The 454642-nt window shown below is 70.4% G+C and carries 396 protein-coding genes, 3 tRNA genes and 3 pseudogenes (2 of these 402 running past the window's edge); 213 read left to right on the top strand and 189 right to left on the bottom strand.

From position 1 onward, the window contains the following. The 4 genes from ACK1X7_RS22390 to ACK1X7_RS22375 form a co-directional block, all read left to right on the top strand. Positions 1–233: the end of an SDR family NAD(P)-dependent oxidoreductase gene (locus ACK1X7_RS22390; RefSeq protein WP_390795496.1), read on the top strand. Its footprint begins 550 nt before the window's first position; 233 of the gene's 783 nt are visible here — the last part of the coding sequence; the start codon falls outside the window, past its left edge; the stop codon is at positions 231–233. Between the two features lie 114 nt (positions 234–347). Continuing rightward, the gene (locus ACK1X7_RS22385; protein ID WP_216344741.1) at positions 348–1475 is read left to right on the top strand and encodes an LLM class flavin-dependent oxidoreductase; all 1128 of its coding nucleotides are present in this window, start codon (positions 348–350) and stop codon (positions 1473–1475) included. An 84-nt stretch (positions 1476–1559) separates the two neighbouring features. After that, on the top strand, positions 1560–3302 hold the full coding sequence (locus ACK1X7_RS22380; protein ID WP_385139081.1) for an N-acyl-D-amino-acid deacylase family protein: 1743 nt from the start codon (positions 1560–1562) through the stop codon (positions 3300–3302). 4 nt (positions 3303–3306) lie between these two features. Further along, entirely contained in the window at positions 3307–4050 is a 744-nt protein-coding gene (locus ACK1X7_RS22375; protein WP_413115563.1) for an SDR family oxidoreductase, read from the top strand. 6 nt (positions 4051–4056) lie between these two features. Here the strand turns inward: ACK1X7_RS22375 and ACK1X7_RS22370 are convergent, their stop codons facing one another. Next, on the bottom strand, positions 4057–4707 hold the full coding sequence (locus tag ACK1X7_RS22370) for a TetR/AcrR family transcriptional regulator (protein ID WP_398159739.1): 651 nt from the start codon (positions 4705–4707) through the stop codon (positions 4057–4059). Between the two features lie 89 nt (positions 4708–4796). Between ACK1X7_RS22370 and ACK1X7_RS22365 the strand changes: the two genes are divergently transcribed. Together ACK1X7_RS22365 and ACK1X7_RS22360 are read left to right on the top strand one after the other, a co-directional pair. Next, positions 4797–5456, top strand: coding sequence for an O-methyltransferase (locus ACK1X7_RS22365; RefSeq protein ID WP_216344738.1), 660 nt, complete (start codon positions 4797–4799; stop codon positions 5454–5456). Between the two features lie 130 nt (positions 5457–5586). Then, entirely contained in the window at positions 5587–6483 is an 897-nt protein-coding gene (locus ACK1X7_RS22360) for an SDR family oxidoreductase (protein ID WP_385146899.1), read from the top strand. 123 nt (positions 6484–6606) lie between these two features. Here the strand turns inward: ACK1X7_RS22360 and ACK1X7_RS22355 are convergent, their stop codons facing one another. Continuing rightward, positions 6607–8127, bottom strand: coding sequence for a CehA/McbA family metallohydrolase (locus ACK1X7_RS22355; protein ID WP_385146896.1), 1521 nt, complete (start codon positions 8125–8127; stop codon positions 6607–6609). 325 nt (positions 8128–8452) lie between these two features. Between ACK1X7_RS22355 and ACK1X7_RS22350 the strand changes: the two genes are divergently transcribed. Next, positions 8453–11065 carry a bifunctional FO biosynthesis protein CofGH gene (locus ACK1X7_RS22350; RefSeq protein WP_390795255.1) on the top strand — a complete coding sequence of 871 codons (2613 nt, stop codon included), beginning with the start codon at positions 8453–8455 and terminating at the stop codon, positions 11063–11065. Positions 11066–11155: 90 nt separating this feature from the next. Next, positions 11156–11371 (top strand): annotated as a pseudogene (locus tag ACK1X7_RS22345) (AAA family ATPase); the annotation flags it as partial. Between the two features lie 81 nt (positions 11372–11452). On the opposite strand, the gene ACK1X7_RS22340 reads toward ACK1X7_RS22345, so the two are convergent. Continuing rightward, the gene (locus tag ACK1X7_RS22340) at positions 11453–12436 is read right to left on the bottom strand and encodes an RNA-guided endonuclease InsQ/TnpB family protein (RefSeq protein WP_390795254.1); all 984 of its coding nucleotides are present in this window, start codon (positions 12434–12436) and stop codon (positions 11453–11455) included. A 414-nt stretch (positions 12437–12850) separates the two neighbouring features. Between ACK1X7_RS22340 and ACK1X7_RS22335 the strand changes: the two genes are divergently transcribed. Together ACK1X7_RS22335 and ACK1X7_RS22330 are read left to right on the top strand one after the other, a co-directional pair. Further along, a complete protein-coding gene (locus ACK1X7_RS22335; protein WP_413115562.1) occupies positions 12851–13429 on the top strand; it encodes a hypothetical protein in 579 nt (192 codons plus the stop codon). Between the two features lie 182 nt (positions 13430–13611). After that, positions 13612–14736 carry an ADP-ribosylglycohydrolase family protein gene (locus ACK1X7_RS22330; RefSeq protein WP_385146885.1) on the top strand — a complete coding sequence of 375 codons (1125 nt, stop codon included), beginning with the start codon at positions 13612–13614 and terminating at the stop codon, positions 14734–14736. Here the strand turns inward: ACK1X7_RS22330 and ACK1X7_RS22325 are convergent. Next, positions 14721–16145: a glycosyltransferase 87 family protein gene (locus ACK1X7_RS22325; protein ID WP_413115561.1), complete on the bottom strand. Its 1425-nt coding sequence runs from the start codon at positions 16143–16145 to the stop codon at positions 14721–14723. The two genes, ACK1X7_RS22330 and ACK1X7_RS22325, sit on opposite strands and share 16 nt — an antisense overlap. Before the next feature lie 265 nt (positions 16146–16410). On the opposite strand from ACK1X7_RS22325, the gene ACK1X7_RS22320 reads away from it, so the two are divergent. After that, positions 16411–16956 carry a GNAT family N-acetyltransferase gene (locus ACK1X7_RS22320; protein WP_385146879.1) on the top strand — a complete coding sequence of 182 codons (546 nt, stop codon included), beginning with the start codon at positions 16411–16413 and terminating at the stop codon, positions 16954–16956. A gap of 75 nt (positions 16957–17031) precedes the next feature. Here the strand turns inward: ACK1X7_RS22320 and ACK1X7_RS22315 are convergent, their stop codons facing one another. Both ACK1X7_RS22315 and ACK1X7_RS22310 read right to left on the bottom strand, forming a co-directional pair. Beyond that, on the bottom strand, positions 17032–18603 hold the full coding sequence (locus tag ACK1X7_RS22315; protein ID WP_385146876.1) for a sodium:solute symporter family protein: 1572 nt from the start codon (positions 18601–18603) through the stop codon (positions 17032–17034). 315 nt (positions 18604–18918) lie between these two features. Further along, on the bottom strand, positions 18919–19701 hold the full coding sequence (locus ACK1X7_RS22310) for an SDR family oxidoreductase (protein WP_385146873.1): 783 nt from the start codon (positions 19699–19701) through the stop codon (positions 18919–18921). Positions 19702–19886: 185 nt separating this feature from the next. Between ACK1X7_RS22310 and ACK1X7_RS22305 the strand changes: the two genes are divergently transcribed. Next, on the top strand, positions 19887–20714 hold the full coding sequence (locus tag ACK1X7_RS22305) for a hypothetical protein (protein WP_385146870.1): 828 nt from the start codon (positions 19887–19889) through the stop codon (positions 20712–20714). A gap of 133 nt (positions 20715–20847) precedes the next feature. Here ACK1X7_RS22305 and ACK1X7_RS22300 read toward each other — a convergent pair whose 3' ends face one another. The 3 genes from ACK1X7_RS22300 to ACK1X7_RS22290 form a co-directional block, all read right to left on the bottom strand. Beyond that, positions 20848–21057, bottom strand: coding sequence for a DUF397 domain-containing protein (locus tag ACK1X7_RS22300; RefSeq protein WP_014054302.1), 210 nt, complete (start codon positions 21055–21057; stop codon positions 20848–20850). Positions 21058–21250: 193 nt separating this feature from the next. Further along, positions 21251–22141 carry a helix-turn-helix domain-containing protein gene (locus ACK1X7_RS22295; RefSeq protein ID WP_361502739.1) on the bottom strand — a complete coding sequence of 297 codons (891 nt, stop codon included), beginning with the start codon at positions 22139–22141 and terminating at the stop codon, positions 21251–21253. Positions 22142–22521: 380 nt separating this feature from the next. After that, on the bottom strand, positions 22522–23271 hold the full coding sequence (locus tag ACK1X7_RS22290; RefSeq protein WP_385146867.1) for a GOLPH3/VPS74 family protein: 750 nt from the start codon (positions 23269–23271) through the stop codon (positions 22522–22524). Positions 23272–23526: 255 nt separating this feature from the next. On the opposite strand from ACK1X7_RS22290, the gene ACK1X7_RS22285 reads away from it, so the two are divergent. After that, a complete protein-coding gene (locus tag ACK1X7_RS22285) occupies positions 23527–26076 on the top strand; it encodes a D-alanyl-D-alanine carboxypeptidase family protein (RefSeq protein WP_413115560.1) in 2550 nt (849 codons plus the stop codon). Positions 26077–26277: 201 nt separating this feature from the next. Beyond that, on the top strand, positions 26278–28176 hold the full coding sequence (locus ACK1X7_RS22280; protein WP_413115559.1) for an MFS transporter: 1899 nt from the start codon (positions 26278–26280) through the stop codon (positions 28174–28176). 54 nt (positions 28177–28230) lie between these two features. Here the strand turns inward: ACK1X7_RS22280 and ACK1X7_RS22275 are convergent, their stop codons facing one another. Genes ACK1X7_RS22275 through ACK1X7_RS22255 form a run of 5 tightly spaced genes read right to left on the bottom strand, consistent with a single transcriptional unit; the run spans position 28231 to position 36235 of the window. Next, positions 28231–29538, bottom strand: a complete 1308-nt coding sequence (locus ACK1X7_RS22275) for an ABC transporter substrate-binding protein (protein ID WP_385146858.1) — start codon at positions 29536–29538, stop codon at positions 28231–28233. Next, positions 29535–30467 (bottom strand): hypothetical protein, encoded by a 933-nt coding sequence (locus ACK1X7_RS22270; protein ID WP_385146855.1) that lies wholly within the window; start codon positions 30465–30467, stop codon positions 29535–29537. Before ACK1X7_RS22270 ends, ACK1X7_RS22275 begins: the two co-directional genes overlap by 4 nt. Further along, a complete protein-coding gene (locus tag ACK1X7_RS22265; protein ID WP_413115558.1) occupies positions 30464–32002 on the bottom strand; it encodes a VWA domain-containing protein in 1539 nt (512 codons plus the stop codon). The genes ACK1X7_RS22270 and ACK1X7_RS22265 overlap by 4 nt, the downstream gene beginning before the upstream one ends. Before the next feature lie 19 nt (positions 32003–32021). Continuing rightward, positions 32022–34523 carry a serine/threonine protein kinase gene (locus tag ACK1X7_RS22260; RefSeq protein ID WP_413115557.1) on the bottom strand — a complete coding sequence of 834 codons (2502 nt, stop codon included), beginning with the start codon at positions 34521–34523 and terminating at the stop codon, positions 32022–32024. Then, the gene (locus ACK1X7_RS22255) at positions 34520–36235 is read right to left on the bottom strand and encodes a S1 family peptidase (protein ID WP_385155126.1); all 1716 of its coding nucleotides are present in this window, start codon (positions 36233–36235) and stop codon (positions 34520–34522) included. The genes ACK1X7_RS22260 and ACK1X7_RS22255 overlap by 4 nt, the downstream gene beginning before the upstream one ends. Before the next feature lie 535 nt (positions 36236–36770). Here ACK1X7_RS22255 and ACK1X7_RS22250 point away from each other — a divergent pair. Next, complete coding sequence (locus tag ACK1X7_RS22250) at positions 36771–37523, top strand: IPT/TIG domain-containing protein (RefSeq protein WP_385155123.1); 753 nt, start codon at positions 36771–36773, stop codon at positions 37521–37523. 99 nt (positions 37524–37622) lie between these two features. Beyond that, positions 37623–39119 (top strand): IPT/TIG domain-containing protein, encoded by a 1497-nt coding sequence (locus tag ACK1X7_RS22245; protein WP_413115556.1) that lies wholly within the window; start codon positions 37623–37625, stop codon positions 39117–39119. Between the two features lie 12 nt (positions 39120–39131). Here the strand turns inward: ACK1X7_RS22245 and otr(A) are convergent, their stop codons facing one another. After that, a complete protein-coding gene (otr(A), locus tag ACK1X7_RS22240) occupies positions 39132–41102 on the bottom strand; it encodes a tetracycline resistance ribosomal protection protein Otr(A) (RefSeq protein ID WP_385155117.1) in 1971 nt (656 codons plus the stop codon). A 332-nt stretch (positions 41103–41434) separates the two neighbouring features. Between otr(A) and ACK1X7_RS22235 the strand changes: the two genes are divergently transcribed. Further along, positions 41435–42901 carry a glycoside hydrolase gene (locus ACK1X7_RS22235; RefSeq protein ID WP_413115555.1) on the top strand — a complete coding sequence of 489 codons (1467 nt, stop codon included), beginning with the start codon at positions 41435–41437 and terminating at the stop codon, positions 42899–42901. Positions 42902–42967: 66 nt separating this feature from the next. Here the strand turns inward: ACK1X7_RS22235 and ACK1X7_RS22230 are convergent, their stop codons facing one another. Continuing rightward, a complete protein-coding gene (locus ACK1X7_RS22230; RefSeq protein WP_413115554.1) occupies positions 42968–43579 on the bottom strand; it encodes a TetR/AcrR family transcriptional regulator in 612 nt (203 codons plus the stop codon). Positions 43580–43714: 135 nt separating this feature from the next. Here ACK1X7_RS22230 and ACK1X7_RS22225 point away from each other — a divergent pair, with 135 nt between their 5' ends. After that, positions 43715–44542, top strand: a complete 828-nt coding sequence (locus ACK1X7_RS22225) for an NAD(P)H-binding protein (RefSeq protein WP_385155109.1) — start codon at positions 43715–43717, stop codon at positions 44540–44542. A gap of 247 nt (positions 44543–44789) precedes the next feature. Here the strand turns inward: ACK1X7_RS22225 and ACK1X7_RS22220 are convergent, their stop codons facing one another. Beyond that, positions 44790–45863 (bottom strand): Ku protein, encoded by a 1074-nt coding sequence (locus ACK1X7_RS22220; protein ID WP_385143274.1) that lies wholly within the window; start codon positions 45861–45863, stop codon positions 44790–44792. Positions 45864–45893: 30 nt separating this feature from the next. On the opposite strand from ACK1X7_RS22220, the gene ligD reads away from it, so the two are divergent. Together ligD and ACK1X7_RS22210 are read left to right on the top strand one after the other, a co-directional pair. Next, the gene (gene ligD, locus ACK1X7_RS22215; RefSeq protein WP_385143271.1) at positions 45894–46859 is read left to right on the top strand and encodes a non-homologous end-joining DNA ligase; all 966 of its coding nucleotides are present in this window, start codon (positions 45894–45896) and stop codon (positions 46857–46859) included. After that, a complete protein-coding gene (locus ACK1X7_RS22210) occupies positions 46856–47806 on the top strand; it encodes an ATP-dependent DNA ligase (protein WP_385143269.1) in 951 nt (316 codons plus the stop codon). Before ligD ends, ACK1X7_RS22210 begins: the two co-directional genes overlap by 4 nt. Positions 47807–48300: 494 nt before the next feature. Here ACK1X7_RS22210 and ACK1X7_RS22205 read toward each other — a convergent pair whose 3' ends face one another. Continuing rightward, positions 48301–49269 (bottom strand): 1-aminocyclopropane-1-carboxylate deaminase/D-cysteine desulfhydrase, encoded by a 969-nt coding sequence (locus tag ACK1X7_RS22205; protein ID WP_413116902.1) that lies wholly within the window; start codon positions 49267–49269, stop codon positions 48301–48303. A 101-nt stretch (positions 49270–49370) separates the two neighbouring features. Between ACK1X7_RS22205 and ACK1X7_RS22200 the strand changes: the two genes are divergently transcribed. Both ACK1X7_RS22200 and ACK1X7_RS22195 read left to right on the top strand, forming a co-directional pair. After that, complete coding sequence (locus tag ACK1X7_RS22200; RefSeq protein ID WP_093464024.1) at positions 49371–49682, top strand: ArsR/SmtB family transcription factor; 312 nt, start codon at positions 49371–49373, stop codon at positions 49680–49682. Beyond that, complete coding sequence (locus tag ACK1X7_RS22195; RefSeq protein ID WP_413115553.1) at positions 49679–50146, top strand: SRPBCC family protein; 468 nt, start codon at positions 49679–49681, stop codon at positions 50144–50146. Before ACK1X7_RS22200 ends, ACK1X7_RS22195 begins: the two co-directional genes overlap by 4 nt. Before the next feature lie 17 nt (positions 50147–50163). Here the strand turns inward: ACK1X7_RS22195 and ACK1X7_RS22190 are convergent, their stop codons facing one another. From ACK1X7_RS22190 to ACK1X7_RS22170, 5 genes are all read right to left on the bottom strand, one after another. Next, on the bottom strand, positions 50164–51075 hold the full coding sequence (locus ACK1X7_RS22190) for a class I SAM-dependent methyltransferase (RefSeq protein ID WP_413115552.1): 912 nt from the start codon (positions 51073–51075) through the stop codon (positions 50164–50166). A gap of 151 nt (positions 51076–51226) precedes the next feature. Beyond that, positions 51227–51700 carry a thioesterase family protein gene (locus ACK1X7_RS22185; protein WP_216341027.1) on the bottom strand — a complete coding sequence of 158 codons (474 nt, stop codon included), beginning with the start codon at positions 51698–51700 and terminating at the stop codon, positions 51227–51229. Then, the gene (locus ACK1X7_RS22180; protein WP_361499741.1) at positions 51697–52710 is read right to left on the bottom strand and encodes a 3-hydroxyacyl-CoA dehydrogenase NAD-binding domain-containing protein; all 1014 of its coding nucleotides are present in this window, start codon (positions 52708–52710) and stop codon (positions 51697–51699) included. The genes ACK1X7_RS22185 and ACK1X7_RS22180 overlap by 4 nt, the downstream gene beginning before the upstream one ends. A gap of 82 nt (positions 52711–52792) precedes the next feature. Beyond that, positions 52793–53686, bottom strand: coding sequence for a 3-keto-5-aminohexanoate cleavage protein (locus ACK1X7_RS22175; protein ID WP_014054324.1), 894 nt, complete (start codon positions 53684–53686; stop codon positions 52793–52795). Between the two features lie 65 nt (positions 53687–53751). After that, positions 53752–54681, bottom strand: coding sequence for a TetR family transcriptional regulator C-terminal domain-containing protein (locus ACK1X7_RS22170; protein WP_385143260.1), 930 nt, complete (start codon positions 54679–54681; stop codon positions 53752–53754). A 188-nt stretch (positions 54682–54869) separates the two neighbouring features. Here ACK1X7_RS22170 and ACK1X7_RS22165 point away from each other — a divergent pair, with 188 nt between their 5' ends. Beyond that, entirely contained in the window at positions 54870–56516 is a 1647-nt protein-coding gene (locus ACK1X7_RS22165) for a serine/threonine-protein kinase (RefSeq protein ID WP_385143257.1), read from the top strand. 136 nt (positions 56517–56652) lie between these two features. After that, entirely contained in the window at positions 56653–57903 is a 1251-nt protein-coding gene (locus ACK1X7_RS22160) for a hypothetical protein (RefSeq protein WP_413115551.1), read from the top strand. Between the two features lie 7 nt (positions 57904–57910). Here the strand turns inward: ACK1X7_RS22160 and ACK1X7_RS22155 are convergent, their stop codons facing one another. Then, on the bottom strand, positions 57911–58897 hold the full coding sequence (locus ACK1X7_RS22155; RefSeq protein WP_390795238.1) for an alpha/beta fold hydrolase: 987 nt from the start codon (positions 58895–58897) through the stop codon (positions 57911–57913). A gap of 246 nt (positions 58898–59143) precedes the next feature. Here ACK1X7_RS22155 and ACK1X7_RS22150 point away from each other — a divergent pair, with 246 nt between their 5' ends. Continuing rightward, positions 59144–59440, top strand: a complete 297-nt coding sequence (locus ACK1X7_RS22150; RefSeq protein WP_385143249.1) for a GYD domain-containing protein — start codon at positions 59144–59146, stop codon at positions 59438–59440. 97 nt (positions 59441–59537) lie between these two features. Here ACK1X7_RS22150 and ACK1X7_RS22145 read toward each other — a convergent pair whose 3' ends face one another. Then, the gene (locus ACK1X7_RS22145) at positions 59538–61001 is read right to left on the bottom strand and encodes an FG-GAP and VCBS repeat-containing protein (RefSeq protein ID WP_385143247.1); all 1464 of its coding nucleotides are present in this window, start codon (positions 60999–61001) and stop codon (positions 59538–59540) included. A gap of 428 nt (positions 61002–61429) precedes the next feature. Here ACK1X7_RS22145 and ACK1X7_RS22140 point away from each other — a divergent pair, with 428 nt between their 5' ends. From ACK1X7_RS22140 to ACK1X7_RS22125, 4 genes are all read left to right on the top strand, one after another. Beyond that, positions 61430–61876, top strand: coding sequence for a cupin domain-containing protein (locus ACK1X7_RS22140; protein ID WP_385143244.1), 447 nt, complete (start codon positions 61430–61432; stop codon positions 61874–61876). Between the two features lie 427 nt (positions 61877–62303). Continuing rightward, positions 62304–63251 carry an NAD-dependent epimerase/dehydratase family protein gene (locus tag ACK1X7_RS22135; protein ID WP_385143241.1) on the top strand — a complete coding sequence of 316 codons (948 nt, stop codon included), beginning with the start codon at positions 62304–62306 and terminating at the stop codon, positions 63249–63251. Between the two features lie 220 nt (positions 63252–63471). Continuing rightward, a complete protein-coding gene (locus ACK1X7_RS22130) occupies positions 63472–64692 on the top strand; it encodes a helix-turn-helix domain-containing protein (protein ID WP_385143238.1) in 1221 nt (406 codons plus the stop codon). 112 nt (positions 64693–64804) lie between these two features. Then, positions 64805–65404 carry a hypothetical protein gene (locus ACK1X7_RS22125; RefSeq protein WP_385143235.1) on the top strand — a complete coding sequence of 200 codons (600 nt, stop codon included), beginning with the start codon at positions 64805–64807 and terminating at the stop codon, positions 65402–65404. 245 nt (positions 65405–65649) lie between these two features. Here ACK1X7_RS22125 and ACK1X7_RS22120 read toward each other — a convergent pair whose 3' ends face one another. Then, entirely contained in the window at positions 65650–66042 is a 393-nt protein-coding gene (locus ACK1X7_RS22120; protein WP_385143232.1) for a peptidoglycan-binding domain-containing protein, read from the bottom strand. Between the two features lie 271 nt (positions 66043–66313). Between ACK1X7_RS22120 and ACK1X7_RS22115 the strand changes: the two genes are divergently transcribed. Further along, positions 66314–67093, top strand: coding sequence for a peptidoglycan-binding protein (locus ACK1X7_RS22115; RefSeq protein WP_385143229.1), 780 nt, complete (start codon positions 66314–66316; stop codon positions 67091–67093). 32 nt (positions 67094–67125) lie between these two features. Continuing rightward, positions 67126–68049 carry a helix-turn-helix domain-containing protein gene (locus ACK1X7_RS22110; protein WP_390795235.1) on the top strand — a complete coding sequence of 308 codons (924 nt, stop codon included), beginning with the start codon at positions 67126–67128 and terminating at the stop codon, positions 68047–68049. On the opposite strand, the gene ACK1X7_RS22105 is transcribed toward ACK1X7_RS22110, so the two are convergent. After that, positions 68004–68963 (bottom strand): helix-turn-helix domain-containing protein, encoded by a 960-nt coding sequence (locus tag ACK1X7_RS22105; RefSeq protein WP_385143224.1) that lies wholly within the window; start codon positions 68961–68963, stop codon positions 68004–68006. The two genes, ACK1X7_RS22110 and ACK1X7_RS22105, sit on opposite strands and share 46 nt — an antisense overlap. Before the next feature lie 224 nt (positions 68964–69187). Here ACK1X7_RS22105 and ACK1X7_RS22100 point away from each other — a divergent pair, with 224 nt between their 5' ends. Beyond that, positions 69188–69979, top strand: a complete 792-nt coding sequence (locus ACK1X7_RS22100) for a helix-turn-helix domain-containing protein (RefSeq protein ID WP_390795234.1) — start codon at positions 69188–69190, stop codon at positions 69977–69979. Positions 69980–69991: 12 nt separating this feature from the next. Here ACK1X7_RS22100 and ACK1X7_RS22095 read toward each other — a convergent pair whose 3' ends face one another. From ACK1X7_RS22095 to ACK1X7_RS22070, 6 genes are all read right to left on the bottom strand, one after another. Beyond that, a complete protein-coding gene (locus ACK1X7_RS22095; RefSeq protein WP_390795233.1) occupies positions 69992–71695 on the bottom strand; it encodes a protein kinase domain-containing protein in 1704 nt (567 codons plus the stop codon). A 46-nt stretch (positions 71696–71741) separates the two neighbouring features. Continuing rightward, positions 71742–72029, bottom strand: coding sequence for a hypothetical protein (locus tag ACK1X7_RS22090; RefSeq protein WP_216344372.1), 288 nt, complete (start codon positions 72027–72029; stop codon positions 71742–71744). A gap of 62 nt (positions 72030–72091) precedes the next feature. Continuing rightward, the gene (locus ACK1X7_RS22085; protein WP_385143215.1) at positions 72092–73639 is read right to left on the bottom strand and encodes a hypothetical protein; all 1548 of its coding nucleotides are present in this window, start codon (positions 73637–73639) and stop codon (positions 72092–72094) included. Between the two features lie 13 nt (positions 73640–73652). Next, positions 73653–73949: a hypothetical protein gene (locus tag ACK1X7_RS22080; RefSeq protein ID WP_385143212.1), complete on the bottom strand. Its 297-nt coding sequence runs from the start codon at positions 73947–73949 to the stop codon at positions 73653–73655. A 124-nt stretch (positions 73950–74073) separates the two neighbouring features. Beyond that, entirely contained in the window at positions 74074–78300 is a 4227-nt protein-coding gene (locus ACK1X7_RS22075; protein WP_413115550.1) for an FtsK/SpoIIIE domain-containing protein, read from the bottom strand. Between the two features lie 170 nt (positions 78301–78470). Next, complete coding sequence (locus ACK1X7_RS22070) at positions 78471–78761, bottom strand: hypothetical protein (RefSeq protein WP_385143206.1); 291 nt, start codon at positions 78759–78761, stop codon at positions 78471–78473. Between the two features lie 89 nt (positions 78762–78850). Between ACK1X7_RS22070 and ACK1X7_RS22065 the strand changes: the two genes are divergently transcribed. Then, positions 78851–79324 carry a MarR family winged helix-turn-helix transcriptional regulator gene (locus tag ACK1X7_RS22065; protein ID WP_385143203.1) on the top strand — a complete coding sequence of 158 codons (474 nt, stop codon included), beginning with the start codon at positions 78851–78853 and terminating at the stop codon, positions 79322–79324. On the opposite strand, the gene ACK1X7_RS22060 is transcribed toward ACK1X7_RS22065, so the two are convergent. Next, complete coding sequence (locus ACK1X7_RS22060; protein ID WP_390795230.1) at positions 79316–79978, bottom strand: CoA transferase subunit B; 663 nt, start codon at positions 79976–79978, stop codon at positions 79316–79318. The two genes, ACK1X7_RS22065 and ACK1X7_RS22060, sit on opposite strands and share 9 nt — an antisense overlap. After that, the gene (locus ACK1X7_RS22055; protein ID WP_385143277.1) at positions 79978–80763 is read right to left on the bottom strand and encodes a CoA transferase subunit A; all 786 of its coding nucleotides are present in this window, start codon (positions 80761–80763) and stop codon (positions 79978–79980) included. The genes ACK1X7_RS22060 and ACK1X7_RS22055 overlap by 1 nt, the downstream gene beginning before the upstream one ends. 437 nt (positions 80764–81200) lie before the next feature. Between ACK1X7_RS22055 and ACK1X7_RS22050 the strand changes: the two genes are divergently transcribed. From ACK1X7_RS22050 to ACK1X7_RS22015, 8 genes are all read left to right on the top strand, one after another. Beyond that, complete coding sequence (locus ACK1X7_RS22050; protein WP_413115549.1) at positions 81201–81914, top strand: GntR family transcriptional regulator; 714 nt, start codon at positions 81201–81203, stop codon at positions 81912–81914. A 191-nt stretch (positions 81915–82105) separates the two neighbouring features. Next, positions 82106–82537, top strand: coding sequence for an ATP-binding protein (locus ACK1X7_RS22045; protein WP_413115548.1), 432 nt, complete (start codon positions 82106–82108; stop codon positions 82535–82537). A gap of 97 nt (positions 82538–82634) precedes the next feature. After that, positions 82635–83789: a pyridoxal phosphate-dependent aminotransferase gene (locus ACK1X7_RS22040; protein WP_385143195.1), complete on the top strand. Its 1155-nt coding sequence runs from the start codon at positions 82635–82637 to the stop codon at positions 83787–83789. 166 nt (positions 83790–83955) lie between these two features. Then, positions 83956–86070 (top strand): hydantoinase/oxoprolinase family protein, encoded by a 2115-nt coding sequence (locus tag ACK1X7_RS22035; RefSeq protein WP_413115547.1) that lies wholly within the window; start codon positions 83956–83958, stop codon positions 86068–86070. Further along, positions 86067–87800 (top strand): hydantoinase B/oxoprolinase family protein, encoded by a 1734-nt coding sequence (locus ACK1X7_RS22030; protein ID WP_385143189.1) that lies wholly within the window; start codon positions 86067–86069, stop codon positions 87798–87800. The genes ACK1X7_RS22035 and ACK1X7_RS22030 overlap by 4 nt, the downstream gene beginning before the upstream one ends. Positions 87801–87905: 105 nt before the next feature. Next, complete coding sequence (locus ACK1X7_RS22025; RefSeq protein ID WP_385143186.1) at positions 87906–89273, top strand: MFS transporter; 1368 nt, start codon at positions 87906–87908, stop codon at positions 89271–89273. Further along, entirely contained in the window at positions 89270–89842 is a 573-nt protein-coding gene (locus ACK1X7_RS22020) for a cysteine hydrolase family protein (RefSeq protein ID WP_385143183.1), read from the top strand. The genes ACK1X7_RS22025 and ACK1X7_RS22020 overlap by 4 nt, the downstream gene beginning before the upstream one ends. 6 nt (positions 89843–89848) lie before the next feature. Continuing rightward, positions 89849–93391, top strand: a complete 3543-nt coding sequence (locus ACK1X7_RS22015) for an indolepyruvate ferredoxin oxidoreductase family protein (RefSeq protein ID WP_413115546.1) — start codon at positions 89849–89851, stop codon at positions 93389–93391. Positions 93392–93452: 61 nt separating this feature from the next. On the opposite strand, the gene ACK1X7_RS22010 is transcribed toward ACK1X7_RS22015, so the two are convergent. After that, positions 93453–94211: a GntR family transcriptional regulator gene (locus tag ACK1X7_RS22010; protein WP_361513839.1), complete on the bottom strand. Its 759-nt coding sequence runs from the start codon at positions 94209–94211 to the stop codon at positions 93453–93455. A gap of 295 nt (positions 94212–94506) precedes the next feature. On the opposite strand from ACK1X7_RS22010, the gene ACK1X7_RS22005 reads away from it, so the two are divergent. The 6 genes from ACK1X7_RS22005 (at position 94507) to ACK1X7_RS21980 (ending at position 101172) form a co-directional block, all read left to right on the top strand. Continuing rightward, entirely contained in the window at positions 94507–95586 is a 1080-nt protein-coding gene (locus ACK1X7_RS22005; RefSeq protein WP_385144724.1) for an ABC transporter substrate-binding protein, read from the top strand. Then, on the top strand, positions 95583–96509 hold the full coding sequence (locus ACK1X7_RS22000; protein WP_413115545.1) for an ABC transporter permease: 927 nt from the start codon (positions 95583–95585) through the stop codon (positions 96507–96509). Before ACK1X7_RS22005 ends, ACK1X7_RS22000 begins: the two co-directional genes overlap by 4 nt. Continuing rightward, complete coding sequence (locus tag ACK1X7_RS21995; protein WP_413115544.1) at positions 96497–97324, top strand: ABC transporter permease; 828 nt, start codon at positions 96497–96499, stop codon at positions 97322–97324. The genes ACK1X7_RS22000 and ACK1X7_RS21995 overlap by 13 nt, the downstream gene beginning before the upstream one ends. After that, positions 97321–98448 (top strand): ABC transporter ATP-binding protein, encoded by a 1128-nt coding sequence (locus tag ACK1X7_RS21990; protein ID WP_385144718.1) that lies wholly within the window; start codon positions 97321–97323, stop codon positions 98446–98448. The genes ACK1X7_RS21995 and ACK1X7_RS21990 overlap by 4 nt, the downstream gene beginning before the upstream one ends. A gap of 155 nt (positions 98449–98603) precedes the next feature. Then, the gene (locus tag ACK1X7_RS21985; protein ID WP_390792192.1) at positions 98604–99299 is read left to right on the top strand and encodes an HAD family hydrolase; all 696 of its coding nucleotides are present in this window, start codon (positions 98604–98606) and stop codon (positions 99297–99299) included. Between the two features lie 4 nt (positions 99300–99303). Further along, positions 99304–101172 carry a phosphocholine-specific phospholipase C gene (locus ACK1X7_RS21980; protein ID WP_413115543.1) on the top strand — a complete coding sequence of 623 codons (1869 nt, stop codon included), beginning with the start codon at positions 99304–99306 and terminating at the stop codon, positions 101170–101172. A 28-nt stretch (positions 101173–101200) separates the two neighbouring features. On the opposite strand, the gene ACK1X7_RS21975 is transcribed toward ACK1X7_RS21980, so the two are convergent. Further along, complete coding sequence (locus ACK1X7_RS21975; RefSeq protein WP_390792191.1) at positions 101201–102187, bottom strand: alpha/beta fold hydrolase; 987 nt, start codon at positions 102185–102187, stop codon at positions 101201–101203. 186 nt (positions 102188–102373) lie between these two features. Here ACK1X7_RS21975 and ACK1X7_RS21970 point away from each other — a divergent pair, with 186 nt between their 5' ends. Further along, positions 102374–102946, top strand: a complete 573-nt coding sequence (locus ACK1X7_RS21970) for a helix-turn-helix domain-containing protein (RefSeq protein WP_385144709.1) — start codon at positions 102374–102376, stop codon at positions 102944–102946. A 75-nt stretch (positions 102947–103021) separates the two neighbouring features. Here ACK1X7_RS21970 and ACK1X7_RS21965 read toward each other — a convergent pair whose 3' ends face one another. Together ACK1X7_RS21965 and ACK1X7_RS21960 are read right to left on the bottom strand one after the other, a co-directional pair. After that, complete coding sequence (locus ACK1X7_RS21965) at positions 103022–104077, bottom strand: hypothetical protein (protein ID WP_413115542.1); 1056 nt, start codon at positions 104075–104077, stop codon at positions 103022–103024. Positions 104078–104274: 197 nt separating this feature from the next. Further along, complete coding sequence (locus ACK1X7_RS21960) at positions 104275–104742, bottom strand: ArsI/CadI family heavy metal resistance metalloenzyme (RefSeq protein WP_385144705.1); 468 nt, start codon at positions 104740–104742, stop codon at positions 104275–104277. A gap of 80 nt (positions 104743–104822) precedes the next feature. Between ACK1X7_RS21960 and ACK1X7_RS21955 the strand changes: the two genes are divergently transcribed. Genes ACK1X7_RS21955 through ACK1X7_RS21945 form a run of 3 tightly spaced genes read left to right on the top strand, consistent with a single transcriptional unit; the run spans position 104823 to position 106766 of the window. Next, the gene (locus ACK1X7_RS21955; RefSeq protein ID WP_385144703.1) at positions 104823–105221 is read left to right on the top strand and encodes an ArsR/SmtB family transcription factor; all 399 of its coding nucleotides are present in this window, start codon (positions 104823–104825) and stop codon (positions 105219–105221) included. Beyond that, complete coding sequence (gene arsB / locus ACK1X7_RS21950) at positions 105221–106345, top strand: ACR3 family arsenite efflux transporter (protein ID WP_413115541.1); 1125 nt, start codon at positions 105221–105223, stop codon at positions 106343–106345. Before ACK1X7_RS21955 ends, arsB begins: the two co-directional genes overlap by 1 nt. Next, positions 106338–106766, top strand: a complete 429-nt coding sequence (locus tag ACK1X7_RS21945; protein WP_385144699.1) for an arsenate reductase ArsC — start codon at positions 106338–106340, stop codon at positions 106764–106766. The genes arsB and ACK1X7_RS21945 overlap by 8 nt, the downstream gene beginning before the upstream one ends. Before the next feature lie 213 nt (positions 106767–106979). On the opposite strand, the gene ACK1X7_RS21940 is transcribed toward ACK1X7_RS21945, so the two are convergent. From ACK1X7_RS21940 to ACK1X7_RS21930, 3 genes are all read right to left on the bottom strand, one after another. Beyond that, on the bottom strand, positions 106980–109754 hold the full coding sequence (locus tag ACK1X7_RS21940) for a molybdopterin-dependent oxidoreductase (RefSeq protein ID WP_413115540.1): 2775 nt from the start codon (positions 109752–109754) through the stop codon (positions 106980–106982). Next, positions 109751–110590 carry an FAD binding domain-containing protein gene (locus tag ACK1X7_RS21935; protein WP_385144695.1) on the bottom strand — a complete coding sequence of 280 codons (840 nt, stop codon included), beginning with the start codon at positions 110588–110590 and terminating at the stop codon, positions 109751–109753. Before ACK1X7_RS21935 ends, ACK1X7_RS21940 begins: the two co-directional genes overlap by 4 nt. Positions 110591–111028: 438 nt before the next feature. Beyond that, on the bottom strand, positions 111029–113155 hold the full coding sequence (locus ACK1X7_RS21930; RefSeq protein ID WP_385144693.1) for a SpoIIE family protein phosphatase: 2127 nt from the start codon (positions 113153–113155) through the stop codon (positions 111029–111031). A gap of 652 nt (positions 113156–113807) precedes the next feature. Here ACK1X7_RS21930 and ACK1X7_RS21925 point away from each other — a divergent pair. The 4 genes and pseudogenes from ACK1X7_RS21925 to ACK1X7_RS21910 form a co-directional block, all read left to right on the top strand. Next, positions 113808–114265, top strand: a pseudogene (locus tag ACK1X7_RS21925) (leucine zipper domain-containing protein); the annotation flags it as partial. Positions 114266–114364: 99 nt separating this feature from the next. Further along, positions 114365–114508, top strand: coding sequence for a hypothetical protein (locus tag ACK1X7_RS21920; RefSeq protein ID WP_385144728.1), 144 nt, complete (start codon positions 114365–114367; stop codon positions 114506–114508). Positions 114509–114761: 253 nt separating this feature from the next. Then, complete coding sequence (locus ACK1X7_RS21915; RefSeq protein ID WP_390792186.1) at positions 114762–115226, top strand: glycine-rich domain-containing protein; 465 nt, start codon at positions 114762–114764, stop codon at positions 115224–115226. 37 nt (positions 115227–115263) lie between these two features. Next, on the top strand, positions 115264–115413 hold the full coding sequence (locus ACK1X7_RS21910) for a hypothetical protein (protein ID WP_385144689.1): 150 nt from the start codon (positions 115264–115266) through the stop codon (positions 115411–115413). A 145-nt stretch (positions 115414–115558) separates the two neighbouring features. Here the strand turns inward: ACK1X7_RS21910 and ACK1X7_RS21905 are convergent, their stop codons facing one another. Continuing rightward, entirely contained in the window at positions 115559–115801 is a 243-nt protein-coding gene (locus tag ACK1X7_RS21905; protein ID WP_390792184.1) for a helix-turn-helix domain-containing protein, read from the bottom strand. 698 nt (positions 115802–116499) lie between these two features. On the opposite strand from ACK1X7_RS21905, the gene ACK1X7_RS21900 reads away from it, so the two are divergent. The 4 genes from ACK1X7_RS21900 (at position 116500) to ACK1X7_RS21885 (ending at position 129397) form a co-directional block, all read left to right on the top strand. Then, positions 116500–117240, top strand: a complete 741-nt coding sequence (locus ACK1X7_RS21900) for a SpdA protein (RefSeq protein WP_385144687.1) — start codon at positions 116500–116502, stop codon at positions 117238–117240. Between the two features lie 239 nt (positions 117241–117479). Continuing rightward, on the top strand, positions 117480–121745 hold the full coding sequence (locus ACK1X7_RS21895) for a LamG-like jellyroll fold domain-containing protein (RefSeq protein WP_413115539.1): 4266 nt from the start codon (positions 117480–117482) through the stop codon (positions 121743–121745). A 193-nt stretch (positions 121746–121938) separates the two neighbouring features. Next, on the top strand, positions 121939–128745 hold the full coding sequence (locus ACK1X7_RS21890; RefSeq protein WP_413115538.1) for a polymorphic toxin-type HINT domain-containing protein: 6807 nt from the start codon (positions 121939–121941) through the stop codon (positions 128743–128745). Further along, positions 128735–129397 (top strand): hypothetical protein, encoded by a 663-nt coding sequence (locus ACK1X7_RS21885; RefSeq protein WP_385144679.1) that lies wholly within the window; start codon positions 128735–128737, stop codon positions 129395–129397. Before ACK1X7_RS21890 ends, ACK1X7_RS21885 begins: the two co-directional genes overlap by 11 nt. A gap of 841 nt (positions 129398–130238) precedes the next feature. On the opposite strand, the gene ACK1X7_RS21880 is transcribed toward ACK1X7_RS21885, so the two are convergent. After that, positions 130239–131099, bottom strand: coding sequence for an IS5 family transposase (locus ACK1X7_RS21880; protein WP_398158160.1), 861 nt, complete (start codon positions 131097–131099; stop codon positions 130239–130241). 41 nt (positions 131100–131140) lie between these two features. Between ACK1X7_RS21880 and ACK1X7_RS21875 the strand changes: the two genes are divergently transcribed. Next, positions 131141–131854, top strand: a complete 714-nt coding sequence (locus tag ACK1X7_RS21875; protein ID WP_413115537.1) for a hypothetical protein — start codon at positions 131141–131143, stop codon at positions 131852–131854. A 772-nt stretch (positions 131855–132626) separates the two neighbouring features. Here the strand turns inward: ACK1X7_RS21875 and ACK1X7_RS21870 are convergent. The 12 genes from ACK1X7_RS21870 to ACK1X7_RS21815 all read right to left on the bottom strand — a co-directional run bounded on the left by ACK1X7_RS21870 (position 132627) and on the right by ACK1X7_RS21815 (position 143351). Continuing rightward, positions 132627–132699 (bottom strand) — tRNA-Arg (locus tag ACK1X7_RS21870). Between the two features lie 178 nt (positions 132700–132877). Continuing rightward, positions 132878–134665, bottom strand: a complete 1788-nt coding sequence (locus tag ACK1X7_RS21865) for an IucA/IucC family protein (RefSeq protein ID WP_398158163.1) — start codon at positions 134663–134665, stop codon at positions 132878–132880. Continuing rightward, positions 134662–135261, bottom strand: a complete 600-nt coding sequence (locus ACK1X7_RS21860; protein ID WP_413115536.1) for a GNAT family N-acetyltransferase — start codon at positions 135259–135261, stop codon at positions 134662–134664. Before ACK1X7_RS21860 ends, ACK1X7_RS21865 begins: the two co-directional genes overlap by 4 nt. Then, complete coding sequence (locus tag ACK1X7_RS21855) at positions 135258–136565, bottom strand: lysine N(6)-hydroxylase/L-ornithine N(5)-oxygenase family protein (protein WP_385141704.1); 1308 nt, start codon at positions 136563–136565, stop codon at positions 135258–135260. The genes ACK1X7_RS21860 and ACK1X7_RS21855 overlap by 4 nt, the downstream gene beginning before the upstream one ends. Before the next feature lie 26 nt (positions 136566–136591). Beyond that, positions 136592–138178 (bottom strand): pyridoxal phosphate-dependent decarboxylase family protein, encoded by a 1587-nt coding sequence (locus ACK1X7_RS21850; protein WP_390792181.1) that lies wholly within the window; start codon positions 138176–138178, stop codon positions 136592–136594. 256 nt (positions 138179–138434) lie between these two features. Further along, entirely contained in the window at positions 138435–139319 is an 885-nt protein-coding gene (locus ACK1X7_RS21845) for a siderophore-interacting protein (RefSeq protein ID WP_385141698.1), read from the bottom strand. Between the two features lie 61 nt (positions 139320–139380). Further along, positions 139381–140406: an ABC transporter substrate-binding protein gene (locus ACK1X7_RS21840; protein WP_385141696.1), complete on the bottom strand. Its 1026-nt coding sequence runs from the start codon at positions 140404–140406 to the stop codon at positions 139381–139383. Positions 140407–140558: 152 nt separating this feature from the next. After that, positions 140559–141548, bottom strand: a complete 990-nt coding sequence (locus tag ACK1X7_RS21835) for a PDR/VanB family oxidoreductase (protein ID WP_390792179.1) — start codon at positions 141546–141548, stop codon at positions 140559–140561. Beyond that, positions 141545–141757: a hypothetical protein gene (locus ACK1X7_RS21830; RefSeq protein WP_385141690.1), complete on the bottom strand. Its 213-nt coding sequence runs from the start codon at positions 141755–141757 to the stop codon at positions 141545–141547. The genes ACK1X7_RS21835 and ACK1X7_RS21830 overlap by 4 nt, the downstream gene beginning before the upstream one ends. Next, the gene (locus ACK1X7_RS21825) at positions 141754–142815 is read right to left on the bottom strand and encodes a Rieske 2Fe-2S domain-containing protein (protein ID WP_385141687.1); all 1062 of its coding nucleotides are present in this window, start codon (positions 142813–142815) and stop codon (positions 141754–141756) included. Before ACK1X7_RS21825 ends, ACK1X7_RS21830 begins: the two co-directional genes overlap by 4 nt. A 96-nt stretch (positions 142816–142911) precedes the next feature. Then, positions 142912–143190 (bottom strand): DUF4190 domain-containing protein, encoded by a 279-nt coding sequence (locus ACK1X7_RS21820; protein ID WP_385141684.1) that lies wholly within the window; start codon positions 143188–143190, stop codon positions 142912–142914. Between the two features lie 5 nt (positions 143191–143195). Continuing rightward, the gene (locus tag ACK1X7_RS21815; RefSeq protein WP_385141681.1) at positions 143196–143351 is read right to left on the bottom strand and encodes a hypothetical protein; all 156 of its coding nucleotides are present in this window, start codon (positions 143349–143351) and stop codon (positions 143196–143198) included. Between the two features lie 150 nt (positions 143352–143501). On the opposite strand from ACK1X7_RS21815, the gene ACK1X7_RS21810 reads away from it, so the two are divergent. After that, a complete protein-coding gene (locus ACK1X7_RS21810; RefSeq protein ID WP_385141678.1) occupies positions 143502–144131 on the top strand; it encodes a TetR family transcriptional regulator in 630 nt (209 codons plus the stop codon). Here ACK1X7_RS21810 and ACK1X7_RS21805 read toward each other — a convergent pair. Continuing rightward, positions 144097–145428, bottom strand: a complete 1332-nt coding sequence (locus ACK1X7_RS21805) for a M6 family metalloprotease domain-containing protein (RefSeq protein WP_413115535.1) — start codon at positions 145426–145428, stop codon at positions 144097–144099. The two genes, ACK1X7_RS21810 and ACK1X7_RS21805, sit on opposite strands and share 35 nt — an antisense overlap. A gap of 289 nt (positions 145429–145717) precedes the next feature. On the opposite strand from ACK1X7_RS21805, the gene ACK1X7_RS21800 reads away from it, so the two are divergent. After that, positions 145718–146368: a TetR/AcrR family transcriptional regulator gene (locus tag ACK1X7_RS21800; protein WP_385141672.1), complete on the top strand. Its 651-nt coding sequence runs from the start codon at positions 145718–145720 to the stop codon at positions 146366–146368. A 176-nt stretch (positions 146369–146544) separates the two neighbouring features. Beyond that, the gene (locus tag ACK1X7_RS21795; protein WP_385141669.1) at positions 146545–148053 is read left to right on the top strand and encodes an MFS transporter; all 1509 of its coding nucleotides are present in this window, start codon (positions 146545–146547) and stop codon (positions 148051–148053) included. Between the two features lie 181 nt (positions 148054–148234). On the opposite strand, the gene ACK1X7_RS21790 is transcribed toward ACK1X7_RS21795, so the two are convergent. Next, complete coding sequence (locus ACK1X7_RS21790; protein WP_385141741.1) at positions 148235–148735, bottom strand: MarR family winged helix-turn-helix transcriptional regulator; 501 nt, start codon at positions 148733–148735, stop codon at positions 148235–148237. 120 nt (positions 148736–148855) lie between these two features. Between ACK1X7_RS21790 and ACK1X7_RS21785 the strand changes: the two genes are divergently transcribed. Next, positions 148856–149638: a dioxygenase gene (locus ACK1X7_RS21785; RefSeq protein ID WP_382957617.1), complete on the top strand. Its 783-nt coding sequence runs from the start codon at positions 148856–148858 to the stop codon at positions 149636–149638. A 49-nt stretch (positions 149639–149687) separates the two neighbouring features. Here the strand turns inward: ACK1X7_RS21785 and ACK1X7_RS21780 are convergent, their stop codons facing one another. Continuing rightward, entirely contained in the window at positions 149688–150833 is a 1146-nt protein-coding gene (locus ACK1X7_RS21780; protein ID WP_385141667.1) for a questin oxidase family protein, read from the bottom strand. A 177-nt stretch (positions 150834–151010) separates the two neighbouring features. Further along, a complete protein-coding gene (locus ACK1X7_RS21775; RefSeq protein WP_385141664.1) occupies positions 151011–151424 on the bottom strand; it encodes a hypothetical protein in 414 nt (137 codons plus the stop codon). A gap of 373 nt (positions 151425–151797) precedes the next feature. Between ACK1X7_RS21775 and ACK1X7_RS21770 the strand changes: the two genes are divergently transcribed. Then, a complete protein-coding gene (locus ACK1X7_RS21770) occupies positions 151798–152802 on the top strand; it encodes a sigma-70 family RNA polymerase sigma factor (protein ID WP_059148800.1) in 1005 nt (334 codons plus the stop codon). 168 nt (positions 152803–152970) lie between these two features. On the opposite strand, the gene ACK1X7_RS21765 is transcribed toward ACK1X7_RS21770, so the two are convergent. Beyond that, positions 152971–153708, bottom strand: coding sequence for a 3-oxoacyl-ACP reductase family protein (locus tag ACK1X7_RS21765; protein ID WP_385141661.1), 738 nt, complete (start codon positions 153706–153708; stop codon positions 152971–152973). Positions 153709–154012: 304 nt separating this feature from the next. Here ACK1X7_RS21765 and ACK1X7_RS21760 point away from each other — a divergent pair, with 304 nt between their 5' ends. The 3 genes from ACK1X7_RS21760 to ACK1X7_RS21750 all read left to right on the top strand — a co-directional run bounded on the left by ACK1X7_RS21760 (position 154013) and on the right by ACK1X7_RS21750 (position 157948). Continuing rightward, positions 154013–154774: a DeoR/GlpR family DNA-binding transcription regulator gene (locus ACK1X7_RS21760; RefSeq protein ID WP_014054359.1), complete on the top strand. Its 762-nt coding sequence runs from the start codon at positions 154013–154015 to the stop codon at positions 154772–154774. Continuing rightward, the gene (gene pfkB, locus ACK1X7_RS21755; RefSeq protein WP_385141658.1) at positions 154771–155715 is read left to right on the top strand and encodes a 1-phosphofructokinase; all 945 of its coding nucleotides are present in this window, start codon (positions 154771–154773) and stop codon (positions 155713–155715) included. The genes ACK1X7_RS21760 and pfkB overlap by 4 nt, the downstream gene beginning before the upstream one ends. Positions 155716–155800: 85 nt before the next feature. Next, positions 155801–157948 carry a PTS fructose transporter subunit IIABC gene (locus ACK1X7_RS21750; RefSeq protein ID WP_398158168.1) on the top strand — a complete coding sequence of 716 codons (2148 nt, stop codon included), beginning with the start codon at positions 155801–155803 and terminating at the stop codon, positions 157946–157948. A 7-nt stretch (positions 157949–157955) separates the two neighbouring features. Here ACK1X7_RS21750 and ACK1X7_RS21745 read toward each other — a convergent pair whose 3' ends face one another. After that, positions 157956–158975 (bottom strand): FAD-dependent oxidoreductase, encoded by a 1020-nt coding sequence (locus ACK1X7_RS21745; RefSeq protein WP_385141652.1) that lies wholly within the window; start codon positions 158973–158975, stop codon positions 157956–157958. Positions 158976–159066: 91 nt separating this feature from the next. Next, on the bottom strand, positions 159067–160209 hold the full coding sequence (locus tag ACK1X7_RS21740; RefSeq protein WP_385141739.1) for a P1 family peptidase: 1143 nt from the start codon (positions 160207–160209) through the stop codon (positions 159067–159069). A gap of 202 nt (positions 160210–160411) precedes the next feature. Between ACK1X7_RS21740 and ACK1X7_RS21735 the strand changes: the two genes are divergently transcribed. Both ACK1X7_RS21735 and ACK1X7_RS21730 read left to right on the top strand, forming a co-directional pair. Further along, complete coding sequence (locus ACK1X7_RS21735) at positions 160412–160954, top strand: AMP-binding protein (RefSeq protein WP_253209653.1); 543 nt, start codon at positions 160412–160414, stop codon at positions 160952–160954. A gap of 3 nt (positions 160955–160957) precedes the next feature. Next, complete coding sequence (locus ACK1X7_RS21730; RefSeq protein WP_216347644.1) at positions 160958–161146, top strand: hypothetical protein; 189 nt, start codon at positions 160958–160960, stop codon at positions 161144–161146. A gap of 7 nt (positions 161147–161153) precedes the next feature. Here ACK1X7_RS21730 and mscL read toward each other — a convergent pair whose 3' ends face one another. The 5 genes from mscL to ACK1X7_RS21705 form a co-directional block, all read right to left on the bottom strand. After that, complete coding sequence (gene mscL, locus ACK1X7_RS21725) at positions 161154–161621, bottom strand: large conductance mechanosensitive channel protein MscL (RefSeq protein WP_390792214.1); 468 nt, start codon at positions 161619–161621, stop codon at positions 161154–161156. A gap of 132 nt (positions 161622–161753) precedes the next feature. Beyond that, the gene (locus ACK1X7_RS21720; RefSeq protein WP_385141649.1) at positions 161754–162389 is read right to left on the bottom strand and encodes an RcpC/CpaB family pilus assembly protein; all 636 of its coding nucleotides are present in this window, start codon (positions 162387–162389) and stop codon (positions 161754–161756) included. 165 nt (positions 162390–162554) lie between these two features. Next, the gene (locus tag ACK1X7_RS21715; RefSeq protein ID WP_390792178.1) at positions 162555–163400 is read right to left on the bottom strand and encodes an S-methyl-5'-thioadenosine phosphorylase; all 846 of its coding nucleotides are present in this window, start codon (positions 163398–163400) and stop codon (positions 162555–162557) included. Between the two features lie 97 nt (positions 163401–163497). Beyond that, positions 163498–163878, bottom strand: a complete 381-nt coding sequence (locus ACK1X7_RS21710) for an FmdB family zinc ribbon protein (RefSeq protein WP_385141642.1) — start codon at positions 163876–163878, stop codon at positions 163498–163500. Positions 163879–164002: 124 nt separating this feature from the next. Next, entirely contained in the window at positions 164003–165508 is a 1506-nt protein-coding gene (locus ACK1X7_RS21705; RefSeq protein ID WP_385141639.1) for a potassium/proton antiporter, read from the bottom strand. Between the two features lie 234 nt (positions 165509–165742). Here ACK1X7_RS21705 and ACK1X7_RS21700 point away from each other — a divergent pair, with 234 nt between their 5' ends. Beyond that, positions 165743–168505, top strand: coding sequence for a penicillin acylase family protein (locus tag ACK1X7_RS21700; protein ID WP_385141636.1), 2763 nt, complete (start codon positions 165743–165745; stop codon positions 168503–168505). 124 nt (positions 168506–168629) lie between these two features. On the opposite strand, the gene ACK1X7_RS21695 is transcribed toward ACK1X7_RS21700, so the two are convergent. Then, positions 168630–169205 (bottom strand): 5-formyltetrahydrofolate cyclo-ligase, encoded by a 576-nt coding sequence (locus ACK1X7_RS21695; protein WP_398158173.1) that lies wholly within the window; start codon positions 169203–169205, stop codon positions 168630–168632. Between the two features lie 109 nt (positions 169206–169314). Between ACK1X7_RS21695 and galU the strand changes: the two genes are divergently transcribed. The 7 genes from galU (at position 169315) to ACK1X7_RS21660 (ending at position 174748) form a co-directional block, all read left to right on the top strand. After that, positions 169315–170217, top strand: a complete 903-nt coding sequence (gene galU, locus ACK1X7_RS21690) for a UTP--glucose-1-phosphate uridylyltransferase GalU (RefSeq protein WP_385141634.1) — start codon at positions 169315–169317, stop codon at positions 170215–170217. Positions 170218–170221: 4 nt separating this feature from the next. Beyond that, positions 170222–171541 (top strand): gephyrin-like molybdotransferase Glp, encoded by a 1320-nt coding sequence (gene glp / locus ACK1X7_RS21685; protein ID WP_385141631.1) that lies wholly within the window; start codon positions 170222–170224, stop codon positions 171539–171541. A 65-nt stretch (positions 171542–171606) separates the two neighbouring features. Further along, on the top strand, positions 171607–172089 hold the full coding sequence (gene moaC / locus ACK1X7_RS21680) for a cyclic pyranopterin monophosphate synthase MoaC (protein WP_014054375.1): 483 nt from the start codon (positions 171607–171609) through the stop codon (positions 172087–172089). Beyond that, the gene (locus tag ACK1X7_RS21675; protein ID WP_398158175.1) at positions 172086–172637 is read left to right on the top strand and encodes a MogA/MoaB family molybdenum cofactor biosynthesis protein; all 552 of its coding nucleotides are present in this window, start codon (positions 172086–172088) and stop codon (positions 172635–172637) included. Before moaC ends, ACK1X7_RS21675 begins: the two co-directional genes overlap by 4 nt. Then, positions 172634–173257, top strand: a complete 624-nt coding sequence (locus ACK1X7_RS21670) for a GNAT family N-acetyltransferase (protein WP_208516139.1) — start codon at positions 172634–172636, stop codon at positions 173255–173257. The genes ACK1X7_RS21675 and ACK1X7_RS21670 overlap by 4 nt, the downstream gene beginning before the upstream one ends. 109 nt (positions 173258–173366) lie before the next feature. Beyond that, the gene (gene glpR, locus ACK1X7_RS21665; protein ID WP_413115534.1) at positions 173367–174599 is read left to right on the top strand and encodes a gephyrin-like molybdotransferase receptor GlpR; all 1233 of its coding nucleotides are present in this window, start codon (positions 173367–173369) and stop codon (positions 174597–174599) included. Between the two features lie 75 nt (positions 174600–174674). Further along, positions 174675–174748 (top strand) — tRNA-Ala (locus ACK1X7_RS21660). Between the two features lie 73 nt (positions 174749–174821). Here ACK1X7_RS21660 and ACK1X7_RS21655 read toward each other — a convergent pair. After that, positions 174822–175109: a tyrosine-type recombinase/integrase gene (locus ACK1X7_RS21655; protein ID WP_413115533.1), complete on the bottom strand. Its 288-nt coding sequence runs from the start codon at positions 175107–175109 to the stop codon at positions 174822–174824. Positions 175110–175124: 15 nt separating this feature from the next. Then, on the bottom strand, positions 175125–175286 hold the full coding sequence (locus ACK1X7_RS21650) for a hypothetical protein (protein ID WP_398158178.1): 162 nt from the start codon (positions 175284–175286) through the stop codon (positions 175125–175127). Positions 175287–175478: 192 nt separating this feature from the next. Here ACK1X7_RS21650 and ACK1X7_RS21645 point away from each other — a divergent pair. Beyond that, positions 175479–175708: pseudogene (locus tag ACK1X7_RS21645) on the top strand (transcriptional regulator); the annotation flags it as partial. Here ACK1X7_RS21645 and ACK1X7_RS21640 read toward each other — a convergent pair. Both ACK1X7_RS21640 and ACK1X7_RS21635 read right to left on the bottom strand, forming a co-directional pair. Further along, entirely contained in the window at positions 175689–176348 is a 660-nt protein-coding gene (locus tag ACK1X7_RS21640; protein ID WP_413115532.1) for an HAD family hydrolase, read from the bottom strand. The pseudogene ACK1X7_RS21645 and the gene ACK1X7_RS21640 overlap by 20 nt on opposite strands. Positions 176349–176653: 305 nt before the next feature. Then, on the bottom strand, positions 176654–177067 hold the full coding sequence (locus ACK1X7_RS21635) for a hypothetical protein (protein WP_413115531.1): 414 nt from the start codon (positions 177065–177067) through the stop codon (positions 176654–176656). A 904-nt stretch (positions 177068–177971) separates the two neighbouring features. Between ACK1X7_RS21635 and ACK1X7_RS21630 the strand changes: the two genes are divergently transcribed. From ACK1X7_RS21630 to ACK1X7_RS21620, 3 genes are all read left to right on the top strand, one after another. Beyond that, positions 177972–179015 carry a right-handed parallel beta-helix repeat-containing protein gene (locus ACK1X7_RS21630; RefSeq protein WP_390792176.1) on the top strand — a complete coding sequence of 348 codons (1044 nt, stop codon included), beginning with the start codon at positions 177972–177974 and terminating at the stop codon, positions 179013–179015. A 174-nt stretch (positions 179016–179189) separates the two neighbouring features. Then, positions 179190–179573, top strand: a complete 384-nt coding sequence (locus tag ACK1X7_RS21625) for a hypothetical protein (protein WP_390792175.1) — start codon at positions 179190–179192, stop codon at positions 179571–179573. Then, a complete protein-coding gene (locus ACK1X7_RS21620) occupies positions 179554–182676 on the top strand; it encodes an NACHT domain-containing protein (protein WP_390792174.1) in 3123 nt (1040 codons plus the stop codon). The genes ACK1X7_RS21625 and ACK1X7_RS21620 overlap by 20 nt, the downstream gene beginning before the upstream one ends. Before the next feature lie 18 nt (positions 182677–182694). Here ACK1X7_RS21620 and ACK1X7_RS21615 read toward each other — a convergent pair whose 3' ends face one another. Beyond that, entirely contained in the window at positions 182695–183195 is a 501-nt protein-coding gene (locus ACK1X7_RS21615; protein WP_390792173.1) for a Dps family protein, read from the bottom strand. A 324-nt stretch (positions 183196–183519) separates the two neighbouring features. Here ACK1X7_RS21615 and ACK1X7_RS21610 point away from each other — a divergent pair, with 324 nt between their 5' ends. Next, a complete protein-coding gene (locus tag ACK1X7_RS21610; RefSeq protein WP_385143494.1) occupies positions 183520–184686 on the top strand; it encodes a trypsin-like serine peptidase in 1167 nt (388 codons plus the stop codon). 61 nt (positions 184687–184747) lie between these two features. Here the strand turns inward: ACK1X7_RS21610 and ACK1X7_RS21605 are convergent, their stop codons facing one another. Continuing rightward, positions 184748–185302: a GNAT family N-acetyltransferase gene (locus ACK1X7_RS21605; RefSeq protein WP_385143492.1), complete on the bottom strand. Its 555-nt coding sequence runs from the start codon at positions 185300–185302 to the stop codon at positions 184748–184750. 63 nt (positions 185303–185365) lie between these two features. Between ACK1X7_RS21605 and ACK1X7_RS21600 the strand changes: the two genes are divergently transcribed. Next, positions 185366–186169: an exodeoxyribonuclease III gene (locus ACK1X7_RS21600; protein ID WP_390792212.1), complete on the top strand. Its 804-nt coding sequence runs from the start codon at positions 185366–185368 to the stop codon at positions 186167–186169. A gap of 28 nt (positions 186170–186197) precedes the next feature. Here the strand turns inward: ACK1X7_RS21600 and ACK1X7_RS21595 are convergent, their stop codons facing one another. Further along, on the bottom strand, positions 186198–186899 hold the full coding sequence (locus ACK1X7_RS21595) for a MerR family transcriptional regulator (RefSeq protein WP_385143518.1): 702 nt from the start codon (positions 186897–186899) through the stop codon (positions 186198–186200). A gap of 188 nt (positions 186900–187087) precedes the next feature. Here ACK1X7_RS21595 and ACK1X7_RS21590 point away from each other — a divergent pair, with 188 nt between their 5' ends. The 4 genes from ACK1X7_RS21590 to ACK1X7_RS21575 all read left to right on the top strand — a co-directional run bounded on the left by ACK1X7_RS21590 (position 187088) and on the right by ACK1X7_RS21575 (position 190882). Beyond that, positions 187088–188617: a flavin-containing monooxygenase gene (locus ACK1X7_RS21590; RefSeq protein ID WP_390792211.1), complete on the top strand. Its 1530-nt coding sequence runs from the start codon at positions 187088–187090 to the stop codon at positions 188615–188617. Continuing rightward, positions 188614–189567 (top strand): alpha/beta fold hydrolase, encoded by a 954-nt coding sequence (locus ACK1X7_RS21585; RefSeq protein WP_385143488.1) that lies wholly within the window; start codon positions 188614–188616, stop codon positions 189565–189567. The genes ACK1X7_RS21590 and ACK1X7_RS21585 overlap by 4 nt, the downstream gene beginning before the upstream one ends. Next, positions 189564–190463 carry an SDR family oxidoreductase gene (locus ACK1X7_RS21580; RefSeq protein WP_385143486.1) on the top strand — a complete coding sequence of 300 codons (900 nt, stop codon included), beginning with the start codon at positions 189564–189566 and terminating at the stop codon, positions 190461–190463. Before ACK1X7_RS21585 ends, ACK1X7_RS21580 begins: the two co-directional genes overlap by 4 nt. Positions 190464–190582: 119 nt before the next feature. Beyond that, positions 190583–190882 (top strand): hypothetical protein, encoded by a 300-nt coding sequence (locus ACK1X7_RS21575; protein WP_385143484.1) that lies wholly within the window; start codon positions 190583–190585, stop codon positions 190880–190882. Between the two features lie 212 nt (positions 190883–191094). Here ACK1X7_RS21575 and ACK1X7_RS21570 read toward each other — a convergent pair whose 3' ends face one another. Further along, on the bottom strand, positions 191095–194457 hold the full coding sequence (locus ACK1X7_RS21570) for a S41 family peptidase (RefSeq protein WP_413115530.1): 3363 nt from the start codon (positions 194455–194457) through the stop codon (positions 191095–191097). A gap of 141 nt (positions 194458–194598) precedes the next feature. Here ACK1X7_RS21570 and ACK1X7_RS21565 point away from each other — a divergent pair, with 141 nt between their 5' ends. From ACK1X7_RS21565 to ACK1X7_RS21545, 5 genes are all read left to right on the top strand, one after another. Beyond that, complete coding sequence (locus ACK1X7_RS21565) at positions 194599–195216, top strand: TetR/AcrR family transcriptional regulator (protein WP_385143480.1); 618 nt, start codon at positions 194599–194601, stop codon at positions 195214–195216. Between the two features lie 132 nt (positions 195217–195348). Beyond that, complete coding sequence (locus ACK1X7_RS21560; protein ID WP_390792171.1) at positions 195349–197595, top strand: MMPL family transporter; 2247 nt, start codon at positions 195349–195351, stop codon at positions 197593–197595. 226 nt (positions 197596–197821) lie between these two features. Continuing rightward, positions 197822–198958, top strand: a complete 1137-nt coding sequence (locus ACK1X7_RS21555; RefSeq protein WP_385143476.1) for an energy-coupling factor ABC transporter permease — start codon at positions 197822–197824, stop codon at positions 198956–198958. 2 nt (positions 198959–198960) lie between these two features. Continuing rightward, on the top strand, positions 198961–199725 hold the full coding sequence (gene cbiQ / locus ACK1X7_RS21550) for a cobalt ECF transporter T component CbiQ (RefSeq protein WP_390792170.1): 765 nt from the start codon (positions 198961–198963) through the stop codon (positions 199723–199725). Then, positions 199722–200492: an energy-coupling factor ABC transporter ATP-binding protein gene (locus ACK1X7_RS21545; RefSeq protein WP_361497178.1), complete on the top strand. Its 771-nt coding sequence runs from the start codon at positions 199722–199724 to the stop codon at positions 200490–200492. The genes cbiQ and ACK1X7_RS21545 overlap by 4 nt, the downstream gene beginning before the upstream one ends. Before the next feature lie 49 nt (positions 200493–200541). Here ACK1X7_RS21545 and ACK1X7_RS21540 read toward each other — a convergent pair whose 3' ends face one another. Genes ACK1X7_RS21540 through ACK1X7_RS21530 form a run of 3 tightly spaced genes read right to left on the bottom strand, consistent with a single transcriptional unit; the run spans position 200542 to position 201427 of the window. Beyond that, positions 200542–200760: a hypothetical protein gene (locus tag ACK1X7_RS21540; protein WP_413115529.1), complete on the bottom strand. Its 219-nt coding sequence runs from the start codon at positions 200758–200760 to the stop codon at positions 200542–200544. After that, positions 200757–201074, bottom strand: coding sequence for a hypothetical protein (locus tag ACK1X7_RS21535; RefSeq protein ID WP_361497172.1), 318 nt, complete (start codon positions 201072–201074; stop codon positions 200757–200759). Before ACK1X7_RS21535 ends, ACK1X7_RS21540 begins: the two co-directional genes overlap by 4 nt. Next, positions 201071–201427: a hypothetical protein gene (locus ACK1X7_RS21530; RefSeq protein WP_390792168.1), complete on the bottom strand. Its 357-nt coding sequence runs from the start codon at positions 201425–201427 to the stop codon at positions 201071–201073. Before ACK1X7_RS21530 ends, ACK1X7_RS21535 begins: the two co-directional genes overlap by 4 nt. Before the next feature lie 208 nt (positions 201428–201635). On the opposite strand from ACK1X7_RS21530, the gene ACK1X7_RS21525 reads away from it, so the two are divergent. Both ACK1X7_RS21525 and ACK1X7_RS21520 read left to right on the top strand, forming a co-directional pair. Next, entirely contained in the window at positions 201636–202466 is an 831-nt protein-coding gene (locus tag ACK1X7_RS21525) for a helix-turn-helix domain-containing protein (RefSeq protein WP_385143470.1), read from the top strand. Then, on the top strand, positions 202463–202678 hold the full coding sequence (locus ACK1X7_RS21520; protein WP_385143468.1) for a DUF397 domain-containing protein: 216 nt from the start codon (positions 202463–202465) through the stop codon (positions 202676–202678). Before ACK1X7_RS21525 ends, ACK1X7_RS21520 begins: the two co-directional genes overlap by 4 nt. Before the next feature lie 165 nt (positions 202679–202843). Here ACK1X7_RS21520 and ACK1X7_RS21515 read toward each other — a convergent pair whose 3' ends face one another. Next, positions 202844–204139 (bottom strand): serine hydrolase domain-containing protein, encoded by a 1296-nt coding sequence (locus tag ACK1X7_RS21515; RefSeq protein ID WP_385143466.1) that lies wholly within the window; start codon positions 204137–204139, stop codon positions 202844–202846. A gap of 161 nt (positions 204140–204300) precedes the next feature. On the opposite strand from ACK1X7_RS21515, the gene ACK1X7_RS21510 reads away from it, so the two are divergent. Next, the gene (locus ACK1X7_RS21510) at positions 204301–205101 is read left to right on the top strand and encodes an SDR family NAD(P)-dependent oxidoreductase (RefSeq protein WP_390792166.1); all 801 of its coding nucleotides are present in this window, start codon (positions 204301–204303) and stop codon (positions 205099–205101) included. Here ACK1X7_RS21510 and ACK1X7_RS21505 read toward each other — a convergent pair. From ACK1X7_RS21505 to ACK1X7_RS21495, 3 genes are all read right to left on the bottom strand, one after another. After that, positions 205074–207866 carry a caspase, EACC1-associated type gene (locus tag ACK1X7_RS21505; RefSeq protein ID WP_385143462.1) on the bottom strand — a complete coding sequence of 931 codons (2793 nt, stop codon included), beginning with the start codon at positions 207864–207866 and terminating at the stop codon, positions 205074–205076. The two genes, ACK1X7_RS21510 and ACK1X7_RS21505, sit on opposite strands and share 28 nt — an antisense overlap. Positions 207867–207868: 2 nt before the next feature. Next, entirely contained in the window at positions 207869–208264 is a 396-nt protein-coding gene (locus ACK1X7_RS21500) for an effector-associated constant component EACC1 (protein WP_413115528.1), read from the bottom strand. Between the two features lie 107 nt (positions 208265–208371). Beyond that, positions 208372–208989 carry a TetR/AcrR family transcriptional regulator gene (locus ACK1X7_RS21495; protein ID WP_413115527.1) on the bottom strand — a complete coding sequence of 206 codons (618 nt, stop codon included), beginning with the start codon at positions 208987–208989 and terminating at the stop codon, positions 208372–208374. Between the two features lie 73 nt (positions 208990–209062). On the opposite strand from ACK1X7_RS21495, the gene ACK1X7_RS21490 reads away from it, so the two are divergent. Both ACK1X7_RS21490 and ACK1X7_RS21485 read left to right on the top strand, forming a co-directional pair. After that, the gene (locus tag ACK1X7_RS21490) at positions 209063–209440 is read left to right on the top strand and encodes a DUF1330 domain-containing protein (RefSeq protein ID WP_385143457.1); all 378 of its coding nucleotides are present in this window, start codon (positions 209063–209065) and stop codon (positions 209438–209440) included. Next, positions 209440–210207, top strand: coding sequence for an alpha/beta fold hydrolase (locus tag ACK1X7_RS21485; protein ID WP_385143455.1), 768 nt, complete (start codon positions 209440–209442; stop codon positions 210205–210207). Before ACK1X7_RS21490 ends, ACK1X7_RS21485 begins: the two co-directional genes overlap by 1 nt. A 51-nt stretch (positions 210208–210258) precedes the next feature. On the opposite strand, the gene ACK1X7_RS21480 is transcribed toward ACK1X7_RS21485, so the two are convergent. From ACK1X7_RS21480 to ACK1X7_RS21465, 4 genes are all read right to left on the bottom strand, one after another. Then, positions 210259–211179, bottom strand: coding sequence for an EamA family transporter (locus tag ACK1X7_RS21480; RefSeq protein ID WP_390792164.1), 921 nt, complete (start codon positions 211177–211179; stop codon positions 210259–210261). Continuing rightward, complete coding sequence (locus ACK1X7_RS21475) at positions 211176–211676, bottom strand: YbaK/EbsC family protein (protein ID WP_385143445.1); 501 nt, start codon at positions 211674–211676, stop codon at positions 211176–211178. Before ACK1X7_RS21475 ends, ACK1X7_RS21480 begins: the two co-directional genes overlap by 4 nt. Positions 211677–211829: 153 nt before the next feature. Continuing rightward, on the bottom strand, positions 211830–213470 hold the full coding sequence (locus tag ACK1X7_RS21470; protein WP_385156097.1) for a penicillin-binding transpeptidase domain-containing protein: 1641 nt from the start codon (positions 213468–213470) through the stop codon (positions 211830–211832). Positions 213471–213618: 148 nt separating this feature from the next. Continuing rightward, positions 213619–215397, bottom strand: a complete 1779-nt coding sequence (locus ACK1X7_RS21465; protein WP_385156094.1) for a dolichyl-phosphate-mannose--protein mannosyltransferase — start codon at positions 215395–215397, stop codon at positions 213619–213621. Positions 215398–215535: 138 nt separating this feature from the next. Between ACK1X7_RS21465 and rsmI the strand changes: the two genes are divergently transcribed. The 9 genes from rsmI to ACK1X7_RS21420 all read left to right on the top strand — a co-directional run bounded on the left by rsmI (position 215536) and on the right by ACK1X7_RS21420 (position 226960). After that, positions 215536–216411 carry a 16S rRNA (cytidine(1402)-2'-O)-methyltransferase gene (gene rsmI, locus ACK1X7_RS21460; protein ID WP_216343598.1) on the top strand — a complete coding sequence of 292 codons (876 nt, stop codon included), beginning with the start codon at positions 215536–215538 and terminating at the stop codon, positions 216409–216411. 186 nt (positions 216412–216597) lie between these two features. Next, positions 216598–217092: a hypothetical protein gene (locus tag ACK1X7_RS21455; RefSeq protein ID WP_385156091.1), complete on the top strand. Its 495-nt coding sequence runs from the start codon at positions 216598–216600 to the stop codon at positions 217090–217092. 147 nt (positions 217093–217239) lie between these two features. Then, positions 217240–218160: a TatD family hydrolase gene (locus ACK1X7_RS21450; RefSeq protein ID WP_385156088.1), complete on the top strand. Its 921-nt coding sequence runs from the start codon at positions 217240–217242 to the stop codon at positions 218158–218160. 130 nt (positions 218161–218290) lie between these two features. Continuing rightward, positions 218291–219490, top strand: a complete 1200-nt coding sequence (locus ACK1X7_RS21445; protein WP_385156085.1) for a ubiquitin-like domain-containing protein — start codon at positions 218291–218293, stop codon at positions 219488–219490. 130 nt (positions 219491–219620) lie between these two features. Further along, entirely contained in the window at positions 219621–220490 is an 870-nt protein-coding gene (gene rsmA, locus ACK1X7_RS21440) for a 16S rRNA (adenine(1518)-N(6)/adenine(1519)-N(6))-dimethyltransferase RsmA (RefSeq protein WP_361512511.1), read from the top strand. Between the two features lie 427 nt (positions 220491–220917). Beyond that, on the top strand, positions 220918–221844 hold the full coding sequence (locus tag ACK1X7_RS21435; protein ID WP_385157508.1) for a 4-(cytidine 5'-diphospho)-2-C-methyl-D-erythritol kinase: 927 nt from the start codon (positions 220918–220920) through the stop codon (positions 221842–221844). A gap of 152 nt (positions 221845–221996) precedes the next feature. Next, positions 221997–223814 carry an ABC-F family ATP-binding cassette domain-containing protein gene (locus tag ACK1X7_RS21430; protein WP_385157505.1) on the top strand — a complete coding sequence of 606 codons (1818 nt, stop codon included), beginning with the start codon at positions 221997–221999 and terminating at the stop codon, positions 223812–223814. Positions 223815–224116: 302 nt separating this feature from the next. Next, positions 224117–225946 carry a hypothetical protein gene (locus ACK1X7_RS21425; RefSeq protein ID WP_390792160.1) on the top strand — a complete coding sequence of 610 codons (1830 nt, stop codon included), beginning with the start codon at positions 224117–224119 and terminating at the stop codon, positions 225944–225946. A gap of 261 nt (positions 225947–226207) precedes the next feature. Next, the gene (locus tag ACK1X7_RS21420; protein ID WP_385151391.1) at positions 226208–226960 is read left to right on the top strand and encodes a response regulator transcription factor; all 753 of its coding nucleotides are present in this window, start codon (positions 226208–226210) and stop codon (positions 226958–226960) included. A gap of 54 nt (positions 226961–227014) precedes the next feature. Here the strand turns inward: ACK1X7_RS21420 and ACK1X7_RS21415 are convergent, their stop codons facing one another. Together ACK1X7_RS21415 and ACK1X7_RS21410 are read right to left on the bottom strand one after the other, a co-directional pair. Next, positions 227015–227398, bottom strand: coding sequence for a hypothetical protein (locus ACK1X7_RS21415; RefSeq protein ID WP_385151388.1), 384 nt, complete (start codon positions 227396–227398; stop codon positions 227015–227017). Positions 227399–227425: 27 nt separating this feature from the next. After that, complete coding sequence (locus ACK1X7_RS21410; protein ID WP_385151385.1) at positions 227426–229096, bottom strand: sodium:solute symporter family protein; 1671 nt, start codon at positions 229094–229096, stop codon at positions 227426–227428. A 162-nt stretch (positions 229097–229258) separates the two neighbouring features. On the opposite strand from ACK1X7_RS21410, the gene galT reads away from it, so the two are divergent. The 4 genes from galT (at position 229259) to ACK1X7_RS21390 (ending at position 233662) form a co-directional block, all read left to right on the top strand. Continuing rightward, positions 229259–230302, top strand: a complete 1044-nt coding sequence (gene galT / locus ACK1X7_RS21405; RefSeq protein ID WP_385151382.1) for a galactose-1-phosphate uridylyltransferase — start codon at positions 229259–229261, stop codon at positions 230300–230302. Next, a complete protein-coding gene (gene galE, locus ACK1X7_RS21400) occupies positions 230299–231276 on the top strand; it encodes a UDP-glucose 4-epimerase GalE (RefSeq protein WP_208515995.1) in 978 nt (325 codons plus the stop codon). Before galT ends, galE begins: the two co-directional genes overlap by 4 nt. Further along, on the top strand, positions 231243–232475 hold the full coding sequence (gene galK / locus ACK1X7_RS21395; RefSeq protein ID WP_385151379.1) for a galactokinase: 1233 nt from the start codon (positions 231243–231245) through the stop codon (positions 232473–232475). The genes galE and galK overlap by 34 nt, the downstream gene beginning before the upstream one ends. 320 nt (positions 232476–232795) lie before the next feature. Beyond that, positions 232796–233662: a LuxR C-terminal-related transcriptional regulator gene (locus ACK1X7_RS21390; RefSeq protein ID WP_385151376.1), complete on the top strand. Its 867-nt coding sequence runs from the start codon at positions 232796–232798 to the stop codon at positions 233660–233662. On the opposite strand, the gene ACK1X7_RS21385 is transcribed toward ACK1X7_RS21390, so the two are convergent. Continuing rightward, the gene (locus tag ACK1X7_RS21385; protein ID WP_361498935.1) at positions 233621–234118 is read right to left on the bottom strand and encodes a MarR family winged helix-turn-helix transcriptional regulator; all 498 of its coding nucleotides are present in this window, start codon (positions 234116–234118) and stop codon (positions 233621–233623) included. The genes ACK1X7_RS21390 and ACK1X7_RS21385 overlap by 42 nt on opposite strands. Before the next feature lie 136 nt (positions 234119–234254). Between ACK1X7_RS21385 and ACK1X7_RS21380 the strand changes: the two genes are divergently transcribed. The 3 genes from ACK1X7_RS21380 to ACK1X7_RS21370 all read left to right on the top strand — a co-directional run bounded on the left by ACK1X7_RS21380 (position 234255) and on the right by ACK1X7_RS21370 (position 236016). Further along, the gene (locus tag ACK1X7_RS21380; protein ID WP_385151373.1) at positions 234255–235079 is read left to right on the top strand and encodes a trans-aconitate 2-methyltransferase; all 825 of its coding nucleotides are present in this window, start codon (positions 234255–234257) and stop codon (positions 235077–235079) included. Beyond that, on the top strand, positions 235076–235453 hold the full coding sequence (locus ACK1X7_RS21375) for a glyoxalase (protein WP_385151370.1): 378 nt from the start codon (positions 235076–235078) through the stop codon (positions 235451–235453). The genes ACK1X7_RS21380 and ACK1X7_RS21375 overlap by 4 nt, the downstream gene beginning before the upstream one ends. 128 nt (positions 235454–235581) lie before the next feature. Further along, complete coding sequence (locus tag ACK1X7_RS21370; RefSeq protein ID WP_385151368.1) at positions 235582–236016, top strand: Uma2 family endonuclease; 435 nt, start codon at positions 235582–235584, stop codon at positions 236014–236016. A gap of 88 nt (positions 236017–236104) precedes the next feature. On the opposite strand, the gene ACK1X7_RS21365 is transcribed toward ACK1X7_RS21370, so the two are convergent. Together ACK1X7_RS21365 and ACK1X7_RS21360 are read right to left on the bottom strand one after the other, a co-directional pair. Further along, complete coding sequence (locus ACK1X7_RS21365; RefSeq protein WP_413115526.1) at positions 236105–236689, bottom strand: ATP-binding protein; 585 nt, start codon at positions 236687–236689, stop codon at positions 236105–236107. Beyond that, complete coding sequence (locus tag ACK1X7_RS21360) at positions 236664–237179, bottom strand: hypothetical protein (protein WP_390792158.1); 516 nt, start codon at positions 237177–237179, stop codon at positions 236664–236666. Before ACK1X7_RS21360 ends, ACK1X7_RS21365 begins: the two co-directional genes overlap by 26 nt. A 185-nt stretch (positions 237180–237364) precedes the next feature. On the opposite strand from ACK1X7_RS21360, the gene ACK1X7_RS21355 reads away from it, so the two are divergent. The 4 genes from ACK1X7_RS21355 (at position 237365) to ACK1X7_RS21340 (ending at position 240672) form a co-directional block, all read left to right on the top strand. Next, complete coding sequence (locus ACK1X7_RS21355; RefSeq protein WP_385151359.1) at positions 237365–238237, top strand: helix-turn-helix domain-containing protein; 873 nt, start codon at positions 237365–237367, stop codon at positions 238235–238237. After that, complete coding sequence (locus ACK1X7_RS21350; protein WP_390792157.1) at positions 238234–238455, top strand: DUF397 domain-containing protein; 222 nt, start codon at positions 238234–238236, stop codon at positions 238453–238455. The genes ACK1X7_RS21355 and ACK1X7_RS21350 overlap by 4 nt, the downstream gene beginning before the upstream one ends. A gap of 73 nt (positions 238456–238528) precedes the next feature. Beyond that, a complete protein-coding gene (locus tag ACK1X7_RS21345; protein WP_413115525.1) occupies positions 238529–239923 on the top strand; it encodes an AAA family ATPase in 1395 nt (464 codons plus the stop codon). A gap of 5 nt (positions 239924–239928) precedes the next feature. After that, positions 239929–240672, top strand: a complete 744-nt coding sequence (locus tag ACK1X7_RS21340; protein WP_413115524.1) for a hypothetical protein — start codon at positions 239929–239931, stop codon at positions 240670–240672. Positions 240673–240681: 9 nt separating this feature from the next. Here the strand turns inward: ACK1X7_RS21340 and ACK1X7_RS21335 are convergent, their stop codons facing one another. Together ACK1X7_RS21335 and ACK1X7_RS21330 are read right to left on the bottom strand one after the other, a co-directional pair. After that, positions 240682–241389, bottom strand: coding sequence for a TetR family transcriptional regulator (locus ACK1X7_RS21335; protein ID WP_385151394.1), 708 nt, complete (start codon positions 241387–241389; stop codon positions 240682–240684). Next, positions 241389–242369, bottom strand: coding sequence for an acyl-CoA desaturase (locus ACK1X7_RS21330; RefSeq protein ID WP_413115523.1), 981 nt, complete (start codon positions 242367–242369; stop codon positions 241389–241391). Before ACK1X7_RS21330 ends, ACK1X7_RS21335 begins: the two co-directional genes overlap by 1 nt. A 245-nt stretch (positions 242370–242614) precedes the next feature. Here ACK1X7_RS21330 and ppc point away from each other — a divergent pair, with 245 nt between their 5' ends. Continuing rightward, entirely contained in the window at positions 242615–245338 is a 2724-nt protein-coding gene (gene ppc, locus ACK1X7_RS21325; protein WP_390792154.1) for a phosphoenolpyruvate carboxylase, read from the top strand. A 294-nt stretch (positions 245339–245632) separates the two neighbouring features. On the opposite strand, the gene ACK1X7_RS21320 is transcribed toward ppc, so the two are convergent. From ACK1X7_RS21320 to ACK1X7_RS21290, 7 genes are all read right to left on the bottom strand, one after another. Further along, complete coding sequence (locus ACK1X7_RS21320) at positions 245633–246151, bottom strand: hypothetical protein (RefSeq protein WP_385138756.1); 519 nt, start codon at positions 246149–246151, stop codon at positions 245633–245635. 69 nt (positions 246152–246220) lie between these two features. Further along, positions 246221–246811: an aminoacyl-tRNA hydrolase gene (gene pth, locus ACK1X7_RS21315; RefSeq protein ID WP_385138759.1), complete on the bottom strand. Its 591-nt coding sequence runs from the start codon at positions 246809–246811 to the stop codon at positions 246221–246223. 84 nt (positions 246812–246895) lie between these two features. Then, the gene (locus tag ACK1X7_RS21310; RefSeq protein WP_390792153.1) at positions 246896–247495 is read right to left on the bottom strand and encodes a 50S ribosomal protein L25/general stress protein Ctc; all 600 of its coding nucleotides are present in this window, start codon (positions 247493–247495) and stop codon (positions 246896–246898) included. A 200-nt stretch (positions 247496–247695) separates the two neighbouring features. Then, the gene (locus ACK1X7_RS21305) at positions 247696–248673 is read right to left on the bottom strand and encodes a ribose-phosphate diphosphokinase (RefSeq protein WP_398158199.1); all 978 of its coding nucleotides are present in this window, start codon (positions 248671–248673) and stop codon (positions 247696–247698) included. Between the two features lie 71 nt (positions 248674–248744). Next, the gene (gene glmU / locus ACK1X7_RS21300; RefSeq protein WP_413115522.1) at positions 248745–250202 is read right to left on the bottom strand and encodes a bifunctional UDP-N-acetylglucosamine diphosphorylase/glucosamine-1-phosphate N-acetyltransferase GlmU; all 1458 of its coding nucleotides are present in this window, start codon (positions 250200–250202) and stop codon (positions 248745–248747) included. 116 nt (positions 250203–250318) lie between these two features. Next, positions 250319–250390 (bottom strand) — tRNA-Gln (locus ACK1X7_RS21295). A 28-nt stretch (positions 250391–250418) separates the two neighbouring features. Beyond that, positions 250419–251279: a hypothetical protein gene (locus ACK1X7_RS21290; RefSeq protein ID WP_385138915.1), complete on the bottom strand. Its 861-nt coding sequence runs from the start codon at positions 251277–251279 to the stop codon at positions 250419–250421. A 189-nt stretch (positions 251280–251468) separates the two neighbouring features. Here ACK1X7_RS21290 and ACK1X7_RS21285 point away from each other — a divergent pair, with 189 nt between their 5' ends. Further along, positions 251469–253058, top strand: a complete 1590-nt coding sequence (locus ACK1X7_RS21285) for a sensor histidine kinase (protein ID WP_413115521.1) — start codon at positions 251469–251471, stop codon at positions 253056–253058. A 217-nt stretch (positions 253059–253275) separates the two neighbouring features. Here the strand turns inward: ACK1X7_RS21285 and ACK1X7_RS21280 are convergent, their stop codons facing one another. Together ACK1X7_RS21280 and ACK1X7_RS21275 are read right to left on the bottom strand one after the other, a co-directional pair. Further along, a complete protein-coding gene (locus ACK1X7_RS21280; protein ID WP_385138773.1) occupies positions 253276–253857 on the bottom strand; it encodes an SUKH-3 domain-containing protein in 582 nt (193 codons plus the stop codon). Then, positions 253854–254375, bottom strand: coding sequence for a YwqJ-related putative deaminase (locus ACK1X7_RS21275; RefSeq protein ID WP_385116503.1), 522 nt, complete (start codon positions 254373–254375; stop codon positions 253854–253856). The genes ACK1X7_RS21280 and ACK1X7_RS21275 overlap by 4 nt, the downstream gene beginning before the upstream one ends. Positions 254376–254571: 196 nt before the next feature. Here ACK1X7_RS21275 and ACK1X7_RS21270 point away from each other — a divergent pair, with 196 nt between their 5' ends. The 3 genes from ACK1X7_RS21270 (at position 254572) to ACK1X7_RS21260 (ending at position 259956) form a co-directional block, all read left to right on the top strand. Beyond that, positions 254572–255549, top strand: coding sequence for an SMI1/KNR4 family protein (locus tag ACK1X7_RS21270; protein ID WP_413115520.1), 978 nt, complete (start codon positions 254572–254574; stop codon positions 255547–255549). 5 nt (positions 255550–255554) lie between these two features. Continuing rightward, positions 255555–258821: an SUKH-4 family immunity protein gene (locus ACK1X7_RS21265; RefSeq protein WP_413115519.1), complete on the top strand. Its 3267-nt coding sequence runs from the start codon at positions 255555–255557 to the stop codon at positions 258819–258821. A 211-nt stretch (positions 258822–259032) separates the two neighbouring features. Then, positions 259033–259956, top strand: coding sequence for a cellulose-binding protein (locus ACK1X7_RS21260; protein ID WP_385138778.1), 924 nt, complete (start codon positions 259033–259035; stop codon positions 259954–259956). Between the two features lie 160 nt (positions 259957–260116). On the opposite strand, the gene ACK1X7_RS21255 is transcribed toward ACK1X7_RS21260, so the two are convergent. After that, positions 260117–261679 (bottom strand): MFS transporter, encoded by a 1563-nt coding sequence (locus ACK1X7_RS21255; protein ID WP_413116901.1) that lies wholly within the window; start codon positions 261677–261679, stop codon positions 260117–260119. A 468-nt stretch (positions 261680–262147) separates the two neighbouring features. Here ACK1X7_RS21255 and ACK1X7_RS21250 point away from each other — a divergent pair, with 468 nt between their 5' ends. From ACK1X7_RS21250 to ACK1X7_RS21240, 3 genes are all read left to right on the top strand, one after another. Beyond that, a complete protein-coding gene (locus ACK1X7_RS21250) occupies positions 262148–262936 on the top strand; it encodes an ABC transporter ATP-binding protein (protein WP_361502118.1) in 789 nt (262 codons plus the stop codon). Then, the gene (locus ACK1X7_RS21245; RefSeq protein WP_390792151.1) at positions 262933–265503 is read left to right on the top strand and encodes an ABC transporter permease; all 2571 of its coding nucleotides are present in this window, start codon (positions 262933–262935) and stop codon (positions 265501–265503) included. The genes ACK1X7_RS21250 and ACK1X7_RS21245 overlap by 4 nt, the downstream gene beginning before the upstream one ends. Positions 265504–266167: 664 nt before the next feature. Beyond that, a complete protein-coding gene (locus tag ACK1X7_RS21240) occupies positions 266168–267154 on the top strand; it encodes an aldo/keto reductase (protein WP_385138784.1) in 987 nt (328 codons plus the stop codon). Positions 267155–267203: 49 nt separating this feature from the next. On the opposite strand, the gene ACK1X7_RS21235 is transcribed toward ACK1X7_RS21240, so the two are convergent. Further along, entirely contained in the window at positions 267204–268376 is a 1173-nt protein-coding gene (locus tag ACK1X7_RS21235) for a PP2C family protein-serine/threonine phosphatase (protein WP_413116900.1), read from the bottom strand. 182 nt (positions 268377–268558) lie between these two features. Here ACK1X7_RS21235 and ACK1X7_RS21230 point away from each other — a divergent pair, with 182 nt between their 5' ends. Then, positions 268559–268957, top strand: coding sequence for a VOC family protein (locus tag ACK1X7_RS21230; protein WP_385138789.1), 399 nt, complete (start codon positions 268559–268561; stop codon positions 268955–268957). 109 nt (positions 268958–269066) lie between these two features. On the opposite strand, the gene ACK1X7_RS21225 is transcribed toward ACK1X7_RS21230, so the two are convergent. Together ACK1X7_RS21225 and ACK1X7_RS21220 are read right to left on the bottom strand one after the other, a co-directional pair. Beyond that, positions 269067–270050: a DNA-3-methyladenine glycosylase family protein gene (locus ACK1X7_RS21225; RefSeq protein WP_413115518.1), complete on the bottom strand. Its 984-nt coding sequence runs from the start codon at positions 270048–270050 to the stop codon at positions 269067–269069. A gap of 2 nt (positions 270051–270052) precedes the next feature. Beyond that, positions 270053–270424: a VOC family protein gene (locus ACK1X7_RS21220; protein WP_413115517.1), complete on the bottom strand. Its 372-nt coding sequence runs from the start codon at positions 270422–270424 to the stop codon at positions 270053–270055. Between the two features lie 83 nt (positions 270425–270507). Between ACK1X7_RS21220 and ACK1X7_RS21215 the strand changes: the two genes are divergently transcribed. Beyond that, entirely contained in the window at positions 270508–270969 is a 462-nt protein-coding gene (locus ACK1X7_RS21215; protein ID WP_361513045.1) for a MarR family winged helix-turn-helix transcriptional regulator, read from the top strand. 6 nt (positions 270970–270975) lie between these two features. Here the strand turns inward: ACK1X7_RS21215 and ACK1X7_RS21210 are convergent, their stop codons facing one another. Genes ACK1X7_RS21210 through ACK1X7_RS21175 form a run of 8 tightly spaced genes read right to left on the bottom strand, consistent with a single transcriptional unit; the run spans position 270976 to position 274627 of the window. Next, complete coding sequence (locus ACK1X7_RS21210) at positions 270976–271299, bottom strand: gas vesicle protein K (protein WP_413115516.1); 324 nt, start codon at positions 271297–271299, stop codon at positions 270976–270978. Further along, positions 271296–271529: a gas vesicle protein gene (locus ACK1X7_RS21205; protein ID WP_413116899.1), complete on the bottom strand. Its 234-nt coding sequence runs from the start codon at positions 271527–271529 to the stop codon at positions 271296–271298. The genes ACK1X7_RS21210 and ACK1X7_RS21205 overlap by 4 nt, the downstream gene beginning before the upstream one ends. 59 nt (positions 271530–271588) lie before the next feature. Continuing rightward, positions 271589–272416, bottom strand: a complete 828-nt coding sequence (locus tag ACK1X7_RS21200) for a GvpL/GvpF family gas vesicle protein (RefSeq protein ID WP_413115515.1) — start codon at positions 272414–272416, stop codon at positions 271589–271591. Next, a complete protein-coding gene (locus tag ACK1X7_RS21195) occupies positions 272413–272787 on the bottom strand; it encodes a gas vesicle protein (RefSeq protein WP_385138803.1) in 375 nt (124 codons plus the stop codon). The genes ACK1X7_RS21200 and ACK1X7_RS21195 overlap by 4 nt, the downstream gene beginning before the upstream one ends. Continuing rightward, positions 272780–273049: a gas vesicle protein GvpG gene (locus ACK1X7_RS21190; protein WP_216346254.1), complete on the bottom strand. Its 270-nt coding sequence runs from the start codon at positions 273047–273049 to the stop codon at positions 272780–272782. Before ACK1X7_RS21190 ends, ACK1X7_RS21195 begins: the two co-directional genes overlap by 8 nt. Before the next feature lies 1 nt (position 273050). After that, positions 273051–273779 (bottom strand): GvpL/GvpF family gas vesicle protein, encoded by a 729-nt coding sequence (locus tag ACK1X7_RS21185; protein WP_390792150.1) that lies wholly within the window; start codon positions 273777–273779, stop codon positions 273051–273053. Positions 273780–273782: 3 nt separating this feature from the next. Further along, positions 273783–274289 carry a gas vesicle protein GvpJ gene (gvpJ, locus tag ACK1X7_RS21180; protein WP_413115514.1) on the bottom strand — a complete coding sequence of 169 codons (507 nt, stop codon included), beginning with the start codon at positions 274287–274289 and terminating at the stop codon, positions 273783–273785. Positions 274290–274315: 26 nt separating this feature from the next. After that, positions 274316–274627 carry a gas vesicle protein gene (locus tag ACK1X7_RS21175; protein WP_385138812.1) on the bottom strand — a complete coding sequence of 104 codons (312 nt, stop codon included), beginning with the start codon at positions 274625–274627 and terminating at the stop codon, positions 274316–274318. Between the two features lie 288 nt (positions 274628–274915). On the opposite strand from ACK1X7_RS21175, the gene mfd reads away from it, so the two are divergent. Then, positions 274916–278455: a transcription-repair coupling factor gene (gene mfd / locus ACK1X7_RS21170; protein ID WP_413115513.1), complete on the top strand. Its 3540-nt coding sequence runs from the start codon at positions 274916–274918 to the stop codon at positions 278453–278455. 122 nt (positions 278456–278577) lie between these two features. Here the strand turns inward: mfd and ACK1X7_RS21165 are convergent, their stop codons facing one another. The 3 genes from ACK1X7_RS21165 to ACK1X7_RS21155 all read right to left on the bottom strand — a co-directional run bounded on the left by ACK1X7_RS21165 (position 278578) and on the right by ACK1X7_RS21155 (position 281143). Continuing rightward, positions 278578–278922, bottom strand: coding sequence for a helix-turn-helix domain-containing protein (locus tag ACK1X7_RS21165; RefSeq protein WP_216347262.1), 345 nt, complete (start codon positions 278920–278922; stop codon positions 278578–278580). Next, complete coding sequence (locus tag ACK1X7_RS21160; RefSeq protein WP_385138818.1) at positions 278919–279029, bottom strand: hypothetical protein; 111 nt, start codon at positions 279027–279029, stop codon at positions 278919–278921. The genes ACK1X7_RS21165 and ACK1X7_RS21160 overlap by 4 nt, the downstream gene beginning before the upstream one ends. 581 nt (positions 279030–279610) lie before the next feature. Further along, a complete protein-coding gene (locus tag ACK1X7_RS21155; protein ID WP_413115512.1) occupies positions 279611–281143 on the bottom strand; it encodes a PucR family transcriptional regulator in 1533 nt (510 codons plus the stop codon). Positions 281144–281296: 153 nt separating this feature from the next. On the opposite strand from ACK1X7_RS21155, the gene ACK1X7_RS21150 reads away from it, so the two are divergent. Next, positions 281297–281809 carry a hypothetical protein gene (locus ACK1X7_RS21150; RefSeq protein ID WP_385138824.1) on the top strand — a complete coding sequence of 171 codons (513 nt, stop codon included), beginning with the start codon at positions 281297–281299 and terminating at the stop codon, positions 281807–281809. Positions 281810–281951: 142 nt separating this feature from the next. Continuing rightward, a complete protein-coding gene (locus ACK1X7_RS21145; protein WP_385138827.1) occupies positions 281952–282314 on the top strand; it encodes a DUF1330 domain-containing protein in 363 nt (120 codons plus the stop codon). A 285-nt stretch (positions 282315–282599) separates the two neighbouring features. Here the strand turns inward: ACK1X7_RS21145 and ACK1X7_RS21140 are convergent, their stop codons facing one another. The 6 genes from ACK1X7_RS21140 to ACK1X7_RS21115 all read right to left on the bottom strand — a co-directional run bounded on the left by ACK1X7_RS21140 (position 282600) and on the right by ACK1X7_RS21115 (position 290248). Beyond that, positions 282600–284510, bottom strand: a complete 1911-nt coding sequence (locus tag ACK1X7_RS21140; protein ID WP_413115511.1) for a gamma-glutamyltransferase family protein — start codon at positions 284508–284510, stop codon at positions 282600–282602. 79 nt (positions 284511–284589) lie between these two features. Beyond that, positions 284590–285615, bottom strand: coding sequence for an ABC transporter ATP-binding protein (locus tag ACK1X7_RS21135; RefSeq protein ID WP_390792146.1), 1026 nt, complete (start codon positions 285613–285615; stop codon positions 284590–284592). Next, on the bottom strand, positions 285612–286700 hold the full coding sequence (locus tag ACK1X7_RS21130) for an ABC transporter ATP-binding protein (RefSeq protein WP_385138835.1): 1089 nt from the start codon (positions 286698–286700) through the stop codon (positions 285612–285614). Before ACK1X7_RS21130 ends, ACK1X7_RS21135 begins: the two co-directional genes overlap by 4 nt. 40 nt (positions 286701–286740) lie before the next feature. Continuing rightward, positions 286741–287556: an ABC transporter permease gene (locus ACK1X7_RS21125; protein WP_413116898.1), complete on the bottom strand. Its 816-nt coding sequence runs from the start codon at positions 287554–287556 to the stop codon at positions 286741–286743. A 74-nt stretch (positions 287557–287630) separates the two neighbouring features. After that, positions 287631–288581 (bottom strand): ABC transporter permease, encoded by a 951-nt coding sequence (locus ACK1X7_RS21120; RefSeq protein ID WP_385138838.1) that lies wholly within the window; start codon positions 288579–288581, stop codon positions 287631–287633. Continuing rightward, positions 288581–290248: an ABC transporter substrate-binding protein gene (locus ACK1X7_RS21115; RefSeq protein ID WP_385138841.1), complete on the bottom strand. Its 1668-nt coding sequence runs from the start codon at positions 290246–290248 to the stop codon at positions 288581–288583. The genes ACK1X7_RS21120 and ACK1X7_RS21115 overlap by 1 nt, the downstream gene beginning before the upstream one ends. A gap of 404 nt (positions 290249–290652) precedes the next feature. Between ACK1X7_RS21115 and ACK1X7_RS21110 the strand changes: the two genes are divergently transcribed. After that, on the top strand, positions 290653–291411 hold the full coding sequence (locus ACK1X7_RS21110; RefSeq protein WP_390792142.1) for a FadR/GntR family transcriptional regulator: 759 nt from the start codon (positions 290653–290655) through the stop codon (positions 291409–291411). Between the two features lie 21 nt (positions 291412–291432). Here the strand turns inward: ACK1X7_RS21110 and ACK1X7_RS21105 are convergent, their stop codons facing one another. Continuing rightward, the gene (locus ACK1X7_RS21105; protein ID WP_385138847.1) at positions 291433–292026 is read right to left on the bottom strand and encodes a hypothetical protein; all 594 of its coding nucleotides are present in this window, start codon (positions 292024–292026) and stop codon (positions 291433–291435) included. A 167-nt stretch (positions 292027–292193) separates the two neighbouring features. Beyond that, on the bottom strand, positions 292194–293192 hold the full coding sequence (locus ACK1X7_RS21100; protein ID WP_413115510.1) for a LysR family transcriptional regulator: 999 nt from the start codon (positions 293190–293192) through the stop codon (positions 292194–292196). 121 nt (positions 293193–293313) lie between these two features. On the opposite strand from ACK1X7_RS21100, the gene ACK1X7_RS21095 reads away from it, so the two are divergent. Continuing rightward, positions 293314–294195, top strand: a complete 882-nt coding sequence (locus ACK1X7_RS21095; protein ID WP_385138923.1) for a serine hydrolase — start codon at positions 293314–293316, stop codon at positions 294193–294195. A gap of 83 nt (positions 294196–294278) precedes the next feature. Next, positions 294279–295319, top strand: coding sequence for an MBL fold metallo-hydrolase (locus tag ACK1X7_RS21090; protein ID WP_385138853.1), 1041 nt, complete (start codon positions 294279–294281; stop codon positions 295317–295319). Between the two features lie 38 nt (positions 295320–295357). Here the strand turns inward: ACK1X7_RS21090 and ACK1X7_RS21085 are convergent, their stop codons facing one another. Further along, the gene (locus ACK1X7_RS21085; RefSeq protein WP_413115509.1) at positions 295358–296110 is read right to left on the bottom strand and encodes an SDR family oxidoreductase; all 753 of its coding nucleotides are present in this window, start codon (positions 296108–296110) and stop codon (positions 295358–295360) included. 202 nt (positions 296111–296312) lie between these two features. Between ACK1X7_RS21085 and ACK1X7_RS21080 the strand changes: the two genes are divergently transcribed. Beyond that, a complete protein-coding gene (locus tag ACK1X7_RS21080; RefSeq protein ID WP_385138859.1) occupies positions 296313–297227 on the top strand; it encodes a LysR family transcriptional regulator in 915 nt (304 codons plus the stop codon). Between the two features lie 253 nt (positions 297228–297480). Continuing rightward, complete coding sequence (locus ACK1X7_RS21075; protein ID WP_390792137.1) at positions 297481–298320, top strand: calcium-binding protein; 840 nt, start codon at positions 297481–297483, stop codon at positions 298318–298320. A gap of 274 nt (positions 298321–298594) precedes the next feature. On the opposite strand, the gene ACK1X7_RS21070 is transcribed toward ACK1X7_RS21075, so the two are convergent. After that, entirely contained in the window at positions 298595–299734 is a 1140-nt protein-coding gene (locus ACK1X7_RS21070; protein WP_385138865.1) for a substrate-binding domain-containing protein, read from the bottom strand. A 474-nt stretch (positions 299735–300208) separates the two neighbouring features. Between ACK1X7_RS21070 and ACK1X7_RS21065 the strand changes: the two genes are divergently transcribed. From ACK1X7_RS21065 to ACK1X7_RS21050, 4 genes are all read left to right on the top strand, one after another. Continuing rightward, the gene (locus ACK1X7_RS21065) at positions 300209–302764 is read left to right on the top strand and encodes a sensor histidine kinase (protein WP_413116897.1); all 2556 of its coding nucleotides are present in this window, start codon (positions 300209–300211) and stop codon (positions 302762–302764) included. Continuing rightward, positions 302745–303215: a roadblock/LC7 domain-containing protein gene (locus ACK1X7_RS21060; RefSeq protein WP_216344032.1), complete on the top strand. Its 471-nt coding sequence runs from the start codon at positions 302745–302747 to the stop codon at positions 303213–303215. Before ACK1X7_RS21065 ends, ACK1X7_RS21060 begins: the two co-directional genes overlap by 20 nt. A gap of 196 nt (positions 303216–303411) precedes the next feature. Further along, entirely contained in the window at positions 303412–303792 is a 381-nt protein-coding gene (locus ACK1X7_RS21055) for a DUF742 domain-containing protein (RefSeq protein ID WP_385138928.1), read from the top strand. Then, positions 303740–304351 carry a GTP-binding protein gene (locus tag ACK1X7_RS21050; protein WP_385138868.1) on the top strand — a complete coding sequence of 204 codons (612 nt, stop codon included), beginning with the start codon at positions 303740–303742 and terminating at the stop codon, positions 304349–304351. The genes ACK1X7_RS21055 and ACK1X7_RS21050 overlap by 53 nt, the downstream gene beginning before the upstream one ends. 42 nt (positions 304352–304393) lie before the next feature. Here ACK1X7_RS21050 and ACK1X7_RS21045 read toward each other — a convergent pair whose 3' ends face one another. Continuing rightward, the gene (locus tag ACK1X7_RS21045) at positions 304394–304750 is read right to left on the bottom strand and encodes a cupin domain-containing protein (RefSeq protein ID WP_413115508.1); all 357 of its coding nucleotides are present in this window, start codon (positions 304748–304750) and stop codon (positions 304394–304396) included. Positions 304751–304766: 16 nt separating this feature from the next. Between ACK1X7_RS21045 and ACK1X7_RS21040 the strand changes: the two genes are divergently transcribed. From ACK1X7_RS21040 to ACK1X7_RS21025, 4 genes are all read left to right on the top strand, one after another. Then, the gene (locus ACK1X7_RS21040) at positions 304767–305267 is read left to right on the top strand and encodes a hypothetical protein (RefSeq protein ID WP_413115507.1); all 501 of its coding nucleotides are present in this window, start codon (positions 304767–304769) and stop codon (positions 305265–305267) included. A 116-nt stretch (positions 305268–305383) separates the two neighbouring features. After that, complete coding sequence (locus tag ACK1X7_RS21035; RefSeq protein ID WP_413115506.1) at positions 305384–306631, top strand: cytochrome P450; 1248 nt, start codon at positions 305384–305386, stop codon at positions 306629–306631. An 82-nt stretch (positions 306632–306713) separates the two neighbouring features. Then, entirely contained in the window at positions 306714–307646 is a 933-nt protein-coding gene (locus tag ACK1X7_RS21030; protein ID WP_390792133.1) for an alpha/beta hydrolase, read from the top strand. A 16-nt stretch (positions 307647–307662) separates the two neighbouring features. Then, positions 307663–308391 (top strand): helix-turn-helix transcriptional regulator, encoded by a 729-nt coding sequence (locus ACK1X7_RS21025; protein WP_413115505.1) that lies wholly within the window; start codon positions 307663–307665, stop codon positions 308389–308391. On the opposite strand, the gene ACK1X7_RS21020 is transcribed toward ACK1X7_RS21025, so the two are convergent. Beyond that, on the bottom strand, positions 308388–308579 hold the full coding sequence (locus tag ACK1X7_RS21020) for a hypothetical protein (protein WP_385138887.1): 192 nt from the start codon (positions 308577–308579) through the stop codon (positions 308388–308390). The two genes, ACK1X7_RS21025 and ACK1X7_RS21020, sit on opposite strands and share 4 nt — an antisense overlap. A 220-nt stretch (positions 308580–308799) precedes the next feature. On the opposite strand from ACK1X7_RS21020, the gene ACK1X7_RS21015 reads away from it, so the two are divergent. Next, positions 308800–309606 (top strand): MerR family transcriptional regulator, encoded by an 807-nt coding sequence (locus tag ACK1X7_RS21015; protein ID WP_398158208.1) that lies wholly within the window; start codon positions 308800–308802, stop codon positions 309604–309606. 296 nt (positions 309607–309902) lie between these two features. Here the strand turns inward: ACK1X7_RS21015 and ACK1X7_RS21010 are convergent, their stop codons facing one another. The 5 genes from ACK1X7_RS21010 to ACK1X7_RS20990 form a co-directional block, all read right to left on the bottom strand. Beyond that, positions 309903–310316, bottom strand: a complete 414-nt coding sequence (locus ACK1X7_RS21010) for a hypothetical protein (RefSeq protein WP_385138891.1) — start codon at positions 310314–310316, stop codon at positions 309903–309905. A 413-nt stretch (positions 310317–310729) separates the two neighbouring features. After that, positions 310730–312199 carry a membrane-associated oxidoreductase gene (locus ACK1X7_RS21005; RefSeq protein ID WP_398158209.1) on the bottom strand — a complete coding sequence of 490 codons (1470 nt, stop codon included), beginning with the start codon at positions 312197–312199 and terminating at the stop codon, positions 310730–310732. A 570-nt stretch (positions 312200–312769) separates the two neighbouring features. After that, a complete protein-coding gene (locus ACK1X7_RS21000; RefSeq protein WP_385138896.1) occupies positions 312770–313519 on the bottom strand; it encodes a vWA domain-containing protein in 750 nt (249 codons plus the stop codon). Positions 313520–313655: 136 nt separating this feature from the next. After that, positions 313656–314054: a nuclear transport factor 2 family protein gene (locus tag ACK1X7_RS20995; protein ID WP_385138898.1), complete on the bottom strand. Its 399-nt coding sequence runs from the start codon at positions 314052–314054 to the stop codon at positions 313656–313658. Between the two features lie 210 nt (positions 314055–314264). Continuing rightward, a complete protein-coding gene (locus ACK1X7_RS20990) occupies positions 314265–314864 on the bottom strand; it encodes a TetR/AcrR family transcriptional regulator (RefSeq protein WP_385138931.1) in 600 nt (199 codons plus the stop codon). Positions 314865–314982: 118 nt separating this feature from the next. Here ACK1X7_RS20990 and ACK1X7_RS20985 point away from each other — a divergent pair, with 118 nt between their 5' ends. Next, on the top strand, positions 314983–315801 hold the full coding sequence (locus ACK1X7_RS20985; RefSeq protein WP_413115504.1) for a class I SAM-dependent methyltransferase: 819 nt from the start codon (positions 314983–314985) through the stop codon (positions 315799–315801). A 29-nt stretch (positions 315802–315830) separates the two neighbouring features. Here ACK1X7_RS20985 and ACK1X7_RS20980 read toward each other — a convergent pair whose 3' ends face one another. The 5 genes from ACK1X7_RS20980 to ACK1X7_RS20960 all read right to left on the bottom strand — a co-directional run bounded on the left by ACK1X7_RS20980 (position 315831) and on the right by ACK1X7_RS20960 (position 321283). Beyond that, positions 315831–316322, bottom strand: coding sequence for a GNAT family N-acetyltransferase (locus ACK1X7_RS20980; RefSeq protein WP_385138904.1), 492 nt, complete (start codon positions 316320–316322; stop codon positions 315831–315833). 92 nt (positions 316323–316414) lie between these two features. Then, the gene (locus tag ACK1X7_RS20975; RefSeq protein ID WP_385138907.1) at positions 316415–317497 is read right to left on the bottom strand and encodes a cobalamin B12-binding domain-containing protein; all 1083 of its coding nucleotides are present in this window, start codon (positions 317495–317497) and stop codon (positions 316415–316417) included. Beyond that, positions 317494–319239 (bottom strand): PP2C family protein-serine/threonine phosphatase, encoded by a 1746-nt coding sequence (locus tag ACK1X7_RS20970; RefSeq protein ID WP_413115503.1) that lies wholly within the window; start codon positions 319237–319239, stop codon positions 317494–317496. Before ACK1X7_RS20970 ends, ACK1X7_RS20975 begins: the two co-directional genes overlap by 4 nt. Before the next feature lie 153 nt (positions 319240–319392). After that, positions 319393–320052 carry a peptide-methionine (S)-S-oxide reductase MsrA gene (gene msrA, locus ACK1X7_RS20965; protein WP_385116539.1) on the bottom strand — a complete coding sequence of 220 codons (660 nt, stop codon included), beginning with the start codon at positions 320050–320052 and terminating at the stop codon, positions 319393–319395. 133 nt (positions 320053–320185) lie between these two features. Continuing rightward, positions 320186–321283, bottom strand: coding sequence for a hypothetical protein (locus ACK1X7_RS20960; RefSeq protein ID WP_361499312.1), 1098 nt, complete (start codon positions 321281–321283; stop codon positions 320186–320188). A 154-nt stretch (positions 321284–321437) separates the two neighbouring features. Here ACK1X7_RS20960 and ACK1X7_RS20955 point away from each other — a divergent pair, with 154 nt between their 5' ends. Then, on the top strand, positions 321438–322601 hold the full coding sequence (locus ACK1X7_RS20955; protein WP_390792126.1) for a cystathionine gamma-synthase: 1164 nt from the start codon (positions 321438–321440) through the stop codon (positions 322599–322601). 105 nt (positions 322602–322706) lie between these two features. Here ACK1X7_RS20955 and ACK1X7_RS20950 read toward each other — a convergent pair whose 3' ends face one another. The 3 genes from ACK1X7_RS20950 to ACK1X7_RS20940 all read right to left on the bottom strand — a co-directional run bounded on the left by ACK1X7_RS20950 (position 322707) and on the right by ACK1X7_RS20940 (position 324168). Then, entirely contained in the window at positions 322707–322961 is a 255-nt protein-coding gene (locus ACK1X7_RS20950; protein ID WP_413115502.1) for a hypothetical protein, read from the bottom strand. Next, complete coding sequence (locus tag ACK1X7_RS20945) at positions 322958–323569, bottom strand: sigma factor-like helix-turn-helix DNA-binding protein (protein WP_413116896.1); 612 nt, start codon at positions 323567–323569, stop codon at positions 322958–322960. Before ACK1X7_RS20945 ends, ACK1X7_RS20950 begins: the two co-directional genes overlap by 4 nt. A gap of 98 nt (positions 323570–323667) precedes the next feature. Next, positions 323668–324168, bottom strand: coding sequence for a MarR family winged helix-turn-helix transcriptional regulator (locus tag ACK1X7_RS20940; RefSeq protein ID WP_385143878.1), 501 nt, complete (start codon positions 324166–324168; stop codon positions 323668–323670). 211 nt (positions 324169–324379) lie between these two features. Here ACK1X7_RS20940 and ilvA point away from each other — a divergent pair, with 211 nt between their 5' ends. The 3 genes from ilvA to ACK1X7_RS20925 all read left to right on the top strand — a co-directional run bounded on the left by ilvA (position 324380) and on the right by ACK1X7_RS20925 (position 327866). Continuing rightward, positions 324380–325762, top strand: coding sequence for a threonine ammonia-lyase (gene ilvA / locus ACK1X7_RS20935; RefSeq protein WP_398158216.1), 1383 nt, complete (start codon positions 324380–324382; stop codon positions 325760–325762). A 254-nt stretch (positions 325763–326016) separates the two neighbouring features. After that, a complete protein-coding gene (locus ACK1X7_RS20930) occupies positions 326017–327003 on the top strand; it encodes an ATP-binding cassette domain-containing protein (RefSeq protein WP_078643221.1) in 987 nt (328 codons plus the stop codon). After that, complete coding sequence (locus ACK1X7_RS20925) at positions 327003–327866, top strand: ABC transporter permease (protein WP_014054532.1); 864 nt, start codon at positions 327003–327005, stop codon at positions 327864–327866. Before ACK1X7_RS20930 ends, ACK1X7_RS20925 begins: the two co-directional genes overlap by 1 nt. Before the next feature lie 122 nt (positions 327867–327988). Here the strand turns inward: ACK1X7_RS20925 and greA are convergent, their stop codons facing one another. Together greA and ACK1X7_RS20915 are read right to left on the bottom strand one after the other, a co-directional pair. After that, positions 327989–328486 (bottom strand): transcription elongation factor GreA, encoded by a 498-nt coding sequence (gene greA / locus ACK1X7_RS20920; protein WP_211123923.1) that lies wholly within the window; start codon positions 328484–328486, stop codon positions 327989–327991. Between the two features lie 187 nt (positions 328487–328673). Continuing rightward, entirely contained in the window at positions 328674–329078 is a 405-nt protein-coding gene (locus ACK1X7_RS20915; protein ID WP_390792123.1) for a DUF4307 domain-containing protein, read from the bottom strand. A 97-nt stretch (positions 329079–329175) separates the two neighbouring features. Between ACK1X7_RS20915 and mca the strand changes: the two genes are divergently transcribed. Then, the gene (mca, locus tag ACK1X7_RS20910) at positions 329176–330048 is read left to right on the top strand and encodes a mycothiol conjugate amidase Mca (RefSeq protein WP_385143873.1); all 873 of its coding nucleotides are present in this window, start codon (positions 329176–329178) and stop codon (positions 330046–330048) included. 7 nt (positions 330049–330055) lie between these two features. Beyond that, entirely contained in the window at positions 330056–330304 is a 249-nt protein-coding gene (locus ACK1X7_RS20905) for a hypothetical protein (RefSeq protein ID WP_059147898.1), read from the top strand. A gap of 115 nt (positions 330305–330419) precedes the next feature. Here ACK1X7_RS20905 and ACK1X7_RS20900 read toward each other — a convergent pair whose 3' ends face one another. Next, the gene (locus ACK1X7_RS20900; protein ID WP_413115501.1) at positions 330420–333707 is read right to left on the bottom strand and encodes a tetratricopeptide repeat protein; all 3288 of its coding nucleotides are present in this window, start codon (positions 333705–333707) and stop codon (positions 330420–330422) included. Positions 333708–333857: 150 nt separating this feature from the next. On the opposite strand from ACK1X7_RS20900, the gene ACK1X7_RS20895 reads away from it, so the two are divergent. Further along, complete coding sequence (locus tag ACK1X7_RS20895; RefSeq protein ID WP_413115500.1) at positions 333858–334271, top strand: FAD-dependent oxidoreductase; 414 nt, start codon at positions 333858–333860, stop codon at positions 334269–334271. Further along, positions 334268–334639, top strand: coding sequence for a hypothetical protein (locus ACK1X7_RS20890; protein WP_385143867.1), 372 nt, complete (start codon positions 334268–334270; stop codon positions 334637–334639). Before ACK1X7_RS20895 ends, ACK1X7_RS20890 begins: the two co-directional genes overlap by 4 nt. Positions 334640–334666: 27 nt before the next feature. Here ACK1X7_RS20890 and fumC read toward each other — a convergent pair whose 3' ends face one another. Continuing rightward, complete coding sequence (gene fumC / locus ACK1X7_RS20885) at positions 334667–337825, bottom strand: class II fumarate hydratase (protein WP_390792120.1); 3159 nt, start codon at positions 337823–337825, stop codon at positions 334667–334669. Positions 337826–338147: 322 nt separating this feature from the next. Between fumC and ACK1X7_RS20880 the strand changes: the two genes are divergently transcribed. Further along, positions 338148–340184 carry a thioredoxin domain-containing protein gene (locus ACK1X7_RS20880; protein WP_413115499.1) on the top strand — a complete coding sequence of 679 codons (2037 nt, stop codon included), beginning with the start codon at positions 338148–338150 and terminating at the stop codon, positions 340182–340184. A gap of 1025 nt (positions 340185–341209) precedes the next feature. Here ACK1X7_RS20880 and ACK1X7_RS20875 read toward each other — a convergent pair. Together ACK1X7_RS20875 and trhA are read right to left on the bottom strand one after the other, a co-directional pair. After that, entirely contained in the window at positions 341210–341911 is a 702-nt protein-coding gene (locus ACK1X7_RS20875; RefSeq protein ID WP_385143861.1) for a TetR/AcrR family transcriptional regulator, read from the bottom strand. A gap of 1 nt (position 341912) precedes the next feature. After that, positions 341913–342623 (bottom strand): PAQR family membrane homeostasis protein TrhA, encoded by a 711-nt coding sequence (gene trhA / locus ACK1X7_RS20870; RefSeq protein ID WP_216343910.1) that lies wholly within the window; start codon positions 342621–342623, stop codon positions 341913–341915. 253 nt (positions 342624–342876) lie between these two features. Between trhA and ACK1X7_RS20865 the strand changes: the two genes are divergently transcribed. Beyond that, a complete protein-coding gene (locus ACK1X7_RS20865; protein ID WP_390792118.1) occupies positions 342877–344712 on the top strand; it encodes a phosphoenolpyruvate carboxykinase (GTP) in 1836 nt (611 codons plus the stop codon). Positions 344713–344912: 200 nt separating this feature from the next. Here ACK1X7_RS20865 and ACK1X7_RS20860 read toward each other — a convergent pair whose 3' ends face one another. Both ACK1X7_RS20860 and ACK1X7_RS20855 read right to left on the bottom strand, forming a co-directional pair. Continuing rightward, positions 344913–345323: a hypothetical protein gene (locus ACK1X7_RS20860; protein ID WP_385143857.1), complete on the bottom strand. Its 411-nt coding sequence runs from the start codon at positions 345321–345323 to the stop codon at positions 344913–344915. A gap of 72 nt (positions 345324–345395) precedes the next feature. Then, on the bottom strand, positions 345396–346607 hold the full coding sequence (locus ACK1X7_RS20855; protein WP_382962399.1) for a pyridoxal phosphate-dependent aminotransferase: 1212 nt from the start codon (positions 346605–346607) through the stop codon (positions 345396–345398). A gap of 276 nt (positions 346608–346883) precedes the next feature. Between ACK1X7_RS20855 and ACK1X7_RS20850 the strand changes: the two genes are divergently transcribed. The 6 genes from ACK1X7_RS20850 (at position 346884) to ACK1X7_RS20825 (ending at position 355284) form a co-directional block, all read left to right on the top strand. Further along, positions 346884–348512 (top strand): ABC transporter substrate-binding protein, encoded by a 1629-nt coding sequence (locus ACK1X7_RS20850; RefSeq protein WP_413115498.1) that lies wholly within the window; start codon positions 346884–346886, stop codon positions 348510–348512. Between the two features lie 5 nt (positions 348513–348517). Then, on the top strand, positions 348518–349477 hold the full coding sequence (locus ACK1X7_RS20845; RefSeq protein WP_385116560.1) for an ABC transporter permease: 960 nt from the start codon (positions 348518–348520) through the stop codon (positions 349475–349477). 17 nt (positions 349478–349494) lie between these two features. Continuing rightward, positions 349495–350406, top strand: a complete 912-nt coding sequence (locus ACK1X7_RS20840; RefSeq protein WP_385143884.1) for an ABC transporter permease — start codon at positions 349495–349497, stop codon at positions 350404–350406. Continuing rightward, entirely contained in the window at positions 350406–352271 is a 1866-nt protein-coding gene (locus tag ACK1X7_RS20835; RefSeq protein WP_390792117.1) for an ATP-binding cassette domain-containing protein, read from the top strand. Before ACK1X7_RS20840 ends, ACK1X7_RS20835 begins: the two co-directional genes overlap by 1 nt. A gap of 365 nt (positions 352272–352636) precedes the next feature. Then, positions 352637–354649 (top strand): CocE/NonD family hydrolase, encoded by a 2013-nt coding sequence (locus ACK1X7_RS20830; protein WP_413115497.1) that lies wholly within the window; start codon positions 352637–352639, stop codon positions 354647–354649. Continuing rightward, positions 354646–355284, top strand: coding sequence for a TetR/AcrR family transcriptional regulator (locus ACK1X7_RS20825; protein WP_385143849.1), 639 nt, complete (start codon positions 354646–354648; stop codon positions 355282–355284). The genes ACK1X7_RS20830 and ACK1X7_RS20825 overlap by 4 nt, the downstream gene beginning before the upstream one ends. A 91-nt stretch (positions 355285–355375) precedes the next feature. On the opposite strand, the gene ACK1X7_RS20820 is transcribed toward ACK1X7_RS20825, so the two are convergent. Both ACK1X7_RS20820 and ACK1X7_RS20815 read right to left on the bottom strand, forming a co-directional pair. After that, positions 355376–356023, bottom strand: a complete 648-nt coding sequence (locus ACK1X7_RS20820) for a hypothetical protein (protein ID WP_385143847.1) — start codon at positions 356021–356023, stop codon at positions 355376–355378. A 142-nt stretch (positions 356024–356165) separates the two neighbouring features. Continuing rightward, entirely contained in the window at positions 356166–356735 is a 570-nt protein-coding gene (locus ACK1X7_RS20815; RefSeq protein ID WP_385143845.1) for a TetR/AcrR family transcriptional regulator, read from the bottom strand. 83 nt (positions 356736–356818) lie between these two features. Between ACK1X7_RS20815 and ACK1X7_RS20810 the strand changes: the two genes are divergently transcribed. Further along, positions 356819–357739 (top strand): NADP-dependent oxidoreductase, encoded by a 921-nt coding sequence (locus tag ACK1X7_RS20810; protein ID WP_398158221.1) that lies wholly within the window; start codon positions 356819–356821, stop codon positions 357737–357739. Positions 357740–358298: 559 nt separating this feature from the next. Here ACK1X7_RS20810 and ACK1X7_RS20805 read toward each other — a convergent pair. Together ACK1X7_RS20805 and ACK1X7_RS20800 are read right to left on the bottom strand one after the other, a co-directional pair. Continuing rightward, a complete protein-coding gene (locus ACK1X7_RS20805) occupies positions 358299–359909 on the bottom strand; it encodes an N-acyl-D-amino-acid deacylase family protein (RefSeq protein WP_385143841.1) in 1611 nt (536 codons plus the stop codon). A 45-nt stretch (positions 359910–359954) separates the two neighbouring features. After that, on the bottom strand, positions 359955–361253 hold the full coding sequence (locus ACK1X7_RS20800; RefSeq protein ID WP_385143839.1) for an amino acid deaminase: 1299 nt from the start codon (positions 361251–361253) through the stop codon (positions 359955–359957). A gap of 244 nt (positions 361254–361497) precedes the next feature. Here ACK1X7_RS20800 and ACK1X7_RS20795 point away from each other — a divergent pair, with 244 nt between their 5' ends. From ACK1X7_RS20795 to ACK1X7_RS20765, 7 genes are all read left to right on the top strand, one after another. Further along, complete coding sequence (locus ACK1X7_RS20795) at positions 361498–362613, top strand: sugar kinase (RefSeq protein WP_398158386.1); 1116 nt, start codon at positions 361498–361500, stop codon at positions 362611–362613. After that, on the top strand, positions 362613–363383 hold the full coding sequence (locus ACK1X7_RS20790) for an IclR family transcriptional regulator (RefSeq protein WP_390792113.1): 771 nt from the start codon (positions 362613–362615) through the stop codon (positions 363381–363383). Before ACK1X7_RS20795 ends, ACK1X7_RS20790 begins: the two co-directional genes overlap by 1 nt. A gap of 73 nt (positions 363384–363456) precedes the next feature. Further along, positions 363457–363870, top strand: a complete 414-nt coding sequence (locus ACK1X7_RS20785; protein ID WP_361493079.1) for a RidA family protein — start codon at positions 363457–363459, stop codon at positions 363868–363870. Positions 363871–364048: 178 nt separating this feature from the next. After that, positions 364049–365521: a GntP family permease gene (locus ACK1X7_RS20780; protein ID WP_385143835.1), complete on the top strand. Its 1473-nt coding sequence runs from the start codon at positions 364049–364051 to the stop codon at positions 365519–365521. Between the two features lie 317 nt (positions 365522–365838). Beyond that, a complete protein-coding gene (locus ACK1X7_RS20775; RefSeq protein WP_385155240.1) occupies positions 365839–366780 on the top strand; it encodes an ABC transporter ATP-binding protein in 942 nt (313 codons plus the stop codon). Further along, positions 366777–368153: an ABC transporter permease gene (locus ACK1X7_RS20770; RefSeq protein ID WP_385155238.1), complete on the top strand. Its 1377-nt coding sequence runs from the start codon at positions 366777–366779 to the stop codon at positions 368151–368153. The genes ACK1X7_RS20775 and ACK1X7_RS20770 overlap by 4 nt, the downstream gene beginning before the upstream one ends. 5 nt (positions 368154–368158) lie before the next feature. Next, the gene (locus tag ACK1X7_RS20765) at positions 368159–370909 is read left to right on the top strand and encodes an alkaline phosphatase family protein (protein ID WP_413115496.1); all 2751 of its coding nucleotides are present in this window, start codon (positions 368159–368161) and stop codon (positions 370907–370909) included. 82 nt (positions 370910–370991) lie between these two features. Here the strand turns inward: ACK1X7_RS20765 and ACK1X7_RS20760 are convergent, their stop codons facing one another. Continuing rightward, complete coding sequence (locus tag ACK1X7_RS20760) at positions 370992–371219, bottom strand: DUF397 domain-containing protein (protein ID WP_385155232.1); 228 nt, start codon at positions 371217–371219, stop codon at positions 370992–370994. Then, a complete protein-coding gene (locus ACK1X7_RS20755) occupies positions 371206–372030 on the bottom strand; it encodes a helix-turn-helix domain-containing protein (protein ID WP_385155229.1) in 825 nt (274 codons plus the stop codon). Before ACK1X7_RS20755 ends, ACK1X7_RS20760 begins: the two co-directional genes overlap by 14 nt. Positions 372031–372322: 292 nt before the next feature. On the opposite strand from ACK1X7_RS20755, the gene ACK1X7_RS20750 reads away from it, so the two are divergent. The 4 genes from ACK1X7_RS20750 (at position 372323) to ACK1X7_RS20735 (ending at position 374277) form a co-directional block, all read left to right on the top strand. After that, complete coding sequence (locus tag ACK1X7_RS20750; RefSeq protein ID WP_385119069.1) at positions 372323–372652, top strand: hypothetical protein; 330 nt, start codon at positions 372323–372325, stop codon at positions 372650–372652. Beyond that, positions 372645–372896 (top strand): hypothetical protein, encoded by a 252-nt coding sequence (locus ACK1X7_RS20745; RefSeq protein ID WP_385155223.1) that lies wholly within the window; start codon positions 372645–372647, stop codon positions 372894–372896. The genes ACK1X7_RS20750 and ACK1X7_RS20745 overlap by 8 nt, the downstream gene beginning before the upstream one ends. 111 nt (positions 372897–373007) lie before the next feature. After that, complete coding sequence (locus ACK1X7_RS20740; protein WP_385155220.1) at positions 373008–373370, top strand: cupin domain-containing protein; 363 nt, start codon at positions 373008–373010, stop codon at positions 373368–373370. A gap of 181 nt (positions 373371–373551) precedes the next feature. Beyond that, positions 373552–374277, top strand: coding sequence for a DUF4232 domain-containing protein (locus ACK1X7_RS20735; RefSeq protein ID WP_385155217.1), 726 nt, complete (start codon positions 373552–373554; stop codon positions 374275–374277). A gap of 109 nt (positions 374278–374386) precedes the next feature. On the opposite strand, the gene ACK1X7_RS20730 is transcribed toward ACK1X7_RS20735, so the two are convergent. Further along, positions 374387–375742: a M14 family metallopeptidase gene (locus ACK1X7_RS20730; protein WP_413115495.1), complete on the bottom strand. Its 1356-nt coding sequence runs from the start codon at positions 375740–375742 to the stop codon at positions 374387–374389. A 126-nt stretch (positions 375743–375868) separates the two neighbouring features. On the opposite strand from ACK1X7_RS20730, the gene ACK1X7_RS20725 reads away from it, so the two are divergent. After that, positions 375869–376723 carry a S1 family peptidase gene (locus tag ACK1X7_RS20725; RefSeq protein ID WP_390792109.1) on the top strand — a complete coding sequence of 285 codons (855 nt, stop codon included), beginning with the start codon at positions 375869–375871 and terminating at the stop codon, positions 376721–376723. A gap of 84 nt (positions 376724–376807) precedes the next feature. Here the strand turns inward: ACK1X7_RS20725 and ACK1X7_RS20720 are convergent, their stop codons facing one another. After that, complete coding sequence (locus ACK1X7_RS20720; protein WP_390792108.1) at positions 376808–377818, bottom strand: chitinase; 1011 nt, start codon at positions 377816–377818, stop codon at positions 376808–376810. A 251-nt stretch (positions 377819–378069) separates the two neighbouring features. Beyond that, a complete protein-coding gene (locus ACK1X7_RS20715; RefSeq protein WP_385156847.1) occupies positions 378070–379782 on the bottom strand; it encodes a chitinase in 1713 nt (570 codons plus the stop codon). Positions 379783–380063: 281 nt separating this feature from the next. On the opposite strand from ACK1X7_RS20715, the gene ACK1X7_RS20710 reads away from it, so the two are divergent. The 12 genes from ACK1X7_RS20710 (at position 380064) to ACK1X7_RS20655 (ending at position 392074) form a co-directional block, all read left to right on the top strand. After that, positions 380064–380969, top strand: a complete 906-nt coding sequence (locus tag ACK1X7_RS20710; RefSeq protein ID WP_413115494.1) for a hypothetical protein — start codon at positions 380064–380066, stop codon at positions 380967–380969. A 26-nt stretch (positions 380970–380995) separates the two neighbouring features. Continuing rightward, positions 380996–381700, top strand: coding sequence for a Flp pilus assembly protein CpaB (gene cpaB, locus ACK1X7_RS20705; RefSeq protein ID WP_413115493.1), 705 nt, complete (start codon positions 380996–380998; stop codon positions 381698–381700). A 16-nt stretch (positions 381701–381716) separates the two neighbouring features. After that, positions 381717–383471, top strand: a complete 1755-nt coding sequence (locus tag ACK1X7_RS20700) for an AAA family ATPase (RefSeq protein WP_385156838.1) — start codon at positions 381717–381719, stop codon at positions 383469–383471. A gap of 916 nt (positions 383472–384387) precedes the next feature. Next, on the top strand, positions 384388–384885 hold the full coding sequence (locus ACK1X7_RS20695; protein ID WP_390792107.1) for a TadE/TadG family type IV pilus assembly protein: 498 nt from the start codon (positions 384388–384390) through the stop codon (positions 384883–384885). Further along, the gene (locus ACK1X7_RS20690) at positions 384882–386408 is read left to right on the top strand and encodes a CpaF family protein (protein WP_398158225.1); all 1527 of its coding nucleotides are present in this window, start codon (positions 384882–384884) and stop codon (positions 386406–386408) included. The genes ACK1X7_RS20695 and ACK1X7_RS20690 overlap by 4 nt, the downstream gene beginning before the upstream one ends. An 8-nt stretch (positions 386409–386416) precedes the next feature. Next, entirely contained in the window at positions 386417–387355 is a 939-nt protein-coding gene (locus ACK1X7_RS20685) for a type II secretion system F family protein (RefSeq protein WP_385155421.1), read from the top strand. Between the two features lie 56 nt (positions 387356–387411). Then, the gene (locus ACK1X7_RS20680; RefSeq protein WP_137967216.1) at positions 387412–388299 is read left to right on the top strand and encodes a DUF5936 domain-containing protein; all 888 of its coding nucleotides are present in this window, start codon (positions 387412–387414) and stop codon (positions 388297–388299) included. Positions 388300–388589: 290 nt separating this feature from the next. Then, positions 388590–388739 (top strand): hypothetical protein, encoded by a 150-nt coding sequence (locus tag ACK1X7_RS20675; protein ID WP_162496074.1) that lies wholly within the window; start codon positions 388590–388592, stop codon positions 388737–388739. An 8-nt stretch (positions 388740–388747) separates the two neighbouring features. Next, the gene (locus tag ACK1X7_RS20670; RefSeq protein ID WP_390792106.1) at positions 388748–389449 is read left to right on the top strand and encodes a pilus assembly protein TadG-related protein; all 702 of its coding nucleotides are present in this window, start codon (positions 388748–388750) and stop codon (positions 389447–389449) included. Positions 389450–389491: 42 nt separating this feature from the next. After that, entirely contained in the window at positions 389492–390076 is a 585-nt protein-coding gene (locus ACK1X7_RS20665; protein WP_390792105.1) for a hypothetical protein, read from the top strand. A gap of 8 nt (positions 390077–390084) precedes the next feature. Beyond that, complete coding sequence (locus tag ACK1X7_RS20660) at positions 390085–390720, top strand: OmpA family protein (protein WP_385155408.1); 636 nt, start codon at positions 390085–390087, stop codon at positions 390718–390720. Positions 390721–390778: 58 nt separating this feature from the next. After that, entirely contained in the window at positions 390779–392074 is a 1296-nt protein-coding gene (locus ACK1X7_RS20655; protein WP_413115492.1) for an SLC13 family permease, read from the top strand. Between the two features lie 136 nt (positions 392075–392210). Here ACK1X7_RS20655 and ACK1X7_RS20650 read toward each other — a convergent pair whose 3' ends face one another. Both ACK1X7_RS20650 and ACK1X7_RS20645 read right to left on the bottom strand, forming a co-directional pair. Further along, positions 392211–392618, bottom strand: a complete 408-nt coding sequence (locus ACK1X7_RS20650; RefSeq protein WP_137967219.1) for a cold shock domain-containing protein — start codon at positions 392616–392618, stop codon at positions 392211–392213. Positions 392619–392720: 102 nt separating this feature from the next. Beyond that, complete coding sequence (locus ACK1X7_RS20645; RefSeq protein WP_385155402.1) at positions 392721–393203, bottom strand: DUF192 domain-containing protein; 483 nt, start codon at positions 393201–393203, stop codon at positions 392721–392723. An 83-nt stretch (positions 393204–393286) separates the two neighbouring features. Here ACK1X7_RS20645 and ACK1X7_RS20640 point away from each other — a divergent pair, with 83 nt between their 5' ends. The 5 genes from ACK1X7_RS20640 (at position 393287) to ACK1X7_RS20620 (ending at position 399662) form a co-directional block, all read left to right on the top strand. Continuing rightward, positions 393287–394033, top strand: a complete 747-nt coding sequence (locus ACK1X7_RS20640) for a prepilin peptidase (RefSeq protein ID WP_382960502.1) — start codon at positions 393287–393289, stop codon at positions 394031–394033. A 294-nt stretch (positions 394034–394327) separates the two neighbouring features. Then, entirely contained in the window at positions 394328–395089 is a 762-nt protein-coding gene (locus ACK1X7_RS20635) for an isoprenyl transferase (protein WP_216346405.1), read from the top strand. 396 nt (positions 395090–395485) lie between these two features. Further along, on the top strand, positions 395486–396820 hold the full coding sequence (locus ACK1X7_RS20630) for a PhoH family protein (RefSeq protein ID WP_361510552.1): 1335 nt from the start codon (positions 395486–395488) through the stop codon (positions 396818–396820). A gap of 429 nt (positions 396821–397249) precedes the next feature. Further along, the gene (locus ACK1X7_RS20625; RefSeq protein ID WP_385146646.1) at positions 397250–397969 is read left to right on the top strand and encodes a transglycosylase SLT domain-containing protein; all 720 of its coding nucleotides are present in this window, start codon (positions 397250–397252) and stop codon (positions 397967–397969) included. A gap of 145 nt (positions 397970–398114) precedes the next feature. Further along, the gene (locus tag ACK1X7_RS20620; protein WP_413115491.1) at positions 398115–399662 is read left to right on the top strand and encodes an AI-2E family transporter; all 1548 of its coding nucleotides are present in this window, start codon (positions 398115–398117) and stop codon (positions 399660–399662) included. A gap of 136 nt (positions 399663–399798) precedes the next feature. Here the strand turns inward: ACK1X7_RS20620 and ACK1X7_RS20615 are convergent, their stop codons facing one another. Together ACK1X7_RS20615 and ACK1X7_RS20610 are read right to left on the bottom strand one after the other, a co-directional pair. Then, positions 399799–400338, bottom strand: coding sequence for an alkyl hydroperoxide reductase (locus ACK1X7_RS20615; protein WP_237516897.1), 540 nt, complete (start codon positions 400336–400338; stop codon positions 399799–399801). Between the two features lie 11 nt (positions 400339–400349). Next, positions 400350–400904, bottom strand: coding sequence for a peroxiredoxin (locus ACK1X7_RS20610; protein ID WP_210944188.1), 555 nt, complete (start codon positions 400902–400904; stop codon positions 400350–400352). A gap of 137 nt (positions 400905–401041) precedes the next feature. Here ACK1X7_RS20610 and ACK1X7_RS20605 point away from each other — a divergent pair, with 137 nt between their 5' ends. Continuing rightward, positions 401042–402001 carry a hydrogen peroxide-inducible genes activator gene (locus ACK1X7_RS20605; RefSeq protein ID WP_413115490.1) on the top strand — a complete coding sequence of 320 codons (960 nt, stop codon included), beginning with the start codon at positions 401042–401044 and terminating at the stop codon, positions 401999–402001. 17 nt (positions 402002–402018) lie between these two features. Here the strand turns inward: ACK1X7_RS20605 and ACK1X7_RS20600 are convergent, their stop codons facing one another. The 6 genes from ACK1X7_RS20600 to ACK1X7_RS20575 all read right to left on the bottom strand — a co-directional run bounded on the left by ACK1X7_RS20600 (position 402019) and on the right by ACK1X7_RS20575 (position 407842). Continuing rightward, positions 402019–402624 carry a Uma2 family endonuclease gene (locus ACK1X7_RS20600; RefSeq protein WP_413115489.1) on the bottom strand — a complete coding sequence of 202 codons (606 nt, stop codon included), beginning with the start codon at positions 402622–402624 and terminating at the stop codon, positions 402019–402021. Positions 402625–402794: 170 nt separating this feature from the next. Then, positions 402795–405209 (bottom strand): ABC transporter permease, encoded by a 2415-nt coding sequence (locus ACK1X7_RS20595; protein ID WP_385146652.1) that lies wholly within the window; start codon positions 405207–405209, stop codon positions 402795–402797. Next, complete coding sequence (locus ACK1X7_RS20590) at positions 405206–405892, bottom strand: ABC transporter ATP-binding protein (RefSeq protein ID WP_361503452.1); 687 nt, start codon at positions 405890–405892, stop codon at positions 405206–405208. The genes ACK1X7_RS20595 and ACK1X7_RS20590 overlap by 4 nt, the downstream gene beginning before the upstream one ends. After that, positions 405889–406413 carry a PadR family transcriptional regulator gene (locus ACK1X7_RS20585; RefSeq protein ID WP_014054635.1) on the bottom strand — a complete coding sequence of 175 codons (525 nt, stop codon included), beginning with the start codon at positions 406411–406413 and terminating at the stop codon, positions 405889–405891. Before ACK1X7_RS20585 ends, ACK1X7_RS20590 begins: the two co-directional genes overlap by 4 nt. A 167-nt stretch (positions 406414–406580) precedes the next feature. Continuing rightward, the gene (locus ACK1X7_RS20580) at positions 406581–406838 is read right to left on the bottom strand and encodes a hypothetical protein (RefSeq protein ID WP_390792204.1); all 258 of its coding nucleotides are present in this window, start codon (positions 406836–406838) and stop codon (positions 406581–406583) included. A 47-nt stretch (positions 406839–406885) separates the two neighbouring features. Then, on the bottom strand, positions 406886–407842 hold the full coding sequence (locus tag ACK1X7_RS20575) for an SPFH domain-containing protein (protein WP_413115488.1): 957 nt from the start codon (positions 407840–407842) through the stop codon (positions 406886–406888). 238 nt (positions 407843–408080) lie between these two features. Here ACK1X7_RS20575 and ACK1X7_RS20570 point away from each other — a divergent pair, with 238 nt between their 5' ends. Beyond that, positions 408081–410315, top strand: a complete 2235-nt coding sequence (locus ACK1X7_RS20570) for a transglycosylase domain-containing protein (protein ID WP_413115487.1) — start codon at positions 408081–408083, stop codon at positions 410313–410315. A gap of 237 nt (positions 410316–410552) precedes the next feature. Here ACK1X7_RS20570 and ACK1X7_RS20565 read toward each other — a convergent pair whose 3' ends face one another. Continuing rightward, entirely contained in the window at positions 410553–411905 is a 1353-nt protein-coding gene (locus ACK1X7_RS20565; RefSeq protein ID WP_361503465.1) for a hypothetical protein, read from the bottom strand. Between the two features lie 210 nt (positions 411906–412115). Here ACK1X7_RS20565 and ACK1X7_RS20560 point away from each other — a divergent pair, with 210 nt between their 5' ends. From ACK1X7_RS20560 to ACK1X7_RS20545, 4 genes are all read left to right on the top strand, one after another. Beyond that, complete coding sequence (locus tag ACK1X7_RS20560; RefSeq protein ID WP_413115486.1) at positions 412116–412466, top strand: hypothetical protein; 351 nt, start codon at positions 412116–412118, stop codon at positions 412464–412466. Next, positions 412463–412780 carry a hypothetical protein gene (locus ACK1X7_RS20555; RefSeq protein ID WP_413115485.1) on the top strand — a complete coding sequence of 106 codons (318 nt, stop codon included), beginning with the start codon at positions 412463–412465 and terminating at the stop codon, positions 412778–412780. Before ACK1X7_RS20560 ends, ACK1X7_RS20555 begins: the two co-directional genes overlap by 4 nt. Before the next feature lie 30 nt (positions 412781–412810). After that, the gene (locus tag ACK1X7_RS20550; protein WP_413115484.1) at positions 412811–412987 is read left to right on the top strand and encodes a hypothetical protein; all 177 of its coding nucleotides are present in this window, start codon (positions 412811–412813) and stop codon (positions 412985–412987) included. A gap of 156 nt (positions 412988–413143) precedes the next feature. Further along, the gene (locus ACK1X7_RS20545; protein WP_413115483.1) at positions 413144–413365 is read left to right on the top strand and encodes a hypothetical protein; all 222 of its coding nucleotides are present in this window, start codon (positions 413144–413146) and stop codon (positions 413363–413365) included. A 283-nt stretch (positions 413366–413648) separates the two neighbouring features. Here the strand turns inward: ACK1X7_RS20545 and ACK1X7_RS20540 are convergent, their stop codons facing one another. The 6 genes from ACK1X7_RS20540 to ACK1X7_RS20515 all read right to left on the bottom strand — a co-directional run bounded on the left by ACK1X7_RS20540 (position 413649) and on the right by ACK1X7_RS20515 (position 422519). Further along, the gene (locus ACK1X7_RS20540) at positions 413649–416105 is read right to left on the bottom strand and encodes a SpoIIE family protein phosphatase (RefSeq protein WP_413115482.1); all 2457 of its coding nucleotides are present in this window, start codon (positions 416103–416105) and stop codon (positions 413649–413651) included. 57 nt (positions 416106–416162) lie between these two features. Next, a complete protein-coding gene (locus ACK1X7_RS20535) occupies positions 416163–416882 on the bottom strand; it encodes a class I SAM-dependent methyltransferase (RefSeq protein WP_390792093.1) in 720 nt (239 codons plus the stop codon). A 134-nt stretch (positions 416883–417016) separates the two neighbouring features. After that, the gene (gene fomD / locus ACK1X7_RS20530) at positions 417017–417718 is read right to left on the bottom strand and encodes a cytidylyl-2-hydroxypropylphosphonate hydrolase (RefSeq protein WP_385154218.1); all 702 of its coding nucleotides are present in this window, start codon (positions 417716–417718) and stop codon (positions 417017–417019) included. 68 nt (positions 417719–417786) lie between these two features. After that, complete coding sequence (locus ACK1X7_RS20525) at positions 417787–419205, bottom strand: class II fumarate hydratase (protein ID WP_385154221.1); 1419 nt, start codon at positions 419203–419205, stop codon at positions 417787–417789. A gap of 78 nt (positions 419206–419283) precedes the next feature. Next, positions 419284–421635 carry a bifunctional polysaccharide deacetylase/glycosyltransferase family 2 protein gene (locus tag ACK1X7_RS20520; RefSeq protein WP_385154224.1) on the bottom strand — a complete coding sequence of 784 codons (2352 nt, stop codon included), beginning with the start codon at positions 421633–421635 and terminating at the stop codon, positions 419284–419286. Further along, positions 421632–422519: a hypothetical protein gene (locus ACK1X7_RS20515; protein WP_385154228.1), complete on the bottom strand. Its 888-nt coding sequence runs from the start codon at positions 422517–422519 to the stop codon at positions 421632–421634. The genes ACK1X7_RS20520 and ACK1X7_RS20515 overlap by 4 nt, the downstream gene beginning before the upstream one ends. 166 nt (positions 422520–422685) lie before the next feature. Between ACK1X7_RS20515 and ACK1X7_RS20510 the strand changes: the two genes are divergently transcribed. Continuing rightward, complete coding sequence (locus tag ACK1X7_RS20510) at positions 422686–423783, top strand: chitinase (RefSeq protein WP_390792092.1); 1098 nt, start codon at positions 422686–422688, stop codon at positions 423781–423783. 138 nt (positions 423784–423921) lie between these two features. On the opposite strand, the gene ACK1X7_RS20505 is transcribed toward ACK1X7_RS20510, so the two are convergent. After that, on the bottom strand, positions 423922–425625 hold the full coding sequence (locus ACK1X7_RS20505; RefSeq protein WP_385154234.1) for a fumarate hydratase: 1704 nt from the start codon (positions 425623–425625) through the stop codon (positions 423922–423924). A 196-nt stretch (positions 425626–425821) separates the two neighbouring features. Between ACK1X7_RS20505 and ACK1X7_RS20500 the strand changes: the two genes are divergently transcribed. Both ACK1X7_RS20500 and ACK1X7_RS20495 read left to right on the top strand, forming a co-directional pair. Continuing rightward, the gene (locus tag ACK1X7_RS20500) at positions 425822–426520 is read left to right on the top strand and encodes a DUF1707 SHOCT-like domain-containing protein (RefSeq protein WP_385154237.1); all 699 of its coding nucleotides are present in this window, start codon (positions 425822–425824) and stop codon (positions 426518–426520) included. Between the two features lie 179 nt (positions 426521–426699). Then, a complete protein-coding gene (locus ACK1X7_RS20495) occupies positions 426700–427056 on the top strand; it encodes a WhiB family transcriptional regulator (protein WP_020868722.1) in 357 nt (118 codons plus the stop codon). 79 nt (positions 427057–427135) lie between these two features. On the opposite strand, the gene glpX is transcribed toward ACK1X7_RS20495, so the two are convergent. Further along, positions 427136–428167 carry a class II fructose-bisphosphatase gene (glpX, locus tag ACK1X7_RS20490; protein ID WP_078643300.1) on the bottom strand — a complete coding sequence of 344 codons (1032 nt, stop codon included), beginning with the start codon at positions 428165–428167 and terminating at the stop codon, positions 427136–427138. A 185-nt stretch (positions 428168–428352) separates the two neighbouring features. Between glpX and ACK1X7_RS20485 the strand changes: the two genes are divergently transcribed. Further along, positions 428353–428892 (top strand): DUF4245 domain-containing protein, encoded by a 540-nt coding sequence (locus ACK1X7_RS20485; RefSeq protein ID WP_385154240.1) that lies wholly within the window; start codon positions 428353–428355, stop codon positions 428890–428892. A gap of 70 nt (positions 428893–428962) precedes the next feature. On the opposite strand, the gene ACK1X7_RS20480 is transcribed toward ACK1X7_RS20485, so the two are convergent. From ACK1X7_RS20480 to xseA, 3 genes are all read right to left on the bottom strand, one after another. After that, entirely contained in the window at positions 428963–429553 is a 591-nt protein-coding gene (locus ACK1X7_RS20480) for a malonic semialdehyde reductase (protein ID WP_390792091.1), read from the bottom strand. A 241-nt stretch (positions 429554–429794) separates the two neighbouring features. Beyond that, on the bottom strand, positions 429795–430109 hold the full coding sequence (locus ACK1X7_RS20475) for an exodeoxyribonuclease VII small subunit (protein WP_385145150.1): 315 nt from the start codon (positions 430107–430109) through the stop codon (positions 429795–429797). A 10-nt stretch (positions 430110–430119) separates the two neighbouring features. Continuing rightward, positions 430120–431340: an exodeoxyribonuclease VII large subunit gene (gene xseA, locus ACK1X7_RS20470; RefSeq protein WP_390792090.1), complete on the bottom strand. Its 1221-nt coding sequence runs from the start codon at positions 431338–431340 to the stop codon at positions 430120–430122. A 53-nt stretch (positions 431341–431393) separates the two neighbouring features. Between xseA and ACK1X7_RS20465 the strand changes: the two genes are divergently transcribed. Next, entirely contained in the window at positions 431394–432437 is a 1044-nt protein-coding gene (locus ACK1X7_RS20465; protein WP_390792089.1) for a 4-hydroxy-3-methylbut-2-enyl diphosphate reductase, read from the top strand. Further along, positions 432434–433225, top strand: a complete 792-nt coding sequence (ppgK, locus tag ACK1X7_RS20460; protein WP_385145144.1) for a polyphosphate--glucose phosphotransferase — start codon at positions 432434–432436, stop codon at positions 433223–433225. The genes ACK1X7_RS20465 and ppgK overlap by 4 nt, the downstream gene beginning before the upstream one ends. On the opposite strand, the gene ACK1X7_RS20455 is transcribed toward ppgK, so the two are convergent. Next, complete coding sequence (locus tag ACK1X7_RS20455; RefSeq protein ID WP_385145143.1) at positions 433131–433799, bottom strand: DUF6542 domain-containing protein; 669 nt, start codon at positions 433797–433799, stop codon at positions 433131–433133. The two genes, ppgK and ACK1X7_RS20455, sit on opposite strands and share 95 nt — an antisense overlap. Before the next feature lie 220 nt (positions 433800–434019). Between ACK1X7_RS20455 and ychF the strand changes: the two genes are divergently transcribed. The 4 genes from ychF to ACK1X7_RS20435 all read left to right on the top strand — a co-directional run bounded on the left by ychF (position 434020) and on the right by ACK1X7_RS20435 (position 439145). Then, on the top strand, positions 434020–435108 hold the full coding sequence (gene ychF, locus ACK1X7_RS20450; protein ID WP_390792088.1) for a redox-regulated ATPase YchF: 1089 nt from the start codon (positions 434020–434022) through the stop codon (positions 435106–435108). Between the two features lie 334 nt (positions 435109–435442). After that, entirely contained in the window at positions 435443–436336 is an 894-nt protein-coding gene (locus ACK1X7_RS20445) for a DUF5655 domain-containing protein (protein ID WP_413116895.1), read from the top strand. A gap of 457 nt (positions 436337–436793) precedes the next feature. Next, on the top strand, positions 436794–438236 hold the full coding sequence (locus ACK1X7_RS20440) for a DNA phosphorothioation-associated putative methyltransferase (RefSeq protein ID WP_413115481.1): 1443 nt from the start codon (positions 436794–436796) through the stop codon (positions 438234–438236). A gap of 57 nt (positions 438237–438293) precedes the next feature. Continuing rightward, positions 438294–439145 carry a hypothetical protein gene (locus ACK1X7_RS20435; RefSeq protein ID WP_413115480.1) on the top strand — a complete coding sequence of 284 codons (852 nt, stop codon included), beginning with the start codon at positions 438294–438296 and terminating at the stop codon, positions 439143–439145. 113 nt (positions 439146–439258) lie between these two features. On the opposite strand, the gene ACK1X7_RS20430 is transcribed toward ACK1X7_RS20435, so the two are convergent. From ACK1X7_RS20430 to ACK1X7_RS20410, 5 genes are all read right to left on the bottom strand, one after another. Further along, positions 439259–440059, bottom strand: coding sequence for a phosphoadenosine phosphosulfate reductase (locus ACK1X7_RS20430; protein ID WP_413116894.1), 801 nt, complete (start codon positions 440057–440059; stop codon positions 439259–439261). Positions 440060–440266: 207 nt separating this feature from the next. Next, a complete protein-coding gene (locus ACK1X7_RS20425) occupies positions 440267–440911 on the bottom strand; it encodes a hypothetical protein (RefSeq protein ID WP_413115479.1) in 645 nt (214 codons plus the stop codon). A 201-nt stretch (positions 440912–441112) separates the two neighbouring features. Further along, positions 441113–442015: a phospholipase D family protein gene (locus ACK1X7_RS20420; RefSeq protein WP_413115478.1), complete on the bottom strand. Its 903-nt coding sequence runs from the start codon at positions 442013–442015 to the stop codon at positions 441113–441115. 2 nt (positions 442016–442017) lie between these two features. Further along, positions 442018–443886 carry an ATP-binding protein gene (locus ACK1X7_RS20415; RefSeq protein ID WP_413115477.1) on the bottom strand — a complete coding sequence of 623 codons (1869 nt, stop codon included), beginning with the start codon at positions 443884–443886 and terminating at the stop codon, positions 442018–442020. Next, on the bottom strand, positions 443883–445613 hold the full coding sequence (locus ACK1X7_RS20410; RefSeq protein ID WP_413115476.1) for a DEAD/DEAH box helicase: 1731 nt from the start codon (positions 445611–445613) through the stop codon (positions 443883–443885). Before ACK1X7_RS20410 ends, ACK1X7_RS20415 begins: the two co-directional genes overlap by 4 nt. A gap of 359 nt (positions 445614–445972) precedes the next feature. Between ACK1X7_RS20410 and ACK1X7_RS20405 the strand changes: the two genes are divergently transcribed. The 5 genes from ACK1X7_RS20405 to ACK1X7_RS20385 form a co-directional block, all read left to right on the top strand. Beyond that, positions 445973–447148: a cysteine desulfurase family protein gene (locus ACK1X7_RS20405; protein ID WP_413115475.1), complete on the top strand. Its 1176-nt coding sequence runs from the start codon at positions 445973–445975 to the stop codon at positions 447146–447148. 59 nt (positions 447149–447207) lie between these two features. Continuing rightward, positions 447208–448320 (top strand): DUF4007 family protein, encoded by a 1113-nt coding sequence (locus tag ACK1X7_RS20400; protein WP_413115474.1) that lies wholly within the window; start codon positions 447208–447210, stop codon positions 448318–448320. Further along, the gene (locus ACK1X7_RS20395) at positions 448317–451895 is read left to right on the top strand and encodes an ATP-binding protein (protein WP_413115473.1); all 3579 of its coding nucleotides are present in this window, start codon (positions 448317–448319) and stop codon (positions 451893–451895) included. Before ACK1X7_RS20400 ends, ACK1X7_RS20395 begins: the two co-directional genes overlap by 4 nt. Beyond that, the gene (locus ACK1X7_RS20390; RefSeq protein ID WP_413115472.1) at positions 451892–452725 is read left to right on the top strand and encodes a phosphoadenosine phosphosulfate reductase family protein; all 834 of its coding nucleotides are present in this window, start codon (positions 451892–451894) and stop codon (positions 452723–452725) included. Before ACK1X7_RS20395 ends, ACK1X7_RS20390 begins: the two co-directional genes overlap by 4 nt. Before the next feature lie 626 nt (positions 452726–453351). Further along, positions 453352–454642, top strand: the 5' portion of a protein-coding gene (locus ACK1X7_RS20385) for a DUF262 domain-containing protein (protein ID WP_413115471.1). It continues 1166 nt past the right edge of the window; only the first 1291 of its 2457 coding nucleotides appear in the window; the start codon lies at positions 453352–453354; its stop codon lies off the right edge, out of view.

Raw genomic sequence — 454642 nt, 5'->3', positions numbered from 1 at the left:
CGATCGACACCCCCATGACCAACCCGGCCCAGCTCGACCCCACCGCCGACACCGCCGAGGCGTCGGCGGCCGTCGACGAGCTGTACCGCAAGCTGGTGCCGCTGGGCCGGATCGGCCGCCCGGAGGAGGTGGCCCGGCTCGCGCTCTTCCTGTCCTCGGAGGACTCGTCGTATGTGACGGGCCAGCCGTTCGTCGTCGACGGCGGCTGGCTGACCGGCGTCTCGGTCTTCTAGGCCCCCCTCCGGGTCCGGCGCGGCCGCGGCCCTTGACGGTCCCTGTCCGCGGTGCCAGAGTCAATCAAGATCTGACGATCCGTCAGATTGAGTCGTCTGAGGCGGTGAACCTCCATGGAATTCGGACTCTTTGTGCAGGGATACGTCCCTGAAAGCCGACGCCGAACCGACCCCGAGGCCGAGCACCACGCGCTCGTCGAGGAGACCGAGTACGTCATCCAGGCCGACCGGTCGGGCTTCAAGTACGCATGGGCCTCCGAGCACCACTTCCTGGAGGAGTACTCCCACCTCTCCGCGAACGATGTCTACCTCGGCTATCTCGCCCACGCCACCGACCGCATCCACCTGGGCTCCGGCATCTTCAACCCGCTGCCGCAGGTGAACCACCCGGTCAAGGTCGCCGAGAAGGTCGCGATGCTCGACCATCTCTCCGGCGGCCGGTTCGAGTTCGGCTCGGGCCGGGGCGCGGGCAGCCACGAGATCCTCGGCTTCCTCCCGGGGATCACCGACATGAACGCCACCAAGGAGATCTGGGAAGAGACGATCGCCGAGTTCCCCAAGATGTGGCTCCAGGACGAGTACCAGGGCTTCAGGGGCAAGCACTGGTCGCTGCCGCCGCGCAAGGTGCTGCCCAAGCCGTACGGGGGCTCCCACCCGGCGATGTGGTACGCGGCCGGGTCGCCGCCCTCGTACGCGATGGCCGGCAAGAAGGGCCTCGGCGTGCTCGGCTTCTCCATCCAGAAGGTCTCCGACATGGAGTGGGTCCTCGACTCCTACAAGAACGCGATCAAGGAGGCCGAGCCGGTCGGCGGCTTCGTCAACGACAACGTGATGGTCACCTCCACCGCGATCTGCGCGGAGACCCATGCCAAGGCCGTCGAGATCGCGGTCGGCGGCGGGCTCAACTATCTCCAGTCGCTGCTCTTCCGCTACCACGACACCTTCCCCCGCCCCGACGGCATCCCGGAGTGGCCCGAACTGCTGCCGGAGTACACCGAGGAGATCATCGAACTCCTCATCGCCGAGGAGCTGATGATCTGCGGCGACCCGGACGAGGTCTTCCGCCAGTGCAAGCGGTGGGAGCAGGCCGGGGCCGACCAACTGTCGTTCGGGCTGCCGATCGGAATCGGCTACGAGGACACGATGAACACGGTCAAGCTCATCGGCGAGCACGTCATCCCGAAGATCGACACCGATCCGGTGCACCGCACGACCCGCTTCCGCCACGCCGGGAGCCGGTAACCGCGGAGGCGAGAGCCGAGGCCGAGTAGCCGCGGGCGCGAGAGCAGAGCCCCAGCGGCCGCAGACGCGAGAAGGGATCCACTCGTGCTCGACCACCTGATCAAGGGCGCCACCGTGGCGGACGGCACCGGCGCGCCCTCCTACGTCGCCGATGTCGGCATCCGGGACGGCCGGATCGTGGCCATCGCCGGGCCCGGGGGCGTCACCGAACCGGCGCGGTCCGCCGAGGACGCCACCGGGCTCGTCCTCGCGCCCGGGTTCGTCGACCCGCACACCCACTACGATGCCCAGCTTTTCTGGGATCCGTACGCCACCCCCTCCATGAACCACGGCGTGACCACCGTGGCGGGGGGCAACTGCGGTTTCACCCTCGCCCCGCTCAACCCCGACCGGCCCGGCGACGCCGACTACACCCGGCGGATGATGAGCCGGGTCGAGGGCATGTCGCTGGTGGCGCTGGAGCAGGGCGCGCCCTGGAACTGGCACGGCTTCGGCGAATACCTGGACGCCCTGGAGGGCCGGATCGCCGTCAACGCGGGCTTCATGGTGGGGCACTGCGCGCTGCGCCGCCATGTGATGGGCGAGGACGCGATCGGCGGACAGCCCACGCCCGCGCAACTGGAGGAGATGCTGCGGCTCTTCCACGACGCGATGGACGCGGGGGCGTGGGGGCTGTCCACCACCCAGTCCTCGACCCACTCGGACGGGGACGGACAGCCGGTCGCCTCCCGTCACGCCGGGCCCGAGGAGCTTCTGGCGCTCTCCCGGGCCGTCGGCGAACACGAGGGGACGCAGATCGAGGCGATCGTGGCGGGCTGTCTCGACCAGTTCGCCGATGAGGAGATCGATCTGCTGGTGGAGATGAGCGCGGCCGCCGGCCGCCCGCTCAACTGGAACGTGCTGACCATCGACGCGGCCGTCCCCGAGCGGGTGCCGCGCCAGCTCCAGGCCGGCGAACGGGCCCGTAAGGCGGGCGGCAGGATCGTCGCGCTCACCATGCCGATCCTCACCCCCATGAACATGTCGCTCGGCACCTTCTGCGCGCTCAACCTCATCCCGGGCTGGGGCGACATCCTGGGGCTGCCGATCCCGGAGCGGATCGCCAAGCTCCGCGACCCGGACGTACGGGCGGAGATGCTGCGCCGCGCGAGCAGCCCCGAGGCCGGGGTCTTCCGCCGGCTCACCCACTTCGGGCGGTACGTCATCGGCGACACCTACAGCGCGGCCAACGCCGGGCTGACCGGCCGGGTCGTCCGCGATATCGCCGCCGAGCGCGGCCAGGAGGACTTCGCCGCACTGGTGGAGATCTGCGCCGCCGACGAGATGCGCACGGTGCTGTGGCCCATGCCGACCGACAACGACCCGGCGAGCTGGGAGCTGCGCAAGCGGACCTGGGAACACGAGGACGTCATGCTCGGCGGCTCGGACGCCGGGGCCCATCTGGACCGGATGTGCGGCGCCCCGTACACCACCCGCTTCATCGGCGACTGTCTGCGCGGCCGGAAACTGGTCGGCCTGGAGCGGGCGGTACGGATGCTGACGGACGATCCGGCGCGGCTGCTCGGGCTGCGCGAACGCGGCCGGATCGCCGAGGGCTACCACGCCGACCTGGTCCTCTTCGACCCCGAGCGGATCGACGCGGGCCAGGCGCGGCTGGTGCACGACCTGCCGGGCGACAGCCCCCGGCTGGACTCCCGGGCGATGGGGATCGTGAGCGTCCGGGTGGGCGGCACCGAGACCATCCGGGACGACGAGATCACCGGCGCGGTGCCGGGACGGGTGCTGCGGTCGGGCCGGGACACGGAGACGGTGAGCACGAGGGGCTGAGCCGATGGCACGCGCGGCCCTGATCACGGGCGCCTCACGCGGTATCGGGCTGGCGGTGGCGAAGGCGCTGACGGCGGACGGCGCGGCGGTGTGCCTCACGGCGCGGGACCCGAAGGAGCTGGCCGAGGCCGTACGCCGCCTCGGCCCGCGCGCCATCGGCTGCCCCGGGGACGTGGCGGACCCGGCGCATCTGGAGGCGGCGGTGGCCCGCACCCTCGCGGAGTTCGGCCGCCTCGACATCCTGGTCAACAACGCCGCCACCAACGCCCCGCTCGGTCCGCTGATGACGGTGGACCCGCTCGCCTGGCGCCTGGCCTTCACGGTCAATGTGGAGGCCCCGCTGCGGCTGACCCAGGCGGCCTGGCGGGCCTGGATGCGCGACCACGGGGGCGCGGTCGTCAACATCTGCACCGAGGGCACCCACGGCGTCGGCCCGGGCATCGGCGCCTACGGCACCGCCAAGACCGCCCTCCTCCGCCTCACCCGCCAGCTCGCCGCCGAACTGGGCCCGGCCGTCCGTGTCAACGCCGTCTCCCCGGGGCTGGTCCGCACCGAGATGGCCCGCTTCGTCTGGGAGCCCGGCGAGCGGGAGATCGCCGCGGCGCTCCCGCTGGCCCGGATCGGCGAACCGGAGGACGTGGCGCGCGCGGTCCGCTGGCTGGTCTCGGACGAGGCGTCCTGGATCACCGGCGCGGACCTGGTGGTCGACGGCGGCCGCCGGGTCCGCGCGGCGCGGCCTATCGGCTGACGTGGGTTAGTCGTTCGCCGGTGGTGTCAGGCCGTGGCGGTGGAGGAAGGCGTCCACGAGCCGGTCGGTGAAGTCCTGGCCGACGGGTTCGTCGGTCACCAGCACGCGGTAGTAGAGGGGGCCGATGAGCTGGTCGGTCTCGGCGGTCAGGTCCAGGCCGGGCGGCAACTCGCCGCGCTCCATGGCCCGTTCCAGGGGGAGGCGGTCGCGGCGGCGCTGGTCGTCGAGGTACCGGGACCGGAAGTCCCCGGCGAACGCCGGATCGTGCCGCGCCTGGGCGACCAGGGCCTTGAAGACGGCGCCGGAGTCGGACGCGCCGAGGAACCCGGCCAGGTCGCCCAGATAGCTGCGCAGATCCAGGGCGAGATCACCGCGGTCGCGCACGGGCAGGTCCTCGGCCACATCCTGGAGGAAGGCGTCCATGAGGATGTCGGTCTTGGTGCTCCACCAGCGGTAGATCGTCTGCTTGGCGACCCCGGCCCGGGCGGCGATCCCCTCCACGGTGACGCCCGCGAAGCCCTTTTCGGCCAGCAGGTCGTCCGCCGCGTTCAGCACCGCCAGCCGGGCCTGTTCACTGCGCCCGTGGCGGTTGCCGTGGTGGCGTGCTGCCGGTCGGGCGGTGCCGCTCGTCCCGGCGGTCTGTGTCGCGCGTGCCATCTCTCGCCTCCCCGAGATCTCAGGATATCCACCCTCCCTGGCGCCATCTCTTCTAGACAAGACGCAACGTCGCGTCTACTCTAAAACTCATGACAGTCACTCACACGCTTGCCGACCCCCGGGTCGAGACCGCCCTCAGCCGGATGTTCGCGCTGGCCGAGCAGGACGAGACCGCCCAGGCGGAGCTGCCGCCCGGCGCACAGGAATCGCTGGCCCCGCAGGAGCTCGCCGACGCCGCGGCCGGGATCTATATGCCGATCTCCGCCGAGGGCGGGAAGCTGCTCTACAACCTGGTCCGCGCCATCCGCCCGGCCACGGTGGTCGAGTTCGGCATGTCCTACGGGATCTCCACGCTCCATCTGGCCGCCGCCGTACGGGACAACGGCACCGGGCGCGTCATCACCACGGAGATGAGCAAGGAGAAGATCGCCGCGGCCCGCCGCACCTTCGCCGAGACCGGGCTGGACGACGTGATCACCGTGCTGGAGGGGGACGCCCGGGAGACCCTCGCCGACCTCGAGGGCCCGCTGGAGCTGGTCCTGCTCGACGGCTGGAAGGACCTGTGCCTGCCCGTGCTGCGGATGCTCGAACCGCGGCTGCGGCCCGGCGCACTCGTCGTGGCCGACGACGTCGACCAGGGCGAGGGCCTCCTGCGGTCGTATCTCGACTACGTACGCGACCCGGCGAACGGCTACCAGAACGTCACCTTCCCCATCGAGGACGGCATGGAGCTGAGCTGCCGCCTCTGAGCCGGGGGACCGGGCCGTCGGCCGGTGGGAGATCACCGGCCGACCCCCAAGACCGCCGGCGGCCCGCTCGGGCCGTGGGCACGATCCGTCCGCGGCAGGCCGTCGCGGACCTCTCCGAAAGAGCATTGACATGCAGGTATTCATCACCGGAGCGACCGGGTGGATCGGCTCGGCCGTGGTCGACCACATGCTCGACGCCGGGCACGAGGTCACCGGCCTCGCCCGCTCGGACGACTCCGCCGCCGCGCTCGAGGCCAAGGGCGCCCGGGCGCTCCGCGGCGACCTCGACGACCTCGACGGCATCCGCTCCGGCGCCGACGCCGCCGATGCCGTCGTCCACCTCGCCAACAAGCACGACTTCGCCAACCCGGCGGTGAGCGACCGGGCCGAGCGCGGCGCCGTACGGACCATCGGCGAGACCCTCGCGGGCTCTCACCGGCCGTTCATCCTCGCCGCCGGTCTGGCCTCCCTCACCACCGGCCGCGTGGCGACGGAGCGGGACCGGTCCCCGTTCCACGGCATCGATTCATTGCGCGGCGGCGGCGAGAACCTCGCGCTGGAGTTCGTGGAGCAGGGCGTCAACACGGTCATCGTGCGCTTCGCCCCCACCGTGCACGGCGATGGTGACTGGGGATTCGTGACCTGGCTGGTGGCGGCGGCACGCGCCAAGGGCGTCTCGGCCTATATCGAGGACGGGAGCAACCGCTGGGCGGCCATCCACCGCGGTGACGCCGGACGCGTCGTGCAACTCGCCCTCGACAAGCGGGCCCCGGCCGGCACCATCCTGCACGCCACGGCCGAGACCGGCATCCCGACCCGCGACATCGCCGGGGCCATCGGGCGCGGGCTCGGCCTGCCCGTCGTCTCCGTTCCGGCCGACGGCGCCGGTGAGCACTTCGGCTGGCTGAGCAAGTTCTACGGAGCGGACATGGCCGCGAGCAGTGACGCCACCCGTGCGCTGCTCGGCTGGGCACCCGGCGGCCGCACCCTCGCCGAGGACCTCGACAGCGGCTGCTACTACCGCTGAGAGAGCGGCGGGCGGACGGTGCGGCCGCGCCGGGTGCCGGGACGGCTCCGGCGGCCGGGAAGCCCGTCACCGGCCGCCGAAGCTGTCAGTGCCCGCCGAAGCCGCCCGCGCTGACCGAAGCCGTCAGTGGTCGCCGAGCCAGATCGGGTTCGTCATCGCCGCCATCGGGCCCGGTATCCCCGATGCCCCGCCGTCCGCCGGGGCGTGGCGCACCTCGGCGCGCACATACGCCGCGTAGGACGCCGTCGTACGCCATTCGGCCGTGAGCGTCCCGGAGTCGGGGACCGCCGTGCCGTAGAGCTGGCCCTGGTCGGTGATGAACCGCACCGAGCAGCCCGGGCCCACGCCGGAGACCTTCAGCCGGACCGTCACCTCCTCCGCGCCGCCGACCTTCAGCCGCTCGCCGATACCGGCGTGCTTACCGCGCCCGCCGACCGCCTCGAAGGTGAGGTCGATCTTCGAGGACTCGGCGATCCAGCTCCGCCCGGCCCGGATGCCCTCCTGGAGGGCGGTGCGGGACAGGTCGTCGGCGAGCACCACCGTCTGCGGCAGGCCCACGACCTGGGGCTCGCGGTGGGCGTCGCTGTGGCCGACGGCGGGCAGCCAGCGGCCCTCGCCCCGGGAGGCGGCGACCAGGGTGTTGTCCCATTCGGAGATGGTGACCTCGTCGTCCGGGGTGAAGTCCGCGTTCCACACCTCGACCGCGTCGGCATCGTTGAAGCCGAACTTCCAGTTGCAGCCGACACAGGTGCCGTGCGGATGGGCCGGGATCACCAGGCCGCCGGCCTGCCGGACCTTGCGGGCGAACTGGCCGAACCGGTTGTCCCGGGCGCGGTAGCGCCAGTCGATGAAGGTGCCCGGGTCGGTGCCGAGGGCGACCACATGGCCGTTACGGGTGGTGATCTCCTCACCGGTGAGGATCAGCAGGTCATCGCCCCACAGACCCTCGAACGCGGCATGCGCCGAGGTGGTGTTGTGCTCGGTGGTGGTGATGAAGTCCAGCCCCGCGGCACGGGCGGCGGCGACCAGCTCGGCCGGGGTGCGCTTGCCGTCGGAGTGCACGGTGTGCAGATGTGAGTCGCCCCGGTACCAGGCGCGGCCCCGGCCCTTCGCCCGCTGCGGCGGGTAGACCGGCTTGGGGGTGGTGCCGGGCGCGCCGTACCGCAGCGTGACGGTGACCGTGTAGTCCAGGCCCTGGGGGGCGACCGTGTACGGCCCCAGCACGACATGCCAGGTGCCCGCCTTCACCGGCCCCGCCAGATAGCCGGGCGTCGCCTTCTCGGCGCTGATGGCGAACTCCGTACGGGCCCCGCCGGACCAGCCGCGGAAGCCGCGCCCGCCCAGCTCCGTGCCGCGCTCGTCGAAGATGCCGATATCGCAGGCGTTCCCCTGCGTGCCGGCCGGGACGGTCGGCTTGTCGTACGTATACGACACGGCGATCTCGCGGACCCCGCGCGGCACCTCGACGGGCACATGGACGAAGTCCGGCGCGCCGGTGGGCAGATGGCCGCCGAGGGTCTTCGTCTGCTCATGGTCGTCGGCCGGGCCCGCCGCCTCGGCCTGGGTGAAGGTCATGGGATCGAGTGTCAGCACACCCGCCGCGCCCGCAAGCGCGGAGAGCCTGAGTACATCGCGTCGCTGCATGAGGGACCCCCCAGAGTCGAGAGTGCCGTCCGACACCCGCGTGACACCGTTGTACGCGTGGGTGACACGCGCGGAAAGCCCTGTGGATAACTCCATGGCGACGAGGGAACGTACGCCCCTCCGCACCCACCCCGTCCCGCTCGCGCGACGGTCCGCAGCGCGCCAAGTCCCGTCCGGGCGGCGGCCGTCGGCACCCGCCGCGGGTAGCCCGCACGTTTCACGGTGTCCTATTCCCGCCCACGGCCCGCGGCAGCCGTGATCAGACCCACAAAACCGCAGGCCCGGCCCGTCTGGCGGTGTCACACACCGCTCGTATGCTCGGAGGATGACCACGAGCGCGCAGGGAAACGAACCGGCTGCCCCGACTGGCTCCGCCGCCCCCACAGCCAACGCGATGCGCCGTGCGCTCAAGCGCGCCCGCGACGGCGTGGCGCTGGACACCGCCGAGGCGGCGGTGCTGCTCCAGGCGCGCGGTGACGATCTGAAGGATCTGATGGCCTCCGCCGCCCGGGTCCGCGACGCGGGCCTGGAGGCGGCCGGCCGCCCCGGGGTCATCACCTACTCGCGCAGCGTCTTCATCCCGCTCACCCGGCTGTGCCGGGACAAGTGTCACTACTGCACGTTCGCGACCGTGCCCGGCAAGCTGCGCCGCGCGGGCCACGGGATGTTCATGTCGCCCGACGAGGTCCTCGCCATCGCCCGCCGGGGCGCCGAAATGGGCTGTAAGGAAGCGCTGATCACGCTCGGCGACCGCCCCGAGGACCGCTGGCCCGAGGCGCGTGAATGGCTGGAGGCCGAGGGGTACGACGACACCATCGCGTACGTACGGGCGATGGCGATCCGCATCCTGGAGGAGACCGGTCTCCTGCCCCACCTCAACCCCGGCGCGATGACCTGGACCGACTTCCAGCGGCTCAAGCCGGTGGCCCCCTCCATGGGCATGATGCTGGAGACCACCGCCGAGCGGCTGTGGAGCGAGCCCGGCGGCCCCCACTACGGCTCGCCCGACAAGGAGCCGGCGGTAAGGCTGCGCGTTCTGGAGGATGCCGGGCGCAGCTCCGTCCCGTTCACCAGTGGGCTGCTGATCGGGATCGGCGAGACGCCGGAGGAGCGGGCGGAGTCGCTGTTCGCGCTGCGCCGCGTCTCCCGCTCGTACCACGGCATCCAGGAAGTCATCATCCAGAACTTCCGCGCCAAACCGGACACCGCGATGCGGGGGATGCCGGACGCGGAGCTGGACGACCTGGTCGCCACCGTCGCCGTCGCCCGTCACATCCTGGGCCCGTCCGCCTGCATCCAGGCCCCGCCCAATCTGGTCGACGCGGAGTACGAGCAGCTCATCGGCGCCGGTATCGACGACTGGGGCGGCGTCTCCCCGCTCACCCCGGACCATGTCAACCCCGAGCGCCCCTGGCCCCAGGTGGACGAGCTGGCCGAGCGCTCCGCCGCCGCCGGGTTCAGCCTGCGCGAACGGCTCGCGGTCTACCCCGAGTACATCCAGCGCGGCGAGCCCTGGCTGGACCCCCGGCTGCTGCCGCATGTGACCGCCCTCGCCGACCCCGGGACCGGCCTGGCCCGCGAGGACGCGATCCCCGCCGGGCTGCCCTGGCAGGAGCCGGAGGAGGCGTTCAGCGCCTTTGGCCGCACCGATCTGCACCACACCATCGACACCGAGGGCCGCACCGGTGACCGCCGTAAGGACTTCGACGAGGTCTACGGCGACTGGGAGGCGCTGCGCGAGGCCGCGGCCCCCGGGATGGTCCCCTCCCGTATCGACGGCGACATCAAGTCCGCGCTGGCCCGGGCCGCCGACGATCCGACCAAGCTGACCGACCCCGAGGCGCTGGCCCTGTTCCACGCCGACGGCCCGGCGCTCGACGCCCTGTGCCGCATCGCCGACGATCTGCGCCGGGCGGCGGTCGGCGACGACGTCACCTATATCGTCACCCGGAACATCAACTTCACCAATGTCTGCTACACCGGCTGCCGCTTCTGCGCCTTCGCCCAGCGTCGTACGGACGCCGACGCCTACACCCTCTCCCTGGACCAGGTCGCCGACCGCGCCCAGCAGGCGTGGGACGTGGGCGCGGTGGAGGTCTGCATGCAGGGCGGCATCCACCCCGATCTGCCCGGCACCGCGTACTTCGACATCGCCCGCGCCGTCAAGGAGCGCGTCCCCGGGATGCATGTCCACGCCTTCTCCCCGATGGAGGTCGTCAACGGGGCGACCCGCACCGGGATGTCCATCCGCGAATGGCTGACGGCGGCGCGCGAGGCGGGCCTGGACACCATCCCCGGCACGGCGGCCGAGATCCTCGACGACGAGGTGCGCTGGGTCCTCACCAAGGGCAAGCTGCCGACGGCCACCTGGGTCGAGGTCGTCAAGACGGCCCATGAGCTGGGGGTGCGGTCCTCGTCCACGATGATGTACGGCCATGTGGACCAGCCCCGCCACTGGCTGGCCCATCTGCGGCTGCTCGCCGAGATCCAGCAGGAGACGGGCGGCTTCACCGAATTCGTCACCCTCCCCTTCATCCACACCAACGCCCCCGTCTACCTCGCCGGTATCGCCCGCCCCGGCCCCACCAGCCGCGACAACCGCGCCGTCACGGCCATGGCGCGGATCCTGCTCCACCCCCATATCCCCAACATCCAGACAAGCTGGGTGAAGCTGGGCGCGGAGGGCGCCGCCGAGATGCTCCGCTCCGGCGCCAATGACCTGGGCGGCACCCTTATGGAGGAGACCATCTCCCGTATGGCGGGCTCCTCCTACGGCTCCTACCGCTCCATCCAGGACCTGGTGGCCATCGCCGAGCTGACCGGCCGCCCGGCCCGCCCGCGCACCACCACCTACGGCCCCGTCCCCGAGGACCGCCAGGCCGCGGCCCTCGCCTCGGACGGCCATCTGCCGGAGCTGCTCCCGGTGCTGGGGGACTGAGCCCGGCTCCCGGCCGGACCGAGTCCGACTCAGGGTTCGGGGGCGCGCCGCGCGGATGCGCTGCCATGGGAAGCGGGGGAAGGGGCACCCATGGCAGCGCGGCGTCCGACGATTCGGGAGCTGATCCGGCAGCGGCGCCGGTTCGTGGGGCGCCGGCAGGAGCTGGCCGCGTTCCGGGAGAACTTCGCGGTGCCGCCCGAGGACGCCGCGCACCACTTCCTCTTCCATGTGCGCGGTGACGCCGGGGTGGGCAAGACGACGCTGCTGCGGCAGTTGGAGAACACCGCGCGCAAACACCGGGCGCTCACCGCCTCCGTGGACGAGTCGTTGACTGCTCCCCTCCCTGAAGAGGGATTCCTCCCTTCAGGGCTGATGGGGATTTCTGGCTCAGGCTGCCTTCGGGAGCTGCGCTCCCGGTGGTCTTGCGCCCTCGGCACCAGCCGGGTTCAGACCTGCCCGGTGGAGCATCACGCGGGCGGAGTTCTTGTCTCCGGGGGAGACGGCTCCGCATGCGGTGCAGGTGTAGGTGCGCTCGGACAGCGGTAGTGCGTGCTTGGTTCTCGCTCCGCACGATGCGCAGTCCATGGTGGTGTGCGCGGGATGCACCAGACGGATGTTCCGCCCGTGCTTGCGGCCCATCTGGATCAGTGCCTTCTTCGTGGCGCCGATCGCGGCGTCGGCCGCCTTGCGCGCCATCGAGGACCTGGCCAGGAACTTGGGCCTGAAGTCCTCGACGGCGATGGCATCGTGGTCGGTCACCACCTTCTTGGCCCATTTGCGGCCGGTGTCCGGCAGCGGCCGCACCTTTACGGGGACCACGAACGAGCAGTACCAGTGCCCGATGCTGTCCTGGTACACGCGCACCGAGGAGGGTTCGGCGGGCAGGTCCTGCGACCACACCACCGTCAGCACGATCCCGCCCGCCAGAGGCAGGCGTCCGCTCTTCAGTCGGAACCCGCGCCGGGTGTGGTTCAGCGTCGGCAGGGCTTCGCGCTTCTTCTTCCACTTCGGCATACCGGCCCGCTGCCGCTGAGGCAGACGTTCCCGGATGTCCTTGTGCGCCTTGGCGCGAGACCTGCCGAAGTCCCGGATCAACTGCTGCTGCGGAACACTGGAACCCGCACGCAGCCACGGCGTACGCTCGCGCGCCTCGGTCAGCATCCTGTCGAGCTGCGCCGGGCCACAGGTCCGCTTCCCGCCCGTGGTCTTGTTGTGCAGGTGGGTGGCCTTGGACTTGGCGACGCATTCGTTCCAGATCCACCGGCACCGGTCCCATTCCGCCAGCAGCGCCCCACGGGCGGTCGACGACACGCGAAGCCGGTACGTGTACCGGGCGTGCCCGGCCTCGTCGGCTTCACTTGGCGTCATCATGTCGCCAACGTAGCGTCATCGTTTGCCTCTCACGCCGCATCGCGGCAGGCCCACCCGAACGGGTGACCGACCAAGCCGCTGCGGACCGGCGGCCCCTCAACTCCGGGGTCCTTCACCTACTGGAGGTTGCCCTCAGCTCTCCCGTGGTGGGCGCCCGATCGCCCAGCGGCGATCCGTCTTCTCCTGTTCCGCTATGCGGGAGACCGATTCCTCCCCGGCCTGGATGGGGCATCCTCCGGGAATCCTGGTGATGTTTGAGGGCCGCCACGCTCGCTCGCGGCCAACGCGGTGGTGACCTTCGCGGGGGCAGTGCACGCTCGCCCCGCGCTGCTGGGCCGACCAAGCCGACCTCGTCGTGGACCTGCTCCTGATCCCGTTCACGGAGGCGGGGGCCCGGCATCTGCTGACGGCCGAGTGCATGGCCGACGAGCAGGCGATCGAGGTCGCCCTCCGCCTTACCGGCGGGACGCGAAGGCCGCCCTGGCCGATCTGGACCGGGCGCTCGGGCTCGACCCCGACTACGTGCAGGCGCTGGAGGCGAGGGCCAGTTGCCACCCCCGGGCTGGCCGGTACGCCGAGGCCGCCGCGGACATCGCACGGGCGGCGGCCCTGGAGGACCAGGACCAGGACCTCGACCTCGCCCTCGAGCACGCGATCCTGGTGAGCGGCACGGCCGGTCTCGTCGAGGCGCGCGGGCCGTGGGCCGCTTTCGAAGCGCTCCTGGAGGAGCACGGCGGCCAATGGGACGCACCGGCCCGGGTGGCCGCCCCGATCATCAGCAGGGCCGCCCTCGGGGACGGGGCCGGGGCGGAGCGTCTCGTGGCGGAGCTGACCGCCACCCGGCCGTACTGGCAGGTTGTCGACGACGCCGTGCTCGCCCTGGACGAGCTCGCCCCGATACCCGGGGCGGATCCCGCCCTGCCCGCCACCCTCCGCGCGCCGCTCACCGCGCTTCGCACGGGCGTGGAGCCCGGACCGGCGGCGCTCGGATAACGGCTCGGAGCGCATACGACATTCGGTGAGGGAATTCGCATTTTCGGAATGCGTCCATCCGTCGTCTTCTCGGTGATGACGCCTTCACAATCCTCGGCGGCCAAGAGGCGATCATTCGGTGTCCATTACAGTTCAAAGACAGTTCAGGGCCATTCACGCAGCGAAGAAAAGAGGCATAGGTCGTGACCGCAACCGCCAGCGCAGCGACCGGCGTATGGGGCCGCGCCGAACAGCAGGACTTCCGCAGCCGGGTGCGCGGCTGTCTGCTCGGCGGGGCCATCGGGGACGCGCTGGGGGCGGCCGTCGAGTTCGCCTCGCTGGACGAGATCAGGGCGGCGCACGGAGCCGAGGGCGTGACGGACTTCCTGCCCGCCTATGGCGGTCGCGGACGGATCACCGACGACACCCAGATGACCCTGTTCACGGTGGACGGGCTGATACGGGCGCAGGTGCGCCGCGACACGGGGGCCTGGCATCCGCCCACCGACATCCACTCCGCACACCGCCGCTGGTACTCCACTCAGCGCGACTGGGGCCCCGATGAGCGCCGTAAGGACGCCGGCTGGCTGGCCCGCGAGGAGTGGCTGTACGCCCAGCGCTCCCCGGGCCGGGCCTGTATCACCGCGCTCGCCGACGACACCATGGGCACCCTGGAGGCGCCCAAGAACCCCGACTCCAAGGGATGCGGCGCCGTGATGCGCTCCGCCCCCTTCGGACTGCTGGTGGGCTGGGAGCCGCAGTTGGTCTTCCAACTGGCCATCGAATGCGCGGCGCAGACCCACGGCCACCCCACCGGCTATCTCGCGGCCGGTGCCTTCGCCCTCATCGTGCACGGCCTCGCACGCGGCGAGGCGCTGGACGGAGCCGTCCAGCGCGCCCTCGCCCATCTGGCCACCCGCCCCGGCCACGAGGAGACCACCAACGCGCTGCGGTACGCGCTGGGCGCCGTACGGCAGGGCCTGCCGACCCCCGAGCGCGTCGCGTCCCTGGGCCAGGGCTGGACCGGTGAGGAGGCCCTGGCGATGGGCCTGTACTGCGCGCTGGTCGCCGAGGACGTCCGCCACGGGCTGCTGCTCGCGGTCAACCACGGCGGGGACAGCGACTCCACGGCGGCCATCTGCGGCAATCTGCTGGGCGCGCTGCACGGCGAGACGGCGCTGCCGCCCGCCTGGCTGGCGGAGGTCGAGGGGCGCGGCACGATCCTGGAGCTGGCCGACGACTTCGCCATGGAGATGACCCAGGGCCCCGCGCTGCACGGCCCGGGCAGCTCCTCCCCGGCCTGGCTCACCCGCTACCCGCGCGCGTAGGTCCGCTCCGGCCGCCGCCGCGCCGCATCCATACCGGCGGTGGCCGACTGCGGCCGTACGGTCCCGCTCCCCTTCCATGGGCGCCTTACGGCGCGCAGGGTCAGATACCCGGCCACGGCCAGGAAGGCGATGCCGATCAGCGGGTAGACGGCGGTGAGGAGCATCTGGGCGGGGTTCTGGTGGAGTTCCACCCGGGTCGGCCTGCTGTGGGGCGCGTACCAGACCATGAAGGAGCAGAACAGCAGCCCGGTCACCACCGTCCAGGCCGTCCAGCGCGCCGCGCGCCGCCGCACCGCCTCCACCGCGAGCAGCAGGACCATCGGGACGGCCCACACCCAGTGGTGCGACCAGGAGATCGGGCTGACCATCAGGGCGGTCACGGCGCAGGTCAGGGCGGCCCAGGCGCGGGCGTTCGGCAGTTGGCCGTCGTCGGCGAGCTGGGCGGCGACCGCCGTGGCCAGGCCCGCACAGCCCACCACCGCGGCCGCCATGAGCCACCACATGCCCGGGTCGGGGGTGTGCAGGATGCGGGCGAGGGCGCCCTTGAGGTTCTGGTTGCCCGCGCCCTCGACATCGCCGGGGCGGTCGGTCGCGAAGAGGACCTCGGTCCAGAAGCGCCGGGAGTCATGCGGCAGCGCCAGGGCCGAGAACGCGACCGTAAGGGCGAAGGCGGCGGTGGCGACGGCCGCACGCCGCAGATGGTCGTTGAGGAAGCGGCGCCGGGGCAGCCCGCCGCCGGGCTCGGCCCGACTCCGGTCCACCCCGGCCGCCCGCAGCCGACGGAGGCCGAGGCAGAGTCCGGCGAGCCCCAGGAAGACCACGAAGAGCCCCGGGGTCAGCTTGATCCCGGTGGCGATGCCGGTCCCGGCCCCGGCCCAGCGGTGGCCCGCCCGGCGGGTCAGATCCCATAGCACCAGCGCCGTGATCAGCAGATTGATCTGCCCGTAGCGCAGGGTCGTCCACACCGGCTCACACCACACCGCCACGGCGGCCAGGGCCAGGACGGCGGCCGGTCGCGGCACCCGGACGGGCAGATCGATCAGCCGCAGCGACAGATGGGCCACCGCGACCATCAGGCCGAGGTTGACGGCGGTCCCGAAGGTCCGCAGGACGCCCGTGCCCAGCACGGTGAGCGGAGTGAAGATCAGCGCCGCGAACGGGGGATAGGTATTGGGAAGATTGTGCTGAGTCGCCCGCATGTCATACAGATCCTGGGCATTGCGTACGGTCCATCCCTCGGCGCGATAGACCAGCAGATCGACCATCGTCACCTCGGCGGCCCGCTGTGCGATCCAGAACCCGGTGAAGGAGAGCAGGCAGAAGAGCGCCGCACACAGCACCGGCCGGCGCAGTACGAAGGCGCGGGCCCGGTGGATCCGGGAGTCGGTGATCGTCTGTATGGCGGTCACGGGGGCTCCAGAGGTCCCTGGGGACCGCGGCTCGCTCGGGGCGGCGAGTCGGGCCCGAGGGTGGTGCGATCGATGGCGGTCGGCTCGGACGGCCGCCCATCGTACGTTCCGGATGTGGACGCCAGGTGGAGGAGAGGTTGCCTGGACAGCATGGATCTCCCGAGCACCGCTCCCACACCGCATTCCGCTTCTGCCCCGCCGCCGGGGCCGGGCCGACCGTGAGGCGGCCGCTCCCCTCCAGGGCCGTTGGCCGTAAGGTGGGCCGGTGCCTGCCTCCACCGCCGTCATACGTGACGCCACCCACGCCGACCTGGGCGCCATCGCCGCGATCTTCAGCCACTACGTCACCGAGACCGTCGTCACCTTCGAGGAGGTCCCGCCCACCGTCGACGACTGGGCGCGGCGGCTGGCGGACCTGACCGACCGGGGCCTGCCGTTCCTGGTCGCCGAGGTCGCCGAGGCCCCTGGAGACACCGGCCGTACGGTCGCCGGATACGCCTACGCCGGGCCCTGGCGCCCCAAGCCCGCCTACCGCCGCACCGCCGAGAACACCATCTACCTCGCCCCCGGCCGGACCGGCGCGGGGCTGGGGGCCGCACTGCTCGGTGCCCTGCTCACCCGCTGCGCCGAGGCCGGCGTACGGCAGGTCGTCGCGGTCATCGCCGACTCCGGCAGCGACGCCTCGGCCGCCCTGCACCGGCGCTTCGGCTTCACCCCGGCGGGCAAGCTGGCCGGTGTCGGCCGTAAGCACGGGCGCTGGATCGACACCCACCTCATGCAGTGCGATCTGACGACCGGCGCGAACCCGTAGACGGAACCGGGCCGCCGGTCACCCCGCGATGGGTGGTGACCGGCGGCCCGGATCGTGGCCGCCGTGCGGAGGGCGTCAGTCCGTGGCGCCCGCGACCGACTTCTGGCCGGTCGCGCCCTGCTCGGGCTCCGACAGTGCGGCACTCGCCGAACCCGGCCCGTCGTCATCCGAGTTGAGCGAGGCGAGGATGGCATCGCGCTCCGGGGTGTCCTCCGGCTTGATGTAGCCGATGACGATGAAGAGCACGAGCGAGACCGCGAGCGGGACGGAGATCTGGTACTCCAGGTTCACGCCTCCGTCGATCGCGTCGTTGATCGGGTAGTTGACCAGGTAGAAGGCGATCAGACCCATGGCCCAGCTCACCAGCGCCGCCGTCGGCCCCGACTTGCGGAAGGCGCGCAGCATGCCCAGCATCAGCGGGATCGCGATCGGCCCCATCAGCCCGGCCACCCACTTGATCACCACGGTGATGATGTCGCCGAAGAAGTCCGAGTTGACCTGGGTGGCGATGCCCATGGACAGGGCCAGGAACAGCAGGGTGGTGTAGCGGGCCGCGAGCAGCCCGGTGCGGGAGGACCATTCCCGGACGGACTTGAAGATCGCGGGCATGATGTCCCGCGTCACCACCGCCGCGATCGCGTTGGCGTCCGAGGAGCACATCGCCATGGTGTGCGAGAAGAAGCCGACGATCACCAGCCCCAGCAGACCGTGCGGCAGCAGATGCTCGGCCATCTCGGCGTAGGAGTCGGCGGGCTTGTCCGTCTTGATGATCAGAGGCGCGACCCACATGGGGAAGAACAGGACCAGCGGCCAGACGAACCACAGGATGGCCGAAAGGCGGGCCGAGCGCTTGGCTGAGTGGGCGCTGTCGGTCGCCATATAGCGCTGCGCCTGGTTCCACATGCCGCCGTTGTACTCGAAGGTCTTGATGAAGAGGTAGGCGAGCAGGAAGATCAAGGTGTACGGGCCGACGGTGGGCTCGTGGTGGCTGCTGGGCAGGTCGTCCCAGACGGTCCAGAAGGTCGAGAAGCCGTCCAGCTCATTGAGCACCGCGATCAGCATCGCGATGCCCGCGATGAACTGGATGATGAACTGGCCGAGTTCGGTCAGCGCGTCGGCCCACAGCCCGCCCACCGTGCAGTAGATGGCGGTGACCACGCCCGTGATCAGGATGCCCTGGTTGAGCGAGACGCCGGTGAAGATGGACAACAGGGTGGCGATGGCCGCCCACTTGGCGCCCACGTCGACGATCTTCAACAGCACCCCGGACCAGGCCAGCGCCTGCTGGGTGGGGAGGTTGTAGCGGTTCTTCAGGTATTCGAGCGGTGAGGCCACCTTCAGCCTGCTGCGCACCCGGTTGAGGCGCGGAGCGAAGAGGTTGGCGCCGATCGCGATGCCGATGGCGATCGGGAAGGACCAGGTGACATAGGAAGTGATGCCGTATTGATAGGCGATGGCCGCGTATCCCGTGAACATCACCGCGCTGTAGCCGGACATGTGGTGCGAGATTCCGGACAGCCACCAGGGCATCTTGCCGCCGGCCGTGAAGAAGTCGCTGACGTTGTCCACGCGCTTGTGCGACCAGAGGCCGATGCCGACCATGACACCGAAGTAGCCGATCAGTACAACCCAGTCGAGACTGTTCATGTCCCCTCCAAGGGGGTCCGCCATATGAACGGGAGCGCACTTCGCCGCGACGTTCGTCATGGGCGGTTCCCCCGAGCGGGAGCGGGGTACTTCCGGGATTGAACCGCTCGTTCGGGTGACCGGTCAAGGGTTCTACGGGTCACGAGTGTGAACACAGATCAGAGAGAAGAACGAATTTACTCTTTCTTGACCTGACGGGGCGTTGTCGTTCGCCTGTTCGTGAACCCACGATGATCGGGCACTTCGTCAGACGCACGCCCACCGAACGATGGGTCGTACGGGAGCGGGATCCCGAAAGGCCGGACAGGAGTCGCGCTAACGCATCAGTTCACCGGCGTTCACCAGCAGCGACTGTCCGGTGATCGCCCGGGCCCGGTCGGAGGCCAGGAACACCGCGGCCTCCGCCACATCCCCGTCCGTCGCCAGCTCGGGCAGGGCCATCCCATCCGTGAGCCGGGCCAGCACCTCGGCCTCGCTCACCCCTTCGGTCTGTGCCGTGAAGGCCACATACGCGCGCACCGGCGGCCCCCACATCCAGCCGGGCTGCACGGTGTTGACCCGTATCCGGTGCGGACCCAGCTCGCGCGCCAGCGCGTACATGGTGGAGGTCAGCGCGCCCTTGGAGGCGGCGTACGCGGTCTGGCGCACCTTGGTGGGGGCGGCGGACGACGACTGGGTGCCGATCAGCACCACCGAGCCGCCGTTCCGTTTGAGCGCGGGCAGACAGGCGCGGGTCATCCGCAGCGTCCCGAAGAGATTGATGTCCACCACCTGGGCCCAGGACATGAAGTCGGCGTCCTCCAGCCCGCCGAAGTGGCTGTCCAGCGCGGCCACATGGACGACGGCGTCGATCCGGCCGAAGCGGTCCAGGGCGAGCGCGGCGAGGGCCTCGCACTGCTCCTCGTCCGCGATATCGGTCGGCCGCCAGGCGGTGCGCTCACCGCCCGGATCGACCTCCTCCGCCACCTTCGGCAGCCGCTCCTCGGTCCGCGCCCCCATCACCACCCGCGCCCCGTCCCGGACGCACGCGGCCACCACCCGGGCCCCCAGCCCGGGTCCGACCCCGGAGACGACGACGGTCCTGTCCTCCAGTGGCATGGCGGCACCTCCCGTACCTGGCGTCGCGTCAGATTAGGGGTGCGGCGCGCAGATGGCCAGAGCGCGGCAGCGGTCGGGCTCCGGCGGAAGGCCACTCCCGGCCGTGCGAACGCCGTCCGATTCCGCGCACTTGATACGGACAGGCCCCTCCCCAACTGACGTCGCGTCAGCTAAACCTGGGGGGCATGACAAGCGACGCGTACGCGGAACTGGCCTCCGTCGGCCCGTACGGAGTGCGCCCGGGGCATGCCCTGATCACGATGGTCGAGCCGCACCCGGGCCATGAGTACGCCTACAACCGCTGGTACGAGGACGACCACTTCATCGCGGGCGCCATGGCCATGCCGTGGATCTACGCGGGCCGCCGCTGGGTCGCCACCCGTGAACTGCAACTGCTGCGCTATCCGGAGAAGTCGGCGATCGCCCGGCCGGTCACCGCCGGCTGCTACCTCTCCGTCTACTGGCTCACCGAGGGGCGCTACGCGGACCATATGCGGTGGACGGTCGGGATCAACAAACGGCTGCTCCGGGACGGGCGGGTCTACCAGGACCGTACGCATGTCTTCACCGCCTTCCAGGACCACGAGGCCACCGTCTACCGGGACGGGGCGGCCGGTCCGCGCGATCACCACGCGCTGGACCACCCCTATGCCGGGCTGGCGCTGGAGGTGATCGAGACCGAGGGCCCGGAGCAGCGGGAGGAACTGCTCACCTGGCTCCGGTCCAGACATCTGCCGCGCCGGCTCGCGGGCTCGCCCGCCGCGATGGTCACGGTCTTCCGGCCGACCCCGCTGCCCTCGGACCGGATGGCGTATGTGAAGCAGGTCGAGGGGGTCGACACCCGGCTGACCCTGCTCTGGTTCCTCCAGTCCGATCCCCGGGAATGCTGGGAGCGCTGTTTCACCGGCCTCGACGCCGAGGTGGCCGATGCCGGACTCGGCCGGGTGGAATTCATGGCGCCGTTCATTCCGACGATTCCCGGTACGGACCAATACGTGGCGGAACTCCGCTGAAGCGGCGACGCGGGAATGCCCCGGAAACGCCTGGAGCCCTCTCGGCAGGGACGGCGACCGGTCGAGAGGGCTCGGTTACAGGCTTGCGGCCCTGCGCCGCCGACCGCGCTGCCGCGGCCGGGTGTCAGGTCAATCAGCCGAGGTCGAAGGCGCCACGGCTGACGTCGGACACAAAGGCCGACCACGATGCGGGGGCGAAGCTGAGCGTCGGTCCCTGGGGGTCCTTGGAATCGCGCACGGCGATCTCGCTGGCGACCGGGGAGGCGATTTCCACGCAAGCGCCGTTTCCGGCCGAGTACGAGGATTTCACCCACATGCTCGTCTTTCCCTGCTGAATGGACACGATTGCTCCGATGCTTTTTGTTGATGAGAGGCACCCCCGTTTGGAGGCGTCACCGACGTTACTCGGCAACATCGTCCGGAAAGCGGGCCGTTCACCCGACCGGGTGGCATATTCCCGTGGCCTCTTCCGCGGCAGGGTGCGGAGGTGTAGCCTCCGCCCCTCATCGTTCGCGCCGGAGCGTCTCCCTCCCCCGTCAGTCCGCCGGAGCCGCGCCCTCCTCCTGGTGCCGGCGGGCGTGTTCCTGGGCCATCTCGGTGATGAACTGGCGGCTCTGATCCGCGTTCAGCGCCTGGGCCCGCAGATGCTCGTACATCATGCTGTAGCTCTGCACATCGCTGAGCTTCTCCAGATACAGGTCGCTGGTCACGCCCTCCAGATAGACGACGCTGGTGTCCGACTCGTCCGAGAACTCCAGGATGGTGAACTGCCCGCTCATCCCCGGATGCGACCCCATGTCGAACGGAAGCGCCTGGACCGTCACATGGGGCTCATGGCTCATCCGGACCAGATAGTCGAGCTGATCGCTCATGATCTTCGAGTTGCCGACCACCCGGCGCATCGCCGCCTCGTCCACGACCGCCCACAGCCGCAGCGGGGCCAGCGGATCGGTGATCCGCTCCTGGCGCCTGAGCCGGACCTGGACCCGCTGGGCGATCTGGTCCTGCGGGGCCTCCGGGAGAGCGCCGCTGATCACCGCCTCCGCGTAATCCGGTGTCTGCAAGAGGCCGGGGAGCACCTGGGGTTCATAGACCCGCAGGGACGCCGCGTCCGTCTCGAAACCGATGTAGACGCTGTACGGCACATCGCCGAACGCGTTCCACCAACCCTGCTGGCGCGACTCCTTCGCCATTTGCATCAGGGAATCGACCAGCGCCTTGTCCTCCACCTTGTAGGTGCGGCACAGGTCGCGCACATCGCGCTGGCTGATGCTGCGGCGCCCGTTCTCCAGTCGGCTGATCTTCGACTGGGAGACCATCAGCTCCTCCGCCACCTCCTCCGCCGTCATGCCCTTCTCCTGGCGGAGTCTGCGCAGCTCCTGGCCCAACCGGCGTCGCCGGACAGTGGGGCCGACGTTCGATGTCACAGGACGTGCACCTCCGGCTTCGTACTGCTGATTTCTGCTGTTCAGCAGCCTGCCACTACCGGACGGGAGCGCGCTGGGAAATGGCCGCACAAAGGCGGCCGCACCACGATGGACGAACGCGCGCGCGGGGCGGTGGGGCGGCCGGTCGTCCAAATCGGCCGTCCCACCACCCCGCGCGCTTCAGCGGCTCCCGAACCGGGTCAGTGGGGACTGCGGTGCGGTCGGTGGAGCGTGTGTGGTGCTGGGTGCTGCCCGGAGCCGGACGGTGGCGCTCCGCCCCGGACGGTGCCGGGAACGGTCTCCGCCGCCCCGCTGACGGGCTGCTGGTGCGTTCGACGGGCTGGTTGTACGTGGTGGTGCGGTAGTGCCCCGAAGGGGCCTCAGCGCGCTCCGGCGCGGGCCATGCTCCCGCGGCGGGACGGCTGGGCCGGAACGCCGGCCGCGGGCTCCACCGCGGCGCCGGTTCCCGCCTGTCGGCCCGGGGCCGGTGCGCGCCGTGGCTGCGCCGCGACACCGTTCTGCACGTCCATCACGGCGTGCGCCACCAGACCGCCCATCGGGTCGTGCCGGATCAGATCCCGGAGCCTGGAGCGCGAGGAGCGCCCCTCGTTCCCGGGGTACAGATGCTTGCCGAGCCCGACCGCGTGGGCCAGGGCGGCGAGCGCGGCGGTCCGCGGGTCCGGCGGTACGCCGGTGCGGATCGCGCTGTCCAGCCGGGACCTGATCTCCCGGCTGATCGCCGTGTCCGTCGCCTGGTAGCGCGTCGTCGGCAGTACGCCACACATCTGGCCCGCCACGGCATGCACCATGCCGCAACGCTCCAGGTGCGTGAGGTACGTCTGGCGCAGCCCCAGCCGGGGCCCGCCGATCCAGTGGACCGCGCGCACCGGGCTGCCGCGTCGGCGCAGCAACTCCAGTGCGGAGTCCAGAGTCGGATCTCCGGTCGGCCGTGGCAGCACCACGGCGATACGATCCCCGTCAGGGGCTATCCGTCCGGCCAGGGCCAGCTCCACTAGCTGTGCCCCGGCAAGACCCAGGTCGAGCGACTGCGGCTGCGCCGTGGTACCCGTGGTCGGGTCCAAAGCGAGCAGCAGAAGCTCCTCCGGAATGGTTCTGCGGCTCCTGCCCATCCATGCCTCCCCGCGTGGATGAATGACAGGGTGACCCCTCTCACATTGGTCTGTCGAGAGTGCCTGGGGGGTTTGGGTGGGAACCAGTAGGTATGTCTTTCTCGTCTAGCGGGTGGGCGGGCACCTGAAGACGCTCTCCGGCTGTGGCGTTGCGCCATCGCGTGCCGGACACACAGGACACTGGTAGAGCTTGGGCTGCGGGACGTGACGCCACGGGGCGTAGGGCGTCCCGCGACACATATCGAGGAGGCATCGGTGGCGGGCGAGTCCCCCGGCAGGTCGGATCAGCAGAAGTCGTCGGGGGAGACGGCTAGGGGGGAAAGCGATCCGCGGCTCGCGATCTCGCGCGAAGCGGAGGCGGCCCAGGGCTCGACGGCGGTCGCCGTCGTGTCCGACGACCTCCGGTCGGGTTCCGGTGAGCCGCGGTCGGCTCCCGACGAGCCCGATGTGACCTCCGAGGCGGCCTCCGGAGCGAGGGCCGAAGCGGAGGCTGAAGCGGAACCGAAGGCACCGGTGGCCGACGGGGACGATGCAAACGTTTCTGGTGTTCGCGATGGTGAACGGTGCGAAGGTTCCGGGACGTCGGAGGCGAAGGACGAGCCGGAGACGGATTCCGGTGCGGCGGGTGAATCGGGCAAGGGGGATGCGTCCGAGCCGGACGTGGAGCCGGAAGCGGACGCGGATGGCGCGGATGGCGCCGGTGGCGCCGACGCCGACGTGAAGGCTGGGGGTGCGCCCGAGGCCGGTGCGGAGGCCGAAGCCGAGGCTGAGGCGGATGAGGACGGCGACGAGCCGTCAAAGCCGTCGGTCGATCAGCGGACGGCCGTCTTCCGTACGGTGAAGCAGAAGACGGACGGCGACGCGAAGGCTGAGGGTTCCTCCGAGGCCGGTGCGGAGGCCGATGCCAAGGGTGAGGGTGACGAGGAGGACGGCGACGAGTCGTCGGAGTCGTCCGTGGATCAGCGGACGGCCGTCTTCCGTACGGTGAAGCCCAAGGCGGACGGCGACGCCAAGAAGGAAGAGGCCAAGGAGGCCGAGAAGGGCGAGCCCACGGGCGCGTCCGGGAAGGCCGCCGCGTCCGATGCGGACGATGACGCCTCCGACAAGCCGGTCGACCGCGCGACGGCCGCCTTCGGCGTGCTCCCGGAGAAGCCCGGAAAGGGCGGCAAGAAGGGCGTCGACCAGCCGACCACCGCCTTCAAGGCGGTCAGCCCCCCGGCTGACAAGAAGGCGTCCGAGAAGGCGTCCGAGAAGGCGTCCGACGCCAAGACCGCCGAGCAGTCCGACGCGAAGGCGTCCGAGAAGGCGCCCGCCAAGAAGCCCGCCGCCGAGTCGGACAACGAGCGGACCAGCAAGTTCGTACCGCTGCGGTCCCCCGACGACCCGGCCCCGTCGAAGCCCTCCACAGCGCCTACCGCGCCCGCCGCCTCCTCGGCCCCCGCCGCCCCGCCGGCCGCCATCCCCGAGGCCGAGCGGACCAAGCAGCAGCCGCTGCCGCCGATGACCTCGGACGGCAAGCAGCCCGCGCCGCTCGACCTGCTGGCGCAGCTCACCAATACGCCGCCCAAGCCCGAGACGCCGATGCGGACGGCGGTCCGCCGGGTCAAGATCTGGACGCCGCTGGCCGCGCTGCTCGTGATCATCCTGGGCGTCATCCAGGCGCTGCGGCCGCTGCCGGAGCCGGCGCTGAAGCTCACCGCCGACTCCTCCTACCGCTTCGGCGGCGGCGAGCTGTCCCTGCCGTGGCCCGGCCAGGGGCAGTCGGCCGCGGAGGTCGAGGGCGTGGGCAGCCTGGGCACCTCCGGGGATCAGAAGCCCGTGCCGATCGCCAGCGTCACCAAGGTCATGACGGCCTATGTGGTGCTCAAGCACCATCCGCTGAAGGGCGACGCGGAGGGCCCGAAGATCACGATCGACGCGCAGGCGGCCGAGGAGGCCAAGTCCGCCGACGAGTCGCGGGCGGCGGTCAAGAAGGGGCAGACCTTCACCCAGCATCAGCTCCTCCAGTTGCTGCTGATCAACTCCAGCAACAACATCGCCCGGCTGCTCGCCCGCTGGGACGCCGGGTCGCTGGACGCGTTCGTGAAGAAGATGAACGACGCGGCCGAGGACCTGGGGATGAAGCAGACCACCTACACCGACCCCAGCGGTCTCAAGGAGTCCACCAAGTCCACCGCGGCCGACCAGCTCAAGCTGGCCAAGGCGGCGATGCAGTCCGAGGCGTTCCGGGCGGTCGTGGCGACGCCCAACACCCAGATCCCGGGGCTCGACGACCGGATCTACAACAACAACAATCTGCTGGTGAAGCCGGGTGTGATCGGTATCAAGACCGGTTCGTCCACCCCGGCCGGCGGTGCGCTGATGTGGGCCGCCGTACGGACGATCGACGGCAAGAAGCAGCGGATCCTCGGCGTCGTCCTCGAACAGCGCGCGACCACCACGCTGGACGCCAGCCTCCAGCTCGCGCAGACCAACAGCTACAAGCTGATCAGCACCCTCCAGGACGCCCTCACCTCGGCCACCGTCATCAAGAAGGGTGATGTGGTCGGCCAGATCGACGACGGGCTCGGAGGCACCACGCCGGTCGTCGCCACCAAGGATCTGAAGGCGGTCGGCTGGTCCGGTCTGGGGGTCGACATCAAGATCGGTGACGGCGGTAAGAAGGTGCCGCACTCCGCCAAGGCGGGTACGGTCGTAGGCGAGGTGACCGTGGGCACGGGCCCCGGACAGCTCACGGCGCCGGTGGCCCTGAAGGATGACCTGTCCGAGCCCTCGTTCGGCTCGAAACTGACCCGTATCGGCTGACTCGGCGGGGAAGTGGGCTAAGGGGACGAGCGACGCGGCCCCGGCGCGAAACGCCGCCGGGGCCCGACGCGGCTCGGGGCCGCCCGCGCGTGCTAGCGTCGATGGGTCCCCGGCCTGGACCCGCCGCATGCGAACCGGAGTGATCCGGTGCGGGGTTGAGGACGATGGGGCAGACCTCGGGGGAAGACGGGGAGAGCCGCAGTGACCACCGTGGATCCGACACGGGCCGATGAAAGCGGGAGCTCGGAGGAGAGCACCGCCGCACGAATACGCGTACCCACGCAGCGCTGGCCGGCGGAGCCGACGGGCCCGGCCGAGGCGGAGCGTGAGAGCGGGCAGGCCGCTTCCGGCGGGCTGCTCCAGCGCGCCCGGACGGCCCTGCGCCATCCTGTGTGCGCCTCGCTTGCCGCCGCCGCGCTGCTGCATCTGCTGTGGGTGGCGCTGCTGGCGAACAGCGGCGGTGACCTCGCCGCGCAGGACGCCTGGGCGGAGTTCGCCCTCCAGCACCCGGACTCGGCGTACAACCTGGCCTGGTACGGCGGGATGCACCCGGTCTCGTACAGCGTCATCTCGCCCTATCTGATGGCGGTCCTCGGCGTCCGCTCGACGATGGTGATCGCGGGGACGCTGTCCGCCGGGCTGCTCGCGCTGCTGCTGGTGCGCAGCCGTGTCGTGCGGCGGCCGTTGTGGCCCGCCCTGTACGGCGCGTTCGCGCTGACCTGCAACGCCATCTCGGGCCGGGTGACCTTCGGGCTCGGCGCGATGTTCGGGCTCGCGGCGGTGGCCGTGATCTTCGCCTGGCCGCGCAGGTGGCGGTCCCGGCGCTGGCACCACAAGACGGGACGGTTCGTACTGGCCGCCCTGCTGGCCGCGCTGTCGACCATGTCCAGCCCGGTGGCCGGTCTCTTCGTGGGCGTCGTGGCCGCCGGTCTGTGGCTGACCAAGCGGCGGCCCGCCGCGTACGCGCTGGGGATCACGCCCGCGCTGGTGGTCGGCCTGTCGGCGTGGTTGTTCCCGTTCTCCGGTGAGCAGCCGATGGGCATCGGGTCGGTGATCCTGCCGTTCATCACCGGCGCCGCCGTGCTGATGTGCGTGCCGCGCACCTGGTCGACGGTGCGGGTCGGGGCCGGGCTCTACTGCTTCGGGGTGGTGCTCACCTGGGTGATTCCCTCCCAGGTCGGCACAAATATCTCCCGCCTCGGCATGATCTTCGGCGGGGTGGTGCTGATCGCCGTGCTGCCCGCCCTGCGCAAGCCCCCGCGCGCCGAGCTGCGCTCCACGCCCGCGGGCCGCCGCTGGACCGTCCTGGTGCTGGCGCTCGCGACCGTCACGGTGTGGCAGGGGGTCAAGACCGCCGACGACGTCATCCACACCACCCCCTCGGCCTCCTGGGCCCGTGAGCTGGCGCCGCTGGTCGACCGGCTCAAGCGGGAGAAGGCCGACCGGGGCCGGGTCGAGGTGGTTCCGGTGCGCAGTCACCGCGAGTCCTCCGCGCTCGCCCCGTACGTCAATCTGGCGCGCGGCTGGAACCGCCAGCGCGACCTCGACCGGAACCCGATCTTCTACGGCGATGACACCCTGACCCCGGCCAGCTACCACGAATGGCTCAAGCGCTGGGCGGTGCACTATGTGGTGCTGCCCGCGGACGACCCGGACACCGCGGCGGAGCAGGAGGCCAAGCTGCTCGGCACCAAACTGCCGTATCTGAGCCAGGTCTGGTCCGACGCCAACTGGAAGCTGTACGAGGTCAAGGACCCGACGCAGATCGCCGACCCGCCCGCCACCGTGCGGCGTGCGGGCGCCGACCAGCTCGTGCTGTCGGTCCGCTCCAAGGGCCCGGTGCTCATCCGCATCCCGTACTCGCCGTGGCTGGGCCTGGTGGACGACGACGGGCACAGCGTCCGGGCCCCGAAGGGGGAGGACGACCAGCTTCCGGTCAACCGCGAGGGCTGCCTCACCAAGCAGACCCAGGGCGGTGAGGAGGGCCAGCCGGAGGACGAGTGGACGGTGCTGCACGCCCCCCGGGCCGGCGTCTACCGGATAACGGGCAAGTACCAGCTTCCGCGCGGCACCCCCTGCCCTGACGAGATGGCTCCCTGAGCCGGGCCCATGAGCCCGGGTACTCGAGCCTGGGCCCATGGGACCGGCCCTGGGTCACCGAGCCGGGCCCGGCGAGCCGCAGACCCTTGGCAGCCAGGGCTGGTCGCGGGCGCCGCGCAGGCCCTGGCGGACCTTCTCCAGGCTGCGCAGCAGCCCGTCCGGCTGCCGGGTGGTGTCGCTGAGGTAGGTCAGTGCGGCGCGCTGGAAGGCGAGCCGCATCCGGGTGGGCATGGCGTCCGAGGCGTCCAGGCACAGCGAGGCCGAGTCCCGGAGGGCCTTCGCGATGTTCCGGTCCACCTCGTCGTCACCCTGGGCGTCGAGCGGGACGTCGGGGTTGGCGAAGAACGGGTGGGTGCTCTTGGTGGCGGTCCCCCGGCCCCAGGTCCGCTGGGCGTCGGCCGAGACCAGATAGCGCATCAGCTCCTGTGCCTGCGGGGTGTCACGGAACATCGCGGCGAAGTCCCCCGATACCTCCCGGGCGGTGGAGCCACGGTCGGCGTCGGGGAGCAGGCCGCGGGAGAAGGTGAAGTCCGCCTTCTCCGGGTGGGGGTAGCCGCTGCGGATGAACGACCCCTGGTGCTCCAGTGCGCACGGCGGGTCGGTGTCGAACAGCTTGCTCCCGGCCTTGCGGAAGTCGGTGATCAGCGCGGTGCGCGCGGTGTCCCTGCCGAAGAGCGAACCCCAGCTTTCCCAGGCCCGCCGCATCCGCGGGTCCGTCCACGGCAGCCCGCCGGTCGCCCAGTCCTGGTAGACGGATCTGCCCTGCTGTTGGAGCAGCAGATCCTCGATCCAGTCGGTGCCCGGCCACCCGGAGGTCGCGTCGTCGCCCATGCCCACACACCACTGGCGGCCGTCGGTGGCGAGGGCGGCCAGTGTGCCCGGGCGGCGGCGGTCACGGTCGTACCACACGATGCTCTTGAGATCGGCCTTGACCGCGATGCCGTACACCGACCCGTTGGCGCTCAGCCGGGGTGTCCAAAGCTGCCCGTACGCCGTGCGCTCCCGGCTCGGGATCACTTGGTCCAGCGGGGTGAGCTGGCGCTGGCCGGCGTAGGCGGCCAGCTCGCCGGAGCTCGGCAGCACGGCGATATCGGGCGGCGTTCCGGAGGCCACTTCCGAGGACAGCACCTCGCGCAGCGCGGTCGTGCCCTGATAGTCGACATGGACGCCGGTGTGCCGGGTGAACGTGTCCAGCAGCTCCCGGAACCCATGGCCCTCGGGGCCGGTCCAGGACGCGAGCACGCTGACGCTGCCGCGCGACTGCCAGCCGCTCGTATCGCCGGCGCCCACGACACACAGCAGCACCATCCACAGCCCGAGGACCGTGGCCGTGGCCTGGCCGGACCGCTTCGCCGCGCTCATCGGGGCTGGAACCGGTACTCGTCGATACGCGGCTGAAGACCGACCAGGATCAGTGCGGCCAGCACGGTGCCGCCCACGGGTATCCAGCCGACCGCACCGGCCTGCCAGTGCGCGCTCCGCATCGTCCTCGCCACCTTTCTGGCGGTGGGGCCGCCGGTGTGGCCGATCCCCGGCCGGGTCAGGCTGGCCCCGGCCGACTCCAGCCGGTCCTGGGTCTGATACGTGAAGACGGCCAGCGGCAGCAGCGCGACGAGCAGCGCGGTCGCCGCCGCCAGCCAGGGGTTGACCAGCCGCCGGAAGCGGTGCCGCAGAAAGCGCTGGGTGTGCACCAGCAGCGCCGCCAGCGCCAGGAACAGCCCCGGCACCAGCAGCCACCAGGCGAACGACAGCAGCCAGCCGAAGGAGGTCTGGTCGTCGAGCACATTGAACTGCCGCTTCTGCACCGCCTCCAGGCGGTCGAGGATGCCGCTTTGGTCATGCCGCAGGATGGAGTCGGCATACCCCAGGTAGGCATTCTTGAGCGTCGGGTTGTCGCGGCTGGCGTACGCCTGCTCGATGGTGTCGCCATAGGACGTCACCAGCGCCGCGGTGGTGCGCAGCGACCCGCGCGCCGACTCGCCCCCGATGGTGCTCTTGGACACTTGGGCCAGGCTCTGCTTGGCCGTCGACAACTGATTGCGGTACTCCTCGCTGAGCCCCTCGAACTCCGCGGTGGGGCTGGAGATGCTGCGCTTGGCCTCGTCGTAGGACGCGTCCAGCGCGTCGATGGCGGCGGCGACCTGGAGTATCGCCGGGGTGGACCGGTCGGTCACCGCCGCGGAGTTGCGGCTGACGCCGAAGTACGCGGCCAGCAGCGCGGTCACGGCCAGCGCCGTGACCACCAGCAGGGCGATCAGCCGGCGCACCAGGAAGGCGCGGGTGCCGCTCATGTCGCACCGCCCGGTTCGGCGTTGAGCGGAGGCTCGGTGCTGAGCGGAGGTTCGGCGTTGAGCGGAGGTTCGGCGCCGAGCGGAGTGTCGCACTGCTGGCAGAACTCGGCGGTGGCGGGCGCCCGGCGTCCGCAGGCCGGGCAGATGACATCCGCGGCGGGCGGCGCGGCGGCCCTCGGGCGCTCCGCCCCCACGAAGTGGACGCTCTCCTCCGACACGATGATCGCCGAGTTGAGGTCCAGCGGCCGGATGGGCTCGCGGATCCGCACCTCGCCGGTGGCGGCGTCGACGATATGGACCAGCCCGCTCAGCCGGGCCAGCATCTTCTCGCTGCCGAGCTGATGGGCGAGCTGGACGGCGCGCCCCCACTGGCGGCGGGCCCGCTTCCGGTCACCCGCCTCATACGCGTCGCAGCCCGCGGTGATGGCATGGCCCAGCTCGGAATCGGCGTCGTAGTGCGCCAGCCGGGGGTCGATCCGGGACGAAAGCAGCACATCGTCCGTCCACTGGACCAGCACGGACTCGGGCTCGGGCGGCGGCAGCGCGGTGTCGCCCTCCACCACCAGCTCCACGCCGGCCAGCTCGACGTCGTCGCCCATCGGATCGCCGCGCGGATCGGCGAGCACGGACACCTGGTACTCGCGGGTCTCGTCGCCCCACGCCTTGGTGGTCCACTCCCAGGTGCGCTCATCGGGGCGGACACCCTCGTCGGTGACGTCCGCCCGGGTGGGGTGCACCTGCTTGACGAAGCCGACCCGGCTGCCCGCACGGGTGCGGATCCGGATCCGCACCCCGGCCAGCGCCTTGGCCATCGAGGCGGAGACCATCTCCTCGAACTCGGCGGCCAGCGCGGCGTCCTCCAGCACCGCATCGGCCCGGCCGTGCAGCCGGCGCGCGATCCGCTTCAGCTCGGCGGCGTCCCAGCCGTCCCCGATACCGCGCGCGTCACAGGTGAAATGCGGGGCACACGCGTCCAGCACCTTGTCCAGATAGCCGGGCGGGTCGTGCTCATTGCGGCCGTCGGTGAGCAGCAGGGTGTGCTGGATCGCGGCGGGCTGCCGCAGATGGAGCCGGCGGGCGAGATCCAGCCAGGAGCCGATCGCGGTGCCGCCGACCGCGGGCAGCCGCGCCGCGACCCGGGCGGCGGCGGCCTTGGTGTCGGGCCCCGCGACCGCCATGCCGCCGGTGAACGGATAGACGACCTGGGCCTGTTCGGTGCCCTCGACGATCGCGAAGCGGGTGCCGTCGCGGAGTATGCCGACCGCCGTGGCGGTGGCCCGCCGCGCCGCCGCGATCTTCGTCGGCGGCCAGCTCATCGACATCGAGCAGTCGATGACGATGACCTCCGAGGCGGCGGTACGGGCCGCCGCCGGGCCCAGGCCGCGGGCCCGCACGCTGACGATGGCGTGCATCTCGGTGCGGCCCGCCGAGGCGGGGAGGTACTTGTTCTGATGCACCCGCAGGGTGAGGGCCGGACCCCCGTCCGCGCCCTCCGGGCCTGGCGTGCGTTGTCGCTCTCTGCGGTCCTCGTTCATCTGATCCCCCTGTCAGACGTCAGACGCGGGTCACGGGCCGGATGGCGTTCGCGTGGTCGATCAGCGCACCGAGCGCCTCGGGGCTGTCCGCCTGCCGGGCCAGCCGGCGCAGGGTCAGCTCCAATTCGGCGCGCAGCGCGCTTTCGTCCTCCCACTCTCCATACACCAGCGACGGGGATTCGGTTCCGCTCCGCGGCGCTTCGCTCGCCGCGGCGGCGCGCCCCTTCCGTCCCCAGCGCCTGGAACGGGCGTGCCCGGCGGGCCCACCCCTCCGCTCCCCGGCGCCGGACTGCCGCTCCGCCCAGTCCAGCGTCACCTCCAGCGACTCCGCGGTCAGCCGGTCGCGGGCCGGGCCCGACTCCCGCCCCTCGTCCAGATACAGCCGCGGCAGCCGGGTGCGCACCTCCGCCAGATCCTCCGCCGTCGGCAGGGCGTCGGGGTGCCCCAGCCGCCCCGACAGCACCCGCACGATGGCGATCCGGGCGGCGTCGTAGTGCCGGGAGACCTTCGGCACCCCGCCGAGGATGTCCACCGCGCCGCCCCGGTCGCCCGCCGCGAGCCGGAGCCGGGCCAGCCCGAACGCGGCGCTGCCCTGCGAGCGGTTGCGCTGCCACACCGCCTCGTAGAACCGCTTCGCGGCCTCGTGGTCGCCCAGGTGCTCGGCGCAGTAGCCCAGCGCCAGCTTCGGCGCGTACTCCCCGGGCAGGGCGCTGTAGACCTCGTCGAACTCCCGCCGGGCGTCGGCCACCGCGCCGTCCGCCAGCCGCAGCAGGGCGCGGTGCCAGGACAGCCGCCAGTCGTACCGGGCGGCCGAGCCGATCAGCTCCACGGCGGTCGCCAACTCCCGCGCCGCCGCCTCCCGTTCGCCCAGCTCCAGATGGGCGCGGCAGGTGCGCAGCCGGATCTCGGCGGAGGGGCGGGGGAAGGCGTGCAACTGCTCGATCAGCCGCCGGGGCCCGCTGTCGGTCGGCACGCCCAGCAGCGCCGCGCCGGGATCCGCCGCGTCCGGGAACGGCACCGGCAGCCCGGGCGGCACCTGGTCGGGGTGGGGCAGCCCGGACGCCAGCAGCGGGCGCGGGTCCCCGTCCAGCCAGCGCTCCAGGTCCGGGATCCGGCCCAGCGAGGAGTCCAGCAGCGCCGAGGTCGGGGCGAAGAGCGTGGACGGCTGCGGCTGCTCGCGGCTCAGCCGCAGCGAGTGGATCTCCCGCAGCACGCCCCACAGTTGCTCGGACATCTCCGCGGCCGATCCGAACCGCCGGTCCGGATCGGCCGCGGTCGCGCGGGCCAGCACCCGGCGGTAGGACTCGGCGCCCAGGCCCGGCGGGCGCTGGGCCTGCCGAGTGGCCTTGTCGGAGAGATCTTCGAGCGTCCTGCCGACCCCGAAGAGATCATGGCGCTCGGTAAGGCCCGAGGCGCCCCGGGCCAGCACCTCGGGGGAGGCGAACGCCTCGGTGATCACGGGCGGCCCGCCGTCCCGCTGCCCCAGCCGCCACACCGCGCCGAGGTCGATCACCTTGACCCTGTCCTCGTAGTGCATGACGTTGCTCGGCTTGAGATCGCAGTACAGCAGCTTCTCGCCGTGCAGATAGCCCACCGCGCGCAGCACCAGACAGCCGTAGGCCAGGATGTGCTCGTACAGCCGCGGCCCGTCGTACGGCTTCACCGCGTCCGCGATGTGGTCCTTGATCTGGGCGAGCGTCATCCCGCCGACGAACTCCATCACGATGTAGCCCGCCATCGCGCTCTCGTCCCGGGGATCGGGCTGGGTGACGTAGTTGATGATCCGGACGATGCCCGGGTGGTCGAGCATGGTCAGATAGCGGCGCTCCTCGACCGCCGTCCGCAGGGCCGCCTCGTCCTCGTTGTTGATCAGGCCCTTGATGGCCACGGGCTGGTTGTCCAACTGGGTGTCCTCGGCGAGATAGACCCAGCCGAGCCCGCCGTACCCCACGCAGCCGATCACCCGGTACTGATCGCCCAGCAGATTCCCGGGGCTCAGCCGCGGGGCGAAGTCGAACGGATGGCGGCAGCGCGGGCAGTAGCCCCTGGAGAGCGCGGGCTGCCCGGCGTAGGGGGCGCCCACGATCTCCTCGCACCCCTCCCAGCCGCAGGTCTGGCCGCGCGAGGGGGGATGCGGATCGTCCATCACCAGATCGCGCAGCGAGGGCAGTTCGACCCGGGGCAGCGCCAGCGGATCCTCGCCCGCCGGCCGTACGGTGAACTTCCGCGCCACATCGCGGCGGCGGGCACGGGCCGTGGTCGCGGTGGACTCGGACACCAGGGCTTCGCCGGGCCGGGTGGGTGGGAAGGCGCCCGCCTGGGCGGGTGGGGGAGTGGGCTCGGGGGCGGTCGGCAGGGCCCTGCGCCCGCACTCCGTGCAGAACCCCCGGGCGTTGATCCGGCCCAGGCCCTCCCCGCGGCAGTCCGGGCGATCGCAGTGCGGGCGATCGCTGTCCGGGCGCCTGCCGTCCGGACGCTTGCCGCCCGTACGACCGCGGTCCGGACCACTGCCCTCCGTCATGGCGCCTCCCCCTCCGGCGGTGTGTGCACGGCGGCCACGAACCGGTCGACGGCACGGCGGGCCTCCGGCAGATCACAGGGCACCGTGGCCAGCAGCCGCACCGCGGCGCGGTGCAGCGGGATCAGCTCCGCCCGCTCGGATTCGGCCTTGCTGCCGAGCATCGCCGTGTACGACACCAGTTGCCACTTCAGCTCCTGGACCGCGGGCTGCTGGGCGTCGATCACCCGCAGTGTCTCCTCGGCCCGCTCGGCCACCGTCCGGACCGTGTGCTCGAACGCGGCCAGCTTGGCGACGATGCGGTGGGAGCGCAGCTCGGGGTCGGAGCGCAGCCGGGTCAGATTGATCCGTAAGGCCGTCGCGTCCTCGGCGTCCGACAGGGACGAGCGGCGCGCCCCGCGCTCGGCCGCCTCGTGCTCGCGGTCGGCGGCGAGGGCCACCCGCCCGGCGAGCTCGTCCAGCCAGGCGTCGATCCGGGCCGCCTCGGGGCGGAACAGCCGCTCGGCCAGCCGCAGTCCACGGGAGTGGGGATCGCGGAAGACCAGCATCAGCCGGCCGCCCCGGTCGGCGAGCAGCTTCATGAAGCCGACCAGCGCCTCCGGATCGCGGGCGCGGTCCACGCCGACGGCCACGATGGTGAGCGGCACCGCGTTGGCCCGGACCCGGCTGAGCGGGGAGGTGTCGCCGGGCGAGCGCAGATCCATCCGGTCCGCTACCCGCAGCGCGACCTCGGTGTCGGTGCGCCCGGTGACGTCGATGGCCAGGTCCACACTGCCCAGCGGCGGTACGGTGCCGTGCGGCGCGGCGGAGACCGCCTCGTCCGGGCCGCCGCCCGACAGCTCGCGGTCGGCGAGCGTGATGGCGCGGCTGAGCGCCTCGTACCGCGCGTGGTCGTCGTCCTCGATGACCACGGTCTCCACATCCGCGATGTCCGGGCGCCCGCCGAGTGGCTCCCGGCGCAGCCATACGGCGAGCCGCTGGGCGAAGCCGATGTCCTGGACGCCGGTGGTCAGCGGGGAGACCAGCGGCCGGTCCACCCCGGGGTCGCCCCCTAACCAGCCCCGGACCACCGGCAGATGGCGCACGATCGTCTCCACCGGGATCATGTACGAGACGCTGAGCCGCTCGGCGGAGGGGACGCCGACGGGGTCGTCGTACCGGCTGACGACCATGCCGATCACATGCCGGGTCGCCTCGTCCTCCACCCCGGCGCCGCTGAAGCCCTTACGGACCACATCCCTGGGCGACTTGGGGTCGAGCCCCACCCACTCCGCCCGCGGGCCGACCCGCCCGGCGGTCTTCGCCCGCAGATAGTGGCCGTTGTCGAGGCCCTTGGGGAAGCCGCCCATCCACACCGGGCGGCCCAGCACCGGCGGCAGCCGGTAGAGCGGCGCGCCGTGCTCGGCGGGCTGCGGCCGGCCCAGCCGCAGTAGCGCCACATCGCCGCATCCGTCGGAGCGCTGGGGCACCCAGCCGCCGTCGGCGACGCGCGCGGGGACCGGTGCGGCGTCGGGCACCTCGACCAGGTCGACCAGCACCTCGGTGGCGGGCACCGGGAGCCCATCGTCGGGAATCACATGGGCGCACGTCAGCACCGTCTCGCTGCCCAGAAGGATTCCGGCGCCCAGGACGTCACCGGCCGAACTCCGGATCCTTACCCGCCAAGTGCCCCCGCTGGAGGTCTCATCGGCGGTAATGCCCATTTCCGCCCCCATGTGGCAAGAGCATACGCCCGGGAGGTACGGAAGTGACCCGTCCGTCCGCTGGGTCACGGGAACGGGTGAGGGGTGGGACCGCATCCGGAACGGGGCGGGACCGGGCCCGCAAAGGGCTGCCACCGGGCCCGCAAAGGGCTGCCACCGGGCCCGGAAAGGGCTGCCACCGGGCCCGGAAAGGGGCGTGCTGGGACGGCGTGGAGCCCGATGGCAGGCCGGGCGCGTGCGGCGCCCGGCCCGGCTCATCCCGCACGCCCGGCCATTCGGGTGACGTGGTGTCACCCTTCTTGTGGCGGGCTACGTCGGATGGATTACTGAAAGTGTGCGGTGGGACCCCCGCCGTTGTCTTTCGGCGCTGGGGGGCGCCGCGTCCTCGCCGGAGCCGGGCGCCAGGCGTACCGCGAGGAGGACCGGGCGGGTGCCCCAACGCCCGCGGTCGCGCACCGGATTTCCGTGAGCGCGAGCGGGTCCAGCCCGCCCGGTCCCGTCCACCTCAACGCCCCGCACCTCGCCTCACCTCAGGAGGGACTGCGTCATGCCCATCTCACCAAGTCAGGGATCGTCCGCCGGCGGACAGACCGTCGTCATCACCGGCACCAACCTCGGTGGTGCCACGGCCGTGCACTTCGGCAGCAAACTGGCCACCATCACCGCCAACAACCCCACCTCCGTGACGGTCACCACGCCGTCCGGCAACGGGGTGGTGCCGGTGACCGTGACCACGCCAGGCGGCACCAGCAATCCGCTGAACTTCTACTACATCGGCGCCCCCTTCAAGTCCGCGCTGAGCACCGTGGCCGGGCCGCTCGCCGGAGGCAACACCGTCACCATCAACGGCACCGGACTGTCCACCGCCACCGCCGTGAACTTCGGCGCCAACGCCGCGACGCCGACCATCGTCTCCGACAGCCAGATCACCGCGGTCGTACCGGCCGGTGCCGCGGCCGGGGCGGTCGGGGTGAAGGTCACCACCGCGGGCGGCAGCAACAACGGCTTCTCCTACACCTATGTGGACACGCCGACGGTCACCGGCTTCACACCCACCTCGGGCCCGCCCTCCGGCGGCACCGCGGTGACCATCACCGGCACCAACCTCTCCACCACCCAGTCGGTGACCTTCGGCGGCATCGCGACGTCGTTCACCGTCATCAACGACACCAGCCTGGCCGCGGTCTCGCCGCCCACCGCGGACGGGGCGCCCGGCCCCGCCGACGTCGCCGTCACCACTGTGGGCGGCAGCGTCACCGCCGCGACCCCGTTCCAGTACGTGGCCGGTCCCGGCATCTGATCACCCGTGGGACGACTCGCCAGAAGGAGATCCACCTTGAGTACCCCTCAAGCCACAGGTACAGGCACCGGTCCCTCGACGGCCGTGGCGTCCCCCCCTGTGATCAGTTCCGTCACTCCCGCCGCCGGTTCTCCCGGCGGCGGGACCCTGGTCACCCTGACCGGGAGCAACTTCATCCAGCCATCAGCGGTCCGCTTCGGCCCCAACCTGGCCACGTCGTTCACCGTCGTCTCCGCCACGCAGATCACGGCGGTGGCGCCACCGGGGAACGGCACCGTGCAGATCACGGTCACCACACAGGGCGGCACCAGCAACGGGGTGGCGTACAGCTACGCCGGTGCCCCCACCCTCACCGGGATCTCTCCCACGACGGGCCCCGCCTCCGGCGGCACGGTCGTCACCCTGACCGGCACCAACCTTCTCGCCGCGACGGCCGTACGGTTCGGGACCGCCAACGCCACGACCTTCACGGTGAACTCCGCCACCCAGATCACGGCGGTGGCGCCGCCGGGGAGTGGGACCGTGCAGGTCACGGTGACCGGTCCGGGTGGGACGAGCAACGGGCTGGCGTACAGCTATGTGGCGGCGCCGGTGCCGGTGGTGTCGGGGGTGTCGCCTGGGCAGGGTCCGGCGGCCGGGGGAAATACGGTCACGTTGTCGGGGAGTGGTTTCACGGGTGCGACGGCGGTGCGTTTTGGTTCGGCGTCTGCCTCGTTCACGGTTGTCTCCGATACGCAGATCACGGCGGTGGCGCCGCCGGGGAGTGGGACCGTGCAGGTCACGGTGACCGGTCCGGGTGGGACGAGCAACGGGCTGGCGTACAGCTACATCTCGGCGCCCGTGCCCGCGCTCACCTCCGTGTCCCCGGGGCAGGGCCCCGTCGTCGGCGGCAACACGGTGACGCTCACCGGTAGCGACCTTACGGCCGTCACCGCCGTCACCTTCGGCTCCACGCCCGCCACGTCGTTCAGCGTCGTCTCGGCCACTCAGATCAACGCCGTCGCCCCGCCGGGGGCCGCCGGGCCGGTGCAGATCACGGTGACCGGGCCGGGCGGCACCAGCAACGGGGTGACGTACTTCTACGTCGGCGTCCCCACCCTCACCGGCGCCGCACCCGCCCTCGGCCCACTCACCGGCGGCACCACCGTCACCCTCACCGGCACCAACCTCCTCGGCGCGACGGCGGTGCGCTTCGGTGCGACGCCCGCTTCGTCGTTCACGGTGGTGTCGGCCACGCAGATCACGGCGGTGGCGCCGCCGGGCAGCGGCACCGTGCAGATCACGGTGGTGACGCCCGGCGGCACCAGCAACGGCGTCCCGTACACCTATGTCGCCGTTCCCGTCCTCACCAGCCTGTCGCCGACACAGGGGCCGCTCAACGCCGGGACCACGGTCACGCTCTTCGGCAGCGGTCTCACCACGACCAGCACGGTGCTCTTCGGCACCACACCCACCTCCTTCACCGTCGTGTCCGACACCTGGGTCACCGCCATCGACCCGTCCGGGCCCGCCGGTCCGGTGAACGTGCGGGTCACCACGCCCGGCGGCACCAGCAACAGCCTCGTCTACACCCGGGTGGCGGGGCCCGGGATCTAGGGCCTGTCGTGCCTAGGCGTGCGGTTCGCGCGCCGCCCCGGCGCGCAGCGGCCGGTCGGCGCACGGCCGGGACCACCACACCCCCTCGCCGTGCGTCAGCCGGGGGAGCACACGCTCGAAACCGTGCACCCGGCGGGCCGGGATCTCGCCCCGGAGCAGCCATCCCGTGGCACCGTCCACGCTCTCGCCGATATCCGCCTCGGCGGACGCGAGTTGGGCGATAACCGCGGCGAGCGTCTCGGGCGGGAGCTCCAGCTCGAAGGCGTGGTACGGCTCGTACACCCGCCACCCCGCCCGCTCCAGGGCCTCATCGAGCACCACGGGGGTGACGTCGCGGAAGTCGGCCGCGGTGCTCACCGGGCCGATGAACCCGGAGCGGACGAGCACGACCCGGCAGTCCGTCACCGAGCGCCCCCGGGGGCCGTGGAACAGCGTGTCGTACACGGTCTCCTCGATCGCGGTGTGGAACGCGCGGGGCAGCGCGCCCAGTTCGGTCTCGTAGCCGAAGACCACCCCGGCACCGCGGGCGGTGGGCTCGACGCGCAGCCCGACGGTCGCCCATGGCCCGGTGTGGCCGGAACGGGCGATCTCACGACCGGCCTCGCCGATCCCCGAGGGGCGTTCGACGAGCACGGGACGGCTCGGTTCGAACTCCGCCTCGACGCCGTAGTCCTGGGCCAACGTGGCCGCGATGATCTCCTTCTGCACCTCGCCGTACAGCAGCACCGAGGTGGCCCCGCCCGGCATCGCCCGCGCGTGGATCAGCGGATCCTGGTCGGCCAGGTCGAGCAGCGCGGTGTGCAGCCGGGACGCGGCGGCGGCGCCGGGCTCGCGGGCGTGGACGAGGGTCTGGAGGGTGGGCGCGGCGAAGTGCGGCCGGTCCGACGAGTTGTCGCGGACGGGCCCGAGCCGGTCGCCGACCCGGACCCCGGGCAGCCCCTTGATCCGCGCGATGTTCCCGGCGGTCAGCGGCCCCCGCGCGGCCCCCGCCGCGCCGACGACCGCAAGGGCGGTGATCTGCCCGGTGTGCTCGGTAAGGGCGCCACCGGGCTCGCGGCGGTGCAGTGTCACCCGCTGCCGCAAGGCCACCTCACCGGAGAACAGCCGCAGATACGCCGTACGACCGCCCCGGCCGCCTACGCCAGATCGGCCGCCACGGCCGCCCCCACCGCGCTCCACGGCGAAGACCGTGCCCCGCGGCTCGGCCCCGCCCGGCGCGGGCGGCACCAGTCGCGCGACCCCTTCGACCAGCGCCCCGACGCCCTGACCGCTGAGCGCCGAGCCGAAGAAGACCGGATGCACCAGCCCCTCCGCCGTACGGGCCGCCAGCGCGGCCCACACCTCCCCGGCCGAGGGGAGCGGGCCGTCCACGACCCGCGCGAGCATCGCGTCATCCATCTCGGCCAGCACCTCGGCCGCCTCGGTGCGCATCCCCGGATCGTCGAGGGAGCGCGGCCGGACGTGCGCGTTCCGCGTGCCCAGCTCCCGTACCGCCGTCAGGGGGAGGAGATGCGGCGCCAGGGTGCGCCGGATGTCGGCGAGCAGCGCCGCGTCGCGGGCGCCCGCACGGTCGATCTTGTTGATGAAGAGCAGCACCGGAAGCCGCAGTCGCCGCAGCGTCTTCATCAGCACCCGGGTCTGCGCCTGGACGCCCTCGACCGCGGACAGTACGAGCACCGCGCCGTCGAGTACGCCGAGGGCGCGTTCGACCTCGGCGATGAAGTCGGAGTGGCCGGGGGTGTCGATCAGGTTGAGCTGGGTGTCCCCGGCGGTGAGGGACGCGACCGCGGTCCGTACGGTGATACCGCGCTGCCGCTCGATCTCGCCGGTGTCGGTCTGGGTGTCCCCGGCGTCGACGCTGCCGAGCCGGTCGATCACCCCGGCGTCGTAGAGCAGCCGCTCGGTGAGGCTGGTCTTACCGGCGTCGACATGGGCGAGCACACCGATGTTGAGGGTCCGTGAGACCCGTGGAGAGCTGGGCATGGATGCTGAAGTCCTCGAAGACGGTCGTCCGGTAGGGGCGCTGGGTCGTTCCGAGGAATCGGCGCATCTGTCGCTCCTGTGCTCCTGCTCGTAGCGGTGAGGTCCCGGACATCGTGGACACGGGGGCGGGCGGAGGCAACCGAATTACCGACGGCCCGTCACCGCGCCGGACCGCCGTCCGGCCGTGGCCCCGTCCGGCCGTGGCCCCGTCCGACCGCCCCCCGTCCGGCCGATCCCGCCCGTGGAAAGCGCTGTCACGCCTCTCGACAACGCCCGCCGCTGCCCCGACCCTTCGTAAGCGACGGGGGCCGGTGCGGCGGAGGGGACGGACGATGCGGCGCAGAACGCTTCTGACGGCGGCGGGCACCACTGTGCTCGGCGCCGCGCTCATGACCGGCACCGCCTGGGCCGACGAGACCATCGGCGTCGACCCCGGCACCGACCACGGGGCCTGGGAGGGCTGGGGCACCTCGCTCGCCTGGTGGGCCAACCTCTTCGGGCAGCGGGACGACTTCGCCGATCTCTTCTTCACCACCAAGGCCGTGGGCTACGGCGGCGGATCGCTGCCCGGCCTCGGGCTGAACATCGCCCGCTACAACCTCGGCGGCTGCTCCTGGACCAGCGTGGGCGGCGAGTCCATGGTGGCCTCGCCCAACATCCCCCGGTTCAAGCAGATCGAGGGCTACTGGCACGACTGGAACAGCGAGGACCCCGCCTCCTCGGCCTGGCACTGGGGCGCCGACGCGGTCCAGCGGGCGGCGCTGGTCAAGGCCGTCCAACGGGGCGCCGTCAGCGAGCTGTTCTCCAATTCGCCCATGTGGTGGATGTGTTTCAACCACAACCCGTCCGGTGCGGCGGACGGCGGCAACAACCTCCAGTCCTGGAACTACCGCCAGTTCGCGCTCTATCTCGCCGCCACCGCCCGCTACGCCCAGGACCACTGGGGCGTCCGCTTCGCCACCGTCGAGGCGTTCAACGAGCCGTCCTCCGCGTGGTGGAAGGCCGACGGCACACAGGAGGGCTGCCATATCGACGCGGCGGTCCAGCGGACCGTCCTCGGCCACCTCCGCACCGAGCTGGACGCGCGCGGGCTGACCGGCACCCGGATCTCGGCGTCGGACGAGACCAGCTACGACCTGGCCCGCACCACCTGGGGCTCGTTCGACACGGCCACCCGCGCACTGGTCGACCAGGTCAACGTCCATGGCTACCAGGGCTCGGGCGGCCGCCGCGATCTGCTGTACACGGATGTGCGTGCGGCCGGTAAGAAGCTCTGGAACTCCGAGACCGGCGATAAGGACGGCACGGGGCTGACCCTGGCCACCAACCTCTGCCTGGACTTCCGCTGGCTGCACCCCACCGCGTGGTGTTACTGGCAAGTGATGGATCCCAGCGCCGGCTGGGCGCTGATCCACTACGACCCGGACTCCGCCCGGCCCGGCGCCGTGCAGACCAAGTACTACGTGCTCGCCCAGTTCACCCGCCATATCCGCCCCGGGATGCGGTTCCTGGACACCGGCTCGGACCACGCCGTCGCCGCGTACGACCCGGGGGCGCGGCGGCTCGTGCTCGTCGCCGTCAACCCGGGCGCCGCGCAGACGCTGACCTTCGACCTGTCCCGCTTCGGCCAGGTCACCGGGGGCGCCGGCGGGCTGGTGCCGCGCTGGTCCACCCACACCTCGGGCACCGGCGATCTCTACACCGCCCGCCGGGACACGGCGCTGGACGGCAAGCGGCTGAGCGTTCCGTTCGCCGAGCAGTCGGTGCAGACGTTCCAGATCGACGGGGTGGTGGAGTAGGGCGGGGTCTCACGCCTGGAGCGGGGCCTCACACCTGGAGCGGGGCCTCGCGCCTGGCGCGGAGTCTCAGGCCGCCAGGTGGCGGACGATGCGGCGCAACTGCTCCTCCCACCGCTCCTTGAACTCCGGCGAGTCCGGCTCGATGCCGAAGATCTGGCGGACGGCGTGCGGCATCGTGGCGGGTGCGGAGACCACGGCGTAGCACATCAGCAGCACGGCGGCCGGGTCGAGGTCGTCCGCCAGCTCGCCCGCCGCCTGCCGGCGCCGCATATCGGACAGGTCCTCGGGATGCTCGTCCGGCGCCGCCTCGCCGGTCAGTCCGCGCCAGACGGCCAGCCGGATGGCGCGGGGGTCGTCGAACGCCTCCCGTAGGTAGCGGATGACCAGTTCCTCGAAGGGGACCGCGGGGTCGTTGAAGGTCGCCTCGCGCGCCAGCCACTCGCGGGTGAGCTCCTGGTAGAGGCCCTCCTTGCCGCCGAAGTAGTAGGCGATGAGCTGCTTGTTGAGGCCCGCCCGGTCCGCGATGTCCTGGACGCGGGCGCCCGCGAACCCCTTCTCGGAGAACACGTCCCTGGCCGCTTCCATCAGCAGCCGCCGGGAGCGCTCCGGGCACTGCTTGCGCTCCTCGGGGGTGGGGGCGCGGCGGGGCCTCTTGGGCGTCCCCTGCATGGTCGTCATCTCCTCTTCCTCGGCCCGGACAGGCTAGCCGGGGGTTCCCGGCAGGGTCTCATCTAAACGTTTGACAACGTCATCTGTTTGGATGAACCTGACTGCGGTTATGTATCCATCGCAGGACACGCGAGGAGATTCATCATGTTCGTGGTGACCGGAGCCACCGGAAACGTCGGCGGTTACGTCGTGAAGGAGCTGGCCGACGCGGGCGCCGAGGTGCTCGCGCTCACCCGCGATCCCGAGGCGGCCCGGCTGCCGGAGGGCGTACGGGCGGCCCGCACCGAGGAGCTGCCCCTGGACGGTGCCACGGCGCTGTTCCTCAACCCCGCGGTGGCCTGGCAGGTCGGGTCCGAGAAGATCCTCGAGCGGGCCAAGGCGAGCGGTGTACGGCGGATCGTGATGCTCTCCTCGTCCTCCGTGCTTCAGGACCTCGATCCGCAGTCGAACCCGATCGGCGTCCGCCACCGCGCGCTGGAGGACGAGGTCGAGGCCACGGGGCTGGAGTGGACGTTCGTCCGCCCGGGCGGCTTCGCCGCGAACGCCCTCCAGTGGGTGGACCAGATCAAGGCCGGGGATGTGGTGTACGGGCCGTACGCCGGGGCGCAGATGGCGCTCATCCACGAGGCCGACATGGGCGCGGTCGCCGCCCGTGCCCTGCTCGCCGACGACCTCGTCGGCAAGACCCCCGAGCTGACCGGACCCGAGTCGCTGAGCTTCGCCGACCAGGTGCGCACCATCGGTGAGGTCATCGGGCGGCCGCTGCGGTACGAGGAGATCCCGCCCGAGGCGGCGCGGGAGCGGATGGTCGGCGGGTTCCTCACGCCGGAGATGGCGGACTCGCTGCTGCGCGTCTTCGCGGAGTTGGTGGACCGGCCGCAGGCGGTCTCGCCGGAGGTGGAGCGCATCACGGGGCGCCCTGGGCGTACGTTCGCGCAGTGGGTGGAGGACCGGGCGGCCGCGTTCCGCTGACCGGGGTTGCGCCTGCGGCGGGCCTTCCCCTGCCCGCCCCTTCCCGAACCATGGGGTTCCGCCCCCTGGACCCCGGACGCCCTTCGGGCGTGTCCTCAATCGCCGGACGGGCTGAAATCAGCCCCTCCGGCGCTTGAGGAGCGGGGTCCGGGACACCGGAGCTGAAACCAGCCCCTCCGGCGCTTGAGGAGCGGGGTCCGGGGCGGAGCCCCGGTTGTGGGAAGGGGCGGGTAGGGGAAAGCCCGCCTCAGGAGGCGGTCCGCGTGCCGCGCTTGCCCGTCTGCTTCTTCGCGGTGGCCTTCTTGGCCGCGGCCTTCTTCGTGCCCGTCTGCTTCTTCCCGGCGGCCTTCCCCGCAGGCTCCTCCGCCGACTTGGCGGTCTTCGCCGTCTTCGCCCCACCCCTCTTCGCCGCCGCTGCCGCCGTCTTCTTCGCCGCCGCGGGCGCCTTCTTCGCGGGGGCCTTCTTACGGCCGCGCAACTCATGGACCGTCGCCGCCTCCTCCTCTTCGACTCCGCCCTCCGCGCCCTCCCCGGCCCCCTCGCCCCGGGCCTCCTTGGCGCTGCGGACGCTCTCCTTCAGCGCCGCCATCAGGTCGACCACCTGCGCGCCCGCGGGCCGCTCACCGGGCTCGGCGGTGGGCGTGGCGCCGGACACCTTCGCCGCCACCAGCTCCTCCAGCGCCTCGTGGTACTCGTCGTGCAGATCGCTCAGATCCACCTCGCCGAGGGTCTCCATCAGGGTGTCGGCGAGGTCCAGTTCGGCCGGTTTGACGGTCACCTTCTCCTTGGGGGCCACCCCCGCGGGCTCGCGCACCTCGTCGGGCCAGAGCAGCCGGTGCAGCGCGATGGTGTCGCCCACGACGCGGAGCATCCCCAGCCGCTCGCGGCCACGGTGGGCGTATTTGGCGATGGCGACCTTCTCGCTGCGCTTGAGCGCCTCGCGCAGCAGGGTGTACGGCTTGGCCCCGGCGGCGCCGGTGGTGCCCAGGTAGTAGGCGTCGCCCATTTGCAGCGGGTCGATCTCGGAGGCGGAGATGAACGCCTCGATCTCCAGGGTGTGGGTGGTGGGCAGCGGAAGGGCCGCGAGGTCCTCCTCGGTGATCGGGACCAGCGCGCCGTCCGCGTCCTCGTACGCCCGCCCGATCTCGCTCGACTCGACCGGAGTGTCCTCCAGCTCACAGACCTTGCGGTAGCGGATGCGGCCGCCGTCGCGGGTGTGGATCTGCCGGAACGAGATCGAGTGGTCCTCGGTGGCCGGATAGATCTTGATCGGAATGCTCACCAGGCCGAAGGAAATGTTCCCATTCCAGATAGATCGCATGCTTGATCCCTTTCGTGAGATTCTTATCGTATGTCCCCGATCGCGGAGGTGGAGGGGCGGCGGATCACGCTCAGGAACCTCGACAAGGTCATCCATCCGGCCACCGGCACCACAAAGGGCGAGCTGCTGCACTACCTGGCGTCGGCCGCGGACCCGCTCCTCGGTCATCTGCATGGTCGGCCGCTGGCGTTCCTCCGCTACCCGGACGGCCCCGACGGCCAGAAGTTCTTCACCAAGAACCCGCCTCCGGGCACGCCTTCCTGGGTGACGACGGCCGAGGTCACCCGCCATAAGGGGGAGACCGCGGAGCAGGTGCTGATCCAGGACCTGCCCTCGCTGATGTGGGCGGCCAACCTCGTGGTGGAGCTGCACGCCCCGATGTGGCGGATCGACCAGGGCGTGGGCATCGCCGACCGGCTCGTCTTCGACCTCGACCCCGGGCCGCCCGCCACGATCGTGGACTGCCGCGTCGTGGCCGTATGGCTGCGCGAGCGGCTGGCCGGTGACGGCCTTACGGCGTACGCGAAGACCAGTGGCTCCAAGGGGCTGCATCTGCTGGTGCCGGTGGAGCCGACCCCCTCCCGGCAGATCACCGCCTACGCCAGACGGCTGGCCCTGGAGGCCGCCAACGCCATGCCGGACCTGGTCATCCGCAAGATGACCCGCGCGCTGCGGCCGGGGAAGGTGTACGTGGACTTCAGCCAGAACGCGGCCGCGAAGACCACCGCCGCCCCCTACACCCCCCGCGCCCTCCCCGAACCGGCCGTCTCCACGCCCGTCACCTGGGAGGAGGTCGAGGAGTGCCGCGTCCCGGCAGCGCTGTCCTTCCTGATCGACGACATCCCGGCGCGGCTCGAACGCCACGGGGATCTGCTCGCCCCGCTGCTGGACCCGGCGCAGGCGCGCCCGCTGCCGACGGGGGAGGGTGGTGCCCGTGAAAGCGACGGAGAAGACGGGGAAGAGGACGCCGACGACGAAGGCGCGGTCGACCGATGACGTCGTCCCCTGAGCCGCCCCTCCAGCCGCCTCTTCAGCCGCCCGTGGACGTGGCGCTGGCCCGCGTCGTCCCCACCCTGCCGACCGCCCCGCCCGGACGGCGGCTGGCGTACGAGCCCAAGTTCGACGGCCATCGGCTGCTGATCTTCCGGCTGGTGGACGCCGTAAGGATGCAGGCCCGCTCCGGCCGCATCATCACCCGCGCCTTCCCCGACCTGGAGGCCGCCGCGCGGCCGCTGCCGCCCGGCACGGTCCTCGACGGCGAGGTGGTGGTGTGGGCGGGCGACCGTACGGACTTCGCCGCCGTCCAGAAGCGCGCCTTCGCCGTGTCCGAGTCCCGGGCGGGGAGGCTCGCCCGGGAACTGCCCGCCTCCTACGCCGCCTTCGACCTGCTCGCGATCGGCGAGGAGGATCTGCGGCCGCTGCCGTACGCGGAGCGCCGGGCCAGGCTGATGGCGCTCCTCGAACCGCTCGGCCCACCACTTCAGGCCGTGCCGATGACGACCGATCCACAGCTCGCCGCCACCTGGTACGAGGCGCTTCCGGAGATCGGGGTCGAGGGCCTGGTCGTCAAGGAGCTGGACCAGCCCTACCGGCCGGGCCGCCACTGGCGGAAGGTGCGCCATTCGGAGACCCGTGACGCCGTCGTCGTCGGCGTCGTCGGCCCCCGGCTCCGCCCGCGCGCCCTGGCGCTGGTGCTTCCCGGCGACGACGCGCCCGTCATCTCCGCCCCGCTCGCCACGGCCGTCCGCGCCCAGCTCGGCACGGCCCTGCGCGGTCTGCCCGACCCCCAGCCCCCGCCCGCCGAACTGCCCACCGCCCTGGACCGGGTCGGCGCCGAGATCGCCTACCGCCCGATCGCCCCGGACCTGACGGTCGAGGTCCGCCAGGAAAGCACGGTCCGCCACGCGGCGACGACGGTCATGCGCCTCCGCATCCCCGACTGACCTCCCGGGGCCACCGGCGGGAGGGGCGGGGTCGCACCCACCCAACACCCGGCCCTGGGGCCGAATACCGAGTGCGGACCGTGGGCGCCTCCGGCGGGCAGCCCCCACCCCGCCCCTTCCCACAGCATCGATATGCGGCTCCGCCGCGTGGGGGAGCTCCGCCCCCTCACCCCGCCGGGGCTCCGCCCCGGACCCCGCTCCTCAAACGCCGGAGGGGCTGGATTCAGGCTGAACGCCAGACGGGCAGGCGCCCGGTGCCACCGGGGCGCGGACGCCGACGAGACGGGAGGGGGCGGGGTCGCAGGGGTGGTGTCCTGGACGCTTTCGCATATTTGTGGCGCCAATCCCCGGCCCACCCCACGCCCCTGGGCACCGGCGCCGTAAATATGCGGTCCAGGGCGCCGCCCCGGAGGCCCCGCCCCCGGCACCCACCACGAACAGCAGGCGCACCCCGCACCCGGGCAGCCCTGACAGGGCAGTACCGGCGACGCCCGTCAGGTCGACAGCGCCGCACCACCCGCCGAACCCGCCGAACCCGCCGGATCGGGCGGCCCCGTGATCACCGCCGTCACCCGGCTGCCCGGCGCCAGTTCGCCCCGCTCCACCAGCCCGTACACACCCCACAGCATCTTCGCCACATACCGCCGCTCCACCCGCACCCCATGCCGCTCCTCGAACCGAGCCGCGAACGCCTCCAACTCCACCGGAACGCGCCCGTACCCGCCGCCGTGACAGCCGTGCTCGATCCGCCAGTTGCCGAGCGTCCGCCCCCATCCGCGCCGGTGCAGCTCGGCCACCTCGCCCTCCAGATAGCCATCCGCCCCCTTCAGTACGGCGAACCCCACCGCCCGCGCACCGGCCGGGAGCGCGGCCGCGATACCGGCCAGCGTGCCGCCGGTGCCCACCGCACAGCACACCACATCGCCCGGCCCCAGGTCGGGCAGCTCCGCGACGAGCTCCGCGGCCCCGCCCGCCGCCAGGACGTTCGTACCGCCCTCCGGGAGGACGTAGGCGCGCCCCCACCGCTCCTCCAGCCCCCGCAGGGTGCCGGGGTCGTCCTCGCTCAGGCCGCGCAGCGTCTCGCGGTAGGCGGAGCGGGTGACGAAGGCCAGCTCCATGCCGTGGTCCTCGGCCCGCGCCAACGACCAGTTGCGCGGCGCGCCGGCCAGCTCGTCGCCCCGGATGACCCCGACCGCCGACAGCCCGTACGCGGCCCCCGCGGCCGCCACCGCGCGGATGTGGTTGGAGTACGCACCGCCGAAGGTGAGCAGCCGGGTGTGCCCCTGCTCGACGGCCGCGCGCAGATTCGGTGTGAGCTTGCGCCACTTGTTGCCCGGCACCAGCGGATGAATGAGATCGTCCCGCTTCAGCCGCAGCTCCACGCCCCGCTCGGCGAGCCACGGCTCGGGCACGTCCCACACGGGGGACGGCAACTGGGGCCGTATCGGGCCGGAGGTGTCCATCGGGCGTCTCACCCGTCCATTCTCGCCGCCGTGTCCGTCACGGAGGGCCGACGCGTCGGAAAATGTTGACGCGTCGGGAATCTCCGACGTAACGTGCGGCCGTGCCCACAGACGTCTTCAGCGCGCTCGCCAACCCCGTGCGCCGCAAGCTGCTCGACTGCCTCCGGGACGGCCCCCGCGCCGTCAACGACCTCGCGGGCGAGTTCGAGCTGAGCAGACCGGCGATCTCGGAACATCTCCAGGTGCTCCGGCAGGCCCGGCTCGTACGGGAGGAGCCGCGGGGGCGGCAGCGGTACTACCACCTGGAGCCGGATCCGCTCGCCGAGGTGCAGCAGTGGCTGCATCCCTTCGAGCACTACTGGCGCGCCCGGCTCCGCACGCTGCGCGACGTCCTCGACGAGGAGAACCCATGACCGAGCCCGACGCCATCCACTGCGACCAGTTCCTGCCCCATCCCCCGGCCACCGTGTGGAAGGCGCTCACCGATCCGCGGCTGCACGCGCGGTGGTGGGCCGCGGGCGATGTGCGGGCCGAGGTCGGCCATCGCTTCACGCTGGACATGGGGAAGTGGGGGGAGCAGCCCTGCGAGGTGATCACGGTCGAGCCGGAGCGGCTGCTGAGCTACCGCTTCGCCCGGACCACCATCGACACCACCATCACCTGGCGCCTGGAACCGGAGGGCAACGGCACCCGGCTCTTCCTCGAGCACGCCGGATTCGACCTCGACACCCCGATGGGCAGGACGGCGATCGAGGGGATGGGCCGCGGCTGGCCCTCGCTCCTCCGGCGCCTCGCGACGGTCCTCGGCGAAGGCGAAGGCGAAGGCGAAGGCGACGGCAACGGCAACAGCAACGGCGAAGGCGAAGCGGCGGGCTGACCGGTGGAGCGCGAGCGTTACGAGAAGCGCGCTATCGCCGTCATCGTCGGCCGCAGGTTCCGTACCGCGGGCAGCCACCGCATCATGGGCGCCACCGCCCCGTAATAGAAGCCGCGCCCGCGCGGCGGCGGCACCTCGCGTACGTCCGTGATCGCCGGATGGGCCGTCCGCACCTTCGGCAGCTCGCCCGCGTCCATGCCCCATGGCATGGGCGGTGTGCGATAGCCCTGCGCGGTGCGCATCTCGCCGCGCGTCGTCCGGGCGCTGAACCAGCGCGGCACCGCGTCGAAGACCAGCGTCCCGCCCCGGAACCGCTCGGCGCACCCCGCTATCAGGTCCTTCACCTCGGTCGGCCGCAGATACATCAGCAGCCCCTGGGCGGTGATCAGCACCCCGCGTGCCGGATCGACCTCGTCCCGCCAGGTCAGATCGAGCGCCGAGCGGGCGAGGGTGCGCCGCCGCTCCTCGTCCGGCAGCAGCGCCCGACGCACCTCGGCGGTCTCCGGCAGCTCCACGCACAGCCAGCGCGCCCGGCCGTTGTCCACCCGCCAGAACTGCGTCTCAAGACCCTCGGCGAGCGTGACGACCGTGCCGTCCGGATGCTCGTCGAGGAAGGCCCGTACGGCGCTGTCGAAGGTGCGGACCCGCAGCGCGTGCCCCTGCGCCAGCAGCGGGGTGGGTGCTCCGAAGGTCTCCTCGAAGGGGTAGTCGATGCGGTCGACCAGCTCCACGGCCTTGGGATCGTCGAGCACGGTCCGCGCCCGGCGGGCCTCGGCGGCCCGCATATAGAGGTTCCACAGCAAGGTCTCGGGCACCTCGCTCAGCTCGACGCGCCGACCGCCCTTGCCGTTGCCGTGACCGTTCCCGTGACCGTTCCCGTTGCCGTCCGATCCGGCGTCCGGCCCGGCGTGCGCTCCGGCGTCCGCCATGGCGTCCTCACTCCTCGCACCCGCGTCCCTCGGCGTTTCCGCCACCGTCTCCACCGCCATTCAACCTCACCCGATCCCGCATCCGGAACGGCGAACGCCCCGGCCCCCGGACGATGCCGGGGCCGGGGCGTTCAGGAGGGACGGCGGTCGTTCAACCCGCCTCGGCCGGAACCGGGCCGATCGCCCGCCCCGCCCACTCGGGGGCCTTCTCCACCAGGTCCGTCAGCCGCTCCCGTATCTCCTCGGGGAACGGAGCCGAGCGGCTCTCGTTCTGGTCGATGTGGAGCGCGAGCAGCTCGGTCGTGGCCACGGGGGCGCCGACCGGTTCACCCACGTGCATCTCGTGGGTGAACCGCACCTTCTTCTCGTCCACGCCGATGACGCGCGTACGGATGGTGAGTTCGGCGCCCTCCTCGACCTCGTTCAGATACCGGATGTGCGACTCCACGGTGTAGAGGGAGCAGCCGGTCTTGGCGCGGTAGGCGGAGTCCAGGCCGGTCTCCACCATCATCTCGTCGGTGCTGTGGCCGAAGACGAGGACGTAGAACGCCTCGCTCATATGGCCGTTGTAGTCGATCCACTCGGGACGTACGGTCTGCCGGTAGTCGGGGAGCGTGGTGCTCACTTCTCGTCTCCCATGGTGCTGGGGGTATGTGCGATGGCATCCGTCCCCTCGGCGCGCTGCCGCGGCAGTCGGCCAGTCGCCCGCAGGACATCGATGACGCCCTGGTCCCGCTCCGCGACGAGCTGCGCGATGGTACGGCTGCCCGCCGCCTCGTCACAGCCGTCGACCATGGCCGCACGCAGCGTGTCGTCCAGCTCAGGCGCCTCGAGACGGGTCCACGGAGACTTCAACGAGGGTCCGAAGTGGTCGAGCATATGTCCCATGCCTCCTTCGCCGCCCGCCAGGGCGAACGTGAGGCAGGGACCCATGAACGCCCACCGCAGTCCGGGCCCCTCGGTGATCGAGTCGTCGATCTCCTTCACCGTGGCCTCACCGTTGGCGACCATGTGCAGCGCCTCCCGCCACAGCGCCTCCTGGAGCCGGTTGGCGATGAAGCCGGGCAGCTCGCGCTCCATGGTGATGACGGACTTGCCCGCCACCTTGTAGAAGCGCGAGGCCCACTCGACCGCCGCCGCGTCGGTCTTCTCCCCGCCGACGACCTCCACCAGCGGTATGAGATACGGCGGGTTGAAGGGGTGGCCGACGACGAGGCGGCCGGGGTCGGTGGCCTCGGTCTGCATATCGGTCATCGGATAGCCGGAGGTGGAGGACGCGATGACGACCCCGGGTGGGGCCGCCGCATCCAACTGGGCCAGCAGCGACCGCTTGAGCTCCAGCTTCTCGGGGGCGCTCTCCTGGACGAACTGCGCGTCCGCCACCGCCTCCTCGACGGTCGCGGTGACGGTCAGCCGGTCGGGGGAGGCGCCGTCGGCGAGGCCGATCTGGGTCAGTGCGGGCCAGGCGGCGGCCACGAGACGGCGCAGCTTCTCCTCGGCGTCGGGGGCCGGGTCCCAGGCGGTGACGTCGTAGCCGCGCGCCAGGAAGTGGGCGACCCAGCCGCCGCCGATGACTCCGGCACCGACGCAGGCGACGCGGCGTACCTCTTCGGGGGCGCAGGGGGATGAGGGCATGGCGGTCCTAAGGGTGTGAGGGGAGGGAGAAGAGAGAGACGAGAGTGATGAGAGAGACGAGGAGCTGGTGGGGGTGGGGGGATTACGCGCGGGGCTTGAGGCCGAGCCGCTGCCGGGCCTCGTCCGGCGTGGCGACCGTCGCGCCCAGCAGCTCGGTGATCTGGACCGCGCGCTCGACGAGCTGGCCGTTGGTGGCCTTGACGCCCCGGCTGAGGTAGAGGTTGTCCTCCAGCCCGACCCGTACGTTGCCGCCGAGCAGGATGGACTGCGCCACCCACGGCATCTGCGTGCGGCCCAGCGCGAAGCTGGCCCACTGGGCGCCCTCGGGCAGCATGTTGACCATGGCCTGGAGCACGCCCGGCTCGGCCGGGGCGCCCCACGGGATGCCCATGCAGAGCTGGAAGACGGTCGGGTCGTCCAGCAGCCCCTCGGCCAGCAACTGCTTGGCGAACCAGAGCTGCCCGGTGTCGAAGATCTCCAGCTCGGGGCGGACGCCCAGCTCCTGGATGCGCTTGGCGCCGGTGCGCAGCATGTCGGGGGTGGAGACGTAGAGGTTGCTGCCGTCGCCGAAGTTGAGCGAGCCGCAGTCCAGGGTGCAGATGTCGGGGAGCAGATCCTCGACGTGGGGGAGCCGGTCCAGACCGCTGACCAGGTCGGTGCCGGGGAGGTGGGTGAGCGGGTTCTCCGGGTCGATGACCAGGTCGCCGCCCATGCCCGCGGTGAGGTTGATGACGACGTCGGTGCCGGTCTCCTTGACCCGCTCCACGACCTCGCGGTAGAGCCGCGGATCGCGGGCGGGGGCGCCGGTCTCGGGGTCGCGTACGTGGATGTGGACCACGGCCGCCCCGGCCTCGGCGGCCTCGACGGCGGAGCGGGCTATCTGCTCGGGGGTGACGGGGACATGGGGGCTGCGGCCCACAGTGTCACCGGCGCCGGTCAGGGCACAGGTGATGATGACGCTGTCGTTCATGGGCATGGGCTTCTCTCCCTCTCTTACGGTGCGAAACAGCGCGGAGCGATGGTCCGGGCTGGTCGGCCGTCCTACGGTCCTGGCCGGTCGGGCGGCCCGGCCTCATCGGCGCCGGAGCGCCGTGCGGTCGGTCGTGTGGTCGTGTGTACGGTCGGTCGTACGGTCAATTCGGAGTCCACGTACGCGTTGCAGGCGAGGTCCATGGCCTCGGCGGTCGTGCCGCCCTCACCGGGCTCGGTGGCGAGCACCTGAATGGCGAGTCCGTCGATCAGCGCGGTCAGGCGCAGCGCGCTGAACTCCGGGTCGACGGCGCGGAAGACCCCCTGCTCGATCCCGCGCCGGATCACCTCGGCCACGGTCTGCCGCCACTGCTGGTAGAAGTCGGCGTGCAGCCGCCCGATGGCCGTGGACCGCGCGGCCTCGGCCCACAGATCCATCCACACCAGCCACTGCCGGCGCTGCCGCTCGGTGTACGGCGCCTGTAGCGCGATCAACTGCCGCAGCTCCTCGCGCGCGTCGTCGGCCGTGGCGGTGCGGGCGGCGCGGCGCGCGGTGTCCTCGTCCATGCACCAGCGCACGGCGGCTTCGAGCAGCTCGGCGCGGCCCGGGAAGTGGTAGTGGATGGTGGCGGTGCTGGTGTCGCAGGCGGCGGCGATATCGGCGACGCGGACGGCGTGGAAGCCGCGCTCGGCGATGAGCCGCACCGTCTCCCGCACGATCTGAAGCGGCCGCCCGCTGTCGGGAAGCGCGGCCGGGGCGGACGGCCGCGGTGCGTCGGCGGCCCCGCCGGTCGCCGCGGTGCCCAGCAGCCATCCGGCGTCCACGTTTCCGGCGTCGGCGATCCGCGCCAGCTCGGCCACGGTGAAGCGCCGGCTGCCGCTGAGCGAACGCGAGAGCTTGGACGGGTCCATCACGACCCGCCGGGCGAATTCGCGCTGGGTACAACCGGCTTTGCCGATCACCTCACGCACGCGTTCCGCCACCTCGAACTGTTGCCGCATGGCCGACACGGTACGGACGCGTTGAGATAAGCGCAATGAATGTGAATGGCGAATGCCCGCTTCCTCCTTAAATCAGGGGGAATTTCACCCGGGCGTTGCGATGCGGGCTGACTGTTGAATCAGTTGAGATCGATTTGGTTCGAACACTTCCGACTATGCTCACCGGGCGTGAGAGCAGGAGAGATCGGGTGACATCGGGCGGAGACGACATGCGGCTGATCGCCGGCCGTTACCAGTTGGGCGACCGGCTGGGACGCGGCGGCATGGGCACGGTCTGGCGCGCGTACGACCAGATGCTGGCGCGCGAGGTCGCCGCCAAGGAACTGCACGTCACAAGCGACCACCACGAGCACCACCGACGGCTGCGCCGGGCCCAGCGGGAAGCGCGTACCGTCGCCCGGCTGCGCCACCCCCATGTGGTGGGCGTCCATGACCTGGTCGAACACGACGACCGGCTCTGGATCGTGATGGAGCTGATCGACGGCCCCTCCCTGGCCCGCCGGATCGCCGACAGCGGCCCCCTCTCGCCCCGCCACACCGCCACCCTCGGGCTGCAACTGCTCGGCGCGCTGGAGGCCGTACACGCCGCCGGGGCGTTGCACCGCGACATCAAGCCCGCCAACATCCTGCTGCGCGGGGACGGCAGCGCCGTCCTCACCGACTTCGGCATCGCCGCCCTGGAGGACGACGAGTCGCTCACCACCACCGGCGAACTCATCGGCTCCATCGGCTATATGGCGCCCGAGCGGCTGACCGCCGAGGAGGTCGGCCCGCCGTCCGACCTGTGGTCGCTGGGCGCGACCCTGTCCGCCGTGGCCTCCGGCGTGCCGCCCTTCCAGCGCCCCACCGGGGCCGCCGCGCTGCACGCCGTCACCTTCGCGGACCCGGTCATCCCGGAACGGGCCGGCCCCCTGCGGCCCATCGTCCAGGCCCTGCTGAACAAGTCCCCGGCCCAGCGCCCCTCCGCCGCCACGCTCCGCACCGCCCTGCAACGCGTCGCGGACGGCGCGGACGACCCGGGCCCGCTGCCCCCGGCCGCGCCCGCCGGGCCCGTACCAGCGCCGGGGCCCGTACGCCCGGCGGGCGGCGACGCGGACGCCTCCGCGGACCTCGCGGACACGCCCACGATGACCGCGGCCCCGACGGTGAGCGCGCCCTCCACCGCGGGCGATCCCCACACCCTGACCGGGACCCCCACCCTCGACCGGGACCCGACACTGCTCTCGGCCCCGACCCGGACCCCCGACCTGGACCGGGACCCGACGCTCGTCGCCCCGGCCGGGCCGCCACCCCCTCGGCCCGGTGGCCGGGCCCGGACATGGTGGTGGACGGCGGGCGCCACGCTCGCGGTGGCGGGCCTCGCCACCGCGCTCTTCTTCGCCTTCGGCCCCCCGTCCGACAGCGACAGCGACGACGGCGCATCGCCCCAGCCCGCCACCGCCACCACGAAGGTGACCGTGGACGCGACACGCGGCTGGCAGCCCGCGACGCCCACCCCGGTCCGCAAGGGCGACAAGGTGAGCGTCCGCTACACCACCGGCACCTGGACGGTGGACGCCGCCAACCTGCCCTTGACCGGCCCGGTCGGCCACACCCGCGCCGACGACGAAGCCCTCCGCTTCGCCTGGACGAACTGCAAGGTGGACTCCGACGTCCCCTTCGGCACCCTCCTGGGCCGCTACCCGGGAAACCCCCGGAACCCCCACGCCGTGGGCCGCGCCTGGCACTTCAAGGCAACCCGCCCGGGCACCCTCCAACTCCGCATCAACGACGGCGAGGGCTGCCTCCACGACAACAGGGGCGCCATCACCGTCGTCGTGCAGATCACCCACTGACCGGCCGCGGCGCGCCCGAGCCCACGGTTCCCCGAAAACACGGGCACCGTGGGCAACGGACAACCTTCGTCGACGCATCCTTCCGGGCGGTCCGGGCAGCAGAGCCCGGGTCACCAGCACGAAAAGGGAGCGTCACTTGGATACGGAGAAGAGGAAGAACCCGCTGTCACGGCGGCGTGTTCTGGCCCTGACGGGCGGGGCGGCTCTCATCACCACGGGGTGCACACAGGGCGAACGACGGGGCGCCGACAAGGCCAGCCACGACTCCAAGAAGAGGGCGCCCGCCGAGGGTTCGGCCGAGGGCCCGGACGGCGCGCTGGGAGCGAATTTCAACGAGGACCCCGACAGCGTGACCTTCGCCGAGCTGCGGGATCTCTCCGCGAGCTGGCTCCGGGGCTTCGTCCCCATGCCCGAGGTCACGGACGACGCCTCCCAGCAGCGCGCCGTCGAGAAGCTCCTGGACGCCCACCACCAGGGCTACAGCACGGTGCTCTCGCTGAAGTTCCCGTACAACCACCGGCCGATACCGCGCCCGGGCAGCCCGGCCATGACCGCGGAACTCGCCCGGGTCGACCGGGTCCTGCACACCGTCCTCGACACCGTCGACGTCCTGGCCATCGGCAACGAGCCCTTCATCGAGAGCCTCCCGCAGGACCGCGGCTCGGGCGCGCTGAACACGTTCTACGAGACGGTCGCGGAGCACATCGTCGCGTACCGCAAGAAGCACTTCCCCGAGCGCTGCCGGACCCACCTCTACCTGGGCGCGCTCAACTACCTCGACAAGCCGGACAAGCGGACGGCGGCCACCGACCGCTGGCTGTCCTTCGCGCGCCGGACCCCGGAGATCGAGGGCGTGGACATCCACCCCCATGTCGCCGCACCGGAGCGGGTACAGCCCTACCTCGACTACATCCTTCCCCGCCTCCGCGACGACCAGAAGTTCCTCGTCACCGAGTTCTCCCTGGTACAGCTCTGGAAGCAGCACCTGAGCGATACGATCCCCACCCGTTTCGCCCGCCGCTACCACCTTCCGTCGAACACTCCGGTGTGGAAACTGATCAAGGATGCGATCGAGTACCCCTTCCCCGAGCGGAAGTGGCGCGACTTCCTCGCCATGAGCCCCTGGTTCGAGCGCAACAAGCACTTCCTGCGGGACCAGGTGGGCCACTTCCGCGACACGGGGCGGCTCGCCGTGGCGACGTACGGAGTCACCCAAGGCGCCGCCATGACAGAGAACTTCGGCCCGGACAAACAGCCCTGGCTGCTGAACAGCCTCTACGCCAACCGCACCGTCGAGCGTCCGGACGACGGCCCACCGGCCCACACCTACGGATTCTTCGACGACTTCCGGGCCCTCCAGCGGCAGCAGGACCGCCGCGGGTCCTAGGCCGCTCCTAGGCGGCGGGGAGCGAACGCAGCCAGTCGACCAGCAGTTGGTTGATCTCCTCGGGGCGCTCCTGCTGGATCCAGTGGCCGGTGTCCTCGAGGATGTGCGAGCCGATGAGCCCGGGCAGCGTGGTCGGGTACGCCTTGATCGCGTCGCCCAACCAGGCGGTGGAGGCGTCCAGGGCGCCGCCGATGAAAAGCGACGGCTGGGTGATGGGCGCACCGTTGAACTCGGCCAGTTCCTCCCAGTCCCGGTCCATGTTGCGGTAGCGGTTCAGCGCCCCGTTCAGTCCGGTCCGCTCGAACTCACCGGCGTAGACATCGAGGTCCGCCTCGCTCAGCCAGGCGGGCAGCCGCCCGGCGGGGAACCGCTCGCGCATCGTCGCGCCGCGCGTGATGAAGTGCGGGTCGGGCAGATCGGGCCCGGGCATGGTGTCGCCGGACAGCGCGGCGTAGATCCCCGCGAGCCAGCCGCGTACATCCGGTTCGATCTCCGTCTCGGCGCGGCCCGGCTCCTGGAAGTAGGAGACGTAGAACTCCTCCTCCCCGCCCATCCCGGTGAACATCTCACTGGGTCTGGGGCCGCCGGCCGGGGAGTACGGCACGCTCAGCAGGCCGACGGCGCGGAACACATCCGGCCGCAGCAGGGCGGAGTCGGCGGCGATGGTCGAGCCCCAGTCGTGGCCGATCACCACGGCGGACTCCTCGCCGAGCGCCTCCACCACGGCGACGTTGTCCGCCACCAGCTCCCGCATCCGGTACGCGGCCACCTCCCCGGGCCTGGACGAGCGCCCGTATCCGCGCACATCGATGGCGGCCACCCGATAACCGGCCGCGGCGAGCGCCGGGAGCTGGTGGCGCCATGAGTACCAGGACTCCGGGAAGCCGTGGACGAGCAGCACCAGCGGGCCGGTGCCGTGCTCCACGAGGTGGATCCGCCCGGCGGGGGAGGACACCAGACGGTGGGTGAGGTCGGTCGTGGGTGGCTGCGGCATGGTTCTCTCCCGGGGCGTTCAGGTACGCACTCTGCGTGGCGGCAGACGATTCGATCCTGCCGTGACCTGGGTGGCGCGAGCCATGGTTATTGCCGGTTCGGCAAACCTGGCCGGGGCCGTCGACCGCGTCAGGTGTGCCAGGTGTGCCTGACGTGTCAGGTGTGCCTGGTGTGCCTGGTGTGCGGATTCAGGACGTCGCTCCCAGAATTGCTCTCAGGGGGGTTCTTCTCCTGGGAGGTGAGGGGCGTGGCGATCTACATCACGCTACTGAACTGGACCGAGCAGGGAGTCCGCGCCTACAAGGACACCACGAAGCGCACCGAGGACTTCTCCGCGGCACTGAGCAAGCTCGGGGCGAGGCTCGTGGACATCTACTGGACGGACGGGCCGTACGACCTGGTGTGCATGGTAGAGGCCCCCGACGACGAGACCGCCACCGCGGCGTCCTTGCAGCTCGGCGCGGTGGGCAATGTGCGCACGACGACCCTGCGGGCCTTCGGCCTCGAGGAGATGCGGGGCATCATCGCCAAGACCGCGGGCTGAGGCGGTACGAGGGTGGTATACGGCCGGTGGCCCGGCCCGGAAGACCGGACCGGGCCACCGAACCAACAACAACGGTGTGGTGCTACATGCGGTGGTGCTACTTCGTGGCGCGGCCGGACAGCTCCGTGCCGAAGGCGGCATCGGTCGCCGGGGAGCCGAGGTCGCCCGGCCCGATGAGGGCGGAGCCTTCGGCGGTGAGCCCGTCGGCGCCCGCGTACAGGAGCGCCACCGCGCCCGCGCCCTCGGTCCGGTTCGGGACTCCGACGGCCAGGTCGGGCTTGCCGTCGCCGTTGTAGTCGGCCGCCGAGACGGCCTCACCGAACTTGTCGTTGCCCGCCATCTCGCCGGGAACGCCCTCGGTGTCGAGGGAGAACGTCTGCGCCCCCGCGTCGGTCAGCCAGTTCTTGGTGCCCTTGAGCACGGTGATGGCGCCGGCGTCGTTGTAGCCGCCGGGGGCCTCGGCGGCGGTGTCGCTGACGACGAGATCGTCATTGCCGTCGCCGTTGATGTCGGTGAGCTGCGAGGCGGTGCCGCTCTGCGCCTCGCCCGTCCAGTTCACCGGGTTCGCGGTGTCGAGGCCCCGGGCGGTGCCCGGGTACGTCCGCAGGCGCTGGTCCTGCGGACCGTCCTCGAAGCCGGTGTCCGTGACGACGTCGTCCTTGCCGTCGCCGTTGATGTCACCGACCACGGCCTGGTACGAGGCGAACGGCAGCGCCACGTCCTCGCCCAGCGACGTGCTCTTCAGCCCCCGGGACGAACCGGGCAGCACGCCGAGCGTGCCCTCGTCGGCGGGGTCGTCCTGGTAGGCGACGGTGACCAGGTCGGCGAAGCCGTCCCCGTTGATGTCGCCCGAGGACAGGTGCTCGATGCCCGCTCCGCCGCCGGGCGGGGTGACGCTGGACATCTTCGGGGTGGCCGTCTCGCGCAGGTTCGCCGCACCGCTGACGATCTGGACCTTGGTGCCGTCGGAGATGGCGATGTCGTCGCGGCCGTCGTGGTTGTAGTCGCCCACGGCCATCGTGTCGCCGAACATCGCGTAGGCGGTGGCCCTGGGCGCGTGGAAGGCGATGGCGTCGCTGGACAGGCCGTCCTTCGAGCCGAAGACGACCGTCACGGAACCGGCCCGCTTGGTGCTGCCGATGGCCTCGTGGTTCGCGGCGACGATCAGATCGGTGTACCCGTCCCCGTCCACATCGCCGCGCACCACGGCCGAGCCGAAGTGATCGCCGGCCTCCGGAGTGCCGGGCACCCCCGCGCTGGCCTGCGACAACGTGCTGTGCCGACCGGCGTCCACACCGGCCTTGGCCCCGTAGGTCACGCCCACATAGCCCGCCTTGGACTTCCCGGAGACGGTGCCGTCGGGCGCGCCCACGCCGAGGTCGGCATATCCGTCGCCGTCGAAGTCGCCCGTGGTCTTTCCTGCCGCGGCAGCCCTGGGGGAGGGCTGGTTCTGGTCGGTCCCGTCGCCGTTCGTCACGACGGCGCCGGCTCCGGCGGCCACAGCGGCGGTGACGACGGCGCCAACCGCCACACCCACCACACCTCGGGTTCTATTGCGCACAAATCCTCCATCAGTAACGCATTGGTCGCCCTTGGGCCCCGACGGCCATCTGTCTCCCCCGGCGGCCGGAACGGAAGGGTCACCGAAGTAGAGTTGTCCGGAAGCTGAACGGTTGCCCAACCGGAGAAGAACGAGACCGGGCCGTGATCTCCGCCCGGCGGGACCAACTTCCTTGCGACGCAAGGCACTTACGCGAAAGAGCGGAAGCCCCAGCCGACTCCCGCAACTGAGCGTGACGAATCGCCCTATCCGAAACGGTCCGCCCCGTAGCTCCGACGCTCGGGCGAGTCGGTCAATCGGGGGAGCGGCCGGCCCCGCGTGCGCGGCGCACCACATCGTCGCAATCTGGACGCATGGCCTTTCGGTACGCGGCGGACCACACCGACTGGCTCCGCTGATCCAGCCGACCCACCTCTGGAGGTCTCGCCATGTCCAACAAGGAGCAGGCGGCAGCCACCGCTCGGAGCACACAGCGCTCGGAGGCATGGAAGACGGCGTTCACCACGCTGCAATCGGCGAAGCCGCCGTTCGTTCCGGAGGGGGCGGAGGTGATGACGGTCCTCGTCGAGTACCCTCCCGGCGACCCCGGCGCCCCTCCCCACCGGCACTCGGGCCCGGCCTTCGGCTACATGCTGGAGGGCGAGATGCTCTTCGAGCTGGAAGGCGAGCCGGAGCGGGTGATCAGGGCGGGGGAGTCGTTCTGGGAGCCGGGCGGCGATGTCATCCACTACCAGGACGGAAACAACCGGACGGACTCGCGGAGCCGCTTCGTCGTCACCATGATCTGCGCCCCGGGCCAGCCCATGCTCACCCTGGTGGAAGACGAAGAACTGGCCCAGCGCCAACACCTACGCGCTCCCCGCTCGGGCGGTTGACCCTTGCCGTCGGGTGGCTCCACGCCCAACGCCCTCCAGGGATCGGCGAGTGAATCGAACGACCAGTTGGCGGGCGTCGTAGTGGGGATCGCCTCGGCGTCGCTTCCATGCCGGTCTTGCTAAACGGAGCATCGTTCCGTATTGTTTGCGGAGCAACGTTCCGGTTCGGCCATGATGGCAGACCGGGCGCTCCTCGCTCCCTCCCCGGCACGCCCCGCGGCGCCACGGACCACCCCGGGCCCACCCGAACCACCAGCGCGAAGAAACCGAACGGAAGGCACTCCCATACCCACGTCCATGCTCGACGACCGGCGGCGACCTGCCCGTCATCGTCTTCTCGCACGGCGTCGTGGTCATCCAGCCCACCCAAGGCGAGCCCTCCAACGATCAAGACCGCTCTACCGCTGCACAACAGAAAGGACAGGCGATGATCCTCGTCACCGGAGGTCTCGGCTTCATCGGAGCCCACACCGTGCGGGCACTGCTCGACCTGGGCGAAGACTGCGTCGTGGCCCAGCGCCACACCCGTGAACTCCCGGCCGTACTCGCCGGAGAGCGGGTCGCGGTGGAGCAGGCGGACATCACCGATCGCGATGCCCTGCTCGCGATCGGCCGCCGCCACGACATCACGGGCATCGTGCACCTGGCGGCGTCCTATCCCTGGTCCCCGGCCCCCGACGCGGCGGTCGAGACGACACGGCGGGCGCTCGGCGGACTGCTGAACATCGCGCAGGCGGCGCAGGAGTGGGGCGTGCGGCGGCTGGGTGTCGCCAGCACGATCGGCGTCTACTTCGGGGTCCCGAACGACGGACCGCTGCGCGAGGACGCTCCACTGCCGTTGAACGCACCCGTCTCGATCCCCACCTTCAAGAAGGTCGGCGAACTGCTCGGCGGATTCCTGGCCGACACCACGGACATCGACATCGTCAACTACCGCATCTCGGGCACCTGGGGCCCGCTCGGCCACGCCGACCCGTTCTTCGCCGCCCCCGCCCTCGTCCACGCCGCCGCCCACGGCACCGCCCCGGACCTCTCCCACCTCATGCGCCCGGCCTTCGCCGAGGACGGGATCGACCTCAACTACGTACGGGACACCGGCCGCGCGCTCGCCCTCCTCCAGCTCGCGGACAAGCTGAACCACCGCACGTACAACGTCGGCTCCGGCCGGGCCACGACCAACGGGCAGCTCAGCGAAGCGATCAAAAAGGCGGCCCCCGAGGCCGTCCAGGTCGACCTTCCCACGGGAGGCGACACCCCGCCCATGGTCCTCGACATCAGCCGCCTCCAGGAGGACACCGGCTACCAGGCCGAATACGACACCGAACGAGCCGCCGCCGACTACATCGCCTGGCTGCGCGCAGGCAACAAGACCTGAGCCGGAGCCCAGCCCCGGGCACGGCCCTACCCCCGCGCCGGCACCGGGACTTGAGGGCGGCACTCATCTCGGTCCCCTTGTCTGGTTCTTCGGGCCGGCCGAGGGGGCTTCGTCCTACCCGGAACGCCGAATGGCCCCCACCGAAATGGAGGCCGATCAGGAGTACCCGCGGAGCCGACCGGGGGTACATTGCGAGTGTCAGCACGCTATGGGAGTCAGTATGCCCGAGACCAATGACAAGCACATCGGCGTTCGGATCCGTGAGTTCCGCATCATCCGCGACTTCTCCCTCGCTGAGCTGGGTCGGCGTGCCCACGTATCCACCAGCCAGCTCTCCCGAGTTGAGACCGGCGAGCAGCCCGCCAGCCCGTCCGTGCTGGCAGCGGTGGCCCGCGCACTCGGAGTCACCTTGTCCGTACTGCACGGCCAGCCGTACATCCACATGCTCCAGAAGGATCAGCTCGATCGACTGCTCGCGCCGATCAGCAGCGCGCTCGACGCGTGGGACATCCCCGCCGAGGACGATCTGCCGCCACGCTCACTGGACGACATCGCAGCAGACACGAAGGCCATCGCCAAGAAGCGCGCCAAGGGTGAGTTCGGGACGGTGGCTGAGGCGTTGCCGGGACTCATCACCGATACGGCCCTGGCCGTACAGACGTACACGGTGCCGGGCCGGGATCGCGAGCGAGCGCACAACCTGCAAGCCGAGATCGCGCGGACCACGGCGATCGTGGCGTATCGGCTCGGCTACATGGACCTCGCACGGCTCGCCCTGGCACGCATGGCCGTAGCCGCGCCCCACTCCGGTGACCCGCGCCAGGTCGCCGTCGAGAGGTACGAGCGCGCCGTCATCACCCATGCGGAAACCTCGCGCCCGGACCGAGGTGTGGCGTTGATGCGGCAGGCGCTACGTGATCTGGACGATGATGGCGACCCGGCGACCACCGCCGTGAGGGGCACCCTGCTGCTACGTGCCTCGGCCCTCTCTGCCGTGCAGAAGGACCACACCGCCGCGAGGGATTGGCTCGGTCAGGCCACGCAGCTTGCGGAAGCCGGAGCCGCCGCGGATGCCGCCGAGAATCCACCCGGCTCTCGGTACGCCCTGGCGTTCGGCGAGTTGAACGTGAACCTTGGGCGACTGGATGTCGCCATGTTCCAGGACGACTATGAGACCGCGGTACGCGTCGCGGACGATGTGCGGTTGCCCGAGTCGTATCAGCCCACTAGGGTGGCGGGCTTCCTGATCCGACGTGCAAGCGCGGAGGCGTGGACGGCTCGCCATGACGACGCGCTCGCCTCGCTGGAGCAGGCGCGCGCGAAGGCGCCGCAGTTGACCCGCTATCACCCCGAAGTGCACCAGACCGTCGGGACGCTGCTACGGGCCCGGCAGAGGGCGGCAGAGCCGCTGCGCGAGTTCGCCCAATGGAGCGGTGTGTAGCTAACCCGACACAATAAGTCAAGGTCCCGGCGTCCCTATCTTGGGGAAATCGGGGCCTTGCCTCGTCGGCACGATGTGACGGTCAGTAAACAGACCGTGCACGGAGCCGATCATGACGAGCCGAACCCTGCCGTGGGAACCACCGAACAAGCAGGACATCGAGGCATTACCGGTAGGCAAATGGTGGGACGCCATCTCCGCGCCCACCGCAGTCGCGGACCGCGCCCTGGAGCTGCTCGGTGGCCGATCCGGCGCCGTCATCCAGGACGACACCTACGGCAAGACGTACTGGCTGATCGGCGTCGACACCGCCCGTAGCTGGTGCATTCGGCAGGTCCGCGTCCTGACCGAACTCGCCGACGAGGGCACCCTCATCGGTGTGCCGCCCGCGTCCTGGGTCACTGGCCACTCGACGTACTGGCGGGTGCCCTTCCGTCTCGACCGGTGCCTCACCGACACCCCGCTGCTTCACGACGCCTTGGCCCAGGCCGCCGGGGAGATCCTCGGCCCGAAACCGGACGGCCGACAGCTCTGCTACCGCTGCCAACTGCCCACCGACGAGCCGGTCCCGGTCGCCATCGCGCACAGCGGCAGCGTCGCCGGCCGCACCGTCTACGCCTGCCCCGCCCACGCCCGGGACTACCCGGCGGCGGATGCCGTGACCCAGGCCGCCGCCATGCGCCGTGCCCTCGACCGAGGCAGGGCCCGATGACGGCCCCCGAACCCATCGCCGACCCGCGCGTCAATGGGCCGTGGCGGGCGGCCCTCGAGCATGCCGCGGGCTGTCCGGCTTGTCGGACGCCCGGTGTCGTCTGCTCGGAAGGTGAGCGGCTGTTGCGCGTCCATGAGGAGGCTGCGCGGCGGGCCCGGTCAGGGGGTGTCGGGTGAGCCACCGCCGTAAGCCCGCTGCCTGCCGGTCGGCATGCCGGGGCGCGGCCGCCGACCGCACCTGTGTTCTCAGCTCGGGCAGGCAGAGCGCAGCGCGGCCCAGGTGTATGTGCCAACGACGCCGTCGACCGAGATGCCTCCGTGGCAGACGCGGTTGTACTCCTGCTGGAAGCGGAGAACCGCGTTGTAGGTGATGCTCCCGAAGATGCCGTCCACCTGTCCGGCGCTGAGGAATCCGCGGCGGTGGAGCTGGCACTGCACCTCGATCACCCTGTTTCCGGTGTCACCGGATTCGGTGATGGCCGTGCCGCTGTAGTACGTCCTGGAGCAACTGTAGGACTGCACGGCGGCGGAACTCGCCGAGGCGGCGTCGGCAGCCATGGCCGAATCGGCGATGACGATCGACATGCTGGTCAGGGTGAGCGCTGCGGCCGAGGCGACGACAGCCTTGCGTATGGACATCAGTCGGTACCTTTCGTCGGGCGAAGTACGCGGGCGACTGCACGGCTTCGGTGACCCGTGGTCGTCATCACTGTTGTTGGGTGGCGTGGTGCTGCACCAGCCGGGATGAACAACCGGAGACGTCCCGGGACCTCCCGGGACCTCCCAGGACCTCCCCGACACTTGATGTCCGGATCTGACGCCTGGAAGTGGGACAGTAGCGGCGAAAGCGCTCCACGATCAGCCGGACGGGGGGAGACTCACTCCGGGCTCCGGGCTCCGGGACCCATGGGTGGGGGCCAGAGCCCGAGGGCGGGTGCTGCGGAGGGGGAGCGTAGTGAGATGGCGAGCACTGCCCCCGTCACTCGACTCGAACGGGCGGCGGTTCGTAGGACAACTGCGACTGTTGAAGGACCGCAGCGGCCTCAGCCTGGTTTCCCTCCAGACGAAGACTCCCTTCAGCGGTTCGTCGTGGGAGCGCTACCTCAATGGCAAGGTCCTGCCTCCCGAGGCGGCCGTCGAAGCCATCGCCAGGATCGCCGGCGAGGATGCCGCACCTTTGCTCGAGTTGCGGGACGCCGCCGAAAGGACCTGGAACACCGCCTCGGACGCCGGCTCCACGGCCGGGAGCGATACGGCGCACGATGCGCCGGAAGCCGAGGCGCCACGGATTCGCGTCGTGGCGTTGTCCGTGGCGGCGGGCGGGCTTCTGCTTTCCGCGGTCGTTTCCGTACTGCTGGTCATGGACGCTCAGCATCCGAGGGCCGGGGGCGGGCAAGGGGCCGCTGCCAACGTCGGGAAGTACACCTGCGCCTACACCCGGCGTGCCGACCTGCTGTTCGCCGGGAACAGCGCGGCCATGTCCCATCGGGTCATGCTCAACAGCACGGGCCCCGACGTGGCCGAGGTGCAGTGTCTCCTGCTGCGTCACAAGCTGTCCCCGGGGGACATCGACGGATACTTCGGACCGCGTACGGAAACGCAGGTCAAGCGGCTCCAGCGGCAGGACCATGCCCCCACGGACGGCGTCGTGGGGGAGCAGACGTGGGCGCTTTTGCGCCACGTGGAGTGAATACCCGGTCGTGACAAGGAAGGGCTCGGCGCGTGGAGAACTCGCGGAGGACGTCCCGCTGGCGCGAACTGCCCCCGACCCTGCCTCCCGAATGCGCGCAGTTGGTCACCGATCTGCGGGAGCTGAAGGCCCGCAGCGGCCTGAACTTGGCGGAGTTGGCGGAAGCGACAGCCATCAGCAAGTCGTCCTGGGAGCGGTATCTCAACGGGAAGCAGTTCCCACCGCGCCACGCGGTCGCAGCCCTGTGCCGGGTGGTGGGGGAGACCGAGGTGGGGGAGGGCGACTCCGGAATCCTGGCCGGGTGGGCTGTGGCGGATGCGGCCTGGAGCGGCCGCGAGCACGGCATCGCGGCCGATCACCTCCGTTCGAACCCCACCGCCGACCGTTCCGCTCCGGCCAGGTCCGACGACTCGGCCCCGTACCGGCACCCCGGGCCACTGCACCGGGCGCTCCTCGCGGCGTCTGTCTTCATCACCAGACGGCCTCGGACCGCCACGGCCGGCGTCCTGCTCGCATGTGCGGCAATGATCACGCCCGCCGCCGTCTACCACATGTCGCACAGTGCCGCCCGTGCGTCACGCGCCCGCCCGCCCGTCTGCCGACTGGGGTCCTGCGAAGGCCGCAACCCTCGTACCACGGCCTGTGAGGACCCCATCACCGTGGCATCGCATACGGCCGATGACGGCACCCGGCTCGAAATTCGCCTCAGCCCGAGCTGTCAGGCGGGCTGGATCCGTACCCGGCCCACGCACAGGGGCTTCCGCATCGAGATCACCGGACCGGGAGGGCATCGCCAGAGTGCCGTGGTGACCACCTTGCCGTCCGACCAGGAACTGGGACTGGTCACCACCGCCATGGTCGCCGCGGCTCATCCCTCGCGCCTTCGTGCCTGCTATTACCCGTCAGTTCATCAACCCGGCAGGGAATGCTTCGACGGCGCCGCTGCCCCGAGGTGAGGGGGTGCGGCGGCGTGGTCCACCACCGTGGCTGGGGACCCGGGTCCCTGGATCCGCCCCTTGCGGTACTCGCCGGGAGAGATTCCATAGGTCTTCTTGAAGACCCTGCCGAATACCGCGTCATCCTGAAATCCCCATCGGGCGCGGATCTCCCCGACCGTCCGGCGGGCATGGGACGCGTCCGCCAGATCGGCGCGACAACGCTCCAACCGCTCTTGGCGGATGAACCCACGGACCGTTCGCTGATCCTGCTGGAAGAGATGTTGCAGGTACCGCAGGGAGATGTGATGCTCGGCAGCGATCAGCGCGGGAGACAGCCGCGGCTCGTTCAGATGCTGAATGACAAACCTCTTGATCTCCTTGATGAGTTCCGTCTTCGGCGAGGGGGAAATCACCTCCTGCCGCTCCATCATGCTGGTGAGAAACATTGCCGAGAGGTCAATGACGGCTGATCCGAGGCGCCCGACCGGCGCCGATTCCAGCATCGCGCACTGGTCGGCGACTCCTTCCAGGAACCGGGCCAGGACCACCCCGGGCCCGTTCCGCAGCGGCACCGGCCCCCGTGTCAGATTTCGCGACGCACATGAGGGAATGGGGACGGCACTGCGAGGTAATTGCACGACTACCGCCTGTTCCGGCTTCTCGCGGTCGAGCAGCGAAAGATCGAGCGGCCGGGTCTCCTCCCGCAGAACAAAAGCGGTGGCCGCCTGATGAGTTCCTTCTCGCCCCTGGAACGGCGACGGCTCCTGATGGAACGAGAGCACGATGAGCCAGTTGCCCGGGTTGGGCTGGAGGAACGTACGGTATTCCCTTTCCCGTGCCGGTGCGAGGGGCTTCAATACCGAAATACGCACCTGGCCAAGGTCCAGCACCCTTGTGCCGCGGGAATCCACACAGGTGTCGTACGTTTTCACAACCGTAAGTGCCTTTCGTGCAAGCGAGGGACTTCAGGCTTCGCCGGGGCCGCGAGCCCGCTCACCGCGTGGGCTCACACATTCGCCACCCGTGCGAAGCGCTTCCCTCTACACTCTTGACACCTCGGGCCGGCTCAGGAAGGGATCAGGCGTCCCATGGGACGTCCTGAGACGCCACCCACTCCGGGTCTCGCCACAAGACAGGACATACGGGGGGAAATGGCATGGGGGCGGCGAACTCCGACGCGGCGAGGGGGTTGCCTCATGAAGGCACGCTTGCGCTGGCTTCCCCGGCCGGACGGCAACTGGCGGCCGAACTGCGGCGCATCAAACAGACGTCGGGGCTGAGCTTCGCCCGGCTGGAAAGCCGGACCCACTACAGCAAGGCGTCGCTCGAGCGTTACATCAACGGAAAGCTGTTTCCCGGGCGCGACGCGGTCGCGGACATCGCGCAGGCATGCGGCGCCGACCCCGGGCCACTGCTGAAATTCTGGGACGATGCCCTGAAAACGGCCATGGAGACGAGGGAAGCCGCCCCACCTCCCGAAACCGCGACGGATGCGGAACCATCGACGCCCGCCGAGGAATCAACTCATCGGCCGCACCGCCCGTTCCGCAACCGGCGAAAGTTGATTCTGCTCGCCGGGCTGGGAATGGTCATTGCGCTATCCGCGTTCCTGGTCCGTCCATGGTTCGGCCGGACGTCCGCTCCCAAGCCCCCGACATCCGGTTGCCGCGACTACTACGTGGACATCCATGTGTACACAAGGGGGAAGGTCTGCTGGCAGTCGGCCAGTGCCACGGTGAACGGGTATGTGGAGAACCCGGACAGCGCGGGGAAAGCCACGGCCCAGCTCTGCGTCTCCAATCATCCGGATGTCTGCTCGCAGATCATCGATCTCGCCTCCGCGGCGCCGGGCAAGGGCGCGCGTTACCACCGGACGGTCCACCTTCCCGCCGGGCACGGTGTGTGGGTCCGTGCCTGTGCGAAGGATCTCTGCACGCAATGGGATTAGAGGCACACCTCCTCAGCCGCCTCGAAGGGCCGGCCAGGTGTCCTCACCCACAATGCCGTCGACATGCAGATGATGAGCCTGCTGGAATTTCCTGACCGCCAGTCGCGTATCGTCCCCGAAATCCCCATCGACGCCGTACGGGCCGATGTTGTATCCGCGGGCCTTCAGAATGCACTGCACCTCACGAACGCGGTCTCCCTTGTCGCGGTACTTCGTGAGGGCGGTCCCCGAGTAGTAGTGGCACGAGGTCCATGGCCGTGGCTTCGGGGCGTTGTGCGATGGCTTCGGCGTGCGAGTGATGACCTTGGTCGGCTGGGACTTCGGCCGCGGCTTCGGCTCACTGGCCGCGTGGGTGGGCGCCGTATCCCCTCCGCTGCCGCCGGGCGGGCCCACGGACGGGTCCGCGGCGGGAGGCGCCTGTGCTCGCGGAGCCGAGGTGCTCGGCACCGGATGTCTCTTCGTCCGGTGCGTTGGGGTGGCCGTATGCGAGACGGTGGGCGACGCCTCATGGACGCCGGCGCGTGAACCCTTCGAGTGCGCCTCCTGCGACGCCCCGTTCCCGGGGACGATGAAGGCGACCACGACCGCGACCGCCGCCACCACGGCCGCGACCGCTCCCAGCACCATCGCCCGCCGCCGCTTCCTCGGGCCGGTCTGTTTGACCGTACGCTGAGGAGCGCCGCGCCGTAGGACCGTCAACTGGTCCATGGGCGACACGGCGGCCGACCGGCCGCTCCACCCCGCGCGCGACGCGATCAACTCCGCGACTGGATCCGGCCATTCTGCGGCCGGATCCCGGTCGCGGGCGATCTCGGCCACTCGCTCCGGGGAGGGCCGGGCGGCAGGGTCCTTGTCCAGGCAAAGGCGAATGAGTTCGGCGAGCTTCGGGGCGCTCTCCGCCACCTGGTCGACGACGTCCGTGCTCGGCGGATCGTAGATCACCCGGTGGATGACGCCCCCGGTCGATCCTTCGCCGAACGGCGCCTGGCCGGTGGCCGCGAGTGCCAGGACCGAGCCGAGCGAGAAGACATCCGACGCGGAGTCCACGGCCCGGCCGCCCGCCTGCTCGGGTGACATATACGCCGGGGTGCCGACGTGTTGGCCGGTCGTGGTGAGCGCACTGGCATCGGCGGTGTGGACCACCCCGAAGTCGATGACCCGCGCGCCGTCCGTTCCCAGCAGGACGTTGGACGGCTTGAGATCGCGGTGAACGATCCCGGCGGCGGCGATGGTGGCGAGCGCCTGCCCGATCTCGGCCGCCAGCTTCCACACGACGGGCGCGGGCAGCGGGCCGTGGCGGCGCACCGCCTCGTCCAGGCTGAGGCCCGGGACGTACGCGGTCGCCATCCACAGGTGCTCGTCCTCGTCGAACCCGGACCCGAGCAACTCGGCGGTGTACCGGCCGTGGACCCGCCGCACGGCTTCGACCTCGCGATCGAACCGGCGGCGGAACCGGGCGTCCTCGGCGTACTCCGGCCGGATCACCTTGACGGCCACCAGGTCCCGGGCCGTGTACGCGGCCGACTGCGACTCATCCGCGGCCACGGCCCGACCGAGGAAGAGCCGCCCCATCCCCCCACCACCCAGCCGGGCCAGCACCCGGTAGGGCCCGATCGTCACCGGGTCCGCCCGGCGCAGCGGCTCGGCACCGAGCCGTTGGAGATCGGCGGGGGTCAGCTCTCCGGTCCAGGGGTGGGCCGGGTCGGTCTCAGGCATGGGAGTTTCCTTATGGAGTTCCTGCTGTGACGCCCTCGGGCCATATTCAGTGGTGCTTGCCGCCGGCCTCGGAGATGTTCTTCAGGACCGTGTCGAACTTCCGCTGGAACTCGTCCAGAGACTGCCTGATCTTGTTCAGGTCCGCCTGGGCGCTGCTCCAGGAGGACCTGAACTGCGAGGCGTACGGGCCGCTCCAGTGGCTCGGGTCGCTGAGGACGTTCCCGGCGGCGGAGAGGTGGGTGATGGACTGCTGGAAGCCGCCGTGAATGATGTTGAGGAACTTGGTGCTCGCGGCGTGTGCGGCGCTGTCGACTGAGATCTTGTCATCGGACATGGTGTTTCTCCTGTTTTTGACTCGGTCCCGGAGGCTTTTGATGAGCCCGGCCGGGGCTACGGCTACTTGGGCGGGGTCTTGGCTCCCGAGGTTTCCCTGAGGGTGAATTTGTCCATCAAATCCTCAATGGTGGGGAGGATTTTTTCCTTGGAATTCGGCTTGCTTGCGTAGTATTGCATTGGATTCTCAAGGACCGTCGTGAGGGTTTGGCTGTCGATCTCGGGGTCGCCGGTGAACTCGACCTTGCCGCCGTCCTGGTGGTGGACGAGACCCCGTGAGATGAGCGTGCTGACGGAAAGAGTGAGTCCTCCCACCGCGATCCTGTCGTTGATCAAGGAGGTGTTCTCATATCGTCCCGTGGGCAGCAGCTTGTTGAGCACATGATCCAAGGGATTGTGCTTGGACACCAGGCGCTTGGCGGCCATCATGGCGGCCTTGTAGGCGATAGTCGCCACGAGCCCTTCCGGTGAAGCCGGCCCCACCACCTTGAAAAGCACCTGAATGAAGACCTTGTCGACCACAAGCTTTATCAGTGAGTTCTTCGCGTTGAGGTCGACTTTCTCGATCGCCGCCATGAATGGCCGGAGTTCCTGGCCGGCCAGTCCCCCGAGCCCTATGGCCCACTGGCGAAGATCATTCGCTCCGAGTTTCTCCGGCGGTGTGATGCTGTGTCGCACGCCTGCCGAGTAGAAGAGGGTCAGCCCAGGCAGCAGTTGGTTCAGGTCGGTTTTGTGCAGTGCCGGTGCATCGGGTGCGAAGAGCGCCTGGGAGACCTTCCCCATCAGGGCATGGGCCTGCGGTTGGCCACCGATGTTCTCCATCGCCGTCGTGAGTACGCCGAGAAGGGTGCTCCGCAGCGGGGGGTTGAGCGAAGCCTCGCCATGGACCAGATGCCTGATCTGTCCAGCGCTCAGGGAGTTGGCGAAGTTCACGGACGCCGTCGGGTCGCTCGCGAGCGCACTGAGCAAGGCGATCTGCCGCTCGGCGGTCATGTGGTAGTGCTCCGGCGAGTTGTCTCGGCCGGCGAGTCGGCTGAGCGCTTCGACGACATGCGCGGTCGTCGCCTCGCTCAGCAGGCCGCTGGCGTAAGCGCTCACAAACGGTTGAGTGTCGGTCGACTGTCCCAGAAACTCCTCGAGTTTGCGCGCTTCCAGCGCATTGAAGAAGCCCGCGCAGAAGTAGGGATCGTCGGCATGCTTGGCCAGTTCGCGTTGGCGTTCTTTGGTGTTCATCGGGCTGCGGGCAAGCGCGGCTCCCGCATTGATCTGCCCCTGATGTGCGGCCTCTTTCTGTAGTTGCTTGAAAGCCTTGTCGATGGCCTTGTTGTTGGAGAAGATCGGCTGGTTCCGCCCCCGTACGAGAAAGCCCCCGGCCCGCAGGAACGCCAGGCCGACGGTCTTCACGTCCCGGTCGGTGTAGTACGCGGCTGCCACTTGCCTGGCGACGTTCGCGTCAATGGCCCCCGAAAAGCAGGGCCCGCCGCCGTTCTCATAGGCCAGAAGAGCGGGCGTCAGCACCCTGCGCACCCAGGTCTGAAGCTGCTCGGCACCTTGGGTGCAGGTATCGGAATACCTCGAGAGGTGCTCAGGAATCGCGGAGACTCTGGTCATGTCGCCTTCACACCTACTGCTTGTTCTTCTCGGCTTTTTCGGCGGCGTGCGCCGCTGTGGTCGCACTGGCCACTTGAGACTGGAGTTTGATGGCCGCTTCCTTGAGCGCGCCGAGCGCCGTCTGTTGGCCCCGGAAGTGGGATTGGAATACATCGCGCCGCTCGCCCTGCCAGTTTTCGCTGTGGCGGCCGCCGAGGAGAGCCTTGCACTGGCCCTCGCGGAGCTGAATGAACGATTCGAGTCTGCCGACGAGCTGGAACAACTGCTGACTGAGCCGATCAGCGGCGGCGAAATCGTATTTCGGTGGCATCAGTCAGTTCCCCCTGTGCGGCTCACCTGAGAATTCTCCGGCCCCGGACCTGCCCATGTCATTGACCCGGGGCGCACAGCCTCTGTGCACTTCACGCAATGCCTCATACGTCGGTGACCATTCGTCAGTTCGCCACCTGCACACCCGACGCCACCCCGTCCACCACCAAGTACCCCCGCCCCGGCAGCGGCGCCATGCGGTCGTGGCGGGGGAGTTCGGTGCCCAGCAGGTCGCCGTCGAGGTCGTGGTCGGGGCACAGGAGGACGCCGCAGCGGCTGTCGCGGGCGCGTTGGGTCCAGTGGCCGTAGGAGCGGCGAAGGGCGTCGGCGCGGCCCGCGGCGATCAGATGGTGGCCGGCGGCGGGAAAGGACAGCCACGATTCCAGGAAGCCGCGCTCGTCCTCCACCGTGTCGGCGTCGTCGGCCAGCAGGAGGGCCGGCTGGTCCAGGGGCAGCGTGGCGAGGGCCTGTTCGAGTTCGTCGTACGTGGTGGCCAGGGCGGCCAGACCGGATAGGTCCCGCAGCGGGGAGCGGCGCGGGGCGAAGCCGACGACCGTGGTCGGGGCGTCGGCGGAGGACGTCACGAGCCGGGCGATGGTGCAAAGGGCCGAGCTGCGGCCGGACCGCTGCGGCCCGGCGACCAGGGCGTGTTCGCGCTCGTACAGCCGCAGTCCGGCGCAGCCGAGGGTGTCGGAGTCCAGGCCGACGGGGAGCCACCAGGGGTCCATGGCGGTCCGGGGCGGCATCGCGAGGGCGGTGGCGGGGACGTCGGTGGGCAGCAGACCGATCTCCGGGGCGCTGCGCCGGGCGCCGGCCCACCGGGCGGAGGTCTCCGCGACGGCCGCCGCCAGGTCCTCGCCCGGCCAGCCGATCTGGATCACCTGCCGGTTGGCGGCCACGATCGCCCGGCCAGGCACATATGTGGGGACCGCGTTGCGCGGCACGTCGAAGTATCCGTACTCGCCGGGGTCGGCCAGCCGCATCAGCAGCTTGGTCTGGGTCAGGGCGGACCAGGCCGACGGCACGGCTCCGGAGCGGTCGGCGCTGACCGCGAACCTGATGCCGACCGCGGGGCCGTCGGCGTAGACGCGGGCCAGCTCGTCGATGAGGTTCATTCCGGCGATGTCCTTGTCGAAGTCCGACAGCAGTGCGCCGAGGTTGTCCAGCAGCACCAGCCACTGCGGGAAGTCCCCCGGCCCATGTGCCTTGCGCTCGTCCAGCTCCCGCCGCAGCAGCTTGATCAGCCGGATCTGCCGCTCGCGCTCGGCGGGCCCGATGTGGGCGCCGGTGTGCGGAAGCGCGGCCAGCGGGGCCAGGTCGCCCGCGCCGAGGTCGAGGGCGAAGATGTGGTGCCGGTCGGGCGGGCAGGAGCCGGCGACGGCCAGGGCGAGCGCGGCCAGGGCGGTGGAGGTGCCCGCGCCGCCGCCCCCGTAGAGCACGATGTTTCCGGCGGCAGGGTCCCATCCCACCGCGTACTGCCGCTGCCGGTCGGGGTCGTCGGCGAGCGCCCAGGAGGGCAGGCCGGCGGCCTCGGTGTGCAGGCCCTGTTCGGCGACCGCGGGGAGGTCCGCGCGGTGCAGGACATCGGGCAGCGGATCGGGCCAGGGCCGCCGCGGCGGGGCGAATCCGGACTGGTCGGCGGCCTTGCGCGCGGCCGTGACCAGCCGTCGTAGATCGGTCTCGCCCTCGTCGCCGTCGTTGGCCGCGGTCAGTACCGGCATGCCCAGGATGAACGGTGCGATGGTCACCGGGGCGGTCACCGCCGCCTGCGGGGTGACCCCGCTGGACAGCGCGGTCTGCACCGGCAGCACCTCGCGTGCGCTGAGCCGGTAGTAGGCGCGTCCCCATTGGCGGGTGCCGATTCCGGCCGCCGCCGGACTGTCGACCACGTCCTGCGAGTCCTCAGTGCTTTCCAGACGCAGCGCGATACGGAGCTTGACGTTGTTCTTGATGGCGTCGTTGACCGAGCCGGCGGGCCGCTGGGTGGCCATGATCAGGTGGACGCCGAGGGTGCGTCCGCGCTGTGCGATGCTCACCAGCGAGTCGACGAAGTCCGGCAGGGCCTTGACCAGGGCGGCGAACTCGTCGATCACCACGGCGAGCCGGGGCATCGGCTCCATGTCGGCGTCCTTGGCGTTCTCGGTGTCGCGCAGCCGCTGGTAGTCGCGGATATGGCTCAGGCCCACCTCGCGCAGCAGCCGTTCGCGGTGGCGCAGCTCGGCGTCCAGACAGCGCAGGGCGCGCTCGCCGAGCTGCTCGTCGAGGTCCGTGACCAGGCCGACGATATGCGGGAGTTCGGCGCACTCGTCCAGGGCGCCACCGCCCTTGTAGTCCACCAGCGCGAAGGTCAGATGCTCCGGGTCGGCGTCGATGGCCATGCTCGCGATGAGGGTGCGCAGCAGTTCGCTCTTGCCCGATCCGGTGGTACCCGCGATCAGCGCGTGCGGCCCGTCGTCGTCGAGATCCACGGTGAACAGGTCGCGTTCGCTGACCCCGAGCACGGCCCGCACCCGCAGGGCCGGGGCCCGGGTCTGCCACCGCCGGCCGACCTCGGAGCCGGAGACGGCGGCCAGGTCCAGCAGCGGCAGCAGGGAGATCCGGTCCGGCAGCCCCGCGCCCTCGACCCGCAGCTCCGGGTCCTCGAAGCGGGCCAGTGCCCTGGCGGTGTCGCGCGCCTGGGCTTCGGGCATGCCGCCCAGCAGCACATCCGGGATCACCTCGGCGGAGGCGACGTCGCGCACCTGCCCACGGCCCTCCGCCGAAGCGGTGACCACCGAGGTGCACAGGGCGGGCAGCCGGGTGGTGAGCACCATGGCCCCGCAGCGCCGGGTGCGGTCGGCGAGCAGGTCCCGCAGCGGGCAGGGCCGGCCCTCCAGGAGGGTGGCGCCGTCCACGACCACCAGCAGCACCGACCCGGTGCCGTCCTCCGTGCGCCTGGGCGCGGCGGCGAGCAAGCCGCGGGCCAGCGCGTCGGACTGCTCCGGGCCGACCGCCACCAGCCGCGACGTCCCCGACTGCGGGTCGGCGCCATGCGGCAGCCACTTCGTCCACTCCCAGTCGGCCAGCCGCGACGGGTCGGCGAACACCGCCAGGGTCACATCGGCCGGCCCACTCCCCACCAGCGCCTGGCACAGCAGGGACCGGGCGACGGCGAGGGCCGCCCGACGGTCCCCCTCGAACCCCACCGCCTCACCGGCCGAGACCCCGACCACGGCCGGCACCTGCGGCAGCACACACCGGGCGCCCAGGATGTCCGCCACCTCCGGGGCCGGCCCGGAGGAATCCGTGTCGAGAGACGGCGTCCACGGCAGGTCGGCCGTGCCGACGACGGTCTTGAGGAAGTCCGGTGCGCCCGGGCGCCGCTCCCACAGGGCGGCCCCCGGCGCGGTGGCCCGGTGGACCACCTCCGCCGGATCGGGATGGGCGCCCCGGCGGGTACGGAACTCGGCGGCGTGGCGCGCGGCCACGGTCCGCTCGAACTCCGCGATGCGCGCCGCGTGATCCCGCATCCCGCGCCGGAGGGTGAATCTGCCCCGCAGCCGCTCCTCCACGAAGTTCGCCATGAACATCAGGGGGGTGAGCGCCGCGATGGCCGCGTAACGGACGTCGTGCGTGAGCGCGACGATCGCACCGGCCAGAACCAGCGGCCCCAGCATGCTGGAGATGCTGAACGGAGCCTTGTTCGCGCTCGGTGGGGGAGAGGGGACGGCGATCCGCGGCGGATCGGCCGGGCGGCCACCGCGTGGTGCGCGGTTGAACGGCAGGGTGCCGCCGGGACCGACCTCGCGGACGGCGTTGACACGCTGTACGGGTCCGAGGCGGTCGGGCGGCAGGACGCGCAGCAGCACCTCACCGCCGAGCGAGACCAGGTCGTCCGGACGCACCCGGACGCCCGGCTCGGTGATGCGCTCGCCACCGACGTCCGTGCCGTTGGCCGTGTCGAGATCGGTGACGCGCACAGCCCCGTCGGGCGCGACCTCGAACGCCGCATGCAGTCGGGACACCCCCGTGGCCACGACCCGCACATCCGCCTCGGCACCCCGGCCGATGACCGTTCTGCCCGCCTTCAGCGGAAAGCTGCGCCCGGCCTCGAGCCCGCCGACCACCCGCAGTACGGCGGCCGCGGCGCGCGGACTGCCGGCGAGGTCCCAGCCCGCGCGGGCCACCCGTGATCCGTGGGTGAGACCGCATTCGCTCAGCCCCGTCTCCGGCGGTGCCGTCCGCCCGTCGATGCTCAGTCCGGTCGCGGGCACGTCCAAAGCGGCGGCCAAGTCGGCCAGTGTGGCGTCCGGCCGACCGACTCGCAGCTCCATCTCCCGCTCGGATTCGCCATCGGCGTAGATGATCCGCACGGCACAGTCCCTCCACAGTGGCCCTTGTCGCAAGGGGTATGTCGAGTCTGGGGACCGCCTCTCGGGAAGTCATTGACGGCGGACGCAGAGTCTTTGACTTCCGGCGCAATGCGAACGGCCCCCACGATCCGCGATCGTGGGGGCCGTTCGGCCCGGCCGGCCGCGCCGTGCTAGGCGACCTCGGCGAGGATCCGTTCCACCTCGGGGGAGAGGGGCTGGAAGACCTCGAAGAGGCCGATGGTGCGCAGGGCGGGGGTGAGTTCCCGCATCTGTGCGACGACGGCTGTGTACTCGGGGGTGCCCTCGGTGAGGTCGTTCAGTCGTATGGCATTGCTGACGAACGCGGCCACCGAGCCCTTGCGGACGGTCCTCCCGTTGATCGCGGTCGAGTCGACGCCCGCGGGCAGGACGTCCTCGGGGCGAACGGCGGGCTGCTGCGGCTGCGAAGGCGAGTGCGACATGGCCATCTCCTGCGTGTGGAATGAACGTGCTTTCTGCACGTATTAGAACGTTACCAGGACTCCGTGTTTTTTGCACGTATCATCGAAGGGTGAGCGATACGACACGTGACAACACATCCGCCGCCCGCGTGGCCGCGGCCATCGGGGCGTTGACCCAGAGGGCCACCCGTGCCGGGCTCTACAGCCGGTTGACCTCCGGGGTGGAGGGCGTGGACGCCACGACCTACCCGGTGTTGTCCGGGATCGACCGCATGGGGCCCGTCACCGCCACCAAGCTCGCGGAGGTGATCGGGATGGACCGCACCGTCACCACCCGCTACGCGACCCGATTGCAGGAGGCCGGGCTGATCGACCGCCGCCCCGACCCCGCTGATGCCCGTGCCACCAGGCTGGTCCTCACCGTTGAGGGGGAGCGGGCGGTCGCGGCGCTGCGAGGGGCGCTGGAATCCTTTCTGGCCGAGGAGATGGCGACGTGGCCGCTGGGTGAGGCCGCCGCGTTCGCCATGCGCCTGGAGCGTCTGACGGAATCCCTCGCTCAGGGTGAGGCGGACCGTTCACGCTGATGTGCGCGGGTGACGGGCCGCCGCTCGGACGTCGAGGTGCGCTCCGGTCCTGTCCGCGATCTCATCGGTGGAGACGCCCGGGGCGGCCTCGGCGAGAACCAGGCCGCGTTCCGTAACGTCGATCACGCCCAGGTCGGTGATGACACGCTGCACGCACCGTTTGCCGGTGAGGGGGAGCACGCACTCCTCGACGATCTTCGGGCTGCCGTCCTTGGCCGTGTGGTCCATCAGGACGATGACGCGCCGGGCTCCGTGGACGAGGTCCATGGCGCCGCCCATCCCCTTGATCATTTTCCCGGGGATGGTCCAGTTCGCGAGATCTCCGGTGGCCGACACCTGCATGGCACCCAGGATCGCCACGTCGATGTGCCCGCCCCGGATCATGCCGAAGGACAGGGAGGAGTCGAAGAACGAGGCTCCCGGCAGCACGCTGACGGTCTCCTTGCCCGCGTTGATCAGGTCCGGGTCCACCTGCTCAACGGTGGGATAGGGGCCCAGGCCGAGGATGCCGTTCTCGGATTGCAGCACCACATGGACACCGGTGGGCAGATGGTTGGGCACCAGGGTGGGCAGGCCGATGCCGAGGTTCACATAGGAGCCGTCAGGAAGTTCGCGGGCCGCCCTGGCCGCCATCTCGTCCCTGGTCCAGGCCATCAGTTCGCTCCTCCCGCCGTGACGATGTGCGGCGTGCGCACGGTCGTCTTCTCGATGCGCTTGTCCGCGGCTTCCGACGCGGTGAGCGCGAGCACCGACCGCACGAACACCCCGGGAAGATGGATCGCGTCAGGGGCGAGCTCTCCCGGGTCGACGAGTTCTTCGACCTCCGCGATGGTCACTCGCCCGGCCATGGCCGCCAGGGGGTTGAAGTTCCGCGCCGACTTGTCGAAGACGAGGTTGCCGTGCCTGTCGCCCTTGGCGGCCCGTACCAGAGCGAAGTCGGTGGTGATCGACTCCTCCAGTACGTACTGCGCCCCGTCGAACTCGCGCACCTCTTTCCGTGGTGAGGCGACGGCGACATCGCCGTCGGCGTCATAGCGCCAGGGCAGTCCGCCCTCGGCGACCTGGGTTCCCACTCCCGCGGGCGTGAAGAAGGCGGGTATGCCGCAACCGCCCGCGCGCAGCCGCTCGGCCAGCGTGCCCTGGGGCACCAACTCCAACTCGAGGTCGCCTGCGAGGTACTGGCGGGCGAACTCCTTGTTCTCGCCGACATACGAGCACATGGCGCGTGAGATGCGCCGTGCCTCGAGCAGTACGCCCAGCCCCCAGCCGTCGACGCCACAGTTGTTGGACACGACGCTCAGCTCTGCCGCGCCCTGCTCCAGCAGCGCCTGGATGAGTACGGCGGGGATACCGCAGAGGCCGAAACCGCCCACAGCGAGCGAGGCCCCGTCGTGGATCTCCGCCACGGCTTCGGCGGCGGAAGTGACGACTTTGTCCATTTTGTCCATGAACGCCCTCCGTATCGAGGTCGGGTTCGCCGGAGATGGCGAGCCGTCGACAGCGCACCGCCGTATCGCGCCGGTCGGGAAAGTGGTCGGCGGCGCGGCCGGGTTCGCGGGGTCGGCGGCTCCCGCCGTATGCCCGGGAACCGCCGAGTGTCGAGGAGGGCTCGCCGCCGGCCCAGGTCCGGGACGGCGGGCGGCCAGGCGAAACCAGGAGCCCGGAGGCCCCGAAGTTAGTAAACGTTAACTCGCGGTGGACGTTAGCGGGCGCCGCCGGAACTGTCCACTCCCGCGCTTCGGAGCCGAGGGCGGCGGCGCGGGGAGACCCGGGCGACGGCGCGGGGAGACCCCGGCGACGGCGCAGGGAGACCTGGGCGGCGGACTGAGATCTCCGTATCCAGAACGTGAGATCGCAACTGCGTTAAGGTGGCAGTGTGAAGTATCTGCCGGGCATCCTGGGCGAAGACCATCCGAGCCTCAGCGCCACCGAGCGCGCATACGCCGCCATCAAGCGCCAGATCATCGAACTCGAGCTGGTGCCCGGCACTCATGTCACCAAGTCGGCCCTCGTGCACCGGGCCGGCGTCGGCACGATGCCCGTCCGGGAGGCGCTGACCCGGCTCCAGCGGGACGGTCTGGTGCAGGCGCTGCCCCGCTCGGGCTACCGCATCCTGCCGGTCACCCTCAAGGGGACCCGTGACCTCTGCGCTTTCCGTCGGCTGCTGGAGGTGGAGGCGGCGGGTCTCGCGGCGGAGATCGGGTGCCCGGAGCGCGATCTCGCCCGGATGGAAGAGCTGCTGTCGGTCACGTACGAGACGGGCGACCCGGCCAGTCTCGACGCGTTCCTTCGCGCCAATCTCGAATTCGACGCGATCATCGCCAATCGATGCGGCAATGACATGCTGGCCCAGTCGATCATCCGGGTCTTCGACGAGTTGGAGCGAGTCCTGCGGATCACGCTGAAGTCCCTGCCCTTCTCGGAGCCGGCCGCGCATCAGCGGCGGGACATCCTTGAGGCCATCCGGGACCGTGACCCGGCCGCGGCCCGTGCGGCCATGGGCGCCAGGACGCAGGCCGCCCAGGAGCAGATCATCGACCAGTTGGTGTCCCATGCGTCGCTCGCCGAGGTCAGTATCAGCGTCACCTGATTCCGGAGGGGCTCCCGGAGGGAGTCCCGGAAGGGATCCCAGTGGGCTGGATTCATCTCGCGTCCCCCGAGGGGTTGACGGATGTTCCCGAAAGTGGTGGGCTGGGAACTGAGATCTTAGATGCATAGATAGAGATCTCAAAGGGGGTGGAAGTTCATACTCGCACCCGCTGCCGCATCGAGATGATCACCATGAACGCCACAGCGATCTCCCGGACCGACCGGACATTCTCTCTGCCGCCCTCCGCCGCCGACGTGCCCCGGATCCGGAGCGCCCTGGTGGGCGCCCTCCACGAATGGGGGCTCGCCGAGGGCGCCGAGCTGGTTCACACCATCGGCCTCATCGCCTCGGAGCTGGTGACCAATGCCGTCATCCACGCCGGTGTGCTCACGCCGAGCATCGTCGTCATCCTCAGGATCGGTGCGGGCGGAACGCTTGAACTCGGTGTCCGTGACAACTGCCGCGACATTCCGAGGCCGCGAGCCGCCTCCCCGGAAGCCGACCATGGCCGCGGGATGGCGATCGCCGATGCGCTGCTCGCCGAGCTCGGCGGAGGTCTGACGGCCGAACCGCATCCCGATGGCAAGACCGTTTGGGCCCGGCTGCCCGGCGCGCTCCCGTAACCCGGCCGCCGGTCCGCCCGCCTATGGCAACGCTGTGGCACCGCGGCGGCCCCGCCGTGGCCCCGCCGTGGCAACCAAGACCCGTGAAGGGAACCTGATGAAGCTGGAACGTCTGCCGGCTCTCGAACTCGCCGACCGCGCCCGGATGGCACCGCCGAGTCGCCCTGCCATGATCCCCTTCCGCGGTGTGCCGACGCTTCCCATGCCGGAGCATGTCGTGGAGGCGGTACGGACCGCCGCGGGCGAGGTGTTCCCCCGGCGCAGCCGTGGCTCCGAAGAACTCCGTCAGGCGATCGCCTCGCACCTGACGGCCTCATACGGGCTCACCGTGGACCCGGAGAGCGAACTGCTGATCACTCATGGCGCCCAGCACGGGATGAGCGTGGCGCTGAGGGCTCTGCTGTCACCTGGCGACGAAGTGGTGGTACCCGCTCCGAGCTATTTCTTCGACGGCATGATCCGCCTGGCGGGAGCCAGGCCGGTGTACGTACCGTCCGATGAGAGCCGCGGATGGGACCATGTCCCGGCGGCTGTCGAGGCCGCGATCACTCCGGCCACCCGGGCGCTGCTGGTCTGCAACCCCAACAATCCGACCGGCCATGTGCCCAGCCGCGAGCGGCTGCGCGGGCTGCTGCACATCGCCGCCCGGCACGGTCTGATCGTCTTCTCCGACGAGTCCTACGAGCGCTATGTATGGGACGGGCCCGGCTATGTGCCGCAGATGCTGCTGCGCGATCACCATCCGGATCTGGTCACGGTCACCAGCCTCAGCAAGAACTACGCCTTCACCAGTTGGCGGATCGGATATGTGCACGCCCCCGCCCATCTGCTGAAGCCGATACACCACGCCTTCGAATGGGACGCCATCAACGTCGGCGACGTGGCCCAGGCCGCGGCGCGGGCCGTCATCACCGGCCCGCAGACCTGGATCGAACGAGAGTTCGCCACCATGCGGGCCCGGCGTGACATTCTTCGGGACGGGCTGGAGAGCGCCGGTCTCGCTTCGGTACGCCCCGACGCCGGTGTGTTCGTCTTCGTCGACTGCGCCCCTCTCGGACTCCGCGGGCGACGGCTGGAGCGGCTGCTGATGGATCACGGTGTGACGGCCATCGCGGGCGACGCCTTCGCCGGGCCGGATACGCATATCCGCATGGTGTACGGGGGATCCGCCGCCGACCTTCGGGAGGCGGGGCGGCGGCTCGGGGAGCTGGCGCGGGGGAGTGCCGGGGTCCGCCCGGCTCTCGTGGAGTAGCGGAACGGAAGACGGCATGCGCGGTGCGGTGGGGTGCCGCACCGCGCGAACAATAAAGATCCTAGATGGCCATTGATGAGATCTCAGTTCTCCCCTAGGGTCATCGCAACTGCCGGAGGGGCGGCGCGATGCAGCCCTCTAGGGGCCACCTTTCAAGGAGCCGAACGTGCCAGGACCTGCCAAGACCGACCTCGACGGAAGCTGGCGCGTCGCCGCCGACATCGGTGGGACGTTCACCGATGTCATCGCCCTGGGCCCCGGAGGCCGGGTCGTCCCCGTGAAGGTCCTCTCCACACCACCGGACTTCGGCAGCGGCGTCCTCGGCGGAACCCAGGCCGCGCTGTCCGCGGCGAGTGTGCTCCCGAGCCGGGTCACGGCGATGCTGCACGCCACCACGGTGGCCACCAACGCCATTTTGGAGATGCGCGGCGCACGTACCGCCCTGGTGACCACGCGGGGATTCCGGGACGTGCTGGAACTCGGCCGGCTGCGCCGCCCGTTGCTGTACGACCTCTCCTGGCAGCGGCCGACCCCGCTCGTTCCCCGGCGTCACCGCTATGAGATCGACCAGCGCATCACCGCCGACGGCCGTCTCGAGCCCCCGGCGGACGCCGCCGAACTGGCCCGTGTGGCGGGCGAGATCCGGGCCGCGGACATCGAGGCGGTGGCGGTGTGTCTGATCAACTCCTATGCCTGCCCCGAGGAGGAGCGCCGGGTCGTCGCCGAACTGCGGGCCCTGCTGCCCGGCAGCTATGTGACCGCCTCCGTCGACATCACCCCGCAGATGCAGGAGTACGAGCGCACCAGTACCGCGGTCGTCAACAGCTATGTGGGGCCCCAGGTCCATGACTATGTGACGGCGCTCGGCGAGGGCCTGCGGGAAGCGGGCGTCTCCGCGCCCCTGATGATCATGCAGTCCAGCGGTGGACTCCTCGACGCGCCCTCGGTGGTGGGGCGCCCGGTGCAGATCATCGAGTCGGGGCCCGCCGCCGGTGTCATCGCCGTACGGAAACTCTCCCGGCTCATGGGCCTCGACTCCGTGGTCGCCTTCGACATGGGCGGCACCACGGCCAAGGCGTCCCTCATCGAGAACGGGGAGCCGTTCGTCGCGGGCGACTACGAGGTCGGCGGGGGCATGAACATCACCCGCGGCCTGGGCAAGGGGGCGGGATACGCGCTGCGCGTGCCCTCCATCGACATCGCCGAAGTGGGCGCGGGCGGGGGCAGCGTCATCTCCACCGACGTCGCCGGATCCCTGCGGGTCGGACCGGAGAGCGCCGGCTCCCGGCCCGGTCCCGCCTGCTACGGCAACGGAGGGACCAGCCCCACTCTGACCGACGCCAATGTGGTCCTGGGCTACCTCAGTTCGCAGGCCCTGGCCGGCGGGCGGGTGACCATCGAGCCGGACCTCGCCCGGCGGGCCATCGCCCCGGTGGCCGAGGACCTCGGCGTCGACATCCCGGCGGCCGCGCGCGGAGCCTACGAAGTCGCCGTGTCCAGCATGACCAAGGCGGTCAAGGCCGTCACCAGCGAACGCGGTCGCGATCCGCGGGAGGCGGTCATGGTGGCCTTCGGCGGAGCCGGGCCGCTCTATGGCGCGGCCATCGCCCGTGAGCTGGGCATCGAGACCGTCATCGTCCCCGTGCACACCGGGCTGTTCAGCAGTCTGGGACTTCTCGTCGCCGACACCGAACGGCAGGCGGTGCTGCCCTACCGGGCCGACCTCGACGCACTCGACCTGCTCGGCGCCGAGTTCGACCGTATGGCCAAGGAGGTCACCGAGGCCCTGCGGGAGGCCGACCCCTCGGCGCACACCGAGGTCCAGCGGATCCTCGACATGCGCTACCGCGGTCAGCGATTCGAACTGTCCGTCACCGTGCCGGGCGGGACGCTGGACGACGGCCTGATGGCCTCCGCTCGGCAGCGGTTCCACGCCGAGCACCACCGCACCTACGGCCGCGCCGGCACCGACGAACTGGTGGAGATCGTCAACCTCCGCGTCCGCGGGCGGGTGCGCAATCCAGTGAGCATCGAGCGGATTCTGAGCCTCCCGCCGTCGGAGCCCGGCGCCGAAACGACCAGGGCGTGCCGATTCGACCAGAGCGAGCCGACTCCGGTGATCGCCCGCTCCGCGCTGTCGCCGGAACCCCGGCAAGGCCCCCTCGTCATCGAGGACATGGACTCCACCACCCTCGTACCGCCGGCGGCCACCGCCCACCGCGACCGCTTCAACAACATCGTCATCCGCTGGACGAACACAGCCCCGGAGGCCACCTCATGAGCCCGCGCCCGATCAGCGACGCCGCCACGTTCGAGGTCTATCGGAACGCGGTCACCGGACTCGCGGACGAAATGGCGATCACCATTCTGCGCACCGCGCACTCCCAGATCGTCGCCTCCAGCATGGACTTCTCGGCCGCGCTGTGCGACGCCTCCGGACGGGTGATCGCACAGGCCAACACCTGTCCGGTGCACCTCGGCTCCATTCCCGAGGCCATGAGCGCCGTGCTGGAGAGCTTCGGCGACTCCGTCCGCCCGGGCGATGTCTACCTTCTCAACGATCCCGACCTGGGCGGTATGCATCTGCCCGACATCTTCGCCATCGCCCCGGTGTTCACCTCCGGGCAGGAGCTGATCGGCTACTCGGTCACCGTCGTCAACCACGTCGACGTGGGCGGCTGGGCCGCGGGATCCATGGCGGTGCAGTCCACCAGCATCTTCGCGGAAGGCGTACAGATACCGCCTTCCCGGCTGTGCGACGCGGGCACGCTCAACGAGACCTTCCTCGCGCTCATCCTGCGAAACGTACGCGAGCCCGAGCTACTGCGTGGCGACCTGGAAGCCCAGCTCGCCGCGTGTCACGCGGGCGGGGAAGGGCTGAAGGAACTGGCCGAACGCCACGGTATCGACGGGCTGGCCGCGTTGAACGAGGAACTCCTCGACTACTCCGAGACGCTGCTGCGCGCCGCCCTCGCAAAGGCCCCCGACGGTGCCTACGCGTTCGAGGACTTCATCGACGACGACGGCATGGGTTCGCCGCCCATCCCCTTCCGCGTCACCGTCACCATCACCGGGGACCGCCTGCACCTGGACTTCACCGGCTCCTCCCCCCAGGTCGCCTCGGCGCTCAACGCCACCGAGTCCTTCACCCGGTCCGCCTCCTACGCGGCCATCCAGGGCGCCCTCGGCTCCGACATCCCGGCCAACAGCGGCTTCTACCGGCCCCTCACGTTCACGATCCCCGAGGCATCCATCCTGAGCGGCCGAAGGCCCTCGGCCCGCGGCGCCCGGGGCCTGGTCGCCTACCGCATCATCGACACCGTCCTCGGCGCGCTGGCCCCCGTCTTCCCCGACCGGGTCCCGGCCGCGGGCGACGGCGGCCCCGACTCCGTGGCCATCGGCATCACCGGGCAGGACGGAACCACCAACGTCCTGTGGGACATCCTGTGCGGGGCCTGGGGAGCCCGTCCCGACCGCGACGGTGTGGACGGCGTGAGCCCGCTCGGCGCCAACCTGGCCAACGTACCGGTGGAGGAACTCGAGCAGTCCGGCCATGTGCGCATCGACGGCTACGGCTATCTGCCCGACACCGGCGGCCCGGGCCGATGGCGCGGCGGACTGTCGACCTTCCGCGATATGACGGTCCTCGCCCCCAACGTCTCGGTGCAGATCCGCTCCGACCGGCGCACCCACCTGCCCTACGGTCTCCAGGGAGGAGCGCAGGGCACGGCGTCGTCCAACATCCTCAACCTGGGCACCCCCGAGGAGCTGGAACTCCCCGCCAAGGTCGTCCGCGATCTCGCCTCCGGCGACCGCCATCGGCATGTCACCGCCGGCGGAGGCGGCCATGGGGACCCCTTCACCCGCGACCCCGACCGTGTCCTCCAGGACGTGCTCGACGGAAAGGTCACCGCCTCCGGAGCGAGCCGCGACTACGGAGTCGTCGTCACCCCCGACGGCGCGATCGACACGGCGGCAACACAGCGACGGCGCGCCGCCGGGCGCCATTAGCACCGCCCCGTCCCCGCCGCGTCCCCGTCTCCACCTCCCAAGCCACCTCCCAAGCCACCTCCCACCTCACCACCCGCGGACCCCGCTCACCGAGAGGATCCCGTCATGGCCGAGGTCACCGCCGCCCTGACAAAGACAGACGATGACATGCGTCCTGTATGGCGCAAAGTAGGCATCCGCATCATCCCGCTCATCGGCCTCGCCTACGTGATGAGCTATATCGACCGTGCCAATCTCGGCTATGTGGCACAGTCGCTCGGCAAAAGTCTCGGCATCACTGCCGGACAGATGGGCCTGGCCTCCGGCCTGTTCTTCATCGGCTACATTCTCGTGGAAATCCCCAGCAATATGATGCTGCGCCGATTCGGGGCGCGGAAATGGATCACCCGAATCCTTGTCTCCTGGGGCATTGTCACCATGGGAACCGCGGCCGTGGAGAGCGTCGGCCAGCTCTACATCATGAGAATCCTGCTGGGTTTCGCGGAGGCCGGGCTGGCCGCCGGAATCCTGCTGTATCTGACCTTCTGGTTCCCCAGGAGACAGCGGGTCTGGGCCATGTCGGTCTTCTTCATCATGATTCCGCTGTCCGGCATCGTGGGATCGCCCCTCGCCGCTGCCATGCTGTCCTGGGGTGAACAGCTCACCGGGTACGAGGGGTGGCGGTCGTTGTTCCTCGTCGAGGGCCTCTTCACCGTTCTGGCCGGAATTCTCGTCTTCAGCTTTCTGCCGGACCGGCCCGCCGACGCCAAATGGCTGACCAGCCAGGAGAAGGACGCCATCCAGCGTCAACTCGCCCTGGAGGACGCCCGGCAGAACGCACATGGCGCGCTCACCGGGGTGCGCCAGGCGCTTTCCAGCGGACGAGTGTGGATGCTGGCCCTCGCCTTCTTCGCCATCGTCTTCGGTCTGTACCCCATCGCCTTCTTTCTGCCGACGATGATCGCCACCCTTACCGGGAACGCCTCCGCGATCTCGGATGTCAGCAGTGTGCTGCTCGCCGCCATCCCGTCGGCGATCGCCATCGTCGCCATGCTCGCCTGGGCCAGGGTGGCGGCCCGCCGGTCCGTGGTGTTCTCCACGGCGATCCCCCTGGCCTTCGGCGTCGTGGGTCTGCTGCTGGCCACCTTCACCCACCAAGACGTCCTGTTCATCGCGGCGTTCTGTATCAGCGTCTCCGGTGTCTACACCGCCATGGCGCAATTCTGGCGACTGCCGCCGCTGTGCCTGACCGGCGCCGCCGCCGCCTCCGGTATCGCGCTGATCAACTCGGTGAGCAATGTCAGTGGATTCGTCGGCCCCTATATGACCGGCGCCATCGCGGATGCCACCGGCGACTTCAGCTACGCCCTCCTGGTCATCGCCCTCATGCTCACCGCCGGATTGGTGATCCTGCTGACGGCCGGGCGCAAGGCGGAGCAGTCGACCGCCCAGGAACCACTGTCCCAGGCCCATGAAACGGAGAAGATCGGGTGACCGGCCGTACCGACACCGCACTGATCGTCGGTGATATGCAGACAGGCATTCTGGCGAACTACCCATTCAGCCGGGCGCCCCTACCTGCCATACAGTCTTTGGTAAGTGCCGCTCGTGCGCGCGGCATCCTCGTTGTCCTCGTCCGCACGGAACTGCGGGTATCGGGAGTCGATGTCTCGGCGAACAACGACCTGTTCACGGCGTTTCACCAAGCCGGCCCGCTGTTCCATGAGGGATCCGGGGAGACGGACATCATTCCGGGGTTGGCGCCACAGGCGGAGGATGTCGTCATCACCAAGCGCCGCACCAGTGCTTTCGCCGGAACGGAACTCGACCTGGTGCTGCGCGCCCGGCGCATCGAAACGATCGCGCTGACCGGAGTGGCGACCAGCGCCATGGTCGCGGGAACGCTCTACGACGCCCTGGACCGCGACTACCGGGCCACCGTCCTGAGCGACGCCTGCGCGGATGCCGAGGCGGACGTCCATGACTTCTTCATGGAGCGGATTTTCCCCGCACGAGGCGCGCGGGTGATGACAGCGGGTTCCTGGCTCGCGGAAGTTGGGTGATTTTCGATGTCCGCAGCGGTTGTCCAGGCGGCGACGGATGGTGGTTTCACGCTCGACGACCGTTATCTGAGGGAGCGGGGGACGGTCTATCTCACCGGCGTCCAGGCTCTGGTGCGTGTCCTCTTCGACCGGATCAGGCATGACCGGCGGTTGGGACGGGATACGGCGGCCTTCGTTTCGGGGTACGAGGGCTCGCCCTTGGCCGGCTTCGATCTGGAGTTGGCGCGACGCTCCGCGTTGCTGACCGAGCATGCCATCTCCCATCAGCCGGGGCTGAATGAGGAGCTGGCGGCGACATCGGTGATGGGCAGCCAACTGGCGGGCGAGGCGGGCCGTATGGGGCCGGACGGGGTGGTCGGGCTCTGGTATGGCAAGTCCCCGGGGCTGGACCGCGCGGCCGACGCCTTCCGGCACGCCAACCTGGTGGGTGTCCCGGGCATCAGCGGTGTGCTCGCGCTCGTCGGTGATGATCCGGTGGCCAAGTCCTCGACGGTGCCGTGCGCGTCCGAACGCGCCTTGGCGGATCTGGCGTTGCCGGTGTTCTACCCGGCGGATACGCAGGACATCCTGGATTACGGGCTTCATGCCGTGGAACTGTCCCGGGCCAGTGGCGTCTGGGCCGCGATGAAGGTGGTCACCAACGTGGCGGACGCGGCCGGCACCGCGACCGTCGACCCCGGCTGGCGCCCTCCGGTCCTGGCCCCACGCGGCGGCGCCAGTCCGTACGGCCATCGTCCGAGCGCCCATCTGCTGGGCAGCAGCCTCGCCGCGCTGGAACGCAGCCTGTACACCGTGCGGCTGCCGCTCGCCGCCGAATACATCCGTGCCAGCGGCGTCAACCGTTTGATCAGCGGCACCTCCGCCGACCGGGTCGGCATCGTGGCGGCGGGGAAGCCGTACCTGGATCTCCGGCAGGCGCTGCGCGACCTGGGACTCGACGAGAGGGACCTGGCGCGTTACGGGATCCGGTTGCTCAAGCTCGGTGCGATCCACCCCTTGGAGCCCACCATCATCAGGGAGTTCGCCGGTGGACTCACCGAGATCATCGTGGTGGAGGAGAAGCGGTCCTTCATCGAGGCGGCCATCAAGGACATCCTCTACGGAGTGCCCGGCGCGCCCGCCGTGTACGGCAAGGCCGGTCCGGACGGTGCGACGCTCTTCAGCGAGATCGGGGAACTGGGTCCCGAGGTGATCGCGGCCGGGCTCGCCCGCCGCCTGACCGCGCACGGGGAGATCGGCTCCGTCAGCGCCTGGCGGACGAGGCGCCGCGGGGAACGGATCTCCCTGCCCCTGCTGACCCGGACGCCGTATTTCTGCTCCGGCTGTCCACACAACTCATCGACGAAGGTTCCCGGCGGCTCGCTGGTGGGAGCCGGTATCGGCTGCCACACCATGGCCGTGTTCATGGATCCCGCGCAGGTGGGGAACGTGGTCGGGCTGACCCAGATGGGCGGTGAGGGCGCCCAGTGGATCGGGATGGCCCCGTTCGTCGGCGACGAGCACTTCGTGCAGAACATCGGCGACGGCACGTTCACGCACTCCGGCAGCCTCGCGGTACGGGCGGCCGTCGCCGCCGGGGTCAATATCACCTTCAAGCTCTTGTACAACTCGGCCGTCGCGATGACCGGCGGTCAGGAGGCGGTCGGCGGTCTCCCCGTCGACCGGCTGGCCGCGCTGCTGCTCCTGGAGGGGGTGGCGAAGGTGGTCATCACCAGCGACGCCCCGGAGCGGCTGCGCAGGGCCGGGCTTCCGAAGGGAGTTGAGGTACGCCATCGCGACCGGCTCCTGGGCACACAGGAGGAACTGGCCGCCATACCCGGGGTCACCGTGCTCATCCACGATCAGGAGTGCGCGGCCGAGAAGCGGCGGAAGCGCCGCCGCGGCAAGGCGGCCACCCCCGACACCAAGGTGGTGATCAACGAGCGGGTCTGCGAGGGGTGCGGGGACTGCGGTACGAAGTCCAACTGCCTGTCCGTCCATCCGGTGACCACGGAATTCGGCCGTAAGACGGAGATCAACCAGTCCTCGTGCAACCTGGATTACTCCTGCCTCGACGGTGACTGCCCGTCCTTCCTGACCGTCGTCCCCGGGCGCCCCGGGCGCCCCGGGCGTCCCGGGCGCCGCCGGGAGCTGCCCGACCTGGCCGCCGAAGCGCTGCCGGCGCCTGAGCGGCGGTCCGTCCGCGAGGACTTCACGGTGCGCATCACGGGCGTGGGCGGCACCGGCGTGGTCACCGTCGCCCAGGTCCTCGCCACCGCCGCGGTGATCGATGGCAAGCAGGTGCGCACCCTCGACCAGACGGGGCTGGCGCAGAAGGGCGGCGCCGTGGTGTCGGACATCAAGATCACATCAGAGGTGGTGGAGCAGGCGGCGAAACTCGCCACCGCCGAATGCGATCTCTACCTGGCCTGCGACGCTCTCGTGGGCGCCGATGCGCAGTACCTGGCGGCGGCCGACCCCGGCCGGACGACCGCGGTGGTCTGCACGACCGAGATCCCCACCGGCCGGATGATCATCGACCCCACGGTCACCTTCCCCGAGGAGGGCCGTATCCGCTCGGCCATCGACGCGGCCAGCGCGCATGCCGTGTATCTGGACGCCCGCGCGCTGGCGGAGGCGCTGTTCGACGACGACCAGTACGCCAACGTCCTCCAGCTCGGCGCCGCCTTCCAGACCGGAGCGCTCCCGCTGACCGCGGAGGCCATCGAGCGCGCCATCACGCTGAACGGCACGGCTGTGCGACGCAACCTTCAGGCATTCCGGCGGGGCCGTCAGCTCATCGACGACCCCGAGGCGTTCACAGCCGCCGCCACGCCCGGCCCGTCCGCCACGGCTACGGCCGCAGCCGGGCGGGTTCACCCGGCCGCCGGGCGGGTGCGGGCGATGGTCGGCGCGGAGCCCGGCTCCGAACTGGCACGTCTGCTGGACATCCGGGTGCCGGACCTCATCGCCTACCAGGATGTGCGGTACGCGGGCCAGTACGCGGAGTTCGTCGAGCGGGTCCGCCGCCACGAGCGGACCTCCACCGCGGTCACCGAGGCGGTGGCCCGCAACCTCTACAAGCTCATGGCCTACAAGGACGAGTACGAGGTCGCCAGACTCTCCCTCGAGCAGACGCTGACCCAGGACATCGAGGCCCGGTTCGGTAGCGGGGCACGGTACTCCTACCGGCTGCATCCTCCGGTGCTCAGGGCACTCGGCATGAAACGGAAGATCAGCCTGGGCCCCTGGTTCCGCCCGGTGTTCCGGACCCTCCGCGCGATGCGCAAGGTCCGCGGAACACGCCTGGACCTCTTCGGCTACGCGCACCTGCGCCGCGTCGAGCGCGCGCTGATCCAGCAGTACCGCGACACCATCCTGGAAGCCCTGTCCACCGCACGGCCCGCCGCAGATCTCGACGCCGTGGTGGAACTGGCGGAACTCCCCGACATGGTGCGCGGCTACGAGCAGATCAAGCTGGACAACATCGACACCTACCACCGGCGGCGGTCCGAGCTCCTGGAGAAGCTGCGGCCCGCACCGGCCCAGGAGGCGCCGATGTGCCGCTGAACAGGCGCCGCCGGTTTCGCGCACCAGCGGCACCGGCGCCGCCGCCCCCTTCCGCGCACGGTCAGGCTCGGCGTCGCGACAGCGCCGTCGAGGCCACGGAGTTGTGCACGGTGAAGGAAACCGTGCCCGGAAGGTAGCGGTCCTCCGACCATTCCAAGGGCGTGCCCGCCGGGTCCGTCGCCCGCCGACGCTCCCGCATCAGCGGCGCGCCCTCCTCGCAGCCGAGCAGCTCCGCGTCCTCGGCGTCGGCATAGACGAGGTCGACGGTGTGTTCGGCATCGGCGAACACCACCCCCTGCTCCGTCAGCGGCTCGAGGTGGGAGATCGCCTCGGGCTCAAGGCGGGCGATCATGGCACCGACGTGCTCCACATAGATGGTCCGCTCGATCATGATGGGGACACGCGACAGCGTCCGCAGCCGCAGCACCCGGTAGATCTCCGCCCCGGGCGCGAGGCCGAGTTGCTCGCGCTCCAAGGGGTTGGCTGTACACCTGGTGATGTCGATCGTGCGACCGCCCGGCTCCTCTCCGAGCGAGCGCGCCCAGAGAGTGAAGCTCATCAGCTCCATGAAGCTTTGCGTGCGCGCGGTGCCCAGCACCACGCGCCGCGTGCCACGGCGGGAGGTGACCAGCCCGTTGGCGCGCAGCACGGCCAGCGCCTGACGGACGGTGCCGCGTGATACGCCGTACTGCTGGGCGAGTTGCTCCTCGCTGGGCAGCCGGCCGTCCGAGCCGAAGGCGCCCGAAGCGATGGCCTCGCGCAGGTCGGCGGCCAGCCGTCGGTATCGGGCTCCGGTCGTTCTGCCGTCCGTGCCCGCCATGTCGCTCTCCTTCTCCCTCGGCCGCCATCGCCGCTCCGGCGTGACCCTATCCGCTTCCCGGTCGCTCGGCGGAGTGACCGGGGATCACCTGCCCGCCGGCGGATGGCTTCTTCCCGCGAAGGTCGGGCGGCCGTGTGCGGGCGTTCATCTCCCTGACACCACCCTACTGAGTAATGGCTGAAGTTGTATAGCCAACTTCGGTACCTCAGGAGAACCAGTGAGACAGCATCGCGTTCGTTCGGCGGGCCTTGCCTGCTCCCTCGTCGTCTCCGCGCTCGTACTCAGCGCATGCGGCATGACCAGCACGAATGGGGGCAGCGGCAGCGGCGGCAAGGCCGCGACCGCCACCTCGGCAAAGGACTTCGGCGGCATGGACGCCCTGGTCACGGCCGCGAAGAAGGAGGGCAAGTTGAACGCCATCGCCCTTCCCCGTGACTGGGCGAACTACGGCGAGATCATCGACACCTTCGAGAAGAAGTACGGGATCGAGGTCGAGGTCGAGAACCCCGACGCCTCCAGCCAGGACGAGATCACCGCGGCCACCTCCCGCAAGGGCCAGGACCGGTCTCCCGACGTTCTCGACGTGGGCAGCGCCTTCGCCATCGGCGCGGCCGGGCAGAACGTGCTGGCGCCGTACCGGGTCAGCGCGTTCGACCAGATCCCGAAGCCGCAGAAGGACGCCCAGGCCCGCTGGTACAACGACTTCGGCGGCTATGTCTCGATCGGCTGCGACGCCGGACGCGTCAAGAAGTGTCCCCGGACCTTCGCCGAGCTGCTGAATCCCCGGTACAAGGGCCAGATCGCGCTGACCGGCAACCCGACGAAGTCCAGTTCGGCCTTCGGCGCCGTGTACGCCTCGGCCCTCGCCCGGAAGGGGTCCTTCGACGACATCAAGCCCGGCCTCGACTTCTTCTCCCATCTGAAGAAGGCCGGCAACTTCAACCCGGTCGAGTCGAGCCCCGCGACCATTCAGAAGGGCGAGACGCCGATCAGCATCACCTGGGACTACCTCAACACCGGCTATGCGGACGACCTCCGCGGCAAGGGCGTCGACTGGAAGGTCAGCATCCCGTCCGACGGCGCGTACGCCGAGTACTACTCGCAGGCCATCGTGAAGTGGGCACCGCACCCGGCCGCGGCCCGCCTGTGGCAGGAGTTCCTGTACAGCCCCGAGGGCCAGAACCTGTGGCTCAAGGGCCATGCCCGCCCCGTGCTGATGCCGGCGATGCGGAAGTCGGGGACCCTCGACGCGCCCCTCGCCGCCAAACTCGCGCAGGCGCCCGGCAAGGGCACGGTCGCCTTCCCGACCGAGGGCCAGATCAGCGAGGCCAAGCAGGCAGTCGTCCAGGGCTGGGCCAAGGCAGTCGCCGGATGAGCGCCATCCAGACCGCCGGGGGCGACACTCCGACCCGCTCCTACGGCAGCAAGGCCCGCCCTGTGGCGGCACGGTGGCGCGTTCGGCGCGTGGCGGGCTGGCTCGGTGCCGCACCGCTGCTCGCCTTCGCCGCCGTGGTGTTCGGCCTGGTGCTCGGGACGATGGTGTACGGCGCTCTCACCACACCGGAGTCCGAGCCGGGAGGGGCCCGCCTCACCGGCGCGAACATGAGCGCCTCGCTGCACGGCCCCTATCTGACCTCGTTGATCGGCAGCGTCAAGCTCTCCGCCGTCTCGGCGCTGATCGCCACCGTGGCCGGCCTGCCGATCGCCCACGCGGTCGTGACCTCGCGGTTCCGCGCCCTGCGCGAGGCGGTCCTGGCCGGGTCGGGCGTACTGGCGAACTTCGGCGGTGTGCCGCTCGCGTTCGCGTTCGTGGCGACGCTCGGCAACGCCGGAGTCCTGACCAGCCGATTCCACCTGCTCGGCCACGGCTGGAGCCTGTACGGCTTCTGGGGCCTGACCTTGGTCTACCTCTACTTCCTCATTCCGCTCATGGTGCTCACGCTCACCCCGGCTCTGGAGGGACTGCGGCGGCAGTGGCAGGAGGCCGCCCGTAACAACGGCGCGAACACCTTCCGGTACTGGACGCATATCGCGCTGCCGATCCTCATGCCATCGCTGCTCGGCGGCTCTGTGCTGCTGTTCGGCTCCGCGTTCAGCGCCTACGCGACCGCCGCGGCGATGGTCGGCAGTTCGGTACCGCTGGTCACCATGCAGATCGCGGACGCCTTGTCCGGGAACGTCCTGGTCGGCCAGGGCAACGTCGCGCTCGCGCTCGGCGTCGACATGGTGCTGGTCGCGGGGCTCGTCGTGGCCGTCCAGGTGCCACTCCAGCGCAGGAGCGCCACATGGCTCGCCTGACCACGATCCGATACGGGCGCGCCGCCGTGCTGCTGATCACCGGCGCCTACTTCCTTATCCCGCTCACCTGCGCCATCGCCTTCAGTATCGGCGCGGGCGTCCCGGGTCAGCGCATCGGCATCGATGCCTACACCGGCATCTTCAGCGCCGGCGGCTTCGCCGACAGCCTCGTACTGACCCTGAAACTGGCCGCGGCCACCATCGCGCTCGTGCTGGGTCTGCTGGTGCCCGCTCTGGTCACGGTACGGCTGGCCGCGCCACGTCTGCGCACACTCGTCGAGATCGTGTGCCTGCTGCCGCTGGTCGTACCCGCTGTCGCCCTGGTCGCCGGGGTCAGCGCGGTGCTGCGCTGGGGATCGGACCATTTCGTCGGCACCCCGGTCTTCCAGGCCCTGGTCGCGCTCCAGAACCCGCGCTTCCCCCTGGTCCTGGTTCTCGCGTACACGCTGATGGCGCTGCCCCTGGCGTACCGCACCCTCGACACCGGGCTCGCCGCCATCGACCTGCGCCTGCTCGTGGAGGCCGCGCTGGCCTGCCGGGCGCCATGGCATCGCACCCTGTTCCAGGTGGTGCTGCCCAACCTGCGCGGGGCGCTGCTCAATACGGCGTTCCTGACCCTTGCGCTGGTGCTCGGCGAGTACAGCGTTGCCGCGATCCTCGGCTACCAGCCGTTCGCCGTGTGGATCCTCGCCACCAGCGGCTCGCAGGCCCAGATGTCGGTGGCCGTCTCGGTTCTGGGGCTGCTCGTCACCTGGGTGCTGCTGCTGCTCATCGCCGCCGCCGGACGCGCTCGCCATCCCAAGGAGACCCCATGACCAACCTGACCGTCGAACGCGAAGCCATCAGCCGGACCGGGACCGGGACCGGGACTCGGACCGGTACCAGCGTCGAGTTCCGTGGGCTGCGCCGCTCCTTCGGCGCCACGACCGCGCTGGACGGCCTGGACCTGACCGTCGAGCCGGGCGAGTTCGTGGCACTGCTCGGCCCGTCCGGTTGCGGCAAGACCACCGCACTGCGGACCCTCGCCGGATTCGAGAGACCCGACTCGGGCACGGTGCTCGTGGACGGCGAGGACATCACCGGCGTCCCCGCGCACCGCCGCGATGTGGGGATGGTGTTCCAGTCCTACAGCCTCTTTCCACACCTGACCGCCATCGACAACGTCGCCTTCGGGCTGCGGATGAGCGGTGTCGGCAAGGCCGCGCGGCGGGCTCGCGCCGCCGAACTCCTGGAGCTGGTCGGACTGGAGCAGCACGCCGGCCGCTTCCCGCATCAACTCTCCGGAGGCCAGCAGCAGCGGATCGCCCTGGCGCGGGCCCTGGCACTGCGGCCACGCGTGCTGCTGCTCGATGAGCCACTGTCGGCGCTGGACGCACGCGTACGCCTGACCCTCCGTGAGGAGATTCGCCGTCTCCAGCAGAGCCTGGGCATCACCACCCTGTTCGTGACCCACGATCAGGAAGAGGCCCTCTCCATGGCCGACCGGGTCGCGGTGATGCGTGCCGGGAGACTGGAGCAGTGTGCGCCTCCGGCGGAGCTGTACGCACGCCCGGTGACCGCGTTCGTCGCGGAGTTCGTCGGCGTGATGAGCCGGATCCCGGCCCGGGCCGGGGCGAAGGACGGGACCGTGGACGTGCTCGGCCGCACACTGCCGGTCCATCGGAGCCTGCCGGGCGCCGCCGCGGTCGCCCATGGACCGGGCGAGGTGGACGTACTGGTACGGCCGGAGGCGGTCGAGATCGCGGCGGACGCACAGGGCACGTCCCGGATCGTGGGGGCGGCGTTCCTGGGCGCGACGACGCGGCTGACCGTGCGGCCGGCCGACGGCGGCGATGTGACGACCGATGTGCCGACCCATGCCATGACCACGCTCCCGGTCGGTGCGGCGGTCACGCTGACCCTGCCGGACCGCCCTGTTCTGGTGGACCGCCGCCGGTGAAACGGCGGCCCCGGAGGGGGCCGACGACGCCCACCGACACCCGGCCCAATGACACGGTCGCTGCGTATCGACCCACCTAACCGCCCGCCAACGGACGCGGAGAGCCCATGCGTTCGCCCATTCGCCCGCTCGCCCCGAACCGGAGAAGACTGACCTTGAACCTGAACCAACGCATCGCGGCGCCCGGCCTTCCCGCCGCCGTCCTGTTCGACATGGACGGCACGCTCGTCGACACCGAACGGCTGTGGTGCGCCACAGTGGAACAGATCGCCGCCAGGACGGGGCGGCCGCTGACCGACGCGGACATGCCTCATGTACTGGGCCGCCCCGCCGCGTACACCGCCGCTCATCTGCACCGCACCGGCGCCCCGGCAGCCCCCGGCATCGGGGCGCTCGCCGAGGAGCTGGACACCGCGTTCGCCGCCCGGGTCGCCGACGAGGTCATCCCGCTCCCGGGCGTACCGCGCCTGCTGGACGAACTGGTCACGGCCGCCGTGCCCGCGGCGATCGTCTCCGCTTCGTCGCGCCAGGTCGTCGACCTTGTGCACAGGGTGCTCGGCGCGGACCGGTTCGCGCTGACCGTCGCCGTCGAGGACACCGTCCGCAGCAAGCCGGCGCCCGACCCCTATCTCACCGCTGCCGCCGCCCTGGGCGTCGAACCGCGTAGGTGCCTCGTCGTCGAGGACACGCCCACGGGTGTCGCCGCGGCCGAGGCCGCCGGGTGCCCGGTGCTGGCCGTTCCCTCCACCGTGCCGATCCGGCCCGCGGCCAACCGCACCGTTCTCGATTCGCTGGACCGTGTCGACCTGGCCCTGCTCGCCTTCCTCGTCACTTCGGCACAAGGGGACTGACACCATGGACGACATCCGGCACGTGGTGATCCTGATGCAGGAGAACCGCAGCTTCGACCACTACTTCGGCACGTTGAACGGCGTGCGCGGCTTCGACGACCGCCAGGCCCTGACGTTCCCGAACGGCGACAGCGTCTTCCGCCAGCCCGCCCCGGCCCGGCCCGACGGCGGATATCTGCTGCCCTACCGCATGGACTCCTCGAAGTTCGACGCGCAGAACGCCGACGGCCTGCCACACGACTGGGAGAGCGGTCACGAGGCCATCAACAACGGCGCGATGAACCGCTGGACGTCCGCCAAGGGCGAGCAGAGCATGGGCTACCTCACCCGTGCGGACATCCCCTACCAGTACGCGCTGGCCGACGCCTTCACACTGTGCGACGCGTATTTCTGCTCACTGGTCGGCCCCACCAGCCCCAACCGCCTCTACCTGTGGACCGGCACGGTCGGACCGGGCCGCGACGGCACGACGGGTCCATGGATCGACAACACCCCGCTGCCCGAAAGCCCGGTCTGTGACTGGACCACCTACGCGGAGCGCTTGTCGGCCGCCGGCGTCTCCTGGCGCGTCTACCACACCCCCGGCCTGGACGAGCGTGACGGCAACTACGAGGACAACGCCCTGGAGTACTTCAGCCAGTTCCACACCTTCGACAAGGACGACCCGCGCTACCTCGACGCGATGACGAAATGGGACCTGTCGGCATTCGACGCGCACTGCGAGGACGGCACGCTGCCGACGGTGTCCTGGCTGGTCTCGCCCTATCTGTTCTGCGAGCATCCGGCCGCCAGCCCGGCCTACGGCGCCCACTGGGTCAACACCGCTCTCCAGTCGGTGTTCGCGAACCCCGAGATCTGGAAGCACACCGTTTTCCTCGTCATGTACGACGAGAACGACGGCTACTTCGACCACATGGTGCCGCCCTTCCCGCCCGCGGGAACACCCGAGGAGTTCGTGGACGGTCAGCCGATCGGGCTGGGCAACCGCGTCCCGCTGTGGGTGATATCGCCGTGGTCACGCGGCGGCTGGGTCAACTCCCAGGTCTTCGACCACACCTCCGTACTGCGTTTCCTGGAGGTCGTCACCGGCGTACGGGAGCCCAACATCTCAGCGTGGCGCCGCGCCGTGTGCGGTGACCTCACCACCTGCTTCGACTTCACCCGGCCCGACTTCTCGGTCCCCGTACTGCCGGACACCGGCGCGCTGATGGAGCGGGCCGACGCGGCGATGGAACTGCCGCCGGTGGAACTCCCCGCGCCGGGCGCCCAGATCATGCCGACCCAGGAGCCGGGCGGCCCACGCCCGCACCGGCCACTGCCGTACCGCCCCTGGGCCGATATCGCCGTGGACCGCGCCACCTCCAAGGTGACCTGCACACTCGCCAACGAGGGAACGGCGGCCTTCCCCTTCACGGTCTTCCCCAACATCGCCCGGCCGTTCGCCGGAACACCGTTCACCGTCGCCCCGCACACCACGGCCGCCTACGTATGGGACGCGGTACGCACCGCCGGCGCCTACGACTTCACCGTCCACGGCCCCGATGGCTTCGTCCGCCGCTTCGCGGGGACGGTCGCGGGCCTCGCCCACTCCGAGAACGCCACCCCCAGAGCCGCGGCCGCCCTGCCCGGCGGCGACCCGGACAACGCGTCCATCGAATTGCTACTGGCCAACGACGGCGCAACCGCCGTGTGCTTCACGCTCACCCCGAACGACTTCGGCGGCAAGGCTCGCACCCAGCCGGTCGGCCCGCGCCAACAGCTCACCGTGGAATGGCCCGCGAACGACGGACACTACGACATCACCATCACCGCCGACGACGGCACCGGCTTCACCCACCGATACGCGGGGACGCTCCACCCGGGAACCATCTGACCCTGTAGGAGACCCCTTGGCCGCGGCGTCACTTGCCGATGAACGAGAGGATCTCACGCGCTACGGCCCCGGGGTTTTCTTCCGCGAGCCAGTGGCCCGACTTGGGAATCTCGACCGCGCGTGTGATGTTGCGCAGCGTCGGCGTCAGGGTGGGTCGGGTGGAGGCGAGTGAGCCGGTTGCCGTGAGGAGGAGGGCGGGGGTGTTGACACGGGCGGCCGCGGTGTTGTCACGTTCGTCTTTGTCCAGGCTTCGGTAGAGCTCGAATCCCGCGTGCAGTACGTCCGGGCGGCTGTAGGTGCGGACGTACTCGTTGATTTCCGCTTCGGTGAAGGGGGACCGTGTCCTCTTTCCGCCGAATGACGTTCCGCCGTAGGCGACTTGCGGATAGAAGGCCGTGAGGTACTCGCGCACATCGCTCGGGTTGTCGACGAGTTTCTCGGGGATCGCCTGCTGACTGTTGAAGGCCATGTGCCAGGAGAAGGTCCGGTACTGCGCGGCGGGAAGCTTCCGCCCGGGGAGCGGATAGTCCATGTGTACGTAGGAGTTCACCTGGCCGGGGAACTGCGAGACGTACTGGAATCCGACGCCACCGCCGAGGTCGTGTGCGACCAGGTCGAATCTGTCGAGTCCGATCTGGTCACGCAGGAGACCGTGGACATAACGGGCCAGGGTCTTTTTGTCGAAGCTCTCCGGGCTTCCCTTGCTGTCGCCGAGGCCGGGGAGATCGAGCGCGTAGACGGTGTGATGCTCGGCGAGAGCCGGCATGATCTTCCGCCACTCGTACCACGTCTGCGGCCAGCCGTGCAGCAGCACCAGTGCCGGGCCCTTACCGCCGGTGACGTAGTGCATGCGCACACCGCGGACGGTCGAGAACTTGTGCTTGAACGTCGCGTTGAACTCCGCGTCATGCTTCGTCGCGGCGTCGTACGAAGCCGCCGGCCCGGCCGTCGAGGCGGTAGCGGGAGCTGATGCGACGGCCCCGTCGTGCCCATCGCACCCGGCAGTACTGCCCACGGCGAGTGAGAGGGTCAGCGCGCCGGCTCCGAGGAGGAGGCGCCGGCGGGGAGGGCGCCTGTGGTTTCGAATCAGGTTCATGTCGCGATCTTCAGGTGCGGCCTTGCGGTTCCGTATACTTTTTTGCAGGATTGCAAAAACCGCCCCGAGTGGATCCGCGTCGATCCCGTGTGGAGGAGCCGGCCAGTGACGGAAGACGAAGCCGTATTGCAGAACGTCGGTCCGAGGCTGCGGGGCTTCCGCAAGGCTCTCGGCGTCACTCTCACCGATCTGGCGGAACGCACAGGGCTCACGCCGAGCACCATCTCGCGGCTCGAACGCGGACACATTCGTCCGACTCTGGAACAGCTATTGCCGCTTGCCCGCGCCTACGCCGTGCCGCTCGATGAACTGGTTGCCGCGCCGACCACCGCCGATCCGCGGGTCCACTTGCGCCCCTTTCGCAAACATGGGCTGACATTCGTGCCGCTGGGGATGAAAACAGGTGGCTTGCAGGCGTACAAGGTGATCTATCCCCCGGTTTCGCGACTCCCACCGCCGAAATTTCATCAGCATCCGGGCCGGGAATGGTTCTACGTCCTCCATGGGGCGGTCCACCTGGTCCTCACCGGTACCCGGACGGAACTGGCGGCGGGCGAAGCGGCGGAGTTCGATACGAACGCCCCGCACTGGATCGGCAACGCTCGGGACGATATGCCGGCGGAGACCATCGTGCTCTACGGGCAGCAAGGCGAACGAGTTCACATCACGGACGTCTGAGAACGCCTGACACGGCGCGCAGAAGGGCGGGACCCGGAGTGGGGCCCGCCCTTCTTGGTCATTGTGGTGGGTGGCTTACTCGGGGTCTTTGACGTCCTTGTCGGACTGGAGCCCTTGAGCGGAGGGCGGGTCAACGGTGGTGGTGGGGTTGGTGCAGCCGGGGACGCTGCCTTCGGGGGCGCAGTTGTCCGGGGTGTTGTCGATGACCTTGGTGTTGGTGAGCGTCACCTGACCCGCTTGGTTGTCGATGCCGCCGCCGGCGGTGATCGCCGTGTTGCGGGTGACCAGGCTGTCGACCAGGGTGGCGGTGGCGGTGCCGAAGGTGGTGGTGAGGTTTGAGAGGCCCGCGCCTCTCACCGCGATGTTGTCCTTGAGAGTGGTCGACTTCAGGTTCAGGGTGGAGGCGTTCACGTTGCGGATGCCGCCACCCTCGATGCCGGTGTTGCCCCTGATCGATACGGACTCCAGGGACGCGGTACCCAGTTGGTTCTCAAATCCGCCACCATTGCTGGTGACCGCCCGGTTCTTGAGCAGGGAGCCGCGCTTCATCGTCGTTGTGCCGTCACCGGTGTTGAGGACTCCGCCGCCGAAGTTGGCTGCGCGGTTGCGCTCGACGGCGGTGCGGTCGAGGTTGAGCTCCCCGCCGTCGTTGGAGACGCCGCCGCCGGTAACCGCGAAGTTGTCCTTGAAGGCGGCGTCGTTCAGGTTCAGCGTGCCCTGCTCGTTGAGGGCTCCGCCGCCGGAGCCGCCGCTGACCCCACCGCTGACCGTGAGCGACTTCAGGGTGAGGGTGCCACCGGACACGACGTGGAAGATGCGGAAGTCTTCCGTGGCGTCCGGATCGCGTCGGATGGTGGAGCCGTTGCCGGAGATGGTCACGTCCCCGGTGATCTCCGGGAGCCCATCGTCCGGGTTGTCCGGTGTGGTCAGTGTGTAGGTGCAGCGGGGCGCGAGGGTGATGCGACCACCGTTGGTGTTGGCCTGGTTGATCGCGGCCACCAGGCCGGGGATGTCGTTGCACCGCACCTGAATGTCGTCGGCGGCACTGGCCGACCCGGTGGGCAGGACCGCGAGGGAGAGTCCCGCACCCACCGCGACGGTCATGGCGCCGGACCGCGAAATGAACCTCATCGCTACGCCTTCCTCAGCGCTGGAGTGAAGCGGCGCATCACCGGCACCCAGCGGGCATGCTGGTCAACCGGGATGGCAAGATGACGTTCTCTTTCTAACTACAGGTGATCGCGCCCTCACCTGGTGTGCCGCCAAACGGGTCCAGTCCTTCCCCCTCCGACGCGTCGGCCATGAGGGGGCGCCTCCGCGGCTTGTTGTCAGGCTCGGCGTCCGCTGCTCATGGCGTCCTCTGTCGTCGCGGGCTCGTTGGTGCAGCAGACGTCGGCGGTGTCGAGTGCCGCGCTCTTGCCCATCTGGTCGGCGTCGCCCTTGACGACGTAGACCTCCCAGGGCTCCTTGCCGGGGCCGTGGACCCAGACCTTGTCCTGGAGGGCGTAGCAGCAGGAGGTGTCGTTCTCCTCGAAGGTGGCGAGCCCCGCGTCCTTCAGGCGGTCGGTGGCGGCGGTGACCTGGTCGGTGGACGTCACCTCGACGCCGAGGTGATCCAGCCGCGTCTCCTGCTCCGCCTCGCCCTCGATCAGGACGAGCTTCAGCGGCGGCTCGGTGATCGCGAAGTTGGCGTATCCGGGGCGGCGCTTGGCGGGCTCCACGCCGAAGAGCTTGGAGTAGAACGCCACCGAAGCGTCGAGGTCGGGCACGTTCAGGGCGAGCTGCACACGAGACATGACGAGGACTCCCATCGGGTTGTATCGATGCTCTTCGATGCAACATTGCGCCTTGGATCGAAAAACGTCAACATAGAAGAATGTCGAAACAAGAGCTTGCGGTGCTCGGCCAGGACGCCGACGGCTGCTGCCCGGGACTGCTCACCGCTCCCCTGGACGAGGCACAGTCCATCGAGCTGGCGAAGGTATTCAAGGCGCTGGGCGATCCGATCCGGCTGCGGCTGCTGTCGATGATCGCTTCCCGGGCCGGGGGCGAGGTGTGCGTATGTGACCTCACTCCCGCCTTCGATCTGTCGCAGCCGACGATCTCCCATCATCTGAAGCTGCTGCGGCAGGCCGGGCTGATCGACTGCGAGCGCCGTGGCACCTGGGTCTACTACTGGCTGCTGCCGGAGATGACCGACCGGCTCGCCGGGATCCTCACCCGCCCCGCCGGGCAGCTTCTGCCCGAGCCCGCTGGAACGGCGGGGGACGCCTGATGGCCGCCGACGCCGTGCCGGCGTCCTCGGCCGCTCCGGTCGCCGCGCGTCTGTCGTTCGTGGATCGCTTCCTCGCGGTGTGGATCCTGCTGGCGATGGCGGCCGGCCTCGGCCTGGGGCGGCTCGTTCCCGGCCTGGGCGACGCCCTGGCGAAGGTGACCGTCACCGGCGTCTCGCTGCCCATCGCGCTGGGCCTGCTGGTGATGATGTATCCGGTGCTGGCCAAGGTCCGCTACGACCGCCTCGACACCGTCACCGGGGATCGGCGCCTGCTGGTCTCCTCGCTCGTGCTGAACTGGGTCCTGGGCCCGGCGGTCATGTTCGCGCTCGCCTGGCTCCTCCTGCCGGACCTGCCGGAGTACCGGACGGGCCTGATCATCGTCGGACTGGCCCGCTGTATCGCCATGGTCCTCATCTGGAACGACCTGGCCTGCGGCGACCGCGAAGCCGCCGCCGTCCTCGTCGCCCTGAACTCCGTCTTCCAGGTGATCGCCTTCTCCGCGCTCGGCTGGTTCTACCTCACCGTGCTGCCCGGCCGGCTCGGCCTGGAACAGACCGGTCTCGATATCGGCGTGTGGGAGATCGCCCGCAGCGTGCTGATCTTCCTCGGCATCCCCCTGGTAGCCGGGTTCCTCACCCGGCGCCTCGGCGAGAGGGCCAAGGGCCGGACCTGGTACGAGACCAAGTTCACCCCGCGCATCGGCCCGTTCGCCCTGTACGGGCTGCTGTTCACGATCGTCGTCCTGTTCGCCCTCCAGGGCGACGCGATCACCTCACAGCCGATGGACGTGGCGCGGATCGCGCTGCCGCTGCTGGTCTACTTCGCCGTGATGTGGGCTGGGTCCATGGCACTGGGCAAGGCCGTGGGACTGGACTATCCGCGCTCAACGACACTGGCGTTCACCGCCGCGGGCAACAACTTCGAACTCGCCATCGCCGTCGCCATCGCGACGTTCGGCGCCTCCTCCGGGCAGGCCCTGGCCGGAGTCGTCGGCCCGCTCATCGAGGTTCCCGTGCTGATCGGCCTCGTCTACGTGGCACTGGCCGCGCGCCGCCACTTCCCCCAGCCCACCGCCATGACCGCCGAGCACGCGTCCGCCCAGGAAGGTTCCGCCCGTGTCTGACCCCAAGCCCTCGCCGAAGCCGTCCGTGCTGTTCGTCTGTGTCCACAACGCGGGCCGCTCCCAGATGGCCGCCGCCTTCCTCACCCACCTCGCGGGCAACCGCGTCGAAGTCCGCTCCGCCGGTTCGGCACCGGCCGAGCACGTCAACCCCGCCGTGGTGGAAGCCATGGCGGAAGTCGGCATCGACATCGCGGCAGAGATCCCGAAGGTGCTGACCGCCGAAGCCGTGCAAGCCTCGGACGTGGTCATCACCATGGGCTGCGGCGACGCCTGCCCCTACTTCCCCGGCAAGACCTACCTCGACTGGAAGCTCGACGATCCGGCCGGGCAGGGTGTTGCGGCGATACGGCCCATCCGCGACGAGATCCGGGCTCGCATTCAGGGCCTCGTCGGTGAACTCACTGCCGGAGGCCGTGGGTGACCCGCCCCAGGTCCCGTACGCCTCCATCGGCCAGCCTGGCCAGGAGTCCGTGCCGGGGCTGTTGCCGTACCCGCCGCGGTGCCCGCCGCCGCCCGCCGGCTTGCCGTCGTTCTGTGCGCCGGGAGCGCCCTCCATGCCCACCGCGATGTGCGGGGCCTCGCCGCGGCCGAGGTCGGCCGACGACGCCGAGGCCGCCTTCCTCGCGCGAGGCGATCAGGCCGGGGCGTGCCCGACTGGCCCGTCTGCCGGGACCTCGTCAGGCGCGACGGGTGTGCCGCGGGAGGCAGCGATGGCCAGACAGACCCGATCACGCGTCATCGGCATCGTGCCGAGCCGAACCCCGGTGGCGTCCCGCACCGCGTTGGCCAAGGCGGCAGCGACCGGGAGGAAGGGGCTCTCGCTCATCGACTTGGCGCCCAGGGGACCGAGGGCGTCGGCGGTGTCGGCGAAGTACACCTCCGTCCGCGGCACATCGGCGAACTCCGGGATGTGGTACTCGCGGAAAGTCGCCGTGGTGACGTGGCCCTCCTCGTCCATCACCAACGACTCGTACATGGCCGCGCCCAGGGCCTGCGCGACACCGCCCTCGATCTGTCCACGGCACTGCATCGGATTGACGACCCGGCCGGCGTCGCCCGCTTGGACGCTCCGCAGGATCCTGATCTCACCGGTACCGGTATGGACCGCGACCCGGAAGCCCTGGACGTTGAAGGCGACCGAACGCGGGGAGCCCTCGCAGGTGCCGGTCGCGCGCAGCTCCCGGCCGGCGGCCCGGGCCGTCGCCCCGAGCTCGGCGAGCGGGATTCGCACACCGCCGCAGCACACCTGGTCCTCGTCGAGCTCACCGGCTGACCGCTCGCCGCCCACGTGGTCGGCAGCGGCGGCGATGATGCTCTCACGCAGTGACTCCGCGGCACGGGCGGACGCCAGGCCCGCGACCACCGTCCCGGTCGAGCCGAACCCTCCGGTGTCGTAGCCGACCTGGTCCGTATCGCCCTGCGCAATCAGAATCCGGTCGGGACTGGTGTGGAGCACGCTCGCGGCGAGCTGCTGGTGCACGGTCGTCGTGCCGGTGCCGAATTCGACGGTGCCGACGGCCAGTTGGTAGCGGCCGTCCGGCAGCAGTCCGATCCGCGCCTCGGCTCGATGCCCGTGGGGCGGACTTGTAATCATCATCGCCAGTGCCGTCCCTTGCCCGACGAGCCATTCCTCGCCCGGCGGCGGCTGAACGTCGTTGCCGCGGCGCAATGCCGTGTCGACGAGGGTCAGGCACTGGTCGAGGCCGTAGCTGCCGATCTCGACGTCATCCGGCTCGGTGCTGAAGCTCACCATGGCGTCGCCCGGCCGGATCACGTTACGTTCCCGGAAGGCGATCGGGTCCATGCCGAGCGCGCGGGCGAGTTCATCCATCGCCGACTCGACGGCGAAGATCGTCTGGCTGAGCCCGTACCCGCGGAAGGCGCCGGAGGGCATGTGGTTGGTGTACACGGCGTACCCTTCGACCTTCTTGTTCGCACAGCGGTAGACGGCGATCGACTCGTTGCACGAGCGGGACACGGTGCAGGCGTGGTTGCCGTACGCCCCGGTGTCGGAGACGACCCGCAACTGCACGGCCGTGAGCGTGCCGTCGCGCCGTGCGGCCACTTTGACGCGGACGCTGACCGGATGGCGGGTGACGGTCGCGGTGAACTCCTCCTCCCGCGTGAACTCCAGCTTCACGGGGCGCCCGGTGCGCAGCGCGGCCAGCGCGACGACGTCCTCGGTGAGCATCTCCTGCTTGGCCCCGAAGCCGCCGCCGACCCGGCCGCACACCACCCGTACCTTCTCCGTGGGCAGGTCGAGGAGGGTGCACAGTGCCCTCCTGGTGAGGAACGGCACCTGGCTGCTCGTCCGTACGGTGAGGCAGCCGGCCTCGTCCAGCCAGGCGATCGAGGCGTGGGTCTCCAGGTGCGCGTGTTGGATGCGTTGGGTGACGTAGGTGCGCTCGCGCACCACATCTGCCTCCGCGAAGGCCGCCTCCACATCGCCGATGTCACCGTGCACCTGATCGGCGATGTTGCGTTTCGCGTGCGCGATGTACTGTTCGGCTCCCTTGTCGCCGTGGAGCACGGGGGCGCCCGGCGCCATCGCCTCCTCGGGGTCGAACACGCTCGGCAGCAGGTCGTAGGTGACGGCCAGCCTGCGGCAGCCCTCCTCCGCGGCTGCCACGGTGTCGGCCACGACGGCCGCGACCCGCTGGCCGGCGAACCGGACGACGTCGTCGAAGAGCCGTGTGTCGGCGGGATCGCCCTTGGGGTCCTCATGCCGCCCTGTCGAGTACAGCCGTGGCGGTGAGTCCTCGTGGGTGAGAACAGTGTGCACACCGGGAACGGCACGCGCGGCGCTCGTGTCGATCGCCGTGATCCGCGCGTGCGCGTGCGGGGAGCGCAACAGCTTCACATGCAGCAGGCCATCGACGGGGATGTCCAGGGTGTAACGGGCCGTTCCCGTCACTACCTGCCGGCCGGCGGGCGTCGGCAGGTTCCGCCCGAACGGCTCCCCTCCCGGATCCTGCTCCACTTGTACGATCCCGTGGACGGCGTCCTCGATCGAGCGGTAGCCAGTGCACCGGCAGAGGTTTCCCTTCAGCGCCCTGGGGAGATCCCGCATCTGGGCGGGGTCGAGAGCGGCCACCGTCGTGATCATGCCCGCTGTGCAGAAGCCGCACTGGAAGCCCTGGGCGGACAGGAAGTCACGCTGGACCGGATGGAGATCCCCGGCGCGGGCGAGTCCTTCCACCGTGGTGACCCGATGGCCGGCCGCGCGAAACGCGGGATAGAGGCAGCTATGCACAGGCCGCCCGTCGACGTGCACGGTGCACGTGCCGCAGTCGCCCGCGTCACAGCCATTCTTCACCCCGAACCAGCCGAGATCCCGCAGGTAGCTCCGCAAACACTGCCCGGGCCGCGCTGGTTCGCTGAAGATCTCACCGTTCACCTCGATCTTCATCGGCCTCGCCCCTCCCCGAGTGATGACAGTTCTGACCGAATCTCCTCGGCGAACCGGAGAGTCATGTGGCGCCGCCACGCCGGTGCTCCGTGCACGTCGCGGTGGTAGAGATCCGGCGGGATCGCCTGGTCGAGGGCGGTGTGAAGCTCGCCCGGCCCGGGTACCCCGGGGAAAGCCAGCCGGACCGGACGCACGGTCGATGCGGTCACTGTCAGCACGAACGCACCGTCGTCGGGTGACCGCCTGCCGATGACCAGTGCGGCGGACCGGCCCTGCGGGGTCGGCGAGATCCGACGGAAGGCCGTGTGGCAGCGCAGCGCGGACGCCGGCAAAGTGATCGAGCGCAGCAGCTCGCCGGGTCTGAGTACGTTGCGCCGCGGACCAGTGACGAAGTCGGCGGCCGTGACCTGCCGGCCGCCGCCTTCGCGCGTCCAGATGGTGCAGACGCCGTCGAGAGACGCCGTGAGCGAGATCATCGCGCCGGCAGGCAGTGACAGGCAGAGGTTGCCGCCCACGGTCGCCTCGTTCCAGACCTTGAACGACGACAGCAGCGCCTGACGGCACTGGTCCAGGAGCGGGGTCGCAGTCCACTCCGCGGGTGTCGGGATTTCGACGAGCCGCGCCAGCGTGCACGTCGCGGCGATCTCCAGCCCATCGGCGTCGGCCTTGAACGGTGCCCAGCCGAAACCTCTCACGTCGATGAGGCGGCGCAATTCCGGTTGCGGCTCGGAGAACAGCCATGTGCCGCCGGCCAGCCAGGCGTCGCCCGCCTGCCACACCGACTGCTCGGCACGGGTAGGTGCCTCGACGACCGCCTCGATGGTGTTCAGATCCATTCGGAACCCCAGGGCGCGGGGAAAGGATGTTCAGTACGGATGCCGTTGAGCTTGTCCGTGCACGCCACCCCAACGTGAGGTGCATCTGCTCGACGGTGATGCTCCGCGCGCTGCGCATGCTGAGGGCATCACCGAACCCCTTGTCCTCGTGCCATTCTAGTCGCGGCCTGGAGTAGAGGGCTCGATCCGCGAGGGCGTCGATCCGCGAGGGCGTCGATCCGCGAGGGCGTCGATCCGCGAGGGCGTCGGTCCGCGACCAGTAGATGGCACGTATACACATCGGACAAAATGCGCCACTGGTGCAGGAGAACCGACCCACATTCACCGAATGCCGTGTTTGCCGGCCGGTGAGATGCGCGTTCGCAGTGGCCGGTGCAAGGAGCTGAAAAACAGGCCCGCGCCCGTCTGAGCAAGATCAACCGGATGCGCCGACCAGCCTCACGGACACGATGGCGATGGCTTCGCCGCCACCTCGAACCACACCGTTTTTCCCCGGCCGCTGGGCGAATTGCCCCAGCGGTCCGCCAGCGCGTCCACGATGAGCAACCCGCGGCCGCTCTCCGCAAGATCGCCGTCCTGTAGGGGCGAGGTGTCCGGCCGCGCCGGGTGCACGTCACTGTCCCGCACCTCGACACGCACGCAGCCCGAGTATCCGCGCACACACACATACACGTCGGTGGCGGCATGAATCAGCGCATTGGTGACCACCTCGGATACGAGTAGCTCCATCTTTTCGGCTATATGGCCCATCTCCCACTCGTGCAGCCAGTCATGCACGGCAAAACGAGCGCGATGAGCACCTCGCAAATCATTCTGCGTGATTTCGAGCTGACGAATGCGCGCATACGCAGGAGGGCCCTCGAATTGCAGCAGCAGCAGCGCTGCGTCATCGGTCATGCGATTACTGCGGCGGCGGATCAGCTCGTCCGCCAGAGTTTCCAACTCGTCGGCACCGGAGGATTTTATCGCGACCTCCATGATGTCCGACTGGGTTTCCTCCGGATTGATCACTCCATCGGTGTGGAGGGCCAGCAGTGTGCCCGGCTCCAAAATGGCCTCGGTCACCATGTATGAGCTATCGGGGTCGACTCCCAGCGGTACACCTATGTCCAGGTCGGAATTGGAATTCCAATAGCGACCCGCAGGATTACGGATTATAGGCGGTTGATGTCCGGCGGTTGCGAGCTGGGCGAGGCCGGTATCCAAGTCGATTTGCATGCATGCGCATGTGCACATCAAATGACTGCTCTCCCAGAGAAAGCGGTTTATCCGCCCCAGGATGGCGCCGGGGTGGTGGCCCTCGGTGGCATAGGCTCGCGCGGCCGCGCGGAGCTGGCCCATCACCACAGCCGCCTGAATGTCGTGCCCCTGGACGTCACCGACCAGCGCGGTGACGCTGTGCTGATCAGGTAGCGTCACCAGGTCATACCAGTCGCCGCCCAGGTCGATCCCGCCGGTCGGCACGTATCTGGACGTGCTGCGGATTCCTGCACACTGCGGCAGCACCCGCGGCAAAAGGGTCCTCTGAAGCTGCTGTGCGAGGGCGTGTCGGGCGCCGTCCGCCGCCGTGCGTTCCAGTGCCTGTCCCAGCAGCGTGGCCAGCGCGGGCGGAGCGGTCTTCGAGATGCCTGGCTGCTCGCTGCCGATCGAGCAGGTGCCCACCACGACCCCGCTTCCTCCTAGGAGCGGCAGCACCACCCAGGCGTAATCGTCACGGTCCCCTGCCCCCACCCGGCCGCGGGTCAGTGCCGCTCCCGGTGCATAGGTCAGTTGCCGTCTGTGCGCCACCGCCCTCGCCTCGGGCGTTGAAGCGCTGATGAGCAATTGCCCTTCCAGCTCCCGCAGGAACAAGCGCGAGCAACCCTCGGCAGCGGCGATGACGAGCCGGTCACCCTTTACCTGGGTCACCGCCATCGCGTCCGCGTCCACCGCGGACATCACCCGCGCGCAGGCCAACGCGGCAGCTTCCCGGCCGTCCGACACGTGGTTGAGCTGCACGGCGAGCCGATGCAGGTGATAGACGAGCGGCGCGTTGTCAATGGCCGCCGCTCCTTGGCCCTCAGCCAGCCCCGACTCCGCGGCGTGTACCCGTGGCACGGCCGGAGGAGTCATGGGCACCCGCTGGGCAGCTAGCCGCTCCAGCTCGCGCCCCAGCCTGCCGGACACCTCCGTGAGCTGCCGCCTCTCCTCTGCCGTCGGCTCTCTGGGGCCATTGATCCAAAACGCGGTCATCACCCCTACCCCGCCGACGGGGGCCGAAAATGCGGTAAAAGGAAACGGCACGGAAATCGCCTCCTCGGGATGCTCTCCCAGGAAATCGATCGAATACGCCGTCGCCGTACCACCGGACCGATAAGCGGCCGCCGTCGCATATACCGGATCATCTGTCGCTATATGCTCAATAGGTCCCACTCCGAGGGGACTGACCACCACTGCCGTGGCTATCAGCATCGATTTCGGTGGTTCCGGGCGCACAAGATACACCGTCGCCGCCGAAGCTCTCAGCGCATGTACGACATCCTGTGCCGCGGCGGCGAGCAGCCTATCCCGTACCTCCACACCCATAGGTGTCTCCAGGGAGCCCATGAGTCCTCCCAGTCAAGCCCGCTTCACCACAAACAGTACGCCCACATCACGTCCTGGTCCTCGGCCTCAAGTTCCCCCGCTGATCTGGACGGCCTTACTGGGACGGATGAGTCCCGGAGGAAGCTGTCCAGGTAGTGAGTAGCAAGAAGAAGATGAGCAAGCGGTACTCGGTGGAGTTCACGCGTGTGCCGTCGAACCGGCCCTGGGAATGAGGAGGAAGTGAACTGCTTCCCGGACCCGTGATACCGGTCTGGGACAAGCCCTTCAGGAGGGGACGGCGGCCGAGGCCGAGCGTGCCCTGCGCGCCCTGGATATCGACCATCTGAGCACGGCCACCGCCCGGGCTTCCGGTACACCGACGTGTACGAGGCCAAGAGCCGCCTGATCGAGCCGGTCATCGAGCGGCACGAGACCGATGTCCGCCGGCCGTCCGGCGCTGGGCATGCTCGATGCGGCCGAGGCCCTGGCCCTCGGCGTGCTCGAGGGCCTGGATGCCTGCGAGGGTGACTAGGTGTGCTGTCCGGGGACGTTGGTGACGGGCGACGCGCCGTGAGGGGTGCTTGAACGGGGCGAGGGCCTCTGGTTTCGGTGTGGATTGCGACATCTACCACCGGCACGCAGGAGGCCCTCGTTGATCCACCGTATCGCCCCGCTGCCCCCGACCGGCAGGCTGCGTCTGGCCCGGTGCGTCGTGGACGACGGCTGGCCGCTGCGCCGGGCCGCTGAACGCTTCCAGGTCAGCCACACCACCGCCGCCCGCTGGGCACACCGCTACCGCCACCACGGGGCAGCAGGCATGAGCGACCGCTCCAGCCGCCCCCACCACTCACCACGCCGGACACCCGCCCTCCTGGAGGATCAGGTCCTACGGATGCGCCGCGAACACCACATCGGCCCACTGTGCCTGGCCGCCCGCACCTCCGTCGCCGCCTCCACCGCCCACCGCATCCTCCAACGCCACGGCCAGCCACCACTTGTCACGCTGGACCGGGCACCGGCGAACCCATCCGCCGCTACGAGCGCTCCCGGCCGGGCGAACTGGTCCACATCGATGTGAAGAAGCTCGGCCGTATCCCCGACGGCGGTGGCGGTGACAGGCGTGCGGCAGGACCAGTGCAAGCACGTGCGGCCCGAACAGCCACCCCCACCCCGCAGGGAGAAGCGGGAGCAGATGGGAGGTGGTGCCGGATGAAGCACCGCCGCAAGCCAGCCGCCGTGCGGGCCGGGCTGCTCGCCTTCCGTGCTGTCCGGCTGGGCCTGCTGCTCAGCGCTATCCCGCTGCTGCTGGCGCTCGCGGTCTACCTCTGCATCGCAGGCACGCCGGACCCATAGACCGGGTGGGCCGCCGGCGGCCCGGGGATCCCCCGCCCCGGGTTTGGCTTCGCCGCTGGCGGCCCATCCTCCAGACACCCTGCGGCCGGTGCAGCCGGGACAGCCGCCGACCGCAGGGCAGGGACTCCGGCCCCCGAGATGGGGATCGCGAGGGCCGGAGTCCCCACACAGAGAAGCCCCCGCCCCGGGCGCGCGCTTGGACGGCCAGCGACCGGGACGAGGACCGTGCACCACCCGACAGAGAGGCAGGCACATGGCCGAACGTACGGCATTACTGGACGACACACAGCGACAAGGCGTCGTCCAGACCGTCATGGACACCAACCCCGACATGACGGCCGAGATGGCGGGCCGCATCGTCGACGAGGCGGCCAAGTACGTGCTCACCGCTGCGGAGTTCCCGCAGGCGGCAATGGCACCGTCACGGGTCGTCGATGAGGGCTGGCATGCGCTCATCCTCCACACCCGCCTGTACAAGGCCCTGTGCGCGCGGCGGGGGAACTACGTCGAGCACACCCCGGGGTACGACCCGGAGAACTACGACCCGGCGATCCTCACGCGCACTCAGGCGATGATGCGGGAGGCGGGGTTCACCCCTGATGAGGAGTTGTGGACGGCGCCGGATAAGCCGCTCGCGGCTGTGGCGGCGAAGTGCCAGCACGGGAAGGACGACGGCCCGATCATCATCCAGCCGAAGCCCAAGCCCAGCGGAGGATGACCAGCGTAGGCTGCGGGCCGGAAGGAGGAGGCATCTGATGGAGTGGATCAACCCGAAGTATGCGGACCTGGTGAAGGCCATGCGGCAGGCCCAGGCGGACGCCTCCCGGCAGGACCCGCCCGACTTCCGGCCTGTCCGGGGATTCATCGCCCCTGAGACCGGAACCGCTGGCCCGCTGCCTCGCTGAGTCCCTTCCCTGCCCGCGCGCCGCTTCCGTGGAGCACGGGCAGGGACGGGATCTTCCGCCGCTGTTCGACGGCATGTAACAGGTACCCACTGGTAGACGCTGTCCGAGTCGGCATCTAATTGGGCAATGCACGGATCGGCAAGGCTCAGGGATCACACTCGTGGAACAGGCGGAAAGACGGCACATCGAGCGCCCTCGCCAACCTGGCGATCTGGTCGATGGACGTCGGGTACCGGCCGTTCTCGATTCGGCTGATGGTCTTGTTGTCGAGCCCGGTGAGGGCGCCCAACTGCATCTGTGTCAGCTTCCGCTCATGGCGCAGGGCGCGGAGCCGCTGCCCAACGGCCCAGCGGTGTTGCTGAATCCAGGGCGGAAGATCGTCGGGCACCTTCCTGCGCTCGGGCGATCACACGCGGAAGTCTTTACCGCATGTGGTAAATCGCAGACTGAACCCCGCGCCACAGCCCTCACGGACGCGCGGGGTTCACAGGAGCGGCGCAGTGGCGGCGTACAGGAATCCGCCTCATTGCGCCGTTAGACACCAAGGTTCCGCCAAGGCGTCCCGCCCCGGGGGTGAACAACCCTCGGGGCGGTTACGTTTCTACGTATAGGCGCCCCCGCCGACAAACCCGGCGGGGGCGCTCTCCCGTGGCGTGAACCTCCCCGTCCACTGCCCACGGGTCTGCTGAGGCAGGAATCGGTGGCGCTGGATCGGGAGCAGCGCCGCCCCTCGGGGGCTTACTTTACGAACTCGGTACCCCTGTCGCACAGGGTTACACCTCGTTGCATGCCATGATCCTTTGGGGATGTGGCATCTATGTGGCATCCGGCCATGAAGGAGGCCCCCCGTTCGAACGAACGAGGGGCCTTGCGGCTCTCTGACCTGCTGCGCAGGTGGTGCCCCCGGCAGGGCACCACGCAGAAGGATGACCCCACTGACCTGCGGAATTTGGTCGGCAGGCTGGTGATCAAGGGCAGCTTCGAACCCGTGTCGTGGGGCGGAGCGGGTCGATGAATGGCGAGAGGTCGACACACGCCGGTAGCCGGGCGGGGGCTGCTTTCGAGCGAGCGGTCACGCTTCGGGCGGTGACGCTGATCATGGCGGCGGTGGTGGGGCTGACGTTCTTGTTCGGCTTCGGCAATGTATGGACCCTCGCGTTGCGGTTGGGTGTGCCGTCGTGGGTGGCACCCCTTGTGGCCCCGGCGGTAGATCTTTCTGTGCTGGGTTTGCTGCTGGGTACCCGCTATCTCGCGCTGCAGGGTGCGAGCCGGGAGCAGCTCCGGCCAGCGCGTCGGTTGCTGGTCTTTTCCAGTCTGATGACCTTGGCGCTTAACGTGACGGATCCGCTGCTGGCCGGTCAGAACGGCAAAGCTGCTTTCGACGCGGTGGGGCCTTTGCTGTTGATCGGTTGGGCAGAGGTGGGTCCGGGGCTTCTGCAGGCCATCAGTCGTGCCGAGGGTGAGGTGTCATCTGAGTTTGAGAGAGCAGAAGCCCCCACGAGCCCCGCAGAACGCGCTGCGGCGATGATGGAGCAGGACCGCATCAACGTCGACCTCGTTCCGTCTCTGGACGAGGATGATCAGCGAAGCCAGCTCGGTGCTGATGGGGACGACCTTCTGAAGCGCGCGCTGGCAGAAGACGCGTGGCATTGGGAGACGTATCAACGGCCGATCTCGGCTGAGACGCTACGGAAGCGCCTGCACATCGGGGCAGCCAGATCCCGGATGCTGGTGTCCATGGTGCGCTCGGCAAGGGCTGATTATCTGTCGATGGGGGCACGGTCTGTCGAGTCTGGTCGTGTCTTCTCGGTCTCGCCGTCAGATTGACGGTGCGGGCGAAGAGGGCTGGTGCGTCGAGCACGTTTGAGGTGGCGGTTCCGTATCGCGCGAGGTGTGGTCTATGTCACCTAGGCTGAGCCAGGTGATTGTCCTGAATGTGGGCTCATGTCCCTTTGTGGCTGCCTGGACTGGTGTGCGAGGCGATGTCTACTCTCGCGTTCACGATTCCATCGAGAATTGTTCATAACTGAGCAAGGTCTGGGGAGGCCTTGTGGGGGGAGTCTGCTATGCCTTTGGGCATTCGGCGGTGTACGCGCGTGTCCGGGGTGGCGTTGGTTACCTCGGTCATCTTGGGAGCGCTCCCGCACGCTGGTGTACAGGGCGCCGACGTGCGCACCGCGCCGGTGACCAAGGACGCGCGCGGTGTGAAGAGCGCGGTGAGCGAGAAGCTGGCGCGGGCGGCTGCTGAGCGTGAGGGCAAGCCGGTGGAGATCGCCTCACTGCGGGGTGAGAGCAGCGAGGTGTTCGCCACTCCTGACGGGAAGTTGGAGGCCAGAGAGCATCTGCGCCCCGTTCGAGCGCGCGTGGATGGTGAATGGAAGGCCATCGACACCGCGCTGGTGAAGACCGGCGAGGGGATGGTTGCGCCGAACGCGACGACGGTGGACTTGAAGTTTTCCGGTGGCGGGAGCGTGCCGCTGGTGCGCATGACGAAGGCGGGGCGTGAGCTGGCTCTGTCCTGGCCGACGGACCTGCCGACCCCGCGATTACAGGGGGACACGGCTACCTATCCGGACGTCCTGCCGGATGTGGACTTGCGCATGGGCGCCCAGGAGGATGGCTTCACCCAGCTGTTGGTGGTGAAGTCCGCCGAGGCCGCGGCCAGTAAGGAACTGGCGGAGTTACGGCTGAAGCTGGACGCGGGCGGCCTGGACGTCCAGGAAACCGGCACCGGCGGAGTCGCGGCGAACGACAAGGGCGCGGGCGGCGCGGTGTTCGAAGCGCCTCAGCCAGTGATGTGGGACTCAAGCCCCGGCCCCGGCGCACAGGAGACCGTCGGCGCACGGGCAAAGGCCGCTGACGTATCCGAAGCCGACGATGGGGAAGAGCCGGCCGCGGGCGAGTCGGGGAAGTTGGCCCCGGTGGGGGTGGAGGTGCCGGCGGCGCAGGATGAGTTGGTGCTGAAGCCGGATGCTGATGTGCTGAAGGGCGAGGGTACGGTGTATCCGGTCTTCATTGACCCTCAGTGGTACTCGCCGAAGGCGTCGGCGTGGACGATGGCGTCGAAGTACTGGGCGTCGTCACCGCAGTGGAAGTTCAACGGTGACTCAGACGGCGGCATGGGGTACTGCGGCTGGAATTACTGCCAGCCGCAGGACACCAAGCGCCTCTTCTACCGGATCCCGACGTCGCGGTTCGCGGGCAAGTCGGTGCTGTCGGCGGAGTTCGTGGTGCGGAACACATGGTCCGCCTCGTGTGACGCGCGAGGCGTGCAGCTGTGGCGCACCAAGGGGATCTCCTCCTCGACGACGTGGAACTCGCAGAACGCGGACGGCTTTTGGATCGATCATCTCAAGACGGAGTCGTTCGCCTACGGCTACGACGGCTGTGCGGCAAAGGACGCGGAGTTCTCCGTGAGATCTGCCGTACAGGAGGCCGCGGACAAGAAGTGGTCGACGATGACGTTCGGCCTACAAGCCTCCAGCGAGAGCGACCGGTACGGGTGGAAGCGGTTCTCGGATGACGCGTATCTGCGGGTGAAGTACAACCGTCCGCCCACACAGGTCAGGATGTCGCAGCTGACCATGGAGTACGGAGGCACCTGCAAGAAGCCGGGAGACACGGCTCGAGTACGCACCCTGGGCAAGGTCTACGCCAACAACATCACAGACCCGGACCGCGACAGTGTTGCGGTGCAGTTCCAGGCGAAGTGGGACGCGGGCGACGGCAAGGGGCTGATCGCGCGGTGGAAACCCGCGTTGACCTCGTCGAAGCGGTCGGGTTCGGACTTCGCGATCGCGTTGCCATCCTCGATTCCGGCGAACAAGACCGTCCATTGGTACGTCCGCTCCTACGACGGTGCGCAGTACTCGCCGTGGTCGTACGCGGGCGGTGCGACGGGGTGCTACTTCGTCTATGACACCTCGGTGCCGAAGGCACCCGCGGTCGCGTCGGGAGAGTATCCGGCGTCGGACCCGGAGGATCCTGAGGATCCGTGGCTGGACGGGGTGGGCCAGTACGGCACGTTCGAACTGGACTCGTCCTCCACGGATGTGACGCGGTACCGCTGGGGTTTCAACGGCGATCCGGTGTCGGCGAACCAGGTGTCCACCTCCGCCGGTGCGGCCAGGTCGGTCAAGGTGCTCCCGGCGAAGCCGGGCCTGAACTTCGTCACCGCCCAGGCCTTCGATGAGGCGGGGAACGGCTCGGAGATCCGCACCTATCAGTTCCGGGTGAAGGCCGGGCAGCCGGAGCGGGCGACGTGGCAACTGGACGAGAAGCCCGGCGCCGCTCAGGCGGAGGGTTCGACGCCGCCTCGTACGCTCGCTCTGCACGGTGGCGCCGCTACCGGGGCGGAGGGTGTTGTGGGCAAGGGGCTGTCGCTGAACGGTACGGACGGCTACGCGTCCACGGACCTGTCCGTGGTCGACGGCACCCGCGGGTTCTCGGTGTCGGCGTGGGTGAAGCTGTCGGAGGTGCCCGACCACGCGGCGATGGTGGCGTCCCAGATCGGCAACCAGACCGCCGGTTTCGAGCTGTACTACTCCGCTTCGTATGACCGGTGGGTGTTCAACACCTTCGCCGACGACGAGCCCGGCGCGACGATCGTGCGGGCGATGGCTGGCACACCGGGCGGGGTGAAGGCTGGGGTGTGGACCCATCTGGTCGGCGCGTACGACGGCGTGGACAGGAAGCTGCAACTGTTCGTCAACGGCAAGCTGGCGGGCACGGCCTCCCACGACATCGACTGGAACGCCCGGCGGGGCTTGCGGATCGGCGCGGGTGCGTCCGGCGGAGATGCGAAGGACTTCTTCCCCGGCACGATCGACGAGACGCAGATCTTCGACAAGCCCGTCGCCCAGGACGAGGTCGACAAGCTCTACGCCCACCAGAGCGTCGGTGACCCCGGACGCCCGGCGGTGGCGGTCTTTCACCTCGATGAGGAAGCCGGTGCCATCGATATCAAGGGCCACGGCGGGGTGATCCCCGCGAAGTACGTGGGCGGCGTCACCACGGGAGTGGCCGGTGTGGCGGGCAAGGCCACTCGGTTCAACGGCACGGACGGATACGCGAAGATCGGCCAGGAGCGCGCTCCCCATGTCAACACCTCGCGCAGCTTCACGGTCTCCGCCTGGGCCAAGCTGGACAAGAAGCCGGACGGCGCTGCGGTCATCACAGCCCAGGCTGGGAGGTACGCCCCGGGCTTTGAGCTGTACTACTCCAAGACCTATGACCGGTGGGCGGTCAACCAGTACTCCGCCGACACCGCCGACGCGACACCGATCCGGGCCATGCAACCAGACGGGACACAGGCGCGCGCGGGGGAGTGGGTGCATCTGCTCGGCGTGCACGACACGGTCGCCAACACCCTCACCCTGTACGTCAACGGGGCCAAGGCCGGATCGACTCAGCTGGCCGGTGCGTTCTATGCGGATCAGTCGATGTACATCGGCGCCGGCTCCTACAGCGGACGGGTAGACAACCACTTCCCGGGCACGATCGACGATGTGCGGCTGTTCGACCGCCCGGTCTCGGCCACCGAGGCGCAGCAACTGTTCAAGCAGCGTGCGCTGGTCAAGGGGCGCTGGACATTCCAGCAGGCGTCCGGTTCGCCACTGACCACACCGGACGCCTCAGCGTCCGGCAACGACATGACTCTCAACGGCGGTGCGCAGATCGGAGCGGGCTGGGTCGACGGTGGCCTCTTGCTCGATGGCGTCAACGACTATGCCGCGACTTCCACGGTGCCGGTGGACACGAGCGCGAGTTTCACGGTGACGGCATGGGCACAAGCCGCGGCCGTACCGAAGAACGGTGTAGCGCTGCTCAGCGCAGCTGGTTCGGCACAGAGCGCGTTCTCGGTGCGGTATGTACCGAGCCCGACTCCGGACACCGATCCGGGCCGGTGGCGGATTTCCATGGCGAACCAGGACAGCAAGGATGCCACGGTCACTCAGGTCGAGAACGGACAGTTCTACAGTCCAGCCGACTGGACACACCTGGCGCTGGTGTACGACGGATTCGCCAAGCAACTCACGTTATATGTGAACGGCGAGTTGGAAGAGATCGCCTGCACGGACGCCGACGGCAACGGCGACGCGGATGACACAGCTTGCGGTGACCGGATGTCGTGGTCGGAGAACGCGCTGTCCTTCAAGGCAACGCAACCGCTGCAACTCGGCCGGGCCAAGAGCGGTACCACCTGGGGGGAGTACTGGCCCGGTGCCGTCTCCGACGTGTGGGCCTTTCAAGGAGCACTCAGCGACGCACAGGTATCGCAGCTCGCGGTCGGTACGCCGGACATGGCCACTGACGTTCCCGGCGGCGACTGACCTTCGCCAAGAGTGGCCGGGTGCTCCGGGACCACCAGGCATTGCGGCTCCCACATACCAGCTTCTGCCTCACCGCGCGGCGTACTTGTCCGGCGGTGCTCACAGTGAGGGATGAAGGACAGGGATGAACGGCAGATCGAGCAGGCGGTTACGGACTCTCCGGCCTCGTGTCGCGTTGGCCTCGGCTGTGATCATGATCGCGGCTCTGTTGCAGGGTGTGGTCCAGCCCGCCGTTGCCGATGACATCGGCAAGGGCCGTCCTAGCCTTCCCAGCGCGGAGAAGCCGGTGCCCGGCACGATTGCCAAGGTCAAACCACGCACCGTCATGAAGGGACCGCCGACCCCCAAGGCCGCCCCTCGTGCCACATGGCCGAAAGCGGCATCAACAGTGGTCACCCTCCCCGCAGCCGGTGCGAAGGCCGGGGCGTCGCCGGTACGGGCCCAGGGCCTGCCCCTTGCACTGGCTGCGGATGCGCAGCGAGGCGCAGAAGCAGCCCCTGGCCATGTCGCGGTCAGCGTGGTGGGACGCAAGGCGGCGCATAACGCGGGCATCGACGGTCTGCTGTTCACTCTGGAGCCGAAGGCAGACGACGAGAAGGCGAAGCAGGCCGGACCGCGCCGGGTCCGAGCCCGCGTCGACTACTCCACATTCGCCGAGGCATACGGTGGCAACTACGCCTCCCGGCTCACCCTGATCGAGCTGCCCGCCTGCGTCCTGACCACCCCTGACCGGCAACAGTGCCGCACAGCCAAGCCTGTTCAAACCGTCAACGACGCTGAGAAGCAGACCCTCACCAGCCCCAAGCTGGCCCTGCGCACGGGCGAACCCACAGTTCTGGCGGCCGTAGCTGAAGAGGACGGGGAGAAGGGCGATTACAAGGCCACTTCCCTCTCACCGTCCGCAGCGTGGAACACCAACCTCAATACCGGGGACTTCACGTGGTCGTACGGCATGTCCGTTCCGGAGGTGCCGGGGGGCCTGTCGCCGACGGTGGGCCTTTCGTACTCTTCGGGTGGTGTCGACGGCCGTACCGCGAACACCAACAACCAGTCGTCCTGGGTGGGCGACGGCTTCGACCTCTGGCCAGGCTTCATCGAGCGCCGCTACAAGCCCTGCGCGGACGACGGAGTGAAGAACGCGGACGGAAGCAAGCCAGGCGACCTGTGCTGGGCCTACGACAACGCCTTCATGTCCTTCAACGGCAAGGGCGGGGAACTGGTACCGAACGGGACCGATTCCTGGAAACTGAAGAGCGACGACGGTACGAAGATCGACCGGCTCCACGGTTCGGACACCAACGTACGCGACAACGGCGCGCGGAATGACGAGTACTGGCGGGTCACCACGCCCGAGGGGACGCGTTACTACTTCGGCTACAACCGACTGCCGGGATGGGCCGACGGCAAGGAAACCACCGACTCCACCTGGACGGCTCCTGTCTTCGGGAACGGCTCCGGCGAACCGTGTCATGGCGCGACGTTCGCCGACTCCTGGTGTCAACAGGCATGGCGATGGAACCTCGACTACGTCGTCGACCCCCATGGGAACGCCATCGCCTATTACTACGACAAGGAGACCAACTCCTACGGCCGGAACCTCAAAGCCAAGGACAACACGCGCTATGTCCGCGGCGGTGGACTGGACCGGATCGAATACGGACTGCGGTCGTCGTCGATGTACGGCGCCAAAGCCTTGGCAAAGGTCGACTTCACCAGCAGCGAGCGCTGCCTGCCCGACGAACAGACGGATTGCGCATCCATCGACAAGGATGCTTTCTATTGGTACGACACTCCTTGGGACCTGAACTGCACAGCGGATGAGGACTGCGACGAGGGCCGCCTCTCTCCGGTGTTCTTCACCCGCAAGCGCCTGACGCAGATCACCACACAGGTCCTTGACTCCGGCACGTACCAGAACGTCGACTCATGGAAAATGGCCCACCGGTGGGGCAAAGCCGACACCGACTACCAGCTGGAGCTCGAGTCCATTCAGCGCACCGGCCACAGCGCTGACCCGGCCATCACGCTGCCGAAGACCACCTTCGCTTACACCCAGATGGCCAACCGACTCGACAAGACCGGCGATGGTTACGCACCCTTCATCAAGGACCGCCTCTCGACCGTCGCCGAGGAATCAGGCGGCCAGATCGACGTCGACTACTCCAAGGAGGCCTGCGACTGGGACGCCGTGCCGACCCCACAGACCAACACCACTCGGTGCTTCCCGCAATACATCGGTGGCAGCACGAGCGACGATCCCGAGCGGCAGTGGTTCAACAAGTACGTGGTCACCTCTGTGACCACCACCGACCGGACCGGGGGCGCACCTGACCAGGTCACCGCCTACGACTACAAGGGCGGTGCCGCCTGGCACTTCGATGATGACGACGGGCTGACCAAGGAGAAGTTCAAGAGCTGGTCACAGTGGCGCGGCTATGGCCAGGTACGGGTGCAGACCGGCGGTCAGGGTGGGGCCGGGGCGATGAAGTCGCAGCAGGATACGTACTTCCTGCGCGGCATGGACGGCGACCGCAAGGACACCAGCGGTGGCACCAAGAGTGCCACCGTCACTCTGGAGGATGGCGAGGGTGACCCGATCACCGACCATCCCTCGGCGGCCGGGTTCACCTACAAGACCGCCAGTTACTCCGGTCCGGGCGGCAAGATCCTGGCCAAGACGGTGAACCGTCCCTGGTACCACGAGACCGCCAAGAAGGTCCGCGACTGGGGCACGGTCACCGCCAACTTCACCGGAACCGCCCACAGCAAAACCTTCACTTCCCTGGACGACGGAGCCGGAGAAAAGTGGCGCACCGTCTCGGGTGCCACCAGCTACGACACCGTCGCCGGCCGCGTCACCCAGGTCGACGACTTCGGCGACAACGACACCGCCACCGACAACACATGCACCCGCACCACCTACGCCACCAACACCGACAAGAACATCCTCACCCTCCCCACACGGGTGGAGACGGTCGCCAAGGCATGTGACGCCACCGTCAGCCGACCGGACGACGTCATCTCCGACACGCGCACGGCCTACGACAGCGGCGCCTACGGCGCGGCCCCGACCAGAGGAGATGCCACCGGGACGGCGGTGCTGAAGAAGTACGACGGCACCACCGCGGTCTACACGGAGTCCGGGTCCTCCTACGACTCGTACGGACGCGCCCTGACCAGCACCGACCTGACGGCCGACATCACCGCCACCGCGGCCGGCGCGCTCCAGAGGACCGCCCGGACCGACGGCCGCACCACCACAACCGCCTACACCCCCGCCACAGGTATCCCCACTACCACGAAGGTGACGTCGCCACCCGCCAAGGCAGGCGACGCGAGCACCGCACAGACAACCACCACCACACGCGATGTGCTGCGCGGCCTGCCCCTGAAACAGACCGACACCAACGACAAAACCACCAGTTACGCCTACGACGCGCTGGGCCGCTCCACCAAGGTGTGGCTGGCGGACCGGCTCACCGGCCAGACCCCCACCTACGAATTCACCTACCGCGTCACCGAGAACCAGCCCGTTGCCGTCGGCACGAAGACACTGGGCAACAATGGCGCGCAGCGCACCTCCTACACCCTCTATGACGGCCTCCTGCGCGAGCGGCAGACACAAGCCCCCGGCCCTGACGGCGGCCGACTGCTCACGGACGTCTTCTATGACGAACGCGGCCTGAAGTCCAAGGACTTCGCCACCTACTACACGGACGGCAAACCGGCCACCACACTCTTCAAGCCCGAAGACGCGCTGAGCGTCGAGACGCAGAACCGCTACACCTACGACGGCCTGGGCCGACAGACCGAGACACGGCAGATCGCCGGAAACGGCGACGGCGGCAGCGTCCTTGGCGTGACCAAGACGATCTACGGCGGCGATCGCACCACTGTCATCCCACCCGTAGGCGGCACCGCCACCACCACCCTCACCGACGCCCGCGGCCAGACCACCGAACTGCGCCAGCACCACCAGCGCACCGCCGACGCCGCCTACGACACCACCACCTACACCTACACACCCCGCGGCGAGCTCAAGAAGGTCACCGACCCCGCCAAGAACAGCTGGACCTACGCCTACGACCTGCTCGGCCGCCTTACCAAAGCCACTGATCCGGACAAAGGCACCAGCACGAGTGTCTACGACGACCGTGGTCAGCTGACCTCCACCACGGACGCACGCGACACCACCCTGGCCTATGTCTACGACGGCCTCGGCCGCCGGACGGAACTTCACAAGGACTCACCCAGCGGTGAGCTGCGGGCGAAGTGGGTGTACGACACCGTCCGCGAAGCCAAGGGATACCTGGCTGAATCCACCCGCTACCAGGGAAGTCAGGCATATACCTCCAAGGTCGTCGCCTACGACCGCCTGTACCGCCCGCTTCGCTCCTCCGTCACCATCCCCGCCTCCGAAGGAGCACTGCAGGGGACCTATCTGTCCACGACCTCCTACAAGGTCTCCGGCCTCGTCGAAGGCACTGGCTACCCCAAGGCCGGAGCGCTGCCGGCAACGACGGTCGTCTTCACCTATGAAGATGAAACCCTGCGCCCCGTCGCGATCGACGGCAGCGAGGGCCTGAAGTCGACCGTCAACTACAGCCTCACCGGCAAACCACTGCAATACGAGTTGTCGGACAACGGCAGCAAGAAGACCTGGACCACCAACACCTATGAGTGGGGCACCCAGCGCCTTGCCACCGCCCGCGTCGACCGGCAGGACGTCGCAGGCGTCGATCAATTCAACAGCCTGCGCTACGACGAAGCAGGCAACGTCCTGTCCGTGTCGGACGTTTCCCGCTCCGGCACCGACAACCAGTGCTTCACCTACGACTACCTGCGGCGCCTGACCGAGGCATGGACCCAAGGCGACACCAACTGCGCCGCCGCCCCGAGCGGCGGCGTGCTGGGCGGTCCGGCCGCGTACTGGCACTCCTACACCTACGACCAGGTCGGCAATCGCCGTACAGAGACTCTCCACGACCCCACAGGCGACGCGAAGAAGGACACCAAGCGCACCTACGGCTACCCCGAGCCGGGTGGTGCCCAGCCGCACACCCTCACCTCCGTCGAGGCGACCGGACCCAACGGCGCCTCACAGGACTCCTTCGGGTACGACAAGGCCGGAAACACCATCACCCGCACTCTCGGCGGCGACACCGGGACGCTGGCATGGGACGTAGAGGGACACCTGGCCAAGGTGACCGAGCCGGTCGAGGGCGGCAGCGACAATGTCACCGAATACCTCTATGACGCCGACGGCAACCGCCTGATAGGCCGCGGCCCCACCGAGACCACCCTCTACCTCGGCAGCACCGAGATCACCCTGCCCAAGGGATCCACCACGCCGAAGGCCACCCGTTACATCGACCTGGGCGGCGGCAACCAGGCCGTCCAGGAAGACGACGGCACCGTCTCCCTCACCCTCGCCGACCACCACGGCACCGCACAACTCGCCGTCGACACCGCCACCCAGAAGCTCACCCAGCGCCGCACCCTGCCGTTCGGCGACGTACGAGGTACCCAGCCCACTGACTGGCCCGGCACCAGGGGCTTCGTCGGCGGAACAGACGACACCAAAACCACCGGCTTCACCCACCTGGGGGCCCGCGAGTACGACCCCACCACCGGGCGATTCCTCTCGGTCGACCCGGTCATGGAGCCGGGCGACACCCAGCAGATGCAGGGGTACGCGTACGCCAACAGCAATCCCCTCACCTTCAGTGACCCGACAGGACTCTGCGAAGACCCCGGGAACGGTCACTGCATGCCGACCAACGGTGGGAACGCAGGCCACGGTGCCCCACCCGAAAACCACTACCCCAGCGGCGGAAGCAGCGGAAGCAGTAGTGCAGGTGCGGCCGCGAGGGCCGACTACCGCTGCGGCTATAACTGCCATAACGGCAAGCTCACCACTGGATACGGCTCACGTGTCGATTACCTGGTTCAGGACCACATAACGAGGCGGGAGAATCTGCCCGACCCCTGGTGGCTCAAGGTAGCAAAAACCAGCTTCAAGGAGCTCAACCCGCTGGCCGCCATAGGAACGTGCTACGCCACGTGGGACCTGGGACCCTGCACCGAGGCTGCCATCGACATGACTGGCTACAACAAGGCCAAACTCTTCGCTCGTGGAGCCAGAAAAGCGGTGGAAGAAGGAGTTGAGGCATGGAGGGGGCGCAATAAGGAACCAGCCAAGGAACCAGCAGGGCGGACATCAGAGACCGGATGCCACAGCTTCGTTCCAGGCACCGGAGTCCTCCTCGCCGACGGCTCCACCAAACCCATCGAGGACATCAAGACCAGTGACAAGGTAAAAGTCACCGACCCCGACACCGGCAAGACCACGACACGCAAAGTCGCCGGCACCATCGTCACCGAAGACGACAAGAACTTCGTCGACCTCACCATCACCAACAGCGCTGGCGAACCTTCAACGGGCCTCATAGCAACCACAACGCACCCCTTCTGGGCCCAGTCCCAGCACGCATGGGTCAAAGCCGGTGACCTCAGGCCGGGGATGACTCTGCGCACCCCGGATGGCCATACCGTCACGGTCAAGCACGCCCGTCACTTCACGCAGCACCAGCGCACCCACGACCTGACCGTCAGCGGCATCCACACGTACTATGTGCTGGCGGGGACTACGCCGATCTTGGTCCATAACTGCAACTGGGATATGACCAAGATTGACGAGAAATACGACAAGCATGTGTTCGGGGATGGGAAGCGTCCCGGTGAAGGCCCCGACATGCCGGAATATCAGCATGAGGTTGATGGGGTCGATGGATTCGATCGATATCAGCAAGATGCATGCACGCTGATGTGTGGACCTAAGAGTCCTAATGTCAGAGAGGTTATTCGCTCTGGGGATGGCGCAATCCTCCGCCTGGATACCTCAACGGGGCGGCTCGGAATCATGCAGAATGGGAAGATAGCAAACTTCTTCCGGCCGGATGATCCGCTGGCTTACATGGAGAATGAAAGTGGCCGATAAGAGTTCGGTGGGACCCTCTGCCGGTTTCGATGAGGAGTTCTCCAGGTTGTTCCTGGATGCAGGTTGGCAAAGGCCCATCAAGCCAGCCGAAGCGCTGAGGCGCTGGGAGGACTTTGCAGAGGACTGCCTTGCCGGCTTCCCGTGGGATGTAGATGACTACAACAACGATCTGACGCTGCGGACCCGGCTCGCCGAGATCCTTCCGGCGCTTGAAGCGGCAGGTCACGGTGCTGCACGACGCCTGTTGGAGAAGATTGAAGCGGCTGATTCGCGAGCGCGAGAGGTTCTGACGTGGGAGTCCTTTCCCGACTTCCCGGAAGATCGATGGTGGCTTCGGAGGGCGCCTGCTTATGCCTCTCGGAAGTTTTGTGCTGATTTTCGCGAGGCGTACGGCATCGAGATAAATTCGAGGTCGCTATTTGACGATGACCTAGACGAGATGATCCGCTTGAACTCGGCAGGTCTGTCAATTCCGGAAGTTTTGATCCATGTCCGAGATGAGGGCCTGTATGTCTCGGCTAGGTCGGGTCTACTTTTTCGCTCCTTTCGAGAGGCATTCCCTGATGCGAGGAGAATGAGGAAGCTTGTCTCCGGCTGGATTTCGGGCGATGTTGGGGACTCGGAACTTCGTTCAGACTTCATTCAGCATTAGGCTCGGTGCGGCTCCCCGATCTCCGTCCATCGGATTGGATGATTACGCGAGGGGCGTTCCCGTGGAATCGAAGGTTCCATGACGAGTAGAGGCCCCGCCAGATTTGTTTGTGGTGGGGCCTCTGGAGCGTCTGACGGCAGTAGTTGACGGCGACGTCAGCGGACGGGGGCTGCACAGAGCGGCGGGTCGTCGTGGGCCTATGACCCGATGAAGAGGGGAATGCTTCAGGGGCAGGGTGATGAAGACCTACTACGGTCCGTTTTCGATCCAGACGACCCAGCGCGCAGCTTCAAGACGATTGGAGGCGATGGATAGATGATGGAAGGCAATCATCGGATGGCTGAATTGATTTCCCGCGCCTCCGACCCTCGTAGTTCCATTTCCTGGGATACGTCAATCTACATCCGAGGCTGGGGGTGAGTGGTGCGCCTGCACGTGCGGAAGGTTGCGGGGAAGCTAGCGAGTCGCCACGTGAGACAGCTTACTCCCCGGTCAGCTGACCGCCTTATGGACATTGTCATCGACAGAGGGCTTGCCCACAAGGGGAACCGTAAATGGCTTGCGGAGCGAAAAGGTGAGTATGGGCGTTGCTATCTGATTCCGGCACTCGATATGCACCTCAAATCCTCGGATATTCGCTGCATCTTGGCGCTGCTGGACCGCAGAAATCGGGCAGTCTGGATGACCTTGGATGTCAGTCCGTGGATGGTGCTTGGGCTGCCGAAGTTGCGAGGGCGTAAAGTCGTTCACGTGATGGGCCGCTTGGCCTCCAACAGTCCTGTGGTTCCATGGGATGGCTCGCTCGGGAGTTGAGGCTTGTGGGGTCGGCTAGGGTCCGTCTTCAAAGGGATCTTGCCCAGAGCAGGCATGAGGCGAGGCAGACCGCTGCTTCATAGCTGGTGGCGGTCTTGTCGTACCGGGTAGCGATGCCACGGAAGTTTTTGAGCAGGTTGAAGCACCGCTCGACGGTATTGCGGCGCCGGTAGATCTCCTGGTTGAAGCCCGGCGGGCGGCCGCCGACGCTGCCGCGGCGCCGACGGTGGCCTTTCTGATCGGAGCGTTCGGGGATGGTATGGGCGATCCCGCGCCGGTGCAGGTAGGCCCGGAAGCCGCGGGAGCTGTAGGCCCTGTCCGCGATCAGGTGATCCGGGCGGCAGCGTGGGCGGCCGTGTCCGGTTCGCGGTACGCGGATGCGTTCCAGCAAGGGGCGAGCGCACGGGCTGTCATTGCGCTGACCGGGGCTGAGCAGCACGGCCAGGGGGCGGCCGCGACCGTCGCAGGCCAGATGGATCTTGGTGGTCAGTCCTCCGCGAGACCGACCGAGGGCGTGATCGTCCCGTTCTTCCTGCTGTGGCTGAGCGGCAGTTCGGCCCGTGGCGGCGGCGTGCTGGTGAGCGCGGACAATGGTGGAGTCGATCTGTACCAGCCAGTCGATGTTCCCGGCCGCATCCGCCCGGGTCTGGAGCTGCTGTAGGACGCGGGTGAACACGCCTCGTAGGGCGTACCGCCGGAAGCGTGTGTAGACGGTCTTCCAGGGACCGTAGCGTTCGGGTAGATCCCGCCAGGTGGTCCCGGTACGGATCTTGAACACCATGCCGTTGAGGATCCGCCGGTCGTCTACTCGAGGACGGCCGGTTCCAGCCCGGGGTATCAGCGGAGTGAGTAATTCCCACTCTTGGTCGGTGAGTTCATGTCGATGCACGGCCCGTGATCCAATAAGGGCGCGCGGAGGGGGAGATCGCCATGGATGTTATTGCGGGGGCTGTGGGCTCGCAGATTCTCAGTGCAGTGGTGGCCGCCGTGCTCACCGGGATCGGCACCCTGGTGCGCTGGTTCGTGGTCAAGCGGCTACCCGCACGTCGCACGTGGCGCTACCTGAACGCAGGCGAACTCTCCATCGTTCTGGACACCTCCTACGTCGACACCGGCCGCTACCAGCGACCCGTAGCCGGTCTGGGACAGGTCCGGGCGCTGTCCGTGCTTGTCCCCTCTCTCACCCACGCCTACCGGGAACTCGATTTGGAGAAGGTCCGCCTGTCGGCGTACTTGCCTGGCGGCGAGATGGAGCACGACTTGCTCGTATTGGGCGGACCGAAGAACAACGAGGTAGCCCGCCGCATCCTGGAGGCCATGACGGAGGCGTTGCCGTTCCGGCTGGGCGCAGGAGCGATCACCTGGGAGGGGACGGCCTACACAGGCGATGCCGCGGACGGCGAGGTGGTACGTGACTGCGGCTACATCGTCCGAGTTGCGAACCCCCTCAACCCGAAGACTCGCGTCGTGCTGATCGGCGGTTGGTCAACCTATGGCACCGTGGCCGCAGCCCGCTGGTTGGCCGAGAACGGCGCCAGTCGTTCCCTGACCGCAGATGTCGCCGTGCTTGTAGAAGCCTCGGTTCTTCGAGATGGCCACGTGTCCACACCTCGCGTCCTGCGCCAGGCAAGCCTCAACAGGTGAACCGCGCCACCGTTTGAAGACGGGCCCTAGAGGCTCATATCTCCCGGAGTTCGGCGACCGTGCGCACCGCGCGGTCGCGCGGCTCGGGTGGGTAGGAGGGGGCGTTCCATGACTCTGACCATTACACGGGAACTGAGCCTCCACTTCGCCCGGGGCGGTTCACCCTTTGGGCTGGCTTTCCTGTTGCGGTCGGGCCCGGGTGCGGACGCCTGGGCAGGCTGGTGGTTGTGGCGGATGATCGTGATGCGATGGTGGACCGGGGCGACCCGGGTGATGGTGCGAGTGGTGCCGGTCGCCGTCGGGCTGTGTGTTTCGAGTTCCGTATCGATACGGTTCAGGGGCCGGGAGCGGAAGCTCTGGCTCGGCAGCAGGCGACCGCTTTGTGTGACGTGGTGAGCTGGGTCGCACAGCAGCGAGAGCAGAGCCACGCTTCCGAATCGACCGCACATGACGAGGACGGGCCGGTGGACCAGGAACCAGACCTCGGGCCATTGCCACGCGAGGAGTAGATGCTGGTGCCTTCTGGCCTGTGGGCCTTGCGGTGGGTGACCGGCTGCTTGCTGGAGTTACCCCCTCTGGTTCGAACCTGCGACGCTGAGGGCCGGTGCTGACGCTCCTCGTCCAGCCTTGTTGACCTGCGCAGACGTGGAACGAGGACAAGTTGTGCGGTGGGCCGGGCCTGTGCGCGGTCACCTGTGTCCTGGTGCCATAGGTAACCCCACGGGTACTCATATGGCCCCTCTGACCTGCGACAACGCAGGGTGTAACCAAGTGCCCCCGGCAGGATTCGAACCTGCGACACCCGCTTTAGGAGAGCGGTGCTCTATCCCCTGAGCTACGGAGGCCCGGCGTCAGGGCGGCATGGTGGTGCCGCCGCGTCGCACCGCCACAGTGTAGCGGGTCGTGCACTTGGATCGTTTCGGGTGCTCCGGGTCGCCGAAGGGTCGGGCCCGGGGTGCCTCCGGCCCGAGCCCCTGGGCCGACGCCGCGGCTCGGAGCACCCGAAGGCCGCCACCGGCCGCCTCAGCCCTCCCGCCCGAAGCCCGCGATCGGGTTGCTCAGTGTGCCGATGAGCTGGAGGGCCCCCGCCGGGTCCTGGAGGTCGACCATTTCCCGGTTGTTGCGGAGCTGGAGGCGGTTGAGGCAGGAGAGGGCGAAGTCTTCGGTGAACATGTCGTACTGGGCGAATTTGTCCGCCAGATGGGGGGCGGATCGCTGGTAGGTCAGGACGGTGTCGGCGACCGTCTGCCAGAAGGTGTCCTCCTCCAGGAGGCCCTCGGTGACCAGGATGCCGCCCAGGAAGCGGAGGAAGCAGTCGAAGACGTCGGTGAAGATCGAGAGCAGTTTCTTGTCTTCGGGGACGTCCACGCGGATGCGTTCGACGGTCGGGGGGAGGACCGCGGTGGGGTCCATGACGGCGATTTCCTCGGCGATGTCCTTGAAGATCACGCGCTGGACGGCGCCGTCCTCGATCACCAGGATGACGTTCTCGCCGTGCGGCATGAAGACCAGGTCGTAGCCGTAGAAGCTGTGCAGCACCGGGGTGAGGTAGGCGTCCAGGTAGCGGCGCAGCCAGGTGGCGGGGGTGAGGCCGGATTCCTCGATGAGGGCGCTGACGAAGGAGGCGCCGTCGGGGTCGGTGTGGAGGAGGGAGGCCATGGTGGCCAGGCGCTGGCCGGGTTCCAGGGTCGGGACGGGGCTCTCGCGCCACAGGGCGGCGAGCATCTTGCGGTACGGGGAGCCCTTCGCGGTGGCGGCCTCGTACTGGCGGTGGTGGTAGCCGATCGCCGCTCGTTCTCGGATGATGGAGAAACGCGCGGCACGGAAGGTCTCGTCCGAGGCGATCAGAGACGCCAGCCAGTCGTTGATGGCCGGGGTCGCCTCCATATAGGCGGCCGACAGGCCCCGCATGAAGCCCATGTTGAGGACCGACAGCGCGGTTTTCACATAGTGCTTGGAGGGGTCGCTGGTGTTGAAGAAGGTGCGGATCGACTGCTGGGCAAGGTATTCGTCGTCGCCGGGGCCCAGGTACACCAGATACTGCCGGGCGACCTCGGCGGCGAAGCTGACGGACAGCTTGTTCCACCACTGCCAGGGGTGCACCGGCAGCAGGTGGTAGTCGGCCGGGTCCAGGCCGAGGTCGGTGAGGGTCCGCGCGAAGCGGGCCCGGGTCTCCTCGCCCAGCTCGGAGTGGATCAGGGCGTCGTAGTCCAGGTCCGTGGAGGCCGTGAAGGTGGAGCGGTCACGGCGGGCGGCGAGCCAGATGAGCTGGACGGGGCTCGCGGTCTCGGGGGCGTACGAGAGGTATTCATGGATGCCGAAGCCGAGCCGGCCGTTGTTGGCGACGAAGCAGGGGTGGCCCTCGGTCATCCCCGTCTCGATCTCCTGGAAGCCGGATTTGGCCAACTGGGCGGCGCCCACCGGCTCGGCGGCCAGTTTGTACGCCGTACCGGAGAGGGTGGAGCTGATCTCCTCGAGGTAGACGGGGAGGACCTCCTCGCTCAGGCCCAGCCGCTCGCGCAGCTCGATGAAGAAGTCCAGGGCGTCCAGGGGGAGTTCGGCGCCGGTCCGGTCGTGGCGGGTGATGCTGTCCGCCTCGACCAGCCAGTGGTCCAGGGAGAGCACCTGGGCGGCGAAGCGGTAGGTCACCGCCCCGTCGTCGCTGGTCACGGCGTAGCGGCCGGCGGGGCCCGGCTCGGGGGCGAGCAGGCGTTCGTGGGTGAACTCGGCGAGGGCCTTGCGGATGAGGAGGCGGCCCGCCCGGTCCCACAGATCGGGGGTGAGGTGGGCGACGGCGTCGCGGGGGCTCATCGGGTCACTCCTTGGACGGCGCGGGCGGCGAGGGTGGTGCGGGCGGCCTCGAACCGCTCGCGGGTGCAGACGCTGAGGTAGGCGTCCTTCTCGGGTTTGGCGATCCGCTCGACGGTCTCGAAGCCGACGGCCGCGTTGAGCGCGTGCACCGCCGCGTTGCGCACATCGGGCTCGACGACGACGCGCCGGACATGCGGATCGGCGAAGCAGAACTCCATGACGACGGTGATCACGGCCAGCGTGAAGCCGGGTACCGGGGTGTCGGTCGGCGCGCAGAGGAAGTGCATGCCGATGTCGCCGGACCGGGCGGGGTAGAGCCCCTCGAGTTCCACCCGCGACGGGTCGTAGCGCTCGGCCAGGAACGCCGGGCGTCCCTCGTGCAGGCCGATGAAGGCGTCATGGTGCGCATGCTCGTGGATCCTGCGGTACTCGGCGGCGACCTCCGCCTCATCCGCTCCCTGCATCATCCAGTAGGCCGCCTTGGGGTGGGTCACCCAGCCGTGCAGCAGCCCGGCGTCGGCCGCCGGATCCAGGGTGCGCAGGGTGAAGGCGCCCAGGCGCGCGTCCGTATGCTCGAAAACCGGCGACGGGGTCATGCGATGGCTCCTTCCGGTGCGCCGAACTCCTGGAAGGCGATGGACTTCTCCACCGGGTAGTGCTCCCGCCCCAGCAGCTCACGGATGATCCACGAGTTGCGGTACGGGCCCATGCCCAGGTCCGGGGAGGTCAGGCTGTGGGCGTGGGTGGCGCCGTTCTGGAGGAAGATGCCGCGCCCGGTGGTGTCGATGCTGTAGTTGCGGGCGACGTCGAAGCGGCCGTGGCCGTCCCAGCGGATGCGGTCGCGTACCGGGTCCAGGAAGGCGGGCACCTGGTAGCGGTAGCCGGTGGCCAGGACGAGCCCGTGGGTGGTGAGCGAGAAGTCCCGCTGCTGCTCCGCATGACGCAGCCCCAGGGTGTACATGCCGGACAGGTCGTCGTACTCCGCGCCGGTGAGTTCGGTGTTGGTGAGCAGCCGGGTGGGCACCGGGCCGCTCACGCTCTTCTGGTAGAGGAGGTCGTAGATGCCGTTGACGAGGTCGGCGTCGATCCCCTTGAACAGGCCCTTCTGCTCACTCTCCAGCCGGTAGCGGGTGTCCTCGGGGAGCGCGTGGAAGTAGTCCACGTACTCGGGCGAGGTCATCTCCAGGGTGAGCTTGGTGTACTCCAGCGGGAAGAAGCGCGGGGAGCGGGTCACCCAGTTGAGCCGGTAGCCGTGGGTGTCGATGTCGGCGAGCAGATCCTGGTAGATCTCGGCCGCGCTCTGGCCGCTGCCGACGATGGTGATGGACTCCTTGGCCTGAAGCGCCTCCTTGCTCCCCAGGTAGTGGGTGTTGTGCACCAGATCGCCGTCCAGGCCGCGGCACACCTCGGGGAGGAACGGCGGGGTGCCGGTGCCCAGCACCAGATGGCGGGCGCGGTGGGCGGTGGTCCCGCCGGTGGCGGGACGCCGGGCGCGCACCGTGTAGAGGCCGTCGGCCTCGTCGTACTCGACGCTCGTCACCTCGTGGCCGAAGCGGACGGACGAGAGCTTCGCGGCGGCCCAGCGGCAGTAGTCGTTGTACTCGGCGCGCAGCGGATAGAAGATCTCGCGGATGTAGAAGGAGTACAGCCGCCCGGATTCCTTGAGGTAGTTGAGGAAGGAGTACGGGGAGGTGGGGTCGGCAAGCGTCACCAGGTCGGCCATGAACGGGGTCTGGAGGGTGACGCCGTCCAGCAGCATGCCCGGATGCCAGTCGAACTCGGGCTTGCTCTCCAGGAACAGCCCGTCGAGTTCCTCGATCGGCTCGGTCAGGCAGGCAAGGCCCAGGTTGTAGGGGCCGAGCCCGACCGCGATGAAGTCATGGGTGTGCGGGGTGGGCACGAGGGTCTCCGGCGGGGTGCGGGGGCTCAACTGGCGCGCGAGTGGCGGGGGCCGCTGAGTTCGGGCTCGATGTGCAGGGCCAGATACTGACCGGCGTGCTCGGCGAGGAGGTCGAGGACATACGCGATGTCGCTCAGCGAGGTCTCCGGGTTGAGCAGGGTGAACTTGAGGTGGTGACGGCCGTCGACGACGGTTCCGGCGACGACCGCCGCACCGGAGGCGGCCAGCGCCTCGCGGGCGTGCAGATTGGCCCGGTCGACGAGGTCCGGGTCGCCCGGCCCGTCCGACGGCGGTACATAGCGGAAGACGAGCGTGGACAACTGGGGCTCGGTGACGACCTCGTAGCGCGGATCGGTGTCCAGCAGCGCCCATGCCTCGGCGGCCCGGTCCACCACCTCGTCGAAGAGGGCCCCCACGGCGTCCGCCCCCATGATGCGCAGCGTCAGCCACAGCTTGAGCGCGTCGAAGCGGCGGGTGGTCTGGATGGACTTGTCGACCTGATTGGGGATGAGGTTGCGGGCGCTGCGCTCGGGGTTGAGATAGTCCGCGTGGTACGTGGCGTGGCTGAGCGTGGCGCGGTCGCGGACCAGCACGGCGCTGGAGCTGACCGGCTGGAAGAAGGACTTGTGGTAGTCCACCGTCACCGAGTCGGCGCGCTCGATGCCGTCGAGCAGTCCGCGGCGGGTCGGGGAGGCCAGCAGTCCGCAGCCGTACGCGGCGTCCACATGCATCCAGGTGCCGTGCCGGTCACACAGCTCGGCGATCTCGGGCAGCGGGTCGATCGAGCCGAAGTCGGTGGTGCCCGCGGTGGCCACGACGGCCATGACGATCAGGCCCTCGCGACGGCAGCGGTTCAGCTCACGGGCGAGGGCGACGGTGCGCATCCGGCGGTCCTGGCCGCAGGGGACCGGGATGACGGCCTCGTAGCCGAGCCCCAGGATGGCGGCGGCCTTCTGGACGGAGAAGTGGCCGGCCTGGGAGGTGAGGATGCGCAGCCGCGGCAGGATGGCGGATTTGGCGACCGTCTCGCCGGCCGCGGCGGCCTCCTTCTCCACCAGCGTGCACGCCTCGTCGCGGGCGAGCAGCATCGCCTGGAGATTGGACTGGGTGCCGCCGCTGGTGAAGATGCCGTCCGCGGCCTCGCCGAGGCCGATGCGCTCGGCGGTCCAGTCGATCAGCCGGCGCTCGATGAGGGTGCCGCCCGCGCTCTGGTCCCAGGTGTCGAGGGAGGAGTTGACGGCGGAGAGGACGGCCTCGCCCAGCAGTGCGGGGATCACCACGGGGCAGTTGAGGTGGGCGAGATAGCGCGGGTGGTGGAAGTAGACGGCGTCCTTGAGGTAGACGCTCTCCAGCTCCTTGAGCGCGGCGTCCGGATCGCCGAGCGGCCGCTCCAGGTCGATTCCGGAGATCTCGGGGGCGAGTTCGGCGGGGGTGACGCCGGTGAAGGGGCGCTCGGTGCGGGCGACGGTGGAGGCCACCAGGCCGACGCCGTCGGTCACGGAGCGCCGATAGCGGTCCGCCGTACGGCCGTTGAACAGGTGGGCCCTGCCATCCGCCGCCCCGGGTATCGGCTCCGGCGACGGGTCCTCAGCGGTCTGCGCGAGGAAACTCACGGTCTGTCCCTTCTGGAAATGAGCATGCGGGCGTGCGGAGGGCGCGGGCATGCGGCTGGTGGTGGGGAGGGAGGCGGCCCTCGGCTCACGCCCGCGGCCTGATGGCTGAGGGGCGTGCGGGGGCGCTGGACGCGGCGGCAGGGCGCGTGGGGGCGCGCCGAGCGGTGGCCGCCCGTCGTCCAGTGGTCGGTCTTTCGCGGTCCCGTGGGGGGATTCGGCTGTGGCGATTCGGTTGTGGGGGCTCGGTTTCGTGGGGTCAGTCGTCGGTCGCGGGGCCGGTGCCCGACACGGCTTCCTCGACGAGCTGTTCCTCACAGGTGCCCAGGCGCCAGTAGCCGGTGAAGGTCACGGCCTTGCGGTCGAAGCCGCGTTCGCGCACCAGATGGCGGCGCAGCTCCTTGACGGTCCCGGCCTCGCCCGCGATCCAGGCGTACGGTGTGCCGGAGGGCAGTTCGGCGGTGCTCACGGCGTTCCGCAGCAGCGCGGAGCGCGGGGTTCCGGGGGCCACGGCGTCCCGGACCAGCCAGGTGATCTCGGCTTGCGCCGCGGTGCGCAGCTCCTGGATGTCCTCGGCGTGCTGGACCTCGAGCCACACCTTGGCGGGCAGATCGGCGGGCAGCCATTCGAGGATGCCCGCGATGGCGGGCAGCGCGGTCTCGTCACCGGTGATCAGCACCCAGTCGGTGCCGGACGGCGGCCGGAAGTCGACACCGCCGTTGTCCTCCACGACCGGGCCCAGCAGGGTCACGCGGTCGCCCGCCTCGGCGCGCGCGGCCCAGCGGGCGGCCGGGCCGCTGTCGTCGTGCAGCGCGAAGTCCACGTCGATCTCGTGCGGGTCGTGGCGCTGCCGGCGCACCGTGTACGAGCGCATGATGCCGCGTTCGGCCGGGTCCATCGCCCGCCAGGTGGCGAACCAGCCCTCCCCGGCCTCGACCGGGACCACCGGGGCGCTCTGGCCGGGGTGCGGCAGGAACAGTTTGAAGCGCTGGTCGCGGCCGCCGCTGGTGAAGTCCTTCAGACCCGCGCCGCCGAAGGTGATCCGTGCCATGGACGGTCCGAGCGGGCGGGTCCGTACGACCCGCGCGTCGAAGAAGCGGAACGGAATGGCGGTGGTGGCGGTGGTGGTGGCTGCGGTGGTCATGGCGGGGGGTCTTCCCTTCGCTTGCCGTGGGGAGGCCGGGCCGGCCGGTCGTGCTGACCGTTCAGTGGAGCTTCTTCGCGTCCTGGATGGCCTTGGTGAGGGATTCGACGAGCGGGGCGGCACCGGCGTACGAGAAGCGCGGCTCGCTGCTCCAGGGGGTGATCTGACCGGCCTTGACCGCGGGGAGCTTGGACCAGGTGGGCTTGGCGGTCAGGGCCCCGGGCTGGAGGGTCGCGGTGCGGTTGTCGAGGAAGAGCACATCCGCGTCGTACTTGTCGGCGTTCTCCCAGCTCAGGCTCTCGAAGTAGCCGCCCTTGTCGGGCTTTTCGGGCATGACGAAGTCGACGCCGAGCTCGCTGAAGTAGATCAGGTCGGCATTGATCCTCGGGTTGGAGACATAGAAGAGATCGGCGCTGGCGGAGCAGGCCATGACCTTGATCCGGTGGGATTTGACGGTTTTGCGCAGCGTCTCGGATGCCTTCTCGAACCGCGCCTTGGCGTCGGTGACCTTCTTGGCCTTCGGGTCGGCGCCGAGCGCCTCGGCCAGTGCGGCATAGCGCTTGATGGGCTCGACCATGGAGACCCGGCCGGTGCCGATGGCGGCGCTGGGGGCGAGCTGGAGGATCTTCTTCTTGCTGTCGTCCGGGATGTAGAAGAGCGCGCCCGGGTCGTACATGTTGGTGATCAGCAGATCGGGGCTGAGCGAGGCGTACTTCTCGACGTTGAACTGGCCCCAGGTGTTGCCGAGGGAAGTGGCCTGGTCGACGGGGAAGTCGCCCGCCTGGACGTCCGGCTTGCCGTTCTTCAGCGTGGTCGGCCCGAAGACGCCGGTGATCTGCTTCTCGACGCCGAAGTCGTAGAGCGCGGCCGCCGCGGCGATGTAGGCGACGATGTGCTGGGGCCGGCCGTCGAGGCTGATCTTCTTCTTGCGGTCGTCGGTGAACGACCAGGAGCCGCCGCCGTCATCGCCGCCGGAGCCCGAACCGCCGTTGTCGCCGCAGGCGGTGACCAGGGCTCCGAGTCCGAGGGCGCCGCCCGCGGCGAGCAGACCGCGGCGGGAGAGGGGGAGTGCTCTGGCCTGGCGCATGAAGGTGCTCTCTCTCGATGCATACGGGGACGTGGTTCGCGGGACGGCAACCCGAGGACGTAGTTAGGTTAGCCTAACCAACCTGGTTGTCCAGTGGGCGGGGTCGTTCCGGACCTCACATCGAGGGGCTCATCCGGCGGTTCAGGGCGGATTCACAGGTCCAGCACCAATCGGGGGCCACGGCAGCGTGAGACGCAGATCATCATGGTCTCGCCCGAGGCCCGCTCCTCGCCGGTGAGCACGGAGTCGTGGTGGTCCACCTCTCCTTCGACGACATCCGTCTCGCACGTCCCACACGTGCCCTCCTCGCAGGAGTACAAAACCGGTACCCCCGCCGCCTCGACCGTGCGCAGCACACTGCGCTCCGGCTCCACGGTGAGGGTCAGCCCGGAGCGGGTGAGCACCAACTCGAAGGCCCCGCGCGCCGGTTCGGCGCCCGCCGCGTCCGTACGGGGCTGGAAGCGCTCGGTGCGCAGGGCCCCGTCCGGCCACGTCCGGCACGCCTCCTCGGCGGCCCGGAGCAGCGGTTCGGGACCGCAGCAGTAGACGAGGGTGCCGGGTGAGAAGGGGACGGAGGGGTCGGCCGGGGCGTCGAGATACGGCGCGAGGTCGAGCAGCCCCTCCTCGTCCTGCGGCACCAGCCGCACCTTGCCGCCGTAACGGGCGGCGAGCTGATCCGCGAAGGCCATCGAGGCACGGGTGCGCCCGCCGTACAGCAGCCGCCAGTCGGCGCCCGCGGCCTCGGCGGCGGCCGTCATCGGGAGGAGGGGAGTGATGCCGATGCCGCCCGCGATGAACAGATAGCGGGCCGCCGGGCGCAGTGCGAAGTGGTTGCGCGGGCCGCGCACCCGCACCGTGCTCCCCTCGGTGAGGGTGTCGTGCACCCGGGCGGAACCGCCGCGCCCGGCGGGTGCGCGGAGCACCGCGATCCGCCAGGAGGCGCGGTCGGCGGGGTCGCCGCACAGCGAGTACTGCCGGGTCCGGCCCGGGTCGAGGACGAGGTCGAGATGGGCGCCGGGCTCCCAGGCGGGGAGTTCACGGCCCGTCGGATGGCGCAGGGTGAGCGCCACCACGTCCGCGGCCACCGCCTCCCGGCGGGCCACCAGCAGGGTGTCCTCGTACTCGCCGCCGGGGTTCGTCACGTCATCTCCTTGCGGTGGTCGGCGGGTTGGTGTCCGGTGGGGTGGTGCCCGGCGGGTTGGTGTCCGGTGGGGTGGGCGAGCATCCACTGCCACAGTTCGACCGGGTCCTCGGCGGTGCGCTCGGCGCCGCAGTGGCAGACCCCGTGCAGCACATCGGTGCCGGGCAGCCAGTCGATCCGGTACACCTCGGCGGTGGGGGCGCCGCTCACGGGGACGCCGCCACGGCCGCGGTCCGCTCTCCTTCGGCGGCGAGGCGGGCGAGGATGCGGCGCGCGGCCAGACCGCCGGTGTCGATGTTGATGCTGAGCTCCTGATAGCCCTCGCGCTCGGTGTCCAGGGCCTTCTGGAGCAGATTCAGCGCCGCCACGTCCTGTAGCACCACGGTCCGGTTGAGGTCGTGGAGGAAGGTGGTCACCTCCTCGTCGTCCTGTGCGAAGTCCCGTGAGACGGCCCAGAAGTCGTACACATGGCGGTCGGTGGACGGGGTGATGGCGTAGGTGATCTCCACATGGAAGGCGTCCGGATCGGAGCCGTCCGGCCTCGGCAGCACCCCGGCCGGGGCGATCCGGCTGTGCAGGAGATAGAGACAGGGCGCGTGGTACTCGATGTCCTGCCAGCGGGTGATGCGGCCGTCGATGCCGGTGGAACGGGCGTAGAACGGCGGGCACTCGGCGTCGTCCATATGCCGGCTGACCCGTACGACGCCCGCGCCCTCGTCGACCTCCGTGGTGATCGGGGTCTCGGCGACCTCGGGAGTGCCGATGTAGCCGCTGTGCAGATACGTCTCGTGGGAGAGGTCCAGCAGATTGTCCACCAGCAGGCCGTAGTCGGCGTCGATCGGCTCCATGCCGCCCACGGTCGTCCAGCGCGGATCGGCCAGCCAGGGCGCGCGCGGCACCGAGCGGGGATCGGCGAGCGCCGGGTCCCCGATCCACACCCACACCAGCGAGTCCTGCTCGACGACGGGGTAGGAGGGGACCCGGGCGGTGCGCGGGACGCGTTTTTGGCCCGGTACGAACACACAGGTGCCGCCGGTGTCGTAGGTGAAGCCGTGGTAGCCGCAGACGACCGTGTCGCCGTCGAGACGGCCGGCGGTGAGCGGATAGCGGCGGTGGACGCAGCGGTCGGCGAGCGCGATGACCGTGTCGTCGGACTCGGTGCGGTAGAGGGCGATGGGTTCGTTCAGGATCGTGCGCCCCAGCAGCTCCCGGCCGATCTCACGGCCGTAGGCGGCGACGTACCACTGGTTTCTCGCGAAGGCGGTCATGCGTGCCAGCGTGGTGACGCCCGTCACGCACGGGCAACGGCCCTTCCACTGAGTGGAAGGGCCGCGCGGGGAGGTGTCGGTGAACTGCCGGGCGGGTCAGCCGCCGAACTGCCAGAAGACCGACTGGTTCAGCGTCAGCAGGACGATGAGCAGGGCCACATCGGCGATGCCGAGCATGATGCCGAGCAGCGCCCGGCCCCTGCGGCCGGTCTCCCGGGCGAGGGCGAGCGTCCCCAGGACGATCGCGCAGGGCCCGAAGACCGCGTTGAAGAGCAGCAGGCCGATCAGGCCGAGTACGAAGGAGGCGACGGCCATGCCATCGGCGTCCCGGCGCGCCCGGATGGGTGAGGTGCGGGACGGTGCGGTGAGTGCCATGGGTCTCAGCTCTCCTTGTGCCCGGTGCGTTCGCGGATGAAGAAGACCAGCAGCCAGGCGCTGATGGCGCCCGCGGCGGCGAGGAAGAGGGGGAGCGGAGTGTGCGCCGCCGCCCCCAGAAGAACTCCCATCAGGGCGAGTGCCGCGACGATGAAGAGCATATGAGCCTCTCTCGAAGTGACGATCCGGATGCGGTTGGCGTGCGGATGGTGGTTGTTCGGTGAACAGTTGGAATCACAACTGTTCACTGAGTTCCAGAGTACCCCGCCGAGCCCTGGAAAAATTCAGCGAACGCCTGTTTACTGAATGATATGAGTCACAGGTGCGGGGTCCGGCAGGCCCAGAAGGAGAAGACCCGGCGCGCCCTGATGGACGCGGCGTTGGGGCTGCTGGAGGACCAGAGCCTGAGCAGTCTGGGGCTGCGCGAGGTCACGCGGGCGGTGGGGGTGGCGCCTGCCGCCTTCTATCGGCACTTCCGGGACCTCGGCGATCTCGGTGTCGCGCTGGTCGAGGAGTCCCTGGGCAGCCTCCACCATATGATCGGCGCGATACTCGCAGGTCAGGACGGTGACGAGGAGCGGATCGACGCCACCGTCGAGGCGGTCGCCGAGCATGTGCGCCGCTATCCCGCGCATATCCGCTTCATCGCACGTGAGCGGCATGGCGGGGTGCGTGCGGTGCGCGAGGCCATCGCCGCCGAGCTGGACCGGTTCGCCGATGAGGTGGCCAATGACTTCTGCCCGCGGCTCTCGGCCGAGGACTGGCCGCCGGAAGATGTCCGGATGCTTGCGGAGCTGTATGTGGACCATATGGTGATGACGGCGACGGCGTTCCTGGAGGCGCAGCCGGAACAGCCACGGCTGGAGCGGCGGGTCGCCGACACCGCGCGCAAGCAGTTGATGCTGATCAGCCTCGGGCGTCGGCACTGGCGCGACGGGTGATCTCCACGTCGAAGTCACCGGCCGCGTCCCGGCCGGTGACCCGGACGCGTATCCGCAGGCCGTTCGCCTCCGTGCGGAAGGTCTCGCCGGGCGCGTAGGTCGCGTCGCTGAGCCCGGGGTGGACATTGCGCTCGCGGGTGCAGCCGTGGCCATGGGGGGTGGAGTCCACGATGGTGACGGGGCCGCCGCCGGAGTCGACACCGGTGTCCACCCGGGAGATCAGCACACCGGGCTTGCATATCGCCTCGTCGTTGCCGCCGGTCGCGCGCGCCTCGATGGCGTAGCCGGTGGACGGCGAGACGGGGACGAAGACCAGTTTGGTGCCCTCCGGACGGCTCAGCGGGGACAGGGCGTGCGCGAAGACCCCGGAGCGGGCGGCGCAGGCGATCTGCCGCGGGTCGAGCCAGCCCAGCTTCCACTTGTGCCAGGCCAGCAGGTCGTTGCCGGCGCCCCAGTCCTCGGACATCACATCCCAGTGGCCGGCCCTGTCGCCGCCGCCCCGGGTGTAGAGGTCGGGCAGCCCGAAGACATGGCCGTTCTCATGGGGCAGGACGCGGAAACCGGTGCGGCGCAGCGAGCCGGAGCCGTCGTCCTGGCGGCTGTAGACGAAGGAGACATTGGCCAGCGGCACCCCGTCGGCGGTCGGGGCCTGCTGGTTGTCGGCGTAGGTGACGGACAGCACGGCATGTGCGGCGGGCGGCCCGGCGTTCGGGGTGACCAGGACGTTCACCAGGTCGTACCGGCGGAAGTCGACCTTGGGGTCGGCGGCCTTGGCGATGTCGGCCACCAGTTCGCGATAGCCCGGGTCGAAGGGGCTGCCGCGCTTGATGCCGTAGGCGTGGAACGAGTGCGGCATCCGCAGCCAGTGGGCGATCGGTATCTCGGGGCGGTAGTCCAGCTTTCCGTACGAGCTTCGCGCGAACCACCGGGTGGTCTGGGGGAAGAACTCCTCGAAGCGCTGGCGGGCGGTGCCCTGGCCGCGCACATCGGGAAAGTCGATCATGAGGTTGAGGGCGTGGACCGTGCCGGTGCTGCGGCTGTAGCCGCGGCTGGTGGGTATGCCCTCGGACATCTGGAGCCCCGGTCCTGAGGCGAGGGCGCAGGGGGCGAGCGAGCCGAAGGCCGGGCGTCCGGAGGGTGCCGGGGCCAGCTCGGGGGGTGCGGGGGACGCGGGGCGCGGAGCCGCCGCCGGGGCGACCACCGCCACCGTGAGCACGGCGGCAGTGGCGAACGCGCTGCCTCTGCGGGGCCGGCGTATTCGTATGCGGTGGCGGGTGCTCCCATGCGTCTGCCTCATTGCCGACCACGGTGTGACGGCACGGGCCGGGGCGCTCGTGGGGTGCCGCCGAGTGGGGGAATGACCTGCTCCGTCCGGGCGGCGGGGGGTGCCGGACAGGTGTGAGGCAGGTCACCTGCGGACGCGGAAATTCCGGGGAGTGATTCCCCGTTTAACCCGATGACCGCATAAACGGGGACTGACTCCCCGGAAATGTTGAAGCTCGAACGTCTGGGCCGGGGCCTGGTGTCGCCACCAAGCCGCCGGAGAACCGTACGCATGGATGCCGTACGCGGAAGGGAGTGCTGCCATGACCGCCGACACGATGACCGCGAAGACCGCGCAGCCCCGGCTGCGCGCGGACGCCCTGCGCAATCGGGAGCGTATCGTCGTGGCAGCCCGTGAGGCGATCGTCGAATCCGGGGCCCATATCCCCCTCGATGAAATCGCTCGACGGGCGGGGGTCGGGAATGCCACGATCTATCGGCACTTCACGGACCGCCGTGAGCTCATCCACCATGTGGCGCTTTCGGTGATGTCCGGCGTCGCCGACCAGGCCGAATCCGCCCTGGCCGAGGAGGCGGACTCCTTCTCGGCGCTGCGGCGCTTCGTCCATGCCGCGGCGGACGAGCGCATCGGCGCGCTGTGCCTTCTGCTCTCCGACGGCCTCGACAAGGAGCACCCTGATCTCATAGCCGTCCGCGACCGTCTGTCCGCCGGTGTCGAGGCCCTGATGGGGGCCGCGAAAGCCGACGGCCGACTGCGCACCGACATCGGAGTCGGTGATCTGATGGTCGCGCTCAACCAGCTCACCAGGCCGCTGCCCGGCAGCTTCTGTGTGGACTTCGACGCCTTTGTGCACCGGCATCTGCAACTGTTCCTGGACGGTTTGCAGGCCCCGGCGCGCTCCGAACTACCCGGCAAGTCCGTGACCTTGGAGGATCTTCAGCACCGGCCGTGACATAGATCGCACCCGGCCGATCCCGGAGCACCGCTTATTTCGCGCGCGTTCACAAGTCTTCTGTACGTGCGTCGACGCCTCTCGTTACCTGTTACCCAACGGCCTGCGCCGGCCTGACTCCGGCCGGCCCCACTCGTCCCATTTATCACTCTCCGCACCGCTAGGTAGGCTCTCCCATGCCTGAAACGGCACAATTCGTGGATCCCCGGCGCTGGAAAGCGCTGATATTCATCGCCCTCGCCCAGCTCATGGTCGTGCTCGACGCGACCATCGTGAACATCGCGCTGCCCAGCGCCCAGGCCGACCTCGGCATCTCCGACGGCAACCGGCAGTGGGTCATCACGGCCTACGCCCTCGCCTTCGGCGGACTGCTGCTCTTCGGCGGCCGGATCGCCGACCTGTGGGGACGTAAGCGGACCTTCATCGTCGGCCTGGCCGGCTTCGCCGCCGCCTCGGCCATCGGCGGCGCCGCGCTGAACACCGGCGTGCTGCTGGGCGCGCGTGCGCTCCAGGGTGTGTTCGGCGCGCTGCTCGCCCCCTCCGCGCTCTCACTGCTCGCGGTGATGTTCACCGACCCCAAGGAGCGCGCCAAGGCGTTCGGTGTCTTCGGTGCCATCGCGGGTGGTGGCGGTGCCGTCGGTCTGATCCTCGGCGGTGTGCTGACCGAGTACATGGACTGGCGCTGGACCTTCTTCGTGAACATCCCGTTCGCCATCGTCGCCGCGATCGGCGCGGTCGCCGTGATCCGCGACCCGGTGGAGAGCCGCAACACCTCCCGGCTGGACGTCCCCGGTGTGCTCCTGGCCACCTCGGGTCTGGTCTCGCTGGTCTACGGCTTCACCCGCGCCGAGTCCGACGGCTGGTCCGCGGGTCTGACCATCGGTCTGTTCGTCGCCGCGGCCGTGCTGCTGATCGCCTTCGTGGCCGTCGAGTCGCGGGTGAAGGCGCCGCTGCTGCCGCTGCGCGTGGTCACCGACCGGAACCGGGGCGGTGTCTACGCCTCGCTGGGTCTCGCCATCATCGGCATGTTCGGCCTGTTTCTCTTCCTCACCTACTACATGCAGGTCGTCAAGGGGTACAGCCCGGTCAGGACCGGCTTCGCCTTCCTGCCGATGGTCGCGGGCATGATCACCGGCTCGACGCAGATCGGCGCCCGGCTGATGACCCGGGTCCCGGCGCGGCTGCTGATGGGGCCGGGCTTCCTGGTGGCCTCGGTCGGCATGCTGCTGCTGACCCAGATCGACCTGGACACCTCGTACCCCACGCTGATCCTGCCCGGCTTCCTGCTGCTCGGCCTCGGCATGGGTACCGCCTTCATGCCGGCGATGAGCCTGGCCACGCATGGCGTCGAGCCGCGTGACGCGGGTGTCGCCTCGGCGATGGTCAACACCTCGCAGCAGGTGGGCGGCGCCATCGGCACCGCGCTGCTGAACACCATCGCGGCGAGCGCCACCACCGCGTACGCCAAGTCGCATGCGGCGGGCGCCCCGTCCCGTACGGCGCTGGAGCTCCAGTCGATGGTGCACGGCTACACCGCCGCCATCTGGTGGGCGGTCGGCATCCTGGTGCTGGCCGGGGTGATCGCCATCACGATGGTCAACGCCGGACATCAGGGTGGCGGCGGCGCGGTCGCCGGCTCCGACGAAGGAGCGGCGGAGGACGCCATTCCGGTCATGGCGCACTGACCCGCCGAGGCGGTTCGTACGGAGGCAGTTCGTACAGAGGCATTTCGTACGGAGGCGGTTCGTACAGCGGAGACAATCCGTACAGCGGCGAAGGCCCCGTTCCCCTGGGGAGAATCCTGGGGGAGCGGGGCCTTCGCGCTTCGGTCCTCGGCGTGCCGGGGCGGGAGCTGGGGCGGCGGTGTCAGCGCAGCCAGGGGAGGTCGGCGCCCTCCGGCTGGAGACCGTCCGCGATGATCCGGCAGATGGTGCCGAACTGCTCGACCTGCTCGGGGGTGAGCCGGTCGAAGACGGCCGTCCGCACGGCGGACACATGGCCCGGGGCGGTCTCCTCCAGCACCTTGCGTCCCTTGTCGGTGAGGACCGCGTTCTGTCCGCGCTTGTCGTCGGGGCAGTCCTCGCGTCGGACCCAGCCGTCCTTCTCCATGCGCGCGATGGCATGGGACAGTCGGGATCGGGTGATCTTGGCGGCCTCGGCCAGTTCGGTCATCCGCAGCCGGTGGCGTGGCGCCCAGGAGAGCTTCACCAGCAGGCCGTAGTAGACGTGGGGCATGCCTGCGTCCCGCTGCAACTGGCGGTCGAGGTGATCCTCCAGAAGCATGTGCGCCTGGACGTACGCCAGCCAGCTTCGCTGCTCGTCATCGGTCAGCCAACGCGGTTCGTCGGTGTCTGAGGGGGTCTTCATGGCGTTGTCCACGCGTCCATTCTAGAGAACACTTTTTGAACTTTAAACAAGTGTGCGGTACAGTGAGCTGTGATTGCTTGAGACTTCAAGCACCTTGTCGGGCTCTGCCGAGGAGACTTCATGTCCGCGCTCGACGGGCGTATGCCCGCCCTCTACCTCAGTCATGGTGCTCCGCCGCTCGCCGACGATCCGGTCTGGCCCGGGCAGCTCGCCGCCTGGGCCGCGGGCCTGCCCCGGCCTCAGGCCATTCTCATGATCTCCGCCCACTGGGAGGAGGCGCCCCTGGCGGTCGGGGCCACCCAACAGGCCCCATTGGTCTATGACTTCTGGGGATTTCCCCAGCACTACTACCAGGTGCGGTACGCCGCGCCGGGCGCCCCCGAGCTCGCCGAGCGGATCCGCAAGACGCTGCGCACGGCGGGTACCCCGGTTCAGGACATCCCCGATCGGGGGCTGGACCACGGGGCGTATGTGCCCCTGGTCGAGATGTATCCGGAGGCCGACATCCCGGTCCTCCAGGTCTCGATGCCGACCCTCGACCCGCGGAAGCTGATGGAGATCGGGCGGAAGCTGGCGCCGCTGCGGGACGAGGGCGTCCTGATCGTCGGCAGCGGCTTCTTCACCCACAACCTGGCCGCGATGCGGCAGCGGGGCCCGACACCGCCCAGTTGGTCGGCCGAGTTCGACGACTGGGGGCAACGGGCCCTGGACGCCCAGGACATCGACGCGCTGCTGGACTTCGAGCACACGGCCCCGGCGGGACGGCTCGCCCATCCGCGCACCGAACACTTCGCGCCGTTGTTCGTCACGCTGGGCGCGGCGGAGGCGGAGTTGGACAGCCAGCGGAGCGTGATCGACGGCTTCTGGATGGGGCTGGCGAAGCGGTCGGTGCAGTTGGGGTGAGCCGGGGGCCCGGTGCGGGGGCTGGGTGGGGACGGACCGCGTGCCCGCTTCAGAACGCCGGGTCGATCATCGCGCAGGCGTGGAGTGCCGCGGCGAGGGCCATGGCGTCCGGGCCCTGGGCGACGTCGAGGGCGGTGTCGGTGAGCTTGATGGCGTGCTCATCGCCGTGCGCGGCGGCGCGGGCGAAGACCTCCTCGGGGGTGACGCCTGCCGCGGACGGCAGCCGGTCGGCCGGGAGCGGCTCCGGCGGCGCGTACACCGCCGTGACCGCGGCGCTCGCCGCCCACGCCGCGTCCAGACTCGGCGCCCACAGCTCGCGCGGCAGCGCGGGCAGGACGCGCAGTACGGCGTTGGGCGCGGTCGCGGCGTGGACCAGCATGACCGGTGAGCCGTGGCCGTGGGTGGCGTAGCGATGGGTCGCGGCCCGCACGAGCTCGGTCAGCCGTCGGCGCGCCTGCTCCGGCGGGTCGGCGGCGTCGGGGGTGGTGGCGGCGTCGGGGGCGTCGGGGGTGGTCGTCCGGCTGGTGGGCCGCGGGGCGGTCGGCAGGCCGGGCCGCGGGGCGGTCGGCCAGGTGGGGAAGGCGGTGAGCCGGGCCAGCCGGGCCCGTATGCCACCGCTCTGGTCGGCGACCGGCTCCACGGCGGCCAGTGCGTCGGCCGCCGACCCGGAGGCGGGGCCCGGCTGCTGCCGGAGCGGCGGCAGCGGGTCGTGCCGGGCGGCCCAGTAGCCGAGGGCCTGGGCAAGTTCGGCGGTGCGGGGAGCGGTCGTAGTGCCCGGGGCGTCCAGGAGGGTCCGTACGGCGTGGCCGACCCGGATCACCGGATGCGTCGCACCGCCGGCGATGCCCGGCAGCAGCCGTGGCCACCACACGGCGAGCACGTCCCGCCAGGGGCGGTCGGCGAGTTCCCGGTCGAAATAGGCGGGCCAGTCGGCGAGGCGGCGGGGGTCGCCGAGCGCCTCGCGCCAGTTCTCCTCGGTGATCCGGGCGTACCCGCCCGGCATCTCCTCCAGCTTGTCGCGATAGCGGTCCAGCCAGCGGTGCACGGTGCGCCCCTGGCCGTGACGCACCAGCGCCTCAACGGCCATCGGCGCGTGATTGCTCAGCCATCCCTCACGCTCGGGGCCGGAGGCATGCAGTCGCTCGAGGGCTTCGTCGAGGGTTCCACTCGTGTCGTCTGTCATGTCGTCTGTCATGAGCTCACGCTAGGGAGGGCGGCGCGGCCCCGAATCGGGCCGGGGGCGGAAGCGTGTGGGGACCAACGACCTAAGCCGGGGCCGGGGCGGGCGGGCTGTGGACCTCAGCCGGGGACCTCAGCCGGAGGTCTGGGCCGGGAGTACGGGCCGGGGGTACGGGCTGCGGCAGGCCGCGGGCTATTGCGGAGGGTGCTCCTCCCGTACGTGGAAGATGTAGAACGCTATGCCCGTCATCGCGAGCCCCGCCCCGAGCCCGATCCCCGCGGACCGGTACACCGAGCCTCCGCTCACGGCGTGCAGAAAGCCGAGCGCACAGCCGAGGAGCGTCCCGTAGAGCACGGCCCGGATCTCCGGCATCAGGCCCGGCGTCAACCTGCCGAGGGCGTAGCAGAGCGCCCCGACCACCACCGCCGACACCACGCCGAGGACGGCGGACGCGGGGATGGTGGAGCCCTGATTGTGGTCCACGAACATCACCCAGCCGCCGAAGAGCACCGCCAGTACGACGGGGATGCCCCAGGAGGCGGAGGGGTGCACGGGGAGGTGGAGCAGCGGATGGTGGTGGCTCACCGGGGCTGTGGGGGCATTCATGACCGGACCTCCTCGTCGCCGCGTCCCCGCCCTGACCTGTCACTTTCCAGCGCACACCCATGCGGAGGGCCGGGCAACCCGGCGCGATGGGCCATCCGGGCAACCGGGAGCCCGCGAGATTCGTCTTGACGGATGAGAGACGGGCGGAAGAGCCGTAGCAGACGCCGACACAGGGGGTCTGACCTGCGCTTCCCGCCGCTTCGGCAGTGCACTGACCCCGGTGTGGGTGGACAGGATACTGCATGATCGTAAAAAGGTGGGGGCCTGATGGGAATTCTGTCCTGATTCCAGTCGTTGTTTCCTTCGGACGGGGCACCCGACACCGGAGAGTCCGTCCATAGTCCGCGCCCGATCCATCTGTAAGGGAGCACGCATGGCAACCCGTGCCGTCGCCCGTAATCAGTCCGCCGCCGCTGGTGGCGCTGATGGGGCCAACAGCGTTCGCGCCTCAGGCGGGGAGATCGCCGATCGCGACCTGGTCGGCATGTATCTCGACGAGATCGCTCGTACCCCGCTGCTGGACGCGGCGAAGGAGGTTGAGCTGTCCCAGTCCATCGAAGCGGGGGTATATGCCCAGCAGATCCTGGACGGCGAGGTTGAGGAGGCCCCTGCCGCAGGTGCGAGCCGCGAGGAGCTGGAGGCGATAGCCACCGAAGGTGCCCGCGCCAAGGACATCTTCATCCGCTCCAATCTGCGCCTCGTCGTGGCTGTGGCGCGCCGCTATCCGCGCAGTGGGCTCCCCCTGCTCGACCTGATCCAGGAGGGCAACGCGGGCCTGGTGCGCGCGGTGGAGAAGTTCGACTACACCAAGGGGTTCAAGTTCTCGACCTATGCCACGTGGTGGATCCGTCAGGCCATCACGCGCTCGATCGCGGACCAGTCCCGTACGATCCGGCTGCCCGTCCACCTGGTCGAGGAGCTCGGTCGGATCCGCCGGGTGCAGCGGGAGTTCAACCGTGAGCACGGCCGCGAGCCGGAGCACGCCGAGATCGCCGAGGAGCTCGGCTCCACGATGGAGCGGGTCTCGGATGTGCTCGACTGGGCCCGCGACCCGGTCAGTCTGAACATGTCGGTCGACGACGAGGGGGAGACCCAGTTCGGCGATCTGCTGGAGGACACCTCGGCCGTTTCGCCCGAGCAGTCGGTGATGACGCTGCTGCGCAGCGAGGAGCTGGAGGACCTGATCGGCCGCCTCGACGACCGCACCGCCTCCATCATCAAGGCGCGGTACGGCATCGACGACGGCCGGGAGCGCACCCTGACCGAGGTCGGCAAGCAGCATGGCCTCACGCGTGAGCGCATCCGCCAGATCGAGAAGCATGCCTTGCTTGAGCTGAAGAAGATGGCCCGCCAGACCGGTTTCGACGCAGCGGCTTGAGTTCTCGGGACAGCAGACTCCAGCCGCCACCAGACCCTCTCCAACCCATGGACCGAGCCCCGGCGCCTCCCCCCCCTGGCGCCGGGGCTCGCTTGTGTCCGGGTGCGGACCGACTGTGTGGTGTGGCTGTGGTGTGGTCGGGGTCGGTCGCGCGCCGGGGCCGGGCGGTCAGACGGCGAAGCCGCCGTCCACGGCTATCGACGCCCCGGTGATGTAGCGGCCGCTGTCGCCCGCGAGATGGGCCACGGTCGCCGCGATCTCCGTGGTACGGCCGTAGCGGCCGAGTGCGGTGAAGCCGCTCTGGAGTGCGGCGCTCTCGCCGTCCGCCGGGTTCATATCGGTGTCCACCGGGCCCGGGTGGACCAGGTTGGCCGTGATCCCGCGCGGGCCGAGCTCACGGGCCAGGGCCTTGGTGAGGCCGGTGAGCGCGGTCTTGCTGGTCGCGTAGAGGCTGCCGCCGGGGAAGGCGACGCGCTCGGCCATGCAACTGCCGATGTTGATGATCCGCCCGCCGTCGGCCATATGCGCGGTGGCCGCCTGCGCCAGGAGGAACGGCGCCCGGACGTTCACGGCGAGGACCTGGTCCACATCCTCCAGCGACAGCTCGGCGATGGGGCCGAGGGCGCCGACGCCCGCGTTGTTGACCAGGATGTCCAGTCGGCCGAACTCGGCGGCGGCCCCCTCCACCGCGGCGCGCACGGCCTGCGCGTCGGCGCCGTCCACCCGCACCGCCCAGGCGCGACGGCCGAGCGCCTTGATCCGGTCGACGACGTCCGCCGCGCGGTCGGCCTGGCTGTGGTAGGTCAGGGCGACATCGGCGCCGTCCTCGGCGAGCCGGATCGCCACGGCCTCGCCGATGCCCCGGCTGCCGCCGGTGACGAGGGCCGCCTTGCCGTCGAGTGTCATGTCTTCTCCTTGTATGCGGTTCCGTGTATGCGGTGAAAATTCCGCTGTGCGGTGGTCCCTCCTGGTGAGGGGGACATGACTCGATCCTGGCCGGGCGGGTGGCGGAAGTCCGGCGGGATACGGACGGTGCGCTGCGGCGATGCGCCGGACGGGAGGAGTGATCGCGGAGCGATTGCTGAGCGGTCGCGACCCAAACATGCCCGGTCGAGTTCGTTTCGTGCCCGAGTCTGTTTACTTTCCCGCATCGCCCACGTAATCTGGCCGCGAAATCACAGGTTCGGGCATGGAAGGGACGTAAACCCACATGTACGCACCGGAGCGTCAGCAGGAGATCCTCCGGCTCGCCCGTGAAAGCGGGCGGGTGGATGTTCTGTCCCTCGCCGAGGAGTTCCAGGTCACCGCCGAGACCGTGCGGCGTGATCTGCGCACCCTCGACCGGGCGGGGCTCGTCCGCCGTGTGCACGGGGGCGCCATTCCGGCCGGTCGTCTGGACTTCGAGCCCGATCTCGCCGAGCGCGAGTCCACCGCCGCCGATGAGAAGGACCGCATCGCGCGGGCCGCCATCGCCGAACTGCCGTCCGACGGCAGCGTGATCATCGACGCGGGCTCGACGGCGGCCCGGTTCGCCGCCGCCCTCCCACTGGAGGCCAAGCTCACCGTCGTCACCCACGCCCTGCCGGTCGCCGCCCGGCTCGCCGACCACCCCGGTATCGCACTGCACCTCGTCGGCGGACGGGTCCGCCACCGCACCCGGGCCGCCGTGGACGCATGGGCGCTGCGCGGCTACGGCGAGATCAAGGCCGATGTGGTCTTCCTCGCCACCAATGGCTTCTCGCTGGACGGCGGGCTCACCACACCCGATCTCGCGGAGGGCGCCGTCAAGGGCGCCATGATCGCGGCGGCCCGGCGGGTGGTGCTGCTCGCGGACTCCGCCAAGTTCGGCCGGGAGCACTTCGCCCGGTTCGGCGGCCTGGACGATGTCGATCTGCTCATCACGGACACCGGGCTCAGCCCGCAGGACGCCTTGGCCATCGAGCGTCAGGGCACGGAAGTGGCACGCGCATGATTCTCACCGTCACCCCCAATCCCAGCCTGGACCGTACGTACGAGATCCCCGCCCTGGAGCGCGGCGCCGTGCTGCGGGCCACGGCCGACCGGGTCGACCCCGGCGGCAAGGGCGTCAATGTCTCGCGCGCCGTGGCCGCCGCGGGGCAGCGCACGGTGGCCGTGCTGCCCCTCGGCGGACCGGAGGGCGCGCTGCTCGCACGGCTGCTGGGAGAGCTGGGCATCGAGGCGGCGGGGGTGCCCGTGGCGGGCTCGACCCGGGTCAACATCTCCGTGGCCGAACCGGACGGCACCCTCACCAAGCTCAACGCGGCCGGGCCCGAGCTGAGCGGCGCCGAGGCCGAGGCGGTGCTGGAGGCCGTCCGGACCAGCGCCGAGAGCGCCGACTGGATCGCCTGCTGCGGCAGCCTGCCCCGCGGGCTCGCACCCGAGTGGTACGCCGAGTTGGTGGCGCGGGCCCACCGGGCGGGCGCCCGGATCGCCCTGGACACCTCCGGCCCCTCGCTGACCGCCGCCCTGCGCGAGCGTCCCGATGTGGTCAAGCCCAACGCCGAGGAGCTGGCGCAGGCCGTGGGCCGTCCGCTGGCCACCGTGGGCGAGGCGGTCAAGGCGGCCGAGGAGCTGCGGGGGCTCGGCGCCCGCGCCGTGCTGGCCAGCCTGGGCGCCGACGGTCAGTTGCTGGTCGACGAGACGGGCGCGTACTTCGGCACCGCGCGGGTCGCCGCCGTGCGCAGCAACGTCGGGGCGGGCGACGCCTCGCTCGCCGGATTCCTCGCGGCGGGCGGCGCCGGGCCCGCCGCACTCGCCTCGGCCGTGGCCCACGGGGCGGCCGCGGTGCAACTGCCGGGCAGCGCCATGCCGACCCCGGCCGACCTCGATCCGTCCGCCGTCGTCACCACGGCGGATATCCCGCTGGACCGTGTGCTCAAGGAGCCCGCGTGACCGGCCGTCCCCACTCCCACCCCCCAATCCCCACTCCGTCCGCCCGCCTCCCCCAGGGCGGCACCGCACACAAGGGAGCCGCGAGATGAGTGAGCTGATCACCGCGGATCTGGTCGACCTTGACCTGTCCGCCGACACCAAGGAAGCCGCCGCCCGGTCGCTCGCCGAACGCATGGTCGCGGCCGGCCGGGTCACCGACCTCGACGGCTTTCTCGCCGATGTGGCGGCGCGCGAGGAGCAGATGCCGACCGGCCTGGACGGCGGCATCGGCATACCCCACTGCCGCAGCGCGCATGTCACCGAGCCGACCCTGGCCTTCGGGCGCAGCGCGGCCCGGATCGACTTCGGCGCGGCGGACGGGCCGGCCGATCTGATCTTCCTGATCGCCGCCCCCGCGGGCGCGGACAGCGACCATCTGACCATCCTGTCGAGCCTGGCGCGGCAGTTGATGAACGCCGACTTCACCGATGCGCTGCGCTCGGCCGACCGCCCCGAACGGGCGGCCGCCCTGATCCGGGGCGAGGAGCGGAGCGCACCCGCCGCCGAGCGGCCGGGAGCCGCGGGAACGGAGGCCGAGCCGACGGGAGCCGAGAAGCCCGCCGCAGCAGGTGAGCCCGCCGCGGCTGGGCCCGCGACCGCTGAGCCTGCCGCTGCCGGGCCCGCCACCGCTGAGCCCGCCGCTGCTGAGGCCACTGCCTCGGAGCCGGTGGCCCCCTTCCGGATCGTCGCCGTGACGTCCTGCCCGACCGGTATCGCCCACACCTATATGGCCGCCGAGGCGCTGGAGAACGCCGGTCGTGAGGCCGGGGTCGAGCTGGTGGTCGAGACTCAGGGATCGGCTGGATTCGACAAGCTCCCCGCGGCCACCATCGCCGCCGCCGACGCGGTGGTCTTCGCCCACGATGTGGAGGTCCGGGACAAGGCCCGCTTCGCCGGCAAGCCGACGGTGGACGTCGGAGTGAAGGCGGGCATCAACCGCCCCGCCGAACTCATCGCCGAGGCGCGTGCGAAGGCCGCACGCGGCGAGGTCGGCGCACCGGCCGACGGCGCGGCGGGGCGCTCGGCGCCGATGGACGAGGACGGCCCCGCCGGTGACGGCTTCGGCACCCGGCTGCGCAAGTGGCTGATGACGGGCGTCAGTTACATGGTCCCGTTCGTCGCCGCGGGCGGTCTGCTGATCGCGCTCGCCTTCGCGATCGGCGGCTACGAGATCGCGAGTGCCAAGTCCGTGGCGGACCACTTCGTCTGGACCGAGACCAGCAGTTGGGCCGCGCTGCTCTTCCAGATCGGCAGTGCGGCGTTCACCTTCCTGGTGCCGGTCCTGGCGGGCTATATCGCCTACGGCATGGCCGACCGGCCCGGTCTGGTCCCCGGTTTCGTGGGCGGCTACATCGCGACCACCATCAAGGCCGGATTCCTCGGCGGTCTGGTCGCGGGTCTGATCGCGGGCGCGGTCGTCATGGCCATCCAGAGGTTCAAGGTCCCGGCGGCGCTGCGCGGCATCATGCCGGTGGTGGTGATCCCGCTGATCTCCTCGGCGATCGTCGGGGTCCTGATGTTCGTGGTGATCGGCAAGCCCATCGCCTCCGCGCAGGAGGCGATGACCGACTGGCTCAACGGCCTCTCCGGTGCCAACGCCATCGGTCTCGGCGTCCTCCTCGGTCTGATGATGTGCTTCGACCTCGGCGGTCCGGTCAACAAGGTGGCATACGCCTTCGCGACCGGCGGTATCGCGGTGTCGGACCCCTCCACCGGAAGCCTCAAGATCATGGCCGCGGTGATGGCCGCCGGTATGGTCCCGCCGCTGGCGCTGGCTCTCGCCACCACCGTGCGCGGACGGCTGTTCACCAAGACCGAGCGGGAGAACGGCAAGGCCGCCTGGGTGCTGGGCGCCTCCTTCATCACCGAGGGCGCCATTCCGTTCGCCGCGGCGGATCCGCTGCGGGTGATCCCCTCCTCGATGGTGGGCGGTGCCGTCACCGGTGCGCTGTCGATGGCCTTCGACTGCACACTGCGCGCCCCGCACGGCGGCATCTTCGTGGTCCCGCTGATCGGCGAGCCGTTCCTCTACCTGCTGGCCATCGTGGCGGGCACGGTGGTCTCGGCCGGTCTGGTGGTCTTCCTCAAGGGGCTGCGGAAGACGGCGGAGGCGGAGGCCACCGGCCAGGCGGGTGGCAAGACGGCCCAGGGCGGTGCCACCGAGGACGAGTCGAAGGTGGCGGTAGCGGTCTGACCGCATCTCAGCCACCCCCTGCCGGGTCCGGCGGCCCGCCCACGTCCCTGGGTGGGCCGCCGGTCTCTGCGGACGGGCCGCCGGTCTCCGTGGGCAGATCGCCGGTCTCCGTGGGCAAGCCGCGCGAGGCGTAGTAGGCACCGAGCGCGGCCTCGCCTCCCGACCCCATGGCGGTCGTGATCCGCTGGAAGCGAACCGACCGCAGATCACCGGCGGTGAAGACCCGGGGATGCTGGCTCCCGGGAGGGCAGTACCCGGACCGGTCGGCGGCCACGTCCCCGGCCGGGGGCGCCGGGGCGCTGCCCAGGTTGAGGAAGGCGAGATCGGCCGTCAGGACCCGCCACTCGCCCTCCACCGTCCGGATCTCGGCGCTGACCGGTGCCGAGGAGGGCCCCAACTCCAGCCGCCGCACGGCCACCAGTTCCACCCGCGAGTCCCGCCGGATCTCCTCGGTCTTGTAGGCGTCCTCGGGCGGATACGCCACCACAAAGCGGGTTCTCAGCTCCGGATGAGCCCGCGCCACGGTGCCCAGTGGCCGGTCCGCGCCCATGACCAGCACCGTCCGGCCGTCGATCGCCGCCGGATCCGCTTCCCACAGTGGCGGCAGCGCCCGGCCCGCCACGCCCCCGAGCCATCCCGCGCCCTCAGGATCCAGCGGCCCGACCCCCGTGGCGACGACCACATACGCAGCGGTCAGCCGTGCTCCTCGCCCTCGCACGGACCCCATCGGCGCCACGGGCTCGACCGTGACCTCGACGCGATCGTCGAAGGCGTCGATCAGCGTGGCGCGGCTGCCCAGTTCCACCCGGCACAGATCACATCGCGCCAGATCGGCCTCGATCGCCGCCGCCAGATCCGGGCCGTTGGCGACTCCGAGCACATTGCTCACCACCGGGATGCGCCGCAGCGCCCCGCACACCGCGTCGCCCGACTCGATCAGCACCGAGCGCATCCCCACGCTCGCCGCCATCACGGCGGCGGCGCAGCCCGCCGGGCCACCCCCGACGATCAGCAGATCGGTGTCCATATGACGCCCCCCTTCTCTCCGTCTCTCCGGCCGTTTTTCTCCCGGCCGGACGCTTCCTTCCCTTCCCCGGTCGGGAGAGCAACGGGCCGGATCAGTGGCCGTAAAGGTCCCGGTAGGCCGGGAAGACACCGCCCGGGCCGTCCACGGTCTCCGCCGCGAGCACCGCCTTGACGACCGCCCGGGTCAGCACATCCGCCCCGGCCGCCAGCACCTCGTTCAGCGCACCGCTCTCCCGGTGCACCCCGAACGCCGGATCGTCGGTGCCCTCGGGGCCGCCCTCCGGTATCAGCGGCCGCCCGCAGGTGGCCAGGGCGAAGACCGTGTCGCCGTCGGACAGCAGATGCACCGGCCGGATGGCCCGCGCCAGACCGTCATGGGCCGTACCCGCCAGCTTGTGCGCCTGGGCCCGGGTGAGCACGGCGTCGGTGGCGACCACGGCAAGCGTGGTGTTCAGCGGCGGCCGCACCGACGCGGCCTGCCGCCGCTCCGACTCCGCCCGTGCGGCGGTCAGCCGGCGCATCGCCTCCGCGTGCTCGGCCGCACCGGGCCTGTGGGGCCCGCCCTCGTCCGACGGCCCGAAGTGCTCCCCGTACAGCACACCCGTACCGGGATCGACGACCGATCCCACGGCGTTGACCACCGCCAGCGCGGCCACCGTGACACCGGACGGCAGCACTGTGGAGGCCGAACCGGTGCCGCCCTTGAGCCCACCGGCCACCGCGCCCGTGCCCGCTCCCACATTGCCCTGCGCGACGGGCGCTCCCGTCTTCGAACCGGCCGCCGCATCGATCGCCTCGCGCCCCAGCGCGGCGTCCGGGCGGGCCCGCCAGTCACCGCCCCGGCCCAGGTCGAAGAGGGCGGCGGCCGGGACCACCGGAACGACCTGCGCCGGATCGGGACCGACCCGGAAGCCCCGGCCGTGCTCCTCCAGCCAGCAGGCCACTCCCGAGGCGCTGTCGAGCCCGAACGCGCTGCCGCCGGTCAGCACGATGGCATCGACGCGCTGGACCAGATTCCGCGGATCGAGGGCATCGGTCTCCCGGGTGCCGGGACCACCGCCGCGCACATCGACCGCGGCGATCGCACCGCCCTCGGGGGCCAGCACCACGGTTGTCCCGGTCAGCCGGCCGCCTCCGGACCGCTGGGCATGGCCCACTCGCAGTCCGTGGACATCCGTCAGGCCGTCGGCCGGACCGGTGGGGGTTGATTCGGAGTTTGTCCGCTCGGCATCCATGGAAGCTATGCGTAGCACGGGAAGCCATGGCATGGTCGGGTACCGAGGCGCGAACCACTCCCGTATCCGCCCGCCCGCGATCGCCGGCCAAGGGCGCGGGACGGGATGAGGACCTCTCATATAGAGGGCGTTCATCAGACGTTGATGGCGTGGCAGCAGTCTGGGCTGTATGCCGTTCGCCCCCGTCCGAAAGAAGACCGCCGTGCCCCGTACGTCTCGGACGGAGGAGCTCCCGACACTGGCCGCCGACACTCGGCGGGCCGCCCGGGTCGCCCTCCGCTGGATCAGCGAGCCGGACTGCACCGAGGAGCTCACCCATGCCGAGCTGCTCGACCAGGCGGCCCGGGCCGCGGCCGCGCTCACCCGGCTCGGTGTCCGCGCCGGGGACCGGGTGGCGGTCCATCTGCCGCTGGTGCCCGAGTCCGTGATCGCGACGCTCGCCTGCGGTCGGCTCGATGTCGTCCGCGCCAGCCTGCCCGTGGGGCTGCGCCCCCATGAGCTGCGACAGCGGATCAGGGAGGTCGACGCGAAGGTCGTCATCACCGCGGACGCCGGGCAGCACCGCGGGGAGCTCCAGCCGCTCAAGCGGCAGGTCGACCGGGCGCTGACAGGCTGCCCCGGGGTGCGGTCCGTGCTGGTCGTCCACCGGCTCGCCTGCCCGGTGTCCTGGACGCCCGGGCGTGATCTGTGGTGGCACGACGAGCTCGGCCGGTACACCGAGCCGCTGCCCGGGCCGTACTCTTGAGGCATGGACACCGCCCCTGCCCCTGGACCGCGCGATCCGGCCGCCGCGCTGATCTTCGACGATCCACTGGCGCAGCGGTCATCGGACGATACGGACCACGGGTGGGGTGAGCGGGTTCCCGGCGGTGACAGCGCCGACGATGCCGCCGGTCTGGCCCGGTTCCTCGACGAGAAGCCGCCCCACCACCTCTGACGGGACCCTAGGCGCTGGAGCCGCTGCCGCCACCCTCGACGGCCGCGCCGCGCCGCGCCACCAGCTCGTCGCGGATCTGGCGCAGCAGAAGGATCTCCTCGGCCTCCGCGACGGCCTGCTCCTCCTCTGCCTTCGCGTCCTTGGCGGCCTTGCGCGCCAGATAGCGCGACATCGGCAGCACCATCAGGAAGTACACCACCGCCGCGGTGATCAGGAAGGTGAGCACGGCCGAGAGCACGCTTCCCCAGAGGATCGGAATGCCGTGGACGATATCGCCCGCGGCGTTGGTCTCGCAGGGCGCCTCGAGGCAGGAGCGGTACTTCTCGAGATCCTTCGTGCCGAAGGCTCCGACTATGGGGTTGATAAGGCCCTTCACTATCGAGTTCACGACGGCGGTGAAGGCGGCTCCGATGACGACCGCGACGGCCAGATCGATCACATTGCCGCGCATCAGGAAGGCTTTGAACCCTTCCATGACGCTCTTCTTCTCCTCGGTTACCTTCTCCTGGCTCAACCCACTGCCTCTCTCTCGCCGCGTCGGTGCTGGTGCGGACGGTTCCGCAACCTACACCCGCAGGTGAGAGGGACATCAGGGGAGTCGGGGGAGTCAGCAGCGGCATAGCGTCACCGCCAGTCGGGAACCGGCCGCGGCCCCTGCCAGGGCGGTGGCGTCCGTCCGTGGCACCGTCAGCACCACCAGCGCCCCGCCGCCGTCCAGCGCTCCATCACCGTCCAGCGCGCCGTCGCCACTCGCCTCCGGCTCCGCTTCCGGACCGGCCGCCGCGTGGCCGCTCCGGGCACCCGGCACCTCAGCCACCCTGACCCCACGTGCGACCACCCGTGCCGTGGCACCGGACGTCCCGGTCCGGGTGGCGTCCGGGAGCGGGGTGGACAGCACATCCACGCGGTCACCGGGGTGCAGCAGCCGCACCGCCGCCGCGTCGGCGATCCGGACCGGCGCCGACACCATGGCGGGGCGCGGACCGCCCCGCCGCTCCTCGCCCGCCGGGGCGGGCACCCGCGAGGACTCCGCGTCCGTGTGGCCTCGGCCGGGCGGTGCCGCGGCCGCGAGTGCGGCGGCCGTCAGCGCCAGCCCGGCCGCCATCGCACGGCGGCGCCGTCGCACGGCCCGCCGCAGCCGGAATCCGCCGGAGCGCTCGGTGCGCACCGGATCGAAGCGGGGCACCGCACGGGCCGGGGGAGCGGAGCGGGGTAACGCGAGGGTGGGGGACGGATGGGACATGGCACATCACCGCCTGCCGTGAGGGACCGAGTGCTTCTGGCCCCCTCACCATGCCCGCCCCCTCCCGATCCCGCTCGGGCCTGTGGACGGCCACCGGGCTGTGGACAACTCGGTCACCCGGGCGAGCGATAGCGACCCCTGTCGTCCGGCCGCCCCGCGCCGCGCCTACGGAAGCTCGATCCCCAGGTCCCAGCCGTCGTGGGCGTGGGTGCACAGGCAGTCCCGCGTGGAGTTCTCCGGCAGCTTGCCCACCGCGTCGAAAAGGACCTCACGCAGTCGGCCCACGTTCTCCCCGAAGACCTTCAGCACCTCGGTGTGGGTGACGCCCTCGCCGGTCTCCACTCCCGCGTCCAGGTCGGTGACCAGCGTCAACGATGTGTAGCAGAGCCCCAGTTCGCGGGCGAGCACCGCCTCCGGGTGGCCCGTCATGCCGACCACCGACCAGCCCTGCGACGCATGCCAGCGCGATTCGGCCCGGGTGGAGAAGCGCGGTCCCTCGATCACGCACATCGTCCCGCCGTCCACCGGCTCCCAGCCGCGTCCGCGTGCCGCGTCCACGGCCGCGTTCCGCCCCACCGGGCAGTACGGGTCGGCGAAGGTGGTGTGCACGACGTTCGGAATCCGGCCGTCAGGCAGCGGCTCGCCATCGAAGTAGGTCTGCGTACGCGTCTTCGTGCGGTCCACCAGTTGGTCCGGGACGAGCAGCGTGCCGGGTCCGTACTCCGGCTGAAGTCCGCCCACCGCGCACGGGCCGAAGACCTGCCGTACCCCGAGCGAGCGCAGGGCCCAGAGGTTGGCGCGGTAGTTGATGCGGTGCGGCGGCAGGTGGTGCTTGCGGCCGTGCCGCGGGAGGAAGGCGACCCGTCGCCCCTCGATGTCGCCGAGGACGAGCGAGTCGCTCGGCGCCCCATAGGGAGTCTCCACAGTGATCTCGGTCACGTCGTCGAGGAATGTGTAGAACCCCGATCCCCCGATGACCCCTATGTCTGCTTGCCTGCTGGTCTCGACCATGCGATCACCCTAGCCACCCGCGTCCGCACGAACGACACCCCGCATCCTCCCGGTGGAGGCGGCGGGGTGCCGATGAAGCCGAGGAGAGGTGGCCGGGTCAGGCGGCCGAACTCGACGACGAGGACGACGAAGACGAGGAGGACTTCGAGGACGACGAAGACGACCCCGACGACGAAGACGTCGAGGAGGAGGACGAGGAAGAAGAGTCCGAGGACGAGGACGAAGTCGAGGAAGACGACGAGTCGGAGCTGTCGCTCTTCGCCGCCGGCTTGCTGGAACCGCCGCTCGTGCTGCTGGAAGAGGAGCGGCTGTCGTTCCGGTAGAACCCGGAGCCCTTGAAGACGATGCCGACCGCGGAGAACACCTTCTTCAGGCGTCCCTTGCAGTTGGGGCACTCGGTGAGCGCGTCGTCGGTGAACTTCTGCACCGCCTCGAGGCCCTCGCCGCACTCGGTGCACTGGTACTGGTAGGTCGGCACGTTCTTCCTCCTGGCACTCTCACTCAATGAGTGCTAACGACGCTCCATAGTGCAGTATTCCTGCGCGTCAGTCCACTGGGACGGGATTTACGGTGATCGAACCCACCGTCCCAGGCCCGCTCCCTCACCCCGCTCCCGTGCCCAGCCAGCCTGCCAGCTTGCCGCCCCGGCCCACCGCCCGAAGCCGTCGTTCCGCCGCGTCGCGCACCGGGTCCGTGGCCACCACCAGCAGCTCGTCGCCGCGCCGCAGCATCGTCGAGGGCAGGGGTACGAAGCTGGTCCCGCCCCGGACCACCAGGGTGACCGCGGCCCCTGTGGGCAGCCGCAGCTCGCCGACCTCGACGCCGTGCATCTTGGACGCCTGGGGGATCGACACCGACAGCAAATGGCCGCGCAGCCGCTCCAGGGGCGCCGATTCGATGCCCAGGTCGGCCGGCTCGGGTTCCTCGAGCCGCAGCCGGGTGGCGAGCCAGGGCAGCGTCGGCCCCTGGACCAGGGTGTAGACGATCACCAGCACGAAGACGATGTTGAAGATCCGGCGGCTGCCGGGCACATCGCTGACCATCGGGATGGTCGCCAGGACGATCGGCACCGCCCCGCGCAGCCCGGCCCAGGACAGCAGCGCCTTCTCCCGCCAGAGCAGCCGGAACGGCGCCGTGCTGACCAGGACCGACACCGGCCGGGCCACCACGGTCAGCACCAGCCCGACCACGAGGGCGGGCAGCACGTCATCGCCCAGCTCATGCGGGGTGACCAGCAGTCCCAGCAGGACGAACATCCCGATCTGGGCGAGCCAGCCCAGCCCCTCGGCGAAGCCGCGCGTCGCCGGCCAGTGCGGCAGCCGTGCGTTGCCCATGAGGAGCGCGGCGAGGTAGACGGCGAGGAAGCCGGACCCGTGCGCCAGCGCACCGCCCGCGTAGGCGGTCACCGCGATGGCGATCACCGCGATCGGGTACAGACCCGAGGCGGGCAGCGCCACATGCCGCAGGCCGTACGCGCCCAGCCAGCCGATCGCGAGGCCGATCACGGCGCCGATCGCCAGCTCCAGGGCGATCGTGCCGATCAGGGTGTACCAGTGCTCCATGGGGCCCTGGCTGGAGAAGGCGACCACCAGGATCACCACGGGGGCGTCGTTGAAGCCCGACTCGGCCTCCAGGACGCCCGTGAGCCGCTTGGGCAGTGGCACCGTGCGCAGCACCGAGAAGACCGCCGCCGCGTCCGTGGACGACACCACCGCGCCGATGATCAGCGCCTGCCGCCAGTCCAGGCCCACCACATAGTGCCCCGCGGTCGCGGTGAGCCCCACGCTGACCGCGACACCCACGGTGGACAGGACGGCGGCCGCAGGCAGGGCGGGTTTGATCTCGCCCCACTTCGTGCCCAGACCGCCTTCGGCCAGGATGACGACCAGCGCTGCGTAGCCGAGGACCTGCGTCAGCTCGGCGTCGTTGAAGGTGACGCCGATCCCGTCCGTGCCGATCGCGACGCCGATCCCGAGATAGATCAGCAGCGTGGGCAGCCCGCTGTGCGAGGAGATCCTTACGGCCACCACCGCGAAAAGCAGGACGAGCGAGCAGATCAACAGCAGTTCGTTGAGGTGGTGAACAGTCAGGGGCCGACCCTTTCTCACGGGAGCGGAGGGGACGCTGCGAACAGGTCCCCGCCGACCGGAACTTCATTGCCTTACCTAACATTTTACGGGATCTTGACGCGAGCCTCCCACGAGGAGCCTTCGCCGAGGTGTACGAGCCCGGTCGGTGGCCGGTGCGAAGCGTCAGTCATGACTCCGCGTAGGGGCGGCGACAGCGCTGCGCCTATGGTTGCTCCAGCACTCCAGGTTCACCCTGCCCCTCGAAGGACAGCGATGCCCGCCAACACCACCGGCTCTTCTCCCAAAAAGAAGAAGAGCCGACGTCTCCGCCTGATCGTGATCGCAGTCGTGCTGCTGCTCGTCGGGGGCGTCGGCTACGGCGCGTACTGGAGCATCAGTACAGTTCGTGCCTCATTCCCGGAGACCACGGGATCGCTGGAGCTGAAGGGGTTGTCAGGCCCCGTTCAGGTCAAACGTGACGGCTACGGGATACCTCAGATCTACGCCGGTACCTCCGAGGACCTCTTCCGGGCCCAGGGGTTCGTCCAGGCCCAGGACCGCTTCTGGGAGATGGATGTCCGCCGCCATATGACGGCCGGGCGGCTCTCGGAGATGTTCGGTTCCGGCCAGGTGGAGACCGACGCGTTCCTGCGCACCATGGGCTGGCACCGGGTGGCCAAGCAGGAGTACGACACCAAGGTGTCGCCCGACACCAAGAAGTATCTGCGGGCCTACTCCGACGGCGTCAACGCCTATCTCAAGGACCACCAGGGCGATGCGCTGTCCGTCGAGTACGCGGCCCTGGACTTCAAGAACGACGGCTACAAGCCCGAGAAGTGGACCCCGGTCGACTCCTTGGCCTGGCTCAAGGCGATGGCCTGGGACCTGCGCGGCAATATGCAGGACGAGGTGGACCGCGCCCTGGCCTCCAGCAGGCTCAGCGCCAAGCAGATAGATCAGCTCTACCCGTCCTACCCGTACAGCCGGAACAAGCCGATCGTCCAGGGCGGCGGCGTCAACGAGCTGACGGACGAGTTCGACCCCAAGGCCACCCCGGCGGGCTCCACGAGCGGTACGGGCGGCACGGCGGACGGAGGGGGCACCGGAGCCGCTCAGGGGCTCCAGAGCCAGTTGTCCTCGCTCTCCAAGACCCTGGACGACGTCCCGGCGCTGCTCGGCCCGAACGGGACCGGTATCGGCTCCAACTCGTGGGTCGTCTCCGGCAAGTACACGACCACCGGCAAGCCGCTGCTCGCCAACGACCCGCACCTGGCGCCCCAGCTTCCGTCCGTCTGGTACCAGATGGGGTTGCACTGCAAGCAGGTCACCAGCGCCTGTCCGTACGACGCGGCGGGCTTCACCTTCGCCGGTCTGCCCGGCGTGGTCATAGGTCACAACCAGGACATCAGTTGGGGCATGACCAACCTGGGTGCCGACGTCAGCGACCTGTACCTGGAGAAGGTCACCGACAACGGCTATCTCTACGACGGCAAGCAGCTCCCGTTCACCACTCGCGAGGAGACCATCAAGGTCGCGGGCGGCAAGAGCCGGACGATCACCGTCCGCACCACCAACAACGGCCCGATCGTCTCCGACCGCGATGACGAGCTCACCTCCGTCGGCAAGAACGCCCCGGTGGGCAGTGGCGCCGATGACGTGGCCCCCGACCGCGGCGACGGCTACGCGGTGGCGCTGAAGTGGACCGCGCTCAGCCCGTCCAACACCATGGACGCGGTCTTCAAGCTGAACACCGCGAAGAACTTCAGCGACTTCCGTAAGGCGGCCCGTGACTTCGCGGTCCCCTCCCAGAACCTCATCTACGCCGACACCAAGGGCAACATCGGCTACCAGGCGCCCGGCCAGATCCCGGTGCGCGGCAGGGGCGACGGCCGCTATCCGGCGCCCGGCTGGGACTCGCGCTACAAGTGGAGCAAGTACATTCCGCAGTCGGCGCTGCCCTGGGAGCTCAACCCCGATCGCGGCTATATCGTCACCGCCAACCAGGCCGTCGTGGACAAGAAGGACTACCCGTACCTGCTGACCGACGACTGGGGGTACGGCGCGCGAAGCCAGCGCATCACCGACCTCATCGAGTCGAAGACCAAGGACGGCGGGAAGATCTCCACGGACGACATGCAGTCCCTGCAAATGGACAACAGCAGCGAGATCGCCAAGGTGCTGACGCCCTATCTGCTGAAGATCGACATCAAGGACGACTACGTACGGCAGGCGCAGAAGCTGCTGGAGAGCTGGGACTACACCCAGGACTCGGACTCGGCGGCCGCCGCGTACTTCAACGCCGTCTGGCGCAACACCCTCAAGCTGGCCTTCGGCGACAAGCTTCCCAAGGAGCTGCGGGTCAAGGGGGAGTGCCTGCGGGTGCGCCCGGCCGACGACTCGGGTCCGCTGGAGGACCTGAACGGCAACGCCCGGCTGGTGCGCGAATGCGGTAAGCGCGACGCCGACATGGCCCAGCCGGACGGCGGCGACCGCTGGTACGAGGTCGTGCGCGACATCATCAAGGATCCGAAGAACAACTGGTGGAAGACGGAGGGCACCCGCAACAAGCCCGGCGCCACCAACCGTGACGAGCTGCTCGGGCAGGCCATGCGGGCCGCGCGCTCCGAGCTCACCGCCAAGCTGGGCAAGGACATCAATAGCTGGAGCTGGGGCCGGCTGCACCGGCTGACGCTGAAGAACCAGACCCTGGGCACCGATGGCCCCGGCGTGGTGCAGTGGCTCCTCAACCGCGGCCCGTGGAACCTCTCCGGCGGCGAGGCGGCGGTCAACGCCACCGGCTGGAACGCGGCGGGCGGCTACGACGTCACCTGGGTCCCGTCGATGCGGATGGTCGTCAACCTCGACAACCTCGACAAGTCGCGCTGGATCAACCTCACCGGCGCCTCCGGCCACGCCTACAACGCGCACTACACGGACCAGACCGAGAAGTGGGCGAAGGGCGAGCTGCTGCCCTGGGCGTTCGGCAAGAGCGCCGTGGACAAGTCGACGGAGGACGAGCTGGCGCTCACCCCCTAGCGACCCCGGAGCCCCGCACGGGGCTCCGAAGGGCCCGGTGGCCGTCTGGGGGGCGTTTTCGCCCCCGGCCGGTCCCGGGCCCGCCGACCCTCGCGGCCCCGCCGGGAGACGCCTCCGGGCGCCTTCAGCGGGGCCGTGGCGCGAAGCGGTGGAGGCCCGACGGGGTCACCGCCGCGTGCACCGGGCGGTCGTGGCCCTCCTCGGGCACCTCGTCCAGCACCTCACCGTCGTACAGCAGCACCACCAGCGCCGGATCGGCCCCCGCGCCCGCCAGCCGGGCCAGCACCCGGTCGTACGAGCCGCCGCCGCGGCCCAGCCGCATCCCGCGCCGGTCCACCGCGAGCCCGGGCAGCAGCACCACGTCCGCCCGGGTCACCGCCTCGGGGCCGAGCCGAGGCCCCTCAGGCTCCAGCAGGCCGCGCCGGGCGGGCACAAGCCGCTCCGGCCCCTCGTCCTCGCCCCAGTCGAGATCGTCGTCGTCGAGCAGCACCGGAAGCAGCACCCGCACCCCGCGGGCGCGCAGGGCCTCCCGCAGGGCGTGCGTACCGGGCTCGCTCCCCACGGACACATAGGCCGCCACCGTGGCCGCCCCGGCGATCTCGGGAAGCTCCAGGGCACGACACGCCAGAGCGGCGCCGGCCTTCTCGATGTCATCCGCCGTCAACCTGGACCTCACCGTCAGGTGATGTCTCCGCAACACGCGCTTACTACCGTCAAAGTTGATCACTGGGTGCGCAATCTTCCTGTCTCATGCCATATTCACCGAATGCTCATCATTCGTCCCAAAGGGACCGGATAGGGTTCGGAACATGACTCAATCGCGTACTCGGATCAGCAAGGCTGTCATCCCTGCCGCGGGGCTCGGAACCCGCTTTCTTCCGGCCACCAAGGCCACCCCCAAGGAGATGCTGCCGGTTGTCGACAAGCCGGCGATCCAGTACGTCGTCGAGGAAGCCGTCACCGCCGGACTGTCCGACGTCCTCATGGTCACCGGTCGTAACAAGCGACCCCTGGAAGACCACTTCGACCGCAACTACGAGCTCGAAGAGGCACTGACCCGCAAGGGCGACGAGACCCGACTCGCCCGCGTCCAGGAGTCCAGCGACCTTGCGACCATGCACTACGTGCGCCAGGGAGACCCCAAGGGTCTCGGCCACGCCGTGCTCTGTGCCGCCCCGCACGTAGGTGACCAGCCCTTTGCCGTCCTCCTCGGCGACGACCTCATCGATGCCCGCGACCCGCTTCTGGCCCGCATGGTCGACATCCAGGAGCGGCACGGCGGCAGTGTCATCGCGCTGATGGAGGTGGACCCGGCACAGATTCACCTCTACGGCTGCGCGGCGGTCAAGCCGACGGTGGACGACGACGTCGTCCAGGTCACCGGCCTGATCGAGAAGCCCGACCCGGCGGACGCGCCCAGCAACTACGCCGTCATCGGCCGCTATGTGCTCGACCCGGCCGTCTTCGGGGTGCTGCGCAGGACCGAACCGGGCCGCGGTGGCGAGATCCAGCTCACCGACGCCCTACAGGCGCTAGCCTCCAGTCCGGATCTCGGCGGCCCGGTGCACGGCGTCGTCTTCAAGGGACGCCGCTACGACACAGGCGACCGTAGCGACTATCTGCGTGCCATTGTCAGACTCGCGTGCGAACGTGAAGACCTGGGCCCGGAGTTCCGGGAATGGCTTCGCAGTTACGTCACCGAGGAGATGTAGCACCTTGAGCAGCACCGCAGAACGGGCCGCCGATCACGGCCCGGACCAGGACCGGGTCTGGACGGTGGCCGAGCACCTCGACGACATCCTCGGGCATGTCCACCCGCTGGAGCCCATCGAGCTTCAGTTGCTCGAGGCCCAGGGCTGCGTCCTGGTGGAGGACGTCACCGTCCCCGGCGCGCTTCCGCCGTTCGACAACAGCTCCATGGACGGCTATGCCGTCCGTACGGCTGACGTCGCGGCCGCGACCGAGGACCATCCCGCGGTGCTGACCGTCGTCGGCGACATCGCGGCGGGCAGCGGTGACCTGCCCGCCGTGGGCCCCGGCGAGGCGGCCCGGATCATGACCGGCGCCCCGACCCCGCCCGGCGGCCAGGCCGTCGTCCCCGTCGAGTGGACCGACGGCGGCCTCGACAGCGGTCCGGTCACCCATATGCCCGCACGCGGCTCGGACCCCCACGGCGGAAGCGGCAGGGTGCGCGTCTTCCGCCCGGTGCGGGAGGGCCAGCATGTCCGCACCCGGGGCAGCGACGCGGACGCGGGCGAGCTCGCGCTGCGCGCCGGCACGCTCCTGGGCGCCCCGCAGATCGGGCTGCTGGCCGCGCTCGGCCGCGCCACCGTGAAGGTGCGGCCCCGGCCCCGGGTGGTCGTGATCTCCACCGGCAGCGAGCTGGTCCAGCCCGGTGAGGACGTGGGCCCCGGCCGGATCCACGACTCCAACAGCTTCCAGCTCACCGCCGCCGCCCGCGAGGCCGGCGCGATCGCCTACCGGGTGGGCGCGGTGGCCGACGACGCGGCGACGCTGCGCGCCGCCGTCGAGGACCAGTTGGTCCGCGCGGATGTCGTCGTCACCAGCGGCGGGGTCAGCGTCGGCGCGTACGACGTGGTCAAGGAGGCGATGCACGAGGTGCACTTCCGCAAGCTGGCCATGCAGCCCGGCAAGCCCCAGGGCTTCGGGCGCGTCGGCCCGGAGGACACCCCGCTGATCGCCCTGCCCGGCAACCCGGTGAGTTCGTACGTCTCCTTCGAGCTCTTCGTGCGCCCCGTCATCCGCACCATGCTGGGCGGCACCGACATCCACCGCTCCATCGAGCGGGCGGTCTGCCCCGAGGGCGTCGCCTCCTCGCCCAAGGACAGACGCCAGTTCCTGCGCGGCTGGTACGAGCCGGCCACGATCGACGGCCCGGCCACCGTCAGCCCGGTGGGCGGCGCGGGATCGCACCTGATCAAGGCGATGGCACACGCCAACGCGCTGATCGTCGTCCCCGAGGACGTCACCGAGGTCGCTCCCGGCGCCGAGGTGGACGTCGTCCTGCTGGCCTAGCCGCCATCAGCGGCGGGTACGGTGTCGTCCCACACAGGAGCCACCTGGCCCGGACCGGGAGAACGATGAGCAGCGCCCAGGACCATCTCACCCACCTCGACCCGTCGGGCGCCGCCCGCATGGTCGACGTCTCGGCCAAGGACGTCACCGCGCGCACCGCCCGGGCGAGCGGCCGCGTACGCGTCGCGCCGCGCGTCGTGGAACTGCTGCGGGGCGAGGGCCTCCCCAAGGGCGACGCCCTCGCCACCGCCCGGATCGCGGGCATCATGGGCGCCAAGCGGACCCCGGACCTGATCCCGCTGTGTCATCCGCTCGCGGTGTCGGGCGTCACGGTGGACCTCGCGGTCGCCGACGACGCCGTCGAGATCACCGCCACCGTGAAGACCACGGACCGCACGGGCGTGGAGATGGAGGCCCTGACCGCGGTCTCGGTCGCCGCCCTGACGGTGATCGACATGGTCAAGGCCGTCGACAAGGGAGCCGTCATCACCGACGTCCGGGTGGAGGAGAAGACGGGCGGTAAGTCCGGCGACTGGAGCCGGACATGAGCGGCTCCGCGGCGCCGCACCGCCGCGCCCTGGTCGTCACCGCCTCCAACCGCGCCGCCGCCGGGGTCTACGCGGACACCGGAGGCCCGCTGATCGCCGAGGGGCTGACGGGCCTCGGCTTCGCCGTGGACGGCCCGCGCGTGGTGCCCGACGGCGATCCGGTGGCGGCCGCCCTGCGGGACGCCGTGGCCGCCTCGTACGACGTCGTGGTGACCACCGGCGGCACCGGTCTCACCCCCACCGACCGCACTCCGGAGGCCACCCGCGGCGTCCTGGACTACGAGATCCCCGGCATCGCGGAGGCCATCCGCGCCGAGGGGCTCGCCAAGGTGCCCACCGCCGCGCTCTCCCGGGGGCTCGCCGGGGTCGCCGGCACCACGCTGATCGTCAATCTGCCCGGCTCCACCGGAGGCGTGCGTGACGGCCTCAAGGTGCTCGGCCGCCTCCTGGCCCACGCGGTCGACCAGATCCACGGCGGGGACCACCGCAGACCCGCCGGCCCCGCTGCTTCCGCCGATGCCGCGGGGCCGGACGGGAGCGCGCGCTGAACGCCCCCTGGCCGGTCGCACTGGCGGACGGCGACACCGTCCTCCGCCCCATAAAGCTGCGCGACCAGCGCGCCTGGCGCGAGGTCAACCAGCGCAACCGGGAGTGGCTGCGGCGCTGGGAGGCGACCATCCCGCCGCCCCCGCCGGGCGGCCCCGTCACCCACCGGCCCACCTACCGGCAGATGGTCCGCCATCTGCGGGCGGAGGCGCACGCGGGGCGGATGCTGCCGTTCATCATCGAGTACCAGGGGCGGCTGGCCGGGCAGTTGACGGTCGCCGGGATCACCTGGGGGTCGATGTGCTCGGGCCATGTCGGCTACTGGATCGACCAGTCGGTGGCCGGGCGCGGAGTGATGCCGACCGCGGTCGCGCTCGCCGTCGACCATTGCTTCCGCGCCGTCGGACTGCACCGTGTCGAGGTGTGCATCCGGCCCGAGAACCTGCCCAGCCGCCGGGTGGTGGAGAAACTCGGATTCCGCCAGGAGGGACTGCGGCCGCGCTATCTCCACATCGACGGCGCATGGCGGGATCACCTGGTTTACGCGCTCACGGTGGAGGAACTGTCCGAGGGACTGCTGAGCCGATGGCACCGGACCCGACCAGGCGCATCACAGAAATAAAATACCTGTTCGAATAACGGGAGAACATTTCCGGCCTGGTCATCCCATCAATCACAAAAAACTTTCGAGATATCAGCCAGATCGTGCGACACACCGCGCCAATTGGCAGATGGCCTCATGCGGACCCCTCTACCGTGTGAGCGTGAGCAGCAGTGGCCTCATCTACGCAGTCATCGTCGGGGCCTGGGCCGCCTATTTGGTGCCGATGTGGCTTCGGAGGCAGGACGAGCTCAATGAGGCCCGTCCGACGGAACGCTTCAGCACCGCCATCCGGCTGCTGTCCGGACGGGCGGGCATGGAGCGCCGTTACGCCAAGAGCCGTGCGGACCTCGAGCGCCCCGGGGACCCGGCGGACGACCCCGTGGAGCGCACCGCCGAGGACGCGGACGCCCCCGTCGCGGGGGGCGCCCCCGCGTCCGGGCCGGGGCGCTACGCGGCCGACCCGGAAGCGGTGACCGACGCGGTCGACGTCCGGGCCTTCGCCGACCCCGTAACCCTGCGCGCCCCCGCTCCCGTCGCCGCCGAAGCCCCCTCCGAGGCCGCGCCGGCACCGGCGGCCGGGGGTTCGAGCGGTGCACGCGGCTCGGGCGGCGCAGGAGGTGCGGGCGCCAGCGGAGCCTGGAGCGCGCTGGACCGTGGACGGCGTGCGCGAGTGCTCGCGCGCCGCCGCCGCACCACCGTGATCCTCTTCATCGCCTTCACCCTCGGCGCGGTCGTCGCCGCCGTCGGCGGCCTCGCCTTCCTGTGGGCCCCGGGTATCCCGGCCATACTCCTCAGCGCCTATATCGCCTACCTCCGCGCCCAGGAACGCCGCCGCTTCGCGTTCACCATGGACCAGCGCCACGCCGAGCAGGCCGCACAGCGGCTGCGGGAGCGCCGTCCCCGGGCCCATCCGCCCGCCGAGAGCCGGACGGCCGACGACGTCCCCGCGGGCCCTCCCGCGCCCGCCGAGGCCGAGCCCGCCCCCGCACCCGTGCCCTCCCGGCACGCGGCCGGGCGCCGCGCGCTGGTCGAGCAGACCGATCACGCCGAGTGGGTGGACCAGGAGCGCGAGCGCGAGCGGGGCCCGGCCGCCGGGGCGGGCTGGGAGCCGGTGCCCGTCCCGCTGCCCACCTACGTCACGGCCCCCGTCGCCCCGCGCGCCACCGGCAGCGTCGACCTGGCCGCCCCCGACGCCTGGAGCTCCGCCCGCTCCAGCACCGTCGACCCCACCGCCGCCCATGGCCCCGCCCCGGCCCAGGACCCGGCCGCCACCTCGCCCCGCGGCGCCCGCGACCGCGGCCGTACTCCCCTCTTCGACCAGTACGCCGACGAGGACCGGCCGCGTGCTGCCAACGAGTGACGGGCCCTTCACTGACCAGCGAGGAACGGATTACCAAGCACCCCGGAGGGGATGCTAGAGTTTCACTCGTTGCAAGGGCCTGTGGCGCAGACTGGTAGCGCACCTCGTTCGCATCGAGGGGGTCAGGGGTTCAAATCCCCTCAGGTCCACCGCAGCTCAAAGCCCCCGCCGGGGAAATTCGGCGGGGGCTTTTTGGTGCCGTACAGCAGCGAAGTACAGCAGCTACTTCCGGCCCTGCTTTCCCAGGTGTTTGCCGAGCCTCCGCAGTGCCTTACGGGTGGCCTCGGACGGGACGTGTGTGTAGATCTCCATGGTCACCGCGATCTTGCTGTGCCGGAGGATCTGCAACGCGATGCGCGGGTGCACGTCGAGTGCGGCGAGCAGCGATCCGCAGGTGTGACGGGCGTCATGCAGCCGGATCCGGCGGATGCCCGCCTTGGAGGTCCGATCGGCGAACGAGCGGTTGAAGTTGCGCGGCTCGCTCGGGGTCCCGTAGCGGGTGGTGAACACGGAGTCCGAGTCCGTCTACGGCTCTCCGGCCGCTTGCTTGGCCGCTTCCTGCTCCTTCCGACGCACCTGGAGAGCGGTGACACAGATCGCGGGAAGCGGCGGGATGGCCGTTGAGGCTTCGGTCTTGGTCTCGTCATGCACCAGGCGCCGACGGATGCGTTGAAGCTGAAGCTGCACCGTCACCTCCCCGGCATCCAGATTGACGTTCTGTCAGGTGAGCCCGAGCACTTCACCGCGCCGGAACCCGAGAACGAGGATCAGCACGTATGCCGCGTACAGCGGATCACGGGCGGCGCTGGCCGCTTCGAGGAACTTCCGGGCCTCCTCCACGGACCAGGGGTCACGCTTGACCTTCCGCGCGGACCGCACCTCCTCGGCGACCTGGCCGCGGTGGAGGCCGCAGCCGGTAGGCCAGAGGAAGCCTGCCGATGGGCCAACGAAGCGCTCGATCAGCTCAGCGTGACCTGGTACGCCGTCGGCATGGACCGGATACGCGACGTCCGCAAGCGGCTGCATGTGTGGCGTGACGAACCGTACGTGCGCAGTCTGGACGACCGGTGTACGGCTGGGGAACGACCGTCAGCGCTCTTCAGCGCTGAGGCTGGCGACCAGCTCCGGCAGCTCGGCGAGGCTGTGCACGCGGAAGGTCGGCACCGCGACGGCATCCGGCTCATCCCACTGGATCGTCGCCCACGGCCCACGCCGGATCAGCGCCGTCTTCATTCCCACCTTGTCCGCCGGGCGGATGTCGTTGTCCAGCCGGTCACCCACGTAAAGGATCTCCTCGGCCGGGCAGGGAGCCGCGTCCGCCACATGCGAGAAGAACGCCGGATCGGGCTTGGACACGCCCCAGTCATCAGACGTGGCGATGAAATCGGCCGGGAGGTCGAGCGAACGCAGTATGCCCCCGGCCCGCACGGTCTGGTTGCCCGCGATACCCACCCACAGACCAGCATCCCGCAGCGCCGTCAGCGACGGCCGGACATCCGCGTACAGATCGCTGTCGTCGAAGTGCTCGGGCTGGCCGGCCCCGGCCCGCTTCTCCCGCTCCTCGTACAGATCAAAGCCGGGGCGGAAGACCTGGAACGTCTCGCGGTAGTCCCGACCCTGAGCGATCACCGCGCCGAACATCGCCGCGAACGTGTGCCGGGGCACCCCCAGCCAATCCGCCCACGTGCCGTACTCACGCGTCTCGTCGACCAGGCACTCACCGACATCGAAAACCACGGCTCGGATCATGCTGAGCAGCGTAGGACCCCTCATGGCGGATCGACCCGGGGGTTAGGTGTGCCTCCGGGGGATCTTGGAACTGGTCCGGAACCGGGCCGTCCGCAGCGGAAAACCAAATTGGAACTTCCTGTGGCGGGCGTCCCATGGCTGGCACCAGTGCAACGACTACAACACCGCACGCTGGCGGCATCATCTCCGACAGCTCGATGCGGCAGATCAGGGTGACCCCTATCAGAGCTACATTGAGCGAGCTATCGACCCTCGATTGAACCGTCATAGAAGGTCACCGATCAAGAATCCAAACGCGGGGCTCATCAGTAGGTTCTGCGGCGCAGGCTCCGCACGAACAGCGGCACTGACAGTAGGAGCAGGGCTCCTTCGACGGCCAGGCTGACCAGCCCGAGCGGTTCCGTCCAATTGCCGATGTCGTCGCTGTAGTGGGGTAGCCCAGGGCCCCTGGAGAGGATGTAGCCCAGCAGGGGACCGATGGCGACCACGGCTGCCAGTAACCATCCCAGTCTGACGAGGCCGATGAGGAGCAGCACGGCGACGACCGCGGCCGCGATCTCCAGGACGTGGTAGGCGACGCCAATGTAGTGGGGGCTCCTCGTTGCCGTGATGCCGCCTTGGTCCACGACGTGGATGACGGCCACCGCGAGGCACAGCACAGCTCCCGTCCACCTGGCCATCCAGGTAGACCCTGGCACCGTCGCGGTGTGGTGTGACATGCGGAGGTACCTTCTCCTTTCTTGAGCAGCGTGCCTGCCACGCCGCGATCTCATCTGCCCGGTGGACTCCTGACCAGGCAGCGCGCCGTGCCTGTGTCAGGTCCCAGCCTCAGCGGGCGGCTGCCAGCCGTCGCCCCCGATGGTGCAGACGAGTGACACGGAATAGGTACCGCCCTGGACGGCGCTCCTCGACCAGCAAGTCGGTAGCGTGGCTGAGGCCGGTGGGGGCAGCGAGGCACACGCGCGTCTGACCGGTCGGCGCACCGCCATCGTGGCTGACTGTCGTCGGCTGAGCTTCGTGCCACTTCTGTGCCAGAAGCAGCGGTCGGTCACGGCCAATGGGAGTGCTTGCGAGCGAATTGCCTGCCACCCCACCAGGTATCGAAGCCCGAGGTCAACGGTACGGATCTCCAGGCTCTCTCCCGAGGCGGTGGTCAGCGAGTGCTGTACAGCAGAGAAGTACAGCAGCCACCCCAACCACCGTCGATCGACACCGGTCCTAGCCGACCGACTGACCAGCCCAGCAGACCTCAGTGACTGCCCCGCCCGTAGTTCGCATCGAGGGGGTCAGGGGTTCAAATCCCCTCAGGTCCACCGCAGCTCAAAGCCCCCGCCGGGGAAATCCGGCGGGGGCTTTTTGGTGTCCTACAGCAGTGCATTGGTGTCGTACAGCCGCGAAGTGAAGCGGCTACTTCCGGCTCTGCTTTCCCAGGTGCTCGCCGGACCTCCGAAGCGCCGATGCATGGGGGGCGGTCCGCGGGGCTGGACCGTTTGGCGGCACACCGGGTGAGGGCGTGATCACGTACGGCTAGAAAAGACACGTCATCTCGTCATCCCGGCTGACCCAGCATGGCCGCTGCGTGCCGGTGATGCGCCGTCACTCCAGTCTGAGGAAGGCGTAACGATGAAGTACGTATTGCGGTCCGGCGCTCTGACCGTCGCGGTCGGTGCGGGACTCTCCCTCGCGGTCCTGCCCACCGGGTCGGCCAGTGCCGCCGAAGACATTCAGGTGCGGTGCAACGACATCCCCGGCCTGGTGGCCGCGATCAACCAGGCCAACACCAACGGTGGTCGCATCACGCTCGCGCCCCGCTGCACCTACACACTGACCACACCGGACAACCCGGACGATGGGCTTCCGGAGATCACCGGGGACGTGACCATCTCCGGCAAGGACAGCACCATCCGACGCGATCCGGACGCCACGGAAGACTTCCGCATCTTCCATGTCGTATCCGGTGGCACGCTCACCCTGAAGTCGCTCACGGTCCGCGGCGGCTCCATCGAGAACATGGGCGGCGGCGCCCTGAACGACCAGGGCACGCTGAACCTGAACAACACCGTCGTCAAGGACAATCTCGCGACTACCGGTGGCGGCCTCTACAACGACGGTGGGCAGCTCAACCTCGACCGCAGCACCGTCGAGCGCAACTCCGCAGTCGGCTTCGGCGGCGGAGTCGTCAACGACGGCGGCGGCACGATGACGATGAAGCGCGGGGCCCTGCTCAAGAACCGGGCGGCCCTCAACAATGGTGGCGGTCTGGAGAACATCCTGGGTACCGCGACTCTGGAGTCCGTATCGGTCAGGGGCAACACCGCCGTAAGCGGTGGTGGCATCCGCAATGTGAACGGCTCCACCCTGAACCTGAAGTCGACCACGCTCAAGGAGAACATCGCCGTGAGCGGCGGGGGCCTTTCCAACGTGGCCAGTCCCGCCACACTGGTCGACAGCCTGGTCACGCGCAACACGGCGATCACCTCCGGCGGCGGCATCGACAACCAGTCGAACGGTCAGGTGACGCTCACCAACACCAAGGTCATCGACAACGAGCCGGACAACTGCTCGCCCGAAGGCAGTGTCCCCGGCTGCACCAACCCCACCGCCACCATTGACCCGCCGTCCACGCAGGACCTCCTGCCCGACGACGACATCAAAGACCCCCAGTAAGCGGCCATCTGAGCCGAAACGCGGCCACGAGCCCCTGACCGCAACGACGAAGAAGGGCGGTTGAGAACCCGATCGCGGAACCGCCGGACGGCGGCAGGTGTTCTCCATAGTGATGGAGGACACTTGCCGCAAGGCAGTGGTGGCGGTGGGTCGTTCACGCGTGAAGGGGGAGCTGTGGATCCGATCTCGGAGGAACTGCTGATGGCACTGGCCGGCGGGGCGGCGGGAAGCGCCGGGCAGCAGATCTGGCAGTCGTTGCGCGGCCTGGTCAGGCGGGACCGGACGGCAGGGGGCGAGCCTCCACAGCGTTCGCTCGAGGACGTGTTGACGCTGCTGGAGCAGCGCCCGGAGGATGCCGAGCGGGCTCGTGAGCTGGCCGCCGCCCTGCGGCGGCGGGCCGAGCAGGACGCGGTCTTCGCGGCCGCCCTCACACGCTGGCGGCAGGAGAGCGAGGGCGCGCACCGCACATCGGGGATCGCGAGCTTCGAGGTCAGCGGCGGGAGCCAGCACTCGGTCGTCCAGGTTCAGAACGTGCACGGTGGCATCACCCTCAACTGAGAGCGGCGACACGGCGCCCCGGCAACCGACGAGCGACGCACCCCGCTTCGAGGTGTCGGGCGGGCGGCAGCGGAACGTGGTCCAGATCTACCACGTCGACCGACTCGAGCTGGCGGCGGAGCTGGGTGGCTCGTTCGGCCGGTACCGCCGGTCCGGTGCGGACTCCTGGTTCGGCTGGGCTGCCGGGCTCGCGGCCGCCGCCTTCGCCGTGTTCCTGCTTCTCGCCCGGCCGGTCCTGCCGCTGCCGGAAGGGTTCGATCCCGGCCCGGTGAGAGTGGGCTGGCTGCTCCTGGCGAGCATCCTCGTTCTGGCCGGCGGCCAAAGGGTTCTTCGCCGCGTCCATGACCGCCGCATGCGCCTGTGGCTGTCGGCCCCGTACCTCGCGGGCGCCGTCGACGAGCTCGCCGAGGACCTGGCCGCCCGTTACGACGGGGACGAACGCTGGGAGCTGATCCGCGACCCGGAGCCCATCGAGGTGACCTGGCGGGAAGAGGAACGGGACGGAGACGCGGACGCCCGCGTGCCCGGCGGCGGCTCGATCGCCGCCTGCTTCCACGCGACGCCCGCCCACCGCCTCGTCGTCATGGGCGGCCCGGGCGCCGGAAAATCGGTGCTGGCCCTGCGCCTTGCCACCGAGTTGCTGAAGGAGCGGCAGACCCGCGAAGGGCAGGGACCAGTGCCGGTCATCGTCCCACTCGCGTCCTGGGACCCTCGGGAGGGACTGTTCCGGTGGATCGCACGGCAAGTGGCCGTCGACCATCCCCGCGCCTGCGCTCCCGTGGCGGGTGCCCCGCCGGTTGCCGTGGCCCTGTCCCTCCTGCGGACGCGACGGGTCCTGCCCATCCTGGACGGCTTCGACGAACTCCCCGCCGATGTGCGGAAAAAGGCCATGCGCCGGCTCAGGGAAGGCACGAAGGGCGGCGTGCCGTTCGTGCTGACGAGCCGCCAGGGCGAATTCCGCGAACACGCTCCTGAACAGAACGTGTTCGCACGCACGGAGATCACCCTGTGCCCCCTGGCCGACCACGCGGTGGCGGCGTATCTGAATCCCGGCGGACGGCCGCGGTCGCGCTGGTCCGAGGTGCTCGCCCGGTTGGACGGCGCCGCCGCCGACTCCCCCGAGGCCCGGTTGCGGGACGTGCTGCGGGTGCCGCTGATGGCGAACCTGGCCCGCGAGGCGTACAGCGAGGAGGGCACCGACCCCCGCGAGCTGCTCGTACCGGGTGCGTTCGCCGACACCGCCGCCATCGAACATCGCCTCTACGACGCCTATCTCGATGCCATCTACAGCCCGTCCCATGAGGAACGAACGGGCTGGGATCCACAGACGGCCCGCGCATGGGCGGGCTTTCTGGCTACCCGGATGAAGGCCGACAACCTGGAAGAACTGGCCTGGTGGCGCCTCGACGAGCAGGTGCCCTGGCGAGTCCGCGGCCTCGCCCTCGTGCCGGCGTTCGCGCTGAGCGTCGCGCTCATGGCCCGGCTCGGTCTCGGGGCGTGGGGCTGGCCCGGCCTCCTCGGGCTCTCGCTGTGGCAGGCGTACGCGATCGTGTGCGCACTCGCCCTTCTCCATATGCCGGTCTCGGCGGAAAACGCGGAGCACCGTCCGCCGCAGCAGATCGTCCGCCTCACCGGTACCCGCCTGCGCGAGGCGGTCAGTGGGTGGCGCGGCAGAACCCTGGGGGTGCTCGCCGCGGCCTGCCTTGCGGCGGGGTGGGCGGCAACCGTGTCCACGCGCTCCGGGCTGTGGCTGTGGGCCATGACGGCGATCAGTTGGGTGACCGTGCGATGGTGCGGCCGCCGGCTGCTGCTCGCCGCTGCCGACCCGTCCCTGGCCGGCTCACCGGGCGCACTGCTGCGATCGGACCGGCGCGCGGTGTGCACCCTCGGTTGGCTCTTCACCGCGGGACCACCCGCTCTGACCGTCCTCTGCGCCCTGCCTCTGGCCTCGCTGGGAGTCTGGTTCGCGGCCGACGCCGCGGGCCTCACTTTCAGCCTCAGTGCCGACAAGGCCGTGGTGGGATTCCTCGTCGATGTCCTGGACGACTTTCGGCTCCCCTTCGCGATCGTCATCCTGAACGCGGCCTGGTCCTCCCGCGACCGTCTGGTCCCGCTCACCCTCGTGCTGCCGCTGGTCATGCTGGCTCTGTACGCCGTCACCCCGGAAGCCCAGGGCGTGATCACGACCGTCGACTGGGCCCTCGCCGCCCTGGGAGCGCTCGTCTGCTGGCTGCTGTACACGACAGCCGTCTCGGCATGGGGCCGGTTTCAGGTGGCCCGCCTGTACCTCGCCGCGACGGGCCGCCTGCCCCTGAGACTCATGACGTTCCTGAAAGACGCGCACCAGCGCGGGGTGCTGCGCCAGTCCGGAGGGGCGTACAGCTTCCGCCACATCGGGCTGCGCGACCGCCTGGCGCAAGCAGGGGCCATGGACACTCGGGCAGGCACCCTACGGCCCGGCCGGGGGCGGCAGTTCACGTCCGGAGCGATCGCCCTCGCGCTTCTGATGGGTACCTACGCCGTGACGGTCCGCGGCGCCGCACAAGCCGAGCCCGTCCCCGGACCCATACGCTCACTGCCCACCGCGTGCGGCCTCCTCGATGACCGGCACATCGCCGCACTCACCGACGACGCGCGCACCTACGCACCGAAGCCGCCGACGTACACGCCCTTTCAGTGGGAGCCGAGCTGCGTCGTCGACGAACACGCACCCAAGGCGCGAACGGTACGCATCGAGGTCGGTACGAAGATCGTCGAGCCTTTTTACGACCAGAGCGCGGTGCGTGCCGCGTCAGCACAGTTCAAGGCCAGTTCGTGGACCCCGATCCACTTCGATCTCGACGGAGGTACGTCGCGACGCCTCGAAGGGTTTGGTGATGAGGCACGCCTGCACACCGGACCACACCGCGTCGGCAACGCCGACCGGCCGTTTCCCGCGGCCGTGGTGGTCGTGCGCGAGGACAACGCACTGCTCACCGTCCGCTATACGGAGGAGCACGCCGACCAGGCACGAGTCACCATGGTGGCCAAGGCCCTGGCCGGCGCCGCGCTGCGCAAGGCGGGTCTCACAACCGCGTCCGCTCCACGGACGCCCACGCTCTAGGGGCCGTGGGGAGTGGGATCAGACGGATCGGTTTTCGGCGCTGACCATCCAGGCGTGCTTCTCCAGGCAGTCGGTGATCGCGTGCAGCAGGTCGGCCGTGGAGGGGTCCTCGTTGTCGATCTGGTCGTGGTGGGTGCGCAGGGTGTCGACGGTGGTGCGCAGGCGCGTGGTGACGAGGTCGACCACGGTGCTCACATTCACCTCGCCCGCCGGGAACGCGGGGAGTGTGGTGGTCGCCGCGACGGTGTCGGAGCGGCCGTCCGGCACGGTGGCGAGAGCGCGCATGCGCTCGGCGATGGTGTCGGCCGACTCCCGGGCGTCGTCCACGATCTGATCCAGTTGCAGATGCAGGTCCCGGAAGTTGTGGCCGACCAGGTTCCAGTGGGCCTGCTTTCCCTGGAGGTGCAGTTCGACGAGGTCCACCACGATCTGCTGCAACGCCTGGGCGAACTGCGGCGAGGCCGTGGATCCGGCGGCGTCGGTCTCCGCGCGTCGGGAACCCTGAGGAGAAGCGGGCATGGCATGTCTCCTTCGAAAGCGTCACGGCGCAGCAGACCCCTGGAAACAGAAGGCCCGACTTCCTATGCGATCCAGCCTATGGAGGTCTCTCTCCGCCGCCACCGCGCCTGATCCAGTCGGGTGGACACCCGGTATCGCCGATGTCATGGAATCGTGCTCACCGCGTTCGTGTTTGGTGCGGGCCGGGGGACAGGTGATGGCGCAGGCCAGGGGCGCGGGCATAGTAGATGCCCTGTCCAGTGGCTTCTTGGCGTGAAAGCGCCGTAGGGCAGACGCGACACAGCACAGCACAACAACTGCACCACAACAGGGGGATAAGGCTCCATGCCACTCATACGCCGTTCCACCGTGGCGGCCGCGGCCATGACCGCGCTGCTGGTGGTCTCCGCTTCCGCCTGCGGGCCCGGTGACGACGAGGCGGCTTCCACGTCGGACTCCTCGGCCGCGCCCGCCGGGCAGCAGGCCAAGGACGGGATCAAGCTGCCGGAAGGCGTCCCGACGAGTCTGGACGACCTGAAGAAGTGGAAGGAGGGCGGCTGGAAGGACTGGGACAAGTGGGCCCGCAGGGCATCGGAATTCGCCAATCCGATGATCAAGAACTTCTGGCAGCCGTCCCGGATGGCCAAGGCGAAGGACTCGTCGACCACCGTCTCTACGCAGAGCGCCGGCCAGGACCAGGCGGCCACCGATCCCGAGCCGCCCGCCGTGCCGGCCAAGCAGGTCTCGCGGCCGTACCACCAGAACATGGCGCCGGTCGGGAAGGTGTTCTTCGACAGCCCCGAGGGGCCGATGGTGTGCTCCGGCACGGTCGTCGACGACCCGGCGCATCCGGGGAAGTCCAACCTGGTGTGGACCGCGGGCCACTGTGTGCACTCCGGCAAGCAGGGCGGCTGGATGCGCAACATCGTCTTCGTGCCCTCGTACAACGACAACGGACTGGGGGCCGAGCAGACCCGGACGGCGGCCCAGAACGAGGTCAGCCCCTACGGCGTCTGGTGGGCGGACTGGTCGCAGACCTCGTCCGAGTGGATCGCGAACGGCGGTAAGACCGGCGGGGTGGGGTCGGCGTACGACTTCGCGGTGCTGCATGTGAAGCCCGAGGGCGGCGGTGGCAAGTCGCTACAGGAGACGGTCGGGGCCTCGGTGCCGGTGTGGTTCGGGGCCCCGTCGGCGGACCGGGTCAGCTCGATCGGCGCGTACGGCTATCCGCAGGCACCGCCCTACGACGGGGCGAAGATGTTCAACTGCACCAGCAGGCCGGGCCGGCTGTCGTTCTCGGCCACCTCGCCGACGATGTACCGGATCGGCTGCTCGATGACCGGTGGCACCTCGGGCGGCGGCTGGTTCGTCAACAACGGCGGCAAGACGGTGCTGGTGTCCAACAGTTCGATCGGCTCTTACGGACACACCTGGCTCGCCGGTCCGCATCTGGGGGCCGAGGCGAAGGGCGTGTTCGAGGCCATCAGCAAGAAGTACGCCGGTCAGGGCTGACCGGCCGGTAGCCGCACGGCAGACGTAAGGGGCCCGCTCCGGATCCGGAGCGGGCCCCTCGTCATGGCCTTGCGGATGGCTTCGCGGACGGCTCTGTGGACGGGCCTATGGACGGGCTGACGGAGGGCTCTATGGGCGCGTCCGTAAGAAGCTTGGCGTAGCAGCGGCTGCTCTCCTCGAAGCGGTAGAGCCCGAACTTCGGCACCGGTGCGTAACCGGACGAGGTGTACAGCTCTATGGCCTCGGGCTGCTCGGTGCCGGTCTCCAGGACCATCCGCCGCCGCCCCGCCTCCCGCGCGCTGTCCTCCAGCGCCGCGAGGATCCGCCGGGCCAGCCCGCGCCCGCGCGCCGCGCGGACCACGAACATCCGCTTGATCTCGGCGTCCCCGTCCTCGTAGCCCTCGTCGTTGCGCTCCTGGCTGCGCCAGCCGCCGGTGGCGACCGGGGTGCCGTCCGGGTCGTAGGCCATGAGGTAGAGGCCGTGCGGCGGGTCGAAATGGGCCGCGTCCATGGGCGTCAGATCGCCCTCGCCGTAGCGCACGGCGTACTCCGCCTGCACTTCCTCGTCGAGTTTGAGGGCGTCGGGGTGGTCGTAGCGGATTGGTTGAATATTCATGCGTCGAATCGTACTTCTATGCAGTGGATGGGCGCGTGGTTTTTGTCGCGTATCGTGCCGGAGGTGCTCACCGTGACGACCGTGAATGTAAACGGGCTGCGCGCCGCCGCCAAGAAGGGCTTCGGTCCTTGGCTGGACGCTACCGCGGCCGATGTGGTGTGCCTCCAGGAGGTACGCGCCGAACCCAAGGAGCTGCCGGAGGCGGTCCGCGAACCCGACGGCTGGCATGTGGTGCACGCCCCCGCGGCGGCCAAGGGCCGGGCCGGGGTGTCGGTGTACGCCCGGCGCGAGCTGGAGGGCGTCCGGGTCGGCTTCGGGTCGACCGAGTTCGACGGCAGCGGCCGCTATGTGGAGGTCGATCTGCCCGGCGTGACCGTCGGCAGCCTGTATCTCCCCTCGGGCGAGGTCGGCACGGACCGCCAGGACGAGAAGGAGCGCTTCATGGCGGAGTTCCTTCCGTATCTGAAGGAGCTGCGCGAACGGGCGGCGGCCGGCGGGCGCGAGGCGCTGGTGGCCGGCGACTGGAACATCGCCCACCAGGAGGCCGACCTCAAGAACTGGAAGGCCAACCAGAAGAAGTCCGGGTTTCTGCCGGCGGAACGCGCCTGGCTGACCAGCGTCTTCGAGGAGGCGGGGTACGTGGACGTGGTGCGCGCCCTGCATCCGGACGTCGCCGGTCCGTACTCATGGTGGTCCTACCGCGGCCGGGCCTTCGACAACGACGCGGGCTGGCGCATCGACTACCAGATCGTGACCCCGGGGCTCGCCGGGCGCGCGGTCAAGGCGGTTGTGGAGCGGGCGCCCGCCTACGACCAGCGGTGGAGCGACCACGCCCCGGTGACGGTGGCCTACGGCCCGGCTCACTGACCTTCGCGGGGGCACTCGTCCCGTCGGCTCACTGATTCCCCAAGTGGCCGCCGGGTGGCGTCTCGCCCAGCTCCGCCCGCAGCCGGCGGTTCATGGCCATCGTCAGCTCGGCGTCCACCACGCTCGTGGCCAGTGGCCGCAGCCGCTCCACGGTCTCGCCGACGTCCTCGCCGCGCTCCAGGGCGTCCGCCGTCGCATAGGTGCGCAGCAGTGTGACGAAGGTCTCGGCGATCGCGTCCACATGCTCACGCACCTCGCGCCCCGCGGCGAGCACCGCGGCCAGTGGGACGCCCTGTTCGACCAGGGTGTGTGAGACGTCCAGCAGGCGACGGCTGAGGTGGACGATCTCGTCGCCGTCGACGGCCAGATAGCCGAGGTCGAGCGAGGTGGTGAGGTTCTCCGCGGTGACCTCGCCATGGAAGTAGTCCGCGAGCGCCTCGGGGGTGAGCCGGACCGGGGTCTCCGAGGGCAAGGAGGCGACCGCGCCGGGCAGTCCGAGCAGCTCGCCGACGTCCCGGCGACCGCTTTCGAAGGCGGCGATCAACTCGGCGATCCCGCCGAGAGTATGGCCGCGCTCCAGCAGTCCCGCGATGGTCCGCAGCCGGGCCAGATGGTGGTCGTTGTACCAGGCGATCCGGCCGTCGCGGCGCGGTGGCGGGATCAGCTTGCGCTCCCGGTAGAAGCGCAGGGTGCGCACGGTGATCCCGGCCTTCTCGGCCAGTTCCGGCATGCGGTACTCGCGTACCTCGTCCGCTTCGCTCGTCGCCACAACTGAAGCCTATGCCGCGGCCGGTTCGGTGCGACCGTCGGTAACTTCGTTGTCCACAGCCCCTACCGCTGGGTAGATCCCTGCCCTACGCTCCCATCGTGCCAGTGATTGCTGGCACGGTCGTATTCGCGTTCGTGGGAGGCGGCGGCATGGCTGGGCTGACGCATGAGCATGTGCGGGTGGCGGTGATCGGAGCCGGATTCGGCGGTCTGGGAGCGGCGGTGCGGCTGCGCCGCGCGGGCATCACGGACTTCGTGGTCCTGGAGCGGGCGGAGGCGGTCGGCGGGGCCTGGCGGGACAACACCTATCCGGGGTGCGCCTGCGATGTCCCGTCCCATCTGTATTCGTTCTCCTTCGCGCCCAACCCCGACTGGCCCCGGAACTTCTCCGGCCAGCCGCATATCCGCGCGTATCTGGAGCGGGTCGCCGACACCTTCGGGCTGCGGCCGCACTTGCGCTTCGGCGCCGAAGTGCGGTCCCTGCGCTGGGACTCCGCGGCGGTGCACTGGGAGGTGGAGACGGTGCGGGGCTCGCTGACCGCCGATGTCGTGGTCAGTGCCACCGGCCCGCTCGCCGACCCCCGGATCCCGGACATTCCCGGGCTCGACGGCTTCCCCGGCGCCGTCTTCCACTCCGCGCGCTGGGACCACACCGCCGAGCTGCGCGGCAAGCGCGTGGCGATGATCGGCACCGGCGCCTCGGCCATACAGATCGTCCCCGCCATCCAGCGCGAGGTCGGCCGGCTCACCCTCTTCCAGCGCACCCCGCCCTGGGTGCTGCCGCGGATGGACCGCCGGATCAGCGGCCTGGAGCGATGGCTGCACACGAGGATCCCGGCCACCCGGGCGCTGCGCCGCGGGGTGCTGTGGGGCATCCGGGAGCTTCAGGTGGGCGCGTTCACCAAGCGGCCGGGCGAGATGCGGTTCGTCGAGCGGCTGGCCGGTGCGCATATGCGACGGGCCGTCAAGGACCCGGCGCGGCGCGCGGCGCTGACCCCGGACTACCGCATCGGCTGCAAGCGCATCCTGCTCTCCAACGACTACTATCCGGCGCTCGCCCAGCCGCATGTGGACGTGGTCCCGGCCGGGCTGAAGGAGGTGCGCGGCGCCACTCTCGTCGGTGCCGACGGCTCCGAGACCGAGGCCGACGCGATCATCTTCGGCACCGGCTTCCATGTGACCGACGTCCCCATAGCGCAGCGGGTGACCGGGGCGCGCGGGACGACGCTCGCGGAGGAGTGGAAGGGCGGGATGGAGGCACTGCGCGGCACCAGCCCGGCGGGCTTCCCCAACTTCCTGACCATCATCGGGCCCAACACCGGCCTCGGGAACAGCTCGATGATCCTCGTCATAGAGGCGCAGCTCGCCTATATGGCCGACTTTCTGCGCCAGTTGGACACCCTGGGCGGCAAGGTCGCGCTGGACGCCCGGCCGTCCGCGGTGCGCGCCTACACGGACATGATCCAGGAACGGATGCGGCGCACGGTGTGGAACACCGGCGGTTGCGATAGCTGGTACCTCGACAACGGCCGCAACACCACCCTGTGGCCCGGGACCACCAGCGAGTTGCGGAAGGTCACCCGGCGCGTGGACCTCGCCGAGTACACGGTGCTGCGGCCGCACACCGGGCCCGTCAAGGCCACGGTGTCCACGGCCGGTGCGGGGAGGGGATCGCGGTGAGGCGGCTTCCTGCCCCGCCCGTCGGGCCGTACGCCCCGCCCGTCCCGGAGCGCGAGCTGACCGCCGTCTCGGCCGACGGGAGCCGGCTCCACACGGAGCTGCACGGTCCCGAGGACGCGCCTGCGGTTCTGCTCGCACACGGCTGGGTGTGCTCCACGGTCTTCTGGGCGCCGGTGGTGCGCGCCCTCGCGGCCGACCACCGGGTGATCGTCTACGACCAGCGCGGCCATGGCCGCAGCCCGGCCCCGGGGCCCGGCGGCTACAGCACCCACGCCCTGGCCGACGACCTGGTGGCGGTGCTGGAAGCCACCCTTCCGCCCGGTCGGCGGGCCGTGCTCGCGGGCCACTCCATGGGCGGGATGACGCTGATGGCCGCGGCCGACCGCCCCGCGCTGCGCGAGCGCGCGGCCGCCGCGGTGCTGTGCAGCACGGGCGCCTCACGGCTGGTGGACCGGTCGCTGGTGGTGCCGCTGCGCTCCCCGCGGGCCCGGGCGCGGGTGCACCGCGTGCTCCTCGGCTCACGCGCCCCCCTGGGCCCGGTCACCCCGCTCGCCAAGCGGCTGGTGCGCTACGCCACGATGGGCCCCGGCGCCGACCCGGCAGCGGTGGACATGTGCGCGCGGATCCTGCACGCCTGCCCCCGCGCCGTACGCGCCGGATGGGGCCGCGTCCTGCTCGACCTCGAACTGGACGCGCGCATCGGCGGACTGACCATGCCCACGGCCGTCATCGTCGGCACCGCCGACCGGCTCACCCCGCCCGAGCACGCCGATGCCCTGGCCGCCGCGCTGCCGCACTGCACCGGCCTCATCGAGCTCCCGGGGCTCGGCCATATGACCCCGGTGGAGGACCCCGAGGCGGTCACCGGAGTGATCCGCGGCCTGGTCGAGGAGTACGGGACGTCATCCCGCCCCACAGCAACAGCCGAAGCGAAGGAGCAGACGACATGAGTGCGCGCAGGAGCCTTGAGGGCCAGGTCGCGGTGGTGACGGGCGCGGCGCGGGGCGTCGGCGAGCTGCTCGCGCGCAAGCTCTCCGCCCGCGGTGCGAAGGTCGCGCTGGTGGGCCTGGAGCCCGAGGAGCTGAAGCGGGTCTCCGAGCGGCTGCCGACCGACTCCGCCCACTGGCATGCCGATGTCACCGACGCCGAGGCGATGGCGCGGGTGGCGGGGGAGGTCGTGGAGCGGTTCGGCGCGGTGGACATCGTGTGTGCCAACGCGGGTGTGGCCCAGGCCGGTCCGTTCCTCGACTCCGACGAGACGGCCTGGCGGCGGGTGATCGAGGTCAATCTGCTGGGCAGCGTCACCACGGCCCGCGCCTTCCTGCCCGCGTTGATCGCGAGCCGTGGCTATCTGCTTCAGATCGCCTCGCTCGCCGCGCTCGCGCCCGCGCCCATGATGACGGCGTACTGCGCGTCCAAGTCCGGGGTGGAGGCGTTCGCCCACAGTCTGCGGGCCGAGCTGGGCCACCGTGGGGTGCGGGTCGGCGTGGGCTATCTGAGCTGGACGGACACCGATATGGTGCGCGGCGCCGACCAGGACGCGGTGATGCGCGAGCTGCGGCAGCGGCTGCCCTGGCCCGCGGGCCGCACCTATCCGCTGGGCCCTTCGGTGGACCGGCTGGTGGCAGGCATCGAGCGCCGGTCGGCGCATGTGTACGCGCAGTGGTGGCTGCGCGGTATGCAGTCGGTGCGCGGCTATCTGCCCGTGTTCATCAACGCGGTGGGGCGGCGCGAGATGCGCCGCGCCGAACCACGGCTGGCGGAGACCCGGGAGGGGCGGGGCGGTCGGCTGCTGGGCGAGGGCGGCGCGGCGGACGAGAAGGCGCGCACGGAGCGTTACCAGTAACGCTCCGTCAACCGTGCTGACCTGCGCTTTCTTCGAGTCCTCCGATCCGGAATGCGGAGAAAGTCGGCACATGTAACTCTTGTCGGGCCCGACGCCATTCACCCGATGAGGAGTGACACATGGGCCCCAAGGACCAGCCGAACGACAAGGGTCAGCAGGCCAAGCGGAAGCCGCAGGGCGGGCGGAGCCAGGAGCCGCGGCGCGGCCAGCAGCCTGGTGAGCGCATGCAGTCCGGTGACCGCATGCAGCCCGGTGAGCGTATGGAGGAGCGCTCCCGCCGGGAGCCGGGGCAGGAGCAGCGCCGTGGCCAGCAGGACCGGCCGGAGGCCCGCGGGCAGTCCCAGCGGATGAGCCGTGAGCGCCGCCAGCCGGGCATGGGCGACGAGACGATGGACCAGGAGCCCTTCGAAGAGATGTGACGCGCCAGGGCGGGAGGGGCGCATTCCCATGGGCGACCATGGGAATGCGCCCTGCGCCTGCCTGCGCCCTGCGCCTGCCTGCGCCCTGCGCCTGCCTGTGCCCTGCGCCTGCCTGCGCCCTGCGCCTGCCTGTGCCCTGCGCCTGCCTGTGCCCTGCGCGTGCCCGCGCCCGGCGCCGTTCCTGCCTCGCCCCGGCCTCCCGGTGGCCGCGCTCACTTCCCTTTGCGGGGCGGCTTACTTCCCTTGCGCGAGGACTTGCTTCCCTTGCGCGACGCCTTGCTTCCGCCGCGCGGCGGCAGTTGGGGACGGCGCAGATCGGGGACGTCCGAGTGGTCCGGCGGGGTCGCGGCCGGATGCCGCTCCAGCAGATCGAGCGCCGTACGGACGGCGACCCCGAGCTGCGGAGCGCGGCCCTCCGCCCAGTCCACGGGGGAGCGCGGCGCCTCGATGTCCGGCTCCACACCGTGGTTCTCCACGCCCCAGCCGTAGGCGTCGAACCACGCGGCGTTCATCGGCACCGTGATCGAGGTGCCGTCGCCCAGGCGGTGACGGCCGGTCATCCCGACCACCCCGCCCCAGGTGCGCAGCCCCACCACCGGCCCGATGCCCTGGATCCTGAAGGCCGCGGTGATCATGTCGCCGTCGGAGGAGGTCGCCTCGTCGGCGACCGCGACGATCGGCCCGCGCGGCGCGTTGCTGGAGTACGACACGGGCTCGGCGTTGCGGGTGAGGTCCCAGCCCATGACCTTGCGGGTGAGCTTCTCCACCACCAGCTCGCTGATATTGCCGCCCGCGTTGCCCCGGACGTCCACGATCAGCGCGGGCAGCGACATCTCGCGGCGCAGGTCGCGATTGAACTGCGCCCACCCGGAGCCGCCCATGTCGGGGATATGGAGATAGCCGCACCGTCCGCCGCTCAACTCCCGCACCACGGCCCGGCGCTGGGCCACCCAGTCCTGGTAGCGCAGCGGCCGGTCGTCGATCAGCGGGGAGACCGCGACCCGGCGCGCCGGCCCCTCGCCGTCCGGCGGCTCGAAGGTCAGCTCCACCGTCGTGCCGCCCGCCGCCGTCAGCAGCGGGAACGGACCCGCCACCGGGTCCACCGGGCGCCCGTCGACATGGGTGAGGACGGCGCCGTCCCGGATGCCCAGACCGGCCAGCGGCGAGCGGGCCCGGGAGTCGGAGGACTCACCGGGCAGGATGCGGGCCACCGCCCACCGGCCGTCCTTGGTGCGGGTGAGGTTGGCGCCGAGCAGTCCGATGGGGCGCTGGTAGTGGGGCGGGCCCTCGTTGCGGCGCGCGGCGGCGACATAGGCGTGCGAGGTGCCCAGCTCGCCGAGGGTCTCGCGGAGCAGATCGGCGAACTCGTCGGGCGAGGCGACCCGTTCGACCAGCGGACGGTACTGGTCGAGCACCCCGTCCCAGTCGACGCCGCACATCCCCGGGTCCCAGAAGTAGTGCCGGGTGATGCGCCCGGCCTCGTCGTACGCCTGCCGCCATTCGGCCGCCGGATCGACGGTGTGCTGGATCCGCCGCATGTCGAGGTGGACCGTGGAGTCGCTGTCGCCGGTCTCGGTGGCGGGCATGGCGCGCAGATCGCCGTCGTCGTAGGCCACCAGCCGGGTGCCGTCGCCGCTGACCGCGAACCAGTCAAGCTCACTGGTGAGTTCGGTGCGCTTGGCCTTCGCCAGATCGAAGTGTTCCAGGGTGGGGCGGCTGGAGGTCTCGGCCGGGTTGGCGAACGTCTCGCCGAGCACGCCCGAGATCGGCCAGCGCAGCCACACCAGTCCGCCGCCGCTGACCGGGTGCAGCGAGGAGTACTTGGACGCGGGCACCGGGAAGCCGGTGACCCGGCTGGCCAGCCCCGCCACCTCGACCGTCACCGTGCCGTCGCCGTCGTCCCCGCTGTCGTCCGGGTCCAGCCCGCCCGCCGCCGGGCGCCCCTCGGGGGAGAGCGCGAAGGGCGAGGGGGTGGCGGAGGACAGCGGTACGAGATAGGGGCGGCAGCCCAGCGGGAAGGAGAGGTCGCCGGTGTGCACGTCGTAGACCGGGTCGAAGCCGCGCCAGGAGAGGAAGGCGAGATAGCGGCCGTCGCTGGTGAAGACCGGTTCCTCGTCCTCGAACCGCCCGTTGGTCACGTCCACTATGGTCCGGTCGGCCAGCCGCGCGATCTTGATCGAGCGCAGGGTGCGGCCTATCCCGGGGTGGGACCAGGCCAGCCAGGCCGAGTCGGGGGAGAAGGCCAGGTCGCCCACCGGGCCGTTGTCCGACCGGATCAGCTCGGTGACCTCGCCGTCCCCGTCGGTGGAGGTGTCCACCAGCAGCAGCCGCCCGTCGCCCGCGGCGACCGCGAGCAGGTCGCCGTCGGGCGAGGACTCCAGCTCATGCACCCGCCCCAGCAGCCCGGCGGCCAGTCGGCGCGGCTCGCCGGGGTCGCTGGCCCGGGGCAGTTGCGCGATCTCGATGGCGTCCTCGCCCTCCGCGTCGGTGAGGTAGGCGACCCGGCCGGTGGAGCCCAGCATCACGGGCAGCCGCACCCGGACGCCCGGGCTGTCGGCGAGGGTGCGGGCGGGGCCGTCGCGGTGGGTGAGCCAGTACAGGCTGCCGCGGACGCACACCGCGCTGGCCCGGCCCGTGGTGTCCACCGACAGCGAGTCGATATGCGAGGCGGCGGGCACCTGGTAGGGCCGCCGCCCGGTCCGCGCCCCGCCCAGCCGTACGTCCAGCTTGCGCGGCACGCCGTCCGGGCCCAGGTCGTCCACCAGCCACAGCTCGCCCGCGCACTGGTAGACCACGCGGGAGCCGTCGGTGGAGGCGTGGCGCGCGTAGAAGTCGGCGTGGTCGGTGTGGCGGCGCAGATCGGTGCCGTCCGGCAGACAGGAGTAGAGATTGCCGATGCCCTCGTGGTCGGAGAGGAAGGCGATCCGGCCGCCGACGAACATCGCCGCGTCCAGATGGCCGTTCAGCTCCGCCGCGAGCCGGGTGCCGTGCAGCCACAGCCGCCCCGTCGCACCGCCCCGGTACCGCTTCCAGGTGGCGGGCTCATGCGGCGGCTTGCCGGTGAGCAGCAGGGTGCGGCGCTCGCCGTCGAGGTCGGCCATCGCGATATCGGCCACCGGCCCCCAGGGCAGCCGACCGCCGGGGCTGCCGTCGGTGGGCAGCGTGTAGGCCCAGGAGAAGTGGGAGAACGGCTGCTCATGGGAGGAGACCGCGAGGATCTGGGCGACGCCGTTCTGGTCCGGCGGGGTCCAGCCGCAGACCTGGGCGTCCGTACTGCCCCAGTAGGTCAGCCGGCGGGCGGGGCCGCCGGCCGCGGGGACGAGATAGATCTCGGGGTCCAGGCTGCGCCAGGTGGTGAACGCGATCTGGGAGCCGTCGGGGGAGAAGCGGGCAGGTCCGACGCGTGTGCGGTCCACGGTCAGCCGCCAGGCCCGGCCGGGGGGTCCGTCGGGGGCGGTCAGCGGGGCGACCCACAGATCGTCCTCGGCCGCGAAGCACAGCAAGTCGCCGTGCAGATGCGGAAATCGCAGATACGCCAGGTCGTCGTCGCTTCCGTAAGGCTCCACCCCACCCATGTTTTCGAGCTACGCCATTTGGAGCAACTCGGTTCTGTGACCTAGACCACGAGCGAAACGGTGCTGTTTCGATAGTGGCGCGCTTATGCTGGAGGAGTACGAAACCGTTTCGTTCGGAATTTCGGAGGGAGGCGACACGCCATGCCGGCCATGGACCAGGCAACGGAGGACCGGGACACTGCCCGGGTGCGTCGCAGCCGACTCTCCCCCGAGCGCGAACGGGAGTTGTACGAGGCGGTGGTGGAGCTGCTCGGCGAGGTCGGGTACGACGGCCTGACGATGGACGCCGTCGCGACCCGTACGCACTCCAGCAAGGCCACGCTGTACCGCCAGTGGAACGGCAAGCCGCAACTGGTCGCGACCGCGCTGCGGCACACCAAGCCCGTTCTGCTCAAGGGTGTCGACACCGGAACGCTCCGCGGGGATCTGCGGGAGATCGTGCGGTGCTCGGAGAGCGCCCGGGAGCGGGACGCCGCGCTGATGAGGGGACTCGCTCACGCAAGCCACGACAACCCGGACCTTCATGAGGCCCTGCGAGAGCTGTTGATCTATCCCGAGATCGACGCGCTCAACGCGCTGCTGAGGCGCGCCGTCGACCGCGGCGAAATCGCCCCGGACCGGCCCGCCTTGAACTTCGTCGTGCACATGGTGTGCGGCGCGTTCATCGCCCGGCCGCTCGTCGACGGTCAGCAGCCGGACCAGACGTATCTCCTGGAGTACATCGACGCCGTGATCCTCCCCGCGCTCGGCGCCGCGTAGCCCTTCTCTCACTTCCCCCTCCCCTCCCCTCCGCACAACCACATAAGGCCCCGACCGGCGCGCCGCTCTCGTCGCCGGCTCGGTTATCCATCCCTGCCCAGTGCCATCCAACCGACGGGAGCACCTCTTCTCGTGGCCACCTTCCTTTATAAACTCGGCCGGTTCGCCTTTCGGCGACGCGGCTTCGTCGTCCTGATATGGGTGGCGCTGCTCGCGGTCGCGGGCGTCGGCGCCGCCACCGCCTCACCGCCCGCCAACGACAGCTTCTCCATCCCGGGCACCGAGGCCCAGAAGGCATTCGACCTGCTGGAACAGCGGTTCCCCGGAGGTAACGCGGACGGCGCCACCGCCCGTGTGGTCTTCCGCGCCCCGAGCGGCGAGAAGATGACCGACCCGGAGAACAAGGCGGTGGTCACCAAGACCGTCGCCGACCTCAAGGCCAGCTCGCCGCAGATCGCCTCGGTCGCCGACCCCTACCAGGCCCAGGCCGTCAGCAAGGACGGCTCCACGGCGTACATCCTGACCAGCTACAAGGTCAACGCCCTGGAGCTGAAGGACCCCGCCAAGGACGGTCTGAAGGAGGCGGGCGAGAAGGCCGAGAAGTCGGGCCTGACGGTGCAGATCGGCGGTGACGCGCTCCAGGAGATGCCGGAGACCGGATCGACCGAGATCATCGGCATCGCGATCTCCGCGGTCGTCCTCGCCATCACCTTCGGCTCGCTGGTCGCCGCCGGACTGCCACTGCTGACCGCGCTCATCGGCGTCGGCATCGGCATCTCGTCGATCACCGCGCTCGCCACCACGCTGGGGCTGTCCAGCACCACCTCGACACTGGCGATGATGATCGGCCTCGCGGTCGGCATCGACTACGCGCTGTTCATCGTCTCCCGTTACCGAGCGGAGCTGGCCGAGGGGCGGGACCGGGAGGAAGCCGCCGGACGTGCCGTGGGCACCGCGGGCTCCGCGGTCGTCTTCGCCGGCCTTACGGTGGTCATCGCGCTGGTCGGCCTGGCCGTCGTCAACATCCCGATGCTGACCAAGATGGGCTTCGCCGCGGCCGGTACGGTCGTCATCGCCGTCCTCATCGCGATCAGCCTCATCCCGGCGGTGCTGGGCTTCGCGGGCAAGCGGGTCTTCGGGCGCAAGGCGCGCCGGCGGCTGGAGGAGCGCCTCGCGGCGGGTCCGGAGGCCTCCGCCGCCGAGGAGAAGCCCAATATGGGCACCCGCTGGGCGCGTTTCGTGCTGCGCCGCCCGCTGATGGTGCTCCTGGTGGCCGTGCTCGGCCTCGGTGCGGCCGCCGTGCCCGCCATGAGCCTGGAGCTCGGTCTGCCGGACGACGGCTCGCAGCCGGTCAGCAGCCAGAAGCGCCAGGCGTACGACGCGATCTCCGATGGCTTCGGCCCCGGATACAACGGTCCGCTGATGGTGGTCGTCGACGCCAAGGGCAGCGATGACGCCAAGGGCGCGGCCGAGAAGATCCGTAAGACCATCACCGGCCTGGACGGGGTGGCCGGGGTCAGCCCGGCCGCGTTCAACAAGGCCGGTGACACCGCGACGCTCACCGTCATCTCCAAGTACAAGCCGAGCAGCATCGACACCGAGAACCTGGTCGGTGACATCCGGGACGAGGCGAGCGGCTTCAAGGCCGACACCGGCGCCGAGGTGCTGGTGACCGGCCAGACCGGGATGAACATCGACATCTCGCAGAAGCTCAACGACGCGCTGGTGCCCTATCTGGTGCTCGTCGTCGGGCTGGCCTTCCTGCTGCTGATGGTCGTCTTCCGGTCCGTTCTGGTGCCGCTCAAGGCGGCGCTCGGCTTCCTGCTCTCCGTCGTCGCGGCGCTCGGCGCGGTGGTCGCGGTCTTCCAGTGGGGCTGGCTGGCGGATCTGTTCGGCGTCGAGGAGACCGGCCCGATCATGAGCATGATGCCGATCTTCATGATCGGTGTGGTGTTCGGTCTGGCGATGGACTACGAGGTCTTCCTGGTCACCCGGATGCGGGAGGCGTACGTCCACGGCGAGCGCCCCGGCCAGGCCGTCGTCACCGGCTTCCGGCACGGCGCCCGGGTGGTCACCGCGGCAGCGGTCATCATGATCAGCGTCTTCGCCGGGTTCATCGGCTCGTCCGAGTCGATGATCAAGATGATCGGCTTCGGCCTCGCCACCGCCGTCCTCTTCGACGCCTTCGTGGTCCGGATGGCCATCGTCCCGGCGGTCCTGGCACTGCTCGGCAAGTCGGCCTGGTGGCTCCCGCGCTGGCTGGACCGGGCGCTGCCCAATGTGGACGTGGAGGGCGAGGGCCTGCGCAAGCAGCTCGAGCCGACCCCCGCGGCCCAGCAGCACGACTCCGACCCGGACGCCGAGCTGACGCGCGTCTGATCTGCGTCCGACCCGCGGTTGACCCGCGTCCGACCCGCGGCTGACCCGCGTCTGACGCCGAGGTTACGTTCGGCCCGACGGCGGCCTTCCGATCCCGGAAGGCCGCCGTCGGCGTGTGATCCTGGGCGATCCCGCCTGATTCCGCGATGACCGCGCTCTTGCGAACGACTTGCAGGTACGGGCTACCATCGGGCCGATAGCAGCAGCTCAGGAGCGGAGTCCCGCCATGCATGTGCCCGATGGATTCATCGACGCGCCGGTGTCGGCGGTGACCGGTGTGGTCGCCGCCGGGGCCGTCGCGGTCAGTTTGCGCGGTGCCCGGCGGGAGCTCGACGAGCGGACCGCGCCGCTGGCCGGGCTGGTGGCGGCGTTCATCTTCGCCGTGCAGATGCTCAACTTCCCCGTCGCCGCCGGGACCAGCGGGCATCTGCTGGGCGGGGCGCTGGCCGCGATACTCGTGGGGCCGTATACGGGGGTGTTGTGCGTCTCTGTGGTGCTGCTGATGCAGGGCGTCCTGTTCGCGGACGGCGGCCTTACGGCGCTCGGCGTCAACATCACGGACATGGCCCTGGTCACCACGGTCGTGGCGTACGCGATCTTCCGCACGATCGTGAAGCTGGCCCCGCATCGCCGCCGTACGGTCACCGTCGCGTCCTTCGTGGCGGCGCTGGTCTCCGTACCGGCCGCGGCGGTGGCGTTCACGGCGATCTACGCGCTCGGCGGCACGGCCGATGTGGCGATCGGCAAGGTCTTCGCGGCGATGGTCGGGGTGCATGTGCTGATCGGCATCGGCGAGGCGGCGATCACCGCGCTGACCGTCGGTGCCGTCGTGGCCGTACGGCCGGATCTGGTCTACGGGGCGCGGGGCGTGACCGCGCGTCCGCTGGAGATCCGCGACAGCCCGCTGGCCCCGGCCGCGCCGGGAGCGGTGGCCCGGGCCGGGGCGCCCGCGGCCGAACCCGCGACGGCGGCCTCCCAGACCCCCGCCTCCGAGACTCACGAGACCCCCGAGCCCGCCGCGACCCGTGAGCCCGCCGCCCTGCCGCAGCGGTCGACGCGGCGCGTATGGCTGGCCGGGCTCGCGGCCGCGCTGCTGTGCGCCGGGGTCGTGAGCTTCTACGCCTCCGCCAGCCCCGACGGGCTGGAGAAGGTCGCCCATGACAAGGGGATCGACGCGAAGGAGGAGGACCACGCAGCCAAGGACTCCCCGCTCGCCGACTACGGCGTCAAGGACATCTCCGACGCCCGGCTCTCCGGCGGGCTCGCCGGGGTGATCGGCGTGGGGGCCACCCTCGCCGTCGGCTCCGGGGTCTTCATCGTCGTACGGCGGCGCCGGGCGACTGCCGAGAGCGAGCGGGGCTGACGGTGGGCGCGGGACATGCGCACAAGCTCTACCGGGAGGGCCGGTCGCCCGTCCACGCCCTCCCCCCGCACTGCAAGATCGCGGCAGTCTTCTGTTTCGTCCTGGTCGTCGTCTCCACGCCCCGCGAGGCCGTCTGGGCCTTCGGGGCGTACGCGCTGCTGTTGGCCGGAGTGGCGACGGCGGCCCGGATACCGGCCGGGTACCTGCTGCGGCGGCTGCTGATCGAGATCCCGTTCGTGGCCTTCGCCGTGCTGATGCCGTTCATCGCGGAGGGCCCGCGGGTGGCGGTGCTGGGGATGTCGCTCAGCGAGTCCGGGCTGTGGAGCGCCTGGAACATCCTCGCCAAGGGCACCCTCGGCGTCGCCGCCTCCGTCCTCCTGGCCTCCACGACCGAGCTGCGCGCCCTGCTGCTGGGGCTCCAGCGGCTGCGGATGCCCTCGCTGCTGGTGCAGATCGCCTCGTTCATGATCCGGTACGGGGACGTCATCTCCGATGAGATGCGCCGGATGCGGATCGCCCGCCAGTCACGCGGGTTCGAGGCGCGTGGGGTGCGCCACTGGGGGGTGCTCGCCTCCTCGGCCGGGGCCCTGTTCATCCGCTCCTACGAACGGGGCGAACGGGTCCACCTGGCGATGGTCAGCCGGGGCTATACGGGCACCATGCCGGTGATCGACGATGTGACGGCGTCCCGTGCCCAGTGGACGCGCGCCGCCGCCCTCCCGCTGACCGCGCTCGCGGTCTGCCTGACCGGATGGATGCTCCCATGACCGACCCCGCCACCACCCCGCCGTCCCTCCAGGTGGCCGGTCTGGCCTATGCGTACCCCGACGGCCATCAGGCCCTCTTCGGTGTCGATCTGACCGTGGCCCGCGGTGAGCGGGTCGCGCTGCTCGGCCCCAACGGCGCGGGCAAGACCACGCTCGTACTGCACCTCAACGGCATCCTTACGGCGGGCGCCGGGACCGTCACGGTCGCGGGGCTGCCCGTGGCCAAGGCGCATCTGGCCGAGATCCGCCGCCGGGTGGGCATCGTCTTCCAGGACCCGGACGACCAGCTCTTCATGCCGACCGTGCGCGAGGACGTGGCCTTCGGCCCGGCCGCGGCCGGGCTGCGCGGCCCGGAGCTGGAGGAGCGGGTGCGCCACGCCCTGGAGCGGGTCGGGATGGCGGAGTTCGCCGACCGGCCGCCCCATCACCTCTCCTTCGGGCAGCGGCGGCGGGTGGCCGTGGCGACCGTGCTGGCCATGGAGCCGGAGATCCTGGTCCTGGACGAGCCCTCGTCCAACCTCGACCCGGCCTCGCGCCGCGAACTCGCCGACATCCTGCGGTCCCTGGAGGTGACCGTGCTGATGGTCACCCACGATCTGCCGTACGCGCTGGAGCTGTGCCCGCGCTCGGTGGTGCTCAGCGGCGGGGTGATCGCGGCGGACGGCGGGACGCAGGAGCTGCTGTGCGACGAGGAGCTGATGCGCGAGCACCGGCTGGAGCTCCCCTTCGGCTTCGACCCCCGCTCGGTGACGGCGCCGGTGAGGTGACGGGGCGGTCCGCCCACCCGCGCGCGGACGCGGCGTGCAGACGGCCGTCTCAGGTACGCCGGAAGCGGTGGGCGGCGTTCTCCTCCCGGTGGCGGGGACACTGGCAGGGCGGCCACGCCTGCCCCAGCGCGTAGAGGTTGACGTCCTCCCCGACCGGCACGGCCACCAACGCGCGCCGCGCGGTCACCATCCCGTCGCGCGCCATCGTGTAGACACGCATCGTCATCCTCGGCCCCTCGCCCCCGCTCCGGGCCTTGTGGGCGTTCACCGGCCCTCCCTCTCGACCGGGGCCAGGAGCTGGAGCACGCTGCGCAGGCTGCGCTTCACCGCGCCCAGGTGGTAGGACAGTTCCTCCGGCGGGGCGGTGGCCAGGTCGAGGGCTTCCGCCCCCGCGAGGGTCTGTCCGGCCACGATCACGACGGCCTGTTCGAGGCCGTCGCGGGTGGGCTTCCCGGCCGCGATACACGCGGGGCACAGGCCCGAACGCGGCTCGGCGGGGTTACGGGGCCCGAAGGTGCCGGGGGCGGCGCACAGGACGCAGCCGGGGGCCGGGGCGGGCGCGGCATGGCCGGTGGCGGTCACCGGATCACCACCATCCCGTGCGGAGCACAGATCAACTCCACCCGGGGGACGCTCTTCGACCGCTGTCGCTGCCGCCGCTCATCGTCCACCGCGTAGGGACGCACCAGAGCGGGCAGCTCGCTGCCCCGTGGCAGGCGGGGAACGGTGTGCAGTTCCAGGGGCGGCGAGTCGGGGCAAGGGCGCGGGGGCACCGGTCCGGGCCCACCGGCCGGGACGACCACGGCCCCCGCCACGGGCCGGGAAGGCGTCGGATGCGACGCGGGGAACTTCGGGACGGCACGGTGACGGCCGGGCGGCCGTAAGGCCAGAACTGCCCTCACCCATACGAGTGCGCACCGGATAGGGTCGTGCATGCGATCAGCTCCTCGAAAGCTGGTGGCCACGCCCCCGGACGTCCAGCAACGTCGCGGGGGTCTTGCATGTGGCAGGTCTCTTCGCCTTGCCTGCTTTTGGCGGCGTGACCCGTTGACTCTTTGTAGTGCAAGGGTGGCAATCTGTGCTTACCGTCAACAGGCACTGAAGCTGGACAAGTTCAACTGTCCAACGTGAGGGGAGAGCTGTTTGAGCGTCGAAAGTGAGCACGCAGATCCTGCGGACCCCACCGTTTCGCCGTTGGCCCACTTCGGGGCAGAAGTGCGGCTGGAGCGTGAACGGGTGGGGATGTCCCGGGAGGACCTTGGGAGGGAGGCGCACTGCGGGTACTCGCTCGTTGCCAAGATCGAGGCTGGCAAGCGGGTCCCGGCGCTGGAATTCGCGGAAGCGTGCGACCGCGTGTTTCCGCATGCAAACGGCCGATTCGTGCGTTTGTGGCCGTTGGTGCTTAGGCACGCGTTCCCGCCGTGGTTCCGTAGATACGTTGATTTCGAGCGGGACGCTACAATCATCCGGACCTTTGAGAGCCAGATTGTCCCTGGCTTGCTACAGACGCCGGAGTATGCGCGGGCGCTGTTTCGCACCGGCCGACCGGACAGTCTTGATGACTTGGTGACGGCCCGCATGGCGCGGCAAAGTCTCTGGGTGCGCGACAGCCCACCCCGTGCGTGGTTCGTGCTGGATGAGCAAGCGCTCCACCGGAACATTGGCGGAGCTGAAGTGATGGGGTGTCAGCTAGAGCGTTTGCTCAAGGCTGGTCAGGAGCCTCGCACTGTCATTCAGGTAGTACCACAGGCAGTCGGGGCTCATCCTGGATTGGAGGGCCCCTTCACAATCCTGTCATTCGGGCAAGGCCCGGATGTGCTCTACGTGGATTCGTTCAGCGAGGGTCGTACCGTGTTGGATGCGGCAGAGGTAGACGCTGCGGCACACGCATATGATCTGCTGAGAAGTTATGCGCTATCGCCCGAAGCGTCGGCCGAAGTGATCGGCACTTGCTTGGAGGAATTGAGCCCATGATCAAGGCGAATGACATACGCCATGTGGCATGGCGGAAGTCCAGCTATAGCAGCAGCAACGGTGGCAACTGTGTTGAGGTTGGTGCTGGGCTTGTCGACGCTGTCCCCGTTCGCGACAGCAAGAACCCCAGCGGTCCGGCGTTGGTCTTCCCCCCGTCGTCCTGGGCATCGTTCATATCGGCTGTCAGGGGTGGAGAGTTCCACGGCGCCTGAAAAACGCTGACGAGTCATCAGCTTCTGCGTCCCCTGACCGCTCGGCAGGGGACGTCGCGCTGCCCCGGTACGGCTTCGTACCGCATGGGGCCGCAACGGGTCCGGGGCGCGCGGTAACGCCACCTCTGTCGCGGCGCCCCGCCGCACCTGCGGCCCCTCGGGCCGTTACGCCTCCAGCGCCGCCAGGCTGGTCCGCACCGCGCGCACCAGAGCCTGCGCACGCGGATCCGCCGTGACACCGCGCCGCATACCGTTGGTGACGTAGGCAAAGCCGATGCGCGCCTCCGGGTCGGCGAAGGCGAGCGAGCCACCGCGCCCCGGGTGGCCGAAGGAGCCCGGCCCCAGCAGCGGGCAGGCCGGGCCGTGCAGCATGTAGCCGAGGCCGTACCGGGTGCCGACGACCAGGACCCGGTCCGGCCCCGCGGACTCCTCCGTACGGGCCATCGTCAGCGTCGCCGGGGCGAACAGCCTGCCTCCCGAGCGGGCCGTACGGGCCGAGGGCAGCGGGCCGATCAGCGCCGCGTAGAAGCGGGCCAGCGCCTCGGCGGTGGCCACCCCGCTCGAGGCGGGCAGCTCGGCGGCGAGATAGCCGGGGTCGTTCTCGTCCGGCACCGGGGTGATCGCCGCGAACGCCCGCCGGGTCAGTGACTCGGGGTCCCGATACGCCTCGGCGACCGACCGCTTGGGGCGCAGCCGGGGCCCATGGGCGGCGGGCGCGGCCAGGGCCTCCACCGCCGCGATCCGGCCGACCCGGCCCCGCTGTGCCTCGGGCAGCCCGAGCCACAGGTCGAGTCCCAGCGGGCGGGCGATCTCCTCGGCGATCCAGCGCCCGATGGTCCGCCCGGTGACCCGGCGCACCAGCTCGCCCACCAGCCAGCTATACGTCTGGGCGTGATAGCCGTGGGCCGTACCGGGCTCCCATACGGGGCGCTGGGCGGCGACGGCCCGCGGCCCGGATATGCCGTCGACGGCCTCGGCGGGGGTCAGCGGGGTGTCGAGCACGGGCACGCCGGTGCGGTGCGCGAGCAGATGCCGCACCAGCACCCGCTCCTTGCCGGCTTCCTTGAACTCCGGCCAGTAGGTGCTGACCCGGCCGTCCAGATCCAGTTGGCCGCGCTGATGCAGCAGCAGCGGCACGGCGGCGGCGACGCCCTTGGTGACCGACCGGACGACCTGGGCGGTGTCCTGGGTCCAGGGCTCGGGACCGCCGCCGGAAGGCCCGGGGCCGCCCTCGCCGTCGTCGTCGGGGGCCCTCGTGTCGGGGGCCCTCGTGTCGGGGGCGTTCGTGTCCGGGGTCTTCGTGTCGGGGGTCTTCGTGCCGCCCCACAGATCGACGACCTTCTCGCCCTCCCGGTAGAGCACCATGGCCGCACCGCGCTCGCCGTGCCGGGCGAAGTTCGCCGCGAAGGCGTCCCGGACCGGTTCGAAACCGTCGGCCACCGTGCCCTGGACGTCCACCACTGATCCGACTCCCGCCATGCCGACCCGCGCGTGTGTGCTGTGTTTCTTCTTATGGTGCAACGTCCTTCGGGTGAGGATCATGCCGGGGGCGGGCAGGATCACCGGCGGACACGTCACCGTGGGGCAGCGGCGGTCCGAGAGCCGACGAGAAGGGGCACACGGTGCGGAGATTCGAGGGCTACGCGGTCATGCTCACCGGCGCGGGACGCGGGATCGGGGAGGTCACCGCCCGCCGCTTCGCCGACGAGGGCGCCCGGGTGCTGATCACCGACCTGGACGGCGAACGGGCCGCGAAGGCCGCCGCGTCCATACGGGCCGACGGCGGCGAGGCCGAGTCGCTGGGCTGCGATGTGGCCGGGCGGGCGGACGCCGAGGCGGCCGTGGCGCACGCCGTAAGGAGCTTCGGAAGGCTGGACGTCCTGGTCAACAGCGCCCACTCATGCCACGTCGACACCCCGCTGTTCGAGGACCAGTTGGACGACGAATGGCAGCAGGACATCGATGTCACCCTCGGCGGCGCGTTCCGCTGCTCCCGCGCCGCGCTGCCGCATCTGGCCGCCGCGGACGGCCGGGGCGCGATCGTCAACGTCGGCTCGGTCAATGGCCTCCAGGACTTCGGCAACCACGCCTACAGCGCCGCCAAGGCGGGCCTGGGCAGCCTCACCCGCACCCTGGCCGCCCACGCCGCCCGGCGGGGCGTCCGCGTCAACCTCGTGGCCCCCGGCACGATCCGCACCCCCGGCTGGGACGGCCGGGAGGACACCCTGCGCCGCGCCGCCGAGGTCTACCCGCTCGGCCGGGTCGGCGAACCCGCCGACATCGCCGCCGCCATCACCTTCCTCGCCTCGTCCGACGCCGCCTGGATCACCGGCACCACCCTCCCCGTGGACGGCGGCATCACCACCACGAACGTGGCGGTGCGCAGGGCCTTCGGTCACTTGGAGACGCCCAGCGAGACATAGTCGTAGCCGCCCTGCCAGGAATCGCTCGTATAGACGTTGGTCAGCCGGGAGCCGCGCCAGATCACGCTCCTCTCGAACAGGAGGGGCAGATAGGCGGCGGAGTCGGAGATCCTCCGATTGATCTGTGCGTAGTCGCTCCCGGCCTTCGCCGGATCCTGTTCGGCGATCGCCGTGTCGAAGAGGTCGTCGACCGTGGGGTCGGCCAGCTCCGCGACATTGAAGTTGCCGGTGGACTCGATGAAACGGCTGTCGGCGAGCGGCTGTAGAAAGTTCTGCCCGGTGAGGAAGTCGGCACCCCACCGGTACAGGACGATGCCGTATCCCTTTTTCTTCACCGTCGCGGGCGCGCTTACCGTATCGCTGAAATGGATGCCGTCGATCTGATCGACCTCGGTGGTGATGCCGACTTTCCGCAGCGATGCCTGGAGCGACATGGCGACATCCACGTCGACGGGGCGATTGTTGCGCACCGCGATGGTGGTCCGGAATCCCTTGGACTCTCCGCACGCCTTCAGCTCGGCCTTCGCCTTGTCGGTGTCCGGCTTGCCCTTGCTCTTGACCGTCCCGTACGGGTCGTAGGAGGACTCGGAGCCCCCGATGGCGGGCGGGAGCATATGGGGCGCGATATCGCCGGTCCGCGGACCGCCCGCGGCGGTCCGCACGTTCTCCCTGTCCGCCGCGTAGAGGACCGCCTTACGGCAGTGGACGTTGTCCAGGGGTTTGACGGAGCGGGGGAGGGCCGCGAACAGAAGTAACCCGTTGGACGGGCTGTCCAGCCGGGCGCTGAGGCCGGAACTGCTCGTGGCCTGGGTGAGGGCAGGTTTGGTGAGTCCGTAGGATTGCAGGTCCAGGTCATAGGCTCCCGAGAACAGGGCTTTCGCGTTCGTCTGCTCGTCGCCGCGGATATTCACCGTGATCTGGTTGGGAAGGGCGGTGCGGATCGGATCGGACGCCCGCTTCCAGTTGCTGTTACGGACCAGTTCCAGCGATGTGCCCGGCCGGTAGGAGCGGAATTTGTACGGCCCCGAGGAGAACGGATTGTCCTGGTACTTGTCCTTGGTGTCCTTCGACTTCTTCACCGGTGATGCCGACGGTGTCGCCAGCATGCGCTCGAAGTCGCCGTTGGCCTTCGGCAGTTTGAAGACGATGGTCCTGGGGCCCGGGGTCTCGATGGCCGTCAGCCCGAGCTTGTCCTCGGACGTGTCCTTGTACGGCCCCTTGTAGGTGTGGCCGGGATCGAGCGCCTCCTGGATGAAGACCGGGCCACCGAAGATTTTGTCCTGGTCCCAGATCCGCTCGATGCCGTATTTGATGTCCTGTGGCGTGATCGGGGAGCCGTCCTCCCAGGTGATGCCCTTGCGCAGGGTGTAGGTGTACGTCCTGCCGCCGTCGGTCACCTCGGCCTTCTTCTCCGCGAGGTCCGGGACCAGTTCGGTGCCGTCCTTACCGGGCTTGGGGGCGTAGGTGACCAGTTGGCGGGCGTAGTAGCGCGAGAAGTTCCAAACGAAGCCCAAATAGCTGCGCTGAGGGTCCCATGAATCCGCGTCGCTCTTGCTGATGAACTTCAGCGTTCCGCCCGGCTTGGTCGAGGCGTTGACGACGCCCCCCTTGGCGGCGACGTTGTACCCGGAGGTGGGCCCCGGTTTCGGGGTGCCGGACGACTTCGAGGTGTTGCGCCCGGAGTCGTCCTCGGAGGAGCCCTTCATCCACGACATCGCCAGTGGTATGCCCGCGGCCACCAGGGCCACGAAGAGCGCTCCCGCCAGCCCGTAGGTGACGGCGCGGCGGCGGCCCGGAGAGGCGCCGCCGGGGGCGGGGAGCGGGGCGGGCGACGGCAGGGCCATCGGCGACCAGGTAGGCATCGGCGGCACCCCGGGCAGCGGCACGGGCCCGGGGGCCGAGGCGGCCGGGGCGTGGTCCGCGGGCGCCGCTCCCGGCTCGTACGGCGGCGTGGGTGTGCCCATGAACGTGGGCGGGGGCGTCGGTTCGTGGTCGTACGGCGGGGGCGGCGGGCCGAAGCCGGGCGGTGCCCAGGCGGCGTTGCGGGCCAGGGCGAGCCCGCCCGCCGTATTGCGGTCGCGCTTCTGCGGCAGCGGCCGCCCCTTGGCCCGCAGCGCCGCGTACACCTGCGCGTAGACCGTGTCCAGGTCCAGCAACTCCGGCCCGCCCGGCACTCCTTGCCGCAGCAGCCGCAGCAGCTCACCGGTGAAGGCCGTATGGTGCTCGCCGGGCGGGGCGAGCGCGAAGCTGGTGTCGGGGACGGAGGCCAGCAGATAGGTGCCCTCGATCTCCACCTGGTCGACCACCGCCTCGGCGCTCGCCGCGCTCATGAAGCCGAGCACGCGTCCGCTGAAGCAGCAGTCGAGCAGCATCACCTGGCGCCCGGCCCGCCCGTCGAGCACGACGTCGCGCAGCGTGCCGTACGGCAGTCCGGTGTAGGAGCGGTGCTGTATGGACCCGGTGAGCCCCAGGAACAGCTCGCCGCGGCGCGGTTCCACGAGTCCGTGTCCGGCGAAGTACACCAGCAGGGTGTCCGTGGCCTCCTCGGCCGCGGTCCGGACGGCCTCGAGGACCTCGACCGCGGTGGCGGGGTCCTCGACGACTGTGCAGTGCTCGGGCGCCAGCCCCCAGGAACCCGGCGCGCACAGGGCCGCGGCCAGCGTGCTCAGGTTGTTGGCCACCGCCGGGATCGGCTCCAGGTGGGCGTAGCGGCTGGTGCCGATGAGCACCGCGCGGGTGGCGGCCGGGTCGGGCAGAACGGCCACGGCTACCGCCCTCCTCCGTCGGCCTGACGGTCCCGGTCCGGGTCCCGGTCCGGATCGGGGGCGGCCGGGCTCTCCAGCGCGTCGATCAGGCGCCGCAGCTCCTCGTCGTCGCCACCGTCGAGGTCGACCGTAAGGTCACCACGGCGCACGGTGATCCGCCGGGCGTGCGGACGTGTCTGCCGCCAGGTGGACAGTGCCAGCGCGAAGGAGGCGGCGCTCCAGGCGTTCTCGGTGACCAGTTGCAGCACATCGGTGAGCACGCCCATCTGGCCCGGCGACGGCTCGGCCTGGACCAGCTCCACATGGGCGCCGCGGCGCGCGGCCGGATCCCGTCTCAGCCAGTCGAGGAGCGATCGCAGCTCCGCCTCCCCACCGTCCACCGCTACGTCGATCCGCACCAAATCCCCCTTGTGACGACGGTCTCTCCGATTCTGTCCTACCCAGGGACGTCCGCGCAGGATCAACGAAGAGCAAGGTCAACGGAGTTCGGGTGCGTGCCGCCCGCTCATGGCTGCCGCGCCGGTGGTGTGGCCAGCGCCCGGCGCCACTGCTCGGTGACCGACCGCCGCAGGCGTTCGGTGTCGACGGCGCCCGGGTCGAGAAGTCGTTGCAGCCCGATTCCCCGGAGCTGTCCGACGATCGCCACCGCGACCTCCTCGGGCGCGAGGTCGTGGCGGATGGTGCCCTCGGTGATTCCGGCCGTCACATCGTCGCGCAGATCGGCCCTGAACGACTCGTCCCGCTCGCGGAAGATCGGTGCCAGTTCGGGCATGGTGGGCGCCTCGGCCCACAGCAGCAGGAACGCGTGATGGGCGGCGCCCACCTGGCCCATTTCGCCGATGTAGCCGGCGATCAGCCGCAGGAGGCGGTCCAGCCCTGGGGGCAGATGGGCGAGGCCCGGCACGAATCCGGCTTGGGTGCTGCGGGCCAGAAGCTCGAGGAGCGCCTGCTTCGAACCGAAGTGGTGGGTGACGATTCCGCGGCTGTACCCGGCTCGCTCACCCACCCGCGCCAGCGTCAGTGAGCGCACTCCCTGCTCGATGACCAGCTCGGCGGCGGCCGCCAGCAATGCGGCTTCGGCCTGGTCGCGACGCTCCTTCTGGGTGCGGCGGGGGGTGGGCATACAAGACTCCTAACTAACTTGCGTGTCGTCCAACAAGTTTATACGGTGCCACTCATCCTGACTGGAGGTTTCGATGATCGACATGGATGAGCGTGCCCTCGATGTCTTCCTGGCCGAAGACCCCGGTGGCCCCGTGGTGATGCTGAACCTGCTGCGGTTCCGCCCGGACGGCGGTCGTGAGAGCTACCAGCGCTACATCGAGGCGCTGGGCCCGGAGATCAACGCGCGGTACGGATTGCGGGTGGAGTACCTCGGGGACGGCGGTCATGCCCTGGTCGCCGAGGAGGGGCAGGCATGGGACACGGTGCTCCTGGTGCGCTACCCCAGCCGCCAGGCGTTCGCCGACATGGTCCGTGACCCCGACTACCGGGCGGTGTCCCATCTCCGCGCCGAGGCGCTGGTGGAATCGGTCCTCCAGCCGACCGTGCCGCTCCAGGGGAGCGTGGTCTGATGCCCGCCGTCTTCGTACACGGCAACCCCGAGACGGCGGCCGTCTGGGATCCCCTGCTCGCCGAACTGAAGGCCGCCGGCGCCGCTCCGGCCGACCTCATCTGTCTGTCCCCGCCCGGATTCGGCGCACCGCTGCCGCCCGGGTTCGGGGCGACCGTAGCGGAGTACCGCGACTGGCTGATCGGTGAACTGACACACTTCGCCGAGCCCGTGGACCTGGTGGGCCACGACTGGGGCGGCGGACACGTCCTCAACGCGGTGATGAACCGCCCGGACCTGGTACGGAGCTGGGCCAGCGACACGATCGCGGCCTTCGAACCCGACTACGTCTGGCATGAGCTCGCCCAGCGATGGCAGACGCCGGGAATCGGAGAGGCCGATGTGGCCGCACGCTTCGGCGCCCCCGTCGAGCAGCGGATAGCCACGCTCATCGAGCGGGGGATGGGCGAGGCGGCGGCCGAACGCGTCGCCCAGGGGCAGAACGAGGCGATGGGCCGGGCCGTGATCGCCCTCTACACCTCCGCCATGCCACCGGTGATGGCCGAACTCGGCCGGGACCTGGAAAACGCCGCGCGGCGGCCGGGACTCGTGTTCCTCGCCACCGAGGACCACGCGGCCGGAACCACCGAACAGCGCTGCCGCGCCGCCCGCCGCGCCGGTGCCCGGGTGGAGGTCCTCGATGGGCTGGGCCACTGGTGGATGACACACGACCCCGCCCGCGGCGCGCAGGCGCTCACCCGCTTCTGGGCATCGCTGGACCACGCGTAGCCGCACATACGCGGATGCCGCCACGAGAGGCGGCCCGAGGCACGAAGCGGATCAACCGGCGTGCAGCATCAGTCCGATGCCCGCCACCATCAGTCCCGCCGCCGCGATCCTCGGGCCGCCGAACCGCTCCTTGAAGAACAGCGTCCCGATCGCCGCGCCCACGATGATCGACGATTCGCGCAGCGCCGCGATCGGGGCGAGTTCGGCCTGGGTCTGGGCCCAGAGGACCAGGCCGTAGGCGGAGACCGACAGCAGGCCGCCGAGCAGGCCGCGTGCGGCGACGGGGCGCAGTTGGCGCAGGAGGGCGCCGCGGCGGACCGCCAGGGCGTAGGCGGGGATGGCGAAGCCCTCCAGGATCATCAGCCAGGCGATATAGCCGGAGGCGCTGCCGGAGGCGCGTACGCCCAGGCCGTCCACGACGGTGTACGCGGCGATGGACAGACCGGTGGCGATGGCGGCCGTAAGGGCGAGCCATTGCGGTGCGCCGCCGTTCTGCCCGCCGTCCCGTCCGCTTTCCTCGTGGTCGGCGTGGCGGGAGCCCTTGACGCCCCCGTGGCGGGAGCCCTTGACGCCCCACAACGCCACGCCCACCAGTCCGGCCGAGGCCAGCGCGATGCCCGCCGCCTGCCAGTGGTCCGGCCGCTCGCCGACGAAGACCCCGGCGGCCACGGTCACCACCAGCGGCGCCGTGCCGCGTGCGATGGGATACATCTGGCCGAAGTCGCCCAGGTGGAACGAGCGCATGAGCAGCAGTTGGTAGACCACGTGGATGGCCGCGGAGGCCAGCAGATACGGCCAGGCGTCCGCGGCGGGCAGCGGGGCGAACGGCAGCAGCGCCAGCCCGCATACCGCCCCGCCGCCGCCCACCAGGGTGAAGGCGAGGAGCTGATCGCGGATGCCGTGCGCGATGGCGTTCCACGACGCGTGGGTGACGGCCGCGATGAGCACGGCGGCCGCGACGAGCGGGGTCATGCGGACCGCTCGCGCACATCCACCAGGGTGCCGTCGGCGTGTGCGATCAGGGTCTTGGGGTCGAGCGGGAAGACGGTGTGGGGGGTGCCCGCCGCGGCCCATACGGTCTGGTGGTCCAGCAGCCGGCGGTCGGCGAGGACGCGGGTGCGGGTGCGGTGGCCGAAGGGCGGCACCCCGCCGATGGCGTAGCCGGTGGTCTCCCGTACCAGCGCCGCGTTCGCCCGGCGGACGCTCCCGGCGCCCAACTCAAGCCGTACGAGCTCGACGTCGACCCGTGACGCCCCGTCCATCAGCACCACCACCGGCTGCCCGTCCGCCTCGAAGACCAGCGACTTGACGATCTGGCTCAGCTCACAGCCGATGGCCGCGGCGGCCTCGGCGGCGGTGCGGGTGGCGTCGGGGAAACGGCGCACCTCCACGTCCAGGCCGAGTTCGCGCAGGGCGTCGGCGAAGCGGGGGTGGGCGGCGGTGTCAGGGGTGGGGGTGGGATCGACCATGGAACGACGCTATCGACGCGCCCGCCGCCCACGCCAGGGCATTTCCCCGAGGTCACACCGGCACCGGTCGGCCGGGCCGAACGCGAAGGAGCCGGGCGGGCGCTCGAAGCGCCCGCCCGGCTCCCGTGCCGTCACGCCGGTGGAACTCCCGGCTCAGCCGCCCGCGCGCAGCAGCGCCGCCACCATCGGGCCCGCCGTGTCGCCGCCGTGGCCGCCCTCGGGCACCACACCGGCGGCCGCGATGTCGTCGCGGTACGCGCTGAACCAGCCGTTGGGCTTCTCCTGGTTGTCCACCTCGGCCGATCCGGTCTTGGCGCCGAAGTCGCCGCTCATCCCGGCCATCGCCTCGGCGGCGGTGCCCGAGGTGGCCGTCAGCCGCATCAGCTTGCGCAACTGGTCATGGGTGCTCGACTTCATCGTCTTGCTCGCCTTGGCCAGCGTCCGGTCGTCCAGCGACGGCGAGACCAGATACGGCTGGCGGAAGGTGCCGGTGGAGGCCGTGGCCGCGACCGACGCCATGTTGAGCGGGTTCATCCGCACCCCGCCCTGGCCGATCAGCGAGGCGGCCTTGGAGGCCGCCGACTGCACCGGCACCGCGCCGTCGAAGGAGGGCACCCCGGTCTGCCAGTTGAGCCCGATGCCGAAGACGTTCCGGGCCTCGTTGGTCAGGTCGTCGTTCTTCAGCTTCCCCGCCTGGCTGATGAAGGCCGTGTTGCAGGAGCGGGCGAAGCTCTGCTCGAAGGTGCCGTTCTTGATCTCGAACTTCTTGTCGTTCTGGAACTTCCAGCCGCCGTAAGAGAAGTACTTGGGGCACGGATGGGCCTTGCCGTACGCCGCCAGACCCTTGTCGATCAGCGTCGCCGAGGTGATGATCTTCATCGTCGAGCCGGGTGCGTACGAGCCCTGGAGGGCGGTGTTGAAGCCGCTCGCGGGGGAGTTGGCCACCGCGAGGACCTCACCGGTGCTGGGCTTGACCGCCACCACCGACGCCTTGGTGCGCTTGCTCACCTGCTGCTCGGCGGTGCTCTGGAGCGATGCGTCGATCGTCGTGCGGAGCGTGCCCGGGGTGCCCTTGGAGAGCACCTTCAGCGTCTTGTCGGGGGACTTGGAGCCCTTGGCGCGCTGGATCCAGGTCTCCACGCCCGCCTTGCCGCCCGCCTTCTTGCCGTACCGCTCGCGCAGCGCGGCCAGGACGGTCTTGAGGGTCGGGTGCTCGGCGGCGGTCAGCTCCTTGCCGTCGCGGTCCACCGCCTTGATCGGCGGCGCCTCGGACGCGCCGGTCTTCAGGGTGTCGCCCTCGGCGAGGTCGGGCTGCACCACGGAGGGCTTCCAGCCGACGACCGGCTTACCGGTCTTGGTGTCGCGGGTGACGGTCAGCGAGGATTCATACGTCCAGGGGACGCTCTGACCCCCGGAGGAGATCTGGGCGTTGACCGAGAACGGCACCTTCGCACCGCTCGCCGCCCCCGGCTCCAGTGCCACCTTGGCCACATGGGCCTTCTTGCGGTAGTCGCCCAGCGCCGTGGTGGCCGCGCCGGTGTCGTCCGTAAGGGCGGCGGCCTTCGCCGTCTCGCCCGCCGACCAGGCCGCCAGGAACGCGCGGGCGGTGGTCTTGACCTCGGCCGCGCTGGGCGGGCCGGTCTTCACGTTCTTCAGGGACGGCTTGTCGTCACCCGAGCCGGCGCTCGCACCGTCCTTCGCACTGGAATCGTCCTGGCCGCCGCCGCAACCGGCAACACCGACCATGGCGGCGAACACCGCACCGACGATCGCGGCTCTCGCGCCACTCCGCATTACAGAACCCCCACAGTGTTCTCGATTCCCTCCATCAGTCGATGGAGGCCGCGGTGCCCGGCACTCTACCGGCACCAGGAGAAGCCCCCGCGCCCTCACCGTAGGGGGGTGCGGGGGCGGGGGCCGGATCCGGACGGCGGGCCGGGGATCAGATCCAGGTATCCAGCCACATGCGGGCACGCCAGGCGTCCATGGGCATCGTCTGCCCTGTGTAGAGCGGGAAGAAGTAGATGAAGTTCCAGATGATCAGCAGGACGAGCGCGCCCGAGCCGACCGCGCCGATCACCCTGCGGGTCTCGCTCGCCCCCGGTGGCCCCAGCAGCGCGCCGATCATCATCGCCACCGCCAGACACAGGAAGGGCACGAAGACGACGGCGTAGAAGGAGAAGATCGTCCGGTCCTGGTAGAGGAACCACGGCAGATAGCCCGCCGCGATCCCGCACAGGATCGCGCCCGCCCGCCAGTCGCGCCGCAGCGCCCACCGGAACAGCAGATACAGCAGCGCGAAACAGGCCGTCCACCACAGCAGCGGGGTGCCGAGTGCCAGCACCTCACGGGCGCACTTCTCGGCGGCGTCGCTGGGGCAGCCCTCCTGGCCGGCCCGCGGGGACTCGTAGAAGTACGAGACCGGGCGGGACTGCACCATCCAGCTCCACGGATTGGACTGGTAGATATGCGGCGAGTCCAGGTTGACGTGGAACTGGTAGACCTCGGTCTCGTAGTGCCACAGGCTGCGCAGCGGGTTGAGCAGCCAGTCGAAGGCGCCGCCGGTGCCATAGCCGCCGCCGTCCGGCTTCCGCGATTCGGCCCAGTGGCGGAAGTAGCCGCTGTGCTGCCAGCCGCGCCCCCGGTCGAAGGTGCCGCTCGCGGTGAACCAGCCCGACCAGGAGGCGATGTACGTGACGATCGCCACAGGCACCAGCGAGAGGAACGCCCAGCCCAGATCGCGCCGCAGCACCGCCCGGTAGGGGCGGAGTGCGCCCGCCGTACGGCGGCTGCCCACGTCCCACAGGACGGCCATCAGGCCGAAGGCCGCCAGCACGTACAGCCCGTTCCACTTGGTGCCGATGGCCAGGCCCAGCAGCACCCCGGCCGCGATCCGCCACGGCCGCGCGCCCAGCTTCAGGCCCCGGGCGACCGCCGGATCCGGCCGCGGTGTGCCGTCCTCACCGGCCGGCAGCGCCGCCGCCAGCCTGGCGCGCGCCTGGTCCCGGTCGACGAGCAGACAGCCGAAGGCGGCCAGCACGAAGAACATCACGACCAGGTCGAGCAGCGCCGTGCGGCTCATCACATAGTGCAGCCCGTCCACGGCCATCAGCGCGCCCGCCAGACAGCCGAGGAACGTCGACCGGAACAGCCGCCGCCCGATCCGGCACAGCATCAGCACCGAGACCGTGCCGAGCAGTGCGACCATGAAGCGCCAGCCGAACGGATGCAGCCCGAAGAGCTGCTCGCCGAGCCCGATCACCCACTTGCCCACCGGCGGGTGCACCACATACGAGGCCGCGTCGCTGAGCGGGATGTGCTGCGGGGTCTCCAGGATCCGGTCGTTGGCGGCTTTCGGCCAGGTGCCCTCGTAGCCGTACTCCCAGATCGACCACGCGTCCTTGGCGTAATACGTCTCGTCGAATATGACGTTGTCCGGGCTGCCAAGATGCCAGAAACGGGCCAGCCCGGCGCACAGCGCGACCAGCAGCGGCCCGCCCCAGCCGCTCCAGCGGGCGATTCTGGCCGCCGCCGAGGGGGTCGCGCCGAAGACCTCCCAGAGCCGGGTGCCCGGCTCCGCGTACGGCGGGACCAGCCGCTCCCGTACGCCGGGCCTGGCCTGGCCCGCGTATCCGAAGCGGCGCAGCCGGCGCTGCCAGGCCGGCTGCTGCTGGCCGGTGGCTTTGCCCGGCTGGGCGTGGGTCGCGGTGTCACTGGTCACCGGGCCATCGTAGGGAAGGGGTCTGTGAGTGTGGTGGGGAAAGGCGGCGAACCGGGGATTCGCGCGGCGAACCGGGGATCGATGGCCGGGGCGGCGGGCGCGCGGGGCCCGCCGCGGGCGGCTGCGAGGATGGTGGGCGTGACTGGAACGCTCGTACTGGCAGGGACCCCCATCGGCGACACGGCGGACGCGCCCCCGAGGCTGGCCGCCGAACTCATGGCCGCCGACGTGATCGCCGCCGAGGACACCCGGCGGCTGCGCCGCCTCACCCAGGCCCTGGATGTGCGCCCGGCCGCGCGGGTGGTGTCCTATTTCGAGGGCAATGAGTCGGCCCGCACGCCCGAGCTGGTCGAGTCGCTGGCCGAGGGCGCCCGGGTGCTGCTGGTCACCGACGCGGGCATGCCGTCGGTCTCCGACCCCGGCTACCGCCTGGTCGCCGCCGCCGTGGAGCGCGGAATCACCGTCACCGCCGTGCCCGGCCCGTCCGCGGTGCTCACCGCCCTGGCCGTGTCCGGGCTGCCGGTGGACCGCTTCTGCTTCGAGGGGTTCCCGCCGCGCAAGGCGGGGGAGCGGCTGAGCCGGCTGCGCGAGGTCGCCGACGAGCGCCGCACCCTGGTCTGGTTCGAGGCCCCGCACCGGCTGGACGACACCCTGGCCGCCATGGCCGAGGTGTTCGGCCCGGACCGCCGCGCCGCGGTGTGCCGGGAGCTGACCAAGACGTACGAGGAGGTGCGGCGCGGCCCGCTGGCGGAGCTGGCCGCCTGGGCGGCGGAGGGCGTACGCGGCGAGATCACCATCGTGGTCGAGGGCGCCCCCGCGCCCGGCCCCGAGGAGGCGGGCCCCGCCGAGCTGGCCCGCCGGGTCGCGGTGCGCGAGGAGGCCGGTGAGCGCCGTAAGGAGGCCATCGCGGCTGTGGCGCAGGAGGCGGGGCTGCCCAAACGGCAGGTGTTCGACGCCGTGGTGGCGGCGAAGAACGCGCCGGGAAGCGCGCCACGAGAAGGTAAAGCACCGTAGCGAAAGGCAAAGCTCAGGTTAGTAGCCGGGAAGCTGCGTGCCGGTTTTGGGAAGGCCGGTGCCAAATCTCGCTCAAAGAGCGGGAAGAGCCGATGCGGCAGCGCCGGGAAAGGCGTCCACTGGGTGTGGAAGACCTGGGGCGATCCCATCCCGGAAGACTTGTCCTGTGTGACAAGAGGAGCTGCCATGAGCGATATAGCGGGAACCTCGAGCGGTGCTCATCCGATTGCCGCCCACACCCCCTCCGCCGGGCCCGGCGAGGTGGCCCACGAGGCGTACGCCTTCGCCTGCATGAAGTGCGGGCACGGCTGGGAGCGGTCGTACGACATCGAACACCACGTCGACGGCGAGGGCCGGGCCTTCGTCGTCTACTTCACCGACGGCCTGCGCGTTCCGTCCCCGCTGACGAGCCCCGACTGCGTCAACTGTGGTGCGCATCTGGTGCGGATCATGCGCTCGGGGCAGGTCTCCTCGGTCCTGGAGAGTGCGCGGCGCGGGAGGCCGCACACCGCCCGGGGCGCGGAGGCGGGCACCGGAGCGACGGAGGGGACGGACGGGACGGACGCCGGGACGGGCACCGGGGCGGATGGCGCACCGGAAAATGAGGGCCCCGCGCGACGCCGTGCGCACCATTGGCATCTGGCGAATCTGCTGCACCCCTTTCAGCACCACCGCGACTGAGTAGGTTCCGGTTCATATGAGCTGTTTCACATGAACGGGTTCACATCAGCGCGTTCACATGAGCGGTTCACATGAGCCGGGCTCGGGTCAACTGAGCGGCCGGACGCGATTCACCGCACATTCACCGGGATTCATAGAATCGCGACCATGTCGAAAACAGCACCGACCCCCGGCGGCAGTGGCAAGGCGAGCGGCGCGCAAAAGGAAAAGGACGCGCCCCCGCCGCCGCCGGAGCCCCTGCGGGTCCCGGTCGCCGATTCCCACACCCACCTGGACATGCAGTCGGGCACCGTCGAGGAGGCACTGGCCAAGGCCGCCTCGGTCGGCGTGACGACCGTCGTCCAGGTGGGATGTGATCTGGCCGGGTCCCGGTGGGCGGCCGAGACCGCGGCGGCCCACGAGAGCGTCTGGGCCACCGTGGCCCTGCACCCCAACGAGGCGCCCCGCATCGTCCTCGGCGACCCCGACGGCTGGTCCCGGCAGGGGGCGCGGCAGCCCGGCGGCGACGCCGCCCTGGACGCGGCCCTCGGCCAGATAGCGGCCCTCGCCGCCCTGCCCCAGGTCCGGGGCGTGGGCGAGACCGGCCTCGACTACTTCCGCACCGGCCCCGACGGCATGGCCGCCCAGGAGCGCTCGTTCCGCCGCCACATCGCCATCGCCAAGGAGCACGGCAAGGCGCTGGTCATCCACGACCGCGAGGCGCACGACGATGTGCTGCGGGTGCTCGCCGAGGAGGGCGCGCCCGACACCGTCGTCTTCCACTGCTACTCCGGTGACGCGGCCATGGCGAAGATCTGCGCCGAGCGCGGCTACCACATGTCGTTCGCGGGCAACGTCACCTTCAAGAACGCCCAGCCGCTGCGCGACGCCCTCGCCGTCGCCCCGCTCGACCTCGTCCTCGTCGAGACCGACGCGCCGTTCCTGACCCCCGTCCCCTACCGCGGACGGCCTAACGCTCCGTATCTGATTCCGCTCACCCTGCGGGCCATGGCCGAGGTCAAGGGCGTCTCCGAGGACACTCTGGCGACCGCCGTGGCGGCCAATACGGCGCGCGTCTTCGGCTATTGAGGGCGCGGCGGCGCCCAGTGAGGGGCGGTGGCGATCCGGCGCAACTGATCACACTGCGTGATGATTTCGCTTTGGAGAGTCACCCCCACTCCGCTACAGTCCCGGACTCAACGCCCTGACCAGTGGACTTGTGGAGTGTTACGGGAGTGTTCTTGTGAGCCGTAGGGGCAGCCACCGCGTCTCGGGCGGCCGAGCCGCCGCCCGCCGAGCCGCCCGCCGCGGCACCACCGGCCGGACCGACCCGATGCGCCGGCTGCTGCCGCAGGCGATGGTGGTCGCCGCGCTGGCGGGCGGCACCTCCGCCTTCGTCGCCCAGGACAAGGCCGTACGGCTCAGCGTCGACGGCGACGCGCGCACCCTGCACACCTACGCCGACGACGTGGGCGAGCTGCTGGCGGACCAGGACGTCCGCGTCGGCGAGCACGACATCGTCGCCCCCGCGCCCGGGGAGCGGCTCGCCAACGGCGACGAGATCGCCGTCCGCTACGGCCGACCGGTCACCCTCACCCTCGACGGGGAGCGCCGCCGGGTGTGGACCACCGCCCACACGGTTGACGGCGCACTGCGCCAACTGGGCGTACGTGCCGAGGGCGCGTATCTCTCCGCCTCCCGCTCCGCCGCCATCACCAGCCGCGGCCTGCTGCTGCACGTGCGCACCGAGCGCACCGTCACCTTCCTCGCCGACGGACGCGAACACACCATCCGTACGAACGCGGCCACCGTCGGCGAGGCCCTCGCCGCCACCGGGCTCACCCTGCGCGGCCAGGACACCACTTCCGTCCCCCAGGACAGCTTCCCGCGCGACGGCCAGATGGTGACGGTGATGCGGATCACCGGCGGCAAGGAGGTCCGCGACGAGCCGGTGCCCTTCACCACCGTCCACCGCGCCGACCCCACCCTCCCCAAGGGCACCGAACTCGTGGAACGGCCCGGCGAACCGGGCACCCTGCGCACCAGCTACCGGGTGCGCAGCGTCAACGGGGTACGGCAGCGGCCCCGGAAGATCCGCAGCGAGATCGTCAAGCCGCCGGTGGCCCGGATCGTGCGGGTCGGCACCATGACCGTGCCCGCCCGGATCGGCGGCCCGGCGGACGGGCTCAACTGGCGGGCGATGGCGCGCTGCGAATCGGGCGGCCGGGCGGACGCGGTCGACGGCTCCGGCCGCTACGGCGGCCTCTACCAACTCGACCAGGGCACCTGGCACGACCTCGGCGGCCATGGCCGCCCACAGGACGCGCCCGCGGCCGAACAGACGTACCGCGCCAAGAAGCTCTACCAGCAGCGCGGTACCGGGCCCTGGCCGACGTGTGGGCGCAAGCTCCAGCACTAGGCCGCTCGCCCCGGCCCAGTTCCGGGAGGTGCCCCGGCGCGTATGACCAAGCGTCCCGAGCGTGGGGACGCCCGGGAGGAGCTGTCCGTCCGTGAACCGGGCCCCTGAAGAGCGGCCGTAAACTTCCCGGGTGAGCTCCACCGATCCCGATGTCCTGCTCGGCCCCGCCGACATCCGCTCCCTCGCGGCGCGGCTCGGCGTACGCCCGACCAAGCAGCGCGGCCAGAACTTCGTCATCGACGCCAACACGGTCCGCCGGATCGTCCGGACCGCCGGGGTACGCCCCGAGGACGTGGTCGTCGAGGTCGGCCCCGGGCTCGGCTCGCTGACCCTCGCGCTGCTGGAGGCCGCCGACCGGGTCACCGCCGTGGAGATCGACGACGTCCTCGCCGCCGCCCTTCCCGCCACCGTCGAGGCCCGGCTGCCGCACCGCGCCGACCACTTCGCGCTGGTGCACCGCGACGCCCTGCGGGTGACCGAACTGCCGGGCCCCGCCCCGACCGCCCTGGTCGCCAACCTGCCCTACAACGTCGCCGTGCCCGTGCTGCTCCATATGCTCGGGCGCTTCCCGACCATCGAGCGGACCCTGGTCATGGTCCAGGCCGAGGTCGCCGACCGGCTCGCCGCCCCACCCGGCTCCAAGGTCTACGGCGTCCCCTCCGTGAAGGCCGCCTGGTACGCCCACGTCAAGCGCGCGGGTGCGATCGGCCGCAACGTCTTCTGGCCCGCGCCGAATGTCGATTCCGGCCTGGTCTCGCTGATACGCCGGGACGAGCCCCTGCGCACCACCGCCACCCGGGACCAGGTCTTCGCGGTCGTCGACGCGGCGTTCGCCCAGCGCCGTAAGACCCTTCGGGCGGCGCTCGCGGGGTGGGCCGGGTCGGCGGGGGCGGCGGAGGAGGCCCTGAAGGCCGCCGGCGTCTCGCCGCAGGCGCGCGGCGAATCGCTGACGGTGGAGGACTTCGCGGCGATCGCCGAACACGGGCCTGCGGCGGCCTGACCCCACCCGACGCGCCTGCGGCGGGCCCCTGCCCCCACCCCGCCCCTACCCGAGCGGGGGCTGCGCCCCGCACCCCGCCGGGGCTGCGCCCCGCACCCCGCTCCTCAAACGCCGGAGGGGCTGAGTGGTGCAGCATCTCCGCCCCAGGCCCCTTCGGGGTTCTGCCCCGGCGCCCCCGGTGGGGTTCCGCTCCCGCGCCCTCGCCGGGCTTCGCCCTAGACCCCGTTTCGGGGGCACCCAGCCCCTCCGGCGATTGAGGAGCGGGGTCCGGGGCGGAGCCCCGGTTACGGGAAGGGGCGGGGTGGGGAACGAGCCCGCCGCAGGCCCACCCGCCCCGGCAGGCCCCCCGCAGGCCCACCGCCGCAGCCCACCCCCCTAGGCGGGACAATGGCCGCACTCGAAACACCGACCCGCCCCAAGGAGCCCCGTGACCCGCCCCGTGACCGCCCGTGTGCCCGCCAAGGTCAACGTCCAGCTCGCGGTCGGCGGGCTGCGCCCCGACGGGTTTCACGACCTGGCCAACGTCTTCCTCGCCGTCGGGCTCCACGACGAGGTCACCGCCACCCCCTCCGACACCCTCCGCATCACCGTCGAGGGCGCGGACGCCGACCAGGTGCCGCTGGATCACACCAACCTGGCCGCCCGTGCCGCCGTCGCCCTCGCCGAACGGCACGGCATCGAGCCCGGCGTCCACCTCCACATCGCCAAGGACATCCCCGTCGCGGGTGGCATGGCGGGCGGCAGTGCCGATGCCGCCGGGGCGCTGCTGGCGTGCGACGCGCTGTGGGGCACCAAGGCGACCCGCGACGAACTCCTCCAGATCTGCGCCGACTTGGGCAGCGACATCCCCTTCAGCCTCGTCGGCGGCGCCGCCCTCGGCCGGGGCCGGGGCGAGCTGCTGACCCCGCTGGAGACCGGCGGCACCTTCCACTGGGTGTTCGCGGTGGCCGACGGCGGGCTGTCCACCCCCGCCGTCTACCGCGAATGCGACCGGCTGCGCGAGGCGTCCGGCGCGGGCGCGGGCGCCGCCGACGTCCCGGACCCCGAGCCCTCCCAGGCGCTGCTGGACGCGCTGCGCACCGGCGACGCCACCGCGCTGGCCGCCGCCGTCTCCAACGATCTACAGCCCGCCGCGCTCTCGCTGCGCCCCGCGCTCGCCGCCACCCTGCGCGCCGGTGCGGCCGCGGGCGCGCTCGCCTCCCTCGTCTCCGGCTCCGGCCCGACCTGCGCCTTCCTGGCCAAGGGCCCCGAGGCCGCGCAGGCGGTGGCGGCCGCGCTGGCCGCCTCGGGCACCTGCCGCACGGTCCGGATCACCTCCGGCCCGGTCCCGGGAGCACGGCTCGTGGACGCCTGAGCGAGGCGCCCCGCCCACCTGCCGCGCGTCCGGATCACCTCCGGCCCGGCACCTCCGGCCCGCTCCCCGGCGCACGGCTCGTGGACGCCTGAGCGGGGCGCCCCGCACGGCGACTACCCTGGGGAGCCGATCGATCCGCGTAATGGAGTGTGATGGCGACCAACCTGGTCAACGTTGAATCCGTCGGCAAGGTGTACGGCACCCGTGCGCTGCTGGACGGCGTCTCCCTCGGGGTGAACGACGGCGACCGCATCGGCGTCGTCGGCCGCAACGGCGACGGCAAGACCACGCTCATCCGGATCCTCGCCAAGCTGGAGCCCGCCGACGACGGCCGCGTCACCCATGCCGGGGATCTGCGGCTCGGCGTGCTCACCCAGCACGACTCCCTCGACCCCGAGGCCACCATCCGCCATGAGGTGATCGGCGATCTCGCCGACCACGAGTGGGCGGGCAACGCCAAGATCCGGGATGTGCTCACCGGGCTGTTCGGCGGGCTCGACCTGCCCGGCTTCCCGCAGGGGCTCGACACCGTCATCGGCCCGCTGTCCGGCGGTGAGCGCCGCCGTATCGCGCTGGCCCAACTGCTGATCGCCGAGCAGGACCTGATCGTCCTCGACGAGCCCACCAACCACCTCGACGTCGAGGGCATCTCCTGGCTGGCCGGGCATCTGCGCGCCCGCCGCTCGGCCCTGGTGGTGGTCACCCACGACCGCTGGTTCCTCGACCAGGTCTGCACCCGGATGTGGGACGTCCAGCGCGGCGCCGTCCATGAGTACGAGGGCGGCTACAGCGACTATGTCTTCGCCCGTGCCGAGCGCGAGCGCATCGCCGCCAGCGAGGAGGCCAAGCGGCAGAACCTGATGCGCAAGGAGCTCGCCTGGCTGCGCCGTGGCGCCCCCGCCCGCACCAGCAAGCCCCGCTTCCGTATCGAGGCCGCCAACGCGCTGATCGCCGATGTGCCGGCGCCGCGCGACAGCGCCGAGCTGATGCGGTTCGCGAACTCCCGGCTCGGCAAGACCGTCTTCGACCTGGAGGACGTGACCGTCACCGCCGGGCCCAAGGTGCTGCTCAAGCATCTGACCTGGCAGCTCGGGCCCGGTGACCGGATCGGCCTGGTGGGCGTGAACGGCGCGGGCAAGACCTCGCTGCTGCGCGCCCTGTCCGAGGCCGCCAGCAGCGAGGGCGAACAGCAGCCCGCCGCGGGCCGGGTCACGGTCGGCAAGACCGTAAGGCTCGCGTATCTGTCCCAGGAGGTCGCCGAACTCGACCGGAACCTGCGGGTCCTGGAGGCCGTCGAGCAGGTGCGGCAGCGCGTCGACCTCGGCAAGGGCCGGGAGATGACCGCATCCCAGCTATGCGAGAAGTTCGGCTTCACCAAGGAGAAGCAGTGGACCCCGGTCGGCGATCTCTCCGGCGGTGAGCGGCGCCGGCTCCAGATCCTGCGGCTGCTGATGGACGAGCCCAATGTGCTCTTCCTGGACGAGCCCACCAACGACCTGGACATCGAGACCCTGACCCAGCTCGAGGACGTGCTCGACAGTTGGCCCGGTTCGCTCGTGGTCATCAGCCACGACCGCTACTTCATCGAGCGCACCACCGACCGGGTGCTCGCGCTGCTGGGCGACGCCGCCCTGCGGATGCTGCCGCGCGGCGTGGACGAGTACCTGGAGCGGCGGCAGCGCGCCCTGGCGGAGGCCGCCCCGGCCGCCGCGCCCGCCAAGCAGAAGGCCGACGAACAGGTCGCCCGGCAGCGGTCGGCGGCCGAGCAGCGCGCCGCGAAGAAGGAACTCCAGAAGATCGAGCGGCGGCTGGACCGGATCAGCGAGCAGGAGTCCGATCTGCATACCCGGATCGCCGAGCACGCCACGGACTTCGCCAAGGTCGCCGAACTGGACACCCAACTGCGCGAGCTGACGGGGGAGCGGGAGGACCTGGAGACCCGGTGGCTGGAGCTGGCCGACGACGCCTGAGCGGTGGAGGAGCAAGGGGCGGGCCGCCTCCGATGTGAGTGGCCTGAAAGCATCGTGTGAAGAGGCTGTGCGCCCCAGGCGCGCGCCCTGGCAACGGTCGCGTCACAGGCCGGTCTCAGGTGGTCGATGACCTGGAAACTGGTCCCTATTGCGCCCCTTACGGGTGATACAAAGAACTCCCGCCTGCCTTCCGCTCAATGGCGGGGTTCCACGTCCGATTCGCTCCTTCCCGGAGGGCTTTGACCACCGGGATCGCGGGGGAGGCCGGTCGGTCGGTGGGTCCCGCACCTGAAGGATTTCGCATGTCACAGCCGCCTCCGCCGCCCAACCAGCCGCCGCAGGGTGGCTTCGGGGCGCCGCAGGATCCGGGTTACGGCTATCCGCAGCAGCCGCCCACGCCGCCTCCGGGCCAGCAGGGTTACGGCAGTCCGCAGGCACCCGGTCAGCCACCGCAGACCCCGCCTCCGCCGCCGGCGGCACCGCCCGCCCCGCCGCAGACGCCCCCGCCGGGCGTCGGCGGCTACGGCTACCCGGAGCAGCCGGTATCCGGCCAGCAGCCTTACGGTCAGCCGCAGTACGGGCAGCAGCAGTACGGCCAGCAGCCTTACGGTCAGTCGCAATTCGGCCAGCAGCCTTACGGCCAGCAGTACGGCCAGCCGCCGCAGGCCCAGTTCCCCGGCGGCCCCGGTCCGGGCGCCCCCGGCGGCTCCGGCCGGTCCAAGCAGCGTATGGCGATCATCGTCAGCGCCGTGGTCGCGGTCGCCCTGATCATCGGCGGCGGCATCTGGTTCGCCACCAAGGACGACGGTGGCGGCAGCGAGGCCAAGGACAAGGACAAGCAGTCCACCCAGGGCTCTTCAAGCGGTTCCACGGGCGGCGAGGACAAGCCCGCCAAGACCGTAGATGCCAAACTGCTCAACAAGGTTCCGATGCCCCAGGTTTCCGACCAGGTCACCGTCGAGGGCATGTGGGTCACCGACGACACCTTCGTGAAGGCCGGCGTGTACAAGATCGTCGGCTATCCGCTCAGCGGCGGCACCGCGAAGTGGACGATCCCGCTGGACGGCGCGGTCTGCTGGTCCTCGGACCACCTCACCAAGGACGGCCTGACCACGGTCCTCTACCAGGAGGCCAAGCCGTCGGCCAAGGACAAGTACCCCGGCTGCTCCGAGATCGGGCTGCTGGACCTCAAGAACGGCAAGATGCTCTGGCACCGGAACGTCAAGGAGGGTGACGAGAAGGTCCGCTTCGACGAGGTCACCATCGGCGGCGGCACCGTGGCCGCGGGCGGCACCAGCGGCGGCGCCGCCTGGTCCACCTCGGGCCAGGCGCTGTGGAAGCCGAAGTCCGGCGAGCAGTGCTCGGACGACGGCTACGCGGGCGGCGAGGACAAGCTGGTCGCGGTGCGCCGCTGCGGCGACTACGACAACCCGCAGATCCAGGTCCAGACGCTGAACCCGAAGACGGGCGCGGTGAAGTCGGCCTACAAGGTCTCGCAGGGCATCGACTACGTCCATGTCGCCTCCACCGACCCGCTGGTGATCGGCGTCGACGCCGGTGACTCCACCGGCTCGGCGGTCTCGGACTTCCTGTCCATCGACGACAGCGCCAAGACCGGCAAGGTGCTCGGCAAGATCGGCACCGAGAACGGTAAGTACGACGCCAAGTGCGACTCGACCAATGTCGAGGGCTGCCGGAAGATCGCCGTCTCCAAGTCGGCCAACACCCTCTTCCTCGGCTCCGAGGACCGCACCGACTCCACCGCCGCGACGGCCAACGAGGTCGTGGCGTTCAGCCTGGCCAACGGCAAGCCGATCGGGAAGACGGACGGGGTCAAGGGCGCAGCCCTCACCCCGCTCGGGCTCGACGAGGACGGCTCCGTCCTCGCCTACCAGGAGAGCACCTGGGAGGCCGGCGGCGCGGTCTGGAAGATCGACCCCAAGTCGTACGCCAAGACCAAGCTGCTCCAGAACTCCGTCGCCTCCCATGAGGTGGAGTCGAAGTTCAGCCCCAGCTACTCGGAGATCATCTACTCCGGGAAGCACCTCTTCATGAGCGACGTCTACGCCACCAAGCCCTCGGGCAGCTACGACAAGGACGACCCGCTGGCGATCATCTTCGGCGCGAGCTGACCCGTTCGGCGTTCGCCAGGCCCACGGCGGCCCCGCCCGTACCCACCGTACGGGCGGGGCCGCCGCCTTTCGCCCCGGCGGAGCGCCGGGGCACGCGCCCGCGCGGAACCCGGCCGCATCGGTCCGATTCAGACGTCAACCGGACCTCAAGTAGGCACTAATGGCCGGGATTTCGGCATTCCGGGGGGCTTCTGCCCGGTAAGGGGCGCGCAACGTCGAACAAGCGTGTAGCTTTCCCCCCTGAGCGAATGGGGGGAGCTCATGGGCGTGCGACTCATGGTGGTCGATGACCACCGTCTGCTCGCGGAGGCGCTCGCCTCGGCGCTGAAGCTGCGCGGGCACCGGGTGCTCGCCGCGGCGGCACCGAGCGCGGGCGCGGCGGACCTGGTGGTGAGCCGGGCACCGGAGGTGTGCCTGCTGGGCACGGCGGCACCCGCCGAACCAGGGGTGTTCGACCCGGTGGTGCAGATCAAGAAGGAGCGGCCGCAGGTCGCGGTCGTGGTGCTCGGCCCGGTGCCGAGCCCGCGCGGCATAGCCGCCGCCTTCGCCGCCGGCGCATCCGGCTATGTGCGCCACGACGAGCGGATCGAGGGGGTCGAACGCGCCATGATGAAGGCGCGCGCGGGCGAGGCCGCCGTGGCGCCCCAGTTGCTCCAGGGAGCCTTCGCGGAGCTGCTCAACCCCGCGGCCCAGCCCGACGACGAGGGTGCCCGGCTGCTGCGCATGCTGACCCCGCGCGAGGTGGAGGTGCTGGTGCGGGTCGCCGAGGGCGAGGACACCCGGCTGATCGCCGCGGGCATGGGGATCGCCCCCAGCACGGCCCGCACCCATGTGCAGCGGGTGCTGATGAAGCTCGGGGTGGGCTCACGGCTGGAGGCGGCGGCCCTGGCGGCCCGCACCGGGCTGCTGGACCGCGCGGCATCCCGCCGGATCGCGTCGCCCTCGGCCCAGCCCGCGCCCCAGCCGCCCGCGCCGCAGCCGTCCTCGCCCAAGCCGCCCGCGTCGGCGCCGTAGCCCGCGTAGGCGCCGTGGCGGCCCCGCGCCGCGGCTCGCGGTGGCCCGCGTCGCTCAGCCCTCTCCGGTTCCGGGCCTTCCGGCCCCGGGCCCCCCGGCGTCGGGCCCTCCGCCCTCCGGCCCGCCCTCCGACCCGCCCTCCGGCCCGGCCTCCGGCTTGGGCGCGGCCCCGGGGGCGGAGAGCGGCCTGAGCTTCATCCACAGCAGGAAGAGCAGGCCGACCGCGAGCATGCACCATCCGGTCCAGAGGTTGATGTTGATGCCCGATGCCTTCTTCACATCCGCCTCCGAGGCGGTGAACCCGGCGATGAGGACGATGATCGCGTAGATCACGAACAGCCCGCCGATGATCCGCCGCACATCGAACAGCCGCGCCGCGGTCGCCGACCTCTGCTCCAGCTCCTCGACCTCGGACCGGTATACATACTCCTCACTCATGGCGTGGGCTCCTTATCCGCCGGAGGCTTACAGGGAGAACGGGATGTAGCACAGGGCCGCGAGGACCAGCGCGCTCCAGCCCAGCACGGCCGGGCGGCGGTACCACGCCTCGTCGCCCGGCGCCGGCGGCTCGGGCACACCGGGCGCGGTGGTGCCGTAGACCAGACCGGCCAGCGACTCCACCGGCCTGGGCCTGGTGAACGGGGTCACCGCGACCATCACCACCCCGCCGACCACGAACGCCACGATGGCGGAGACGAAGTTGGCGCCCTGGTCGCTGGGGATGGAGATGACGCCGGCCCGGTAGAGCCAGAAGTAGTTGATCATCGCGGCCACGGTGCCGCAGAGCAGCCCCCAGAACCCGGCCTGGGCGGTGGCCCGCTTCCAGAACATCCCGATGATGAAGACGCAGAACAGCGGCACGTTGAAGAACGAGAACAGCGTCTGGAGGTAGTTCATGATGTTGCTGAACGAGGAGGCGATGAAGGCCGTCCCCATCCCGGCCAGCACACCGATCGCCGTCACCACCCGCCCGGTCAGCAGGTAGTACCCGTCCGGCCGGTCCTTTTTGACGTACGCCCGCCAGATGTCGTGGGTGAAGACCGTGTTGAAGGACGACACATTGGCCGCCATGCCCGCCATGAAGGCGGCCAGCAGCCCGGTCACCGCGAGCCCCAGCACCCCGTTCGGCAGCAGCTCGCTCATCAGCAGCGGAATCGCGTCGTTGTACTGGAGACCGCTCTTCTTCGAGCCGATCTCCGGGTCCATGGTCAGCGCGATCAGCCCCGGGACCACCACGATCAGCGGGATGAACATCTTCGGGAACGCGGCGATCAGCGGGGTGCGCTGGGCGGCCGAGAGGTTCCTGGCCGACAGGGCGCGCTGCACCTCGGCGAAGTTGGTCGTCCAGTAGCCGAAGCTCAGGCAGAAGCCGAGGCCCAGCACGATGGTCAGCCAGTTGGCGCCCAGCGGGTTGGGGGAGCCGATGCCGGTGCCACCCCAGGCGGAGACGAAATTCGGGCCGTGGGAGTGCACCAGCGAGTCCTTGAGCCCGCCGAAGCCGCCGACCCGCCGCAGGCCGATCACGGTGAGCGGGATGAGGGCGGCCAGGATCACAAAGAACTGGAGCACCTCGTTGTAGATCGCCGAGGAGAGCCCGCCGAGGGTGATGTACGCGAGCACGAAGAGCCCCGCGACCACGATGGCCACCCACTGCGGCCAGCCCAGCAGCGCCTCCACCACGATCGCCATCGCGTAGAGGTTCACGCCCGCGATCAGGACGGACGCGATCGAGAAGATGATCGAGCTGAGCAGATGCGAGGACGGTCCGTAGCGGTGCAGCAGGAACTCGGGGACGGACCGTACCTTGGAACCGTAGTAGAAGGGCATCATCACCAGGCCGAGGAAGACCATGGCCGGAATGGCCCCCACCCAGTACCAGTGCACGGTGTACACCCCGTACTGCGCGCCGTTGGCGGCCATCCCCAGGATCTCCAGGGCGCCCAGATTCGCGGCGACGAAGGCCAGCCCGGTGACCCACGCGGGCAGCGACCGGCCGGAGAGAAAGAAGTCGAGGCTGGTCTTGACGCTCGCTCTGGCGGCGAATCCCACGCCGAGGACGACGACGAAGTAGAGGATCAGGATCGTGTAGTCGAGCGCGTTGGTGGGAAGCCGGAGCCCTTCGGCCAGATAGCGCATGGTCTCGCCTCATCGCCTGAACGGAATGCACCAGAAACGTTCGGTGAACGTATCCGAATTCTTGTGGTTTGTCCGAGCGCCTCCACCGTGCATTGACGCCACTGTTGGCTTGTGGTTCATTATGTTGAGTTGTGTTGGGTGCACCTGACAGGAGCTGGCGGAGTGAAGAAGACGGCGACGCGGCTTGCGGACGGACGCGAGCTGATCTATTACGACGCGCGCGACGACGCGGTGCGCGACGCCGTCGACCAGCGGCCTCTCGACCCCATCGCGACCAGCTCGGAGATCCGGCACGACCGCCTCCTCGGCGACCGGGTGGCGATCGCCTCCCACCGCCAGGCCCGCACCTACCACCCGCCGGCCGACCAATGCCCGCTGTGCCCCTCCCGCGAGGGGCGGCACAGCGAGATCCCCGCCGCCGGCTATGACGTCGTGGTCTTCGAGAACCGCTTCCCGTCGCTGGCCGGGGACTCGGGCCGGTGCGAGGTCGTGTGCTTCACCTCCGACCACGACGCCTCCTTCGCCGACCTCGACGCCGCACAGGCCGCTCTGGTGCTCGACGCCTGGACCGACCGCACCGCCGAGCTGGCCCAACACCCCGCCGTCGAGCAGGTCTTCTGCTTCGAGAACCGCGGTAAGGAGATCGGCGTCACGCTCGGCCATCCGCACGGCCAGATCTACGGGTATCCCTTTGTGACCCCGCGTACCCGGCTGATGCTCCGCTCGCTCGCCGAGCACCGTGTGGCCACCGGTCGGAATCTGTTCGATGATGTGGTCGCCGATGAGCTGGCCGACGGGCGCCGGGTGGTGCTCGACGGCGAGCACTGGGTCGCGTTCGTCCCCTACGCCGCCCACTGGCCGTACGAGGTGCATCTCTACCCGAAGCGGCGGGTTCCGGACCTGCCGTCGCTGGACGAGGCCGCGCGCACAGAGTTTCCACAGATGTATCTGGAACTCTTGAAGCGCTTCGACCGGATTTTCGGGGCGGGTGAGCCGCCCACGCCCTACATCTCCGCCTGGCACCAGGCGCCGTACCGCATGACCGACCGCGGTGAATTCGCTCTTCACCTCGAGCTTTTCACCATTCGCCGCACTTCCGGCAAGCTGAAGTTTCTCGCGGGTTCCGAATCCGGCATGAATGTGTTCATCAACGATGTGCCGCCGGAGGCCGCGGCCGAGCGACTGCGAGAGGTAGCGAGCAAGTGAGCAATGCGCAGCAGAAGAAGTACCTGGTCACCGGCGGCGCCGGCTATGTCGGCAGCGTGGTCGCGGCGCATCTGCTCGAAGCCGGCCACCGGGTGACGGTGCTGGACGACCTGTCCACCGGGCACCGGGAGGGGGTCCCCGAGGGCGCGGAGTTCATCGAGGGCCGCATCCAGGACGCCGGCAAGTGGCTCGACCCCACCTTCGACGGCGTGCTGCACTTCGCCGCGTTCTCCCAGGTCGGCGAGTCCGTCGTCAACCCCGAGAAGTACTGGGTCAACAATGTGGGCGGCACCACCGAGCTGCTCGCCGCGATGCGCGACGCCGGGGTGCGCACCCTCGTCTTCTCCTCCACCGCCGCCACCTACGGCGAGCCCGACCAGGTCCCGATCACCGAGGACCTGCCGACCGCGCCCACCAACCCCTACGGCGCCAGCAAGCTCGCCGTCGACCACATGATCAGCGGCGAATGCGCCGCCCACGGGCTGGCCGCGGTCTCCCTGCGCTACTTCAACGTCGCGGGTGCCTACGGGGCCTACGGCGAGCGCCATGACCCCGAGTCCCACCTCATCCCCCTGGTGCTCCAGGTCGCCCAGGGCCGGCGCGAGGCCATCTCGGTCTTCGGCGAGGACTACCCCACCCCCGACGGCACCTGCGTCCGCGACTACATCCACGTCGCCGACCTCGCCGACGCCCATCTGCTCGCCCTCGGCGCCGCGACCTCCGGCGAGCACCTGATCTGCAACCTCGGCAACGGCAACGGCTTCTCCGTCCGCGAGGTCATCGAGACGGTGCGCCAGGTCACCGGCCACCCCATCCCGGAGATCGCCGCCCCGCGCCGCGGCGGCGACCCGGCGGTCCTGGTGGCCTCCGCCGAGCGCGCCAAGGAGCGCCTGGGCTGGCGCCCGACCCGCGCCGACCTGGCCGGAATCGTCGCGGACGCATGGGAGTTCGCGCAGCGGAGGGAGAGTCAGTGACGGACGAGCACGGCCCCGGGCGGGCCACGGCGGGGTTCCACGAGGTCTACGGCACCGAGCCCGGCGGCGTCTGGGCGGCGCCGGGCCGGGTCAATCTGATCGGCGAGCACACCGACTACAACGACGGCTTCGTGATGCCGCTCGCCCTGCCCCACACCTGCCTGGCCGCCGCCACCCCGCGCACCGACGGGGTGCTGCGGCTCCACTCGGGCGACGCCCCGGGCGGAATCGTCGAGCTGCGGGTCGAGGAGCTGACGCCGGTCGCGGGCGGGGCCGGCGGCGGCGACCGCGGCGGCTGGGCGGCCTATCCGGCCGGAGTGGTCTGGGCGCTGCGCGAGGAGGGGCTGCTGACGGGTGCGGCCGGGGGTGCGGACCTGCACTTCGAATCCACCGTGCCCACCGGCGCCGGGCTGTCGTCGTCCGCCGCGCTGGAGGTGGTCACGGCCACCGCGCTCAGCGAGCTGTACGGACTGGGGATCAGCCCGCGGCGTATCGCCCAGCTCTGCCAGCGCGCGGAGAACGTCTTCGTGGGCGTGCCCTGCGGGATCATGGACCAGATGGCGTCCGCGTGCTGCACCGAGGGGCACGCCCTGTTCCTGGACGCCCGTGATCTCACCCAGCGCCAGGTGCCGTTCGACCTGGCGGCCGAGGGGCTGCGGCTGCTGGTGGTGGACACCCGCGTCAAGCACGAGCTGGGCGACGGCGCCTATGCGAACCGGCGGGCCGCCTGTGAGGCGGCCGCCGAGGCGATCGGGGTGCCGGCGCTGCGCGATGTGCCCTTCGAGGGGCTGGACGCGACGCTCGCCCAACTGGAGCGGCTGGGCTGCGACGCGACCACCCGGCGGCGGGTGCGCCATGTGGTGACCGAGGACCGCAGGGTGGAGGAGGTCATCGAGCTGCTCGACGCGGGGGACACGCGGTCCATCGGGCCGGTGCTGACCGCCGGGCACGCCTCCTGCCGCGACGACTTCGAGATCTCCTGCGCGGAGCTCGACCTCGTCGTGGAGTCGGCGAACGCGGCGGGTGCGCTGGGTGCGCGGATGACCGGCGGCGGCTTCGGCGGCTCGGCCATCGTGCTGGTGGCGGAGGGGGATGCGGAGGCGGTGGGCAAGGCGGTCACCGAGGCGTTCGGCGCGGCGGGCTACGGCGCTCCGCGGATCTTCCCGGCGGTGCCCAGCGCGGGGGCGCGACGGCTGTAGCCGGGCGTTCTCGGTAGATCTTCGCGGCTCGTGGATCACTCAGTCCCCAAGAGCGAACAAGAAACACACAGTGAACAGCCGAGAACAGTCAGTTTCGCTAATCCGCTTCCTATATGAGACCACAGCCTTACTCTGAGTACAGCGTCGGTGGGGGCCGACGCTTGTTCAGGGGGCGAGACAGTCAGGTACGACGCCCGGGCGGGGTAGCAATCACAGCACGGCGGCGGCCGTGCGGGTTGCCGTGACCTTGCGCCGGGCGCCGTACCCGCACTGTTTCTCGGTGTATCCGGAATCTTCATCCGGCGACTGGGGGGTTGTCCGTGGCACGTATTCGGGTTCTCGTGGTTGACGACCATCGTATTTTCGCCGAGTCACTGGCCGCCGCCCTCGCGGCGGAACAGGACGTGGACGTGGCGGCGGCCGGCAGCGGCCCGGCGGCGCTGCGCTGTCTGGAGCGCGCCGCGGCGGAGGGGCGCCGCTTCGACATTCTGCTGGTCGACGCAGATCTGGGCGCGACCGCCGACGGCGCGGGCCCACCGCTCCCGGTGCCGGCCGAGGTGGCCTACGGCGGGGCGAACGGCACGCCGCACAACGGCATTCACGGCGGACCGCACAGCGGGCCGCATGGCGGGCCGCACGGTGGCCCCGCCCGGGCGGTGAACGGCCGGGTGGCCGACGGCATATGGCTGGTCGGCGCGGTCCGCTCCACCCAGCCGGGGGTGCGCACCGTGGTGCTGGCCGAGCGCGACGATCCGCGCCGCGCGGCGGTGGCGCTCCAGGCCGGGGCGTCCGGCTGGGTCGCCAAGGACTGCTCACTGGTCCGGCTGCTCGCGGTCATCCGGGGGGTGCTCCGGGAGGAGACCCATCTGCCGCCCGCGCTGCTCACCGGCGTCCTGCGGGAGTTGACGGCCGCCCGAAAGCACCGCACCGAAAGCGAGCGCCTGGTCGAGTCGCTGACCCCGCGTGAGCGGGAGGTGCTGCGCTGCATGGTGGCCGGGCTCGGCCGTAAGGCCGTCGCCGAGCGGCTCTTCCTCTCCCCCCACACCGTCCGCACCCATATGCAGAATGTGCTGGGCAAGCTGGGCGTGCACTCCACGCTGGCGGCCGTGGCGCTGGCGCGGCGCGCCGGTGTGGGCCCGGTCGACCTAGCCGGGGAGATTGTCGAAAGGGGCGGTCAACTGGCGTAGCAGCGCGGCCAGTTCGGCGCGCTGGGCCTGGGAGAGCTCGGCCAGGATGGCGTGCTCATGGTCCAGCAGCCCGGCCAGTGCCTGATCGGCGCGGTCACGTCCCTCGGCGGTCAGCCGGACCAGCACACCGCGCCGGTCACTCGGGTCGGGCCCCCGCTCCACCAGCCCCTTCTTGGCGAGCCGGTCGATGCGGTTGGTCATGGTGCCCGAGGTGACCAGGGTCTGGGTCAGCAACTGCCCGGGGGAGAGGTGGTACGGGGGCCCGGCCCGGCGCAGCGAGGTCAGGACGTCGAACTCCCAGGGCTCCAGGTTGTGCTCGGCGAAGGCGATCCGCCGCGCCCGGTCCAGATGGCGGGCGAGCCGGCTGACCCGGCTGAGCACTTCGAGCGGTTCCACATCGAGGTCGGGGCGTTCCCGCCGCCACGCCGCGACCAGCCGATCGACCTCGTCCTCCATGGCGATCAGTGTAGTGGGTCTGTCGACATGAAGTCTCTTGACATCAAGAGATACCGTGGGCAACGGTAAGACACCGGGACGCGCAGCGGTCACGGCGACGCGTCCCGTACCGACCGTACCCACAGGGGGACCGACCATGACCACCGCGCCCAACTGGGATCCCCGGCAGTATCTGCGCCACGCCGGCCACCGCACCCGCCCCTTCCAGGACCTGCTGGCCCGCATCCCCGAACTGCCCACCGGCCCCGGCCGCCCGCCCCGCATCGCCGACCTCGGCTGCGGCCCCGGCAACGTCACCGTCCTGCTCTTCGACCGCTGGCCCGACGCCCATGTCACCGGCCTGGACAACTCCGCCGAGATGCTCGCCGAGGCCCAGCCCCTCGCGGGCCCCACCACCGGCGGCGGCCGCCTCGACCTGCGCCGTACCGATGTGCGGGACTGGGCTCCGGACGAGCCCTACGACCTGATCGTCTCCAACGCCGCCTTCCAGTGGGTCCCCGGCCACCCCGATTCCTTCGGCACCTGGCTGGCCGGACTGCGCCCCGGCGGCACCCTCGCCTTCCAGGTCCCCGGCAACTTCACCGCCCCCAGCCACACCCTGCTGCGCGAGCTGTGCGACGCCCCCGAGTGGCGCGACCGCCTCGCCGACCGCGTCCGCGACCCCGCCTCCGTCCTGGACCCGACCGAGTACCTGGAGCGCCTGGCCGCCCTCGGCTGCGAGGTCGACGCCTGGGAGACCACCTATGTACAGGTCCTGACCGGCCCCGACCCCGTCCTCGACTGGGTCAAGGGCACCGCCCTGCGCCCGGTCCTGACCGCCCTCGCCGACGACCCGCCCGCCCGCGACCGCTTCCTCGCCGCCTACGCCGCCCAACTCCGCGACGCCTACCCCTCCGGCCCCCACGGCACGGCCTTCCCGTTCCGCCGCATCTTCGTCGTGGCCCGCACGACCCAGCGATGATCGCGGCCCTGGACCACGTCCAGCTCGCCGCCCCGCCCGGCAGCGAGCCCGCCCTGCGCGCCTACTACGGCGAGGCGCTCGGCATGACCGAGATCCCCAAACCGCTCGCTCTGGCGGCGGGCGGCGGCCTGTGGTTCGGATGCGGCCCGGTCCAACTGCACCTGGGCATCGAGCCGGGCTTTCGCCCCTCCCGCAAGGCCCACCCGGGCCTGCGGGTCATCGGCATAGAAGCCTTCGCCGCCCGCCTCGCCGGGCAGGGCGCCGAGGTCGTCTGGGACGAGAAACTGCCGGGCCACCGCCGCTTCTACTCCGAGGACCCGGTCGGCAACCGGCTGGAGTTTCTGGAGCCGATCGGATACCACCCGATCGGATGATCGGCTGGGGACTGGCTGTGACGGGCCTCTGCGGACGCATAGCGTCGCGGCGTCGCTTGTGCCGCGGCGTCGCTTGTGCCGCAGTGGCGCTGGTGCCCTCACTGAATGGAAGGCGATCGGTTGTGTGCGTGTCCTTGGCTGCCGAGCGGGAGACCGCGTCCCTGGACGAGGTGCTGTGGCAGGCGTGGAAGGGCATGGAACTCCCCGAGGGCTACCGGGCCGAGATCATCGAGGGGTCCATCGAGGTGTGGCCCATCGGCCGTCGCCGCCATGGAGCGGTCGCCAATCGTCTCCGTCGCGCTCTGACCCTCCATCCGGCGGACGGCCGCTATGCCGGCTACCAAGCCGGAGACGTCATCCACCGTCGCAAGGTCTGGATCCCCGACCTCTTCATCGCCCCCGCGGACCTCGACGAGATCCCCGACGAGGAAGACTTCGGCGTGGACGCGAGCGGAGTCCGGGCCGTATTCGAGGTGGTCTCGCCCGGCCGGGAAGCTAGGCACGCGACCGGGAGCGCAAGCGCCGCGCCTACGCCCGCGCGGGCATCCCGCTCTACGTCCTGATCGACGACTTCGACGGTGACGGCACGGTCGTCATCCTGACGGCACCCGACCCCGACAAGGCCGTCTACGCCGACGAGCACCGCGTCCCCTACGGCACCGACGCCGTCATCCCCGACGGCCCCGCGAAGGGCTTCGTCATCGGAGAGGCCATCGTCGGGCCGTGATGCTCAGCCATTCCAGTCCGGGGTGAGCCGGGTGCCGGCATAGCCCCTTCCCGCGGAAGTCGCGTTCCCGTGACGACCTCGGCCCATACGGTCAGTCCCCCGCGGGAGCGGCGTCCGCCCCAGCGGTGCGCCAGTGCCGCGACCATGAACAGGCCGCGGCCGTGCTCGTCGTTCCCCTCGAGCAACGCGGTGACCGGGATATCGCCCGTGCCCTCGTCGGTCACGGTGACGACGGCCGAGCACCCGGCCAGCGCGAGCGCGACCGCGACCGAGCGGCTGGCGGTGTGTTCCAGCGCGTTGGCGGCGAGTTCGCCGATGACGGTTTCCAGTGCCTCGGTGGTCTCCTCGGGCAACCCCCATGAACGCGCCGTTCCGGCCACGTGTCGACGGGCCGTGGAAGCGGAGGCGAGATCGTCGCCGGGTAGCGTCCAGAGACAGAGCGCCTGCGGGCGTGTGGCGCTGCCGAGTGCGGCGCCGACCGCCTCAAGAGACGCGGCGCACTGGTCCACGACCGGCCCCCTTGGCGCGGACGTCGGAGAGCCACACCCCGGCGAGATGGGCGAGTGTGGCGGCGACGGCCTCGCACAGCTCGTCCCCGTCGGTGGTGAGCGGACCCGCCGTGGCCGGTGCCACGATCCAGCGCCGCCCGCATGCGGCCCGGCGGCCGGCGCGGAGATTCGCCAGGGGCGACGGCCAGCGCATGGCGCCGGAGGCGACGCAGCGCGTGCCGGTCAACGGCGGCCAGCTCGCCGAGCAGCCCGGCGGCGCGAGGAATTCGACCGTCGCCCGCAGCGGCACGTCCAGTACGAGCCCGAGGGCCGTGCCGCTCGCTCGCAGCCGTTGCAGGGCGACCGCCCCGATCGTGCCGGTCACTCGGGTGACGTCCCACGCCGTGCCGATGGGCACTTCCGCGGCCCGCCCGGTTCGCCAGGCCCGTTCGACGTCGGATAACCGGGCTCCGGCGGCGACGGCCAGTGCGGTGGGGGTGTGCGGTGTCATGGGCAGCTCCCTTGAGGCGATCGGCTGCCGCATCTGCGACCTTCACGAAGAGCTTGCCATTGACTTCCAACAACTGGCCTCTATGTCAGTAGAGTTCACCAGTGTGGGTGACTGACTCGCTGGAGCCGTCAACTCGATGTGCATCGCCGCATACGCTCGGCGGACTCGACGGGAGGGAGCGTGGGATGACCGCCACGATGACGGGACCGGCCGGACGCATGCAGATCGCGCGGGGGCTGATCGCACTGCGCGAGCGTTGCGGCCTGACGCAGACGCAAGTCGCCGAGCGTGCGGGCGTGAGCAAGGCGACAGTGAGCCGGTACGAGGCGTGGCAGGACCGCGCGCGTATTCGCTGGGCCACCGTCAAGGCACTGGCCGACGCCTGCGAGGCATCCGCCGAGGAACGGGACGCGCTGGTGCGCGTGGTCAAGTCGCAAACCGAGGGCTGGTGGGTCGGCAACAGCGCGGTACCGGAGTGGATCGATCCACTGGTCTCGTTCGAGCATGAGGCGGAGTACGAGCACGTGTACGCGAACAACGTCGTACCCGGACTACTTCAGACCCGTGGCTATGCGACCGCGATCCACCGGGCGTCTGAACTGCGCACCCCCAACGAGCAGGTCGAGCGCATGGTCGACGCCCGGATGCAGCGCCAGAGCATCCTTGACCGGCAAGTGTCCCTGCACCTGTGGGTAATCCTGGACGAAGCCGTACTCCGTCGCATCGTGGGTGATGAGGCTGTGATGGCCGAGCAGTTGGACCACCTGTACGACATGGCGAAGCGCCCGAACATCGATATCCAGCTACTCCCTTTCACGGCTGGAGCCCATGCCGCGGGCTCCGGGCACTTCGTCATCCTCGGCCGGGACGATGCACGAAACCCGCTCAACTCCATGGCCGTCGTGTACATCGAGATGCGGCGCAGGGGCTTGTACCTTGACGACGTGGACGCGGTGTCTTCCTATAAGTTGTCGTTCGATTACCTTCGTTCGCAGGCAGCCGACTCGACAGCATCCCTGCGGCTGCTGGGGACACTGCGACAGGAGTTCTCTTCATGAGCGATCGCATATCTTCCACCGTTGGCATGGCAGCCGCCGTCTGGCGCAGAAGCAGTTACAGCGGCCCCGAGGGCAACGAATGCGTCGAGGTCGCCGACCTCCGCACCCACATCGCCGTCCGCGACTCCAAGAACACGACCGGCCCCGTCCTGACCTTCCCCGTCGAAGGCTTCGCCTCGTTCGTCAGCGAAGTGAAGGCAGGACGCTGGCGCGACTGAGGCCGTCCACAATCCGCGCGGTGGCGGCGCAACAGCGTGTATACATCGTGTAGCAGCGAGAAAGGACGAGTCGGTGTACGTGACGAGGCTGCGGCTCGACGGTGTCCGTGGATTCCATGGGCCGCGCACCGTGGACCTCGACTTCACCCGGCCTGATGGCGGCTACGCCGGTTGGACGGTGCTGGCCGGGCGCAACGGCTCGGGCAAGACCACATTGCTACGGGCCATCGCGCTATGCCTCGCGGGGAATCGGCGGGCCTCCCAGTTGGACGAGGACCTGGAAGGCTGGCTGTCGGAGGGGCGGGAGCACGCCTCGCTCACAGCGGCGCTGCTGCCCGATCCGCGAGAGGATCCAGGGAGCGTCAAGGCGATCGGGCAGGGGCCCCGGTCGGCTGAATTCGAGGTGCGGCTCCAATGGAAGCCCGAGGACGCGCTTTTCCCCGAATCGGGCTATGTCATGCCCACCGAGGTGAAGTTCAGCGGGGGGCGGGAGGCGCGCGCACTATGGTCGTCATCATCCTTCGGCTGGTTTCACGCCGGGTACGGCCCATTCCGCAGGCTGTCCGGGGCCGGGATGTACCACGAAGGCCAGTCCCGTGCCGCCCATCGCGGCGCCGCCAGCCGCGCTGCCGCGATGCGTACGCTCTTCCACGAGCAGGCTGCGCTGACCGAGGCCGTCGACTGGCTGGTCTCGGCGCATCTCTACCGGCTGGAGGAGCGTGCGGGGGCCCAGGGGCTCCTGGACACGGTCATCGCGCTGCTCAACCACGATCTGCTGCCCGATGGCTACCGCGTCGTCGAAGTCGATTCCGACGGGCCATGGCTTCGCCGGAACGACAGCGAGGGTGCGGTGTTCCCGCTGCACCAGATGAGCGACGGATTTCGCACCGTTGTCGCTCTGGTCCTCGACATCGTCTGGCGAATGCATACCGCGTATGGGCACCTGGCCCTCGACTGGCGTATCGGCGTGCATGGCCCCGAACCATGTCTGCCGTACTCGGGCGTGGTGCTGATCGACGAGGTCGACGCACACCTCCATGTCTCCTGGCAGAAGCGCATCGGAGAATGGCTCAAGGCACACTTCCCGGCGATTCAGTTCATCGTCACCACCCACAGCCCGTACATCTGCCAGGCCGCTGACGAACGTGGTCTGATCCGGTTGCCCGGCCCGGACGAGGCGCGGCCCCCGGAGGTGGTCTCCGAGGCCCTGTGGAAGCGCATCGTCTACGGAACAGGCGACGACGCCGCGCTCTCGGACCTGTTCGGGCTGGACACCCCGTACTCGGACGAGGCCCAGGAACTGCGGAAGGAACTGGTCGCGCTGGAGGCTCGCGTGGTCACGGGGCAGGCCACCGACGAGGAGGAGGACCGCCACCAGGATCTGCGGGAGCGGCTGAAGAGCTCACCGCGGACCAGGGTCGCGGAGGTGGAGGCCCGCTTGAAGCGCCTCGGGGCCTTCGAAGAATGATCCGGGTGCAGCGTATGGAGCTGCCGCGTCAACTGGTGGCTCACGCGGCGGAACTGACCGAAAGAGTGACGAAGGCCGAGCCGGAAGAGCGGCACGACCTCGCCCGCGGTCTGTGGAACCACACCACCCAGCGTCGCAAGCTCGTCACCCCGCTGCGCCGATTATTGGGGCAGATGGCGCACGGCAACCGCTGTTGCATGTACTGCTGCGACGACCTCAGTACGGACGTCGACCACTTCGAACCGTTGGCGGTCAACCCCTTACGGACCTTCGACTGGCTGAACCACCTGCTCGCGTGTACGGCGTGCAACAGCCATCACAAGGGGGATCGCTTCCCGCTGGACAGCGCCGGTGAGCCACTGCTCATCGATCCGACGCGGGAAGATCCGTACGAGCACCTGTACCTGGGCCTTGAGAACGGGGAGTACACGGGGCTGACGGACAAGGGGCAGGCGACCCTGGACGTGTGCGGGCTGAACAGGGACGAGCTGCCCGACGCTCGATGCGGCGCGCGGGATGTCGTGTGCATGTGCGTGAGCGCTTGGCAGCGGGGCCGGGAGAAGGGCAACGAGCGCAACATGGCAGTAGCCGTGCGCACCATCCGCGAGCAGCCTTTCGCTGACGTGGCCCAGTTCATGCTCCGACAGGCCGTCCTGCCGAAAGCCAGGGTCGCCTTCGCCTTCGATCTCGGGGACGAGACGCTCGATCTGCTGCGGGTTCCGGAGCTGCGCGCGGCCCTGCTCGTCTGACTGCGCCCGTCAGTTCTTGCGGTGGCCTATCAGCCGCGGCTTCTGCTCCAGACCGTCCAGGCCGTGCCAGGCCAGGTTCACCAGATGCGCCGCGACCTCGGCCTTCTTCGGCTTGCGGACGTCCAGCCACCACTGGCCCGTCAGCGCCACCATGCCCACCAGCGCCTGCGCGTACAGCGGGGCCAGCTTGGCGTCGAAGCCGCGGGCCTTGAACTCCAGGCCCAGGATGTCCTCCACCTGGGTGGCGATATCGCTGATCAGCGAGGCGAAGGTGCCCGTCGACTGGGCGACGGGGGAGTCACGGACCAGGATCCGGAAGCCGTCCGTGTACTCCTCGATGTAGTCCAGAAGGGCGAAGGTGGCCTGCTCGCACAGCTCCCGCGGATGGCCCGCGGTCAGCGATGTGGTCACCATGTCCAGCATCCGCCGCATCTCACGGTCCACCACGACCGCGTACAGCCCCTCCTTGCCGCCGAAGTGCTCGTACACCACCGGCTTGGAGACCCCCGCCTTCGCCGCGATCTCCTCCACCGACGTGCCCTCGAAGCCACGCTCGGCGAAGAGCGTGCGACCGATGTCCAGCAGTTGCTCCCGGCGCTCCTTGCCGGTCATCCGGACCCGGCGGGGCCGCCGGGTCCCGGATCCGGAGGGTCGGCCGGTCCGGGCCGGCCGGTCCTTTTCACCGCTGGTATTACTGTCGGTCGCCACGCCCTCCATCATGCCGCTCCGACGGACTCCTCCTGACGGCGGGCGTCGATACGGGCCTGGCTCGGCCATCGGACGTCATACGCCCAGCCCGCCTTCTCGAACCAGCGGATGATCCGGGCGCTGGAGTCGAGCTGCCCCTTCATCACGCCGTGCCGGGCACAGGTCGGATCCGCGTGGTGCAGGTTGTGCCAGGACTCGCCGCACGAGAGCACCGCCAGCCACCACACATTGCCGGAGCGGTCCCGCGACTTGAACGGGCGCTTGCCCACCGCATGGCAGATCGAGTTGATCGACCAGGTCACATGGTGCAGCAGGGCCACCCGTACGAGGGACCCCCAGAAGAAGGCGGTCACCGCGCCCTGCCAGGACCAGGTCGCCAGCCCGCCGATCACCGGCGGCAGCATCAGGGAGACCAGTGTCCACACCACGAACTGCCGGGAGACCGCCCGGACGGGGCCGTCCTTGATCAGATCCGGTGCGTACTTTTGCTGGGAGGTCTGCTCCTGATCGAACATCCATCCGATATGTGCCCACCACAACCCCTTCATCAGGGCCGGAACGGTCTCGCCGTACCGCCACGGGGAGTGCGGGTCGCCATCCGCGTCCGAGAACTTGTGGTGCTTGCGGTGATCGGCCACCCAGCGCACCAGCGGCCCCTCCACGGCCAGCGACCCCGCGATCGCCAGCGCGATCCGCAGCGGCCGCTTCGCCTTGAACGAGCCATGAGTGAAGTACCGGTGGAAGCCGATCGTGATGCCGTGGCAGCCGATGTAGTACATCGACACCATCAGCGCCAGATCCAGCCAGCTCACCCCCCAGCCCCAGGCCAGGGGAACCGCCGCGACCAGCGCGACAAAGGGGACGGTGATGAACAGGAGAAGGGTGATCTGTTCGATGGAGCGCTTGCTGTCCCCGCCGAGCGTGGCGGAGGGAAGCGGGGCCTCCTGGGCCTTCGGCGTGTCATCGACCACGTCGGGGCTTGCAGTCATGGGATCCCTCGTGGGGCTCGGGGCATGGCTACGGATCCGTAACCTACGGCGTCGTAAGTATGGCAGGGCCGGGAAGCGGGGCAATAGGGCTCTGGTCTCCCACAGGGTCGTGCCGCCTATCCTGGGGACGTCGGACAGCGCGGTCCGCACATGGCCGAAAGCACCGGGTCAGCAGCCCGCGGCGCCCGCCGCGCAAGCCCTGATGCCGCGCTTCGAACCCCGTTCACTGCAAGGAGCCCGCACCTGTGAGCAGTGCCGACCACACCAACGCCGCTCTGCGTGCCGACATCCGCCGTCTGGGGGACCTGCTCGGCGAGACCCTCGTCCGCCAGGAGGGACCCGACCTCCTCGAACTCGTCGAGCGCGTCCGCGCCCTCACCCGCAGTGACGGCGAGGCCGCTGCCGACCTGCTCGGCTCCACCGACCTCCAGACCGCCGCCAAGCTGGTCCGCGCCTTCTCCACCTACTTCCACCTGGCCAACGTCACCGAACAGGTACACCGCGGCCGCGAGCTGCGCACCCGCCGCGCCGCCGAGGGCGGCATCCTCGCCCGCACCGCCGACCAGCTCAAGGAAGCCGACCCCGAGCACCTCCGGCAGACCGTCGCCCACCTCGGCGTACGCCCCGTCTTCACCGCCCACCCCACCGAGGCCGCCCGCCGCACCGTCCTCACCAAGCTCCGCCGCATCGCCGAACTCCTCGACACCCCCGCCGTCGGCGGCGGCGACTCCCGCCGCGCCGACCTGCGGCTCGCCGAGAACATCGACCTGCTCTGGCAGACCGACGAGCTGCGCGTCGCCCGCCCCGAACCCGCCGACGAGGCCCGCAACGCCATCTACTACCTCGACGAACTGCACGCCGGCGCCGTCGGCGACGTCCTCGAGGACCTCACCGCCGAACTGATGCGCGTCGGCGTCGAGCTGCCCGCCACCACCCGCCCCCTCACCTTCGGCACCTGGATCGGCGGCGACCGCGACGGCAACCCCAACGTCACCCCCGAGGTGACCCGCGACGTACTGATCCTCCAGCACGAACACGGCATCACCGACGCCCTGGAGATCATCGACGACCTGCGCGCCGCCCTCTCCAGCTCCATCCGCAACACCGGCGCCTCCGAGGAACTCCTCGCCTCCCTCCAGCGTGACCTCGAACTACTGCCCGAGATCAGCCCGCGCTACAAGCGGCTCAACGCCGAAGAGCCCTACCGGCTCAAGGCCACCTGCATGCGGCAGAAGATCGTCAACACCCGCGAACGGCTCGCCGGCGACACCCCCCACCAGCCCGGCCGCGACTACCTCGGCTCCGGCGAACTCCTCGCCGACCTCCACCTCATCCAGGACTCCCTGCGCGCCCACCGCGGCCACCTCATCGCCGGCGGCCGCCTCGAACGCGCCATCCGCACCCTCGCCGCCTTCGGCCTCCAACTCGCCACCATGGACGTCCGCGAACACGCCGACGCCCACCACCACGCCCTCGGCCAGCTCTTCGACCGGCTCGGCGAGGAATCCTGGCGCTACGCCGACATGCCCCGCGACTACCGCCGCAAGCTGCTCGCCAAGGAACTGCGCTCCCGGCGCCCCCTCGCCCCCAGCCCCGCCCCCCTCGACGCCGCCGGTGCCAAGACCCTCGGCGTCTTCCGCACCATCCGCGACTCCTTCGAGCGCTTCGGCCCCGAAATCGTCGAGTCCTACATCATCTCCATGTGCCAGGGCTCCGACGACGTCTTCGCCGCCGCCGTCCTCGCCCGCGAGGCCGGACTCATCGACCTCCACGCCGGCTGGGCCAAGATCGGCATCGTCCCGCTGCTGGAGACCACCGAAGAACTCAAGATCGCCGACAAGCTCCTCGACGAAATGCTCGCCGACCCCTCCTACCGACGGCTCGTCGCCCTCCGCGGCGACGTCCAGGAGGTCATGCTCGGCTACTCCGACTCGTCCAAGTTCGGCGGCATCACCACCTCCCAGTGGGAAATCCACCGCGCCCAGCGACTGCTGCGCGACGTCGCCCACCGGCACGGCGTACGACTGCGGCTCTTCCACGGCCGCGGCGGCACCGTCGGCCGCGGCGGCGGCCCCACCCACGACGCGATCCTCGCCCAGCCCTGGGGCACCCTCGAAGGCGAGATCAAGGTCACCGAACAGGGCGAGGTCATCTCCGACAAGTACCTCGTGCCCTCGCTCGCCCGCGAAAACCTCGAACTCACCGTCGCCGCCACGCTCCAGGCATCCGCCCTGCACACCGCGCCCCGCCAGTCCGACGAGGCACTCTCCCGCTGGGACGCGGCCATGGAAACCGTCTCCGACGCCGCCCACGGCGCCTACCGCGCCCTCGTCGACGACCCCGACCTGCCCGCCTACTTCTTCGCCTCCACCCCCGTCGACCAGCTCGCCGACCTCCACCTCGGCTCCCGGCCCTCCCGCCGCCCCGACTCCGGCGCCGGCCTCGACGGACTCCGGGCCATCCCCTGGGTGTTCGGCTGGACCCAGTCCCGGCAGATCGTCCCCGGCTGGTTCGGCGTCGGCTCCGGCCTCAAGGCCGCCCGCGAAGCCGGACTCGACGGCGTCCTCGACGAAATGCACCAGCACTGGCACTTCTTCCGCAACTTCCTGTCCAACGTCGAAATGACCCTGGCCAAGACCGATCTGCGGATCGCCCGCCACTACGTCGACACGCTGGTCCCCGAGGACCTCAAGCACGTCTTCGACGTCATCCAGGAAGAGCACGAACTGACGGTACGAGAGGTACTGCGCATCACCGGTGAGCGCGAACTCCTCGACTCCAACCCGGTGCTGAAGCAGACCTTCCACGTCCGGGACGCCTACCTCGACCCGATCTCGTACCTCCAGGTCACCCTGCTCCACCGTCAGCGCACCGCGCGCGAACGGGGCGAGGAGCCCGACCCGCTGCTCGGCCGCGCGCTGCTCCTCACGGTCAACGGTGTCGCGGCGGGCCTCCGCAACACGGGCTGACCAGGGCGTACGCCCCGACACCGGGCGGGCCCGCTCCCTGTGGGGAGCGGGCCCGCCCGGTGTGTGTTGGGGAGTTGACGTTCCCGGGGGCTCCGCCCCCGGCCCCCGACAAGCAGCAGGCTCCGCCGCTGCCCTGCCCCAGGGGGGTGCGCCACCTCTTCCCCGCCGCGACGGCGAGGACCCCTACGGCGGAGTCCGGCGGTGCCGAACCAGGCGCGCCACGCGGGCGGTCACCCGATGGCGGGGTGGCGCCTGACGAGAGGCGAGCCCAGACGCGGGGGCGCCGGAAAAACGCTACAGCGTAAGCGTCGCGAAGGACGCGCCCAGCAGGGCCGCGCCCAACAGGCCCATCGTCCAGCCCGTGCGGCGCAGACCGAGGCCGCCCGCGACGATCAGCGAGGTGAGGAGGAGCGAGCCGCCGAAGGGGACCCACGCGTGGAGGACGCCCGCGGCACCCGTACGCACGGCGCGGTCCGTGCCCGGCTTGAGGACCACCGGAACCCGGTCGCCCGTCCCGTCCGTCACCGCCTTGTCGACCCGCACCCGGCCATGGGTCGCCCCACCCGCGCGGGCCGGCGCGAACGAGCCGGTGCACCAGTCGTCGCCGCAGTCGGAAACCGTCACGGTGCCGCGCTCGAGCCCCTTGGTGAGCATCGTCGGCTTGGCCTCATCCCAGGACGACCACACCCCGGCCACCAGGATCAGCAGCGCGACAAGCCCCATCGCCACGTTCCTCGCCAGCAACAGAAGCCCGTACGCGCTCTCGCCCGCCCGCCGCGTACGGCTGCGCTTGGTCACACCGGTGGAAGCCATGGCGGCGATCCTTGCCATCCCCGGCCGCCCGGTCAACCTTCCGCCGAACAAACGGGCGAACGGTGTTTTTCAGGAGTTGTACGTCCCCTGCGCGCGCTCCAGCCCATCCGCGATCAGCGTCTCCACCGCATCCGCCGCACGGTCCACGAAATAGTCCAACTCCTTGCGCTCCGCAGCGGAAAAGTCCTTCAGCACAAACGCCGCGACATCCATCCGACCCGGCGGACGGCCGATCCCGAAGCGCACCCGGGAGTAATCCGCACCCAGCGACTTGGTGATCGACTTCAGCCCATTGTGGCCATTGTCACCCCCGCCGACCTTCAACCGCAGCGCCCCGTAATCGATGTCCAATTCGTCATGGACCGCCACGACATGACCGACCGGCACCTTGTAGAAGTCGCGCAGCGCCGTCACCGGACCGCCCGACAGATTCATGAACGACATCGGCTTGGCGACCACGACCCGGCGGCTCAACGGCCCCGGCGGACCCACCCGGCCCTCGACGACCTGCGCCCGCGACTTATGCGCCTTGAACCGGGCACCCATCCGCCCGGCCAGCAGATCGGCCACCATGAAGCCCACATTGTGGCGATTGCCCGCGTACTCGCCCCCGGGATTGCCGAGGCCCACCACAAGCCAAGGGCTCGCGTCGTCCGTCATCTGGAAGTCTCTCCTTGAGGACGGCCGCCGCCCCACCACAGAGGCGGGACGGCGGCCGGAAAAGCGGAAGGGAGCAGCCGAAGACTACGCCTCGGCGCCCTCGCCCTCACCCTCGGCGCCCTCCTCGGCCGGAGCCTCGGCCTGGGCGGCGACCACCTGGAGCACGGCCGCGTCCTCCTCGACGGCCAGCGTCGTGCCCGCCGGGAGGGTGATGTCCTTGGCGTGGATGGTGGCACCCGCGTCCAGACCCGCGATGGAGACGGTGACCGACTCCGGAATGTGGGTCGCCTCGGTCTCGACCGGCAGAGCGTTCAGCAGGTGCTCGAGCAGGTTGCCACCCGGGGCCAGGTCGCCCTCGGTGAGGATCGGCACCTCCACGGTGACCTTCTCGCCCTTCTTCACCAGCAGCAGGTCGACATGCTCCAGCACGCCGATCTTGATCGGGTGACGCTGCACGGCCTTCGGGATGACCAGCTCGTCCTTGCCGCCCTCGACCTTCAGACGCAGCAGCACGTTCGGCGTCTTCAGCGCCATCAGCAGGTCATGCGCCGGAAGCGTGACATGCAGCGGGTCCACGCCGTGGCCGTAGACCACGCCGGGAACACGGTCGGCCGCACGGGTACGCCGGGCCGCACCCTTGCCGAACTCGGTACGGGGCTGAGCGGAGATCTTGACCTCGGCCATGGGGCACTCCTCGTAGATCATTTACGGTGTGTGGGCGTCACCCGGCCCACGACAGACCTTGCTACGAAGAGCGCGTCGATAACGGACAGCCGCGATAGAACGCGGCCTCCCTCGCCGAGCAACCCCACAATTCTACCAACGGTTGAGGCCACCCCCGTACGGGAGTGGCCTCCAGACCCGGACCGAGCAGGTTAAGCCGCTCACGCGTGCTCCTCGAACAGGCTGGTCACCGAGCCGTCCTCGAAGACCTCCTGCACCGCACGAGCGATCGTCGGAGCCATCGACAGCACCGTCACCTTGTCCAGCTCCACCTCACTCGGAGTCGGCAGCGTATTGGTGAACACGAACTCACTGACCTTCGAGTTCTTCAACCGGTCCGCCGCCGGACCCGACAACACACCATGCGTGGCCGTCACGATCACGTCCTCCGCACCATTCGCGAACAGCGCCTCCGCCGCCGCACAAATCGTGCCACCCGTGTCGATCATGTCGTCGACCAGCACACACACCCGGCCCCGCACATCACCGACCACCTCATGCACCGTGACCTGATTCGCCACATCCGGATCCCGCCGCTTGTGCACAATCGCCAGCGGCGCGCCCAGCCGGTCACACCAGCGGTCCGCGACCCGCACCCGGCCGGCGTCCGGCGACACCACGGTCAGCTTCGAACGGTCGACCTTCGCACCCACATAGTCCGCCAGCACCGGCAGCGCGAAGAGATGATCCACCGGACCGTCGAAGAAGCCCTGGATCTGGTCCGTGTGCAGATCGACCGTGAGAATCCGGTCGGCACCCGCCGTCTTCAGCATGTCCGCGACCAGCCGCGCCGAGATGGGCTCACGGCCACGGTGCTTCTTGTCCTGCCGGGCATAGCCGTAGAACGGAACGATCACCGTGATCGAGCGCGCGGAGGCCCGCTTCAGCGCATCGACCATGATGAGCTGCTCCATGATCCACTTATTGATCGGAGTCGTATGGCTCTGGATCAAAAAGCAGTCGGCACCGCGCGCGGACTCCTGGAAGCGTACGTAGATCTCGCCATTGGCGAAGTCGAATGCCTTGGTCGGGACCAAGCTGACGCCCAGCTCATGGGCGACCTCCTCGGCCAGCTCGGGGTGGGCGCGGCCGGAGAAGAACATCAGTTTCTTCTCGCCGGTCGTCTTGATCCCGGTCACAACAAGTCTCCTTGGATGTCGCTTTGGTGCACTTCTCACCGTACGCCCCGCACGGCGCACTTGTGCACATGTCACTGCTGACCCTCGTCCTCCCGACGAGCGGCCTCGGCGGCCCGTGCCGCGGCACTTCCGGGGCGCTTGCGGGCGACCCAGCCCTCGATGTTCCGCTGCTGTCCGCGTGCGACGGCGAGCGAGCCCGGGGGCACATCCTTGGTGATGACCGATCCGGCGGCGGTATAAGCGCCGTCCCCGATCGTGACGGGAGCCACAAGCATGTTGTCGGCCCCGGTCCGGCAGTGGCTGCCGATGGTGGTGTGGTGCTTGTTCACACCGTCGTAGTTCACGAAGACGCTCGCGGCACCGATGTTGGTCTGCTCACCGATCGTCGCGTCGCCCACATAGGACAGATGCGGCACCTTGGTGCCCGCGCCGATCGTGGCGTTCTTCATCTCCACGTACGTACCCGCCTTGGCCTTCGCGCCCAGCCGCGTCCCGGGACGCAGATACGCGTACGGCCCCACGCTCGCCCCCGCGCCGACCACCGCACCGTCCGCCACCGTGAACGCCACGACCGCACCCGCACCGACCGTGGTGTCGGTGAGCCGCGAATTCGGCCCCACCTCGGCATTCGCGGCCAGATGGGTCGCCCCCAGCAACTGGGTACCCGGCTGCACCAGCGCGTCCGGCTCGAAAGTGGCCGTCACATCGATCCAGGTGGTGGCCGGATCGACGACGGTCACCCCGCTCAGCATCGCGCGCTCCAGCAGCCGGTCGTTCAGCAGCCTGCGCGCCTCCGCCAACTGCACACGGTTGTTGATCCCGACGATCTCCCGGTGATCCGCCGCCACACACGCGCCCACCCGGTGCCCGGCCTCGCGCAGAATGCCGAGCACATCGGTGAGGTACTCCTCACCCTGACTGTTGTCGGTGCGCACCTTGCCAAGAGCGTCGGTGAGCAACTGCGCGTCGAAGGCGAAGACCCCGGAGTTGATCTCACGGATCGCCCGCTGCGGGTCGGTCGCGTCCTTGTGCTCGACGATCGCGGTGACGGCGCCACTCGCGTCGTCCCGCACGATCCGGCCGTAACCGGTGGCGTCGGGGACCTCGGCGGTCAGCACGGTCACGGCGTTCCCGTCGCCGGAGTGCGCCGCGGCGAGCCGCTGGAGCGTCTCGCCGGTCAGCAGCGGCGTATCACCGCAGACGACGATCACGGTGCCGTCGAGGGCGACCCCGCTGTCGGACAGCTCCTCCAGACCCATCCGGACGGCGTGCCCGGTGCCGTTCTGCTCATGCTGGACGGCGGTGCGCGCCTCGGCGTCGATCTCGGCCAGATGCGCGGAGACCTGCTCCCGGGCGTGGCCGACCACGACGACGAGATGCTCGGGCGAGAGCTCACGGGAGGCGGCGACGACGTGCCCGACGAGGGAGCGGCCGCAGAGGGCGTGCAGAACCTTCGGGGTCGCCGATTTCATGCGGGTGCCCTCACCCGCTGCGAGGACGACGACGGCTGCCGGGCGGTTGGCGCTCACGGGTGTGCCCTTCGGCTTCGGGGGTGGACACCCGCAGGATACCGAGAGGTTTCCGGGCGGAAAGGAAGGAGGGTCCCGAGCCGGACGGTCGGGACCCGGGAAAACGGAAGGTGAAGCTCCCCTGCCAGGACTCGAACCTGGAACAACCGGACCAAAACCGGTCGTGTTGCCGATTACACCACAGGGGATGGCAAAAGCGCCAAATCGGACAATCTGCTAGATCGTCGACCTGGCCCCCACCACTATGCCGTACCACCAGCCTTCAATGCGACGGTATAGGTCAGCGCTCTTGAGGACGCGGACCACCAGACAGCCCCGGTATCCCTCGCCCACGTTCTTACGAACCGTCTTCGGGTTGTGCTTCTTCAGCGTCGTTCTCTCGAGGGTGGTGACGTCCACGCCAATGAGCTCTGCCCAGTAGCGTTCCGCGTCGGCGACCTGGGCGGATTCGTGGATCATCACGCGATAGCGCAGCCGTTCGGGCTCGACGCCGAGCAGGGAAAGCCAGGCGAGATAGAGCTGGATCATGTCGGGGTCGCTGTTGATGAAGGTGGCTCTTTCGGTGGGATTGTGCGGCTTGCTCTTCGAACCCTCGGACCAGTAGAGCCCCACTCCCACCAGGAACAGCTCCCGGCCCGTCAGCTTGCCGACCTCCCTCGCCGCCGCGAGCTTCGTCCGCTGCCGCTCGATCTCCCGCTGTCGCAGCGTCGCCTCCCATCCCCGCTTGGCGATCGCCGAAGCCTCCTCCCGGGTGCGCGGCGGCCGGTCCGGTTTCGGCAGGTCGCGGACCCAGAGCGAGATGGAGCTCTTGGAGCAGCCGAGCTCCAGTTGGATCCTGTCGTAGGTCATCCCCCGTAGTCGCATCTCGCGCGCCCTGGCCCGGAGGTCGTCCTTGGCGTTGGGGCGCTTTGTCCACTCGGGTGGCGGCTCGCCCTCCAGGAGGCGGTTCAGGATGTCGTTGTTGCTCACCTTCAGCCGGTCGCGGATCTGTCTGCGGCTCATCCCCTCCTTCCGTAATGCGATCGCCCGTTCTCTCAGTTCTTCGAACGTGGTCGACCCGTCGAGGAGGCCGCCCATGCTGTCGCCGTCGCGGCGCCGTGGTGCGTTCATGGCCACAGGGTCGTTCGGCATGCGGACGCGCCGGGTCGAAAACGTGGGCGATTCATTCGTTCGAGTTAAATGGGCGGTTTTACCTGATGTTCGAATCTCTTGTGCGCCGCCGTGTCCCCGGGTAAAGCGCTGGCGCCCGGCCGTAGGCTGGTCGCTATGAGTTCGACGGGGGAAGAGGCGACGGGCGCGCGGGGCGTGCCCGTGGCGCCGTGGTGGTGGTCGCGGCGGCGGAGTATGGGGCTCGATGTCCTGCTCGCCGTGGTGTCGGCGGTGGAGTGTGCCGTAGAGGGTGTCTTCTTTGCGCATGAAGCCCGGATTCCGGTTGCCGCCGGGGTGCTGATGGGGGTGGTCGTCGGGGCCACGCTGGTGTTGCGGCGGCGCTGGGCGATCGCCGTGGTGCTGATATCGATCGCGATCACGCCCGCCGAAATGGGTCTGCTGCTCGGTGTCGTATCGCTGTACACGCTGGCCTCGTCCGAGGTGCCGCGCCGGATCACGGCGCTGCTGGCCGGGATGGCGGCGGTGGGGAGCTTCCTGGTCACGGTGATCGGCCTGCGGCAGGACAATCCGCAAAGTGGGCTGGGGACCTCCGTGTGGGAGGCCCCGATGTTCGCCATGGTGCTCACGTTGGGGCTGACCGCTCCGCCGGTGCTGCTGGGGTTGTATGTCCGGGCCCGGCGGCGGCTGGTGGAGAGCCTGCGGGAGCGGGCGGACGGTCTGGAGCGGGAGCTGTCGCTGCTGGCGGATCGGGCGGAGGAGCGGGCCGAGTGGGCGCGCAATGAGGAGCGGACCCGGATCGCGCGGGAGATGCATGACGTGGTGGCGCACCGGGTGAGTCTGATGGTGGTGCATGCGGCGGCGTTGCAGGCGGTGGCGCTGAAGGATCCGGAGAAGGCGTCGAAGAACGCGGCGCTGGTGGGCGATATGGGGCGGCAGGCGCTGACGGAGTTGCGGCAGATGCTGGGGGTGCTGCGGTCGGAGGATGGTCTGCGGGCTCCGGGTGCGGCGTCGGCGGCTGTCGCTTCGGGGTCCGGGTCCGCTGCCGGGGGTCCGGTCGCCGATGCGGCCGGGTCTTCTGCGGATGCCGACGGGTCGTCCGTGGATGCCGCGGGGTCTTCTGCCGAGGAGCGGCCGCTGGCGTCGGTGGCGGCCGCGGCGTCGGCGGCGGCGCGGGCCGCGGGGTCGGCGGGGCGGGATGCGGGGGCGCTCGGGGGGCCGCGGCTGGCGGAGCTGGAGGCGCTGGTCGGGCAGTCCCGGGCGGCGGGGATGGCGGTGGAGCTGTCGGTGGAGGGTGAGGAGCGGCGGTATGCGGCTCCGGTGGAGCAGACGGCGTATCGGGTGGTGCAGGAGGCGCTGACCAACGTGCATAAGCATGCTCCGGGCGCGAGTGCCCGGGTTCGGGTGGCGCATCGTTCGGCCGAGATCGCGGTTCAGGTGGAGAACGGGCCGTCGGAGCGGGGTGCGGCGGATGCCGGGCTGCCGAGCGGGGGGAATGGTCTGGTGGGGATGCGGGAGCGGGTGTCGACGCTCGGTGGGGGTTTTGTGTCGGGGGCCACGGAGGCGGGTGGCTTCCGTGTGTCGGCGGTGATTCCGGACGGCACGGATGACACGGATGATACGGATCACACCGACGGCGGGGATGAGAAGGATCACATGGGCCGCGGGGATCGGCCGGAGGGCCGTTTGGTGGATGGCACCGCGGCCGAGGGCCGCGGCGGGGGCGTGGAGCGGGCGCGGAGTGCCTGAGCGCTCCGCTGGAAGTGTCGCGATGCGTTGTCGGCCGACTGCGGCGCCGTCGTGGCTGGCCACGCGGCGGAGCCGCGCATCGACACGGCCCCGCGCCTCTTTGGGCGCTGCCCGAACCGTAGCGGTCTTCCTCTGACCTGCTCAGTGCCTGCGGCCGGTCGGATCGCGTGCGGTGCGTGGGTTACGCGCGGTGTCTGGGTTACGTGCGGCGTTCCGGTTACGCGCGGGTCAGCCTGGCCGGCAGCGCGCCGGTGACGAGGGTGCTGAGGGCGGCGTCCAGGGTGGGGCCGAGGTACCAGTCCCCGGTGTGGTCGAGGCTGTAGACCCGGCCTTCCGCGTCGATGGTCAGCAGTGCCTGGCCGTCGGATTCTTCGCCCAGGGGGCAGATCTCGGTTTCGAGGGCGTGGCCGAGGTCGCCGAGGGTGCGGGCGAGGTGGAGGCCGTGCAGGGGGTCGATGCGGAAGGGGGTGGGGGCGATTTCGCGGCCTGTGCCGGGCGGCTGGATGTGGAGTCCGCCGAATTCGGCCCATGCCTCGACGGCGGCGGGGAAGACGGTGTGCCGGTGACCCGCGGGGGAGGTGTGGGCGCGCAGGGTGTCGGCCCAGACTTCGGCGCGGTGCATGTCCCAGCGGCCGGGCTGCCAGCCGGCGTTGCGCAGGGCGGCGTCGACGGCGACGGAGAAGCGGGTGACGTCCAGGCGGTCGATGGGTTGTCGGGCCGGGCGTGTCGGGGGTGTCCGCGCCGCCCCTGGGGCCTCCGGGGCCTGTGGTGGTTGTGGTGCCTGATGTGCCTGGTTCATGTGGTCTCACCCACCATCCGTACGCCGAAGTGGGCCAGCAGTGCGGCGCAGGACAGGCAGGGCGGGGCGTAGCTGCCGTGCTGGGGGTCGCCCGCCTCGCGGATCCTGCGGGTGGTGAGTTTGGCCTGTTTGAGGGAGCGGCGGGCCTCACCCTGGGTGAGCGGTTTGCGGGAGGCGCGTTTGGAGCGGCCTGCTTCGACGTTGGCCAGGTGGCGGGAGAGCAGGATCGCCTCGGGGCAGCGGCCGGTGAAACGTTCGCGCTGGCCGCTGGCGAGTGCGTCGAGGAATTCCTGGACCAGTGGGTGGAGTGTCGGCGGCTGTTCGGCTTTGCCTCCGGTGCAGGTCAGCGTCTCGCCACGGACGGACAGCGCGGCCGCGACGGCGGGCAGGATGCCGTCGCGGCGGCGGTGGAGCGGTGGCGGGCCGGCGTCGGGGTCGACGCTGCTCCATCTCAGCCGGGGGTCGCCGGCCGCGAGGGCGGCTCCGTCGCCGCCTCCGTTGCTCTGCGTGATGTGCATGTGGTGGATCCCTCCCTGTGCAATCCCCCGGTTGCAATGATCAGATTGCCAAATCCCGTGGGCGCTGCGGTAGTCCGGGTCTGAACGACCTGGTGGGGGCGGAGGCCGTCGTGAGGGGGGATGGCCGCCCGGTTCGGCCGGTTGCGTCACCGCATAGGCTGTGCCCAGTAGCCAGCATCAGCAGGGGGCAACCGCCATGACGACAGGTCGGCTCGGGCAGCATGCCGCGCCACCGAACACGGCCTACGCCGGGCAGGTCGTGCACTTCCCGGATCCCGTCCGGGCCGCGCGCCACCCCAAGGGCGTCCGAGTGGACGAACAAGGCTTTCCGGACTTCTCGCCGTATGCGCGTGCGGCCGCCGAAATCGCCGAGCCTCCGGAGGGGTTCGGCGTGGACGAGCTTCGGCTGACGGACTATGTCTCGGCGAACGCGGCGCTGCACGCCACCGGTCATGAGCTGTGGAACGGGGCGTCGGCGGTGGCCACGCCGCACGGCTGGACCTGGCACCACGTGGTCGGCACCCGCCGGATGGAGCTGGTTCCGGTCGAGGTCAAGGCGCTGCTGCGGCATCACGGTGGGCTTGCGACGGCGCAGGTCGACCAGGAGAAGCGGGGCACCCGCCCGTTGCAGGAGACCCGGCCGATCCATGTGGGCCTGCCGCTGAGGGGCATTTCGGTCACCGAGGAGCAGGTGCTCGGCGTGGAGGAGGATCTGGGCTATCGGCTGCCCGAGTCGTATCGCGCCTTCCTCAAGGCGGCGGGCGGCTGCGCACCGGTCGGCGCGGCGCTGGATCCGGAGCTGGGGCTGCTGATCGACCAGCCGTTCTTCACGGTGCGCGATGAGGCGGCGGTCAATGACCTCGTCTATATCAACAAGTGTCTGCGGGATCACTTCACCAAGGACTATCTGGGCGTGGGCTTCGTCCAGGGCGGTGTGATCGCGGTCAAGGTGAAGGGTGACGCGATCGGCTCGGTGTGGTTCTGTGCGTATGACGATGCGCGGGACCGTGACGGCTGGACGGTCCAGGAGCGGATGGGGCGGCTGTTGCTGCCGTGCGGCGACGACTTCGACGCCTTCCTGCTCCGGCTGGCGGGCAATCCGCCGGAGCTGGAGACCGTGGCGAACCTGATGGTGGACGGTGGATTCGCGTACGCCGTCCCGGTGGAGGGGTGAGCGCGATGGTGACCTTCGCACAGGCGCAGGAGCGCGCGGAACTCTGGATCAACGGCGATATGCCGGCCTATCAGCAGCGCGAGGCGCGGGTCCGGGAGTTCGACCTGGGCTTTGTGGTCTGGGCCGAGGACCGGGCGGACGGGCCGGTCTCGGGCCGGGGGGCCGAGGGCACGCGGATGGTGATCGCCCGCGACAGCGGCGAGACCACGCTGTGGCCGGGGCTGCCGGTGGGTGAGGTGATCCGCCGTTACGAGGAGCGGTACGGCACGACCGATGGCTCCCGTGACGAGTCCACCACCGGCCGGCAAGAGCGCATCGACTTGAACGCGACGTCCTTCCTGCTCACTCCGCCGGAGTGGCTTCAGGAGGCGGCGGACGCGATGAGCAGCCGGTCCGAGGGGTCGGCGGACCTTCCCGGGCAGCGGCCGGGGGCGGAGCCGGGCGGGGGCGCGCCCGATGCGTCCGCGCCGGTGCCTTCCGTGACTTCCGCTCCTCCTGCCCCGTCCGTTCCTTCCGCTTCTTCTGCTTCTTCCGCCGCTTCGGCTGCCTTGCCTCCGGAGGGCGACTGGCCGTCGGCCGGTGGGCCCGGGGCCGGGCCCGGGGTGTCGGCACCCAGGATCTCGGGCGAGGACGACTGGCCGTCGGACGGCGGGGCGCGGAGCGCCGGGCCGGACGCGCCGCACAGCGCGCCGGGTGCGCCGCCTGTTCCGGGTCCGCCTGCCGCGCCTGGGCCCGTTCCGCCTGGGCCTGTTCCTGGCGGGCCTGTTCCGGGTGCGCCGAAGGGGCGGGGCGGGGCTGTGGACGACTGGCCGTCCGACGGTGTCGCGCGCCCGCTCGCGTCCGGTTCGCAGCAGGATGTCCGGCCCGCCCCGGGTGCCCCGTCCGGCGGTGAGGGCCGGCAGGGCGCGCCGCCTCCGCCCGGTGGGGCGGGCTCCGGTGGGGCGACCCCGTGGGCCCCGCCCGCGCCGGATGCCGGTACGCCCTCCTCGGGGGGCCGGGCGGGCAACGCGGCCACGCCCGGCGACAGTACGCCGTGGGCCGGTACGGACATCAAGGGTGACGACGATCGGTCGGTCGCCCCGCCCGCCACGGTCTTCGCGCCGCCGCTCGCGGGCTCCGACGACGAGGACACTCCGCCGCCGGGCGTACGGCCCGACGCCAAGACCGAGTTGATGTCCGGCGGCAGCTCGCTGCCGCCCACGGCCGTCGCCCCGTCCCTCGATTTCCCCGCGCAGCAGGGCCGCCCCGGTGCCGGTGCCGCTCCGGGTGCCGGTGCAGACCCGGGTGACATAGCGGACGCCGCCTCCCATAAGGCGGGCGGCGGCGCGATGCCCCCGCCGCCCGGTGCGCCCGGCGCCCGGCCGGGTGCGGACTCCACGCCTCCGCCGCCGTCCGGGCCGTCCGGTCCCGGTGCCCCCGGCGCTCCGGCCGGGGGGTACGTACCGACGCAGTTGGTCTCGCAGCTCGGCCCCGACGGCCCCGGTGGCGGCCCGCAGCCGCCCGGCCCTCCTGGTCCGCCTGGTGCTCCCGGCACTCCTGGTGCCCCCGGTGCGCAGGGTGGTGGGCAGACGCCGCCTCCGCCGGGTGCGCCCGGTACGCCAGGCGGTGGGGTGCACGCCGCCGCGACGATGCTCGCGGGTGGTCCGGGTGCGCCCGGCGGTCAGACGCCGCCCCCGGGCGCCCCGCAGCCGCCCGGTCCTCCCGGTCCTCCCGGTCCGCCCGGCCCCCCTGGTCCTCCCGGGGTGCCTGGTGCCGGGCAGACGCCCCCCGGTGGGCACGGTGGTGGGCAGACGCCGCCTCCGCCGGGTGCGCCGGGCACGCCAGGCGGTGGGGTGCACGCCGCCGCGACGATGCTCGCGAGCGGTGGTCAGACCCCGCCTCCCGGTGCCCCGCAGCCGCCCGGTATGCCCGGCGCTCCGGGCCAGGGTGCCCCATCCGGCCCGCAGCCGCCCGGCCCACCCGGTGTCCCCGGTGCGGGTGGTCCGCATACGCCGCCGCCCCCGCCGGGCGCGGCCGGGCCGTCGTATCCGGGTGGACCGGGCGCGCCGGGCGCCCCCGGCATGCCGCCGCCCGCCGGTGCTCCGGTCCAGGGCCTGGCCCCGCCGCCCGGCACACCCGCGCCGGGCACGCCCGCTCCAGGTATGCCCGCTCCGGGTATGCCCGCGCCCGGCACACCTGCCCCCGGCATGCCCGCGCCCGGTATGCCCGCCCCGGGTACGCCCGCTCCCGGTACGCCCGTGCCGGGCATGGGGTCGCAGCCCGGCTATGCGTATCCGCCGCCGCCCCCCGGTCAGCCGACCGTGGGTCCGGGCTATATGGCGGTGCTGCGCTACCGCGCGCAGGACGGTTCGGAGCAGCAACTGATCCGTCGTTCGGCGCCCGGTACGCCGCATCCGGAGTGGCAGATCCTGCATGAGCTGCGGGCGATGAATGTGCCGCCGCAGCAGGTGCTGGAGCTGCACACCGAGTTGGAGTCCTGTGATCTGCCCGGTGGTTACTGCGCCCGGATGATCCGGGAGAGCTGGCCGCAGGTGCGGATCAGCCATACCGCTCCGTACGGCCGTGATCACGCGACCCGGCAGCAGGGTGTGCGTCATCTGCTGGAGCACCAGGGCGAGCTGCATCAGGTGGCGGACGGCCCGGCCCGTCCGGCGCCGAACCGGGTGCCGCTGCCGCATCCCAGCCAGGTGCAGCCGATTCCGCCGGTGCCGCCGGAGGGGCTGGCGCATGAGCTGGGCCAGGCGTTCGGGCCGCAGGGCATCGTCCGCTTCGACCAGCGCGCGGTGTCGCGGATGGGCGTTCCGGAGGTGGTGGCGCAGACGCTGGTGTGGGCGGGGTTGCCGCTGGACTTCGGTCCGTTCTTCTGGGCGCAGGCGCAGGCGGGCCGTCCGGTGCCGACGCTGGCGGAGCTGGCGGCGGAGCGTGGCGTGCAGTCCGCGTCGGACGCGGGGTCGTACCTGGTCATGGGCAATGACTTCGGCCGTCAGCTCTGTGTGCAGTACGGCACGGCGAACATCGTGGCGGTGCCGCTGGAGGCGACGCCGCAGCCGACGCCGCCGCAGTTCGTGAACACCGGGCTGCCGGAGTTCGTGCGCTGCATGGCGCTGCTGGGCCGGATGTGGCGGCTGCGGTACGGGCTGACGCCGGACCAGGCGGGCCGTTGGACGGTGGACTTCCAGGCGCAGCTCGCGGGTCTGGATCCGGCGGCGCTGTCGGCCCCGGACAATTGGTGGGCGGTGCTGCTGGAGCAGATGTGGGACGGTCTGTTGTAGGTCCGTCCGCGCGGCTTTGACCGCGCGCACCGTATGAACGGCGATCGAGGCGCCCGACCCCCGTGACGGGGGCGGGCGCCTCGTCGTTGTTGTCACCGGCGGCGGTCCCGGCCGGAGATTTGGGCGGAGTGTCGCGTTATGGGGGATGAGAGGCCATCTATAAAGATGTGCGCCGAAGCGCGTTGCATACCGGACAAAAGGGGTTCCAAGGATGGGCGCATCGGTGTCACGTCAGGGCTTCACCATCGTCGGCGGACGGGGCCGTGGCTACCGGCCCGCGCAGGTCGACCACTATGTGGCGGAGCTGTCCGAAGCGCGGGACGCGGCGTGGGAGCGTGCCGCGCGCCTCACCGTGCTGGCCAATGAGCTGTCCGCCGAGGCGGAGCGGCTGCGCGAGGTGATCGCCCAACTGGCCCCCCAGACCTATGAGTCGCTCGGCGACCGGGCCCAGCTCATCCTCATGGCGGCCGAGGAGGAGGTCGTCTGTCTGCGGGCGGCGGCCGAGGCGGTGGCGCAGGAGGAGTGGGAGGCGGCGCAGGCGGCGGCCCGTACGGTGCGGGACGCGGCCCGTGACGAGGCCGAGCGGGTCCGCGAGGCCGCCGAGGTGGCGGCGCGCGCGACCTTGGAGTCGGCCCAGGTGGATGTGGACGAGCTGCGGGCGGTCTCGCGTCAGGACGCCAAGGAGTGGCGGACCCAGGCGCTGGCGGAGCTGAAGGAGATGCGGCAGCGGGCCGCCGGGATCCTGGCCGAGCAGGAGCGGGAGCACGCCGAGCGGTGGGAGGCGGCGGGCCGTGAACTGGCCGAGCGGGACACCGCGATGGCGGCCCGGCTGGCCCAGTTGGAGGAGTACGCCCAGGCGACGCTCGCCGACGCCAAGCGGGAGTACGGGATGGCCGAGCAGGCCGCGCGGCTGCGGCAGGAGGACGCGCAGGCGCAGGCGGCGGAGATCATCGCGCAGGCGCGGGCCCGCGAGGAGCGCCTGGCGCGGGAGACGGAGCGGACGCTGCGCGAGCATGTGGAGCGGCGTGAGGAGCTCAGGGCGCATCTGGAGCATGTGCGCGGCAGTCTGGCGGCGCTGACCGGTAGGCCGGTGACGGCGGAGGACGCCGCGGCGGCGCCGCGCCCCGAGTCCTGAGCGCACCGCCGGGCGACGGGGGTTGCCGGGGCCGGGCGCCGTCCGGCCGGAGCGCCGTCGGCCCTGTCGGGCTTCCGTCCCGGCCTCAGGCTTCGGTCTCGGCCTCAGGCTTCCGTCTCGGCCTCGGCTTCGGTCCCGGCCTCAGGCTTCCGTCTCGGCCTCAGGCTTCCGTCTCGGCCTCGGCTTCGGTACGGACCGGGAAGCGGCGCGGGGCGAGGAACACCAGTACCAGCAGCGCCAGCAGCGCGGCGGTCGCCGAGCCCAGGTAGACGTGGTCGACGGCGGTGTCCACGGCCCGTCGCAGATAGTCGGCGGCCTGGTCGGTGAGGGTGCCGGGGTGTTCCAGGGCGCGGGAGACCGAGTCCAGGTCGTCGGGCAGCCCCGGCCGGATGGCGTCGGGGGCTTCGGTGAGCCGGGAGGCCAGGGTCGCGTTGGCGACGGCCCCGAAGACCGCGGCCCCGAGGCTCTGGCCGACCTGGCGGCAGAAGAGGATCGAGGCGGTGGCGGTGCCGCGCTCGGCCCATTCCACGGATGACTGCACTCCGATGATCAGCGGCAGTTGGAAGAGCCCGAGGGCTCCCCCGAGCAGCAGCATGATCAGCGCGGGCTGCCAGGCGGCGCCCGGGTAGGGGAGGAGGGGGAAGGCGGCCAGGACCAGTGTGGCGGCGGCCATGCCGGTGATGGCGCAGCGCCGGAAACCGACGCGGTTGTAGACGCGGCTGCTGAGCGCGGCCGCGATCGGCCAGCTCAGCGTCATCGTGGAGAGCACGAAACCGGCCGGTATGGGACCGAGGCCCAGCACCGACTGGGCGTAGGTGGGCAGAAAGACGGTCGGGGCGATCATCAGCAGGCCGAGCGCGGCGAAGGCGAGGTTGACGGCCGAGATGGTGCGGCGGCGCCAGACCCAGCCGGGGATGATCGGTTCGGCGGCGCGCCGTTCGATCCATACGGTGGCCGCGGCGCAGATCGCGGCGCCGCCGAGCATGGTGAGTGACGGGGCGGACAGCCAGTCCCAGGCCACTCCGCCCTGGACGAGGGCGGTCAGCAGCAGTCCGCCGGTGAGGAAGACGCCGAGCGCCCCGGCCCAGTCGATCCTGGGGCGGCCCTCGCGGTGCCGTCGCTGTTCGTGCAGATGGCGGGTGATGAGCAGGAGTGCCAGGGCGCCGACCGGCAGGTTGATGAGGAAGATCCAGCGCCAGTCGGCGTAGCCGGCGAGCACTCCGCCGATCGCGGGGCCCGCCACCGAGGAGAGTGCCCAGACGGAGGAGAGCCTGGCCTGTATCTTCGGGCGTTCCTTGAGCGGGTAGAGGTCGGCGGCGACGACCTGGATGGTGCCCTGGAGTGCCCCGCCGCCCAGTCCCTGGACGATCCGGAAGGCGATGAGGGAGGCCATGTTCCAGGCGGCGGCGCACAGCAGTGAGCCGATGAGGAAGACGACGATGCCCGCGAGCAGGATGGGCTTGCGGCCGAAGGTGTCGGAGAGCTTTCCGTACAGCGGCAGGGAGACGGTGACGGCGAGCAGATAGCCGGAGAAGAGCCAGGAGAAGACGGAGAAGCCGCCGAGGTCGCCGACGATCTGCGGTACGGCGGTGGAGATGATCGTCGAGTCGAGCGCGGCCAGTGCCATGCCGAGCATGAGGGCGGCGGCGACGGGGCGGCGGCCGCGGGGGGTGGGTGCGCCGGGGTGCGGCTGGGGTGCGGGGGGTTTGGGGTCAGCGTCCATCGGCCGTCGTGCGGTGCCGCCCACGGTGGCGCGCTCCCTTCGCCGGTACGCGCCGGCACGTGTCCCTGCTGTTCGTGCGGGGGACTCCCGTACGCACGATTCTTGTACGACCCACGATTCCATGGCGGGACAGGCTGGGGGAAGAACGCATCCGGGCTGTCCAGAAGGCCCGGCTTGAGCCTGACGTGGCGGAAGGGTGCAGAATTTACCCCGAGTCCGGGTCAGTCTCAGGACTCACTCCCCTAGGGGATGCCCACCCTGTACTCCTACTCCCGGTTCGTCCGGGCGGATGAGGAGCCCGCCGTCCCGGCTTCATAAGGTTGCTACGGGCTGCGCGACCGAGGGGGTGGGGCTAGCCCTACCGCTGAGAGGGAGTCCTTCCCCATCGCGGAGGTTCCCGGACCACGGCAATCTTGATGCCGTGATCGGGGAGCGACAACGCCGATCAAATACTGAAGGAGAACGAGTGTGACTACGGCTGTATCGATTCCCAGGACCGGGGGCAGCGGAGGACATACGGCCGTCGCCGCCCGTGCACGTCAGGTGGTCAAGGCGTATGGCTCGGGGGAGACCCGGGTGGTGGCGCTGGACCAGGTGGACGTGGACATCGCGCGTGGGCAGTACACCGCGATCATGGGCCCGTCCGGTTCCGGCAAGTCGACCCTGATGCACTGCCTGGCCGGTCTGGACACCGTCAGCTCCGGGCAGATCTTCATCGACGAGACCGAGATCACCGGGCTGAAGGACAAGAAGCTCACCAAGCTGCGCCGGGACCGGATCGGCTTCATCTTCCAGGCGTTCAACCTGCTGCCGACGCTCAGCGCGATCGAGAACATCACGCTGCCGATGGACATCGCGGGCCGTAAGCCCGACCGGGCCTGGCTGGACCGGGTGGTGGAGACGGTGGGCCTGTCCGGCCGGCTCAAGCACCGTCCGAACCAGCTCTCCGGCGGTCAGCAGCAGCGCGTGGCGGTGGCCCGCGCCCTCGCCGCCCGTCCCGAGATCATCTTCGGTGACGAGCCGACCGGAAACCTGGACTCGCGGGCCGGTGCCGAGGTGCTGGGCTTCCTCAAGCGGTCGGTGGACGAGCTGGGCCAGACCATCGTGATGGTCACCCATGACCCGGTCGCCGCCTCCTACGCCAACCGTGTGCTGTACCTGGCCGACGGCCGGATCGTCGACGAGATGTACAACCCGACGGCCGATCTTGTCCTGGAGCGCATGAAGCACTTCGACGCCCGAGGACGGGTGTCATGACCGTCCTCAAGACCTCACTGCGCAACTTCGTCGCCCACAAGGGGCGGATGGCGCTGTCCGCGATCGCCGTGCTGCTGTCGGTGGCGTTCGTCTGCGGCACGCTCGTCTTCACCGACACCACCAACGCCACCTTCGACAAGCTCTTCGCGAGCACCGCCTCCGATGTCACGGTCAGCCCGAAGGGCGCCAGCGACAACGACACCCGGCAGGGCCGGATCCGTTCGCTGCCCGGTTCGGAGCTGGCGCGGCTGAAGCAGGTGGACGGCGTCAAGTCGGTCATCGGTGACGCCACCAGCCAGTCGATCACCGCCGCCGATCGCAACGACAACAGCATCGGCTCGGACTCCGGCGCCCCGACCATCGGCACCAACTGGGACCCGACCGAGACGCGCTCGGTCCAGATCACCTCCGGTCACGCGCCGCGCGGCCCGACCGAGGTGATGGTCGACGCCGACACCGCGAAGAACAAGAAGCTGAAGCTGGGCGACGATATGCGGATCATCGCCATCCCCGGCGAGTTCCGCGCGAAGATCGTCGGCATTGCCACGTTCCAGGTGACCAACCCCGGCGCCACGCTGGTCTTCATGGACACCGACACCGCGCAGCGCAAGCTGCTCGGCGCTCCCGGGGTGTACTCCAGCTATCAGCTCACCGCCCAGCCGGGCGTCAGCCATGAGCAGCTCAAGAAGAACGTGGTGGCCGACCTCGGCACCGCTGTGAAGGTGCAGACGAAGGCCGAGTCCAGCAAGGAGGCCGAGGACGACATCGGCTCGTTCCTGGACGTCATGAAGTACGCGATGCTCGGCTTCGCCGGGATCGCCGTCCTGGTCGGCATCTTCCTGATCGTCAACACCTTCTCGATGCTGGTCGCCCAGCGCACCCGTGAGATCGGCCTGATGCGGGCCATCGGCTCCAGCCGGAAGCAGATCAACCGGTCGGTGCTGATCGAGGCGCTGCTGCTGGGCATCGTGGGCTCGATCCTCGGTGTGCTCGGCGGCGTCGGGCTCGCCGTCGGCCTGATGAAGATCATGGGCAGTGCGGGGCTCCACCTGAGCACCGACCAGCTCACGGTGAAGCCGACCACGCCCATCATCGGCATCGGCATCGGTGTCATCGTCACCGTCATCGCGGCGTACATCCCCGCCCGCCGGGCCGGGAAGATCTCCCCGATGGCCGCCCTGCGCGACGCGGGCACCCCGGCGGACAGCAGGGCCGGCTGGATCCGCGGTGTGATCGGCACCCTGCTCACCGCGGGTGGCGCGGCGTCCCTGGTGGTCGCCGGGAACGCGGACAAGGCGGTGGACGGCTCGATGTTCCTGGGCGTCGGCGTGGTGCTGACGCTCATCGGCTTCATCGTCATCGGCCCGCTGCTGGCCGGTCTGGTGGTCCGCGCGCTGGCCACCGTCGTCCTGCGGATCTTCGGCCCGGTCGGCCGGCTGGCCGAGCGCAACGCGCTGCGCAACCCGCGGCGCACCGGCGCCACCGGCGCGGCCCTGATGATCGGCCTGGCGCTGGTCGCCTGTCTGTCGGTGGTGGGCTCCTCGATGGTCGCCTCGGCCACCGATGAGCTGGACAAGTCGGTGGGCGCGGACTTCATCATCCAGTCCGACATGGGCCAGCCGATCACCGAGGGGATCGAGAAGTCGGTGCGCCAGGCCAAGGGCCTGAAGCACATCAGCGAGTCCAAGAACATCGAGGGCACCAAGCTCACCCTGCCGGACGGCAAGACGGTCACCAAGGACCTCTCGGCCGCCAGCCCGACGTACGCGGAGGACCTGCGCACCCCGGTGGTCGAGGGTGATCTGGCCGCCGCGTACGGCAAGGACGCCATGTCGGTGCCGGAGGGCTTCGCCAAGGACCACAAGGTGAAGAAGGGCGACACCCTGACCGTCGCCTTCAAGGAGGGCCGGACCGCCAAGCTGACCGTCGCCGCGATCACCTCGGACGACGTCAGCCTCGACAAGGGCGCGATGTACCTCAACATCGCCACCGTCGAGAGCTATGTCCCCGCCAAGCTGATCCCGGCGGACGTCATGATGCTGGCGCAGGCCGAGGACGGCCAGGAGGACGCGGCGTACGCCTCCCTCAAGGCCCAGTTGCACCACTACCCGTCGGTGAAGGTGCGCGACCAGACCGACTACAAGCAGGAGGTCAAGGACCAGGTCGGTCAACTCCTCAACCTGGTCTACGGTCTGCTGGCGCTGGCGATCATCGTCGCCGTGCTCGGTGTGGTGAACACCCTGGCCCTGTCGGTGGTCGAGCGGACCCGCGAGATCGGCCTGATGCGCGCCATCGGCCTCTCCCGCCGCCAGATGCGCCGCATGATCCGGCTGGAGTCCGTGGTCATCGCGCTCTTCGGCGCGCTGCTGGGGCTGGGTCTTGGCATGGGCTGGGGAACCACGGCCCAGAAGCTGCTGGCGCTGGAGGGTCTGAAGACCCTGGAGATCCCGTGGCCGACGATCATCACGGTCTTCATCGGCTCGGCCGTGGTGGGTCTGATCGCGGCGCTGGTCCCGGCCTTCCGGGCGGCGCGGATGAATGTGCTGAACGCGATCGCCACGGAATAGCCAAAGCCAACGGGGGAAATGAGGCCCGCTGCCCTTCCATGGGGGGAGGGGCAGAAGGCCGACCGGCCCGGTGTGCGACGGGGGAGCGCACCGGGCCGGTTTTTTCTGTGCGGAAGTACGCGATCAGCTCTCCGCGGATGCCGGGGCCCGCATGTGTGGGCGGGAATGCGCGTGGGACATCAACTGCGGGAATCGAGGGCGGACGATGCCTCCGGAGGCCCGGCATTCGGCCTGGGTGAGCGGGGGGCGGGGAGCGGCCTGGGCCGTTCCGCCGACTCCCAGCGTGATGGCGAGGGCTCCGAGGGTGGTTGCCGCGGCTAACGCAAGGCGACGAGGCTGCATATCGGTACACTCCGATCCGGTGGACCTTCCACCGCACTGAGACAGCTAGCCGGACCAGTTCGGGGAATTCACTAGAGCTGTGACCGCGCGGTGCGAATACGGAGGGGTGCCGACGTATTCCGGACACAGCAATACCGCCGACCAGGTGTGCCCGCAGAATTCCGGCGCAATGTCAATGTATTCGTCGCCGATGGCTGATTCTCCGCGGATTGGCCGCTCCGCGGGTCGACGTACCGACCCGCTCGGCTGCTGGTCCGGTGGTTTGACTTGGAGTGCGCTCCAACTCCTAGCGTGATCGTCACGACCACGAGGGAGGTACCCGATGTCCGAACTGCCCACCCGTCGCCTGGGCGCGCTGACCGTCGCGGCCCAGGGCCTGGGCTGCATGGGAATGAGCCACGGCTACGGCGCCTCGGACGACGCCCAGTCGATCGCCACCCTCCACCGCGCCCTCGACCTCGGCGTCACACTGCTGGACACCTCCGACTTCTACGGCGCCGGGCACAACGAGGAACTGCTCGGCCGGGCCCTGGCCGGACGTCGGGAGCGGGCCGTTCTGGCCACCAAGTTCGGCTTCGCCAACCAGCTCGGGGAGCCGACCGCGATCCGCGGCGACGCCGCCTACGTCCGCCAGGCGTGCGACGCGTCGCTGCGGCGGCTCGGCGTCGACCACATCGACCTCTACTACCAGCACCGCGTGGACCCCGACGTCCCCATCGAGGAGACCGTCGGGGCGATGGCCGAGCTGGTCCGGGCGGGCAAGGTGCGCCATCTCGGCCTGTCCGAGGCGGGCGCGGACACCATCCGCCGCGCCCACGCCGTGCACCCCATCGCGGCGCTGCAAAGCGAATGGTCGCTGTGGACCCGGGACCTGGAGCACGAGATCGCCCCGGTCTGCCGCGAACTCGGCATCGGCCTCGTGCCCTTCTCCCCGCTCGGCCGCGGCTTCCTCACCGGCCGCTACACCTCGACCGAGGGCCTGCCGGAGGGCGATGTGCGCCGCACCCAGCCCCGATTCGCGGACGGCAACCTCGAAAAGAACCTGGCCATCGTCGGGAAGCTGAACGAGCTGGCCGCCGAGAAGGGCGTCACCGCGGGTCAGCTCGCCCTCGCCTGGGTGCAGCACCGCGGCGACGACGTGGTCCCCATCCCGGGCACCCGCCGCCAGAAGTACCTGGAGGAGAACCTGACCGCCGCCACGATCGAGCTGTCGCCCGGGGAGCTGGCCGCGATCGACGCCGCCGCCCCGGCCGACGAGGTGGCCGGCACCCGCTACGACGAGAAGAGCCTGGCCTTCGTGGGCCGCTGATCCGCACGGCGGTGCGCCCCCCCGTCCGGCAGTCGGCGGGCCGTGCCGACTACTGCTTCGTGCGGGCGGGGGAGGCTTGGCGGACGTCCGCGCCGGAGCCGACCTGCCGGTGGGTCTCCTGGGGGCCGTGCCAGTCCAGGCACAACACGGTGGCGTCGTCTTCCAGCTTGCCGCCCGCGGCGTCCAGGACCGCGCTGGTCAGCATCAGCACGGTCTCCCGCGGGTGGAGGTGCCGGGTGCTCTTCAGCAGGGCGGTCAGATCCACCTTGTGCGCGTCGCGTTCGAGCATGCCGTCGGTGAGCATGATCAAACGATCGCCGGGGCGTAGATCGATGTCCTGAACGTGGTAGCGGTGGGCTGGGGGCGCGGGCACCCCGAAGGGGAGGTCCGCCTCGCAGGGGATTTCCTCCACGGTTCCCTCGCGTATGCGCAGCGGCAATGGGTGGCCGGCATTGACGAGTTCTGTCCGCCCGGTGTGGAGGTGGATGCGCAGTAGCTGCCCGGTGGCGTGGCCCCGGCCATTGTCGATCAGGGCGCGGTCGGCCTGCCGGGCCTGGGCGGTCAGGCCGGCCCCGGCGCGGCGGGCGCCGCGCAGGGCGCCCATGAGGACGGAGGCCGTCAGCGCGGAATTGATGTCGTGGCCCATGGGGTCGGTCACCGACAGGTGCAGGGTGTCCCGGTCCAGGGTGTAGTCGAAGGTGTCACCGCTGATCGTTTCCGAGGGTTCCAGATTCCCGCTCAGGGCGAACTGGGCGGCCTCACAGGACAGCGACGACGGCAGAAGCTGGTATTGGATCTCCGCCGGCAAGGTGGGGGGCCTGGAGCGTTTGCCCCAGGTGTAGAAATCGGTGAAGCGTTGGTTGGCGATCACGATATAGGCCAGGACGTGGGCGGCTTCGCCGACCGCGTCGAGGACGCCTTCGTCGGGCTCGGCCGGCAGCAGCACCTCGAGCAGACCGATCGCGTCCCCGCGGTTGGTGACCGGGGCGATCACTCGCTGTCCCCGGCCGGTTGCCTCCTGGTACAGGCGCTGGGTGCGTATCACCCGCTCGTAGACGCTGCCGAACAGTTCGATCCGCTCCGCGGCCCGCCCGACTCCCTCGGTGGAGGCGATGGACAGGCGTGCCACCGCCTTCCCGGTCAGATCCAGGATGAGGAAAGAGACCTGCGTGGCGTCGAAGCGCCGCCGCAGGTCCTCGGCGACCACATCGACGGACTCCACCGGTGCCGCCGACTCCGCTGCTGTCAGGAGGCGGGGGAGTTCACCGTGCCCACTCACAAGTCGGCTCCCTTCGTGCACCACCCCTCTCATCAGCCTAAGCCTGTGCGACGAGGGGGGACCGATGAGTTTCGGGACGCCCCGGGGTCTGAGGTGGTGAACGCATCACCCCAAGGGAGATCACCATGTCCGAGACCGCGAAAGGCACCCGGTTCGCCGAGGTGGGCCGGGTGGCCGTCACCGTCGCCGACCAGGACCGGGCGCTGGACTTCTATGTGGGCACGCTCGGCTTCGAGAAGCGTGCCGACATCCCCTTCGGCGACGGTCACCGCTGGGTCGAGGTGGGCCCGGCGGGCGCCGCGACCGGGATCGCGCTCGTCCTGCCCCGCGAGGGCGGCCAGGGGCCGGGCTACGAGACCGGCATCATCCTCACCTCGGAGGACATCGACGCCGACCACGCGACGCTGCGCTCGCGCGGCGTCGACACCGACCCGGAGGTCCAGCGGTGGGGCGCCCCGGTGCCGCCGATGTTCAGCTTCCGGGACGGGGACGGCAACGCGCTGATGGTCGTCGAGAACGGCTGACGGCAATCGGGCGAGAGCCGGTTGCCGAGCACCGGTTGCCGTGAGCCGGTCGCCGTGAGCCGGTGGAAGAGCCGGTCCGCGACGGGGGCGGACCGGATCTTCCGCGCGGCTACGACGGGTGGCGGCCGATGCGCTCGGCACGGGCGCGCAGCAGGAGCCCGATCCAACTGCGGTAGGGCCGCCAGCCGTCGGCGATCCCGGCCAGTCGGCCGATGTCGCCGGGGGCGATCCCGTCGAGGCCGTACGCGGTGGCGATGGCCGCGTGCAGTCGCGGTTCGTGGCGAGGGAAGACATCGGGGTGCCCGGCGCCGCGGATGAGGATGAGCTCGGCGGAGAACGGGCCGATGCCGGGGAGGGTGCGCAGCGCCGTAAGGGCGTCGTCCACCGGCATCGCGCGCAGCCGTGCGGCGTCGAGTCCGCCTGCGTCGGCGGCCTCCGCCAGCGCGTGCAGCCGCTCGAGCTTCACCTCGGTCAGGCCGGGGATCCGGGTGATCGCGCGCAGCACCGGCGGGGTGGGGAAGGCGTGCAGGGTCCGGCCCGCGACCTGCACCGGCCGTCCGTACCGCTCGGCGAGGCGGGCCTTGATGGCGGCGGCCTGGGTCATGCGGATGCGGTGGCCGATGACCGCCCACACGGCGGCTTCGTAGGGGGAGTGGAAGCACACCGGCCGCAGGCCCGGAAATTCCGCCATGAGCCCGGCCACCACGGGGTCGGCGGCGAGTGCGGGGAAGCCGCTTCCGTCGACGTCGAGCGAGAGGATGCGGGCGAGCTGGGCCCGGACGGCCTCGTCGGGCCGGGACCCGGACTCGGTGGATACGGGCCCGGCCCCGGCGGACGCGGGGTCCGCCGGGGAGCCGTCCGGTGTGCCGGGACGCACGGTGAACTCGGCCCGTACCGTGCCCGCCGCTCCGTCCGCCGTCTCCTCCTGCCGCACCACGGCGGCCACCGTCGAGTGGCCGTCGTCGGCGGGAAAGGCCAGGCGGAGCACCTCGTCCGCGGTGCCGGAATAGCACGCGGGGGTGAAGTCCTCCAGGAAGCGGACGCCCGCCGCCAGCGAGAAGGGACCGGCCGGGGTGAGGGAGACGGCGGTCACGGTCAGCCTCCGTGCGCGGTGATGGCGTAGCCCTCGGGGCCGATGAAGGTGAACGTGCGGCCGAAGGGGCTGTCCTGCGGCGGGGCGACGATCGTCACCCCGGCGTCGGCGAGCTGGTCGTGCAGCGCCTGGGCGTCCGTGGTGCGGAACCACAGGGCCACGCCGAGACCGGGCCGTGCGACATCGTCGAGGTTCACGCCCGGCAGCGGCTCGCGGACCGCGAACGGGATCGGCTCGGTGGTGAACACCACGGCACCGGGGGGCGAGGCCGGTGCCCGCCGCAGTCCGAGGTGCTTCTCGCAGAAGGCGGCCGCCGCCTCGACATCGCGTACCTGCAAGGCGATGAAGTCGGGGCCGTGGGCGGTGGCGGTCATGGGTCCTCCCGAGGTTGTTTGATGTCAGGACTTTGACATTCCCGGACTGTACGCACGCCCTCTCTCCATGTCAAAATCCTGACATGGAAGACCGGACTCCCGTGGCCCCGCCGCACCCCGCCCACGACGTCACCGAACATGTGGGATACCGCCTCAAACGCGCCGCCGCGGCGCTGCGCGGCGCCATGGACAAGGCGCTGCGCGAACGCGGCCTGACGGTGCCGCAGTACGCCTGCCTGGAACTCCTCGACGAGCGGCCCGGCCTGTCCAACGCCGAACTCGCCCGCGGCACCTTCGTCACCCGGCAGTCCATGAACGTCGTTCTGCGCGGCCTCCAGGACGCCGGCCTGATCACCCGGCCCGCCACCACCGACCACGGCCGCGCCCTCCCCGCCCACCTCACCGAGGCCGGCCGCGAACGGCTCCACGCGGCCCGGTCCGCCGTCTACGCCATCGAGCGGACGATGATCGACGCCCTTCCGCAACGGCGCCTGGCCGCCCTCCTCACCGACCTCGACCGCATGGCGGAAGCCCTCGGCGGCTGACCGGCCTCAGTCGCGGGGCAGCAGGGTGCCCAGGGGGCCGAGGTCCAGGTTGAGGTCCTCCGGCGTCAGTCCGTGCTGGTCGCACAGCTCCGCCATGCGCTGGTCGAGCAGCATCAAGGTGGTGCCGATGCGCTCGATCTGACCGTCGGTGAGGCCGCCCGCGTCGATCCGGCGGATGGCCTGGCGCTCCATCAACTGGCGGAGGAGTTCGACGACCGTCAGCACGAGGGCCGCCAGGTCGCGGCCGACCGAGTCGCGGTCGATGTCGAGGTGGGTGGGGGCCGGAGGCGTCGGGAGCGTCGGGAGCGCCGGGGGCGTCGGCGGGCTCATAGCGGGCCGCTGTCGGTCCACGGGGCCGGGACCCGCTCGTTGACCGAGGAGAGCAGGGCGTGCAGGGAGAGGCGGACGAGGGGGACCTCGGCGATCGCGATGACCAGATCGCCGGTGACGACGACGCCGGTGGCGAGCACCCGGTCGAGGAGGTCCACGAGGGGGACGCCGAACGGTCCGAGGGCCTCGGCGGGGGTGGCTCCCCACGCGGGGGCCTCCTTGCGGGCGATGTCGGCGGGGGCCGCTTCCCAAGCCGCTTTGGCCGGGGCGGCGTCCCAGGCGGCCCTGGTCATGGGAACATCCCTCCGTCGGTGCGTCTCTCGTCGGCGATTCCCGCGTCGGCGAAGGAGTACGGCGCCCATGGCCCGGAGAGCTCGATCTGGACGTCCGTCTCGTCGCGGCGCAACGACGCGAGGGCGGCGCGCAGTTCGCGCTCCCGGCCCAGGTCGAGGAGGTAGGCCGCGTTCAGCACATGGGTACGGTGCTTCCCGGTCACCTCGACGCCGTGCGGCCGCAGCCGGCGCGCGGCCACGGCGAGGCTCCGGACGGCGATGTCCACCCGCTCGGCGGCCCGCAGCGTCAGGGTGTGGTGCTGTTCGCGGCTCCGCTGCCGGGTGCGGACGCGGTCCAGATACGCGCGCCCGCTGGCGGGGCCGTCCGCCGGGGTGGCTTCCCGGGCGGCTTCCGGCGCGGGCGGCGGTCCCGTGGGGGCGTAGACCTTGACGCCCCATTCGGCCCGGCCCGTAATCCGGTCCAGCGCGGTCAGGAGGGACGTCTCCCGCTCGCCGAGGGCCTCGCGGGCCCGGCCGTCGTCGAGATAGAGGGTGGCCAGCGGCAGCGGAACGGTGGGGGCCAGCGCCGACGCCGCCGTGATCACCGTGTGGTGGGCGCGGGCGCAGCGCTCCAGCTCATCGCGGTCGGACAGCCGCCGCCGCAGCGCCTCCTCGCCGAACCCGGCCGCGGGCACGTCCTGGACCACGGCGGTGAGCGGGCCCGCCGCGAGCGTACGGACGGGGGCGCCGGTGCCGAGCCCGGGGAGCGCCGCCAGCGCCGTGAGGGCGCCGCCGCGGCAGACCGCGAAGGCGTAGGTGAGGGTGGGGGATTCGGGCGGGGTCATCTGTCCGCGCCTTCCTCGGCGGTGGTGGCGCCGACCGCGCTCAGCGGCTCATCGGAGTCCATCCGCGATTCCAGGGCGTGGAGCCGTTCGCGCAGTTCCGCGTTCTCCTGGGCGAGGGCGTCCTTCGCGGCGCGCGAGGAGAGGGCGGGATCGGTCTCCCACCAGTCGATTCCGGCCTTGCGGGCGGTGTCCACGGAGGAGATGAACAACCGCAGGCGGATGGTGAGCAGTTCGATGTCCAGCAGGTCGATCTTGATGTCTCCGGCGATCACGATGCCCTTGTCCAGGACGCGTTCCAGGATCTCGGCGAGGTCGGAGGGATGCCGGTCGCCGGTCACGGAAGGGGGGTACACCAGATCGCGGTCAGTCATGGCGGCTCACCCTTGCCACTCCTCCTCGGCTTCGGCTGCCCGACCGCTCCAGCAGGTCCAGCAGCCGGTCCTCCTCGCGGTCGAACTCCTCGGGGCCGATCGCCCCCGACTCCAGGGCCTCGTTGAGCGCGGCCAGCCGGGCGCGCAGCACCGACGGATGGCACAGCTCCTCCTCCGCGACGTCCCGTACGCGCTCCGCGACCCACACCACCCCCCGCACCGGCGCCAGCGGGAAGAGGACGACCTGGCTCAGCACCCCCATGTCAGACCTGGCCTTCCGCGAAGCTGTAGCAGGGCAGCGGCCCGGTGAGCCGCAGCTCGACCCGGTCGCGGTGGCCGGCCGCGAAGCGCTCCACCACACCCTGGAACCGCCGCTCCGCGCGCCGGTCCAGCAGGAACGACACGTTGAGCACGCATCCCTCGACCTCCGGGCCGTGCACCTTGGCGTCCGCCACGGCGGACAGCTCCGCGAGCACCGCGGCCGCGGCGGCGGCCGCCCTGCGCCTGAGCCCGCGCGCCACGGCCTCGCCGAGCCGCACGCTGGCCTCGTACCCCGGGGCCCGGCGGGCGGCGGTGCGCAACCGGCTCACCTCGGGGTCCTCCCGTACCAGCGAGCCCAGGTCGGCCTCGGTGGGCAGCGCCTTGAGGTTCATCTCGACCCGCCCGTCGACGCGTTCGAGCGTGGTCAGGCAGTCGTTCTGGGACGACAGCAACTGCTGCCGCACCGACTCCTCGTCGGGGGCGATCATCCCGAAGCGCATCGGCAGCACCGGCCCGTCCGCCGCCAGCGCCAGGGCGAGGTCCTGGTGGGCGAGGAGGTCGCGCCGCTTGGCGCGCAGCCGGGCCGGAGCGTCGCTGATCACCGCGGCCAGCGCACCGGCCCGCAGGACACGGACCGGGGCGGGCCGCTCGCCCACTCCGGTGCGGCCGGGCGGCACCGTGTGCGAGGCGCGGACGACGCCGTAGACATACACGCTCCGGGGCGCGGTCATGGATCAGTCCTCCTCGTACGACGAACCGGAACGGCGGCGGGAGCGGGCGCCGGTGGCGGCGGTGCGCCGCCGGGGGCGGCTCTCCCGCTCCTCCGGCTCCTCCCATTCCTCTTCCTCCTCCTCGTCGTCGCCGACCCCGACGGTGTGCTTGACCTTCTCTCCCACGCCTTTCACCGCCTTCTTGGCCTTCTTCTTGCCGAGGCCGGCGGCCATCCGCCCGGCCGGACTCCCGCCGCCGCCCGCGACCCCGCCCAGCAGTTCGGGAACGGTCGTGCTGCTGCGGTCGAATTCGAGGTCCAAGCGGTTGCAGGCTTCGGCGAAGCGCAGGTAGGTGTCCACGCTGGCGACCACGATGCGGGCGTCGATCTTCAGGATCTCGATGCCGACGAGGGAGACCCGGATGAAGACGTCGATCACCATGCCCCGGTCGAGGATCAGTTCCAGGACGTCGTAGAGGGTGCCGGTCCGCTGGACGCAGACGACCTCTTCCGTGTATGTGCCAGTGGGCATCTCGGGCCATCCTTTCGGCTGTCGTCTCAGCAGTCGTCGGCCGCACCGCGCCGGTAGCGGCGGACCCTCCGGTATTCCTGGAGCTCGCCCCGCTGGTCGACGCGCACCTCGTAGGTGGCCAGCAGGCTGGTGGTGTCGGGGATCCGGGCGACCTCGAGAACGTCCACGCTGACCACCCAGCCGTCCTCGTGGCGGGTCACCCCGCTGACGCCCTCCGGCTCATGGACGATCAGTGAGGCGAGCTGGTCGCATGCCTGCCGGGCGGCCTCGGCCGGTTTGGGCGGCCGGGACCCGGGGCTCGTTCTGGTGGGCGACGGGCGCGTCTCTCGCTCTGCCATGTGCATCAGTGTGATCACAGGGCGTGTCCGGCCGCCTGTCGTGATGGGCCGAACGGCCGCCTGTCGTGATGGGCCGGACGGCCGCCTGTCGTCATGGGCCGGACGCGGGTGGGCCGGGCCGGGTGCTCGAGCGCGACCCCGGGCTGATCGGGACGCGATCCACAGGAGCTCGGGCGGACGACGCACCGGCGGAGATTGTCGTCGGGTGGCCGTACTCTGGAAGACCCCCGGCCCGTGACACGTGTCGGGTCGTTCGCGTTGTCCGCCTCCGGGATGGAATACCCCTTTATGAGCCTCACCGGTCTGCTCGACGTCGTCGTCAAGGACCCCGCGCTCGCCGAGGCGGTGCGCGGCGCCGCCGATGGCAATCGTCCCCACGTCGATCTGGTCGGCCCGCCGGCCGCCCGCCCGTTCGCCATCGCCGCGCTGGCGCGCTCCGCGGGCCGTCCCGTGCTCGCGGTGACCGCCACCGGCCGGGAGGCGGAGGACCTGGCGGCCGCGCTGCGCTCGCTGATGCCGCCAGGACTCGAAAACACAGTGGTGGAGTACCCGTCCTGGGAGACGCTGCCGCATGAGCGGCTCTCCCCGCGCTCGGACACGGTCGGGCGGCGCCTCGCGGTGCTGCGCAGGCTGGCCCATCCGCGCGAGGACGACCCGACGGCGGGCCCGGTCTCGGTCGTCGTCGCGCCCGTGCGGTCGGTGCTGCAACCGCAGGTCAAGGGGCTGGGGGACCTGGAGCCGGTGAGCCTGCGGGCCGGGGGGACCGCCGATCTGGAGGAGATCGTGGACGGGCTCGCCGCCGCCGCGTACTCCCGGGTGGAGCTGGTCGAGAAGCGCGGCGAGTTCGCCGTGCGCGGCGGCATCCTGGACGTCTTCCCGCCGACCGAGGAGCATCCGCTCCGGATCGAGTTCTGGGGCGACGACGTCGAGGAGATCCGCTACTTCAAGGTGGCCGACCAGCGCTCCCTGGAGGTCGCCGAGCACGGCCTGTGGGCGCCGCCGTGCCGGGAGCTGCTGCTGACCGACCAGGTGCGGGAGCGGGCCGCGGCCCTCGCCGAGGCCCACCCCGAACTGGGCGAGCTGCTCGGCAAGATCGCCGAGGGGATCGCGGTCGAGGGCATGGAGTCCCTGGCCCCCGTCCTGGTGGACGACATGGAGCTGCTGCTGGACGTCCTTCCGAAGGGCAGCATGACGGTCGTCTGCGACCCGGAGCGGGTGCGCACCCGGGCGGCGGACCTGGTGGCCACCAGCCAGGAGTTCCTGCAAGCGTCGTGGGCGGCCACGGCCGGGGGCGGCGAGGCCCCGATCGATGTCGGCGCGGCCTCCCTGTGGGGCATCGCGGACGTCCGCGACCGGGCCCGTGAGCTGGACATGATGTGGTGGTCGGTGAGCCCCTTCGCGGCCGACGAGGAACTCGACGCGGACACCGTCAAGCTGGGCATGCACGCCACCGAGAGCTACCGCGGCGACACCGCCCGGGCGCTGGCCGACACCAAGGGCTGGCTCGCCGACGGCTGGCGCACGGTCTATGTGACCGAGGGCCACGGCCCCGCCTCCCGCACCGTCGAGGTGCTCGGCGGCGAGGGGATCGCGGCCCGGCTGGACGGCGACCTCACCGAGATCAAGCCGTCCGTGGTGCATGTGTCCTGCGGCTCGATCGACTACGGATTCGTCGATCCGGCCCTGAAGGTGGCCGTGCTGACCGAGACGGATCTGTCCGGGCAGAAGGCCGCGGGCAAGGACGGGGCGCGGATGCCCGCGCGCCGCCGTAAGACCATCGATCCGCTCACCCTCGAAGCGGGCGACTTCATCGTCCACGAGCAGCACGGCGTGGGCCGCTATATCGAGATGGTGCAGCGCACCGTCCAGGGCGCCACCCGTGAGTATCTGGTGGTGGAGTACGCCCCGGCCAAGCGCGGCCAGCCCGGCGACCGGCTCTTCGTCCCCACCGACCAGCTCGAGCAGGTCACCAAGTACGTGGGCGGGGAGGCGCCGACCCTGCACCGGCTCGGCGGGGCCGACTGGACCAAGACCAAGGCGCGCGCCAAGAAGGCCGTCAAGGAGATCGCCGCCGACCTGATCAAGCTCTACTCCGCCCGGATGGCGGCGCCCGGCCATGCCTTCGGCGCGGACACCCCCTGGCAGCGCGAGCTGGAGGACGCCTTCCCGTACGCGGAGACCCCCGATCAGCTCACCACCATCGCCGAGGTCAAGGAGGACATGGAGAAGTCGGTTCCGATGGACCGGCTGATCTGCGGCGACGTCGGCTACGGCAAGACCGAGATCGCGGTCCGCGCGGCCTTCAAGGCGGTCCAGGACGGTAAGCAGGTCGCGGTGCTGGTGCCCACGACCCTGCTGGTGCAGCAGCACTTCGGCACCTTCGGCGAGCGGTACGGCCAGTTCCCCGTCAACGTCAGGGCGCTCTCCCGCTTCCAGACCGACACCGAGGCCAAGGCGGTGCTTGAGGGGCTGAAGGACGGCGCGGTCGACATCGTCATCGGCACCCACCGGCTCTTCTCCTCCGAGACCAAGTTCAAGGACCTGGGCCTGGTCATCGTGGACGAGGAGCAGCGCTTCGGCGTCGAGCACAAGGAGCAACTGAAGAAGCTCCGCGCCAATGTGGACGTGCTGACCATGTCCGCCACCCCCATCCCGCGCACCCTGGAGATGGCGGTCACCGGCATCCGCGAGATGTCCACGATCACCACCCCGCCGGAGGAGCGGCACCCGGTGCTGACCTTCGTCGGGCCGTACGAGCAGAAGCAGATCGGCGCGGCGATCCGCCGTGAGCTGCTCCGCGAGGGCCAGGTCTTCTACATCCACAACCGGGTGGAGTCCATCGACCGGGCCGCGGCGAAGCTGCGCGAGATCGTCCCCGAGGCGCGGATCGCCACCGCCCACGGCCAGATGTCGGAGACCGCCCTGGAACAGGTCGTGGTCGACTTCTGGGAGAAGAAGTTCGATGTGCTGGTCTCCACGACCATCGTCGAGTCCGGTATCGACATCTCCAACGCCAACACACTGATCGTCGAGCGCGGCGACAACTTCGGCCTCTCCCAGTTGCACCAGTTGCGCGGCCGGGTCGGCCGCGGCCGCGACCGCGGTTACGCGTACTTCCTCTATCCGCCGGAGAAGCCGCTCACCGAGACCGCCCATGAGCGGCTGGCCACGATCGCCCAGCACACCGAGATGGGCGCGGGCATGTATGTGGCGATGAAGGACCTGGAGATCCGCGGCGCGGGCAATCTGCTCGGCGGCGAGCAGTCCGGCCATATCGCGGGCGTCGGCTTCGATCTGTACGTACGGATGGTCGGCGAGGCCGTCGCCGACTACCGGGCCTCGATCGAGGGCGGTGAGGAGGAGGAAGCGCCGCTGGAGGTCAAGATCGAGCTGCCGGTCGACGCACACGTCCCGCACGACTACGCCCCCGGCGAGCGGCTGCGCCTCCAGGCGTACCGCGCCATCGCCTCCGCCGGCAGCGAGGACGACATCCGCGCCGTCCGCGAGGAGCTCACCGACCGCTACGGCAAGCTCCCCGAGCCGGTGGAGAACCTCCTCCTGGTCGCGGGCCTGCGCCTGCTGGCCCGCGCCTGCGGCGTCACCGACATCACCCTTCAGGGCTCCAACATCCGCTTCTCCCCGGTGGAGCTCCGCGAATCCCAGGAACTGCGCCTCAAGCGCCTCTACCAGCGCACGGTGATCAAACCGGCCACCAAGCAGGTCCTGGTCCCCCGCCCCGCAACCGCCCGCATCGGCGGAAAGCCGCTGGTGGGGCGGGAGCTGCTGGCATGGACGGGGGAGTTCCTGACGACGATCCTGGGGTCGTGACAACGATCCTGGGGCCCTGACACGCGCGCCGGTGCGTCGCCGCGGCCCGCCCGGTGCCGGTGCTCATGGCCCGGCGCCGGGCGGGGACGGGCGGGCCGCGCGGCGCCGGGGCGCGATCGCGCTCAGGCGATGCGGATCTGTTGATCGTCGACTTCGAGCACGAGTGTCAGCCGGGCGCCCAAGGCCTGCGCATAGGCGCGCATCGCCGTGAGGTCCACCGCCTTGCCCTGCTCCAGTTGGGAGACTCGGGCCTGGGTGATGCCGAGCTGGACGGCGGCCTGCTGCTGGGTGAGCCCCCGCTCCCTCCGCAGCCGCTGTAGGTGATGGCCCAACAGGTGGGCCTCCTGCTGGAGACGTGCCGCCTCCTTGCGAACCGCCCACTCGGCCTCGCCCACTTCGGGGTGGGCCTCACGGCGGATCCGCTCGGCGCTCCTCTTGACCTCGTCCCACGAGGTGAAACCGCTCATTCCGCCGCCTTCTCCTTGTGGTCGAGGTACTGCCGGTAGCGCTCCTCGGCGAGTGGCACGGCGGTGTCGTACCAGCGTCGCCAATTGCCCGCCTTGTCGCCCGCCACGAGAAGGATGCACTCCCGGTCGGGGTCGAAGACGAAGAGGATGCGGATTTCGGTCCGGCCCCCGAGCCCGGGCGTAACTCCTTGAGGTTCTTCATCGAGCTGCCGTGGATCACATCGGCCATAGGACGACCGAGGCTCGGTCCTATGTCGGCAAGCAGCTCGATGGCCTGCTCCACCGAGTCGGCCGAATGCGGATCGTGAGCACATAGGGCGAGGAACCAGTCGGCCACCTCGTCATGGATGTTGATTGACCACGCCACGGACGAGTATAAGCAGTCGCTTGTAGAAGCGCATGCTTTTATTGCCGGACCATTCACTCGCATGGGTGGCTCGGCGCCGGGCGGGGACAGGGGCGGGCCGCGCGCGACACCCCCGTCGTCGCGCGGCGGCCGCCCCGGATCGTGAGGCCCGGCGGGCTGGGCCAGTTCAGGACATTAGGCGGCCGCGGCAGCGGCGGCGAGGAACGATGTGCACAGTGAGGGTGTGCGGTGGTTCCCGTTCGAACGGTGAGTGCTCTGGTGAACGGTGAGTACGGCCGCGAACGGGGAGCGCGCTGAGGCGAATCGCGGTGCCCCGGCTCCTCAGAGCGAGCCCAGTGCCCGCATCGCCAGCCACAGTTCGTACTTCGCGCTCGGCGCGGTCAGCAGGGACCGGCCCAGTACGTCCTCCGCCCTGGTCAGGCGCTTGCGCGCGCCCGGCAGCGAGATGCCGAGGGCGGCGGCCGCCGCGGGGAGACGGGCGTCGGCGCGCAGCCAGGTGCGTACGGTCTCCAGACCGGCGGTGGGCCTGGCCTCTTCCAGGGGGCGCAACTGGGCCCGGGCCCAGGTCCCGGCGGCGGGTGTGCCCAGCACCGCGTCCAGCGTGGCGATGGGCCCCGGCGGGGCCTGGGCGCGGGCCGCCGCGGCCTGCGGCGCGGTGTGCAGCCGCAGGGCGAGCCAGGCGGCCGACTGCGCGGCCAGGCTGCGGCTGACCTCCACGCCCAGCAGCTCATCGAGATGGCGCAGCCGCGCGGCGAGCGTATTGCGGTGGATCTTCAGATGGCGGCTGGCCGCTCCACCGAAGCTGAGCCACGACCCGAGTGTGCCCAGCAGCTCCTGCGGGCCGGGGTCGGCGCGGCGGGCCGGGGCGTAGCGCACGCAGGGCGCCAGGAGTTCGCTCGCCCACAGATGGCCCTCCGGGCCCGCCAGTACGGTCACATCCACGTCGCCGCCGAAACCGGCGCGGCGCTCGGGGGCGTTACGGGCCACCGCCAGTGCGTGGATGGCCTGCTCATAGGCGGTCGGCGTGTCCCGCAGCGCGACCGCCGCGCTCACCCCGACCCGGCACTCCGGCACGAGGCGGACGATCAGCAGGTCCAGCGATTCGGGGAGCGGGGGGTGCGGGTCATCGCTCGCCGTGGCCGGTCCCGCCTCGGTGGCCGGACCAGTCGTCTCCGGTGGTACGAGCGCGAGGACGTGGTTCGGGCGCACCGGGCACGGCACGATCCACGCCGCGCCGCCTGCCTCGCGGTCGATCCGCCGGGCGATCTCGCGCCGCCGGGGCTGCGGACACTCGATCACATACATCTGGACCACCCCGGGCAGCGCCGGCCGCAGCGCCCCCGCGATCCGCTGCGCGGCGGGCACGCTGCCCACCATCAGCAGATGCAGCACCGCCTCCCGGCTGTGCTCCTCGGCCGATTCGATCCGCCGCCGCGCCCGTTCGGCCTGCTCCAGCCGCCAGCACAGGGCGAGGGTGCGGGCGGCGTCGGCGAGCAGCATTCCGCAGTGCGGATCGTCCGGCCCGATGACGGCCAGATACGTACTCGGGTCGGTGTCGAGCGCGATCAGATGCACCGGGGGCCCCTCGCCCCCGCCCAGCACGGCGGACGGCGCCCCGCGCCGGTGCAGCTCGACGGCCGCGTCGGCGGCCGGCCGCGCCACCGCCGGGTCGTGTTCCCCGCCCGGCCCGGCTAGCACCCGGCCCGTGTCCCCGACCAGCACGGCCGGGCCCCCGGTGCGCCGGGTCAGCCAGCCGAGCATGTCCCGTACCGCCCCGCGCCTGGAGGCCAGCCGGGCGAGGGCGAGAACGTTGTCGGCGCGGTCGGCGCGCACGTCGGAGGGCGAGGCGGGCATAAACAGCACATTAGTTCCGATCGCCTGGGTTCCCGAAGGGGCTCGGACCGGTCTGCGGGATCGGCGGCGGCCAAGGGAAGCGGCCAAGGGAAGGGGCCAAGGGAGGGGGCCAAGGGAGGGGGCCAACGGAAGGGGCGCGGCTAGGCTCGGCCGGTGTCCACCGTCATAGCCGCCATGATCACCGCCGTCGTCGGCATCCTCGGCACCCTCTTCGCGCCCGTCCTTCAGCAGCGCATGACGGTACGCCAACGCGAGGAGGACGCGCGCAGGGAGGACCGGCGGCGCCGCGTCGAGGAGCGCCGGACCGCCTACACCGCGATGAACCGCGCCTCCCGGCAGTTCCACACCCTCCTCAAGGACGCGCTGCACCGGATCCGCGACGACGTGTACACGGACGAGGACCGGGTCCGGCTGGAGGAGGCCCGCCGCGACTACCGGGACCGTTACGCCGAGGCGCAGATGATCGTCCCCGAACGGGTCCTGGCAGCGTCCCGCGCGCTCAACACGGTGCTCGCCGGGATCGACGCACAGGCCAAACGGATCGACCGGGGCCTGCAAGGCGACGGCGAGACGGCGGCGGGCGCGCTGCTGGAACTGAAGGAGGCCGAGCCCCGGCTGGCGACGATGCGCCGGATCATGCGGGAGGACCTGGGCATCCTCGACTGAGCCCCGGGGCCGCCGCCATGACCTCAGGGGTAATCGACGCCCCGGGCGTGGCGCGACAGGCTGATCGGTGTCCGCCGCAGCCGCCGGACCGGACCCAACCGCCGATCAGCCCGGAGCACTTGCCGGAGCACTTGGAGGAGCCATGCCCGCCGCCTACGCGCTCGCGCATCTGCGCGGCCGCAGCCCGCACCCCGACATCATCGAGTACCTGGAACGGATCCAGGCCACCCTCGACCCCTTCCACGGCCGCTTCGTCATCCACGGCGGCGAGCTGGAGGTGGTCGAGGGGGAGTGGCCGGGCAGTGTGGTGCTGATCGAGTTCCCGGGCGGGATGGCGGACGCCCGCACCTGGTACGCCTCGCCCGCGTATCAGGACATCCTGCCGCTGCGCACGGACCACATCGAGGGCGTCGCGGTCCTGGTCGAGGGTGTCGACCCCGGCTACGACCCGCTGAAGCGGGCCGAGAAGCTCCGGTCCGCGGACCCCAGCGGGTACGCCCGCTGAGCGCTCCGCTGGAAGTGTCGCGACGCGTCGTCGGCCGACCGCGGCGCCGTCGTGGCTGGCCACGCGGCGGAGCCGCACATCGGCACAGCCCCGCGCCCCTTCCCGTCGCCGCCCGAACCGTAGCGGACTTCCTCCGACCTGCTTGGCGCGCACGCCACCCGGCGGGTCCTTCCCACGCCCCTGGGGGCGACGCGGCCGGGGGCCGGGGCGGAGCCCCGCACGCGGCGGAGCCGCAAATGTCAGGGTGTCGGGAAGGGGCGGGAGGGGAGCAGCCCGCCGCCGGCGTCAGCGCCCCACCGCGTATCCCTGCGCGCCCCGCGGATTCGCGGCGCCCAGCAGCACCCCCGTCTCCGGATCGCGGGCGACCGCGCACAGCCGTCCCTCCGACCAGGGCTCGCCGACCACCACATCGTGGCCGCGGCGGCGCAGCTCCGCGACGGCGGTCTCGCCGACCCGCGACTCCACGACCACCCGTCCCGCCGTCATCGCCCGCGGGTGGAAGGAGCCGGGGAAGGACTCCTGGTGCCAGTTGGGGGCGTCGATGGCGCCCTGGAGATCCAGTCCGGAGCGCACCGGCGCCCGCAGCGCGACCCCGAGGAAGAAGTGCGTGCTCCACTGGTCCTGCTGATCGCCGCCCGGCGTCCCGAAGGCCATGACGGGGGTGTCGCCGCGCAGCGCGAGCGAGGGGGTGAGCGTGGTGCGGGGGCGGCGGCCGGGGGTGAGGGAGTTGGGCAGCCCGGGGTCCAGCCAGGTCATCTGGAGCCGGGTGCCGAGCGGGAAGCCCAGCGCGGGGATGACGGGGTTGGACTGTAGCCAGCCGCCGCTGGGGGTGGCCGCGACCATGTTGCCCCAGCGGTCCACGACGTCGAGATGGCAGGTGTCGCCGCGCGTCACCCCGTCCGGCCCGACGGCCGGTTCGCCGTCGGCCCGTTCGCCCGGAGCCGATCCCCGAACGGCCGATCCCCCCACCGCCGGTCCGCCCAGCGCCGGCCCCAGGTCCGGTCCGCCGACCGTCGGCTCCCCGCCGCCCGGTCCGGCCGCCGGTCCTGCCGCCCCGGAGGCCGCGCGGGCCACGGCGGCCAGCGCCTGCTTGCTCAGCCGCGGCGTACGGCCTCCGGGGTGCCCGGGGCGCAGCTCGTACGAGGCCCGCTCGCCGATCAGCCGCCGCCGCTCGTCGTTGTACGGTCCGGAGAGCAGCTCCGCCAGCGGCACATCCGCGGCGTCCCCGTACCACGCCTCGCGGTCGGCCATGGCCAGCTTGCCGCCCTCGATCAGGGTGTGCAGAAAGTCGGGCGTGCCCAGGTCGTCCGCGGTCAGCCCGTCCGGCAGCAGGGCGAGTTGCTGGAGCAGCACCGGCCCCTGGCTCCAGGGCCCGGCCTTGCACACGGTCCAGCCGTTCCAGGAGTGGCTGACCGGCGCCTCGTACGTGGCCTCGAAGGCGGCCAGATCGTCCCCGGTGAGCGCCCCGGCGTGGCGCTGCCCGGACGAGTCCATCGCGGGCCGGGCCGCCGCGTCCGCCAGCTCCCGCGCGATGAAGCCCTCGCGCCAGACCCGGCGGGCCGCCTCGATCTGTGTCTCGCGCCCCGGCCCCGCCCCCTCCGCCTCGGCGATCAGCCGCCGCCAGGTGGCCGCCAGCGCGGGGTTGGTGAGCAGCCGCCCGGCGGCGGGGGACTCCCCGTCCGGCAGATACAGCTCGGCCGAGGTCGTCCACTCGGTCTCGAACAGCTCCCGTACCGCCTCGACCGTCTCCCCGATCCGCTCGACCGCGGGATGGCCGTGCTCGGCGTAGCCGATCGCGTACCGCAGCACCTCGGCGAGCCGCTTGGTCCCGTGGTCGCGCAGCAGCACCATCCAGGCGTCGAACGCACCGGGCACCGCCGCCGCGAGCGGGCCGGTGCCCGGGACGAGGTCGAGGCCGAGCGCCGTGTAGTGGTCGATGGTGGCCCCGGCGGGGGCCGGGCCCTGGCCGCACAGCACGGTGGGTTCGCCGCCCGCCGGGGCGAGGATGATCGGCACCTCACCGGCGGGCCCGTTCAGATGCGGCTCGACCACATGCAGGACGAACCCGGCGGCCACGGCCGCGTCGAAGGCGTTGCCGCCGTCCTCCAGGACGGCCATGGCGGACTGCGAGGCGAGCCAGTGGGTGGAGGACACCATGCCATGGGTGCCCTGGAGGGTGGGCCGGGTGGTGAACATGCGGCGGGCTCCTGATCTCGTACGGGGGTGCGGGGTGCGGGGGCGGGTGTGCGGGCGGATCTCAGGGGCTGAGGTGTCCTCAGGGGGCCGAGGCGTCCGGCGCCGTTCCGTCGTCCGCCACCAGATGGCAGGAGACCTGCCGACCGCCACCGCCCGCAAGCCCGCGCAGCACGGGCGGCTCGGTGCGGCAGCGGTCGACGGCGAGCGGACAGCGGGTGTGGAAGCGGCAGCCCGGGGGCGGATCCAGCGGGCTGGGCAGCTCCCCGCTGAGCACGATCCGGGCGCGCGACCGCTGCGCGGCCGGGTCCGGCACCGGCGCCGCGGACAGCAGTGCCTGGGTGTACGGATGCTTGGGGTCGGCGAACAGCTCGGCGGCCGGGGCCTGTTCCACCAACTGCCCCAGATACATCACCGCGATCCGGTCGGCGAGGTACTCGACCGCGGCCAGGTCATGGGTGATGAACAGACAGCCGAAGCGCCGCTCCCGCTGGAGATCCGCCAGCAGATTGAGCACGGACGCCTGAACGGAGACGTCCAGCGCCGACGTCGGCTCGTCGGCCACCAGCAACTGTGGATCGACCGACAGCGCGCGGGCGATCGAGACCCGCTGCCGCTGCCCGCCGGAGAGCTCATGGGGCCGCCGCCGCGCCAGTTCGGGCCGCAGCCCCACCTGGGCCAGCAGCGCGGCGACCCGGTCGCGCAGGGCGTCGCCGGACGCCAGGCGGTGCAGCCGCAGCGGCTGGGCGACGATGGCACCCACGGTCATCCGGGGGTCGAGCGAGGACGACGGGTCCTGGAAGACCAGGTGGAAGTCCTTGCGCAGCGGACGCAGCGCCCGCCTCGACAGCCGGGTCACCTCGCGGCCGTTGATCGTCACGCTGCCCGCGGTCGGCCGGTCCAGCCGTACGGCGCACCGCCCCACCGTCGACTTGCCGCTGCCGGACTCCCCGACCAGGCCGACGATCTCGCCCCGGCCGATGCTGAGGCTGACCCCGTCGACCGCCTTGACGGTCCCGGCCGGGCCGGTGAAGTGACGGACGAGGCCGCTGATGTCGAGCACGGCGTCATCCCGCGACGCCTCCACGGACGCGACGACGGCGGTCATGAGGCGGCCTCCTGATCGGGGCGTTCTGTCTGCTCTGTGCCTTCGGTCTGCTCGGGGCGGTCCGGCTGCCCGGAATCGACCGGCACCGGATACCAGCACGCCGCCTGATGCCGCCCGCGCAGCACCCGCAGCGCGGGCCGCTGCGCCCCGCACCGTTCATCGGCAGCGGAGCAGCGGGGCTGGAAGGTGCAGCGGTCGGGCTGTTCGGTGAGGCTCGGCACCAGCCCGGGGATCTCCTGGAGCCGCCCCCGTTCGCCCGCCGCCCGCCGCCGTCCGGGGACGGGCACGGCGCCGAGCAGCCCGCGGGTGTACGGATGGCGGGGCGCGGTGAACAGCTCGTCCACCGGGGCCTGTTCGACGCCCCGCCCCGCGTACATCACCAGCACCCGGTCGGCGATGTCGGCGACCACGCCCAGATCGTGGGTGATCAGCACGATGGCGGTGCCGAGCCGCTCCCGCAGGGACTGGAGCACCTCCAGGATGCCCGCCTGCACGGTGACGTCCAGCGCGGTGGTGGGCTCGTCGGCGATGAGTACGGCGGGGTCGCAGGCGATCGCGATGGCGATCATCACCCGCTGTCGCATACCGCCGCTGAGCTGGTGCGGATAGTCGCGGGCCCGCTGGGCGGGGGCGGGGATGCCGACGAGGTCGAGCACGTCCACGGCCCGTTCGCGCGCCGTGCGGCGGTCGAGGCCCTGATGGCGCCGGAGGACCTCGCCGACCTGGCGGCCGATGGTGAGGACGGGGTTCAGCGAGGTCATCGGCTCCTGGAAGATCATCGCGATCTCCCGGCCGCGGACGTCCCGCAGCTCCTTCTCGTCCGCCCCCACCAGCTCCCGTCCGCCCAGCCGGATGGAGCCGCCGACACGTGCGGTGGGCGGCAGCAGCCCCATCACGGCGGTGGAGGTCACGGACTTGCCGCAGCCGGACTCGCCGACCACGGCCAGTACTTCACCGGCGGCGATGTCGTACGACAGCCCGTCCACCGCGTGGACCACGCGGGTCGGGGTGCGGAAGACCACGGACAGGTCCCGCACGCTCAGGGCAGGGGGCGCGGGGGCGGTCATCTCTCCGGGGGCGGTCATCGGTTCTCTCCCGACGCGGCCATCGGCTCTCCCGACGTGGTCATCGGCTGTCTCCCTGGGGGTCGAGGATGTCGCGCAGCCCGTCCCCGAGCAGATTGAACGCGAGCGTCGCGGCGATGATCGTCAGCCCCGGGAAGACCGCCATCCAGGGCGCGGCGGCGATATACGCCTGGGCGCTGGAGAGCATCACCCCGAGCGAGGCGGACGGCGGCTGGATGCCGAGGCCGAGGAAGCTCAGCAGCGCCTCGCCGATGATCGCGGAGGGGATGCCCACGGTGGCCTGGACGGTCAGTGCGGACAGGGCGCCGGGCAGGATATGGCGGAAGAGCACGGTGCCGTCCCCGCCGCCGTTGGCCACGGCCGCCGCCACATAGTCGAGGTGCTTGAGCCGCAGCGTCTCCGCCCGGGTGATCCGGATGACGGCCGGGATCTGGGAGACGCCGACCGCGATCGTGGCGTTCAGCAGGGACGGACCGAGGATGGTGGCCAGGCCCACCGCCAGCACCAGGAAGGGGAAGGCGAGCAGGGTGTCGGTGAGCCGGGAGACCACCGAGTCGGCGAACCGCCCGTAGTAGCCCGCGATCAGCCCGAGCGGCACCCCGGCCGCGAAGGCCAGCGCCACCGCGAGCAGACCGATCTGGAGCGAGGCCCGCACCCCGTACACGACCCGGGAGAGCTGATCGCGGCCCAGGTCGTCGGTGCCCAGCCAGTGGGCCCAGCCCGGCTGCTGGAGGGCGGCCGAGAAGTCGGGCCGGGCCGGGTCGTACGGCGCGACGAGCGGTGCGAACAGCGCGATCAGCACCAGGATCGCGGCGGCCACGGCCCCGGTGAGGGCCAGCTTGTTACGGGTCAGCAGCCGGAGCCGGGACAGCGGCGCGAGCGGGCCCCGCTCCCGCTCCTCGGCGGCTGGAAGGGCGGTAGCGGCGGTGCTCACTGGGCACCTCCGAGCCGGATCCGGGGGTCGATCACCGAATAGGCCAGGTCGACCAGGAGGTTGACGAGGATGTAGGCGGCCGAGGTGAACAGCACCACGCCCTGCACCATCGCGTAGTCGCGGGAGAAGACCGCGTCGATGGTGAGCTTGCCGAAGCCCGGCAGCACGAAGATCTGCTCGGTGACGACCGCGCCCGAGATGAGGTGCCCGAGCTGGAGCCCGAGCACGGTCACCACGGTGACCAGGCTGTTGCGCAGCGCGTGCCCCATGATCACCTGACGGCCGGAGAGCCCCTTGGCGCGGGCCGTGCGCACGTAGTCGGCGGAGAGCGAGCCCAGCATGGCCGCGCGCGTCTGCCGCATCACGACCGCCGCCAGACCGGAGCCGAGGACGATCACCGGCAGCACCATATGGCGCAGGTTCTCCACCGGGTCCACGCCGAACGGCACGAAACCGGAGGCGGCGAAGACCGGCAGGGCGATGGCGAACGCGAGGACGAGCACGATGCCGAGCCAGAAGGCGGGCACCGAAAGCCCCAGCAGCGCCACCGCGTTGACCAGCCACTCTTCGGGTCTGCCGCGCCGCACCGCCGCCACCACCCCGGCGCCCACGCCGACCACGACCGCGAGCAGCAGGGCCAGGGCGGACAGTTCGAGGGTGACGGGCAGCGCCTCCAGGACCGAGTCCAGGACCGGCAGCCCGGTGCGGGAGGAGACGCCGAGGTCGCCGGTGGCGGCGTGCCGCACATAGCGCACGTACTGCACCACGATGTTGTCGTCCAGCCCGTAGCTCGCGCGGATCTGGGCGATCGCCTCGGGCGTGGGCTCCTCCCCGGCCAGCGCGGTGGCGGTGTCGCCGGGCAGCGCCCGTACACCGGCGAAGACCACGATGCTGACCAGGAAGAGGGTGATCAGCGATTCGCCGACGCGGCGGATCGGATAGGACATCAGTTCCCTCCCGTCGCGTATCCGGCGTCCTTCACGCGGATCAACCCGTCGCCGAAGACCTTCAGCCCGGCGACCTTCTTCGTCACGGACACGTAGTTGGTGGGCTGGATCAGATAGAGCACGGTGTGCTGGGCGCGGATGCGCTCGACGAGCCGGGCGTAGATCTTCCGGCGGGCGGCCTTGCCCGCGGTGGCGCCGCCCTCGGCGATCAGCCGGTCGATGGCGGGGTCGGAGAGGCCGCCGTAGTTCTGGGCGCCGCCGGTGCCGGCGAAGACGTCGATGTTGCCCGCCGGGTCGAGCCGTCCCGACCAGTTGGTCGTCGCCGCCTGGAAGTCGCCCGCGCGGGAGTGCTCCAGGCCGGTGGCGAACTCGGTCGGCGCCAGACTCACCGCGAAGCCCGCCTCCTTGGCCATGGCCTGGACGACCTGGCCCAGCCGGTTGTCCTCCGGGGTGGTGCTGATCTGAAGCCGCACCCGGACCGGGGTGGCCACCTTGGCGGCCTTGAGCAGCCGCTTGGCCTTGGCCAGGTCGCGGGCCGGGCAGCGGGCCCCGGTGGCGTAGGGGGTGCCGGAGGGGAGCGGGCCGCAGGTGGGCCGGTAGCGGTCCTGGAAGACGATGGTGTTGATGAGGGCGCGGTCCAGGGAGAGGTCGAACGCCTCGCGCACCCGCACATCCCGCGCGATCGGGGTGTCGATCCGGCCCGGCGGCGCCCCGGCGCCCTTGGTGTTGCCGATGTTGAGGGTCAGTCCGTAGTAGCCCAGCGAGGGGGAGTTGAAGAGCTGGAGCCCGGGTTCGGTGAGCGCCCTGCCCACCTGGACCGGGTCCATCTGGTCGCCGACCTGGATGTCACCGGACTGGAGATTCGCCAGCCGGACGTTGCCGTCGGTGATGGTGCGGTAGATGACCCGCCGCAGATGGACGGAGTCGGCGTCGTAGTAGTTCGGGTCCTTGTCGAGCACGATGCGGTCGCCGACCACCCGCTCGGCGTAGCGGAACGGGCCGACGCAGGTGGGGTGGCTGGCGAAGCCGTCGCCGTAGCGCTTCAGCGCCGTCGGCGACATCACCATGCCCGCGCGGTCGGCGAGCAGCGCGAGCAGCGGGACGTACGGCTTCTTCAGCCGCAGCCGTACGGTGTCGTCGCCGACCGCCCGAACCGAGGTGACGGGCTTCAGCTCGCTGGCGCGGACGGATCCGGGCAGGGTGCGGTGCCGGTCGAGGGAGGTCTTGACGGCCTTCGCGTCCATCCGGGTGCCGTCGGCGAACCGGACGCCGCGCCGCAGCTTGATGGTGACGGTGCGGCCCCCGTCGCCGGTGGTGGGCGGGGCGGCGGCGAGCTGCGGTACGAACCGGTCCCGGGCGTCGACGTCGTAGAGCTTCTCGCACATCGCGGCGAACACCGTGCGGCCCACGGCGGTGCTGGCCAGCGAGGGATCCAGCTTGTCCGGGTCCGATTTGAGGGCGATGGCCAGCGTTCCGCCGTCGCGGACGGGCCGGGGGTCGGTCATCCGGTCGGCGCCCACCTCGGCCGTGGGGGAGGCCAGGGACGCGCAGCCGGCGGTGGCGGCGACGACCAGCACGCACAGCACCCGGGCGGCGAGGGCGGCGGCGCGCGGTCGGTGGCGGGTGGGTGGGGGCCGGTCGCTGGGTCCGCTCGTTGTTTGGCGCATGGCGGGGTGCCTCACTGCTGGGGACGGAGAGCGCGCGCTGCGGTGCGGTCAGGATGGCGCAGGGACAGGCAATTGGTCCATTGGTAGGACCACATTGCTTCGGTGGACGGTAGCGGGCGGGCCCGGCGATTCGGGTTGCCCGCCTGTCACCACCTGGTTAAATCCCGCCGCGCCGGCGGCCGGGAGGACGCCGGGGGAGACGTCCGCCGGATATGAGACTCTGGACCACCGGCCGGACCGGAAAAGGCCAAAGGCCACAGGAAAGCTCGGGAAAGCCTGGAAGGGCCCGGAAAAGCCCGGGACGTTCGAGAAGCTCGCGAAGTTCGGACAGCGCGCGAAGCTCGGAAAGCGCGCGAAGTTCGCGAAGTTCGCGAAAGCTGAAGAAGGCGGAGGAAAGCCGGGAGATGGACTGGCGGCAACTGCGGCACTCCACCCTGTCGAGGCCGGACGCCCTGGCCGTCGGCCTGGAGCGGCTGATCCTGAGCGGAGAGCTGCCGCCCGGTTCCCGCGTCCCCCCGGAGCGGGAGCTCGCGGAGAGCCTCGGCGTCTCCCGGGGCTCGGTCCGCGAGGCGCTGCGCGCCCTCGCCTCCCGCGGACTGGTCGCCCGGCGCCCCGGCTCCGGCACCGTCGTACTCGACCCGGGGGCCACCCCGCGCGGCGACATCCTCGCCTCGGGGCTCGACGCCACGGCGGAGCTGTTGCAGGTCATGGAGGTACGCGCGTGTATCGAGCCGTCGGTGACCGCGCGTGCCGCCCGGCGGGCCACCCCCGCCGACATCGTCCAACTCCACGCCCTGCTGGACGCGATGCGACGGGAGCCCACGCGGCGCGAGTTCACCGACCTGGACCGCACCTTCCACCGCGCCATCGCCCAGTACACCCGCAACCCCCTGCTGCTGCGGCTGCTGGACCGGGTCTACGAGATCGGCGAGCCGGGGCGGCGCGAGACCTCACTGTCCGCCGCGCGGCGGCGCGCCACGATCGAGGAGCACCAGGCCATCCTGCGGGCGATCGAGGCCCGCGACCCGGAGGCGGCCCGTGCCGCCTCCGAGACGCATCTGGACTCGGTGCTGCACCGGATCGAGGAGCAGCGGCGGCGTACGGAGGCGCGGGGTGGGGGAGTCGAGGCGGGCGACGGGGGAGTCGAGGCGGACGGGAGGTGAGCCCGGCCGCCCGTACCGGCCCTAGGGGCGGACGTACCGGTCGGGCTTCCCCTGCGGCCAGTTGATGGTGAGGCTCTGGCCGTCGCCGCTGACCACCGCGGTGCCGCCGGAGATGGTCTCGCCCTGGCAGGTCATGGAGACGGCCATGCTCGCGCTGATCGTCCCGGGGCAGGACTTGCCCTGGTACCCCACGGTCAAGGAGCCGCCGGTCACGGTCATGACCAGCGGTTTGCCGTTCGGATCGCGCACCTCGGAGTACCACGTGCCCTGCACGCTCGCCGGGGCGCCCGCGCGGGTGGGTGCGGGGGCCCGCGTCTTCGGGGCCGTACGGCGGGGCGCCGGGGGGACGCCGTCGGCGGTGCGGGTGGCCCGGGGGCTGCTCGGGCTCGCGCCGGGGCTCTTCGCGGCGGGCTTCGTACGGCTCGGGCTGGGGCTCGCACCGGTGGGGGTGGCGGACGCGGTGCCGCGTTCCGCGCCGTCGCCCTTCTGGGCGGCCGCGGTCTTGTCGGAAGTGCCGGACGACTGGGCGCCCTTGTCGTCGTCCTTGCCGCAGCCGGTCAGCGCCAGCGCCAGCACCGCGACGGCCACGGTGGCGGCCGCATTCATTTTCCGCACGAGAATCCCTGATATTCCTGAGTGAACGGGGAAGGCATGAGGGAAGATCTTGACAGGCGGATCCGGAAAAACTCCATGGGTTCCCGCGATGTTCTCCAGGAAATGTGTACTGGAATCAGGATCAGTTTCTTGCCGCGATTTCTCGCGGCGCTCTTACGGAGGATTTCTCACGGTGCCGCCGGATCGGCGCCGGGCCCGAAGACCACCGACCACGGCCGGGGCCGACGGGTCTCATCCGAAGACTCCTCCGAAGGCGTGAGCAACCGCCTGGGCGGGCCTTCCCGCGCGATGACCTCCGCGGCGATCCGGGCGAACGCAGGCGCCGCCGGATGGGCCGAATGCACCTGCCATACGGCGGACATCCACAGCACCAGCGGACGGCCGGCCAGCGGGCGCCAGGCGGCCCGCGGCTCCTTGCCCGCCACCCGCCCGTCGTCGAACGCCACCCCGCGTCCCGATGCCACAAGACCCAGCAGGAATTCCGGATTACGGGCATGACGGACCGCGGGCGGGGTGAAACCGCCCTCCCGGCAGATATCGAGAATGCGGTCGTACCACCCCGGCGCCGCGGCCCGGGGAAAGAGAAACAGTTCATGGCCCGTAAGGTCCGCCAGCGCCACCTCGGAAAGCCGGGCCAGCGGGGAGGACCGGGGCAGTACGACCCCCAACTCGACCCCGGCGGACGGCCCCAGCACGAGATCGTCGGCGTCCGCCACCGGATGGTGCACCAGACCCACGTCCAGCCGGGCGGCGGCGAGCAGCCGCACCTGCTCGGCCGTGTCCACCTCCTGGAGGTCGATCCGCAGCCCCGGGAACTCCTGCGCGCACGCCGACAGCAGGGCGTGCAGCGTCCGGGCGGGCGTCTGCGGCGGTACGCCCGCCCGCAGCGTGCCCAGTTCGCCCTCGCGGACCCGCGCCATGACCGTACGCAACCGCTCCTCGCGGGCGAGCAGTTCGCGCGCCTCCTCCAGCAGCAGCGCACCGGCGGCGGTGAGCCGCACCTGGCGGGCCGAGCGGTCGAACAGCTCAAGGCCCAACTCCCGCTCCAGCCGCCGGATGGACTGGCTCAGCGGCGGCTGTGCCATGCCGAGGAGATCGGCGGCGCGGCTGAAGTGCAGCTCCTCCGCGACGACAATGAACAGGCGCAGGTGGCGTATGAGATCCACCGGCCGACCCTATGCGACACCGGAGGGACGAGGGCGGCGGACGGACGAGGGGAGCGTTGGACGGACGAGGGGAGCGTTGGACGTGGGGGACTCGGTGGACACGGCGCCGGTCGACACGGCGCTGACCGAGAAGCGGATCGCGGAGGTGTTCGCGGAGACGGACGCCGGGGCCCGGCTGCACGCGGTGGACATCGACGCGCCCGGGCGCGAGATGGGCCTCGGCGCGGACGACCAGGTCGTCATCGCGTCCGTGTTCAAGATCCTGCTGGTGCTGGAGTTCGCCCGGCAGGCCGACGCCGGACAGCTCGATCCCCGCGAGCGGGTGGTCATCACCGCCCCCGACCGCCTCGGTGGCTGGGGCACCGCGGGCTGCGCCGACGATGTCGAGATGTCCCTGCGCGACCTGGCGTACTTCGCCCTGTCGGTGAGCGACAACTCCGCCGCGGACGCGCTGATGCGCCGGATCGGCCTCGACACCGTGCGGCTGCTGGCGGCCGAACTGGGCCTGGACCGCACGCGGATCGTCGGCGGGCCCCGGGAGCTGCTGGAGTCGATGTTCGAGGATGCGGGCGCGACGGACGAGGGGGAGTTCGCCGCCGTCTATCCGACGCTGACCTTCGAGCGGCTGCGCCGCTTCCGCGTCCTGGACCCTGGGCACACCACCTCCAGCACACCCCGCGACATCACCACCCTGCTGCGCCTGATCTGGCGGGACCGGGCCGGTTCCCCGGCGGCGTGCGCGCTGGTGCGGGAGCTGATGTCCCGGCAGGTCTTCCGGCAGCGGCTGGCCTCCGGCTTCCCCGATGACGTCCTGGTCGCGGCGAAGACGGGCACGCTGCCGAGCCTGCACATCGAGGCGGGCGTCGTCCGCTACCCGGACGGCGGCCGGTACGCGGTCGCCGTGTTCGCCCGTACGGCCTCGGCCGCGGCGGCGCGTACGGCGGTGGACGCGGCGATCGGACGGGCGGCGCGGCTGGCGGTGGACGCGCTCAGACGCCGCTGACCTGGCCTGATACCGAACCGGATATGGCTGGAGTGCCGTGCCGATCTTGGACGGTGGGCCGGGGGAGCTGCTCTGCTGTGCCCATGACCGCCAACAGAGCATCGCGCTTCAACCGCCGTCTGCTGATCCGGGGAGCGGCGGCAGGCGCGGCCGTACCCGCCGTCCTCCCCACGGCCGCCCAGGCGGCCACCGGGGCGGCACCGAGCGCTTCCAGGCCCTCCGACGCGAAGACCTCGGACCCAGGGACCTCGAACGCGAAGACTTCGAATCCAGGGACCTCGAACGCGAAGACCTCGGACGCGACCTTCCAATGGCTCGGTACGAGCGGCTGGCGCATCGACACCGGCGGCGGCCGGACGATCCTCTTCGATCCCTATCTGAGCCGCTTCGAAACCGGGCTCTTCAAGAAGAGCTTCAATCCGAAGACGCCGCTGACGACGGACGGCGCGACCATCGACCGCCATATGGGCCGCCCCGAGCTGATCCTGGTCAGCCACAGCCACTGGGACCACCTCAACGACGTCCCCTACATCGCCGAGGCCGCCCCGGACGCGCGGATCGTCGGCACCGAGACCACGTACCACCTGCTCCGGGCCCTCGGCGTCGACAAGGCCCGGATCGCCGTGGTCAGGGGCGGTGAGGTGCTGGACTTCGACGGCCTGGTGGTCGAGGCGGTCGCCGGCCGCCACAGCCGCAACGACTCGTACAGCTACTTCGCCCCCGGCACCCTCACCGGCCCCCCGCCCCGCCCCCAGACCATCTCCGACCTCCCGGAAGGCGACACCCTCGCCTTCCACGTGACGCTGCCCGACGGGCTCTCGGCCTTCCTCATGGGAGCGAGCGACTTCAGCGAACGGGACACCGCCGGTCTGCGCCCCGACGTGGCCATGATCGCCACCCCCGGCACCACCGCCACCCACCGCTACGTCCCCCGCCTGCTGGAGGCGCTCGACTACCCCGCCACCGTGGTCCCCGTGCACTGGGACAACTTCGAACTCCCCCTGGACGAGGGCGCCCACCGCGATCCCACGATCGACCTGGACGGTTTCATCGCCCGGATCCGCGAGGCCGGCCCCGGCTCCCGCATCCTGCTGCCGGAGTACGCGACGCCGTACCGCTTCTGACCCGCTCGCGCCTGGGCGACGGGCTGTACGGCCCGTCCCTACGACCTGATCCCGACACCCCCACCCACGACGATGTTCTCCCCGGTGATGAACCCGGCCGCGTCCGAGGCGAGGAACGCCACGAGTTCGGCGACCTCTTCGCTCGTCCCGAACCTCCCGAGGGGGACCTGGGCGACCGTGGCCTTGGCGATCTCTTCCAGCACTTCGGCCGGCACTCCTTGTTTGGCCCAGATTCCGGTGTCGATCGGGCCGGGGCTGACGGCGTTGACCCGAATGCGCCGGGGAGCCAGTTCAAGGGCGAGAGACGGCACCATGGAAAGCAGGGCGCCCTTGGTGGCGGCGCTGACGGCGGCCCCACTGGGAATTCCCCTGGTGGCGCCGATCCCTACATTGAAAATGATGGAACCCCCTTCATGGAGCAGCGGGAGGGCCTTTTGGAGGGTGAAGAACTGGCCTTTGACATTGACGCTGAAAAGGTCGTCGTAGGCGGCCTCGTCGAATGCGTCGGATTCGATCGGTAGCATGCGGACGATGGCGGCGTTGAGAAATACGGCATCGAGTCCGCCGAAGCGCTCACGGATTACCTCGACGAGGCGGTCGGTATCGGCCAGTGAGCGGGCGTCGGCGCGCACCGTGACCACCCCTTCGGGGAATTCCTTCTCGGCCGCGGCGATGGTGTCGGGGTTCTGTCCGGTGACGACCACCTGATAGCCACGACGATGGAGGGATTCGGCGGCGGCCTTTCCGATTCCGCTGGTGCCACCGGTGATCAGGGCTACGGGTGCGGACATGCGTCTCTCCTCGCTGCTGCGAAAAACTCGCTGCTACAAAAAAAGGGGGGAACTGCGACGGACTGCGTAACGCCACGCTAGGAACGGCCCCGGGCCCGCGTCCAAGACCTGTTCCGCATCCGGAGATACGAGTCAGGCATCACCACAGCTCAAGGCGATTACCCAGTAGCCGCCGACGAGTCGGCGCGGCTAGCGTGAGGGCATGGCAGACACCCCGCCTCCGGTGGATCTCGATCTTCGGCTGGTGCGGTATTTCACCGTCGTCGCCGAGTACCGGCACTTCCGCCGCGCCGCCGAGGCCCTCCACATCACCCAGCCGTCCCTGAGCCGGCAGATCCGCCGGCTCGAACGACACCTGGGGGCCAGGCTGATCGACCGCACCCCGCAGGGCAGCAAGCTCACCGAGGCCGGGGAGGTCTTCCTGCCCCGCGCCAAGGCGCTGCTGCGATCCGCCGCGCAGGCCGCGGCCCACACCCGGGCCGCCGCCGAGCCGAGCCGGATCACCATCGGCTTCATCATGAACGTCATCGTCACCCCGGCGGTGCGCGAGCTGCGCCACCGCAATCCGGACGCCGACGTCCGCACCCTGCATCTGACCTGGAACGACGCACGGGCCGCCCTGCTCGACCACCGGGTGGACGCGGCGGTGACCCGGCTGCCGTTCCCGACCGGTGAGCTCCAGGTGACGGTCCTCTACGACGAGCCCCGGGTGCTGGTGGTGCCCGTCGACCACCCATTGGCCGGGAAGGAGTCGGTCACCGTCGCCGATATCGCCGACGAACCCCTGATCCGGGGGGCCGACCCGGTCTGGAACGCCTTCTGGCGCATCGACCCCCGCCCCGACGGCAGCCGCGCACCCGACGGCCCCCTCGCCGAGGGTGTGGAGGACAAGCTCGAACTCATCGCCTCAGGGCAGGCCGTGACCATCGCACCCGGCGCCTACAGCCAGGGCCTCCGCCCCGATCTCGCCATGGTCCCGCTGCTCGGGGTCGAGCCGAGTCATGTGGTGCTGGCCACCCGCGCCGACGACAACAGCCGCCTCGTGGCGGCCTTCCGCAAGTACGCCCGGGCCCACCTCACCGGTCCGCCCTCGGCCGGCTCAAAGGTCACTCGGTGAACAATGAGTTAAGCAGTTCAAAATAGACGGTTGCCGCAATGGAACTTTCCCTGGCGCAACTCCCTTTGAAAAAGGGGATGACCTGCGCCTGCGGGAAACTAGGGGAATCCCGGTGCAACCGCTTGTCGTCAATCTTGGTCTACCAGGGCGATCGGAAACACCAAATCGCCGATCACCGGCGTCCGATGACCATATCGGCACTTTCTCCGGTTTGATCGGCACTGATTGCACGAAGGGCCACACCCCTATGCGCATGTACCGGACCATGGCCGCTACGGCCACCCTCGCTCTCGCCCTGGGCGGAGCCGCCCTCGCGGCACCCGCCGCCCAGGCGGCCGCGACGACTTCGGGCTCCCTCGTCCACGAGGACGGTGAGCTCTGGTACAAGGCCGCCGCGGGACAGAAGAACAACCTGTCGGTCTCCGAGCAGATCGTCAGCCGTGGCGAATTCGAGGACTATTACGTCCTCACCTTCCGCGACAACGGTGAGATCACCATCGGTGCGGAAGCGGCGGACTGGGACGAGTGCGCCTACCCGACCGCGAGCGACCACACCGTCGCCCGGTGCGCGGTGGAAATCCCGCAGAACTCCGACGACTCGGATGACTACGACGTCGACCTCGGTGACGGCGACGACACCATCAAACTCGACGCCGACAGCAATGCCTACGCCGGAATTCACGGCGGCGCCGGCAACGACGTCCTCAAGGGCAACGCGTCGCCGACCTTCTACGGCGACGCCGGCAACGACAGGATCGACGGCGGCGGCGGTGTCATGGGCTTCGGCGCCTACGGCGGCGACGGCGACGACACCATCACCAACTGCGTGCAGGAATGCCACGGTGACGCCGGCAACGACACCATCACCGGCGGCTCCGAGGACAACGTCCTGCGCGGCGGCACCGGCAAGGACATCCTGCGCGGCGGCAAGGGCGCCGACGCCATCTACGGTGACCAGGACGACGACACGCTGTACGGCGAGGACGGCGACGACACGATCTACGGCAACAGCGGCAACGATGTGCTGTGGGGCGGCAAGGGCAACGACACCCTCTCCGGTGGCCCGGGCCGCAACGAGGTGCACCAGGACTAAGCGCTCCGCTGGAAGTGTCGCGATGCGTCGTCGGCCGGCTGCGGCGCCGTCGTGGCTGGTCGCGCAGTTCCCCGCGCCCCTTCGGGGCGCTGCCCGAACCCTAGCGGACTGCCTCTGACCTGCTTGGCTTCACCAGAACCAGGTCCACCAGGACCGGTTCGACCTGACGGCAGGGCCTCCCGGGCGGCTCGGGGCCGCGCACCCGCACCGCGGGCCACCGCGCCCCGGGCCACCGGAGGCCCTGCCGTCGCGTCTCCCGCCCGGCCGCGCCGCCCTACTTGCCCCAGATCTTGCGGTACGCCTGCCGATAGCCCTCCGAGTCCCAGGACAGTGCCCCGCCGCTGTTGGCGGCGGTGGTGATGTGCACCGCGGGGACATATCCGCTGGCGGGCTTGTCCGCGAAGGCCCGGTTGAACTCGTCGACGATCTGCCAGCCCTGTTCGGTGAGCGGCTCGGGCACCGTGGCGGCCTGGAACCGCTCCCCGTTGACGCGCTGGAAGGCCGACGGATCGCCGTCCCCCGCGCCGATGTTGAACGGGGCGCCCGCGCCGTCCTTGCCCGCGGCGCGCAGGGCGGCCGCGGCGTGCTGGAAGTACAGGTCGTTGATGGCGGCCGAGTAGGTCCACTTGTCCCCGTAGCGGGAGAGCAGCGAGCGGACTTCCCCGATGGCGCGCTTGTTGACCTCGGGTATCGGCATGTTCTGGTAGCTCAGCAGCTTGACGTCGGAGCAGGTGGCCAGCTCCTTCTTGATCAGGTCCGACTTGTGCTTGGCGAAGGGGACCGTGGCGTCGGTGAAGAGCACCACCCCCGCGCGGCCGCCCGAGCGGGCGATGATCCAGTCGGCGCTGATCTTCGCGACGTCCTCGACCCGGGTGGTGATGTTGCTGAACAGGGCGGGGTCCCCGTCGGGGCCGGGGGTCGGGACGGAGTGCCAGCCGATCACCGGAATGCCCGCCGCCTTGGCCTGCTTGATCTCGTCGGAGACGCTGCCGGGGTCGAAACCGGCGATGGCGATGCCGTCCGGCTTCATTGCCAGCGCCTTCTTGAAGGCGGCCCGGTAACCGGCGGGTGTGCCCTGGCCGTTGAGGGTGCGGGCGCTCCACCGCAGGAGGCCGGCGGCTTCCTGGACGCCCTGGGCGACCCCGGCGGGGCCGGGGTTGGAGAGGTCATGGGCGATGAAGACGACGCTCTTGCCGTGACCGGCCGCCTCGGGCCCGGTGGTGGGGCCCTTCCAGGGGGCGTCGGCGGCCTCCGCCATCTTGACGGCTTGTTTTGCTCTGGTGAGGGCGGTGGGGCAGCCGGGCTCGGCGGAGCTCCGGTGGGACGAGGTGGAGGCGGCGCCGGGCTCGCAGCCGGCGGTGGCCACGGCCAGCAGCGCGATGGCCGTCAGGGCCGCCTTGCGGGTGGGGTGCACGGGTCTCCTCGCAGGGCACGGAGGGTTCGGAGAGTACGGGCCGGGGGCCCGCCGGGGGTGAGCCGGGGGCTGGGAGGAGACAGGTTACGGGGGTCGGCGGCGCGCGGGGCAGCCCCCTTCGGCACCTGCGGCCATCATCGAGCACAGTCGTGAACAAGCCAGGCCACGCGGCGCCCTCGGCCGCCACCCCATGGGCACCGCGCGGACACCTTCCGGACTCCGGCGGGGTGCGGGGCGATGCGGAGGTGACCTAAACCCTGCAATCCACGGAATTTACGTAGTCCTTGAGAGGGCATGCCTTGCGCCTGTCCACGCAGGCGGTAGTGTTCACGCCCGGTCAGGCATGTGGCGCGATCCCGCCGTCGCATTCCGGCTGAATGCCGTCGCCGACGTCCCGCTCCCCGGTGTCGGCCATGGCGGCAACAACACCTTGGTCACCGCTCAGGAGCACATCGAAGGAGGACCTGGGTGTCTGTGGACACGGCGGACCCGCCACTCGAACATGAGCCGTCCGGGCACGCGCCGCGGCATCCGCGGTCCCGTCGCAGGACGGAAGCCCCCGGTGCGCTGCTGGACCGCTGGCCGTTCCGGCGCAAGCTCAACGTCCTGGTGGTCGTGCCCCTGACGGTCGTCGGCGTGCTCCTCGGCCTCGCCGTGTACGGCCAGGTGCGGGAGGCCAGCGACACCGACCGGATCGCCGAGCGGGTGCGCGACAGCGGCCAGGTCGCCCGGCTGATCGACGAGATCCAGGCCGAGCACCGCGAGGCGCTCCTGCTCTCCGTCGAGCAGGAGTCGCTCCACTCCGGCGACACCCTCCCCTCGACCGCCGACTACCGCAAGGCGCAGCGGGCCACCGATCAGCAGGCCGCCACCGTGCGGTCCGCGTTCGGATCGGGCCTGCCGAAGGACGAGGCGCAGGCCCTCGACCACGTCGAGCGCCTGAGCGTGCTGCGGGACAAGGTCGAACGGGGCTCGGTGCCCGCCGCCGGTATCGACCCCGCGTACGCCGCCACCGTCGGCTACCTCATCGACGGCATCGGACTCGACCACTTCTCCGACAGCTCCTCGTCGTCCGTCATCGAGCTGGTCGACGCCGTGCTGCGCGCCGACGCCGCCCACGCGGCCTTCGAGGGCGGGGTGTTCTCCGCCCAGACCCGGGACGCCAACGGCCTCACCGAGTACACCCGCGCGGTCGGCGCGCACCGGGTCTACGAGGAGCAGTCGGAACGTTTCTCCAGAATCGCCGACCCCGACCAGGTCCTGCGCCTGGACGGCATCGAGCGGAACTCCGAGGCGAACGGCATCGAGGACCGGTTCGCGGAGCTCCAGATCGACCCCAGCTCCCTACAGGGCCGGTCGCCGCAGGAGCTGCGCACCGAGATGGCCGCGGGCACCCGGCAGGCCGAGGCCCGACTCGAGATCGCCCGCTCGCTGATCGGCCAGATCGCCGACCGCGCCGACGGCCTCTCCCGGGACGCCCTGCACAAGGCGCTGGCGCTGCTCGCCCTCGCCCTCCTGGGCTTCGCCGCCTGGCTGAGCTTCTCCTTCCTCGTCCGGCGCTCCGTCGTACGCCCCCTCGCGGCCCTCACCGGCGCCGCCCACCAGGTGGTCGAGGTGGCGGGCGAGGAACTCGCCAAGGTCGAGGACGAGGACGACGACGGGAGCGACAGCACCCCGCTGCGGCCCCGCCCGATCCCCGTCCCGGTGCGCGACGAGATCGGCGATCTGGCCGAGGCGTTCAACCAGGTGCAGGTCACCGCCGCGGCGCTGCTGGAGCGGCAGGTGCTCAGCCGCCGCAACGTCGGCGAGATGTTCGGCAACGTCGGCCGCCGGGTCAGCAACCTCACCACCCGCCAGCTCAGCCTGATCGACGCCGTCGAACGCCAGGAGACCGCCCCCGACATCCTGGAACGGCTCTACCGCATCGACCACATCGCCGTACGCCTCCAGCGCAACGCCGACAGCCTGATGCTGCTCGCCGGAATCCGGGAGACCGAACTCGACGCCCGGCCGACCACCCTGGCCGACGTCATCCGGGTGGCGCTCGGCCAGATCGAGGGGTACCAGCGGGTGTCCCTGCGGTCCGAGACCGAGGTCACCGTCGCACCCGACATCAGCGGCGACCTCACGCTGATGCTCGCCGAACTGCTGGAGAACGCGGTCGCGTTCTCCCCGTCCGACACCGCCGTCGAGGTCGTCGTCCGGCCCGGCACCGACGTCAGCGCGGACGGCGGGGCGCTGATCGAGGTCATCGACCACGGCCTCGGCATGGCCGGGGAACGCCTCGACGAGGAGAACGCCCGCCTGGTGCGCCGCGAGCGGCTCGACCTCGTACCGACCAAGGTGCTCGGCCTCTTCGTGGTCGGCAGCCTGGCCCGCCGCTGGGGCATCCGGGTCACCCTGAGCCGTACGCCCGGCGGCGGGGTCACCGGCAGCGTCTGGGTCCCGTCCGCGCTGCTGGTGGCGCGGGGGGCGGAGTTGGTTACGGGGCCGGGGTCCGGGCCTGGGTCTGGGCCGGTTACGGCACCTGGGTCGGGGTCGGCGTCGGCGGGGGCCGGGCGGGAGCCCGAACCCGCGCCCGCCGCCGCGCCCGCGCCCGTACGGGCCGTCGCCACGCCCGCGCCCGAGCGGCGGGCGGCGGCGCCGGCGACGGAGTCCGGTCTGCCACGGCGCGTCCCGGCGGTGTCCCGTACGAACGCGGAGTCGGCTCGCCCCGCGCAGAAAACACCGAAGGCAGCGAACGAGCCGAACGCCACTCCGGCCGCCCCCGCTTCCGCCCCCGCATCCCGCCCGCTGCGCCGCCGCGTCCGGGGCGCGACGCTCGACAAGACCACACCACCGCCCGACCGGGCGATCCCGGCCACGCGCCGGCCCGCCGACGCCGACGCGGTCCGTTCCGAACTCGACGAGTTCGAGGCCGCCGTACGCAGGGCGGAGCGGGACAGCGCCGCCGGCTCCCCGGCCGAAGCCACACCATCGACACATCAGCACCCCCGGAAGGAGTCGGGAAGTGACCACGCCGACAGATAAGAGCGGTTCCGCTGAGCCGGAGACCACCGATCTGCGAGCCGCCGCGGCCGACTTCACCTGGCTGCTCGACCGGTTCGCGACCGAGACCGCGGGTGTCGTCGACGCCATCGCGGTGTCCTCGGACGGTCTGCTGATCGCCGTATCCCAACTGCGGGAACAGGCCGACTCCGAGCGGCTCGCCGCGATCGTCTCCGGGGTCACCAGCCTCGCCGCCGGTGCCTCCGGCAACTACGGCCTCGGCGAGCTCAACAAGGTCATCATCGATCTGGAGGGCGGCCATGTGCTGGTGTCGTCCATCGGCTGCGGTGCCGTGCTCGGGGTGGTGACGACGAAGGAGGCGAAGCTGGGGAACATCGCGTACGAGATGACCCTCTTCGCCAACCGGGCCGGAGCCGCGCTCACCCCGCAGCTCGTCATGGAGCTGAAGAAGAGCGCCGGGTCCGTCGGCTGACGGATCGCACGGCGCACGGAGGAGGGGCGAGATGGTCGCCGGTGAACCGGTACCGCACAACGCGGCAGCCCACGAGAGGACCGCGGAGGACAGCGCACGGGACGCCCCGGAGCCGACGGAGTCCGAGGTGCCGACGGAACCCGTCGAACCGACGGGACCCCTCGGATCGACCGAGTCCGTCGAACCGGCCGAGCCCGTGGGCCGCGCCTCCGCCATCCGGCCGTTCCTGCTGACCGCGGGTCGGGTGGCGGGGAGCGGCACCGGGCCGCCGCTCCCCGTCGAGACCCAGATCGTGACGACGCCGGGCGGGCTGTCCGCCCTGCGGTCGCTCACCTTCGAACGCCGCGACATCATCGCCGCCTGCCGGCGCCCCCAGTCGGTGGCGGAGCTGGCCGCCCGGCTGCATCTGCATCTCAACGTGGTCCGGGTCCTCGCGGAGGACCTGCGCGCCGCGGGACATCTGGCGGTCCATGTCCCGAACGCCGGGACCGTCCACGACATCTCCGTACTGCGAAGGGTTATCGATGGTCTCCGTGCCGTCCCCGACTCACGGGGCTCACTCCGCGACAGCAGTTGAACCGCCACTGCCGGTCAAGCTGGTCATCGCCGGTGGCTTCGGGGTCGGCAAGACCACGGCCGTGGGGGCGATCTCCGAGATCCGGCCGCTGACCACGGAGGCGCTGATCACGGAGGTGGCGGCGGGCGTGGACGACCTCACCCACACCCCCGGCAAGACCACCACCACGGTCGCCATGGACTTCGGTGTCATCACGATCGACCCGAAGCTGAAGCTCTACCTGTTCGGCACGCCGGGCCAGGACCGCTTCGGTTTCATGTGGGACGACGTGGTCGAGGGCGCCCTCGGCGGACTGGTGATCGTGGACACCCGCCGCCTGGACGACTGTTACGCGGCGGTGGACTACTTCGAGCACAAGGACGTCCCGTTCGCCGTCGCCATCAACGCCTTCGACGGCGAGGTCCAGCACGATCTGGACGAGGTCCGCTGGGCCCTGGACATCTCCGAGCACGTCCCCCTGGTCGTCTTCGACGCCCGCGAGACGCGTTCGGTCCGCGACGCCCTCCTGGTCGTCCTCGACGTGGCCCTCTCCCGCGCCCAAGCCGCCAACCCGGCCTGAGGCGAGGACGGACGCACGCGGACACACGAACGGACGGGTCGTTCAGCCCTCGGCGGCCTCCTCGGCCGACGACCTCCCCTCGCCGCCCTTCGGCAGCGGCCGCAGATGGGTACGACGCCCGTCCTGGTCCAGGATGCCCAGGATCTCCGCCGGTCCTTCGTGTGCCCCGAAGGCGTGGGGAATCATGGTGGAGAACTCCGCGGCCTGGCCGGTCTCGACGAGGATCCGGCGGCCCCCCAATACGAGCGTGACGGTTCCGGACAAGGCGGTGAACCAGTCCCCGCCCGGGTGGATCTTCAGCGCCTTGGCGCTGGTCGGGGCCGGTTTGGTGAGGCGCGTCTTGGCCACGATGACGCCGGGCTGCCGGTTCAGCATCCAAGTGGTCAGCCCGCGTGCCATGTCGTGCTGCGGCCGGATGATGACGTCATCGTCGGCGTCCCTCCACCACCTGACCGACCCCGACTGCGGATTGCGGGAGATCTTCGAGTCGCTGCGCCCCGGCGGACTCCTGGCAGTGGTCGAGATGGCCGGCTTCCCGCGCTTCCTCCCCGATGACGTCGGCCGAGGGCGCCCCGGACTCGAAGCCCGCTGTCACGAGGCACGGGCCGAGGCCCACGCGGAGAGCCTGCCGGACCTGGGCTCCGACTGGGGTCCCCGCCTCTCCCGCGCCGGATTCACCGTCGAAGTGGAGCGCCCCATCACCATCGACCTGCGTCCCCCGCTGCCGGAGCCCACCGCCCGCTACGCCCAGGCTTCCCTTCGGATGCTGCGTTCCCGCATCGCCGGAAAGCTGAGCCCCGACGACCTGGCCACACTCGACCACCTCCTGGACAGCGGCGGCCCCGACGGCGTCGTACGGCGCGACGACCTCACCGTCCGCACCGAGCGCACGCTATGGGCGGCGCGCCGCCCATGACCCGAGGCGGTCACCGGCGATGGGCTGCCAACGGCCGTAACCGGTGGCCGCTTTGACTTCGCCCATGAGGGGTGAGTAACTGTTCGCCGCACGTCGTACGTCTCTGGAGGCGCTCTATGGCCGAAGCGGAAGTGGCAGGCGAGACGAATGCGGAGGGCGGCGCGGAAGCGGAGGGCGGCCCGAAAGCGGAAGGCGGCGCGGATGCACGCTGCCCCCTGGGCGACTTCCCGTTCGTGGCGGAGCACCCCCTGGAGCCCCCGAAGGAGTGGGCGGCGCTGCGGGCGGAGGGCTGCCCGGTGCCGGAGCTGACGCTGCGGTCGAGCGGGGAGCCGGTGCGGGTGCTGACGCGGTACGCGGATGTGCACACGATGCTGTCCGATCCGCGCTTCCCGCGGGACCGCAGCGAGGCGGGCCCGGACGGGACCGGCACGGGCGAACGGCACCAGCGCTGGCGGCGGTTGGTGGGCCAGACGCTCACCGCCAAGCGGGTCGCCGCGCTCCGCCCCCGGATCGTCGCCATCGCGCATGCCCTGGTGGACACCATGGAGGCCGGGCCGAAGCCCGCAGATCTCTGGGCGGGTTTCGCGTATCCGTTTCCGGTGCGGGTCGTCGGCGCCCTGCTGGGCGTCCCGGAGCAGGACTGGGACCGGTTCGCGTACTGGTCCGGCGCCCTGTTCGGCCGGGACCGCTACGGCGAGCAGGAGACCCGCACCGCCCGCGAGGAACTCCTGACGTATCTGCGCGACCACATCTCCCGCACACGGCGCGAACCGGGGGACGACCTGCTCAGCAAGCTGATCGAGAGCACCGACGCCGCCGACCGCCGCCTGCCCGAGGCGGTCTTCGTCCAGATCACGCAGGGGCTGATGCACGCCGGGCACGAGACGACGTCCAGCGTGATCGGGAAGCTGGTGCCGGTCCTGCTCGACGACCGTTCCCGCTGGCAGCGCCTGCTGGACGACCGTTTGCTGATCCGCCCGGCCGTCGAGGAACTGCTGCGCTTCGATGTCAACCGGGGCCCGGGCATGCCGCGTTACCTCACCGAGGACATCGAACTCGGCGGCGAGGTGATCCCCAAGGGCAGTACGACCCTGTCGGTCGTCGCCTCCGCCAACCGCGACGAGCGGATGTTCTCCGACCCGGACCAACTGGACCTGACCCGTTCCCCCAACCGCCACCTCGCCTTCGGCGCCGGCGCCCACTCCTGCATCGGCCAGGCCCTGGCCCGCACCGAACTCCAAGTCGCCCTGGAAATCCTGCTGGAGCGCCTGCCCGGTCTCGACCTGGCGGTCCCGTCGGCCGAACTGGCACGGCGCGAGGGAATCCTCACGGACAGCTTCGAACAGGTCCCCGTGGTGTGGTAGCGAGCAGCGCGCCCGGCTCGTGACGTAGATCTCAATGAAAGGGTGACAGGGTGGTGTCGCGGGGAGCTGCGACTGTCTGCGCATGACGATCACAGATGAGGACTGCCTCGCCGAGACCCGGGCCTTCAACGAGCAATTCGAGGCCGCCGCGGCGAACCGCCCGGCCCGTGGGCCGGTCCCGAGCGCGGCCACGCTGGCGCTCCTGCGGCGCAACCGGCTCGGCGGCGACACCCCACCGGTGAGACTGCCGCACGCCCAAGACCGCGTCGTCGAGGGCGGGGTGAAGCTCCGGAGGTTCGTACCGGACCGCGTCGACGGCGTGTACCTGCACATCCACGGAGGCGGCTGGGCATTCGGCTCGTCGGACGGGCAGGATGAACGGCTCTGGCGGCTTGCCGTGCAGGCGCGGTTGGCCGTGGTGAGCGTGGAGTACCGCCTGGCGCCGGAACACCCGTTCCCCGCCGGGCCCGACGACTGCGAAGCGGCCGCCCGGTGGCTGGTGGAGCACGCCGCGACCGAGTTCGGCACCGAACGGCTGCTGATCGGCGGTGAATCGGCCGGTGCCCACCTGAGTGTCATGACGCTGCTACGCCTACGCGACCGGCACGGCATCACCGGCGCGTTCCGGGCGGCCCACCTGCTCTTCGGCCTTTACGACCTGTCGATGACACCGAGCCAGCGGTCATTCGGCCCCAGACGGCTACTGATCAACACCGACTCACTTCGCGGTATCTACGAGCTCTTCACTCCGGGGATGGACGTGGAGCAGCGCCGCGACCCCGAGCTCTCACCCCTGTTCGCGAACCTGGCCGGTCTGCCGCCCGCCCGCATCGTCGTCGGCACCGAGGATCCGCTGCTGGACGACTCCCTGTTCCTGGCCGGGCGCTGGCAGGCGGCAGGCGCGCCCGTGCAACTCGGGGTCGTCGCCGGCGCGATGCACGGCTTCACCCTCTTCCCGCTGACCGTCACCGAGCGGGAACAGCGGCGCGAGCGGGACTTCCTGGCCACCGCGTGACGGTAGCGTCGGCCTCATGAACCGCACGGCCCGGCTCTACGCGCTGGTGGAGGAGTTGCGCGCGGTCGCGCCGCGACCGCTGACGGTCGCGGCGCTCGCCGCGCGATTCGAGATCAGCACCCGCACGGTGCAGCGCGACCTCCAGGCTCTGATGCAGACGGGCGTCCCGGTGCGCACCACACCCGGACGGGGCGGGGGCTGGTCGATCGCCCCGGAGATGACCCTGCCCCCGATCCACTTCACCACCGATGAAGCCTCCGCACTGACCGCCGCGCTCGCCACGGCCGACGCCTCCACCCCCTACGCCAGTGCGGCCCGCACCGCGGCCCAGAAGATCGCGGCCTCGATGACCGGCCCCGCCTCGACGGCGGCCCGGACGCTCGCCGCACGCATCGTCACGCTGCCGACGCGATCCGACTCCGAGGTCCGCACCGCGGTGGAACAGGCACTCACCAACAACCTGGCGCTGCGGCTGTCCTACACCGACGCGGCAGGACACCAAAGCAACCGCACCGTGGAACCGGCCGGGCTGCTCACCGCCGAAGGCCGCTGGTACCTCATCGCCTGGTGCCGCACCCGCCGCGCGGGCCGAGGCTTCCGCCTGGACCGGATCACAGCGGCGACTCCCACCGACGAGCAGGCCCAGCCCCACAACCTGGCCGACCTGCTCCTCGGCTCAACCGCCGCCACCGCGGTGCGGCCCGCCGCACTGGCCTCACTCACACCTTCCCGGCCACGGCCCTAGGCGCCAACGCTCCAGATGAGAGCGGTGTCGCCGACGAACCCCGCCACACCGAGGGCCGCCCCGGCGACGGCGGCCCACAGCCGCCCGACGCCGCGGCGGGCGTGGTGGATACCCATGGCGCCGAGGACAACGGCGAGCGCTCCGCCGATGATCGCCCACGGCAGGGTGATGAGCACGAGTCCAGGCACCCATGCGCCGATGACGGAGAAGACACCAAGAACGACGGCGGTGGGCCCCAACCCAACGGCAGGCGAATCACTCCGGCCGACCCCACCCCCGGACCCGGACACGCTCGACTCGGACATGACCCGCACCTCCGGTGGACCGAATTCCCGTTCCGCACTGATCGTACCGACGGGCCGCGACCGCACTGGACTCTCCCACTGTCGGAGAGTCCACCATGACGGCATGCACGAAGAACTTCTCACCATCGGGCGCTTCGCCCGCTTGTGCCGGCTCAGCATCAAGCAGCTACGGCACTACGACGAGACGGGGCTCTTGGCGCCGGTCCGCGTGGACGCCAACTCCGGCTACCGCTATTACGCGCCTGAACAGGCACGTGATGCCCTGACCGTCGCCCTGCTCCGCGAGATGGATCTCCCCCTTGCGGTGATCGCCCAGGCGCTGGCCGCCGAGCCCGAATCCAGGGCCCGGATCCTGCGCGCCGAACGGGACCGGCTGGCCGAGCGGATCAGCAGGGATCAGGCACGGCTGGGGATGCTGGAGCGGCTGGCGGAGGGCGGTCTTCCCGGCTATGAGGTGACGATGGGCAGAGAGCCGGAGCGACGGCTGGCGGTGGTGCGGGCGGTCTGTGCCTTCGAGGAGATCGGGGAGACGTTCGGGGAATGCGTGGGCCGACTGTTGCCGGTGCTCGGCAAGGAGGGAATCGCATGGGAGCCGCCGCTGTGGGGGCTGTATCCGCTGGATCTGGAAGAGCGAATGGAGATCGCCGTCGGAGCGCGGACCTCGCAGGGGGAGGGGACGCCCGGCCTGGAGTTCCAGACGCTGCCCGGCGGCCCCGTCGCCGAGACCGTACACATCGGGCCCTATGCCCAGCTCCCCCTGGCCTACAACGCTCTCTTCGCCGCTGTCCACGAACGCGGGCTGCGTCCGCAGGCGCCGGTACGTGAGGTCTATCTCGTCGGGCCGACAGAGGCACCGCAGGAGGAATGGACGACCCGGTTGATCATCCCCGTCCAGGAAAGCACGGCATAGCGACGAGGAACGGCTTCTGCTCGTCAGCCCCGAACCGGCCGGTGTCCTGGCCACCATCGTCAAGCGCCCGCGCGACGCGAACGACGGCAGGATCCGCTGGTCGCCCGCTACGACCACCACGAACGCGTCACCGGCCCGCAGCTCCCCCACCTCTTCCAGCGGCGGCCCTACGTTCACCCCGGCTCCGATCGTTCTGGACCGCATCGCCTGACCTCCCGGGCGTGCACCGGGCCCCCGCGACGCTCACCGCCGCGGGGGCCTTCGGCTTCCCGGACGTCGGCCTCGCCGCCGCCTCGTCAGCCCCGCTCGGACCAGACGTAGTCGAACTTGAAGGTGACGGGGTTGTACGCACACGGCTTGTCGATGTCGTGGTTCTCGGCATCGCCGCGCTGGTTGTCCAGACAGCTTTCCATCGAGTAGTTGGTTTGCGTGTGGAGGTGATTGCCCCGTCCGGCCGGCTCCTGCCAGGCGAAGATGTACTGCCGGAACGTGTCGAGATGGCAGGTCTGCTTGATGATGTGGCCCTGCGCCACATGCTCTTGCAGATCGGCCTTGCAATCGGCCTCGTAGTTGTAGGCCAATTGCCAGTGGGTGTCATAGGCGGCCGCGGCGCGCGGCGCCTGCGATGCGCCGGCCGGGGCCGCGCCGACGGTGAGTCCTCCGAGCAGGAGGGCGCCGACGATCGCCGCGCCCCGCTTGGTCCCCTTCATGGATTCTCCCGAGAGTTCACAAGTATTGATTATCGGGCAGGAATTGCGTCGCCGACATTAACAGGGAAAGGGGAATGAGCCGGGGCTGGTATTCGGCCAACCTGCTGCAAACAATGTGAATTGGAAGTTTTTTGTGAGGGGGTTTATCGCGGCGGAATTCTTCGGTGGGGGAGAAGGTGGCCGGGGCAGGCGGAGCCGCCGCACGCCGACGCCTTGGTCCGGAAAGACGCCGGTCGCCCCGTCGGACTACAGCTCGACAGCGACCGCCTGCGCACGGGTCACGAGCGGTACACCGAGGCGGCCACCCTATGGACGGAAATCGCCGCACTCATCACCCACACCGGTGCATCAGCCATGCGAGCGCTGAGCCGCCTGGCCGCCTTTGGCAGCACCCGTGCCCGATCAACCCCTGACTATTGGCGGGAGAGGACCCGGGTGACGCCTGCGGCGAGGGCCGTGGCCAGCAGCCAGCCCCCGCCGATCAGGAGCCAGGCGATCCACTGGGTCGGCCCCGTCGGCTGGAACGCCCGCTCCTGGCCGAAGTCGATCACCGGAAGGAGCAGGTCCAGGCTGTACATCACGGGGTTGAACACCGGATGGGCCGTACCACTCGGCGGGTGGGGCCGGTGCAGGGCGAAGACGGTGGTTCCGGCGGCGAGCAGGGCCAGCAGCCACACCGCGGCACGTTCCGGCAAGTAGCCGTACCCCACGGTGGCATCCTGCACATACCCCCAAGCCCGGGCGTACCACGGGAGGGTCGTACGGCGGTGACGCTGGCGGGTCAGGAGCACGGTCCGGGCATCGCGGTCCTGGCCGATGGACTGGTAGACGGCGGCGAGCTGTTGGTACGGCTGGGGCCGGTACCCGTCGGGATCGCGGCTCAGCAGCTCGAGGCGATCGTTGACGGCCAAGTGCGGTTCCAGCGACCGGTAGACCAGCCCGTCGAGTTGGAGTGGCGGCTGTTCGTGACCGTCGTCATGGAGCCTGAGTACACCGATGGCCGCGTGACGCAGGTCGATGCCTCCCGTGGCCCGCGCGGGTCGCAGGACCAGTTCCCCGGCCTGGAGGTGAGGGCAGGAGAGGGCGTTTCCCTGAGTGGGGGTGAGGGAGGCGTCATCGAAGCTGACCGACCCGCCGACGGTGGCGCCGGTCAGCGTGATGGCTCCGTCGGCGCGGAAGCCCTCGCCGCAATCGATGGTCGTGGGGACCTGGATACCGGGGGCGGACAGGGCCTCACCGCCAGGTCGGTGCAGCGCGGCCCCGCGTAGATGCAGACCGTCACTGAGGCGCGCCTGAACCAGCCGCAGCTCCCCGTCCACGCGGAATCCGCCGGTCCCGACGACGCCCTTCGCCTCCAGGCGTGCGCCGTCCAGAGCCACATCGCCGACATGGGAGAGGTGCGCACCCTGGAGAAGCAGGCTCCCGCCGATCTGCGCGTCATGCACGTCGACCTTGCCCTGAACGCGACAGTTCATCAGGTCGAGGTTCCCGTCAACCGTCGTGGCGCCCACCCCAAGCCCCGGTAGGCACGAGCCGCCGAAACTGGTCACCCGAAGTGTGGCCCCGTACAACTGCGGCGCCTCCTCGAACCAGCACTCCTCCAGCCACAGCACGCAGCACACCTCGGCGAAGACCAGGCGCAGCTTCCCCGCTATCCGGGCACCCACCAGGTGGACCATCGGAGTTTCACCGCTGATCGCATCGGCACCGCCCAGCAGCAACGAGCGGATCACCGAGGCCCGCACCTGCCGCTCCGGCCCCCAACCGCCGCCGTCCATCACCGCTCCGCCGACCGCGCCGCGCGGACGCAGGTCGACTTCGCCCCCTGCGGCGAATGCCTCCCAGAGCCGGAGTTCCGGGCCGGTGAGGTCGTCTGGGCGCATCCGGGAGCCCTCCGGCTGGTCGGGAGCGGGGCCCGCCCATGATCGAGCCGGGCGAGGTGGCCGGGCAAGAGCGCCGCTGTCCGCGCCGTACCACGTCGCTCCACGGCGCGCACAGCAGTTCCACGCGAGGCACGTCCTTCCGACGCTCATGCGTCACCGGATACGGCCGGACAAGCCGCACGTCCTCACCGCGCAGCACTGACCGATCCGACGCCCGATGCACCTGATGTACCCGCGGAAGGCGCGGCGTCGGCGCGTCCGCACAGGTCACCGAAGCGCTTGTCCCACCGGCGCGATGACGACCTGCGGCGGGCAGCAGCGGTCGCAACAGCCACCGTACGAATCGGGGGATATGGTTTTGCACGTTGACGCTCCTACACAGCGTCGACCACGCCCCCGGGCCGTTCGCATCGGTCGCGGGGGTCTCTTGCGTCTGCCAACTGTGCTGCGGAGGAAGGGCGGTCGCTTCCCGTCCCTGGCTATCCCCATCATGGGTAGGCCCAGTCACGACCGTGCGACACACGTATTCCGCTCGTGGCCGACGTCCTGGAAGGCCAGGCTCAGCAGTCCTCAGCCCTTCAGGACACCGGCGGAGCGGGCGGCGGCGAGCCACTGCGGGAACTCATGGAGCAACTGATCGTAGAGCGCGGCGTCGGAGAGGCCCTTCGGCGTCGGTCCGGCGGCGAAGAAGCCGGCGTTGTCGACGATGCGCCGGTTCGGCACCGGCAGGTCGTCAAGTCTGTGCAGGAAACGGAACTCGTCTTTGCCGAATCCGATGAACTGCCAGAAGATGGGCAGCTTCGCGGCCGTGCACAGCACATGCTCCGCCGCCGCCTTGGACGTGGGGGAGCCGTCGGTCTGGAAGACGACGAATGCCGGGTCGTCGGCTCCGGACGACTGGTAGTGGTCGATGACGGCCTGCATGGCGACGTGGTAGTTGGTGCGGCCCATGTGCCCCATGGAGTCGTGCAGGGGGCTGATCCGGTCCCGGTAGGCATCGAGGCTGATCTCAGCCGTCCCGTCGATCTCCGTGGAGAAGAAGACGACCGGCACGATCCCGTCGTCATCGAGGTTCGCCGCGAGGGCCAGCGTCTGTTCCGTCAAGTGCTGTACGGAGCCGTCACGGTAGTACGGGCGCATGCTCCCGGAGCGGTCCAGAACCAGATACACCGCGGCACGCTGCCCGTCGGCGCCGTGCTTGGCCAGCGAGACCGCAGCCGTCTTGTAGAGGCTGACCAGCCCCGGAGCCTGGGCGGCGACCTTTTCCAGACTGATCGCGGGGGCGGGCGTCCGGGGGCGCTTGCGGTAGTCGATGGCCATAGCCGGTGATTGTCTCCCAACTGATGGACTACGTCACGCTTTTGGTGAATGCCTCGTACCTGACGAACGGTGAACGCACCGTTCTGTAGCAGCGTCGATTGCCGCTGACGGAGCATTGCCCGGTGGTCTGCTCCCGTCACCGAGAGGCGGCCCCGGTGGGCGCCAGCGCCGCCCGCATCGCCACACCGTCGACGTACGAATGCTTCTCCTTCACCGCCCCGTTCTCGACCAGGACGAAGTCCGCGAGGTCGATGTCGACCGCGCCCCCGGCCGCGGACGTGCCGCTCAGCTTCCACTGGACGACCCAGAAGTCCTCCCCGACGCGCAGCGAGACCAGGTCGAACGCCAGGTCGGGGACCAGCTCGAACATCCCGGCCGCCGCTTCCCGGATGGCGGTCTGCCCGCGCACGGGCTCCTGGCCGGAGTGCAGATGGAACACCGAGTCGGCCGTGTGGAGTCCGGCGATCCGCTCGGGGTCGCGGGATTCCCAGCACGCGTGGTAGCGCTCGAACAGCTCACGGGTGGCAGCGGTCATGTCTGGCCTCCGGTCCATGGGTGAACGGGCGTGCTGCATAGGGCATCTCGGTCGGCGTAGATCCAGATCTTCCGTGATGTGCGTCCGCGCTGTCCATGGGCACGCGCACGGGCCCGAAGCGGCGGCGGCGGTGGTGGCGGGGCGGACGAGTCGGCCCGTACGCCGGGTTCTGTCCGCGCGTATCGCGGCTTCCTGGCCGAGATCGTCGTGTCAGGGCCGCGCATCCCGCACGGCCTCGGCGATGACGGTGGTCACCACCTTGCGGAGGGCCCCGGCATCCGGTGGTCCGGCTTCGCGGTCCGCGAAGAGCAGGTGCCCGGTTCCGATCAACGTGGGCGCGAGCGCGTCGATATCGGCGTCGGCCGCGATACGGCCCCGGTCCCGCTCGGCGGCGAGGTAGGAGGCGATCATGGCCGTGGCCTCCGTCAGGAGGGGCACGCCGGTGGGGGTGGTTTCGCGGAGCCGGGCGCGTAGCTCGTCGCGCGAGGTGACGAGGCTGACGAGGGCCACTGCGACCGACTCGAACAGGGTCGTCAGCGCGTCGGCGAGGTGGTCGGCGACGGCGCCGCTCCCGGCGGAGTCGCGCAGGGCGGCGGACTGGTGGTCGAGCCGGGCGATGCGATCCAGGATGAGCTCGGCGAGGAAGGCGTCGAAGTCGGCGAAGTGGCGGTGCAGGATGCCCTTGGCGCAGCCCGCCTCCGTGGTGACCGCCCGACTGGTCAGCGCGCTCGGCCCGTCCCGGAGCAGGACTCGCTCGGCGGCGTGGAACAACTGCTCGCGTACGTCACGCATGGCCACCCCTGTCGGCACCGTGCGTCCCTCCTCGCTCATCGGGCCCGCTGCATTGACGAGTGGGCGCGCGCCCACTCATAGTGGGCACATGCCCACTCTACCGTTTTCCGGGAACGAGCCTCATCGACACCGACAGATGGCGGAGTCGTTCGGCTCGGACGCCGAACGCTACGACCAGGCCCGGCCCCGCTATCCCCAAGCCATGGTGGACCGGATCGGCGCCGGAAGCCCCGGCCTCGGCGTCCCCGGCGTCCCTGGCATCCCCGACACCCCCGACGCCCCCGGCGTTCTCGACATCCTCGACGTCGGCTGTGGCACCGGTATCGCGGCCCGGCAGTTCCAGAAGGCGGACCGGACGGTGCTCGGGGTCGAGCCGGACGCGCGGATGGCCGAGGTGGCGCGGCGGCTCGGGACGGAGGTCGAGGTCGCGACGTTCGAAGCCTGGGACCCGGCCGGTCGGCAATTCGACGCCGTGATCGCGGGCCAGGCATGGCACTGGATCGACCCGGTCGCGGGGGCGGCCAAGGCCGCTCGGGTCCTGCGGCCCCATGCCCGACTGGCCGCGTTCTGGAACGTCTTCCAGCTCCCGCCCGACCTGGCGGAAGCCGTCGCCACGGTCTGCCAACGGGCCGTGCCCGACGCCCCGTTCGACTTCCGGGCGATGACGCGGGGCGGCCTGGACGCCAACCAGGCGATACTCACCAAGGCCGCCGACGGGATGCGGGAGTCGGGCGCGTTCGGCGAACCGCAGCAGTGGCGGTTCGACTGGGAGCGGACCTACACCCGGGACGCGTGGCTGGACCAGATCCCCACCCAGGGCGCCTTCACCCGGCTCCCCCCGGCCAAGCTGGCGGAGGTGCTGGAGGGCGTTGGGTCGGCCATCGACGCGATGGGCGGCAGCTTCACGATGCCGTACGCGACGGTGGTGATCACCGCGACGCGAACTGCCGCGTGACCAACCGGTCGGCACCCGCATGACCGGGGTCAGGCGCCCAGGTCGTGATACATGACGTGCAGGCCGACCGGCCCCAGCTCCGGATGCCGGAACGCGCCCGGGACGGTGCCGATGAGGGTGAACCCGAGCCGCTCGTACAGTCCGACAGCGGGCGCGTTCGAAGCCGCGACCGCGTTGAACTGCACACCGGCGAAGCCACTGGTCGAGGCCCAGTTGAGCAGATACTCGCCCAGCGCCCGACCGACACCCCGGCCGCGCGCCTCTGGCGCCACCATGAAGTTGCCACTGGCGATATGGGCACCGGGACCGGGCCGGTTGGGGTACATATTCGAGGTGCCGAGCACCCGCTCGCCCTCCACGGCCACCACGACATGTCCCGGGGGCGGCACCACCCACATCTCGTGTGCCTGCGCCTCGGTCTGGTGGGGGTCGTAGCAGAAGGTGTCTCCCCTGCGGACGATCTGCTCGACGATCGGCCAGACCTGCGACCAGTCCCGCTCCTCGAACGCCCGGATTTCCATCCGCCATACGCTAGCGACGGAGTTCAGCCCTTTCGACCGAATTTCTTGTGGCGCGAATCAGTCCGATGTGACCGTCGCGCCGCCCCGCCCGTTCATTCGCCGAGCAGGGGGCGGGAGTCCGTCCCCTGCTCGGTGAGGTGTCGGTGCCCCGCCGCGAGTGTGGCGAGGGCGCGGGGGCAGCCGCGCAGGTGGTCGGTCAGGGCGTCTGTCAGGACGAGGAGGCAGCGGGGGTGCACCGAGCGGGCGGAGAGGTAGGTCGCGGCGAAGGCGAGGTGGCCGGTGAAGACGCGCTCGTCGTCCACGAATACGGCCGCGGCCAGGGAGTCCAGCAGCCGGCCGAGGAAATCGGCGGCCGCCTCGTGTTCCATGCCCGAGCGGCTCCGCAGGCCCGGGAGTACGTCACGCAGCGCGTGGGTCACATGAGCGAGCAGCTCGGAGCGCTGCCGGACGAGTGCGGCGTACGCCTCCACGGCGGCGGCCTGGACCGACGACTCCCCGCATGTCACCGGGGGCCAGCGGTGGAGCAGTGCTTCCGCGGCGCCGCGGGCGTCGGCCGCGTACAGGTCCGCGCCCAGGGCGTACGCCCAGGTGCCCTCGGGGCCGAACCCCGGCCCGCCCGCCATGACGGGAACACCTGCGCATCTACAGGTCTCGATCTGCCGGTGGGCGAGCGGAAGGTTCCAGGAGAGGGTGCAGGAGAGAGCGACCACGTCCGGGCCGTTCTGATGGACGTCCGAGAGCAGCTCGTGCGGGGAGACCGAGCCGCCGAGTGAGCGCACCTCGAAGCCGCGCAGTCGCAGCACCTCGGTGAGGATGTGGGAGGGCAGCACGTGCCATTCGCCGTCGCTGCACGCCACCAGCACATGGCGGAGTGGGCCCGCCTCGACAGGTGTGCGTGCGGTGCCGCCGGTGCGGGCGGCAGACCCGATCGCGTCCACTGTCAGTCGGCTGACATGGGTGGCCGCGTGCTCCTGCGCCACCGTCCACTCGCCGGACTCCCACCGCTCACCGACCCTCACCTGGGCGGGGGCCACCAGGCCGAGCAGTACGTCCTCCGCGTTCACACCGCTCGTCACCAGACCGGTGGCCAGCTCCAGCGCTCCGTCCTCGTCCGGACCTGCCAGGCAGGAGTCGAAGTCCGCCCGGACGGTGTCGCTGATCCCGGTGCCGCTCATGGGTTCTCGGACTTCCTGGCGCCTCCGGACCCGCCGCCGCTCTCCGGCGGACGGTGCGGTGGTGCGCCACGGCGGGGCGGTGCCTGGAGCGTCAGCAGGGAGATGTCGTCGTGCGGGCGGCCGGCGAGCCATTCGGTCGTGAGGAGTTCCAGCCGCTCGGCGACCGACGGCGCCTGCATGCCGCCGCAGCTTGCCAGCGCGTCGACGAGGCGTTCCTCGCCGTAGATCTCCCGCCCGCTCGCACCACCGCGTGCCTCGGTGACCCCGTCGCTGTAGAGCAGCATCAGCTCACCGGGTTCGAGACGGCACTCGGTACGGCCGAAACTGGGATCGGGCACCGCCCCCAGGAGCATGCCCTCGCAGACGATTTCCGTCACCTTTCCATCGTCGCGCAGGATGAGCGGCGAGAGGTGGCCGCCGCTGGCGATCTCGACCTGCACCGAGCCGTCGTCGCAGGGGCGGGCGGAACCCGTGACCAGGGTCGTGAAGCGGTGGCCCGCACTTATGACGAGGTCGTTGAGCAGCCGCAGGTCACGCAGGGGCTCGGGCTCCGTCCGGACCATGGCCAGGGTGCGCATGCTCTGCCGCACCTGGCCCGCCACCACCGCGGCCTCCGCGCCCTTGCCCGACACGTCACCGAAGAAGAACGTGACCCCGCCCGCGGCGGAAGGGGCCACATGGTAGAAGTCGCCGCTGATGCGCAGAGCCTCCGCGGCCGGTCGGTAGGCGGCGCCGAGCCTGAGGCCGTCGGCCGAGGGCAGCGGCTCCGGAGCCATGCTGGCTTGCAGGACGGCGATGGTGTGGGCCTGCTGCGAGTAGAGCGCCGCCGTGGCCAGCGCGAGCCCGGCCCGTATGGCGAACCGATGCGCCAGCTCGATGTCCGTGTCGTCGAAGCGGGCGCGCTCCGGGCCGCGCAGCATGATCAGCGCACCGGCCGGGACGCCCCCCGCGGCGAGCTGCACCACCAGCGCGTCCTCGCCTTGGCCGAGCTGACCGCCCTGACCGCCCTGACCGCTCTGACGGCCCTGGCCGAGCTGACCGCCCGGACCGCCCGGACCGCCCTGACCGAAGTCGCCGGGCATGAGGTCCTCGAGCGCGGCCAGCTCCTGGGGGCGTACGACAGTGGGGCGCGGTTGGAGCCCGTACAGCGCGTCCGCGACCTTGGGCACCCGTTCCAGCGTCTCGACCGTCACCTCCCCGGAGCGCCGGGCATCGCCCGGACCCGCCCGGTGCCAGCGGGTACGCCGCCCGCTCACGGGCAGGACGACCACGGCCGCGTCCGCCAACTTCGGGATCGCGATCTCGACCAGCGCACGGACCGTGCGGCCGTGGTGGAGCGAGGCGCCCAGGCGCCGGGTGGTCTCCTCCAGAAACGTCGACTTCTCGCGCTCATGGGCGAGCGCGGCCTCGGCCTCCTGAGCGCTGCCGACCTGATGGACCAGCCACACCGTGAGCCCACCGGCGGTGTGCAGGCGACCGGTGAGCCCGTGGCCCTCGTACGAGGCGGAGAAACGCTCCGCCCGCCGGGCGGCGGCACGGGCGAGAGGCGCGGCCGCCGACATGCTCACCGGACTGCCCGGGCGCAGCCGGGGGAAGAGGTCGGCGGCGGCGCGGTTGAATCCGCGGACGGGTCCGTCGACCCGGTCGCAGACGACGACGGCCTCATCCACAAGATCCAGCAGCTCGCCCAGCCGCTCCGGGACACAGCCCCATGCGCCCCCGCCGCCGCTGTCGTCCGTCATCGGCCACCGCCTCTTGCGCATGACGCTGCCGCGCCCATGGTGCCCGGGTCGCTCCACCTTCCATTCTGTTTGTCCGGCGTGGTTGCCGCATGGGTGCGGCGGGGGCGTGCCTGGAGGGCTGGGAGACCCAGGGGCTGACCGCGAGAGCGGACGTCAGCCCTCCGCCGGGGCTACCCCGATCGGGCAGGAGACGCCCGTGCCGCCGATGCCGCAGTAGCCGGCCGGGTTCTTGTCCAAGTACTGCTGGTGGTACGGCTCCGCGGCGTAGAAGGGGCCCGCCGGGAGGATTTCGGTGGTGATCTCGCCGTAGCCGGAGCCCGTCAGGACGGACTGGTAGGCGGCGCGGGAGGACTCGGCCTCGGACTGCTGCTCGGGGGAGTGGGCGTAGATCGCCGAGCGGTACTGGGTGCCGACGTCGTTGCCCTGGCGGAAGCCCTGGGTGGGGTCGTGGGACTCCCAGAAGAGCTTCAGGAGGGCGGCGTAGGAGGTGACGGTCGGGTCGAAGACGACGCGGACGGCCTCGGTGTGGCCGGTGAGGCCGCTGCACACCTCCTCGTAGGTGGGGTTCTCGGTGTGGCCGCCCTGGTAGCCGACGAGGGTGGTCCAGACGCCCGGGGCCTGCCAGAACTTCCGCTCCGCGCCCCAGAAGCAGCCCAGGCCGAAGTCGGCGACGACCAGGCCCTCGGGGTACGGGCCGGCCAGCGGGTTGCCGAGGACCGTGTGGCGGTCGGGGACCGGGAAGCCCGGTTCGGCGCGGCCCTTCAGCGCCTCCTCGGGGGTGGGGAGGTGGTTCTTGTGGCGGCTGAACAGCATCTTCGGGCTCCTCGCGTAACGGGTACGGCGGCTGCGGCATTCGTCGTATACGGGTGCGCGGCGCTATGAGTACAACGGATAGGGGACGGCGGGAATTCCGGCCCGCTCACGGTCCCGCTCGCCGCGGCAGCGTTCAGCGCGGCAGCGTCGCCGGGGAGCCGCCTCCGCCTTCCCAGCCCGCGACCGCGAGCGCCCGGTAGACCGTGTACTCGGCCGCCGGGTCCGCCCCGTACGACCACGGGACCGCGCCCACATGGCCGTCCACGTGGCGCAACTGCTCCAGGGCCTCCGCGTACCGCTCCGCCCGGACCAGGAAGAAGACCAGCAGATGGCGGACGTGCGGCAGCACCGGATGGTCGGCGGGGGCGTGGCGGACGGCGAAGAGCGCGCCCTCGATCGCCTTCACGATCACCTCGCTGCGGTAGAGCGTGCGCACGAGGTTGGCCTCCGGCAGGTGCTCGAAGACGCCGAAGAGGGGGAGGGCGGGGAGGAGGCTCTTCTCCGGGGCCGAGGCGGCGGCCGCGTGGGTGAAGGCGTCGGCGCGGTCCTGGGAGCCGTGCCACTTCTCGCACCAGTAGTGGAGGGCGGCGAGGTGGGCGCCCATATGGTGCGGGGCGAGCTTGGTGACCTTGGACCACAGCTCCTCGAAGTCGGCCTGCCGGTAGGCCATACCGCGGGCGACGCCCAGCTCGATGATGTGCGGCACCGGGTCGTCCGGGGCCAGCCGGGCCGCCTCGTGGCAGACGTCCCGGGCCTCCTCCAGGATCATCCGGAAGTCGACCGAGGACGGGTCGAGCAGCGCCTGGCGGACCAGGAACTCCGCCTGCACCGCCGCCGCGCCCGGGTCCTCGGGGGCCGCCACCCGCCAGGTGCGCAGCCACATCCCGCCCTGGCCGGGGGCCTGGGCGAGCTCGAAGGCCGCCGCCCCGGCCAGCGTCTGCACCCGCTGCCAGCGCAGCTCCGAGGTGGCCTCGGTGAGTGCGAGCAGGCGGGCGGCCGGCTGCCAGTCCTGCCGGGCCTGGACCTCCTCCAGGGCGTCGATGAGCTGCCGGTCCGGGCCGGGCAGCCGTACGTCCAGCCGCTCGCGCGGTACGAAGCCGTACTCCTGCGGATCCGAGGCGCGCATCGCGCCCCGCATGGCCTCGCGGCCCCCGCGTCGCCGCCGCAGGGCCGGCATGACGATCAGCCCGCCGATCATGACGATGGCGATGAGGAAGATCAGAAGCTCCATGAGGTGTCCCCGTGTGAAGTTCCGTAACGGCTGGTGGACCAGAACGGCTGGTGGTCCGTAACGGCTGGTGGCCAAGAACGGCTTGTGGTCCAGCCTATGCGCCTCGGCGGTCGTTGAATCCAGCACGGGCGCCTCGGGCGTTACGCTCGGGCTCATGAGCCACCAGCACCCCGAGGGGCACCCTCAGAGTTTCGAGACGCTCGCCATCCACGCGGGCCAGGAGGCCGACTCGCTCACCGGCGCCGTCGTCCCCCCGATCTACCAGGTCTCCACCTACAAGCAGGACGGCGTGGGCGGTCTGCGGGGCGGCTATGAGTACAGCCGTTCCGCCAACCCCACCCGCAGCGCCCTCGAGGAGAACCTGGCGGCGCTGGAGGGTGGCCGCCGCGGCCTCGCCTTCGCTTCCGGTCTCGCCGCCGAGGACTGCCTGCTGCGCACGCTTCTGGTGCCGGGCGACCATGTCGTCATCCCGGACGACGCGTACGGCGGTACGTTCCGCCTGTTCGCCAAGGTCGTGGAGCGCTGGGGCGTGGAGTGGTCGGTCGCCGACACCTCCGACCCGGCGGCCGTACGGGCCGCGCTCCGCCCCCGTACGAAGGTGATCTGGGTCGAGACCCCGAGCAACCCGCTGCTCGGCATCACCGACATCGCCGCCGTCGCCGACATCGCCCGCACCGCGGGGGCCCGGCTGGTGGTGGACAACACCTTCGCCAGCCCCTACCTCCAGCAGCCGCTCGCGCTCGGCGCGGACGTCGTGGTGCACTCCACCACCAAGTACATGGGCGGGCACTCGGACGTCGTCGGCGGTGCGCTGGTCGTCTCCGACACCGGTCTCGGGGACGAACTCGCCTTCCACCAGAACGCGATGGGCGCCATCGCCGGGCCCTTCGACGCCTGGCTGGTGATGCGCGGCATCAAGACCCTCGCCGTCCGCATGGACCGGCACAGCGCCAACGCCACGCGGATCGCGGAGATGCTCGTCGCGCACCCCAAGGTGACCAAGGTCTACTACCCGGGGCTGCCGGAGCACGCGGGGCACGAGATCGCGGCCAAGCAGATGCGGGCCTTCGGCGGCATGGTGTCGTTCCAGGTCGCGGGCGGCGAGGAGGCGGCGGTCGAGGTGTGCGACCGGGCGCGGCTGTTCACGCTCGGGGAGTCGCTCGGCGGCGTCGAGTCGCTGATCGAGCACCCGGGGCGGATGACGCACGCCTCGGCGGCGGGCTCGGCGCTCGAGGTGCCGGCGGATCTCGTACGGCTGTCGGTGGGCATCGAGTCGGCCGACGATCTGCTCATGGATCTGAGCCAGGCTCTGGGCTGACGGCTGGGGCGGGTGGCCGCCTGGGCGGCCTGATCGCCCGCTGCCCGGCCCGCGGGTTTCGAGGGCGGTCACCGTCGTTCGGCGGTCACCGTCCTCCTCCGGTTGTCACCATCCTTCGAGGGGTGGGGTGGTGTCGGTGGGCGGCGGCGCGGTCCATGGTTCGACGATCGCCGCCCAGACGGCGAAGGCCACGACCGCGGCGAACAGCAGCAGCCAGCCGATGGTGCGTACGACCTGGCGGCGGCGGAGCATCCGCCGCCCCCGTTCGGTCGCCCGGCCCGCCAGATCCGGCGGCAGCACCGGATGCGGGCCCTCCAGCATCCGGCGGACCTCGGTCTCCTTGCGGTCCGGAAAGCTCATGGCACCACCCCGGTTCCGGCTCCGGTCCCGGCTCCGGTCCCGGCGCCGGTCCCGGCTCCAGCTCCGGTCCCGGCTCGAGCTCCGGCTCCCGTCCTGGCTCCCGCGGACGCGGGGGTTCCGGCGGACGCGGGGGTTCCGGCGGACGGGGGCCTTCCCGTGGCACCGCGTCGCGGCGTCGCGCTGCGCATCGCCGTCACCGCGCGGGTGCAGATCGCCCGGACCCGCTCGACCGGGAGGCCGAGCGCCGCCGCCGTCTGCTCCTCCGCGACCCCCTCGTACAGCCGCAACACCAGCACCAGCCGCTCCTGCGGGGTGAGCCGGGCCAGGAGGCCGCCGCGCGGGTGGCGGTAGCGGTGGCCTCGGTGGGCGAAGAGGGCGGCCAGCGTCCGGCGGGTGTGGTCGTACGGATCTTCGCCGCGCAGCCGGTCCCAGCGGGCGTACGTGCGCGCGAGCGCGGCGGTCAGCAGGCGCTCGGCGGCTTCGGTGTCCCCCGTCGGCTCCCCCGTGAGCAGCGCGGCCGCATGCAGCAGGCGGCCACCCGCGCCCGCGACGAATACCTCGAACTCCCGGGCCCGGCGGCCATCCCGTGCTGCCCGCCGCTCTCGCACCACGTCCTCCGCCTCCCGTTCCTTTAGGACACGGCAGGCACGGGCACCCGGTCAAGAGGTCTGCGAGGTCTGCGACGTCGCGCGGGCGCGCGCCAGGGTCAGGTGGCGGGCGTCGCCTGGGGCACCGTGCTGTGTGCGGCGGAGAGGGCGATGTTGAACCGGGTCAGCAGATCGCAGAAGAGATCGCGCTCCTCCACCGTCCAGTCATCGGTCACGCGGGCCATGAGGTCGCGCCGTGAGGAGCGCACCTCCTCCAGGCGGGCCTTGCCGCGCGGGGAGAGCTGAAGCACGACCGCACGGCCGTCCTCGGGGTGCGAGGTGCGCTTGACCATGCCGGAGTCGACCAGCGGGGCGACCTGGCGGGTCACGGTGGACGAGTCGATGCCCATGCTCCCCGCGAGCGCCTTGACCCCCATCGGGCCTTCCTGGTCGAGCCGGTTGAGCAGCAGATACGCGGCTCGGTCCATGGAGTTGCGGGCCTGGCCGACGCCGCCGAGCCGGGTCTGTTCCGCACGGCGGGCGAAGACGGCGACCTGATGCTGGAGCGTGTCCAGTACGCCGGTGTCGAGTTGAGTCGTCATGTCCGATTGGGTGGGCATGGCCTAGGGCTCACTTCATGCGGTGGTCTGTGGGATGTGGCACAGAGTACGCGGCTGGGGCCCTGCCCGTACGGGCGCTGCAAAAACCTGACGACCTCCGAGCCACAACCTGCCGTTCTGAGCCGTTCTCCGTCGCCGTGGCCCGCCGGTGGGCCTTGGCCCGGCCCGGGCCGCGGGGGCCTGCTGGGGGTGAGCTGCGAGACTGGGGACCATGGCTGCACGACACGGCGACGAGGACGGGCCCGGCTCCGGGTCCGGCCCGGCCTCGCATCCCACCTCCTCCGCTTCTGCTTCCGCGTCTACGGGTTCCGCGGGGTCCGGCCTCGCCTCCGGCTCCGCTTCCGGCCCCGCTTCCGGGGGCTCTGCTTCCGCTTCCGCCTCCGAGGTACCCGAGACGATCACTCTCGACGACATCCGCGGGGCGCAGAAGACGCTGTCGGGGATCTCCCGGCTCACCGCGCTGGAGGGCAGCCGCTATCTGTCCGGTCTGGTCGGCTCGCCGGTCCACCTCAAATGCGAGAACCTCCAGCGCACCGGGTCGTTCAAGCTGCGCGGCGGCTATGTGCGGATCTCCGGGCTCAGCGCCGAGGAGCGGGCGGCCGGAGTGGTCGCGGCGAGCGCCGGGAACCATGCGCAGGGTGTCGCGCTCGCGGCCTCGCTGCTGGGGGTGCGTTCGACGGTCTTCATGCCCGAGGGCGCCCCGCTGCCGAAGATAGCGGCCACCCGGGACTACGGCGCCGAGGTGCGGCTGCGCGGCCAGATCGTGGACGAGACGATGCGGGCGGCGCAGGAGTACGCCGAGCGCACGGGCGCGGTCTTCATCCACCCCTTCGACCACCCGGACATCATCGCGGGGCAGGGCACGGTGGGGCTGGAGATCCTGGAGCAGTGCCCCGAGGTGCGCACCGTGGTGGTGGGCATCGGCGGGGGCGGGCTGGCGGCCGGGATCGCGGTGGCGGTGAAGGCGCTGCGACCGGAGGTGCGGGTGGTGGGGGTGCAGGCGGAGGGCGCCGCGGCGTATCCGCCGTCGCTGGCGGCCGGGCGGCCGGTCTCGATCGAGGCGCCGGTGACGATGGCGGACGGCATCAAGGTGGGGCGGCCGGGCGATGTGCCGTTCCAGATCATCGACGAACTCGTCGACGAGGTCCGTACGGTCACCGAGGACGAGCTGTCCAGCGCGCTGCTGCTCTGCCTGGAGCGGGCGAAGCTGGTGGTGGAGCCCGCGGGCGCGAGTCCGGTGGCCGCGCTGCTGTCGGCACCGGAGTCCTTCGAGGGGCCGGTGGTCGCGGTGCTCTCGGGCGGCAACGTCGATCCGCTGCTGATGCAGCGCATCCTGCGGCACGGCATGGCCGCGGCGGGGCGTTATCTGTCGCTGCGGCTGCGGCTCACCGACCGGCCGGGGGCGCTGGCCACGCTGCTGGGGGTGCTGTCGACGCTGGACGCCAATGTGCTCGACGTCAGCCATGTACGCACCAATCCGCGGCTCGGGCTGAGCGAGGCCGAGGTGGAGCTGCACCTGGAGACGAAGGGGACGGACCACTGCGAGGAGGTCCGGGAGGCGCTGCGCGGGGCCGGATACACGGTGATGGCCTGATGCCTGATGCCTGACGTCAGACGCCTGATGTCTGACGTCTGACGCCTGACGACGGGAGACGGCCCGCCCCCGCGGCGGGGCGATGCCTGGCTGACCGGGGGCCGTGCCCCCGGTCTTATTTTTTCGCCTCGCGTATGTCGCGATGTATCGCGTTCCCGGTACCATTGCCGTCCAGTTGCTGCCGAGCGCTGCCCATATGGGCGGACTTATGCCTTGATTGAGTGTGGAACGGCCCCAACCCCGGGAGTGCCAACATGCCAGGCGCTATTCACGCCGAGGGTCTGGTGAAGACCTTCGGCGACGTAAGGGCTCTGGACGGCGTCGATCTCGACGTACCGGAAGGAACCGTGCTCGGACTGCTCGGCCCCAATGGCGCCGGCAAGACCACCGCGGTGCGCGTGCTCACCACGCTGCTGCGCCCGGACAGCGGAACGGCGGTGGTCGCGGGGGTGGACGTGCTGAAGAACCCCGACGAGGTCCGCCGCTCCATCGGGCTGTCCGGCCAGTTCGCCGCCGTGGACGAGTATCTGACCGGCCGCGAGAACCTCCAGATGGTCGGCCAGCTCTACCAGATGGGAGCGCGGGCGGCCAAGGCCCGCGCGAGTGAGCTGCTGGAGCGGTTCAGCCTCGCCGAGGCGGCCGACCGCACGGCCAAGACGTACTCCGGCGGGATGCGCCGGAGGCTGGACCTCGCCGCGGCCCTGGTGGTCAGCCCGCCCGTGATGTTCATGGACGAGCCGACCACCGGTCTGGACCCGCGCAACCGGCAGGCGCTGTGGGAGGTCATCCAGGAGCTGGTGGCCGGTGGCACGACGCTGCTGCTGACCACGCAGTATCTGGAGGAGGCGGACCATCTGGCGCATGACATCTGCGTGATCGACCGCGGCCGGGTCATCGCCCGCGGCACCTCCGACCAGCTCAAGGCCCATACGGGCGGGGAGCGGGTGGAGGTCGTGGTGCATGAGCGCGAGCACATCGCGGTCGCCCAGGAGGTCCTGCGAGTCCTGGGCAAGGGCGAGACGACCGTGCAGGAGCACACCCGTCAGGTCACGGTCCCGGTCGTGGGCGGCGCCAAGCTGCTCGCCGAGGTCATCCGGGAGCTGGACACCCGCGGTGTGGAGATCGACGACATCGGGCTGCGCCGCCCGACCCTGGACGACGTGTTCATCTCCCTCACCGGCCATGGGACCGAGGACGGACTCCAGGGCGGCGGCGAGGCCGAGAGCAAGGGAGTCGAGTGATGGCCGTCGTCGAGGAGACCGGGGCCACCGTCGCGGCGGCCCCCCGGCCGCGCGGCGGACCGCTGCGCTCCGTCCGGGACTCGCTGGTGGTCGCCAAGCGCAATCTCCTGCGGATGATGCGCATCCCGGAGATGGTGGTGTTCGGCCTGGTGCAGCCGATCATGTTCGTGGTGCTGTTCAGCTATGTGTTCGGTGGCGCGATCATGGTTCCGGGGCAGGCCAGCGCGGATGCCACGGTGTATCGCGAGTTCCTGATGGCCGGGATCTTCGCGCAGACCGTGACGTTCGCCACGGCGGGCGCGGGGGCGGGGATCGCCGACGATATGAACAAGGGGCTGATCGACCGCTTCCGGTCACTGCCGATGGCGCGTGGCGCGGTGCTCACCGGCCGTACGCTCGCGGATCTCGTGCAGACGGCGCTGACGCTGGTGGTGCTGGCGATCGTCGCGGTGATCGTGGGCTGGCGGATCCATGACGGCGCACTGAAGGCGCTGGGCGCGTTCGGGCTGCTGCTTCTGCTCGGCTACGCCTTCTCGTGGATCGGCGCGCTGATCGGCCTGTCGGTACGGACGCCGGAGGCGGCCACCTCGGGCGGGCTGATCTGGCTCTTCCCGCTGACGTTCATCTCGAACGCCTTCGTGCCGTCCAGCAAGATGCCCGCCGTGCTGGGCCATATCGCCGACTGGAACCCCTTCAGCGCGACGGTGCAGGCGTCCCGGCAGCTCTTCGGCAATCCGGAGGGCGTGGTCTCGGATGCCTGGCCGATGCAGCATCCCGCGCTGGCGTCGGTCCTCTGGTCGCTGCTGATCATCGTGCTCTTCCGGACGCTGGCGGTGCGCAAATACCGCTCGGCGACCGCCTGAGCGGCCGGGCCGGGGGATTACGGAGATCAGGAGCGGCCCCGCCGGGCCCCGCTGGGGGCCCTTTGGGGTGTGGTGATCGTGGAGGAGCCCCGGCCGCCCGGCCGGGGCTCCACACCGGGCGCTCAGCCCTGGTACGGCTTGGCCTCCAGGATCCGCACTGAGGCGGTGCGGCCATTGGGCAGCTCGTATTCCGCGTCCTGGCCGACCTTCTTGCCGTTCACGCCCGAGCCCAGCGGGGACTGCGGCGAGTAGGTCTCGATGTCCGCGCTCGCGTACTCACGAGAGGCGAGCAGGAAGGTCAGGGTGTCGTCCGGGTCGCCGTCGAACGCGATGGTGACCACCATGCCCGGGGCGACCACGCCGGTGTCCGCGGGGGCCTCGCCGACCTTCGCCTGCTGGAGGAGCTGCGTGAGCTGACGCACTCGGAGCTCCTGCTTGCCCTGCTCCTCCTTGGCGGCGTGGTACCCCCCGTTCTCCCGGAGGTCACCTTCCTCCCGGGCAGCCTCGATCTTCTTCGCGATCTCGACACGTGCGGGACCCGACAGGTACTCCAGCTCTGCCTTGAGCTGGTCGTACGCCTCCTGGGTCAGCCAGGTGACGTTCTCGCTGGTCTGGGTCACAGGTGCTCCTCGTCGGTGCTGGGAATACAAATGAACGCCCTACTCAGAAGGGTGCGCCTTCAAAGCGGGGCGAAACCACGAGCCTAACAATTCCGGCAAGAAACGGGGAGGAGGGAACTGGGCGCAATGCGCAGGAAAGCCGTCAGCGCTGGTCAGATCGGGGCAGCCGCCGACACGTCCGGTCCGGCTATCGTCCGGGCTCGCAGCCGATCAGCTCGGCGCTGGTCGCCCGGGCCGTAGTGCGCACGGTCACCACCTTGACCAGATCGCTCTCGCGCTGGCCGAAGGTGAAGTCCTTCCGGCCCACCTCGTCGTGGTACTCATCCAGGGTACGCACGGTGCAGACACCGGTGGCGTCCTTGTCCTTGTTGATCTCCAGCCGGACGTCGACGGCGTCGTCGGCGACCACCTTGAAACCGGTCAGCCGGCCGCTGACGTCCTGACCGGTGATGTAGTCGTATCCGAACCACGTGATCAGGGCCAGCAGCCCGGCACCGAGCACCGCTCCGACGATCTTCAGCGTGCGGTCGGCACGCGCGTCCGCGGACCGGCCGTAACGCCCGTCGGGAAGACCCTCGCGCACGGTGGCCATGGGCGTTCCTCCTGCTGGGAGAGACATCGGAATTATTTGTCCCTGGTTTAGGTCACTATAGAAGCCGTCTTCCACGACGAATCACTGAGGATCGAACTTGACTGAGCAGCTTCGTTTGATGGCCGTGCATGCGCACCCCGATGACGAGTCGAGCAAGGGCGCGGCCACCATGGCCAAGTACGTGTCTGAGGGGGTGGACGTGCTGGTCGCGACCTGCACAGGTGGAGAGCGCGGCTCCATCCTCAATCCCAAGCTCCAGGGTGATCCCTACATCGAGGAGAACATCCACGAGGTCCGCGCCAAGGAGATGGACGAGGCGCGCGAGATCCTCGGCGTCAAGCAGGAGTGGCTGGGCTTCGTGGACTCCGGACTGCCCGAGGGCGATCCGCTGCCGCCACTGCCCGAGGGCTGCTTCGCCTTGCAGGACGTCGAGGCAGCGGCGGAGCCCCTGGTGAGGCTGATCCGCTCGTTCAAGCCGCAGGTGATCACCACCTATGACGAGAACGGCGGCTATCCCCACCCCGACCACATCATGACCCACAAGATCTCGATGGTGGCCTTCGAGGCGGCCGGTGACCCCGAGAAGTACCCGGCGGCGGGGGAGCCCTGGCAGCCGCAGAAGCTCTACTACAACCAGGGCTTCAACCGGGCGCGCACCGTCGCCCTGCATGAGGCGCTGCTGGCTCGCGGGCTGGACTCGCCGTACGAGGAGTGGCTGGAGCGCTGGAAGACCTTCAACCGGCCCGAGCGCACCCTGACCACCTATGTGCCCTGCGCCGACTTCTTCGAGATCCGCGACAAGGCGCTGATCGCGCACCGTACGCAGATCGATCCCGACGGCGGCTGGTTCCGGGTGCCCATGGACATCCAGCGGGAGGTCTGGCCCACCGAGGAGTACGAGCTCGCCAAGTCGCTTGTGGACACCTCCCTCCCCGAGGACGACCTCTTCGCGGGCATCCGCAACAATTGAGTCCATGATGAGCGCCACCAGCACCCTCGCCATGACGCATCTCGTCCCGCTCGCCAAGGACCTGGACGAGAACAAGGTGACCCCGGGCGTCCTCGGTTTCATCGTCTTCGCCGTGATCGGCGCGGCGGTGTGGTTCCTGATGAAGTCCATGAACAAGCACATGAAGCGGGTGGACTTCGAGGAGGGGCCGGAGCCCGGCAAGGCTCCGGCGACGGCCTCCGCCGAAGCCACCAAGGGCGAGGAGCGCACGGCCTGAACCCTGGCCGGGCCCGACCGCGTGCCCCGCGCGAGCGGGGCCTCACGGCCCGGCCGACGGGATCTCGCACATCCCGGCCCCTCTCCGCGCTCTTCGTGACCAGGCCCTGTAGGGCCTAGCCGCGAGGCTCCGGCAGCACGGCCATGACCTCGCGCGAGTGGCGGCTCGGCACCATGCCGAGCTGCCATGCCTGCCACCCCGTTTCCGGCTCGACGCCGCGCTCCAGCACCAGCGCGAACGCCTCCGCGCACCCCTCCAGCCGGGAATCCCCCGCCGTGCCCTCCTCGCGCATCTCCCGGGCCAGCTCCGCCAGCTCCTCCTGGGCCACCGCCGTGCCGATCACCGAACCGCCCGCGGAGGCGAACGGCAGCAGGGTGCAGCGCAGGAACCGGGCCCAGGCGCGGCCGCGCCGGTCCCCGTACCCCGCGAACAGCCCGGCCGCCTCGTCCACCAGCTCCAGCGCCTGCACCGCCTTGCCGTTTCCCGCGTCGATCACCGCCAGCTCGACACAGGACCATGCCTCGCCATGGGCCACGCCCACCCGCCGGAAGTCATTCCGCGCGTCCTGGAGCAACTGCCGGGCGAAGCCGCTGTTGCGCAGCGAGCCCGTCTGTGCCGCTCGCAGATCACGGGTGACCCGCGCCGAGTGATGACGCGAACACGCCAGCCCGTAGACATCCCGCATCCGGTTGAACATCAGCCGGGCCCGCTCCAGCTCGCGCAGCGCCGAATCATGGTCGCCGCGCTCCTCCAGCGCCTGGCCCAGGTAGTACAGCGTCCATGCCTCACCGCGCGCGTCCTCGTTCTCCCGGTGGCGGGAGAGGGCCTGGCGCAACTGGTCGACGGCCGCCGACGCCTCCCCGGCCACCAGCCGGGCCCGGGCGAGCTGGGTGAGCGCCCATGCCTCACCGCGCTGGTCATGGGTGCGGCTGTAGGCGTCCAGCGCGCCCCGCAACTCGGCCTCGGCGCGCGGCACATCGCCCATCCGCAGACACGCTTGGCCGAGCTGGAAGTGCGCCCACGCCTGGCCGTGCAGGCTCTCGCTCTCCTGGTGCAGCTCCAGGGCCGCGTCCAGCAGCTCCAGCGCCTCGGCCAGCCCGCCGCGGTCGCGCTCCACCGCCGCCAGGGCGTGCATCGTCCAGCCCCGGTCACCGCGCAGCTCCTCGGCCTGCTGGAGCTCCAGCGCCTCGCGCAGCTTGGCCGCGGCCTCCCCGAGATTGCCCTGGTGATGCAGGGTGATGCCGAGACTGCACAGGGCACGGGCCGCACCCGCCTGGTGCTGCGCCTCGAAATACAGGTCCACCACCGAGGACAGCCTGGTGCGCGCCTGGTCCAGCTCGCCGAGCTGGCGGGCCGCGATACCGGTGCGCCACTGCACGGACCGCATCAGCAGCCCCTGGTCCACGGCCTGGGTGAGCTCGCTGATCTCGCCCAGCCGGTAGAGATCGCCGCGCAGCAGGCAGTAGTCGCACAGGGCGCCCAGCAGATGCAGCACCGCGGACTGGTCCACGCCCTCCGCATGGCGCAGCGCGGCGGTGATGAAGCTCGATTCGTCGTCCAGCCAGCGCAGCGCGGCGTCCAGCGAGGTGAAGCCATGGCCGCCCGCCGCGCCCTTGCCGAGCATGTCGGCACGGGTGGAGGTCTTGCCGTCGACCAGCCGGATCACCGAGTCGGCGAGCTCGGCATAGCTGCGGATCAGCCGCTCCTGCGCGGCGGTGCGCTGCTCCGGCTGCTCCTCGTCGAGCAGCCGGGCATGGGCGAAGGAGCGCACCAGGTCATGAAGGCGGTAGCGGCTGCCGCGCACATGCTGGATCAGCCCGGCCCGGCCGAGCGCCTCCAGATGGCGGCCGGCCTCCTGCTCATCGGTGTCCAGCAGCGCCGCGGCCGCCGCTCCGCCCAGGCTGGCCCGCCCGGCCAGTGCCAGCCGGCGCAGCAGCCGCCGGGCGCCGTCCTGCTGGTCGGTGTAGCGCAGCCACAGGGCGCGCTCGACCGCGCCCACCGGGCCGTACGCCTCCAGCTCGGTGACCAGGGCGGCGGGGGTGCGGGGGCCGAGCGAGGAGCCCGCGATCCGCAGCGCCAGCGGCAGCCGCCCGCACAGCTCGGCGATCCGCTCCACGGACTGCCCGTCGTAGGGGCCCGCGCCGGTGGGCTCCTCGGCGGAGGTCCGCAGCAGCTCCTCGGCGCCCGGCTCGTCCAGCGGGCCCACCTCCATCCGGTGCACCCGGGCGGCGAGGTCGGCCGGCAGATCGAGCGGAGTGCGCGAGGTGATCAGGACCAGGCTGTCGGACCGCTCCGGGATCAGCGTGCGCACCTGCTCGGCGTCATGGGCGTCGTCCAGCACGATGGTGACCGGCAGCCCGGTCAGATACTGGTGATACAGCTCGGTGAGCCGTCTGATGTGCTGGTCCTGCGAGGACCGCTCCCGGAAGAGCAACTGGTCGCGGGGTGCGCCGAGCCGGTTCAGCAGATGCAGCAGCGCGTCGCGGGTGGGCAGCGGGGCCTGCTCGGGGCTGTCGCCGCGCAGATCGACCAGGCACGCACCGCGGAACTGATCGCGCAGATGGTGGGCCGCCCGCACGGCCAGCATGGTGCGGCCGGAGCCCGGCGGGCCCTCCAGCAGCACCACCGTGGGCTGGGTCTCGATGGACGCGCGGGCCTGCTGCACCCACTGCGCGATCTGGGTGAGCTGCGCCCGGCGCCCGGCGAACGGGCCCTCCGCCTCGGGGAGATGGGCGAAGGACTGCTCCAGCACGGTGCGCCTGCGGGCCGCTTGGCTTCGGTCCGCCCCGCGCAGCCTCGGCACCTGACCGGAGGCCGAGGAGGCGGAGCGCTTGGCCGAACCGCCGCCCTGGCGGGCGGCGGCCGAGGTCATCCGGTGCTGGTCGATGAACGGCCGGATGCCCCGCACCTCGACCGCCGTGAGCCACTGGAGCCGCAACTGCTCGGGCCCGCCGGGCTGGTTGCGCAGCGCGGCCTGGCGGTGGGCGGCGGGCCAATGGCGCGCGGTGAGCTTGACGACGGCGGCGGCCGATCCGGCCACGGCGGCCGTCACGCCCGCGCCCAGCGCCGTGCCCGCCGAGGTGCCGTAGGTGAGATCCGCGCCGAAGGCCGCCGCCGCGGCGACCGTCGCGGCCAGCGCCGGGGTGCCGAGCTGCCCGCGCGACAGCCGCTCCGAGAGCGGTCTGCTGCCCGCGTCGGACTCGTCCAACGCGCTCACATACGCCCCGTACTCCTCCGCGGCGGTCGCGGTCATCTCGTCCAGCGCGCCCCGCGCCCGGCTGAGCAGCACCCCGCCATCGGTGCGCCCGCCCGAGCGGCGCACCTCCTCCTCCACGGCCCGCGACAGCAGCCGCTCGACCTCCGTCCGGTGGCTGTCCCGCAACACCGCCAGTGAGCCCGGCATGTGATCCCCCTCTTGCAGCAGTGCCCTCAGTCTTCCGTTTCTGGCTCTTATCCGGCAGTCCTGTGGATAACTCCCCTGTGGACAACTTCTCCTGTCCCGCCGCCGACCACTCTCGGTGCGTGTATCAGTGCGAAGGGTTACGATCGCTGTGTGGCAGACGAGAGCTATGACGTGATGGTGATCGGGACCAGCCAGGGCGGCCGGTTCCTGCCCATCGATCTCGCGAAAGCGGGCAGGAAGGTGGCGCTCGTCGAGCGCGGCCACCTGGGCGGCGTCTGCGTGAACTCCGGGTGCACCCCGACCAAGACCATGGTCGCCAGCGCGCGCGCCGCCCGCCAGGCACGGCGCGGCGCGGAGTACGGCGTGCGGACTGGTCCGGTGTCGGTCGACCTGGCCGCGGTGCGGGAGCGCAAGCGGGCGATGGTCGCGGGCGCGCGGGAGAACTACGCGAGCCGTCTGCCGCAGGACGGGCTCGACCTGGTCGAGGGCGAGGCCCGTTTCACGGGGCCCAAGACGGTCGAGATCGCCCTGCCGGGCGGCGGGACGCGGGATAGGGGAAGGTGAGCACGCGGGACCGGATCGTCCCGTACACCGTGTTCATGGACCCGCAGCTCGGCCGCGTCGGCATGACCGAGCGACAGGCCGCGGAGCAGAACCGCTCGGTCCGCGTCGCCAAGCTGCCGATGAGTGCCGTCATCCGGGCCCTGGAGACGGGGGAGACGCGCGGCTTCATGAAGGCGGTCATCGACGCGGACACCCAGCAGATCCTCGGTGCCGCGGTGCTCGGCGTGGAAGGCGGCGAGATCATGACGATCATCCAGGTCGCCATGCTGGGGCAGCTTCCGTACACCGCCATGGCGAATGCCGTCTTCACGCATCCGCTGCTGGCAGAGGGCCTGAACAGCCTCTTTATGAGCCTCGACGCCCAGTGACCCGACGCCCAGTAGCGGGATGAGGGGTCAGGTGCGGTTGTCGTCGGACCGCTTGTCGTCGGTCCGGTCGAGCCCCAGGTCGCTTCGGGGGCTGCCGACCATGGTGGTGGGGTCGGCGAGGCGGTCGAAGTCGGCGGCGGCGACGCCCGAGGCGAGGGCGGCCTCGCGCAGGGTGGTGCCCTCGTCGTCGGCCTTGTGCGCGATCGCGGACGCCTTGTCGTAGCCGATGGTGGGACTGAGCGCGGTGACGAGCATGAGCGACTGGTCCACGTACCCGTCGATCGTGGGCCGGTCGAGTTCGGTGCCCTCGACGCTGTAGCGGCGCAGCTTCTCGCAGGCGTCGCCGAGGATCCGGGCCGAGTGCAGCACGTTGTTGATGATGATCGGGCGCATGGCGTTGAGTTCGAAGTTGCCCTGTGCCCCCGCGGAGGCGATGAGCGCGTCCTCCCCAAGAGCCTGGAGGCAGACCATGACCATGGCCTCCTGCTGGGTGGGGTTGACCTTCCCGGGCATGATCGAGGAACCGGGCTCATTGGCGGGCAGCCCCAGTTCATGCAGCCCGGCGCGGGGTCCGGAGGCCAGCCAGCGCATATCGTTGGCGATCTTCATCAGGGCGACGGCCAGACCGCGCAGCCCGGCGCTGACCGCGACCATCGCGTCCAGCGAGCCCTGGGCCGCGAACTTGTTGGGCGCGGTGACGAAGGGATGGCCGACCAGCTCGGCGAGCTGCGCGGCGATCTGCTCGCCGAACCCTTCGGGAGCGTTCAGGCCGGTGCCCACAGCGGTGCCACCGGCGGCGAGCTGGTGGACGGCATGGAGACTGTCGGCCAGCCTGGTGCGCGCATCGTCCAGTTGTGCGGCCCAGCCCGACCATTCCTGTCCGACGGTGAGCGGGGTGGCGTCCTGGAGATGGGTGCGGCCGATCTTGACGACGTCCACCCATGCCTCGGCCTTGGCGCGGATCGCCTGGGTGAGCCGGTCGACCTGGGGCAGGAGATGCCCGGTGACCTCGAGCACGGTGGCGATGTGCATCGCGGTGGGGAAGGTGTCGTTCGACGACTGGCCCATGTTGACATGGTCGTTGGGATGCACGGGGTGCTTGGAGCCGAGGGTGCCGCCGAGCAGTTCGCCGGCCCGGTTGCCGATCACCTCGTTGACGTTCATGTTCGACTGGGTGCCCGAGCCGGTCTGCCATACGTACAGCGGGAACTCCGCGTCCAGATCCCCGGCGATGACCTCATCGGCGGCCTGGATGATCGCGGCGGCGCGCCGCTCGTCCAGGCGGCCCGCGCGCTGGTTGACCATGGCGGCGGCCTTCTTGACATAGCCGTACGCGTGGTAGACGGCCTTGGGCATGTGGTCGTCACCGATGGAGAAGTGGATCAGGGAACGCTGAGTCTGCGCGCCCCAGTAGTGCTCGGCGGGCACCTCGATCCGGCCCATCGAGTCGCTCTCGATACGGGTGCCGGTGGGCGTGGTCCGCTCCGTGGCCGCCGTCGTCCCACGACCTGCGTCGGAGTGGTCGGCGTATTCGGGCTGCCACATCGCCTGCTGCACGGCCTGCACGACGTCATCGATCCTGGCGCGGGCGACACCCTCCTCGAGTGCCTGGCGTACGACGGCGACCGCGACGGTGGCGGAGGAGGCGCGGAGGTTGGCCACCCCGGGGAGCAGCGACGCGCCGGGGGTGGTGGTGTCGACCAGGCCGGCGACCGCCTCGGCGGCGGCGCGGATCATTCCGGGAGTGACGTGCTTCGCGCGGGAGACCACGGTGCCCAGGCCGAGGCCGGGGTAGACCAAGGCGTTGTTGGCCTGCCCGATCTTGTAGTCGACGCCCTGGTACGGCACCGGATCCCACGGGGTGCCGGTGCCGATCAGCGCCCGGCCCTCGGTCCAGTGGATGAGGTCGGCCGGGTGGGCCTCGATCTTCTCGGTCGGGTTCGAAAGCGGGAAGATCAGTGGCCGGTCGACATGCGCGGCCATCTTCCGGATGATCGGCTCGGTGAAGGTGCCACCAGCCGTCGAGGTGCCGATCAAGATGGTCGGGTGTACCTCGGCCACCGTGGTGGCGAGGGAGATCCGGCCTTCGCCGTCCCGTTCGTAGCTCCTGGCCTCGCCCGCCGACCGGGCGAACGGGGTCTGGAAGTCGCGTAGATCCTTCATGTCGTCCAGCAGCAGGCCCTGCCGGTCGACCAGCCAGATCTGCTGGGCCGCCGTCTCCTTACGGGCGCCGGCGCGGACCATCGCGTCGCGGATCTGGTCGGCGATGCCCACTCCGGCGGTACCGGCGCCGAAGACGACCACCCGCTGCTCGGCCAGCGGTGTGCCCGCCGTCCGTACCCCGGCCAGGACGGCGGCCAGGGTGATCGCGCCGGTGCCCTGCATGTCGTCGTTGAAGACGCAGGCCCTGTCCGCGTACTCCAGCAGAATCCGGCGTGCGTTGGACGGGCCGAAGTCCTCGAAGTGCAGCAGTGCCTTCGGGAAGCGCCGCGAGGCGGCCGTGACGTAGGCGTCGATGAGCCGGTCGTACGCCTCGGCGCGGTTGCGGGAGTGCCGCAGCCCGACATACATGGGGTCGTTGAGCAGGGTCTCGTTGTTGGTGCCGACGTCGAGCATGACCGGGATGACCCGGGCCGGGTCGATGCCCGCGGCCGCCGTGTAGACGGCGAGCTTGCCCTGCGAGATCCCCATGCCGTTGCTGCCCCAGTCGCCGATGCCGAGGATCTCCTCGGCGTCCGTGGCCACCAGCAGGTCGACGTCGTCGGCACCGAGTCCGAGGTTCGCGAACGCGGCCTCCACGGAGTCGGGATCGTCCACCGACAGATACACGCCGCGCGGACGCTGGTACTCATGGCTGTACTGCTCGATGGCCTGCCCGACCACCGGGTCGTACACGATCGGCAGCATCTCGGGCAGATGATCGACGAGCAGTTTGTAGTACAGCGTCTCGTTGCGGTCCCGCAGCGCTTCCAGGAACGTGTTCTGCGCCAGCGGTGTCGGCTGTGCCATGAACTGCTCGTACGCGCGCACCGCCTGCTGCTCTTCCGACAGCACCCCCGGCGGCACCAGACCGGTCAGCCCGAACTGCGTGCGCTCCTCCTCCGTGAACGCGGTCCCGCGATTGCGGATCGGGTCACGCAGCACGGCTACCCCTCCGGAGCCGCGCATCCTCTTGTCCGTGCTCATGGCTTTCCATCCTTCTCGAGCGGCCGTCGTTCGGACTGATCCGTGCAGTCCTGACTCCCGGCTCCGCCCCGCCGCGAACCCCACACACGGGGGTCAAAACCCCACATAACCATCCTCGCGCCGCTGGGCCGTATGCGCCCACTCCGCGCTCCCGGCCGCACCCCGGCCACACCCCCGGCCGCGCTCATAGGCTTGCCGCCTTCCGCATCCCCACGCGGGGTGGACCGGACAAGTCCGCTCCGGTCCGCGGTGGATTCGGGGCCTCCTGGCCGCGCCCTGTGGATAACTTCGTCTGCCTCGCCAGGTGGGGGAGGATGGACCCATGCCGAACCGCCTGGCGCACGAGACGTCCCCCTATCTGCTTCAGCACGCCGAGAACCCGGTCGACTGGTGGCCGTGGTCGGACGAGGCGTTCGAGGATGCGCGCCGCCGCGGGGTGCCCGTGCTGCTGAGCGTCGGCTATTCGAGCTGCCACTGGTGCCATGTCATGGCGCATGAGTCGTTCGAGGACAAGGAGACCGCCGACTATCTCAACGCCCACTTCGTCTCCGTGAAGGTCGACCGCGAGGAGCGGCCGGACGTCGACGCGGTGTATATGGAGGCGGTGCAGGCCGCCACCGGGCAGGGCGGCTGGCCCATGACGGTCTTTCTGACCCCCGAGGCGCAGCCGTTCTACTTCGGTACGTACTTCCCGCCCCGGCCCCGGCCCGGTATGCCGTCCTTCCGGCAGGTGCTGGAGGGGGTGAGCGCCGCCTGGACGGACCGCCGCGAGGAGGTCCGGGACGTCGCCGGGCGGATCGTGGAGGATCTGGCGCAGCGCACCGGGATCGCGCTGGGCTCGGATGCGCCCGCGCCGCCCGGCGAGGAGGATCTGCATGCCGCGCTCATGGGGCTGACCCGCGAATTCGACGCCACGCGGGGCGGTTTCGGCGGTGCGCCGAAGTTTCCGCCGTCCATGGCGCTGGAGTTCCTGCTGCGCCACCACGCCCGCACCGGTTCCGAGGGCGCGTTGCAGATGGTGTCGGCCACCTGTGAGGCGATGGCCCGCGGGGGTATCTACGACCAGCTCGGCGGCGGTTTCGCCCGCTACTCCGTCGATGCCGGCTGGACCGTGCCGCACTTCGAGAAGATGCTGTACGACAACGCACTGCTGTGCCGGGTCTACGCCCATCTGTGGCGTGCCACCGGCTCGGACCTCGCGCGCCGTGTCGCCCTGGAGACGGCGGACTTCATGGTCCGTGAGCTGCGCACCGCACAGGGCGGCTTCGCCTCCGCGCTGGACGCCGACAGCGACGACGGCACCGGCAGGCATGTCGAGGGCGCGTACTACGTATGGACGCCCGAGCGGCTGCGCGAGGCGCTGGGGGAGGCCGACGCGGAGTTCGCCGCCGGGTATTTCGGCGTGACCCAGGAGGGCACCTTCGAGCAGGGAGCCTCCGTGCTCCAGTTGCCCGACGGGGAGCGGCCGGCGGACGCGAGCCGAGTCGCCTCCGTACGGGAGCGGCTGCTGGCCGCCCGGGAGCTGCGGGCCCGCCCCGGCCGCGACGACAAGATCGTCGCCGCCTGGAACGGGCTGGCCGTCGCCGCTCTCGCCGAGACCGGCGCCTATTTCGACCGCCCCGACCTGGTGGACGTCGCGACCGAGGCCGCCGAGCTGCTGATGCGCCTGCACATGGACCAGCGCGGGCGGCTGGCCCGCACCTCGCTGGACGGCACCGCGGGCAGCCACGCGGGTGTGCTCGAGGACTACGCGGATGTGGCCGAGGGCTTCCTCGCCCTGTCCGCCGTCACCGGCGACGGTGCGTGGGTGGACTTCGCCGGACTGCTCCTGGACACCGTGCTGACCCGGTTCACCGCCGAGGACGGCACGCTGTTCGACACCGCCGATGACGCCGAGGCGCTCATCCGCCGCCCCCAGGACCCGACGGACAACGCGGCGCCGTCCGGCTGGACGGCCGCCGCCGGGGCCCTGCTGTCCTATGCCGCCATCACCGGCAGCTTCCGCCACCGGGAGGCCGCCGAGCGCGGCCTCGCCGTGGTGCGGGCCCTCGGCCCCCGGGTGCCCCGTTTCATCGGCTGGGGCCTGGCGGTGGCCGAGGCCCGGCTCGACGGGCCGCGCGAGGTGGCCGTGGTCGGCCCCGGCGACGACCCGGCGACCCGCGCCCTGCACCGCGCCGCACTCCTGGCCACCGCCCCCGGAGCGGTCGTCGCGGTCGGCGAGCCCGGCTCCGGGGAGGTCCCGCTGCTCCGGGACCGCCCCCTGCTGGAAGGACGCCCGGCGGCGTACGTCTGCCGCGGCTTCACCTGCGACGCGCCCACGGCCGACGTCGAGGCCCTGACGGCCAAGCTGGGCGGCTGAGCTGGCCGGCTGAGCTGGCCGGCTGAGCTGGCCGGCTGAGCCGGGAAACCGGGCGGGGAGTCGGACCATGCCCCGGTCCGGCTTCGCCCGCCTCCCGGACCCGGCTCCCGGCTGAGCTACGTGCCGGCCTGCGGCTCGGGTCCGGACCCAGCTCGCGGCGAGGCTACGTCCGAGCCTGCGGCTCGGGCCCGGACCCGGCTCCCGGCGGGGCTACGTCCGAGCCTGCGGCTCGGGCCCGGACCCGGCTTTGGCCATCCCCGGCCATCCCCGACCAGCCTCGGTTGGGTCTCGGGCCAGCCCCAGTCGGCCCGGGGGCACCCCGGCAGGTTCCGGGGCCAGCCTCGGGCCAGCTCTGGTTGGCGTCCCGGGTGAGCCTCCGGCTCAGCTCCGGCTGCCCCTGGGCCAGCTCGCGGGCAGCCCCGATCGCCCCCGGCCAGCCCCGGCAAGTTCCCGGGTCAGCCCGGCGTCAGCGGGTCGGCCTCTGAGTACCCCGGCCGGTCCCCGAGCCAGCTCGGGGCTCAGCCCCGGTCGGCCCCCGGCAAGCTCCGGCCAGCTCGGGCAAGCTCCCAGGTCAGCCCGCTGTCAGCCTCAGCGGCCCACCCGGAATCGCAGGGCAGATCGCCGCAGGGTCGCAAGGCGGGAGCGCGGCCGAAATCGCCGGGAGGGCTCACAGTCGGGGTCGCCGGGGGGACCGCGGCCGGTCGCCGGGCGGGAGCCCACCCGGAATCGCCGGGAGGGCTCACAGTCGGGGTTGCCGGGCGGCTCACAGTCGGGATCGCCGGGGGGACCGTGGCCGGTCGCCGGGCGGGAGCCCACCCGGAATCGCCGGGCGGTTCACAGTCGGGGTCGCCGGGCGGTTCACAGTCGGGATCGCCGGGGGGACCGCGGCCGGTCGCCGGGCGGGAGCCCACCCCGGAATCGCCGGGTGGACCGCAGCCGGGGTCGCCGGGCGGCTCACGGCCGGGTTCGTGCGGCGGCTCGCAGCCGGAAGCGCCTGGCAGGGCACACCCGCCCCGCCTCGCGGGTCATAGCGGGATGCCTCGGGCGAGGAGGTCCAGGGCTCGGTCGATGGCAGTGGTCATGGCGTTCGCGCGGGTGGCGGTGGCCCTCGCCGTGCTCGTCGTGGTTGCCGTCGGCGGGTGGTGGTGGTCCAGGCAGTGGAAGACGGCTTCGCGTAGGGCGCCGAGGACGGCGCCCACCGCGACCCGTACCTCGAAGTCGTCCGGGGACCGGCCGCTGCGCTCGGCCAGTGCCTCGCCCAGCAGCGTGCCGCTGTCGGCCAGGCCGCCGCTCATCCGAGCGCGCAGCGCCGGGACCTGTCGTACGAGGGCGAGCCGGGCCAGCAGTTCCTCGCGCTCCGCGCCCGCCGCGGGCCCCAGCAGACCCACCACGGCATGGCGCAGGGAGGCGGTCGGGGGCTCGTCCCGGGGGCGCTCGCGGATCGCCTCCGCCATGAGCGCGTCGTACTCATCGGTGAGGACGATGTCCTCCTTGGCCGGGAAGTAGCGGAAGACGGTGCTGGTCGAGACGTCGGCGGCCGCCGCGATCCGGTCCACCGGAGTGGCCTCGTAGCCCTGCTCCGCGAAGAGCCGCAGGGCGGCGCGCCGGATCGCCTGCCGGGTCTTGATCTTCTTCCGTTCGCGCAGCCCGGGCCCGGTCCTGCGCTCCGGCTGTGACGCCTGTGACGCTTGTGACGGCTGTGATGTCGGTGGTGTGGCCTTGGGCATCTCAGGCGTGCTGATACGCCACCAGGGAGATGCCGACGTAGTGCACGACGAAGGCGGCCAGCGTGAAGCTGTGGAACACCTCGTGGAAGCCGAACCAGCGCGGCGAGGGGTTGGGGCGCTTGGTGCCGTAGATCACCGCGCCCACGCTGTAGAGCAGCCCGCCGACGACGATCAGCGTCATGACGGCGGCGCCGCCGGTGCGCAGGAAGTCGGGCAGGAAGAAGACGGCCGCCCAGCCCAGCGCGATGTAGCACGGGGTGTACAGCCAGCGCGGGGCGCCGACCCAGAAGACCCGGAAGGCGATTCCGGCGAGTGCCCCGGCCCACACCAGCCACAGCAGCAGTTGCTTCTTGCCGTGCGGCAGAAGCAGCATCGTGAAGGGCGTATACGTGCCCGCGATGATCAGGAAGATATTGGCGTGGTCCAGCCGCCGCAGCACCGCGGCGGTGCGCGGTCCCCAATTGCCGCGGTGGTAAAGCGCGCTGGTGCCGAACAGCGCACATGCGGTGAGCGTGAAGATGGCGCAGGCCAGCCGCCCGCGCGGACTGTCGGCGAGGGCCGTCAGTACCACCCCCGAGACCAGGACCGCGGGAAACATGCCGGCGTGCAGCCAGCCGCGGAGCATCGGCTTCAGGGGGAGCGGCGGGGCCGCTTGGGGCCCTGGAGGGTTCTCAACGGCGGCATCGGGCGCGGCGGCAGTCATGGCGCTCATGCTACCTACGCCCTACGCCACCGTAAGTTACCGGCCCATGTCGAGTGGTGATGGTCACCAAAGCGCCCACTGGACAGATGGCCCACACAGTCGGATGATCAAATGAGCGCGGTCGGCACCGGATGAGCTGAGCATCCGGGTCGCAGCCCCCAAGGGGTAGCTGTCTCCATAAACGGATATGAGTGCACATATCCGTCCAAAACCCTCAATCAAGACGCCGGAACGCGTGCGGTTCCGGCGGGATGGAGCGATCGTGGCGCCCAGCAATGTGGCTTCCTCCCTCACCACCACCCCGAGCCCCACGAACCACCAGGAGCTCGTCTCCTGGGTCGGCGAGATCGCCGCCCTCACCCAGCCCGATCGTGTGGTGTGGTGCGACGGCTCGGAGGCGGAGTACGACCGCCTGTGCGCGGAGCTCGTCGAAAAGGGCACCTTCAAACGCCTTGATTCGATCAAGCGCCCCAACTCGTACTACGCCGCATCCGATCCGAGCGATGTGGCGCGCGTCGAGGACCGTACGTTCATATGCTCCGAGAAGGAGGCGGACGCGGGCCCGACGAACCACTGGAAACACCCCGACGAGATGCGTGAGATCTTCGCCGGGGAGCAGGGCGTCTTCCGGGGCTCCATGCGTGGCCGGACCATGTACGTCGTGCCCTTCTGCATGGGCCCGCTCGGCTCGCCGCTCTCCGCGATCGGCGTCGAGATCACCGACTCCGCCTACGTCGCCGTCTCCATGCGCACCATGACCCGCATGGGACAGGAGGTCCTCGACGTCCTCGGGGACGAGGGCTTCTTCGTCAAGGCCGTCCACACCCTCGGCGCCCCGCTGGAGCCGGGCCAGGCCGACGTTCCCTGGCCGTGCAACTCGACCAAGTACATCTCGCACTTCCCCGAGGCGCGGGAGATCTGGTCCTACGGCTCCGGCTACGGCGGCAACGCCCTGCTCGGCAAGAAGTGCTACGCCCTGCGCATCGCCTCCGTGATGGCGCGGGACGAGGGCTGGCTCGCCGAGCACATGCTGATCCTCAAGCTCACCCCGCCGCGCGGCGAGTCGAAGTACGTGGCCGCGGCGTTCCCGAGCGCCTGTGGCAAGACCAACCTCGCGATGCTGGAGCCGACCATCCGGGGCTGGACGGTCGAGACGATCGGCGACGACATCGCCTGGATGCGGTTCGGCGAGGACGGCAGGCTGTACGCGATCAACCCCGAGGCGGGCTTCTTCGGCGTCGCGCCCGGCACCGGTGAGCACACCAACGCCAACGCGATGAAGACCCTGTGGGGGAACTCGGTCTTCACCAATGTCGCGCTCACCGACGACGGCGATGTGTGGTGGGAGGGCATGACCGAGGAGCCGCCCGCCCATCTGACCGACTGGAAGGGCAACGACTGGACCCCGGCGAGCGAGACGCCCGCGGCCCACCCCAACGCCCGCTTCACCGTGCCGGCCGGTCAGTGCCCGATCATCGCGCCCGAGTGGGAGGACCCCAAGGGCGTGCCGATCTCGGCGATCCTCTTCGGCGGCCGCCGGGCCAGCGCCGTTCCGCTGGTCACCGAGTCCTTCGACTGGCAGCACGGGGTCTTCCTCGGCGCCAACGTGGCGAGCGAGAAGACCGCCGCGGCCGAGGGCAAGGTCGGCGAGCTGCGCCGCGACCCGTTCGCCATGCTGCCCTTCTGCGGCTACAACATGGGCGACTACATGGCCCATTGGGTGAAGGTCGGCAAGAACGCGGACGCCGCCAAGCTGCCGAAGATCTACTACGTCAACTGGTTCCGCAAGGACGCCGACGGGCACTTCGTCTGGCCGGGCTTCGGCGAGAACAGCCGGGTGCTGAAGTGGATCGTCGACCGGCTGGACGGCAAGGCCGAGGGCGTGGAGAGCCCGATCGGGGTGCTGCCGACGCCCGAGGCGCTGGACACCGAAGGGCTGGACCTCGACGACGCCTCGCTCGACCTGCTGCTCACGGTCGACAAGGAGGTCTGGCGCGAGGAGGCCGGGCTGGTGCCCGACCACCTCAACACCTTCGGTGAGCACACGCCGAAGGAGATGTGGGACGAGTACCACGCGCTGGTCAAGCGCCTGGGCTGAGCACACCGCACGGCCCAAGGCCCAAAGATCAAGGCCCGAGGCCCGAGGCTCAAGGCCCAAGACTCAAAGCTCAAGGCCCAAGGCCCGGGGCCCGTACGCAGGTGCGGGCCCCGGGCCTTTTCCGCGGCCCCGGCCGCATGGTCCGCACCGGCCGTACCCGTACGGTCGCGTGTCGGCCTCGTCGAAGAGCGCGAGTCCGGCTACGCGTTGAGCCCCAGCGCCGCCGCGTGCGCCTCCAGCCGCTCGGCCGCCAGCGTCGAGGCCGCCGTGTCGTCACGGGATGTGGCCACGACCAGGGCCCATCCGGCCAGGGTGTGGGCGCGCTGGTGGAGGGCGGCGATATGTGCCGCGTCCGGCTCCGCCGTCGAGGGCGCCGCGCGCAGCGGGGCGTGGCCGTCGCGCAGGCGGGCGGCCTGCTCGGCGAGGCGCTGGGCGGCGTCGTCGAGGCCGGGGTGCGGGGTGTGGGCGCGCAGCTCGTCGGTCACGGTGAGCAGCGCGGTCAGATGTCCGGCCAGCCGGATGTCCAGCTCTTCCTCGCGGGTGCGGTGCGGGAAGTCGGGCGTGGGCTCGGCCATGCTGTGGACCGATTTGGTGCGGATCGGCTCGTACATGGATGGCCTCCAAGGGGTCAGGAGACCATCCTAACTTAGACTCTGTCTAAAGTTGAGCTGAGGCTAAAAAGTTCAGGGTTGGCCGTATCCGTCCAGGAAGTTCCCGATCCTGGTCACCGCGTCGGCCAGATCCTTCTTGGCGGGCAGCGTGACGATGCGGAAGTGATCCGGCTCCGGCCAGTTGAACCCCGTGCCGTGCACGATCATGATCTTCTCGGCCCGCAGCAGATCCAGCACCATCTGCCGATCGTCCTTGATCTTGTAGACCTTGGGGTCCAGCCTGGGGAACGCGTACAGCGCGCCCTTGGGCTTCACGCAGGTGACGCCCGGGATCTGGGTCAGCAGGTCGTACGCCGTGTCCCGCTGCTCCAGCAGCCGGCCGCCGGGGAGCACCAGGTCGTTGATCGACTGACGGCCGCCGAGCGCCGTGGCCACCGCGTGCTGTGCCGGCATATTGGCGCACAGCCGCATATTGGCCAGGATGGTCAGCCCCTCCAGATAGCTGGCGGCGTGCGCCTTGGGGCCGCAGACCGCGAGCCAGCCGCTGCGGTAGCCCGCCACCCGGTACGCCTTGGAGAGCCCGTTGAAGGTGAGGGTCAGCAGATCGGGGGCGACGGTGGTGGTCGGGGTGTGGGTGGCCCCGTCGTAGAGGATCTTGTCGTAGATCTCGTCGGAGCAGACGATCAGCCGATGGCGGCGGGCGATATCGGTGAGCCCGCGCAGCGTCTCCTCGCCGTAGACGGCACCCGTGGGGTTGTTGGGGTTGATGATGACGAGCGCCTTGGTGCGGTCGGTGACCTTGCGCTCGATGTCGGCGAGGTCCGGCAGCCAGTCCGACTGCTCATCGCAGCGGTAGTGGACGGCGGTGCCGCCGGCCAGTGAGACCGAGGCGGTCCACAGCGGATAGTCGGGGGCCGGGACGAGGACCTCGTCGCCGTCGTCGAGCAGCCCCTGCATCGACATCTGGATCAGCTCGGAGACGCCGTTGCCGAGGAAGATGTCCTCGACATCGAGGTCGATGCCCTGGGTCTGGTAGTGCTGCATCACCGCGCGCCGGGCGGACAGCAGCCCCTTGGCGTCGCCGTAGCCGTGGGCGTCGCCGAGGTTGCGGAGCATGTCCTCGAGGATCTCCGGGGGGCATTCGAAGCCGAAGGTCGCCGGATTGCCGGTATTCAGCTTGAGGATGCGGTGTCCTGCCGCCTCGAGTCGCATCGCCTCCTCGAGCACGGGGCCACGGATTTCGTAGCAGACGTTGGCGAGCTTCGTGGACTGGATCACCTGCATGTCGGCCACCATACGGCGGAGTATCCGGAGCCGCTCGGTGTTTTTCGCCACGTGGACGGTGCGCGGGCAGTGCGCGGACGGTGTGCGGGGGCGCCGTGGGGCGGGGTCCGCGACCCCGCGCGCCGTCCCCGGGCCACTCTCCGCGCCGGATAACGACTCTGTTTCCGGCGTTAATTTTCGCGAACGAGGGGTTGGCCCGAACGGGGGTCGTGGCTATCGTTCACGGACTTCACCCAATCGTTCGACTGAACGAATAAGGGAAGGGTGCCCCCGTTCATGTCCCCGTTCACGTCCGAGACCTCCCACCGAACCGCCCCCGCCGCGGCCGGGCTGCCACGGAGGTCGCTCCTCACCACCGCGGCGGCGATCGGCGGTGCGCTCGGCGGCTCCGCCCTGCTGAGCGGCTGCTCAGGAGCCGCCTCCGCGTCCCCGACGAGGGCCGTGCCCACCCGCGGCCCGGCCGGGCGGCCCGACCGCGGCGGCACCCTGCGCATCGCCCGGCCGCCCGCCTCCGACGCCGAGACCCTCGACCCCGCGAGCGCGCTCTCCGCGTACGAATACCTCGGCGCGCTCTACAACCGGCTGGTCCGGATCGGGCCCGACGGCACCGTCGCCCCCGACCTCGCCGAATCCTGGGAGCCCGACGCCAAGGCGACCACCTGGACCTTCCGGCTGCGCCGCGGCGTCACCTTCCACGACGGCCGCGCCTTCACCGCCGCCGACGCCGCCTACACCCTGCGCCACATCCTCGACACCGCGACCGCCTCCCCGCAGGCCCCCGTGCTGTCCCCGCTGGTCGACCCGGAGCGGCTGCGCACCCCCGACGCCCACACCCTCGTCGTCCCGCTGAAGAGCCCGCACGCCGAGTTCCCCAGCCTGCTCACCCACTACAACTGCTACGTCGTCCCGGACGGCAGCGCCCGCTCCATCGGCCGCACCGGCATCGGCACCGGCCCGTTCCGGCTCGAATCCTTCGCCGCCGCCGGGCCCGGCCGGGTCACCGCCTACCCGGACCACTGGGCCGGGCGCCCGGTCCTGGACGCCATCGACTTCTACTCCGTCGCCGATATGCAGGCCCGCTCGGGCGCCCTGCTCGCCGGACAGGTCGATCTGCTCTCCCAGACCAACCTCGACTTCGCCACCGCCCGGGTCATCGCCGCCTCCGACCGCGCCACCATCGCCCGCGCCGAGAACGCCCAGTGGTACGTGCTGCCGATGCTCACCACCGAGAAGCCCTTCACCGATGTGCGGGTGCGGCAGGCGATGAAGCTCGCCTACGACCCCGAGCACATCCTGAAGGCCGCCCTCCAGGGCGCGGGCACCGCGGGGTGGGACAACCCCGTCCCGCCGAACGACCCCGCCCACACCGCGGCCCACCCCGCCCACGACCCCGAGCAGGCCCGCCATCTGCTGAAGAAGGCCGGGCACGAGCGGCTGGCGGTGGACCTCTACACCTCCTCCTACGACCCGATCTTCACGCCCATGGCCCTCGCCTACCAGGAGTCGGCCGGGCGGGCCGGCATCCGGATCCGGGTCAAGACCGCGGCCGCCGATTCGTACTACACCCAGATCTGGATGAAGAAGCCGCTCATGGCCACCTACTGGTACACCGGGCGCCCCGTCGACCAGCTCCTCAACCAGGTCTTCCGCGGCGGCTCCTCGTACAACGAGACCGCCTGGGCCGACAAGGAGTTCGACGCGCTGCTCGACCGGGCCCGCCGGGAGACCGACGGAGGCCGCAGGCGCGAGCTGTACGGACAGGCGCAGACGCTCGTCGTCGAGCGGGGCGGGGCCATCACCCCGATGTTCGCCGACCGGCTCGTCGGGATCTCCCGGAAGGTGCGCGGCTACGCCGAGCACGGCTTCGAGTTCGACTACCTCGGCATCGGCCTGAAGGGGGCATGAGACGCATGCTCTCCTTCCTCGTCCGCCGCGTGGTCTCCGCGCTGGGCACCCTGCTGCTCTCCTCGGTCCTGGTCTTCCTGGCCGTCCAGGCGCTGCCCGGCGATGTCGCCACCCAGGTGCTCGGCCGGGACGCCACCCCCGACGCGGTCGCCGCGCTGCGCAAGCAGATGGGGCTCGACCAGCCCGCCTGGGAGCGCTACGGCCACTGGATCAACGGCGCCCTGCACGGCGACTTCGGCACCTCGCTGGTCACCACCAAACCGGTGGGCGGCGAGGTCGCCCAGTACCTCGGCAACTCCGCCCTCATCGCCGTCGTCACCATCCTCTTCGCGGTCACCGGCTCCCTCGTCCTCGGCATCGTCGCCGGGCTCTACCGCGACCGCTGGCCCGACCACCTGATCTCCACGGTCAGCCTGATCGGGATGAGCGTCCCCGAATTCGTCGTGGCCACCGTGCTGGTGCTCGCCTTCTCCGTCACCGTGCCGGTGCTGCCCGCCGTGGTGCTGTACGGACCGGGCGCCAGTACCGGGCAGTTGCTCCCGGCGGTCTGGCTGCCCGCCGCCTCGCTCGCGATCGTCATGGCCGCGTACATCGTGCGGATGGCCCGCACCTCGGTGATCGACGTCATGGCGAGCGAATACGTCACCACCGCCCGGCTCAAGGGCCTGTCCACCTGGCGGGTGGTCACCCGGCACGCGCTGCCCAGCGCCCTGCTGCCGACCCTCCATGTCATCGCGCTCAATGTGGCCTGGCTGGTCGGCGGCGTCGCCGTGGTCGAGAACGTCTTCAACTATCCCGGCATCGGCAAGCTGATGCTCTCCTCCGTCCAGAACCGCGACCTGCCCGTCATCCAGGCCATCGCCCTCATCAGCGCCGTCGTCTACGTCCTGTGCAACCTCGCCGCGGACCTCGGCTCCATGGCCCTCAATCCCAAGCTCCGCACCCGAGGAGGGAGGATCCGATGAGTTCGCTGGAAGACGCGATGAGCTCTCCGAAGGCGCCTGCGGGGGCGGCCCCGGCCGCCGCACCGCCCGCGCCCGTCCGGCCCGGTGTGGCCGCCCGCACCTGGCGCACCGTGCGCTCCTCCCGCCCCACCGCCATCGGGCTCGCGATCGTCGCCGTCCACCTCGTGGTCGCGCTGCTCGCCCCGCTGCTCACCCCGTACCACCCCACCACCGGCGACGCCTCGCACGCGCTGCTCGGGCCGGGCGCGGACCACTGGGCGGGCACCGACAGCTACGGGCGCGATGTGCTGACCCGGGTGCTGTACGGCGGGCGGTACGCGCTCGGCGTCTCCGTCACCGCGACCGTCCTCACCGTCGCCCTCGGCGCCGTCCTCGGCTGTGCGGCCGCCCTGCGCGGCGGCTGGCTGGACGATCTGCTGATGCGGGTCCTGGACGCGGTGCTGTCCATCCCGGCGATCCTCGTCCTGCTGGTGATCGTCACCGCGCTGGGCACCGGATCGGCGGTCATCGTGCTGGCCATCGCCGTCGTCTGCGTCCCCCAGGTGGTACGGGTCGTGCGCGGCGCCGCGCTCGCCGTCGTCCCCCAGGACTACGTCACCGCGGCGCGCGCCCGCGGCGAGAGCACCTGGGCGATCCTGCGCCGTGAGGTGCTGCCCAACATCACCGACGTGGTGTGCGTCGAGTTCGCGATGCGCGCCTCGTGGGTGGTGCTGCTGATCTCCTCGCTGTCCTTCCTGGGCTTCGGCGCGGACCCGCCCACCCCCGACTGGGGGCTGATGGTCGCGGAGAACCGCACCGCCATCACCGTCGTCCCGATGGCCAGCCTCGCGCCGATCATCGCCCTGGCCACGCTGGTGGTCGGGCTCAATCTCGCGGCCGACGGCCTGTCCAAGGCGTGGGGCGTGGACCGGATCCGGGAGGGCTCCTGATGACGGCCATCACTTCGGCGGAGGCGGCTGTTCCGGTGGAGGCGACGCCCATCGTCTCGGTGGACGCGCTGTCCGTGGCCTACCGGTCCGGTGGGTCCGGCGGGTCGGGCGGGCGCGAGGTGCCCGTCGTGGAAGAGGTGTCGCTGGAGGTCGCCCCCGGCCGGACGCTGGCCCTGGTCGGCGAGTCGGGCAGCGGCAAGTCGACGGTCGCCGCGACGCTGCTGGGGCATCTGCGACACGGATCGCGGCTGACCGGCGGACGGGTCACCGTCGAGGGGAGGGACGTCTTCGCGCTCTCCGCCCGGGAGTTGCGGCGGCTGCGCGGCGGTACGGTCGCGATGGTCTCCCAGAACGCGGGCCAGGCCCTGACGCCCAGCATGCGCATCGGACGGCAGATCGCGGAGGCGGGCGGCGAGGTGCCCGTCACGGATCTGCTGGAGCAGGTCAGACTGCCGCATCCGCGCGAACTCGCCCGCCGCTATCCGCATGAGCTCTCCGGCGGACAGCAGCAGCGCGTCGCCATCGCCATGGCCATCGCGGCCCGCCCCAAGGTGCTCGTCCTGGACGAGCCCACCACCGGCCTCGACGTGATCACCCAGCGCGGGGTGCTGGACCTGATCGGCACCCTGCGCGAGGAACTCGGCCTCGCCGCCGTCCTGGTCAGCCATGACCTCGGCGTGGTCGCGCACATGGCCGACGAGGTGTGCGTACTGCGCGCCGGACGAGTCGTCGAGGCCGCCCCCACCCGGCGCCTCTTCGCCGCCCCCGCCGACCCGTACACCCGCCGCCTGCTGGCCAGCGTCCCGCGCGTGGCGGACGCCGGGCTGGCGCTGGTGGGCGAGGACGGCACGCGCGAGATCCGCCCCCGGGCCGAGGTGCCCACGGACGCGGCCGAGGCGCTGGACGTACGGGAGGTGACGATCGACTACGGCTCCAGCCGCGCGGTGGACGGGGTCTCCTTCAGCGTGCGGAGGGGAGAGGTGCTGGCGCTGGTCGGCGAGTCGGGGAGTGGGAAGTCCACGATCGCGTGGTCGCTGGCGGGGCTGAGGGGGGCGTCGGGCGGGACGATGAGGGCTGCGTCGGGTGGTGTGCCGGGCGGTGCGCCCGGCGGCGGGTCGGTTGGTGCGCCCGGCGGCGGGTCGGTTGGCGCGTCAGACGGAACGCCCGGCGGTGCGTCCGGCGGTGATCTGGGTGCACCCGCGCGGCGGCGTCCGCTCGCCCTGCGCCGTACCGTCCAGCTCGTCTTCCAGAACGCGGACACCGCGCTCAATCCACGGCGTTCGGTGGGCGATGCGATACGGCGCCCCCTGCGCTTCTTCGGCGCGGCGGGGTCGCGGGGCGAGGCGGCCGCGCGGGCCCGGCAACTGATCGCCGACGTACGCCTCGACCCCGACTTCGCCGACCGGCTGCCCGCGCAACTCTCGGGCGGCCAGCGCCAGCGGATCGGGATCGCACGGGCGCTGGCGGGGGAGCCGGAGGTGCTGATCGCGGACGAGATCACGACGGCGCTGGACGTGTCCGTACAGGCGGATGTGTTGCGGCTGCTGGACGATCTGCGCCGCGAACGGGAGTTGGCGTGCGTGTTCATCAGCCACGACCTGGCGGTGGTGCGGGGGATCGCGGACCGGGTGGTGGTGCTGCGGCATGGGGTGGTGGTGGAGGAGGGGCCCACGGACGCGGTTTTTGTGGCGCCTGGCCACCCGTATACGCGGCAGTTGATGGCCGCGGCCCTCGAACCCGACCCGGACGCCGAAGCCGCCGTCGAGGCGGCCGACGCTTGGCAGGACGCCGCCGAGCCGGGGGCGGTGTGGGATGAGTTGGGCGGGGGCCATCGGGTACGCAGGTGGCGGCCGGCGGATGGCTAGCCCCCACCCCGCCCCTTCCCGATACCGGGGCCGGCCCCGGCCCCCGCGGGGGCTCCGCGCGGAGTGCGCCTGGCGGGTGCTGCCCCCTGAGGCATCGCCGCCGGGTGCGGACCGGTGGGCGGGTTGTGCCCACCCGTTCCGCCGGGGGGCACCTCCCAGCGGTAGCTGGGGGAGGAACGATTGCCCACAACCTGTAAGCCCCTCCGGCGATCGAGGAGCGGGGTCCGGGGCGGAGCCCCGGTTTCGGGAAGGGGCGGGGTGGGGGCTAGCCCGCCGCAGGCGCACCCCGGACCCGCACCCGCCCCCGCCCCGCAAATATCCCGCCCCCACCCCCAGACAACACCCCACCCCGTAAAGGGAGCAGCGTGAAGTACCGCGAGACGTTCCCCCGCACAGTGCGGACCGAGGACGTATGGATCCCCACCCGGGACGGGCAAACGCGGCTGCACGCCCGCATCTGGCGCCCAGCAGACGCCGAAACCGCCCCCGTCCCCGCCCTTCTCGAATACCTCCCGTACCGCAAGAGCGACTGGACCGCGCCCCGCGACGCCCAGCGCCACCCCTGGTACGCCGGGCACGGCTACGCCTCCGTACGAGTCGATCTGCGCGGCAGCGGCGACTCCGAGGGTGTGATGCTCGACGAGTACACCGCGACCGAGCTGGCCGACGGCGTAGACGTCGTCAACTGGCTCGCGGCGCAGCCCTGGTGCACCGGCAGGGTGGGGATGTTCGGGATCTCCTGGGGCGGGTTCAACTCCCTCCAGATCGCGGCCCTGCGCCCCGCCCCGCTGAAGGCGATCGTCACCGTCTGCTCCACCGACGACCGTTACGACAACGACGTCCACTACACCGGCGGCGCCGTCCTCGGCATCGACATGCTCGCCTGGGCCGGGACGATGCTGGCGTTCACCGCCCGCCCCCCGCACCCCACCTCCGTCGGCGAGGACCGCTGGCTGCCCATGTGGCGGGAGCGGCTCGACGCGCTCGAGCCGTATCTGCACACCTGGCTCGCCCACCAGGAGCGGGACGACTACTGGCGGCACGGCAGCGTCTGCGAGGACTACGGCGCGATCGAGGCCGCCGTGCTGGCGGTCGGCGGCTGGGCCGATCCGTACCGGGACACCGTGCTGCGCCTGCTGGAGCACCTCGACGCGCCCGTGCGCGGGCTCATCGGCCCCTGGTCGCACCAGTACCCGGACCGGGGGCTGCCGCCGGGCCCGGCGATCGGCTTCCTCCAGGAGACGCTGCGCTGGTGGGACCACTGGCTCAAGGACGAGCCCACCGGCGTGCTGGACGAGCCGCCGCTGCGCGCCTGGATCAACGACCCCGTACCGCCCGCCACCTCGTACGACATCATGCCCGGCCGCTGGGTCGGCGAGGACGCCTGGCCGTCGCCGTCCGTCACCTGGGACGAACGCCCCCTCGGCGGCCCCGCCGACGAGCCGGTGATCGTCCGCTCACCGCTGCACACCGGGCTGGACGCGGGCCGCTTCTTCCCCTTCGGCAACGCCACCGATCTGCCGCCCGACCAGCGCGAGGAGGACGGCCGCTCGGTCTGCTTCGACTCGGAGCCGTTGAAAGAGCGGGTCGAGATCCTGGGCCGTCCCCGCGTACGGCTACGCCTCGACAGCGCCACCCCGCGCGCCCACGTCATCGCCCGAGTCTGCGATGTGGCGCCCGACGGCTCCTCCACCCTCGTCACCCGTGGGGTGCTCAACCTCCTGTCGCGGAAGGGACGGGACAAGGCCGTGGAGTGGCGGCCGGGGCGCGAGGAGGACGTGGAGTTCGAGCTGAACGCCACCGGCTACGCCTTCCCGCCCGGCCACCGCATCAGGGTCGCCGTCTGCGACGCGTACTGGCCGTGGGTCTGGCCGCACGGCGAGCGCGGCCGGCTGACCGTACGGCCCGGGGACAGCGCCCTGCTGCTGCCCGTACGGGATCCGGGCGCCGACGCGGGCCGCCCGCCCATCGTCTTCGAGGAGCCCGAGCAGGCCGTACCGCTCGCCGTGACCGTCGACCCGCCCGCCGAACCACGCCCCGAGCGGACCATCACCCACGATGTGGCGACGGACGAATGGGTGCTGGACGTGGACCCGAACTACGGCGGCTCCCGCACCTATCCCGACGGACTCCGCTACGAGGAGAGCGCCCGCGAGACGTACCGCATCCGCTCCGACGATCCGCTCTCGGCCGTGGCAAGCTCTCGGTGGACCATCCGGCTGCGGCGCGGGGCCTGGGACGCGGAGGTCGTCACCGCCGTGGAACTGCGTGCCACGGCGGAGGAATTCATCATGGACAGCAGCATCGAGGCACGGGCGGACGGAGAGACAGTGGCTACGCGCGCATGGCACCACACCACGCCGAGGACATCCGCGTGACGTCCCCCGCCGAACGCCGCCCCCCGCGCCGCGCCGTCGACGCCTCCCGCCGCACCCGGCAGCCCACCGAGGTGCGCCGCCGCCTCATCGTGGAGGCCGCCGTTCCGCTCATCGCTGAGCGCGGCACCAAGGGGGTCGGGGTGCGCGAGGTGGCGGCCGCGGCCGAGGTCTCGGTCGGCACGGTCACGTACCACTTCGAGAGCGTGCAGGAAGTCCTCTCCGAGGCGATGGTGCTGCACATCGAGCGCTACTACGCCGCGTTGAGCGAGGCCGCCGCGAAGGCCACCAGCGGCGCGGAGGGGCTGCGACTGCTCATCGACGCGCTCTTCACGGACGACACGGACCAGCACTGGCGGATGTGGTTCGACTACTGGAACGCGGGCGAACGCGACGAGTCCTTCGCCCGTGGCCAGGCCGAGCGCTACGAGGCATGGCACGGCGAGATCCGGTCCCTGGTCGAACGGGGCCGGGACGAGGGCGACTTCGTCTGCGACGACCCGGCCGACTTCGCCCTCCGCTTCTCCGCCCTGGCCGACGGCCTGGCCCTGCGCCGCCTCCGCCAGGCCCCCGCCCTGACCGTGGCCGACGCCCGCCGCCACCTGCGCCGCTTCGTGACGGCGGAGCTGGAAGGCTGAAGGGGGAGGGCCCCGCTCCTCCCGACGGGAGGCGAACACAGCGGCGGTGGAGTCGCCGTAGGCAACTCCACCGCCGCGGTCGTGCGGGCGCTTACTGGTGGGCGCTGATCACACCGCCGGCGCTGAGCACGATGTACACGCCGTTGGCGTCCATCCCGTCATCGTGCCCGTTCGCCTCCAGCGTGCCGTCCACCGAGCCCTCGTTGCCGATGATGTCCGCGCGGAAGTGGGCGTCGCCGACCTTCGTGACCTTGGCCGTCCAGCCGCCCGCGAGCTTGAAGGTGCCCGGTCCGCTGTGCTCGCCGCCCATCCAGGAGTGGACCTCGCCGCCCAGCGTGAGCACGACGTACATGCCGTTGGCGTCGAGCCCGGCGTCGCGCTGGTTCGCCTCCAGCGTGGCCAGGACGGCACCATCGTTGATGATCTTGAGGCGGTAGTGCTGGGTGCCGAGCTTGTCGATCTTGGCCGTGCTGCCGTCCGCCAACTTCTGGCCGCCGGTCGAGGATGGCGCCTTGTCCGTATCGCCCGTCTTGGCGCCCGTCTTGGCGTCGGAACCCTGCGCTCCGGAGGAGGAGCCCCCGGTGCTGGACTCGGCGGAGGCCGCGGGCTTCTTCGTGCCGGTGTCCTCCGTGTCGTTGTTGCAGGCGGTCAGGCTGAGGCTGGCGGCTGCGATCAGGGCCGCGGCGGCGATGCGAATGGTGCGGCGACGAGCGGTGCGGACGGTGGTGTTGGCGTTCATGCCGGGTCCCCCCAGGGGCGGTCGGTGACGTTGTCCTCGGTACGTCACCCACTCTGGCCGGGGCCGCTACCGCAAGCCTGCCGCTCCGCTAACACCCCGCTAACACGGCCGTTAGCGGCGGAAGGCCGCCCGATTGCGCTGGCTAGCTCACGGCTTTGGCCGCGCGTACTTCGGCGAGCGCCTGCCGTGCCAGCGGGCCGAAGCCCTCGCTGTTGTCGGTGTCGATCCACTGGTCGTAGGCGATCTCCCAGACGAGCATGCCCAGTTTCGCGGCCACCCGCGCGGTCAGGCCCGGGACTCCGCGGCGGTTGAGGGCCTCGATCATCGAGGCGGTGAGGTCGATCCTTTTCAGGGCTTCGCGTTCACGCAGTTCCGTATGGGCGTTCAGTACGGCCTGGCGGCGGCCGCTGAACTCGCGGCGGTCGGCGGTGAAGAACGTCCGGCCGAGCGCATCGAGGGCGTCCGCCACCGCGTCGAGCGGCCCGGCCGCCGGCGGCGCCGAGGCGATCCCTTCGACGAGCAGACCGGTCACCGTGCCCTTGTCGAAGAGCACCTCGCGCTTGTCGGGGAAGTGCCGGAAGAACGTGCTCTTGGTGAGCCCCGCGCGCTCCGCGATCTCGATCACGGTCGTGTTCTCGTAGCCGTGCTCCTCGAAGAGGTCGAGGGCGGCGGCGGCGAGTCGTCCTGGTGCGTCGGGTTGCCAGCGAGCCATGGGAGCAGTGTACGGGACTTCGTCCCATCACTGGTGTACGGTCGATGGGACCAAGTCCCATCACTGGCCAGGAGAGGTCACCGATGAGCAGAGCTGTCCGTTACCGGCGATTTGGCGGTCCCGAAGTACTCGAACTTCAGGAGATACCCGAGCCGCACGCGGCACCGGACGAGGTTCGCGTCCGGGTCACGGCCGCCGGGCTGAATCCGATGGATTGGCAAATCACCACACAGCCCGACATGGCGGCACGGTTCGGCATCACCTTGCCGGCCGGGTTCGGCAGCGACTTCGCCGGAGTGGTGGACGAGGTGGGCGCCGAAGCCACGGGATTCGCGACCGGCGACCGGGTGTTCGGGGCCGCGATTGGCCGGTCCGTCGCCGATTTCGTGCTGGTCAAGACACCCGCGGCAACGCTATGGCCCACCCCGGAGGGCATCGGCGACGAGGTGGCGGGCACGCTTCCGGTGTCCGGTCTGACGGCCTCCGCCGCGCTCGCCGCGATCGGGCTCCGCACCGGGGACACCGTCCTGATCGGTGGGGCGGCGGGTGGCGTGGGCATCTTCGCCGTGCAGCTCGCGCAGCTCGCGGGTGCCCGGGTGCTCGGCACCGCCTCCGAGGGCACGTTCGGATTCCTGCGCGGGCTCGGCGCCGAACCCGTGGCGTACGGCCCTGGCCTGGCGGACCGGGTGCGGGCCCTGGCGCCCGAGGGGATCACCGCCGCGACCGACCTGTTCGGAAGGGAGGCGGCCGAGACCGCGCTCGAGCTCGGCGTGGCGCCCGAGCGGATCTCCGTCGTGGCCGACGGCCCCGCCCCGCCGCCCGGTGTGCGCAAGACGGGCGCCCTCGATGCGGGTCCGGGCGTCCTGGAGCGGATCGCCGACGCGATCCATTCCGGCGAGATCACGGTGCCGATCGCGGCGACCTTCCCGGTCGAGCGGATTCGCGAAGCCGTGACGACGCAGGCCCAGAGGCATGTTCACGGCAAAATCGTGGTCGCACTGTGAACCGGTACAAAGTCGCACTGTGAACCGGCACAAGGTGGTCACCGGGCGCCGAGGGGGTGCGGGCGTCCGCCGCCCCGCATCGCCATCTGCCCGAAAAGCGGTGGAGCCGCGCTCCCGTGTGCCGTTAGCGTGGTCTCGCCCATAGCCGCGCTGTCAAGGACGTGCCGTTGTACACCAAGTGAGATCCCCCAAGCGCTGATCCGTCGCGCGTCGCAGCAGGTGCGGCGTGCTGCTTTTCGCTGTGGTCTTCTCACTGGAAGCGGTTGACTCCATGTCCAAGAACTGGGCTGTCATGCCCATCTGCCTCCCGGCCAACGCCTGGTCCCTCGCGCGGTGCACCGGGTGCGGAGACACCACCGGGCTCGCCCCGATCGTCGTACGGCGCGATCGGCCGGCCTGGCAGTCGCCGTACGGCCCGCCGCCGCGGCGGTCGCATCGGGGGCGGTGGGTGCCGGTGCCGGGGGTGGTCGGGGCTCGGTCCGCTGTGCGGCGTGGGAATCTGTGCGGTCGGTGTGACTGATCGCCGAAGGCTCGCGTTGTCCGTCTGCGGAGAGCCTGGCTAGGCGCGCCGTATCGAACGCCCCGCGAGGACGTCCGTCCGCCGGCCGTTCTCGATGACGAAGCGGCCGTCGATGAGGACGTGGGGGATGCCGGTCGGCAGGGTGCGTGGGGTGTCGAAGGTCGAGCCCGCGGCCACCGTGTCCGGGTCGAAGAGGACGAGGTCGGCGCGGTAGCCCTCGTGGATCCGGCCGCGGTCGGGGAGGCGGAGGCGGGCCGCGGGGCGGGAGGTGAGGTGGGCGACGCACTCCTCCAGGGTGAGGACGCCCAGCTCGCGGACGTAGCGGCCGAGGTACTGCGGGAAGGTGCCGTACGCGCGGGGGTGGGGCTTGGCGCCCTGGAGGATGCCGTCGCTGCCGCCCGTGTGGACGGGGTGCTTCATGATCGCCTGGACGTTCTCCTCGTGCCCGACGTGCTGGAGGATCGTCGGGCCGAGGCGGTCGTCCAGGAGGAGGCGGCGGGCGGTGATCCAGGGGGCCTCGCCGCGTTCGCGGGCGCTCGCGGCGATGGTCCGGCCGACGTAGCCGGTGAGGGACGGGTCGTTCACGCCGGAGATCTCGATCGTGTCCCAGTCCATCGGTACGCCGTGGCAGCCGTCCGCCCCCTCCACCTCCATCACGTGGCGGATGCGCTCGGCGGTGGCGTCGTCGCGCAGCCGGGCGAGCGCCGCGTCGGGGCCGCCCTCGGCCGCCCAGCTCGGCATCATCGCGGCCAGCGTGGTGCAGCCCGGGAGGTAGGGGTAGGTGTCGAGGGTGATGTCGGCGCCGTCGGCGAGGGCGGTGTCGAGGAGGGTGAGGAGTTCGGGGGCGCGGCCCTTGTTGAGGCCGAAGTTCATGGTGGCGTGGGCGAGGTGGAGCGCGCAGCCGGCCTCGCGGGTGAGGGCCACCATCTCCTCGTACGCGCGCAGGGCACCGGCGCCGTAGGAGCGGTGGTGCGGGCAGTAGTAGCCGTCGTAGGCGGCCACGACCCGGCACAGCTCGGTGAGTTCGGCGTCGGAGGCGTACATCCCGGGGGTGTAGGTGAGGCCGGAGGAGAGGCCGACGGCGCCCTGCTGGAGCCCCTCCGCGACCAGCTCCTTCATCCGGGCGACCTCCGCCGGTGTCGCGTCGCGGTCCTCCCAGCCGACCGCGAGCATCCGTACGGTGCCCTGGGGGATGAGGTAGGCGGCGTTGACCGCGATGCCCTGGCCGTCGAAGCCGTGGTCCAGCCGGTCCAGGAACTCGCCGACGGTGCGCCAGGTGAAGTCGATGTCGGAGCCGTCGCCGTTCCAGCCCGTGATCGCCGTACGGATCTGGGCGAGGGTCTGGTCGTCCACGGGGGCGTAGGACAGGCCGTCCTGGCCGATGACTTCGAGGGTCACCCCTTGCGCGGCCTTCGCCGAGTGGTCGGGGTCGCGCAGCAGCGCCAGGTCGCTGTGCGCGTGCATGTCGATGAAGCCGGGGGAGAGGACGAGGCCGTCCGCGTCCACCGTGCGGGGGGCGGTGGGGCGCGGCCCGCCGCCGTCCTCACGGACGACGGCGGCGATCCGGCCGCCCTCCACGGCCACGTCGGCCCGGTAGGCGGCACCACCGGTGCCGTCGATGACACGTGCGTCGCGGATGACCAGGTCCATGGGTGCGTCTCCCTGTGCGCGGAGTGGGGCGGGGTCCCGGAGGGATCAGAAGAAGGTGCGGATGTAGTCCGTGACCGTGCCGTCCGCCTCCGCCACCGGAATGAGCTGCCACTTGTCGAAGCTGGTGCACGGATGCGAGAGCCCCAGGGCCACCCAGTCGCCGACCTCCAGCTCCGTGCCGTCCGCGATGCTGACCCAGGCGTGCTGGTCGGAGAGGGCCGTGATGGACAGGCCCGTGGCGGGGCGGGTGGCGCCGTCGCGGGCGGAGCGGATGAGCTGGGGTGCGGGCAGGTCGAGGTCGTACGCCGCGTCCCGCTTGCCCGCGTTCAGGAACGCCTGGCCGGGCTCGGGGCGGGAGACGACCTGGGCCCACAGGCGGAAGGCCGGGTGCAGCTCGCCCTCCTCCGGGACGCGGTTGAACGGGGTGATGTGTCGGTAGTGGCCGTCGTCGTGGGAGACGTACGCACCCGAGCGCAGCAGCTTCAGCACCGGCCGGGACAGCGTGGGCAGCTCCGCGAGGACATCCGCGACCGCGTCGAACCACGCGCTGCCGCCCGCGCTGACGACCACCTCGTCCACGCCCTCGAAGCGGCCCGCCGCGTCGAACTCAGCGGTCAGCGCGGTGAGCCGGCGCAGCCACGCCCGCACTCGCTCGCCGTCCGCCTTCGGCACCTCGGCCTCGTAGCCGGCCACGCCCACCAGCCGCAGGGTCCCGGTGGCCCCGACCGCGTCGGCGACCGCCCGGCACTCCGCCTCCGTACGGACCCCGGTGCGGGCTCCCTCGCCGCCGCCCAGCTCGACCACCACATCGACCGGGCGCCGCGCGCCCGCCTCCCGCAGGGCCGCGTCCATCAGCTCGACGCCGCGCACCGAGTCGACGTAGGCGATGAAGCGGAAATCGGGGTCGGCGTCGAGTTCGGCCGCGAGCCAGTGCAGGGCGGTGGCGTCGACGACCTCGTTGGCGAGGAAGATCCGCTGGATGCCGAAGGCCCGGTAGACCCGCACCTGGGTGGGGACGGCCGCGGTGATGCCCCAGGCCCCGTGGGCGAGCTGGCGCTCGAAGAGCTGGGGGGCCATGGAGGTCTTGCCGTGCGGGGCGAAGGCGAGGCCATGGGCGGCGGAGTAGCGCTCCATCGCCACCAGATTGTGCTCCAGCGCCTCGGCCGACAGGGCCAGCACCGGCGTGGTGAAGCCGCCGGTGAACAGGGAGCGCCGCTCGGCGGCCAGCTCGCCGACCGTAAGGCCCTCGGCGCTCGGAGGCAGCCCCTTGAAGCGGTGGTCCACGCGTTCCCGCGCGAGAGCCGTGAGAGCGGCGACGGCCTGGTCGCTGTGGTCGGTGGCCATGGAGGCGCCTCCATTACGGGTTCCGGTTGCAATCTCTGCAACGTTCATTGCGCATATCGCTGAGCGCTGTCTAACATCCCGCCCAGCACCGGGTCAACGGTGTGTGGCTGACCCCCCATCCGTCCATCCACGAGGAGCGAGACCAACCGTGTCCCCTCTCCCCAGCGTCGAGGCCGCCGATGGTGTTGCCGATGGCGTCGACGACGTCGCTGATGGCGTCGACGTCGTCTGCCTCGGCGAGTCGATGGTGACCTTCGTCCCGTCCCGTCCGGGCCGGCTGGCGGACGTCCCCTCCTTCGCCCGGGGCATCGGCGGCGCCGAGTCCAATGTCGCCTGTGGCCTGGCCCGCGCCGGGCACCGCGCGCGCTGGATCAGCCGGGTTGGTACGGACGGCTTCGGCGAGCACCTCGTACGGGAGATCGCGGCCACCGGCGTGGACACGGCCTACGTCCAGCGCGATCCGCACCGCCCCACCGGCATCTACTTCCGCACGGCGGGCGAGCGCGCCGTCGGGTCGGAGGCGGCGGACGGGTCGGAGGCGGCGGACGGGTCCGGACCCGCCGGTGGGAACGGCGCCGCGGAGTCGTCCGAGCCGCCCGAGCCGCTCGCCGAGGTGGTCTACTACCGGGCCGGATCCGCCGCCGCGGCCATGTCCCCCGCGCTCATCCCCCGGGAGCGGGCCTGGTCCGGCCGGGTGCTCCATCTGACCGGGATCACCCCGGCCCTCTCCGCCGACTGCCGCACGCTGATGCGCGAGCTGACCGCCCGCGCCCCCGGCCGCCCCCTCGTCTCCTTCGACCTCAACTACCGGGTCTCCCTCTGGCAGCGGGGGGACGACGCCGAACAGGGCCCGGCCGTTCTGCTCGGCCTCGCCCGCGGCAGCGACCTCGTCTTCGTCGGCGAGGACGAGGCCGAGGCGGTGTGGGGTACGCGCGGCCCGGCGGCGATCCGGGCGGCGCTGCCCGAACCGGAGCTGCTGGTCGTCAAGCAGGGCGGCGCCGGGGCCACCGCCTACGCCCGCCGCCCGGACGGCACCGACGCCGTCACCTTCGAACCGGCCCCGCACGTCGATGTCGTCGCCCCCGTCGGCGCGGGCGACGCCTTCGCCGCCGGCTTCCTCTCCGGCACCCTGCGCGGACTGCCCGTCGCCGAACGGCTGCGCCACGGCCACCTCATGGCCGCCGCCGCCCTCACCGTCCCCGGCGACCTCGGCACCCCGCCCTCCCGTGAGCGGGCCGACCAATTGGTGGCACTCGATGCCACGCGGTGGGGCACACTGCGATTCGGCCCCGGCTGGACAGATCTGCCGACTCCCGCCGAAAAGTGGGCCGAGACCGCAGCGGTGGAGGTATCCGACTGATGAGCCAGACCGTCGACCGAGCGCTGAGCATCCTGCCGCTGCTGGCGGAGGGCCCGGCCAATCTGGAGCAGGTCGCCACGCGGCTGGGTGTGCACAAGTCGACCGCGCTGCGGCTGCTGCGCACCCTCCATGAGCACGGCATGGTCTACCGCCAGCAGGACCAGCGCTACCGCCTCGGCGCCCGCCTCTTCGCACTCGCGCAGGAGGCGGTGGAGAACCTCGACGTACGCGAGATCGCCCATCCCCATCTGCTGGCGCTCAACGAGCGGTGCGGGCACACCGTCCATCTCGCGGTGTACGAGGAGAACGAGGTGCTCTACATCGACAAGGTGGAGAGCCGCTATCCGGTACGGATGTACTCGCGGATCGGCAAGCCCGTCGCCATCACCGTCGCCGCCGTGGCCAAGCTGCTGCTGGCCGATCTGCCCGAGTCCGAGCGGCGGACGCTGGCCGAGCGGCTCACCTACCCCGCGTACACGCCCCGTTCGACGCCGAACGCCGCCGCGTTCCTCAAGGAGCTGGCGACCGTGCGCGAACAGGGCTGGGCCACCGACTTCGGCGGCCACGAGGAGTCGATCAACTGCGTGGGGGCGCCGATCCGGGGTACGGACGGGCGGGTCGTCGCCGCCTGCTCGGTGTCGGCGCCCAACGTCGTCGTCAGCGCCGAGGAACTCCTCTCCCTGCTGCCGCTGGTGCGCCGCACGGCGGACGAGATCAGCCGGGAATACTCGGGCGGCGCCCCGGTGTCGGCACCGGTGTCCCACGGCTAGCAGAACCCCTCCCAAGTAACAGCAGAAACACCCGAGCAGAAACACCCGAGAAGAAAGCCGAGGAGCCCTCCTCATGACCGAGAAGCTTCAGAAGACCCCGATCACCCCGGCCACCCACACCACTCCGCCCGCCAAGTTCTCCCACGGCGTGAAGAAGGGGAACATCCTCCAGGTCGCCGGTCAGGTCGGCTTCGGCCCCGCCGTCGCGGGCCAGGCCCCCACCCCCGTCGGGCCGACCCTGCGCGAGCAGACCCTCCAGACCCTGCGCAATGTGCAGGCCGTACTGGAGGAGGGCGGCGCGAGCTGGGAGGACGCCATGATGGTGCGCGTCTACCTCACCGACACCGGCCACTTCGCCGAATTCAACGAGATCTACAACGAGTTCTTCGCCGACCTCAAGGAGGCCCCGGCCGCTCGTACGACGGTCTACGTCGGCCTCCCCGCCGGTCTGCTCGTCGAGATCGACGCCCTCGCCGTCCTGGGCTGACCCCGAAAGCCCCGCGGCGGGCGGGAGCGCCTTCCGCCCGCCGCGGGTTCCACCCCTGACTCGTCCTCACCGTCCCCGTCGTCGGAAGCTCGAGCCCTGATCAACCGCACCCACGCTCGCCCAGCGCGCGGCCCCCCGGCCGTGCGGCGGTACCCCCTATCCACATCCGGAGTTCCCCATGCTGCTCGCGGCCGCTCCCGCTGCCGAGACCCCACCCCACACCGGTGGTCTGCTCGCGCTCATCGACGGCACCGCCGGTCTGCTGACCGTCGCCGCCCTCGGCATCGCGCTACTGCTCTACCTGATCATCAAGGTCCGGCTACAGCCCTTCGTGGCGCTGCTCGGCGTTTCCATCGCGGTCGGCCTGGCCGCCGGTCTCTCGGTCACCGAACTCTTCGGCACGGTCCAGAAGTCGGACGCCGTCTCGCTCATCGAATCCGGTATGGGCGGCATCCTCGGCCACATAGCCATCATCATCGGCCTGGGCACCATGCTCGGCGCGATACTCGAGGTCTCCGGCGGCGCGGAGGCGCTCAGCGCCCGGCTGCTCGGCATCTTCGGGGAGCGGCGGTCACCGCTCGCGATGGGGCTGACCGGCCTGATCTTCGGCATACCCGTCTTCTTCGACGTCGGCATCTTCGTCCTCGCGCCGATCGTCTACGCGGCCGCCAAGCGCAGCGGCAAGTCGATCCTGCTCTACTCGATGCCGCTGCTCGCGGGCCTGTCCATGACCCACGCCTTCCTGCCGCCGCACCCCGGCCCGGTGGCCGCGGCCGGACTGTTCCATGTCGACCTGGGCTGGGTCATCCTGATGGGCATCGTGGTGGGCATCCCGTCGGTGCTGGCCGCGTGGGGCTACGCCGCCTGGATCGGCAAGCGCATCTTCGTCCCCGTACCGCAGGACATGGTCGAGGCGGCCGAGGAGTCCCGGGAGGCGGTCGCGGCCGAGCAGCGCGCCTCCGGCGTCACCCCGGCCGAGCGGCCGGTTTCGGTGGCCACGGTGCTCGCGATCATCGGCACCCCGCTCGTCCTGATCCTCTGCGCCACCTTCTCCTCCGTCGCGCTGGACCCGAGCACCGGCCGCTCGGTCATCGAGTTCTTCGGCCACCCCTTCGTGGCGCTGACGATCGCCCTGCTCCTCGCCTACTACCTGCTGGGCATCCGCCGCGGCTGGTCCCGCAAGTCCCTGGAGACCGTCTCCACCGCCTCCCTGAAGCCCGTCGGCAACATCCTCCTGGTCGTCGGCGCGGGCGGGGTCTTCGGCGCGGTCCTCAAGGGCAGCGGTGTCGCCCAGGCCCTGGCCGACGCCTTCGACAGCGCGGGCCTGCCGGTCATCGTGCTGGCCTGGCTGATCTCGGTGGTGCTCCGGGTGGCCCAGGGCTCGGCGACGGTCGCGATCGTCACGACGGCGGGCATCGTCACCCCGATGCTCTCCGAGGGCCACTACTCGCAGGCCCATCTGGCGCTGGTCATCATGGCCATCTCGGCGGGCTCGATCTTCGCCTCGCATGTGAACGACGGCGGCTTCTGGATGGTGGCGAAGTACTTCGGCATCTCCGAGAGCGACACGCTGAAGTCCTGGACGGTGCTGGAGACGGTGCTGTCGGTGGCCGGTTTCGTGGTGGCGGCAGTGCTGAGCATCGTCATCTAGCGGACGGCGCCGGCATGACGACGGCCCCCGAATCCCGGCGGAAACCGCCGGGATTCGGGGGCCGTCGCTTCTGGCTCAATTCCGCTCCGTGCCCAGTTGGCATTCACCGCGACATTCACCATCGCAACTCGTTCATGGGAGCATCCAAGTTTGATCAAATAATGGCAAAGAATGCTGATCGAAATGGAGGGATCCCGCTCGGTGACGACGTCGCGAATGCCAAGTCGTTTCATGTTCTACGTAGATTCAACTCCCCATCCTTCTGAGCAGCATGATCAATCCATAGGGTCCTTGAGGCATTTGAAGGAAAGGGACCCATGGAAGAACTCCGCGCAATCCGGGCTCGCGGTATCACGAAGAGCTTCGGTGATGTCGTCGCCCTGGACGGCATCGATCTCGAGGTGACGCAGGGTCGGATCCACGGCCTGGTCGGACCGAACGGCGCCGGAAAAACGACCTTGCTCGGCCTTCTGCTGGGGCTCGCGGTGGCCGACAGCGGTCGCCTGGAGGTCCTGGGTACACCGGTCGAGCGGGCACTCGACGCTCCCGACGGTGTCGCCGGCTTCGTGGACGGCCCCGCTCTCTACCCCTCGCTCACCCCACGGCAGAACCTCGCCGCGCTGGCCGCACTCCGCGGCCACGACGCGCGCACGGCGGGGATCGACGACGTACTCGCCGAGGTCGGTCTCACCGACGTCGCCGACGACCGTACCCGCGGCTTCTCCCTCGGCATGCGCCAGCGGCTCGGGCTCGCCGCCGCCCTGCTGACCAAGCCCCGGCTGCTCGTGCTCGACGAACCGTCCAACGGCCTCGACCCGGCGGGCAAGAAGCACGTGCACGGTGTCCTCAACGGGCTCGCGGCCGACGGAACCGCCGTCGTGCTCTCCAGCCACAACATGGACGACCTCGAGGCGCTGTGCTCCGAGGTGACCATCCTCGCCGCCGGACGCGTCGTCTTCTCCGGCCCGCTGTCCAAGCTGGCCACCGAGAACCGTGAACTCGACTACCGGCTGCTCACCTCCGACCCGCAGGCCGCGCGCCGGCTGGCGGACGACGCGCCGGGGATCCAGGTCGTCGACGACGCCGGGGTACGGCAGGACGCCGAACCGCTCGTCGTACGGGCCCTGCTGCCCGCCCTTGACCAACTCGTGGTGCGACTCGTGGAGGGGGGCGTCGCGCTGCGCGAGCTCACTCCCGTGGTGTCGCCGCTCGAAGCCGCGTTTCTCGCCCTCACCGAGCGGCAGGAGGCCGACAGATGACCGAGCCCCTCACCCGGAGCCGGGAGCAGGAACACGAGCGGGTGACCGGGGGCCGTCGCGTCCCGGTCACCCGTGCCTGTCGCTTCGAGTTCGTCAAGCTCGTCTCCCAGTGGCGGATCCGCCTGTTGGTGCTCGCCTGCTGGATCGCTCCCGCCCTCTTCGTCGCCGGGGTGAGCCAGCAGAGCACGCTTCCCGTCGACACCCTCTTCGGGCGCTGGATGCTCGCCTCCGGGTGGGCCGGGCCGCTGGTGATGCTCGGTTTCGCGGGGACCTGGGCGCTCCCGCTGCTGACCTCGGTCGTGGCCGGTGATGTGTTCGCCTCCGAGGACCGGCTCGGCACCTGGCGCCATCTGCTCGTCGCGGTCCGCTCGCCTCGGCGGATCTTCGTGGCGAAGGCGGTGGCCAGTCTCACCGTCCTGCTGTCGCTCGTGGCCGGGCTCGCGGTCTCCAGCACCGTCGGCGGCCTCCTCGTGGTCGGCAACCAGCCGCTGGTCGGTCTCGACGGCCATCTCCTGGCACCGTCGGACGCCGCCGTCTCGGTCCTGCTCTCCTGGGTCTGCGTCCTCGCTCCGACCCTGGCGCTCGCCGCACTCGGCCTTCTCGGGTCGGTCACGCTGGGCCGGTCCCCGATGGGGCTGCTGGTGCCGGTGCTCGTCTCGCTCGCGATGGCGGTCGCCCAGATGCTGCCGCTTCCGGTGGCCGTGCGCGTCGCCCTGCCGAGCTACGCCCTCATCTCCTGGAACGGTCTGTTCACCAGCCCCCAGCAACTCGGCCCGTTGCTGATCGGCATCGTTGTCAGCCTCGTATGGGCCGTGGTCGCCACGGCGCTGGCGTATGCGCTCTTCGTGCGGCGCGACTTCACCAACCTGGCCCACGACGGTTCGGGCCGCCGTGCGATCACCGTCGGAGTCCTGCCGCTCGTCGGGGTGGCCGCCGCGTCGTTCGCGGTCGTCGCCGCGACGACCTCGGCGACGGGCTCCGGCATCGAGCAGGACAAGGTGCAGCGCTCGCTCGCCACGGCGTTCGCGCACCTGTATCGCATGCAGACCGACCAACTCAACCGGCCCGCCGTCACCGAGGCCCAGTTGAAGGCCACGGCGTCGTGCAACAAGGGAAGCGTCAGGGTCGCGGCACAAGGCCCGGGCAACGACTGGCGCTGCGTTGTGACCTGGCATCTTCCCGGCGTCGAGGCCACAGGACAGGCCATCTACCAACTCGACGTCACTCCGGACGGGCGGTTCATGGCCGATGGCGATGGACCGAAGGAAGTGAACGGCTACTTCCTGGTGCGGACCCCCGATGGGGACGCACCGAACCCGCTGTGGCAGTTCGACGGCAACGTCGAACTGCTCGACACCACCCCGAAGGGATAACCTCAATGCAGGTAACTCGCCGCCGCAAACTCGTCGAGGAAGCCCGGATCAGCCTCATCAGCAGACGCATCGGCCGCCGGATACCGCTGTTGACAGCGGGCACCACCGCCGTCGCCCTCGTGGCCGCCGGCACGGCGCTCGCGCAGACCCACCAGTTCGGCACGGACCAGGTCGGTCAGGTCACCGAGAATGGCCAGGTCGTCTCCAGCAACCAGTACATCGCCCCGTACGGCGACCGTCTCGTCATCAACCAGGGCAAGATCATGTCGTCCTCGGTCAGCCCGGACGGCACGCACATGGCCGCGTCGGTCACCGACGGTGGCGCGGCCCTGGCCATCGTGGACCTGAAGAACTGGAAGACGCAGCAGCTCGTCAGCAACGCCGCGTCGTCGAACCCCCGCATCAGCAGCAACAACGTGGGCCAGGAGGGCCCGACGTACTCGCCCGACGGCAAGGAGCTGTGGCTGGGCCAGCCGGACGGCTACACCGTGTTCACCGTGAACGCGGACGGCAGCGTCTCCAGCCCGCGGACCGTCAGCATCCCGGCGCAGGGGTCCAAGCACGCCCTGGTGGGCGCGGTGGCGTTCGCGGCCGACGGCAAGACCGCGTACTCCGCGGTCAACGGCCAGAACCGGGTCGTCTCCATCGACGCGGCGACCGGGACCATCAAGCAGAGCTGGAACGTGGGCAACGCCCCGCGCGGCATGGTCGTCGTCGGCGACAAGCTCTACGTCAGCAACGAGGGTGGCCGCCCGGCCAAGCCCGGCGAGCCCACGATCAACTCGTACGGTACGCAGGTACTCGCCGATCAGAAGACCGCCGCCACCACCAGCGGCACGGTCAGCGTCATCGACCTGGCGAACCAGGACGCCGCGGTCTCCAGCATCGGGGTCGGTCTGCACCCGACCGCCGTGTACGCCAAGAACGGCGTGGTGTTCGTCACCAACACCGCCGACAACAATGTGTCGGTCATCGACACGGCGAAGGACAAGGTCGTCCAGACCATCTCCACCCAGCCGTGGGCCAAGGCCCGGGTGGGCTACGAGCCCGACGCGGTGACCCTCACCGACGACGGTCACCTGCTGGTGACCCTCGGCCGCGCCAACGCCGTCGCCGTCTACAAGTTCACCTCCGCGCAGGAGCCGGTCAGCTATGTCGGCCTGCTCCCCACGGACTACTTCCCCTCGGAGATCACCACCTCCGGCAACCAGGTGTACGTCTCCAACACCCGTGGCGTCGACGCCCGCCGTAAGGCCACCGGCGGGCACGGCACCCACGACACGACGTCGAGCGTGCAGAAGTTCACGCTGCCCGACGACAGAGTGATCAGGTCCTACACCGGCAAGGTCTTCAAGCAGAACGGCTGGAACGGCGAGTCCCTCAAGAAGACCGACGGCAGCCCGGCCAAGGCTGTGCCGGTCCCGGTCAGGCTCGGCGACCCCTCGACGATCAAGCACGTCTTCCTGCTGGTCAAGGAGAACCGGACCTACGACCAGGTCTTCGGCGATGTGCCGGAGGGCAACGGGGACCCGTCGCTGACCCAGTTCGGCGAGAACGTCACGCCGAACCAGCACGCACTGGCCAAGCAGTTCGGCCTGTACGACAACACGTACGACATCGGCACCAACTCCGCCGAGGGTCACAACTGGCTGATGCAGGCCGACGACCCGGAGTACACCGAGTCCTCGGCCGGTGAGTACGCCCGCAGCTACGACACCGAGGACGACGCCCTCGGCCACCAGAAGACCGGCTTCATCTGGACCGGTGCGCAGGCGGCCCGCAAGTCCGTCCGGAACTTCGGTGAGTTCCAGCAGTTCCTGACCAAGCCGTCGGACGCAAGCTGGCAGAACCTGTACTGCGACACCAGGAACATGGCGGCGACCGGTCAGGACACCGCCTACCCGCTGAACTCGACCTCACCGATCCCGTCGCTCAACGACGTGTCGGTGCACGGCTTCCCGAAGTTCGACACCAGCGTCCCGGACATCTACCGGGCACAGATCTGGAAGAAGGACTTCGAGAAGAACGGTCCGGCGAACCTGAACATGTTCTGGCTCTCCAGCGACCACACCGGTGGCCCGGTGAGCCCCGCCTCCCAGGTCGCGGACAACGACCTCGCCGTGGGCCAGATCGTCGACCAGATCTCGCACAGCAAGTACTGGAAGGACTCGGCGATCTTCGTCGTCGAGGACGACTCCCAGGCGGGTCTCGACCACGTCGACGGCCACCGTGCCCCGGTTCAGATCATCAGCCCCTGGGCCAAGCAAGGTGCGGTGGACAGCCACTACTACTCGCAGATCAACATGATGCGGACCATCGAGCAGATCCTTGGGATCCAGCCGATGAATCAGAAGGACACCGCGGCCACCCCGATGGCCTCTGCGTTCACCCAGCACCCGGACTTCACGCCGTTCAAGGCGCTGCCCAACCGGACCTCGCTGACCGACGGTGTGAAGACCCCGCCTTCCTGTGGTCTGGACACCCCCGCGGCGCAGAGCCCGAAGGCGGCGGCCGTGCCGTCGGCCTCGGTGCCGACGGACATGAAGAACGTCGCCGCCCAGTGGGACCAGTGGAAGTCGAAGCAGCGGCTGACCGGTCCCAACGCCGTCCCGGACTACGCTCCCCCCGCCCAGATGAACCACCTCACGTGGTACGAGACGCACAACTGGGCGAAGCCGTACCCGGGTGAGAAGAAGATCTACGCTCCCAAGGACGTGCCGGGCGCCTACATCCCGTCGGCGGAGAACGACGGCTGACGCGGACTCCTGTGCAGGGCGGCCCCTGGTCGGCATCATCGCCGGTCAGGGGCCCGCCTGCGGTGTCGCCCGCACCCTGGGGTCAGATGGAGGGGAACTCCCCGCGCTTGACGGCGGAGACGAACGCCGACCAGGCGGACGGCTCGAATACGAGCGCAGGGCCATGGGGGTGCTTGCTGTCGCGGACGGGGACGTCGGCGTGGCCACGCGCGACCTCAAGGCATTCGCCCTGACTGCCTCCGCTGTAGCTGGACTTGAACCACCCGGTGAAGGCGGACGAGTTCGGAGCGGTGTGCTCACTGCTGACCATGTACGTGTTCCTCCGCTGCCGCTCTGACGAGGGCCACTGACTCCTGCTGCGACAACGCGTCGCTCAGTCCAAGAGCGTAAGCCGTCTGGCTGGCGGCCACCAGCGCCGGATCATCCATCAAGTTGCCGGTCAAGAAGCCTTCGACGTAGGCCACCGGTGGCGAGTCCTCGAAGCTCATGAGGGTGAGCAGACTCTCCATGAGGGCGTGCGCCCCGACGCCGTATGGCAGTACGTGCAGCCGCAACCGCCCCGCCTCGGCCAAGTCGGCGATCTTGCGTAGCTGTTCGGTCATGACCTGCGGACCACCGACACGGCGCCGCAGTACGGCCTCGTCGAGCAGCGTCCAGACGACCGGCCTTAACGAGCTGTCGAGAATTCGGGAACGCCTTGTTCGGATGACAACGGCCTCATCAAGCTCCTCCGCCGTGTGGTTCGGCCGGTACGCGCTGAACAAGGCACGCGCGTAGTCGTCGGTCTGGAGCACGCCGGGCACCAACGACAGCGCGAACTGCTGGATGAGCGTGGCCTGTTGCTCCAGTTCGGCCACTGCCGCGAAGTAGTCGTTGTACTTCGACCCCAGGTCTTCCAGCCACCGGACGAAGAACCCGTCCGTCCCCAGCGCCTGGTCGATCCGCGCCGCGTCGTCCGGCCTCGGCAACCGGCGCCCCGCCTCGAAATGGCTGATCAGCGTGGGCGAGCACACCACGCGCTCACTCAGCGCTTCCTGCGTCATCTCGGCGGCTACGCGGCGGAGCCTCAGCTCCTCGCCGTACTTCTCCCTGGCGGTGCGTGGCCTTCGATCCATCTGCATGGGCTGACTCCCTGTGTTGAAAGGTGCCTTGTCAGGCGCGCCCTCCTAGCAGCGTAGCCAGAACGACCCCCACTGTGTGAGGGAATCGCCACACAGCGTGAAGAAGCGCAAGACCCTCGCGACCGGGGTGCACCGGCCCGAGGGCGTGGCCCACCAGCTAATAGGAGCTGATGAACATGAAGGACCCTACGGAGCGGTTCCCCGCATGCGTGAGTGCACTTCTCGCCTTATTGCCGTCCGGCCGTCAGTGGGCCGGGGCTCGGGCGGTGCTCCACGATGTGGAGGCGTCCGGATGAGCGCGATGACCGGGCTGCGCCTGCTGCCATGGTCGGATCCCGACGGCAAGCCGTGTTACCTGGCGTCGGACGACGCGCACAGTCCGCTGAGCCGACGTGCGGACACGATCGAGGCCGTACAGATGTCCATGGGGGTGGAACTCCTCCGGCACGCTCGGGCGCTGCTGGCCGCCCCCAAGGCCGACGCGCGAGAACTCCGCTACCTCGCGGACCGGTTGTGTGAGGCGCTGCGCGATGTGTTGCGGGTCGCCGAGAGCAGGGGCGCCCGCCTGCCCCCGTGCGACGAAGGCGACGGTCCGGCGCCCGGAGGGGGCGGCTGTGACTGACTGGCAGATCGGGCCCGTTCCGGGCCGGGGCCTGCGCCGGGTGAACGGTGGGGAACTCGCGTGGCCGCTCCAGATCCTGCAAGGCGGGCAGCATCGCGCCATCGCCCGACTTGAGTTGACCCCGGCCGAGGCGGAGCAGTTGCACGCGGCTCTGTGCTACGCGCTCGGTGAGCAGCCCCCGCCCCCCGATGCGCCCGAGTGCCGTCGGCCGGTCCGCTACCCGGGCGGCCGACAGCGGTACTGAGGACGACCGCCCTCGCGGCCTTCGCGAGGCGCCGTCCCGGCGGGCTCCCCGCCGGGACGGCAGGCGGGCCACGTCCGGGCGGCTGGGACGGCGCGGATACGGTGAGCCGCTATGACAGGTATTGATCATTCCGTTGCTTCCTTCGCTGTTCACATTCCCGATGTGGAGCTTGAAGCCGAGCCCCTCGCCGCCGAGCAGATCGTCTCAGGGGACCCGGTCGTCACCGGGAAGGTCCTGTGGGAGTCACCCGACGGCAAGCAGCTTCGCGGCATCTGGCAGATCACCCCGGGCGTGGTGACCGACACCGAGGCCAGCGAGCTGTTCGTCGTGGTCAGTGGGCGGGCCACGATCGAGTTCGAGGGCGGGACGGTCATCGAGGTCGGGCCGGGGGACGCCTGTGTGCTGCGCGAGGGGGACCGTACGACGTGGACCGTGCACGAGACGCTGCGGAAGGCGTACCACATCAGCCTCTGACCACGGACCGCTCCGCGTACCGCCGCCCCGGCCCACGCCGTACGCACACGGCGCGTCTTTTCCCTGGTCACAGTCGTGTTAGCCGGATGTTAGCGGGGCGGCAGGGGTGCGGTAGCGGCCCCGGTCAGAGTTGTTGTCGTACCGAGCAGAACACGACACCCACTACTCCGGGGGACCCGAAATGCGTTCCGACACCACTGCCCGCATCGCCCGCCGTCGCACCGTCCGCGTGGCGGCCGCGGTCCTGACCGCGGCCGCCGCCCTGACCCTGACGGCCTGCAACGGCTCGGACGCCGGCGACACGAAGTCCGCGGGCCAGACCGACACGGCCCCGGCCGGGTCCAGTGGCTCCTCGGGTTCCTCCAACGGTGCGCAGGGTGCCGACGCCAAGGCCAAGGGGGGCTCGGAGACGGGCGCCGCGGAGAAGCGGTCGGGCGGTGGGCAGGCCGCCACCGAAGGCGGCGGCAGGGCGCACGCGGGCGTCGAGCGCTGCCGCACCGAAAACCTGGAAGCCGCGTTCGCCACGGGTGAGGACGCGCTCCCGGTGCCGGAGGACGGCGGGACGACCGCCACCATCGTCCTGATGAACAAGGGCAACTACTCCTGCAAGCTCGGCGGCTTCCCCGGTGTGGACCTGACCTCGATCAACGGCGGCGAGCGCTGGTCCCTGGTCCGCTCCTCGCAGAAGTGGAGCCCCCTGGAGGTGGAGGCCGGTCAGAGCACCGAGTTCACCCTCAACCTCGCCTTCACCAAGGAGGAAGAGGGCTTCTACCAGCCGGCCTGGGTCGAGATCACCCCGCCCAACGAGACCAAGGCCCTCAAGATCGAGTGGCCCTGGGAGTCCGACAGCCTCGTCGACCAGCGCGGCGCCACTCACCCCGGCACCTTCGTCAACCCCATCGGCTGACCAGCTCAGAGCTGTGCCATGCCAACAGCCGACGCCTCGCGGGGCGCCGTCCCGACGGTCTTCCCGCCGGGACGGCGCCCGCGTCGTGCCGTACGGCCCAGGCCCAGGCTCAGGTGCAGTACTGCGCTTCCTTGCCGATCGAGCGGTACATGCAGTCCGCGTTCTCCACGAGTTGGAGCACCGCGTCGCGGTTGCGGCTGGTCTCGCGGTCGATGACCTCGTCGGGCGGGTAGAAGCCGCCGCCGCCGGAGCCGGTCGGGTACATCTCGAAGGTGTAGGCGAAGACCTTCTGGGTGCCCCAGAGGTAGTCGTCGATCGCGCCGTCGGTGATGTACAGCTCGCTGGACTGCTCGGGGGTGTAGCCGTTGCTCGCGGCCATCTTCTTGCCGACCGCCGCGAAGGCGTCGTAGTCGTCCCGCGTCATACCGGTGGTGGTTTCGTCGTACGTCCAGCCGAAGGGCCACAGCACCAGTTCGCTGTAGGTGTGGAAGTCGATGGCGGCCTTGATCTGCTGCTTGCCGCCGACGACGCGGCTGCGGGCGAAGTCGGCGACGACCTTCACCTCGGGGGCCGACGCCGCTTTGGGCCCTCGGTAGGTCTCGGACCCCGGGGAGCCGGAGGAGCCGCCGCAGCAGCCCCATTTGAAGTCCCAGTTGCGGTTGAGGTCGGTGCCGACGGACGAGGAGCCGGAGTTGGGCTGGCGGTTCTTGCGCCAGCTCCGGTAGGAGCCGGTGGCGATGTCGTACTCGCCGCCGTCCGGGTTCACATCCGGGATGATCCAGATCTCCCGGCCGTTGACCGCGTTGGTGATCCGGGAGTCGCTGCCGTAGCCCTCGGTGAACTGCCGCACCAGATAGAGCGCCATCTCCACGGTCAGGTGCTCACGGGCGTGTTGATGGGCGGTGAAGAGAACCTCGGGCTCGTTCTCGTCCGTCGCCACGTTGTCGCTGATCTTGAGGGCGACGATGTCCCGGCCCTCGTACGACTTTCCAATGACGCGCTTGCTGAGGATCGACGGATACTTCGCCACCGCCGCGTTGATCTCGGCGTTCGCTTCGGCGTAGTTGTGGTACTTCGCATCGGCCGACGGGAAGTCGAACGGCTTGGCCGACCTGCCCTCGGCGCGGTCGGGCGGACCCTGGAGCCCGGTGAGCCGGTAGCCGAGTGCGCGCAGCCGCTTGGCCTGCGCCGGGTCGGCGGTGACGACCAGGGAGCGGGCGTCCACCTCGTCGATGGACACGCCGGTGGCGGCGACGGCCGAGCGGTCGGCCCGGGTGGCGGGGCCGGAGACCTCGTACTGCCGCACGCTCTCGTCGGCGCCCTGGCCAGTAGTGGGTGACGCGGTGCGGTCGGTGCCGGGCCGTGGAGCGGGATCGTCGGCCTGAGCTGCCATGGGGGCGGCGAGTGCGAGGGTGAGCAAGGCGGTGAGGGCGGTGGCCCGTCTACCGCGGATGCGACGTCGCATGACATCTCCTGGGGGGTGAGGGGCGAGCGACTGCTGCGCCAGTGTTCGGCCATGCGCATGACATGCGCAAGGGTGGGAAATGGTCGAAGCCGAAGGAATCTCTCATCGAGGGAAGGAACCCCCCGCATGAACAGATCTCTCGTCGGTGCGCTCTCGGCCCTGTTACTGGGCGGCGCGACCCTCGTCGGCGCGGGCGCGGCGCCCGCGACGGCCGCATCCCCCGCCAAGGCCCCCGCCAAGGCCCCCAAGGCCGTCACCTTCGCGGGCACGGTGGCGCTCAGCAACTGCTCCGGCTCCGTCGTCCGGACGCCGGGCTCGGCCGACACCGACCCCGCGCTCGTGCTCTCCAACGGCCACTGCCTGGAGAGCGGCTTCCCCGGCGCGGGAGAGGTGATCGTCGACAAGCCGTCGACCCGGAGCTTCACCCTGCTGACCGCCTCGGGTGGCAGCGCCGGCACCGTACGCGCGAGCAAGGTGGCGTACGCGACGATGACCGACACCGACATCTCGCTGTACCAGCTCACGTCGACATACGCCCAGATCCAGTCGGCGTACGGCATCAAGGCGCTGCCGCTGTCGGACAGCCACCCGACCCAGGGCTCCGCGATCAATGTGGTCTCCGGCTACTGGAAGAAGATCTACTCCTGCAATATCGACGGATTTGCATACCGTCTTAAGGAGGGGGACTGGACCTGGAAGGACTCGGTCCGCTACACCTCCGCCTGTAACACGATCGGCGGAACCTCGGGCTCTCCCGTCGTCGACCCGGCGTCCGGCAAGGTCGTGGCCGTGAACAACACGGGCAACGAGGACGGCGGCCGCTGCACCCTCAACAACCCGTGCGAGGTGGACGAGAACGGCGCGGTGACGGTGCGCCAGGGCATCAACTACGCCCAGGAGACCTACGGCATCACCAAGTGCGTGACCACCGGCAACAAGATCGACCTGAACCTGGCGGGGTGTGCGCTGCCCAAGCCGTAGCGAACATCAGTACGCCGGTGCGCCCCGCATGGCGTGAGCGGGGCGCACCGGCGTACGTCGAACTGTCGTTCGCGCCTTGCGGGTCTACAGCCCGTGGACGTGCGGGCCGACCGCCTTCGACCAGGCGTTCCCGCTGGCCGCGTCCCAGTTGGTGGACCAGGTCATCGCGCCACGGATGCCGGGGTAGGTCTTGGACGGCTTGAAGGAGCCGCAGCCGGTGCCCTTGGCGAGGCAGTCGAGGGCGTCGTTGACCACGCCCGGCTCGACATAGCCGGATCCGGCGCCGCTGGTGGAGGCGGGCACGCCGATGCCGACCTGGGACGGGTCGAGGCCGTTCTCCAGTTGGATGCAGGCGAGGGCGGTGAGGAAGTCGACCGAGCCCTGGGAGTAGACCTTGCCGTCACAGCCCTGCATCGAGCCGCTGTTGTAGTACTGCATATTGACCACCGTCAGGAAGTCCTTGATCCCCAGGGCGGTCTTGAAGTACTCGGTGGACGCCGACTGCATGTCGATGGTCTGCGGCGCCATGGTGACCACGACATCGCTCTTCTTGTCGTGGACGGCCTTGAGGGCCTTGGTCATGTAGGTGGAGTTGACGCCGTTCTCCAGGTCGATGTCGACGCCGTTGAAGCCGTACTTGTCCATCAGGCCGGTGATGGAGGAGGCGAAGGCGTCGGCCGAGGCGTCGTCGCTGACCGAGATGGTGCCCTTCTCACCGCCGACGGAGATGATCACGGACTTCCCGGCCGCCTGCTTGGCCTTGATGTCGTCCTTGAACTGCTGCTCGTCGCTGTAGCCGGTGGCGGGGTCGAGCTTGAAGTCGACCGCGCCGGGAGAGCCGGTGGCGTCCGCGAAGGCGACCGCGATGATGTCGTAGTCGTCCGGGACGTCCGAGAGCTTCTGGGCCGTCGCGCCGTTGTTGAAGTTCTGCCAGTACCCGGTGACGGCGTGCTCGGGGACGGCGGCGGCGTGCTGCTTCGCGTCGGGGTGGTCCTCCGACGCGTTGGCCGAGCCGGCGGATATCAGCCCTCCGGCGGCGATGGCGACGACTGCGGCGGCTCCGAGCAGCCGCTTGGTGAACTGTGCGCGTACCACGACAGCCTCCGTATGTGGGGGGAGAGGTGTGGGGGTGGTGGTGCGAGTGTGCGTTCAGGGGCCCCTGTGGCGTGCGTATAAGGTGGTCCAGACCAATGCTGTTGTCAACCCCGCGCGACATCTTCCCTGCACATGAGGGTGAAAAATGCGGATGAGGAGGCCGAGCGGTTGCGCCCCGGCCCCCTTGGCCCATCCCCCGTGCTCGGCGGCCCCTCCCGGGCGGGGCATCCCCCGGGAGGGGCCGCGTCACGCTACGGCAGACCGTGGACCTTGGGGCCCACCGCGTTCGACCACGCGTTGCCCGCGGTCGCGTCCCAGTTGGTGGACCAGGTCATCGCGCCGCGCAGACCCGGGTAGGTCCGGGACGGTTTGAAGGACCCGCAGTTCGTACCGCGGGCCAGGCAGTCCAGGGCGTTGTTCACGATCGCCGGGGAGACGTAGCCGCTGCCCGCGCCGCGCGTCGAGGCGGGCAGGCCGAGGCCGACCTGGGACGGCGACAGACCGCCCTCCAACTGGATGCAGGCGAGGGCGGTGAGGAAGTCGACCGACCCCTGTGAGTAGACCTTGCCGTCGCAGCCCAGCATCGAGCCGCTGTTGTAGTACTGCATATTGACCACCGTCAGGATGTCCTTGATGTTCAGCGCCGTCTGGAAGTAGGCGCCCGAGGTGGACTGCATGTCGATGGTCTGCGGGGCCATGGTGATCACCAGGCCGGACCCGGCCTTCGCCGACAGGGAGCGCAGCGCCTGGGTCATATAGGTGGCGTTGAGGCCGTTCTCCAGGTCGATGTCGACGCCGTTGAAGCCGTACTCCCGCATCAGGGCGTAGACCGAGTTGGCGAAGTTGTTCGCGGAGGCCGAGTCGTTGATGGACACCGTGCCGTTCTGGCCGCCGATCGAGATCACGACGGACTTCCCGGCCGCCTGCTTGGCCTTGATGTCGTCCTTGAACTGCTGCTCGCTGCCGTAGCCGACGGCGGGGTCGAGGGTGAAGTCGACGGCTCCTGGGGTGCCGGTGGCGTCCGCGAAGGCGACCGCGATGATGTCGTACTGGTCCTGGACGTCCCGCAGCTTCTGCACGGCCGCGCCGTTGTTGAAGTTCTGCCAGTACCCGGTGACCGCGTGCCCCGGCACCGTGCCGCCGCCCCCGCCGCCTCCGGCCGTGGTCGTGCCGGTGACGGCGGACGACCTGGGGGACTCGCCCGCCGCGTTGGTGGCGGTCACCTGGAACTGGTACGAGGTCGAGGCCGCCAGACCCGTCACGGTCGCCGAAGCGCCGCTCACCGACTGCACCTTGGAGCCGTCGCGGTAGACGTTGTAGCCGGTCGCGCCGGTCACCGGGGACCAGGACAGATCGATGGAGGACGAGGTGGCGCCGCCGGTCCGCAGCCCGCTCGGCGCACCCGGCACCGGGTCGCCGGGGTCGCCGCCGGGGCCGGTCAGGCTGATGTCGTCGGCGTAGTAGGCGGGCTGGCCGTACCAGCCGTGGGTGTAGACGGTCACCGAGGTGGTGCCCGCGCCGGTGGTGAAGCTCGTGCTGAGCTGCTGCCAGCCGGGTGCCGACGGCGTCCAGGTCGAGACATCGGTGGTGCCGGTGCCGCCGGCGCCGAGGTAGACATAGCTGCCCTGGACCCAGGCGCTCAGTGTGTACGAGGAGTTGGGCTTGACGGCCACGGTCTGGGCGCAGCGGGCGTTGTCCGTGCCCGCCGGGGTGGCCTTGAGCGCGGCCGAGCCGCCGTGGACGGGGCTCGCGACCGTGGTGCCGCTCCCGGCGGAACAGGTCCAGCCGCTGAGGCCGGACTCGAAGCCGGGGTTCTGGGCGAGGTTGGCGGCGGCGGCGCCCGCGGCGCTGCCGCCGAGGGCGACCAGGCCGGTGGCGCCCAGGGCGATGGTGGCGAATGCGCTGGTCAGCCGGGCGAGGCCGCGTCTGAGTCGGGTGGGGCGGGGGTGTGGGGCACGGTCCATGACTGCCTCCGTGGGGGAATCCGTTGGGAAGCCGGTGTGAAGGAGGAGATTGCGGACGGTGGCCACCGTATGAACGTAAAGTGGTCCAGACCAATAACCTTGTCAAGGGGATGCGCGGACTCCGCATCGGGCCTGGGGTGCGTAACCCTGAGGAACTGTTCTCTCACGCCGCTTTCGTGGATAAAGTGACGACGCACCAGGACAGGGGCAGTAATGAGACAGGGGCAGTTGAGACCTGTGGCCGCCGCCGCTCGGCGCCGATGTGAGACGGGGTAGCCGACGTGCCCACCGCGATAGCAGTCACCGGCCGTGAGCTGGTGCTTCCGCCGCCCGACGGGCAGACCCCGTCGGCCGTCGTGCTCCGCCCGCCGGACGCACAGTCACTCGACGACGCCCTCGCCGAGGTCGGGACCCTCCTCGACCAGCAGGGCTATCTCGTCGTGCTCTATCCCGCCGCGACCCCCGCGCCGGTGGTCCGCCGGCTCCATATCGTGCGCTCCGTCCTGGAGAGCGACCGGATGGCGCTGCTGCCGCTCGAACTGCCGCCGCTGGCCGTCGCCGTGCTGGCCCGTCAGTTGCGCCAACTGTCCATATCGGACTTCAGCCCCGGCGTTCTGGCGTGCGCCGCCCGGCTGCTCTCCCACTACATCCACGCGGGCGCCCTGCTGGGCAGCGTCGCCAAGCTGGACCGGGTCCAAGTCAGCCTCACCTCGCACGTCAAGTCCTGGGTGCCCGGCGCCCACTTCGGGGTGCTCGCCCATCCCACCCCGCAATTGGTGAAGGTCGGCGGCGCGTCCGAGCTGCCCGCCCCCGGGTACGCCACCTCCATGACCGTCGCCCGGGGCCAGCTCAACAGCCATGGCTACGGGGACGGCGACGCGCGCCGCGACGACTGGGTCACCGGCGCCCTCGCCCCCGCCTGGGGCGTACGGGGCGTGGAGGAGGTGCCGCTGCCCGCCGAGTCGGCGCGCTGGTGGGGCACCCCGAAGCTGATCGAGTTCGCCGCGGCCATCCCCGACCTCTCGGTCCTCTACCAGCTCGTGGCCTCCGTACGGAGAGAGGAATGCCACTGGTGCGGTTTCGAACTCATCGGCGACCGCTGCGCCTTCTGCTCCTGCCCGGTGGCGCGCGGCGATGAGATCCCCGCACTGCTCATGTCCCAACGTCCCGCCCTGACCAGCCGGTAACGTCCCCGAACGAGGTTGTGCGTCCCATGAATTCACGCCAGCGCCGCGGAGTCATCCTGCTGCTCCTGTCGGTCCTGTGCGCCGTCGGCGCCTTCGCCGGAGTGCTCTCCGTCGTCAACGACGTGGAGTCGAAGGTCGGCCCCGAGACCACCGCCTACAAGCTCACCTCGGACGTCAAGCCCTATAAGGCGCTGGACGCGGCGGAGTTCGAGAAGGTCTCGATGCCCAAGCGCTATGTGCCCTCCACCGCCGTCACCGATCTCGACGAGCTACGCGGGAAGATCGCGGTGACCCAGCTCGCCAAGGGGTCGCTGCTGCAACGGGACATGATCGCGAACCGGCCCGCCCTGAAGCCCGGGCAGCAGGAGATCGCCATCATGATCGACGCGGCCACCGGCGTCGCCGGGAAGATCACCCCGGGTGCGAAGGTCAACATCTACGCGACCTTCGAGGGCAAGTCCCAGGGCGAGGAAGCGGTCTCCAAGCTGATCGTCGCGGGCGCCGAGGTGCTCGACCTCGGCAAGATCACCGCCCTGGAGCCCAACCAGGACGACAAGCGGCGGATCGACGAGGCCGTGCCGATCACCTTCGCGCTCGACACCAAGAACGCGCAGCGGGTGGCCTACGCCGAATCCTTCGCCTCGCATGTGCGGCTCGCGCTGGTGGCCCCCGGCGGGGGCACCTCCATAGGGCCCGGCGACCGCACCTACACCCTCGACGGCGACAAATGAGTGAGGAGGTGCCGCGGTGACGATCAGGATTCTGCCGGCCGTCGGCGACCCCGACGCCGCCCGCTCCCTGAGCGGGCTGCTCGGCCAGTTGCCCGGTGTCGAACCGTCGGCGCCGGTCGGCGACTCGACCCTGCTGCTCGACACCCTCGCCTCGCTGGCCGCCACCTCGCTGGAGGAGCTGCCGGAGGTCGTCCTCGTCCATGAGCGCATCGGCCCGGCCCCGGCGCTGGAGCTGATCCGCGAGATCGCCCTGCGCTTCCCGGCGGTGGGCGTGGTGCTGGTGACCGCCGACGCGGGGCCCGCGCTGTACTCGGCCGCCATGGACGCCGGGGCCCGCGGCATCGCCGGGATACCGCTGGCGTACGACGAGCTGGCCGCCCGCGTCCAGGGCGCCGCCCAGTGGGCCACCGGCGTACGGCGCCATCTCGGGGGCGGCGGCGATCCGCTGGCCGCCGGGCCCGGCGGCAAGCTGGTCGCGGTCGCGGGCGCCAAGGGCGGCGTCGGCACCACCGTGACCGCCGTACAGCTCGCGCTCGCCGCGCGGGCCGCGGGCCGTAAGGTCGCGCTCGTCGACCTGGACCTCCAGTCCGGGGACATCGCCTCGTACCTCGATGTGCAGTTCCGGCGCTCGATCGCCGATCTGGCGCAGATCAGCGACATCTCGCCACGAGTGCTCCAGGACGCGGTGTTCACCCACCAGACCGGGCTCGGGCTGCTGCTCGCGCCGGGCGAGGGCGAGCGCGGCGAGGAGGTGACCGACCACACCGCCCGCCAGGTCATCGGCGCGCTGCGGTCGCGCTTCGAGCTGGTGGTCGTCGACTGCGGTACGCAGATGACCTCCGCGGGCGCCGCCGCCGTGGAGACCGCGGACATCGCGCTGCTGGTGACCACCCCGGACGTGGTCGCGGTGCGCGCCGCCAAGCGCATGGTCCGGCTGTGGGACCGGCTCCAGATCCGCAAGGCGGAGGAGACCGTGACCGTGGTCAACCGGCACACCCGCAGCGCGGAGATCCAGCCGCAGCTCGTCCAGCGGGCCACCGGGACGACCGTGGCGCGCACCGCGATCCCGGCCGGTTTCAAGGAGCTTCAGCCCGCCGTCGACTCGGGCCGGATGCAGGACCTGGACGCCAAGTCGGCCGTCAAACAGGCGCTGTGGGGGCTGGCCGGTGAGCTGGGCCTGGTGGACGCCGCGCCCCCGGGCGGCGGTCGCCGCGCCGCCCACCGGGGCGGCCACGCGGCCGGGGGCGGCGGCGAGCGCGCCCTGCCCGGGCTGCGGCGGCGCCATGCCATAGAGGCGGGCGGCGACCCCGCGCAGGGCAGCGTGGGCGACGGCACCGACGCGCTCAACGAGATCGCCCCGCCGTCCACCAAGGGCTTCCTGCGCAAGCGCGGCGGCGACCGCGGCGGTGACCGCGGCCAGGTGACGGTCGAGTTCCTCGGCGTCCTGCCGCTGGCGCTGATCGTGCTCGCGGTCGTCTGGCAGGTGGTGCTGGTCGGCTATACGTACTCGCTGGCGGGCAACTCGGCCGACAAGGGCGCCCGCGCGGGCGCGACCAAGGGCGCGGGCGCCTGCCAGGACGCGGCGAGCAAGGACATCCCCGGCTCCTGGAGCGCCGACATCGACTGCGCGGGCGGCGACGGCTCGGTCTACAAGGCCACGGTCAAGCTCCACGTCCCGATCCTCTTCCCGGGCGCCGCCGACTTCCCCTGGACGGTCACGGGCGCGGCGGGCGCGGCGGACGAGAGCGATCTGGCGGGCGGAGGGGAGTGACATGACCCGTCACCGCGTACGCACGCGGACCGGCTTCGCGGGCCCCGCGACGGCCCCCCGCCGCCACGACCCGGGGGGTGCCACGGTGCCGGGCGACGGACTCGTGCCTCCGGGCGGTCGGCCCGCGGCCCCTGGGCCCATCGTGGTTTCTGGGCTCACCGTGGTTTCTGGGCTCATCGCGGTCCCTGGGCTCATCGCGATCCCCAGGCCCACCGCGGTCCTTGGACCCACCGCGGTCCCCGGGCCCATCGCGGCCCCTGGGCCCACCGCGGCGGTCACCGCCTGGTGCCGCGGCCTGGGTGCGGTGCTCGGCGGGGCGGCCGTGCCGGTCGGCCCGGCGCGGGCCGTCCGATGGCGCCCTTCCGCGGCGGAAACCCCGCCGCGGAACCCCACCGCGGACGCCTACCCGAACGCGGCGCGGCACCGTCCCGAGGTGGTCGGTGCGTCGCGCAGGCGCCGCGCGGGCGGTCACGCGTCGTCGCTTCGCGCCGTCGCCATGCGCCGGGGAGGGGCGATGGACCGGCGGGCGGACCGCCCCGCGCCCGCCGCCGCGCGGCCCGGTGACCAGGGCTCGTCATCGGCGGGACTCCGCGGTGCGGCGGAGGCCATCGAACGGTGGTGGGGCCGCTGGGTCGTGTCACGAGGCGTTCGGGGTGCGGCCGGGGCGGTGGTGCGCCCCCTGGGCCCCGGTTCGGCACGCGCGCGTGGGCGCGCGGCTGACCGCCCGGGGACAAGGGCGTCGTCGGGCGAGCGGGCGGGGGGACGGCGGCTGCCCGGGGGAAACTTCGGGCCGGCGGGCCGTCGCCCCACCGCGGCGCGCCGAGGCCGGGCGACGGCCTGGCGGGGCGACGGCCGCTTGCCCGCGGCCGCGCGGCCCGGTGACCAGGGCTCGGTATCGGCGGAACTTCGCGGTTCCTTGGAGGCCGCCAGGCGGCGCGGCCGCCCGGCGGCGGGCTCGGGCCGGGCGGGCCGACGCCCCGGCGCGTCGCGCCGAGGGCGGGCCGACACCGGGTCGGCGTCCATCGAGTTCCTGGGGTTCCTGCCGATCCTCATCCTCGTCGCACTCGCCGCCGCGCAGCTCGGCATCGCCGCGTACACCGCGCAGCAGGCCGGGACCGCGGCGCGGGCGGCGGCGCGCACGGCGTCGCTCGACGAGCCGCGGACCAGCCCGCAGGCCGCCGGGAAGGCGGCGATGAGCGGGTGGCTGGCCGACGGCGCCGGTATCAGCAGCGGCGGCTGCGGCGGCGGGGAGGCGCGGGCCACCGCGACCGTGGAGATCCCCTCCGTCATCCCCGGCTTCGACTTCGGCAGCGCCGAGAAAAGCGCCACGATGCCCTGCGACGACGGCGAAGGAGACGGCGGAAACGGCGGGAACGGCGGCTTGGCGCCTGCCGCGATGGGAGGCGACCGATGAGCCTGCGGGCCCGTATCACCGCGCCCGAGGGGCCCGGCGAGAGCGGCGGCGGACGTCAGGACGGCCATCTCGTCTCCGCCTACCGCGCCAAGCTGCTCGAGGAGATCGACCTCGCGGAGATGTCCTCGCTCTCCACCGCCGAGCGCCGCTCCCGGCTGGAGCGCGTGCTCGGCCACATCATCAGCCGCGAGGGCCCGGTGCTCTCGACCAGCGAGCGCTCCCAGTTGATCCGCCGGGTGGTGGACGAGGCGCTCGGCCTCGGGGTGCTCGAACCGCTCCTCGAAGACGCCTCCATCACCGAGATCATGGTCAACGGCCCGGACCAGATCTTCGTGGAGCGCTCCGGCCGGGTCGAGCAGGTCCCCGTCCGGTTCGCCTCCGAAGAGCAGCTCATGCAGACCATCGAGCGCATCGTCTCCACGGTCAACCGCCGGGTGGACGAGTCGAATCCGATGGTCGACGCCCGGCTCCCGTCCGGTGAGCGCGTCAACGTGATCATCCCGCCGCTCGCCCTCACCGGCGCCACGCTCACCATCCGCCGCTTCCCCCGCGCCTACACCCTCCATGAGCTGATCGGCATGGGCACGCTGGACGAGCAGATGCTGCTGCTGCTCGCGGCGCTGGTGCGGGCCAAGTTCAACGTCGTGGTCTCCGGCCCCACCGGCTCCGGCAAGACCACGCTGCTCAACGCCCTCTCCGGGCTGATCCCCGACGGGGAGCGCATCATCACCGTCGAGGACGCCGCCGAGCTCCAGTTGCAGCAGACCCATGTCATCCGGCTGGAGTCCCGGCCGCCCAACGTCGAGGGCAAGGGCCGTATCACCATCCGCGACCTGGTCCGCAACTCGCTGCGGATGCGCCCCGACCGCATCATCGTCGGCGAGGTGCGCGGCGGTGAGACCCTCGACATGCTCCAGGCCATGTCCACCGGCCACGACGGCTCGCTGGCCACCGTCCATGCCAACAGCGCCGAGGACGCGCTGATGCGGCTCCAGACGCTCGCCTCCATGTCGGAGGTGGCGATCCCCTACGAGGCGCTGCGGGACCAGATCAACAGCGCCGTGGACTGCATCGTCCAGCTTGTCCGCAACGCCGACGGATCCCGCCGGATCAGCGAGATCGCGCTGCTCGACAGCCATGGCCACGAGGCGTACCGCATCGCCACCGTATGCCGGTTCGACGCCCAGCCGATGGGCGCGGACCGGGTGGTGCACGGGCGGTTCGGCTACTTCCCGCTGCCGGAGCGGGTCGCGGAGCGGCTGCGGATGGCGAGCGAATCGGTGCCACCGGCCTTCGGCGTGGCCGCCTTCCCGGCCCAACTGGCCACCCGCGCCGCCGGATACGACCCGTACGACCGGCCCCCGCACGACCGGCCCCCGCACGACCGGCCGCCGCACGACCGGCCGCCGCACGACCGGCCGCCGCACGACCGGCCGCCGTTCGGCCGGCCCCCGCACGACCGACCCTCATTCGATCCACCCCCGTTCGACCCACCCTCGTTCGACCCCAGGGACCGGAGGTAGCAGGCCCCATGGACCATCTCGCGACGGCGGCCCTCGGCGCGACGCTGGTGTGCGGCGCGCTGGGCGTCGTGGGCGTGCACACCTACGTCCGCGGCAAGGAGCAGCAGCGCGCGCTGATCGACCGGCTCTCGGAGACCGGCCCGCTGCCGGGCACCGGCCGGGCGCGCCGCTTCGCCGGGGTCGACCGGCGACTGCGCACCACGTCCCTGGGCCGGAAGCTGGAGCTGCGGCTGGCGGCGACGGGCCTGGAGATCACCCCGGGGGAGTTCTTCGTCTATACGGCGGGGGCGGCGGCCGGGCTGTGGCTGATCGCGGCGTCCTTCCTCGCGGCGTTCTTCGGCCCGATAGCGGCGGTGGTCGCCGTCTGGGGGGCCTTCGCGTTCCTCAGTTGGCAGCGGCAGAAGCGGATAGAGCGCTTCATCAACCAACTGCCCGAGCTGTCACGGATCCTGGCCAACGCCACCCAGGCCGGGCTGGCGCTGCGCACCGCGCTCGGCATGGCGGCTGACGAGATGGAGGCACCGGCGGGCGAGGAGCTGGCCAAAGTCGCGGCCAAGCTGGCCGTCGGCCACTCGATCGACGACGCGCTGGAGGAGCTGGCCGAGCGGCTGCCCTCCCGGGAGCTGGTGGTGCTGGTCACCACGCTGGTGTTGTCCAACCGCGCGGGCGGGACCGTGGTCAGCTCGCTGCGCAACCTCACCCAGACGCTGGAGGAGCGCAAGGAGACCCGGCGGGAGGTGCGCACCCAGCTTTCGCAGGTGACCGTCACCGCCTATGTCGTACCGCTGCTGGGGATCGGGACGCTGCTGCTGATGAACCGGATCTCGGCCGGTTCGCTGGACCGGATGACCTCGTCCTTCTGGGGGCAGGCCGCGGTGGTCGTGGCCTTCTGCCTGTACGGGATCGGCTTCTTCCTCATCCGCCGCATGTCCAAGATCGACGTCTGAGAACGTCCGAGAACGTCCGAGAACGTCCACGACCGTCCGAGAGGGGACTCAGGGAGATGGCACTGCTGCTGGCGCTGGCGGCCGGCCTCGCCGTGGCGGGCATCGCCTACGGCATCGCGCTGTACCGCAGCGAGGCCAAGCTGCCCAGCGACCTGGCGGTGGCCCTGGAGGTCGGCTCCAGCCGGACGACCGCGGTCGGCTCGGCAGTCGACCGGCTGGGCATCCGCTACGCCCCGCTGGTGCTGCGGCTGATGGGCGAGAAGCGGGTGGCCAGGGTCCGCCGCCGGATCGATCTGGCGGGCAACCCGGGCGGTCTGACGGTGGACCGCTACGCGGCCCGGCGGGCGGTCTACGGGGCGCTCGGCTTCGGCGGGGCGCTGGTGATGCTGATCAAGGGTCAGGTCCTGCTGGCGCTGGTGCTGGTGGCGTTCGGGCTGTTCTGGATCGAGGTGGGCATCTGGGCGGCGGTGCGGGAGCGCAAGGACGCGATCGAGCGGACACTGCCGGACTTTCTGGACGTACTGGCCGTCGTGGTGAGCGCCGGGTTGAGCTTCCGTCAGGCCCTGGACCGGGTTGCGGAGAAGTACGAGGGTCCCTGGGCGGATGAACTTCGCATCACACTTCGGCAAATGGACATGGGCGTCAGTCGCCGCCACGCGTTCGAGGAGCTACGTAAACGTAATGACTCGGAACAGGTCGCGCAGTTCGTCACCGCCCTTCAGCAGGGGGAGGAGCTGGGCGCTCCGATTGTCGAGACGCTGATCGCCATTGCGAACGACATGCGCCGTACGGACGCCCAGAACGCGCGGCGGCGCGCGGCGCGCGCGGTGCCGAAGGCGACCATGGTCATCACGACCTTCATGGTGCCCGGAACCATGGTGCTGCTCGTCGCGGGGTTCTTCATCGGCTCGGGCACCGACTTCGGCTCGGTGACCGGGGACTGACGGTCTCTTTTAGGTGAAGCTCCTTCGCGGTTGCAATTGAATGTGGGACAGTCGTCGACGGAGAACTCCTCGGTGGCGGGAGGGGGTGAGACGGATGCACGACCGGGGCCGGTCGGCACGTCCACGGTTCGAACGTGGTGAACGGGGAAGGCAATGCTTCCTGGGGCACTGTTCCGAGACGGCTGTTTCGGCGTACTTTGCTCGTGTCGCGAGCGACACCACGGGGGTTGAGTCGCCGGACCATAGTGGGACGGCAGCCCATGGAGGGGAACACAATGGGGAAGCGCGTCATGCGGAACGATCGGGGACAGACCTCGATCGAATACCTGGGCATCATCGCCGTGGTGGTCGCCATCGTGCTGGTCCTGTCGACCACGGACTTCGGCAGCATGATCGCGAACGCCATCTCCGACAAGATCTCACAGGTCGTCGGCATCTGACCGGTCCCGTGACAGCGCGCCGAGATCTCAGGAGCGACGCGGGGCAGGCATTTCCGATCTACATCACCGCTGTGGCGGGCCTGCTCTTCCTCGCGCTCGCCCTCTTCGCCGTCGGCCAGGCCGGAGCCACCCGCAACGGCGGACAGACCGCCGCCGACGCGGCGGCCCTCGCGGCCGCCCAGGACTACCGCGACCAGTTGCGCAAGGCGTTCCTGGAGGCGATCGCGGACGGCAGCGCCTGGGACGACCTGCTGAACGGACGGGGATTGGGCTCGACCAGCGCCTGTGATGAGGCACGGTGGTTCGCCGGTCGGAACGGTGCGGATGTGACCGACTGCCACGGCCCCGCGTTCCTGCCGACGTCCTTCACCGTCACCGTCAGGACGCGGAAGCCCGTGGGCAAGACCGTCATCCCCGGCACGGAGACCAAGCACGCGAAGGCGACGGCCAAGGCGGTCGTCACCCCTCGCTGCACGGCCGAGCCGCCCGCCCCGCCCACCAAGGGGCCCGACGACGACGGCGGTGGTAAGGATGACGACGAAGGCGGGGACGGCGGTAAGGGCGACGGAGACGGCGGTAAGGACGACGGCAAGGGCGACAAGCCGCCCCTCGACCTCCGCTGCGACGGACTCGACCTGACCATCGACCCGGCGCATCTCGACCTCTTCCCGGACGCCAAGGACCTGTTCTCCGTGCACCTTGCCGACTGACGGCCGACTGACGAGCGAACGAAGAGCAAAGGACAGCGAGCGATGAGCATTCGGCACACGACGAAGGCCCGGAGGGGGGCCGCCGCGACGGCGCTCGCCGCGGCCCTGGCCCTCGCCGTGGCCGGGTGCGGCAGCGGCGACGGCGACGACAAGAAGCCCGGCGACGGCGCGGACCGGACGTCGACCGCGTCCAAGGACGACGGCGGGGATCAGGAGCCCGCCGCGGACTCGTCCAAGACCATCGGCGAGATGAAGGGGCCCGGCGGGATCGTCGTCACCCTGCACTCCGCGGAGCGCGACGACGGCGGGTTCGTCACGGTGAGCGCCACCGTCACCAACCACGGCAGCCGGCTCTTCAACGCGATCGACTGGCGCTCGAAGGAGACCGAGGTGAAGTCCCTGTCGTCCGTCTCCGGCGCGTCCCTGGTCGACGAGAAGGGCAAGAAGCGCTATCTCGTCCTCCGGGACACCGACGGCCAGTGCCTGTGCACCACGGGGCTCTCGGGGATCAAGCCCAATGAGAGCCGTCCGCTGTTCGCCCAGTTCCCGGCCCCGCCGAAGAGCGTCACGGAGGTCGACTTCCAGATCCCGACCATGCCGTCCGTCGGCATCACCCTCTCCGGATGAGCCGGGCCATGACACCGCAGACGACGGCCCGCCGCCCCGCGCGCCGCGGCCCCGTGCTGGCCGCGCTGGCCTCCACCGCGCTCCTGGTCACCCTCACCGCCCCGGCGCCGCCCGCCCACGCGGACAGCGGCCCCGGCGCGCCCGCCGACACCACCCCGCCCCTGAAGATCGACGCCAAGGACTCCGATCTGCGGATGCCCGAGGGCGCCAAGCTGGCGCCCGGCCGGGTCCTGGACATCAAGTCCGTGGTCGAGACGGACGACGGCGACGAGCGGCGGGAGGACACCAACGCCAAGGTGAAGTTCGCCCTCCAGGCCGAGGTGCTCTTCGGCAAGGACAGCGCCAAGCTGGGCGGCGAGGCGAAGGCCCGGATCAAGGAGATCGCCTCCGAGGCCGAGCGGCAGAACGCCAAGAGCGTCCGCGTCTTCGGCTTCACCGACGACCTGGGCTCCGCGAGTCATGGCATCGTGCTGTCGAAGCGGCGGGCCAACGCGGTGCAGCAGGCGCTCGCCGAGGACCTCGACCCCTCGGTCAACTACGAGATCCGGGGCTACGGCGAGCAGTACCCGATCGCGGACAACGCGAGCGAGGAGGGCCGGAAGCGCAACCGCCGGGTGGAGGTCAGCTTCCCCAGGACCGCCTGAGCGGCCCGGCTCCCCACAACCGCCTGAGCGGTCCCGGCGGCGCGATGCCGCATCATGGGTGTGCCGATCACACCATCCGCCGGAGTCCGTCCTGAGTACCGCCGTCGCCGAGTCCCTTTCCGTTGTCCTGCTGCTCGGCGTACTGGCCTTCGCGGTGGTGCGCCCCCGGGGCCTGCCGGAAGCGGTCGCGGCCGTGCCCGCCGCCGGGATCGTCGTGGCCGCCGGGGCGGTCTCGCCCGCCCGGGCCTGGGCGGAGACCCGGGAGCTGCTGCCCGTCGTGGGCTTTCTGGCCGCCGTACTGCTGCTGGCCCGGATGTGCGCGGACGAGGGGCTCTTCGAGGCGGCGGGCCAGGCCGTGGCGCGGGCCTGCGCGGGGCGCACCGACCGGCTCCTGGGCGGGGTGTTCGCCGTCGCGTCCGTCGTCACCGCCGTGCTGAGCCTGGACGCCACCGTCGTGCTGCTCACGCCCGTGGTGTTCGCCACGGCGGGCAGGCTCGGGGCGAGGTCCCGGCCGCATGTGTACGCCTGCGCCCATCTGTCGAACTCGGCGTCCCTGCTCCTTCCGGTCTCCAACCTCACCAATCTGCTCGCCCTTCAGGCCAGCGAGGTCTCCTTCACCCGGTTCGCCGTGCTGATGGGGCCCGCCTGGCTGCTGACCATCGGCATCGAGTACCTGGTCTTCCGCCGCTTCTTCGCCGCCGATCTGGCCGCCGGGACATCCGAGCCCCCGCCCGCCGACTGGCCCCGGGTGCCGGTCTTCGCGCTGACCGTGCTGCTGCTGACCCTCGCCGGGTTCGTCGGGACCTCGCTGGCGGGGCTCGACCCCCAGTGGGCGGCCTGGGCGGGCGCCCTCGTGCTCACCGTAAGGGCGCTGCGGCGCCGCGAGACGACCGTAAGGGGGGCCATCGGCGCGGCCGGGCCGCTGTTCTGCCTGTTCGTGCTGGCGCTCGGGGTGGTGGTCCAGGCCGTGCTGGCGGGCGGTCTCCAGGACGCGCTGACCCAGGTGCTGCCCACCGGGGCGAGCCTGCCCGCGCTGCTCGGGATCGCGGCGGTCGCGGCGGTGCTGGCCAACCTCATCAACAATCTGCCCGCCGTGCTGGCGCTGCTGCCGATCGCCTCCGCGGGCGGCACCGGGCCCGTGCTCGCCGTGCTGATCGGCGTCAATCTGGGCCCCAACCTCACCTATGTCGGCTCCCTGGCCACCCTGCTGTGGCGGCGCATAGTGCATCACCATGAGCCGGCCACCGGCTCCGACCTGGGGGTGTTCACCCGACTGGGGCTGCTGACCACACCGGCGACCGTGGTGGTCGCGACGGCGGCGATGTGGATGATGCTGAAGGTCACCGGAAGCTGAGAAACACCGGAAGCTGAGAAGCACCGGAAGCCGAGGGGCACCGGAACGCGTGGGGCCGCCGTCGCGACGGCTCGTCGCGGCGGCGGCCCTCAGTCCGCTGTCAGGACGCCATGCGTCCCGACATCAGGATCCGTTATCAGGATTCGATCCAGTTGTGCGCCTGGGCGAGCTCGATGACCCGCCTGCGCACCTGCTTGATCTGGTCGGCGGTCAGGCTGCCGCCCATCTCGACCAGCGCCTCGGTGAGCTCCTGCCGCAGCTCGGCGACCGACAGCACATCGCACATGGTGTCGTCGCCGTCCGGCCCGGAGGAGGGCCGTACGACCGGCGCGGCGGCGCGCTCCAGGACGCGGACCTCGGACGCCTTGGGCCCCTTGTCGCCGTACTCGGGAACGAACCGCACCTTGGACCCCGGCTGGAACAGGTGCTTCTCGTCCAGCAGGTCGTTGGCGTGCATGAAGACGTCCTCGCCGCCGTCGTCCGGAGCGATGAAGCCGTAGCCGCGGAACTCGTCGAAACGCAGAATCTTGCCCGTGGTCGTCACCGTGCCACCCCTACCCCTATTACCTCTACCTCGATGATCCCGACCGCTACCTCGTTGAATCCGGACCGCGATCGAGGGTGTCCCAACCATGACACCGAGAAGTCAGCGTACAGAAGGAGCGGGCGGCGCTGAAGGGCCGGGGGCGATCACGACGCGCACGCCCCGCCGCACGCCCCAGCGCTCCAAAGCGCCCGCCTCCGCCTCCAGGACATGGCGGGAGCGCAGCCGGGGGCGCCCGAGCCGCCCGGGGCGCAGGGTGTGGACGTCCACGACGGTGAGCCGCCGGTCCAGATAGGCGACGTCGATGGCGAACCGCATCCGGAAGGTGTGCACCCCGCTCGCCGGGGTGAGGAGGAGCGCGCCGGTCAGGCCGTCCCGGCCGAGCAGACCGCGGGCACGGGCGCGGTAGGAGGCGGCGATGGTGAGCGGAATGCCCGCCGCGCGCCCGGCGCTCAAGCCCTCCGCGCGCCCCGCGGTGCCCTCCGCGCCCTCCCGGTCCTCCTCTGCGCCGTCCGCTCCGTCCGCGCCGTCCGTGCTGCCGACCACGTGCAGCGTCCCCGTACCGTCCCGCCAGCGGCCCACCATCCGGCCCCCCTTCGGCCCGTCCCGCGCTGTTCGCACCTCCCGCGCAGTGTTCCACCGGCCGGGCGCTTCCGTAGGCTCGGCCCGTGCAACCGCTGCTGATCGTGCTCGCCGCCGCGTACGGAGCGGCCGCCGGGCTGCTCGTACCGCGCCCGCTCTACCGGCTGGCCGTCGATCCGGAGGAGCCCTGGCGCGGCGCCTGTCCGCGCGGGCACGCGCTCACCGGCCCGGCGCGCGGCTGGCTCGGCCCCGCCCGCTGTGCCGGCTGCCGGGGCGGCGAGCGGGACTACGGGACGGGCCCGGTGCCCGCCGCGGCGCTCTCCGCGCTGGTGTGCGCGGGCCTGGCGGCGGCCGTCGGCGCCCGCCCGGAGCTGGCGGTGTGGCTGCTGCTGGTGCCGCTGGGGGTGCTGCTCACGGCCGTGGACCTGGCGGTCAACCGGCTGCCGGACGTGCTCACCCTGCCCATGGCGGGCGGGGTCGCCGCGCTGCTCGGCGCGGCGGCGCTGCTGCCGCACAGCGCCGGGTCCTGGCCGCGCGCGCTGCTGGGCGGCGCGGTGCTGGGCGGGGCGTATCTGGTGCTGTTCCTGATCAGCCCGAGCGGGATGGGGTTCGGCGACGTCAAGCTGGCGCTGACGCTGGGGGTGGCCCTGGGCTGGTACGGCTGGGACGTGCTCCTCGTGGGCGCCCTGGCCGGACTGCTGCTGGGCTCCTGCTGCGCCGCGGCCCTGGTGCTGACCCGGCGGGCCGGGCGCCGGACCGCGATGGCGTTCGGCCCTTTCATGATCCTCGGGGCGGGCGCGGGGCTGGTTCTGGGGGCGCTCGGGGCCGGATGACACCGGCGCGCGAATTGTCGGCCCCGCCGATGCATGGACATCCCCTCACGAAGCGTTATGGTGGAAGCCCCCCCTCGGGCCGGTCCGTACTCCCCCCCCACGGACCGGCCCGCTCTATTCCTGGCATCCGAGGCCCCAGGGGCGGCACGTATCCCGCACGGTCGGCTACGAAGCGTGACGCGGGCCCGTCGTTTGGCCGTCCCGGTTAGCCAGCCCCTCCGCCCCGCAGTAGGGTGTCGGCCTTGGGGCGGACTGCCATGGCAAGCCATGCGAGGCACTGAGGGGCTGGAAGACGTGAAGTTGCGCGACCTGGTGTACGGGCTCTACGCACGCCGGGTGGAAGGCCGCCTCGATCACGCCCAGGTGCCCAAGCACATCGGCGTCATCCTCGACGGCAACCGCCGCTGGGCCCGTGCCGCCGGCGGCACCGCCGAGCAGGGGCACAAGGCGGGGGCCAGCAAGATCCAGGAGCTGCTCGGCTGGTGCAGCGAGACGGACGTCGAGGTCGTCACCCTCTGGCTGCTCTCCACCGACAACCTGGACCGCCCCGAGGACGAGCTGGGCCCGCTCCTGAGCATCATCGAGGGCGCGGTGCGCGATCTGGCCGCCGACGGCCGCTGGCGGGTGCACCACGTCGGCAACCGCGATCTGCTGCCCTCCCGGACCCAGACGGTCCTCAAGGAGGCCGAGCGGGACACCGAGCACATCGACGGAATACTGGTCAACGTGGCCGTCGGCTACGGCGGACGGCAGGAGATCGCCGACGCGGTGCGGTCGCTGCTGCTGGACCACGCCACCAAGGGCACCTCCTTCGAGGAACTCGCCGAGGTCGTCGACATCGACCTCATCTCCGAACACCTGTACACCCGTGGCCAGCCCGATCCCGACCTGGTCATCCGCACCAGCGGTGAGCAGCGGCTCTCCGGCTTCATGCTGTGGCAGAGCGCCCATTCGGAGTACTACTTCTGTGAAGTTTTCTGGCCCGCTTTCCGCAAGGTCGACTTCCTCCGCGCACTGCGTGACTACGCCGCCCGTCATCGCAGGTACGGCTACTAGTTCCGGTCTGTAGCACCGCAGTTCACCGGCCCGGGGCCGGACGCCGCCCGGCGTCCGGCCCCGGGCCGTGTAGCACGCTGGTTTCACAACGTTCATATCCGCGCCGTCATATGCCGTTGCATGCCCCCGCACGTTCGAGGGAATATCCCTTCCAGGTCGACGCCCTGTCCCACCTGTCCAGTTGGGTGTCGAACTGCCAGCGGACGGCATTGGGCCGTCCGTCCGGGAGGCCCTTTGCACACGGACGACTGTGCGGATCGTGCGTATGACGCGGAGGGCCGGCGCTCGGCCCTCCCAGTAGGGCCTGAGCCCGGTCCGTTCCCCGTCTACGGCGGGGATACCTCACTCCCGCGACGCCGTCGCACCCCAACCTCTCCCGAGGGGGTACGTCCACCCGTGGTGACCAGCAAGAAACGCCGCGAGCAAGACCGGCGCACCTATGTCCTCGACACCAGCGTCCTGCTGGCCGACCCCAATGCCATGGCCCGCTTCGACGAGCACGAAGTCGTGCTGCCGGTCGTGGTGGTCACGGAACTGGAGGCCAAGCGCCATCACCCGGAGCTGGGGTACTTCGCACGGCAGGCGCTGCGCCTGCTGGACGAGTACCGCATCCGCTTCGGCCGCCTGGACGCACCGATCCCGATCGGCGATCTGGGCGGGACCCTGCGTGTCGAGCTCAACCATTCCGACCCGGGTGTCCTGCCCGCGGCCTTCCTGAATCACGGCCGTATGCCGGACAACGACGCGCGGATCCTCGCGGTCGCCAGGAACCTGCAGGCCGAGGGGTATGACGTCACCGTCGTGTCCAAGGACCTGCCACTGCGCATCAAGGCGTCCTCGGTGGGGCTGCTCGCCGAGGAGTACCGCGCGGAGCTGGCGATAACCGACTCGGGCTGGACCGGGATGGCGGAGCTGTCCGTCTCGGCCGAGCAGGTGGACGACCTGTTCGCCGCCGAGACCGCGTATGTCCCCGAGGCGGCCGGACTGCCGGTGCACACCGGTCTGGTGCTCCAGTCCGAGCGTGGCAACGCGCTCGGCCGGGTCACCCCGGACGGGCAGGTACGGCTGGTGCGCGGCGACCGGGAGGCGTTCGGGATCCACGGGCGCAGCGCGGAGCAGCGCATCGCGCTGGACCTGCTGCTCGACCCGGAGGTCGGCATCATCTCGATGGGCGGCCGGGCCGGTACGGGCAAGTCGGCGCTGGCGCTGTGCGCGGGTCTGGAGGCCGTGCTGGAGCGGCGTCAGCACCGCAAGGTGATGATCTTCCGCCCGCTGTACGCGGTGGGTGGCCAGGAGTTGGGCTATCTGCCCGGCACCGAGGCCGAGAAGATGAGCCCTTGGGCCCAGGCGGTCTTCGACACGCTGTCCGCGGTGACCAGCGCCGAGGTGATCGAGGAGGTCGTGGGGCGCGGGATGCTGGAGGTGATGCCGCTGACGCATATCCGCGGCCGATCGCTCCATGACGCGTTCGTCATCGTCGACGAGGCCCAGTCGCTCGAGCGGAATGTGCTGCTCACCGTGTTGTCCCGGATCGGCGCCAACTCCCGGGTGGTGCTCACCCACGACGTCGCCCAGCGGGACAACCTCCGCGTCGGGCGGTACGACGGTGTGGTGGCGGTCGTCGAGAAGCTGAAGGGGCATCCGCTGTTCGCGCATGTCACCCTGACCCGCTCCGAGCGTTCGCCGATCGCGGCGCTGGTGACCGAAATGCTGGAGGACGGCCACATCTGAGCTGGTTGAGTCGTTTGCGGCCACAGGGCGCCGCGCGGAAAGGCCAATGAGCTTAGCCGCGCGGCGTCTTGCTGCGCGGGGATTTCCAGAAATCCTAGGGCGTAAACGGGATGTGAGCTTTCACACCTGGAGGGGAATTGCCTCGGAGGCTCCGCGTCCGGCAGTCTGTGGGTTCTGTCAGGCCCCGCATACGGCACACCAGTACCCCCAGCGGTACAGAACCACAGCAGTACCAGAATTGAAGAGAGTTCGCCGTATGCCGCCCGAGCACCTCGAGGATCACCCGCGGGGGATCCCCACCGGGCCCGTGCCTCCCGTGACCAGCCGACCCCACCGTGTACCACCGGGGACGGAACAAGGGGAGGCCAGCGTCAGGGGCACGATTGCGCCCGCGAGGTCACCTAAGCGGGCGAGCTGGAAGGAAACCGAGTGAGCCGGATTTCGGTCCGGGGATTCGCAGTGGCCTCGGCCACCGCGGTCACCACTGTGGGCGCCGTTGTCGGCGTCGCCGCGGGCGGACAGCAGCAGGGCTCGTCCGACCCGATCGAGGCGACGGCCGCCGACTCGACGCTCCTTGCGGACATACCCGCCGGGCAGCAGGCCGTTGCCCAGACCGCATCCCTGACGCAGCAGGCGGACGTTCAGTCCACCGCGGCCGACGCGGAGGCGCGCAAGTCCGCCGAGGAGGCAGCCCGCAAGCAGGCGGCCAAGGACGCGAAGGCCAAGAAGGCCGCCGCGGACAAGGCAGCCGCCGAGAAGCTGGCCAAGGAGCGCGAGGCCAAGGAGAAGAAGAAGGACGAGGTCGCGAGCCGTTCGGCGACGCGCGACGCCGGCGACTTCCCCCAACAGGCTTCGTACACGATCTCCGAGGTCCAGTCGATGGCCCGGCAGATCGTTCCGAGTGGCCAGTTCCAGTGCTTCAGCAACATCGTGGACCACGAGTCCACCTGGAACTACCAGGCCACCAACCCCTCGTCCGGTGCCTACGGTCTGGTACAGGCGCTGCCCGCCTCCAAGATGTCCTCGGCGGGCGCCGACTGGCAGACCAACCCGGCCACTCAGATCAAATGGGGCGTGAACTACATGAACGAGCGCTACGGCAGTCCGTGTGACGCCTGGGCGTTCTGGCAGGCCAACGGCCACTACTGAGCCGATCTGACCGGGCCATCCCGGCAGCGGCGCACGCTCGCACACTTCACGAAACCCCCGGCCCATGGGTCGGGGGTTTCGTGCATCCCCAGCAGGTAACGTCTCCTTGACGGCCGAGGGGGAACCTGGGGGTAGGAAACGAGAAATGTCCAAATTGCCGCAGTGGGTCGGCAGGCTGGGAACCGGACTTACCCGGCTCGCCCACCGGCTGGAATCCCAACAGGCCGAGATGCGGGGGCGCGAGTGCGACGGCGACGCCGCCCCGAGGCCCCCATCGGGGCCCGAACCATCCGAGGAACGCCCACGGGGCGGCGCCGAGAGCGCCAGGGGGGCTGAGGACGCCGAGGGCGCCAGGGGGGCCGAAGGCCGGGAGAGTTCCGCGAGCCCGGGCCCGGGAAGTCCCGAAGGTTCCGCGAGTCCCGAGAGTCCCCGGAGTTCCGAGGGCGCCGCGGGGAAGGGCGCGGCGGGCGAGGCCCCCGGGCCCGAGCCGTCCAGTGTGCCCGCCCCGCCCGCCTACGCCCCCGCCGTTTCCGCCAAACCCGATCCGGTGGACGCCGTCCCCTGGGGCGTCCGCGTCGCCGCCGAGGCGGCCTGGCGGCTGCTGGTGCTCGGCGGCACGGTGTGGGTCCTCATGAGGGTCATCAGCTCCGTCCAGTTGGTGGTGCTCTCCTTCACCGTCGCGCTCCTCATCACCGCCCTGCTGGAGCCCACCGTGACCCGGCTGCGCCGGCGCGGTGTGCCGCGCGGGCTGGCCACCGCGCTCACCTTCATCGCCGGGTTCGTCGTCATGGGCCTGGTCGTATGGTTCGTGGTCTGGCAGGTCATGGAGAACATCGACGAGGTCTCGGGCGAGGTCCAGGCCGGTATCGACGATCTGCGGCGCTGGCTGCTGCACAGCCCGTTCCATGTGACCGAGAAGCAGATCAACCACATCGCCAAGAGTCTGCGCGAGGCGGTCGGAGCCAATACCGAGCAGATCACCTCGGCGGGGCTCGAGGGCGTCACGGTCGTCGTCGAGGTGCTGACCGGCCTTCTGCTGACGATGTTCTCCACGCTCTTCCTGCTGTACGACGGCCCGAAGATCTGGAATTGGACCCTCAAGCTGGTCCCCGCCCCGGCCCGCGAGGGCGTGGCGGGCGCGGGTCCGCGGGCCTGGGCGACGCTGACCGCCTATGTGCGCGGCACGGTGATCGTGGCGCTGATCGACGCGATCTTCATCGGCGTGGGGCTGTTCTTCCTCCATGTGCCGATGGCGGTGCCGCTCGCCGTCTTCATCTTCCTCTTCGCCTTCATCCCGCTGGTGGGTGCGGTGGTCTCCGGCGCGCTCGCGGTGGTCGTGGCACTGGTCACCCAGGGCGTGTTCACGGGGGCGATGGTGCTGATCGTGGTGCTGGCCGTGCAGCAGATCGAGGGCCATGTGCTCCAGCCCTTCATCCTCGGCCGGGCGGTGCGGGTCCATCCGCTGGCGGTGGTGCTCTCGGTCGCGGCCGGTTCGCTGATCGGCGGCATCGGCGGCGCGGTGGTGGCCGTGCCCCTGGTCGCGGTCTCCAACGCGGTCGTCGTCTATCTGCGGAGCTATAGCCAGGAGAACGCGATGCGCGCCGTCCCGGGCCCACACGGCGCCACCGCCTCCGGCGCGGCGCCCACCGACCCGCCGGGTGCTCCGACGGGGAAGGACACCGAGCCCCGGTGAACCGGTGAACCGGTGAACCCGGGACCGGCCCGTGGCCGTTGAACGCCGAAGGGCGCCCCACCGATCGGTGGGGCGCCCTTCTGGTCTCCGCGACCGTTCCGGTCTCCGCGACCGAGCGGTCCGGTGACCGAGTGGGTCAGCCGTTCGCGGCCAGGACGGCCTCGGCGTCCAGGGTGGCGCCGACCGCCTGGAGCACAGAGGCGATCTTGAAGGCTTCCTGGATCGTCTCGCGGTCCACGCCCGCCTTGCGGAGCACCTGCTCATGCGAGTCGAGGCACATTCCGCAGCCGTTGATCGCGGACACGGCCAGCGACCACAGCTCGAAGTCGACCTTCTCCACACCGGGGTTGCCGATGACGTTCATCCGCAGCCCGGCGCGCAGGTTGTTGTACTCCGGGTCGGACAGCAGGTGCCGGGTCCGGTAGTACACGTTGTTCATCGCCATGATGGCGGCCGCCGACTTGGCGGCGGTGTACGCCTCCGGCGAGAGGTTGGCCTTGGCCTCCGGCTCCAGCTCGGTCAGCACCCGCGCCGAGCGCGAGGCGATCGCGCAGGCCAGCACGGTGCCCCACAACTGCTGCTGCGGAAGCTCGGAGTTGCCGATCACCGAACCGAGGTTCAGCTTGAGGTCCTTGGCGTAGTCCGGAAGCGCGGACTTCAGCTCATCGAGTGCCATGGGGAATCAGCTCACTCACCGGAGAGGAGGGCCACCGGGTCCAGGGTGTCCTCGCCCTTGCTCCAGTTGCAGGGGCACAGCTCGTCGGTCTGGAGGGCGTCCAGCACCCGCAGGACCTCCTTGGGGTTACGGCCCACGGAACCGGCCGTCACCATGGTGAACTGGATCTCGTTGTTCTGGTCCACGATGAACACGGCGCGCTGCGCGAAGCCGTCCTCGCCCTCGACGCCGCAGTCGCGCATCAGCTCGTGCTTGGAGTCGGCCAGCATCGGGAAGGGCAGGTCACGCAGATCGGCGTGGTCCTTGCGCCAGGCGTGGTGGACGAACTCGGAGTCGCCGGAGACACCGAGGATCTGCGCGTCACGGTCGGCGAACTCGTCGTTCAGCTTGCCGAAGGCGGCGATCTCCGTCGGGCATACGAAGGTGAAGTCCTTGGGCCAGAAGAAGACCACGCGCCACTTGCCCTCGTAGGTCTTGTGGTGGATCTGCTCGAACTCCTTGCCGCTCTCCAGCGACACGCAGGCGGTCAGGTCGTACTCGGGGAACTTGTCACCGACGGTGAGCACGCGCACTCCTTGCAAGTTTTGCGTAGGAAAAGCCCGTCATCCGGGTTTTCCTGGGGTTGGACGGTCCTACCTTGGCACAGAGTGCATTGATCAGTGAAATAGCTACACTCGGTGGGGTTGATTGGAGGTGGCTATCAGTGGCCGCATCAGCCATACCGCCGGGCAAGCCACGGCAGCCCAGCATTTCCCAGCTCAGAGCCTTTGTCGCGGTCGCGGAGCAGCTCCACTTCCGCGATGCCGCGGCCGCCATCGGGATGAGCCAGCCCGCGCTCTCGGGCGCCGTCGCCGCGCTTGAGGAGACACTCGGTGTCCAGTTGCTCGAGCGTACGACGCGCAAGGTGCTGCTCAGTCCGGCGGGGGAGCGGCTGGCCGCGCGAGCACGCACCGTACTCGAAGCGGTCGGGGAACTGCTGGAGGAGGCCGAGGCGGCGCGGGCGCCCTTCACCGGCGTGCTGCGGCTCGGGGTGATCCCGACCGTGGCGCCGTATCTGCTGCCGACCGTGCTGCGGCTGGTGCATGAGCGCTATCCCCGGCTCGATCTCCAGGTGTACGAGGAGCAGACCGCCTCGCTGCTGGACGGGCTGGCCCACGGCCGCCTCGATCTGCTGCTGCTCGCGGTGCCGCTCGGCGCCCCCGGAGTGGTCGAAATGCCGCTGTTCGACGAGGACTTCGTCCTGGTCACGCCGCGGGACCACTGGCTGGGCGGACGCGACGACATCCCCCGCGAGGCGCTCAAGGAGCTGGATCTGCTGCTGCTCGACGAGGGCCACTGCCTGCGCGACCAGGCCCTGGACATCTGCCGGGAGGCGGGCCGCACCGAGGGCACCCCGGTGACCACCAGCGCCGCCGGGCTCTCCACCCTGGTGCAGTTGGTCGCGGGCGGTCTCGGGGTGACGCTGCTGCCGCGCACCGCGCTACGGGTGGAGACCGCGCGCAACGACCATCTGGCCACCGGCGACTTCGCCGATCCGGCGCCCGCCCGCCGGATCGCCCTGGCCATGCGGGCGGGCGCGGCGCGTACGGAGGAGTTCGAGACGCTTGCGGAGGCGCTGCGGGAGGCGCTGCGGCCACTGCCGGTACGGGTCGCCGGGGGCTGAGGGGCAGGGGCTGAGCGTCAGGGGCGTCCGGTGGCCAGGACCGCCTCGACGTCCAAGGTGACCTCGGCGCCGATCGACTCCGGGAGGGCGATGTGCTCACCCGGGGCATGGACGCGGTGGGTGTCGTATCCGCCCTCGACGGGGTCGGTCAGTACATGAACCCGCCCGTGCTTGCGGTTGACGATCACATACACCGGAACCTTGGCCTCGGCATATGCGGTGACCTTGTTCTTCAGATCGTTGTTGAAGTTGCTGGACGTCACCTCCAGCACCAGCCGGAAGGACGCGGGGTCATAGCAGTTGTTCTCGATCAGGTGCTCGTGGATGTCGGCGTCGACCACCACGAGGTCCGGGATCGCGTAGTCCTCGGGGCTGGTCGGCAGCCACAGGCCCACCCCTTGGAGCACTTCGGTTTCCTCGGCGTCCAGGCCCGCCGCCAGGAATGGCTTCATGAGTTTGGTCAGCACCCTGGCGTGCGGAACGTCCAGCGGTGGGGCCACGGTGATTACTCCCCCGATGATCTCGACTCGGCAGCCCGGGTGCTGCTCCATGAGCTTGTTGGCTTGCTCGAGCAGAGTCAGCGGCTCGGGGCGGTAGGGCCCCTCGACTGCGGCAGCAGACATAGCTGGTCTCCCGGTGGTTGATGCCGAGAACATCATCGTAGGCCCGAACGTGGATGTGTGTCCGTCTGCCGGGAATCACCCATACGGGTGGCATAATCGCCGAAAACCCGGCGCCGGGGACCGTTCCCGCAGGTGGGAACGGTCCCCGGCACCGGGTGGGGCGGCCGGGTCTACTCCGTCCGCAGACCCTCCGGCCGCATCATCCGCCACAGCGGCGGCAGGCTGACCAGGGTCACCAGCAGGATCACGCCGCCGCCGATACCGGTCATGGCGCCGAGCCCGGACCAGTCCACGGCCAGCGGCTGGCCGACCATCTTCAGCAGCAGCGTGCCCAGTGCCAGTCCGCCCGCGATCGACAGTGCCAGGCCCAGCACCACCGGGACCGCGGTCTGCCACAGCACCGACCAGCTCAGCGTGGTGCGCCGGGTGCCGAAGGCGACCAGGACGGACAGCAGCCGCTTGCGCTCGCGCAACTGCTCCAGGGTGGTCACGATCATGCTGGCCCCGATGAGCAGCAGGGTCGCGGTGGCGCCGATGAACAGGGCCTTGCGGATGACCGTGAACTCATCCGACTGCGCGGTGCTGGTCAGCCGCATGACATCCATCGCCGGGGAGAGCGCCGCGCTGGTGTTGCGTACATACTCGACCCCGTCCGGCACCTTCGGATCCATCCGCATCATGGCCGCCGCGTTTGGTTTCGCCAGCTTGGCGACGTCGAAGGCGCCGGGGGTGGCGAGGACGCCGGTGCGCTCACTGCCGATCGGGTCCACGCGGGACTTCACCACCTTGATCGAGGCGGGAATCGTCCACAGCTTCTTGTGCCGCAGGTCCGGCATGCCCTCGTCGTCGAAGGCGAGATTGACCTGGGCGCCCGGCTTGGCGAACTTCTCGCCCTCCGCGTAGTAGTCGGGCGGCGCGTCGATGAAGAAGGTGTCGCCGTCCTTGCAGCTCCTGATGTGGGCCACCTCGCGCAGCGAGGGGCAGTCGGCGACGGTGAGGGACTCTTCCGGGGCCGTCGACGGGTCGTCCTTGCTGTGGTGCAGGGCGGAGACATAGCCCTCGGTGACACCGAGCATCTCGCGTACGCCCTTGGTCGCGCGGTACCGCTCGAAGGCGTCGCGGGCCTCGGCACCGGTGGACACCGGGACGTTCGCCATTATCTGGGCGCGGCGCGGGTCCTGGCCGGTCGACTGGCTGTCGCGGGCCTGCACGCTGGCGAAGAGCATCTGGAGCGCGAGGGCCCCGGCGACGGCGACCGTGATGCCGCTGACCGCGCGCGAAGCGGTGCCGCTGCTGAGCTGGAGCCGGCGGGTGGCCAGTTGCCAGGGCACCGAGCCCTTGCCGCCGAACCGTTCCACCACGGCCTCGATGACCCAGGGCAGCAGCGCGGTGACGCCGACGAGCAGCAGCACGGCGCCGGCCGCGGCCTGGTACGGCTTGGTGTTACTGCTCCCGCTGCCCGCCTGGAAGCCGCCCGCGAGCGGCGCCAGCAGGGCTACGCCCAGGAGCGGCAGCAGCAGCCGCCACCACAGACGGCGGCGCTTGGGCCTGGCGTTCCGTACGACGCCCAGCGGCTCGATGGCGATACCGCGCAGGGCGAGGAGGGTGACCATGACGGCCGAGGCGGGCACGGCCACCGCGATCGCCAGGGCGAGCGGGGCGGTCGGCACGATGTCGGAGGCGAAGAAGCTGATGTCCCAGACCACGACCCCCTCGATGAACACGCGCACCAGCAGGAAGAGTCCGGTGCCCACGGCCAGCCCGAGGAGGGAGCCGAAGAGCGACTCGCCCGCGGCGATCCGCCGGGTCATATGGGTGTCGGCGCCGACCAGCCGCAGCGCGGCCAGCCTCCGGTCGCGCCGCTCACCGCCGAAGCGGGTGGCGGTGGCGATGAAGATGAGCACGGGCAGCAGCAGCACCACACAGCCCACGATGATCAGCAGCAGCAGCGCGGGGTTGAGGGGCTCGCCCTTGCCCTTTTTCTGGATGCCCCACTGGGCGAGGTGGTAGTCGGAGTTGACGTGGTCGAACGCCTTCGGTGAGATCCCCGCGTAGTAGCTGAGATCGTTCGGCCCCGACAGGCCGCTGTCGCCGATCACCCCGACGGTGCGGTACGGGAAGCGGTCCCGGAGCAGCTTCCCGTCATCCGAGCCGAGCAGCTTCTTCAGCGCCGGGGACACCCACATCTCACCGGCGGCCGGAAGCCGGTCGACGCCCGGCGGTGAGGGCGGCGAGCCGTCGCCGTCGGGGGCCATGACGATGCCCGAGATGTCCTGGTCGCGAAAGGTGGTCTGCGCATCGCTGAGGTGGAGCGTATCGGGGCCCGCCTTCACCTTGCTGGCGAAGCTGTGCGTGGCGCGGGCGTCGCCCCGCTCGTTGCGCTGCTGGTACGCGGTGGGGACGGAGGAGGCCACCAGCAGCAGTGCCACTCCCAGGCCGACGCCCACCGCGGTCATGATCGTCCTGGCCCAGCTCTCCCGGCCGCCGGTGACCGCGAACCGGGCGCCCATGGCGAGGTCGGCGGCCCACCGGGCGACGGAGACGCGGGCGCGGGGCTCCTGCGCCGGGGCGTCCTGGCCGCTCATCGCACCCCTGCCATGTCCCGGGCCTTGCCGTCACGGACCACGACCTCGCGGTCGGAGTAGGCGGCGACCCGGGCCTCGTGGGTGACCAGCACCACGGCGGTACGGGACTCGCGGGCGGCCTCGGTCAGCAGCTCCATGACCCGCTCGCCGTTGAGCGAGTCCAGCGCGCCGGTCGGCTCGTCGGCGAACAGCACCCGCGGCCCGGTGACCAGCGACCGGGCGACGGCGACCCGCTGCCCCTGGCCGCCGGAGACCTCGCCGGGCCGCTTATGGGCCACGTCCGCGACCTCCAGCCGCTCCATCCAGGACTCGGCGCGGGCCTCGGCCTCCTTGCGCTTGGTGCCGTTCAGCCGCAGCGGCAGGGCGACATTCTCCACACAGCTCAACTCGGGGACGAGCTGGCCGAATTGGAAGACGAAGCCGAACTCGCCGCGGCGCAGACCGCTGCGCTCGCTGTCCGACATGGCGGTCAGCTCGCGCCCGTTGTAGTGGACGGTGCCGGAGTCCGGCCGGACGATCCCGGCCAGGCAGTGGAGAAGCGTCGACTTGCCCGAGCCGGAGGGGCCCATGACGGCGACGACCTCGCCGGGGTGGATGGAGAAGTCCGCACCGTCCAGTGCGGGGGTGTGACCGTACGTCTTGTTCAGGGACGTGGCGATCAGCAAGGAGCCTGCCGGGGTCATGAACGCACCGCCTTGGCGAGTTGGCCGAGGCGGGCGGCGGTGAGTTCCAGCCAGCGCAGATCGGCCTCGAGATGGAAGAGGGCGTGGTCGCAGATGAGTTGGTCGCTGAGGTCGCCCTCGCGCTTGCGCTGGGTCAGTTCGCGCATCAGCCGAAGATGTTCGGCGCGTTGGACGTCCAGGAGATCGGCCGCGTCGCGCCCGGTGAGCAGGGCGATGACGACCTTGGTGTAGAGGACCGACTGGAGGTAGGGCTCGGGCTTCTCGGGCTCCGTGAGCCAGTGCTCCACATCGGTGATGCCCGCGTCGGTGATGGCGTAGCGCTTGCGCTCCGGGCCACCGCCGTGCTCGATGCCGTCGACCTCCACCAGGCCGTTCTTCAACAGCCGGGACATGGTCGAGTAGACCTGCCCGTAGTGCAGCGGGCGGTCGTGTCCAAATCGTTCGTCGAAGGCTCTCTTGAGGTCGTAGCCGTGGCGGGGGCCGCCCTCGAGGAGTCCGAGCAGGGTGTGGCCAATTGACATGCCCAGCACTCTACATTATGCGTATACCTGGAGTGTATAGCTGGGCTGAGAGATGCGTTGCCGCAGGTCAGGGCGGTGCGAGCGGAGTCAGGGCGGTGCGAGCGGAGTCAGGGCGGTGCGAGCGGAGTCAGGGCGGTGCGAGCGGGGTCAGGGAGGTACGGGAGGGATCAAGGCCGGTTCGGTGTGCGGCCGGGCCCCTCCGGGTCCTCGGGGCCCTCGGCGGGGCCCCCGCCCTCGGCGCCCTCGGCGGGCCGCCGCGGCGGGCGGCCCCGGCGCGGGATCGGGCGCGCCGCGCCGGGCAGCCGGCCCACGTCCGCGAGCGCCTTGCGCAGCAGGAACTCGATCTGCGCGTTGGCGCTGCGCAACTCGTCGTTGGCCCAGCGCGCGAGGGCGTCATGGATGGCCGGATCGAGCCGCAGCAGCATCTGCTTGCGCTGCCGCGGCTGACGACCCTTCGGCCCGCTCTCGTTCGTCACTGGTACAGCGTGCCCGTGTTCAGAACGGGCTGCGGGGAGCGGTCCCCGCAGAGCACCACCATCAGATTGCTGACCATCGCGGCCTTGCGCTCCTCGTCCAGTGCCACGATCTCCTCCTCGGTGATCCGGGCCAGCGCCGCCTCGACCATGCCGACCGCGCCGTCCACGATCTGCCGGCGGGCCGCCACGACCGCGCCCGCCTGCTGGCGCTGGAGCATCGCGGAGGCGATCTCCGGGGCGTAGGCGAGGTGGGTGAAGCGCGATTCGATGATGCGGACCCCGGCCGCCTCGACCCGGGCGTGCAGTTCGATGGCGAGCTTCTCGGTGATCTCCTCCGCGTTGCCGCGCAGCGAGAGGGCGTCCTCGTCATGGGCGTCGTACGGGTACTCGATGGCGATATGCCGCACCGCGGCCTCGGTCTGGGTGGCGACGAACTCCAGGAAGTCGTCCACCTCGAACATCGCCTGGGCGGTGTCCTCGACCTTCCAGACGACGACCGCGGCCAGCTCGATCGGGTTGCCGTAGGCGTCGTTGACCTTGAGGACGGCGGTCTCGTGGTTGCGCACCCGGGTGGAGATCTTCTCGCGGCTGGTGAGCGGGTTCACCCAGCGCAGCCCGTCGGTGCGGATGGTGCCGCGGTAGCGGCCGAAGAGCTGGACCACCCGGGCCTCACCGGGCGCGATGGTGTTCAGGCCGCACATGGTGAGGATCGCGGCGATGATCACCACGATGCCGGAGACGATCAGCAGGGTGGACCCGGCGCCCTTGTGGTCGGAGGCGACGGCGGCCCCCGCGAAGATCAGGCCGACCCCGCCCGCGAGTCCGGCCAGGCCCCCGAGCAGGGCCAGCCCGCCGCTGACGTTGTGCGCGGGCCGCTCCCGGACCTGCCGCTCCGGAAGGGCCGGTATGTCGGCCTGGTCGGTGATGCCCTCGGTGGAGGTGGCGTCGGACATGGGTGGATCCCCGTTTCCGTTCGGTGGTGCGGGTGCGAGTGTGTTCTTGTGTTCTAGCAAAGTGATAGCACATTACGCGCTCCTGGCAACCCTTGGTGCCCGTAAGCCGTCAGTTCCCTTGGAGTGGGTGCTTTTTGTCACCTTCGGAAAAAGCTAGATCGATGAGCATTTGAGGGTTGTTGCGGTGTTAGCTTCATGAGCTGGCCTGGGGGGCTTATGGACTGGAGCGGCGGGAGCGATGGGTAGAGCGGAAGAGCGACGCGCGCGGCAGAAGGGCGCTCGCCGAGCCAAGCGGGCGGCGAAGTCGGGGGGCATACGCCGCTTCTTCACCTGGAAATGGGTGCTCGGCTACGTCCTGGGGTTCTGCGCGTTGCTCATCGGGGCGTTCTTCGTCCTCTATCTGTGGGTCGATGTTCCGCCCGCCAACGCCGCGGCCAAGGCGGAGGCGAACATCTACAAGTACAGCGACGGCACGATCATGGCGAAGACGGGCGACGTCAACCGTGAGTCCGTACCGCTGTCCAAGATCCCCAAGGAAGTGCAGCACACCTTCGTCGCCGCCGAGAACAAGGACTTCTACGGCGACTCCGGCGTCTCGTTCACCGGCACCGCCCGCGGACTGATCAACACCGCGCTGGGCCGGGGCAAGCAGGGTGGCTCGACCATCACCCAGCAGTACGTCAAGAACTACTACCTGAGCCAGGAACAGACCGTCAGCCGCAAGCTGAAGGAGCTGGTGATCTCGCTCAAGGTCGACCAGCAGAAGTCCAAGGACTACATCCTCGCGGGCTACATCAACACCAGCTACTACGGCCGCGGCGCCTACGGCGTCCAGGCCGCCGCCCGCGCCTACTACGACAAGGACGTCGAGGACCTCAGCGTCGAGCAGGGCGCCTATCTCGCGTCGGTGCTCCAGGCGCCCAGCCAGTACGACTGGGCGGCGGCGGGGCCCAAGGGCAAGAAGCTGGTGAAGGCCCGCTGGAACTACGTCCTGGACAACATGGTCGAGAAGGACTGGCTGCCGAAGAGCGAGCGCGAGGGCATGAAGTTCCCCGTGCCCAAGGAGCCCAGCCCCATCCCGGGCCTCGACGGCCAGACGGGCTACTTCGTCGAGGAGGCGAAGAAGGAGCTGTACAAGGCCGGGGTGAACGAGAACGAGTTCGAGGCCGGCGGCTGGACGGTCACCCTCAACATCGACCGGAAGAAGCAGAAGGCGCTGGAGAAGGCGGTCCGCACCGATCTGACCGACAAGCTGGACCCGAAGAAGCGCCCGGTCGACAAGCACGCCCAGGTCGGCGCGGTCTCGGTGGACCCGAAGACCGGCGGCGTCGTGGCGATGTACGGCGGCGCGGGCGCGACCGAGCACTACTTCAACAACGCCACCCGCTCGGACTACCAGCCCGCCTCCACCTTCAAGCCGCTCATCCTCGCCTCGGCCCTGGAGAACGGCTCGGCCACCCAGGACGGCACGCCGATCACGGCCGGCACCGTCTACGACGGCACCAGCAGACGGCCCGTCAAGGGCAGTGACACCGCCTTCGCCCCGCCGAACGAGGACAACAAGTCCTACGGGCCCATCTCCGTCCAGAAGGCCATGAACAACTCGGTCAACTCCGTCTTCGCCCAGATGGCGGTGGACGTGGGACTGAGCAAGGTCAAGGACACCGCCATGGACCTCGGCATGGACGGCCGGGTGGACAACGGCTTCGACGTGCGCCCCGCGATGTCGCTCGGTGTGATGGGCGCCAGCCCCAAGCAGATGGCCGGGGTCTACGCGACCCTCGACAACCATGGCAAGAAGGTCACCCCGGCGATCGTGAAGTCCGCCGAAAAGGGCGATGAGCGGCCCCAGTTGCCCGATCCCACCAACGGCCAGGCGATCAGCCGGGGCGCAGCCGACTCCGTCACCTCCGTCCTCACCGGAGTGGTCGACGACGGCACCGGCCAGGCGGTGCGGCAGCAGGGCCAGGCGGTCGCGGGCAAGACCGGCACCTCGGACGACAACAAGTCGGCCTGGTTCTCGGGCTACACCCCCGACCTGGTGACCTCCGTCGGCATGTTCGGCGAGGGTGATAAGAAGCAGGTCTCGCTCAAGGGCACCGCGGGCGGCGGCCGCGTCAACGGTGGTGGCTTCCCGGCCCAGATCTGGGCCGCATACACCAAGACCGCGCTGAACGGTCAGAAAGCCTCGAAGTTCGACCTGGACACCGACATGGGGGCGGCGGTCAAGCCGCCCGCGCCGCCGAGTTCGAGCGCCACCTCACATTCGCCGACGTCCAGTCCCTCGTCGTCCGCGTCCAACAGCCCGTCGCCCTCGTCGTCCCCGTCGTCCTCCCCGTCCGACAGCGGGTCGCCCTCCGCCACCTCCTCGGGGTCGCCGTCCGCCCCGGGCTCCCCGAGCGCGCCCGACCCGTCGACCTCGTCCTCGGACGGGCCCCCCGGCCACCAGCGCCGAAACAAACCACAGCCGTGACGCCTCCGGGGCGGGCGTCCGAGGAGGCATGCCCGCCCCGCGCCGTATGGCCGAAAGGCCGGAAGTTCGCCTCTGTCAAGTTCGCTCAGGAACCGTCAGCCGATGCAGGACGTTTCCACGGGTCAGCGGGGTACCGGACGCAGACGGCGCGGCAACGTGCCGACACGACGACGGCTCCCGAGCACGGCGGCTGCCCGGCACCTGCCGGTGAGCGGCGTGTTTCGTTACGTCGCACCGTCACGCCGCTTTTCGTCTCGCTACCTCAACTGCCCGTTCGCTCAGTTGCCGAGCATGCGCATTCTTCAAGTAGGGTCGAATCCTGCGCCGCAGCTTGTAGAAATGCTCGTCGGCGCGAGACGAAGAAAGACGCTCATAATCGTCCAGAAAAGAATTCCAAGTGGCACACGCCGCCTCAAGATGACCCATTTCGAGTTGGCGCTGGGCTAGCAGCCCGCACGCGTGTGATCTTCCTTGTCGTTCCATCGCTGGTCGATGCCTATTGGAGGTCTGCATCGCCGTGATCGATCCAGGAGTATCCCCCAGGGCGTACAGGACGCTGGAGACATGGAAGTGATACGCCGCTTGATCGTATCCACCAACAGCATCACGGCGGTTGTCCGCTTGCGATAATGCAGCCTCAGTTTCCGCGAGCCGGTCGAATGCGAGTCGGCGATCCCCTACCAGAGCCGCGCCGTGAGCCTGCTGACCCGCCAAGAACGCATGAAGACGAGGTCCGGCTTTGGGTGCCGCTTCCGCGGCGCTGTTCGCTAATTCCAGCGCTTTATTCGCGTACCGCAAGTTGGCGGCTTGAAGAGCCATACCCCGCAACGTGCGGCAGTAGGTCACGTGATCCTCAGCCGCACCAGCCAACTCAAGTGCTTTCAGGTAATAGCGCTGGCCCAGCCCGTGGGCCCTTTCATACATGGCCATCCAGCCGGTGAGGTAGGTCAGGTCTGCGGCAGCCGCGAGCATATCTTGACGCACATTCTCGGGAGCCGCAGCCCGAAGGTACGGCGCTACGGTATTCACGAGAAAGGCTGCTGCCATAGGGCGTGCGTGGGTGCCGCCGAGTTCATCAAGAATGTCCGCGATTCGAGCTGTCATGGTGCGGACTGTGGCGACTTCCCCCGCCCCGATCTTCGTGGTGCGCCCCTGGGCTTGGTGTTCGATCCGCCCGGCGACATCCTGGAAGGCGGGTACGGCAAGCGCGGCAGAATACAAACTCCTGGCCAAGACCGTGCGACGAGCCGGGTCCATGTCTGCCTTCCCAGTGTTGATAAGCGCTTCGAGAGTGTCCAGAGACTGTCCTGGCGGAGTGCATGACCCAGCCGTGGAGTCGGGTTCGATGCCCGCTTCTTCGTGCGTAACAGGACGCCCCAGCCGACGCGATAGAGCCTCAAGCGCGAATCCTCGCACGGGCGCTCGCGGCTTGTGCCCGCTCAACCACTTGCTCACCGTGGTCTTGTCATAGTGCATGGAGGCGCCGGCCTCCGCACCAACACGGTTTACAGCCGTAGCGAATTGATCAAGCGTCCAAGCTGCCTCGTGGATGAGTCTGCGCAGATCTTCGTTTGACTCACGTGTGGCCATGGTCCCTGCCTCGCGCTTTCAACGCTTTCAACTCGGACCGACTGCACCACGGTACCGCGCTGAGCCGCGCATCGGTTCTCTGTAACAGGACAGGTCACCAGCTCTGGCGACCTGTCTGACAGACCCAGTTCGAGACAGGAAGGACCCCCGCGACGTTGCTGGAGCGGCGAACGTCCGGGGGCGTGGCCAACGCTGTGAAGGAGCGTCAACGTGCTGGACACTATCGTCCGTGTGCTCGTATGGGTGAGGGCAGTTCTGGCCGTCCGGCCGTCCGGCCGTCACCGTGCCGTCCCGGGCCTCCCCGCGTCGTATCCGGCGCTTTCCCGGCCCGTGGCGGGGGCCGGGGACTCCGCACCTGTCCGGCCCGGACCGGTCCCGCGCCCGTATACCGACTCGCCGACCCTTGAACTGCGCGCCATCCCCCTGCCGCTGGATGGCGAGCTGCCTGCGCTGGTACGCCCCTACATGGCGACCAATGAGCGGCGGCAGCAACAGCGGCCGAGGACCGGCCCGCGCGTGGAGTTGATCTGTGCCCCGCATGGGATGGTCGTGATCCGGTGACCACCAACGGCCATGCCGCCCCCATCCCGGCCCCCGGCTGTGCACTATGTGCCACACCCGGTGATTTCGGTCCCCGTAACCTCAGTGATCCGCGTTCGGGCCTGTGCCCGGCGTGCATCGCGGCGGGCAAGCCCACCCGCGACGGCCTTGAGCGGGCCGTCGTGATCGTCGCGGGACAGAGCCTCGCCGCCGCTGAAGCCGTGAGCCTGGCCACCGCCGCGCCGGAAGAACTGGCCTACCACCTCGGTGCGGTGAAGCGCGGTCTGCGCGCCGTGCTCCAGCTCCTCGCGCCGGTCGAGGGGACGGGCCGGTGAGCGCGGACAAGGGGGGGCGATGAGGCCCGGATGACGATGCGCGTCTACACGGTGGCACGCGACGGGATCGTGACCGCACGCCGCGCGGCGGTGGCCGTCCTGGTCGGCGAGAAGAGCGACACCTACGGGCTCGGGCAGGCGTGGCCGCCGTGCCAGTGCCCCCGCCACCGGGAGGCGAACGCCCCCTACCGCTTCCGGCGCACCTGAGACGGCCGTCCGTTCCGTGCCCGCCCCGTGGGGCCGGGCGGACGGTCCCCGGGCCCCCGGTCGCCGTGCTCCCCCGTGGCAGACGACCGGGGCCACCTCCGAACACCCGCCGCATCTACCAACGCCCCAGAGATACGACCGAACGGAACCAACCTCGTGATCGCACACATCACCATCGACCGGCGCGACGCCACCTACGACCATCACGCCGAACAGGCCGTGCTTCCCGTGACGATCCATCATCACGACGGCCGCACCGAGCGAACCCGTCTCGTGATGGACCCCGGACAGGTAGAGCTGTACTACATCCGGCTTGACCAGATCATCGACAGCCGCGCGGAAGCGCGGAAGCTGGACAGGGAAGCGGTCGGGCAGTAACCCGGCCCGCGCACCAGCGCCGGTAGGCGACCCATGCAGCGGCCCCGGGAGCCCGGTACACATCGCGGCTTCCGGGGCCCTCTCATGCCGCTCTGGCCCCCGGTCACGTGTCCGGCGTCCGGTGCTGAGTCATCCATACCTGCCGCGCTTCTCGAGCGCGCTTGCGCGCGGTACAGATGTCAACGATCGTCACCGGTTGCCGGGCCCGGGGGCCACACCGGGATGCCGTACTCGGGAGCGCGCCAGTCGAACGACAACCGGACTGGCGTCGGGGCGGGACGGCTCAGGACGGCATCGCCAGCTCGAACCAGACGACCTTGCCCGTGGACAGCCGGGTCGCGCCCCAGCGCCGCGCCATCCGGTTCACCAGATACAGCCCGCGGCCGCCCTCGTCGGACGGCCGGGCCTGGCGCAGCCGGGGCAACTGGGGGACGTCGTCCCCGACCTCGCAGCGCAGCACGTCCGTACGCAGCAGCCGCAGCGTGATCGGCCGCTCCGCGTAGCGCACCGCGTTGGTCACCACCTCGCTGACCAGCAGCTCCACCGCGTCGGTCAGATCGTCCAGGTCCCAGCGGGACAGTGCCCGGCGGGCCAGCCGGCGCGCCTGCCCGGCGGTCTGCGCCTTCGGGTCCAGGAACCAGTAGGCGACATCGCTGGGCGCGATGCCCTCGAAGCGGGCCGCGAGCAGCGCCACGTCGTCGTCGCGGTCGCCGGGGCCGAGCATGTCCAGCACCTCGTCGCACAGCGGCTCCAGCGGCGGCGGGTTGGGGCCGGTGAGCCGGGCGGTGGCGGTCAGCCGCTCCCGCAACTGCTCGATCCCGGTCCACACATCGCGCATCCGCGATTCGACAAGACCGTCGGTGTAGAGCATCAGGGTGGCCCCGGCCGGGGCGTCCAGCTCGACCGCCTCGAAGTCGACCCCGCCGACCCCGATCGGCGCACCCGGCGGCACCCGCAGCACCTCGGCGCGGCCGCCCCGGTGCAGCAGAATGGGCGGCGGATGGCCCGCGTTGGCGACCACGATGCGGTGCGCGACCGGGTCGTAGACCGCGTACAGGCAGGTGGCCATGCGGTCGGTGCCCAGCCGCTGGGCCTGCTCGTCGAGGTGGTGCAGCACCTCCTGCGGCGGCAGATCGAGCCCGGCCAGGGTCTGCGCGGTGGTGCGGAGCTGGCCCATGATCGCGGCGGAGGTCATCGAATGGCCCATCACATCGCCGACCACCAGCGCCACCCGGTTGCCCGGCAGCGGGATCGCGTCGTACCAGTCGCCGCCGACCCGCGCGGTCTCGGCCGCGGGCAGATAGCGGCTGGCCAGCCGGACGCCGGTGGGCTGCGGCAGCGAGTCGGGCAGCATGGTGCGCTGGAGCTCGTCCGCGATGTACACCTCGCGCCCGTACAGCACCGCCTTGTCGACGCCGAGCGCGGTGTGGGTGGCGAGCTGCGCGGCCACCAGCAGATCGTCCGGTTCGAACGGCGGCCGGTCCGGGCGGCGTACGAACACGGCCGCGCCGATCACCCGGCGGCGGCCGCGCAACGGCGCCAGCACGGTGCGCTGACCGGTCGCCACCGAGGGGCCCTCGCCGAGCAGCTCCGGCAGCGCGGCGCGGGCGGCCTGCGAGTCGCCGAAGACCGGCCGCACCCCGCGCAGCACCTCGGCCAGCGGACCGCCCGCCTCCACCTCGCACAGCTCGGCGGCCGGGCCGCCGCCCACGGCGGGCGACAGATCCGGCTGGGAGGGCAGCAGGGAGAGCCGGCCGCTGTCGGTGTCCGGGTCCAGCGGGATCCGGTCGGTGCGGCGCAGCCGCAGCACCACCGGGCCGACCGGGCGCTCGTCGCCGACCGGCAGCGGATCGCGCAGATACACCAGGATCGCGTCGGCGAAGGTGGGCACGGTGGCCCGGCACAGGCCCAGCACGATCTCGTCCAGGTCGATGCCCCGGGCGATCCGCCGGGTCGCGGCCCCCACGAACCGCAGCCGGTCGCCGCCCCGGTCCCGGGTGGCGGCCTCGGCGGCGGCGGTGGAGCCGCCCGCGGGCGGCACCGTGGGCACTCCGCCCTCCGGCGCGCTGTACGCCACCTCGCCCGCGGCGGCGGCCGCCGCATGGGTCTCACCGGCCCGCTCCGGGTGCTCGCCCGCGCCGGCGCCCCGGCGCGCCGTTCCCCGGCCGCCGCTCTGGGCGCCCGGGGGCCGCTCATCGGGGCCGGTGCCGCCGCTCGGCCCTCCGGGCCGGCCCGACGCGCCTCTTGCGGCATTGCGATCCGCGTCCCACACAGGCTCGCCCTCCGGTGTGCCGTGCTCCGGCTGCGCCGGGTGCTCGCTCTCCGCCGTGTTCCGGCGCTCCCTGGCTCCGCCACCGCGCGCCGCGGTGGCGCCTCCCTGCCCGTCGGTGCCGTCGGTGCCATTGGCGCCGCTCCGGCCGCGGCGCCCGCGCCCCGTCCGGTCGGCGCGGTCGTCGCGCTCGGGGGCGCCGCCGCGCTCTCTGGCGCGCGGCACGGGCTCCCCTTCGGGGCCCGGGGGTCCGTCATGGGCCGCCGGGCCCGCGGGGCCGGCGCCGACCGGACGGGGCGCGGCCGGACGCGGGCGGCCGCCGCCGGGCTCCTGGCCGGGGGCAGCCGACTGCCGCACGGCGGTCCGCGGGTCCGGGACCGCGCCGTGCGCGTCGTCGGGCGCGGGCGCGCCCGGGGCGGCGGCAGAGGTGGCCGCCTGCCGCCTGTTGTGGGAGGTGGGGTGCTCCGTCACGCGTGGGTTTCCATCCGTCCGGGGCCGTGCGCCCGCAGGTCGTGGGCGCACCGAGTGTCAGGCACGTCGTCGGCAGTTCAGATAGAGCTGGATCTCGGGTGGTACGTCCGTGCTGGCCGGGGCGTACGCGTGGGAGTCCTCCCCGGCGATCTCGAAGCCCGCTTCGCGTACGACCTGGCGCAGCTCGTCCCGCAGATAACCGGATACCCGGACCGAGTTGCCGAGGAACGGGATGGGGAAGTCGTCGATGTCCGCCTCCACCATGCCCAGTCCCAGCAGCCCTCCGGGTCTGAGCACCGCGTGCAGGGTCCGCAGTGCGTACGGGATCTCCTGGCGGGGCAGCAGCAGCAGGGTGAAGTAGCCGGCGATGCCGTCGAAGGGGCCGAGCTCCCGGGGGCCTCCCGGGCCGTACCGGCCGCCCACCCGCAGATCGACGATGTCCACATGGTGGAAGGTGGCCTCCGGCACATTGTCCCGGGCCAGCTTGAGCATCCCCGGGGAGATGTCGATCCCGACCACCTCGTGCCCCGCGTCGACGAGCTGACGGGCCGTGGGCAGGCCGGTACCGCAGCCGACGTCGAGCACCCGGGAGCCGGGCGGCAGCGATTCGGCCAGCCACTGACCGGCCGCGAGCTGGCCCTCCTTGTACGGAAAGGCTTCGTCATAGCGGTCGCCGATGGTGTCGAAGGCGTCCGCCTGACCGCTGCGGTCCAGTGCGAGGCGGTCGAAGTCCTCATAGCCCTCGTAACCGTCCCCGCACGCGTCCTCACCGCTCACGACTCCGCCCCCTCCTGTGACAATACGTCAGATCTTGCGCATCGCCCGTGACTTGCGTCGGCGTCTGGTGTCCCGCATGGGCAGTGTTCCGGACGACGATCCTACGTTTGAAACACTGGGACACGACAAGAGGTTCATGACCTCGAGTGTGCCGAGGTGTGCTTCTTGTCCGTACGGCCCCAGTCCGCCGGAAGGGCGGGCACGGACCATGCGGGGTCGGGCCGCCAGTCCTCCCACCGGTCCCGGAACGGCGCTCCCCAGGACTCGATGGCCGCCACGGCCGCCCGGCCCGCGGTCCGGACCCGCTCCGCCTGCTCGGGGCCCATCAGCCCGGCCCGCTGTGCCTGCGCGAACTCGTCCTCGTCCTTCCATTCCCAGCTCTGGTCGGGGTAGACCGCGATGTCCAGGAAGTGGTCCTCGGAGTCCACCCCGCGGGCCCAGCGGACCAGCGGCTCCTCCAGGTTCACGTACCAGTTCTTGAACTGCCAGCCCTGGTCCCAGAACAGCCACACCGACCACGGCTCGCCGGGCCGGGCCAGCTTCAGCACTCCGGTGCCGAACCACTGGGACAGGGCGGTGGTCCGCGGCTTGGTGTAACGGGTGGACAGCGGCTCGTGGTGCACCGAGGTGCCGTCGGTGAGCTGCGGTTTGACGCAGGGGGTGCCGGGGGCGAGCCAGACGGCGAGCAGCTCGGGGGTGTCCTCGACGACGGTCACGGGACGGCAGATGTGGATGAGCTCGGAGGCGTTGGCCCGATAGCGCCACAGGATATGGTCACCCGGTGCCCACCGGGCGATGTCCGCCGTCCCCGTCGTCTCCGCGATGTCCGCTGTCATGAGCAGATCTTAGGTGCGCCGGGGCCGCGATGCCGTGACCTATGCCGCAACCGGTGGCCAACGCCCGGCTAAGGATGCGTCATGCGCAGTACGTCGAGCGCCTCGTCGAGCTGCTCCACGGTCAGCAGCCCGCGCTCCACATAGCCGGACTCCAGCACCACCGCCCGGATGGTCTTGCGCTCGGCCAGCGACCGCTTGGCCACCTTCGCCGCCTCCTCGTAGCCCAGGTAGCGGTTGAGCGGGGTGACGACGGATGGCGAGGACTCCGCGTACTCCCGGGCCCGCTCGGCGTTGGCGGTGATCCCGTCGATGGTGCGGTCCGCGAGCAGCCGGGAGACATTGGTCAGCAGCCGGATCGACTCCAGCAGATTCTTGGCGATCACCGGGAGCATCACATTGAGCTCGAAATTCCCGGCGGCCCCGGCCATGGCGACAGTGGTGTCATTGCCGGTGACCTGCGCCGCCACCATCAGCGTGGCCTCGGGGATCACCGGGTTGACCTTCCCCGGCATGATCGAGGAGCCGGGCTGGAGATCGGGCAGGGTGATCTCGGCGAGCCCGGTGCGGGGGCCCGACGCCATCCAGCGCAGATCGTTGGAGATCTTGGTGAGGCCGACCGCGATCGTCCGCAACTGCCCGGACGTCTCGACCAGCCCGTCCCGCGCGCCCTGCGCCTCGAAGTGGTCCCGGGCCTCGGTCAGCGGCAGCCCGGTGGCGCGGGCCAGCTCGGCGATGACGGCGGCGGAGAACCCGGGCGGGGTGTTGATCCCGGTGCCCACCGCCGTACCGCCCAGCGGCAGCTCGGCCAGCCGGGGGAGCGTGGCGCGCAGCCGCTCGATCCCGTACCGCACCTGCGCCGCGTAGCCGCCGAACTCCTGACCGAGGGTCACCGGAGTGGCGTCCATGAGGTGGGTGCGCCCCGCCTTGACCACCTCCGCGAACTCGGCCGCCTTGCGCTCCAGCGCCTCCGCCAGATGGGCCAGGGCCGGGATCAGATCGCGGGTGACGGCCGCGGTGGCCGCGATGTGGATCGACGAGGGGAAGACGTCGTTGGAGGACTGGCTGGCGTTCACATGGTCATTGGGGTGCACCGGGCGGCCCAGGCGCTCGCTCGCGAGGGTGGCCAGCACCTCATTGGTGTTCATATTGGACGAGGTGCCGGAGCCGGTCTGGAAGACGTCCACCGGGAAATGGTCGTCCCAGCGGCCCTCGGCGACCTGGGCCGCCACCTCCGCGATGGCCCCCGCGATGTCCTTGTCCACCACGCCCAGATCCGCGTTGACCAGGGCGGCCGCGGCCTTGATCCGGGCCAGCGCCTCGATATGCGCCCGCTCCAGCCGCTGCCCGCTGACCGGAAAGTTCTCCACCGCCCGCTGGGTCTGGGCGCGCCACTTGGCGTGCGCCGGGACCCTCACCTCCCCCATCGAGTCGTGCTCGATGCGGTAGCCCTCCTGGGGGCGCTCGTCGCGGTGGCTCTCGTCGGTCATGGGGACACCTCCGCCCAGCACAGCGCCATCACGCCACCCGGTGTTCCCGCGCCCGCCGTGCCGAACGAGTGAGCCCGGTCACCGTACGGCCTCCGGCGCCCGCGGCGTCTCCACCTCACCGGTGCGCTTGAGCTTCTGCCACGGCAGCAGGGCGCCGGTCGCCGCGGTGACACAGGAGTGCAGCAGCACCAGATACATCAACTGGCGGTAGGCGATCTGCTGGAGCGGCAGCACGGCCAGCGCCCGGTAGCCCTCCCGGTCCAGCCGGAACGCGTACGCCGCGCCCAGCAACTGCACCAGCAGCAGCGCGCCCCAGGCCAGCAGCGAGCGCACCGGGTCCAGGAAGATCACTCCGTAGAGGGTGAACAGGTCGATCAGCGGCGCGCACAGCGGAGTGAGGATCTGGAAGAGCACCACCAGCGGCATCCCCACCCGGCCGAACCGCCCCGAGGGCCCCCGGTCGATCAGCGAGCGGCGGTGCTTCCACAGCGCCTGCATGGTGCCGTAACTCCAGCGGTAGCGCTGCTTCCACAACTGACCGAGGGAGCTGGGCGCCTCGGTCCAGGCTCGGGCGTGCTCCTGGTAGACCACCTGCCAGCCGGCCCGGTGCAGGGCGATGGTGATGTCGGTGTCCTCGGCCAGGGTGTCCGCGCTCATGCCCCCGGCCTCCAGCAGCGCCCGGCGGCGGAAGGCGCCGATCGCGCCGGGGATGGTGGGCATGCAGCGCAGCAGGTCGTACATCCGCCGGTCGAGGTTGAAGCCCATCACATACTCGATGTGCTGCCAGGCGCCGATCAGCTTGCCCCGGTTGCCCACCTTGGCGTTGCCCGCGACCGCGCCCACCCGCGAGTCGGCGAACGGGCGGACCAGCTCACGGATGGTGGTGGGCTCGAAGACGGTGTCACCGTCCATCATCACGATCAGTTCGTGGCTCGCGTGGGCGATGCCCCGGTTGAGCGCGGCGGGCTTGCCCGCGTTGGCCTGGCGCAGCACCCGCACGTTGGGCAGCCCCATCGCCTCGGCGATATCGGCGGTGCCGTCGGTGGAGCCGTCGTCCACGACCAGGATCTCGATCGGGTGGGTGGCGGCGGACAGCGACTTCAGGGTGTTGGCGATGCACTCCTTCTCGTTGTACGCGGGCACGATCACGCTCACCGGATCGGTCACCTCCTGCACCCGGCTCCAGCGCCGCCGCTCCCGCGAGCGCCGGTGCCACCAGGCGAGGACCACCATCAGCAGCAGCCGCCCGATCACCGAGAAGCCCACCAGGCCGAGCAGCGCCATCAGCGCGGGCAGCGCGCTGTGGGTGAACGCGGCGGCCCAGATCAGCGCCCGGCCCTCCCAGACCGGCAGGGTGTGCGCCGGGTGGTTGGCGCTGTGGGCGCCGAGCGCGCCGGTGACGGTGGTGAAGGAGTAGCCCTTCTTCTGCATCCGCTCGATGTACAGCCCCAGGGCCGTCACGGTCCGCGCGCGGTTGCCGCCCGCGTCGTGGAAGAGCACGGACGCGCCCTTCTTCCCCTCGGGAGTGGCGTTCTGGATGATCTCCTTGACCGGGGGCCGCTGCCAGTCCTCGCTGTCGGTGTCCACGAAGGCGCTGATGTAGCCCTTGGAGCCGATGTGCTGCTGCACCGGCCAGGTGCGGTCGTCCAGCGCGCGGACCTTGGAGGCGTACGGGGCGCGGAAGAGCGAGCTGGTGATGCCCGCCGCACCGGCCAGGGCCAACTGGGACTGGGCCAGTTCGCGGTCCATGCGCCCCTTGCCCTGGTACGACAGGTCGACATGGGAGAAGGTGTGCACCCCGACCTCATGGCCCGCGGCCCGCATCCGGCGGACCAGCTCCGGATGGCGGACCACCATCTGACCCAGCACGAAGAAGGTCCCCCGCACCTTGTGGCGGCGCAGTACGTCGAGGATCTCCGGGGTCCAGCGGGGGTCCGGGCCGTCGTCGAAGGTCAGCGCGATGGTCTTGGACGGGATGGCGTGCTCGGTGGCCTTCCCCTTCCGGTCGAAGGTGATCACCGGCCCGCCCTTGCGCAGCCGGTCGGGGACGGTGCGCGAGGCGTGTGAGCGGTACACCCGGGCGTCGTTGCCGACCTCGGCGTGCAGATAGCCGTCCAGCAGCAGGGTGCACACCAGCGCGAGCAGGGTCGCGAGGGCGAGCACCATGCGGGTGCGGGTGCGGAGCTTTCGCAGCTTGACGGTACGGAGTCTGGGCGGGCGCGGTCTGGGGGCGCGGGGCTCGGTCTTGTTCAGCGCGGGGACGCGGAGCCCGCGCCTGAGCCTGCCCGTGGCCCGGAGTCTGCCCGTGAGCCTCGCGGCGCGGCGCCCGGAGCCGGTCAGCCGGAACACCGTGCGGGGCGCGCCGTCCTGACGGGGCGCGGGGGGCCGGCGGCGCGGCCGGGGCAGCCTCGGCGGTCTGCCGCCGCTCATGACTCCTCGCCGTCGGCCTCGGGGGCGTCCGGCCCACCGGCCGGGGCGCCACCTCCGGCGGGCCCCTGGGGACCCTTCGGCGGCTTGGGCGGGTTGGCCTGCGGGGGCTTCTGGGACTGCGGCTTCTGGGACTGGGGCTTCTGGGGGGAGTTGGCGTGGCCGGGCTTGGTGGTGCGGCCGGGGGCCTGCGGGTGACCGGAGCCCTTGGCCGGTGGCTTGGCGGTGTCGGAGTGCTTCTTCGGCGGGGTGTGCGACGCGTCCACGGGGTGCTTGGCGGGCGGGTGGGCGGCCGGATGCGAGGGCGCGTGGGCGTGCTTGCGGTGCCCCGGGGCCCGGTGTCCCTGGGCGGACTCGCGGGCGCCGGGGCGGGGGTGCGCGGCGGAGTGCCGCGGCGCCGCGCGGTGGGTCTTGGGCGGGGCGGGCTGCGGGGGTGCGGGCCGCGGCCGGGTGGTGATGGGGGGCAGGGCGACGGGCTGCCGGGCGGACTGGGGCTCCGAATGCTCGGAGTCGTGCCGGTGGCGCTGGTGCTGACGGTGAGTCGGCGCGTACTCGTACCCGTACTCGTATGCGTCGTCGCGCCGCTCATGCGATCCGGAGGGCCCCGAACGCCCCTCCGGGGTGTGCTTCGGCTGCCGGCCGAACGCCTCGGTGGCGACGGGATGCCCGGGGATCAACGTCTGCGGCGCGAACGGCGTACCGCCCGCGTAGCCCAACCCCAGGACCGCCGAATAGCCGAGGCAGGCGGCCCCCGCGACTACGCCCACATGACGTACGAATCGGCCACGGCGCCCGGAGAGGTCCACGAACACGGGCCCCTTCCGGGCCACGTCAGCGCGGAGGGGACGCGAAGGCGCGCGCTCGGCCACATCTGACTGAGGATCCATACGGAAGAGGTTAATGCAGAAAATACGACATGCGACATATAAGTCAAACATGCGGTGTGTCATAGTTCAGTAGGCTTCACGGAATATGCGAGGTTTGGCGAGGAGAACGGCTCGGGCGGCGCAGCCCCCGGCGCCTCGTACCGGACCGCAAGGAGGAGCCAGAGCCATGAGGGCCAGCCCCCGCATGAGCGGAATCGCCGTGGCCGGCGCGGTGGTCTGCGCCACCATCGCCGTATGGGCGGGACACCACAAGCAGCCGCCCGAGCCGCACGCCGCGCCCTCACAGCCGCGGGCGTCGCAGCCCCCAGCGGCGGCACGGCCGCCCGCCGAGTTCGTGCCGTACGTCAACGCCTGGTCGGACTCGGGGTACGACATGGCCGCCGCGGCCGGGCGCGGGGTCAAGGAGTTCACCCTGGGCTTCGTCGTCGCGGGCGACGGCTGCACCCCGGCGTGGGACGGCGGCACCTCGCTCGACGACGAGGCGCTGGAGGCCCGGGTCGAGGGCGCCCGCCGGGCGGGCGGCGACGTACGGATCTCCTTCGGCGGCGCCGAGGGCACCGAGCTGGCCACCGTCTGCACCGACGTCCCCGAACTCGCCTCCGCCTACGCCGAGGTGATCGAGCGATACCAGGCGCACCGGATCGACTTCGACCTCGAGGGCGAGGCGCTCGGCAACACCGAGGCGGCCGCCCGCCGCGCCCAGGCGCTCGCGCTGATCCAGCGCACCCACGAGGGCCTGAACATCTCCTTCACCCTGCCCGCCATGCCTGACGGGCTGACCGCCGAGAGCGTCGCCCAGTTGGAGGCCGCCAAACAGGAGGGGGTCATCCTCTCGACCGTCAACATCATGGCGATGAACTACAGCGGGGACCATACGGGCGACATGGGCGACTACGCCGTCCAGGCGGCCACCGCGGCGCAGGCCCGGATCCGCGAGTTGCTCGGCATGTCCGACGCCGCCGCCTGGAAGGTGCTCGCGGTGACACCGATGATCGGGGTCAACGACGTCACCGGTGAGACCTTCACGCTGGAGGACGCGTCCGGGCTGGCGCGGTTCGCCGCGGAGAAGGGGATCGGACGGCTGTCGATGTGGTCCGCCGAACGCGACCAGCCATGCACCCCGGAGATGACCCAGTCCGCCACCCCCGCGGCCCCCACGGCCAGTGCCGCGGGCCCCGGGACGACCGAGAACGTCGTCCCGAACACGCGTTGCAGCGGCGTCACTCAACGCCCCGGCGCCTTCGAGGCGGCACTGAGGGGCTGACCTGATCGATCCAGCCCGTCAGGCGCTTGAGGACAAGGCCCGTCCCGGGCCGGACGGGGGCCTGGGGGCGCAGCCCCGGGGATGGGACGGGTAAGGGCCGCGGGGGCGCGTCCACGCCCCCGCCGCCCCGCAGGCGCGTTACGCCACCCCCGGCCCCCGCACCGGAATACTCGTGAACGTCGGCTGCGGCGCCGGATCCTGGAAGAAGTCGTTCCCCTTGTCGTCCACCACGATGAACGCCGGGAAGTTCTCGACCTCGATCTTCCAGACCGCCTCCATGCCCAGCTCCTCGTACTCCAGGACCTCGACCTTCTTGATGCAGTCCTGGGCCAGCCGCGCCGCCGGACCCCCGATCGAGCCCAGATAGAAGCCGCCGTGCGCGGCACACGCGTCGGTGACCTGCTTCGAGCGGTTGCCCTTGGCCAGCATGACCTTCGAGCCGCCCGCCGCCTGGAACTGCTCGACGTACGCGTCCATCCGGCCCGCCGTCGTCGGGCCGAACGAACCGGAGGCGTAACCCTCGGGCGTCTTGGCCGGGCCCGCGTAGTAGACCGGGTGGTTCTTCAGGTACTCGGGCATCTCCTCGCCCGCGTCCAGCCGCTCCTTGATCTTCGCGTGCGCGATGTCCCGGGCCACGACCAGCGTGCCGGTGAGCGAGAGCCGGGTCTTGACCGGGTGCCTGGTCAGCTCGGCCAGGACGTCGTCCATCGGCCGGTTGAGGTCGATGGCGACCGCGTCCAGGTCCGGGCCCGCGCCCTCGGTCAGCTCCTCCTCCGTCGTCTCCGGCAGGAAGCGCGCCGGGTCGGTCTCGAGCTGCTCCAGGAAGACGCCCTCCGGCGTGATCTTGGCGAGCGCCTGGCGGTCGGCGGAGCACGAGACCGCGATGGCGACCGGGCAGGAGGCGCCGTGGCGCGGCAGCCGCACCACCCGCACGTCATGGCAGAAGTACTTGCCGCCGAACTGCGCCCCGATCCCGATCTTCTGCGTCAGCTCGAAGACCTTCTCCTCCAGCTCCTTGTCGCGGAAGCCGTGCCCGGTCGGGGAGCCCTCGGCGGGCAGCTCGTCCAGATAGTGCGCGGAGGCGTACTTCGCGGTCTTGAGCGCGTACTCGGCGCTGGTGCCGCCGACCACGATCGCCAGGTGGTACGGCGGACAGGCGGCCGTGCCCAGCGAGCGGATCTTCTCCTCCAGGAACTTCATCATCGATGCCTCGTTCAGCACCGCCTTCGTCTCCTGGTAGAGGAAGGACTTGTTGGCCGAGCCGCCGCCCTTGGCCATGAAGAGGAACTTGTAGGCGCCGCCGTCGGTCGCGTACAGCTCGATCTGCGCGGGCAGGTTGGAGCCGGTGTTCTTCTCCTCCCACATGGTCAGCGGGGCCATCTGGGAGTAGCGCAGATTGAGCTTGGTGTACGCGTCGAAGACGCCCCGCGACAGGGCCTCCTCGTCGCCGCCCTCGGTCAGCACGTTCTGCCCGCGCTTGCCCATGACGATCGCGGTGCCGGTGTCCTGGCACATCGGGAGCACCCCGGCCGCCGCGATATTGGCGTTCTTCAGCAGGTCCAGCGCGACGAAGCGGTCGTTGGCGCTGGCCTCCGGGTCGTCGAGGATGCGGCGCAACTGGGCGAGGTGGGCCGGGCGCAGATAGTGCGAGATGTCGTGCATCGCCTCGGCCGCGAGCTTGCGCAGCGCCTCCGGCTCGACCTTCAGGAAGGTGCGCCCGTCGGCCTCGAAGGTGCTCACGCCGTCGGAGGTCACCAGGCGGTAGGGCGTGGTGTCCTCTCCCAGGGGCAGCAGGTCCGAATAGGCAAACGCTGGGTGGTTGGGGCGGGAGACGGGGGGCATCGCGGCCATTCCTCACTCGACGGGGCTTGGGCTGACTTCGTCGACAGCGCGTTCATAAGCGTAGAACGGGGCGGTGGAACGGGACCTGTGAGGTAAGGCTCAGTAGCGGGGCGCGGGTGCCGGTGGGGGAAGGATCAGGGACGTGTCAGGGATCGTCCCCTAGTCGCGATCTATCGCGACTGGATACTCTGAGTCCGTGGATGAGCAGCAGCCCGTGCCCCTGACCAAATCCGCCCCCGCGGCCGCACCCGAGGCCGCCTCGGCTCCGGCTCCGGCGTCCGCGCCCGTCGCGGAGGCGGACCTTCGCGCGTCCGACGCCGACCGCGACCGGATCGCGGACATCCTGCGGGAGGCCCTCGCCGAGGGGCGGCTCCAGCCCGAGGAGCACGCCGAGCGGATCGACGCGGTCTATCGCGCCAAGACCCTCGGCGAGCTGGAACCCCTGGTGCGCGATCTGCCCGTCGCCCCGGCCCGCGGCACCGGCCCGGCCCCGGCGCACGACGCGGAGACGGACTGGGCGCGCACCGTGCCCGAGTCGGAGAACCTGGTGGCGGTCTTCGGCGGTTCGACGCGCAAGGGCCGCTGGCGGGTCAGGCGCCGGACGAACGTCCTGGCGGTCTTCGGCGGCGTCGAAATCGATCTGACCGAGGCGGTCTTCGAGCACCGGGAGATCGTCATCAATGTCGTGGCCGCCTTCGGCGGAGTGGACATCAAGGTCCCGGAGAACGTCTCGCTGCGCGGCTCGGGCGCGGGCATCCTCGGCGGCTTCGACGTCAGTACGTACGAGGCGCAGGACCCCGACGCACCGGTGATCCATGTCACCGGGTTCGCGGTCTTCGGCGGTGTCGAGGCCAAGCCCAAACGGGGGAAGCGGCTGAAGAACCTGCGGGCATAAGCCCTGAAGAACGAGCATGCGCGGGGGAAGTTCCGGGTGGGACAACGGTGTGCATAAGCGCGCGCACAGCGGGTAAGGCTTGGTGCATCGTCTCTCGTACGGCTGATGGGGGTGCTCACGGGGCCGTACACCTCGAGGCGGGCAAGGGTGACCACCGGAGCCGTCGTCAGGAGTAGACCGTGCTGCAACCGCATCAGCCCCTGCTGGAAGCCGCCGTGCCCCCGCAGCGCGTTCCCGCGCGCGATCAGGCCGGCCCCTGGCACTCGGAGGCGGTGTGCCGACGGGACGAGGCCGGGCTGTTCTTCGCCCCTTCCAAGGAGCCCACGGCTGCCAGGCTGTCGCGGGAAGAGGCCGCCAAGCGCGTCTGCGCGCGCTGCCCGGTCATGGTCGAGTGCCGGGAGCACGCACTGCTTCAGCCCGAGCCGTACGGCGTGTGGGGCGGGCTGACCGCGGCCGAGCGCCGGGTCGTGCTGGCCCGCCGCCGGCGCCGGGAGGCGGAGCTACAGCGCGCGGTGCGGGTCGCCGCAGCCGGCTGAACTCTTCGGGACCTGGGCCGGGCCCCGCCGGGAGGCGGGACCCGGCCCTCGTCATGTGCTGTCCGGGGCGGTCGCGCGCTCAGCTCGGCCGTTCGAAGTCGACGGCGGCGTAGGCGCGCAGCTTGGCCAGCCGGTGGGTGGAGTCGATCTGCCGGATGGTGCCGGACTTGGACCGCATGACCAGCGACTGGGTGGTGGCGGTCTCCGCGCGGTACCGCACCCCGCGCAGCAGATCCCCGTCCGTGATGCCGGTCGCGACGAAGAACACGTTGTCGCCGCTGACCAGGTCGTTGGTCTCGAGGACCTGGTCGAGGTCGTGGCCCGCGTCGAGGGCGCGCTGCCGCTCCTCGTCGTCCTTGGGCCACAGCTTGGCCTGGATGGTGCCGCCGAGGCACTTGATCGCGCAGGCCGCGATGATGCCCTCCGGTGTACCGCCGACGCCCAGCAGCAGGTCCACGCCGGTGCTCTCGCGCGCGGCCATGATCGCGCCGGCCACGTCGCCGTCGGAGATGAACTTGATCCGGGCGCCCGCCTCCCGGATCTCCTTGACGATGCCCTCGTGGCGGGGGCGGTCGAGGACCACGACGGTGACGTCCTCGGGGCTGGACTTCTTGGCCTTGGCGATCCGGCGGATGTTCACGCCGGGGGGCGCGGTGATGTCGACGAACTCGGCGGCGTCGGGGCCGGTGACCAGCTTGTCCATGTAGAAGACGGCCGACGGGTCGAACATGGTGCCGCGCTCGGCGACCGCGAGTACGGAGACGGCGTTGGCCATGCCCTTCGCGGTGAGCGTGGTGCCGTCCACCGGGTCCACGGCCACGTCGCACTCCGGGCCGGTGCCGTCGCCCACGCGCTCACCGTTGAAGAGCATCGGCGCCTCGTCCTTCTCCCCCTCTCCGATGACGACGACGCCGTTCATCGAGACGGTGTGCACGAGGGAGCGCATGGCCTTCACGGCGGCGCCGTCGGCGCCGTTCTTGTCGCCGCGGCCCACCCAGCGGCCGGAGGCCATGGCACCCGCCTCGGTGACCCGGACGAGTTCCAGGGCGAGGTTGCGATCGGGAGCCTCGGGGCTGACCTCGAGCTGGGAGGGGAGATGATGCTCGGTCATCGGAGCGCACCTTTCTGTACGGCGACGGACCGGGAGGTCCCTCCGCCCCGCGGGGGGCTGGGAGGGTGAGGGTGTTCATGACCTTATCCGCTGATTGGCTAAGTGAGCAGACAGCCCCACGCATGAGCACGGCCCTGTTGCGAGGTGCGACGACCGGATGAGGGACGATAGGGGGCGTGGCAGGTATGCGTGGCAAAGAGACGGTCCGGGACATGGTGCTGTCGCTGGCGGCGATCGGCGTCGTCGCGGCGGCCATTTACCTCTTCGGTATCCCGCACGACGAGGGCCCCAAGGGCTCCGGGCTGAAGACGGTGGACTACCGCGTGGAGCTGGACACGGCCCGCCGCGCCGCCCCGTACCCGGTGGCCGCCCCCGAGCCCGGGAGCCTGCCCAAGGGCTGGCGCGCGACGTCGGTGACCTATCGCCCGGCCGCCGAGCCGGACGGCGCGCTCTGGCACCTCGGCTTCCTCGACCAGGACCAGGAGTACGTCGCGGTCGAGCAGAGCGACGGCAAGCCCGAGCCGTTCGTGGAAGAGGTCACACAGCAGGCGCGGGAGACGAAGCGCACACAGCGGATCGACGGTGAGGAGTGGGTCCGCTACGAGGGCGACAAGTACGACGCGCTGGTGCGCCAGAAGCCGGGCGTGACCACGGTGGTCACCGGGACGGCGTCGTACGGGCAGTTGACGAAGATGGCCGCCGCGCTCACCGAGAAGAAGGGCTGAGCTCGATGACCGAAGGGCGTGGCCCGGACCAGCGGTCCGGGCCACGCCCTTCGGTGTGGTCCGTGGTGGCTCAGACCGTGGTGATGACCTGGTCGTAGTCCAGGCGCGGGCCACGGGGGAACCAGGCGTCGTCGCCCGGCTTGCCGATGTTGATGACCACCAGCGGGGTGTGGTCCTCGTCCAGGAACTCCTTCTGGACCCCGGCGGCGTCGAAACCGGTCATCGGGCCGGCGGCGAGACCGGCGGCGCGGATGCCCAGGATGAAGTAACCGGCCTGCAACGAGGCGTTCAGCCCGGCGGCCTGCTCACGGGCGGCGCGCTCGGAGAAGAAGACGTCCTTGGCCTGCGGGAAGTGCGGGAAGAGCGCGGGCAGCTCCTCGTGGAACTCGTTGTCCGCGGCGAGGATCGCGACCAGCGGGGCGGTGGAGGTCTTGGCCTGGTTGCCCTCGGCCATGTGCCGCACCAGACGCTCGCGGGCCTCGGGGGAACGGACCAGCACAACGCGCAGCGGCGACTGGTTGAACGCGGTCGGCGCGTACTTGATCAGGTCGTAGATCGCCTGCACCTGCTCCTCGGTCACCGGCTCGTCGGTGAAGGTGTTCGCGGTGCGGGCCTCACGGAAGAGCAGGTCCTGAGCGGCGGAGTCGAGTACGAGTGCCATGGAAGAAACCTCTGCATAAGCGGGGATATCGCTGACGGCCTCTACTGTACGGCGTTTAGATTAATGTTCAACTAAAAAGTTGGCGCAGGGTGCGCAAGGTGCTCCGAATCACAGTGCGCGGCGCGCCTGGGTGGGGCTGCGGTCGACCGAGGGCGGCCGCGCGACGGCGGGTGATCCCCGACTGCGGCCGATGGGGTGGCCGACGGCGAGCGATAAGGGGCGAGCGATAAACCGCTGACGGTCATCCCTCCGCCGCGCGCTCCGCGCCTTCGGCACCCCCGCCGTCCCCGTCCCCGTCTTCGTCCGTCTCGTCCGCCAGCGCCGCGTCCAGCCGCTCCCGTGCGCCCTCCAGCCAGCGGCGGCAGACCTTCGCCAGCTCCTCGCCCCGCTCCCACAGCGCGAGCGACTCCTCCAGGCTGGTGCCGCCCGCCTCCAGGCGGCGGACCACCTCGACCAGCTCGTCCCGCGCCTGCTCATAGCCGAGCGTGGTCTCCGCCCGCGGTGCGCTCTGCGCGCCCCGCGCGCTCTGCTGGGCCTGCTCGTCCGTCTTCGCCATGCCCCTCACCCTATTCAGCCGGACCGACAGCGACGCGCGCCCGGAACTCGCCCTCGGCGACCCGCGCCCGCAGCTCCTCGCCCTCCGTGACCTCGTCGGCCGCCCGCACCACCGAGCCGTCGGCGTGCTGGAGCACCGCATAGCCCCGCCGCAGCGTCGCGGCCGGGGAGAGGGCCACCACCCGCGCCTGGGTGTGGGCCAGCTCGGAGTCGGCCCGGTCCAGCAGATGGCCCAGACAGCGGCGGGCACGCTCCAGCACCGCCGTGATCCGCTCCTCGCGCTCGTCCACCATGCGGTGCGGCTCCCGCATGCACGGCCGGGCCAAGGCGGCGGCCAGCCCCCGCTCCTCCCGGTCCAGCAGCCCGTGCACGCTGCGCAGCGCGCGCTCCCGCAACTGCTGGACGCGCAGCAGCTCCTCGCCCACATCGGGCACGATCTTCTTCGCCGCGTCGGTGGGCGTGGAGGCGCGCAGATCGGCGACCAGGTCCAGCAGCGGTGAGTCCGGCTCATGGCCGATCGCGGAGACCACCGGCGTACGGCACGCGGCCACCGCCCGCACGAGCTGCTCATCGGAGAACGGCAGCAGATCCTCCACACTGCCGCCACCGCGCGCCACCACGATCACGTCCACTTCCGGCAGTGCGTCGAGCTCCTTGACCGCCTCGATCACCTGCGGCACCGCGTGCACCCCCTGCACCGCCACATTGCGCACCTCGAAGCGGACCGCGGGCCAGCGCAGCCGTGCGTTCTCCAGCACATCGCGCTCGGCGGCCGAGGCGCGCCCGCAGACCAGCCCTATGAGCTGCGGCAGAAAGGGCAGCGCCTTCTTGCGGTCGGCCGCGAACAGCCCCTCCGCCGCCAGCGCCTTCTTCAACTGCTCGAGCCGCGCGAGCAGTTCGCCCACCCCCACCGGGCGGATCTCGGTGGCCCGCAGGGAGAGCTGGCCCCGCGGCGCGTACCACTCCGGCTTGGCGTGCACCACGACCCGCGCGCCCTCGGTGACCGTGTCCGCGATTCGGTCGAAGACGGCGCGGAAGCAGGTGACGGTCAGCGAGATGTCGTAACTGGGGTCGCGCAGGGTCAGAAACACCACACCGGCGCCCGGGCGCCGGGAAAGCTGGGTGATCTGCCCCTCGACCCACACCGCGCCGAGCCGGTCGATCCAGCTTCCGATCAGCCGGGACACCTCGCCGACCGGGATCGGCGCCTCCGCGGACGTGTTGACAGCCATGACCGCGAGGGTAGCGGTCACCACCGACAGACCCCGGGGTCATCGCCCCTACCATGGGGGACATGACTGCAACCTCCGCCCGCCGGGTCCTGCTCGCGGCCCCCCGTGGCTACTGTGCCGGTGTCGACCGTGCCGTGATCGCCGTCGAGAAGGCCCTGGAGCAGTACGGCGCGCCGATCTATGTGCGCAAGGAGATCGTCCACAACAAGTACGTCGTCCGGACCCTGGAGAAGAAGGGCGCCATCTTCGTCGACGAGACGGAGGAGGTGCCCGAGGGCTCCATCGTGATCTTCTCGGCGCACGGTGTCGCGCCGGTGGTCCACGAGGAGGCCGCCGAGCGCAAGCTGGCCACCATCGACGCCACCTGTCCCCTGGTGACCAAGGTCCACAAGGAAGCAGTCCGGTTCGCCAAGGAGGACTACGACATCCTCCTGATCGGTCATGAGGGCCATGAGGAGGTCATCGGCACCAGCGGTGAGGCCCCGGACCACATCACCCTGGTCGACGGCCCCGACGATGTGAAGAACGTCGACGTGCGCGACGAGTCCAAGGTCGTCTGGCTCTCCCAGACCACTCTCTCGGTCGACGAGACCATGGAGACCGTGGACGCGCTCAAGGAGCGCTTCCCGCAGCTCATCAGCCCGCCCAGCGACGACATCTGCTACGCCACCCAGAACCGCCAGATCGCCATCAAGCAGGTGGCCGCCGAGTCCGACCTGGTCATCGTGGTCGGCTCCAAGAACTCCTCCAACTCGGTGCGGCTGGTGGAGGTCGCCATCGGCGCGGGCGCCAAGGACGGCCATCTGGTCGACTACGCGAGCGAGATCGACGAGGCATGGCTGGAGGGCGTCACCACGGTCGGCGTGACCTCGGGCGCCTCCGTGCCGGACGTGCTCGTCGAGGGCGTCCTGGAGTGGCTGGCCGAGCGCGGCTTCGGCGATGTCGAGGTCGTCCAGCCGATGCAGGAGTCCCTGACCTTCTCGCTCCCCAAGGAGCTGCGCCGGGATCTGCGGGCGGAGGCGGCAGCGGCCGCGACGTCCGCGGGTGAGCCGGAGGCCGCGGCGGTCGCCGCCGAGGCGGAGGGATCCCAGCGGTGACGCAGAACCAGGGGGCCACGGGGGCGTCCGCGGCGAAGGTGTTCGGCATCGACATCGGCGGTTCGGGCATCAAGGGCGCCCCGGTGGACCTGGACCGGGGCGAGCTGGCGGAGGAGCGCCACAAGGTGCTCACCCCGCACCCGTCCACGCCCGAGGCGGTCCTGGACGGTGTGGTGGAGGTCGTCCGGCATTTCGACTGGTCCGGGCGGCCGGTCGGGGTGACCTTCCCGGGCGTGGTGAAGAACGGTGTCACCCTTACCGCGGCGAATGTCGACAAGAGCTGGATCGGCACCGATCTGGCGTCACAGCTCGGCGAGCGGCTGGACTGCCCCGTCACGGTGCTGAACGACGCGGACGCGGCCGGGGTCGCGGAGGTGGCCTTCGGCGCCGCCCGCGGCGTCAAGGGCACCGTGATCGTGCTCACCCTCGGCACCGGCATCGGCAGCGCGCTCTTCAGCGACGGGCATCTGCTGACCAACACCGAGCTGGGCCATCTGGAGCTGGGCGGCCACGAGGCGGAGAAGCGGGCCTCGACCAAGGCCAAGGACGATCACGAGCTGAGCTGGTCGCACTGGGCGCGCCGGGTGCAGAAGTACCTCCAGCACCTGGAGATGCTGTTCTCACCGGAGCTGTTCGTGCTGGGCGGCGGAGTGAGCCGTAAGGCGGACAAGTTCCTGCCGCTGATCGAGGGCGTCAGGGCCGAGATCGTGCCTGCGCAGCTCCAGAATAATGCGGGGATCGTGGGTGCCGCGATGGCCGCGGCCGCTGCTGCCGACGACGCCGGGTGACCAGTACGGCCCGCCGTACGAGCACGATCACCACGGTCAGCAGCGTCCCCGCGTAGAGCCAGCCGGCCTGTAGCGACAGTGCGGTGAACACTCCCACCGCCTGTCCGCTGAACCCCGGGGAACCGTCGTTGATGGGCAGCAGCCCGACCGTATAGGCCAGCGGCGCCGTCACCGGCGCCGCCAGCAGATCGGCCGGGCGCACCCACAGCCCGCAGGCCGCGCAGGCGGGCAGGAAGAGCACGCTGTAGACGGTGGGCGAGCCGGAGAACAGCAGCGCGTCCAGGCAGCCGATGCCCAGCATCGTGAGCGCGGTCAGCAGCCCCGCGCCCAGCCCGGTCAGCCGGGGGTCCGGGAGGGACAGCCCCCGGGCCCGCCGCAGCGCGGCGGGCAGCGCCGCGGCCGGACCGGACGGCCCCGTCCGCCGCGCGGGCGGCCGGGCATCCCGGACCGCGCCGCCGGGCCGCCCACGGCCCTGACCCGCGCCTCGGCTCCGGCCGGTATACGTGTCGTCCGCGGCCGGGCGGGGCGGCGGGGCCGCCGCGCGGCGCGGCGTACGCGTGCTGTATTGCTCCACCCGACCAACGTAGGCGGCCGGAGGGCGGGAATCCGGTCTTGGACACGCCCTTCGCAGGACCTTGGCAGTGTGTTCGACCGATTGTCGGCCCGGCTGGGTGATCGGCCGGATGATCGGCCGGGCGATCGGAGGCGGCCCCGTAGACTGGTGGACCGGCCCCGCCGGGGTCCGTCCTCTGTCCTCACATCCCGACCACGGGAAGTTACGGGAAGTCGCCAACGTGTCGCTCACGATCGGAATCGTCGGTCTGCCGAATGTCGGCAAGTCGACCCTTTTCAACGCCCTGACCAAGAACGACGTGCTGGCGGCCAACTACCCGTTCGCCACTATCGAGCCCAACGTCGGCGTGGTCGGCGTCCCCGACCCCCGCCTGGACAAGCTCGCCGAGATCTTCGGCTCGGCCCGCAAGCTCCCCGCCACCGTCGACTTCGTCGACATCGCGGGCATCGTCAAGGGCGCCTCGGAGGGCGAGGGCCTGGGCAACAAGTTCCTGGCGAACATCCGTGAGTCCGACGCCATCTGCCAGGTCATCCGCGCCTTCAAGGACGAGAACGTCGTCCACGTCGACGGCAAGATCTCACCGAAGAGCGACATCGAGACGATCAACACCGAGCTGATCCTCGCCGACCTCCAGACCATCGAGAAGGTGCTGCCGCGCCTGGTCAAGGAGTCCCGGATCAAGAAGGACAAGCAGCCCCAGGTCAAGGCAGTCGAGGAGGCCCAGGCCATCCTCGAAGAGGGCCGCACCCTCTTCTCCGCCGGCATCGTCCAGGGCAGCGACCGCGCCGCCCTCCTCCACGAGCTGCACCTGCTCACCACCAAGCCCTTCCTCTACGTCTTCAACGTCGACGAGGACGAGCTCACCGACGAGTCCTTCAAGGCCGAGCAGCGCGCCCTCGTCGCCCCCGCCGAGGCGATCTTCCTCAACGCCAAGCTGGAGGCCGACCTCGCCGAGCTGGACGAGGACGAGGCCCTGGAGCTCCTCCAGTCCGTAGGCCAGGAAGAACCCGGCCTCGCCACCCTCGCCCACGTCGGCTTCGACACCCTGGGCCTCCAGACCTACCTCACCGCCGGCCCCAAGGAATCCCGCGCCTGGACCATCAAGAAGGGCGCCACGGCCCCCGAGGCGGCCGGTGTGATCCACACCGACTTCCAGAAGGGCTTCATCAAGGCCGAGGTCATCTCCTACGACGACCTCGTCACCACCGGCTCGGTGGCCGAGGCCCGCGCGGCGGGCAAGGCCCGCATGGAGGGCAAGGAGTATGTGATGCAGGACGGGGACGTGGTGGAGTTCCGCTTCAATGTCTAGCGGGTGACTTAGCACCACTTCGCTGATCTGGCAAACGCGCAGGTCATATGGGGTCTGACTCTTCGGGGTCAGGCCCCTTGATTTTTACCGTGCTGGATAGGTGCTGGATTTCCTGATCTCTCGTCACCTGTCATCACCCCTCATATCTGTACCGTGCTGGATTCGTGCTGGATGCATGCGCAGCGCTGGGCACGCAGGGGCGTGTGTGCGTGCGCCGGGGTTCGCTGACCCGGTCGCTCGGCCGTTCAGCACACGTTCTCCACAGGCTTAACGGCCGTTGCGGAAACAAATCTCGCCCCGCCCGACGTTGTTTATCTTTTATGCGATGTCGGGGGTGGTCGGCGTGAAGTTGTTTCGTACGGACGCAATGAAAAGAGGTATGACTGAGGTCATGCCGCGTCTTGCTGAGGTCGAGGCAGATGTGCAGGGTCTCGTGGAGACGCACATGGAGACGCTGCTGGGGGTTCGGTTCCTGGCGAGCGAGTACAGCATCGGGCCGGTGCACGGGGGCCGGATCGATTCGCTCGGGCTGGACGAGAACGGATCGCCGGTCATCGTCGAGTACAAGCGTGGTGTCGATGCCGGCGTCATCCACCAGGGTCTCTTCTATCTGGCGTGGCTGATGGACCATCGCGCCGAGTTCGAGCACCTGGTCCGCAACCGGCTCGGGGTAACGGCCGCGTCCCAGGTCCTGTGGAGCGGCCCGCGCCTGATCTGCATCGCCGGCGACTTCACCCGCTACGACGTGCATGCCGTGCGCGAGCACCGGCGCTCGATCGACCTGGTCCGCTACCGACTCTTCGGCAGGGACCTGCTCGGGCTTGAGACCGTGGCCTCCGTGAGCGGCGGCATGCAGGTAGCCCGCCGGGTGCGGGGCCGGACGATTGCCCGGGCGGCCGACGTCCAGCGTGCGTCGATGGTGGAGCTGGCGGGCGCGGTCGACGAGGCCCTGCTTGGGCTAGGGGACGGTGTGAACCGGGTTGAGCGCAAGCAGTACCGGGCGTATCAGCGGTTGCGGAACTTCGCCTGCCTCTGCCCGCCGCAGCGCAGCAAGCTGCTGGTCTACCTGAAGGTCGACCCGCAGGACGTCGAGCTTGTTCCGGGCTTCACCCGGGACGTGTCCGGTCTTGGTCACCACGGGACGGGTGATCTTGAGGTCCAGCTCCGTACGCCGAGGGACGTGGAGCGGGCGCAGGATCTGTTTCGGGCAAGCTACGTGGCGGCGTGATCGGCTGCCGCTGCCAGCCTCTTGGCGGCTGCGCTTCGTGACGTGTCTGTGGTCGTAGGTGGAACCTCTCGGCGTGCGGGCAGGGTGTGGCGGTGGACTATCGATGGTGCGCGGGAACGCCGGTTTGGCCAACCGGCGATCCCGCGCTATGTTGCCCCGCTCTTGTGAGCCGATGATCAGCGTGAACGGCTGGCGGCTAACCCGGCCGCGACTGCTGGAGCCATCACTCCAAGGGCGACAACAAGGCCGCCTGGCGATCGGTTTCCCAGCAACTTCCAACTGCGCCAGAGGTACAGATTTCATGCACGAAGGCGATGGGGCTACCCGGCCCAGCGGCCTTGGAGCACACCGCACTCACGATCCGAAGGGTAATGGCTTATAACGGTCACCGGCTCGGGTGTCCCGTATGGTTCGGTTCTGTCGAATGCTGGCCTGTCCGTGGAATCAGGGGACGCCGATGACACAGCAGCTGTGGAGCAGCCAGAGGCATCAGACCGCAATCGGCCGAGTCGGTCTCTCACTGCCGGCCCGCCGCGCGGTCGGCGACCTCCAGCTGGAACCCGAAACGGGAGTGCTGGACTACGGGTGCGGACGTGGCGGCGATGTACGGGCACTGCAGCACCTCGGCCTCGATGCCGTGGGGTGGGACCCGGTGCACTTTCCGGACGGACGGCGCGAGCCGGCCGAGGTGGTTCTTCTCACCTATGTCCTGAACGTCATTGAGAATCCCGCCGAACGACGTGAGACGCTCCTACGGGCCTGGGACCTCGCCAAATCGGCGCTTGTGGTGTCCGCGCGGTTGAGGTGGGAGCGCAACCAGATCAAAGGTACGGAGTACGGCGACGGCATCCTCACACGGCGTCGCACCTTCCAGCACCTCTATGCCGCCGGCGAGCTTCGCGACTACGTCGAGGAAGCCACCGGCGTCCGCTGCGTGTCGGCGGCGCCAGGCATCGTCTATGCCTTCAAGGACGATGCGGCCCGTTTGGGTTACCTGGCCCGCCAGGTCGCCCCCGACGGGGGATGGCTGGCGTCCGAAGACACCGCCTCGGCGATCACCTCGGTCGTCGCTCATCTCGAAGAGCGCGGCAGGATGCCTCAGCTGGAGGAAATGCCGCAGCCCATTATCAGCCTCCTCGGCCACCTGCGCCCCGCTGAACTCAAGCGCCTTGCCGAGCAGGAAGCAGACCCTGCGAAGGTTGAACGAAGTGCCGAGCGTGGAGCCCTCGACACGCTGTTGTTCCTCGCCCTGGAGCTGTTTCACGGTCGAGGCCCGGTCAGCAGTCTGCCCCTGCCGGTGCAACTGGACATCCGTGCTTTCTTCCCTTCGTACGCCGAGGCGTGCCAGCGAGCGGATCGGCTGCTGTTCAAGCTGCGCGACGACGCCTACGTCCGTCGTGCGATGAACGGATCAATCGCCGGCAAGTTCACCGCGACCGCCCTGTACGTGCACCGCCGGGCACTCCATCGGATCCCAGTCGTGCTGCGCCTGTACGAGCAGTGCGCGAGCATCGCTGCCGGCCGCCCTGGCGAGTGGTCCGTGGTCAAGCTCCGCCACCAGGGCCGCGGTGTCAGCTGGCTGGACTACCCCGAGTTCGACACGGATCCTCATCCGCGCATCGCCGCGTCGTACGCCGTCGACCTGAAGACTCTCAAGTCCTCATTCACCTCCTACGCGGACTCCACCAACCGCCCTCTGCTTCACCGGAAACACGAGTTCCTCGCCGAGGATGATCCCGACGCACCCAAATACCGGCGGCTCACGGACGCCGAGGTACGCGCCGGCCTCTACGAGAGTCCGCACCTAATCGGCACGGAAGAGGGCTGGGAACGCGAACTCGTACGCTGTGAGCGGGCGTTGCGAGGCCACCGGCTTGTACGGCGCACGACCGGCACCTGAGAGTCGCGGGCTATCGGCACCGGAACGATTGTCAGTGCTGTGTGTCACGCTCCACCCATGACCACTACCCGGATGGAGGGCTCCTGCTTGCCCTCATACCGCACGCTGTCAACCCTCGCGCTGTCCGAGCCCGAGGAGCACGTCCGCGAACTCACTGACTGGGTGGAGCATGCATCCGCCGTCTCCAGTGTTCCCGGGATGCAGAACAGCTGGGACACGGCCTACAAGTGGCTGCGCCTCGCGCAGAGCCTGCGCACGGTGACGTTCGACATGTCGTATGACGACGGCGGCATGTGCTCGGCCGGCCTCGACTTCGACGCGGTCTGGACCGAAATGATGGAGGAGTGGCAGCAGCACCAGGTCCGTCTCGGCTACCTGCGCGCAGCACTTGAAGGATTCGTCCGGTTGCTGCACCCGGGCACCCCGGAGCCTGGACTGGCCGTCGAGGCCGCAGAACAGCGGCTGCACCACCACGGCGACGCATGGCTGGTACACGCATGCGCGGTCGCCGACCATCTGGGGACGCATGCCCCGGACGGGGTGCCGGGCGTCGGCACGCCGGTGGCGGCAGCGGTGACCCAGGCGATTGCCCTGCACGAGATGGCCGTCCGGGGCCGTGCCGCCATCCCCGAGCCGGACAGCGACGCGGACGGGAAGGTCTTTCCCACCGGGCACGCCGAGGTCTGCGCGGCCAAGGAAGCCGCCACAGTGTTGCTGCTGGGAATCCAGCTGCTGATGGCGGCAGCGGTACAGGAGGGCCGCGTCGCCGTCTTCGACGACAAGTACCTTCTCGACGGCATGTGGATTCCCGACTCCTCGGGCGGCAGCCGCTGGGTGGATGAAGAGATGCCCTACGGTGAGTACCTCGCCGTCCTCCACCTTCAGCCCGGCGAGCCGCCCGAGCTCTGATTGCACCGCCAGCACCGCCTGCTGCGGCCACGTCGGCATGCCAGAGACAAACGATGGGTGGGGTCCGAAGCCATGGCTTCCGACCCCACCCATCGCAGCTTGCTCGACACCTATCAGGTCATGCACCAGCCGGAGTCGCACACCCCCTCATCCTCATCGACGGCACCTACCCCCGGGCCCTCATCGGGGATGGCTTGAGTGAGCGGGACCCCGTACCTCGTGAGATACACGTCATCTCGCCCGAGTGCGGCCCGCCGACGGTTGATCGTCTCCTCCAGCCGGACCGACTGAGCGAACAACTCGGGCTCGTGCCTGCGCTGGTAGCGCCAGGTGTCGACGGTGCGGAAGGGGCAGAAGAAGCAGGCGCTCTTAGGCGGTACCGGCAGGCCAGCCTCGGTGATGATGCGCTCGCAGTCGTCCCGGCGCAGCCCGAGGTCGAGTAGCGGGTACTCGATGACCTCGTGGGCTTCCCTCCGCCGGCGGTTGGCACGATGGATTTCGTCGAGTGATATGCCGATGCCGACCGCCGCCGGGGCCTCCGCGGTGGCGCCGTGCTCCCGAAGCCACCGCCCGACCACCTTGATCTTGAAGTCGGCGGTGCAGTTGCGGCGGCCAGGAGCGCCGTTGGCCATGCGGACCGGGATGGGGATCGACCGGGTGTCTGGCCGGTTCAGCCGCTGCATGAGTGTTTCCGTGGTCCCGTCGCGTCGGCGCCGCTTGAGCTCGTGGACGTCCAGTCCCTCACGTGCGGCGTACGGGATGGCGATCTCGCGAACGTAGGCGAGGGTCGCCGGGTGCTCGCTGTCGTCGCCGACGTTGGCGAACAGGAAGGTGCGGAAGTCGATCTCTCCACCAGCGGCCAACACGAGTAGGGCGGTGCTCTGGACACCGCCTCCGTACGAAACGACCTTCATCGGAGAACGGTTGGGCTCGCGGGGAGCGGCCTGGAGGATGGAGTCGGTGGGATTGGCGTGATGGGCTCCGGCGGTGTGCTGCAAGATCGACATATGAGAGACAGTATGGACAGAGTTCCACGAAATCAAGTGTTCCTCTCACTGCTGCTGGCGAACAGGACAACAGCCGTCCGCAGGCGTTGGCATTCGTGTATCGGGACCGTCGGTCTAGCGCTGGGGCTTGATGACGACGGAGTAACCCTGGGCCAGCACCGAGGCGAGGAACTCGGCGGCGGTGGTCTGATCGGCAGCGGAGAACGCCCGGGCGGCGGGCAGCGGCTCCTGGGACGGGGGCGCGGCCGGGGTGTTGTGTCTGCGTCCGCGAGGTTTCTGCGGGGTACGCTGCCCTGCGCGGAGCCTGGCGACCTCGGCGGGGACGACGGTCCGCTGCCGTTGCCGTGCGTCGGTCAGGATGGTCTCCAGGAGCCAGAGCGGGGAGCCGGAGAGGATCAGGTCGGCCTCGGCGATCCGCCGACGGTTACGCCACCGGGAAACGGCTTGGGCGTCCTTACCGAGGACGCGGCCAACTTCCTGGATGCCGAGGACGACAGGCAGATGCTCCCTATCCTGCGCGTCGTAGCCCTCGGGGATTCCAGCCTTGTAGGCCGCCAGTTGTTGCTGATCAGCCTCGCGGTCGCCGCCGCTGACCTGAAGCACCGTCGTCAGCAACCAGTACGGATTGCCCGAGGCGACCAGGTCAGGCTCCGGCAGCGTGCCTTCTGTGCGCCATTTCTGTGACGTCTGGCGCTCAACCGTGAAGAGGGCGGCGATCTCAGCGTGCCCGAGCAGGTACGGGACCCGCGCTTGAGACATGAGCACCTTCCCCACACCGACGTTCCTGCCAGGTGGCTGCCACGCGGGCACGACCTCGTCACCGGGCTGTTTGCAGAGATCCTAGGCGAGCCTGCAGGCAGCCCGGCGCATCCGGCCGGAGGATGGCGGCGGCTAGCTGGGAAGCACGGTGTCTGCCCCGGAGCCGGCCTCGACGCCGAGGCCGGTCGTGACTACCGGGGGCTAGGCCAGCTCCTGTCCGTGCCGGATTTCCCATGTCCCGACGTCGGTATAGAAACGGCCGAAGTGGCGAAGCCATGCGGCGATGGTCTCAGTGGTCCTTCGTGCCTGCTCGTCGGTCAGGCTGGTCTGTTCCTGCAGCGCGTGCTGCAACTCCACATTGCTCAGGCGGTCACCGGCCACGAGCGCCTGGAGGGCGGGGATCTCCCGCAGCCGGCTCTCGATCAAGTCCGAGAACTCCGTCTCGGACAGGCCGGCCGGAACGCCGAGGAGCGCGAGGTCGCGCACGATGGCTGCTTCGACGGAGCGCCCGAACTGGGCTCGCCCGCAGTAGTACGGGTAGAGGGCGTCCGGGCGTCGCGTGACGGGATACCAGCCCTGTGGGGCTTCCTCTCGTGGCTGGTCAGAGGCGGTCGGACGTTGCTCCTTCAGTAGCTCGGCCTGACTTCTGACCAAGGCGGCCATGTGGGGAGTCGCCTCGACCGCCCGGGCCTCGATCTCTGCGAGTACCCGGACGATTTCGGGATGGGCGGAGGGTGCCTCCACCAGGATCTCGATGTTGGCGTTGGCGGCGCGGCCGGTTGCCTTCCCCGTCAGGTTGGCGGACCCGATCAGGCAGCGCTCGCCAGTGAGGTACAGCTTGGCATGCAAGGTCGGGCACAGCGCGATGCGCAGCCTTTTGTCCTCCTCGGCGAGCTCGATGATCTCGGGATCGGATACCCCGGCCGCCACCTCTTCGGGGACCCAGCGTGTGATGCACTCGATGTCCTCGACGGCGGTGGGGAGGGCGGACAACGCGGCCGCAAGAACCTCTCGCTTGATGAAGGGCGCCACGAGGGTTACCCGTCCGTGGGCGCCCGCCATCAATTCTTCGATCTGCTGCCAGATGTGGCCAAGTTCGGGCACGCTCAGTCGGCCTTCCCGTCCACGAAGTCGCGGGCGTACCGGCCCCACTCGCGCCGCGCGTCGGCGATGCGCTCGCGGTCGCGGTCAGGGTAGGTCTCGTCTTCCATCCGAGCCCAGGAGAAGAGCAGCAGCTTGAAGGTGTCGGCGGCACGGTCGAGCCGGTCGCGCAGGTCATTGGCGTCGGCGTCCTCGGGGACGTCTTCGAGGACGGCCATGAGTTGGGCGTGCAGCGGGTGCTTCTCGTTGAAGATCACCTGCAGCATGCCGGCCATGAGGTCGATGCTGAAGAAGGCGGAGGTGTCCTGGAAACTGGAGATCCACCGCGCGCGCAGATCCTTCTCCAGGGACTCTTCGACCATGGACTGGGCGGTGTCCTCGTCCAGGTGGTGCCGCTGGGTGAGGGCCTCGACCTGTTCATGCCGCTTGGCCTCGGGGGTCGTGCCTTCTTCCAGTTCGTCGGTCTTGCCGGTGTAGCCCTCCTCGCTCCGGCGCTTGACGGCGTCCGTGACCTTGGAGGCGACATCCTCGTCGTGCCGCTTCTTGCTCTTGCGGGTGCCGATCGTCTGCTGCTTCAGCTGGCGACGGATGGCCGGCAGCAGTTTTTCTTCCAGGTAGAGCACGAGGTCGATCAGGGGAAGACGCGGATCGCCGAGCTCGGCAAGGCGTTCCTTGAAGCCCTTGAAGGACTCGGCGGCCTCTGCGTGTGCCTTCCACTCGAAGTGGGCCAGGGAGGAGAAGACGGTGGCGCTCTGCTTGTTGTTCGTCACACCGAAGATGGGGTCGAGTTCCGGCGGGAACTCAACTTCGATGCCCCACCATCGTTCCGTCGGGTTGTAGCCGATGGCCCAGGACGCGTCGAGGTCCAGCTCCCTGCCCTGGCGTACGAGGGAGATGCCGACGTTGCGGCTGGCATGCTTGCCCCACGGAAGGAAGCCAGGGTCGCTCGTGCGGCTGATTCCATCGGGCCACGGATGGCCTTCGACGTCGGCGCGACGGGCTTCCGGACGCGCTATGGAGGCCCTGACCGTGATGTTGTACCTCTTGCCCTGGTGGACCACGGGGAAGTGCATCACGCCGGGCTCGGACTCACTGCCCATGGAGAAGGGCATGAACATCGGTTTGTCCGAGAACGGCTGGGGAGTGGAGGTGGGTGCCATCAGGTACAGCGGGTCGTTGGGGACGGCGTAATACTCGCCGTCCATGACCTTGCCCTCGCGGACGGGGGCCATCCGGATGTCGACGCGTCCGTTGTGGAGGTAGTGCCGGTAGACACGGCCGATCAGGTCGGCGGTGTTCTTGAGAGTGGCTGCGGCTCCGTACCAGTTGACCTTGTCCAGGTTGGTCCAGACGATAAGGGTGCCCGTGTCAGCGAGCCCTTCGCTCAGGTCCCGCCATTCATCCGGGAGCGGCTCGTGGGTGGGGTCGGGGACGTCGTCGATCAGGCCCTTCTCGATCTCTTCAAGGTCGAGGTAGGTGTGCATGGCATTGCCCGCGCCGTTGGTCCAGGACCAGACGTCGAGCCGGGTGCACTGAGACATGCTGGAGTTGGGAAGCCCCATGCCGAAACGACCGATGCGCCCGGGGTCGGCGCCCTGGCCGTCGCCGTACTTGAGGGCACGCCGGAGTTGCGGGGGCTCCATGCCGTGACCGTTGTCGAGGACGGCGATGGTCTCCACGCGGTGGCTGGTCCGCGTGCCGACTTTGACAGGTTTCTCGCAGGCGAAGACCTCCACGAGAGTGGCTTTGGCGTCGATGCTGTTATCGATCAGCTCGGCGAGGGCGTAGGCGGTGTTCTTGTAACCGCTGTCCCGCATGGCCTTGACGGTCAGCGAAGGACTGACGATCCGGTAGTTGCTGCCGTCGCTGGTCATGCTGTCTCCCATACGTCTTCCCAGTTCGTGAATGCTTCTGCCACGTCTCCGAACCCGGGAAGCTCCGGGTTCACAACGGTGATAATTTCGCAGGTGTCTGTGCCGCCGGCCTTCGGGCCGCGGATGACGCGGCCGACCATCTGGCTGTACAGCACCAGGGACTTGGTCGGACGGGCGATCACTGCCGCGCTGGCCGCCGGTGCGTCGAAGCCGGTCGTCAGGACGCCGAAGTTGCACAGCACCATGGGGCGCCGGCCGGGCCCCTTGAATCGTGAGATGACCTGGCTGCGATGCCGAGGAGAGGACTCACCCGTCACGAACTCGGCATCGAAGCCTGCTGCGGACAGTACGGCCGCGATCAGGCGGCAGTGGTCCACGGAGGCCGCGAAAACCAGGATGCGCCTGTGCTGCTGCTGGAGCAGCTCCGTGATCGTCTGAATGATCTTGAGGTTCCACTGCTCGTCGCGCGCGAGTTCGGCCACCATCGCGGCCGGGATGTCGAAGGAACGCGCAAGGAGCTGCCGGTCCCGGGCGGACAGATGCATGCCGGCCTCGGAGGCAACCGTCCGCATCAGCGGCTTGGCCAGGTAGCCCTGGTCGATCAGGGCTGTGACCGGGTTGGTGTAGCCCTCGATCTCCAGCATGACCTTCTGCCGGGAGAAGTAGTCGGAGAGCTCCTCGTCCTTGGCGATGTCGGCCCACGTGCGCCCCGGGGTGGCGGTCAGCCCGAGCAGGCTCGCGTCATGACGGATGGTCAGTTCATCGACCACCCGCTGGAACGTGGGCGCGATGATTTGATGGGCTTCGTCGAAGACGGTCATAGTGCTGCGTGCAGCGAGGGTAGCCAGGAACTGCGGATTCGACTTGGCGGCCGAGACGGCCTTCTCTAGGCCGAGCACGACCAGCCCGTCGGTCATCTCCGCTAGGTCTACCGGGGCGTTGCCCCAGACTCGCAGGACGGGGAGCGGCCGGTCGCCGACCTTCGCCCAGGCGCGCTCGAACTCTGCTGCAGCCTGCTCCAGCAGCTCCTGCCCGTGGGCCAGCCACACCACCACAGTGGGCTCGTGCTGCCGCAGGTGATCACAGATCAGGCTCATGCCCGTTCGCGTCTTGCCCACGCCTGTGGGGAGGTGCAGCACCGTCCGTCGCGGGCCGTCGTACAGCAGCTCTTTGACCCGTGCCGCAGCGTGACGCTGATGCGGGAACAAGCCGTACTCTGGGTCCGTGCCCTGCTTGAACGCCGGTGGGAGGGACGGCACCCGGTCGATCGTGAATCCGAAGAATTCCAGCAGCTCGCGGCGCTCGTCGGCCGTCCACTTCAGGCTCTGCAGGTAGTCCAGTGGCGGCTGTTCGTCCCCTAGTGAGCCCAGGCGCTGCGCCAACTCCGCCTGCTTGGGACCCGGAACCAGAGCGATCAGCGTGGAACGCTCAGCCGGGTCGGCGACCAGGCGTTCGGCGTCGATAGCGATCGGTGCGACAGCCCGGAGGCGGTCGTCACCCGCCGTGCCTCCCGCGATCAGGTCGAGCAGAGCGCACAGCTGTTCGCCGAGATGCCCCCGGATGTACGCCATTGGTGCATCCGCGAGGAGCGCCTTGAAGGACATCCCCGGTGACCAGGTCGTCACTGCCCCACCTTCCCGACGGCAGGCTCCAGCCCGCACGAGTCCGCGGCCGAAGCGGCTGTCGCCATCACCCTTCTCCACCTCCAGCTCGGGCACCTCAAACACCGCCCCAGCGTGCGTTGTTACTGCAACGCTGGAGCGTGCCGACCACCCTAAACGGGGCCACTGACAACAGGGGTGCCAACGGAGGAAAAGCCCAGCCAGAAGGGGCATTTGGAGGCTCCGCGCCCGGTGCAGTCAGCCGAGGCCAGGATCTCGCTGCGAGCCGGTTGCGTCCCCCGCTTACGGCATAGAACATTCATTCGGTAAATGGCTTGCGACACCACGCGTTCGAGTGATTCAAAGAGTGGATCTCAGCTCGCGGATAGGATCACGGCGGGCTACTGGTGGAACCCCGGATGCGGGGCGAGGTTCCCACCAGCAGTACATTGGTGTGCGACACGAGCGAGGCGGGGTGGCAGACGATGAGCGAGCCGAATGGGCTTGATATGTCCTATTTTGACTACAATGCCACCGCTCCGATCCGGCCCGAGGCCCGCGCGGCTGTCGTCGAGGCCATGCAATCGGTCGGCAACGCCTCAAGCATGCATCAACCCGGACGGCAGGCGGCTCATCGGGTCGACGTCGCCCGTCGGCAGCTAGCCGCCCTCCTCGGCTGCTCGCCCGGCGAGATCATCTTTACTTCCGGGGCGACCGAAGCGAATAATCTGGCCCTCCGGGCTGCGTTCACCGCCGGAGGTCCCCTGATCACAAGCCCTGTTGAGCATCCGGCTGTGCTGGAGACGGCCCGCGCGGTCTCCGCTGGGAGTTCCGAGGAGCTTGTGCTCCTGCCGGTCGGTGGCGACGGCCTGGTGGATCTCGGCGCTTTAGAACAGGTCTTCGCTGCGCGTTCCGGGGGAGTGGTCTCCCTGATGGCGGCGAACAACGAGACCGGGGTCCTCACCGATCTCCGCGTCGTGGCCAAGGCGGTCCGCGAAGCCGGCGCACTGCTCCACACGGACGCCACGCAGCTCATCGGCCGCCTCCCCGTGGACGTCGCTGAACTCGACGTCGACCTCTTGTCGCTGTCGGCCCACAAGTTTGGCGGACCGCAGGGAGTCGGTGCCCTGTATGTACGGCGTGGGTCCCCACTTCCGCACCGGCCGCTCCTCGTAGGCGGCGGACAGGAGCGGGGCTGGCGCGCGGGCACGCTGAACGTGGCAGGGATCATCGGCATGGGAGCAGCGGCCGAGGCCGCGGCGCGCGGCCTCGGAGAGGAGGCCGAGCGGGTCGCAGCCCTGCGTGACCGCCTCGAACACCTGGTCACCGGCGCCTTGCCCGACTGCCGTATCAATGGCCGACGCGATCAGCGCTTGCCGGGCGTGACGAGCATTACTTTCCCCGGTGTGCCTGCGGACGCGGTCCTGGCGGCCATGCCGGACGTCGCTGCCTCGGAGGGCAGCGCGTGCGCGTCCGGCGCTCCGACGCCGAGCCACGTACTCCTGGCGATGGGTCTGTCCCGGGAAGACGCCGACAGCACGATCCGCTTCTCGCTGGGCTACGCCACCACGGATGCCGAGATCGAGCACGCCGCGCGGGCCGTCAAACGCGCCGTGACGCAGGTTCGGGCCGCGTTGGCCGAACCCGACGGCCCTCGCTGACCGTTACCCCGTTTACCACCTCGTTAGAGCAATCGCATTGGACACAGAGAGGTCCCGGGATGTCAGACAGCCGGCTTGGGGAAGCCGCCCTTTTTGCCTTCGCGCGACACGAAACGTTCGCGCCCCGCTTCGGCTGGCTGCACAAAGCGTACATGCAGGTCAAACGCGATCAGGGCGCGTTCCTTGCGGTCGACGCGCCGGTGCGGTTCGGCGTCGGCAAGAACATGGTCAACGCCATGCGTTACTGGTCGCGGGCGTTCAAGTTGACCCGCGAGTACAAGCCCGAGAAGCGCACACAGGCCAAGTTCTCCTACCCCACCTGGGAGGCCCGCTGGCTTCTGGACGAGGACGGTGCGGACCCGTATCTGGAGGAGAACGGCAGCCTGTGGCTGCTGCACTGGTGGCTGGTCTCCTCCCGTCCCGGGGCAAAAAGTCACGCGCCGACCTGGTACACGGCCTTCCACCTCGCGCCGTTCTCCCGGTTCACGGTCGCGGACATGACGCAGGTGGTCACCCGGCATGTGAACTTCTCCTACGACAGGAGTCCGGAGGAGGCGTCGATCGTCAAGGACATCGAGTGCCTCACCAAGATGTACGCGCGCAGCGCCCCGGAGAAGGCTGGCTCGCCGGGCAGCTACGAGGACCTGCTCGCATGCCCCTTCCGCGACCTTGACCTGCTCACCTTTGTCGGGGCGCGCGGAAATGCCGAGTGGCAGTTCACCAGCGGGCACCGCACCTCGCTGCCTGCCCGGGTCCTGGCCTATGCCTGCCTCGACTACGCCGCCAAGTTCTCCCGCCAGGCCAACTCGATCTCCGTGGCCCGCCTCGCCAACGAGCCGGGCTCCCCGGGGCGCGCCTTCCGCGTCCGAGAGAACGAGATCGTCATGGCACTGCAGAAGGTCGCGGCGGACCACCCGCAGCTCGACCTGACCGAGGCCGTGGGACAGCGCAGCCTCGCCTTCAGCGCCGACCCCTTCGAGCTGGCCTGGGAAGTGCTCGACGAGCAGTACGACTTCGTCACCCGCCGCCCCGGCTTCCCCACCCGCGAGGAGTGGGCCGCCACATTCCCCAAGCTCGCCAAGGCCGAGCAGAAGGAACTCGCCACGAAGGCCACCGACGCCACAGACCCGGACGACACCACCGACACACTCTTTGCTAAGGAGACCGCGTGACCACCGCTACCTCCACGCGGACCCCGAGCAGCCCATCGAGCTCCGCTCCGCAGTTCCCCGCCGGCATCGAACTCGTCGGCTCCCAAATGCGCTCGACCAACCTTGAGCGCGACGTTGAGGACGCTCTGCACGACCCCTACGTCGGCGCGCGGGCCGTCGACGTCCTGGAACGCATCGCGAGTGCACTGGCCGACCAACGCCGCACCCGTGCCTGGTCGTTCACCGGGCCCTACGGCTCCGGCAAGTCCACCCTGTCCAACATCATCGACGCTCTGCTGGGGCGGGACGCCAAGCGGCGCAGCGAGGCCGAGCGCATCCTCGAAGAGGCCAGCCCCGCCCTCGCTCAGCGCCTTGCCGTAGCCCGTGATGCCATCGCTCCCGAGGGATTCCTCGGCGGTGTGGCCACCGCGCGCCGCGAATCGGTCGTCGCCACCCTCTCCCGCGCCCTGCACACGGCGGCGGCGCGACGCTGGGGCAAGCGTGTCCCGAAGGCCATCGCCACCGCCTTGGAGGCGTGCGCAGACCCGGACCGGGCCGGGGCCAAGGAAGTTCTCGGTGCCGTCACGGCGCTGACGGCGGACGGGCGGCAGCCTCTGCTCCTCGTCATCGACGAGTTCGGCAAGACGCTGGAACACCTCGCCGGCCACAACGAGTTCGCCGACGCCCAGCATGATCTGTTCCTGCTGCAGGAACTCGCCGAGACGGCGGCTGGCCCCAGCGGGCTGCCCGTCTACCTGATGACCTTGCAGCACCTGTCGTTCATGGACTACGCCTCACGGTCCAGCGAACTCAAGACCCGCGAATGGGCCAAGATCCAGGGGCGCTTCGAAGACATCACCTTCGTCCCCCACCACGGCGACTCCCTGCACCTACTGCGCCGCCGCCTCGACCGCTCGGCCGTCAACTCTACGGGGCAGGCCCTGATCAACGCCTGCGCCGAGGCATCCGCGGACATCTGGACCCAGCATGGTCTCGGCGTTCTCGCCGAACTCGGCCCTGACCACTTCGCCGACCTCTACCCGCTGCACCCCATCACGGCCCTAGCCGCGCCGATCCTTGCCGCCCAGATCGGCCAGCACGACCGCAGCCTGTCGGGCTTCCTCAACAGCGGCGAGCCCAATACCGTCCGCCACTCGCTGGCCCAGCACAGCAACGACAAAGCGGAGTATGCCAGCACGGTGCGGCTGCCGGAGCTGTACGACTACTTCCTCAACTCCGGGCGCACCACTCTGCTCGCCTCCGCCAACGCGAGCCGATGGATCGAGGTCGACTCACGTATCCGGGACGCCAATGGCCTCCCGGACGCCGACCAGGACGTACTGAAGACCATCGGCGTCCTCAATCTGATCGACTCCGACGGGGCTCTCAGCGCCACCGCCCCGATGATCCACTTCGCCCTCCACGACCCCACCGACGTTGCTGACCCTGACGCCTTCACGGCACTCGAAGAGCGGCTTGCCGACCTCGTGCGCCGGGGCTTCGTGGTCCACCGTGAGTTCAGCGGGGAATACCGGGTCTGGCAGGGCACGGACGTCGACATCGACGGTCGGCTCAAGGAAATCATCAGCCACTTGAATGACGCTGCGGTCATCAACCGGCTCGGCAGTCTCGTCCCGCAGGCATTCGTGGCCAGCCGCCACAGCCAGGTCACTGGCATGATGCGCGTGTTCTACACCGCGGTCAGCGGCCCGGAGACCAAGACCGTGGCCGCCCCGGATGAGTTGAGGGAGCCCGCCGACGGCCTCGTCGTCTTTCACTTCGGCACTGACGCAGACCGGCCCAACGTCCACTCGCCTCTGCCGGTACTGGTGGGCACCACCCCCGACCCCGACGTGGTGCTGACCACGGCCACCTACCTCGTCGCGCTGAAGGAACTCAGCGTCCAGCAGGACATCGACCACGTCGCCCGTCGGGAAGTCATGGAACGGCTCGTGCAGGCTGAGGCCGAGCTGCTGGAGCTGCTGCAGGCCGCCTTCTACCCGCCGTCCTCCGATGCGTCTTGGAGCCTGTGGCACACCGGTATCGCCCCTGGTGAAGAACCCGCCGTGTCCGGCCTGACGGCCCGTAGCCTGAGCGGCCTGGTCTCCCTCGCCTGCAAATCGGTGTACCCGGACACCCCGCACATCCGCAACGAGATGCTCGGCCGCCACGTCCTGACCAGCCAGGCCGCCCAGGCCCGCGGCATACTGCTGACGGCCATGCTCTCCGCCTCGGGCGAGGAGAACCTTGGCCTACCCGGGTACAAGGCCGAACGAGCCATCTACCACGGTGTCCTGGCCTACCTCGGCCTGCACCGCGAGAACGGGGAGGCACAGGCCGAGAGCCAACACGAAAGCCTGCTCCCGTATGGCTTCTCCCCACCCGGGGAGGGCCACGAGCACGCCCAGCCCGCCTGGAATGCCCTCAACGAGGTACTGACCGGGGCCACCGAGCGGGTCAGCATGGAAGAGGTCATCCGTGTCCTGATGAGTCCGCCCTTCGGGCTCAAGGCCGGAGTGGTCCCGGTATTCCTGATCCCGGCCCTGATCATTCGCCGCCACGACGTCGCCCTGTTCGAGGAAGGCAGCTACCTGCCCCGGCTGACCAGCGACGTCGTTGAGCGCCTCGTCAAGGGGTCGGCACGCTTCTCGGTGAAGTACACGCCGGCCGGAGACGGCCAGCGCGGCAGCATCATCAAGAAGCTCATGGTCTCGCTCGGTGTGGAAGCACCGCGCTCCAAGGCCCTGCGTAACCCCGACCTCCTCTCCGTGGCCAGCGCCCTGATCATGCGCGTGGCCGACCTGCACAAGTACGCCCGCACCACCAAGAACATCTCCGCCGACGCCCGCACCGTGCGGACGACAATCGTCCAGTCCCTGGACCCCGACGACCTGATCTTCCACGCACTGCCGAAGGCCCTCGGCCTGCCCGAGATCCCGGCCCGCACCCGCACCAACGCGGAAGCAGCGAACACCTACGTCGAACGGCTCACCGCGGCGGCGGACGAACTCGTCGCCATCGACAGCAAACTGCGCGCCCAGGTCGTGCGCGTTCTCGCTAAGGAGTTCCGCCTGCCGGCCGAACTGCCGGCGCTGCGCGCACAGCTCGCGGCCCGGCTTCGCGGCTTCGCCGATGCGGTACTGACCCCGGAACTGCGGGGCTTCGTCGACTTCGTCCTCAGCGACGACCTCGAGGACGACGACTGGCTCGAACCCATCGTCGTACGCCTGACCAACTCCGCCCTCGGCGACTGGGACGACCACGAGGCCAAGATCTTCCCGCAAAAGGCCCGGTCGATGGCCGCCGCCCTCGACCGCGTCGGACACCTGCACCACGCCGAGAAGGAGGCCAGCGGCCGGGAAGAGAAACTCGATGCCCAGTTGTTGACCTTGACCGACAGCGCTGGCGTGGAACAACGCACCCTGATCTACGTACCGGTTCAGGCCCGCAGCGAGGCCAACAGCCTCGCCGCAGATGTCCTGAAGCAGGCCGAAAAGGCCCTCGGACCGGACGGAGCGAGGATCCTGCTCGCGGCCCTCGCTCAGCGCGTAACCGATGCCGCGACAGCAGCGAGTGAAAGGAAGGCACAGGGATGACCGACGGAGCCGATACCCAGAAGGTCCGGCACGTGCTCGGTATCTCCGGCGGCAAAGACTCCTCAGCGCTCGCCGTCTACATGCGCAACCGAGTGCCGGAGATGGAGTACTTCTTCTGCGACACGGGCGCCGAACTGCCCGAGACCTATGAGTACCTCAACCGGTTGGAGGCCGCTCTCGGCAAGTCCATCGTGCGGCTGAACGCCGACCGAGACTTCGACCACTGGATGGAGGTTTACCAGGGCACCCTGCCCAGCCCCCAGATGCGCTGGTGCACCAAGAACCTCAAGATCAAGCCCCTGGAGGACTGGGTTGGCGACGACAAGGTCATCTCCTACGTGGCCATCCGCGCCGACGAGAACCGCCTCGGCTACGTGAGCACCAAGCCGAACATCGATGCCGTCTTCCCCTTCCGTGAGGACGGCATCGACAAGGATGGTGTCATGCGCATTCTCGACGAGGCTGGCATCGGCCTGCCCGACTACTACGAGTGGCGCACACGTTCCGGCTGCTACTTCTGCTTCTTCCAGCGCAAGCACGAATGGGTCGGCCTCAAAGAACGCCACCCGGAGCTGTTCGACCGCGCTGTCGAGTACGAAGAGAAGGTCCGCTACCGGCACACCGCCATGAAGGGCCGCAACTACACCTGGTCACAGGGCGAGTCGCTGCCGGAGCTGATAGAACGCAAGGACGAGATCGAGGCCAAGCACCAGGCAGCGCTTGAGCGCGCAGCCAAGCGCATCAAGCCCAACCGCCCCTTGCTAGAGGTCCTTTCCGACGCACTCGACTCAGACGACGACGAGGCCGGGTGCTCCGTCTGCCACCTCTGACGCGCAACCACACACTGCGGCCCCAGCAGCTCGATCGAGCTGCTGGGGCCGCAGTTGCTTTCCCCGGTTCCAATCAAGCTTGTCTCGCTTGCGGTTGTGACCTCGCCCAGCCTGTGTCCCAGATCTCCAGCAGGAACGCAGCGCACCCGCCCACGACAAGTCGAGACTTCTCGTGATGGAGTGACGTAACGTCACATATGCGGCATGATGGGCTCATGGCGCTCCTGCTACCTCTGTCGACCACTCATATGCCACCATGAGTGACGTCTCACTCACAGATGCGGAACGGTGACGGGGAGAAACCGGGATATGCAAACTCGCAGGTACTTGATGCGGCATGGGTGTCAGCTTCTCAGTTCTTCAGTGAGCCCAGTCAGGGGCTCTACGTTTCTTCGTGTCAGTGCGCATGCAGCTGGAGTTGCCCGAGATCGGGCGCCTTATCGGTGGCTTCGCGCACGGCTTGACTAGCTTGCCGATTTCGAGGGTTCGATCTGTTTCCTCGGTCCGTCATCGCGCTTCGCGACATAAATTACACGATCGTTGAGCCGAAATGCAGGTTGCAGGTCCCTTCCAAGGCGATGCCGCATCTGATCTGAACGAACCTGCTGAACGAGAAGGGGCTACGCATGCCTACGCAGGCCAAGGAAATATTCGAGGCGCAGAGTAAAAGTGTTCGCGAGCTGCTTTCTGACAATGGCTTGGGCCTCTATCTGCCGCCCTATCAGCGACCGTATGGCTGGGGCAAAGACAAGGTCGAGAAATTGCTCGACGACACACTGCATGGCCTTAAGAATCTAAGCAAGGCCCCGGACAGCTTCACCTTCTTGGGGACTGTCATCACCATCCATGATGTCAACCATGTCACGGTGAAGCCAATCGTCAAGTCCGAGGTCCCGGCCAAGGTCCTTACCGTGATCGATGGGCAACAGCGTTTGTCGAGCCTTCTTATCCTCCTGGTGGGCCTGCACAACCTCATTCGTCAGCGTGCATGGAAGGTCTTCAAGGGCAACACGCCGGATTCGACCGACAGCGCTCGGACTCACCTTTACTCCGAAACGAGCGACATGCTGCAGATGCTCGCGGCGGCGTTCTATGAGCGAAAAAACTACGGAATCAAGCCGCCGATCTACCCGCGCCTCATTCGAGCCTTCGTGGATCAATGGGCCAGGGACGAGAAGCTCAAGCAGTATGAGTCGCCGATCGCTAACCTCATCTACCAATACTCATTGCTAGTTGATAATGAGCTGACATCTAGGCCGACCGACTTCAGGCCGACGGCCCGACAGAATGCGGGCGAAGGTGAAGGCGACCTCATTAAGAGGTACAATGAGATCCGTACGGGGTTGACCAAGCTGTCGCAGCAAAAGTCGGTCGAGGAGCTGGAGGATCTGCCGCCGCTGGCAACCCTTGCCACCAACATCGAGTTCCAGCGTGCGCTCTTCAACCACGAACTCGACCCCGAGCTCTGCGCTTGGCTGGGGGAGCTGCAAGATGGGCCCGAGGCCGAGCTGATGAGACTCGTCATGTTTGCCGCCTATGGCTTGAACCGCATCGCCCTGACGGTCGTGCAAGGCAAGGACGAGGACTATGCCTTCACGATCTTCGAGTCGTTGAATACCACGGGCGAGCCTCTGACCGCCTTCGAGACCTTCCTCCCTCGGGTGGTGATGGCAGAGAAGATTCAGGACTACCAGGACTCAGACGCGCACGCGTACATGAAGGCAGTTCAGGGCTACCTGGACCGTTTCGACGTCGGAGACAAGCTTCAGAACGCAACTCGAGACCTGCTGGTCACTTTCGCGTTGGCGGAGACGGGAGAGAAACTCTCCAAACGTCTCCCGGATCAGCGGGTCTACATGCGCGATACCTTCGAGGGCCACAAGGACTCGGAAGATGATCGAAGCGCGTACTTGCGTC

The sequence above is a fragment of the Streptomyces sp. CY-1 genome (assembly GCF_047218265.1).
In the GTDB taxonomy this organism is placed as follows: Bacteria; Actinomycetota; Actinomycetes; order Streptomycetales; family Streptomycetaceae; genus Streptomyces; species Streptomyces niphimycinicus.
The sequence above is the reverse complement of the archived record's forward strand: the minus strand, read 5'-3'. Positions and strand labels throughout refer to the sequence as shown.

What these genes read in the sequence shown, in the direction of transcription:
- ACK1X7_RS22385 (WP_216344741.1), top strand. Translation starts at nt 348, where the DNA reads ATGGAATTCGGACTCTTTGTGCAGGGATACGTCCCTGAAAGCCGACGC.
- ACK1X7_RS22375 (WP_413115563.1), top strand. Translation starts at nt 3,307, where the DNA reads ATGGCACGCGCGGCCCTGATCACGGGCGCCTCACGCGGTATCGGGCTG.
- ACK1X7_RS22370 (WP_398159739.1), bottom strand. Translation starts at nt 4,707, where the DNA reads ATGGCACGCGCGACACAGACCGCCGGGACGAGCGGCACCGCCCGACCG.
- ACK1X7_RS22365 (WP_216344738.1), top strand. Translation starts at nt 4,797, where the DNA reads ATGACAGTCACTCACACGCTTGCCGACCCCCGGGTCGAGACCGCCCTC.
- ACK1X7_RS22360 (WP_385146899.1), top strand. Translation starts at nt 5,587, where the DNA reads ATGCAGGTATTCATCACCGGAGCGACCGGGTGGATCGGCTCGGCCGTG.
- ACK1X7_RS22355 (WP_385146896.1), bottom strand. Translation starts at nt 8,127, where the DNA reads ATGCAGCGACGCGATGTACTCAGGCTCTCCGCGCTTGCGGGCGCGGCG.
- ACK1X7_RS22350 (WP_390795255.1), top strand. Translation starts at nt 8,453, where the DNA reads ATGACCACGAGCGCGCAGGGAAACGAACCGGCTGCCCCGACTGGCTCC.
- ACK1X7_RS22340 (WP_390795254.1), bottom strand. Translation starts at nt 12,436, where the DNA reads ATGATGACGCCAAGTGAAGCCGACGAGGCCGGGCACGCCCGGTACACG.
- ACK1X7_RS22315 (WP_385146876.1), bottom strand. Translation starts at nt 18,603, where the DNA reads ATGAACAGTCTCGACTGGGTTGTACTGATCGGCTACTTCGGTGTCATG.
- ACK1X7_RS22310 (WP_385146873.1), bottom strand. Translation starts at nt 19,701, where the DNA reads ATGCCACTGGAGGACAGGACCGTCGTCGTCTCCGGGGTCGGACCCGGG.
- ACK1X7_RS22305 (WP_385146870.1), top strand. Translation starts at nt 19,887, where the DNA reads ATGACAAGCGACGCGTACGCGGAACTGGCCTCCGTCGGCCCGTACGGA.
- ACK1X7_RS22290 (WP_385146867.1), bottom strand. Translation starts at nt 23,271, where the DNA reads ATGGGCAGGAGCCGCAGAACCATTCCGGAGGAGCTTCTGCTGCTCGCT.
- ACK1X7_RS22275 (WP_385146858.1), bottom strand. Translation starts at nt 29,538, where the DNA reads ATGAGCGCGGCGAAGCGGTCCGGCCAGGCCACGGCCACGGTCCTCGGG.
- ACK1X7_RS22270 (WP_385146855.1), bottom strand. Translation starts at nt 30,467, where the DNA reads ATGAGCGGCACCCGCGCCTTCCTGGTGCGCCGGCTGATCGCCCTGCTG.
- ACK1X7_RS22265 (WP_413115558.1), bottom strand. Translation starts at nt 32,002, where the DNA reads ATGAACGAGGACCGCAGAGAGCGACAACGCACGCCAGGCCCGGAGGGC.
- ACK1X7_RS22260 (WP_413115557.1), bottom strand. Translation starts at nt 34,523, where the DNA reads ATGACGGAGGGCAGTGGTCCGGACCGCGGTCGTACGGGCGGCAAGCGT.
- ACK1X7_RS22255 (WP_385155126.1), bottom strand. Translation starts at nt 36,235, where the DNA reads ATGGGGGCGGAAATGGGCATTACCGCCGATGAGACCTCCAGCGGGGGC.
- ACK1X7_RS22250 (WP_385155123.1), top strand. Translation starts at nt 36,771, where the DNA reads ATGCCCATCTCACCAAGTCAGGGATCGTCCGCCGGCGGACAGACCGTC.
- ACK1X7_RS22235 (WP_413115555.1), top strand. Translation starts at nt 41,435, where the DNA reads ATGCGGCGCAGAACGCTTCTGACGGCGGCGGGCACCACTGTGCTCGGC.
- ACK1X7_RS22230 (WP_413115554.1), bottom strand. Translation starts at nt 43,579, where the DNA reads ATGACGACCATGCAGGGGACGCCCAAGAGGCCCCGCCGCGCCCCCACC.
- ACK1X7_RS22225 (WP_385155109.1), top strand. Translation starts at nt 43,715, where the DNA reads ATGTTCGTGGTGACCGGAGCCACCGGAAACGTCGGCGGTTACGTCGTG.
- ACK1X7_RS22220 (WP_385143274.1), bottom strand. Translation starts at nt 45,863, where the DNA reads ATGCGATCTATCTGGAATGGGAACATTTCCTTCGGCCTGGTGAGCATT.
- ligD (WP_385143271.1), top strand. Translation starts at nt 45,894, where the DNA reads ATGTCCCCGATCGCGGAGGTGGAGGGGCGGCGGATCACGCTCAGGAAC.
- ACK1X7_RS22210 (WP_385143269.1), top strand. Translation starts at nt 46,856, where the DNA reads ATGACGTCGTCCCCTGAGCCGCCCCTCCAGCCGCCTCTTCAGCCGCCC.
- ACK1X7_RS22205 (WP_413116902.1), bottom strand. Translation starts at nt 49,269, where the DNA reads ATGGACACCTCCGGCCCGATACGGCCCCAGTTGCCGTCCCCCGTGTGG.
- ACK1X7_RS22195 (WP_413115553.1), top strand. Translation starts at nt 49,679, where the DNA reads ATGACCGAGCCCGACGCCATCCACTGCGACCAGTTCCTGCCCCATCCC.
- ACK1X7_RS22190 (WP_413115552.1), bottom strand. Translation starts at nt 51,075, where the DNA reads ATGGCGGACGCCGGAGCGCACGCCGGGCCGGACGCCGGATCGGACGGC.
- ACK1X7_RS22180 (WP_361499741.1), bottom strand. Translation starts at nt 52,710, where the DNA reads ATGCCCTCATCCCCCTGCGCCCCCGAAGAGGTACGCCGCGTCGCCTGC.
- ACK1X7_RS22175 (WP_014054324.1), bottom strand. Translation starts at nt 53,686, where the DNA reads ATGCCCATGAACGACAGCGTCATCATCACCTGTGCCCTGACCGGCGCC.
- ACK1X7_RS22170 (WP_385143260.1), bottom strand. Translation starts at nt 54,681, where the DNA reads ATGCGGCAACAGTTCGAGGTGGCGGAACGCGTGCGTGAGGTGATCGGC.
- ACK1X7_RS22155 (WP_390795238.1), bottom strand. Translation starts at nt 58,897, where the DNA reads ATGCCGCAGCCACCCACGACCGACCTCACCCACCGTCTGGTGTCCTCC.
- ACK1X7_RS22140 (WP_385143244.1), top strand. Translation starts at nt 61,430, where the DNA reads ATGTCCAACAAGGAGCAGGCGGCAGCCACCGCTCGGAGCACACAGCGC.
- ACK1X7_RS22135 (WP_385143241.1), top strand. Translation starts at nt 62,304, where the DNA reads ATGATCCTCGTCACCGGAGGTCTCGGCTTCATCGGAGCCCACACCGTG.
- ACK1X7_RS22130 (WP_385143238.1), top strand. Translation starts at nt 63,472, where the DNA reads ATGCCCGAGACCAATGACAAGCACATCGGCGTTCGGATCCGTGAGTTC.
- ACK1X7_RS22125 (WP_385143235.1), top strand. Translation starts at nt 64,805, where the DNA reads ATGACGAGCCGAACCCTGCCGTGGGAACCACCGAACAAGCAGGACATC.
- ACK1X7_RS22120 (WP_385143232.1), bottom strand. Translation starts at nt 66,042, where the DNA reads ATGTCCATACGCAAGGCTGTCGTCGCCTCGGCCGCAGCGCTCACCCTG.
- ACK1X7_RS22100 (WP_390795234.1), top strand. Translation starts at nt 69,188, where the DNA reads ATGGGGGCGGCGAACTCCGACGCGGCGAGGGGGTTGCCTCATGAAGGC.
- ACK1X7_RS22095 (WP_390795233.1), bottom strand. Translation starts at nt 71,695, where the DNA reads ATGCCTGAGACCGACCCGGCCCACCCCTGGACCGGAGAGCTGACCCCC.
- ACK1X7_RS22090 (WP_216344372.1), bottom strand. Translation starts at nt 72,029, where the DNA reads ATGTCCGATGACAAGATCTCAGTCGACAGCGCCGCACACGCCGCGAGC.
- ACK1X7_RS22085 (WP_385143215.1), bottom strand. Translation starts at nt 73,639, where the DNA reads ATGACCAGAGTCTCCGCGATTCCTGAGCACCTCTCGAGGTATTCCGAT.
- ACK1X7_RS22080 (WP_385143212.1), bottom strand. Translation starts at nt 73,949, where the DNA reads ATGCCACCGAAATACGATTTCGCCGCCGCTGATCGGCTCAGTCAGCAG.
- ACK1X7_RS22070 (WP_385143206.1), bottom strand. Translation starts at nt 78,761, where the DNA reads ATGTCGCACTCGCCTTCGCAGCCGCAGCAGCCCGCCGTTCGCCCCGAG.
- ACK1X7_RS22060 (WP_390795230.1), bottom strand. Translation starts at nt 79,978, where the DNA reads ATGGCCTGGACCAGGGACGAGATGGCGGCCAGGGCGGCCCGCGAACTT.
- ACK1X7_RS22055 (WP_385143277.1), bottom strand. Translation starts at nt 80,763, where the DNA reads ATGGACAAAGTCGTCACTTCCGCCGCCGAAGCCGTGGCGGAGATCCAC.
- ACK1X7_RS22045 (WP_413115548.1), top strand. Translation starts at nt 82,106, where the DNA reads ATGAACGCCACAGCGATCTCCCGGACCGACCGGACATTCTCTCTGCCG.
- ACK1X7_RS22040 (WP_385143195.1), top strand. Translation starts at nt 82,635, where the DNA reads ATGAAGCTGGAACGTCTGCCGGCTCTCGAACTCGCCGACCGCGCCCGG.
- ACK1X7_RS22030 (WP_385143189.1), top strand. Translation starts at nt 86,067, where the DNA reads ATGAGCCCGCGCCCGATCAGCGACGCCGCCACGTTCGAGGTCTATCGG.
- ACK1X7_RS22025 (WP_385143186.1), top strand. Translation starts at nt 87,906, where the DNA reads ATGGCCGAGGTCACCGCCGCCCTGACAAAGACAGACGATGACATGCGT.
- ACK1X7_RS22015 (WP_413115546.1), top strand. Translation starts at nt 89,849, where the DNA reads ATGTCCGCAGCGGTTGTCCAGGCGGCGACGGATGGTGGTTTCACGCTC.
- ACK1X7_RS22010 (WP_361513839.1), bottom strand. Translation starts at nt 94,211, where the DNA reads ATGGCGGGCACGGACGGCAGAACGACCGGAGCCCGATACCGACGGCTG.
- ACK1X7_RS22005 (WP_385144724.1), top strand. Translation starts at nt 94,507, where the DNA reads ATGACCAGCACGAATGGGGGCAGCGGCAGCGGCGGCAAGGCCGCGACC.
- ACK1X7_RS22000 (WP_413115545.1), top strand. Translation starts at nt 95,583, where the DNA reads ATGAGCGCCATCCAGACCGCCGGGGGCGACACTCCGACCCGCTCCTAC.
- ACK1X7_RS21995 (WP_413115544.1), top strand. Translation starts at nt 96,497, where the DNA reads ATGGCTCGCCTGACCACGATCCGATACGGGCGCGCCGCCGTGCTGCTG.
- ACK1X7_RS21990 (WP_385144718.1), top strand. Translation starts at nt 97,321, where the DNA reads ATGACCAACCTGACCGTCGAACGCGAAGCCATCAGCCGGACCGGGACC.
- ACK1X7_RS21980 (WP_413115543.1), top strand. Translation starts at nt 99,304, where the DNA reads ATGGACGACATCCGGCACGTGGTGATCCTGATGCAGGAGAACCGCAGC.
- ACK1X7_RS21965 (WP_413115542.1), bottom strand. Translation starts at nt 104,077, where the DNA reads ATGAGGTTCATTTCGCGGTCCGGCGCCATGACCGTCGCGGTGGGTGCG.
- ACK1X7_RS21960 (WP_385144705.1), bottom strand. Translation starts at nt 104,742, where the DNA reads ATGTCTCGTGTGCAGCTCGCCCTGAACGTGCCCGACCTCGACGCTTCG.
- ACK1X7_RS21955 (WP_385144703.1), top strand. Translation starts at nt 104,823, where the DNA reads ATGTCGAAACAAGAGCTTGCGGTGCTCGGCCAGGACGCCGACGGCTGC.
- arsB (WP_413115541.1), top strand. Translation starts at nt 105,221, where the DNA reads ATGGCCGCCGACGCCGTGCCGGCGTCCTCGGCCGCTCCGGTCGCCGCG.
- ACK1X7_RS21940 (WP_413115540.1), bottom strand. Translation starts at nt 109,754, where the DNA reads ATGAAGATCGAGGTGAACGGTGAGATCTTCAGCGAACCAGCGCGGCCC.
- ACK1X7_RS21935 (WP_385144695.1), bottom strand. Translation starts at nt 110,590, where the DNA reads ATGGATCTGAACACCATCGAGGCGGTCGTCGAGGCACCTACCCGTGCC.
- ACK1X7_RS21930 (WP_385144693.1), bottom strand. Translation starts at nt 113,155, where the DNA reads ATGGGTGTGGAGGTACGGGATAGGCTGCTCGCCGCCGCGGCACAGGAT.
- ACK1X7_RS21920 (WP_385144728.1), top strand. Translation starts at nt 114,365, where the DNA reads ATGAAGCACCGCCGCAAGCCAGCCGCCGTGCGGGCCGGGCTGCTCGCC.
- ACK1X7_RS21915 (WP_390792186.1), top strand. Translation starts at nt 114,762, where the DNA reads ATGGCCGAACGTACGGCATTACTGGACGACACACAGCGACAAGGCGTC.
- ACK1X7_RS21910 (WP_385144689.1), top strand. Translation starts at nt 115,264, where the DNA reads ATGGAGTGGATCAACCCGAAGTATGCGGACCTGGTGAAGGCCATGCGG.
- ACK1X7_RS21895 (WP_413115539.1), top strand. Translation starts at nt 117,480, where the DNA reads ATGCCTTTGGGCATTCGGCGGTGTACGCGCGTGTCCGGGGTGGCGTTG.
- ACK1X7_RS21890 (WP_413115538.1), top strand. Translation starts at nt 121,939, where the DNA reads ATGATCGCGGCTCTGTTGCAGGGTGTGGTCCAGCCCGCCGTTGCCGAT.
- ACK1X7_RS21875 (WP_413115537.1), top strand. Translation starts at nt 131,141, where the DNA reads ATGGATGTTATTGCGGGGGCTGTGGGCTCGCAGATTCTCAGTGCAGTG.
- ACK1X7_RS21865 (WP_398158163.1), bottom strand. Translation starts at nt 134,665, where the DNA reads ATGAGCCCCCGCGACGCCGTCGCCCACCTCACCCCCGATCTGTGGGAC.
- ACK1X7_RS21860 (WP_413115536.1), bottom strand. Translation starts at nt 135,261, where the DNA reads ATGACCCCGTCGCCGGTTTTCGAGCATACGGACGCGCGCCTGGGCGCC.
- ACK1X7_RS21845 (WP_385141698.1), bottom strand. Translation starts at nt 139,319, where the DNA reads ATGACCACCGCAGCCACCACCACCGCCACCACCGCCATTCCGTTCCGC.
- ACK1X7_RS21840 (WP_385141696.1), bottom strand. Translation starts at nt 140,406, where the DNA reads ATGCGCCAGGCCAGAGCACTCCCCCTCTCCCGCCGCGGTCTGCTCGCC.
- ACK1X7_RS21825 (WP_385141687.1), bottom strand. Translation starts at nt 142,815, where the DNA reads ATGACCGCCTTCGCGAGAAACCAGTGGTACGTCGCCGCCTACGGCCGT.
- ACK1X7_RS21820 (WP_385141684.1), bottom strand. Translation starts at nt 143,190, where the DNA reads ATGGCACTCACCGCACCGTCCCGCACCTCACCCATCCGGGCGCGCCGG.
- ACK1X7_RS21815 (WP_385141681.1), bottom strand. Translation starts at nt 143,351, where the DNA reads ATGCTCTTCATCGTCGCGGCACTCGCCCTGATGGGAGTTCTTCTGGGG.
- ACK1X7_RS21810 (WP_385141678.1), top strand. Translation starts at nt 143,502, where the DNA reads ATGAGTCACAGGTGCGGGGTCCGGCAGGCCCAGAAGGAGAAGACCCGG.
- ACK1X7_RS21805 (WP_413115535.1), bottom strand. Translation starts at nt 145,428, where the DNA reads ATGAGGCAGACGCATGGGAGCACCCGCCACCGCATACGAATACGCCGG.
- ACK1X7_RS21800 (WP_385141672.1), top strand. Translation starts at nt 145,718, where the DNA reads ATGACCGCCGACACGATGACCGCGAAGACCGCGCAGCCCCGGCTGCGC.
- ACK1X7_RS21795 (WP_385141669.1), top strand. Translation starts at nt 146,545, where the DNA reads ATGCCTGAAACGGCACAATTCGTGGATCCCCGGCGCTGGAAAGCGCTG.
- ACK1X7_RS21790 (WP_385141741.1), bottom strand. Translation starts at nt 148,735, where the DNA reads ATGAAGACCCCCTCAGACACCGACGAACCGCGTTGGCTGACCGATGAC.
- ACK1X7_RS21785 (WP_382957617.1), top strand. Translation starts at nt 148,856, where the DNA reads ATGTCCGCGCTCGACGGGCGTATGCCCGCCCTCTACCTCAGTCATGGT.
- ACK1X7_RS21780 (WP_385141667.1), bottom strand. Translation starts at nt 150,833, where the DNA reads ATGACAGACGACATGACAGACGACACGAGTGGAACCCTCGACGAAGCC.
- ACK1X7_RS21775 (WP_385141664.1), bottom strand. Translation starts at nt 151,424, where the DNA reads ATGAATGCCCCCACAGCCCCGGTGAGCCACCACCATCCGCTGCTCCAC.
- ACK1X7_RS21770 (WP_059148800.1), top strand. Translation starts at nt 151,798, where the DNA reads ATGGCAACCCGTGCCGTCGCCCGTAATCAGTCCGCCGCCGCTGGTGGC.
- ACK1X7_RS21765 (WP_385141661.1), bottom strand. Translation starts at nt 153,708, where the DNA reads ATGACACTCGACGGCAAGGCGGCCCTCGTCACCGGCGGCAGCCGGGGC.
- ACK1X7_RS21760 (WP_014054359.1), top strand. Translation starts at nt 154,013, where the DNA reads ATGTACGCACCGGAGCGTCAGCAGGAGATCCTCCGGCTCGCCCGTGAA.
- pfkB (WP_385141658.1), top strand. Translation starts at nt 154,771, where the DNA reads ATGATTCTCACCGTCACCCCCAATCCCAGCCTGGACCGTACGTACGAG.
- ACK1X7_RS21750 (WP_398158168.1), top strand. Translation starts at nt 155,801, where the DNA reads ATGAGTGAGCTGATCACCGCGGATCTGGTCGACCTTGACCTGTCCGCC.
- ACK1X7_RS21745 (WP_385141652.1), bottom strand. Translation starts at nt 158,975, where the DNA reads ATGGACACCGATCTGCTGATCGTCGGGGGTGGCCCGGCGGGCTGCGCC.
- ACK1X7_RS21740 (WP_385141739.1), bottom strand. Translation starts at nt 160,209, where the DNA reads ATGGATGCCGAGCGGACAAACTCCGAATCAACCCCCACCGGTCCGGCC.
- ACK1X7_RS21730 (WP_216347644.1), top strand. Translation starts at nt 160,958, where the DNA reads ATGGACACCGCCCCTGCCCCTGGACCGCGCGATCCGGCCGCCGCGCTG.
- mscL (WP_390792214.1), bottom strand. Translation starts at nt 161,621, where the DNA reads ATGGAAGGGTTCAAAGCCTTCCTGATGCGCGGCAATGTGATCGATCTG.
- ACK1X7_RS21720 (WP_385141649.1), bottom strand. Translation starts at nt 162,389, where the DNA reads ATGTCCCATCCGTCCCCCACCCTCGCGTTACCCCGCTCCGCTCCCCCG.
- ACK1X7_RS21715 (WP_390792178.1), bottom strand. Translation starts at nt 163,400, where the DNA reads ATGGTCGAGACCAGCAGGCAAGCAGACATAGGGGTCATCGGGGGATCG.
- ACK1X7_RS21700 (WP_385141636.1), top strand. Translation starts at nt 165,743, where the DNA reads ATGCCCGCCAACACCACCGGCTCTTCTCCCAAAAAGAAGAAGAGCCGA.
- galU (WP_385141634.1), top strand. Translation starts at nt 169,315, where the DNA reads ATGACTCAATCGCGTACTCGGATCAGCAAGGCTGTCATCCCTGCCGCG.
- moaC (WP_014054375.1), top strand. Translation starts at nt 171,607, where the DNA reads ATGAGCAGCGCCCAGGACCATCTCACCCACCTCGACCCGTCGGGCGCC.
- ACK1X7_RS21675 (WP_398158175.1), top strand. Translation starts at nt 172,086, where the DNA reads ATGAGCGGCTCCGCGGCGCCGCACCGCCGCGCCCTGGTCGTCACCGCC.
- glpR (WP_413115534.1), top strand. Translation starts at nt 173,367, where the DNA reads ATGGCCTCATGCGGACCCCTCTACCGTGTGAGCGTGAGCAGCAGTGGC.
- ACK1X7_RS21640 (WP_413115532.1), bottom strand. Translation starts at nt 176,348, where the DNA reads ATGATCCGAGCCGTGGTTTTCGATGTCGGTGAGTGCCTGGTCGACGAG.
- ACK1X7_RS21635 (WP_413115531.1), bottom strand. Translation starts at nt 177,067, where the DNA reads ATGTCACACCACACCGCGACGGTGCCAGGGTCTACCTGGATGGCCAGG.
- ACK1X7_RS21630 (WP_390792176.1), top strand. Translation starts at nt 177,972, where the DNA reads ATGAAGTACGTATTGCGGTCCGGCGCTCTGACCGTCGCGGTCGGTGCG.
- ACK1X7_RS21615 (WP_390792173.1), bottom strand. Translation starts at nt 183,195, where the DNA reads ATGCCCGCTTCTCCTCAGGGTTCCCGACGCGCGGAGACCGACGCCGCC.
- ACK1X7_RS21610 (WP_385143494.1), top strand. Translation starts at nt 183,520, where the DNA reads ATGCCACTCATACGCCGTTCCACCGTGGCGGCCGCGGCCATGACCGCG.
- ACK1X7_RS21605 (WP_385143492.1), bottom strand. Translation starts at nt 185,302, where the DNA reads ATGAATATTCAACCAATCCGCTACGACCACCCCGACGCCCTCAAACTC.
- ACK1X7_RS21595 (WP_385143518.1), bottom strand. Translation starts at nt 186,899, where the DNA reads ATGCCGGAACTGGCCGAGAAGGCCGGGATCACCGTGCGCACCCTGCGC.
- ACK1X7_RS21590 (WP_390792211.1), top strand. Translation starts at nt 187,088, where the DNA reads ATGGCTGGGCTGACGCATGAGCATGTGCGGGTGGCGGTGATCGGAGCC.
- ACK1X7_RS21580 (WP_385143486.1), top strand. Translation starts at nt 189,564, where the DNA reads ATGAGTGCGCGCAGGAGCCTTGAGGGCCAGGTCGCGGTGGTGACGGGC.
- ACK1X7_RS21575 (WP_385143484.1), top strand. Translation starts at nt 190,583, where the DNA reads ATGGGCCCCAAGGACCAGCCGAACGACAAGGGTCAGCAGGCCAAGCGG.
- ACK1X7_RS21570 (WP_413115530.1), bottom strand. Translation starts at nt 194,457, where the DNA reads ATGGGTGGGGTGGAGCCTTACGGAAGCGACGACGACCTGGCGTATCTG.
- ACK1X7_RS21565 (WP_385143480.1), top strand. Translation starts at nt 194,599, where the DNA reads ATGCCGGCCATGGACCAGGCAACGGAGGACCGGGACACTGCCCGGGTG.
- ACK1X7_RS21555 (WP_385143476.1), top strand. Translation starts at nt 197,822, where the DNA reads ATGCATGTGCCCGATGGATTCATCGACGCGCCGGTGTCGGCGGTGACC.
- ACK1X7_RS21545 (WP_361497178.1), top strand. Translation starts at nt 199,722, where the DNA reads ATGACCGACCCCGCCACCACCCCGCCGTCCCTCCAGGTGGCCGGTCTG.
- ACK1X7_RS21530 (WP_390792168.1), bottom strand. Translation starts at nt 201,427, where the DNA reads ATGCACGACCCTATCCGGTGCGCACTCGTATGGGTGAGGGCAGTTCTG.
- ACK1X7_RS21520 (WP_385143468.1), top strand. Translation starts at nt 202,463, where the DNA reads ATGATCAAGGCGAATGACATACGCCATGTGGCATGGCGGAAGTCCAGC.
- ACK1X7_RS21495 (WP_413115527.1), bottom strand. Translation starts at nt 208,989, where the DNA reads ATGCCCACCCCCCGCCGCACCCAGAAGGAGCGTCGCGACCAGGCCGAA.
- ACK1X7_RS21490 (WP_385143457.1), top strand. Translation starts at nt 209,063, where the DNA reads ATGATCGACATGGATGAGCGTGCCCTCGATGTCTTCCTGGCCGAAGAC.
- ACK1X7_RS21485 (WP_385143455.1), top strand. Translation starts at nt 209,440, where the DNA reads ATGCCCGCCGTCTTCGTACACGGCAACCCCGAGACGGCGGCCGTCTGG.
- ACK1X7_RS21480 (WP_390792164.1), bottom strand. Translation starts at nt 211,179, where the DNA reads ATGACCCCGCTCGTCGCGGCCGCCGTGCTCATCGCGGCCGTCACCCAC.
- ACK1X7_RS21475 (WP_385143445.1), bottom strand. Translation starts at nt 211,676, where the DNA reads ATGGTCGATCCCACCCCCACCCCTGACACCGCCGCCCACCCCCGCTTC.
- ACK1X7_RS21470 (WP_385156097.1), bottom strand. Translation starts at nt 213,470, where the DNA reads ATGCGGAGTGGCGCGAGAGCCGCGATCGTCGGTGCGGTGTTCGCCGCC.
- ACK1X7_RS21455 (WP_385156091.1), top strand. Translation starts at nt 216,598, where the DNA reads ATGAGCGATATAGCGGGAACCTCGAGCGGTGCTCATCCGATTGCCGCC.
- ACK1X7_RS21450 (WP_385156088.1), top strand. Translation starts at nt 217,240, where the DNA reads ATGTCGAAAACAGCACCGACCCCCGGCGGCAGTGGCAAGGCGAGCGGC.
- ACK1X7_RS21430 (WP_385157505.1), top strand. Translation starts at nt 221,997, where the DNA reads ATGGCGACCAACCTGGTCAACGTTGAATCCGTCGGCAAGGTGTACGGC.
- ACK1X7_RS21425 (WP_390792160.1), top strand. Translation starts at nt 224,117, where the DNA reads ATGTCACAGCCGCCTCCGCCGCCCAACCAGCCGCCGCAGGGTGGCTTC.
- ACK1X7_RS21420 (WP_385151391.1), top strand. Translation starts at nt 226,208, where the DNA reads ATGGGCGTGCGACTCATGGTGGTCGATGACCACCGTCTGCTCGCGGAG.
- ACK1X7_RS21415 (WP_385151388.1), bottom strand. Translation starts at nt 227,398, where the DNA reads ATGAGTGAGGAGTATGTATACCGGTCCGAGGTCGAGGAGCTGGAGCAG.
- ACK1X7_RS21410 (WP_385151385.1), bottom strand. Translation starts at nt 229,096, where the DNA reads ATGCGCTATCTGGCCGAAGGGCTCCGGCTTCCCACCAACGCGCTCGAC.
- galK (WP_385151379.1), top strand. Translation starts at nt 231,243, where the DNA reads ATGGGAGTTCGCGCAGCGGAGGGAGAGTCAGTGACGGACGAGCACGGC.
- ACK1X7_RS21385 (WP_361498935.1), bottom strand. Translation starts at nt 234,118, where the DNA reads ATGGAGGACGAGGTCGATCGGCTGGTCGCGGCGTGGCGGCGGGAACGC.
- ACK1X7_RS21380 (WP_385151373.1), top strand. Translation starts at nt 234,255, where the DNA reads ATGACCACCGCGCCCAACTGGGATCCCCGGCAGTATCTGCGCCACGCC.
- ACK1X7_RS21375 (WP_385151370.1), top strand. Translation starts at nt 235,076, where the DNA reads ATGATCGCGGCCCTGGACCACGTCCAGCTCGCCGCCCCGCCCGGCAGC.
- ACK1X7_RS21360 (WP_390792158.1), bottom strand. Translation starts at nt 237,179, where the DNA reads ATGACACCGCACACCCCCACCGCACTGGCCGTCGCCGCCGGAGCCCGG.
- ACK1X7_RS21355 (WP_385151359.1), top strand. Translation starts at nt 237,365, where the DNA reads ATGACCGCCACGATGACGGGACCGGCCGGACGCATGCAGATCGCGCGG.
- ACK1X7_RS21350 (WP_390792157.1), top strand. Translation starts at nt 238,234, where the DNA reads ATGAGCGATCGCATATCTTCCACCGTTGGCATGGCAGCCGCCGTCTGG.
- ACK1X7_RS21335 (WP_385151394.1), bottom strand. Translation starts at nt 241,389, where the DNA reads ATGGAGGGCGTGGCGACCGACAGTAATACCAGCGGTGAAAAGGACCGG.
- ACK1X7_RS21330 (WP_413115523.1), bottom strand. Translation starts at nt 242,369, where the DNA reads ATGACTGCAAGCCCCGACGTGGTCGATGACACGCCGAAGGCCCAGGAG.
- ACK1X7_RS21320 (WP_385138756.1), bottom strand. Translation starts at nt 246,151, where the DNA reads ATGGCTTCCACCGGTGTGACCAAGCGCAGCCGTACGCGGCGGGCGGGC.
- pth (WP_385138759.1), bottom strand. Translation starts at nt 246,811, where the DNA reads ATGACGGACGACGCGAGCCCTTGGCTTGTGGTGGGCCTCGGCAATCCC.
- ACK1X7_RS21310 (WP_390792153.1), bottom strand. Translation starts at nt 247,495, where the DNA reads ATGGCCGAGGTCAAGATCTCCGCTCAGCCCCGTACCGAGTTCGGCAAG.
- ACK1X7_RS21290 (WP_385138915.1), bottom strand. Translation starts at nt 251,279, where the DNA reads ATGGGCGGCCTCCTCGACGGGTCGACCACGTTCGAAGAACTGAGAGAA.
- ACK1X7_RS21285 (WP_413115521.1), top strand. Translation starts at nt 251,469, where the DNA reads ATGAGTTCGACGGGGGAAGAGGCGACGGGCGCGCGGGGCGTGCCCGTG.
- ACK1X7_RS21280 (WP_385138773.1), bottom strand. Translation starts at nt 253,857, where the DNA reads ATGAACCAGGCACATCAGGCACCACAACCACCACAGGCCCCGGAGGCC.
- ACK1X7_RS21275 (WP_385116503.1), bottom strand. Translation starts at nt 254,375, where the DNA reads ATGCACATCACGCAGAGCAACGGAGGCGGCGACGGAGCCGCCCTCGCG.
- ACK1X7_RS21270 (WP_413115520.1), top strand. Translation starts at nt 254,572, where the DNA reads ATGACGACAGGTCGGCTCGGGCAGCATGCCGCGCCACCGAACACGGCC.
- ACK1X7_RS21265 (WP_413115519.1), top strand. Translation starts at nt 255,555, where the DNA reads ATGGTGACCTTCGCACAGGCGCAGGAGCGCGCGGAACTCTGGATCAAC.
- ACK1X7_RS21260 (WP_385138778.1), top strand. Translation starts at nt 259,033, where the DNA reads ATGGGCGCATCGGTGTCACGTCAGGGCTTCACCATCGTCGGCGGACGG.
- ACK1X7_RS21255 (WP_413116901.1), bottom strand. Translation starts at nt 261,679, where the DNA reads ATGGACGCTGACCCCAAACCCCCCGCACCCCAGCCGCACCCCGGCGCA.
- ACK1X7_RS21245 (WP_390792151.1), top strand. Translation starts at nt 262,933, where the DNA reads ATGACCGTCCTCAAGACCTCACTGCGCAACTTCGTCGCCCACAAGGGG.
- ACK1X7_RS21240 (WP_385138784.1), top strand. Translation starts at nt 266,168, where the DNA reads ATGTCCGAACTGCCCACCCGTCGCCTGGGCGCGCTGACCGTCGCGGCC.
- ACK1X7_RS21230 (WP_385138789.1), top strand. Translation starts at nt 268,559, where the DNA reads ATGTCCGAGACCGCGAAAGGCACCCGGTTCGCCGAGGTGGGCCGGGTG.
- ACK1X7_RS21220 (WP_413115517.1), bottom strand. Translation starts at nt 270,424, where the DNA reads ATGACCGCCACCGCCCACGGCCCCGACTTCATCGCCTTGCAGGTACGC.
- ACK1X7_RS21215 (WP_361513045.1), top strand. Translation starts at nt 270,508, where the DNA reads ATGGAAGACCGGACTCCCGTGGCCCCGCCGCACCCCGCCCACGACGTC.
- ACK1X7_RS21210 (WP_413115516.1), bottom strand. Translation starts at nt 271,299, where the DNA reads ATGAGCCCGCCGACGCCCCCGGCGCTCCCGACGCTCCCGACGCCTCCG.
- ACK1X7_RS21200 (WP_413115515.1), bottom strand. Translation starts at nt 272,416, where the DNA reads ATGACCCCGCCCGAATCCCCCACCCTCACCTACGCCTTCGCGGTCTGC.
- ACK1X7_RS21195 (WP_385138803.1), bottom strand. Translation starts at nt 272,787, where the DNA reads ATGACTGACCGCGATCTGGTGTACCCCCCTTCCGTGACCGGCGACCGG.
- ACK1X7_RS21190 (WP_216346254.1), bottom strand. Translation starts at nt 273,049, where the DNA reads ATGGGGGTGCTGAGCCAGGTCGTCCTCTTCCCGCTGGCGCCGGTGCGG.
- ACK1X7_RS21185 (WP_390792150.1), bottom strand. Translation starts at nt 273,779, where the DNA reads ATGACCGCGCCCCGGAGCGTGTATGTCTACGGCGTCGTCCGCGCCTCG.
- gvpJ (WP_413115514.1), bottom strand. Translation starts at nt 274,289, where the DNA reads ATGCCCACTGGCACATACACGGAAGAGGTCGTCTGCGTCCAGCGGACC.
- ACK1X7_RS21175 (WP_385138812.1), bottom strand. Translation starts at nt 274,627, where the DNA reads ATGGCAGAGCGAGAGACGCGCCCGTCGCCCACCAGAACGAGCCCCGGG.
- mfd (WP_413115513.1), top strand. Translation starts at nt 274,916, where the DNA reads ATGAGCCTCACCGGTCTGCTCGACGTCGTCGTCAAGGACCCCGCGCTC.
- ACK1X7_RS21165 (WP_216347262.1), bottom strand. Translation starts at nt 278,922, where the DNA reads ATGAGCGGTTTCACCTCGTGGGACGAGGTCAAGAGGAGCGCCGAGCGG.
- ACK1X7_RS21155 (WP_413115512.1), bottom strand. Translation starts at nt 281,143, where the DNA reads ATGCCCGCCTCGCCCTCCGACGTGCGCGCCGACCGCGCCGACAACGTT.
- ACK1X7_RS21145 (WP_385138827.1), top strand. Translation starts at nt 281,952, where the DNA reads ATGCCCGCCGCCTACGCGCTCGCGCATCTGCGCGGCCGCAGCCCGCAC.
- ACK1X7_RS21140 (WP_413115511.1), bottom strand. Translation starts at nt 284,510, where the DNA reads ATGTTCACCACCCGGCCCACCCTCCAGGGCACCCATGGCATGGTGTCC.
- ACK1X7_RS21135 (WP_390792146.1), bottom strand. Translation starts at nt 285,615, where the DNA reads ATGACCGCCGTCGTCGCGTCCGTGGAGGCGTCGCGGGATGACGCCGTG.
- ACK1X7_RS21130 (WP_385138835.1), bottom strand. Translation starts at nt 286,700, where the DNA reads ATGACCGCCCCCGGAGAGATGACCGCCCCCGCGCCCCCTGCCCTGAGC.
- ACK1X7_RS21120 (WP_385138838.1), bottom strand. Translation starts at nt 288,581, where the DNA reads ATGTCCTATCCGATCCGCCGCGTCGGCGAATCGCTGATCACCCTCTTC.
- ACK1X7_RS21115 (WP_385138841.1), bottom strand. Translation starts at nt 290,248, where the DNA reads ATGCGCCAAACAACGAGCGGACCCAGCGACCGGCCCCCACCCACCCGC.
- ACK1X7_RS21110 (WP_390792142.1), top strand. Translation starts at nt 290,653, where the DNA reads ATGGACTGGCGGCAACTGCGGCACTCCACCCTGTCGAGGCCGGACGCC.
- ACK1X7_RS21090 (WP_385138853.1), top strand. Translation starts at nt 294,279, where the DNA reads ATGACCGCCAACAGAGCATCGCGCTTCAACCGCCGTCTGCTGATCCGG.
- ACK1X7_RS21085 (WP_413115509.1), bottom strand. Translation starts at nt 296,110, where the DNA reads ATGTCCGCACCCGTAGCCCTGATCACCGGTGGCACCAGCGGAATCGGA.
- ACK1X7_RS21080 (WP_385138859.1), top strand. Translation starts at nt 296,313, where the DNA reads ATGGCAGACACCCCGCCTCCGGTGGATCTCGATCTTCGGCTGGTGCGG.
- ACK1X7_RS21075 (WP_390792137.1), top strand. Translation starts at nt 297,481, where the DNA reads ATGTACCGGACCATGGCCGCTACGGCCACCCTCGCTCTCGCCCTGGGC.
- ACK1X7_RS21050 (WP_385138868.1), top strand. Translation starts at nt 303,740, where the DNA reads ATGGTCTCCGTGCCGTCCCCGACTCACGGGGCTCACTCCGCGACAGCA.
- ACK1X7_RS21045 (WP_413115508.1), bottom strand. Translation starts at nt 304,750, where the DNA reads ATGGCACGCGGGCTGACCACTTGGATGCTGAACCGGCAGCCCGGCGTC.
- ACK1X7_RS21040 (WP_413115507.1), top strand. Translation starts at nt 304,767, where the DNA reads ATGATGACGTCATCGTCGGCGTCCCTCCACCACCTGACCGACCCCGAC.
- ACK1X7_RS21035 (WP_413115506.1), top strand. Translation starts at nt 305,384, where the DNA reads ATGGCCGAAGCGGAAGTGGCAGGCGAGACGAATGCGGAGGGCGGCGCG.
- ACK1X7_RS21030 (WP_390792133.1), top strand. Translation starts at nt 306,714, where the DNA reads ATGACGATCACAGATGAGGACTGCCTCGCCGAGACCCGGGCCTTCAAC.
- ACK1X7_RS21025 (WP_413115505.1), top strand. Translation starts at nt 307,663, where the DNA reads ATGAACCGCACGGCCCGGCTCTACGCGCTGGTGGAGGAGTTGCGCGCG.
- ACK1X7_RS21015 (WP_398158208.1), top strand. Translation starts at nt 308,800, where the DNA reads ATGCACGAAGAACTTCTCACCATCGGGCGCTTCGCCCGCTTGTGCCGG.
- ACK1X7_RS21010 (WP_385138891.1), bottom strand. Translation starts at nt 310,316, where the DNA reads ATGAAGGGGACCAAGCGGGGCGCGGCGATCGTCGGCGCCCTCCTGCTC.
- ACK1X7_RS21005 (WP_398158209.1), bottom strand. Translation starts at nt 312,199, where the DNA reads ATGCGCCCAGACGACCTCACCGGCCCGGAACTCCGGCTCTGGGAGGCA.
- ACK1X7_RS21000 (WP_385138896.1), bottom strand. Translation starts at nt 313,519, where the DNA reads ATGGCCATCGACTACCGCAAGCGCCCCCGGACGCCCGCCCCCGCGATC.
- ACK1X7_RS20995 (WP_385138898.1), bottom strand. Translation starts at nt 314,054, where the DNA reads ATGACCGCTGCCACCCGTGAGCTGTTCGAGCGCTACCACGCGTGCTGG.
- ACK1X7_RS20985 (WP_413115504.1), top strand. Translation starts at nt 314,983, where the DNA reads ATGGCGGAGTCGTTCGGCTCGGACGCCGAACGCTACGACCAGGCCCGG.
- ACK1X7_RS20980 (WP_385138904.1), bottom strand. Translation starts at nt 316,322, where the DNA reads ATGGAAATCCGGGCGTTCGAGGAGCGGGACTGGTCGCAGGTCTGGCCG.
- ACK1X7_RS20975 (WP_385138907.1), bottom strand. Translation starts at nt 317,497, where the DNA reads ATGAGCGGCACCGGGATCAGCGACACCGTCCGGGCGGACTTCGACTCC.
- ACK1X7_RS20970 (WP_413115503.1), bottom strand. Translation starts at nt 319,239, where the DNA reads ATGACGGACGACAGCGGCGGCGGGGGCGCATGGGGCTGTGTCCCGGAG.
- msrA (WP_385116539.1), bottom strand. Translation starts at nt 320,052, where the DNA reads ATGCTGTTCAGCCGCCACAAGAACCACCTCCCCACCCCCGAGGAGGCG.
- ACK1X7_RS20960 (WP_361499312.1), bottom strand. Translation starts at nt 321,283, where the DNA reads ATGGAGCTTCTGATCTTCCTCATCGCCATCGTCATGATCGGCGGGCTG.
- ACK1X7_RS20955 (WP_390792126.1), top strand. Translation starts at nt 321,438, where the DNA reads ATGAGCCACCAGCACCCCGAGGGGCACCCTCAGAGTTTCGAGACGCTC.
- ACK1X7_RS20950 (WP_413115502.1), bottom strand. Translation starts at nt 322,961, where the DNA reads ATGAGCTTTCCGGACCGCAAGGAGACCGAGGTCCGCCGGATGCTGGAG.
- ACK1X7_RS20940 (WP_385143878.1), bottom strand. Translation starts at nt 324,168, where the DNA reads ATGCCCACCCAATCGGACATGACGACTCAACTCGACACCGGCGTACTG.
- ilvA (WP_398158216.1), top strand. Translation starts at nt 324,380, where the DNA reads ATGGCTGCACGACACGGCGACGAGGACGGGCCCGGCTCCGGGTCCGGC.
- ACK1X7_RS20930 (WP_078643221.1), top strand. Translation starts at nt 326,017, where the DNA reads ATGCCAGGCGCTATTCACGCCGAGGGTCTGGTGAAGACCTTCGGCGAC.
- ACK1X7_RS20925 (WP_014054532.1), top strand. Translation starts at nt 327,003, where the DNA reads ATGGCCGTCGTCGAGGAGACCGGGGCCACCGTCGCGGCGGCCCCCCGG.
- ACK1X7_RS20915 (WP_390792123.1), bottom strand. Translation starts at nt 329,078, where the DNA reads ATGGCCACCGTGCGCGAGGGTCTTCCCGACGGGCGTTACGGCCGGTCC.
- ACK1X7_RS20905 (WP_059147898.1), top strand. Translation starts at nt 330,056, where the DNA reads ATGAGCGCCACCAGCACCCTCGCCATGACGCATCTCGTCCCGCTCGCC.
- ACK1X7_RS20900 (WP_413115501.1), bottom strand. Translation starts at nt 333,707, where the DNA reads ATGCCGGGCTCACTGGCGGTGTTGCGGGACAGCCACCGGACGGAGGTC.
- fumC (WP_390792120.1), bottom strand. Translation starts at nt 337,825, where the DNA reads ATGAGCACGGACAAGAGGATGCGCGGCTCCGGAGGGGTAGCCGTGCTG.
- ACK1X7_RS20880 (WP_413115499.1), top strand. Translation starts at nt 338,148, where the DNA reads ATGCCGAACCGCCTGGCGCACGAGACGTCCCCCTATCTGCTTCAGCAC.
- ACK1X7_RS20875 (WP_385143861.1), bottom strand. Translation starts at nt 341,911, where the DNA reads ATGCCCAAGGCCACACCACCGACATCACAGCCGTCACAAGCGTCACAG.
- trhA (WP_216343910.1), bottom strand. Translation starts at nt 342,623, where the DNA reads ATGAGCGCCATGACTGCCGCCGCGCCCGATGCCGCCGTTGAGAACCCT.
- ACK1X7_RS20860 (WP_385143857.1), bottom strand. Translation starts at nt 345,323, where the DNA reads ATGTACGAGCCGATCCGCACCAAATCGGTCCACAGCATGGCCGAGCCC.
- ACK1X7_RS20855 (WP_382962399.1), bottom strand. Translation starts at nt 346,607, where the DNA reads ATGCAGGTGATCCAGTCCACGAAGCTCGCCAACGTCTGCTACGAAATC.
- ACK1X7_RS20850 (WP_413115498.1), top strand. Translation starts at nt 346,884, where the DNA reads ATGTCCCCGTTCACGTCCGAGACCTCCCACCGAACCGCCCCCGCCGCG.
- ACK1X7_RS20845 (WP_385116560.1), top strand. Translation starts at nt 348,518, where the DNA reads ATGCTCTCCTTCCTCGTCCGCCGCGTGGTCTCCGCGCTGGGCACCCTG.
- ACK1X7_RS20840 (WP_385143884.1), top strand. Translation starts at nt 349,495, where the DNA reads ATGAGCTCTCCGAAGGCGCCTGCGGGGGCGGCCCCGGCCGCCGCACCG.
- ACK1X7_RS20835 (WP_390792117.1), top strand. Translation starts at nt 350,406, where the DNA reads ATGACGGCCATCACTTCGGCGGAGGCGGCTGTTCCGGTGGAGGCGACG.
- ACK1X7_RS20820 (WP_385143847.1), bottom strand. Translation starts at nt 356,023, where the DNA reads ATGAACGCCAACACCACCGTCCGCACCGCTCGTCGCCGCACCATTCGC.
- ACK1X7_RS20815 (WP_385143845.1), bottom strand. Translation starts at nt 356,735, where the DNA reads ATGGCTCGCTGGCAACCCGACGCACCAGGACGACTCGCCGCCGCCGCC.
- ACK1X7_RS20810 (WP_398158221.1), top strand. Translation starts at nt 356,819, where the DNA reads ATGAGCAGAGCTGTCCGTTACCGGCGATTTGGCGGTCCCGAAGTACTC.
- ACK1X7_RS20805 (WP_385143841.1), bottom strand. Translation starts at nt 359,909, where the DNA reads ATGGACCTGGTCATCCGCGACGCACGTGTCATCGACGGCACCGGTGGT.
- ACK1X7_RS20800 (WP_385143839.1), bottom strand. Translation starts at nt 361,253, where the DNA reads ATGGCCACCGACCACAGCGACCAGGCCGTCGCCGCTCTCACGGCTCTC.
- ACK1X7_RS20795 (WP_398158386.1), top strand. Translation starts at nt 361,498, where the DNA reads ATGGTGACCTTCGTCCCGTCCCGTCCGGGCCGGCTGGCGGACGTCCCC.
- ACK1X7_RS20790 (WP_390792113.1), top strand. Translation starts at nt 362,613, where the DNA reads ATGAGCCAGACCGTCGACCGAGCGCTGAGCATCCTGCCGCTGCTGGCG.
- ACK1X7_RS20785 (WP_361493079.1), top strand. Translation starts at nt 363,457, where the DNA reads ATGACCGAGAAGCTTCAGAAGACCCCGATCACCCCGGCCACCCACACC.
- ACK1X7_RS20780 (WP_385143835.1), top strand. Translation starts at nt 364,049, where the DNA reads ATGCTGCTCGCGGCCGCTCCCGCTGCCGAGACCCCACCCCACACCGGT.
- ACK1X7_RS20775 (WP_385155240.1), top strand. Translation starts at nt 365,839, where the DNA reads ATGGAAGAACTCCGCGCAATCCGGGCTCGCGGTATCACGAAGAGCTTC.
- ACK1X7_RS20770 (WP_385155238.1), top strand. Translation starts at nt 366,777, where the DNA reads ATGACCGAGCCCCTCACCCGGAGCCGGGAGCAGGAACACGAGCGGGTG.
- ACK1X7_RS20765 (WP_413115496.1), top strand. Translation starts at nt 368,159, where the DNA reads ATGCAGGTAACTCGCCGCCGCAAACTCGTCGAGGAAGCCCGGATCAGC.
- ACK1X7_RS20760 (WP_385155232.1), bottom strand. Translation starts at nt 371,219, where the DNA reads ATGGTCAGCAGTGAGCACACCGCTCCGAACTCGTCCGCCTTCACCGGG.
- ACK1X7_RS20755 (WP_385155229.1), bottom strand. Translation starts at nt 372,030, where the DNA reads ATGCAGATGGATCGAAGGCCACGCACCGCCAGGGAGAAGTACGGCGAG.
- ACK1X7_RS20750 (WP_385119069.1), top strand. Translation starts at nt 372,323, where the DNA reads ATGAGCGCGATGACCGGGCTGCGCCTGCTGCCATGGTCGGATCCCGAC.
- ACK1X7_RS20740 (WP_385155220.1), top strand. Translation starts at nt 373,008, where the DNA reads ATGACAGGTATTGATCATTCCGTTGCTTCCTTCGCTGTTCACATTCCC.
- ACK1X7_RS20735 (WP_385155217.1), top strand. Translation starts at nt 373,552, where the DNA reads ATGCGTTCCGACACCACTGCCCGCATCGCCCGCCGTCGCACCGTCCGC.
- ACK1X7_RS20730 (WP_413115495.1), bottom strand. Translation starts at nt 375,742, where the DNA reads ATGCGACGTCGCATCCGCGGTAGACGGGCCACCGCCCTCACCGCCTTG.
- ACK1X7_RS20725 (WP_390792109.1), top strand. Translation starts at nt 375,869, where the DNA reads ATGAACAGATCTCTCGTCGGTGCGCTCTCGGCCCTGTTACTGGGCGGC.
- ACK1X7_RS20715 (WP_385156847.1), bottom strand. Translation starts at nt 379,782, where the DNA reads ATGGACCGTGCCCCACACCCCCGCCCCACCCGACTCAGACGCGGCCTC.
- cpaB (WP_413115493.1), top strand. Translation starts at nt 380,996, where the DNA reads ATGAATTCACGCCAGCGCCGCGGAGTCATCCTGCTGCTCCTGTCGGTC.
- ACK1X7_RS20690 (WP_398158225.1), top strand. Translation starts at nt 384,882, where the DNA reads ATGAGCCTGCGGGCCCGTATCACCGCGCCCGAGGGGCCCGGCGAGAGC.
- ACK1X7_RS20685 (WP_385155421.1), top strand. Translation starts at nt 386,417, where the DNA reads ATGGACCATCTCGCGACGGCGGCCCTCGGCGCGACGCTGGTGTGCGGC.
- ACK1X7_RS20680 (WP_137967216.1), top strand. Translation starts at nt 387,412, where the DNA reads ATGGCACTGCTGCTGGCGCTGGCGGCCGGCCTCGCCGTGGCGGGCATC.
- ACK1X7_RS20675 (WP_162496074.1), top strand. Translation starts at nt 388,590, where the DNA reads ATGCGGAACGATCGGGGACAGACCTCGATCGAATACCTGGGCATCATC.
- ACK1X7_RS20665 (WP_390792105.1), top strand. Translation starts at nt 389,492, where the DNA reads ATGAGCATTCGGCACACGACGAAGGCCCGGAGGGGGGCCGCCGCGACG.
- ACK1X7_RS20660 (WP_385155408.1), top strand. Translation starts at nt 390,085, where the DNA reads ATGACACCGCAGACGACGGCCCGCCGCCCCGCGCGCCGCGGCCCCGTG.
- ACK1X7_RS20645 (WP_385155402.1), bottom strand. Translation starts at nt 393,203, where the DNA reads ATGGTGGGCCGCTGGCGGGACGGTACGGGGACGCTGCACGTGGTCGGC.
- ACK1X7_RS20620 (WP_413115491.1), top strand. Translation starts at nt 398,115, where the DNA reads ATGTCCAAATTGCCGCAGTGGGTCGGCAGGCTGGGAACCGGACTTACC.
- ACK1X7_RS20615 (WP_237516897.1), bottom strand. Translation starts at nt 400,338, where the DNA reads ATGGCACTCGATGAGCTGAAGTCCGCGCTTCCGGACTACGCCAAGGAC.
- ACK1X7_RS20600 (WP_413115489.1), bottom strand. Translation starts at nt 402,624, where the DNA reads ATGTCTGCTGCCGCAGTCGAGGGGCCCTACCGCCCCGAGCCGCTGACT.
- ACK1X7_RS20595 (WP_385146652.1), bottom strand. Translation starts at nt 405,209, where the DNA reads ATGAGCGGCCAGGACGCCCCGGCGCAGGAGCCCCGCGCCCGCGTCTCC.
- ACK1X7_RS20590 (WP_361503452.1), bottom strand. Translation starts at nt 405,892, where the DNA reads ATGACCCCGGCAGGCTCCTTGCTGATCGCCACGTCCCTGAACAAGACG.
- ACK1X7_RS20585 (WP_014054635.1), bottom strand. Translation starts at nt 406,413, where the DNA reads ATGTCAATTGGCCACACCCTGCTCGGACTCCTCGAGGGCGGCCCCCGC.
- ACK1X7_RS20580 (WP_390792204.1), bottom strand. Translation starts at nt 406,838, where the DNA reads ATGCTGCTGCGGCTCGATCCGGCCATCCATGACGCCCTCGCGCGCTGG.
- ACK1X7_RS20575 (WP_413115488.1), bottom strand. Translation starts at nt 407,842, where the DNA reads ATGTCCGACGCCACCTCCACCGAGGGCATCACCGACCAGGCCGACATA.
- ACK1X7_RS20570 (WP_413115487.1), top strand. Translation starts at nt 408,081, where the DNA reads ATGGGTAGAGCGGAAGAGCGACGCGCGCGGCAGAAGGGCGCTCGCCGA.
- ACK1X7_RS20565 (WP_361503465.1), bottom strand. Translation starts at nt 411,905, where the DNA reads ATGGCCACACGTGAGTCAAACGAAGATCTGCGCAGACTCATCCACGAG.
- ACK1X7_RS20550 (WP_413115484.1), top strand. Translation starts at nt 412,811, where the DNA reads ATGACGATGCGCGTCTACACGGTGGCACGCGACGGGATCGTGACCGCA.
- fomD (WP_385154218.1), bottom strand. Translation starts at nt 417,718, where the DNA reads ATGACAGCGGACATCGCGGAGACGACGGGGACGGCGGACATCGCCCGG.
- ACK1X7_RS20525 (WP_385154221.1), bottom strand. Translation starts at nt 419,205, where the DNA reads ATGACCGACGAGAGCCACCGCGACGAGCGCCCCCAGGAGGGCTACCGC.
- ACK1X7_RS20520 (WP_385154224.1), bottom strand. Translation starts at nt 421,635, where the DNA reads ATGAGCGGCGGCAGACCGCCGAGGCTGCCCCGGCCGCGCCGCCGGCCC.
- ACK1X7_RS20515 (WP_385154228.1), bottom strand. Translation starts at nt 422,519, where the DNA reads ATGGATCCTCAGTCAGATGTGGCCGAGCGCGCGCCTTCGCGTCCCCTC.
- ACK1X7_RS20510 (WP_390792092.1), top strand. Translation starts at nt 422,686, where the DNA reads ATGAGGGCCAGCCCCCGCATGAGCGGAATCGCCGTGGCCGGCGCGGTG.
- ACK1X7_RS20505 (WP_385154234.1), bottom strand. Translation starts at nt 425,625, where the DNA reads ATGCCCCCCGTCTCCCGCCCCAACCACCCAGCGTTTGCCTATTCGGAC.
- glpX (WP_078643300.1), bottom strand. Translation starts at nt 428,167, where the DNA reads ATGACCGAGCATCATCTCCCCTCCCAGCTCGAGGTCAGCCCCGAGGCT.
- ACK1X7_RS20485 (WP_385154240.1), top strand. Translation starts at nt 428,353, where the DNA reads ATGCGTGGCAAAGAGACGGTCCGGGACATGGTGCTGTCGCTGGCGGCG.
- ACK1X7_RS20480 (WP_390792091.1), bottom strand. Translation starts at nt 429,553, where the DNA reads ATGGCACTCGTACTCGACTCCGCCGCTCAGGACCTGCTCTTCCGTGAG.
- ACK1X7_RS20475 (WP_385145150.1), bottom strand. Translation starts at nt 430,109, where the DNA reads ATGGCGAAGACGGACGAGCAGGCCCAGCAGAGCGCGCGGGGCGCGCAG.
- xseA (WP_390792090.1), bottom strand. Translation starts at nt 431,340, where the DNA reads ATGGCTGTCAACACGTCCGCGGAGGCGCCGATCCCGGTCGGCGAGGTG.
- ACK1X7_RS20465 (WP_390792089.1), top strand. Translation starts at nt 431,394, where the DNA reads ATGGGGGACATGACTGCAACCTCCGCCCGCCGGGTCCTGCTCGCGGCC.
- ACK1X7_RS20440 (WP_413115481.1), top strand. Translation starts at nt 436,794, where the DNA reads ATGACACAGCAGCTGTGGAGCAGCCAGAGGCATCAGACCGCAATCGGC.
- ACK1X7_RS20435 (WP_413115480.1), top strand. Translation starts at nt 438,294, where the DNA reads ATGACCACTACCCGGATGGAGGGCTCCTGCTTGCCCTCATACCGCACG.
- ACK1X7_RS20430 (WP_413116894.1), bottom strand. Translation starts at nt 440,059, where the DNA reads ATGAAGGTCGTTTCGTACGGAGGCGGTGTCCAGAGCACCGCCCTACTC.
- ACK1X7_RS20425 (WP_413115479.1), bottom strand. Translation starts at nt 440,911, where the DNA reads ATGTCTCAAGCGCGGGTCCCGTACCTGCTCGGGCACGCTGAGATCGCC.
- ACK1X7_RS20415 (WP_413115477.1), bottom strand. Translation starts at nt 443,886, where the DNA reads ATGACCAGCGACGGCAGCAACTACCGGATCGTCAGTCCTTCGCTGACC.
- ACK1X7_RS20405 (WP_413115475.1), top strand. Translation starts at nt 445,973, where the DNA reads ATGAGCGAGCCGAATGGGCTTGATATGTCCTATTTTGACTACAATGCC.
- ACK1X7_RS20400 (WP_413115474.1), top strand. Translation starts at nt 447,208, where the DNA reads ATGTCAGACAGCCGGCTTGGGGAAGCCGCCCTTTTTGCCTTCGCGCGA.
- ACK1X7_RS20390 (WP_413115472.1), top strand. Translation starts at nt 451,892, where the DNA reads ATGACCGACGGAGCCGATACCCAGAAGGTCCGGCACGTGCTCGGTATC.